432 protein-coding genes, 6 tRNA genes and 2 pseudogenes (2 of these 440 running past the window's edge) are annotated in these 450,082 nt (G+C 68.1%); 200 read left to right on the top strand and 240 right to left on the bottom strand.

The window, feature by feature from the left end:
* From CY658_RS07645 to ylqF, 4 genes are all read right to left on the bottom strand, one after another.
* Positions 1-394 carry the 5' portion of an ABC transporter ATP-binding protein gene (locus tag CY658_RS07645; protein WP_101489554.1) on the bottom strand. Its footprint begins 311 nt before the window's first position, so the window shows 394 of its 705 coding nt (coding positions 1-394); its start codon is at positions 392-394; its stop codon lies off the left edge, out of view.
* Between the two features lie 118 nt (positions 395-512).
* Complete coding sequence (ykgO, locus tag CY658_RS07640) at positions 513-662, bottom strand: type B 50S ribosomal protein L36 (protein ID WP_013542562.1); 150 nt, start codon at positions 660-662, stop codon at positions 513-515.
* Positions 663-766: 104 nt separating this feature from the next.
* The gene (locus CY658_RS07635) at positions 767-1,231 is read right to left on the bottom strand and encodes a Fur family transcriptional regulator (protein ID WP_101489553.1); all 465 of its coding nucleotides are present in this window, start codon (positions 1,229-1,231) and stop codon (positions 767-769) included.
* A 54-nt stretch (positions 1,232-1,285) separates the two neighbouring features.
* The gene (gene ylqF / locus CY658_RS07630; RefSeq protein ID WP_101489552.1) at positions 1,286-2,263 is read right to left on the bottom strand and encodes a ribosome biogenesis GTPase YlqF; all 978 of its coding nucleotides are present in this window, start codon (positions 2,261-2,263) and stop codon (positions 1,286-1,288) included.
* Positions 2,264-2,479: 216 nt separating this feature from the next.
* Between ylqF and CY658_RS07625 the strand changes: the two genes are divergently transcribed.
* The 3 genes from CY658_RS07625 to CY658_RS07615 all read left to right on the top strand — a co-directional run bounded on the left by CY658_RS07625 (position 2,480) and on the right by CY658_RS07615 (position 4,139).
* Positions 2,480-3,082, top strand: a complete 603-nt coding sequence (locus CY658_RS07625; RefSeq protein ID WP_101489551.1) for a cell envelope protein SmpA — start codon at positions 2,480-2,482, stop codon at positions 3,080-3,082.
* 162 nt (positions 3,083-3,244) lie between these two features.
* Entirely contained in the window at positions 3,245-3,673 is a 429-nt protein-coding gene (locus CY658_RS07620; RefSeq protein ID WP_099791301.1) for a CBS domain-containing protein, read from the top strand.
* 106 nt (positions 3,674-3,779) lie between these two features.
* On the top strand, positions 3,780-4,139 hold the full coding sequence (locus tag CY658_RS07615; RefSeq protein ID WP_101489550.1) for an HPF/RaiA family ribosome-associated protein: 360 nt from the start codon (positions 3,780-3,782) through the stop codon (positions 4,137-4,139).
* Between the two features lie 12 nt (positions 4,140-4,151).
* Here CY658_RS07615 and CY658_RS07610 read toward each other — a convergent pair whose 3' ends face one another.
* From CY658_RS07610 to CY658_RS07580, 7 genes are all read right to left on the bottom strand, one after another.
* Positions 4,152-4,613: a MerR family transcriptional regulator gene (locus CY658_RS07610; protein ID WP_101490275.1), complete on the bottom strand. Its 462-nt coding sequence runs from the start codon at positions 4,611-4,613 to the stop codon at positions 4,152-4,154.
* Entirely contained in the window at positions 4,603-5,019 is a 417-nt protein-coding gene (locus CY658_RS07605) for a nuclear transport factor 2 family protein (protein WP_101489549.1), read from the bottom strand. The genes CY658_RS07610 and CY658_RS07605 overlap by 11 nt, the downstream gene beginning before the upstream one ends.
* A gap of 105 nt (positions 5,020-5,124) precedes the next feature.
* On the bottom strand, positions 5,125-6,054 hold the full coding sequence (locus CY658_RS07600) for an SDR family NAD(P)-dependent oxidoreductase (protein WP_101489548.1): 930 nt from the start codon (positions 6,052-6,054) through the stop codon (positions 5,125-5,127).
* Between the two features lie 112 nt (positions 6,055-6,166).
* Complete coding sequence (locus CY658_RS07595; protein ID WP_101489547.1) at positions 6,167-6,547, bottom strand: response regulator transcription factor; 381 nt, start codon at positions 6,545-6,547, stop codon at positions 6,167-6,169.
* Positions 6,548-6,685: 138 nt separating this feature from the next.
* Entirely contained in the window at positions 6,686-8,242 is a 1,557-nt protein-coding gene (gshA, locus tag CY658_RS07590) for a glutamate--cysteine ligase (protein WP_101489546.1), read from the bottom strand.
* Positions 8,243-8,407: 165 nt separating this feature from the next.
* Positions 8,408-8,725 (bottom strand): putative quinol monooxygenase, encoded by a 318-nt coding sequence (locus CY658_RS07585; protein ID WP_101489545.1) that lies wholly within the window; start codon positions 8,723-8,725, stop codon positions 8,408-8,410.
* 60 nt (positions 8,726-8,785) lie between these two features.
* On the bottom strand, positions 8,786-9,448 hold the full coding sequence (locus CY658_RS07580) for an alpha/beta hydrolase (RefSeq protein WP_101490274.1): 663 nt from the start codon (positions 9,446-9,448) through the stop codon (positions 8,786-8,788).
* Positions 9,449-9,614: 166 nt separating this feature from the next.
* Between CY658_RS07580 and CY658_RS07575 the strand changes: the two genes are divergently transcribed.
* Positions 9,615-10,091 carry a Fur family transcriptional regulator gene (locus tag CY658_RS07575; protein WP_099797137.1) on the top strand — a complete coding sequence of 159 codons (477 nt, stop codon included), beginning with the start codon at positions 9,615-9,617 and terminating at the stop codon, positions 10,089-10,091.
* Between the two features lie 16 nt (positions 10,092-10,107).
* Positions 10,108-10,761: an FMN-binding negative transcriptional regulator gene (locus CY658_RS07570; protein ID WP_101489544.1), complete on the top strand. Its 654-nt coding sequence runs from the start codon at positions 10,108-10,110 to the stop codon at positions 10,759-10,761.
* Positions 10,762-10,774: 13 nt separating this feature from the next.
* On the opposite strand, the gene zigA is transcribed toward CY658_RS07570, so the two are convergent.
* On the bottom strand, positions 10,775-11,968 hold the full coding sequence (zigA, locus tag CY658_RS07565; protein WP_101489543.1) for a zinc metallochaperone GTPase ZigA: 1,194 nt from the start codon (positions 11,966-11,968) through the stop codon (positions 10,775-10,777).
* Between the two features lie 113 nt (positions 11,969-12,081).
* On the opposite strand from zigA, the gene CY658_RS07560 reads away from it, so the two are divergent.
* Positions 12,082-12,498 (top strand): hypothetical protein, encoded by a 417-nt coding sequence (locus CY658_RS07560; RefSeq protein ID WP_101489542.1) that lies wholly within the window; start codon positions 12,082-12,084, stop codon positions 12,496-12,498.
* A gap of 27 nt (positions 12,499-12,525) precedes the next feature.
* Complete coding sequence (locus CY658_RS07555; protein WP_101489541.1) at positions 12,526-13,104, top strand: GNAT family N-acetyltransferase; 579 nt, start codon at positions 12,526-12,528, stop codon at positions 13,102-13,104.
* Between the two features lie 6 nt (positions 13,105-13,110).
* On the opposite strand, the gene CY658_RS07550 is transcribed toward CY658_RS07555, so the two are convergent.
* Both CY658_RS07550 and CY658_RS07545 read right to left on the bottom strand, forming a co-directional pair.
* Entirely contained in the window at positions 13,111-14,022 is a 912-nt protein-coding gene (locus CY658_RS07550) for an SDR family oxidoreductase (protein ID WP_101489540.1), read from the bottom strand.
* Between the two features lie 64 nt (positions 14,023-14,086).
* A complete protein-coding gene (locus CY658_RS07545) occupies positions 14,087-14,959 on the bottom strand; it encodes a helix-turn-helix transcriptional regulator (protein ID WP_101489539.1) in 873 nt (290 codons plus the stop codon).
* Between the two features lie 91 nt (positions 14,960-15,050).
* Here CY658_RS07545 and CY658_RS07540 point away from each other — a divergent pair, with 91 nt between their 5' ends.
* On the top strand, positions 15,051-15,710 hold the full coding sequence (locus CY658_RS07540; protein WP_101489538.1) for a glutathione S-transferase: 660 nt from the start codon (positions 15,051-15,053) through the stop codon (positions 15,708-15,710).
* Here the strand turns inward: CY658_RS07540 and CY658_RS07535 are convergent, their stop codons facing one another.
* Positions 15,711-18,104, bottom strand: coding sequence for a PepSY domain-containing protein (locus tag CY658_RS07535; RefSeq protein ID WP_101489537.1), 2,394 nt, complete (start codon positions 18,102-18,104; stop codon positions 15,711-15,713).
* Between the two features lie 74 nt (positions 18,105-18,178).
* The gene (locus CY658_RS07530) at positions 18,179-20,290 is read right to left on the bottom strand and encodes a TonB-dependent siderophore receptor (protein ID WP_101489536.1); all 2,112 of its coding nucleotides are present in this window, start codon (positions 20,288-20,290) and stop codon (positions 18,179-18,181) included.
* Between the two features lie 181 nt (positions 20,291-20,471).
* Here CY658_RS07530 and CY658_RS07525 point away from each other — a divergent pair, with 181 nt between their 5' ends.
* Together CY658_RS07525 and CY658_RS07520 are read left to right on the top strand one after the other, a co-directional pair.
* Positions 20,472-20,831 carry a hypothetical protein gene (locus tag CY658_RS07525; RefSeq protein WP_143713622.1) on the top strand — a complete coding sequence of 120 codons (360 nt, stop codon included), beginning with the start codon at positions 20,472-20,474 and terminating at the stop codon, positions 20,829-20,831.
* A gap of 189 nt (positions 20,832-21,020) precedes the next feature.
* Positions 21,021-21,332, top strand: a complete 312-nt coding sequence (locus CY658_RS07520; RefSeq protein WP_101489534.1) for a hypothetical protein — start codon at positions 21,021-21,023, stop codon at positions 21,330-21,332.
* A gap of 67 nt (positions 21,333-21,399) precedes the next feature.
* Here the strand turns inward: CY658_RS07520 and CY658_RS07515 are convergent, their stop codons facing one another.
* On the bottom strand, positions 21,400-22,293 hold the full coding sequence (locus CY658_RS07515) for a LysR family transcriptional regulator (protein WP_101489533.1): 894 nt from the start codon (positions 22,291-22,293) through the stop codon (positions 21,400-21,402).
* A gap of 129 nt (positions 22,294-22,422) precedes the next feature.
* Here CY658_RS07515 and CY658_RS07510 point away from each other — a divergent pair, with 129 nt between their 5' ends.
* Both CY658_RS07510 and CY658_RS07505 read left to right on the top strand, forming a co-directional pair.
* Complete coding sequence (locus tag CY658_RS07510; RefSeq protein WP_101489532.1) at positions 22,423-23,754, top strand: MFS transporter; 1,332 nt, start codon at positions 22,423-22,425, stop codon at positions 23,752-23,754.
* A gap of 46 nt (positions 23,755-23,800) precedes the next feature.
* Positions 23,801-24,904 carry a M14 family metallopeptidase gene (locus CY658_RS07505; protein WP_101489531.1) on the top strand — a complete coding sequence of 368 codons (1,104 nt, stop codon included), beginning with the start codon at positions 23,801-23,803 and terminating at the stop codon, positions 24,902-24,904.
* A gap of 16 nt (positions 24,905-24,920) precedes the next feature.
* On the opposite strand, the gene CY658_RS07500 is transcribed toward CY658_RS07505, so the two are convergent.
* Together CY658_RS07500 and CY658_RS07495 are read right to left on the bottom strand one after the other, a co-directional pair.
* Entirely contained in the window at positions 24,921-25,718 is a 798-nt protein-coding gene (locus CY658_RS07500; protein WP_101489530.1) for an enoyl-CoA hydratase/isomerase family protein, read from the bottom strand.
* Between the two features lie 77 nt (positions 25,719-25,795).
* On the bottom strand, positions 25,796-26,230 hold the full coding sequence (locus CY658_RS07495; protein ID WP_257884779.1) for a hypothetical protein: 435 nt from the start codon (positions 26,228-26,230) through the stop codon (positions 25,796-25,798).
* Positions 26,231-26,366: 136 nt separating this feature from the next.
* Between CY658_RS07495 and CY658_RS07490 the strand changes: the two genes are divergently transcribed.
* Positions 26,367-26,582 (top strand): hypothetical protein, encoded by a 216-nt coding sequence (locus tag CY658_RS07490; RefSeq protein WP_101489529.1) that lies wholly within the window; start codon positions 26,367-26,369, stop codon positions 26,580-26,582.
* Positions 26,583-26,599: 17 nt separating this feature from the next.
* Here the strand turns inward: CY658_RS07490 and CY658_RS07485 are convergent, their stop codons facing one another.
* Positions 26,600-27,517, bottom strand: coding sequence for a DUF808 domain-containing protein (locus tag CY658_RS07485; RefSeq protein ID WP_101489528.1), 918 nt, complete (start codon positions 27,515-27,517; stop codon positions 26,600-26,602).
* 89 nt (positions 27,518-27,606) lie between these two features.
* On the bottom strand, positions 27,607-28,125 hold the full coding sequence (locus tag CY658_RS07480) for a GNAT family N-acetyltransferase (protein WP_099791345.1): 519 nt from the start codon (positions 28,123-28,125) through the stop codon (positions 27,607-27,609).
* Between the two features lie 87 nt (positions 28,126-28,212).
* Here CY658_RS07480 and CY658_RS32715 point away from each other — a divergent pair, with 87 nt between their 5' ends.
* Genes CY658_RS32715 through CY658_RS07470 form a run of 3 tightly spaced genes read left to right on the top strand, consistent with a single transcriptional unit; the run spans position 28,213 to position 28,933 of the window.
* Positions 28,213-28,359: a hypothetical protein gene (locus CY658_RS32715; RefSeq protein WP_180288555.1), complete on the top strand. Its 147-nt coding sequence runs from the start codon at positions 28,213-28,215 to the stop codon at positions 28,357-28,359.
* The gene (locus CY658_RS07475) at positions 28,356-28,652 is read left to right on the top strand and encodes a VF530 family DNA-binding protein (protein ID WP_101489527.1); all 297 of its coding nucleotides are present in this window, start codon (positions 28,356-28,358) and stop codon (positions 28,650-28,652) included. Before CY658_RS32715 ends, CY658_RS07475 begins: the two co-directional genes overlap by 4 nt.
* The gene (locus tag CY658_RS07470; RefSeq protein ID WP_101489526.1) at positions 28,649-28,933 is read left to right on the top strand and encodes a 2Fe-2S iron-sulfur cluster-binding protein; all 285 of its coding nucleotides are present in this window, start codon (positions 28,649-28,651) and stop codon (positions 28,931-28,933) included. The genes CY658_RS07475 and CY658_RS07470 overlap by 4 nt, the downstream gene beginning before the upstream one ends.
* A gap of 7 nt (positions 28,934-28,940) precedes the next feature.
* Here CY658_RS07470 and CY658_RS07465 read toward each other — a convergent pair whose 3' ends face one another.
* The gene (locus tag CY658_RS07465; protein ID WP_374221101.1) at positions 28,941-30,137 is read right to left on the bottom strand and encodes an MFS transporter; all 1,197 of its coding nucleotides are present in this window, start codon (positions 30,135-30,137) and stop codon (positions 28,941-28,943) included.
* Between the two features lie 125 nt (positions 30,138-30,262).
* Between CY658_RS07465 and CY658_RS07460 the strand changes: the two genes are divergently transcribed.
* Entirely contained in the window at positions 30,263-30,943 is a 681-nt protein-coding gene (locus CY658_RS07460) for an RluA family pseudouridine synthase (protein ID WP_101489524.1), read from the top strand.
* Here the strand turns inward: CY658_RS07460 and CY658_RS07455 are convergent.
* The 3 genes from CY658_RS07455 to CY658_RS07445 all read right to left on the bottom strand — a co-directional run bounded on the left by CY658_RS07455 (position 30,930) and on the right by CY658_RS07445 (position 32,531).
* Positions 30,930-31,370, bottom strand: a complete 441-nt coding sequence (locus tag CY658_RS07455) for a universal stress protein (RefSeq protein ID WP_101489523.1) — start codon at positions 31,368-31,370, stop codon at positions 30,930-30,932. The genes CY658_RS07460 and CY658_RS07455 overlap by 14 nt on opposite strands.
* A gap of 130 nt (positions 31,371-31,500) precedes the next feature.
* Positions 31,501-32,250 (bottom strand): 2OG-Fe dioxygenase family protein, encoded by a 750-nt coding sequence (locus tag CY658_RS07450; protein ID WP_101489522.1) that lies wholly within the window; start codon positions 32,248-32,250, stop codon positions 31,501-31,503.
* On the bottom strand, positions 32,247-32,531 hold the full coding sequence (locus CY658_RS07445; RefSeq protein ID WP_099791357.1) for a DUF427 domain-containing protein: 285 nt from the start codon (positions 32,529-32,531) through the stop codon (positions 32,247-32,249). Before CY658_RS07445 ends, CY658_RS07450 begins: the two co-directional genes overlap by 4 nt.
* Positions 32,532-32,811: 280 nt before the next feature.
* Here CY658_RS07445 and CY658_RS07440 point away from each other — a divergent pair, with 280 nt between their 5' ends.
* Positions 32,812-34,305 carry an NAD-dependent succinate-semialdehyde dehydrogenase gene (locus CY658_RS07440; RefSeq protein ID WP_101489521.1) on the top strand — a complete coding sequence of 498 codons (1,494 nt, stop codon included), beginning with the start codon at positions 32,812-32,814 and terminating at the stop codon, positions 34,303-34,305.
* Here the strand turns inward: CY658_RS07440 and egtD are convergent.
* Together egtD and egtB are read right to left on the bottom strand one after the other, a co-directional pair.
* Entirely contained in the window at positions 34,280-35,176 is an 897-nt protein-coding gene (gene egtD / locus CY658_RS07435) for an L-histidine N(alpha)-methyltransferase (RefSeq protein WP_257884830.1), read from the bottom strand. The two genes, CY658_RS07440 and egtD, sit on opposite strands and share 26 nt — an antisense overlap.
* Positions 35,177-35,305: 129 nt before the next feature.
* Positions 35,306-36,571: an ergothioneine biosynthesis protein EgtB gene (gene egtB / locus CY658_RS07430; protein WP_101489520.1), complete on the bottom strand. Its 1,266-nt coding sequence runs from the start codon at positions 36,569-36,571 to the stop codon at positions 35,306-35,308.
* Positions 36,572-36,720: 149 nt separating this feature from the next.
* On the opposite strand from egtB, the gene CY658_RS07425 reads away from it, so the two are divergent.
* Together CY658_RS07425 and CY658_RS07420 are read left to right on the top strand one after the other, a co-directional pair.
* Complete coding sequence (locus CY658_RS07425) at positions 36,721-38,067, top strand: NAD(P)/FAD-dependent oxidoreductase (RefSeq protein WP_101489519.1); 1,347 nt, start codon at positions 36,721-36,723, stop codon at positions 38,065-38,067.
* An 18-nt stretch (positions 38,068-38,085) separates the two neighbouring features.
* Positions 38,086-38,337 carry a hypothetical protein gene (locus tag CY658_RS07420; RefSeq protein ID WP_101489518.1) on the top strand — a complete coding sequence of 84 codons (252 nt, stop codon included), beginning with the start codon at positions 38,086-38,088 and terminating at the stop codon, positions 38,335-38,337.
* Positions 38,338-38,368: 31 nt separating this feature from the next.
* Here the strand turns inward: CY658_RS07420 and CY658_RS07415 are convergent, their stop codons facing one another.
* Both CY658_RS07415 and CY658_RS07410 read right to left on the bottom strand, forming a co-directional pair.
* Positions 38,369-38,935, bottom strand: a complete 567-nt coding sequence (locus tag CY658_RS07415; RefSeq protein ID WP_101489517.1) for a thermonuclease family protein — start codon at positions 38,933-38,935, stop codon at positions 38,369-38,371.
* Positions 38,936-39,032: 97 nt separating this feature from the next.
* Positions 39,033-40,064 (bottom strand): LacI family DNA-binding transcriptional regulator, encoded by a 1,032-nt coding sequence (locus CY658_RS07410; RefSeq protein ID WP_101489516.1) that lies wholly within the window; start codon positions 40,062-40,064, stop codon positions 39,033-39,035.
* A gap of 130 nt (positions 40,065-40,194) precedes the next feature.
* Here CY658_RS07410 and CY658_RS07405 point away from each other — a divergent pair, with 130 nt between their 5' ends.
* From CY658_RS07405 to CY658_RS07380, 6 genes are all read left to right on the top strand, one after another.
* Positions 40,195-41,061 (top strand): dioxygenase family protein, encoded by an 867-nt coding sequence (locus CY658_RS07405; RefSeq protein ID WP_101489515.1) that lies wholly within the window; start codon positions 40,195-40,197, stop codon positions 41,059-41,061.
* Between the two features lie 32 nt (positions 41,062-41,093).
* Positions 41,094-41,858, top strand: coding sequence for an SDR family NAD(P)-dependent oxidoreductase (locus tag CY658_RS07400; RefSeq protein ID WP_101489514.1), 765 nt, complete (start codon positions 41,094-41,096; stop codon positions 41,856-41,858).
* Positions 41,855-42,763, top strand: coding sequence for a 3-keto-5-aminohexanoate cleavage protein (locus CY658_RS07395; RefSeq protein ID WP_101489513.1), 909 nt, complete (start codon positions 41,855-41,857; stop codon positions 42,761-42,763). Before CY658_RS07400 ends, CY658_RS07395 begins: the two co-directional genes overlap by 4 nt.
* Positions 42,760-43,755, top strand: coding sequence for a quinone oxidoreductase family protein (locus CY658_RS07390; protein WP_101489512.1), 996 nt, complete (start codon positions 42,760-42,762; stop codon positions 43,753-43,755). The genes CY658_RS07395 and CY658_RS07390 overlap by 4 nt, the downstream gene beginning before the upstream one ends.
* Positions 43,756-43,776: 21 nt before the next feature.
* A complete protein-coding gene (locus tag CY658_RS07385) occupies positions 43,777-44,133 on the top strand; it encodes a cupin domain-containing protein (protein WP_101489511.1) in 357 nt (118 codons plus the stop codon).
* Between the two features lie 62 nt (positions 44,134-44,195).
* A complete protein-coding gene (locus CY658_RS07380) occupies positions 44,196-45,185 on the top strand; it encodes a tripartite tricarboxylate transporter substrate binding protein (protein ID WP_101489510.1) in 990 nt (329 codons plus the stop codon).
* 2 nt (positions 45,186-45,187) lie between these two features.
* Here CY658_RS07380 and CY658_RS07375 read toward each other — a convergent pair whose 3' ends face one another.
* The 7 genes from CY658_RS07375 to CY658_RS07345 all read right to left on the bottom strand — a co-directional run bounded on the left by CY658_RS07375 (position 45,188) and on the right by CY658_RS07345 (position 53,490).
* Positions 45,188-45,550 (bottom strand): DUF3325 domain-containing protein, encoded by a 363-nt coding sequence (locus CY658_RS07375; protein ID WP_101489509.1) that lies wholly within the window; start codon positions 45,548-45,550, stop codon positions 45,188-45,190.
* Positions 45,547-47,175 (bottom strand): PepSY-associated TM helix domain-containing protein, encoded by a 1,629-nt coding sequence (locus tag CY658_RS07370; RefSeq protein WP_101489508.1) that lies wholly within the window; start codon positions 47,173-47,175, stop codon positions 45,547-45,549. Before CY658_RS07370 ends, CY658_RS07375 begins: the two co-directional genes overlap by 4 nt.
* On the bottom strand, positions 47,172-47,474 hold the full coding sequence (locus tag CY658_RS07365) for a DUF3649 domain-containing protein (RefSeq protein WP_101489507.1): 303 nt from the start codon (positions 47,472-47,474) through the stop codon (positions 47,172-47,174). Before CY658_RS07365 ends, CY658_RS07370 begins: the two co-directional genes overlap by 4 nt.
* Positions 47,475-47,586: 112 nt before the next feature.
* Entirely contained in the window at positions 47,587-50,073 is a 2,487-nt protein-coding gene (fhuE, locus tag CY658_RS07360) for a ferric-rhodotorulic acid/ferric-coprogen receptor FhuE (protein ID WP_101489506.1), read from the bottom strand.
* A 70-nt stretch (positions 50,074-50,143) separates the two neighbouring features.
* The gene (locus CY658_RS07355) at positions 50,144-51,178 is read right to left on the bottom strand and encodes a FecR domain-containing protein (RefSeq protein ID WP_180838885.1); all 1,035 of its coding nucleotides are present in this window, start codon (positions 51,176-51,178) and stop codon (positions 50,144-50,146) included.
* A gap of 5 nt (positions 51,179-51,183) precedes the next feature.
* Complete coding sequence (locus tag CY658_RS07350; protein WP_101489504.1) at positions 51,184-51,687, bottom strand: sigma-70 family RNA polymerase sigma factor; 504 nt, start codon at positions 51,685-51,687, stop codon at positions 51,184-51,186.
* Positions 51,688-51,789: 102 nt separating this feature from the next.
* Complete coding sequence (locus CY658_RS07345) at positions 51,790-53,490, bottom strand: long-chain fatty acid--CoA ligase (RefSeq protein ID WP_101489503.1); 1,701 nt, start codon at positions 53,488-53,490, stop codon at positions 51,790-51,792.
* A 199-nt stretch (positions 53,491-53,689) separates the two neighbouring features.
* Between CY658_RS07345 and CY658_RS07340 the strand changes: the two genes are divergently transcribed.
* The 3 genes from CY658_RS07340 to CY658_RS07330 all read left to right on the top strand — a co-directional run bounded on the left by CY658_RS07340 (position 53,690) and on the right by CY658_RS07330 (position 55,836).
* Positions 53,690-54,247 carry a CHRD domain-containing protein gene (locus CY658_RS07340; RefSeq protein WP_180838884.1) on the top strand — a complete coding sequence of 186 codons (558 nt, stop codon included), beginning with the start codon at positions 53,690-53,692 and terminating at the stop codon, positions 54,245-54,247.
* Between the two features lie 129 nt (positions 54,248-54,376).
* Positions 54,377-54,817, top strand: a complete 441-nt coding sequence (locus CY658_RS07335) for an OsmC family protein (RefSeq protein WP_101489501.1) — start codon at positions 54,377-54,379, stop codon at positions 54,815-54,817.
* Between the two features lie 41 nt (positions 54,818-54,858).
* Positions 54,859-55,836 (top strand): Bug family tripartite tricarboxylate transporter substrate binding protein, encoded by a 978-nt coding sequence (locus tag CY658_RS07330; RefSeq protein ID WP_101489500.1) that lies wholly within the window; start codon positions 54,859-54,861, stop codon positions 55,834-55,836.
* A 22-nt stretch (positions 55,837-55,858) separates the two neighbouring features.
* On the opposite strand, the gene CY658_RS07325 is transcribed toward CY658_RS07330, so the two are convergent.
* Positions 55,859-56,584: a Crp/Fnr family transcriptional regulator gene (locus CY658_RS07325; protein ID WP_101489499.1), complete on the bottom strand. Its 726-nt coding sequence runs from the start codon at positions 56,582-56,584 to the stop codon at positions 55,859-55,861.
* A 142-nt stretch (positions 56,585-56,726) separates the two neighbouring features.
* Here CY658_RS07325 and CY658_RS07320 point away from each other — a divergent pair, with 142 nt between their 5' ends.
* The 9 genes from CY658_RS07320 to CY658_RS07275 all read left to right on the top strand — a co-directional run bounded on the left by CY658_RS07320 (position 56,727) and on the right by CY658_RS07275 (position 63,868).
* Positions 56,727-57,227, top strand: a complete 501-nt coding sequence (locus CY658_RS07320; protein WP_101489498.1) for an ester cyclase — start codon at positions 56,727-56,729, stop codon at positions 57,225-57,227.
* The gene (locus CY658_RS33105; RefSeq protein WP_308217195.1) at positions 57,224-57,403 is read left to right on the top strand and encodes a hypothetical protein; all 180 of its coding nucleotides are present in this window, start codon (positions 57,224-57,226) and stop codon (positions 57,401-57,403) included. The genes CY658_RS07320 and CY658_RS33105 overlap by 4 nt, the downstream gene beginning before the upstream one ends.
* Before the next feature lie 232 nt (positions 57,404-57,635).
* A complete protein-coding gene (locus CY658_RS07310; RefSeq protein WP_101489497.1) occupies positions 57,636-58,709 on the top strand; it encodes a hypothetical protein in 1,074 nt (357 codons plus the stop codon).
* A 47-nt stretch (positions 58,710-58,756) separates the two neighbouring features.
* Positions 58,757-60,091, top strand: coding sequence for an MFS transporter (locus CY658_RS07305; RefSeq protein WP_101489496.1), 1,335 nt, complete (start codon positions 58,757-58,759; stop codon positions 60,089-60,091).
* 87 nt (positions 60,092-60,178) lie between these two features.
* Entirely contained in the window at positions 60,179-60,946 is a 768-nt protein-coding gene (locus CY658_RS07295) for a GntR family transcriptional regulator (protein WP_101490271.1), read from the top strand.
* On the top strand, positions 60,943-61,749 hold the full coding sequence (locus CY658_RS07290; protein ID WP_101489495.1) for a transporter substrate-binding domain-containing protein: 807 nt from the start codon (positions 60,943-60,945) through the stop codon (positions 61,747-61,749). The genes CY658_RS07295 and CY658_RS07290 overlap by 4 nt, the downstream gene beginning before the upstream one ends.
* 15 nt (positions 61,750-61,764) lie before the next feature.
* The gene (locus tag CY658_RS07285) at positions 61,765-62,427 is read left to right on the top strand and encodes an amino acid ABC transporter permease (protein ID WP_101489494.1); all 663 of its coding nucleotides are present in this window, start codon (positions 61,765-61,767) and stop codon (positions 62,425-62,427) included.
* 18 nt (positions 62,428-62,445) lie between these two features.
* Positions 62,446-63,099 (top strand): amino acid ABC transporter permease, encoded by a 654-nt coding sequence (locus CY658_RS07280; protein ID WP_101489493.1) that lies wholly within the window; start codon positions 62,446-62,448, stop codon positions 63,097-63,099.
* On the top strand, positions 63,083-63,868 hold the full coding sequence (locus CY658_RS07275) for an amino acid ABC transporter ATP-binding protein (RefSeq protein ID WP_101489492.1): 786 nt from the start codon (positions 63,083-63,085) through the stop codon (positions 63,866-63,868). The genes CY658_RS07280 and CY658_RS07275 overlap by 17 nt, the downstream gene beginning before the upstream one ends.
* Positions 63,869-63,890: 22 nt before the next feature.
* Here CY658_RS07275 and CY658_RS07270 read toward each other — a convergent pair whose 3' ends face one another.
* On the bottom strand, positions 63,891-64,211 hold the full coding sequence (locus tag CY658_RS07270) for a LysR family transcriptional regulator (RefSeq protein WP_257884778.1): 321 nt from the start codon (positions 64,209-64,211) through the stop codon (positions 63,891-63,893).
* Positions 64,212-64,577: 366 nt separating this feature from the next.
* The gene (gene idi, locus CY658_RS07265; protein ID WP_101489491.1) at positions 64,578-65,123 is read right to left on the bottom strand and encodes an isopentenyl-diphosphate Delta-isomerase; all 546 of its coding nucleotides are present in this window, start codon (positions 65,121-65,123) and stop codon (positions 64,578-64,580) included.
* A gap of 231 nt (positions 65,124-65,354) precedes the next feature.
* On the opposite strand from idi, the gene CY658_RS07260 reads away from it, so the two are divergent.
* From CY658_RS07260 to pabB, 13 genes and pseudogenes are all read left to right on the top strand, one after another.
* On the top strand, positions 65,355-65,930 hold the full coding sequence (locus CY658_RS07260) for a GNAT family N-acetyltransferase (RefSeq protein WP_308217207.1): 576 nt from the start codon (positions 65,355-65,357) through the stop codon (positions 65,928-65,930).
* Positions 65,931-66,002: 72 nt separating this feature from the next.
* Complete coding sequence (locus CY658_RS07255) at positions 66,003-66,584, top strand: DUF1439 domain-containing protein (protein ID WP_101489489.1); 582 nt, start codon at positions 66,003-66,005, stop codon at positions 66,582-66,584.
* On the top strand, positions 66,581-67,585 hold the full coding sequence (locus CY658_RS07250; protein ID WP_101489488.1) for a glycerophosphodiester phosphodiesterase: 1,005 nt from the start codon (positions 66,581-66,583) through the stop codon (positions 67,583-67,585). Before CY658_RS07255 ends, CY658_RS07250 begins: the two co-directional genes overlap by 4 nt.
* Positions 67,582-67,857 carry a hypothetical protein gene (locus CY658_RS07245; RefSeq protein WP_101489487.1) on the top strand — a complete coding sequence of 92 codons (276 nt, stop codon included), beginning with the start codon at positions 67,582-67,584 and terminating at the stop codon, positions 67,855-67,857. Before CY658_RS07250 ends, CY658_RS07245 begins: the two co-directional genes overlap by 4 nt.
* Before the next feature lie 40 nt (positions 67,858-67,897).
* Positions 67,898-68,308 carry a hypothetical protein gene (locus tag CY658_RS07240; protein ID WP_101489486.1) on the top strand — a complete coding sequence of 137 codons (411 nt, stop codon included), beginning with the start codon at positions 67,898-67,900 and terminating at the stop codon, positions 68,306-68,308.
* A 77-nt stretch (positions 68,309-68,385) separates the two neighbouring features.
* Positions 68,386-69,888 carry a TolC family protein gene (locus CY658_RS07235; RefSeq protein ID WP_101489485.1) on the top strand — a complete coding sequence of 501 codons (1,503 nt, stop codon included), beginning with the start codon at positions 68,386-68,388 and terminating at the stop codon, positions 69,886-69,888.
* Position 69,889: 1 nt separating this feature from the next.
* The gene (locus tag CY658_RS07230) at positions 69,890-71,278 is read left to right on the top strand and encodes a multicopper oxidase family protein (protein WP_101489484.1); all 1,389 of its coding nucleotides are present in this window, start codon (positions 69,890-69,892) and stop codon (positions 71,276-71,278) included.
* 32 nt (positions 71,279-71,310) lie between these two features.
* Positions 71,311-71,832 carry a cupredoxin domain-containing protein gene (locus CY658_RS07225; protein ID WP_101489483.1) on the top strand — a complete coding sequence of 174 codons (522 nt, stop codon included), beginning with the start codon at positions 71,311-71,313 and terminating at the stop codon, positions 71,830-71,832.
* Between the two features lie 31 nt (positions 71,833-71,863).
* On the top strand, positions 71,864-72,313 hold the full coding sequence (locus CY658_RS07220) for a DUF411 domain-containing protein (protein WP_099791453.1): 450 nt from the start codon (positions 71,864-71,866) through the stop codon (positions 72,311-72,313).
* A 63-nt stretch (positions 72,314-72,376) separates the two neighbouring features.
* Entirely contained in the window at positions 72,377-72,670 is a 294-nt protein-coding gene (locus CY658_RS07215; protein ID WP_101490269.1) for a copper-binding protein, read from the top strand.
* 93 nt (positions 72,671-72,763) lie between these two features.
* Entirely contained in the window at positions 72,764-73,810 is a 1,047-nt protein-coding gene (locus tag CY658_RS07210) for a P1 family peptidase (RefSeq protein WP_101489482.1), read from the top strand.
* A gap of 27 nt (positions 73,811-73,837) precedes the next feature.
* A complete protein-coding gene (locus CY658_RS07205; protein ID WP_101489481.1) occupies positions 73,838-75,217 on the top strand; it encodes a TAXI family TRAP transporter solute-binding subunit in 1,380 nt (459 codons plus the stop codon).
* A gap of 22 nt (positions 75,218-75,239) precedes the next feature.
* Positions 75,240-76,996, top strand: a pseudogene (gene pabB, locus CY658_RS07200) (aminodeoxychorismate synthase component I).
* A 69-nt stretch (positions 76,997-77,065) separates the two neighbouring features.
* Here pabB and ettA read toward each other — a convergent pair.
* Positions 77,066-78,727, bottom strand: a complete 1,662-nt coding sequence (gene ettA, locus CY658_RS07195) for an energy-dependent translational throttle protein EttA (protein ID WP_101489480.1) — start codon at positions 78,725-78,727, stop codon at positions 77,066-77,068.
* A gap of 289 nt (positions 78,728-79,016) precedes the next feature.
* On the opposite strand from ettA, the gene CY658_RS07190 reads away from it, so the two are divergent.
* Both CY658_RS07190 and CY658_RS07185 read left to right on the top strand, forming a co-directional pair.
* A complete protein-coding gene (locus CY658_RS07190; protein WP_101489479.1) occupies positions 79,017-80,849 on the top strand; it encodes a DEAD/DEAH box helicase in 1,833 nt (610 codons plus the stop codon).
* A gap of 113 nt (positions 80,850-80,962) precedes the next feature.
* Positions 80,963-82,015 (top strand): endonuclease/exonuclease/phosphatase family protein, encoded by a 1,053-nt coding sequence (locus CY658_RS07185; protein ID WP_101490268.1) that lies wholly within the window; start codon positions 80,963-80,965, stop codon positions 82,013-82,015.
* A 12-nt stretch (positions 82,016-82,027) separates the two neighbouring features.
* Here CY658_RS07185 and CY658_RS07180 read toward each other — a convergent pair whose 3' ends face one another.
* The 5 genes from CY658_RS07180 to CY658_RS07160 form a co-directional block, all read right to left on the bottom strand.
* Positions 82,028-83,227: a mandelate racemase/muconate lactonizing enzyme family protein gene (locus tag CY658_RS07180; RefSeq protein ID WP_101490267.1), complete on the bottom strand. Its 1,200-nt coding sequence runs from the start codon at positions 83,225-83,227 to the stop codon at positions 82,028-82,030.
* A gap of 85 nt (positions 83,228-83,312) precedes the next feature.
* Positions 83,313-84,323, bottom strand: coding sequence for a TRAP transporter substrate-binding protein (locus CY658_RS07175; protein WP_101489478.1), 1,011 nt, complete (start codon positions 84,321-84,323; stop codon positions 83,313-83,315).
* A 74-nt stretch (positions 84,324-84,397) separates the two neighbouring features.
* Entirely contained in the window at positions 84,398-85,699 is a 1,302-nt protein-coding gene (locus tag CY658_RS07170; RefSeq protein ID WP_101489477.1) for a TRAP transporter large permease, read from the bottom strand.
* Positions 85,696-86,241 (bottom strand): TRAP transporter small permease, encoded by a 546-nt coding sequence (locus CY658_RS07165; protein WP_101490266.1) that lies wholly within the window; start codon positions 86,239-86,241, stop codon positions 85,696-85,698. Before CY658_RS07165 ends, CY658_RS07170 begins: the two co-directional genes overlap by 4 nt.
* 75 nt (positions 86,242-86,316) lie before the next feature.
* The gene (locus CY658_RS07160) at positions 86,317-87,066 is read right to left on the bottom strand and encodes a FadR/GntR family transcriptional regulator (protein WP_101489476.1); all 750 of its coding nucleotides are present in this window, start codon (positions 87,064-87,066) and stop codon (positions 86,317-86,319) included.
* Positions 87,067-87,278: 212 nt separating this feature from the next.
* Here CY658_RS07160 and CY658_RS07155 point away from each other — a divergent pair, with 212 nt between their 5' ends.
* From CY658_RS07155 to CY658_RS07135, 5 genes are all read left to right on the top strand, one after another.
* Positions 87,279-89,018 carry an IlvD/Edd family dehydratase gene (locus CY658_RS07155; protein WP_101489475.1) on the top strand — a complete coding sequence of 580 codons (1,740 nt, stop codon included), beginning with the start codon at positions 87,279-87,281 and terminating at the stop codon, positions 89,016-89,018.
* Between the two features lie 186 nt (positions 89,019-89,204).
* Entirely contained in the window at positions 89,205-90,116 is a 912-nt protein-coding gene (locus CY658_RS07150; protein ID WP_101489474.1) for a 2-dehydro-3-deoxygalactonokinase, read from the top strand.
* Positions 90,113-90,754, top strand: a complete 642-nt coding sequence (locus tag CY658_RS07145) for a 2-dehydro-3-deoxy-6-phosphogalactonate aldolase (protein ID WP_101489473.1) — start codon at positions 90,113-90,115, stop codon at positions 90,752-90,754. Before CY658_RS07150 ends, CY658_RS07145 begins: the two co-directional genes overlap by 4 nt.
* Before the next feature lie 55 nt (positions 90,755-90,809).
* Positions 90,810-91,547 (top strand): aldolase, encoded by a 738-nt coding sequence (locus CY658_RS07140; protein WP_101489472.1) that lies wholly within the window; start codon positions 90,810-90,812, stop codon positions 91,545-91,547.
* 114 nt (positions 91,548-91,661) lie between these two features.
* Positions 91,662-91,991, top strand: a complete 330-nt coding sequence (locus CY658_RS07135) for a hypothetical protein (protein ID WP_101489471.1) — start codon at positions 91,662-91,664, stop codon at positions 91,989-91,991.
* A 6-nt stretch (positions 91,992-91,997) separates the two neighbouring features.
* Here CY658_RS07135 and CY658_RS07130 read toward each other — a convergent pair whose 3' ends face one another.
* The 4 genes from CY658_RS07130 to CY658_RS07115 form a co-directional block, all read right to left on the bottom strand.
* On the bottom strand, positions 91,998-92,705 hold the full coding sequence (locus CY658_RS07130) for an SDR family oxidoreductase (RefSeq protein WP_101489470.1): 708 nt from the start codon (positions 92,703-92,705) through the stop codon (positions 91,998-92,000).
* 35 nt (positions 92,706-92,740) lie between these two features.
* Positions 92,741-94,162: an MATE family efflux transporter gene (locus CY658_RS07125; protein ID WP_101489469.1), complete on the bottom strand. Its 1,422-nt coding sequence runs from the start codon at positions 94,160-94,162 to the stop codon at positions 92,741-92,743.
* A gap of 15 nt (positions 94,163-94,177) precedes the next feature.
* A complete protein-coding gene (locus CY658_RS07120; RefSeq protein WP_101489468.1) occupies positions 94,178-95,494 on the bottom strand; it encodes an MFS transporter in 1,317 nt (438 codons plus the stop codon).
* 130 nt (positions 95,495-95,624) lie between these two features.
* Positions 95,625-96,080, bottom strand: a complete 456-nt coding sequence (locus tag CY658_RS07115) for a MarR family winged helix-turn-helix transcriptional regulator (protein WP_101489467.1) — start codon at positions 96,078-96,080, stop codon at positions 95,625-95,627.
* A 75-nt stretch (positions 96,081-96,155) separates the two neighbouring features.
* Between CY658_RS07115 and CY658_RS07110 the strand changes: the two genes are divergently transcribed.
* The 8 genes from CY658_RS07110 to CY658_RS07075 all read left to right on the top strand — a co-directional run bounded on the left by CY658_RS07110 (position 96,156) and on the right by CY658_RS07075 (position 103,439).
* Positions 96,156-96,722: a PaaI family thioesterase gene (locus CY658_RS07110; RefSeq protein ID WP_101489466.1), complete on the top strand. Its 567-nt coding sequence runs from the start codon at positions 96,156-96,158 to the stop codon at positions 96,720-96,722.
* Between the two features lie 141 nt (positions 96,723-96,863).
* Positions 96,864-97,925 carry a Fe(3+) ABC transporter substrate-binding protein gene (locus tag CY658_RS07105; RefSeq protein ID WP_101489465.1) on the top strand — a complete coding sequence of 354 codons (1,062 nt, stop codon included), beginning with the start codon at positions 96,864-96,866 and terminating at the stop codon, positions 97,923-97,925.
* Positions 97,926-97,960: 35 nt separating this feature from the next.
* Positions 97,961-99,646 (top strand): ABC transporter permease, encoded by a 1,686-nt coding sequence (locus CY658_RS07100; RefSeq protein ID WP_180838883.1) that lies wholly within the window; start codon positions 97,961-97,963, stop codon positions 99,644-99,646.
* A complete protein-coding gene (locus CY658_RS07095; protein WP_101489464.1) occupies positions 99,643-100,326 on the top strand; it encodes an ABC transporter ATP-binding protein in 684 nt (227 codons plus the stop codon). The genes CY658_RS07100 and CY658_RS07095 overlap by 4 nt, the downstream gene beginning before the upstream one ends.
* Positions 100,327-100,337: 11 nt before the next feature.
* The gene (locus CY658_RS07090; RefSeq protein ID WP_101489463.1) at positions 100,338-101,594 is read left to right on the top strand and encodes a hypothetical protein; all 1,257 of its coding nucleotides are present in this window, start codon (positions 100,338-100,340) and stop codon (positions 101,592-101,594) included.
* A 102-nt stretch (positions 101,595-101,696) separates the two neighbouring features.
* The gene (locus CY658_RS07085) at positions 101,697-102,377 is read left to right on the top strand and encodes a glutathione S-transferase family protein (protein WP_101489462.1); all 681 of its coding nucleotides are present in this window, start codon (positions 101,697-101,699) and stop codon (positions 102,375-102,377) included.
* A 56-nt stretch (positions 102,378-102,433) separates the two neighbouring features.
* Positions 102,434-102,847: a lactoylglutathione lyase gene (gene gloA / locus CY658_RS07080; protein ID WP_101489461.1), complete on the top strand. Its 414-nt coding sequence runs from the start codon at positions 102,434-102,436 to the stop codon at positions 102,845-102,847.
* Between the two features lie 28 nt (positions 102,848-102,875).
* Positions 102,876-103,439 (top strand): DUF1697 domain-containing protein, encoded by a 564-nt coding sequence (locus CY658_RS07075; protein WP_101489460.1) that lies wholly within the window; start codon positions 102,876-102,878, stop codon positions 103,437-103,439.
* A gap of 4 nt (positions 103,440-103,443) precedes the next feature.
* On the opposite strand, the gene CY658_RS07070 is transcribed toward CY658_RS07075, so the two are convergent.
* The 7 genes from CY658_RS07070 to CY658_RS07040 form a co-directional block, all read right to left on the bottom strand.
* A complete protein-coding gene (locus CY658_RS07070; RefSeq protein ID WP_101489459.1) occupies positions 103,444-104,172 on the bottom strand; it encodes a haloacid dehalogenase type II in 729 nt (242 codons plus the stop codon).
* 2 nt (positions 104,173-104,174) lie between these two features.
* Entirely contained in the window at positions 104,175-104,810 is a 636-nt protein-coding gene (gene eda / locus CY658_RS07065) for a bifunctional 4-hydroxy-2-oxoglutarate aldolase/2-dehydro-3-deoxy-phosphogluconate aldolase (protein ID WP_101489458.1), read from the bottom strand.
* 160 nt (positions 104,811-104,970) lie between these two features.
* Positions 104,971-106,797, bottom strand: a complete 1,827-nt coding sequence (gene edd / locus CY658_RS07060) for a phosphogluconate dehydratase (protein ID WP_101489457.1) — start codon at positions 106,795-106,797, stop codon at positions 104,971-104,973.
* Positions 106,798-106,910: 113 nt separating this feature from the next.
* The gene (locus CY658_RS07055) at positions 106,911-107,918 is read right to left on the bottom strand and encodes a TRAP transporter substrate-binding protein (protein WP_101489456.1); all 1,008 of its coding nucleotides are present in this window, start codon (positions 107,916-107,918) and stop codon (positions 106,911-106,913) included.
* 71 nt (positions 107,919-107,989) lie between these two features.
* On the bottom strand, positions 107,990-109,270 hold the full coding sequence (locus tag CY658_RS07050) for a TRAP transporter large permease (protein ID WP_101489455.1): 1,281 nt from the start codon (positions 109,268-109,270) through the stop codon (positions 107,990-107,992).
* 10 nt (positions 109,271-109,280) lie between these two features.
* Positions 109,281-109,805, bottom strand: coding sequence for a TRAP transporter small permease (locus CY658_RS07045; protein ID WP_101489454.1), 525 nt, complete (start codon positions 109,803-109,805; stop codon positions 109,281-109,283).
* Positions 109,802-110,329: a gluconokinase gene (locus CY658_RS07040; RefSeq protein WP_101489453.1), complete on the bottom strand. Its 528-nt coding sequence runs from the start codon at positions 110,327-110,329 to the stop codon at positions 109,802-109,804. Before CY658_RS07040 ends, CY658_RS07045 begins: the two co-directional genes overlap by 4 nt.
* Positions 110,330-110,557: 228 nt before the next feature.
* Between CY658_RS07040 and CY658_RS07035 the strand changes: the two genes are divergently transcribed.
* Positions 110,558-111,586, top strand: a complete 1,029-nt coding sequence (locus CY658_RS07035; protein WP_101489452.1) for a LacI family DNA-binding transcriptional regulator — start codon at positions 110,558-110,560, stop codon at positions 111,584-111,586.
* Between the two features lie 52 nt (positions 111,587-111,638).
* Here the strand turns inward: CY658_RS07035 and CY658_RS07030 are convergent, their stop codons facing one another.
* Positions 111,639-112,193, bottom strand: coding sequence for an OmpA family protein (locus tag CY658_RS07030; RefSeq protein WP_101489451.1), 555 nt, complete (start codon positions 112,191-112,193; stop codon positions 111,639-111,641).
* A 135-nt stretch (positions 112,194-112,328) separates the two neighbouring features.
* Between CY658_RS07030 and CY658_RS07025 the strand changes: the two genes are divergently transcribed.
* Entirely contained in the window at positions 112,329-113,021 is a 693-nt protein-coding gene (locus CY658_RS07025; protein WP_101489450.1) for a gamma-glutamylcyclotransferase, read from the top strand.
* On the top strand, positions 113,018-113,557 hold the full coding sequence (locus tag CY658_RS07020; protein WP_101489449.1) for a superoxide dismutase family protein: 540 nt from the start codon (positions 113,018-113,020) through the stop codon (positions 113,555-113,557). The genes CY658_RS07025 and CY658_RS07020 overlap by 4 nt, the downstream gene beginning before the upstream one ends.
* Before the next feature lie 17 nt (positions 113,558-113,574).
* Here CY658_RS07020 and CY658_RS07015 read toward each other — a convergent pair whose 3' ends face one another.
* The gene (locus CY658_RS07015) at positions 113,575-114,144 is read right to left on the bottom strand and encodes a nucleotidyltransferase family protein (protein ID WP_101489448.1); all 570 of its coding nucleotides are present in this window, start codon (positions 114,142-114,144) and stop codon (positions 113,575-113,577) included.
* 29 nt (positions 114,145-114,173) lie between these two features.
* Between CY658_RS07015 and pdxH the strand changes: the two genes are divergently transcribed.
* On the top strand, positions 114,174-114,827 hold the full coding sequence (gene pdxH / locus CY658_RS07010; RefSeq protein ID WP_101490264.1) for a pyridoxamine 5'-phosphate oxidase: 654 nt from the start codon (positions 114,174-114,176) through the stop codon (positions 114,825-114,827).
* Positions 114,828-114,834: 7 nt separating this feature from the next.
* Here the strand turns inward: pdxH and CY658_RS07005 are convergent, their stop codons facing one another.
* From CY658_RS07005 to msrA, 6 genes are all read right to left on the bottom strand, one after another.
* Complete coding sequence (locus tag CY658_RS07005; RefSeq protein WP_101489447.1) at positions 114,835-116,046, bottom strand: OmpA family protein; 1,212 nt, start codon at positions 116,044-116,046, stop codon at positions 114,835-114,837.
* On the bottom strand, positions 116,046-116,423 hold the full coding sequence (locus CY658_RS32710) for a hypothetical protein (protein ID WP_180838882.1): 378 nt from the start codon (positions 116,421-116,423) through the stop codon (positions 116,046-116,048). Before CY658_RS32710 ends, CY658_RS07005 begins: the two co-directional genes overlap by 1 nt.
* 133 nt (positions 116,424-116,556) lie before the next feature.
* A complete protein-coding gene (locus tag CY658_RS06995) occupies positions 116,557-117,504 on the bottom strand; it encodes an AEC family transporter (protein ID WP_101489446.1) in 948 nt (315 codons plus the stop codon).
* 163 nt (positions 117,505-117,667) lie between these two features.
* Positions 117,668-119,764, bottom strand: coding sequence for a TonB-dependent receptor (locus CY658_RS06990; RefSeq protein WP_101489445.1), 2,097 nt, complete (start codon positions 119,762-119,764; stop codon positions 117,668-117,670).
* A gap of 84 nt (positions 119,765-119,848) precedes the next feature.
* Positions 119,849-120,244, bottom strand: a complete 396-nt coding sequence (locus CY658_RS06985) for a hypothetical protein (RefSeq protein WP_257884777.1) — start codon at positions 120,242-120,244, stop codon at positions 119,849-119,851.
* Between the two features lie 25 nt (positions 120,245-120,269).
* Positions 120,270-120,821, bottom strand: a complete 552-nt coding sequence (msrA, locus tag CY658_RS06980) for a peptide-methionine (S)-S-oxide reductase MsrA (protein WP_101489443.1) — start codon at positions 120,819-120,821, stop codon at positions 120,270-120,272.
* 105 nt (positions 120,822-120,926) lie between these two features.
* On the opposite strand from msrA, the gene CY658_RS06975 reads away from it, so the two are divergent.
* From CY658_RS06975 to CY658_RS06960, 4 genes are all read left to right on the top strand, one after another.
* The gene (locus CY658_RS06975) at positions 120,927-121,607 is read left to right on the top strand and encodes a TetR/AcrR family transcriptional regulator (protein ID WP_101489442.1); all 681 of its coding nucleotides are present in this window, start codon (positions 120,927-120,929) and stop codon (positions 121,605-121,607) included.
* A gap of 94 nt (positions 121,608-121,701) precedes the next feature.
* Entirely contained in the window at positions 121,702-122,379 is a 678-nt protein-coding gene (locus CY658_RS06970; RefSeq protein WP_101489441.1) for a protein-L-isoaspartate O-methyltransferase family protein, read from the top strand.
* Positions 122,380-122,395: 16 nt separating this feature from the next.
* Positions 122,396-122,749, top strand: a complete 354-nt coding sequence (locus CY658_RS06965) for a rhodanese-like domain-containing protein (RefSeq protein ID WP_070062458.1) — start codon at positions 122,396-122,398, stop codon at positions 122,747-122,749.
* A 24-nt stretch (positions 122,750-122,773) separates the two neighbouring features.
* Positions 122,774-124,303 (top strand): TolC family outer membrane protein, encoded by a 1,530-nt coding sequence (locus CY658_RS06960; protein WP_101489440.1) that lies wholly within the window; start codon positions 122,774-122,776, stop codon positions 124,301-124,303.
* A 132-nt stretch (positions 124,304-124,435) separates the two neighbouring features.
* Here CY658_RS06960 and CY658_RS06955 read toward each other — a convergent pair whose 3' ends face one another.
* The gene (locus CY658_RS06955; RefSeq protein WP_101489439.1) at positions 124,436-125,830 is read right to left on the bottom strand and encodes a 3-deoxy-D-manno-octulosonic acid transferase; all 1,395 of its coding nucleotides are present in this window, start codon (positions 125,828-125,830) and stop codon (positions 124,436-124,438) included.
* A gap of 7 nt (positions 125,831-125,837) precedes the next feature.
* Positions 125,838-127,220 carry a phosphomannomutase/phosphoglucomutase gene (locus CY658_RS06950; protein WP_101489438.1) on the bottom strand — a complete coding sequence of 461 codons (1,383 nt, stop codon included), beginning with the start codon at positions 127,218-127,220 and terminating at the stop codon, positions 125,838-125,840.
* 110 nt (positions 127,221-127,330) lie between these two features.
* Here CY658_RS06950 and CY658_RS06945 point away from each other — a divergent pair, with 110 nt between their 5' ends.
* Genes CY658_RS06945 through CY658_RS06935 form a run of 3 tightly spaced genes read left to right on the top strand, consistent with a single transcriptional unit; the run spans position 127,331 to position 130,454 of the window.
* Positions 127,331-128,938, top strand: a complete 1,608-nt coding sequence (locus CY658_RS06945; protein WP_101489437.1) for a DNA-3-methyladenine glycosylase 2 family protein — start codon at positions 127,331-127,333, stop codon at positions 128,936-128,938.
* Positions 128,935-129,432 carry a methylated-DNA--[protein]-cysteine S-methyltransferase gene (locus tag CY658_RS06940; protein WP_101489436.1) on the top strand — a complete coding sequence of 166 codons (498 nt, stop codon included), beginning with the start codon at positions 128,935-128,937 and terminating at the stop codon, positions 129,430-129,432. Before CY658_RS06945 ends, CY658_RS06940 begins: the two co-directional genes overlap by 4 nt.
* 59 nt (positions 129,433-129,491) lie before the next feature.
* Positions 129,492-130,454, top strand: a complete 963-nt coding sequence (locus CY658_RS06935; RefSeq protein WP_101489435.1) for a DMT family transporter — start codon at positions 129,492-129,494, stop codon at positions 130,452-130,454.
* 7 nt (positions 130,455-130,461) lie between these two features.
* Here the strand turns inward: CY658_RS06935 and CY658_RS06930 are convergent, their stop codons facing one another.
* Entirely contained in the window at positions 130,462-131,115 is a 654-nt protein-coding gene (locus CY658_RS06930; RefSeq protein WP_101489434.1) for a DUF1345 domain-containing protein, read from the bottom strand.
* A gap of 176 nt (positions 131,116-131,291) precedes the next feature.
* Between CY658_RS06930 and CY658_RS06925 the strand changes: the two genes are divergently transcribed.
* Together CY658_RS06925 and CY658_RS06920 are read left to right on the top strand one after the other, a co-directional pair.
* Positions 131,292-132,125 (top strand): hypothetical protein, encoded by an 834-nt coding sequence (locus CY658_RS06925; protein ID WP_101489433.1) that lies wholly within the window; start codon positions 131,292-131,294, stop codon positions 132,123-132,125.
* Between the two features lie 113 nt (positions 132,126-132,238).
* Positions 132,239-133,846, top strand: coding sequence for a class I adenylate-forming enzyme family protein (locus CY658_RS06920; RefSeq protein WP_101489432.1), 1,608 nt, complete (start codon positions 132,239-132,241; stop codon positions 133,844-133,846).
* Between the two features lie 7 nt (positions 133,847-133,853).
* Here the strand turns inward: CY658_RS06920 and CY658_RS06915 are convergent, their stop codons facing one another.
* From CY658_RS06915 to CY658_RS06905, 3 genes are read right to left on the bottom strand one after another with little or no spacing between them, the layout of a single operon-like run.
* Positions 133,854-135,398 (bottom strand): acyl-CoA synthetase, encoded by a 1,545-nt coding sequence (locus tag CY658_RS06915; RefSeq protein WP_101489431.1) that lies wholly within the window; start codon positions 135,396-135,398, stop codon positions 133,854-133,856.
* A 5-nt stretch (positions 135,399-135,403) separates the two neighbouring features.
* Positions 135,404-136,540 carry a DUF5938 domain-containing protein gene (locus CY658_RS06910; protein ID WP_101489430.1) on the bottom strand — a complete coding sequence of 379 codons (1,137 nt, stop codon included), beginning with the start codon at positions 136,538-136,540 and terminating at the stop codon, positions 135,404-135,406.
* A gap of 23 nt (positions 136,541-136,563) precedes the next feature.
* A complete protein-coding gene (locus tag CY658_RS06905; protein ID WP_101489429.1) occupies positions 136,564-137,367 on the bottom strand; it encodes an SDR family NAD(P)-dependent oxidoreductase in 804 nt (267 codons plus the stop codon).
* A gap of 202 nt (positions 137,368-137,569) precedes the next feature.
* Between CY658_RS06905 and CY658_RS06900 the strand changes: the two genes are divergently transcribed.
* The 3 genes from CY658_RS06900 (at position 137,570) to CY658_RS06890 (ending at position 139,986) form a co-directional block, all read left to right on the top strand.
* Positions 137,570-138,247: a TetR/AcrR family transcriptional regulator gene (locus CY658_RS06900; protein ID WP_101489428.1), complete on the top strand. Its 678-nt coding sequence runs from the start codon at positions 137,570-137,572 to the stop codon at positions 138,245-138,247.
* Between the two features lie 7 nt (positions 138,248-138,254).
* Complete coding sequence (locus CY658_RS06895; protein ID WP_101489427.1) at positions 138,255-139,217, top strand: TIGR03571 family LLM class oxidoreductase; 963 nt, start codon at positions 138,255-138,257, stop codon at positions 139,215-139,217.
* A 64-nt stretch (positions 139,218-139,281) separates the two neighbouring features.
* Entirely contained in the window at positions 139,282-139,986 is a 705-nt protein-coding gene (locus CY658_RS06890; RefSeq protein WP_101489426.1) for a glutathione S-transferase N-terminal domain-containing protein, read from the top strand.
* Between the two features lie 27 nt (positions 139,987-140,013).
* Here CY658_RS06890 and CY658_RS06885 read toward each other — a convergent pair whose 3' ends face one another.
* Positions 140,014-141,267, bottom strand: coding sequence for a glutamate carboxypeptidase (locus CY658_RS06885; protein WP_101489425.1), 1,254 nt, complete (start codon positions 141,265-141,267; stop codon positions 140,014-140,016).
* Positions 141,268-141,533: 266 nt separating this feature from the next.
* Here CY658_RS06885 and CY658_RS06880 point away from each other — a divergent pair, with 266 nt between their 5' ends.
* The 3 genes from CY658_RS06880 to CY658_RS06870 all read left to right on the top strand — a co-directional run bounded on the left by CY658_RS06880 (position 141,534) and on the right by CY658_RS06870 (position 145,785).
* Positions 141,534-142,112 carry an RNA polymerase sigma factor gene (locus CY658_RS06880; RefSeq protein ID WP_099791583.1) on the top strand — a complete coding sequence of 193 codons (579 nt, stop codon included), beginning with the start codon at positions 141,534-141,536 and terminating at the stop codon, positions 142,110-142,112.
* The gene (locus CY658_RS06875; protein ID WP_101489424.1) at positions 142,109-143,134 is read left to right on the top strand and encodes a FecR family protein; all 1,026 of its coding nucleotides are present in this window, start codon (positions 142,109-142,111) and stop codon (positions 143,132-143,134) included. The genes CY658_RS06880 and CY658_RS06875 overlap by 4 nt, the downstream gene beginning before the upstream one ends.
* A gap of 203 nt (positions 143,135-143,337) precedes the next feature.
* Entirely contained in the window at positions 143,338-145,785 is a 2,448-nt protein-coding gene (locus CY658_RS06870) for a TonB-dependent siderophore receptor (RefSeq protein WP_180838881.1), read from the top strand.
* A gap of 93 nt (positions 145,786-145,878) precedes the next feature.
* Here the strand turns inward: CY658_RS06870 and CY658_RS06865 are convergent, their stop codons facing one another.
* The 4 genes from CY658_RS06865 to CY658_RS06850 all read right to left on the bottom strand — a co-directional run bounded on the left by CY658_RS06865 (position 145,879) and on the right by CY658_RS06850 (position 151,709).
* Positions 145,879-148,296, bottom strand: coding sequence for a penicillin acylase family protein (locus CY658_RS06865; RefSeq protein ID WP_101489422.1), 2,418 nt, complete (start codon positions 148,294-148,296; stop codon positions 145,879-145,881).
* Between the two features lie 97 nt (positions 148,297-148,393).
* The gene (locus CY658_RS06860) at positions 148,394-148,651 is read right to left on the bottom strand and encodes a hypothetical protein (protein WP_257884775.1); all 258 of its coding nucleotides are present in this window, start codon (positions 148,649-148,651) and stop codon (positions 148,394-148,396) included.
* A 3-nt stretch (positions 148,652-148,654) separates the two neighbouring features.
* Positions 148,655-149,956 (bottom strand): lysine N(6)-hydroxylase/L-ornithine N(5)-oxygenase family protein, encoded by a 1,302-nt coding sequence (locus CY658_RS06855; RefSeq protein ID WP_101489421.1) that lies wholly within the window; start codon positions 149,954-149,956, stop codon positions 148,655-148,657.
* Between the two features lie 46 nt (positions 149,957-150,002).
* Positions 150,003-151,709 carry a cyclic peptide export ABC transporter gene (locus CY658_RS06850; RefSeq protein ID WP_101489420.1) on the bottom strand — a complete coding sequence of 569 codons (1,707 nt, stop codon included), beginning with the start codon at positions 151,707-151,709 and terminating at the stop codon, positions 150,003-150,005.
* 216 nt (positions 151,710-151,925) lie between these two features.
* On the opposite strand from CY658_RS06850, the gene fhuF reads away from it, so the two are divergent.
* The 4 genes from fhuF (at position 151,926) to CY658_RS06830 (ending at position 157,019) form a co-directional block, all read left to right on the top strand.
* Positions 151,926-152,705, top strand: coding sequence for a siderophore-iron reductase FhuF (fhuF, locus tag CY658_RS06845; protein WP_101489419.1), 780 nt, complete (start codon positions 151,926-151,928; stop codon positions 152,703-152,705).
* 70 nt (positions 152,706-152,775) lie between these two features.
* Positions 152,776-153,603, top strand: a complete 828-nt coding sequence (locus tag CY658_RS06840; RefSeq protein WP_101489418.1) for a formyltransferase family protein — start codon at positions 152,776-152,778, stop codon at positions 153,601-153,603.
* Positions 153,604-153,653: 50 nt separating this feature from the next.
* A complete protein-coding gene (locus CY658_RS06835; protein WP_101489417.1) occupies positions 153,654-154,736 on the top strand; it encodes a GNAT family N-acetyltransferase in 1,083 nt (360 codons plus the stop codon).
* Between the two features lie 135 nt (positions 154,737-154,871).
* On the top strand, positions 154,872-157,019 hold the full coding sequence (locus CY658_RS06830) for a TonB-dependent siderophore receptor (protein WP_101489416.1): 2,148 nt from the start codon (positions 154,872-154,874) through the stop codon (positions 157,017-157,019).
* A gap of 104 nt (positions 157,020-157,123) precedes the next feature.
* Here CY658_RS06830 and CY658_RS06825 read toward each other — a convergent pair whose 3' ends face one another.
* The 10 genes from CY658_RS06825 to CY658_RS06780 form a co-directional block, all read right to left on the bottom strand.
* Entirely contained in the window at positions 157,124-157,966 is an 843-nt protein-coding gene (locus tag CY658_RS06825; protein WP_101489415.1) for a thioesterase domain-containing protein, read from the bottom strand.
* Positions 157,966-167,562 (bottom strand): non-ribosomal peptide synthetase, encoded by a 9,597-nt coding sequence (locus CY658_RS06820; RefSeq protein ID WP_180838880.1) that lies wholly within the window; start codon positions 167,560-167,562, stop codon positions 157,966-157,968. The genes CY658_RS06825 and CY658_RS06820 overlap by 1 nt, the downstream gene beginning before the upstream one ends.
* Before the next feature lie 13 nt (positions 167,563-167,575).
* Complete coding sequence (locus CY658_RS06815) at positions 167,576-170,662, bottom strand: non-ribosomal peptide synthetase (protein WP_101489413.1); 3,087 nt, start codon at positions 170,660-170,662, stop codon at positions 167,576-167,578.
* 2 nt (positions 170,663-170,664) lie between these two features.
* Positions 170,665-176,436, bottom strand: coding sequence for a non-ribosomal peptide synthetase (locus CY658_RS06810; RefSeq protein ID WP_101489412.1), 5,772 nt, complete (start codon positions 176,434-176,436; stop codon positions 170,665-170,667).
* Positions 176,433-180,992 carry a type I polyketide synthase gene (locus tag CY658_RS06805; protein ID WP_101489411.1) on the bottom strand — a complete coding sequence of 1,520 codons (4,560 nt, stop codon included), beginning with the start codon at positions 180,990-180,992 and terminating at the stop codon, positions 176,433-176,435. Before CY658_RS06805 ends, CY658_RS06810 begins: the two co-directional genes overlap by 4 nt.
* Positions 180,992-186,292 (bottom strand): non-ribosomal peptide synthetase, encoded by a 5,301-nt coding sequence (locus CY658_RS06800; RefSeq protein WP_101489410.1) that lies wholly within the window; start codon positions 186,290-186,292, stop codon positions 180,992-180,994. Before CY658_RS06800 ends, CY658_RS06805 begins: the two co-directional genes overlap by 1 nt.
* A complete protein-coding gene (locus CY658_RS06795; protein ID WP_101490261.1) occupies positions 186,289-187,032 on the bottom strand; it encodes a thioesterase II family protein in 744 nt (247 codons plus the stop codon). The genes CY658_RS06800 and CY658_RS06795 overlap by 4 nt, the downstream gene beginning before the upstream one ends.
* 5 nt (positions 187,033-187,037) lie before the next feature.
* Entirely contained in the window at positions 187,038-187,298 is a 261-nt protein-coding gene (locus CY658_RS06790) for an MbtH family protein (RefSeq protein ID WP_101489409.1), read from the bottom strand.
* A gap of 228 nt (positions 187,299-187,526) precedes the next feature.
* Positions 187,527-187,853, bottom strand: coding sequence for a DUF4880 domain-containing protein (locus CY658_RS06785; protein WP_257884774.1), 327 nt, complete (start codon positions 187,851-187,853; stop codon positions 187,527-187,529).
* 28 nt (positions 187,854-187,881) lie between these two features.
* A complete protein-coding gene (locus CY658_RS06780) occupies positions 187,882-188,415 on the bottom strand; it encodes a sigma-70 family RNA polymerase sigma factor (RefSeq protein ID WP_180838879.1) in 534 nt (177 codons plus the stop codon).
* A gap of 278 nt (positions 188,416-188,693) precedes the next feature.
* Between CY658_RS06780 and CY658_RS06775 the strand changes: the two genes are divergently transcribed.
* The 6 genes from CY658_RS06775 (at position 188,694) to CY658_RS06750 (ending at position 192,930) form a co-directional block, all read left to right on the top strand.
* Entirely contained in the window at positions 188,694-189,569 is an 876-nt protein-coding gene (locus CY658_RS06775) for a 4'-phosphopantetheinyl transferase family protein (RefSeq protein ID WP_101489407.1), read from the top strand.
* A 30-nt stretch (positions 189,570-189,599) separates the two neighbouring features.
* A complete protein-coding gene (locus CY658_RS06770) occupies positions 189,600-190,439 on the top strand; it encodes a plasmid replication/partition related protein (RefSeq protein ID WP_101489406.1) in 840 nt (279 codons plus the stop codon).
* A gap of 351 nt (positions 190,440-190,790) precedes the next feature.
* Complete coding sequence (locus CY658_RS06765; RefSeq protein WP_101489405.1) at positions 190,791-191,507, top strand: hypothetical protein; 717 nt, start codon at positions 190,791-190,793, stop codon at positions 191,505-191,507.
* Entirely contained in the window at positions 191,504-192,028 is a 525-nt protein-coding gene (locus CY658_RS06760; RefSeq protein ID WP_101489404.1) for a GTP-binding protein, read from the top strand. Before CY658_RS06765 ends, CY658_RS06760 begins: the two co-directional genes overlap by 4 nt.
* A gap of 103 nt (positions 192,029-192,131) precedes the next feature.
* Positions 192,132-192,461, top strand: coding sequence for a roadblock/LC7 domain-containing protein (locus CY658_RS06755; RefSeq protein ID WP_225616761.1), 330 nt, complete (start codon positions 192,132-192,134; stop codon positions 192,459-192,461).
* A 109-nt stretch (positions 192,462-192,570) separates the two neighbouring features.
* The gene (locus tag CY658_RS06750; protein WP_101489402.1) at positions 192,571-192,930 is read left to right on the top strand and encodes a hypothetical protein; all 360 of its coding nucleotides are present in this window, start codon (positions 192,571-192,573) and stop codon (positions 192,928-192,930) included.
* A gap of 34 nt (positions 192,931-192,964) precedes the next feature.
* Here the strand turns inward: CY658_RS06750 and CY658_RS06745 are convergent, their stop codons facing one another.
* From CY658_RS06745 to CY658_RS06730, 4 genes are read right to left on the bottom strand one after another with little or no spacing between them, the layout of a single operon-like run.
* The gene (locus CY658_RS06745; RefSeq protein ID WP_101489401.1) at positions 192,965-195,319 is read right to left on the bottom strand and encodes a penicillin acylase family protein; all 2,355 of its coding nucleotides are present in this window, start codon (positions 195,317-195,319) and stop codon (positions 192,965-192,967) included.
* Positions 195,316-195,708, bottom strand: coding sequence for a Rid family hydrolase (locus CY658_RS06740; protein WP_101489400.1), 393 nt, complete (start codon positions 195,706-195,708; stop codon positions 195,316-195,318). The genes CY658_RS06745 and CY658_RS06740 overlap by 4 nt, the downstream gene beginning before the upstream one ends.
* 38 nt (positions 195,709-195,746) lie before the next feature.
* Positions 195,747-196,448 carry an aspartate/glutamate racemase family protein gene (locus CY658_RS06735; RefSeq protein ID WP_101489399.1) on the bottom strand — a complete coding sequence of 234 codons (702 nt, stop codon included), beginning with the start codon at positions 196,446-196,448 and terminating at the stop codon, positions 195,747-195,749.
* A gap of 13 nt (positions 196,449-196,461) precedes the next feature.
* Positions 196,462-197,448 (bottom strand): Bug family tripartite tricarboxylate transporter substrate binding protein, encoded by a 987-nt coding sequence (locus tag CY658_RS06730; protein ID WP_101489398.1) that lies wholly within the window; start codon positions 197,446-197,448, stop codon positions 196,462-196,464.
* 59 nt (positions 197,449-197,507) lie between these two features.
* Between CY658_RS06730 and CY658_RS06725 the strand changes: the two genes are divergently transcribed.
* Entirely contained in the window at positions 197,508-198,584 is a 1,077-nt protein-coding gene (locus tag CY658_RS06725) for a helix-turn-helix transcriptional regulator (protein ID WP_101489397.1), read from the top strand.
* Positions 198,585-198,603: 19 nt separating this feature from the next.
* Here CY658_RS06725 and CY658_RS06720 read toward each other — a convergent pair whose 3' ends face one another.
* The 5 genes and pseudogenes from CY658_RS06720 to CY658_RS06705 all read right to left on the bottom strand — a co-directional run bounded on the left by CY658_RS06720 (position 198,604) and on the right by CY658_RS06705 (position 203,744).
* Positions 198,604-199,851: a dienelactone hydrolase family protein gene (locus CY658_RS06720; RefSeq protein WP_101489396.1), complete on the bottom strand. Its 1,248-nt coding sequence runs from the start codon at positions 199,849-199,851 to the stop codon at positions 198,604-198,606.
* Positions 199,852-199,902: 51 nt separating this feature from the next.
* Positions 199,903-200,427: a flavin reductase family protein gene (locus CY658_RS32975; protein ID WP_257884827.1), complete on the bottom strand. Its 525-nt coding sequence runs from the start codon at positions 200,425-200,427 to the stop codon at positions 199,903-199,905.
* Positions 200,401-201,636 (bottom strand): annotated as a pseudogene (locus CY658_RS33100) (styrene monooxygenase/indole monooxygenase family protein); the annotation flags it as partial. The gene CY658_RS32975 and the pseudogene CY658_RS33100, both read right to left, overlap by 27 nt.
* A 13-nt stretch (positions 201,637-201,649) precedes the next feature.
* Complete coding sequence (locus tag CY658_RS06710) at positions 201,650-202,897, bottom strand: styrene monooxygenase/indole monooxygenase family protein (RefSeq protein ID WP_101489394.1); 1,248 nt, start codon at positions 202,895-202,897, stop codon at positions 201,650-201,652.
* Positions 202,898-202,949: 52 nt separating this feature from the next.
* A complete protein-coding gene (locus CY658_RS06705; RefSeq protein ID WP_101489393.1) occupies positions 202,950-203,744 on the bottom strand; it encodes an SDR family oxidoreductase in 795 nt (264 codons plus the stop codon).
* Positions 203,745-203,928: 184 nt separating this feature from the next.
* On the opposite strand from CY658_RS06705, the gene CY658_RS06700 reads away from it, so the two are divergent.
* Complete coding sequence (locus tag CY658_RS06700; RefSeq protein WP_101489392.1) at positions 203,929-204,939, top strand: AraC family transcriptional regulator; 1,011 nt, start codon at positions 203,929-203,931, stop codon at positions 204,937-204,939.
* 21 nt (positions 204,940-204,960) lie between these two features.
* Here the strand turns inward: CY658_RS06700 and CY658_RS06695 are convergent, their stop codons facing one another.
* Entirely contained in the window at positions 204,961-205,770 is an 810-nt protein-coding gene (locus tag CY658_RS06695; protein ID WP_101489391.1) for a siderophore-interacting protein, read from the bottom strand.
* Between the two features lie 110 nt (positions 205,771-205,880).
* On the opposite strand from CY658_RS06695, the gene CY658_RS06690 reads away from it, so the two are divergent.
* The 4 genes from CY658_RS06690 to CY658_RS06675 all read left to right on the top strand — a co-directional run bounded on the left by CY658_RS06690 (position 205,881) and on the right by CY658_RS06675 (position 208,703).
* Positions 205,881-206,504 (top strand): TetR/AcrR family transcriptional regulator, encoded by a 624-nt coding sequence (locus CY658_RS06690; RefSeq protein ID WP_101489390.1) that lies wholly within the window; start codon positions 205,881-205,883, stop codon positions 206,502-206,504.
* Positions 206,505-206,913: 409 nt separating this feature from the next.
* A complete protein-coding gene (locus CY658_RS06685) occupies positions 206,914-207,864 on the top strand; it encodes a universal stress protein (protein WP_101489389.1) in 951 nt (316 codons plus the stop codon).
* Positions 207,854-208,369 (top strand): hypothetical protein, encoded by a 516-nt coding sequence (locus tag CY658_RS06680; RefSeq protein ID WP_101489388.1) that lies wholly within the window; start codon positions 207,854-207,856, stop codon positions 208,367-208,369. The genes CY658_RS06685 and CY658_RS06680 overlap by 11 nt, the downstream gene beginning before the upstream one ends.
* Positions 208,370-208,439: 70 nt before the next feature.
* A complete protein-coding gene (locus tag CY658_RS06675; protein ID WP_101489387.1) occupies positions 208,440-208,703 on the top strand; it encodes a hypothetical protein in 264 nt (87 codons plus the stop codon).
* A gap of 144 nt (positions 208,704-208,847) precedes the next feature.
* On the opposite strand, the gene CY658_RS06670 is transcribed toward CY658_RS06675, so the two are convergent.
* The 9 genes from CY658_RS06670 to folC all read right to left on the bottom strand — a co-directional run bounded on the left by CY658_RS06670 (position 208,848) and on the right by folC (position 216,173).
* Positions 208,848-208,924, bottom strand: a tRNA-Asp gene (locus CY658_RS06670).
* Positions 208,925-208,994: 70 nt separating this feature from the next.
* A tRNA-Glu gene (locus tag CY658_RS06665) sits at positions 208,995-209,070 on the bottom strand.
* A 51-nt stretch (positions 209,071-209,121) separates the two neighbouring features.
* Positions 209,122-209,197, bottom strand: a tRNA-Ala gene (locus CY658_RS06660).
* A gap of 36 nt (positions 209,198-209,233) precedes the next feature.
* Complete coding sequence (gene gltX / locus CY658_RS06655; protein ID WP_101489386.1) at positions 209,234-210,622, bottom strand: glutamate--tRNA ligase; 1,389 nt, start codon at positions 210,620-210,622, stop codon at positions 209,234-209,236.
* A gap of 11 nt (positions 210,623-210,633) precedes the next feature.
* Positions 210,634-211,857 (bottom strand): O-succinylhomoserine sulfhydrylase, encoded by a 1,224-nt coding sequence (locus CY658_RS06650; RefSeq protein ID WP_101489385.1) that lies wholly within the window; start codon positions 211,855-211,857, stop codon positions 210,634-210,636.
* 21 nt (positions 211,858-211,878) lie between these two features.
* Positions 211,879-213,384, bottom strand: a complete 1,506-nt coding sequence (purF, locus tag CY658_RS06645; RefSeq protein ID WP_099791644.1) for an amidophosphoribosyltransferase — start codon at positions 213,382-213,384, stop codon at positions 211,879-211,881.
* A gap of 12 nt (positions 213,385-213,396) precedes the next feature.
* Complete coding sequence (locus CY658_RS06640) at positions 213,397-213,882, bottom strand: CvpA family protein (protein WP_070062414.1); 486 nt, start codon at positions 213,880-213,882, stop codon at positions 213,397-213,399.
* Positions 213,883-213,917: 35 nt separating this feature from the next.
* Positions 213,918-214,793, bottom strand: coding sequence for an SPOR domain-containing protein (locus tag CY658_RS06635; protein WP_101489384.1), 876 nt, complete (start codon positions 214,791-214,793; stop codon positions 213,918-213,920).
* A 72-nt stretch (positions 214,794-214,865) separates the two neighbouring features.
* The gene (gene folC, locus CY658_RS06630; RefSeq protein ID WP_101489383.1) at positions 214,866-216,173 is read right to left on the bottom strand and encodes a bifunctional tetrahydrofolate synthase/dihydrofolate synthase; all 1,308 of its coding nucleotides are present in this window, start codon (positions 216,171-216,173) and stop codon (positions 214,866-214,868) included.
* A 36-nt stretch (positions 216,174-216,209) separates the two neighbouring features.
* On the opposite strand from folC, the gene CY658_RS06625 reads away from it, so the two are divergent.
* From CY658_RS06625 to argG, 4 genes are all read left to right on the top strand, one after another.
* Positions 216,210-216,563 (top strand): ArsC family reductase, encoded by a 354-nt coding sequence (locus CY658_RS06625; RefSeq protein ID WP_101490259.1) that lies wholly within the window; start codon positions 216,210-216,212, stop codon positions 216,561-216,563.
* 58 nt (positions 216,564-216,621) lie between these two features.
* Positions 216,622-217,251, top strand: coding sequence for a hypothetical protein (locus tag CY658_RS06620; RefSeq protein WP_101489382.1), 630 nt, complete (start codon positions 216,622-216,624; stop codon positions 217,249-217,251).
* A 126-nt stretch (positions 217,252-217,377) separates the two neighbouring features.
* Positions 217,378-217,704, top strand: coding sequence for a pyrimidine/purine nucleoside phosphorylase (gene ppnP / locus CY658_RS06615; protein WP_056571690.1), 327 nt, complete (start codon positions 217,378-217,380; stop codon positions 217,702-217,704).
* A 15-nt stretch (positions 217,705-217,719) separates the two neighbouring features.
* A complete protein-coding gene (gene argG / locus CY658_RS06610) occupies positions 217,720-219,060 on the top strand; it encodes an argininosuccinate synthase (RefSeq protein WP_101489381.1) in 1,341 nt (446 codons plus the stop codon).
* Positions 219,061-219,150: 90 nt separating this feature from the next.
* On the opposite strand, the gene CY658_RS06605 is transcribed toward argG, so the two are convergent.
* Together CY658_RS06605 and murB are read right to left on the bottom strand one after the other, a co-directional pair.
* Positions 219,151-219,990 carry a glycine-rich domain-containing protein gene (locus CY658_RS06605; protein WP_101489380.1) on the bottom strand — a complete coding sequence of 280 codons (840 nt, stop codon included), beginning with the start codon at positions 219,988-219,990 and terminating at the stop codon, positions 219,151-219,153.
* 31 nt (positions 219,991-220,021) lie between these two features.
* Positions 220,022-221,074: a UDP-N-acetylmuramate dehydrogenase gene (gene murB, locus CY658_RS06600; protein WP_099791659.1), complete on the bottom strand. Its 1,053-nt coding sequence runs from the start codon at positions 221,072-221,074 to the stop codon at positions 220,022-220,024.
* 43 nt (positions 221,075-221,117) lie between these two features.
* On the opposite strand from murB, the gene CY658_RS06595 reads away from it, so the two are divergent.
* Positions 221,118-221,603: a YajQ family cyclic di-GMP-binding protein gene (locus tag CY658_RS06595; protein WP_099791661.1), complete on the top strand. Its 486-nt coding sequence runs from the start codon at positions 221,118-221,120 to the stop codon at positions 221,601-221,603.
* A 7-nt stretch (positions 221,604-221,610) separates the two neighbouring features.
* Positions 221,611-222,252, top strand: a complete 642-nt coding sequence (locus CY658_RS06590; protein ID WP_101489379.1) for a retropepsin-like aspartic protease family protein — start codon at positions 221,611-221,613, stop codon at positions 222,250-222,252.
* 27 nt (positions 222,253-222,279) lie between these two features.
* Here CY658_RS06590 and CY658_RS06585 read toward each other — a convergent pair whose 3' ends face one another.
* The 4 genes from CY658_RS06585 to CY658_RS06570 all read right to left on the bottom strand — a co-directional run bounded on the left by CY658_RS06585 (position 222,280) and on the right by CY658_RS06570 (position 224,918).
* Entirely contained in the window at positions 222,280-222,633 is a 354-nt protein-coding gene (locus CY658_RS06585; protein ID WP_070062404.1) for a RidA family protein, read from the bottom strand.
* 8 nt (positions 222,634-222,641) lie between these two features.
* Positions 222,642-223,277 carry a glycerol-3-phosphate 1-O-acyltransferase PlsY gene (gene plsY / locus CY658_RS06580; protein ID WP_101489378.1) on the bottom strand — a complete coding sequence of 212 codons (636 nt, stop codon included), beginning with the start codon at positions 223,275-223,277 and terminating at the stop codon, positions 222,642-222,644.
* 70 nt (positions 223,278-223,347) lie between these two features.
* Entirely contained in the window at positions 223,348-223,839 is a 492-nt protein-coding gene (locus CY658_RS06575; RefSeq protein WP_101489377.1) for an aminoacyl-tRNA deacylase, read from the bottom strand.
* A gap of 17 nt (positions 223,840-223,856) precedes the next feature.
* Positions 223,857-224,918, bottom strand: coding sequence for an aldo/keto reductase (locus CY658_RS06570; RefSeq protein WP_101489376.1), 1,062 nt, complete (start codon positions 224,916-224,918; stop codon positions 223,857-223,859).
* A 118-nt stretch (positions 224,919-225,036) separates the two neighbouring features.
* Here CY658_RS06570 and CY658_RS06565 point away from each other — a divergent pair, with 118 nt between their 5' ends.
* Positions 225,037-225,963, top strand: coding sequence for an alpha/beta fold hydrolase (locus tag CY658_RS06565; protein WP_101489375.1), 927 nt, complete (start codon positions 225,037-225,039; stop codon positions 225,961-225,963).
* Here CY658_RS06565 and CY658_RS06560 read toward each other — a convergent pair.
* Positions 225,960-226,661, bottom strand: coding sequence for an aspartate/glutamate racemase family protein (locus CY658_RS06560; RefSeq protein ID WP_101489374.1), 702 nt, complete (start codon positions 226,659-226,661; stop codon positions 225,960-225,962). The two genes, CY658_RS06565 and CY658_RS06560, sit on opposite strands and share 4 nt — an antisense overlap.
* Positions 226,662-226,795: 134 nt before the next feature.
* On the opposite strand from CY658_RS06560, the gene CY658_RS06555 reads away from it, so the two are divergent.
* A complete protein-coding gene (locus CY658_RS06555; RefSeq protein WP_101489373.1) occupies positions 226,796-227,629 on the top strand; it encodes a MetQ/NlpA family ABC transporter substrate-binding protein in 834 nt (277 codons plus the stop codon).
* Positions 227,626-228,984 carry an LLM class flavin-dependent oxidoreductase gene (locus CY658_RS06550; protein WP_101489372.1) on the top strand — a complete coding sequence of 453 codons (1,359 nt, stop codon included), beginning with the start codon at positions 227,626-227,628 and terminating at the stop codon, positions 228,982-228,984. The genes CY658_RS06555 and CY658_RS06550 overlap by 4 nt, the downstream gene beginning before the upstream one ends.
* A gap of 171 nt (positions 228,985-229,155) precedes the next feature.
* On the opposite strand, the gene CY658_RS06545 is transcribed toward CY658_RS06550, so the two are convergent.
* Genes CY658_RS06545 through CY658_RS06530 form a run of 4 tightly spaced genes read right to left on the bottom strand, consistent with a single transcriptional unit; the run spans position 229,156 to position 231,929 of the window.
* Positions 229,156-229,506, bottom strand: a complete 351-nt coding sequence (locus CY658_RS06545; protein WP_101489371.1) for a hypothetical protein — start codon at positions 229,504-229,506, stop codon at positions 229,156-229,158.
* A 33-nt stretch (positions 229,507-229,539) separates the two neighbouring features.
* Positions 229,540-230,364 (bottom strand): MetQ/NlpA family ABC transporter substrate-binding protein, encoded by an 825-nt coding sequence (locus tag CY658_RS06540; protein WP_101489370.1) that lies wholly within the window; start codon positions 230,362-230,364, stop codon positions 229,540-229,542.
* 40 nt (positions 230,365-230,404) lie between these two features.
* Positions 230,405-231,067 carry a methionine ABC transporter permease gene (locus CY658_RS06535; RefSeq protein ID WP_099791685.1) on the bottom strand — a complete coding sequence of 221 codons (663 nt, stop codon included), beginning with the start codon at positions 231,065-231,067 and terminating at the stop codon, positions 230,405-230,407.
* Positions 231,060-231,929, bottom strand: a complete 870-nt coding sequence (locus CY658_RS06530; protein ID WP_101489369.1) for a methionine ABC transporter ATP-binding protein — start codon at positions 231,927-231,929, stop codon at positions 231,060-231,062. The genes CY658_RS06535 and CY658_RS06530 overlap by 8 nt, the downstream gene beginning before the upstream one ends.
* Positions 231,930-232,165: 236 nt before the next feature.
* Here CY658_RS06530 and CY658_RS06525 point away from each other — a divergent pair, with 236 nt between their 5' ends.
* The 10 genes from CY658_RS06525 to CY658_RS06475 all read left to right on the top strand — a co-directional run bounded on the left by CY658_RS06525 (position 232,166) and on the right by CY658_RS06475 (position 246,240).
* Positions 232,166-232,981: a MetQ/NlpA family ABC transporter substrate-binding protein gene (locus tag CY658_RS06525; RefSeq protein WP_101489368.1), complete on the top strand. Its 816-nt coding sequence runs from the start codon at positions 232,166-232,168 to the stop codon at positions 232,979-232,981.
* A 214-nt stretch (positions 232,982-233,195) separates the two neighbouring features.
* Positions 233,196-234,300, top strand: a protein-coding gene (gene prfB / locus CY658_RS06520; protein WP_099791691.1) for a peptide chain release factor 2 whose coding sequence is annotated in 2 segments (ribosomal slippage) — positions 233,196-233,276 and positions 233,278-234,300 — 1,104 coding nt in all. Because the reading frame shifts where the segments join, the coding sequence is not laid out codon by codon here.
* 3 nt (positions 234,301-234,303) lie between these two features.
* A complete protein-coding gene (locus CY658_RS06515; protein WP_101489367.1) occupies positions 234,304-234,993 on the top strand; it encodes an HAD family hydrolase in 690 nt (229 codons plus the stop codon).
* Positions 234,977-237,688: an aminopeptidase N gene (pepN, locus tag CY658_RS06510; RefSeq protein WP_101489366.1), complete on the top strand. Its 2,712-nt coding sequence runs from the start codon at positions 234,977-234,979 to the stop codon at positions 237,686-237,688. Before CY658_RS06515 ends, pepN begins: the two co-directional genes overlap by 17 nt.
* A gap of 132 nt (positions 237,689-237,820) precedes the next feature.
* Entirely contained in the window at positions 237,821-238,834 is a 1,014-nt protein-coding gene (locus CY658_RS06505; protein WP_056571748.1) for a class 1 fructose-bisphosphatase, read from the top strand.
* A gap of 25 nt (positions 238,835-238,859) precedes the next feature.
* Positions 238,860-238,935: transfer RNA gene (locus CY658_RS06500), tRNA-Thr, on the top strand.
* 165 nt (positions 238,936-239,100) lie between these two features.
* Entirely contained in the window at positions 239,101-240,843 is a 1,743-nt protein-coding gene (locus tag CY658_RS06495; RefSeq protein ID WP_101489365.1) for a type I restriction-modification system subunit M, read from the top strand.
* Positions 240,840-242,222, top strand: coding sequence for a restriction endonuclease subunit S (locus CY658_RS32415; RefSeq protein WP_143713620.1), 1,383 nt, complete (start codon positions 240,840-240,842; stop codon positions 242,220-242,222). The genes CY658_RS06495 and CY658_RS32415 overlap by 4 nt, the downstream gene beginning before the upstream one ends.
* Positions 242,219-243,091, top strand: a complete 873-nt coding sequence (locus CY658_RS06480) for a GIY-YIG nuclease family protein (RefSeq protein WP_101489362.1) — start codon at positions 242,219-242,221, stop codon at positions 243,089-243,091. The genes CY658_RS32415 and CY658_RS06480 overlap by 4 nt, the downstream gene beginning before the upstream one ends.
* Positions 243,088-246,240, top strand: a complete 3,153-nt coding sequence (locus CY658_RS06475) for a type I restriction endonuclease subunit R (RefSeq protein ID WP_101489361.1) — start codon at positions 243,088-243,090, stop codon at positions 246,238-246,240. The genes CY658_RS06480 and CY658_RS06475 overlap by 4 nt, the downstream gene beginning before the upstream one ends.
* Before the next feature lie 29 nt (positions 246,241-246,269).
* On the opposite strand, the gene CY658_RS06470 is transcribed toward CY658_RS06475, so the two are convergent.
* From CY658_RS06470 to CY658_RS06455, 4 genes are all read right to left on the bottom strand, one after another.
* Positions 246,270-246,515 (bottom strand): hypothetical protein, encoded by a 246-nt coding sequence (locus CY658_RS06470; RefSeq protein WP_180838878.1) that lies wholly within the window; start codon positions 246,513-246,515, stop codon positions 246,270-246,272.
* Positions 246,516-246,772: 257 nt separating this feature from the next.
* On the bottom strand, positions 246,773-247,138 hold the full coding sequence (locus tag CY658_RS06465; protein WP_101489360.1) for a helix-turn-helix domain-containing protein: 366 nt from the start codon (positions 247,136-247,138) through the stop codon (positions 246,773-246,775).
* Positions 247,113-247,433, bottom strand: coding sequence for a type II toxin-antitoxin system RelE/ParE family toxin (locus tag CY658_RS06460; protein WP_101490257.1), 321 nt, complete (start codon positions 247,431-247,433; stop codon positions 247,113-247,115). Before CY658_RS06460 ends, CY658_RS06465 begins: the two co-directional genes overlap by 26 nt.
* 144 nt (positions 247,434-247,577) lie before the next feature.
* On the bottom strand, positions 247,578-247,991 hold the full coding sequence (locus tag CY658_RS06455; RefSeq protein WP_101489359.1) for a hypothetical protein: 414 nt from the start codon (positions 247,989-247,991) through the stop codon (positions 247,578-247,580).
* A 109-nt stretch (positions 247,992-248,100) separates the two neighbouring features.
* Between CY658_RS06455 and CY658_RS32705 the strand changes: the two genes are divergently transcribed.
* Positions 248,101-248,277, top strand: coding sequence for a hypothetical protein (locus CY658_RS32705; RefSeq protein ID WP_180288561.1), 177 nt, complete (start codon positions 248,101-248,103; stop codon positions 248,275-248,277).
* A 144-nt stretch (positions 248,278-248,421) separates the two neighbouring features.
* On the opposite strand, the gene CY658_RS06450 is transcribed toward CY658_RS32705, so the two are convergent.
* The 4 genes from CY658_RS06450 to CY658_RS06435 all read right to left on the bottom strand — a co-directional run bounded on the left by CY658_RS06450 (position 248,422) and on the right by CY658_RS06435 (position 249,577).
* Complete coding sequence (locus tag CY658_RS06450) at positions 248,422-248,985, bottom strand: HNH endonuclease (RefSeq protein WP_101489358.1); 564 nt, start codon at positions 248,983-248,985, stop codon at positions 248,422-248,424.
* A gap of 43 nt (positions 248,986-249,028) precedes the next feature.
* Positions 249,029-249,102 (bottom strand) — tRNA-His (locus CY658_RS06445).
* Between the two features lie 43 nt (positions 249,103-249,145).
* On the bottom strand, positions 249,146-249,358 hold the full coding sequence (locus tag CY658_RS06440; RefSeq protein ID WP_101489357.1) for a short-chain dehydrogenase: 213 nt from the start codon (positions 249,356-249,358) through the stop codon (positions 249,146-249,148).
* Positions 249,359-249,500: 142 nt separating this feature from the next.
* A tRNA-Pro gene (locus CY658_RS06435) sits at positions 249,501-249,577 on the bottom strand.
* 284 nt (positions 249,578-249,861) lie between these two features.
* On the opposite strand from CY658_RS06435, the gene CY658_RS32410 reads away from it, so the two are divergent.
* Positions 249,862-250,191: a hypothetical protein gene (locus tag CY658_RS32410; protein ID WP_143713618.1), complete on the top strand. Its 330-nt coding sequence runs from the start codon at positions 249,862-249,864 to the stop codon at positions 250,189-250,191.
* A gap of 3 nt (positions 250,192-250,194) precedes the next feature.
* Positions 250,195-250,614, top strand: coding sequence for a hypothetical protein (locus CY658_RS06430; protein WP_101489356.1), 420 nt, complete (start codon positions 250,195-250,197; stop codon positions 250,612-250,614).
* A gap of 6 nt (positions 250,615-250,620) precedes the next feature.
* Here CY658_RS06430 and CY658_RS06425 read toward each other — a convergent pair whose 3' ends face one another.
* From CY658_RS06425 to CY658_RS06305, 24 genes are all read right to left on the bottom strand, one after another.
* Positions 250,621-251,076 carry an acyl-CoA thioesterase gene (locus CY658_RS06425; protein WP_101489355.1) on the bottom strand — a complete coding sequence of 152 codons (456 nt, stop codon included), beginning with the start codon at positions 251,074-251,076 and terminating at the stop codon, positions 250,621-250,623.
* On the bottom strand, positions 251,073-251,609 hold the full coding sequence (locus tag CY658_RS06420) for a MarR family winged helix-turn-helix transcriptional regulator (protein ID WP_099791713.1): 537 nt from the start codon (positions 251,607-251,609) through the stop codon (positions 251,073-251,075). Before CY658_RS06420 ends, CY658_RS06425 begins: the two co-directional genes overlap by 4 nt.
* Positions 251,606-252,382, bottom strand: a complete 777-nt coding sequence (locus CY658_RS06415) for an SDR family NAD(P)-dependent oxidoreductase (RefSeq protein WP_101489354.1) — start codon at positions 252,380-252,382, stop codon at positions 251,606-251,608. Before CY658_RS06415 ends, CY658_RS06420 begins: the two co-directional genes overlap by 4 nt.
* Before the next feature lie 53 nt (positions 252,383-252,435).
* Positions 252,436-253,185, bottom strand: a complete 750-nt coding sequence (locus tag CY658_RS06410; protein WP_257884773.1) for an SDR family NAD(P)-dependent oxidoreductase — start codon at positions 253,183-253,185, stop codon at positions 252,436-252,438.
* On the bottom strand, positions 253,182-254,780 hold the full coding sequence (locus CY658_RS06405; RefSeq protein ID WP_101489352.1) for an ATP-dependent acyl-CoA ligase: 1,599 nt from the start codon (positions 254,778-254,780) through the stop codon (positions 253,182-253,184). Before CY658_RS06405 ends, CY658_RS06410 begins: the two co-directional genes overlap by 4 nt.
* Entirely contained in the window at positions 254,770-255,501 is a 732-nt protein-coding gene (locus CY658_RS06400; protein WP_101489351.1) for an ABC transporter ATP-binding protein, read from the bottom strand. Before CY658_RS06400 ends, CY658_RS06405 begins: the two co-directional genes overlap by 11 nt.
* A complete protein-coding gene (locus CY658_RS06395) occupies positions 255,498-257,285 on the bottom strand; it encodes a branched-chain amino acid ABC transporter ATP-binding protein/permease (RefSeq protein WP_101489350.1) in 1,788 nt (595 codons plus the stop codon). The genes CY658_RS06400 and CY658_RS06395 overlap by 4 nt, the downstream gene beginning before the upstream one ends.
* Positions 257,282-258,337, bottom strand: coding sequence for a branched-chain amino acid ABC transporter permease (locus CY658_RS06390; protein WP_101489349.1), 1,056 nt, complete (start codon positions 258,335-258,337; stop codon positions 257,282-257,284). The genes CY658_RS06395 and CY658_RS06390 overlap by 4 nt, the downstream gene beginning before the upstream one ends.
* A gap of 55 nt (positions 258,338-258,392) precedes the next feature.
* The gene (locus CY658_RS06385) at positions 258,393-259,556 is read right to left on the bottom strand and encodes an ABC transporter substrate-binding protein (RefSeq protein WP_101489348.1); all 1,164 of its coding nucleotides are present in this window, start codon (positions 259,554-259,556) and stop codon (positions 258,393-258,395) included.
* A gap of 39 nt (positions 259,557-259,595) precedes the next feature.
* On the bottom strand, positions 259,596-260,060 hold the full coding sequence (locus CY658_RS06380) for an aromatic-ring-hydroxylating dioxygenase subunit beta (RefSeq protein ID WP_101490256.1): 465 nt from the start codon (positions 260,058-260,060) through the stop codon (positions 259,596-259,598).
* Entirely contained in the window at positions 260,057-261,376 is a 1,320-nt protein-coding gene (locus CY658_RS06375; protein WP_101489347.1) for an aromatic ring-hydroxylating dioxygenase subunit alpha, read from the bottom strand. Before CY658_RS06375 ends, CY658_RS06380 begins: the two co-directional genes overlap by 4 nt.
* A 26-nt stretch (positions 261,377-261,402) precedes the next feature.
* Positions 261,403-262,545, bottom strand: a complete 1,143-nt coding sequence (locus tag CY658_RS06370) for an ABC transporter substrate-binding protein (RefSeq protein ID WP_101489346.1) — start codon at positions 262,543-262,545, stop codon at positions 261,403-261,405.
* A 42-nt stretch (positions 262,546-262,587) separates the two neighbouring features.
* A complete protein-coding gene (locus CY658_RS06365) occupies positions 262,588-265,044 on the bottom strand; it encodes a penicillin acylase family protein (RefSeq protein ID WP_101490255.1) in 2,457 nt (818 codons plus the stop codon).
* Positions 265,045-265,081: 37 nt separating this feature from the next.
* Positions 265,082-266,251, bottom strand: a complete 1,170-nt coding sequence (locus CY658_RS06360) for an ABC transporter substrate-binding protein (RefSeq protein WP_101489345.1) — start codon at positions 266,249-266,251, stop codon at positions 265,082-265,084.
* Between the two features lie 58 nt (positions 266,252-266,309).
* Positions 266,310-267,044 carry an SDR family oxidoreductase gene (locus CY658_RS06355; protein ID WP_101489344.1) on the bottom strand — a complete coding sequence of 245 codons (735 nt, stop codon included), beginning with the start codon at positions 267,042-267,044 and terminating at the stop codon, positions 266,310-266,312.
* Complete coding sequence (locus CY658_RS06350; protein WP_101489343.1) at positions 267,041-267,853, bottom strand: cyclase family protein; 813 nt, start codon at positions 267,851-267,853, stop codon at positions 267,041-267,043. The genes CY658_RS06355 and CY658_RS06350 overlap by 4 nt, the downstream gene beginning before the upstream one ends.
* 17 nt (positions 267,854-267,870) lie before the next feature.
* Positions 267,871-269,154 (bottom strand): SDR family NAD(P)-dependent oxidoreductase, encoded by a 1,284-nt coding sequence (locus tag CY658_RS06345; protein ID WP_101489342.1) that lies wholly within the window; start codon positions 269,152-269,154, stop codon positions 267,871-267,873.
* Positions 269,151-270,323: a thiolase family protein gene (locus CY658_RS06340; RefSeq protein ID WP_101489341.1), complete on the bottom strand. Its 1,173-nt coding sequence runs from the start codon at positions 270,321-270,323 to the stop codon at positions 269,151-269,153. The genes CY658_RS06345 and CY658_RS06340 overlap by 4 nt, the downstream gene beginning before the upstream one ends.
* Positions 270,320-271,945, bottom strand: a complete 1,626-nt coding sequence (locus tag CY658_RS06335) for an AMP-binding protein (protein ID WP_101489340.1) — start codon at positions 271,943-271,945, stop codon at positions 270,320-270,322. Before CY658_RS06335 ends, CY658_RS06340 begins: the two co-directional genes overlap by 4 nt.
* Before the next feature lie 10 nt (positions 271,946-271,955).
* Positions 271,956-272,438 (bottom strand): aromatic-ring-hydroxylating dioxygenase subunit beta, encoded by a 483-nt coding sequence (locus CY658_RS06330; RefSeq protein ID WP_101489339.1) that lies wholly within the window; start codon positions 272,436-272,438, stop codon positions 271,956-271,958.
* Between the two features lie 114 nt (positions 272,439-272,552).
* Positions 272,553-273,869, bottom strand: a complete 1,317-nt coding sequence (locus CY658_RS06320; RefSeq protein WP_101489338.1) for an aromatic ring-hydroxylating dioxygenase subunit alpha — start codon at positions 273,867-273,869, stop codon at positions 272,553-272,555.
* A 31-nt stretch (positions 273,870-273,900) separates the two neighbouring features.
* The gene (locus CY658_RS06315) at positions 273,901-274,887 is read right to left on the bottom strand and encodes a PDR/VanB family oxidoreductase (protein WP_101489337.1); all 987 of its coding nucleotides are present in this window, start codon (positions 274,885-274,887) and stop codon (positions 273,901-273,903) included.
* A gap of 21 nt (positions 274,888-274,908) precedes the next feature.
* The gene (locus CY658_RS06310) at positions 274,909-276,414 is read right to left on the bottom strand and encodes an indolepyruvate oxidoreductase subunit beta family protein (RefSeq protein WP_101489336.1); all 1,506 of its coding nucleotides are present in this window, start codon (positions 276,412-276,414) and stop codon (positions 274,909-274,911) included.
* A gap of 4 nt (positions 276,415-276,418) precedes the next feature.
* The gene (locus CY658_RS06305; RefSeq protein WP_101489335.1) at positions 276,419-278,611 is read right to left on the bottom strand and encodes a thiamine pyrophosphate-dependent enzyme; all 2,193 of its coding nucleotides are present in this window, start codon (positions 278,609-278,611) and stop codon (positions 276,419-276,421) included.
* 144 nt (positions 278,612-278,755) lie between these two features.
* Between CY658_RS06305 and CY658_RS06300 the strand changes: the two genes are divergently transcribed.
* Positions 278,756-279,232 (top strand): MarR family winged helix-turn-helix transcriptional regulator, encoded by a 477-nt coding sequence (locus CY658_RS06300; protein WP_099791754.1) that lies wholly within the window; start codon positions 278,756-278,758, stop codon positions 279,230-279,232.
* On the opposite strand, the gene CY658_RS06295 is transcribed toward CY658_RS06300, so the two are convergent.
* The 6 genes from CY658_RS06295 to orn form a co-directional block, all read right to left on the bottom strand.
* Complete coding sequence (locus tag CY658_RS06295) at positions 279,229-280,107, bottom strand: quinone oxidoreductase family protein (RefSeq protein ID WP_101489334.1); 879 nt, start codon at positions 280,105-280,107, stop codon at positions 279,229-279,231. The genes CY658_RS06300 and CY658_RS06295 overlap by 4 nt on opposite strands.
* Entirely contained in the window at positions 280,104-280,907 is an 804-nt protein-coding gene (locus CY658_RS06290) for an alpha/beta fold hydrolase (protein ID WP_101489333.1), read from the bottom strand. Before CY658_RS06290 ends, CY658_RS06295 begins: the two co-directional genes overlap by 4 nt.
* On the bottom strand, positions 280,904-281,908 hold the full coding sequence (locus CY658_RS06285) for a 3-hydroxybutyryl-CoA dehydrogenase (RefSeq protein WP_101489332.1): 1,005 nt from the start codon (positions 281,906-281,908) through the stop codon (positions 280,904-280,906). Before CY658_RS06285 ends, CY658_RS06290 begins: the two co-directional genes overlap by 4 nt.
* Positions 281,898-282,971, bottom strand: coding sequence for an NAD/NADP-dependent octopine/nopaline dehydrogenase family protein (locus CY658_RS06280; RefSeq protein ID WP_101489331.1), 1,074 nt, complete (start codon positions 282,969-282,971; stop codon positions 281,898-281,900). Before CY658_RS06280 ends, CY658_RS06285 begins: the two co-directional genes overlap by 11 nt.
* A gap of 215 nt (positions 282,972-283,186) precedes the next feature.
* Positions 283,187-285,148 carry a DEAD/DEAH box helicase gene (locus CY658_RS06275; RefSeq protein ID WP_101489330.1) on the bottom strand — a complete coding sequence of 654 codons (1,962 nt, stop codon included), beginning with the start codon at positions 285,146-285,148 and terminating at the stop codon, positions 283,187-283,189.
* Positions 285,149-285,398: 250 nt separating this feature from the next.
* A complete protein-coding gene (orn, locus tag CY658_RS06270; RefSeq protein WP_070062329.1) occupies positions 285,399-285,995 on the bottom strand; it encodes an oligoribonuclease in 597 nt (198 codons plus the stop codon).
* A 62-nt stretch (positions 285,996-286,057) separates the two neighbouring features.
* On the opposite strand from orn, the gene CY658_RS06265 reads away from it, so the two are divergent.
* The 3 genes from CY658_RS06265 to rsgA are packed head-to-tail and all read left to right on the top strand — an operon-like array spanning position 286,058 to position 288,677.
* Entirely contained in the window at positions 286,058-287,323 is a 1,266-nt protein-coding gene (locus tag CY658_RS06265; protein ID WP_101490254.1) for a M48 family metallopeptidase, read from the top strand.
* A gap of 31 nt (positions 287,324-287,354) precedes the next feature.
* Entirely contained in the window at positions 287,355-287,705 is a 351-nt protein-coding gene (locus CY658_RS06260) for a 4a-hydroxytetrahydrobiopterin dehydratase (protein WP_099791768.1), read from the top strand.
* A 12-nt stretch (positions 287,706-287,717) separates the two neighbouring features.
* Positions 287,718-288,677, top strand: a complete 960-nt coding sequence (rsgA, locus tag CY658_RS06255) for a ribosome small subunit-dependent GTPase A (RefSeq protein ID WP_101489329.1) — start codon at positions 287,718-287,720, stop codon at positions 288,675-288,677.
* Between the two features lie 25 nt (positions 288,678-288,702).
* Here rsgA and CY658_RS06250 read toward each other — a convergent pair whose 3' ends face one another.
* The 8 genes from CY658_RS06250 to rpsP all read right to left on the bottom strand — a co-directional run bounded on the left by CY658_RS06250 (position 288,703) and on the right by rpsP (position 294,876).
* Positions 288,703-289,728 carry a hypothetical protein gene (locus CY658_RS06250; protein ID WP_101489328.1) on the bottom strand — a complete coding sequence of 342 codons (1,026 nt, stop codon included), beginning with the start codon at positions 289,726-289,728 and terminating at the stop codon, positions 288,703-288,705.
* 22 nt (positions 289,729-289,750) lie between these two features.
* The gene (gene hisC / locus CY658_RS06245; RefSeq protein ID WP_101489327.1) at positions 289,751-290,833 is read right to left on the bottom strand and encodes a histidinol-phosphate transaminase; all 1,083 of its coding nucleotides are present in this window, start codon (positions 290,831-290,833) and stop codon (positions 289,751-289,753) included.
* Positions 290,834-290,852: 19 nt separating this feature from the next.
* Positions 290,853-291,854 (bottom strand): CobD/CbiB family protein, encoded by a 1,002-nt coding sequence (locus tag CY658_RS06240; protein WP_101489326.1) that lies wholly within the window; start codon positions 291,852-291,854, stop codon positions 290,853-290,855.
* 58 nt (positions 291,855-291,912) lie between these two features.
* Positions 291,913-292,656, bottom strand: a complete 744-nt coding sequence (locus CY658_RS06235; RefSeq protein ID WP_180838877.1) for a CoA pyrophosphatase — start codon at positions 292,654-292,656, stop codon at positions 291,913-291,915.
* A 127-nt stretch (positions 292,657-292,783) separates the two neighbouring features.
* Positions 292,784-293,170, bottom strand: coding sequence for a 50S ribosomal protein L19 (gene rplS / locus CY658_RS06230; protein WP_101490253.1), 387 nt, complete (start codon positions 293,168-293,170; stop codon positions 292,784-292,786).
* A gap of 109 nt (positions 293,171-293,279) precedes the next feature.
* The gene (gene trmD, locus CY658_RS06225; protein ID WP_101489324.1) at positions 293,280-294,026 is read right to left on the bottom strand and encodes a tRNA (guanosine(37)-N1)-methyltransferase TrmD; all 747 of its coding nucleotides are present in this window, start codon (positions 294,024-294,026) and stop codon (positions 293,280-293,282) included.
* A gap of 16 nt (positions 294,027-294,042) precedes the next feature.
* Complete coding sequence (rimM, locus tag CY658_RS06220) at positions 294,043-294,597, bottom strand: ribosome maturation factor RimM (RefSeq protein ID WP_101489323.1); 555 nt, start codon at positions 294,595-294,597, stop codon at positions 294,043-294,045.
* A 15-nt stretch (positions 294,598-294,612) separates the two neighbouring features.
* Entirely contained in the window at positions 294,613-294,876 is a 264-nt protein-coding gene (gene rpsP, locus CY658_RS06215; RefSeq protein ID WP_056571881.1) for a 30S ribosomal protein S16, read from the bottom strand.
* A 179-nt stretch (positions 294,877-295,055) separates the two neighbouring features.
* Here rpsP and CY658_RS06210 point away from each other — a divergent pair, with 179 nt between their 5' ends.
* Both CY658_RS06210 and CY658_RS06205 read left to right on the top strand, forming a co-directional pair.
* Positions 295,056-295,580 carry a GNAT family N-acetyltransferase gene (locus CY658_RS06210; protein WP_101489322.1) on the top strand — a complete coding sequence of 175 codons (525 nt, stop codon included), beginning with the start codon at positions 295,056-295,058 and terminating at the stop codon, positions 295,578-295,580.
* A gap of 8 nt (positions 295,581-295,588) precedes the next feature.
* A complete protein-coding gene (locus tag CY658_RS06205) occupies positions 295,589-296,035 on the top strand; it encodes a TM2 domain-containing protein (protein ID WP_101490252.1) in 447 nt (148 codons plus the stop codon).
* A gap of 51 nt (positions 296,036-296,086) precedes the next feature.
* Here CY658_RS06205 and CY658_RS06200 read toward each other — a convergent pair whose 3' ends face one another.
* From CY658_RS06200 to hda, 6 genes are all read right to left on the bottom strand, one after another.
* On the bottom strand, positions 296,087-297,097 hold the full coding sequence (locus tag CY658_RS06200; protein WP_101489321.1) for an inorganic phosphate transporter: 1,011 nt from the start codon (positions 297,095-297,097) through the stop codon (positions 296,087-296,089).
* A gap of 14 nt (positions 297,098-297,111) precedes the next feature.
* Positions 297,112-297,756 (bottom strand): DUF47 domain-containing protein, encoded by a 645-nt coding sequence (locus CY658_RS06195; protein ID WP_099791791.1) that lies wholly within the window; start codon positions 297,754-297,756, stop codon positions 297,112-297,114.
* 125 nt (positions 297,757-297,881) lie between these two features.
* On the bottom strand, positions 297,882-298,493 hold the full coding sequence (locus CY658_RS06190) for a trimeric intracellular cation channel family protein (RefSeq protein ID WP_257884764.1): 612 nt from the start codon (positions 298,491-298,493) through the stop codon (positions 297,882-297,884).
* A 5-nt stretch (positions 298,494-298,498) separates the two neighbouring features.
* Positions 298,499-299,149 (bottom strand): 2-amino-4-hydroxy-6-hydroxymethyldihydropteridine diphosphokinase, encoded by a 651-nt coding sequence (gene folK, locus CY658_RS06185; RefSeq protein WP_101489320.1) that lies wholly within the window; start codon positions 299,147-299,149, stop codon positions 298,499-298,501.
* Complete coding sequence (gene pcnB / locus CY658_RS06180; RefSeq protein WP_101489319.1) at positions 299,146-300,786, bottom strand: polynucleotide adenylyltransferase PcnB; 1,641 nt, start codon at positions 300,784-300,786, stop codon at positions 299,146-299,148. Before pcnB ends, folK begins: the two co-directional genes overlap by 4 nt.
* Positions 300,787-300,832: 46 nt before the next feature.
* Positions 300,833-301,522 carry a DnaA regulatory inactivator Hda gene (gene hda / locus CY658_RS06175; protein WP_056571899.1) on the bottom strand — a complete coding sequence of 230 codons (690 nt, stop codon included), beginning with the start codon at positions 301,520-301,522 and terminating at the stop codon, positions 300,833-300,835.
* A gap of 151 nt (positions 301,523-301,673) precedes the next feature.
* Here hda and purM point away from each other — a divergent pair, with 151 nt between their 5' ends.
* The 5 genes from purM to CY658_RS06150 all read left to right on the top strand — a co-directional run bounded on the left by purM (position 301,674) and on the right by CY658_RS06150 (position 306,111).
* Positions 301,674-302,714, top strand: a complete 1,041-nt coding sequence (gene purM, locus CY658_RS06170; RefSeq protein ID WP_101489318.1) for a phosphoribosylformylglycinamidine cyclo-ligase — start codon at positions 301,674-301,676, stop codon at positions 302,712-302,714.
* A gap of 50 nt (positions 302,715-302,764) precedes the next feature.
* Positions 302,765-303,835 carry an AI-2E family transporter gene (locus tag CY658_RS06165; RefSeq protein ID WP_101489317.1) on the top strand — a complete coding sequence of 357 codons (1,071 nt, stop codon included), beginning with the start codon at positions 302,765-302,767 and terminating at the stop codon, positions 303,833-303,835.
* 112 nt (positions 303,836-303,947) lie between these two features.
* Positions 303,948-304,520 (top strand): cysteine hydrolase family protein, encoded by a 573-nt coding sequence (locus tag CY658_RS06160; protein WP_101490250.1) that lies wholly within the window; start codon positions 303,948-303,950, stop codon positions 304,518-304,520.
* A complete protein-coding gene (locus CY658_RS06155; protein ID WP_101489316.1) occupies positions 304,517-305,146 on the top strand; it encodes a DJ-1/PfpI family protein in 630 nt (209 codons plus the stop codon). The genes CY658_RS06160 and CY658_RS06155 overlap by 4 nt, the downstream gene beginning before the upstream one ends.
* Entirely contained in the window at positions 305,116-306,111 is a 996-nt protein-coding gene (locus CY658_RS06150) for a GlxA family transcriptional regulator (protein WP_101489315.1), read from the top strand. Before CY658_RS06155 ends, CY658_RS06150 begins: the two co-directional genes overlap by 31 nt.
* Here CY658_RS06150 and CY658_RS06145 read toward each other — a convergent pair.
* Complete coding sequence (locus CY658_RS06145; protein ID WP_101489314.1) at positions 306,108-307,400, bottom strand: RNA polymerase sigma factor; 1,293 nt, start codon at positions 307,398-307,400, stop codon at positions 306,108-306,110. The two genes, CY658_RS06150 and CY658_RS06145, sit on opposite strands and share 4 nt — an antisense overlap.
* Positions 307,401-307,438: 38 nt before the next feature.
* On the opposite strand from CY658_RS06145, the gene CY658_RS06140 reads away from it, so the two are divergent.
* The gene (locus CY658_RS06140) at positions 307,439-308,434 is read left to right on the top strand and encodes a formylglycine-generating enzyme family protein (protein WP_101489313.1); all 996 of its coding nucleotides are present in this window, start codon (positions 307,439-307,441) and stop codon (positions 308,432-308,434) included.
* A 7-nt stretch (positions 308,435-308,441) separates the two neighbouring features.
* Here CY658_RS06140 and CY658_RS06135 read toward each other — a convergent pair whose 3' ends face one another.
* The 5 genes from CY658_RS06135 to murJ form a co-directional block, all read right to left on the bottom strand.
* On the bottom strand, positions 308,442-308,861 hold the full coding sequence (locus tag CY658_RS06135; RefSeq protein WP_101489312.1) for a YciI family protein: 420 nt from the start codon (positions 308,859-308,861) through the stop codon (positions 308,442-308,444).
* 31 nt (positions 308,862-308,892) lie between these two features.
* Positions 308,893-309,315, bottom strand: coding sequence for a YciI family protein (locus tag CY658_RS06130; protein ID WP_101489311.1), 423 nt, complete (start codon positions 309,313-309,315; stop codon positions 308,893-308,895).
* A gap of 123 nt (positions 309,316-309,438) precedes the next feature.
* Positions 309,439-309,870, bottom strand: coding sequence for a bleomycin resistance protein (locus CY658_RS06125; RefSeq protein ID WP_101489310.1), 432 nt, complete (start codon positions 309,868-309,870; stop codon positions 309,439-309,441).
* A gap of 14 nt (positions 309,871-309,884) precedes the next feature.
* Positions 309,885-310,736: a SirB1 family protein gene (locus tag CY658_RS06120; RefSeq protein ID WP_101489309.1), complete on the bottom strand. Its 852-nt coding sequence runs from the start codon at positions 310,734-310,736 to the stop codon at positions 309,885-309,887.
* A 65-nt stretch (positions 310,737-310,801) separates the two neighbouring features.
* Positions 310,802-312,355, bottom strand: coding sequence for a murein biosynthesis integral membrane protein MurJ (gene murJ / locus CY658_RS06115; protein WP_101489308.1), 1,554 nt, complete (start codon positions 312,353-312,355; stop codon positions 310,802-310,804).
* A 118-nt stretch (positions 312,356-312,473) separates the two neighbouring features.
* On the opposite strand from murJ, the gene rpsT reads away from it, so the two are divergent.
* Positions 312,474-312,788, top strand: coding sequence for a 30S ribosomal protein S20 (gene rpsT, locus CY658_RS06110; protein ID WP_056571937.1), 315 nt, complete (start codon positions 312,474-312,476; stop codon positions 312,786-312,788).
* Positions 312,789-312,955: 167 nt separating this feature from the next.
* On the opposite strand, the gene CY658_RS06105 is transcribed toward rpsT, so the two are convergent.
* Positions 312,956-313,294 carry a DUF3579 domain-containing protein gene (locus CY658_RS06105; RefSeq protein WP_062477206.1) on the bottom strand — a complete coding sequence of 113 codons (339 nt, stop codon included), beginning with the start codon at positions 313,292-313,294 and terminating at the stop codon, positions 312,956-312,958.
* A gap of 160 nt (positions 313,295-313,454) precedes the next feature.
* Here CY658_RS06105 and CY658_RS06100 point away from each other — a divergent pair, with 160 nt between their 5' ends.
* Genes CY658_RS06100 through CY658_RS06085 form a run of 4 tightly spaced genes read left to right on the top strand, consistent with a single transcriptional unit; the run spans position 313,455 to position 316,507 of the window.
* Positions 313,455-314,666 carry an aspartate aminotransferase family protein gene (locus CY658_RS06100; RefSeq protein ID WP_101489307.1) on the top strand — a complete coding sequence of 404 codons (1,212 nt, stop codon included), beginning with the start codon at positions 313,455-313,457 and terminating at the stop codon, positions 314,664-314,666.
* Positions 314,663-315,598, top strand: coding sequence for an ornithine carbamoyltransferase (gene argF / locus CY658_RS06095; RefSeq protein ID WP_099795627.1), 936 nt, complete (start codon positions 314,663-314,665; stop codon positions 315,596-315,598). Before CY658_RS06100 ends, argF begins: the two co-directional genes overlap by 4 nt.
* A 34-nt stretch (positions 315,599-315,632) precedes the next feature.
* Complete coding sequence (locus tag CY658_RS06090) at positions 315,633-316,193, top strand: DUF2867 domain-containing protein (protein ID WP_101489306.1); 561 nt, start codon at positions 315,633-315,635, stop codon at positions 316,191-316,193.
* Positions 316,190-316,507 (top strand): YkgJ family cysteine cluster protein, encoded by a 318-nt coding sequence (locus CY658_RS06085; RefSeq protein ID WP_101489305.1) that lies wholly within the window; start codon positions 316,190-316,192, stop codon positions 316,505-316,507. Before CY658_RS06090 ends, CY658_RS06085 begins: the two co-directional genes overlap by 4 nt.
* A 4-nt stretch (positions 316,508-316,511) precedes the next feature.
* On the opposite strand, the gene CY658_RS06080 is transcribed toward CY658_RS06085, so the two are convergent.
* Positions 316,512-316,988, bottom strand: coding sequence for an Lrp/AsnC family transcriptional regulator (locus CY658_RS06080; protein ID WP_062477192.1), 477 nt, complete (start codon positions 316,986-316,988; stop codon positions 316,512-316,514).
* A gap of 176 nt (positions 316,989-317,164) precedes the next feature.
* On the opposite strand from CY658_RS06080, the gene kynB reads away from it, so the two are divergent.
* From kynB to CY658_RS06060, 4 genes are all read left to right on the top strand, one after another.
* On the top strand, positions 317,165-317,809 hold the full coding sequence (gene kynB / locus CY658_RS06075; protein WP_101489304.1) for an arylformamidase: 645 nt from the start codon (positions 317,165-317,167) through the stop codon (positions 317,807-317,809).
* Positions 317,810-317,822: 13 nt separating this feature from the next.
* A complete protein-coding gene (kynU, locus tag CY658_RS06070; RefSeq protein WP_101489303.1) occupies positions 317,823-319,103 on the top strand; it encodes a kynureninase in 1,281 nt (426 codons plus the stop codon).
* A complete protein-coding gene (gene kynA, locus CY658_RS06065) occupies positions 319,100-319,957 on the top strand; it encodes a tryptophan 2,3-dioxygenase (RefSeq protein WP_101489302.1) in 858 nt (285 codons plus the stop codon). Before kynU ends, kynA begins: the two co-directional genes overlap by 4 nt.
* A gap of 92 nt (positions 319,958-320,049) precedes the next feature.
* On the top strand, positions 320,050-321,303 hold the full coding sequence (locus tag CY658_RS06060; RefSeq protein ID WP_101489301.1) for an SMI1/KNR4 family protein: 1,254 nt from the start codon (positions 320,050-320,052) through the stop codon (positions 321,301-321,303).
* Between the two features lie 146 nt (positions 321,304-321,449).
* On the opposite strand, the gene CY658_RS06055 is transcribed toward CY658_RS06060, so the two are convergent.
* On the bottom strand, positions 321,450-322,352 hold the full coding sequence (locus tag CY658_RS06055; protein ID WP_070062397.1) for a LysR family transcriptional regulator: 903 nt from the start codon (positions 322,350-322,352) through the stop codon (positions 321,450-321,452).
* A gap of 110 nt (positions 322,353-322,462) precedes the next feature.
* Between CY658_RS06055 and gcl the strand changes: the two genes are divergently transcribed.
* Genes gcl through CY658_RS06040 form a run of 3 tightly spaced genes read left to right on the top strand, consistent with a single transcriptional unit; the run spans position 322,463 to position 326,000 of the window.
* Complete coding sequence (gene gcl / locus CY658_RS06050; RefSeq protein WP_099795651.1) at positions 322,463-324,256, top strand: glyoxylate carboligase; 1,794 nt, start codon at positions 322,463-322,465, stop codon at positions 324,254-324,256.
* 17 nt (positions 324,257-324,273) lie between these two features.
* Positions 324,274-325,059: a hydroxypyruvate isomerase gene (gene hyi, locus CY658_RS06045; RefSeq protein WP_101489300.1), complete on the top strand. Its 786-nt coding sequence runs from the start codon at positions 324,274-324,276 to the stop codon at positions 325,057-325,059.
* Positions 325,060-325,082: 23 nt separating this feature from the next.
* A complete protein-coding gene (locus CY658_RS06040; protein ID WP_101489299.1) occupies positions 325,083-326,000 on the top strand; it encodes a 2-hydroxy-3-oxopropionate reductase in 918 nt (305 codons plus the stop codon).
* Positions 326,001-326,002: 2 nt separating this feature from the next.
* Here CY658_RS06040 and CY658_RS06035 read toward each other — a convergent pair whose 3' ends face one another.
* Positions 326,003-327,340 (bottom strand): NAD(P)/FAD-dependent oxidoreductase, encoded by a 1,338-nt coding sequence (locus tag CY658_RS06035; protein WP_101489298.1) that lies wholly within the window; start codon positions 327,338-327,340, stop codon positions 326,003-326,005.
* Between the two features lie 238 nt (positions 327,341-327,578).
* Here CY658_RS06035 and CY658_RS06030 point away from each other — a divergent pair, with 238 nt between their 5' ends.
* The 11 genes from CY658_RS06030 (at position 327,579) to CY658_RS05980 (ending at position 339,745) form a co-directional block, all read left to right on the top strand.
* Positions 327,579-329,879 carry an NADP-dependent malic enzyme gene (locus tag CY658_RS06030; protein ID WP_101489297.1) on the top strand — a complete coding sequence of 767 codons (2,301 nt, stop codon included), beginning with the start codon at positions 327,579-327,581 and terminating at the stop codon, positions 329,877-329,879.
* A gap of 319 nt (positions 329,880-330,198) precedes the next feature.
* Complete coding sequence (locus CY658_RS06025) at positions 330,199-331,113, top strand: dihydrodipicolinate synthase family protein (protein ID WP_101489296.1); 915 nt, start codon at positions 330,199-330,201, stop codon at positions 331,111-331,113.
* A gap of 37 nt (positions 331,114-331,150) precedes the next feature.
* A complete protein-coding gene (locus CY658_RS06020) occupies positions 331,151-331,768 on the top strand; it encodes a TRAP transporter small permease (protein WP_101489295.1) in 618 nt (205 codons plus the stop codon).
* 1 nt (position 331,769) lies between these two features.
* Positions 331,770-333,035 carry a TRAP transporter large permease gene (locus tag CY658_RS06015; RefSeq protein ID WP_101489294.1) on the top strand — a complete coding sequence of 422 codons (1,266 nt, stop codon included), beginning with the start codon at positions 331,770-331,772 and terminating at the stop codon, positions 333,033-333,035.
* Between the two features lie 58 nt (positions 333,036-333,093).
* Positions 333,094-334,092: a TRAP transporter substrate-binding protein gene (locus CY658_RS06010; RefSeq protein WP_099795640.1), complete on the top strand. Its 999-nt coding sequence runs from the start codon at positions 333,094-333,096 to the stop codon at positions 334,090-334,092.
* Positions 334,093-334,246: 154 nt separating this feature from the next.
* Positions 334,247-335,281 carry an ABC transporter substrate-binding protein gene (locus CY658_RS06005; protein WP_101489293.1) on the top strand — a complete coding sequence of 345 codons (1,035 nt, stop codon included), beginning with the start codon at positions 334,247-334,249 and terminating at the stop codon, positions 335,279-335,281.
* Positions 335,281-336,135, top strand: a complete 855-nt coding sequence (locus CY658_RS06000) for an ABC transporter ATP-binding protein (protein ID WP_101489292.1) — start codon at positions 335,281-335,283, stop codon at positions 336,133-336,135. The genes CY658_RS06005 and CY658_RS06000 overlap by 1 nt, the downstream gene beginning before the upstream one ends.
* Before the next feature lie 10 nt (positions 336,136-336,145).
* Positions 336,146-336,916, top strand: a complete 771-nt coding sequence (locus CY658_RS05995) for an ABC transporter permease (RefSeq protein WP_101489291.1) — start codon at positions 336,146-336,148, stop codon at positions 336,914-336,916.
* 11 nt (positions 336,917-336,927) lie between these two features.
* Positions 336,928-337,404 carry a nucleoside deaminase gene (locus CY658_RS05990; protein WP_101489290.1) on the top strand — a complete coding sequence of 159 codons (477 nt, stop codon included), beginning with the start codon at positions 336,928-336,930 and terminating at the stop codon, positions 337,402-337,404.
* Complete coding sequence (locus CY658_RS05985; protein WP_257884741.1) at positions 337,404-338,222, top strand: aminoglycoside phosphotransferase family protein; 819 nt, start codon at positions 337,404-337,406, stop codon at positions 338,220-338,222. The genes CY658_RS05990 and CY658_RS05985 overlap by 1 nt, the downstream gene beginning before the upstream one ends.
* Before the next feature lie 11 nt (positions 338,223-338,233).
* Complete coding sequence (locus CY658_RS05980; protein WP_101489289.1) at positions 338,234-339,745, top strand: hypothetical protein; 1,512 nt, start codon at positions 338,234-338,236, stop codon at positions 339,743-339,745.
* Here CY658_RS05980 and CY658_RS05975 read toward each other — a convergent pair.
* From CY658_RS05975 to CY658_RS05965, 3 genes are read right to left on the bottom strand one after another with little or no spacing between them, the layout of a single operon-like run.
* On the bottom strand, positions 339,709-339,930 hold the full coding sequence (locus CY658_RS05975; protein WP_099791807.1) for an oxidoreductase-like domain-containing protein: 222 nt from the start codon (positions 339,928-339,930) through the stop codon (positions 339,709-339,711). The two genes, CY658_RS05980 and CY658_RS05975, sit on opposite strands and share 37 nt — an antisense overlap.
* Positions 339,931-339,946: 16 nt before the next feature.
* On the bottom strand, positions 339,947-341,299 hold the full coding sequence (locus CY658_RS05970; RefSeq protein ID WP_101490248.1) for a sensor histidine kinase: 1,353 nt from the start codon (positions 341,297-341,299) through the stop codon (positions 339,947-339,949).
* Positions 341,296-341,979 carry a response regulator transcription factor gene (locus CY658_RS05965; RefSeq protein WP_101489288.1) on the bottom strand — a complete coding sequence of 228 codons (684 nt, stop codon included), beginning with the start codon at positions 341,977-341,979 and terminating at the stop codon, positions 341,296-341,298. The genes CY658_RS05970 and CY658_RS05965 overlap by 4 nt, the downstream gene beginning before the upstream one ends.
* A gap of 124 nt (positions 341,980-342,103) precedes the next feature.
* Here CY658_RS05965 and CY658_RS05960 point away from each other — a divergent pair, with 124 nt between their 5' ends.
* A complete protein-coding gene (locus CY658_RS05960) occupies positions 342,104-342,793 on the top strand; it encodes a phosphatase PAP2 family protein (protein WP_257884739.1) in 690 nt (229 codons plus the stop codon).
* A 10-nt stretch (positions 342,794-342,803) separates the two neighbouring features.
* On the opposite strand, the gene lpxO is transcribed toward CY658_RS05960, so the two are convergent.
* The 3 genes from lpxO to CY658_RS05945 all read right to left on the bottom strand — a co-directional run bounded on the left by lpxO (position 342,804) and on the right by CY658_RS05945 (position 345,904).
* On the bottom strand, positions 342,804-343,700 hold the full coding sequence (lpxO, locus tag CY658_RS05955; protein ID WP_101489287.1) for a lipid A hydroxylase LpxO: 897 nt from the start codon (positions 343,698-343,700) through the stop codon (positions 342,804-342,806).
* Positions 343,701-343,793: 93 nt separating this feature from the next.
* Positions 343,794-345,224 carry a sensor histidine kinase gene (locus CY658_RS05950; protein WP_101489286.1) on the bottom strand — a complete coding sequence of 477 codons (1,431 nt, stop codon included), beginning with the start codon at positions 345,222-345,224 and terminating at the stop codon, positions 343,794-343,796.
* Positions 345,221-345,904: a response regulator gene (locus CY658_RS05945; RefSeq protein ID WP_101489285.1), complete on the bottom strand. Its 684-nt coding sequence runs from the start codon at positions 345,902-345,904 to the stop codon at positions 345,221-345,223. The genes CY658_RS05950 and CY658_RS05945 overlap by 4 nt, the downstream gene beginning before the upstream one ends.
* 114 nt (positions 345,905-346,018) lie before the next feature.
* On the opposite strand from CY658_RS05945, the gene CY658_RS05940 reads away from it, so the two are divergent.
* Entirely contained in the window at positions 346,019-347,218 is a 1,200-nt protein-coding gene (locus CY658_RS05940; protein WP_101489284.1) for an alpha/beta hydrolase, read from the top strand.
* Between the two features lie 11 nt (positions 347,219-347,229).
* On the opposite strand, the gene CY658_RS05935 is transcribed toward CY658_RS05940, so the two are convergent.
* Positions 347,230-348,108, bottom strand: coding sequence for an NAD(P)-dependent oxidoreductase (locus CY658_RS05935; RefSeq protein ID WP_101489283.1), 879 nt, complete (start codon positions 348,106-348,108; stop codon positions 347,230-347,232).
* A gap of 124 nt (positions 348,109-348,232) precedes the next feature.
* On the opposite strand from CY658_RS05935, the gene CY658_RS05930 reads away from it, so the two are divergent.
* Positions 348,233-348,586 carry a winged helix-turn-helix transcriptional regulator gene (locus tag CY658_RS05930; RefSeq protein WP_101489282.1) on the top strand — a complete coding sequence of 118 codons (354 nt, stop codon included), beginning with the start codon at positions 348,233-348,235 and terminating at the stop codon, positions 348,584-348,586.
* 15 nt (positions 348,587-348,601) lie between these two features.
* On the opposite strand, the gene CY658_RS05925 is transcribed toward CY658_RS05930, so the two are convergent.
* From CY658_RS05925 to CY658_RS05915, 3 genes are read right to left on the bottom strand one after another with little or no spacing between them, the layout of a single operon-like run.
* Positions 348,602-349,003, bottom strand: a complete 402-nt coding sequence (locus tag CY658_RS05925) for an OsmC family protein (protein WP_070062377.1) — start codon at positions 349,001-349,003, stop codon at positions 348,602-348,604.
* Between the two features lie 31 nt (positions 349,004-349,034).
* Positions 349,035-349,514, bottom strand: a complete 480-nt coding sequence (locus CY658_RS05920; RefSeq protein WP_101489281.1) for a GNAT family N-acetyltransferase — start codon at positions 349,512-349,514, stop codon at positions 349,035-349,037.
* Complete coding sequence (locus CY658_RS05915; RefSeq protein WP_056578796.1) at positions 349,511-349,978, bottom strand: winged helix-turn-helix transcriptional regulator; 468 nt, start codon at positions 349,976-349,978, stop codon at positions 349,511-349,513. Before CY658_RS05915 ends, CY658_RS05920 begins: the two co-directional genes overlap by 4 nt.
* A gap of 128 nt (positions 349,979-350,106) precedes the next feature.
* On the opposite strand from CY658_RS05915, the gene CY658_RS05910 reads away from it, so the two are divergent.
* The gene (locus tag CY658_RS05910) at positions 350,107-351,408 is read left to right on the top strand and encodes a D-amino acid dehydrogenase (RefSeq protein WP_101489280.1); all 1,302 of its coding nucleotides are present in this window, start codon (positions 350,107-350,109) and stop codon (positions 351,406-351,408) included.
* Between the two features lie 296 nt (positions 351,409-351,704).
* On the opposite strand, the gene CY658_RS05905 is transcribed toward CY658_RS05910, so the two are convergent.
* Entirely contained in the window at positions 351,705-352,778 is a 1,074-nt protein-coding gene (locus CY658_RS05905) for an aromatic ring-hydroxylating dioxygenase subunit alpha (RefSeq protein ID WP_101489279.1), read from the bottom strand.
* A 349-nt stretch (positions 352,779-353,127) separates the two neighbouring features.
* On the opposite strand from CY658_RS05905, the gene CY658_RS05900 reads away from it, so the two are divergent.
* The 3 genes from CY658_RS05900 to CY658_RS05890 are packed head-to-tail and all read left to right on the top strand — an operon-like array spanning position 353,128 to position 355,526.
* Positions 353,128-354,162, top strand: coding sequence for an ABC transporter substrate-binding protein (locus CY658_RS05900; protein WP_101489278.1), 1,035 nt, complete (start codon positions 353,128-353,130; stop codon positions 354,160-354,162).
* Positions 354,159-354,686 carry a nucleoside deaminase gene (locus tag CY658_RS05895; RefSeq protein WP_101489277.1) on the top strand — a complete coding sequence of 176 codons (528 nt, stop codon included), beginning with the start codon at positions 354,159-354,161 and terminating at the stop codon, positions 354,684-354,686. Before CY658_RS05900 ends, CY658_RS05895 begins: the two co-directional genes overlap by 4 nt.
* Before the next feature lie 9 nt (positions 354,687-354,695).
* Positions 354,696-355,526, top strand: coding sequence for an urease accessory protein UreD (locus CY658_RS05890; protein WP_101489276.1), 831 nt, complete (start codon positions 354,696-354,698; stop codon positions 355,524-355,526).
* A gap of 31 nt (positions 355,527-355,557) precedes the next feature.
* On the opposite strand, the gene CY658_RS05885 is transcribed toward CY658_RS05890, so the two are convergent.
* The gene (locus tag CY658_RS05885; protein ID WP_101489275.1) at positions 355,558-356,436 is read right to left on the bottom strand and encodes a LysR substrate-binding domain-containing protein; all 879 of its coding nucleotides are present in this window, start codon (positions 356,434-356,436) and stop codon (positions 355,558-355,560) included.
* A gap of 107 nt (positions 356,437-356,543) precedes the next feature.
* On the opposite strand from CY658_RS05885, the gene CY658_RS05880 reads away from it, so the two are divergent.
* The 4 genes from CY658_RS05880 (at position 356,544) to metC (ending at position 361,135) form a co-directional block, all read left to right on the top strand.
* Positions 356,544-357,134 (top strand): cysteine dioxygenase family protein, encoded by a 591-nt coding sequence (locus tag CY658_RS05880; RefSeq protein WP_101489274.1) that lies wholly within the window; start codon positions 356,544-356,546, stop codon positions 357,132-357,134.
* A gap of 96 nt (positions 357,135-357,230) precedes the next feature.
* Entirely contained in the window at positions 357,231-358,814 is a 1,584-nt protein-coding gene (locus tag CY658_RS05875; protein WP_101489273.1) for a rhodanese-like domain-containing protein, read from the top strand.
* Between the two features lie 58 nt (positions 358,815-358,872).
* Entirely contained in the window at positions 358,873-359,883 is a 1,011-nt protein-coding gene (locus tag CY658_RS05870; protein WP_101489272.1) for a Bug family tripartite tricarboxylate transporter substrate binding protein, read from the top strand.
* Positions 359,884-359,926: 43 nt separating this feature from the next.
* Positions 359,927-361,135: a cystathionine beta-lyase gene (metC, locus tag CY658_RS05865; protein WP_101490246.1), complete on the top strand. Its 1,209-nt coding sequence runs from the start codon at positions 359,927-359,929 to the stop codon at positions 361,133-361,135.
* A gap of 25 nt (positions 361,136-361,160) precedes the next feature.
* Here the strand turns inward: metC and CY658_RS05860 are convergent, their stop codons facing one another.
* From CY658_RS05860 to CY658_RS05845, 4 genes are all read right to left on the bottom strand, one after another.
* Positions 361,161-361,646 carry a hypothetical protein gene (locus CY658_RS05860; RefSeq protein ID WP_101489271.1) on the bottom strand — a complete coding sequence of 162 codons (486 nt, stop codon included), beginning with the start codon at positions 361,644-361,646 and terminating at the stop codon, positions 361,161-361,163.
* A gap of 60 nt (positions 361,647-361,706) precedes the next feature.
* On the bottom strand, positions 361,707-362,969 hold the full coding sequence (locus CY658_RS05855; protein ID WP_374221090.1) for a sterol desaturase family protein: 1,263 nt from the start codon (positions 362,967-362,969) through the stop codon (positions 361,707-361,709).
* An 80-nt stretch (positions 362,970-363,049) separates the two neighbouring features.
* Positions 363,050-363,469, bottom strand: coding sequence for a sel1 repeat family protein (locus tag CY658_RS05850; RefSeq protein ID WP_101489269.1), 420 nt, complete (start codon positions 363,467-363,469; stop codon positions 363,050-363,052).
* A gap of 115 nt (positions 363,470-363,584) precedes the next feature.
* Positions 363,585-364,637 (bottom strand): YeiH family protein, encoded by a 1,053-nt coding sequence (locus CY658_RS05845; protein ID WP_101489268.1) that lies wholly within the window; start codon positions 364,635-364,637, stop codon positions 363,585-363,587.
* Positions 364,638-364,707: 70 nt separating this feature from the next.
* Here CY658_RS05845 and CY658_RS05840 point away from each other — a divergent pair, with 70 nt between their 5' ends.
* On the top strand, positions 364,708-365,601 hold the full coding sequence (locus CY658_RS05840) for a LysR substrate-binding domain-containing protein (RefSeq protein WP_101489267.1): 894 nt from the start codon (positions 364,708-364,710) through the stop codon (positions 365,599-365,601).
* 55 nt (positions 365,602-365,656) lie between these two features.
* Here the strand turns inward: CY658_RS05840 and CY658_RS05835 are convergent, their stop codons facing one another.
* Positions 365,657-365,863, bottom strand: coding sequence for a YbdD/YjiX family protein (locus tag CY658_RS05835; RefSeq protein ID WP_099791847.1), 207 nt, complete (start codon positions 365,861-365,863; stop codon positions 365,657-365,659).
* A 5-nt stretch (positions 365,864-365,868) separates the two neighbouring features.
* Positions 365,869-367,941, bottom strand: a complete 2,073-nt coding sequence (locus CY658_RS05830) for a carbon starvation CstA family protein (RefSeq protein WP_101489266.1) — start codon at positions 367,939-367,941, stop codon at positions 365,869-365,871.
* Positions 367,942-368,161: 220 nt separating this feature from the next.
* Here CY658_RS05830 and CY658_RS05825 point away from each other — a divergent pair, with 220 nt between their 5' ends.
* The 9 genes from CY658_RS05825 (at position 368,162) to CY658_RS05785 (ending at position 378,250) form a co-directional block, all read left to right on the top strand.
* On the top strand, positions 368,162-368,566 hold the full coding sequence (locus CY658_RS05825; protein ID WP_101489265.1) for a type IV pilin protein: 405 nt from the start codon (positions 368,162-368,164) through the stop codon (positions 368,564-368,566).
* On the top strand, positions 368,563-369,120 hold the full coding sequence (locus CY658_RS05820; RefSeq protein WP_257884735.1) for a prepilin-type N-terminal cleavage/methylation domain-containing protein: 558 nt from the start codon (positions 368,563-368,565) through the stop codon (positions 369,118-369,120). Before CY658_RS05825 ends, CY658_RS05820 begins: the two co-directional genes overlap by 4 nt.
* The gene (locus CY658_RS05815) at positions 369,117-370,250 is read left to right on the top strand and encodes a PilW family protein (RefSeq protein WP_101489263.1); all 1,134 of its coding nucleotides are present in this window, start codon (positions 369,117-369,119) and stop codon (positions 370,248-370,250) included. Before CY658_RS05820 ends, CY658_RS05815 begins: the two co-directional genes overlap by 4 nt.
* A complete protein-coding gene (locus CY658_RS05810; protein WP_101489262.1) occupies positions 370,247-370,864 on the top strand; it encodes a pilus assembly PilX family protein in 618 nt (205 codons plus the stop codon). The genes CY658_RS05815 and CY658_RS05810 overlap by 4 nt, the downstream gene beginning before the upstream one ends.
* A gap of 26 nt (positions 370,865-370,890) precedes the next feature.
* Positions 370,891-373,956 carry a pilus assembly protein gene (locus tag CY658_RS05805; RefSeq protein WP_101489261.1) on the top strand — a complete coding sequence of 1,022 codons (3,066 nt, stop codon included), beginning with the start codon at positions 370,891-370,893 and terminating at the stop codon, positions 373,954-373,956.
* A 17-nt stretch (positions 373,957-373,973) separates the two neighbouring features.
* Positions 373,974-374,504, top strand: coding sequence for a GspH/FimT family pseudopilin (locus tag CY658_RS05800; RefSeq protein WP_101489260.1), 531 nt, complete (start codon positions 373,974-373,976; stop codon positions 374,502-374,504).
* Between the two features lie 130 nt (positions 374,505-374,634).
* Positions 374,635-375,477: a DUF6502 family protein gene (locus CY658_RS05795; RefSeq protein ID WP_101489259.1), complete on the top strand. Its 843-nt coding sequence runs from the start codon at positions 374,635-374,637 to the stop codon at positions 375,475-375,477.
* Positions 375,474-376,835 carry a DUF5666 domain-containing protein gene (locus CY658_RS05790; protein WP_101489258.1) on the top strand — a complete coding sequence of 454 codons (1,362 nt, stop codon included), beginning with the start codon at positions 375,474-375,476 and terminating at the stop codon, positions 376,833-376,835. Before CY658_RS05795 ends, CY658_RS05790 begins: the two co-directional genes overlap by 4 nt.
* 107 nt (positions 376,836-376,942) lie before the next feature.
* The gene (locus tag CY658_RS05785) at positions 376,943-378,250 is read left to right on the top strand and encodes an FAD-dependent oxidoreductase (RefSeq protein WP_101489257.1); all 1,308 of its coding nucleotides are present in this window, start codon (positions 376,943-376,945) and stop codon (positions 378,248-378,250) included.
* Positions 378,251-378,268: 18 nt separating this feature from the next.
* Here CY658_RS05785 and CY658_RS05780 read toward each other — a convergent pair whose 3' ends face one another.
* Together CY658_RS05780 and CY658_RS05775 are read right to left on the bottom strand one after the other, a co-directional pair.
* Entirely contained in the window at positions 378,269-378,826 is a 558-nt protein-coding gene (locus tag CY658_RS05780; RefSeq protein WP_101489256.1) for a C40 family peptidase, read from the bottom strand.
* Between the two features lie 102 nt (positions 378,827-378,928).
* Positions 378,929-379,573: a DUF938 domain-containing protein gene (locus CY658_RS05775; RefSeq protein ID WP_101489255.1), complete on the bottom strand. Its 645-nt coding sequence runs from the start codon at positions 379,571-379,573 to the stop codon at positions 378,929-378,931.
* Positions 379,574-379,871: 298 nt separating this feature from the next.
* Between CY658_RS05775 and CY658_RS05770 the strand changes: the two genes are divergently transcribed.
* Positions 379,872-380,750 carry a DUF2971 domain-containing protein gene (locus tag CY658_RS05770; protein WP_143713616.1) on the top strand — a complete coding sequence of 293 codons (879 nt, stop codon included), beginning with the start codon at positions 379,872-379,874 and terminating at the stop codon, positions 380,748-380,750.
* 10 nt (positions 380,751-380,760) lie between these two features.
* Here the strand turns inward: CY658_RS05770 and CY658_RS05765 are convergent, their stop codons facing one another.
* From CY658_RS05765 to CY658_RS05755, 3 genes are all read right to left on the bottom strand, one after another.
* On the bottom strand, positions 380,761-381,039 hold the full coding sequence (locus tag CY658_RS05765; RefSeq protein ID WP_257884733.1) for a hypothetical protein: 279 nt from the start codon (positions 381,037-381,039) through the stop codon (positions 380,761-380,763).
* A 371-nt stretch (positions 381,040-381,410) separates the two neighbouring features.
* On the bottom strand, positions 381,411-382,085 hold the full coding sequence (locus CY658_RS05760) for a response regulator transcription factor (protein ID WP_101489253.1): 675 nt from the start codon (positions 382,083-382,085) through the stop codon (positions 381,411-381,413).
* A 5-nt stretch (positions 382,086-382,090) separates the two neighbouring features.
* Positions 382,091-383,455: a cache domain-containing protein gene (locus CY658_RS05755; protein WP_101489252.1), complete on the bottom strand. Its 1,365-nt coding sequence runs from the start codon at positions 383,453-383,455 to the stop codon at positions 382,091-382,093.
* A 221-nt stretch (positions 383,456-383,676) separates the two neighbouring features.
* On the opposite strand from CY658_RS05755, the gene CY658_RS05750 reads away from it, so the two are divergent.
* A complete protein-coding gene (locus CY658_RS05750) occupies positions 383,677-384,096 on the top strand; it encodes a hypothetical protein (RefSeq protein WP_101490244.1) in 420 nt (139 codons plus the stop codon).
* A gap of 10 nt (positions 384,097-384,106) precedes the next feature.
* On the opposite strand, the gene CY658_RS05745 is transcribed toward CY658_RS05750, so the two are convergent.
* From CY658_RS05745 to CY658_RS05695, 11 genes are all read right to left on the bottom strand, one after another.
* Positions 384,107-385,045: a VTT domain-containing protein gene (locus CY658_RS05745; protein ID WP_101489251.1), complete on the bottom strand. Its 939-nt coding sequence runs from the start codon at positions 385,043-385,045 to the stop codon at positions 384,107-384,109.
* 153 nt (positions 385,046-385,198) lie between these two features.
* Positions 385,199-386,209 (bottom strand): aldo/keto reductase, encoded by a 1,011-nt coding sequence (locus CY658_RS05740; protein ID WP_101490243.1) that lies wholly within the window; start codon positions 386,207-386,209, stop codon positions 385,199-385,201.
* Between the two features lie 92 nt (positions 386,210-386,301).
* Entirely contained in the window at positions 386,302-387,852 is a 1,551-nt protein-coding gene (locus CY658_RS05735) for an alkaline phosphatase D family protein (RefSeq protein WP_101489250.1), read from the bottom strand.
* Positions 387,849-388,514 carry a hypothetical protein gene (locus tag CY658_RS05730; RefSeq protein WP_101489249.1) on the bottom strand — a complete coding sequence of 222 codons (666 nt, stop codon included), beginning with the start codon at positions 388,512-388,514 and terminating at the stop codon, positions 387,849-387,851. The genes CY658_RS05735 and CY658_RS05730 overlap by 4 nt, the downstream gene beginning before the upstream one ends.
* An 88-nt stretch (positions 388,515-388,602) precedes the next feature.
* Complete coding sequence (locus tag CY658_RS05725; RefSeq protein WP_101489248.1) at positions 388,603-389,859, bottom strand: MFS transporter; 1,257 nt, start codon at positions 389,857-389,859, stop codon at positions 388,603-388,605.
* 109 nt (positions 389,860-389,968) lie between these two features.
* Positions 389,969-390,661: an urea ABC transporter ATP-binding subunit UrtE gene (gene urtE / locus CY658_RS05720; protein WP_101489247.1), complete on the bottom strand. Its 693-nt coding sequence runs from the start codon at positions 390,659-390,661 to the stop codon at positions 389,969-389,971.
* A gap of 16 nt (positions 390,662-390,677) precedes the next feature.
* A complete protein-coding gene (urtD, locus tag CY658_RS05715; protein ID WP_101489246.1) occupies positions 390,678-391,556 on the bottom strand; it encodes an urea ABC transporter ATP-binding protein UrtD in 879 nt (292 codons plus the stop codon).
* Entirely contained in the window at positions 391,553-392,767 is a 1,215-nt protein-coding gene (gene urtC, locus CY658_RS05710; protein ID WP_101489245.1) for an urea ABC transporter permease subunit UrtC, read from the bottom strand. Before urtC ends, urtD begins: the two co-directional genes overlap by 4 nt.
* Positions 392,764-394,311, bottom strand: a complete 1,548-nt coding sequence (gene urtB, locus CY658_RS05705) for an urea ABC transporter permease subunit UrtB (protein ID WP_101489244.1) — start codon at positions 394,309-394,311, stop codon at positions 392,764-392,766. Before urtB ends, urtC begins: the two co-directional genes overlap by 4 nt.
* Positions 394,312-394,494: 183 nt before the next feature.
* Positions 394,495-395,763 (bottom strand): urea ABC transporter substrate-binding protein, encoded by a 1,269-nt coding sequence (urtA, locus tag CY658_RS05700; RefSeq protein WP_101489243.1) that lies wholly within the window; start codon positions 395,761-395,763, stop codon positions 394,495-394,497.
* Between the two features lie 115 nt (positions 395,764-395,878).
* Positions 395,879-396,202 carry a nucleotide pyrophosphohydrolase gene (locus CY658_RS05695; protein WP_101489242.1) on the bottom strand — a complete coding sequence of 108 codons (324 nt, stop codon included), beginning with the start codon at positions 396,200-396,202 and terminating at the stop codon, positions 395,879-395,881.
* 15 nt (positions 396,203-396,217) lie between these two features.
* Between CY658_RS05695 and CY658_RS05690 the strand changes: the two genes are divergently transcribed.
* Complete coding sequence (locus tag CY658_RS05690) at positions 396,218-396,880, top strand: nucleotidyltransferase domain-containing protein (RefSeq protein WP_257884727.1); 663 nt, start codon at positions 396,218-396,220, stop codon at positions 396,878-396,880.
* A gap of 451 nt (positions 396,881-397,331) precedes the next feature.
* Here the strand turns inward: CY658_RS05690 and CY658_RS05680 are convergent, their stop codons facing one another.
* Both CY658_RS05680 and ppk2 read right to left on the bottom strand, forming a co-directional pair.
* On the bottom strand, positions 397,332-398,369 hold the full coding sequence (locus CY658_RS05680) for an extracellular catalytic domain type 1 short-chain-length polyhydroxyalkanoate depolymerase (RefSeq protein WP_101489240.1): 1,038 nt from the start codon (positions 398,367-398,369) through the stop codon (positions 397,332-397,334).
* A gap of 59 nt (positions 398,370-398,428) precedes the next feature.
* Positions 398,429-399,352, bottom strand: coding sequence for a polyphosphate kinase 2 (ppk2, locus tag CY658_RS05675; RefSeq protein ID WP_180838920.1), 924 nt, complete (start codon positions 399,350-399,352; stop codon positions 398,429-398,431).
* A 197-nt stretch (positions 399,353-399,549) separates the two neighbouring features.
* On the opposite strand from ppk2, the gene CY658_RS05670 reads away from it, so the two are divergent.
* The 7 genes from CY658_RS05670 (at position 399,550) to CY658_RS05640 (ending at position 405,908) form a co-directional block, all read left to right on the top strand.
* Positions 399,550-400,584 (top strand): transporter, encoded by a 1,035-nt coding sequence (locus CY658_RS05670; RefSeq protein WP_101489239.1) that lies wholly within the window; start codon positions 399,550-399,552, stop codon positions 400,582-400,584.
* A 97-nt stretch (positions 400,585-400,681) separates the two neighbouring features.
* Positions 400,682-401,539: a 3',5'-nucleoside bisphosphate phosphatase gene (locus tag CY658_RS05665; protein WP_101489238.1), complete on the top strand. Its 858-nt coding sequence runs from the start codon at positions 400,682-400,684 to the stop codon at positions 401,537-401,539.
* Positions 401,536-402,513, top strand: a complete 978-nt coding sequence (locus CY658_RS05660; RefSeq protein WP_101489237.1) for a DMT family transporter — start codon at positions 401,536-401,538, stop codon at positions 402,511-402,513. Before CY658_RS05665 ends, CY658_RS05660 begins: the two co-directional genes overlap by 4 nt.
* Positions 402,514-402,529: 16 nt before the next feature.
* Entirely contained in the window at positions 402,530-403,165 is a 636-nt protein-coding gene (locus tag CY658_RS05655; RefSeq protein WP_101489236.1) for an L-threonylcarbamoyladenylate synthase, read from the top strand.
* Positions 403,166-403,208: 43 nt separating this feature from the next.
* The gene (locus tag CY658_RS05650) at positions 403,209-403,880 is read left to right on the top strand and encodes a site-2 protease family protein (protein WP_101489235.1); all 672 of its coding nucleotides are present in this window, start codon (positions 403,209-403,211) and stop codon (positions 403,878-403,880) included.
* A 17-nt stretch (positions 403,881-403,897) separates the two neighbouring features.
* The gene (locus CY658_RS05645; protein ID WP_101489234.1) at positions 403,898-405,229 is read left to right on the top strand and encodes a tryptophan--tRNA ligase; all 1,332 of its coding nucleotides are present in this window, start codon (positions 403,898-403,900) and stop codon (positions 405,227-405,229) included.
* A 76-nt stretch (positions 405,230-405,305) separates the two neighbouring features.
* Positions 405,306-405,908: a LuxR C-terminal-related transcriptional regulator gene (locus tag CY658_RS05640; protein WP_056578680.1), complete on the top strand. Its 603-nt coding sequence runs from the start codon at positions 405,306-405,308 to the stop codon at positions 405,906-405,908.
* A 76-nt stretch (positions 405,909-405,984) separates the two neighbouring features.
* On the opposite strand, the gene shkS is transcribed toward CY658_RS05640, so the two are convergent.
* Complete coding sequence (shkS, locus tag CY658_RS05635; RefSeq protein ID WP_101489233.1) at positions 405,985-407,400, bottom strand: surface-behavior sensor histidine kinase ShkS; 1,416 nt, start codon at positions 407,398-407,400, stop codon at positions 405,985-405,987.
* Between the two features lie 199 nt (positions 407,401-407,599).
* On the opposite strand from shkS, the gene CY658_RS05630 reads away from it, so the two are divergent.
* A complete protein-coding gene (locus tag CY658_RS05630) occupies positions 407,600-408,001 on the top strand; it encodes a phage holin family protein (RefSeq protein WP_101489232.1) in 402 nt (133 codons plus the stop codon).
* 64 nt (positions 408,002-408,065) lie between these two features.
* Here CY658_RS05630 and CY658_RS05625 read toward each other — a convergent pair whose 3' ends face one another.
* Complete coding sequence (locus CY658_RS05625) at positions 408,066-409,268, bottom strand: MFS transporter (RefSeq protein WP_101489231.1); 1,203 nt, start codon at positions 409,266-409,268, stop codon at positions 408,066-408,068.
* 144 nt (positions 409,269-409,412) lie between these two features.
* Between CY658_RS05625 and CY658_RS05620 the strand changes: the two genes are divergently transcribed.
* Positions 409,413-410,324: a LysR family transcriptional regulator gene (locus CY658_RS05620; RefSeq protein ID WP_101489230.1), complete on the top strand. Its 912-nt coding sequence runs from the start codon at positions 409,413-409,415 to the stop codon at positions 410,322-410,324.
* Positions 410,325-410,466: 142 nt separating this feature from the next.
* Here CY658_RS05620 and CY658_RS05615 read toward each other — a convergent pair whose 3' ends face one another.
* A complete protein-coding gene (locus tag CY658_RS05615; RefSeq protein WP_101489229.1) occupies positions 410,467-411,834 on the bottom strand; it encodes an amidohydrolase in 1,368 nt (455 codons plus the stop codon).
* 178 nt (positions 411,835-412,012) lie between these two features.
* Here CY658_RS05615 and CY658_RS32405 point away from each other — a divergent pair, with 178 nt between their 5' ends.
* From CY658_RS32405 to CY658_RS05590, 4 genes are all read left to right on the top strand, one after another.
* Positions 412,013-412,963 (top strand): LysR substrate-binding domain-containing protein, encoded by a 951-nt coding sequence (locus tag CY658_RS32405; protein ID WP_180838876.1) that lies wholly within the window; start codon positions 412,013-412,015, stop codon positions 412,961-412,963.
* A 208-nt stretch (positions 412,964-413,171) separates the two neighbouring features.
* Positions 413,172-414,392: an efflux RND transporter periplasmic adaptor subunit gene (locus CY658_RS05600; RefSeq protein ID WP_101490241.1), complete on the top strand. Its 1,221-nt coding sequence runs from the start codon at positions 413,172-413,174 to the stop codon at positions 414,390-414,392.
* A 9-nt stretch (positions 414,393-414,401) separates the two neighbouring features.
* Positions 414,402-417,563: an efflux RND transporter permease subunit gene (locus CY658_RS05595; protein WP_101489227.1), complete on the top strand. Its 3,162-nt coding sequence runs from the start codon at positions 414,402-414,404 to the stop codon at positions 417,561-417,563.
* Positions 417,563-419,023, top strand: coding sequence for an efflux transporter outer membrane subunit (locus CY658_RS05590; protein WP_101489226.1), 1,461 nt, complete (start codon positions 417,563-417,565; stop codon positions 419,021-419,023). The genes CY658_RS05595 and CY658_RS05590 overlap by 1 nt, the downstream gene beginning before the upstream one ends.
* Positions 419,024-419,035: 12 nt before the next feature.
* Here the strand turns inward: CY658_RS05590 and CY658_RS05585 are convergent, their stop codons facing one another.
* Positions 419,036-420,463 (bottom strand): short-chain fatty acyl-CoA regulator family protein, encoded by a 1,428-nt coding sequence (locus CY658_RS05585; protein ID WP_101489225.1) that lies wholly within the window; start codon positions 420,461-420,463, stop codon positions 419,036-419,038.
* Between the two features lie 120 nt (positions 420,464-420,583).
* On the opposite strand from CY658_RS05585, the gene CY658_RS05580 reads away from it, so the two are divergent.
* The 5 genes from CY658_RS05580 to CY658_RS05560 all read left to right on the top strand — a co-directional run bounded on the left by CY658_RS05580 (position 420,584) and on the right by CY658_RS05560 (position 426,890).
* Entirely contained in the window at positions 420,584-420,994 is a 411-nt protein-coding gene (locus tag CY658_RS05580; protein ID WP_101489224.1) for an acyl-CoA thioesterase, read from the top strand.
* Positions 420,991-422,148: a bifunctional 2-methylcitrate synthase/citrate synthase gene (gene prpC, locus CY658_RS05575; RefSeq protein ID WP_101489223.1), complete on the top strand. Its 1,158-nt coding sequence runs from the start codon at positions 420,991-420,993 to the stop codon at positions 422,146-422,148. Before CY658_RS05580 ends, prpC begins: the two co-directional genes overlap by 4 nt.
* Before the next feature lie 61 nt (positions 422,149-422,209).
* Positions 422,210-424,804, top strand: a complete 2,595-nt coding sequence (gene acnD / locus CY658_RS05570) for a Fe/S-dependent 2-methylisocitrate dehydratase AcnD (protein ID WP_101489222.1) — start codon at positions 422,210-422,212, stop codon at positions 424,802-424,804.
* Between the two features lie 2 nt (positions 424,805-424,806).
* Positions 424,807-425,997: a 2-methylaconitate cis-trans isomerase PrpF gene (prpF, locus tag CY658_RS05565; protein ID WP_101489221.1), complete on the top strand. Its 1,191-nt coding sequence runs from the start codon at positions 424,807-424,809 to the stop codon at positions 425,995-425,997.
* Positions 425,998-426,026: 29 nt separating this feature from the next.
* Positions 426,027-426,890 (top strand): isocitrate lyase/PEP mutase family protein, encoded by an 864-nt coding sequence (locus tag CY658_RS05560; RefSeq protein ID WP_095744092.1) that lies wholly within the window; start codon positions 426,027-426,029, stop codon positions 426,888-426,890.
* 6 nt (positions 426,891-426,896) lie between these two features.
* On the opposite strand, the gene CY658_RS05555 is transcribed toward CY658_RS05560, so the two are convergent.
* From CY658_RS05555 to CY658_RS05445, 23 genes are all read right to left on the bottom strand, one after another.
* Complete coding sequence (locus CY658_RS05555; RefSeq protein ID WP_101489220.1) at positions 426,897-427,631, bottom strand: RNA polymerase sigma factor FliA; 735 nt, start codon at positions 427,629-427,631, stop codon at positions 426,897-426,899.
* A 25-nt stretch (positions 427,632-427,656) separates the two neighbouring features.
* A complete protein-coding gene (locus CY658_RS05550) occupies positions 427,657-428,460 on the bottom strand; it encodes a MinD/ParA family ATP-binding protein (RefSeq protein ID WP_101489219.1) in 804 nt (267 codons plus the stop codon).
* Positions 428,461-428,465: 5 nt separating this feature from the next.
* Complete coding sequence (gene flhF, locus CY658_RS05545) at positions 428,466-430,799, bottom strand: flagellar biosynthesis protein FlhF (protein ID WP_101489218.1); 2,334 nt, start codon at positions 430,797-430,799, stop codon at positions 428,466-428,468.
* Positions 430,796-432,907: a flagellar biosynthesis protein FlhA gene (gene flhA / locus CY658_RS05540; protein WP_101489217.1), complete on the bottom strand. Its 2,112-nt coding sequence runs from the start codon at positions 432,905-432,907 to the stop codon at positions 430,796-430,798. Before flhA ends, flhF begins: the two co-directional genes overlap by 4 nt.
* Positions 432,908-432,968: 61 nt before the next feature.
* Positions 432,969-434,111, bottom strand: a complete 1,143-nt coding sequence (flhB, locus tag CY658_RS05535; protein ID WP_101489216.1) for a flagellar biosynthesis protein FlhB — start codon at positions 434,109-434,111, stop codon at positions 432,969-432,971.
* A gap of 134 nt (positions 434,112-434,245) precedes the next feature.
* A complete protein-coding gene (gene cheZ / locus CY658_RS05530; RefSeq protein WP_101489215.1) occupies positions 434,246-434,878 on the bottom strand; it encodes a protein phosphatase CheZ in 633 nt (210 codons plus the stop codon).
* A 321-nt stretch (positions 434,879-435,199) separates the two neighbouring features.
* Positions 435,200-435,595 carry a chemotaxis response regulator CheY gene (gene cheY, locus CY658_RS05525; protein ID WP_180288722.1) on the bottom strand — a complete coding sequence of 132 codons (396 nt, stop codon included), beginning with the start codon at positions 435,593-435,595 and terminating at the stop codon, positions 435,200-435,202.
* A gap of 39 nt (positions 435,596-435,634) precedes the next feature.
* The gene (locus CY658_RS05520; protein WP_101490240.1) at positions 435,635-436,726 is read right to left on the bottom strand and encodes a protein-glutamate methylesterase/protein-glutamine glutaminase; all 1,092 of its coding nucleotides are present in this window, start codon (positions 436,724-436,726) and stop codon (positions 435,635-435,637) included.
* A gap of 2 nt (positions 436,727-436,728) precedes the next feature.
* On the bottom strand, positions 436,729-437,322 hold the full coding sequence (gene cheD / locus CY658_RS05515; protein WP_101489214.1) for a chemoreceptor glutamine deamidase CheD: 594 nt from the start codon (positions 437,320-437,322) through the stop codon (positions 436,729-436,731).
* A complete protein-coding gene (locus tag CY658_RS05510; RefSeq protein ID WP_374221089.1) occupies positions 437,319-438,179 on the bottom strand; it encodes a CheR family methyltransferase in 861 nt (286 codons plus the stop codon). Before CY658_RS05510 ends, cheD begins: the two co-directional genes overlap by 4 nt.
* A gap of 58 nt (positions 438,180-438,237) precedes the next feature.
* A complete protein-coding gene (locus CY658_RS05505) occupies positions 438,238-439,455 on the bottom strand; it encodes an EAL and HDOD domain-containing protein (RefSeq protein WP_257884719.1) in 1,218 nt (405 codons plus the stop codon).
* 94 nt (positions 439,456-439,549) lie between these two features.
* Positions 439,550-441,568: a chemotaxis protein CheA gene (cheA, locus tag CY658_RS05500; protein ID WP_101489211.1), complete on the bottom strand. Its 2,019-nt coding sequence runs from the start codon at positions 441,566-441,568 to the stop codon at positions 439,550-439,552.
* Between the two features lie 52 nt (positions 441,569-441,620).
* Entirely contained in the window at positions 441,621-442,529 is a 909-nt protein-coding gene (gene motB / locus CY658_RS05495; RefSeq protein ID WP_101489210.1) for a flagellar motor protein MotB, read from the bottom strand.
* 13 nt (positions 442,530-442,542) lie between these two features.
* Complete coding sequence (gene motA, locus CY658_RS05490; RefSeq protein ID WP_099791973.1) at positions 442,543-443,403, bottom strand: flagellar motor stator protein MotA; 861 nt, start codon at positions 443,401-443,403, stop codon at positions 442,543-442,545.
* 62 nt (positions 443,404-443,465) lie between these two features.
* A complete protein-coding gene (gene flhC / locus CY658_RS05485; protein ID WP_101489209.1) occupies positions 443,466-444,056 on the bottom strand; it encodes a flagellar transcriptional regulator FlhC in 591 nt (196 codons plus the stop codon).
* The gene (gene flhD, locus CY658_RS05480; protein ID WP_374221088.1) at positions 444,053-444,463 is read right to left on the bottom strand and encodes a flagellar transcriptional regulator FlhD; all 411 of its coding nucleotides are present in this window, start codon (positions 444,461-444,463) and stop codon (positions 444,053-444,055) included. The genes flhC and flhD overlap by 4 nt, the downstream gene beginning before the upstream one ends.
* 317 nt (positions 444,464-444,780) lie before the next feature.
* A complete protein-coding gene (locus tag CY658_RS05475) occupies positions 444,781-445,065 on the bottom strand; it encodes an EscU/YscU/HrcU family type III secretion system export apparatus switch protein (protein WP_101489207.1) in 285 nt (94 codons plus the stop codon).
* Positions 445,062-446,273 (bottom strand): flagellar hook-length control protein FliK, encoded by a 1,212-nt coding sequence (gene fliK / locus CY658_RS05470; protein WP_101489206.1) that lies wholly within the window; start codon positions 446,271-446,273, stop codon positions 445,062-445,064. Before fliK ends, CY658_RS05475 begins: the two co-directional genes overlap by 4 nt.
* 31 nt (positions 446,274-446,304) lie before the next feature.
* Positions 446,305-446,670: a flagellar protein FliT gene (locus CY658_RS05465; RefSeq protein WP_225616770.1), complete on the bottom strand. Its 366-nt coding sequence runs from the start codon at positions 446,668-446,670 to the stop codon at positions 446,305-446,307.
* Positions 446,670-447,089: a flagellar export chaperone FliS gene (fliS, locus tag CY658_RS05460; RefSeq protein ID WP_101489205.1), complete on the bottom strand. Its 420-nt coding sequence runs from the start codon at positions 447,087-447,089 to the stop codon at positions 446,670-446,672. Before fliS ends, CY658_RS05465 begins: the two co-directional genes overlap by 1 nt.
* Before the next feature lie 14 nt (positions 447,090-447,103).
* Positions 447,104-448,552 carry a flagellar filament capping protein FliD gene (gene fliD / locus CY658_RS05455; RefSeq protein WP_101489204.1) on the bottom strand — a complete coding sequence of 483 codons (1,449 nt, stop codon included), beginning with the start codon at positions 448,550-448,552 and terminating at the stop codon, positions 447,104-447,106.
* 55 nt (positions 448,553-448,607) lie between these two features.
* Entirely contained in the window at positions 448,608-448,970 is a 363-nt protein-coding gene (locus tag CY658_RS05450; RefSeq protein WP_101489203.1) for a flagellar protein FlaG, read from the bottom strand.
* 169 nt (positions 448,971-449,139) lie between these two features.
* Positions 449,140-450,082, bottom strand: the 3' portion of a protein-coding gene (locus CY658_RS05445; protein ID WP_101489202.1) for a flagellin N-terminal helical domain-containing protein. It continues 710 nt past the right edge of the window; only the last 943 of its 1,653 coding nucleotides appear in the window; the start codon falls outside the window, past its right edge — the gene reads right to left on this strand; its stop codon occupies positions 449,140-449,142.

Below are 450,082 nucleotides of genomic sequence, written 5' to 3'. Positions count from 1 at the left end.
TGCTGACGCGCTTGTCGGCGGCGGCATGGTCGAGCCCCACCTCGGTCATCAGCGCAAGCAGGCGTTCGCGCGGCAGTTCGTGGCCCAGTGCCAGGCCGGCGAAGAAGCGCAGGTTTTCCAGGCCCGAGAGCGTGCCGTACAGCGTGACCTGCTCGGGGATGTACGCCACGTCCTGCTTGGTCGCCACCGGATGGCGCGTGACGTCGGTGCCGTTGATCTCCACCGTGCCGTCGGTCGGTGCGATGAAATTCAGGAACAGGTTGATGGTCGTCGTCTTGCCCGCGCCGTTGGCACCCAGCAGGCAGTAGATGTCGCCGCCGCGGATGTCGAGGTCGAGACGGTCGAGCGCGGTGTGCGCGCCGTAGCGTTTGGTGAGGCCGGAGGCTCGGAGCATGGCGGAGGGATTCCGATGGAAGAAGAGAAGGAAAGACGCGCGCAGGCACGCCCCGGCGTTCGCACGCCGATGCGGTCATCGAGGGGAAATGAAGGCTGGCGGCGACGCCGCCAGGCGGTCAGCGCTTGTTCTTGTTTTTCGCGCCGCCCTGGCGCGCCTTGAAGCGCGGGTTGGACTTGCAGATGACGTAGGTGCGGCCGCGCCGCGTCACCACCTGGCAATCGCGGTGGCGCTTCTTGGCTTCTTTGAGCGAGGACAGGACTTGCATGGGCGTGACCAGGGAGTTCGTTCGGACACGCGAATATACGTTATTGAGAATTCATTCTCAATAACTTTTTGAGCCTTCCCCGGCAACTCCAGGGCCCGCCGCCGTCAGTGCGGCGGATGCGCCTTGGGTGCTTTCGCGCCGATCTCGACACAGGCCGCGCACAAGCCATGCAGCGTGACCTCGTGGTGCGTCACCTGGAAGCCCTTGGGCGCCAGGTCGTGCATCGGCCCCGGGCAGGCGTGCAGCAGGAACACCTGCCCGCAGTGCGAGCAATGGAAGTAGTGATGGTGGTGGTGCCCGGCATCGCCGCCCTCGCCTGCGCCGTGCGAATGGTGGTCGTGCGGATCGGTCTTGCAGGCCACTTCGTAGCGCGCCGGTTCGCCCGGCAGCTCGACCTTGGCGATCTCGCCGTCGGCCAGCAGCAGCGCGACCTGGCGGTACACTGTCGACAGGCTGATCTCGGGCACGATGGCCCGTGCGTGTTCAAGAATTTCGGGGGCGGTCAGCACGCGACCGGCGTCGCTGAAGGCGGAGAAAACGGCGTTGCGCTGGCGCGTGAGACGTTGCATCTCTCGATGATAGGGGCGGCCCGCGCGGCATTCAGCGTGCCGCGCGCAAGACCTTCACTCGTCTGCCGTGCGACTGGCGTCCGCTTCGGTCGCCTCGGGCTTCTGCTTGCCCTTCTTGCCACGCGCAGCCTTCTTCGCCGCACGCTCGGCGTCGGCGCGCTGGCCGGCCGCCAGCCATTGCGCGAACTCTTCGGGCGTCTCGAGCGTGATGCGCCCCAGGTTGCCGGCGCGGAACTCGTGCATCACGATCTCGGCGGCTTTCTGCAGGTTGACCTTGCCCTTGCCCAGCAGCGCGCCGCGCTTGCGGCCGATGGTGTCGAGCACGTCCTCGTCTTTCATTTCAGCCAGGGTGGCGGCGTCGAGTTCGGTGAGCTTGAAGCGCGCGACGAGGCCTTCGGCGTAGTTCGACTTGAGGTAGTCGAGCAGCTCCAGCGCCACCTCTTCCTCATCGAACGCGTTGCGCCCCACCGCGCCGCTGGCCGCGAGGTTGTAGCCGCTCTTGGGCACGATGATGCGCGGCCACAGCATGCCGGGCGTGTCCCACAGGTAGAAGTCGTCGGCCAGGGTGATGCGCTGTTCGAGCTTGGTGATGCCGGCCTCGTCGCCGGTCTTGGCCTTGCGCCCGCCGGTCAGCGTGTTGATGAGGGTCGACTTGCCCACGTTGGGAATGCCGCAGATCAGCACGCGCATCGGCTTGGCCATGCCGCCGCGGTTGGGCGACAGCTCGTGGCAGGCCTTGACGATCTGCTGCGCGGGCGTGGTCAGGCTCGCATCGAGCCCGATGGCGCGCGTGGCGGGCAGTGCGTTGTAGTGCGCGAGCCAAAGCTTCGTGCGCTCGGGGTCGGCCAGGTCCTGCTTGTTGAGCACCTTGAGCGTGGGCCGCCCGGCCGTGAGTTCGGCCAGCATCGGGTTGGCGCTGGAGCCGGGCAGGCGCGCGTCGAGCAGCTCGATCACCACGTCGATGTCCTTCACCCGCTCGGTGATGGCCTTCTGGGTCGAATACATGTGACCGGGGAACCACTGGATCGCCATCGATGGATGCTCTTTCTTTCGCGCTGTCTGGAAGGGGACCGGCCTCGCAGGCCGGGTGCGCATTGTGAACCGGGAACGGTACCGATTTCTCGATGCTGCGCTTTTGATAGCACCAACTGGCGTATTCACTGGCTTGTTGGCCGCCAGATCACCCCTAGAATCCGCGCGCTGCGCCCGCAGCCGTTTCAAAAAGTCACAACGAGGGAGATCCTTTTCATGGTCCAGCGCCTTGCCGCCGCCGCCCTGCTCGCGGCCACCACCATCCTGTCCGCCACCGTGGCGCATGCCCAGCGCCCGTCGCCGCCGCCCGGCCCGCTGACCGACGGTTTCCTGTGCTGCAACATGCGCACGTACGGCGACTCGATCAGCGACATCAACTACGACGAACAGGGCACGCGCATCGTCGCCGTGGGCACGCCGGCGCGCATCACGGCCTACGACTTCCGCTTCTTCAACGTCGATCTCGCGGGCAAGCCGCAGCGCATCAAGAACGACTACAGCCGCAACATCACGCTGATCGACTTCGCCAAGCGCTACGTGGTCACCGAAGACCCGAAGCGAAAGATCGCGAGCTTCCCGCCCGCAGTGGGCGCGGCCATCGTCGCGGGCAAGGTGATGCCCGGCATGACGCGCGAACAGGTGCTCATGGCCATCGGCTATCCGGTGGCCGGCGAGAACCCGAGCCTGGACGCGCCGGTGTGGCGCTACTGGCGCGACAGCTGGTCGGAGTTCCAGGTGGCCTTCGACGAAAAGGGCCTCGTGAAGAACGTCGTGGGCGACGCCGTGGCGCTGAGCCGCGTGCTCGCCACGACGCCCTGAGCCACCATTGAGGACACCCGGGGTTCGTGTGCGCGGCGTGACGCGCGCAACACCCCGGAGGGTTTTGCATCGCGCAGGGCGATTCCGCCCCTATGATTTGTCCGAAGCACGGCGCCGCCACGTGCGTCGGCCGGATCGAAACCCCTGAATGGAGTGCCTGCGATGAAACCCGTCTCCGAACTGCTCAAGCGCCACGATTCCGCCGCCTGGCGCACCTCGCCCGACACCAGCGTGTTCGACGCGCTGGCCACGCTGGCGCATTTCGAAGTGGGCGCGCTCATGGTGATGGACGGCGAGAAGCTCGTGGGCTTTCTGTCCGAACGCGACTACACCCGCAAGGTGGCGCTGCAGGGCAAGAACTCCAAGGAGGTGAAGGTCTCCGAGATCATGACGCCCGACGTGATGACCGTCACCCCGCAGACCCAGACCCACGCCTGCATGGCGCTCATGAGCCAGCGCAAGTTCCGCCACCTGCCCGTGGTCGACGGCGACAAGGTGGTCGGCATGATCTCCATTCAAGACCTGATGGACGACATCATTTCCGAGCACGAGCAGACCATCACGCAGCTGACCTCGTACATCCAAAGTTGACGCGACGGCCTGATGCCCGGTCTGATAAGGGCATCGCACCTACGCACAGGGGTACTCTTAAGGTGCACAGTGAAGGCTCGTTCACCATCCAGCAGGGACATCCGCAATGCAGATTCAGGTCAACACGAGCAATGGCATCACCAACAAAGACACGCTGGAGCGCTGGGCAGACACCGAAATCAAGCAGCACCTGAGCCGTTTCGTCGCAGACGTGACGCGCGTCGAGGTGCACCTGAGCGACGAGAACCACGACAAGGCCGGCGGCGGCGACAAGTGCTGCGTGATGGAAGCGCGCCTGGCGCACCACCAGCCGCTCGCGGTGACACAGCACGCCACCAGCCTCGACGAGGCCTTCCGCGGCGCGGCCGACAAGCTCAAGCGCCTGCTCGACAACACGCTGGGCCGCCTCAACCACCGCGCCCGCGATTCGATCCGCAAGGACGGCGAAGGCTTCGTCGCCGAGTAGTCGCGTCGAAGCTCAGCGGCCCGGCTTTCGCTTCGGCGGCGGCAGGCCCTGCGGCGTCTCCACCGGAATGAGCGGCGGACGCCGCCCGTCGGCCATCCAGGCGTCGTAGAAATCGATCTTGCGATCGACCAGCGACAGCGCCTGCTGCCAGTCGGCAATCGTCTGGTGCACGCGCGCGCGGTGCGCCTCCAGCAGGTCGCGGCGCTCGCGCAGCGTGGTTTTCCCCTGCATCGCGAGCGCCGTGTAGTCGCGCATCTCGGCGATCGACATGCCGGTGCGGCGCAGCCGGTCCATCAGGTCAAGCCAGCCCACATGCAGCTCGCCATATACGCGCCGCCCGCCCGCATCGCGCACGACGCCGGGCACCAAGCCCTGCGATTCGTACCAGCGGATGGCATGCACCGTGCGGCCGGTGCGCGCGGCCAGCTCGCCGATGTGGAACGGCGCAGCGGCGGCGCTGGGTTCAGCCGGCATGGGCGGTTGGCGCATCGAGCGCCCGCTCGACCAGCGCGGTGTCGAAGTACTCGGTCAATGCCTTCACCTGGCCTCCTTCGAGTCGGTAGACGTAGCAATAGCGGTTGTTGTAGCGCTTGCCGGCCTTCGTCGGCACGTCGCCGCTGAACAGAACCACCACGCGGTCGCCTTCCGCAATGATGCATTCGGTCTTGCTCATGTAAGGCCCGGCGAACTGCGCGAACAGCGGCTTGATGAGCTCTTCGCGGATTGCCTGCTTGCCCTGGTAGGTGCGCGACCAGGGCGTGCTGCCTTCCAGCGTCCAGCTGGCGTCGTCGGCCAGGCTGTCGATGAAGGCCTGGCCGTTGCCCTTGTCCAGCTCCGCGTGGATGCGCTGGACGAGGGCCTTGTTGTCGATCGTGTGCATGGCGTGATTTCCTTGGAGGAATGAAGACACCGGACATCCGGTGAATTCATTGGAAATGCTCGAGTGCGCTCGAGGTCAAGCGCCATGCACCGACCGACTGGCGGCTCAGCCCCGGCCGGCGTTCGCCATGCCCTTGGCGACTTCGTTCGCGCCCTGCGCGGCGCCGCTCTGCGGCACGGCCTCGCCTTCGCGCTCGGTCACTTCCGACAGGCGCGCGGCCAGCTGCTCGGGCGTGTCGGCGGCAATGCCCAGCCAGGCGCCCTGCGTGAGCGTGATGTGCGCAGCCTCGAAGGTGCCGGCACCGGCACAGAGGATGGTGCGGTTGGGCGCGTCCTGCGCGGCCAGCACCAGCATCGCGGGCACCACGGCCTCGGGGCGGAAGGCCTCGAGCATTTCCTTGGGGAACAGGTCTTCCGTCATGCGCGTGGCGGCGGTGGGCGCCAGGCAGTTCACGCGGATGTCGTTCTTGGCGCCTTCGATGCTCAGCGTCTGCATGAGGCCCACCAGCGCCAGCTTGGCGGCGCCGTAGTTGCTCTGGCCGAAATTGCCGTACAGGCCCGACGACGACGTGGTCATCACGATGCGGCCGTACTTCTGCTCGTTCATGAGCGCCCAGACGGCCTTGGTGCAGTTCACGGCGCCCATCAGGTGCACGTCGACCACGAGCTTGAAGTCGTCCAGCTCCATCTTGGAAAAGCTCTTGTCGCGCAGGATGCCGGCGTTGTTGATCAGGATGTCGACGCGGCCCCAGGCGTCGACCGCCTGCTTGACCATGGCCTGCACGGCCTCGAAATCGGTCACCGAAGCGCCGTTGGCCATCGCCTCGCCGCCGGCCGCCTTGATCTCGTCGACCACCGCCTGCGCAGCGCTGACCGAGCCGCCGGAACCGTCGCGCGCGCCGCCCAGATCGTTGACCACCACCTTGGCGCCGCGCGCCGCCAGCGCCAGCGCATGCTGGCGGCCCAGGCCGCCGCCCGCGCCGGTCACGATGGCCACGCGGCCCTTGAAGTCGATGGAGGTGCTGTTGCTGCTCATGAGGTCTCTGCTCGCTGTCTGTAGGGGGTGAAAAAGGGTTGCCGACGGGCGGCAACCCGGCGTTTTACCTCAGTTCCCCGCCCCGTTTGCCGCCGGACAGCCCCAGCGGGAGTCACCCATGCGACGGCTGGACCGTGGCGCAGTACGCGACCAACTGGTCGAGTTCGGCCGACTTGTCGAAGAAGGCATCGGCGCCCAGTTGCTGCGAGCGCTGGCGCATGTCGGCGGTGGCGTAGTTGCTGAGCACCACCACCTTCTGGTGCGGCGACCGGTGGCGGCAGGCATGGATCACGGCCAGGCCGTTGCCGCGCTGCAGGAACAGGTCGACGATGGCCAGGTCCCAGTCGCGCTGGTGATGGCTCAGCCAGTCGAGCGCTTCGTCGGCGGTGCTGGCCGAGGCCACCACGTGCGCATCCGCCACGTCCTCGAGAAAGCCGACGAGGTTCTCGCGGATCACGGGGCTGTCCTCGACCAGATAGGCATGGAGCGTCATGGTGAGTGTCCCGAATCCGAAGCTTGGCTGTGCATGACGCCATCTTCCGGGCTGCCCGCACGGGCGCGGTGAGCCGGACAGGCCAATGGCTGTAGGCCATCGGCCAGCGGCGCTGTCGGCGTGCGCCGCCCCGCTGCCTCAGGCCGCGACTGGCAAGCGGCCGGGGGCCATGCCCAGGCGCGCCGGCGAGACGTACTGCTCGCGGTAGATCTCGAAGGGCATGGTGTCGGCCGCCTCGATGCGCTTCTGCGCCTGGATCGACTCGGCCGTCATCTGCTCGAAGCCGGCCTGCTGCGCGGCCGTGAACGGCAGCGCGAGCAGCGCGGCGCGGGTCTGCTCCGACTGGGCGCGCACGAAGCCGATGAACGAGTTGCCGTGCTGCTGCTCGACGGCCGCGAGCACGCGGGCCGACGGCAGGCTGTCGGGGTTCTCGAGGCCGGCCCTGGCGGCGCGCACCGCGTCGACGTGCTGCGTGCCGCCTTGCGCCGCGTCGAGCGCGGCGGCAATGGGCATGCATTGTTCGACCAGCTCCAGGCCCCAGTCGGTGAGCCCGACCTCGCGCCCGTCGCGGCGCAGCTTCAGGCCCGGCTCACGGCCGCGCGCGGCCGTGAGGTGCTGGTTCTGCGCCAATTCGGCAATCTCTTGCGGGGTGTCGTCGGGGCTGTCGTTCAGCAGGCAGTGCAGCAGGAACACGTCGATGAAGCGCATGGTCTGCGCGTTGATGCCGACGGTCTCGAAGGGGTCGAGGTCCATCAGGCGCACTTCGACATATTCGACGCCGCGCTCGCGCAGCGCATGCAGCGGGCGCTCGCCGGGGTGAATCACGCGCTTGGGGCGGATGGTGCCGTAGAACTCGTTCTCGATCTGCAGCAGGCTGGTGCCCAGCTGGTTGTAGTCGCCGCCGAGGTTGCGGATGCCGATGGCCTCGTAGGCCGGCCAGGGGCGCGTGAGTGCGTCCTGCAGCGAGGCGCCGTAGCCCTCCAGGCTGTTGTAGCTCACGGCCAGCGACGCCTGGGCCTCGCTCTGGTAGCCCAGGGGGCCCATGCGCAACGAGGTGCCGTGCGGCATGTACATGCTGCCGTCGCCCAGCGGCTGCAGCTCGTGCGGGCGGCCCGCGACAAAGCTCGAACACAGGGCCGGCGAGGCGCCGAACAAGTACAGCAGCAGAAAGGCCTGGCGGCGGAAATTGCGTATCAGCGCGAAGTACTCTTCGCTCGACACATCCGGCAACGACCAGTTGTAGTGAATGCCCGAAATGGTCTGCATGCGGCGGCCATAGCGGTGGCTCAGGCCCATGCGGTACACGCTCTTGGCGCGGCCCACGTTCGACGAGCCATAGCGGCCGATCGGAATCGTCTCGTCGGTCGGCAGGCCGCAGGGCATGCTCGACACCCACAGGCGCTCGTCGCCGAGCTGGTCGAGCACGCGGTAGGTGAACTGGTGCACCCGCGTGAGCTCTTCAATGGCCGACTCCACGCCCGCGTGCACGCCCGTGATGAGTTCGAGCTGCGACTCGCTGAAGTCGGTCGTGATGTGCGGATGCGTGAGCGCCGAGCCCAGCGCCAGCGGATGCGGCGTGAGGGCCAGCTTGCCGTCGGGCAACGCGCGCAGGCTTTCCTTCTCGATGCCGCGACGCATGCCCTTCAATCGCGCGGCCGGGAGCGCCCCCAGCCTCTCCTGCAATCTGTTGCTCATGTTCTTATGACCCATCAATCTTCTGTGGGGCTGGAAGGTAGCACGGGCGGACTGGCACTGCTGAAGCAGGGAATCCCGCATCCGGCTATGCTGTTTTTTGCTACTCTTTTCATAGCTTCCCTCTCAAATACCACGCGCATTCCAGTGCGGAACGGGGGTCAAACCTCAGGCCTTGGCGCGGCCCGCCGACAGGTCGATCTCTTCCGACTGGTAGACATGGATCGACGGCACGCCATCGGCCATGGCCGCGAGCGCCTTGGCGAAAGCACGCGACGCATCGACGCGAAAGTGCGCCTGCAACGCCGCCATGTCGCTCCAGCGCTCCACGAAGGTGAGCTGCAGCGGGTCTTGCACGTCGGTCGTGACTTCATGCGAAATGCAGCCGGGCTCGGCGCGCGAGCGCAGCACGTGCTCCACGCTGATGGCCAGCATCGCCTGCAGGGTGTCGGCCTTGGCCAGCGCGTGTCCGATGACGAGGATCATGGCGGTCTCCTTCTGTGTCTCTGTCTGTCTCGTGGGTTGCCGCAGCGGCCCGCTTGTGCGTCAGCGCAGCACGCGCAGCAAAAAGGCGTTCAGGTCGGCCACTTCTTCCATGCAGACCGAATGCGCCATCGCGTACTCGTGCCATTCGACGGTGTAGCCCAGGGCGGTGAGCGCGTCGCGCGATTGCGTGGCGCGTGCCAGCGGCACCATCGGGTCTTGCCGGCCGTGGCCGAGGAACACCGGCGTGTCGTGGTTGGCGGCATGGCGCTCGGCAGCGGTGCTGGCCGCCAGCGGCAGCCAGCCCGACAGGCCGACGATGCCGCCCAGGCGCTCGGTATGGCGCAGGCCGGTCAGCAGCGCCATGGCGCAGCCCTGCGAAAAGCCGGCCACCACGATGCGGCTGGCGGCGATGCCGCGGGCCTTTTCATTCGCGATCACGGCCTCGATGGTGGCTTGCGAGCGGCGCAGGCCGGCGGCGTCTTCCTGCACATTGAAATCGGCCCCGGCAATGTCGAACCACGCCGGCATCTGGTAGCCGTTGTTCAGCGTGACCGGAATCACCGGCGCATTGGGGAACACGAAGCGCACCGGGCCCACGGCCGACAGGTCGAGTTCGCCGGCGATCGGCACGAAGTCGTTGCCGTCGGCACCCAGGCCGTGCATCAGGACCACCGTGGCGGTGGGGTTCGGGGCGGTTTCGATTTCGATGGGGGGACGGGACATGGTCAACGAAGGTATTCAGGAATGCGAATGCCCAGACCTTAGCGCATTCGGGCGACCCGGGCCGCGGCGAAACGGCCGGTTGGCTGACTTGCACCTCGCAACATCCGGGCCCCGGCTGTCCTTGCCGTCGCAAGGGGGCGCCGGATGCAACACAATGGCGTTTCGCATGAAGACCCCCACCCCGCCCCTGAAAACCTCGCCGCCCCGCCCCGCCTTCGACAGCGAGGCGCTGCTGCGCGGCAGCGGGCTGCGCGTGACGCGCGCCGCCCAGACCGTGCTCGAGCTGCTCGAACACGGCTCGCAGCCGCTGACCCACGAGGAAGTGGCCGGCGCCTACACCGCCGCCACGGGCGAGCCGCCCGACCGCGTCACGCTCTACCGCGTGCTCGACCGGCTGGTCGAGGCCGGCCTGTGCGACCGCCGCGTGGCCGCCGACCGCGTCAACCGCTTCGCACGGCACGTCGACACCGCCTCGGGCAACACCTTCGAATGCGACCAGTGCCACAAGGTGCTGGCGCTGCCCTCCGACCCCGAACTGCCCAAGGTGATGGGCCGACTCGGCAAGGCGCTGCGCAAGCAGGGCATCGACACGCGACACACCGCGCTCACGCTGCACGGCATGTGCGGCGACTGCGCCCGCTAGCGTCATCGCGCTGCGCGTGTACGTCTCCCGGCACCACCGCCAGCCCGACCTCGGCGCGAGCCACGCGCTGATCGACGCGCACCCGCTGGGCGCCTGGGTCGTGAGCGGCGCCGACGGGCTGGTCGCCAACCACCTGCCCTTTCTGCTCGACCGGTCGCGCGGTGCGTTCGGCACGCTGCTCGGCCACGTGTCGCGCGCGAACCCGGTGTGGCGCCAGCTCGATGCATCGGCCCCGTCGGTCGTGATGTTCCAGGGGCCGCAGGCCTACATCACGCCCGGCTGGTACCCGGGCAAGGCCGAACACGGCCAGGTGGTGCCGACCTGGAACTACGCCGTCGCGCATGCGCACGGCATCGCGCGCGCCATCGACGACGAGGCCTGGCTGCTCGACCTGCTCGCGCGGCTGACCGCAGCGAACGAGGTCGGCCAGCCCGTGCCCTGGCAGACCACCGACGCGCCCGAGGCCTTCATCCGCAAGATGGCGCGGGCCGTGGTGGGCATCGAGATCCCCATCGACCGCCTCGAAGGCAAGCTCAAGGCCAGCCAGGACGAGGCCCTGCAGGACCGTCAAGGCACGGTGCAGGGGCTGACCGCCTTCGGCAGCGAGAACGCATCGGCCATGGCGCGGCTGGTGCAGCAGGCGATGCAGTCCGGCAGCGCCGACGACTGAATCGCCCGCGCCCCTACGCGTTCCACGACGGAAACGGATCGGGCAGGTTCTGCCACCACGAAGGGCCGAAGCGCATCTCGTTGGGCGTGAGCAGGCAGGCATCGAGCCGCGCGCGCAGCGCCGCTTCGTCCATGCCGATGCCGATCAGCACCAGCTCCTGGCGCGCATCGCCGGTGGCGTCGTCCCAGTTCTTGCGGATGAGTTCGAGCCCGTCGGGGTCGGTCGGCCAGTGTTCGCGCGGCACGGCCGCCCACCACAAGCCCGCCACGCCATAGCGGCAGGCACCGCCGGCCTGCGACCACGAACCCGCACGGGTCGGGCGGCTCGCGAGCCAGAAGAAGCCCTTGGAGCGCACCACGCCCTCCCACTCGCTCTGCACCAGGTCCCAGAAGCGCTTCGGATGGAACGGCAGGCGCGACCGGTACACGAAGCTGCGGATGCCGTAGGCCTCGCTCTCGGGCACATGCTCGCCGCGCAGCTCGGCCAGCCAGCCGGGCGCCTGCTCGGCCTGCTCGAAATCGAACAGGCCCGTGTCGAGCACGCGGTCGAGCGCGACGCGGCCGAACTCCGATTCCTCGATGCGCGCACGCGGGTTGAGGCTGCGCAAGATCGCCATCAGCCGCTCGCGTTCTTCGGCCGTCACGAGGTCGGTCTTGTTGACCACGAGCACGTCGCAGAACTCGATCTGCTCGATCAGCAGGTCGACCACCGTGCGCGTGTCTTCGTCGCCGAGCGACTGGCCGCGCTGGCCCAGGCTGTCGGACGAGCCGTAGTCGCGCAGGAAGTTGAAGGCATCGACCACCGTGACCATGGTGTCCAGCCGCGCCACGTCGGCCAGGCTCTGGCCGTCCTCGCCCGCGAAGGTGAAGGTCTCGGCCACGGGCAGCGGCTCGGAGATGCCGGTCGACTCGATCACGAGCTGGTCGAAGCGCCCCTCCTTCGCGAGCCGCTTCACCTCGATCAGCAGGTCTTCGCGCAGCGTGCAGCAGATGCAGCCGTTGCTCATCTCGATCAGCTTCTCGTCGGTGCGCGACAGCGCGGCACCGCCTTCGCGCACCAGCGCAGCGTCGATGTTGACCTCGCTCATGTCGTTGACGATCACCGCCACGCGGCGGCCCTCGCGGTTGTGCAGGATGTGGTTGAGCAGCGTGGTCTTGCCGGCGCCCAGGAAGCCGGACAGCACGGTGACGGGAAGGCGATCGGCCATGAGGGACTCGTTCTTCAAATGCAATGGAGTTGCATTATATGGATTGTCGCAACTTGGTTGCGTTTATATCGCCACACACATCCCGACCGCACACTCGCCTTACCATCCGACGCATGACCGACTTTTCCGCCTTCGTCGCCCCGCCGCCCTCCGACGCGCCGCACGCCGCCGTCGTCGAGGCCGCGTCGGCCTGCCTCGACCGCTTCACGGCCGCCTTCAACGCCTCGGACACGCGCGGCATGGACGCCGAGCTGCACTTTCCGCACACGATGCTCTCGGGCGCACGGCGGCTCGACTGGCCCGTGCCCGGCCAGCACCCGGCCGATTTCTTCGACACGCTCAAGGCCGGTGGCTGGGCCTCCACGCAGTACGAGAAAAAGGAGCCGGTGCTCGTGAGCCATGACAAGGTGCACTTCGTCGTGCACTACACGCGGCGCGATGCGGCCGGCACGGTGCTCAGCACGCACGCCAACCTCTGGATCGTCGTGCAGGCCGAAGGGCGCTGGGGCATCGCCCTGCGCTCGTACTGATCTCAAAGAAAACAAGGACCGTCTCCCATGTCCCTTTCTGCACTGCAACTCGTCTGGCCCTCGCCCGAGCACCTTCCCGGCTACATCGCTGCACTGGAACGCGGCTGGTCGCCCAACAACCTGCGGGCCGAAGCCGGCCGCGAAGAGCTGGCGCTGATCCGCACCGACCCCGACGGCTTTCTCGCCGGCCTCGTCGACCGCGAGGCCAAGGGCCCGCCCATCGCGCTGCCCACCGGCGGCACCGTGCCCCGGTTGCCGGGCTACCGACGCTGGCTGTGGGACGGCGAGTTCTGCGGCAGCATCCAGCTGCGCTGGCAGCCGGGCACCAACGCCCTGCCTTCGTACTGCCTCGGCCACATCGGCTACGGCGTGGTGCCGTGGAAAAGCGGCCGGGGCTATGCCACCGCCGCGCTGCGCGCGCTGCTGCCCGATGCGCGCGCCATCGGCCTGGACCACGTCGAGATCACGACCAGCCCCGACAACCTCGCCTCGCAGCGCGTGATCCGCGCCAACGGCGGCGTGCTGATCGAGGAGTTCATCACCGAGCCCGGGCTCGGCGGCGCGCCCGAGCTGCGCTTTCGCATCGACGTGCGCGAACTGTCGTAGCTCGGCCTACATCTCGAACGGCTCGACCTGCCGCCCGTCGATGTCGGTGAAGCCGTAAGCACGCGCGAGGTCGCCCACGCGCAGCACCTGGCCGGTCTTGTCGAGCACCTGCGCATCGCCCGCCAGCGCGGCCACGGCGCGGCCCAGGTAGCGTGGCGATTCGGTGCGTGCCAGCGCGGGGCGTTCCTGCCAGTGCGCCTCGTCGGTCTTGTGGCCCGCGAGCACGAACTCCGTGCGCATCCAGCCCGGCGACACGGCCACCGAGGCCACGCCGTGCGGCTGCAGCTCCTGCGCGATGCCGAAGGCCAGCCGCGTCATCGCCGCCTTGGCGAGGTCGTAGAACAGGTTGCCGCGCAGGTAGTGGCCGCGGTCCCAGAAGGTGGTGGTGACGATCAGGCCCTGCTTGCGCGCCACCATGCCCGGCGCGGCGCAGCGGCTGGCCACGAGGTGGTTGCGCACGCCGCGGTCGAACATCGAATCCCAGTTGGACAGCGGGTGTTCCCAGAACGGCGCCTCGAAGACACCCGTGAAGGTTTCGTGGCCGCCCCAGGCGTTGTTCACGAGCAGGTCGAGCCGGCCCTGCTCGCGTTCGACGCGCGCGAACAGCGCGGCCACCTCGTCTTCCTGCGTGTGGTCGCAGACCACGGCGATGCCGCGCCCGCCGAGCCGCGCGACCTCGTCGGCGGTGTCGTCGATGGTGCCGGGCAAGGCGGCCAGCTCGGACAGTGCGAGCAGCTGCCCGTAGCTGTCGGCCGGCCGCGCGCGGGTGCTGCGCCCCGTCACGTACACGGTGGCGCCGGCCGCGCCCAGTTCCTGCGCGATGCCGCGGCCCGCGCCGCGGCTGGCGCCGGTCACCACCGCCACGCGGCCCGCCAGCGGGCGATGCGCGGCGTCAGGGGTGGAGTGGTTTGTCGTCATGTGTCATTGCTCCTTCGTTCGGTGAGGGTCCTTGGGCAGGACAAGCCGCCACGATAGGCCGGCCTCAGCGCGCCGTCTTGGAAGAAACCGAAACCCTGCGCCCGAGGAACTCGGTGGGCGTCACGCCGCACAGGGCGCGGAACTCGTTGACGAGGTGCGACTGGTCGTAGAACCCGTGGTCCAGCGCCATGTCGGCCCAGGCCGGCGCGCTGTGCAAGCGCAGCGCGCGCAGGCACGCATGCAGCCGCGCGAGCCGGCCCCAAGCGCGCGGCGACAGCCCGACGTGCGCATGAAAGAGCTGCTGCAGCCGGCGCTCGCCCACGCCGACCGCCTGCGCCACCTCGCGCAATGCCTGGCGTCCGTCGGCAGCGGCGATGAGCCGCGCGGCATGCATGGCGACGGCCGGTGGCGTGCCGTCGCCGGTTTTCTTCAGGCGCTTCATCAGGGCTTGCTGCAGCAGGTCGGCGCGTGCGACATCGCAGCGCGCTTCGGCCATGCGCGCGAGCAGCGTCGTGCCCTCGCCGCCCCAGAGTTCGTCGAGGTGCACCGCGCGGCCCGCGATCTCGCCGGCCGGCACACCGAGCAACGCGGCTGCCGCGCCGGGGCGCAGCGCCACCGACAGGCCTTCGACCGTGTCGCGCATCCGCACCACGGCCGGCGCGGCGAAGGCGCCGATGGCCTCGACCGCCTGCCCCGGCGCGTCGTCGGCCGAGGGCGCGTCACCGAAATTGAAGACCAGCCGGATCGCGCCGTCGGGCAGCACGCGCTCGCGCATCTCGAGGCCGGGCGCGAAGGTCTCGCGGTACATCAGCAGGTGCGAGACATGCGACTGCAGGGCCGGCGCGATCGGCAGCACATGCAGCGTGTCGTCGGGCACACCCGATTCCGGCCCGTGCAGCGGGTCGTCGTGGAGCCGGAGGAAAAGACGTTCGCCCATGGCGGTCGATTGTGAGGAAAAACCCGCCGCCGCGCGAGCCGGCCCGATGGTTCGACAATCGGCCGGCTCCCCCTGTTCATCTTTCGTTCGCATGCCCGACTCCGCCCTCCCCCTGCTCTATTCGTTCCGCCGCTGTCCCTATGCGATGCGGGCCCGGCTCGCGCTGGTGGCGAGCGGGCAGCACTGCGAGTTGCGCGAGATCGAGCTGAAGCGCAAGCCCGCCGAGATGCTCGCGGCCTCGCCCAAGGGCACGGTCCCCGTGCTGGTGCTCGACGGTGGCGCGACGGTGCTGGAACAGAGCCTGGGCGTGATGCTGTGGGCGCTGCGCCGCCACGATCCGCTGCGCTGGCTGACCCCGGAGCGCGGCACGCTCGATGACCTGCTCGCGCTGGTGGCGACATGCGACAACGACTTCAAGCCGCTGCTCGACCGCTACAAGTACCCGGCGCGTTACCCCGCATCGGAAGGCTCGGCACGCGACGACGGCGCGCGCTTCCTGCAAGGGCTCGAATACAGGTTAGTGATGTCGGCGCAGCTGGCCGGCGCGCACGCCACGCTGGCCGATGCGGCACTCATGCCCTTCGTTCGGCAGTTCGCAATGGTCGACAAAGTCTGGTTCGACGCGCAGCCCTGGCCGCGTCTGCAAGGCTGGCTGTCGAACTGGATCGCGTCGGAGCTGTTCGCGCGCGCCATGCACAAGTACGCACCCTGGCAGGCGGGCGAACCGGGCGTGGACTTTCCGCCCGCCTGATCAGTACACGTCGCGTCGGTAGCGGCCTTCGGCGATGAGCGCGTCCATGCCGCTCTCGCCCAGCACCTCGGTGAGCGCCGCATCCACGCCCGGCGCCATGCCTTCGAGGCTGCCGCACACGAAGACGATCGCGCCCTCTTCGTCCACCCACTGCTTCAGCGCTTCGGCGGCCTCGCGCAGGCGGTCCTGCACGTACACGCGCTGCGCCTGGTCGCGCGAGTAGACGAAGTCGGCACGCGCCACGAGGCCGCCGGCCTGCCATGCCGCGACCTCGTCCGCGCCGAAGCCGTCGTGCGCGGCGTGCCGTTCGCCGAACACCAGCCAGTTGCGGCCGTGCCCGCGGCGTGCGCGCTCGCGCAGCAGCGCGCGCAGACCCGCGAAGCCCGAGCCGTTGCCGATGAAGACGCAGGGCCGCGCATCGTCGGGCAGCGCGAAGCCCGGGTTGGCGACGAGGCGCAGCGCGAGTTCCGCGCCCATCGGTGCGCCGACCGTGAGCCAGCCCGAGGCCACGCCCAGGCCGTTGTCGTGTCGTGCCTGCCGCACCAGCAGCTGGACGGCGCCGTCAGAAGGAATCGACGCGACCGAGTAGCTGCGCGGCGCGGGCGCCGGGGCGCCGTCGTCGTGCATCTGGCGCGGCACGATCTCGACCAGCGCACCGGGCGTCCAGTTCATCGCTTCGCTGCCTTCGGCGCGCCGCAGCTCGATCTCGAACAGCGGATCGCCCTGGCTGCCCGCATTGAGCAGGCGCCGGCCGTCGAGCCGCCAGGCCTCGAAAGCCGGCGCGGTCGACGCAGGCCACGGCGCATCACGCACTCCGAAGGTCTCGCGCAGCGCGTCGTGCCACCGTGCGAGCGCCACCGGGTCTTCGCCGTCCACCTCAATCATCGGGAACAGCGGTTGCGCGCCCTGGTTGTGCAGATCGTGGTCGAGCTTGCGGCCGAAACCGCAAAAGGTCGCGTAATTGCTGTCGCCGAGTGCGAGCAGGCCGTATCGCAGGTGGCGCAGACCCGGGCCGCTCTGCCGCGCGAACGCGCGGGCAAAGGCGCGCGCGCTGTCGGGCGGATCGCCCTCGCCGAAGCTGCTCGCCACCCACAGCACCTGCCGGTAATGCAGCAGCGCATCGGCACTCAGTGCGGACACGGGCCGCACCACCGCCGCAACACCGGCGGCTTGCAGCGCACCGGCCGTCTGCAGCGCGAGGCGCTCGGCATGGCCGGTCTGGCTCGCGAAGGCGACCAGCACCTGCCCCGCATCACCCGAAGTCGTGGGCACGGCGACCGCATCGAGCCGCGCACGCTCGGCACGCACGGCCTTCGCGGTGCGGCGGCGGCCGAGGTACATCATCCAGCCGCTGATCGCGAAGAGCGCAAGCCCCAGACTCGTGAGCATCATCACAATGCGCCCCGGCAAGCCCCAGTAGGTGCCCATGTGCAGCGGATAGATGCTGTTCACGAAGCGGCCCGCGAGCGGCTTGTCGGCGTAGCGTTCGTGGCGCAGCGTCTCGCCGGTCGCCGCGTGCAGGTACAGGCGGTTGCGCGCGCGCTCGTGCTCGGGGTTCGTGCGCAGGTAGTTGGCCTCGAGCTGCGCCCCGTTGCGCGCCGGCAGCCGCAGCGTGACCTGGGTCCAGTCACCGCCCGTGGTGTCGACGAAGGCTTGCCAGACGCGCGCCAGGTCGAGCGTCACCGGGGCATCGGCCGGTGCGCGTTCGACACGCATCACGCGGGCTTCACCGGCCGCGCCGTCGACCACCTTGCGCAGCGCGTCGAAAGCCCAGTACATGCCGGTGGTGGTCGACACCACGTACGCCAGCAGCGCGATGGTGCCGACCACGGCGTGCAGGTTCCACAGGAAGGCCCGACCGCGCAGCGCGAAGTCGATGCGCAGCCACTGGCGCCACGCGAAGGGGCGGCGCGGCCAGCGCAGGTACAGGCCCGACAGCGCGAGCAGCAGCAACAGGCCGGCCAGCGAGCCGGTGATGGGCTTGCCGTCGTCGCGCGGCAGCAGCAGCCAGCGGTGCAGCTCTTCCACGAACTCGAAGAAGTGCTCGCCCACGGGCTCGGGCAGCAGCGCGCCGGTGGCGGGATCGGCGAAGCGCGTCTCGCCGCGCCGTTCGCCGGGCGGCGGCGCAAAGCCGACGCGCGCAGGGCGCCCGGGCTCGGCGAACACGGTCAGCGTCGCGATGCGGCGCCCGGGCGAATCCGCCTGCAGCCGCGCGAGCAGCGCGGGTGGCGACAGCGGCGCGGCCGAGGCCGCCGGAATCGGGTTCAGCAGGTCGGTGATCTCGGCGCGGAACGACAACGTCGCGCCGCTCAGGCCGATGACGACCAGCACGCTGCCCGCCGTGATGCCGATGAACCAATGGATCTGGAACCAGACGCGACGCAGCAAAGCCATGAAAAACAGACAGCAGAAAGAAAGGGAAGCGAAAAACAGGAAGCCCCGCCGCAGCAGGGGCCTCACCCAAGGATTCAAAGATCGATCTTGACCAGGGCCTTGATCGTACGCGGCGTACCCACCGCCAGCCGCGTGCCGGCCGCCGACCAGTAGCGCTTGTCGCCCACGTTGTCGACGTTCAGCTGGAAGGTCGTGCGCTTGCCCATGAGCTGCGCCACATAGCGCGCGCCGAGGCCGAAGACCGTCGCGCCGCCGATGAAGCCCTGGTTCAGGTCGTCGATGGGGCGGCGCCCGGTGAAGTACGCGCCGCCGTTGACCGACAGCCCCGGCACCGCCGCGATGTCGTACGAGAGAAAGGCGCTCGCCGTGGTGCGCGCCGTGTTCTCGGGCCGCTTGCCGTCGTACTGCGCGTTGATGCGCCGGAACTCGGCGTCGAGCCACTGGCCCGAGAGCTGCCACGCCAGCGCGGGCGTGAGCCGGCCTTGCGCCGACACCTCGAAGCCGCGGTAGCGCTGGCGCCCGCTGGCCACGAAGGTGTTGGCGCTGTCGGTGTAGGCGCCGGGCCGTTCGATGTCGAACAGCGCGCCCGACAGCAGCGTGCCGCTGCCGGTCAGCCAGCGCAGGCCGACTTCCTTCTGCCGGCTCACGCCCGGCGGCATGCGCGTGTTCTGGTTGGCGGTGCCGGCCGGCGCCACCTCGCCCTCTTCCACGCCCTGCGAATACGACACGTAGGCCATGAGGTCGGGCGTGAATTTGTAGCTCAGCGCGGCCAGCGGCGTGGTCTTGCGCACGCTGTAGTCGAGGGCCGGCAGCGTGGCGCTCGCGCCCTGCCAGCTCTGGTAGCGCGTGTGGCGCAGGCCGGCCACCAGCTGCCACTGCGGCGAGAAGGTGATGCGGTCGAGCGCATACAGGCCCAGCTCCTCGCTGTCTTGCGCGCCCGAAGTGGGCCGCGACGGCATCGCGCTCAATGCCAGCGCGCCGATGGGCACGGGGTTGTAGAGGTTCTGCAGCGTGGTCGCGCCGCCGTAGTTGCGCTGGAAAACGGGCGCCTGCGTCTTGTCGCTGCGCGCCGCGCCGAGCGTCAGCTCGTGCTGTAGCGCGCCGGTGGCGAAGGTGCCGAACAGCTCGGTGCGCAGCAGGTCGGAGCGTTGCTCCAGGTGCTGCACGTTGCCCGTGAGGCGACCCAGGCCGGTGCGCACGTTGTAGTTGCTGAACTGCGCCAGGCGCCGGTCGCGCTCGGCCTCGGAATGGCCGGCCTCCACGCTGAGCGCCCAGTGGTCGCTCAAGGCATAGTCGGCGCGCAGTTGCGTGTTGGTGACCTCGGCCTCGAACACGGCCCAGGGCGGCGCGATCAGCTTGTGCGGATCGGGCAGCGCCGGCAGCGCGATGACGCCGTTGACGGCCGCGAGGCGCGCGATGCCGGCCTGCTCGGTGATGCGCTTGCGGTAGTGCTCAATGTCGGCCTTGAGCGTGAGCCGCCGGTTCACGCGCCAGTCGAGTGCGGCCGAGACGAATTTGCGGTCGCCGTCCACGCCGTCGATCGTCGAGCCCAACTGGCCGCCGGCCGCGTTGAGGCGCACGCCGAACTGGTCGTTCTCGCCGAACTGGCGGCCGATGTCGACCTGCCCCTGCAGCCCGCCCTGGTTGTCAACACTCATGCCGAGCGAGGTGACGGGCGTGCGCCCCGCGCGCTTGGTGACGAAGTTGATGACCCCGGCCGGCGTGGTGAAACCGTAGTACAGCGCCGACGCACCCTTGAGCACTTCGACGCGCTCCTTGTTCTCCATCGGAATCTCGGACACGTTGGGGATCGCGAGCGCACCGTTGAGGCGGTAGTTGGTGCGGTTCTCCACTGCGATGCCGCGGATCACGAGCTGGTCGAAGGTGTCGCCGCCGTTCTGCTGGCGCGTCACGCCGGCCGTGTTGCGCAGCACGTCGTACACGCCCGTGGCGCCCTGCAGCTCGATGACCTCGCGCGTCACGGTGTTGACCGTGGCCGGCACGTCCATGACCGACGCCCCCCGGAACGTGCCCGCCTCGACTGTCTCGGCCAGGAAGCCGTTGGCGCGCGAGGCCTCGACGTTGACGGTGCTCAACTCACTCGCTTCGCCTGCGGACGCAGGCACCGATTGCGCGTGCGCTGCCTGCACGGCGGCGAGCGCGAGGCTCACACAAACTCTCTTCATTCAACAAATCCCTTGGGTGTTCTGGCGGCGCGCTTTCCGGCGGCCTGGTGACGCTTCTGGTGTACGGAAGCGGGAGGGATTATGGATGAGAGGGATTCTCATTTGACAACAGTTGCCGGCCCCTGCCGATAGGATCGGATGCAGAGCGTTCCATTTCGAAGCGCCATCACGGAGGAAATTCATGGCTGCCAGTGACACATCGACCGGCGCAGGACGCCCTGCGATGAAGACGGCCGGACGCCTTGCGCTCGGCGTGCTCGCCTGGGTCACCGTGGTCCCGCTGGTGGGACTTCTGTGCATGTGGCTGGGCAGGTCGTTCTTCGACTCTCCCGAAGCCTCGCGCGTCACCATCTATGTGATCGAGGCCATCAACATCGGCGCGGCCGCGTGGCTCTATTGGTATGCCGTGCCGAGCGTGCCGCACTGGGGCCGGCGCGTGGCGTACTTCATCGCCTTCGTGGTGCTGATGGTGCTCGCCAGCGCCCTCGCGGTCTTCGCCGTCAAACTGCTTTTCGTGGTGCTGGTGATGTTCTTGCGTTGAGCTGAGGCGATGGAGGCTCGGCCCGGTGGCACTTCCGGTGCGCGGAAGCCTCATTTGAGAACAGTGTTTTGGCGCTCGCGCCCCTAGCATCGCCTCCAGAGCGTTCCATTTCGAAACGCCAGGGAGGAAATTCATGAACACCAATGAGAAAGCGGCGCCAGCATTCACGCCGTACGGCGAGGCCATCCGATGAAAACCGCGGTGCGCCTTGCGCTCGGCTCGTTCGCCTGGTCCGTCTTGATTCCGCTCGGGGGATTGCTGCACGTGTGGCTGATCCGGTCGGGCCTCCGGTCCCCCGAGGCCGTGGCTACCGCTGCCAATGTGATCGAGGGGGTGCTGATACTCCTGGCCGCGCTGCTCTACTGGCGCTGCGTGCCGAGCGCGCCGGGCTGGGGCCAACGTGCTACCTACTTCGTCGGCTTTCTGTTGCTATTGGCGAGCGTCAGCGCCATCGTGTGCCTCGGCATCTATGTCTCTATCTTGATGCTCATGTTCCTGTGATGAGCTGAGGCCCCGGGGAGCTGTCTCCTTGCGCGAACACGAGCAGCCCCCGCCTCCACTACCCCCTTCACCGCCCTAACGACGCCCGCTGAATGCACTCGATGAAGTGCTGCGCCGCCGGCGTCGATGGCTGCCCGCGCCGGCGCACCACGCACACGTTCAGTATCGGCATCGTCTCGCGCACATCGACGCGCCGGATGCCGTGGCGCTTGAAGCTGAGTCCGGCGAGCGGCTCGACGAACAGGCCGATCAGATCCATGTGCCCCACCAACGCGAGCGCCACGGTCACCGAGTGGCCCTGCAGCACGCGCGTGGGCGGCGACAAGCCGAGCGGGGTGAACAGCGGCGCCACGGCATTGGTTCCGCCATGGTCGTCGCCCGGCAGGACCCATTCGGCGGCATAGAGGTCGTGCAGCGAGCGCGCGTTGCGCAGCGGATGGCGCTCGCGCAGGCCGACCACCAGTTGCACCGGGAACAGCTCCAGCGCCTCGAACTGCGGATCGAGCGTGCCGGGCACGACGTGCGCCACCGCGAAATCGAGGTAGCCGTCGCGCAGCCGCGCGAGCATCCACGGCAGCACGGCCTCGCTGAACTGCACGTCGACCGCAGGCAGTCGCGTGTGGAAGTCCTTGAAGGCGGCGGGCAGCACGGTGAGCGCGAACGAAGCGCTCACGGCCAGCGAGACCGAGCCGGTGGCGCCGTCGCGGATCTGCGCGATCTCGTCGCGGGCGCGCTCCATGTCCGCCAGCAGCAGCCTTGCGCGCGGCGCGAAGGCCAGGCCGAACTGCGTGAGGCGCACGCCCTTGACGCTGCGCTCCACCAGCGGCGCACCGACCTCGCGCTCCAGCTCGCGCACGATCTTGGTCACGGCCGGCTGCGAGATGCCGAGCACGCGCGCGGCGGCGCGGATGCTCATCTGCTCGACCACGGCCACGAAGGCATGCAACTGATTGGGCTTCATCTTTGGAGTGACAACCAAAAGTTATCGTTGACGCCCAATTATTGTCTTTTCATGACAGCTGTGAGTCTCTAGCATCCGCCGCGACTCGGGCCCACGCGGCCTGCGCCCTTGAGAACACACAGGAGACACATGAACACCCGCGCTTCCCAGCCCTCGCCCACCTCCCCGTCGTCGCCCGCACGCCGGCGCCAGACCATCGTGGCCACGACCATCGGCAACGGGCTGGAGTTCTTCGACTTCACCGTCTACGGCTTTCTGGCGCTGGTGATCGGCAAGCTGTTCTTCCCGACCTTCAGCTCCTACGGCCAGCTGCTGCTGACGGTGGCGAGCTTCGGTGTCGGCTTCATCATGCGGCCGCTGGGCGGCATCATCATCGGCGCGTATGCCGACCGCGCGGGCCGCAAGAAGGCCATGACGCTCACGATCTTTCTGATGGCGCTGGGCTGCGCGCTGATCGCCTTCACGCCGACCTACGCCAGCATCGGCGTCGCGGCGCCGGTCGTGATCGTGCTGGCGCGGCTGATCCAGGGCTTCTCGGCCGGCGGCGAAGTCGGCGCATCGACCACGCTGCTGGTGGAGCACGCCACACCCGCCAACCGCGGCTACATGGCGAGCTGGCAGTTCGCGAGCCAGGGCCTGGGCGTGATGCTCGGCGCCGTGGTGGTGGGCGCGCTCACCTTCTCGCTCACGCCCGAGGCCATGCAGAGCTGGGGCTGGCGCGTGCCGTTCATCCTCGGCATGCTGATCGCGCCGGTGGGCATGTACATCCGCCGCCACCTCGAGGAGTCGCTGCACATCTCGCCTGAAGACGCCAAGGCGCCGCGCGAGAGCAGCCTGAAGATCGTCTGCACGCAGCACGGCAGGACGGTCCTGGCCGCCATCCTCGCGCTGGTGGGCGGCACCACGGCAGCGTATGTGGTCACCTTCTACATGCCGACCTACGCGGTGCGCGAACTCGGCCTCACGCCCTCGGTGGCGCTGTTCGGCGCGGCGCTCACGGGCCTGCTGTCGTTCGCGCTCGCGCCGTTCGTGGGCAAGCTCTCGGACATCGTGGGCCGCAAGCCGCTCATCCTCTGGAGCCGCATCGTGATGGCGATCCTGATCTACCCGGGCTTTCTGTGGCTCAACGCCTCGCCCACGCCCGGGGTGCTGTTCGTGGTGCTCGGCGTGCTGAGCATCGGCCTGGTGGTGCAGACGGTGCCGGGCATCACGATGCTGCCGGAGATGTTTCCCAAGCGCGTGCGCGCGAGCGGCATGTCGCTGGTTTACAGCGTCGGCGTGGCGCTCTTCGGCGGCTTCGCGCCCTTCATCAGCACCTGGCTGGTCAACGCCACCGGCAGCAAGCTCGCGCCGGCCTGGTACCTCGTGGCGATGACGCTGGTGTCGCTGCTCGGCCTGCTCTGGCTGCGCGACCACACGGGCCGCGACATCGACGCAGCCAACGCCCACGCGCCCGCCTGATACCGTCTTCCTCCTTCCCGCCTTCATGCACAGGAATCTTCCCGCCATGTCCCAGCCTGCCACTGCCGCCACCCGCCATTTCTCGGGCACGTATGTCGAAGCCCGCGCCAAGTTCCTCGAGGCCGCCGCGGCGCGCGGCGCCAGCATCGAGTCGTTCGTGCACCCCACGCACCGCGGTGCACTCGGCGAAGAACTCGCCACCGACGTCGCGCTGATCGGTGCGGCCGACGCGAAGAAGGTGCTGCTTGTCACCTCGGGCACGCACGGCCCCGAGGGCTTCTGCGGCTCGGGCGCGCAGGTCGCCACGCTGAACGACGCCGACCTGCTCGCGCGCCTCGAACGCGCGGGCGTCGCGCTGCTGCTGGTGCATGCGGTGAACCCGCACGGTTTTTCGCACCTGCACCGCACCAACGAAGACAACATCGACCTGAACCGCAACCACATCGACTTCAGCGCGCCGTTGCCGGTGAACGCCGAGTACGCCGACGTGGAGCCGCTGGTGCTGCCCGCCAGCTGGCCGCCGACGCCCGCCGACGACGCGGCCGTGGCGGGCTACATCGCCACGCACGGCATGACCGCCTTTCGCGCAGCCGTCACGCGCGGGCAGTACACCTCGCCCGACGGCCTGTTCTACGGCGGCACCGCGCCGTCGTGGAGCAACCGCACCATCCGCGCGATCTTGCGCGGCTATGCAGCCTCGGCCACGCACCTGGGCTGGATCGACGTGCACACCGGCCTGGGCCCCTACGGCCACGGCGAAAAGATCTACCCGGGCCGCAACACGCCCGAAGACTTGGCACTGGCCCACGCCTGGTGGGGTGCCGATGTGTTCGCGCCCTTCGCGGGCGACTCGGCCTCGGCCGACGTGTCGGGCCCGGTGATCTCGACCGCGTATGACGAATGCCCGAACGCGCGCGTCGCGCCCATGGGCCTGGAGTTCGGCACGCTGCCCGACCTGGAAGTGCTCGAGCGCCTGCGCGCCGACACCTGGCTGCGCCGCCACCCCGAGGCGCCCGAATCGCAGAAGCGCGAGATCCGCCGCCGCCTGCGCGACGCGTTCTACTGCGACAACGACGAGTGGAAAGGGATGGTGCTCGGGCAGACGCGTGTCGTGCTGCTGCAGACCCTGCAGGGCCTCAAGAACGCCTGACCCGGCGAGCTTCGGCTCAGCCGAAGTTCGGCGCGCGCTTCTCGCGCAACGAGGCCACGCCTTCGCGCACGTCGGCGCCCGCGAAGCCCATGAACTCGAGCGCCAGCGAGGCGTCGAAGGTCGGTCCGGCCTGGCGCAGCCAGTTGTTCAGCGCGTACTTGGTGAAGCGGATCGCGCTCTGGCTGCCGGCCGCGAGGCGGTCGGCGATCTCGTAGGCGCGCGGCAACAGGTCGGCCTCGTCCACCGCCAGCGACACCAGGCCGATGCGCTCGGCCTCCTCGCCGCTCACCGGCTCGCACAGCAGCAGGTGGTACTTGGCCTTGGCCATGCCGCACAACAGCGGCCACACGATGGCCGCATGGTCGCCCGCCGCCACGCCCAGGCGCGTGTGGCCGTCGACGATCTTCGCGGTCTTCGTGGCGATGGAAATGTCGGCCAGCAGGCCCGCCACCAGCCCCGCGCCCACGGCCGGGCCGTGCATGGCGCTCACGATGGGCTTGTCGCAGTTGATGAGGTTGTAGACAAGGTCGCGCGCTTCCTTCCACACGCGCTGGCGCACGGTGTCGTCGGTGGTCATGTCCTGCACCATGCCCAGGTCGCCGCCGCCCGAGAAGCCCATGCCCTCGCCGCGCAGCACGGCGCAGCGCACCGTGTCGTCGGCCGCCACGTCGCGCCAGATTTCGGCCAGCTCGCGGTGGCCGTCATGGCCGGCCGTGGGCAGCTTGCCGTTGGTGGCGCGCATCTGGATGTCGAGCACCGCGCCGTTCGCGCCGCGGCGCGTGAGGGCGAGGGTCTGGTAGCGGGTGTAGTCCATGCGTGTGTCTCCGCCCCGCACGCACGGCCATGGCGCGGGGACTCGTTCGATGAAGGAGAAGAAGAAAGGCCGGAGGCCTATTTTTGCGCGGCCAGCTCGCGGCAGCGCTTCAGGTTCGCGTCGAAACGCGGCGCCAGGCCCGGCTCGCAGACATCGTCGGCGGGGTTCAGCTTGCACATGCCGACCACCGCGTAGTCCATGACGGCCGCCGTGCACATCGGGTAGGCGGCCAGCTCGGGGTTGGCCTTGGCCTTGAAACCCCAGCGCTCGGAGAACTGCACCATGCGCGTCATCGCGCCGAGGAAGAAGCTGCGGTCCTTCGCGGCGACGGCCGCTTCCATGCGCGGCAGCTCCTCGTTGAGGTAGCCGACCGAGTCCATCGGAAAGCCGGCGGGGTCGGGCTGCGGCTGCGCGAAGGCCGTGGCGGCCATCAAGGCCAGCGAGGCACCCACGCAGGCGCGTCGGAACGGGTGGAAGAAGGCGGAACCGGTGGGCAGGTGGCGGTATGGCATGGCTTGCGATTCTGCAACGTTTGGAAGCATTTTTGCGTGCCGACCGATGCGCGCACGCGACGTTTTCAGGCGACTGCCGGCCTCCCCGTGCGGCGCGGGACAATGGCCGCTTCCGTTTTCCCTTGCAAAGACCCCCATGGCCCGACGCCCCCAACGACAGCTGCGCACCATCGAGCGCGGCATCCTCTGCCTTTTGATCGGCGTCGCCGTGCTGCTGGGGCCGCGCTTCCTGCAGGGCACGCGCTGGTTCGACATGGTGGCTGGCGCGTACATCGTCGGCTGGTTCGCGCTCGCACTGGGAGTGGCACTGGTCGGCGTCGGCCTGTTCCAGCGCGGCAAGCCGGACCGCTGAGGTCCGGCTTCAAGCGCTCAGTGCGCGGCGGCTTTCTTGCCGCGCAGCTTGCCGACGAGCTCCACCACGGCCAGCACGATGGCACCGGCCACGAGGCCGACGACGGCGTTGACGCCCATCGAGCCCAGCGTGCCGAACACGCCACCCGTGGCCTTGGCCCAGTCTTCGACCGCATGGCCGAACGCTGGCACGCCGTGCACCAGGATGCCGCCGCCCACGAGGAACATGGCGGCCGTGCCGGCCACCGACAGGCCCTTCATGAGCCACGGCGCCGCCGCCAGGATGCCGCGGCCCAGGCCGCGCGCCGCCGCGCTGCTGCGCTGGCTCAGGTACAGGCCCGCGTCGTCCAGCTTCACGATGCCGGCCACGAGGCCGTACACGCCCACCGTCATGATCAGCGCAATGCCGACCAGCACGCTGAGCTGCGTCGTGAACGGCTGGCCCTGCACGGTGCCCAGCGTGATGGCGATGATTTCGGCGGAGAGGATGAAGTCGGTGCGCACCGCGCCCTTGATCTTGTCCTTTTCGACCGCGACCACGTCGACCGTGGTGTCGGCCACGGCCTTCTGGTGGCGCGCGGTGTCGGCCTCGTGCTCCTTCTTGTGCAGGAACTTGTGGGCCAGCTTCTCGGCACCCTCGAAGCACAGGAACGCGCCGCCCACCATGAGCAGCGGCGTCACCAGCCAGGGCAACCAGGTACCGATGGCCAATGCGGCCGGCACCAGGATCGCCTTGTTGACGAGGGAGCCCTTGCACACGGCCCACACCACCGGCAACTCGCGCTCGGTGCGCACGCCGGTGACCTGCTGCGCGTTCAGCGCCAGGTCGTCGCCGAGCACCCCGGCGGTCTTCTTGGCAGCAAGCTTGGTGAGGACGGAGACGTCATCGAGCACGGTGGCGATGTCGTCGAGCAGCAGGAGCAGGCTGGTGGCCATGGGCGAAAGTCAGGCTGTGGAAGAAGCGGCGAGCTTATCCGCAGCCGATCGCCGCGCCGGTGAAGACCGTACGCGGCATCCGGGGTGGATCAGTCCACCACGCGCTTGAGGCGGATCTCTTCGACGCGGACGGTGCCCAGCGCGGTGGTCTTGGCCGTCTTCATCTCGCGCTTGAAGCCGGCGAGTTCGTGGAAGCGCATGGCGCGGTCGTTGCGCAGCGGCACCCAGATGGTGACCGTGGTGCAGCCTTCTTCGGCCAGGCCTTCGCGGGCGGCGTCCCAGAGGGCCACGCCGGCGCCCTTGCCCCAGTGCTCGGGCTTGACGTAGATGGCCCAGATCTCGCCCGTGGTGGGCGGCGTCTTGGGGTCGCGCGAGCGGTCGAAGCCGACGAAACCGACGATCTCGCTGCCGTGCGTCACCACATGGACCTGGGGTTCGCTGAATTCGATGGCCTCGCGCCATTTGGCCTCGCGCGAGGCGGGGGCCAGCACGCGCAGGTCGTCTTCGGACAGGATGCCTTCGTAGGCAGCCTTGGCAGACAGGGCATGGACTTCAGCGACGGCCTTGGCGTCGCGCATCGTGGCGGGGCGAACTTCGTAATCGGACATGAAAGCGGAAAAACGTGTGGAACCGGCTATTGTCGCCGCACCGCTAAACTGCCGGCTGCATCCGCACGTATCAACTGGAGAAAGCATATGGCCAAGGGTCAGCAACGCACCAACAAGGAAGCCAAGAAACCGAGAAAGGACACTTCGCCGCCGAAGGCCCCCACCGGCGGCATCGAGCCCGTGCGCACCGTCACCACGGCGGTGATTCCGCGCGGCAAGCTCAAGAACAAGTGACCGACGTCCCCGCGCCCGCCCCCAAGCCGGCGCAGCCGCGCAACCCGTTGCACGGCCTCACGCTGGAGGCCATCGTGACTGCGCTGGCCGATTACTACGGCTGGGAGCAGCTGGGGCACCTGGTGCCGATCCGCTGCTTCATCAGCGAGCCCAGCGTGGGTTCCAGCCTCAAGTTTTTGCGCAAGACGCCGTGGGCGCGCGACAAGGTCGAGAGCCTGTATCTCTTCATGCTGCGCGAGCAGCGCCGCGAACAGCAGCAGCAACAGCCACCCCAAGAACCTCCCGCGCAATGAAGGTCCGCCTCGAACCGTCGGGCCTCGAATTCGAGGCCGAGGCGGGCGTCACGCTGCTGCACGCGGCGGAGGCGGCCGGCATCGAGCTGCCGAGCTCGTGCCGCAACGGCACCTGCCGCACCTGCATCTGCCAGCGCCTGTCGGGCGAGAGCCGCCACCTCATCGAATGGCCAGGCCTGAGCTTCGACGAAAAGATCGACGGCTGGATTCTTCCGTGCGTGGCCGAGGCGCTGAGCGACCTCACGCTCGACACGCCGCAGGCGCGCGCCCTCTTCGACTGACGAACGGCTAAGGCCGCGCCGAAGCCGGTGCAGCCACCACCATCCGGTCGCGCTGCGCCAGCGATGGGAACAGGCGGAACCAGGTCAGCGCCACCAGCATCGTTCCCACGCCGCCGAGCACCACCGAGCCGACCGGCCCCAGCAGCGCCGCCGTGGCGCCCGATTCGAACTCGCCGAGCTGGTTGCTCGCGCCGATGAAGATCGAATTGACCGCGCTCACCCGCCCGCGCATGGCGTCGGGCGTTTCCAGCTGCACCAGCGTCTGACGGATCACGACGTTGACCATGTCGGCACCGCCCGACACCGCGAGCGCAACGAGCGAGACGAGAAAACTCTTCGACAGCCCGAACACCACCATGCACAGCCCGAACGCCCCCACGGCCAGCAGCAGCGTGCGCCCCACGTTGCGCTCGACGGGCCGGCGCGTGAGCGCGATCGACATCACCAGCGCGCCCACCGCCGGCGCGCTGCGCAGCAGGCCCAGGCCCCAGGGGCCGGTGTGCAGGATGTCCTTGGCATAGATCGGCAGCAGCGCCACGGCGCCGCCCAGCAGCACCGCGAACAGGTCGAGCGAGACCGCGCCCAGCACCGGCTTGCGCAGCCAGATGAAATTGACGCCCGCGAACACCGTGGCCAAGGTGACCGGCTCGCGCGCGGCCGGTGCGTGGTCGTAGCGCAGCCGCAGCACCAGCACGCAGGCGATCACGAAGCACAGCACGCTGGCGCCGTAGACCACCGCCATGCCCGCCACGAACAGCAGCCCGCCGAGCGCGGGGCCGCCGATGATCGCGCCCTGCATGCCGGCCGAGCTGAACGCCATCGCACGCGACAGCAGCAGCGGCGGCACCAGCAACGGCGTGAGCGCCTGCTGCGCCGGCATCTGGAAGGCGCGCACCGCGCCGAGCACCAGCGACAGCCCGAGCAGCAGCCCGCGCGTGTCGTTCTTGTGCAGCACCGCGAACAGCAGCGCCAGTGCCACCGTGCCCTGCACCGCGAAGCACACCGCCACGATGCGGGCGCGGTGGTGCCGGTCCACCACGTGACCGGCCAGCAGCGCCAGCAGCAGCGCGGGCACGAACTGGTACAGGCCGACCAGGCCCAGGTCCCACGCGCTGCCGGTGAGCTCGTACATGTGCCAGCCGATGGCCACGAGCATCATCTGCGAGGCGGCGGTGCCGAACAGGCGCGCCACCCACAGCTGCATGAAGGGGCGCTCGCGCCTCAGGTCGGAGAAAGAAGGAGACGAGGAAGGAGCGGCGCCGGGCATATCGGTCGAGGATAGCCGAGGCTTCTTCGGCCTTTCTGAGCCTCTCTACACTCGTTGTCCCCATGACCGCTTCGCCGCCCGACCTGCTCCCCGTTCACGAAGACGCCCACCTGCTGGTGCTCGACAAGCCCGCCGGCCTGCTGTGCGTGCCCGGCCGAGGCGACGACAAGCAGGACTGCCTGAGCGCGCGCGCCCAGCGCCAATGGCCCGATGCGCTCATCGTGCACCGGCTCGACATGGGCACCAGCGGCCTCGTGGTGATGGCGCGCGGCCTGGAGATGCAGCGCGCCCTGAGCGCGGCCTTTGCCGACCGCGAGGTGCACAAGCGCTACGAAGCCGTGGTGGACGGCGTGATGCCGCAGCAGGGCGACTGGTCGCTCATCGACGCCCCATTGATGGCCGACTGGCCCCGCCGGCCGCTGCAGAAGATCGATCCTGCGGGCAAGCCCAGCCTCACGCGCTGGCGCGCACTGGCCAGCGTGTCGCCGCCCGGCGCCCCTGCGGCCACGCACGTGCTGCTGGAGCCGCTCACGGGCCGTTCACACCAGCTGCGGGTTCACCTGCTGTCGATCGGGCACCCGATCCTGGGCGATGCGCTGTACGGCAATGCCGCGCTGCAGGCACGCGCGCCGCGCCTGCTGCTGCATGCCAGGGAATTGGGGTTTGTGCATCCCGCGACGCGGGAGCCTTTGCACTTCGAATGTGCGGCGGGGTTCGCTGCGCAGTGGCTCAGTGGCCCTTGACGACGAGCACCGGCATGGTCGCGTCCTGCAGCACGCGCTGCGTCACGCTGCCCAGCAGCAGTTTCTCGATGCCGCTGCGGCCGTGCGAGCCCATCACGATCAGGTCGGCCGCGATGGCGATGGCGGTGTCCACGATGCCTTCGTGCACCACGTGGCCGTCGATCACGCGCTGGTCGCTGTGCAGGCCTTCGGCCGCCAGGGCGGCCACGCCGCGTGCGAGCGCCGCATTGGCGCTGGCGGTGGCCGCCGCGAGGTATTCGTTCTGGCCGAGCGCATAGTCCGCGCCCACACCGATGAAGGGGTAGTTGTCGATCACGTGGATCAGCGTGATGCGACTGCCGAAAGCCAGGGCAAGACCGCTGGCCTTGCTGACCGCGAGCATGGAAGTTTCGGAGCCGTCGATGGGGACCAGGATGTGATTGAACATGGCGGGACCTCGCTTAGCGTTCGCAGACAGACAGACTGACGGACCCGGTTCGCACCGGGTCGGGCCCCGAATTTAACCGCTCTGCAGAACCCGCCCTGTAGGACTCCGACCAGCGAAGCCCGCAGGCGTCTCAATCCCCCTGGAAACCCTCGGACCGGCAGGTGACGACGAGCGTGTCGCGCCACCCATCACCGCCCTCTTCCAGCGGCTGGATCGGCGTCGATTCGTGAATCACGCGCGCATCGTCGAGCAGCAGCAGCGTCCACGGCTCGGTCATGGTGAAGCGCTCGCCGCGCCGGCCGTTGGCCTCGAACACGCGCGTCTCGCCGCCCTTGATGCCCTGGCGCCCGATGAGCGCCACCGCCACCAGGTCGACACCGTCGCGGTGCGCGCCTTCGGGCGTCGGACGGCCGATGCCGCCGGCGGTGTCGATGCGGAACTGGTGCGCTTCCACGAACCAGCGCTGCGGTGCGCCGCGCATGTCGCTGCTGACCTGGCCGAGCTGCTGCATCAGCCGCTGCCACACGGGCTGCGCCACCGTGGCGTCGAGCATCGGCGCAAACCAGCGCTGCATGCCGCCGTGCAGCGCGTTGTATTCGACCGGCTGCCAGTGCGCGCGGTGCGGCACCGGTGCCAGCGCGGCATCGGCATCGACCGTGAAACAGGCATGGCGCCGCGTGCGGTAGCGACCGCCGTCTTTCAGGTACTCGTCGGGCGGCAGGTCGTTCCAGTCGGCGTGCAGCGCTTCGAGCTGTGCCAACGGCACGCCGAGCCAGTCGCACACGCCCTGCGGGCTCAGCACCGCATAACCGTGTTCGCGCAGCGCACCGGCCAGTTCGGCCGGCGGCGTGAACGGGGGAGCGAAGGCGGCGGTGCTCACTGGGCGCTGACCTTCACGTCCTTCCAGAACGCGACGCGGTCACGAATTTCCTCGGCTTCGGGCTTCGGGTCGGGGTAATACCAGGCGGCGTCGGCGTGGAGTTCGCCGTTGACCAGCAGCGAGTAGTAGTTCGCCGAGCCCTTCCACGGGCAGGTGGTCTTGTGGTTGCTGAAGGTGACCGCATCGCGATTGAGCGAACTCATCGGGAAGTAGTGGTTGCCTTCGACGAGCACGGTGTCGTCGCTTTCGGCGATGGTGACGCCGTTCCAGGTTGCTTTCATGGGATCGATCTCCGGGGGAGGTGCAAGGTGCCGATGCCGCGTTGCGCGCTCGGGACAGTGACTATTGTGACGCTGGCGCGAGGTGCTTTCCTTGCGCCGGGTCATCTTGGCCCGATGCGGGCAGGGTTTCCGTGGATGCACCGGGTGTGCAAACCCGAGCACACGACGCGGATTTTCCGTGGCCGGCTTGCGGCGTGCACGTCGATGTGGTCCGCTTCCTCTTCCCCCTGACTCACTTCCCTCAAGGCCCCGGCGCATTGCCAGCCTGAGACACCACGCCATGCCATTGAAGCTCCAAGACCCGAGCCTGCTGCGCCAGCAGGCCTGCATCGCCGGCGCCTGGGTGAATGCCGACAACGGCACCACCGTCGCCGTCACCAACCCCGCCACCGGCGAGCAGATCGGCACCGTGCCGATGTGCGGCACCGAAGAAACCGTTCGCGCCATCGCCGCCGCCGAAAAGGCGCAGAAGGCCTGGGCCAAGGTGCCCGCCAAGGAACGCTCGGCCATCCTGCGCAAGCTCAACGACCTGATGCTGGCGAACGTGGACGACCTCGCGCTGATCATGACCACCGAGCAGGGCAAGCCCCTGGCCGAGAGCCGCGGCGAGATTGCCTACGCCGCCTCGTTCATCGAGTGGTTCGCCGAAGAAGCGCGCCGCGTGTACGGCGACACCATTCCCGCGCCGCAGGCCGACCGCCGCATCCTGGCGCTCAAGCAGCCCGTGGGCGTCACCGCCGCCATCACGCCCTGGAACTTCCCCACCGCCATGCTCACGCGCAAGGCCGGCCCCGCGCTCGCGGCCGGTTGCGCGATGGTGGTGAAGCCGGCCACGCAGACGCCGTTCTCGGCACTGGCTTTTGCGGTGCTCGCCGAACGCGCGGGCGTGCCGAAGGGCTTGCTGTCGGTACTCACCGGCTCGGCCAGCCAGATCGGCGGCGAGATGACGCGCAGCCCCATCGTGCGCAAGCTCACCTTCACCGGCTCGACCGAGGTGGGCCGCACGCTCATGAAGCAGTCGGCCGACACCATCAAGAAGCTGTCGCTCGAACTCGGCGGCAACGCGCCCTTCATCGTGTTCGACGATGCCGATGTCGATGCCGCCGTCGAAGGCGCGATGGTTTCCAAGTACCGCAACACCGGCCAGACCTGCGTGTGCGCGAACCGCTTGTACGTGCAACGCGGCGTGCTCGAGGCCTTCACGCAGAAGCTCGTGGCCAAGGTCAACGCGCTGAAGGTCGGCAACGGCATCGAGGCCGGCGTGAACCAGGGGCCATTGATCGACGCCAAGGCGGTCGAGAAGATCGAGGAGCACGTGGCCGACGCCGTCGCCAAGGGCGGCACCGTGCTCGCAGGCGGCAAGCGCCATGCACTGGGCGGCCTGTTCTACGAGCCGACCGTGATCGGCGGCGCCACGCCCGACATGCTGTTCGCACGCGAAGAAACCTTCGGCCCGCTGGCGCCGATCTTCGCGTTCGACACCGAGGCCGAAGCCATCGCCGCGGCCAACGACACCGAGTTCGGCCTGGCCGCGTACTTCTACAGCCGCGACATCGGCCGCATCATGCGCGTGGCCGAAGCGCTCGAATCGGGCATCGTGGGTGTGAACACCGGGCTGGTGTCGACCGCCGAAGCGCCGTTCGGCGGCGTCAAGCAATCGGGGCTGGGGCGCGAGGGCTCGAAGTACGGGCTCGACGACTTCCTCGAGGTGAAGTACGTGTGCCTTGCGGGGCTGGATACGTCGCCAGTCAGCTCACCAGCCAGTGCACGCTGAACAGCCGCTCGGGGTCGGTCCACACCGCCCCGACGCGGAAGCCCGCACGCACCGCGAGTCCCTGCAGGCCCTCGACGGTGAACTTGTGCGAGTACTCGGTGTGGATCGTCTCGCCCTCTTCAAACGAGAACTGCTCGCCGCGCATCTGCACGCTCTGCGCGCGCCGGCTCACGAGGTGCATCTCGATGCGGCGCATCGGTGCGTTGTAGAAGGCCGCGTGCGAGAACCCGTCGAGGTCGAAGTCGGCCGACAGCTCCGCGTTCGCACGCCGCAGCAGGTTGAGGTTGAACGCCGCCGTCACGCCCTGCGCATCGTTGTAGGCCGCGTGCAGCCGGTCGGGGTCTTTCACCAGGTCGACGCCGATGAGCAGGCCACCGCCGCGCAGCATGCGCGCCGCGAGCTGCAAAAACGCCAGCGCCTCGTCGGGCTCGAAGTTGCCGATGGTCGAGCCCGGGAAGAAGCCCACGCGCCGGCCCGCCCCGGCCATGGGCGCGGGCAGCACGAGCGGCATCGTGTAGTCGGCCGCGATCGGTTGCACGGCCAGTGCCGGGTAGTCAGCCTTCAGGCGCGCCGCCGCGGCTTCGAGGTGTTCGCCCGAAATGTCGATCGGCAGATAGCGCTTCGGTGACTCGAGCGCGTCGAGCAGCAGCCGCACCTTGGTGAGCGAGCCCGCGCCGAACTCGACGATCTCGGCGTTCGGCCCGACCTGCGCGGCGATCTCGCCGGCGCAGGCGCCGAGGATGCCCAGCTCGGTGCGCGTGGGGTAGTACTCGGGCAGCTCGCAGATGCGGTCGAACAGCTGCGAGCCGGCCACGTCATAGAAGAACTTGGGCGAGATGTGGCGCGGCGTGCGCGCCAGGCCCGCCTGCATGGCGCGGCCGAACTCGGACCACGGGGCGGTGTCGGGCGAGGTCGCTTCTTCCTGGCGTGGCAGGTGGCTGGCGAGGGCGAATGAAGAAGTGGTCGGATTGCGCATGGTGCTCGGCTCCATCGAAGTCGGTCAAAGGTCTTTCGCGAGCCGCAGCCCCGAGAACTGCCAGCGTGCCGCCGGCGGGAAGAAATTGCGGTAGCTCGGCCGCGTGTGGCCGGCCGGCGTGGCCACGCTGCCACCGCGCAGCACCAGCTGCCCCACCATGAACTTGCCGTTGTATTCGGCCGCGATGCCGGGCAGCGGACGAAAGCCCGGGTACGGGTCGTACGACGAACGCGTCCATTGCCAGACGTGGCCGCTCATCTGCGCGATGCCGGGCGCGTCGAAGGCGGCCTCCCATTCGAACTCGGTCGGCAGCCGCGCGCCGGCCCATTCGGCGTACGCGGCGGCTTCATAAAAGCTCAGCTGTGCCACCGGTGCGTCAGCCTCCATCGGCCGCACGCCGTGCAGGCCGAACACCTGCCAGCCACAGGGCGCGGCATGGCCGCCGCCTGCGCCGAGGGTGGCGATGCGCGGGTCGTCGGCTTCGAGCCAGTACGCCGGATGGCGCCAGCCCTGGGCCTGCACCGCGGCCCAGCCGTCGGACAGCCACAGCTCGGGCCGCCGGTAGCCGCCGTCGGCGATGAACTGTGCGTAGTCGCCGCAGTTCACCAGCCGGTCGGCGATGGCGTAGGGGCGCAGCAAGGCGGCGTGGCGCGGTGTCTCGTTGTCGAAGCAGAAGCAGTCGCCCGCATGACCGACCTCGACCGTGCCGCCCGGCTGCGCCAGCCAGCGCACCTCGGCCGGCACAGCGGCCAGCCGCAGCGCGGGGCCGCTCGCGGGCTTGTAGGCCGGCAGCAGCGGGTTGCACGACAGGGCATGCAGGATGTCGGTGAGCAGCAACTCCTGGTGCTGCTGCTCGTGGTTCAGGCCGAGCGCAACGATGGGCTCGATGGCCGCCCAGTCGAGCGGCCCGGGCGCCGCGAGCAGCGCGAGCACCGCTTCGTCGACGTGGCGGCGGTAGGCCTGCACCTCGTCGAGCGACGGCCGCGTGAGCAGCCCGCGCTGCGGCCGCGGATGACGCGGCCCCAGCGCCTCGTAGTAGGAGTTGAAGAGGTAATGAAAGCGCGCATCGAACGGCCGATAGTCCGCCGCATGCGGCTGCAGCAGCACGGTCTCGAAGAACCACGTCGTGTGCGCCAGGTGCCACTTGGTCGGGCTGGCGTCGGGCATCGACTGGATGCACTGGTCCTCGGCGGACAGGGGCGCGGCAAGCGCCAGGCTGGCGGCACGCACCGTGCGGAATCGCTCGCGCAAGGCGTTCGCCACGGGGGCGATCGGCCGGGAAAACGTCATGGTGTCTCCAGTCAGATCAGCCAGAAGTTTTAGCCCATACCGGCGACAAAGGCACGTAGGACAAGACGCCGCCGCCGCGCCGCCGCAGGAGCCCGTTCTGCGCGCAAGCGGCCCCGGAACGCCTCGGGCCGCTGCGTATGATTCGGACGATGCAAACCCCCTCTCCTTCGGCCAGGCCCCACGTTGTCATCATCGGCTGCGGTTTCGGCGGACTCGAGGCAGCGCGCAAGCTGCAGCGGGCCGACGTCGATGTGACGGTGATCGACAAGACCAACCACCACCTGTTCCAGCCCCTGCTCTATCAGGTGGCGACCGCCGGGCTCGCGGCGCCGTCGATCGCGGCGCCGGTGCGCGCCCTGTTCCGCAAGCAGGCCAACGTGACCACGCTGCTGGCCGAGGTGACGGGCATCGACCCGGCCGCGCACAGCATCCAGCTGGCCGACGGCAGCCACGTGGCCTACGACCACCTGATCGTCGCGGCCGGCGCCACGCACAGCTATTTCGGGCACGACGAGTGGGCGCCCGCCGCGCCGGGTCTGAAGACGCTGGCCGACGCCTTCGAGATCCGCCGCCGCGTGCTGATGTCCTTCGAGACGGCCGAGACCACCACCGACCCCGAGCGCCGCCGCGCGCTGCTCACCTTCGTGGTGATCGGCGCTGGCCCGACCGGCGTCGAGATGGCCGGCACGCTGGCCGAGATCGCCAAGCACACGCTTGCGGGCGAGTTCCGCCGCATCGACCCCGGCAGCGCGCAGGTGCTGCTGGTCGAGGGCGGCCCTCGCGTGCTGCAGGCCATGCCCGAAAGCCTGAGCCAGAAGGCGCTCGAGCAACTGGAACGACTCGGCGTCGAAGTGCGGCTGAACGCGCGCGTCACCGCCATCGACAACGCCGGCCTCGAAGTGCAGACCGGCGGCGGCCCCGACGGTGCGCCGCTGCAGAGCTACCGCATTCCCAGCAGCTGCGTGGTGTGGGCGGCCGGTGTCGCGGCCTCGCCGCTGGGCCGGCTGCTCGGCAACGCCACAGGCGTCGAGTGCGACCGCGCGGGCCGCATTAAGGTCGAGCCCGACCTGAGCCTGGCGGGCCACCCCGAGATCAGCGTGGTGGGCGACCTGGCCGCCACCATGAGCCACGCGCCCGGCAAGCCGCCCAAGCCGGTGCCCGGCGTGTCGCCCGGCGCCAAGCAGGCGGGCCGCGCAGCGGCGGCGAACATCCTGCGCCGCCTGGCGGGCCAGCCCACGGTGCCGTTCCGCTACGCCGACTACGGCAACCTGGCCACCATCGGCCGCAACTCGGCGGTGGTCGACCTGGGCACGCCCTTCGGTCCGCTGCGCTTCAGCGGCCGGTTCGCGTGGCTGTTCTGGCTGTTCGCACACGCGTACTTCCTCATCGGCTTTCGCAACCGCGTCGTCGTGATGTGGGACTGGGCCAGCGCCTACTGGAGCTTCCAGCGCAACGCGCGCGTGGTGGCCGACGTGCAGGGCCGCAGCGAGTCGTAAGCACCCCCACGCCGCGCGATGACGTTGCTCTGGTGGGTGGTCTTTCATGCGCTCGATGCGCTGTTCTGGCTCTGGATCCTGCGCTGGGGCGGCGCGGCCTGGCTCGAGGGCACGTTTCTCTCGGGCTTTCTCGTGAGCATCTTCGCGCCGCGCTGGGGCGCCGAGGGCCTGCGCATGTTCGCGCTGCTGATGCTGATCGTGTGTGCCATCAGCTTCGTCTGGGGCCTGTTCATGCCTGAGGTGCGCTGCTGGTATTCGGGCCACTGCTGACCCGCTGATTCCGCAAGGCGCCGTCAGGCGCTCATGACAGGGGTTCGAAGCGCACGTCGCCCCACGGCTGCGAACCACCGCCACCATGGCGCGGCTGCTCCCGCCGTTCGCGCCGCCAGTCCCACGGCGGTGTCGGCGCGGTGTCGGCCCACAGGCCCAGGTGTTGCGCGCGCGCCGTGGCCTCGAGCCGAAACAGGTCGCCGCCGCGCTTCTTCACGATGCCGTGGTAGTCGTAAACCCAGGCCCATCCCTCGGCCACCATGCGGCGCCCGGCGTCTTCGCCGTTGCAGCGCACGTCGGCCACGGTGCGGCCGTAGCGGTCGGTGTCGCGCTCGGTGATGACGGCCTTCTCGGCGTAGCACAGGCGGCTCAGCGCCTGCCGGCTGCGCTGGCCGTAGGGCTGCGCTTTCTCCGGTGCGTCGATGGCGGCGATGCGCACCTTGACCTGTTCATAAGCGCCGCTGCGGCCGCAGCGCGCGGTGAGCGTGTCGCCGTCGCTCACGCCGACGACGAGGCAGGTGCGCGGCGACGCGGCGTGGGTCAGCAGCGGGAGGGAAAGACCGAGGGAAAGAAGCAGGAAGACGGGGCGAAAGCGCATGCGGAATGGGAACGGAACACGGGGCCGGGAATGGCCGAAGATTCTCGGCGCGAAGTGCGCGCGCCGCCCTTCGGATGCATTTGTTTTCGTCTTCGTTTCAGCGCGCGGCGGGTGCGCCCGTCGACTTGCGCACCACCAGCTCCGGCCGCAGCACCACGGTGGAGGCTGACAGCGCCTGCCCGTCGATCTCGGCGAACAGCATCTCGGCCGCACGCCAGCCGAGTTCGCGGTGCGGCAGGCGGATGGTGGTGAGCGGCGGATCGACCATGTCGACCAGCGGCATGTCGTTGTGGCCGGTGACGGAGATGTCTTTCGGCACGCGCAGGCCGGCTTCGCGCAGCGCGTCGTAGGCGCCCAGTGCCACGAGGTCGTTGCAACAGACCACGGCCTGCGGCGCGGCACCGGCCGCAAGCATCTGCTTCATCGCGACCGCGCCCGCTTCGCGGCTGTAGCTCGTGCACTCGACGATGCGGGCCGGCTTCATGCGGTGGTCGCGCAGGGCCTGCTCCACGCCCAGCAAGCGGCCCACGCCGGTCGGGATGTTCTGCGGCCCCGCAAGGTGCGCGATGCGCTTGTGGCCCAGGCCCACGAGGTGATCGACCGCGAGCTTCATCGCCAGCCGGTCGTCGCTCACCACGGCGGGCAGGCGGCCGGTTTCGTCGGCGCGGTTGACCAGCACGGACTTCATGCCGGCCTTGGCGACGAAGTCGACCAGCGGATCGTCGCGCGTGGCGGTGGCCAGGATCACGCCGTCCACGCGCTGCGCCAGCATGCGTTCGAGCACCGGCCGCGCGAGCGCCGGGTCGACCACGTTGGTGACGAACACGAAGTAGCCGCGCGCGGCGGCGCTGGCCTCGATGCCTTGCAGGATCGGCGGGAACACCGCGTTCGTGATGTCGGGCACCAGCACGCCGATGGTGTGGGTGCGGCCCGTGCGCAGCGCCGAGGCCGCGCGGTTGGGCCGGTAGCCCAGGCGCTGCGCAGCCTCCTCGACCACGCGCAGCACCTCGTCGCTGATCAGCGAGCGCTTCTCGGGGCTGAGCGCGCGCGACACGGTCGACACGTGCACGCCGGCGGCGCGGGCGACGTCGCGGATGGTGACGGGGCTGGAAGGCGGTTGGGCGCTCATTGGTGCAAACGATTGTTGGACATCCGGCAGGCCATAGCGGGCGAATTCCCATTCTGGCACCTCGGATACCCACCATTTTACTTTTCTGGGATTTGACTTACTATCGTGCAAACGATTGCAAAGACCCACCATGAACATCGCCACCTCCCCCGATTCGGTGCTCGGCTTCGCGCTGGACGCCATGAACCGCACACCCGACCCACGGCTGCGCACCGTGATGGACGCGCTCACGCGCCACCTGCATGCCTTCGTCCAGGAGGTGAAGCTCACCGAGGAAGAGTTCGAGCAGGCGCTCGAATTCATCGTCGCCATCGGCCACGCCACCGGCGAGACCAAGAACGAGGTGGTGCTGGCGGCCGACATCCTCGGCGTGTCGACCGTGGTCGCGCTGCAGAACAACCAGGACCCGCACGGCGAATCGCCGGCCGCCCTGCTCGGTCCCTTCTGGCGCGCCAACTCGCCGGCCTGCGCAACGGGCGACAGCATCGCGCGCTCGGGCACGCCCGGCACGCCGCTCGAAGTGACCGGCACGGTGCGCGACGTGCGCGGGCAGCCGATGGCCGGCGTCACGGTCGACGTGTGGCAGGCCTCGCCGGTCGGGCTCTACGAGAACCAGGACCCGGAACAGGACGACATGAACCTGCGCGGGCGCTTCACCACCGACGCGCAAGGCCGCTTTCATTTCCGCAGCGTGCGCCCCGCCGGCTACCCGGTACCCACCGACGGGCCCTGCGGCGTGCTGCTGCGCGCGCAGCAGCGCCACCCGAACCGGCCCGCGCACCTGCACTTCATGCTGAGCAAGCCGGGCCACAAGGTGCTGATCACGCAGGTGTTCGCCGACGACGACGAGAACCTGGAAAGCGACCCGACCTTCGGCGTGACGCGGCAACTGATCGGCTGCTTCGCGCTCGCACCCGATGGCCAGCGCGCCACGCTGCAGTACGACTTTCAGCTCGAGCCCGGCGAGATGAAGTTCCCCCGCCCGCCGATTCCCTGATCTCCCCCCATCCCACAACGCCTCTTCATCTCATGAGCTTCGATCCTCAATCCCAACTCCACGGCAAGATCGCCGTCATCACCGGCGGCCTCGGCGCCATCGGCTACGCCACGGCCACGCGGCTGGCCGCGCTGGGCGCCACCTGCGTGCTGCTGCACCGCAGCGGCGACGACGGTGCCGCGCGCGCCGCCGCCCTGCCCTCGGACAGCGGCCAGCACCACGGCGCGATCCGCGCCGACATCGTCGACACACCGAGCCTGCAAGCCGCCGCGGCCGAAGTGAAGGCCGCGCACGGGCGCTGCGACATCCTGGTCAACAGCGCGGGCCACACGCAGCCCATTGCGGCCGGCGACCTCGATGCGCTGACCGACGAACTCATCGACGACCTGCTGCGCGCCAACTTCCGCGGCGTGTTCGCCACCATCCGCGCCTTCGCGCCGATGCTCAAGGCAACCGGCGATGGGCTGGTGGTCAACATCTCGTCCATCGCCGGCTTCACGGGCGTGGGCAGCAACCTCGCGTATGTCGCGGCCAAGGCCGGGCTCGATGTGGTGGGCGACGCGCTGGCCAAGGCGATGGCGCCCGCGGTGCGCGTGGTGTCGGTGTCGCCGGGCGCGGTCGAGTCGGGCTTCGTGCCGGGCCGCGGCGCGGAGTTCGCGAACAAGATGGCGAGCACCACGCCGCTGGGGCGCATCGGCAAACCCGACGACGTGGCCGCCACCGTGGAAGCGCTCGCCACCACGCTGCGCTTCGTCACCGGCACGCGCATCGTGGTCGACGGAGGGCGTCACCTGTGAACAACCCAAAGACGCTCATCACCTGCGCGGTCACGGGCAACCTCGTGAAGCCTGAGCAGACGCCGCACCTGCCGATCACGCCGGTGCAGATCGCCGACGAATGCCTGGCCGCCGCCGAAGCCGGCGCGGCGCAGGTGCACATCCATGTGCGCCACCCGGAAACGGGCAAGCCCTCGATGGAGGTCGATCTGTACCGCGAGGTGGTCGACCGCATCCGCCGCGAGAACCGCGAGCTGATCGTGAACCTCACGACCGGGCCGGGCGGGCGCTTCATTCCGAGCGAGGACGATCCGAAGATCGCCGCGCCCGGCACCACGTTGCTGCCGCCCGAGAAGCGCGTGGAGCACATCGCGCTCATCCGGCCCGACGTGTGCTCGCTCGACCTCAACACCATGAACTCCGGCCCCGACGTGGTGATCAACACGCCGAAGAACGTGCGCCGCATGGCCAAGGTGATGCGCGAGGCCGGCGTGAAGCCCGAGCTGGAGATCTTCGACTCGGGCGACATCCACCTGGCGCTGGGCCTCATCGCCGACGGCACGCTCGACGGCCCCGCCATGTGGACCTTCGTGCTCGGCGTGAAGTACGGCTTTGCGCCCACGCCCGAGACGCTGCTCTACGCACGCAATCTGCTGCCGCGCGGCGCCTTCTGGAGCGCCTTCGGCATCGGCCGCACGGAGTTCCCGATCGTCGCGCAGTCGTGGCTGCTGGGCGGCCACGTGCGCGTGGGCATGGAAGACAACATCTACCTCGAGAAAGGCGTGCTGGCCGAGAGCAACGCGCAGCTCGTGGCGAAGACGCGCGACATCCTGCGCAGCCTGGGCGGCGACGTCGCCAACCCGCGCGAGGCCCGCGCGATGCTGGGACTGGCCGACACCCGCACCGTTCAAGGAGCCGCACGATGAGCGCCATCCTTCATGAACCGCGCGCACTGCGCGTGAACAGCAAGGCCGCCAACCTCGAGGCGCTGCACCTGGACGCCGCGCCGCAGCCCGAGCCCGCCGCGCCGCCCGGCCATGCCGTGGTGCGCGTGGCCGCCGCCGCCGTGAACCCGAGCGACGTGAAGGCCGCGCTGGGCCTCATGCCGCAGGCCGTCTGGCCGCGCACGCCGGGCCGCGACTTCGCGGGCACCGTCGTGAGCGGGCCGGCGGATTGGATCGGCCGCGAGGTCTACGGCTCGGGCGGCGACGTCGGCATCACGCGCGACGGCTCGCATGCACGCTACCTCGTGCTGCCCGAAGCGGCCCTGCGCGCCAAGCCGAAGGGCATCTCGATGGACGAGGCCGGCGCCGTGGGCGTGCCCTTCGTCACGGCCTACGAGGGCTTTCGGCGCAGCGGCATGCCGCAGGCGGGCCAGACGGTGCTGGTGCTGGGCGCCAACGGCAAGGTCGGGCAGGCGGCGGTACAGCTCGCCGCGCAGGCCGGCGCGCGCGTGATCGCAGTGCAGCGCGGCCCGGGGCCGTTCGCAGGGTTCGCGAGCGCGCCGGTCGACGTGGTCGACGCGCGCCACCACGCCGACGTGGGCGCGCAGGTGCGTGAGCTCACCGACGGCCGCGGCGCGCACATCGTCTACAACACCGTGGGCAGCGCCTACTTCGAGGCCGCCAACAAGGCGATGGCCAAGGGGGCCACGCAGATCTTCATCGCCACGCACGACCGCGCGGTGCCCTTCGACATCTTCGCGTTCTACCGCGGCATGCACACCTACGTGGGCATCGACTCGCTGGCGATGGACTGCGTCGCCTCCACCGCGCAGCTCGACGCGATGCGCGAGGGCTTCGAGCGCGGCACGCTGAAACCCTTTCCCGTGGCACGCCACTTCGCACTCGACGAAGCGATCGACGCCTACCGGCTGGTGCTGTCGGGCAGCACCGACCGCGTCGTGCTGCGCCCCTGAACCGAGAGAAGGAACATCGCCATGCACGTCACCCGTTTCAGCGAGGCGCCGCACTACGAGGCGCCCAACCACTTCGACATGCGCTGCCTGCGCCTGCAAGGCAAGGAAGCCGGCCCCTCGACGCAGATGTGGATGGGCATGAGCCAGATCCTGCCCGGCGGCCACACCGGGCTCGATGGTTCGCCGATGGAAAAGCTGTACCTCGTGCTCGAGGGCGAGTTGCACATCGTCGGCGAACTCGACGGCGCACACCAGGAGGACGTGCTCCAGCCTTACGACAGCTGCCGCTTCGCGCCCGGCGAGAAGCGGCAACTCGAGAACCGCAGCAACCGCCCGGTGCTGGTGGCGCTGGTGATGCCGACCGCACCGCCCGGCTGACGCGCGCTCTCCTTTCTTAGTCATTCATCGCTCACACCAACAAATCAACGGAGACAAGACGCATGAAGCAGACATTCCCCTGGAGCCGCCGACAGGCGCTCACGATCGCCGCGGCACTCGCGGCCTGCACGCTCGGCGGCGCGCACGCACAAGGCGCGTGGCCGGGCACGCAACCGATCAAGCTGGTCGTGCCCTTCACGGCGGGCAGCGGCACCGACATCGTCGCGCGCCTCGTCGCCGAAAAGCTGGGGCCCGCGCTGGGCACCAGCGTGATCGTCGACAACCGCCCCGGCGCGGGCGGCACGCTGGGCGCGGCCATCACCGCCAAGGCGCCGGCCGATGGCTACACGCTGCTGGTGCATTCGGCCGGCCACCTCGTGAACCCGTGGATCTACAAGGGCCTGTCGTACGACACGCAGAAAGACTTCACGGGCGTGACGCCGATGGCCAGCCTGCCCAACGTGCTGGTGACCGCGCCCTCGCACTTCACCGATGTGAAAGACCTCGTGGCCAAGGCAAAGGCCAAGCCCGGCGGTCTGAACTACGGCTCCGCGGGCAACGGCTCGGCCACGCACATGAATGCCGAGGTGTTCCGCCTCGCGGCCGGTGTCGATGCGCAGCATGTGCCCTTTCGCGGCACGCCCGAAGCCATGACCGAGGTGATGGCTGGACGCGTCGACTGGTTCTTCGCGCCGATGGTGTCGGCGCTGCCGCTGATCAAGAGCGGCAAGCTGAAGGCGCTGGCCGTGGGCACCGCCGGCCGCTCGTCCGCCCTGCCCGACGCACCCACCACCGTGGAAGCCGGCGTGCCGGGCTCGGCCTACCTGTTCTGGGTCGGCCTGTTCGCGCCCGCCAGGACGCCGCAGCCCGTGGTGGAACGGCTGCAGGCCGAGGTCGCGAAGATCATGGTGTCGCCCGAGCTGAAGGACCGACTGGAGAAGCTCGGCGCCGAGCCCTTCACCATGCCCACGGCGCAGTTCAACAAGTTCATCGCCGACGAGACCGCGAAGGCACAGCAGGTGGTCAAGGCCGCAGCCATCAAGGTGGACTGACCTCAGCGCAGCAGCGCCGCCAGCACCGGCGCAAGCCCCGCACCACCGGCCACCGCAGCTGCCGAAGCGCCCCACGCCACGGCACGCGCGCGGTACGGCAACAACAGCGCCACCGGCAGTGCCCCCGCTGACAGGAAGCCCAGCCACGCGACCGTCCCGACCGTGGCGCCCCACGCCATCACGCAAGGCACGACGGCCGCGGCCAGCAGCAGCACGCCCACCACGCGCAACGCCGTGCGCCGGCGCGCGGGCACTTCACGTCCACGCGTCAGCTGCTCATGGTGCCGGTCCATGGCAAAGCTCAGGCACGCCATGCCTGCATACGCCAGCGCGAAGCCCAGCAACGAAGCCCACACCGTCGTCATCGCGCCACCTTCCGCCGCAGATGACGCAACGCGCCCAGCGCCGCGAGGCCGAAGGCCACGACGCCCAGTTCGACGCCGAGGCTTTCCCAATCACTGCGCAACAGCTGCGCCAGCAGGTGATCGCCCGTGGTCACGAAATTGAGCACCGGCAACAGCAGGCACAGCGCGGCCAGCGCACCGAGCTGCTCGCGCCACGCACGCGCCGGTTGGCGCACGAAGGCATGCACCAGCGCCAGCGCCCACAGCGCGAAGAAGACCTGCAACTCGCGGTCGGCGCGGTGCCCGATACCGACCGGCACCAGCCGGTTGGCCCACAGATAACCCACGCAGGCGATGGCGAGCCCGGCGATGGCCGCGACGTTCAGCGCTTCGACCAGCCGGTAGACCCGCGCCGTCGCGCCGCCGAATTCGCCGAGGTGCTTCTGCCGACGCTTGACGATGAACAGCACCGCGCCCGAACCCATCATCGCGGTGCCCGCGAGCCCGCACAAAAAGTAGAGCCACTTCATCGGCCAGCCGCCGAAGGTGACCATGTGCAGCCCGCTCATGGCCGACTGCGCGAGCATGGCCGCGCCGCCGTCGGCGGCGCCCGGCAGGCGCACGCGCTGCACCTCGCCGGTGGCAGCCGAGAACTGCACCATGCCGGTGGTGGCGCTGAGCCTGCGCGCGGATTCGTCGTCGCCGTTCCATCCGTACACGCCGATGCGCGCAGCCGCGTCGCCCGGGTGGTCGATGACGACCGCGCGCACGGGTTGGCCCATGCGTTCCTGGCCGCGCGCGGCAAAGGGTTCGAGCACGGGCACGGGCATCGCGCGGCCGGTGGCGGCGGGCTTGTCGCTGTCGCCCAGCTCGGACACGAAGCGCACCTGCGCCGCCGGGCCCGTGCCGTAGTGCAGCACCTTGCTGGCGGGCATGAATGTGGTGCCCGAGATCACGAGGCCGGTGTAGGCGATCATGAACTGGAAGGGCAGCGTCAGCACCGCCACGGCGTTGTGCGCGTCGAGCCAGCTGCGCTGGCCCTTTTTGGGCCGGAAGGTGAAGAAGTCCTTGAAGATGCGCTTGTGCGTGATGACGCCCGACACCAGCGCCACCAGCATCGCCATCGCGGCGATGCCGACGATCCACAGGCCGACGGTGCCGGCGTGCAGCTCGTAGTGAAAGTCGACGAAGTGGTGGCCGCCGAGCGTGGCGCGCGCCGTGTGGCCGCCTTCTTCCGTCAGCAGCTTGCCGGTGGCGGGGTCGAGTGCAACGCCCGCGTACTGCCGGTTGGCGTCGAACCAGAACACGCGCAGCTCGCCGCCGCCCTGTGCGTCCGAAGGCCACAGCTCCCACATCGGGGCGCCCGGGTGGTGCTCGGCCATGTAGGCCATGCCCCAGGCCAGGCGCTGCGCGCGGTCGCCCGTGGGTTCGCCCTTCTCTTTCTTGGCTGCGGCGGCGGCTTCCTCGGCGTGATGCTCCGGGGTCATCCAGTGGGTGATGGGCTCGTCGAACACGGCCAGCGTGCCGGTGAGGAACACAGCGAACAGCAGCCACGAGAACCACAGGCCGCACCAGGTGTGCAGCCAGGCCTGGGCCTGGCGGAAGCCGCCGCCTTGCGACGGCGCCTTGGTTGTCTTCGTGCTCATGCCCCGCCTCCCGCGCCGCGCAAGGCCAGGCCGAGCCCGGCCAGCACCACGGCCGGCAACAGCAAGCCGGCCCAGGCGCGCGGCAGCGACACGGGCGCAAACGCCCAGATCACGGCAACGGTGTAGACCGCGAAGCTGAACTGCATGCCCCCGAGCGCAGCCTCGGCGGGGCCGGCCGGCAGCACGGCGGCCAGGAAGACGGCGGCGGCCGAGGCCAGCGCGTAGCCGCCGAACACGGCGGCCGCGACGCGGGACAGCAGCCGCAGGGCGGGAGAAAAGGTGGAAGAGCGGGTGTTCATCGGGGACCGGGGGGACAGGAAAGCGGGACACGGAAATGCGCCCCTCCCCTACATGACAAACGAGAACGAAAAAAGGGTCATGCCCCCGCCCTTTCGTCTTGCTTTTTTCCGGTCAGAACGCGTAACTGAGCGTCGCCACCGCGTTGCGCGGCGTGCCGAAGTAGGCCTGCCCGTCGATGTTGCTGTAGTACTTCTTGTCGAAGAGGTTCTCGATGTTCAGCTGCAGCGCCAGTTTGGGCGTGAAGGCGTAGCGCGCCATCAGGCTCACGACCGCGCGCGAACCCTGCTGGTAGCGCAGGTCGATGTCGCCCAGGCTGTACGCGTAGTACGTGCGGTTCTGCCAGTTGATGCCGCCGCCCAGCGTGAGCTGGTGCCATTCGCCGGGCAGCCGGTAGGTGGTGAACAGCGTGGCCTGCGTGGTCGGCATGGCGGTGTTGATGCGGTCGCCGTTGCCTTCGCGGCCCAGCGTGCGCGCGATGCCCGCGCTCAGCTGCCAGCCCGGGGCCAGCTCGCCCGACACCTGCAGCTCGATGCCCTTGCTGGTCACGCCGCGTGCGCCGTAGTAGGCGCCTTCGCTCGAGTTGGGCACGAGCTTGGTGCCGTCGCGCTGCGCCACGTTCTCCTGCTCGGCGCGGAACACGGCGATGGAGGTGTTGAGCTTGCCGTTCAGGTGCTCGCCCTTGAGGCCGATCTCGTAGCTCTTGCCGGTCACCGGATCGAGGTAGGCGCCGCCGGCGTCGCGGTAGTTCTGCGGCTGGAAGATGTCGGTGTAGCTCGCGTACACCGAGTAGTTCTGGCTCAGGTCGTACACCAGGCCCGCGTAGGGCGTGAACACCTCGTGCTTGCGCGTGGTCGGGGTGTCGGCGGTCAGGCGCGTGGAGCGCCAGCTGTTCTGCCGGCCGCCCACGATGAGCTTGAGTGAATCGGCCAGCGACAAGCGCGCGGCGCCGTAATAGCCGGTCTGGCGCGTCTTGGTGATGCCCGAGACCTTCAGCGGGTCCCAGGCCGGCTCGGGGTACGACGACGCATTCCAGTTGTAGAAGCTGCCGGTGTTGGGCAACGCACTGGTGCGCGGATGGCTGGCCTCCACGTAGCGCGACTGGCTGTTGGTGACGCCCACCACGAGCTCGTGCGTGCGGCCCAGCAACTTGAACGGGCCAGTGGCCTGCAGGTCGAGGCTGTTCTGGCGGAACTCGTGCTCGAAGTAGCCGGGCAGCGAGCCCAGGCCGCGGCCGGTGAAGCGGTCGAGGCCGCCGAAGAGGTACAGCAGCTTGGCGTTCTGCTTGCTCTCGCGGTGCGAACCGTTGGCCTTGAGCTTCCAGCCGTTGTCGAACTGGTGCGTGAGGTTCGCGAAGGCCGTGGTGGTGGTCGTGTCCCAGTGGGTCCACGGCGTGCCGATGGTCTTGGAGCGGTCCCAGCGCGTGGCCGTGCCATCGCTGAAGGTCAGCGGCAGGCCGCCCCAGGTCGACGACGTGGGGCGCGTGGCCTGCGACTCGATGCCCACGCTCAGCGTGGTGTTCGGCGAGAGGTCGGCATCGACCACGCCATACAGCACGTGCTTGCGGCCGTGGTACATGTCGATGAAGGAATCGCGGTCTTCCGTCATGCCGATGATGCGGGCGCGCACGCGGCCGTCTTTCGTCACCGGGGTCTGCAGGTCGACCGTGCCGCGGCGCAGGTTCCACGAGCCCAGCGCGAGCGACGCGCTGCCGGCGAACACCTTGCTGTCGGCGTGCTTGCGCACCAGGTTGACCGAGGCCGACGGGTTGCCCGCGCCGGTGAGCAGCCCGGTCGAGCCGCGCACGACCTCGATGCGGTCGTACAGCACCGGGTCGTTGGTGGAGGCGCCGAAGAAGTCGGTCGTGACCGTGGTCGGCACGCCGTCGTACTGGTAGTTGTCGATGTAGAAGCCGCGCGCGTACAGGTCGGTGCGGTCGCTGTCGGAGCTCACGGCAAACACGCCGGGCACGTTCTGCATGGCCTGGCCGAGCGACAGCAGGTTCTGGTCGTCGATCTGCTGGCGCGTGATCACGGTGACCGACTGTGGTGTCTCGCGCGGCGACAGCGCCAGCCCCGTGGCCGCCGCCGTGGCGCGCGTGGTGTAGCTGCCGGTGCCTTCGCTGGTGCCGCTGCGGTCGGCGTCGGCCGTGACGGTGACGGGCGAGAGCGTGTCGATGCCGCCCTGCCCCGCGTTCCCTGCAACGGGTGCGCCGGCCTCGCGACGGTTCAGCGTGTAGCTGCCGTCGGTGCGTGCGACCACCTGCAGGCCGCTGCCCGCGAGCAGGCGCTCGATGGCTTCGCGCGCGGTGTAGCGGCCCGAAATTGCGGGGCTGCTGCGCCCCTGCGTCAGCGCGGGGTCGAACGACAGCGCGATGCCGTTGCCGGCCGCGAAGGTGGCCAGCGTGCGACCGAGCGGGCCGGCGGGAATGTCGTACGCGCGGGACGCCGCAGCGTCGAGCGACGGCGACGCCTGCGCGAAGGCCGGCCCTCCCGCGCCGGCCAGGCCGCCGAGGGCGAGCGCCATCAGGGCGTGGCGAAGGACGGTGTTCAGGCGGCGCTCTGCGAACGGGCGCAAGGCGGACGGGCGGGATGCGGGCATGGAGACGGGCCTTTCGGTTGGGCAACGGTGAGTTCTTCACCCTCCTTGCCAGCCGAAACGAAAAAAAGTCTCACCCCCGGATCGAAATTTTTTTCGAAGCGCCCGTCGCGCCTACTTCAGCCGCGCGCGGCACGAGCGTGACCCAGTAGCCGCGCAGGCGCGTGGCCGCGTCCACCGGATAGGTCGACACCAGCATGCGCAGCACGCCGTCGGTGTCGGCCAGTGGAAAGGCGCCCGAGATGCGCAGGTCGGCTACGGCCGCATCGCACTGCAGCAGGCCGGGGCGGTAGCGCGACAGCTCGGCGGCGAAGTCGGCCAGCCGCATGCCGTCGGCGAGCAGCATGCCCTGCGTCCAGGCCAGCACCGAGGCGTCTGCCGCGCTGACGTTGTCGATGCCGTCGGCCGTGAACCGGGCCTGCTGCCCCGCCGGCAGCACGCGCGCGGCAGCGCGGTCGGGCGTAATGCGCACCGCGCCTTCGAGCACGGCGATGTGGGTGGCGCCGCCCGCTTCCTTGCGCACGCTGAAGCGCGTGCCCAAGGCTTCCAGCGTGCCGCCGGCGCTGGCCACGCGGAACGGACGGTGCGCGGCGGCGGGGTCGGGCGCGGTGGCGATGAAGATCTCGCCCGCGTGCAGCACGATGAGGCGCTGCGTGCCGTCGAAGTGCACATCGACCGCGCTGGCGGTGTTGAGTGTGAGGCGGCTGCCGTCGGCCAGCCGCAGGTCGCGGCGCTCGCCGGTGCCGGTGCGGTGCCCGGCCATCCAGCCGTGCTCGCCGGCCGCCTCAACCGCCTGCCAGCCGAGCCAGCCGGCGGGCACGGCCGCGAGCAGCGCGGCCAGCCGGCCGAGGGTGGCGCGGCGGTTGTTGCCATTCCCGCGTGCGGGCCGCGCGAGCGATGACATGGCCAGCGCCGGCGGCAGGCCGCCGAGCTTGTTCATCAGCAGCTCGGCGCGCGCCCAGGCGCGGGCGTGGTCGGGATGGCTCTGGCGCCAGCGCTCGCAGGCGCGACGGTCTTCGTCGGTGACGGCGCTGTCGTGCAGCCGCATCAGCCATTCGGCGGCTTCGTCGAGCACACGAGGCGCGAGTGCCGACGTTTCGAAATTCATCGCGCTCATTCCATCACCGCCAGGCAGCCGCGGAAGCCCTGCTGCATGTAGCGCTTGACCGTGACGAGCGACACGCCCAGCTCGCGCGCGATGTCCTCGTACTTCATGCCGTCGAGCTGCGACAGCAGGAAGGCCCGGCGTGCGAGCGGCTTGAGGGCGTCGAGCATGGCGTCGATCTCGTGCAGCGTCTGCAGGATCACCAGCCGCTGCTCGGGCGACGGCGCCTCGGGCTCGGGCATCACGGCCAGCGCCTCGAGGTAGGCACGCTCCAGTGCCTGGCGCTGGTACCAGTTCACGAGGATGTTCTTGGCCACGCTCGTGAGGTAGGCGCGCGGCTGCGCAATGACCTCGGGGTTGCGCGCCGTCAGCAACCGCGCGAAGGTGTCCTGCGCCAGGTCGGCCGCGTCACACGAGTTGCCGAGCTTCTTGCGCAGCCACGACTGGAGCCAGCCATGGTGGTCGCTGTAGAGGGTGTGGACTTGCTGGAAGGCGGCTTCGGCAGCGGACATGGCGGGCGGCACGGCGGCGGAAGCTCCGCCTACAAATAAGAATTATTCTCATTTTAAGCAAAAAGGCCGCACCCTGGGCCTGCCCGCCTCATCTGCCCGTGGTCAAGCCGCCGCCGGCTGCTCGGCTTCCTGCAGCAACCGCCACATCACCTTCCCACTCCCGCTCTTCGGCAGCGCATCCACAAACGCCACCTTGCGCGGAATCTTGTAGACCGCCATGTTCTCGCGGCACCAGTCGATGATCTGCTGCTCGGTCGTGTCCTTGTGCGTGGCGCGCAGCACCACCACGGCCTTGACCGATTCACCGCGGTAGTCGTCCTTGGTCGAGATCACGCACGCTTCCTGGATCGCGGGGTGGCGGAACATCAGCAACTCGACCTCGGCCGGCCACACCTTGAAGCCGCTCGCGTTGATCATGCGTTTCAAGCGGTCGGTGATGAAGAAGTAGCCCTCCTCGTCCATGCGGCCCATGTCGCCCGAGCGGAAGAAACGCTTGCCCTCGAACTCGACAAAGGCGGCCCTCGTGGCGTCGGGGCGCTTCCAGTAGCCCTGGAACACCTCGGGGCCGTGGATGATGATTTCGCCCGATTCGCCGATGGGCATTTCTTGCAGCGTGTCGGGGTCGACCACGCGCGCGTCGGTGCTCATGAACGGAATGCCCAGGCACTGCTGCTTGGGGTGGTCCGAGGGGTTGGTGTGGGAGGGCGCGGCGGTCTCGGTGAGGCCGTAGCCTTCCTGGTACTTCAGGCCGTACTGCTCGAACAGGCGCTGCGCCACGGCCTGCGGCATGGCGGCGCCGCCGCCGCCGATGTGGGTCATGCTCGTGAGGTCGTAGCTCGCGAAGTTGGGGCTGGCCATGAGGTCGATGACCATGGTCGGGATGTTGGTCCAGCTCGTGACCTTCCAGCGCGAGATGAGCCGGCCCGCCACGTCACGGTCCCAGCGCGGCATGATGACCAGCGTGGCCGCCGCGAGGATCGACGTGTGCATCATGCTCACCACGCCGGTGATGTGGAACATCGGCACCACGGCCAGCACCACCGCCTCCGACGTCGCCTGGCCCCAGAGCTGGCCGGCCATCGCGTTGTGCATGAGGCTCGAATGGTGGTGCACGCAGCCCTTGGGCAGGCCGGTGGTGCCGCTGGTGTAGGGCAGCAGCGCCATGTCGTTGGCGCCCACCACATGCGCGGGCGCCGGGTGGCCGGCCGCGAGCGCGTCGGTCCACGCCGTCACCTGGCCGCCGGCCAGCGCGGGCAGCGGGTGGCGCGTGCCGAGCCAGTCGGCCCAGGCCGGCGCGGGAGCGTCGTCGCCGGTCACGTTGGCATCGAAGGCGTCGGTGAACTGGGTCACGATGACGTGCGACAGACGCTGCTCGGCCGGCAACGCATCGCTGGCCTTGGCCAGCTCGGCCGCGAGGTCGCCGGTGGTGATCGCCACCTTGGCATCGGGGTCGGTGATGTAGTGCTTGAGTTCTTCGGCCCGGTTCATCGGGTTGACCGGCACCACGACAGCATTGGCGCGCAGGATCGCGAAATGCGCGATCACCAGCTGCGGGCAGTTCTGCATGTTCAGCACCACGCGGTCGCCGCGCTGAACGCCCAGCGCATGCAGCGTGCCGGCCAGCCGCTCGACCTGGTCGGCCACGTCGCGGTAGCTCAGCACGCGGCCGAAGAAGACCAGCGCGGCCTTGTCGGGGTAGCGCGCCGCCGAGGTCGCGAGGTTGTGCCACAGCGAGGTGGCGGGCACGGTGATCGAATGCGGGAGGCGCTTGGGCCAGAACTTGTAATGCGGGCGTGGTTGCATGGTCTGTGAGCAGGCGGGGAAAAGGAAGGGAAGAAAGCGGTGCAAAAAAGGCGCAGCGCGCCAGCCTAAGACGCACCGGCCGCCGCTCCCATCGGGGAAGCCCTCGGGGCGTCACCTTGGCGACGCCCATTTGTCGTACGTCAGTCAGGCGAACGCATCGGCTATCGTGCGGGCTCCGCTTCACCTGCGCCTGCCTGCCATGCCTGATTCCGCCCGACAAACCCTCCGCCGACGCATCGTCCTCTTCGGTGCCACGCTGGCCGCGACAGGCTGCGCGCTGGTCTCCCGGTTCGGACCGCAGGAGTCGGCGACATCCTCGCAGCCCAAGGAGCCACCGACGTGGTTCATGGCCGACTGCTGGCTCGGCACCGAGGAAGTGGTTCCGCCCCTTGCCAGAAAAAGCAGCAAGGGCGGCGGCTCGATGTTCGGAACACTGACGCTCGCCACCGGCAGGTTCCAGTGGCGCGTGAACTACGCGCGCCTGAGCGGGCCGGCGACGCTCGCGGGCTTTTATGGCCCGGCCGCCAAGGGCAGCAACGGCCCGCTGGTGATTCAGCTGCCGCCGCACAGCCAGGCCGAGCGCCGCGACCCGGACGGGGACGGCTACGAGCTGACCGGCACGAGCACGTTGACGCCGGCACAAATGGCCGACCTCATGGCCGGCCTCTGGTACGTCAGCGTGTCGACCCAGGCCTGGCCGGCGGGCGAAGTCCGGGGGCAGATGAAGCACAGCACGGCCGGCGTGCACGGCGTCTGACATCGGCCCCGCGCGCGATCATCGCCACGCGCGATGCGCCCTGCGACTACAGACAGGCGCGGCTTTCGGAGCGATACCTGCGGTTCTCCCTCCGAGCAACCCTCCACCACCCCGACTGAAGGAATAGCCATGGCAGCAGAAAAGCACGCAAGCGTTCACTGGGAAGGCGCCGGCAAGACCGGCAAGGGCCAGGTCAGCACCGAGACCGGCGCCTTGAAAGACTATCCCTACGGCTTCGCCAGCCGCTTCGAAGACGACCGGCGCGGCACCAACCCCGAGGAAATCGTCGGCGCGGCCCATGCGGCCTGCTTCACGATGGCCTTTGCCTTCGCACTCGAAAAAGAAGGCCTGACCGCCACCAAGATCGACACCCGCGCCGCCGTGCGGCTGGCCAAGGACGGCGACGGCTTCAAGATCGACCGCATCGCGCTGGAACTCGACGCCAGCGTGCCGAACCTCGACGAGGCGAAGTTCCAGCAGATCGCCGCCGCCGCGAAGGCCGGCTGCCCGCTGTCGAAAGCGCTGGCGAGCGTGCCCGAGATCACGCTGAAGGCGACGCTGGCCGGCTGACCGCGCTGCTTATGATCGTCTCCACAACAAGGAGACGGATCATGAACAAGCCCACCCGGACCGCACTGGCGGTCCTTTCTTTCGCCCTCGGCGCGCTCGGCACAACGGCCGCCATGGCCGCCTACCCCGACAAGCCGATCAAGGTCGTCATCGGCTTCCCGGCCGGCGGCCCGCTCGACCAGCATGCGCGCCTGCTCACCGACAAGCTGCAGGCCGTGCTCGGCCAGCCGCTGATCGTCGACTACAAGCCCGGCGCGGGCGGTTCGGTGGGTGCCGACTTCGTCGCCAAGAGCCCGGCCGACGGCTACACGCTGATGCTGGCCAACACCGGCGTGGCGGTGATCAACGGCGCGCTCTACAGCAAGCTGCCCTACAACACGCAGCGCGACTTCGTGCCGATCGCGCGCACCGCCATGCAGCCGCTGGCGCTGCTGGTCACGCCCAAGCTGCCGGTGCAGAACCTGAAGCAGTTCATCGACTACGCCAAGGCACGGCCCGGCCAGATCAACTACGGCTCGGCCGGCAACGGCGGCATCAGCCACCTCGTGCCCGAGATGTTCAAGACCGCGACCGGTACCTTCATGGTGCACATCCCCTACCGCGGCAGCGCCCCGGCCTTCACCGACCTGATGGGCGGGCAGGTGCAGTTCATGGCCGAGTCGATTCCGCAGGCCGCCAACTATCACAAGCAGGGCAAGGTGCGCGCGCTGGCCGTGACCAGCCGCGAACGCAACCCCGCGCTGCCCGATGTGCCGACCGTCATCGAGTCGGGCGTGAAGGGCTTCGAGGTGGTGGGCTTCTACGGCTTCCTCGCGCCGAAGGACACGCCGAAAGACGTGGTCGCCAAACTCAGCGATGCGTTCAAGCAGGTGCTGACCAGCCCCGAGGTGCGCGAGCGCATGGTGAGCCAGGGTGCGGACCCGGCCTACCTGGGCAGCGAAGACTTCGCGCGCTTCCTGGCAACGGAAACGCCGCGCTGGGACAAGGCGGTGAAGGCGTCGGGCGCGCGGATGGATTGAGCCCCGCCAGCGTCCCTCACGTTCAAGGTGGCGTGGCCGCGTGCCGCTCCAGCTGTGCGCGATCGAGCAGCTCGATGCTGCGATAGCGCACGCGCAGCGTGCCGTCTTCTTCCCACAGCTTGAGCTGGCGGTTCACGCTCTGGCGCGACACGCCGAGCATGAACGACAGGTCTTCTTGCGACACGCCCAGCAGCGTGCCGCCACCGCCCTCCTCCGCCGGCGCGACCGCGCGCGCATCGAGGGTCAGCAACCGGTGCGCGAGCCGCACGGGCAGCGGCATCAGGATCACGTCGTCGATCCAGGCCAGCGCCTGGCGCAGCCGCAGGCACACGAGCCGCGTGAAGGCCATGTGCACGTCGGGGTGGTCGGCGATCAGCCGATGGAAGTCGGCCGCCGCGACCACGGCCATCTCGGTGGAGTCGACCGCGCAGGTGTCGTAGACGCGCTCGCGCCCCACGAGCAGCGACACCTCGCCGAACCAGTGCCCCGGCTCCAGCATCGCGATCACCGCCTCGCGCCCGCCCGGCGCGACCACGCTCACGCGCAATGAGCCGCTGACCACGCCGAACAACGCATCGGGCGACGAGCCCTTGTGGAACAGCGATTCGCCGCGCACCAGCGTGCGCCGATGCGCGACCGCGAGCAGCCGCTGCTGCACGTCTTCGGCCAGCCGCATGTCGCTGTTGTGCACAGGCGAGTGCTGCGCATCCGGCTCGGCGGGGCTGGCGAAAAGGGAGGACCGTGGCATCGCGGGTTTGTCCGGGGCGTCGATTGCCAACACCGGACAGTCTGGGTTCGAGGGGCTGTCGATAGTACGCAGGCCACCCGGGTCGACGCATTCGCGGCAACCCGATGTCCCCTGTCATCCCTGTCACATGGAGCACACCCCGATGAACAAACTGACCGACCTGCAAGCCCGCCGCGAGCGCCTCGTGCTCGACCATTTCGCCGACGAGACCCGGCAGGATTTCGACGCGGTGCTCGGCACCTTTCCGCATCCGCACTACGAGCTGATTCCCAGCGGCGAGGTGCACGACGGCATCGCCGACGTGCGCCAGTACTACACCGACACGCGCCGCGCCTTCCCCGACCAGCGGCACGAGATCATCCAGCTGCGCCATGCCGACGATTCGGTGATCGTCGAGTTCTGGCTGCTCGGCACGCACCGCGGCCCACTCAAGGGCCTGCCGCCGACGGGCAACAGCTTTCGCTGCCGCATGAACGCCTTCTTCATCTTCGAGGGCGACCGGCTGGTCTGCGAGCGCGTGTACTTCGACACGCTGACGATGCTGCGCCAGCTGCTGGTGGGTGTGCCCGCGGAGATGGTGGGCGGCCTGGTCGCCGGCCTGCTCGGCCAGCCGGCCCCGCAAGCCGAGGCCGCCACGGCATGACCGACACGCTCGCCCGGCCGCTCGAAGGGCGCCACGCGATCGTGACCGGCGGTGCGCGCGGCATCGGCCTGGCCATCGCGCGGCGCTGCCTGGCGAGCGTTGCGTTCAGGGCGAGTGCCCAGGCCACCGGGTACTTCCCCCCGCGAATGTCCCCCGGGCTTCGCCCTCCTCCTTGATTTCGCTGCGGGAAGCACCCAGTGCCCTGCGCACGGGACGCAGCGCTGGTGTTCAGCCGATCAACGACTGCACTGTCCACCGCTCACGTCGATGGGGTGCCTTGCGCAGCGAAATTAAGGAGGAGCCGAAGGCGGGGGACATTCGCGGAGCAAGGCTCCCCGTCGGCGGGAGCGTCGCCCTGAACGACACCGCACGTCGAAAAACCAACACGGCCGAATACAGGAGACGACCATGACCCGAGACCCCGACCCCACCGGCTTCGCGCAGATCACCGAACTCGACGGCACGCGCAACGCCGTCCTGCCGCAAGAACGCCTGCGCGCCATCCGCCACGGCGCCGAAGCCCTGCGCGAGCGCTTGCTCGACGCACCGCCCGTTCACTTCGCGCGCAGCTTCAACCTGCTGCGCATTCCGTACCCCGCGTGGTTCGCCTTCACCGGCGTGTACTCGCAGCAGCTGCTCAAGCCGCACATGGTGCATCTGCTGGCGCGCACCGTGCTCGTCCAGTACGACGACTTCGAAGGCCGACTGCGCACGCTGCTCTTCACGCCCGCCGACTTCGAGGCCGGCAACGAAACGCCCTACTTCAAGCGCCTGAGCGACCAGACGCCGAAGTTCCTGCACAAGGCCATCGCGCCGGTCTACCAGACCGTGCTGCAGGCGCTCGCCAGCTGCGGCGTGGCGCCCGAGCAGATCGACTACATCACCTACGACCACCTGCACACGCAGGACGTGCGCCGCTGGCTCGGCAGTGCGGGCGCGCCGGGCCTGCTGCCGAACGCGAAGCTGCTGGTGCATCGCCAGGAACTCGCGAATGTGCAGGGCCTCTTGCCCGTGCAGGCGGAGTGGTACTGCCCGCACGGCCTGGACGAGGTGCCCACCGAACGCATCGTCCCCTTCGACGGCAGCCTGCAGCTCGGCCGGGGCGTCGCGCTGGTCCACACGCCGGGGCACACCGAAGGCAACCATTCGCTGGTCTACCGCAGCGCCGACGGCCTGCGCGTGAGCAGCGAAAACGGCGTGGCGGCCGACAGCTGGGCGCCGCTGCAGTCGCGCCACAACGGCATCCGCCGCTATGCGCAGGCCACGGGCGCGGAAGTGATCCTCAACGGCAACACGCAAGAGAGCAGCAACGACCAGTACCTGTCGATGGTGCTCGAGAAGACGCTGGCGGGCACCTCGGCGCTGCACGGGTTCAGCAACGTCGTGCCGTCGGCCGAGTGCTCGCCCCACTGGCTGTTTCCGGGTGCGCCGACCAGCCACCTGTGGGGCGAAACCAGCTTCGGCACGCTCGTGCGGGCCTGAACTGCCGGCACACGCACCACAGCCAAAAAAGAGAAGGAGACACACCGATGAACACCGCCACCCTCGATGCCGCCGACGCGCGCACACCGGCCTCGGCCGATGCGCGCGAAGACGCCGCGCTCTTCCGCAAGATCACCTGGCGGCTGATGCCGCTGCTGTGCGCCTGCTACGTGCTGAACTACCTGGACCGCACCAACGTCGGCTACGCGCAGCTGCAGATGAAGGACCAGCTGGGCTTCAGCGACGCGGTGTTCGGCCTGGGCGCCGGCATCTTCTTCATCGGCTATGCAGTGTTCGAGATCCCGAGCAACCTGATGCTCGCAAAGATCGGCGTGCGCGCCACGCTGCTGCGCATCATGGGCCTGTGGGGCCTGGCCTCGGCGGCGATGCTGTTCGCCACCACGCCCACGCAGTTCTACGTGCTGCGCTTTCTCATCGGCGTGTTCGAGGCCGGCTTTGCACCGGGCGTGCTGTTCTATCTGACGCTGTGGTTTCCTTCGCGCCGCCGCGCGCAGGCGACCGCGCTGTTCTTCATGGCCTTCGGCGCGGCGCCCATCGTCGCAGGGCCGATCGCCGGGCTCACGATGACTTACCTCGACGGCGTGCTGGCGCTGCGCGGCTGGCAGTGGCTGTTCCTGCTCGAAGGCCTGCCGAGCGTGCTGCTGGGCGTCATGGCCTTTCGCTTTCTGTCGAACAGCCCGGCGCAAGCGCCGTGGCTTTCGGCGGCCGAGAAGCAACGCGTGGCGCGCCTGCTGGCCGAGGACCAGGCCGCGCACGGCGCCACCGGGCGCCACACCTTCGGCGCGGCGATGCGCGACGGGCGCGTGTGGCTGATCGGCTTCATGTCCTTCCTGATCATCCTGGGCATCTATGCGCTGTCGTTCTGGCAACCGACGATCCTGAAGTCGATGGGGCCCAGCGTGCTGCAGATCGGCTTCTATTCGGTGATTCCCGCCATCGCAGGCATTGCGGCCAACATCCTCGTGGGGCGCCACTCCGACCGGCACCAGGAACGCCGCTGGCACTTCGCGCTGGGCGCGCTCGCGGGCGCGGCCGGGCTGGCGCTGACCACGTTCTTCATGCAGAGCCCCGTGGCCGCCGTGCTGTGCCTGGCGCTGGCATCGATGGGCATCTCGAGCGCCTTCACCGTGCTGTGGGCGATTCCCGGCAGCTTCATGTCCAAGAGCGCCGCGGCGGCAGGCATTGCGCTCATCAGCACCATCGGCGGCAGCGCGGGGCTGGTGGCGCCGATGATGGTGGGCGCGCTCAAGACGCTCACGGGCGGTTTCACGGCCAGCCTTTATGTGCTGAGTGGTGCGCTGGTGCTGTCGGCGCTGCTCATGCTGGTGGCCCTGCCCCGGAGCGCGCTCGGCAAGCGGTAGCAGCGCGCACCGCAGACGCACCGCGATCCATTTCGGTGCACAGAGCTTGCATACCAGTTGGCACAGAAGCTGCTGGTATGCAGGCCTATGGCCATCTCCGCATCCGAAATCAGTGCACGCATCGTCGAAGCGGTGATGGCGCAGAAGCTCGCGCCCGGCGCGCGCCTGGGCGAGCAGCCGCTCGCGATGCTGTTCGACTGCAGCCGCACCATCGTGCGCGAGGCACTCACGCGGCTGGCGGCGCGCGGTATCGTCACGGTGAGCGCGCGGCGCGGCTGGTTCGTCATCGAGCCCTCGCAGGACGAGGCGCGCGAAGCCTTCGAGGCGCGGCGCGTAATCGAGTTGGGGCTCATCCGCAGTACGGGCCGGATCGACAAGGCCGCCCTGCGCCAATTGAAGGCGCACCTTCAGCGTGAAAAAGCCGCACTGAAAGAGAGCGACGTCGGCCACCGCAGCTTCCTGCTGGGCGACTTCCATGTGTGCCTGGCCGAGTGCCTGGGCAACACGCTGCTGGCCGACACGCTGCGCGACTTCACCGCGCGCACCACGCTGATCGCCATGCTCTACCAGAGCACGCACGACGCGGTGCAGTCGTGCGAAGACCACGTGCAGATCGTCGCGGCGCTGGAGCGCGGCGACCACGCCGCCGCCGAGGCGCTGATGGCCGAACACATCGGCACGGTGCAGTCGGCGCTGCGCGTACAGGCGCCCACCGACCCGCTCGCGCAGCTGCGCGACGCGCTGGCACCGCTCAACAACGGCACCCCCAACACCCCGACGCCGAAGCGCCGCCGCAAGGCCGCGCCTGCCGACGACGCCACCGATTCATCGACCTACCTAGGAGCCCTGCTATGACCACGTTCACCACTTCCGCATCCCGTCGCCTTGCCCTCGCACTGGCTTCCGTCGCCCTGCTCGCCGCCACCGGTGCCGCCCACGCGCAGAACGCGCTCGACAACGTGCTCAAGGCCAAGACCATCAAGATCGCGGTGCCCACCGACTACCCGCCGTATGGCTCGGTCGATCGCAACATGCAGCCGCAGGGCCTCGACGTGGAGATGGCGCAGCTCATCGCCGCCAAGCTCGGCGTGAAGGTCGAACTGGTGCCGGTGACCAGCGCGAACCGCATTCCCTACCTGCAGACACGCAAGGCCGACCTCGTGATCTCCACGCTCGGCAAGAACGTCGAGCGTGAGAAGGTGATCGACTTCAGTGCGGCCTACGCGCCCTTCTTTCAGGCCGTGTATGCGGGCAAGAGCATGAAGCTCACCAGCTTTGCCGACATGGCCGGCAAGACCGTCGCCGTGACGCGCGGCGCCATGGAAGACCAGGAACTGAACAAGGTGGTGCCGTCGAACGTCGACTACCGCCGCTTCGAGGACAACAACGCGACGATCGCGGCCTTCGTGGCCGGCCAGACGCAGACCATCGCCACCAGCGCGGCGGTGGCCGGCGACATGCTCGCCAAGAATCCGAAGGTGAGCGCCGAGTTCAAGCTGCTGCTGAAGGACAGCCCCTGCTTCATCGGCATCGCGAAGGGCGAAACCGCATTGAAGACGCGCGTCAACGAGATCATTGCCGCCGCCAAGAAGGACGGCACGCTCGACGCGATGTCCAAGAAGTGGCTCGGCAAGGTGGCCGGCGACCTGCCGGTCTGACCGGAAGACGCGGCCATGGGCATTGAATTCGACTTCGGCGCCGTGCTCGCCGAGTGGCCGCTGCTGCTGCGCGGCGTGGCGTGGACCCTCGGCCTCACGGCCGTGGGCACCGTGCTCGGGCTGGCCGTGGGCACGCTGTGCGCGTGGGCCCGGTCGGGCGGGCCGACGTGGCTGCGCGCGCTCGCCGGCACGTACGTGGAGCTGATCCGCAACACGCCCTTCATCGTGCAGCTGTTCTTCATCTTCTTCGGCCTGCCGGCCGCGGGTGTGAAGCTCTCGCCCGAGGTGGCGTCGATCATCGCGATGGTGATGAACCTCGGCGCGTACTCCACCGAGATCATCCGCGCCGGCATCGAGGCCACCCCCAAGGGGCAGATCGAGGCCGCCGTGAGCTTGGCGCTCAGCAGGGCGCAGGTCTTTTTGCGCGTGGTGCTGCCGCCGGCGCTCAAGAAGGTGTGGCCCGCGATGGTGAGCCAGATCGTCATCGTGATGCTGGGCTCGGCGGTGTGCGGACAGATCTCGACCGAGGAGCTGAGCTACGCAGCCAACCTGATCCAGAGCCGCAACTTCCGCGCGTTTGAATCCTTCATCGTCGCCACGCTGCTGTACCTCGCGCTGGCCGTGGCACTGCGCCGGTTGCTCAACTGGGCCGGGCCGCGTTTCTTCTTCGGCCGCTGACCGCGAGGCGCTTTCACCATGGTCGATTTTTCTCTGTGGGACATCCTGCGCAACCTGCTGATGGCGCTGCGCTGGACCGTCGTGCTCTCGCTCATCGCCTTCGTCGGCGGCGGCATCGTGGGCGCACTGCTGCTGTTCGCGCGGCTGCGCGGCGGCAAGGCGGCGGCGCGGGCCGTGGGCCTGTATGTGCAGCTGTTCCAGGGCACGCCGCTGCTGATGCAGCTGTTTCTCGCCTACTTCGGCATCGCGCTGTTCGGCATCGACGTGTCGGCGTGGACGGCCGCGAGCGTGGCGCTCACGCTGTACACGAGCGCCTTTCTCACCGAGATCTGGCGCGGCTGCGTGGCCTCGATTCCGAAGGGCCAGTGGGAGGCCTCGGGCAGCCTGGCGCTGAGCTTCGGCGAACAGATGCGCCACGTGATCCTGCCGCAGGCCGTGACGATCGCCATTGCACCGACCGTCGGCTTTCTGGTGCAGGTGATCAAGGGCACGGCGCTGGCGTCGGTGATCGGCTTTGTCGAACTCACCAAGGCCGGCAGCATGATTTCGAACGCCACCTTCCAGCCCTTCGTGGTGTTCAGCTGTGTGGCCCTGCTTTACTTCGTGCTGTGCTTCCCCGTGAGCCTGTACGCCAAGACCCTCGAGAGGAAGACCCATGGCCGCCGTGCTTGAACAAAAAACCCAACCCGAAGCCGCATCGTTCGCCGCGCCCATCGTGCGCATCACGGCGCTGCGCAAGTCCTACGGCACGAACGAGGTGCTCAAGGGCATCGATCTCGACGTGAAGCGCGGCGAGGTGATCGCCATCATCGGCAAGAGCGGCTCGGGCAAGAGCACGCTGCTACGTTGCATCAACGGGCTCGAGGTGTTCCAGGAAGGCGCGCTCACGGTCGACGGCAAGCCGCTGCTGCACGAGAGCGCGATGGCCATGCGCACGCTGCGCCAGCGCGTGGGCATGATCTTCCAGGGCTTCAACCTGTTCCCGCACCTCACGGTCGGCAAGAACGTGATGCTCGCGCCCACGCTCGTGAAAAAGCGTTCGTCGATGGAAGCCGCTTCGCAGGCGCGCAAGCTGCTCGAACGCGTGGGCCTGGCCGAGAAGTTCGATGCGATGCCCGATCAGCTCTCAGGTGGCCAGCAGCAGCGCGTGGCCATTGCGCGCGCGCTGGCGATGGAGCCGGCCGTGCTGCTGTGCGACGAGATCACCTCCGCACTCGACCCCGAGCTGGTGGGCGAGGTGCTGCGCGTGGTGGAGTCGCTGGCCGACGAAGGCATGACGCTGTTGATGGTCACGCACGAGATGAGCTTTGCACGCAAGGTCAGCGACCGCGTGATCTTCATGCACCAGGGGCGCGTGCACGAGATGGGGCCGCCGGCGGATCTGTTCGGGAATCCGCAGACGGCGGAGTTGAAGCAGTTTCTTTCTTCGCTGCACGACTGACGGGGCCCTTGCGGGCTTGCCGCTACAGGTGCTGTGATTCGTCGATGCTGCAGTGCAGCGCTGCGGCCAGTGGCGGCAGGCGTTGCGAGCCGCGCTTCTCGACCTCTTCGCCCGCCTCCAGCAGCTGCTGCACGTGCTGGAACAGTTCGACCCCGGTCGGCGTCAACTGCACGCCTTGCTGGCTGCGCGCGAACAGGGCGTGCCCGAGGATGCCCTCAAGCTCCCGCACACGCGCCGTGATGGCCGGCTGGCTGACGAAGAGGTGGCGGGCCGCCGCGTTGACGGAACCCAGCGTCGCGGCCCAGTGAAAGGCTTCCAGTTGTCGGAAGGTGATGCGCAGCACCGCAACTGCCTCTCAGCCGGGGGGCACGTTGGATGTGACGGTGCGCATCGGGGCCTGTTCGCGCTTGTGCTTCATGTCTGCCTTCTTTCAAAGCAATTCAATCGCATCGAATGGCAAAGGGCCATGCAACGGGGAACTCCAATTGCGTGAATTCCCAATAATTTCAAAAACCCGTCCAATTCAAGATTGAGATTTTTTCACATTCAATTCTCGAATCGACTTTCGTTCACAAATACGAGGAGGCATTGCGCCTGAATTTCAAATTTAGTGCATTCGCAATTGTAGTTAAAGTCAGAATTTTTAATATCCAACTTTTTCATTACATGCAATTCGTCGAATGAACCACGGCGATCCGTGGCGCCTGGGTCACGGCGCCGCCATGGCTTGCGCCCTCCAGGACCGCAAGCCCTCCGGTCCGAAGCGCTCGGTAATCCGGTGCAGCCAGATGGTGAAGTGCGCCGGCGCTCGTGCCAGTTCGCTGTGCAGGTCGGGCAAGGCCAGCCAGCGCCACTCGCACACCTCGCCCGGGTCGGGCCGCGGCAGGTCGCGCGCGATGCCGACGAACACATGGTCGTACTCGTGCTCGATCAGTTCTGCCGACACCGCCTCGCGGTAAAGAAAGGCCGCCACCGGCTGCAGCGCGCAACGCAGGCCCAGCTCTTCCTGCAGGCGCCGCACAGCGGCAGCACCCGTTTCTTCGTCGGGACGCGGGTGCCCGCAACAGCTGTTGCTCCACAGGCCGGGCGAGTGGTACTTGCCCAGCGCGCGCTGCTGCAACAGCACCTGGCCTTGCGTGTCGAAAAGGAAGATTGAGAACGCCCGGTGCAGCACGCCCTCGCGGTGGGCATTCATCTTTTCGACGGCGTGCAGCGGGCGGTCTTCGGCGTCCACCGCGATCAGAAACTCATCCATGAAGGGCTCCAGAAGTGAGGGCTGGGGGACGCGCGGCCACCCTGTTTCGGTGTCTGGATGGCCTCGGGAAACGCTCGCCCGTTCTGTACCACGGACACGCTTTCGAACGGCAATAAGAAATTAAAATTAGTCATAAATAGCTACTCCCAAAAGGAGAAATGAAACCCGAATACACACAAATAATTACACAGATAACAAAGTATCCATTTGAAATTAATAAATTGCATCCAGATGCCACCGCAAAGATTCCGGACACATTTCAAAGCGGACGGTCAGGTTCGGCTCACGTGGCGTGCCGGTATGCTCCGCGCCGATGCACATCGAACCCGCCCTTTCCACCGAAGCGCCCGCTGTCGCGGCCGTGCTGACCGAAGCCGCGCAATGGCTCGCCGAGGGCGGACGCCCGCTCTGGAGCGCCGCCGACACCGGCCTCGAGCGCATCCAGCGCGACACCGACGCCGGCCCGGCCGCTACGTCGTCGCAAAAGACAACGGCGACTGGGCCGGCGTGATGCGGCTCGACCTGGAGGACCCGTCGTTCTGGCCCGAGATCGCGCCCGGCAGTTCGCTGTTCGTCCACAAGCTGGCCGTGCGCCGCGCGTGGGCGGGCCGGGGCGTGTCGCGTGCGCTGCTCGGCCATGCGCGCGATCACGCCCGCGCGCTCGGGCGGCCCTGGCTGCGGCTGGACTGCGTGGCCGACCGGACGGCGCTGCGCACGCTGTACGAGGGCTTCGGCTTCACGCTGCACAGCTGCATCGACCTGCGCGGCGGGTTGTTTGCGCGCTACGAATTGCGCGTCGACGGCTGACCGTCCGACACGCCGGCGGGCCTCCTTGGCGCTGGCGGGAACACAAGCGCCTGTGGCAAGCTCGCAAGCTCCATGACCGACCGAATCCCGCCCTCTCATTTCCGCCGTCAGGTGCTGCGCGCGCTGCTGGGCGCCGCCGCCCTGCCCGCGCCGTTCGCGGCGCTGGCCGGCTTCAACTTCTTCACCAACGAGTACACCGCCACGCGCGAGGAGCTGCAGACGCAGATCGCCAAGCGCTTTCCGGTGGCCGAGCGCTATGCCGAGATCTTCATGGTCGGGCTGCGTGACCCGCAGCTGGGCCTGGACGGGCGCACCAACCGCGCGGCCATCACGGCCACGCTGACCATCGCCAGCCCGCTGCTGGCGGCCTCGCCGGTGCAGGGCCTGGTGTCGGTGAGCAGTGCGCTGCGCTACGACGTGGCGGCACGCGCGCTGCGGCTCGACCAGCCGAAGGCCGAGCGGCTCGAGCTGCAGGGCGTGGAAGGCCGCGACGCCGAGCGCCTGCAGAAGGTCGGCGCGGTGGTCGCGCAGGAACTGCTGCAGGGCCAGATCTTGCGCAGCTTCACGGCCGACGAACTCACGGTCGGTCGCAAGACCTACGAGGTGGGCGACATCACGGTGCAAGACAACGGCATCAAAGTGCAACTCAAATGAAACATCGCGCCGCCCTTCTCCTCATCGCCGCTGCGCTCGTCGGCGCCGGCTGTGCCGCCATCGCTCCCAAGGCGAAGCAGCACTTCGACCTGCAGGCCCACCGCGGCGGACGCGGCCTGGCGCCCGAGAACACGCTGGCCGCGTTCTCGAACGCGATGGACCTGGGCGTGACCACGCTCGAACTCGACATCGGGCTCACGGCCGACGGCGTGGTGGTGGTGTCGCACGACACGGCGCTCAACGCCGACCACACGCGCGACGCGCAAGGTGCCTGGCTCACGGCAAAGACCGGCCCGTCGGTGCGCTCGCTCACGCTGGCTCAGCTGCAGACCTACGACGTGGGCCGCCTGAACCCCTCGAGCAACTACGGCAAGCAGTTCGCGCTGCAGCAGCCGCGCGACGGCGAGCGCATTCCCACGCTGGCCGCGCTGTTCGCGCAGGTGCAGGCGCGCGGCGCCGATGCCGCACGGGTGCACTTCAACATCGAGACCAAGATCGACCCGACCAAGCCCGACGAGACGGCCGCGCCCGAGCCCATGGTGCGCGCGCTGCTGGCCGAGATCGACAAGGCGAAGATGGGCGACCGTGTGACCATTCAGAGCTTCGACTGGCGCACGCTCGCGCTGGTCGGCCAGCTCGCGCCGCAGCTGTCGCGCGCCTACCTCACCACGCCCCGCACGCTGAAAGACAGCCGCTGGACCGCCGGCCTTGATGCCGCAAGCTTCGCCTCGGTGCCGCAGCTCGTGAAGGCCGCGGCCGGCGCATCGGCCGGGCCGGTGATCTGGTCGCCGGCGCATGCCGACCTGGGCGCGCCCGCGATCCGTGAAGCGCAGAAGCTCGGCATGAAGGTCGTGCCCTGGACCGTGAATCAGCGTGCCGACATGGTCCGGCTCATGGACGCGGGCGCCGATGGACTGATCACCGACTACCCCGATGTGCTGCGCGACCTCATGCGCGAACGGGGCCTGGCGCTGCCGGCGCCGGCAAAGGCGGCGTCATGAGCGCCGTGGTTCAACTGGATGCCATCACCTCGGGCATCGCCGCCTTGCAAGGCGGCAGCGGCTCGGTCACCACGCTCTCCACGGCCGCACGCGCCAGCACCGAACTGCTCGGCGCCCTGCCGCCGCGCTACGGCGAGGTGCTGCTGAACCTGATGGACCGCCTCGAATCGAGCGCGCTGTTCAGCGAGGAAAGCTGCTCGTTCAGCCAGAAAGACCTGCTCGACAACCTGCAGGTGTGGGTCGACAAGGCCCGCGGCCAGCTGGTGTCTTGAGACGCTGAGGCCCCGCCCCGGTTTATCATCGCGCCCAACCATGCGCACCCTGCTGCTCGCCCTCATGATCGCCCTGCTGCCCATCCGCGGCTGGCTTGGCGATGCCATGGCGGTCGAGATGGTGCGGCATTCGCTGCCTGCCGCCGAGGCGGTGGTGTCCGCAGCATCAGGCATCGCCGAGTCGCATTGCCATGAAGCCACCATGGAGGCCGACACCGGCCACGACATGGCGGCGAAGCACGACAACAGCGGCGATGCGCAGCAGCCCCATGGCACCGACCACGCGGACTGCGGCACCTGTGTCGCCTGCCAGGTCTGCCACACGGTGGCGCTCGGCGGCATGCCGCTGGTCGACACCCCGCATGCGGCGCCCCAGGCGCTGCCGGCCGCACACGCGGCCCGCTTTGCGAGCGCCGAGCCCGTCCTGGGCCTCAAGCCGCCCATTTCCTGATCTTCCTGCCCGTAGTCCGTCCGCAGTGAGCCTTTGCCGGCTCGCAGCGTTCGCTGTATTGCCCATGGAGATCGCTCGTGAATTCCCTTGCTCGCCGGCCGTATGCCGGCATCCCGCGCTATCGAACAGATAGCCCGCCCCTCGGGCGAAAAAGTCACCTCTCATTCATCAGAACCGCCGCCGCGCTGGCCGCTGCGCTGGTGCTCGCCGGCTGCGCCAGCCTGTCGCCCGACGGCGGCGCTGGCGACGTGCAGGCGTTGGTCGACGGCAACCCGCTCATGGCGGGCGCCGCGGCGCAGCGCAAGCCGGACGACGCCTCGCAGAAAAGCGTCGACGCGCTGCTGGCCAAGCCGCTCGATGCCGAAGCCGCCGTGCGCATCGCGCTCGTCAACAGCCCTCGCGTGCAGGACGCCTTTGCCACGCTGCAACTGAGCGACGCCGACCGCGTGCAGGCCGCGAGCCTGCCGAACCCGGTGCTGTCTTTCAGCCGCCTGGCGCAGGGCAGCGAGCGCGAGTTCGAGCGCATGCTGACTTTCAACGTGGTGGGCCTGCTCACGCTGCCGTGGCAAGCCCGCTGGGCCGGCCAGCGGCACGAAGCCGCCAAGCTGCAGGCCGCGCAAAGCGTGCTGCTGCTGGCCGCCGACACGCGTCGCGCCTGGGTGCGCGCGGTGGCCGCACAGCAGAGCGTGAGCTACCTGCGCGATGCGAAGGAAGCCACCGAAGCCGGTGCCGAACTGGCGCACCGCATGGCCAAGGTCGGCAACTGGAGCGCGCTGCAGCGCACGCGCGAACAGCTGCTGCTGGCCGACGCGTCCGCGCAGCTCGCACGCGCCGAACAGGCGGCCGTCGCCAGCCGCGAACAGCTCACGCGCCTGCTGGGCCTGAGCGGCACACGCACCGCCTACACCCTGCCCGATCGCCTGCCGCCGCTGCCGAAGGCTGCGCCCGAACTGGGTGACGTGCAGGCGCTGGCGCTGCGCGACCGGCTCGACGTGCGCTCGGCCTATGCGCAGAACACGGCCGTGGCCGGCTCGCTCGGCCTGACGCACGCCACCCGCGTGATCAACGCGATGGAGCTGGGCGTGGTGCGCAACACCACCTTCGAGAACGATGCCGATCGCTCGAAATCGACCACGCGCGGCTTCGAGCTCGAGCTGCCGATTCCGATCTTCGACTGGGGCCAGGCCCGCAGCGGACGCGCCGAGGCGCAGTACCTGCAGTCGGCGGCGCGCGTGCGCGACGTGGGCGTGCTCGCCGCGAGCGAGGCGCGCGAAGCCTGGCAGGGCTGGAACACCGCCTACGCCCTCGCCCGCCGCTACCGCGACGAGGTGCTGCCGCTGCGCAAGCAGGTCAACGAAGAGATGGTGCTGCGCTACAACGGCATGCTCGCCAGCGTGTGGGAGCTGCTCGGCGAAACGCGCGCCAGCATGCTCGCCGTGAACGCCGGCATGGAGGCCCAGCGCGACTTCTGGCTGGCGGACACCGATCTGCAGCTGGTGCTCACGGGCAGCTCGCCCGGTGGAATGACGGCCGCTCAGACCGCGTCGGCCGGTGACGCCCCCGCCACGGGAGGCCATTGAAATGAACCGTCGCAACTTCTTCGCAGGCGCAGCCACGGCCGTCGCCGCCACCACCGTCAGCCGCGTGAGCATGGCCGCGCTGCCCGAGCCGGTGACGCAAGCCTCGACCGCCACCGCGCCACCGCTGGTGCCGCCGAACGGCCGCCCCTACAACCCCGTCGTCACGCTCAACGGCTGGACGCTGCCCTGGCGCATGAATGCCGGCGTCAAGGAGTTCCACCTCGTCGCCGAACCCGTGGTGCGCGAGATGGCACCGGGCTTCAAGGTCAACATGTGGGGCTACAACGGCCAGTCGCCGGGCCCGACCATCGAGGTGGTCGAGGGCGACAAGGTGCGCATCTTCGTGACCAACAAGCTGCCCGAGCACACGACCGTGCACTGGCACGGACAGCGCCTGCCCAACGGCATGGACGGCGTGGGCGGCATCACGCAGCCGCACATTCCGCCAGGCAAGACCTTCGTCTACGAGTTCATGGCGCGGCGGCCCGGCACCTTCATGTACCACCCGCACGCCGACGAGATGGTGCAGATGGCGATGGGAATGATGGGCTTCTGGGTCACGCACCCGAAAGAAAACCATCCACTCATCGAGCCGGTGCAGCGCGACTTCTGCTTCCTGCTCGGCAGCTTCGACGTCGAGCCCGGCAGCGCCACGCCCAAGGTCAACACCATGACCGACTTCAACATCTGGAGCTTCAACAGCCGCGTGTTTCCGGCCATCGACACGCTCAACGTGCGCAAGGGCGACCGCGTGCGCATCCGCGTGGGCAACCTCACGATGACCAACCACCCGATCCACATCCACGGCCACGAGTTCGAGGTCACGGGCACCGATGGCGGCCCCGTGCCGCGCACCGCGCGCTGGCCCGAGGTGTCGGTCGACGTGGCGGTGGGCCAGATGCGGCAGATGGAGTTCATTGCCGACGAGGAAGGCGACTGGTCGCTGCACTGCCACAAGGCGCACCACACGATGGGCCCGATGGGCCACGACGTGCCGACCATGATCGGCGTGGACCACAAGGGCGTGGCCGAGAAGATCAAGAAGCTCGTGCCCGACTACATGGTGATGGGCGACAAGGGCATGGCCGACATGGGCGAGATGGAAATGCCCATTCCCGAGAACACGATGCCCATGATGACCGGCACGGGCCCCTTCGGTTCGGCCGAGATGGGCGGCATGTTCACGCTGCTCAAGGTGCGGCGCGACCAGAAGCCAGGCGACTACCGCGACCCGGGCTGGTTCAAGCACCCGGCCGGCACGGTCGCGCGCGAGGTGTCGGCCACCGGCGCGCCGGCAGCGCCGCGCAAGACAGGCACGGCACCGGCCAACCCCGACAGCGGCAGCGCCACCGTGCGCAAGCCCTCGGGCCACGGCGCCCACAACCACTGATCGCCTTCACCTTATTTTTTGAGATTCAAGTCATGAACACCCGTTTCTCTCCCCTCGTCGCCGGCCTCGCACTCGCTGCCGTCGCCACTTTCGCCACGGCCCACGAAAGCCACGCGCCCAAGGCCGGCAAGGCCGCTGCCGCCACGCTCGCGCCCGAGCAGAAAGCCTGGGGCATCGCCGGCAAGGCCAGCGCCGTGAAACGCACCATCGACATCGCGATGGCCGACGACATGACGTTCACGCCTTCGGTCCTCGAAGTGCGTGAAGGCGACACCATCCGCCTGCGGCTGAAGAACCGCGGCAAGGACCTGCACGAGCTCGTGCTCGGCACCGCCGCCGTCATCGAGGACCACGCCGCCATGATGAAGAAGCACCCCGGCATGGAGCACGACGAGCCCTGGATGGCGCATGTGCAGCCCGGCAAGACCGGCGAACTGATCTGGACCTTCAACCGCGCCGGCGACTTCGACTTCGCCTGCCTCGTGAAGGACCACTACGAACTCGGCATGGCCGGCCGCGTGCGCGTGCGGGCCGCTGCCGCGCCTTCCAAATGAATCCGATGAATCGCATGAAAGGAACCTGACCATGCAACGACGCACCCTCTTGAAACTCGCCGCCGCCACCGCGTCCCTGCCGCTCGCCGCGCAGGCCGCCGCACCGATGGTCGAGATCTGGAAAGACCCGAACTGCGGCTGCTGCCAGGACTGGGTCAAGCACCTCAACAAGAACGGCTTTGCCACGCGCGTGCACGACGAGGGCAACGGCCCGGCGCGCGAGCGGCTCGGCATTCCGGCCAAGCTGGGGTCTTGCCACACCGGCCGCGTCGGTGGCTACGCCATCGAGGGCCACGTGCCCGCGCGCGAGATGCATCGCCTGCTGAAGGAAAAGCCCAAGGCCGTCGGCCTCGCCGTGCCCGGCATGCCCATCGGCTCGCCCGGCATGGACGGCCCCGCCTACGGCGACCAGCGCGACGCCTACGACGTGCTGCTGGTGCTGGCCGACGGCAGCACGCGCGTCTTCCAGAGCTACCGCTGAGCTTTGGCCCCCTCTTTGCAACCCCGCGCAACCCCTTGCCACCCGAAAGGAACACCGACCATGATGAAGAAGACCATCACCGCCCTCTCCACCCTCGTGCTCACCGCCGCGGCGTTCGCACAGGCCACGCTGCCCCAAGTCGACGGCGAAGTCCGCAAGGTCGACACCGACGCCAAGAAGATCACCCTGCGCCACGGCGACATCCCGAACCTCGAGATGACCGGCATGACCATGGTGTTCCGCGTGAGCGACCCCGCGCTGCTCGCCAAGGTGAAGGCCGGCGACAAGGTGCGCTTCACGGTCGACAAGGTCGACGGCGCGATCACCGTGATGTCGCTCGAGCCTGTGGCGAACTGAGCGCGGCATCGCGGGCGTTCGCTCGCCCGCGATGAAACGTCTTGCAACCCTCGGCGCCCAAGGCGCCGGGGCGCGGTCCCATAATCGGCCGCCATGTCCGCAGCGTCTTCTTCCCCCTCCTCGTCCCTCTCTGACGCCGGTGCCATCACCGACGTCGCCGGCATCGAAGTCGGCCATTTTTCTGACACCCGCCGCCCCACCGGCTGCACCGTGATCCTCGCGCGCGAAGGCGCCGTGGCCGGTGTCGATGTGCGCGGCGCCGCGCCCGGCACGCGCGAGACCGACCTGCTCTCGCCCGGCAACCTCGTGCAGGAAGTGCACGCCGTGATGCTCGCGGGCGGCAGCGCCTGGGGCCTGGCCGCCGCCGAAGGCGCGATGCGCTGGCTCGAAGAGCGCGGCGTCGGCATGGACGTGCGCTTCGGCACCCTGCCCATCGTGCCGGCCGCCGTGCTGTTCGACCTGCCGATGGGCGACGCGCGCATCCGCCCCGATGCCGCCTCGGGCTACGCCGCCTGCGAAGCCGCCTCGACCGATGCGCCCGCCGAAGGCAATGTGGGCGCGGGCACCGGCGCGCTGGTCGGCAAGCTGTTCGGCGTGCACCGCGCGATGAAGGGCGGCATCGGCACCGCCTCGGTCACCGTCGGCGGCGTGACCGTGGGCGCACTCATCGCGGTCAATTCGCTGGGCGACGTGATCGACCCCGACACCGCGCTGCCCGTGGCCGGCGCGCGCACCGAAGACGGCAGCGCCCTGCTCAACACGCGCCGCGCGCTGCTGCGCGGCGAGCTGCCCAAGCCGCTGCTGGCGGGCACCAACACCACCATCGGCGTGATCGCCACCGACGCCGTGCTGACCAAGGTGCAGGCCAACCGGCTCGCCATGGTGGCGCACGACGGCCTGGCGCGCGCCATCAACCCGGTGCACACCATGAGCGACGGCGACACGCTGTTCGCGCTGGCCACCGGCCGCGTGCCGCTCGAAGGCGATGCACCCGGCATGACCGTGCTGAGCACGATGGCCGCCGAAGCCACCGCCATCGCCACCGTGCGCGCGGTGCGCGCGGCGCGCGCGGTGACCGTGGGCGAGCTTCACATTCCCTGCGCCGCTGACCTGGCCGATCTGGCCGCGCCGCGCGGCTGACGCGCGCACTGCACGACGAGGCACCCCATGGCGTTTCCCCGCACCCTGAAGCTGATCCTGCTGTCGATCCGCGACCTGATCGCCTCGGCCGGCCCGATCGTGTTCATCGTCATCGGCCTGCTGATTGCGGCCTACTGGTGGCTGCAGCCGCAGCCGCCCAAGCACGTGACGCTGGCCACCGGCCCCACGGGCAGCGCCTATGCGCAGTTCGGCAAGCGCTACGCCGATGCCTTGAAGCACAGCGGCATCACCGTCGAGCTCAAGGCCACCTCGGGCTCGACCGAGAACCTGCAGCTGCTGCGCAGCGGCGGTGCCGACGTGGCCTTCGTGCGCGGCGGCAGCGCCGACCCGGTGGCCGACGAAGAGGCCGGCCTGCGCTCGCTGGGCGCGCTGTTCTACGAACCGATCTGGCTCTTCTACCGCGCCGACGTCGCGCAGAAGCTCGACCGCAAGACCGGCACGCTGACCTCGCTCACGCAGCTGCGCGGCCTGCGCGTGAACGTCGATTTGCCCGGCAGCGGGCTGCCCGAGATCATGGAGCGGCTGCTCAAGGCCAACCGCCTCGGGCCCGACGACCTGCTGCTGTCGAACCTCGAGCAGGCCGCCGCCGCCGAGGCGCTGCAAGCCGGGCTGCTCGATGCCATCGTGCTGTTCTCGGCGCCGCAGTCGCCGCAGGTGCAGCGCCTGCTGCGCGCCAACGACATCCAGCTCATGGACTTCGGCCAGGCCGAGGCCTACACGCGGCGCTTTCCGTTCCTCTCGGCCGTGACGCTGCCGCGCGGCGTGGTCGACCTGTCGAAGGACCTGCCGCTGCACGACGTGTCGCTGCTCGCCGCCACCACCTCGCTGCTGTCGCGCGACGAAACCCATCCGGCCCTGCGCCAGCTGTTCGCGCAGGCCGCGCAGACCGTGCACAGCGACGCCGGCTGGTTCAACCGCGCGCGCGACTTCCCCAACACCCGCACCAGCGAACTGCCCGTGAGCCCCGAGGGCGACCGCGCCATCAACGGCACGCCGCCGTTCTGGCAGCGCTACCTGCCGTTCTGGGCCAGCAACCTGGTCGAGCGCATGTGGCTGGTGCTGGGCGGCATGCTGGTGCTGATGCTGCCGCTGAGCCGCGTGATCCCGCCGCTGTACCAGTTCCGCGTGCGCCGCCGCGTGTTCCGCTGGTACGCGCGGCTGCGCGACATCGAGGCCAAGGTGGACGCCGGCCAGAGCCAGGCAGAGCGCGACAAGCTGCTGGAAGAACTCGATGCGCTCGACCGCGTGGTCAACAAGGTGGCGGTGCCGCTGTCGTATGCCGACGAGCTTTATGCGCTGCGCAACAACATCTACGCGGTGCGCAAGCGTGCGCTCGCGGGCTCGGCCAGCGCAGCGACTGCCGCGCCGGTCCGCGCGGCCACCTGACAAGGAACCGGGCGCGCGCTTGCTGTCCACGCTGATCGATTTCGCCGACCCGCGCACCGACGGGGCGACCCGGCTGCGCGCCGCCTTCGGCACGCCGGTGCGCGTGCTCGTCGCCCATGCGCCGCACGAGGTGCGCCCCGTGCTGGAAGCTGTCGAGGCGCTGGCCCGCGAAGGCCGCTGGTGCGTCGGCCACCTGCGCTACGAGGCCGCCGCGGCCTTCGACCCGGCGTTCGACGTGCATTCGCCCGACGGGCCGCTGGCCTGGTTCGGTGTGCATGACGTGGCATTGCCATGGCCGGATGCGCCGGTGCCTGCCGTGGCGCCCGTCGCGTGGACGGCGGACCTCTCGCGCGAGGCCTTCGACCGCAACATGCAGGCGATCCACCGCGCCATCGCCGACGGCGTGCTGTACCAGCTCAACTACACGGCGCCGCTGCGCGCGGCCTTCGACGGCGACGCGCAGGCCTGGTTCCACGCGCTGCGGCAGGCACAGCCCAACGGCTACGGCGCCTTCATCGACACCGGCGACGAGCAGGTGTTGTCGGTGTCGCCCGAGCTGTTCTTCGACCGCGACGGCGACCGCATCCTCGTGCGCCCCATGAAGGGCACCGCGCCGCGCGGCGCCACGCCCGCCGAAGACGCCGCCCACGCACTGCGGCTGCGCACCGTGCCCAAGGAGCGCGCCGAGAACGTGATGATCGTGGACCTGATCCGCAACGACCTCTCGCGCATGGCCCAGCCCTTCTCCGTGCGCGTGCCGCGCCTCTTCCACACGGAAGCGCTGCCCACCGTGTGGCAGATGACCTCCGACGTGGAAGCCCGGCTGCGCGAGGGCACGACGCTGGCCGACATCTTCGCGGCGCTGTTCCCCTGCGGCTCCATCACCGGCGCGCCGAAGGTGAGCGCCATGCGCATGATCCGCGCACTGGAGCCCGACGCGCGCGGCGTGTACTGCGGCGCCGTGGGCGTGGTGCGGCCCGGCGGGCACGCGACCTTCAACGTGCCGATCCGCACCGTCACGCTGCGTGGCAACGCCGCGCGCTGCGGCATCGGCAGCGGCATCACGGCCGATGCGCAGGCGGATGCGGAGTGGGACGAGTGGCGGCACAAGCGTGCCTTTCTCGGCGCGGCGGTATCTTCGCAACCATGACCTCCTTCGAGCTGCTCGAAACCCTGGCGCTGGCCGATGGCGCACTGCGCGATGCGGCCGCGCACCTGGCGCGCATGCGCAACGCGGCTGCGCACTTCGGCTATCCGTGGCACGAAGCAAATGTGACGGCCTGCCTGGACCAACTGCGCGCCGCGCATGCCGCAGGCACATGGCGCGTGCGCCTGCTGCTCGACGCACAAGGCCAGCCGCGCGCCGAAGCCTTCGCCATGGACGCCCCGCCGCCGCGCGTGCGCCTGCAGCTGGCCCCGCGCGCCTTCGACGAGGCCGACAGCGAGTTCTCGCGCTTCAAGACGACGCGCCGCGCGCACTATGAAGCCTTCGCACCGACCGAGCCGGGCGTGTTCGACACGCTGCTGTGGAACCGCCGCGGCGAGATCACCGAATGCACGCGCGGCAACATCGCGCTGCAACTCGAGGGCCGCTGGGTCACGCCGCCGCTGCGCTGCGGGCTGCTCGACGGCATCGGGCGTGCCCACCGGTTGCGCGAAGGACAACTGACCGAGGCGGTCGTGCGCGTGGACGACCTGCCGCGTGTCGAAACGCTGGCCTTCGTCAACAGCCTGCGCGGCTGGCTCGACGCGGACCTCGTCGAGGACAACGCCCCTTAACGACAAAGCGCGCGGCCCCTTGCGGAACCGCGCGCTCTGATGGTCGAAGCGGCCGAAGCCGCCTGCGTCTTACTTGAGTGCCTTGTAGCGCATGCGCTTGGGCTTGGCGCCTTCTTCGCCGAGGCGCTTCTTCTTGTCGGCTTCGTACTCCTGGTAGTTGCCGTCGAAGAAGGTCCACTGGCTGTCGCCTTCGGCCGCGAGGATGTGCGTGGCGATGCGGTCGAGGAACCAGCGATCGTGGCTGATGACCATCACGGTGCCGGCGAACTCGAGCAGTGCGTCTTCCAGCGCGCGCAGGGTTTCCACGTCCAGGTCGTTCGACGGTTCGTCCAGCATCAGCACGTTGCCGCCCGCGATCAGCGTCTTGGCCAGGTGCAGCCGGCCGCGTTCACCGCCCGACAGCGTGCCGACCTTCTTCTGCTGGTCGGCGCCGTTGAAGTTGAAGCGGCCCGCGTACGCACGGCTGGCCATCTGGAACTTGCCGACGTTGATGATGTCCAGGCCGTTCGAGATGTCTTCCCACACGGTCTTCTGGTTGGCGAGCTCGTCACGGTGCTGGTCGACGAAGGCTGCACGCACGGTCGAACCGATGACGACTTCGCCGCTGTCCGGCAGCTCCTTGCCCGCGAGCAGCTTGAACAGCGTCGACTTGCCGGCGCCGTTCGGGCCGATGATGCCGACGATGGCGCCCGGCGGCACGGTGAAGCTCAGGTTGTCGATCAGCATGCGGTCGCCGAAGGACTTGCTGACGCCGTGGAACTCGAACACCTGCTGGCCCAGCCGCTCCGCCACAGGAATGAAGATTTCCTGCGTTTCGTTGCGCTTCTGGTATTCCATGTCGCTCAGCTCTTCGAAGCGGGCCAGGCGCGACTTGCTCTTGGCCTGGCGTGCCTTCGGGTTCTGGCGCGACCACTCCAATTCCTTCTTCAGGGCCTTGGCGTGGGCTTCTTCGCTCTTCTGCTCCTGCGCCAGGCGTTCGCCCTTCTGCTCGAGCCAGGTGCTGTAGTTGCCCTTCCATGGAATGCCGCGACCGCGGTCCATTTCCAGGATCCACTCGGCGGCGTTGTCCAGGAAGTAGCGATCGTGGGTGATGGCCACCACGGTGCCCGTGAAGCGCTGCAGGAACACTTCGAGCCACTCGACCGATTCGGCGTCCAAGTGGTTGGTCGGTTCGTCGAGCAGCAGCATATCGGGCTTGGACAGCAGCAGGCGGCACAGTGCCACGCGACGCTTTTCACCGCCCGACAGCAGGCCGATCTTGGCGTCCCACGGCGGCAGGCGCAGTGCGTCGGCGGCGATTTCCAGCTGGTGCTCGGAATCGGTGCCGGCGGTGGCGATGACGGCTTCGAGCTGGGCCTGTTCGGCCGCCAGCGCGTCGAAGTCGGCGTCTTCGGCACCGTAGGCGATGTACACCTCTTCGAGGCGTGCCTTGGCCGCGAACACCGCGCCCATCGATTCTTCAACCGATTCGCGCACCGTGTGCTCGTTGTTGAGCTTGGGTTCCTGCTCCAGATAGCCGATCGTCATCCCCGGCATGGGCAGGGCCTCGCCCTCGAATTCCTTGTCCACACCCGCCATGATCTTGAGCAGCGTGGACTTGCCCGAGCCATTCAGGCCGAGCACGCCAATCTTGGCGCCGGGAAAGAAAGAGAGCGAAATGTCCTTCAAGAGCTGCCGCTTGGGCGGCACGGTCTTGCTGACGCGGTTCATCGAATAGACGTATTGAGCCATCTGTGAATGATTACCTCGGGTAGCTTGGGGATTTGCGTAAAAGCACGGTCGTCCGGACAGTGATCCGGGCGCGGCGAACCCATGATTATCGACTCATGCGACAATAGTCCTCGTTGCCGGGTCCAGTTGCCCACAAACCGGCTCTCTGCCGGGGACGAAGAAACCCCTCATCACAACGGGTTTTCCGGCTCCCACCCCTGACCTTCATCTGCCTTGACTGGCTCGGCGTCGCCAAGACGCCAAGCGGGCCGATGCCACTGCGCCGTGTATGGCGCTTGTTGTTTCCACAATGAATTTTGACGAACTGAAGCTGGCCCCGGCCATCTTGAAGGCTGTGCTCGAACACGGCTACGACACCCCCACCCCCATCCAGGCACAAGCCATTCCCGTGGTCCTCGACGGCCACGACCTGCTGGGCGGCGCCCAGACCGGCACCGGCAAGACCGCGGCCTTCACCCTGCCGATGCTGCACAAGCTCACCATGAGCCGCAGCGCCACCAACAAGTTCGGCGGCATCGGCATCCGTGCCCTCGTGCTGACCCCGACGCGTGAACTCGCGGCCCAGGTCGAAGAGTCGGTGCGTACGTACGGCAAGTACCTGCAGCTCGACTCCACCGTGATCTTCGGCGGCGTGGGCATGAACCCGCAGATCAGCAAGCTCAAGAAGGGTGTCGACATCCTCGTGGCCACCCCCGGCCGCCTGCTCGACCTGCAACAGCAAGGCATGCTCGACCTGAGCCAGGTCCAGATCCTCATCCTGGACGAAGCCGACCGCATGCTGGACATGGGCTTCATTCACGACGTGAAGAAGATCCTGGCCCTGGTGCCCAAGGAAAAGCAGAGCCTGCTGTTCTCGGCCACCTTCAGCGACGAGATCCGCGACCTCGCCGGCTCGCTGCTCAAGAACCCGCAGAGCATTCAGGTCACGCCGCGCAACACCACGGTGCAGCGCATCACGCAGGTGATCCACCCCGTGGGCCGTGGCAAGAAGAAGGCGCTGCTCGCGCACATCATCAACGAGCACAAGTGGAGCCAGGTGCTCGTGTTCACGCGCACCAAGTTCGGTGCCAACAGCGTGGCCGAATTCCTCACCAAGAACGGCATCGAGGCGATGGCGCTGCACGGCAACAAGAGCCAGAGCGCCCGCACGCAGGCGCTGGCCGGCTTCAAGAGCGGCGACATCCGCGCGCTGGTGGCCACCGACATCGCGGCCCGCGGCATCGACATCGACGAGCTGCCGCACGTCGTGAACTACGAAATCCCGAACGTCAGCGAAGACTACGTGCACCGCATCGGCCGCACCGGCCGTGCCGGTTCGAGCGGCGAGGCCGTGAGCTTCGTGTGCCTGGACGAAGAAGGCTTCATGCAGGAAATCGAACGCTTCACCAAGCAGACGATTCCGGTGCAGAAGGTCGAGGGCTTCGGTCCTGAAGAAGGCGAACGCGCCGAGCCGATCGCCATGGGTCGCCAGACGATCTGGGGCGGCGCCGGCCGTCCGCCGAGCCGCGAAGTCATGCAGGCAGCCGCCAAGGCCGCCCGCACCGAAATGATGTCGCGCATCCGCGAGAACAAGGCCGGCCAGGGTGGCGGCAACGGCGGTGGTGGTGGCGGCGGCAATGGCGGCGGTCAACGCCGCGGTGGCGGCCAGGGCGGCGGCGGTCAAGGCCGCAATGCCAACGGTGGCGGCCAAGGCCAGGGCCAGGGTCCGCGCGGCCCGGGCGCAGCCCGTCCCGCACAGGGCCGCGGCCCGCAGCAAGGCCAGCCGCGCGCACCGCAGCAGCCGCATCACCACACGCCGCATGAAGAGCGCCAACCGCGCCATCACGGCAACAGCCACAGCCCGACGCAAGCCAACCAGGTCGCGCACCTGCGCGCTGAAGCCGTCGCAGGCGGCGGTGCAGCCGGCCAGCCGGATCCGTTGCGTACGAGCGTCGACCACATGGGTGGTCGCGGTCGCGGCGGTCGCCCGGGTGGCGGCGGCGGTGGTGGCGGCTACGGCGGCAACCGTTCGGGTAGCGGTGGCCGCTCGGGTGGTGGCGGTGGCTACGGCGGCGGTGGCGGCGGTGGCGGTGGCGGCAATCGCTCCGGCGGTGGCGGCGGCGGTCGTTCGTTCGGTCGCTGAAACGCACGCACGCGTTGATTCCACAAAGGGCACTTCGGTGCCCTTTTTCGTTTCTGCCGGCTGGCGGGCGCGGCAGGTTCGTTGACACCTTCTCAGGACACAATGTGTTGGCCATGCCCTCCTACATCCCGCCCAACTACGCCACGCTCTTCGTCGCGACCTGCAACCTGCTCAACCTCGCGAACCCGAACCGCGTGTACTACGAGAACCAGGACGCCTACAACGAGCGCGAATACGAACGCAAGATCGACTGGATCGGTGAGCGGATCCACGCGCTCAACGCCGACGTGCTCGCGGTGCAGGAGGTGTGGGACGAAGCGGCGCTGAAAGCCGCCATCGGGCGCAGCGGACTGCGCTACGACTTCGTCTCGGTGCCGGGCGCCGAGAACACGCCGCCGCCCGCGAGCCCACCGGACACGCCCGGTCGGCCAGGCGCACAAGGCACGCCGCGCGTCGGCATCGTCACGCGGCTGCAGGTGGAAAGCACGCAGTCCTTCATCGACTTCCCCTCGGGCTTCGGTGTCGACGTGCCGGGCATCGGCCCGCACACGCGCTTCGAGCGCCCGCCCCTGCTGGTCACCGTGCGCATGAAGCACGGCCAGCAGGTGCACGTGCTGACGGTGCACCTGAAGTCCAAGCGCCCCAAGTTCCTGCAGGACGCGCAAGGCAACGCCCTGGAAGACCGCGACGACCGCAAGATCGGCGCCATGGCCTCGCTGCGCTCCTTGCTGATGCGCGGCGCCGAGGCCGCGGCCCTGCGCTGCATCGTCATCGACCTGCTGCAGGGCACCAACGTGCCGCTGGTGGTGATGGGCGACTTCAACGACAACCCGCACAGCGTGACCACGCAGCTGGTGGCCGCGACCTCCGAGGTGGCCTACGACAAGGCCGCGCGCGACGTGGCGCTGTTCAACGCCTACGAGATGCAGGGCGAGTCGGCGCTCAAGAAGGACGTGGCCTATTCGCACATCCACCAGGGCTTTCCGGATGTGCTCGACCAGATCCTCGTGAGCGAGGAGTTCGTCGCCAGCAGCCGCCACAGCCTGGGCGACGTGCGCCGCGTCGACTACTTCAACGACCACCTGCACGAAGGCCGCGACCGCTCGCGCTCGGACCACGGCTTCGTGCGCGCGCTGCTGCGGCTGCGCACCGACGACAACCGCTGACGAACGACGGCGCTACGCCGCTTTCGACACCCGCACGATCGCGTCGGCGCGCTTGTGCAGGTCGGGCAGCAGCTCCAGGCCGAGGCCGGGCTTGTCGTTGAGGCTGATCATCCCGTTCTCGACCTTCGGCAGCTCGGTGACGAGTTCCTTGTACCAACCGGTGAAGAAGGCGCGCACGCTCTCCTGGATGAGCGCATTGGGCGCATGCAGGCTCAGGTGCGTGGACGCGGCCCAGACCACCGGCCCGGTGCAGTCGTGCGGCGCCACGGGCAATTGCCAGGCGTCGGCCATGGCCGCGATCTTGCGTGCCTCGGTGAGGCCGCCGCACCAGCTCAGGTCGAGCATCGCGACTCCGGCCACACCGGTCTGCAGGTAGTCCTTGAAGCCCCACTTGTAGCTCAGCGTTTCGCTGGCGCAGACGAGCGCCTGGCAGTCCTTCGCGTACTGCTTGAGCAGGTCGAGGCTGTCCATGCGGATCGCGTCTTCGTGCCAGAAGGTGTCGAACTCCTGCAGTGCGCGCGCGATCTTCTGCGCCATCGGCAGGCGCCACAGGCTGTGGAACTCGACCATGATGTCCATCTTGCCGCCCACCGCTTGGCGGATCTTGCGGAAGGGCTCGAGCGCGGTGTCGAGATCGGCATGGCTGATGTACTGCCCGTGGCTTTTTTCCGCCGCCGGGTCGAAGGGCCAGATCTTCATGGCCGTGATGCCTTCGGACAGCAGCGACTCCGCCAGCTCGTCGGCATGGTGCAGGAAGCCCTGCAGGTCTTCGTACGGACCGTTGTTGTTGGCCAGGCCCCAGTTCGAACTGGTCTGGTTGGTGGCGCTGCGGATGTACTGGTAGCCCGCGCAGGTGTTGTAGATGCGGATCGCATCGCGGCTCTTGCCGCCTAGCGCGGTGTGCACCGGCATGTTGGCGGCCTTGCCGAACAGGTCCCACAGGGCGATATCGACGGCCGAGTTGCCGCGCGTTTCCACGCCCGACCCGCGCCACCCCAGGTAGCCCGTGATGTCGCGGTTGCGCGCCTCGATCTGCAGCGGGTCGGTGCCGAGCAGCTTGAACGCCGCCCACTCGTGCAGGTAGGCCTCGACCGCTTCGGCGCCCATGAAGGTTTCGCCGAGGCCGACCAGGCCCTCGTCGGTGTGCAGGCGCACCCACAGGATGTTGGGGAACTCGCCGAGGCGGATGGTTTCGACTTGCGTGATTTTCATGAAAGGGTTCCGCAAAAAGAAAAAGCCGCAGCGGCGAATGCCGCGCGGCTCTTGCACACATTCAGCGCATGGCTGAAAGCCTCCGTCAGCCCCCGCGCGCCTTCTTCAGCGCGTCGGTCACCACGCCCACGGCTTCCGTGCCGATGTTGGGCACGTTCTTGTCGTACACCGGCTTGACCTTCTCCAGCATGCGTTTCTGCTCGGCCGCCGAGACTTCGTTCACCGTCATGGTCTTGCGCAGGTTGGCGAGCGACTTCTCGTTGAGCGCGCGGTTGGCCTCGCGCTGGACCTTCTGGCCTTCCTTCGCGGCCTCGCGCAGCACCGCCTGCTCCTGCGGGTTGAGCTGGTCCCAGAGCTTCTTGCTGTACAGCACGAGGAACGGCGTATAGGCGTGGCGCGTCACGCTCAGGTACTTCTGGACCTCGCTGAACTTGGAGGTCTCGATGGTCACGAAGGGGTTCTCCTGGCCGTCGATAGTGCGGGTCTCGAGGGCGGTGAACACCTCGCCGAAGGCCATGGGCACGGCGTTGGCGCCCAGGGTCTTGAACGAGTCCAGGAAGATGTTGTTCTGCATCACGCGCAGCTTCACGCCTTCGAAGTCTTCGGCCTTCGTGACCGGCTTCTTGCTGTTGGTGAGGTTGCGGAAGCCGTTCTCCCAGTAGGCCAGGTTCACGAGGCCGGCGGCTTCGAGCTTCTTGTTGAAGTACTCGCCCGCGGGGCCGTCGAGCACCGCGTCGGCTTCCTTCTCGTTGGCGAACAGGAACGGCAGGTCGAAGGCGCCGAGTTCCTTCACGATGCCCACCAGCGGCGAGCTCGAGGTGCACACCATTTCCTGCGTGCCGGCGCGCAGCGCCTGCGTGGCCGGCAGGTCGCCGCCCGCGGCGCCGCCCCAGAAGGCCGTGATCTTCATCTTGCCGCCGGTCTTTGCCGCCAGCACTTCCTGCATCTTCTTCACGCCCACGCCCACGGGGTGGTCTTCGTTCACGCCGTTGGTGAACTTGATCGTGCGTTCGGCAAATTGCGCGAGGGCGCCGGTCGACGCCAGCAGGCCACCGGCCACGAGGGCGGCGGTCATCAGGGTTCTGCGAAACAACATGCTTGTCTCCTTCGATTCGAGGGGTTGGTTGATTGAACGAACTGACTGACAGGAAAAAGAACAGGAAAGAAAAACTAGCGCCCCATCCACCACTGGAGCGGCACGGTCACGAGCTGCGGGAAGAACACCAGCGTGAACAACACGACCAGGTGGGCGATGAAGAAAGGCATCACGCCCTTGAAGGCATCGTCCATCGAGATGCGCGCCACGCCGCTCACCACGTTGAGCACCGTGCCCACGGGCGGCGTGATCAGGCCGATGGCGTTGTTCATGATGAACAGCACGCCGAAGTACACCGGGTCGATGCCGGCCTTGAGCACCACGGGCATCAGCACCGGCGTGAGGATGAGCACGGTGGGCGTGAAGTCGAGCGCGGTGCCCACGATGACGATCAGCACCATCATCACGAACATCAGCAGCGTCTTGTTGTCCAGGAAGGGCTCCAGCAGCGCCACCACCTCGGTCGGGATGTTGGCCACCGTGATGAGCCAGGCGCTCACCATTGCGGCGGCCACGAGGAACATCACCACCGCGGTGGTCTTGCCGGCCGCGAGCGTGAGGCGGTACAGGTCTTTGACCTTGAGCTCGCCGTAGATGAAGAGGCCCACCACGAGCGAATAGACGGCCGCGACCACGGCGGCTTCGGTCGGCGTGAAGACGCCGAACTTCATGCCGCCGATGATGATGACCGGCAGCGCCAGCGCCAGGCTGCCCTGCGCCGTGACCTTCAACCGCTCGCCCCAGGGCACGCGCGGCGAGGACTTCACTTTGTCCTTCCGGGCCACGATCCACCAGGCCACGCCCACCGCGAGCCCCATCATGATGCCGGGCACGATGCCCGCGAGAAACAGCTTGGTGATCGACACGTTGCCCGCCACGCCGAACACGATGAGCCCGATCGACGGCGGAATCACCGGCGCGATGATGCCGCCCGCGGCAATGAGGCCGGCCGAACGGTTCAGCTGGTAACCGGCGGCCTTCATCATGGGGATGAGGAGCGCGGCCAGCGCGGCCGTGTCGGCCACGGCCGAACCCGAGAGCGAGGCCATGATGATCGCCGCCAGCACCGCCACATAGCCCATGCCGCCGCGGTAGTGACCGACCCAGGCCATCGCCAGGTTCACGATACGCCGACTGAGCCCGCCGGCATTCATGAACTCGCCGGCCAGCAGGAAGAACGGCACCGCGAGCAGCGGGAAGTTGTCGGCGCCGTCGACGAAGCGCTGCGCAATGATCTGGCTGTCGAAGGCCGGCAGTCCGCCGGTGTAGGCCAGCCAGCCCATCAGCGAGACGCCGCACACCAGCAGCGAGTACGAGATCGGAATGCCCAGTGCCATGGCGCCGAGCAGCGAGACGATGAAGATCGTGACAGTCATTGCGCCACCTTCCCGTGTGCGGCGGCGTCAAGCACCTGTTCTTCGGATTCCATGACCTGGATCAGCTCCTGGTCGGGCACCCTGCCCCGGAACAATCGCCAGAGCTTGTCGATGTTGAAGAGGGCCATCACCACCGACACGATGTAGCCGATGCCGTAGATCCAGATCATCGAGATGCCGACCACGGGCGAGATGTTGGTCACCTGCAGCTCGTGCATCTCGTAGGTGCCCATGAAGAAGAGCACGTTGCAGAACAGCATGAGCGACTGGCTCAGGAAGAAGCAGACCTTCTTGCCCATGAGCGGCAGGTGCTTGATGAGCGTGTCGACGCCCAGGTGCGCGCCGTCGCGCATGGCCACCATGGCGCCGATGTAGGTGAGCCAGATGAAGCAGTAGCGCGACATCTCGTCCGACACCGAAATGCCCGAATTGAAACCGTAGCGCAGCACCACGTTGCCGAACACCATGACGACCATCGCCACCATGCACACGACGACGAGGAACTCCAGCAGGCGAAAAAATCCGTCGATTGCCCTTTGCATCAGCATCTGCGTCTCCTGACTTTCCAGTGTTGTTATGGGAGGGAGGAAGGACCGCTCTGCGCTCTCTCTTGCTTGCTAGAGCGGAAAGGCCTTGAGCTGCGTCGCCGGCCGGCTGATGCGCGGCAGCTTCTTGCGCGAGGCCAGCACGGTCTCGATGTCCAGGCGCGCGCCGTCGATGAGCACCCGCACGGCCTTCTCGGCAGCGGCCGGGTCGCGTGCGATCACGGCGTCGAGCACCGCGCGGTGCAGCGGCAGCGAACTCGCAGGACCGTTCTTGCGCGAGGTCGATATCTCGAAGCTGGTGCGCAGCAACGCGCCCAGCGCGCGGCTCATCTGCACCAGCATGCGGTTGTGGCTGGAACGGATGAGGCCCTGGTGAAAACGCAGGTCGGGCGTGATGTAGTCGCCGCCGAACTCGATGGCGCGCTTCATGCCCGCGTAGGCGTCTTCCATGTCGGCGATGTCTTCGGCCGTGGCGCGCTGGGCGGCCAGCGCCACCGCGGCGGGCTCGACCACGCGGCGCAGGTCTTGCAGGTCGCGCAGGAACTCGGCCGACAGGCCCGCCTGTGTTTGCCACACGATGACGTCGGCATCGAACCAGTTCCACTGGTCGGGCGGCTGCACGCGCGTACCCACCTTCGGCCCGCTGGTCACGAGCCCCTTGGCGATCAGCGACTTGATCGATTCGCGCACCACGGTCCGGCTCACGCCGAGCTCTTCGCACAAGAGCGGCTCCGGCGGAATCGACGCGCCGGGCGCATAGCGGCCCGCGACGATGTCGCTGCCGATGCGGTCGACCGTGTTGCCGTGGACGTTCTTGATCATGCGGGCCTGTGTGTGTGGTTCTGGTGGTGTCCGGTGCTTGTTTTCCTGCACGTGTCGAGGCCGGATTCAGGCGGCTGCGCCTGTGCCGGCCACTCGAAAACCCTGAATGCGCGACAGCTCGTCACGCTTATCATATGATGATTGAAAGGGTCGTCCGGCAGGAAAAACCCTGAGGATTTCGGCTCCAGATCCACGACAAAGAGACACATCCCATGAGCAACGCCCCGAAGAAAAAGCCCGCCAGCGAACTGCGCAGCCAGCAATGGTTCGGACGCCATGACCGCGACGGTTTCATCTACCGCAGCTGGATGAAAGGCAAGGGCGTGCCGCACGACCAGTTCGACGGTCGCCCGGTCATCGGCATCTGCAACACCTTCAGCGAACTCACGCCCTGCAACTCGCACTTCCGCACGCTCGCCGAGCAGGTGAAGATCGGCGTGTATGAGGCCGGCGGCTTCCCGCTCGAGTTCCCGGTGATGTCGCTCGGCGAGACGCTGCTGCGCCCCACCGCCATGCTGTACCGCAACCTCGCGAGCATGGACGTGGAAGAGAGCATTCGCGGCAACCCGCTCGACGGCGTGGTGCTGCTCATGGGCTGCGACAAGACCACGCCCGCACTGATGATGGGCGCGGCCAGCGTCGACCTGCCGACCATCGGCGTGTCGGGCGGCCCGATGCTCTCGGGCAAGTGGCGCGGACAGGAGCTGGGCTCGGGCACCGGCGTGTGGCAGATGAGCGAACAGGTGCGCGCCGGCACGCTCAAGCTGCAAGATTTTTTCGAGGCCGAGAGCTGCATGCACCGCAGCCACGGCCACTGCATGACGATGGGCACAGCCAGCACCATGGCCAGCATGGTCGAGTCGCTGGGCATTGGCCTGCCGGGCAATGCGGCCTACCCCGCCGTCGACGGCCGGCGCAACGTGCTCGCGCGGCAGGCGGGCCGGCGCATCGTCGACATGGTGCATGAAGACATGAACATGTCGAAGATCCTCACGCGCCAGGCGATCGAGAACGCGATCAAGGTCAACGCAGCCATCGGCGGATCGACCAACTTCGTGATCCACCTGCTGGCCATTGCGGGCCGCATCGGCGTCAACCTCACGCTCGACGACTTCGACCGCCTCGCCGCCGACCTGCCCTGCCTCTTGAACCTGCAGCCCTCGGGCCAGTTCCTGATGGAAGACTTCTGCTACGCGGGCGGCCTGCCCGTGGTCATCAAGGAAATCGCCGACCACCTGCACAAGGACATCCTCACCGTCACCGGCCAGAGCGTGTGGGAGAACGTGAAGGACGCCGAGAACTACAACCCGCAGGTCATCCGCACCCAGGCCGAGCCCTTCAAGGACAAGGCCGGCATCTGCGTGCTGCGCGGCAACCTCGCACCCAACGGCGCCATCATCAAGCCCAGCGCGGCCACGCCCGAGCTGCTGGTGCACAAGGGCCGCGCCGTGGTGTTCGAGAGCGCCGACGATCTGCACAAGCGCATCGACGACGAGAACCTGGACATCGACGAGCACTGCATCATGGTGCTCAAGAACTGCGGCCCCAAGGGCTACCCCGGCATGGCCGAAGCGGGCAACATGCCGCTGCCGCCGAAGGTGCTACGCAAGGGCATCACGGACATGGTCCGCATCAGCGACGCGCGCATGAGCGGCACGGCCTACGGCACCGTCGTTCTGCATACGGCACCCGAAGCGGCGGCCGGTGGCCCGCTGGCGCTGGTGCAGGACGGCGACATCGTCGAGCTCGATGTGCCGAACCGCAAGCTGCACCTGCATGTGAGTGACGAAGAACTGGCGAAGCGCCGCGCGAAGTGGGTGGCGCCCAAGGCACCGCTCGACTCGGGGTACTGGAAGCTCTATGTCGACACGGTGCTGCAGGCCGACCAGGGGGCCGACCTGGACTTTCTGCGCGGGCGTCGCGGGGCTTTTGTGCCGCGAGACAATCACTGATCTGGACGTTCGGGGTGCGATCGCGGGTTGATTGATCGCCCCGCACCACGACCGCGCCTCCCGTGCCCAGGACACTGGGTGCTTCCCGCAGCGAAATCAAGGAGGAGCGAAGCGGGGGACATTCGCGGAGGGAAGCACCCGGTGGCCTGGGCACGCGCCCCGAACCAACGCTCAAAGACGACAGACATGACAAGACTCATCGCCATCGACTGGGGCACAAGCTCGCTACGCGGTGCATTGCTCGACCCGAGTGGACACGTCATCGAAGAACGCAGCGATGCCCGCGGCATCCTCACCGTGCCCGAAGGCGGCTTCCCTGCCGTGTTCGATTCGCTGTTCGGCGACTGGATGCGCCTGGAAAACACGCGCTGCCTCATCTCCGGCATGGCCGGCAGCAAGCAGGGCTGGGTCGAAGCGCCCTACTGCCCCTGCCCCGCAGGCCGCGTGGAAGTGGGCCGCAAGATCATCGACATCAACGCCATCCCCGGCGCACGCATCGCGATCGTGCCGGGCCTGAGCGACGAGCACGCCGGCGTGCCCGACGTGATGCGCGGCGAAGAGGTGCAGATCCTCGGCGCCATGACGATCACCGGCCTGGACGACGGTGTCTTCGTGCTGCCCGGCACCCACAACAAATGGGCCACGGTCAAGAAGGGCCGCGTCGCCGGCTTTCGCACCTACATGACGGGCGAGTTCTACGCGCTGCTGAGCCAGCACTCGATCCTCGCGCGCACGCTCGATGCGGCCGCGCCCCTCGACGAAGCCGCGTTCCTCGAAGGCGTGACGCGCTCCGAGAACGGCCACGGCCTGCTGCACAACGCCTTCGGCGCGCGCACGCTGGCGCTGTTCGAGCGCATGCCGAAAGAGGAGCTGTCGAGCTACCTGTCGGGCCTGCTCATCGGCGAGGAACTGCGTACGCAATCGGTGCAGGCCGTCGGCGAGGTCGTGCTGATCGGCTCCTCCACCCTCACCCAGCGCTACACCCTGGCCCTGCGCGCCACCGGCGTTGCCACGCGCACGCTCGGCGCCGAAGCTACATGGGCCGGACTGCACACGCTGTCCGGCTTTCTCGACACCGACAGGACACCCGCCGCATGACCACACCCCTCGATAAATTCAACGCCGCGATGCAGGCCCTGCCGCTCGTGGCCATCCTGCGTGGCCTCTCGCCCGCCGAAGCCGCCGACGTGGGCGACGCCATCGTCGAGCCCGGCTTCCGACTGCTCGAAGTGCCGCTCAATTCGCCGCAGCCGCTGGAGAGCATCGCGCTCATGCGCCAGCGCTTTCCAAACGCGCTGGTCGGCGCGGGCACCGTGCTCGACACGAAGCAGGTGCGCGAGGTGCAGGCGGCCGGCGGCGAGTTGATCGTGTCGCCCAACTTCAACGCGGAAGTGATCCGCGAGGCTGCACAGCTGGGCATGGTCTGCCTGCCCGGCGTGATGACGCCGACCGAGGCCTTCGGCGCACTCGCGGCCGGTGCCACGGGCCTCAAGCTGTTCCCGGCCGAGCTGGCCTCGCCCGCCGTGGTGAAGGCACTGCTTGCCGTGCTGCCGGCCGGCACGCCCGTGATGCCCGTGGGTGGCATTTCGCCGGACAACATGGGCACGTGGCGCGCAGCCGGCGCGGCCGGCTTCGGCATCGGCTCGTCGCTCTACAAGCCCGGCAAGACCGCCGCCGCCGTGCGCGAAGACGCGCAGCGCTTCGTGGCGGCTTGGGCCGGCCTCATCCGCGCGTGACCCGCGCCTGATCCGACACGACTCATCGACCACAAGAAAGAAGGAGACCCCCGCGATGTCCGCCGATTCCGAATACGCCAGCCCCGCCGTGCGCCAGTTGCGCGAAGACCTCGCGCTCGCCTTGCGCGCGGCCGCCCATCACGGGCTCTCCGAAGGTGTGTGCAACCATTTCAGCGTGTTGCTGCCGGGCGCGCAGGACCGCTACCTCATCAACCCGCGCGGGCTGCACTGGAGCGAGATCGGCCCCGACGACATCGTGCTGATCGACGTGCACGGCGAAGTGCTTGCGGGCCGTCACCGCGTGGAGCCCACCGCGCTCTTCATCCACGGCGCGGTGCACCGGCTCACGGGCCACGCCGTGGTGCTGCATTGCCACATGCCCTACGCGACGGCGTTGACGCTCACGGTCGACCGCGCACTCGACCCGACCGCCAGCCAGAACGCCATGCGCTACATGAACCGCATCGCCATCGACGCCGAGTACAACGGCCTGGCGCTCGACAACGCCGAAGGCGAACGCATCGCGCGCGCCATGGCGGGCAAGGACGTGGCCTTTCTCGCGAACCACGGCGTGATCGTGGCGGGCGGCACCATCGCGCACGCGTACGACGACCTGTACTACCTGGAGCGCGCCTGCCTGCACCAGGTGATCGCGCAATCGACCGGGCGCCCGCTGGTGCCCGTGAACGCGAAGCTGGCCGCGCACGTGGCGGCGCAGATCCAGGGCGAGCGGGAACAGTCCGACCTGTTCTTCGAAGCCCTGCGGCGCATGCTGCCGGCCCCGCAACGCTGAAAAAAGCGGGAGCGCAGCGGCTTACAGCTCTTCATGCGATTTCGCTTCCGGCTTACAAGAACTTCACACAATGGCGCGACGATGAGGCATCGCAACCACTCCTCAGGAGTCGCCATGAAAAAGCTGACATTCGCCTTCGGTGCCGCCGCCCTGCTCTCGCTGGCCGCCCTCACCGCACCCGCCCATGCCCAGGCCGGCGGCCCGTTCATCCAGGCCCAGGTGTATGTGACGCCGGCCCCGCCGCCGCACCATCCCCGCTACTACGCACCGCCGCCGCCCCCGCGCCACTACCACCCGGGTCACTACGACGGTCCGCGTCGCCACGGCTATTACGACCACGGCCGTCGCGGCTGGGACGACCGTCGCCATGGCCGCCGGGACTACGACGGTGACGGCGTGCCCAACCGTTACGACCGCCGCCCGAACAACCCCTACCGCTACTGACGCACGTCAGACCGGCGGGCTCGCATAAGCGGGCCGGTCGGTCGACAGGCTCTGCTTGAGCTGGCGCGTGACCTCGTCGGCCAGCACCTCGGGCAGGCCCGCTTCCACGCCCGCCAGCGCCTGGCGCGCCGCGTCGTCGGGGGAGGTCTTGGGGCCGGGCATGCGCGCCGCCATGTCGGTGTCCATGAGCGCCACATGCAGGCTCGTGACCTGCGTTCCCTGTCCCGCCAGCTCGTTGCGCAAGCCGTTGCTCAGCGACCAGGCCGCCGACTTGGTGGCACTGTAGGTCGCCACGCCGGGGAACGTGGTCCAGGCCAGCGCCGACAGCACGTTGAGGACCGCACCGCCGCCGTTCGACGCGAGCACCGGCGCAAAGGCCTGCGTGAGCGCCCAGGGGCCGAAGAAGTTGGTCTCGAACTCGGCGCGCGCCGCGGCCACCGCGTCGGGCGAGCAGAGGAAGCTCGATCCGCGCGAGATGCCCGCGTTGTTGACCAGCAGCGTCACGTCGCCGCAGGCACGCACCGCGGCTTCGATCTGCGCGGGCTGCGTCACGTCGAGCGCCACGGGCACGACGCCGGCGAGCGTGATGCTCTTCGGGTCGCGCGCGGCCCCATAGACCTTGCGCGCGCCGGCCGCGAGTGCCGCCTTGGCGAATGCCAGGCCGAGCCCCCGGTTGGCACCGGTGATGAAGACGACGGAATCCTTGATCTGCATGACGAGCCTTTCGTTGAAAAGAAATCGATGGGCGCTCAGGCCTGTGCCACGCGGCGCAGCAAACCCTGCGTCGTGCGCGGCCAGCCGACGCGGCCGAACCACGCGCCGCCCGCGATGGCCGAGGCGATGACGATGCCGTACACCACCAGCGCCACGCCCTGCGCCGCGAACACACCGGTGAGCCCACCGCCCCAGCGCAGCGCCAGCCAGCCGCCGGTGCCCGCCACGGCGAGCCGCGCGATGTTGCCGATCACCGGCCACAGCAGCCGGCCCGCACCCTGCGAGGCGAAGTACAGCACCAGCCCGACGCCGAAGAAACCATAGAGCGGCCCCACCACGCGCAGGTAGTGTGCGCCGGTCTCGAGCATCACGGGGTCATTGCCGAACAGCATCAGCCACGGACGCGGGAACAACGCGGCAGCCAAGCCGATGAGTTCGGCCATGCCGAAGGCCAGCGCCGCGCCGGCCCAGGTGGCACGCAGCGCACGCTCGCGCAGCCCCGCGCCCATGCAGGTGCCGACCATCGCGACCAGCGGCGCGCCCAGGCCGAACACCAGCGGCACCAGCAGATACTCGAGCCGCGACGCCGTGCCGTAGCCGGCCAGTGCGCCCGCGCCGAAGTGGCCGGTGAGCGCGGTGGCGATGCCGATCGACAGGTTGGTCGCCACGGTCGACACCGTGCCGATCAGGCCGATGCGCAGGATGTCGCGGAACAGCGGCCAGCGCATCTGGAACGCGGCCAGCGTGGGCCGCAGCAGGCTGCGCGGCGAGCGCAGGTAGGCGATGAGCGCGAGCGAGCCCAGCAGGTAGTACAGCAGCAGCGCCAGCGCCCCGCCCGCAATGCCCATGCCGCCCCACGGCCCGATGCCGAAGATCAGCAGCGGCGACGCCGGAATGAGGAACACCACGCCCACCACCGTCACGTTGGCCGGCACCGCCATGTTGCCGGTGCCGCGGATGATGGCGGACAGCGAGTTGAAGAGCCACACCAGCACCGCACCCGCGAACACCCAGTTCGAGTACGTGAGCGCAGCTTCCAGCGCAGCGCCCGAGCCGCCCATCACGCCGTAGAGCCAGCGCCCGCCCAGCAGCAGCGCGAGCGTGAAGCACAGGCCGAAGCCGAGCGCGATGACCACCGCGTGCCACACCAGCGCATCGGCATCGCCCCTGCGGCGCGCGCCCAGCGCACGCGCGATCGACGAGGCGATGCCGCCGCCCATCGCGCCGCTGGAGGTCATCTGCATCAGCATGACGATGGGGAACACCAGCGCCATGCCGGCGAGTGCATCGGTGCCGAGCTTGCCGACGAAGTAGGTCTCGATGAGCCCGACGGAGGCCTGCGCCAGCATCACGAGCACATTGGGCGCGGCGAGCCGCAGCAGCGTGGGAATGATGGGCGCCTCGAGCAGGCGGCGCGTGCGCGGGTCAAGGTCGGCGTTGTTTTGCGGGGTGGTCATGCGGGTCTCCGGCGTTCAGGCGCGCGCGGCGGCGTTGGTGGTGGCCGCGGCCGGGGCGGCAGCGGTCTTGGCGGGGCGGCGGATCGCCATCACGATCACCGCCGCGAGCAGGCAGGCCGCGCCGGCCGTGTACAGCGCGGGTGTGTAGGTCAGCAGCAGCGTGCGCGCAAAGCCGGCGCCGTAGGCCGCAGTGGCCGCGCCCAGCTGGTGGGCCGCAAAGATCCAGCCGAACACCAGCCCGACCTTCGCAGGACCGAACGCGGCGCCCGCGAGCTTGACGGTAGGCGGCACGGTGGCGATCCAGTCGAGGCCGTAGAACATCGCGAACAGGCCCAGGCCGTAGATCGTGAATTCGGAGTGCGGCAGCCAGAACAGTGACAGCCCGCGCAGGCCGTAGTACCAGAAGAGCAGCTTGCGGTTGTCGTAGCGGTCGGAGAGCCAGCCCGACAGGATGGTGCCGACGAAATCGAAGGCGCCCATCATCGCGAGCACCGAGGCGGCGGGCACGGCGCTCATGCCGTAGTCGCCGCACAGCGAGATGAAGTGCGTCTGCACCAGGCCGTTGGTGCTCAGGCCGCAGATGAAGAAGGTACCGGCCAGGATCAGGAAGGTGCGGTTGGTCGCCACCTCGCGCAGCACGCGGAACGGCGTGGCGAAGTTCATCGTGAAGGCGGGTGCGGGCGCCGGCTGCGTGCCGGGCGCTTCACCGTAGGGCAGCAGGCCGATGTCCGACGGCCGGTTGCGCACCAGGCACAGCGCGAGCAGCGCAATCACCACGCTGCCGACCACGATCGGCACGATGGCCGAGCGCCAGCCCCAGTGCTCGATCATCCAGGCCGCCAGCGGCAAAAAGGCCAGTTGGCCGGTGGCCGCGCTCGCCGTGAGCATGCCCACGACCAGGCCGCGCCGCGCCACGAACCAGCGGTTGGCCACCACGGCGCCGAGCACCAGCGCCGTCATGCCGGTGCCCAGGCCGAGCATCAAACTCCACAGCACGAAGAGCTGCCACAGCTGCGAAGCCGTGGTGACCAGCGCCATGCCCAGGCCAACCAGCGTGAGGCCGGCGCACATCACCGCGCGCAGGCCGTAGCGCTCCATCAGCACCGCGGCGAACGGGCCCATGAGGCCGAACAGCGCAAAGCGCAGCGCGAGCGCGGACGAGATCTGCTCGGTGCTCCAGCCGAACTCGTCGCCGAGCGGTTTCATCATCGCGCCGGGCAAGCCGAGCGCGGCCGACATGGTGAGCATGGTCAGGAAGGTGACGGCCGCGACGATCCAGCCGTAGTGGATGCCGCGGCGTTGCAGCCATGCGGAGACGTGGGTGGCGAACATGGAACCTCTGCTGTTGGAATTGAATGGAGGAGGAAAAACGGCAACGCAAGCAACGCACTCGCGCGCTCAGCCTCTGCGCGCGGTGAGAAAAATGTCGTGAATCTCGGTATCGCTCGGGGTGGGAAGACGCTCAGTCTTCGATGGCGGGCTCGTCGTCGGCCCCCAGCAGGTCCATCGCATCGTCGATCAGCTGGTGCAGCGCGAGCACACGCTCCACGCCCAGCAACGCATTGATCTGCAGCTGCGCCGCCTTCCAGTGCTGCTGCGCTTCGCGGCGCTTGGCCTCGCCCGTTTCGGTGAGCTGCACCAGCAGGCTGCGCGCATCGGCGCCGGCGCCCTGCGCAATGAAGCCCGCGGCGATGAGTGGCTGCAGGTTGCGGCTCAGGGTCGAAGCGGTCATCTTGAGTTCGCCCGCCAGGTCAACCGGGCGCGAGGGACCGAGCCGCGCCAGGTGCGACAGCAGCGAGTACTGCGTGGTCTTCAGACCGCTGTGCGATACCTCGGCGTCGTAGTGCTGCGACAGGCGGCGCGAAAGCTGTCGCACCTTGAAGCTGGTGCAGCCGCGGGGTTGGGTCGGTGTGTTCATGGGGTATTATTGTATGTGCAACTATTGCATATGCAATCAACCCCTCTCACCAAAGCCCCCAGCAGGAACACAGGCATGACGCAGCAAGCTTCCACCGACACCCCCATCAACCTGCTCGACGCATGGATCGCCGAAGAACGGCAGATCGTCGAGCGTCTCGACAACGGCCCCGGCCCCGGCCTCGCACGCCCCGAGCAGGTCGCGGGCAAGACCGGCCTGGAGGTCATGCACGCGATGCTCAACGGCGAAATTCCGTACGCCGCCATCGCCAAGACGCTGGACTTCACGATCGTCTCGGTCAGCCGGGGCATCGCCATCTTCCAGGGCACGCCGCTGCCGCAGCACCTGAACCCGCTGGGCACCATCCACGGCGGCTGGGTCGCCACGATGCTCGACTCGGCCTTGGGCTGCTCGGTCCACACCATGATGCCGCCCGGTCGCGGCTACACCACCGCCGAACTCAGCGTGAACTACGTCAAGGGCCTCACGCCGAAGGTGCAGCGCGTGCGCGCCGAGGGCAAGGTGATCCACTGCGGCAAGCAGCTCGCCACCGCCGAGGCCCGGCTGGTCGGGGCGGACGGCACGCTGTATGCGCATGCGACGACAACGTGCCTGGTGTTCGAGGTGCCGGCGGGGCGGTGAGGCGTTTCTAGTAGGCCCTCAGGCTGTAAGCCAAAGGAAAACCCGCTCCTCCCCGTCAGTGATAATTGTTCGCATCAGCGACACGCTCCGTCGTCGCCGATGCCTTTCCTAGAACACCTCACCGCACCTGGAGGATCCTTCATGACCGACCGTTCCGGCTCCCAAGGCCGCGTGGCGCACGCCCTCCTCGGCGTTTCCGCCGCCTGGCTCGCCCTTGCCGCCCTGCCCGCCCACGCCGCCACTGACGAGCTCACGCTCTACACGACGCGCGAGGCGGCGCTGATCCAGCCGCTCATCTCGGCGTTCAGCGCGCAGAGCAAGATCAAGGTCAACACGGTGTTCGTGAAGGACGGCCTGCTGGAACGCGTCAAGGCCGAAGGCGCGCGCTCGCCGGCCGACGTGCTGATGACGGTGGACATCGGCAACCTGATGGACCTGGTCGACGGCGGCGTGACGCAGCCGGTGAAATCGGCCGCGCTCGAATCGGCCATTCCGGCCAACCTGCGCGGCGCCGACGGCCAGTGGTTTGCGCTCTCGCTGCGTGCCCGCGTGCTGTACGCCGACAAGAACCAGCCGCTGACCAGCTTCCGCTACGAAGACCTGGCCAACCCGAAGTACAAGGGCAAGGTCTGCATCCGCGCCGGCCAGCACCCCTACAACACGGCCCTGGTGGCCGCGATGATCGCGCACGACGGCGAGGCCAAGACCGAGCAGTGGCTGCGCGGCGTCAAGGGCAACCTGGCGCGCAAGGCCACCGGCGGCGACCGCGACGTGGCGCGCGACATCCTCGGTGGCATCTGCGACATCGGCGTGGCCAACTCGTACTACGTCGGCCAGATGAAGAGCGCCAAGGAAGGCACCGACGCGCGCAAGTGGGGCGACGCCATCAAGGTGATCCGTCCCACCTTCGCCAACGCCAAGAGCGGCGGCACGCACGTGAACATCAGCGGCGCGGCCGTGGCCAAGAACGCACCGCAGCGCGCCAACGCGGTCAAGCTGCTCGAGTTCCTGGTGTCGGAACCGGCCCAGGCGCTCTACGCCGACACCAACTACGAATACCCGGTGCGCAAGGGCGTGGCCCTCGACCCGATCATCGGCGAGACCATCGGCGCGCTGAAGGTCGACCCGCTGCCGCTGACCGAGATTGCCAAGCACCGCAAGCAGGCCAGCGCCCTGGTGGACAAGGTCGGCTTCGACCAGTGACCTTGCATGGCCGGGCACACCGTGCCGGCGACTGAATGCTGATGTCGCGGCGCCAGCCGCCGGGCCTGCGCGCCGCGGGCCCGGCGTGGCGCTGCGCGTCGTTCCTGATCGCGCTCGGCGTGCTCGCGCCGGTGCTCACGCTGGCCTGGCTCGCATTCGGCTCGGGCGTCAGCCACTGGGGGCCGCTGTTTGCGCACGTGCTGCCGCAGGCAGCGCTCAACACGGCGCTGCTGCTCGCGGGCGTCGGCACCCTCGTCCTCGTGATCGGCACCGGCTGCGCCTGGCTGGTCACGGCACATGACTTTCCCGGCCGCGGCGTGCTCAACTGGGCACTGCTGCTACCGCTGGCGATGCCGACCTACATCGTCGCTTTTGCCTACCTCGACCTGCTGCATCCCATCGGCCCCGTGCAGGGCGCGATCCGCTGGATGCTGGGCTTCGACAGCCCGCGCCAGTTCCGCCTGCCCGACCTGCGCTCGATGCCGGGCGCGGTCTTCGTGCTGGGCTTCGTGCTCTACCCGTACGTCTACATGACGGCGCGCGCGATGTTCATGACCCAGCCGGCGCACCTGATGGAAGCGGCGCGCACGCTGGGCGAGAACCGGCGCGGCGCCTTCTTTCGCGTGGCGCTGCCACTCGCGCGGCCGGCACTGGCCGTCGGCCTGAGCCTGGCACTGCTCGAGACGCTCAACGACATCGGCGCCTCCGAATTCCTCGGCGTGAACACGCTCACGGTGGCGGTCTACACCACCTGGATCACGCGCTCCGACCTGGCCGGCGCCGCGCAGATTGCCTGCGCGATGCTGTTCGTGGTGGTGGCACTGGTCTGGCTCGAACGCAACGGACGGCAGCACCAGCGCTTCGGTTCGGCGCAGCGCATGCGCGCGGTGCAACCCCGGCGCCTGCACGGTGGCGCGGCGTGGGCGGCGACCGCGACGGCGGCGCTGCCGGTGCTGATCGGTTTCGTGGCACCCGCGCTGTACCTGGTCTGGGAAAGCGGCAAGCGGCTGCACCAGGGCGGCGGCATTTCGCAGGGCCTCGTGGCCAGCCTCGGCAACACGCTGGCGCTCGCAGCCGGCGTGACCGTGGTCGCCGTGGCAGCCGGGCTGGTCGTGGCCTGGGCCTCACGCAGCCAGGGCACCAGCTCCAACCGCGCACGCTGGCAGGCACGCGCAGCCACGCTGGGCTATGCGGTGCCGGGCACGGTGCTCGCCATCGGCCTGCTGACGCCGGCCCTGGCCTTCGACGCGGCGCTGGCCGGCGCGATGGGCTGGCAAGGCCTGCCGCTGATGGGCGCGGGCATCGTGCTGGTCGTGGCCTGCGCGATCCGTTTTCTTGCGATGCCCGTGGGCGGCATCGAGGCCGGGCTGGCGCGCATTCCACCCGCCATCGAACAGGCCTCGCGCCTGCTCGGCGAAACCACCGGCGGCACGCTGCGCCGCGTGCACCTTCCCCTGCTGCAGCCCGCCATCGCGGCGGGCGCGCTGCTGGTCTTCGTCGACGCCATGAAGGAACTGCCGGCCACGCTGCTGCTGCGTCCGGCCAACTTCGACACCCTCGCCACCTGGCTCTACGCCGAGGCCGCGCGCGGCACCTACGAAGAAGGCGCGATCGCCGCGCTGGCCATCGTGGTGGCCGGCCTGCTGCCGGTGGTGCTGCTGGCGCGCAACCAGCTCGGTGCGACACCGGTGGTGACACCTCCCGACACGGACCCTGAATGAGTTCCCCCCTGCATCTCGACTCGCTCCAGCTCGCGTACGACACGCCGCGCGGCCCGCACACAGTGGTCGACGGCTTCTCGCTGGACCTGCCCGCGGGCGAGATCGCCTGCCTCTTCGGCCCCTCGGGCTGTGGCAAGACCACGGTGCTGCGCGCCATCGCCGGCTTCGAGCCCGTGCGCGCCGGCACGATCCGCCTCGGCGACACGCTGCTGTCGTCGCCCCAGAAGCACCTGCCGCCCGAGCAGCGACGCGTGGGCATGATGTTCCAGGAGTACGCGCTGTTCCCGCACCTGTCGGCCGCAAAGAACGTGGCCTTCGGCCTGCGCCGCCTGGGCCGCGCGGCGCAGCAGACACGCGTGGCCGAGATGCTCGCGCTGGTCGGCCTGGCCGAAGCCGGCGAGCGCTACCCGCACGAGCTGTCGGGCGGACAGCAGCAACGCATCGCGCTCGCCCGCGCGCTGGCACCCTCGCCCGCCGTGCTGCTGCTGGACGAACCGTTTTCCAACCTCGACGGCGGCACGCGCGAACGCCTGACCGCCGAGGTGCGTGGCATCCTGAAGAAGGCCGGCCAGACCGCGATCCTCGTCACGCACAACGAGGCCGAAGCGCATGCGATGGCCGACCGCATCGGCGTGATGCACAACGGGTGGATCACGCACTGGCTGGACACGGCCCCGTAACGAGCCTCCCGATGCGCAACGCGACCCGACTCTTCCTCGCATGGGCGACGTTGCTCGGGTCGGCGATGCCGGCCCTGGCAGAAGTCCGCACGATCTACCAAGGCACCCTCGGCACCAGCGAGGTCGTGCTCGAAGTGAATGCCACTGGCGGCGGGCGGTACTTCTATCGCCGCCACGGTGTCGACATTCCGCTCTCCGGATCGATGACGAAACTCGTGGAAGCACTCCCCCTCCAGGGTGATGCGATGTACCGCGCGGCACGGGACGGCAACCCGCCGCTGTTCGAAGATGCGCAGACCCGGCAACCGGGTCCGACGTGGCGCGGCCAGGTGATCAACGGCGCCTTTGCCGGAAGCTGGAGCGATGGCCCTGGCAAGAAGAACGTCGCGTTCGAGCTTCGGCAAGTTCGTCAGTACGACCCGGACAAGAGTCCCGGCGCCACCGAGCCGGCGACGCGCCCCATCCCGCCCGGCAACACCACCGGCGCGGCTTCGGACGAACCGGTTTCCATCGAGACGGCACCCTACGACCACCTGAAGCTGCAGACCCCGCTCAAGCAAGGCGCGGAGCACGTCAGCGGAACGGTGGCATGGCGCATGGTCATCGATCCGCGCACGCGCTTCTCCTATCCGCGGCTCACGCGGCACCCGGATGCGCGCGTGCTCGAGAAGGTCAACGCCATCCTCGCGCGCAGGCACGGGCGGCTCAGCCTCGCCGCGCTCGAATGCAAGGCCACCCTCTACACCGAGACGCACCCGGCGGCCGGCTCGCTGGGGGACTACGACACGGAATCGGTGCGCGTCACCTTTCTCAGCCCGACGCTGATAAGCGTCGTCGAATCGGGGAGCACCGGCTGCGGCGGCGCCCATCCCCACAACCACTACGCGCCCTACACGCTCGACCTGGTCCGTGGCGAGTACCTCGACTTCAATCGCCTGTTCCGGGCCTTCACCCAAACACCGGACGGGTTCGCGCCGAGCACAACGCTCATGGCGCTGATCGGGAAGAAGCTGAAGGCAGAGGGGCGTGGGCCCGAATCCGCAGCCGCCGCAGACCCGCAGCAGTCCACGGGTTGCGACGAGGTGTGGCCCGAGTACCTGGCGTTGCATTTCGAGCGCACCCGCGGGCGCGATGCGTTGGCCGTCGCGGTCAGCGGCGTGCCGCACGCGCTCGGCGCCTGTCTCGGCACCACGGTGGCGTTGCCGTTCACCGAACTCAAGCCCCTTCTCAAGCCTGCTGCCGGCGCGTACCTCTTTCCCAAGCCGTAGCAGCCGGGCGCCGCCCGAATGGGCTTTTCCAGAAAAGGTTGTTCAGGACCGCAAGAATCGCGGCGATCCAGACCACCCATTTCTTCGAGAACGGAAAGCCACATGACCCAGGCCCTCACCCTCGTCAGCCACCTGCTGTGCCCGTACGTGCAACGCGCCGCGATCGCGCTGCACGAGAAAAACGTGCCCTTCGAGCGCGTCGTCATCGATCTCGCGAACAAGCCCCAATGGTTTCTCGACATCTCGCCGCTCGGCAAGGTGCCGCTGCTGAAGGTGCAGCGACCCGATGGCACCGAGACCGTGCTGTTCGAGAGCAACGTGATCTGCGAATACCTCGAGGAGACGCAACCCGGCGCCCGCCTGCACCCCGAAGACCCGCTCGCACGTGCGCAGCATCGCGCATGGATGGAATTCGGCTCGGCCGTCCTCGCCGACCTGTGGGGCTACGAGACCACGCAGGACGCCGCCGTGTTCGCGCAGAAGCGCGAGGCACTGGCCGCCAAGTTCGCGCGCATCGAAGCCGCACTGGGGAATGGCCCGCACTTCGCGGGCGAGGCGTTCAGCCTCGTCGATGCGGTGTTCGCGCCGGTGTTCCGCTACTTCGAGGTGTTCGACGCCATCAGCGATTCGCACCTGTTCGACGCGCTGCCGAAGGTGAATGCCTGGCGCCATGCGCTGGCCGCGCGCCCCAGCGTGCGTGCGGCGGTGGTGCCCGAGTACCCGCAGCACCTGATGGATTTTCTGAAGAAGCACCAGGCGCACCTGCTGACGCTGGCGGCTTGATCGCCAGGAGCAGAGGGCGACAATAGCCCTTCCCCCATAACGACACGACCCACGAGATGCGACTTCTCCACACCATGCTGCGCGTTGGCAATCTCCAGCGCTCCATCGACTTCTACACGCAAGTGCTCGGAATGACGCTGCTGCGCACGTCGGAGAACCCCGAGTACAAGTACAGCTTGGCTTTCGTCGGCTACGGCAATGGCAACCCCGACCAGGCCGAGATCGAGCTGACCTACAACTGGGGCACCGAGAGCTACGAACTCGGCACCGCCTACGGCCACATCGCGCTCGGCGTGCCCGACGCTTATGCAGCCTGCGACAAGATCAAGGCCTCGGGCGGCAACGTGACGCGCGAGGCCGGTCCAGTCAAGGGCGGCACGACGGTGATCGCCTTCGTGACGGACCCCGACGGCTACAAGATTGAATTGATCCAGCGCAACGAGAACGCGTCGGGCGGCGGCCTGCGCTGAGCCTTTCCGGGCAGCAAGCAACAACGCCATGGCAAGCCCGAAGAAGAAGCAGGCGCCGCTGACGCGCTACGTCGCCCTGCTGCGCGGCGTGAACGTCAACGGCATCACGATCAAGAGCGCCGACCTGAAGGCGTTGTTCGTCGACGAACTCGGCTTCGGCGCGGTGCGCACGGTGCTCGCCAGCGGCAACGTGCTGTTCGACACCGACGCGCCCGATGCCGCCGCGCTGCGCACGCGCATCGAGAAAGCGCTGCGCCAGTGCTTCGGCTACGAGGCGTGGATCGTGCTGCGCACGCAGCAGCAGGTGGCCGACATGGCCGCGAGCTACCCTTTCGAACGCATCGACGACACGCACCATCCGTACATCGTGTTCGGCTCCGACGCCGCGATGCTCGACGAGATCATCGAGAAAGCTGGCACCGTCGATGCCACGGTCGAGCAGCTGGTGCGCGGCGATGGCGTGCTGTACTGGCAGTGCCCGCGCGGCGAAAGCCTGGACACGCCGGTGGCGAAGCTGCTCGCGAAGACCCGCTACAAGTCGAGCACCACCACGCGCAACCTGCGCACGGTGGAAAAGCTCATCACCGACTGATCGATCAGCAGCCCAGCCGATCAGCCAGCGCGAGGATGTCTCGCACATGCAGGCTGTTGTCCGGCTGCGGCGACACATCCTTCGGCTGCTTGCGGCCGAACTCGTGGGGCCGCTCGATGTACGCCGTCTTCAGGCCGCACACGCGCGCCGCCGCCAGGTCGTCGTGGTGCGCCGCGGCCAGCATCACCTGCCCGGGCGTCGCATCGAACACACCCGCCACGCCAAGGTAGGTGCGCGGGTCGGGCTTGTAGGCCTTGAACACCTCGGCCGACAGCACGCAGTCCCAGGGCAGGCCGGCGCGCTTGGCCATCTCGGTGAGCAGGCCGATGTTGCCGTTGGAGAGCGTGCAGATGGTGAATTTCTTCTTGAGCCGCGTGAGCCCCTCGACCGCATCGGGCCAGGCCGGCAGGCGGTGCCACGCACGGCTGAGGTCGCGCTTGGCGGCAGTGTCGAGCTGGTCGGCCAGGCTGAAGTCGTGCAGCACTTGTTCGAGCATGCTCAGGTGCAGTTCGTCGAGCAGCGTGAAGCCGCCCTCGCCGGCCGCGATGCGTTCCATCACGGCCTTCATGGCGGGCTGGTAGCCGGCGCGCCAGGCGAGCGCAAAGGCCGCGCCGTCCACGCCGGGCAGCACGCGCTCGACCTCGGCCGCGATGCCGCTGTGCCAGTCGACCACCGTGCCGAACACGTCGAACGCGATGACCTTGAGGTCGCTCGCGTCGAAATCGGGCTGCATGCTCAGCGCGGCAGCTGGCTCGCGGCGCGTGCCAGTTGCTCGATGCGGGCCCAGTCGCCGTCGCGGATGGCGTCGGTCGGCACGATCCACGAACCACCCACGCAGGCCACGTTCGACAGCGCGAGGAACTCGGCCGCGTTGCCCGCATGGATGCCGCCCGTGGGGCAGAAGGTGACGTCGCCGAACGGGCCCTGCCAGGCCTTGAGCATCGGCAGGCCGCCGGCCTGCAGCGCGGGGAAGAACTTGAGCTGGGTGTAGCCGTCTTCCTGCGCCGTCATGATCTCGCTGCCGGTGGCCACGCCGGGCAGCAGCGGCAGGCCGAGGTCGTGGCAGGCCTTGCCGACCGAGCGCGTGTAGCCCGGGCTCACGCCGAACTTCGCGCCGGCCAGCGCCGAGGCCTGTGCATCGGCCGCGCTGCGGATGGTGCCGGCGCCGGCGACGGCTTCGGGCACTTCCTTGGCGATGGCCTCGATGCATTGCAGCGCCTGCGGCGTGCGCAGCGTGACTTCGAGCATGCGGATGCCGCCGGCCACCAGCGCGCGCGCCAGCGGCACGGCGTGCTTCACGTCGGTCAGCACGATGACCGGAATGACCGGCGCGTCGCGCATCACGTCGAGGGAAGTGAGTCTGTCTGTCATGTCATAGCTCCATCAATTACCAGCAGTCCGCAATCTCCAGTGTCGCGGATTTCAATTCCAGAAACACCGCGGAACCGGCTTTGCCGGGCCGCTGGTGTTGCCCCCGGTAGGGGGTTGGCGAAGCGACACGAAGTGCGCGCAGCCTGGGGGCGAGCCTATTTCACAGCCAGGTGCAGGCGCCCTCTTCGGCGGCCAGTGCATTGCGGCGCATGCCGGCGAACAGTTCGCGGCCGAGGCCGCGTCCGTCGGCGGTGCGCTGCGCTTCGGGTTGCACGGCGATCTCGCGTGCGGCCCATTCATCGTCGGGCAGCAACACGGCAAGCGTACCCGCTACCGCGTCGAGGCGGATCAGGTCGCCGTCGCGCACCTTGGCGAGCGGGCCGCCGGCCGCGGCTTCGGGCGACACGTGGATGGCGGCGGGAATCTTGCCCGAGGCGCCGCTCATGCGGCCATCGGTGACCAGCGCCACGCGGAAGCCCTTGCCCTGCAGCACCGACAGCGGCGGCGTGAGCTTGTGCAGCTCGGGCATGCCGTTGGCTTGCGGGCCCTGCCAGCGCACCACGCAGACCACGTCGCGCTCCAACTCGCCGGCCGTGAACGCCTTGTGCAGCGCGGCCTGTGAGTCGAACACGCGCGCCGGCGCTTCGATGACATGGCGGTCGTCGGGCACCGAGGACACCTTGATCACGCTGCGCCCCAGGTTGCCGCCGAGCAGCTTGAGGCCGCCGGTGGCGCTGAAGGGACTCGATACCGGTCGCGTGACGGCTTCTTTCTGCAGTGGCGCGGCCGGCGTCCACTGCAGCGTGTTCTCGCCGACCAGCGACGGGATGTTCGCGAATTCGCGGATGCCGCCGGCACGCACCGTGAGCACGTCGGCGTGCATGAGGCCGGCCTCGACCAGCTCGCCGATCACGAAGCCCGGGCCGCCGCAGGCCTGGAACTCGTTCACGTCGGCGCTGCCGTTGGGGTACACGCGTGTGAGCAGCGGCACCACGTCGGACAGCTGGGAGAAGTCGTCCCAGTCGATGAGGATGCCCGCGGCGCGCGCCACGGCCACCCAGTGGATCAGGTGGTTGGTGGAGCCGCCCGTGGCCAGCAGCGCGACCATGGCGTTGACGATGCAGCGCTCGTCGACCATCTCGCCGATGGACGGGCAGTTGAACGCGGTGTCGCTCGCCTTGCCGAGCACCGATCGCACGGCTTCGCGCGTGAGCGTTTCGCGCATGGCGTCGCCGGGCTGGATGAAGGCCGTGCCAGGCACATGCAGGCCCATGGCTTCGAGCAGCATCTGGTTGCTGTTGGCCGTGCCGTAGAAGGTGCAGGTGCCGACCGTGTGGTACGCCGCCATCTCGGCATCGAGCAGGCCCTGGCGGCCCACGAGGCCCTGCGCCGCCTGCTCGCGCACCTTCGACTTCGCGGTGTTCGACAGTCCCGAGGGCATCGGCCCGGCGGGCACGAAGACCGTGGGCAGGTGGCCGAAGTGCAGCGCGCCGATGAGCAGGCCCGGCACGATCTTGTCGCACACGCCGAGCATGAGCGCGCTGTCGAACATGTCGTGCGTGAGCGCTACGGCGGTGCTCATGGCGATGAGGTCGCGGCTGAACAGGCTCAGCTCCATGCCGGGCGTGCCCTGCGTGACGCCATCGCACATGGCGGGCACGCCGCCGGCCACCTGCGCGGTCGCGCCGTGGCGGCGGGCCTCGTGCTTGATGATGTCCGGGTAGCCCTGGTACGGCGCGTGGGCCGAGAGCATGTCGTTGTAGGCGGTGACGATGCCGATGTTGGGCGCGCGCTCGGCCACCACCTTGAACTTGTCGTTGGCCGGAATGCCGGCCACGGCGTGCGCCACGTTGGCACAGCCCATGCGGTCGGCGCCGCGGTCACGGTGCCTGTAGGCGTCGATCTGCTCGAGGTACGCGGTGCGGGTCGGGGCACTGCGTTCGCGGATGCGTCGGGTGACGGCTTGGACGGTGTCGTGGAGTGGCATGCTTGCTGGGGCTGTGAATGCGCCGGCTGGCTGGGGCCTTCATGGTAAACCCCACACCCGGCACGAAAGTGACGAAGGCGGTGCGAAACCGCCTTCGCCCGAGGGGAAAGGGCTTACTTGCCGCGCACTTGCGCCACGGCGCCGTTGACCGCGTCCCAGGTCTCCTGGCCCACGGACTTGGCGATGCCGCTGTTGACGCTGGTGAGCTTCTCACGCATGCGGTTGGCCTCGGTGGCGGGCAGTTCGTTCACCTGCATGCCCTTGGTGCGCAGTTCGGCCAGGGCCTTGGTGGCTTCCTCGCGGGTGTCCTTGCGCTCGAACTCGCGGCTCTTCACGGCGGCGTCCTGCAGCACCTTCTTTTCGGCCGGGCTCAGCGTGTCCCACCACTTCTTGCTGACCGTGACGATCCAGGGGCTGTAGACGTGGTTGGTCACCGTCAGGTACTTCTGCACTTCGTAGAACTTGCTCGACACCACAGTGTTGAACGGGTTCTCCTGGCCGTCCACGGCACGCGTTTCGAGGGCGGTGAACAGCTCCGAGAACGGCAGCGGCACGGCGTTGGCGCCCAGTGCCTTGAAGCTGTCGAGGAACACGTTGTTCTGCATCACGCGCAGCTTGATGTCGCCCATGTCTTCGAGCTTGTTGACGGGGCGCTTGCTGTTGGTGAGGTTGCGAAAACCGTTCTCCCAATAGACCAGGCCGACCATGCCCTTGGGCTCCAGCTTCGCCTTGACCTTCTCGCCCACGGGACCGTCGAGCACGGCGTCGGCTTCCTTCACGTTGCTGAAGAGAAAGGGCGTGTCCCACACGGCCATTTCAGGGACGATGCCCACGAGCGTGGCGGTGGAGCCGACCATCATTTCCTGCGCACCGCCGATCAGCGCCTGCTGCATCTGCGTGTCGGAGCCGAGTGCCGCGTTGCCGATGCCGCGGATCTTCATCTTGCCGCCCGACGCCTTCTCGACCTCCTGCGCGAACAGGCGCACGGCGCGGCCCTGGTTGGAGTTGTCGACCAGGCCGTAGCCGAAGCGCACGATGCGCGGCTTGAAGTCCTGCGCCTGGACGGCGCCGGCGGTGGCGAGTGCGGCCACAAGGCCGGCGAGAGCGAAACGGATGCGCATGGAAGTCTCCTGAGTATCGAAAGGGGAACGAGAGGAAGAAAAAGGAAAAAGAAAAGGAAAGGATTGGCGGGTCAGTGCATCCAGGCCAGCGGTGCCGTGATGAGCGAAGGGAACAGCACGAACAGCACGGCCAGCAGCACGTACATGAGCAGGAACGGCGTGGTGCCCTTGATGACGGTTTCCATGCGCAGCCTGCCGACGCCGGCCACCACGTTCTGCACGGTGCCCACGGGCGGCGTGATCAGGCCGATGCAGCCCACGTAGATGAACATGAAGCCGAAGTACACCGGGTCGATGCCGGCCTTCATGGCCAGCGGCGCGCACACGGGGCCGAAGATCAGGATGGTGGGCGTCAGGTCCATCGCCGTGCCGACCACCAGCAGGAACACCATCATCAGCGCCATGAAGACGATCGGGTCGCCCATCACGCCGGCGAAGCTGTCGGCCAGCAGGTTGGGCAGGTCGGCCAGCGTGATCATGTAGGCGGTCACGGTCGCGGCGCCGCACAGGAACATCACCACGGCGGTGGTCTTGCCCGCGGCGAGGAAGACCTCGTACAGGCCGGCCCAGGTCATCTCGCGGTACACGAACATCGAGACGATCAGCGCATACACCGCGGCCACCACGGCGGCTTCGGTGGGCGTGAAGATGCCGCCCTTGAGGCCGCCCAGGATGATGACCGGCATCATCATGGCCCAGAAGCTGTGCAGCAGCGCCTTCATGCGCGCGCCCCATGCCACGCGCGCCATGGCGGGCAGCTTGTGCTTGCGGGCGATCCACCACCAGGCACCGATCAGGAACGCGCCCATCATCAGGCCGGGGAACACGCCGGCCAGGAACAGCTTGCTGATCGACGTGTTGGTCGTCACGCCGTAGATCACGAAGGGCATCGACGGCGGAATGATCGGCGCGATGATGCCGCCCGACGCGAGCAGGCCCGCGCTGTAGCTCGGCGGGTACTTCTGCTCGCGCATCATCGGCAGCAGGATGGTGGCGAGCGCGGCGGTGTCGGCAATGGCCGAGCCGCTCATCGACGCCAGCAGCACGGCGGCACCGATGGCCACGAAACCCAGGCCGCCGGGAATGTGCCCGACGAATGCGCGGGCCAGGTCGATGATGCGGCGCGACAGGCCACCCGCGTTCATCAGCTCGCCGGCCAGGATGAAGAAGGGCACGGCCAGCAGCGGGAAGTTGTCGAAGCCGGCCTGCAGGTTCTGCGCCAGCAGCTGCGCATCGAAGAAATCCAGGTGCCACATGAGCGCGACACCGGTCAGCACCAGCGCGTGGGCGATCGGCATGCCGATCACCATGCCGCCGATGAGCACGATCAGGAAGAGAGCGGTGACGATCATGGTGCCGTCCTCACTCGATGTCGCCCACGCCGCCCGCGCTCGCCGGCGGCTCGCCGCGCACGAGGTCGAACACCAGCGCCACCAGCAGGCCGACGGCCAGCACCAGCGTGGCGGCGGCACCGAGCGCCAGCGGATAGCCCAGCACCGTGCTGAAGCTTTCCATGCCGGCAACCACCTGCGCCCACGCGCCCTTCAGCAGCAGCACCATGCACCCGGCCACCAGCAGCTGGCTCAGCCAGAACAGGCCCTTGCGCGGGCCGCCCTTCAGGCGCGAGGTCAGCATGTCGAAGCCCAGGTGCTTGCCCTCGAAGGCCGCGACGATGGTGCCCACGGCCACCAGCCAGACGAACAGCAGGCGCGAGATTTCCTCGTACGACACGATGCTGGTGGCGAACACGTAGCGCAGCACGACGTTCACGAAGACCGCGACGACCATACCGGCCAGCGCCACGACCATGAAGAGTTCGGCCAGGCGCTGAAGCGCCGGCTTACGCCGCACCGGCGGTGTCGAGGGAGATTGGGGAGAGTGGCTCATGCGATGTCTCCGGGCGGCGTGTCGCGCCCTGTGGTTGAAGCGGAAGCAGGTGCGGCGGCCCAGGCGACGACGGCGGCCACCAGGTCCGCCATGGGTTGCGTGGCGTCGAGCACCAGCACGCCCGGCTCGCCCACGGGCGATTCGAGCGTGGCGAACTGGTTCGCGACCAGCGCGGGCGAGAAGAAATGGCCCGCGCGCGACTGCACGCGCGCCAGCGCCTCCTCGTAGTCCAGCGACAGGAACACGAAGCCCAGGCGCGGCACCGCCTGGCGCAGCCGGTCGCGGTAGCGCTTGCGCAGCGCGGAACAGGTCAGCACCCGGCCGGCGCCCTGGGGCGGGGACGCCAGCAGGTCGGCCAGCCGGTCCAGCCAGCCGGCGCGGTCGTCGTCGGTGAGCGGCGTGCCCGCGCGCATCTTGGCGACGCTTTCGGGCGCGTGGTACGCATCGCCCTCGTGCAGCGTCCAGCCCAACGCCTCGGCACAGGCCGCCCCGACGCTCGACTTGCCGCATCCGGACACGCCCATGACCACGAGGGCCTGCGGTTGAAATTTTGAGATAGCGCTGTCCATTGGGAATCAAAAAAAGGCCCGGGCGGAGGCTCGGGCCAGGGCAATCGGGGTTCTCTTCAATTGTCGCTCAGAGGGAAAACGGCTGGCCTGCACCTTATTTGCAGTCGCAAACTACTTGTTAACCCTTTGATGGATAGCGCTATCCTATAGAACAATGAGCTTCACCTTTCTCCGGATTTACCCTTGACCGACGCGCCCCGCCGCACCCGCCGCTCCAGTGGCCGCATCACCCTCGACGACGTGGCGCGCGCCGCGTCCGTCAGCCCGATCACCGTCTCGCGCGCGCTGCGCGGCGAGCGCGGCGTCGACCCGGTGCTGACCCTGCGCGTGCGCGAAGCGGCCGAGCGCCTGGGCTACGTGCCCGACCCGGCCGCCCGCGCCCTGGCGTCGCAGCGCAGCAGCCAGGTGCTGGTGCTGGTGCCGATGCTGTCCAACACCTTGTTCGTCGACCTGCTCGAAGCCGTGCACCGCACGCTCTTTCCCGTGGGCTACCAGCCCTTCATCGGCGTGACGCACTACGACAGCGCCGAAGAAGAACTGCTGCTGCGCACCTACCTGCCCCACCGCCCCGCGGGCCTGCTGGTGACCGGCTTCGACCGCAGCGAAACGGCACGCCAGCTCATCGCGCACAGCGGCGTGCCCTGCGTGCACCTGATGGAAACCAGCACCGCCCCGGGTGTGGCCTGCGTGGGCTTTTCGCAGGTGGACGCGGGGGCCGCCGTCACGCGCCATCTGCTGGAACGCGGGCACCGCCGCATCGCCTTCTGCGGCGCGCAGCTCGATCCGCGCGTGCTGCAGCGCGCCGAGGGCTATCGCCGCTGCCTGCGCGAAGCAGGTCTGTACGACGCGCGGCTGGAAATGCTCAGCCCCGAGCGCTCGTCGATTGCGCTGGGCGCACGCCTGTTCGAGGAGATGCTGCAGCGCATGCCGGACATCGATGCCATCTTCTTCTGCAACGACGACATCGCGCAGGGCGGGCTGCTGGCGGCCAACCGCCTGCAGGTGCCGGTGCCCGGGCGCATCGCCATCGCCGGCTTCAACGACCTGGCCGGCAGCGACCAGATGGTGCCGCCGCTGACCACCATGCGCACACCGCGCAGCGAGGTCGGCCAGGCCGGCGCCGAGATGCTGCTGGGCCTCATGCGTGGCACGCTGGCGCAGCCCGGCTGCATCGAGCTGGACTACGAACTGGTCGTGCGCGGCAGCACCTGAGGCGCATGAAAAAGCCCGGGCAGGCCGGGCTTTGCTTGGATGCGCAGGGCGCTCAGTCCACCAGCTTCACTTCGACGCGGCGCGCCTCGGCGTTGTTGCCCGAACCGGCGGTGACGGCAGGCTTCTGCAGGTCGATCTTCTCGGCCGGCACGCCCAGGCCTGCGAGCACCTCGCGCACCATCTGGGCGCGCTTCTTGGCGAGTTCCTCGTTAACGGCGGCGTCGCCGGTGGTGTCGTGGAAGCCCGAGACCACCGCCTTGCGGCCCCCCTCGACGCCCTTGATGACCAGGGCCAGCGCCTCGGCGGCGCCCGGTGCGAGATCGGCGCTGCCGGTCGCGAAGTAGAAGTTCACCACGTCGCCGGCGATGCGGATGCTGGCGCCGTCGGGGATCACGACCGTCACGGTCTCGGTGACCTCGGTCACCTGCACCGCGCCACCGGGCGCCGATGCGGCTGCCGAAGCCGCGACCGCAGGCTTGGCCTGCACAGCGGCAGCGCCCAGGCCCTTGTGCCAGAACGCAATGCCGATCACGAACATGATCACCAGCGCGATCAATGCCACCAGGAAGCCGAGGGCGAAATTCTGCTGGCTGTCGTCGTTGTTCATGGAAGCGCGATCTCCGTAGGAAAGGGGTCGGTAAATAATGGTGCGGTGAACCATGATCACGAAATTGTAGGCGCCCCCTCCGACACCCCCGTGTCAGCCGGCGCGCCGGACCCCGGTCCGCCGGGGCTCGACCCGATGCCCCGTCCGCTGCGCGACCCGCAGCCGATGCTGGAACGCGCGATCGCCGACTGGGGCGGCCGCGACGATCTCTGGCTGTTCGGCTACGGCTCGCTGATCTGGCGGCCCGAGTTCGGTTTTGCGGAACGGCGCGCAGCCTCGGTGCACGGCTGGCACCGCGCGCTCAAGATGTGGAGCCGGGTCAACCGCGGCAGCGTGCAGACGCCGGGCCTGGTGTTCGGCCTGCTCTCGGGCGGCAGCTGCCGGGGCGTGGTGTTCCGCGTGCCGAAAGCCGAAGGCCTGGAGACGCTGAAGCGCCTCTGGCTGCGCGAGATGCCCACCGGCGTTTACGACCCCAAGTGGCTGCAATGCGGCACGGCCGAAGGGCCGGTGCGCGCGCTGGCCTTCACGCTTTCGCGGCGCAGCCCCAACTTCACGGGCGAGCTCAGCGACGAACGCTACCGCCACATCTTCGCGAATGCCGTGGGCCGCTACGGCAGCTCGCTCGACTACGCGCGCCAAACTTTCCTTGAGCTGCAGCGCCATGCGATCCACGACGTGGCGCTGGCGCGGCTGGTGGCGCTGGCCGCCGAGCCGCCATTTCAGACACCGGCCGATTGCGGGGCCGCCCCGGCTCCGGTATACGTTGCGGGGTCTTCGGACACCGCGTCCTCCCAACCCTCCACCCCGTTCAACAAGGAAAACCAATGATCCATCGACGTCTCCTCGCCACTGGCACCGCCCTCCTCGCCACTGCCATGCTCGCCGCCTGCGGCAGCATGGGCGGCAAGCCGAGCACCACGGTCGAGCTGACGCCCACCGCAGCCGTCACGCCCAACCCCGCGCGCGGCTCGGTGACGCTCACCGCGCTCGACCACGGCGTGCGCGTGTCCGGCGAAGTGCGCGGCCTGGCGCCGGGCAGCGAGCACGGTTTCCACATCCATGAAAAGGGCGACTGCGGCAACAACGGCAATGCCTCAGGCGGCCACTTCAACCCGGCCGGCGGCACGCACGGCAAGTTCTCCGCGCCCGGCAGCCATGCCGGCGAGCTGCCCAGCCTCGTGGCCGATGCCAGTGGCGTGGCGCGCTTCAGCGTCGAGAACCACGCGATCTCGCTAAAGGACGGTGCCGCCAACAACGTGCGTGGCCGTGCCCTGGTGGTGCACCGCGACCGCGACGACTTCACGACGCAGCCCGCCGGCAACGCCGGCCCGCGCGTGCTCTGCGCGGTCGTTGCTCAAAACTAAGAAAAAAGCGTGAGTACTCAGGCGCCCGCACGCGCCTGCCAGAGCGCCTCGGCCCGCGCCAGCGCCTCGGGCGTGTCGATGTCGGTCACCACACCGGCATCGTCCACCGCCAGGTCGACGACCGAATCGATCGCACGCATCGCCCGCAGCACGGACGATGCGCCCATGTTCCCTTCCAGCGCCGCGAGTTGCGCCCAGCAGCCCGCCGCAAATCCCACCGGGTGCCCGCGCTCGCCCCGGTACTGCGGCTGCACGGCATTCACCCGCCCACCGAGTGCGGCGGCCACCGCCCGCAGCGTGGCGGGTTGCACCAGCGGCAGGTCGCCCGGCAGGATCAGCCAGCCCGCCGCGTGGGGCGTGGCGCGCACGGCCGCGGCAATCGAGTCGCCCATGCCGGGGTGACCGGCATCTTCCAGCCGCCACGGCAGGCCGCTGGCGCGCACCGCGTCGAGCGTGCGTTCGAGCACCGGCTTGCCCGCGAGCAGCGCCTTCAGCTTCGAGCCCGTGCCGCCGGCCGCAATGAAGCGCTCGCCGCGGCCCGAAGCCAGCACGATCACGGTCGGGGAGTTCGCCTCTGTCGTCGTCATGGGCCGAGTATGTGCGCAACAATCCCGGCATGACTTCTCCTCTTTCCAAAGACGCGCTGGCCGCGCTGCGCAAGAGCTACGAGCGCGCCGAGCTCGACGAGACCCGCAGCGCCGCCGACCCGCTCCAGCAGTTCGAGCGCTGGCTCACCGAGGCCATCGGCGCGCAGATTCCCGAGCCCAATGCGATGACGCTGTGCACCGTGGGCAGCGACCTGCGGCCGTCCAGCCGCATCGTGCTCATCAAGGGCTACGACGCGCGCGGCATCGTCTGGTACACCAACTACGACAGCCGCAAAGGGCGCGAGCTGTCGGGCAATCCGTATGCGTCGCTGCAGTTCCACTGGGTCGAGCTGGAGCGCGTGGTGCGCATCGAAGGCCGCGTCGAAAGGGTCAGCGCCGAGGAGAGCGACGCCTACTACGCCAGCCGTCCGCTCGATTCACGCATCGGCGCCTGGGCCAGTCCGCAGAGCGAAGTGATCAGCGGACGCGACGTGCTGGTGAAGAACGCCGCCGTGTACGCCGCCAGGCACCTGCTGTCGCCGCCGCGTCCGCCGCACTGGGGCGGCTTCCGGCTGGTGCCCGACCGCTGGGAGTTCTGGCAGGGCCGCAAGAGCCGGCTGCACGACCGGCTGCGCTACCGGCTCGAAGGCGCCGACTGGGTGCGCGAACGCCTCGCGCCCTGAGTTCGCGTCAGGCCTCGCAACCTGCCACCTTGAATTCGACGCGCCGGTCCAGCGCGTCGCTCGCATCGTCGGCGCCCGTGCCGACGATGTTCTCGCGAAAGCCCATGCCGGCTTCGCGCAGCTTCTTCGACAGCGGCGGCGCCTCGCCCACCAGCCGCGCCTTGACGCTGGTCGCGCGCTGCAGCGACAACCGCTCGTTGACCGCCTCCGAGCCCGTGCGGCTCGTGTGGCCCGTGACCACCACGCACGAATCGATCTGCGCCGCCTGGCGCGCGATCTGGCGCAGCCACATCGGGTAGGCCGCGCTGATCTTCGGGTCGGCCAGGAAGTCGGTCGAGCCCGGCTTGAACAGGAACTTGACGCTCAGGTTGTTGCTCTCGAGCCCCAGCCGCGCCAGCGTGCCGAAGGTGCGCTCGGCATCGGCCGTGCGGCCCAGCTGCGACTGCGTGAGGTACAGCCCGCTGTAGATGCGCAGCTGCTGCCCGTCAGCGCGTTTCGACGCGGCCTCGTAGCGGCTCAGGGCCTCGCTCATGCGGCCGGCCTCGTAGGCGGCGGTGGCTTCCTGCAGCACGGTCGCGGTCGGCAAGCGCTCCAGGTACAGCGCGTCGGCGGCCTGCCCGACCGGCGTCTCGGCGGTGCGGATGTAGCCCTCCACGCCGCGGTCCTTGCCGTTGACCGGGCTGTCGCGGAAGAAGGCGGTGGGCCGCGTGTCGAGCGACGCATCGCTGATGCGCGCGACCGACTGCGCGATCACCATGCCGCTCTTGATCTCGGTCATCGCAAGGTTCAGCCGGTACGGCGCGCCCGAGGCGTCCTTGTCGCGCACCAGCGTGCCGTTGAGCACGTACTGTGCATTGCCGATCTCGTTGGCGTTGAACGGCGTCACGGTGAACTGCTTGAACTGCGCCTGCATGCGCTGCACGATGCGCTGCTCGGCCACGCGCGTCACCTCGGTCTGCTGGCCGCTGGCGCCTTCGAGAAGCGGGTCGATCACGATGCGGCGCTGCGTCAGCGTCGACTCCACCTTGGCCAGGAAGGCCGGCAGCTTCTGGGTCTGCACCATGAGGTCGTCGACCGCCTGGGTGACGGCCTGGTCGAAGGGCATGGCGCTGCTGGGCGCGGGGCGGTGCGCGCAGGCGGTGGCCAGCAGCGCGGCGGTACACAGCGCCAGCACGCGCCACAAGGTTCGGGGGACGGTGGTGTTCGTCTTCGTGGTCATCAGCACTGGCTCCTCAAAATGGTCATGTCCTGGTCCGACAGCGGCTCGCCCACGGCGGCGCGCATGTTGATCTCGCTGCAGCGTTTGGAAGGCGCGGGGCGTCGCTCGGCGGGTTCGCGATGCACCTCGGGCGTGGGGGCTGCGGTGGCGGTGATCTGCGGTCGCGGCTTCGGCGCGGGCCGCACGACGGCGGGCTTGGGCTCTGCTTCCTTGGCCTGCGGTGCCTCAGCCGCTTTGGGAACCGCCAGGCACGGCGTGCGGCACGGCTTGGCCTCGCCCGCCGCATGGGCGCGCGCGCCGTGCAGCGCGATCACCGTCGCGACCACCGCCGTCACTGCAAGGGCAAGGGGCGAAACGCGCGCCGGGTAGATCGTCATCAGCCGGCAAATGTAGGGGCGCGAACGCCGCTCGCCAGCCCACCAAACGGCCAGCCCTGCCAAACGGCATAGGGCTACCGCTGTCGCTCAGTCGGGCAAAAGTTCGCGAAAAGCGTGGGGGAAATGCGGGGCGTCAGGGCAACCACTGCACCCAGACCATGACCAGCGTGAGCGTGCCCAGCGCCAGCACGGTCGACACGGCCACGCTGGCCGTGACCAGGTCTTCGGCGCTGCGATAGCGCTGCGAGAACAGGAACACGTTGGCGCCGATGGGCAGCGCCGCGGCCACCACCATCACGGTGAGCGGAATGCCGCGCACGCCCAGCAGCCAGCCGATGAGCGCCACCAGCAACGGGTGCACGAGGTTCTTCATCAGCGCCTGCACCAGCGCGCCGCGCCAGTGGCGCCCGATGGGCGTGAGCGCGAGCGTGATGCCCACCATCACCAGCGCGACCGGGCCGAAGGCCTGGCCGAGCAGCTGGATCGGCTTGTCGATCACCTCGGGCATCACGAGCCCCGTCTGCGCGAACAGCAGCCCCGCAATGATCGGCAGCGGCACCGGATGGATGATGGCGTTGCGCAACGCGCGCAGCACGGTGCGCGCCATGGAGCGGCGCTCTGCCCCGCTCACCGCATGCTCGCGCGCCACGGCCAACTCGAGCACCACGGTGGCGCTGGTCATGAGCACAAGCGAATGCAGCGAGATCAGCGTGAGCAGCACCACCATGCCAGCCTCGCCATAGGCCAGGCCGATCAGCGCGATGCCGATCATCACGGTGTTGCTGTAGGTGTTCGCCAGCGCGAGCACCGCGCCCGTGCGGTTGAAGCCGCGCCACGCCAGCGTGCCTGCGAACAGCAGGCCCGAGGCGATGAAGTACGCCGCCACGGGCTTCAGGCTCAATTCCTGCACGTGCACCGTGCTCATGGCACGGAACAGCAGCGCGGGCGCGAGCAGCAAAAAGATGAGATTCGACAGGTCCTTCACCGCATTGCCACCGATCCATCGGCGCCGTCCGGCGAGGTAGCCGGCAGCGATGAGAAGGACGACGGGAAAGAGCGAGGAGATGACGAAGGAATTCACCCGGCGAGGATAGCCGAGCGATTTCTGCGATTGCCTTGCTCCTTCCCCTCCCGGGGGAAGGCTGGGATGGGGGCACGCGGCGCTTGCAGAAGCCGCAGCCTCATCACAGGCCGCTTGCCCCCACCCCTGCCCTCCCCCAGTGGGGGAGGGAGAAACACCGCGATCAGAACGTGACGCGCAGCCCCACCTTCAGCGACCGCCCCGGCAGCGGCGCCTTCGGGAACACCGTCGTCGTCAAGATCGAGGTCGGCGTGTAGGCCAGCTTGTTCCCGATGTTGTCCATGCGCGCGTACCAGGTGAGGTTGGCGCGCTGCACCTTCATGCGGTAGCTGATGGACGCGTTCCACAGCGTGTACGCATCCGTCTCGCGCGCGCCCACGTCGGGCACCCGGCGCTGCGCCGCGTTGTAGTCGAAGCCGACACGCCCGGTCCACGGCCCGTTGCCGTAGGCCAGCGTGGCGCCCAGGCGCAGCGGCGCGATGCGCGGCAGCGGCTCGCCGGTGTCGAGGTTCTTGGCGCGCACGATGTCACCGCGCCACTCGAGGTCGAGCGTGCCCGCGTCGGCCATGCGCGCGAAGCCGTCGGTGCCCAGCAGCCGCAGGTTGCCGTTGGCCTCGATGCCCGTGAAGCGCGCGCGCGTGCCGCCGTAGCGGTACTCGGCCAGCGTGTCGACCGCCTCGGGGTCGGTGACGACCTGCCCTTCTTCGTCGAGCGTGCGGCCCGATGCGGTCAGGCCGATGTAGTTGCGAAAGCGCGTGACGTACGCATTCACGCGGGCCGTGTTCGGGCCCGACTTCCACTGCGCGCCCAGGTCGAAGCCGGTGGACTTTTCCTTGCCCAGGTTCGGATCACCGATCTCCCAGGCCGCGGTCGCCACGTGCGGGCCGTTGGCGAGCAGTTCGTAGTCCTTCGGTGCGCGCTCGGTGTAGGCCAAGTTCGAGGTCAGCTGCCACTGCGGCGTGAGGTTGACCAGCGCGCCGAACGCCGCGCTGTGCGGGTTGAAGGTGCGCTCGCCGATGGCGAAGCGCGTCACCGACAGGTCGTCGGGGTAGCCCAGCGAGCGCACCGCGACCTTCTCGGTGCGCGCACCGAAGCTCAGGCGGCCCCACGAGGTGCCGAGCTCCTCGTGCAGGAACAGCGCGTTGGAGCGCGTGCGGCTGTGCGGCGCAAAGGCCTCCGCGCCGTCGGCGGCGAAGCGGTTGGTCTCGCGGCTGAAGCCGACCAGGCCTTCGAGGTTGCCGATCTTTTCGTGCCGCGCCTCGATGCGCAGGTCGTTGCTCAGGTTCGAGAAGGTGGTGCCGACTTCGGCACCCTCGAACTCGGTGTGGCGGTAGTCGGTGCGGCTCACCTTCGCGTGGATGCTGCGGATGAAGCCGCCCGGGCGCCATTCGCCTTCCAGCGCGTAGCGGTCGGACTTCATGCCGATGGTCACCTCGTCCTCGGCCACGGTGCCGTAGTTGCTGCGGTAGGTGCTGGTCGAGGCACCGATCCAGCCCTGGCTGAAGAACAGCGTGCCGCCGACCGCGCCGCCGTTCGCCTGGTTCTGCGAGTTGCAGATGCGGCGCGCGAGCGACGGGCGCCCGGGCTTGCTGCATTCGAGGTCGATCGGCACCGACACGTCTTTCGAATCGCGGTTGAAGGCGTCGACGTGCAGGGCGAAGCGGTCGTTGCCGCCTTCGAGCAGCACGCCGCCGCTCTTTTCCTTGTTGCCGCTGGCGTAGCCCAGATCGGCACGGCCGCCGAAGCCGTTGATGGGCTCGGTCGGGATGCGGTTGTCGATCACGTTGACCACGCCGCCCACGGCGCTGCCGCCGTACTGCAGCGCCGACGGGCCGCGCAGCACCTCGATGCGCTCGGTCACCAGCGCATCGACGGGCACCGCGTGGTCGTAGCTCAACGCCGAGGCGTCGGGCGCACCGCCGCCGTTCTGCAGGATGCGGATGCGGTCACCGTCCTGGCCGCGAATGCTGGGGCGGCTCGCATTGGGGCCGAAGTAGCTGCTGCTCACGCCGGGCATGTTGTTCAGCGTTTCGCCGAGCGTCGATTCGGAACGCAGCAGCAGCCGGTCGCCCGACAGCGAGGTGGTCGGCGCAATCAGGTCGCTCGCGCCCAGCGGGTTGCCGGTGACGGTGACCTCGCGCAGGCTGGAGGGGTCAGCAGCAGGAGCGACAGGGGCGGCGGCGGTCTGGGCCAGGCTCGCCACCGAGGCGAGCGAAAGAACGGCAGCGCCGATGGCGTTGCGGCGGAAGTGGGGGGTCATGAAGAAAGAACACTCGTTGAATCGGGGAACGACCGGCCACCCTCACCCGCCGAAGGCAGGTGCAGCAACCGGAACACGGGGGATTCAGCGAGTGGAAGGCGGGCCGCGCGCGTCGAAGAGCGCGACCCAGCGGGCGATGGCTTCGCCCTGCAGATAAGCAAACGTGGCCGCCGGCAGCAGCATCGGCAGCACCACCAGCGGCACGCCGGGCACGCCCGTGCCGTGCGCGAGCTGGTCGTACAGGCGGCAGTCGGCGTCGTTGTGCACGCCGAACAGGCTGGCCAGCGTGTGGCCGGTGTCGTGCCGGTGCTCGGCCTGTGCCGTCGCCGCTGCTGCAGCAGCGGGCAGGCCCGGCACGTGCAGCGAACGGTGCATCAGCCCCATCGTGCCCGCGAACCAGAGCGCGAACGCCAACGCGACGACGAGCGCGCGCGTGGTGCGCGTCATGCGGGTCGGGGTCTGGCGGAGGGTGGCGGACACAGGGGCGTGAAGAAAAAGCGAAGGATCAGGCCTTGACGCGCGAGGCGAAGGTCTTCTGGAACTTCTCGACCTTGGGACCGACCACGAACGCGCAGTAGCCCTGGTTCGGGTGGTTCAGGAAATAGTCCTGGTGGTAGGCCTCGGCCGTCGAGTAGTTGGCCAGCGGCGCCACTTCGGTCACCACGGGCGCGCTGTAGGTCTTGCTGGCCTCGATCTCGCGGATCACCGAGTCGGCCACTTCTTTCTGCGCGTCGCTCGACGTGTAGATGCCGCTGCGGTACTGGGTGCCGACGTCGTTGCCCTGGCGGTTGAGCGTGGTGGGATCGTGCACCACGAAGAAGATCTCGAGCAGCTCGCGCAGGCTGATCTGCGCCGGGTCGAACTCGAGCTTCACGACCTCGGCATGGCCGGTGCGGCCGGTGCAGATCTGCTCGTAGGTCGGATTTACCGTTTGGCCGTTGCAGTAACCCGATTCGACGTCGAGCACGCCCTGCACCCGGTCGAACACCGCCTCGGTGCACCAGAAGCAGCCTCCGCCGAGCACGATGGTTTCGGTGGGCGACGGTGAAGAAGACATGGCGCGGCTCCGGGTGGGGTTGGAAAAAGCGGGGGACCGGTATTGTCGCGGCTTGACGGGCCGGATGCCGGTCACTACATTACTAACCCGTCAGTCATTAACATCATGGCCTCCCCCCGCTCCCTCGTCGACAAGTTCTGCCCGCTGCCTTCTTCCAAGCGCGCGCGGCGCAAAGAGGCGCGCCCGGGCGAACTGCTGGCGGCGGCGCTCGACCTGTTCGTCGAAAAGGGCTTTGCCGCCACGCGCTCGGAAGAAGTGGCGGTCCGGGCCGGCGTGTCCAAGGGCACGCTCTTTCTCTACTTTCCGAGCAAGGAAGAGCTGTTCAAGGCCGTGGTGGTCGAAAACCTCGGCGGCCGTTTCACAGAGTGGAACGCCGAATTCGAGGCCTTCGAGGGTACGACGGCCGAGATGCTGCGCTACTGCATGAACGTCTGGTGGGAGCGCGTCGGCCTGACCAAGGCCTCGGGCCTGACCAAGCTGATGATGAGCGAGGGCGGCAATTTTCCCGAGCTGGCGGAGTTCTACCGCGAGCAGGTGGTGCGCCCGGGTCACGAACTGCTGCGCCGCATCCTGCAGCGCGGCATCGACCGCGGCGAGTTCGTGCAGATGGACATCGACCACGCCATCTATTCGGTGGTCGCGCCCATGGTGTTCCTCATGCTCTGGAAGCATTCGGCCATGGTCTGCGTCGACGGCGTGAGCGCGCTCGACCCCGAAAAATTCATCGCCACCCAGTGTGAAACCGTGCTTCACGGGCTCTGCGTGCGCCCCGGGAGCCCCGCATGACGGCCATCGGATGGCCGACTGGCGCGGTGGCGTCATCGGTGCGACCTAAAATTGAAGGTTTGTCCCGTCCAGAGCCTTCAAGGAAAGCCACGCCATGAACCCCACGCCCACCCTCGAGCGCTTGCGCTTCAACATGATCGAACAGCAGATCCGTCCCTGGGACGTGCTGGAGTCGGACATCCTCGAGCTGCTGGCCGAGATTCACCGCGAAGACTACGTGCCCGACGCGCACCGCACGCTGTCCTTCTTCGACATGGAACTGCCGCTGCTCGACGGCTCGGTGCCCGGCGAATTCATGCTGTCGCCCAAGGTCGAAGCCCGCACCCTGCAGGACCTGCACATCCAGAAGCACGAATCGGTGCTCGAGATCGGCACCGGCTCCGGCTTCATGGCCGCCCTGCTCGGCGCCCGCGCCGCCCAGGTGCTGTCGCTCGAGATCAACCCCGTGCTGGCCGCCCGCGCCGCCGACACGCTGCGCCAGAACGGCGTGACGAACGTTGAAGTGCGCCACGCCGACGGCGCCGTGCCGCTGGCCAGCGGCCCGAGCTTCGACGTGATCGTGCTCAGCGGCTCGGTCGCGCGCATTCCGCAGAACCTGCTCGGTTCGCTCAAGGTCGGCGGCCGCCTCTCGGCCATCGTCGGCGAAGAGCCCATGATGCGCGCCCATTTCGTGACCCGCACCAGCGAAAGCAAGTGGGACACGATCCAGCCCTGGGACACCGTGGCGCCGCGCCTGCTGAACTTCCCCGAGCCCTCGCGCTTCGCGTTCTGATCGAGCGGCCCAGCCAATGATCGATCAAGTCCGCCCCGCCGACCTGGCCGCCTGGTTCGCCCAGGACGCCGACGCTGCCCCCGTGCTGCTCGACGTGCGCGAGCCCTGGGAGCTGCAGACGGCGAGCGTCGCGCCGCAGGGCTTCACGCTGGTCGCGATCCCGATGAACGAGATCCCCGGCCGGCTGGCCGAACTCGCCGCCGGCGACGGACAGCCCGCGCCCCGCATCGCCTGCCTGTGCCACCACGGCGCCCGCAGCCAGCGCGTGGCCGCTTTTCTGCACCAGAACGGCTTTGACTCGCTCGCCAACGTGGCGGGGGGCATCGACGCCTGGTCCGCGCAGCACGATCCGAGCGTGCCGCGCTACTGATTCTTTCGCTCCCAAGGACGTTCAATGCCTCCCAGGCCCCGGCTTCTGCCACTTTCCGCAGCCCTCGCAAGCGTCATTGCAGGCCTGCTCGCCCTGCCGGCCCAGGGCCAGACACTGAACGAACTCTACGATTCCGCGCGCGGCTTCGACGCCACCTACCAGGGCGCGCGAGCCCAGTACGAGGCCAACCTGGCGCGTGCGGCGCAGGCCAAGGCCGGCATCCTGCCGGCCGTCGGGCTCACGGCCGGCGTGAACCGCAGCAACCTGGACATCGACACCCTCACGGGCACAAGCCGCGGCGCCAGCGCCTCGCGCGACTTCAACACGCAGAACGTCGGCATCAACGCCACGCAGCCGCTGTACCGCCCTGCCAACTGGGCCACCTACGAGCAGGGCAAGCGCCAGACGGAGATTGCGCTGGCGGTGCTCACCACCGCCGAGCAGGACCTGATCGTGCGTGTGAGCCAGGCGTACTTCGACGTGCTCGCGAGCCAGGACAGCCTGGCGTTGGTGCGCGCGCAAAAAGTCGCCGTGGCCGAGCAGCTGGCCTCGGCCAAGCGCAACTTCGAGGTCGGCACCTCCACCATCACCGACTCGCGCGAAGCCCAGGCCCGCTACGACCTGGTGATCGCGCAAGAGATCGCCGCCGAGAACGACCTGCAGGTCAAGAAGATCGTGCTCGACCAGCTCGTCGGCCGCCCCGGCAGCGTGCCCGTGCCGCTGGCTGTGCCCGTCGTGCTGCCGACGGCGCAACCTGCCGACATCAACGCCTGGGTCGCGCAGGCCGACGAGGTGCATCCGGCGATCCAGCAGGCACGCCTGGGTCTGGACGTGGCTGGGCTCGAGGTGCAGAAGGCGCAGGCCGGCCACAAGCCCACGCTCGACGCCAACCTGGGCTACAACGTCACGCGCAACCCGACCGGCACGAGCACCAGCACCGTGGGCACGCGCGTCAACGCCGCCACGGTCGGCGTCACCTTCAACCTGCCGCTGTTCGCGGGCTTTGCCACCGAGAACCGCATCAAGGAAACGCTGGCGCTCGAAGACCAGTCGCGCAGCGTGCTCGACGGCACGCGCCGCAGCGTGGCGCAGGCCACGCGTGCGGCCTACCTCGGGCTGGTGTCGGGTGCGGGCCAGGTGAAGGCGCTCGAAGCCGCCGAAGCCTCCAGCCAGAGCGCGCTCGACGCGAACAAGCTGGGCTACCAGGTGGGCGTGCGCATCAACATCGACGTGCTCAACTCGCAAAGCCAGCTGTTCCAGACCAAACGCGACCTCGCGCAGGCGCGCTACAACGTGCTGCTGGGCAACCTGAAGCTGCGCCAGGCCAACGGCACGCTGACGACCGACGACATGAACGCGATCAACGCGACGCTGGCGCGCAATGGCAGCACGCCTGCAGTGCCTGCCGCGACGACGGGGGCGCCCGTGGTGCCCGTGACGCCGCCGGCCATTCCAGTGGTGCCGCCAGTGCCGGTGCAGCCATTCAACCCGCCCGCGCCGACGATGCCGTCGGCTCCGCCGCCGCCGGTGATCCTGAATCCGCCGCTGCGCTGAACGGTTTTTCTCCCTCCCCCGCTAGGGGAGGGTCGGGGTGGGGGCACAACGGCCTCGAACCCGTTGCAGCGCTCGTTGGGCGCTGGCCCCCATCCCAGCCTTCCCCCGGAAGGGGAAAGAGCGAATGCAGGGTCAGTCCAGCGTGGGCTCGGCCCGCGCCGCTTCGGGCGGCGGCGCGTTGTCGTCACCGGCCACCGGCGTCGTCACCGGCTCGGCCGCCTGCGCAATCGCCAGCACCGCTGTGGCCGTGCGTTCGGCCGCCCCGCGGTTCGACGACGAAAACGCCAGCGCGGCCTGCGCCATCACGGCACGACGCTCCGGGTTCTCGACCAGCTTGAGCGCGGCCGTGACGGCCTGCTCCATGCCCTCGACGCGCAGCGACGCGCCCGCCGCGAGCGACAACTGCGCCGCCTCGGCAAAGTTGAAAGTCGATGGCCCCATCACCACCGGGCAGCCGCAGGCCGCCGGCTCGATGAGGTTCTGCCCGCCCAGCGGCTCGAAGCTGCCGCCGAGCAAGGCCACGTCGGCCAGGCCGTAGTACAGCGCCATCTCGCCCAGCGAATCGCCGAGCCAGATCTCGGCCTCGGCCGGCTGGCCGGCCGCGCTGCGGCGTGCCACGGCAAAGCCTTCGGCTTCGATGAGCGCTGCCACTTCGTCGAAACGCTGTGGATGGCGCGGCACGATCATCCATTGCACGTCGTGCACGCGCTTGGCAATCGAGCGGATCGCGCCCTGCTCGGGCGGCACCGGCGAGGTGGCACCGAAGCGCTTGAGCACCTCGAGCAGCAGGCGTTCTTCGCCGTCGCGCGAGCTGGCCAGCACGACCATCGGCCGCGGCAGGTGCTCGCGCAGCGAGACGGCCGTGGCCAGTTGCCGCGCGTCGGGCGTGGCGTCGAACTTGAGGTTGCCGTAGATGCCGGCCACCTTGGCGCCGAGCGACACCAGCCGGTGCGCGTCGGCCTCGGTCTGCGCCCAGACGGCGGTGAGCGCCGAGTAGGCCGGCCGCGCCAGCCCGCTGAGCCGTTCGGCCGCGGCGCGCGATTTCTCGTTGAGCCGCGCATTGGCCAGCACCAGCGGAATGCGGCGCTCGGCGCAGGCGGCGGCCATCTCGGGCCAGACCTCGGTTTCCATCAGCACGCCGATGCGTGGCTGGAAGCGGTCGAGAAAGCGGGCGACGGCGCCCGGCGTGTCCCAGGGCTGCCAGACCTGCGTGTCGCCGGGCTCGAGCAGCTTGGCGCCCTCTTCGCGGCCCGTGGCCGTGCCGTGCGTGAGCAGGATCGGAATGCCCGGGTACTGGCGCCGCAGTTCGGCGATCAGGATGGCGGCGGCGCGCGTCTCGCCCAGCGAGACGGCGTGCACCCAGCACTGGGCAAAGCCGGTGGTGGCGTCGTCGTAGTGGCCGAAGCGCTCCTCGACAGCCACGGCATAGCCGGGCTCGGCGATGGCACGGCGCCGCAGCTTGCGGCGGACCAGCGGTTGGACGGCGGTGGTGAAAACGCCGTAAAGGCGAAGCAGCAGGGAACGCACAGGTTCTTCAGTGGGCAGCAGCGGCCAGCGTGGCGTCGGGCTTGACCGTTCGCAGCACCGCAAGCATCTGGGTCTCGATGCGTTGGAGCGCCGCCTCGGTCTGGCCTTCGAAGCGCAGCACCAGCACGGGGGTGGTATTGGAAGCGCGGATCAGCCCGAATCCATCGGGCCAGTCCACGCGCAGGCCGTCGATGGTCGAGACCTGGGCGGGTGCGTCGAAGCGCGCGTTCTTCACGAGCTGGGCGACCAGCACGTGCGGCTCGCCTTCGGCGCAGGCAACGTTCAGTTCAGGTGTCGAGAAGCTGGTGGGCAGCGCGTTGAGCACGGCGTTCGCGTCCGGGTGCTTGCTAAGGATCTCGAGCAGGCGGCAGCCCGCGTAGGTGCCGTCGTCGAAGCCGTACCAGCGCTCCTTGAAGAAGATGTGGCCGCTCATCTCGCCGCCCAGCGGCGAATCGATTTCCTTCATCTTCGCCTTGATGAGCGAATGGCCGGTCTTGTAGATCATCGGCGTGCCGCCCGCGGCCACGATGGCCGGCGCCAGGCGCTGCGAGCACTTCACGTCGTAGACGATGGTGCCGCCCGGCACGCGCGAGAGCACGTCCTGCGCAAAGAGCTGCATCTGACGGTCGGGAAAGATGTTCTGGCCGTCCTTGGTGACGATGCCCAGGCGGTCGCCGTCACCATCGAAGGCCAGGCCCAGTTCGGCGTCGCCGCGGGCCAGTTCGGCCATCAGGTCCTTGAGGTTCGCGGGCTGGCTCGGATCGGGGTGGTGATTGGGGAAGTTGCCGTCGACTTCGCTGAACAGCTCGACCACTTCACAGCCGATGGCGCGGAAGATGGCCGGTGCGGTCGCCCCCGCGATGCCGTTGCCCGAATCGACCACGATCTTCATGGGGCGCGCGAGCTTGATGTCGCCGACGATGCGCTGCGTGTAGGCCTCGGTCACGTCGACCTTGCGCACGCTGCCGCCGGGCGCGAGCGTGGCGCTGCCGTCTTCCATGGTCTTGCGCAGGCCCTGGATCTCGTCGCCGTAGATTGCGCGGCCGGCCAGCACCATCTTGAAGCCGTTGTAGTCCTTCGGGTTGTGGCTGCCCGTGACCTGGATGCCGCTCGTGCACAGCGTGTGGGCTGCGAAGTACAGCATCGGGGTCGTGACCGCGCCCACGTCGATCACCTCGACGCCGGTGGCGACCAAGCCGTCGATCAGTGCGTCCACCAGCGCCGGGCCCGACAGGCGGCCGTCGCGGCCCACGGCCACCGAGGTCTCACCGGCCGCGCGTGCTGCGCTGCCGAAGGCACGGCCCAGCGCCTCGGCCACTTCGACATCGAGACTGAGGGGCACGACGCCGCGGATGTCATAGGCCTTGAAGATCGATGCGCTGAGCTGCATGAAGGGCGGGGTCACTGTTGGTTCGGAGTCGGGCATTGTAGGCAACGCGTTGTAGACATCGATGTCCGAAAACGGCCAGTTGAAACGAGTCGAAACCGTATCATTTCCCCATGTCTACCGCCCACGCCCCCTCCGAAGTGCTCGAGAGCGACGCCTGCTACCTGGCAATGAAGACGCACGATGCGCGCTTCGACGGCTCGTTCTTCACGGCCGTGACCTCCACCGGCATCTACTGCCGGCCGGTCTGCCGCGTCAAGCTGCCGCGGCGCGAGAACTGCCGCTTCTTCCGCCACGCGGCCCAGGCCGAGGCAGCAGGCTTTCGGCCCTGCCTGCGCTGCCGGCCCGAGCTGGCACCGCGCGCGGCCAGCTGGTCGACCGAAGATGCCTCGCGCATCCTCGCGCTGCAGGCCGCGCGGCTCATCGACGAGCCCGACGCCTGGTCCGAAGAAGGCCCCGGCGCGGCGCAGATCGCGGCCCGCCTGGGCGTGAGCGACCGCCACCTGCGGCGCATCTTCGAGGCGCAGTTCGGCGTGTCGCCGCTGCAGTACCTGCAGACGCGCCGCCTGCTGGCCGCCAAGCAGCTGATCGCCGACACGCGCCTGCCGATGACGCAGGTGGCACTGGCCAGTGGCTTCGCGAGCGTGCGGCGCTTCAACGCGGCCTTCGTGGAGCACTACGGGCTCAACCCGAGCGCACTGCGCCGCGCGGGCGGCACCGAGGGCGGCGAAGGCAAGGCCATCGAAGTGCGGCTGGGCTTTCGCCCGCCCTACGACGCGAACGCCATGCTCGGCTTCTTCGCGCGGCGGGCACTGCGCGGCGTCGAGACCGTGCACACCGCCGACGGGAAGGAACCCGCCAAGGGCAGCACACCCACCTATGTGCGGCTGACGCGCACGCTGCGCGTGCAGCAACAAGGCGGGCAGACGCATGCCGGCTGGCTGCAGCTGCGCTTCGACCTCGAACGCGAACAGGTGCTGCTGGCCGTGAGCGATTCGCTGGCCGCGGTGCTGCCGATCGTCATCAGCCGCGCACGCGCGCTGTTCGACCTCGACGCGGAGCCGATGGCCATCAACGCCGCGCTGCATGCGGCCTTTCCGCATGGCGACGGGCTGCGCGTGCCGGGCACGGTCGACGGCTTCGAGCTTGCGGTGCGGGCGGTGCTGGGCCAGCAGATCACCGTGGCCGCGGCGCGCACGCTGGGCTCGCGGCTGGTCGAGGCCTTCGGCGACGCGATCGACACGCCCATCGACGGCCTGACCCGCCTGTTCCCCACGCCCGCCGCGCTGGCAGCAGCCAGTGGCGATGCGCTCGGGCAGCTGGGCATCGTGCGCCAGCGGCAGGCTGCGCTGCAGGCCATTGCGCGCGAAGTGGCCTCGGGCCGGCTGGCGCTGCATGCGGGCGCCGACGTGCCCTCGACCCTCGCGGCGCTGCAGGAACTGCCCGGCATCGGCGCCTGGACCGCGCAGTACATCGCGATGCGCGCGCTGCGCTGGCCCGACGCCTTTCCCGCCGGCGACGTGGCGCTGCAGAAGGCGCTGGGCGTGACCACCGCGCGTGCCGCGGGCGAGGCCTCGCAGGCCTGGCGGCCCTGGCGCAGCTATGCGGTGCTGCGCGCGTGGCACACGCCGCCCGCACCACCCGAACCGGCATCGGCTGCCGCAACGCCGATCGCTTCTTCCGACCTCGCAACGGCAGGCCTCGTGCCTGAAGGACCATGAAATTCAAACGCACAGTCATTTACACCTCGCACATCGACACGCCGCTGGGCGGCGTCACGATGGCCGCCACCGACCAGGGCCTGGCGGGCGTCTGGTTCGACCAGCAGCGCCACTGGCCCGACACCGCGGGCTGGCAAACGAAAGACGACCACCCCGCGCTGGTCGAAGCCGCCGCGCAACTGCACGACTACTTCGCGGGCCGCCGCAGCCACTTCGACATGCAGCTCGACCTGTCGCACGGCACGGTCTTCCAGCAGGGCGTGTGGCAGGCACTGCTCGCCATTCCGGCCGGCGAGACCACGACCTACGGCGCGTTGAGCCAGCGCGTGGGCAACCCGGCAGCGGTGCGCGCGGTCGGCGCGGCGGTCGGGCGCAACCCGATCAGCGTGATCGTGCCCTGCCACCGCGTGCTGGGTGCAGACGGCTCGCTGACCGGTTACGCTGGCGGGCTCGATCGCAAGACGGCCTTGCTCGAGCTCGAGACCGGCAAGTAAGACAGAAGAAAACACCGTCGATGGCGCTGTCTTCCTTGCGCCACTCCACAAAGAGACGCATGACCACAACGAACAACAACACCACCGTCGCTTCCTCGCCTTCGCCCGCTCCCGCCGCGCTTGCGCCCAGGGCGTGGCTCATCGACCTCGTGCTGCTGGGCGCGCTGTGGGGCGCCTCCTTCCTGTTCATGCGCATCGGCGCGGCGGAGTTCGGTGCGCTGCCGACCGCCGCCGTGCGCGTGGCCATCGCAGCGGCGTTCCTGCTGCCGATCGCGCTGCTGCGCGGCCAAGGGCCATCGATCGCCAAGCACTGGAAGGCCAGCCTCACGGTCGGCATCTTCAACTCGGGCATGCCCTTCGCGCTGTTCTGCTTTGCGCTGCTGACCATCAACACCGGCCTGGCGGCGGTGCTCAACGCGACCACGCCGATGTTCGGCGCGCTGGTGGCCTGGGCCTGGTTTCGCGAACGCCCCAACGGCTCACGCCTTGTCGGCCTCGTGATCGGCTTCGCGGGCGTCGCGATGCTCGCCAGCCGCAGCGCCGGCCTGCATGCCGGCGCCAGCAACCACGCCGCGCTGTGGGCCGTGCTGGCCTGCCTTGCGGCGTGCCTGTGCTACGGCATCTCGGCCAGCGCCACGCGCCGCCACCTGGCCGGCGTGCCCGCGCTGACCACGGCCACTGGCAGCCAGATCGGCGCCACGCTGTTCCTCGTGCTGCCCGCCATCTGGCTCTGGCCCGCGCAGATGCCCAGCCTGCGCGCGTGGGCGGCGCTGCTGGCGCTGGGCATCGCCTGCACGGGCGTGGCCTACATCCTGTTCTTCCGGCTCATCGAACGCGCCGGTCCGGCGCGCGCGCTCACCGTGACCTTCCTCGTGCCGGTGTTCGCGCTGTTCTACGGCGCCGTGTTCCTCGGCGAGCAGATCACGCAGTGGATGCTGATCTGCGCCTTCGTGATCGTGTGCGGCGTGGCGCTGTCGACCGGCATCGTCAAGCTGCCGTCGCTGCGCAAGGCCGCGGGCTGAGCCGGGCTCAGACCACGCCGGCCACCACGTTCACCGACAGGGCCAGCACCAGCATGTTGAAGGCGAAGGCGAGCACGCTGTGGACCAGCGTGATGCGCCGCATCTCGTGCGACGTGGCCTGCACGTCCGACACCTGCGAGGTCATGCCGATCACGTAGGCGTAGTACATGAAGTCGAAGTAGTCGGGCGCTTCCCTGCCCGGAAAGTCGAGCCCTCCGTCGGAGGCGTGGTCCTTGCGGTCGATGTAGTAGCGGTGCGCGTAGTGAAAGGCGTAGATCGTGTGCATCATGAGCCACGACCCCGCCAGCGCCACCAGCCCGAGCGCCACGTGCGCGCCGCGCGCCCAGCCGCTGAGCTGTCTCACCTGTTGCAGCAGCATCGCGATGGCGACCACGCTCACGCCCACCGCCACCAGCATCGACACCAGGATCACGACGTTGGGCTGGTCCAGCTGCTGCGCGCGCTCGCGCGTGCGCTGGGCATCGAAGGTCTCGGCCAGCCACCAGCTGAGCACCTGGTACACCGCCACGCCCGCGCACCAGCCGGCCAGTGCGCGCGCCGTGAAGCCCATCGGCCACGGCAGCAGCGCCACCGCGACGGCCGCCGCGGCTCCGTAGAGCAAACGTTGGGGGCCGGTGGTGGTGGAGAGGTGTGCGCGCATGGGCGGACTGTAGCGCCGTGCTGCGCATCAGCGATTTCCTACAGGCACATCCGCCATCGGCGCATGCACAGCCCGGCGCCGTCTCACTAACGTAGTGCGGTTCCAGGGAGCTCAGCCCGCAGGCGTCGCGACACACGCGCAGGCCCGAGGCGTCTTTCATCCGAAGGATTTCTTTCATGCTGTTGCTTCGTTCGCGCTCGCGCGGCGTCCCTGGCGCGCTGGCTGCTGCCGGCGTTCTCATCACCTCCATCGCCGCGCCCGTCGCCGCGACGGCCGAACCCTCTCCGGCACTGGACCGTTTCAGCTTCTCGGTCGGCGCCTTCAATGCCGACCCCAAGTTCAGCGCCTCGGTCGAAACGCCCTACGGCGTGCTGCGCTCGAACGAACTCAAGCCCGGCCGCGTGACCATGCCGCGCATCACGGCCGACGTGCTGATCGGCGACAGCCAGGGCATCTCCTTCGACTACTACCGCTACAAGCGCGACTACGACGGGCAGGTGGGGGCCAACACCACGATCGGCGGCTTCGGCGCGCTGAGCGCCATCGGCAACGCGAACCTCTCGGCGCAGCTCGACTTCGCCAAGCTCTCCTACAAGTGGTGGCTCGGGTCGGGCAACACCGTCTTCGGGCTGGGCGCCGGCGCGGCCTACTACCGCGCGACCTTCGGTGCCAGCGCGCTGGTCGGCGTGAACGGACAGGTGCGCTCGGTCAGCGAACGCTCGAGCGACAACGCCATCGCGCCCCTGCTCGAGATCGGCGTGCGCCACGCGATCACGCCCGACCTGCGGCTGTTCGCCGATGCCTCGGGCGTGTGGAAAAGCAGCGGCCGCTTCCACGGCAACATCTACAACGCATCGGCCGGTGTGGAGTGGTTTCCCGTGAAGAACGTGGGCCTGGTGCTGTCGTACGGCGTGACCAACATCGACCTGACGCGCGACGGCAGCTTTGCCGATTCGCGCCTCAAGGTGCGGCTGCAAGGGCCTTCGGCTTTCGTGAAGGCGCGCTTCTGACGTTGCCCGGGCAAGCGGTAGGCGCCGCATAGCCACTCTTCGCAAGACCGGCAGGCCGTGCCGGTCTTAGTCTGCGCTCCGATCGACACCACAACGACCGGAGACACGACGCCATGCCCGCCGCCCGCCCAGAGACCGCACCCCCCTCCTTCCAGCGCATCGCCCGCATTGCGCTGGGCGACGTGATCCACCGCAGCGCGCGGCGCTTCGGCGCGCGCACCGCGCTCATCGAGGGCGAGCACCGCATGAGCTACACCGAGCTCGATGCTGCATCGAACCGCTTCGCGCACCACCTGCTGGGCCTGGGCCTGGCCAGCGGCGAGCGCGTGGGCATGCTGTGCAACAACTCGATCGAGATGGTGGTCGCGCTGCTCGGCATCCAGAAGGCCGGGCTGGTGTGGGTGCCGATCAACACGGCGCTCGCGGTCGATGCCATCGGCTACATCCTCGAACACGCCGAGGTGCGGCACCTCGTGATCGACACCGCGCTGCACGCCAAACCCGAACTGCGCCAGCTGCTCGACACCGCGGCCGTCTCGCCGCTGCTGTGCGTGCTCGACGGCGACACGCTACCACCCGGCGTGCGCACCGTGGCGCAAGCCATCGCGCAAGGCCCGGCCACGCTGCCCGATGTGGCCATCGACACCAACCAACTCGCACTCATCATGTACACCAGCGGCACCACCGGCCGGCAGAAGGGCGTGATGCATTCGCACGCCTCGGTGCATTCGGTGCTGATGAGCAACATGCTCGAATGGGGCGGCAGCCCCACGCACCACGATGTGTGGAGCAACGTGCTGCCGCTCTTTCATTGCGGGCAGCACACGGTGCTGATGTCGGCGCTGGCGGTGGGCGGCACGAACGTCATCCTGCGCGGCTTCGACCCGGGCGCGATGCTCGCCGCCATCGAGCGCCACAAGATCACCGTGACGGTCGGGCTGCCGATGATGTACGGCGCGCTGCTGGCGCACCCGCAGCGCGCATCGCGCGACCTGTCGAGCCTGCGGCTGTGCGTGTATGCGATGGCGCCGATGTCGCGCACGCTGCTGCTGCGCCTTCTCGACACCTTCTGCCCCAACTTCGCACTGGCTTCGGGGCAGACCGAGATGTACCCCGGCGCCACCATCTTCGAGACGCACCAGCAGCGCGAGCGCTTCGGCTCGTACTGGGGCGTGGGCACGATGGTGAACGAGGTCGCGGTGATGGGCGACGAGGGCGAGCTGCTCGCACCGAATCAGGTCGGCGAAATCGTCTTTCGTGGACCGAACGTGATGCTCGGTTACTACAAGGACCCGCAGGCCACGGCCAATGCACAGCGCTTCGGCTGGCACCACTCGGGCGACCTGGGCACGCTCGACGACGACGGGCAGCTGATCTTTCTCGACCGGCTCAAGGACATGGTCAAGTCGGGCGGCGAGAACGTGCCCTCGCTCAAGGTCGAGGAGGTTCTGCTGCGCCACCCGGCCGTGCTCAACGCCGCGGTGGTCGGCCTGCCGCACGAGCGCTGGGGCGAAGCCATCACGGCCTTCGTCACGCGCCGGCCCGATGCGCCGGCGGAGTTCTCGGAAGCCGCGCTCACGGCGCATTGCAAGGAACACCTCGGCGGCTTCGAGGTGCCGAAAGACATCGTCTTCCTGCCCGCGCTGCCGATGACCTCGACGGGCAAGATCCAGAAGTTCGAGCTGCGCCAGGCGCACCAGGGGCACTACCAGCGCGACTGAATCAGCATCAGGACGACTGCAGTTTCTCCAGCAGCGACGCCCGCACTTCTTTCTTGAGCACCTTGCCGACCTTGGAGCGCGGCAGGTCGGCCCACACCTCGACCTGTTTGGGCGCCTTCACGCTGCCGATGCGCGACTTGACGAAGGTCTTGATCGCCTCGGCATCCACGCTGCGGCCCGCATGCAGCTGCAGCACGGCCACCACGCGCTCGCCCCACTTCTCGTCGGGCAGGCCGACGACCGCGCTGTCCTGCACGTCGGGGTGCTGCATCAGCACCTGCTCGACCTCGGCGGAGTAGACGTTGAAGCCGCCCGAGATGATCATGTCTTTGGCGCGGTCGACGATGAACAAAAAGCCATCGGCATCGAGGTAGCCGATGTCGCCCGTGTGGTGCCAGCCGTGGCGTGAGGCCTCCTGCGTGGCCTTCGGGTCCTTGTAGTAACCGCGCATCACGAGCGAGCCGCGCACCACGATCTCGCCGCTCTCGCCTGTGGGCAGCAAGGCGCCCTCGCCGTTCATGATGCCGACCTGCACCAGCGGACCGGGCCGCCCCGCCGAGGCCAGGCGCTGGCGCGCCACCGAACCGTCGGCATTGAAGTGGTCGCGCGGCGGCATCATCGAGACCATCATCGGCGCCTCGGTCTGGCCGAAGAGCTGCGCCATGACGGGGCCGATCTTGTCGAGTGCTTCTTCGAGCCGCGCGGCCGACATGGGCGCGGCGCCGTACCAGAAGCACTGCAGCGAATCGCGCTTCGTCTGCGCCAACTCGGGGTGCTGCAGCAGCATGTAGATCAGCGTCGGCGGCAGGAAGGTGTGGGTGACACGCCGGCGCTCGATGAGCGCGAGGAACTCGCTCAGGTCGGGCTTGGGCATGATGACCACCCGCCCGCCCAACGCCATCACCGGCAGGCACAGCACGCCGGCCGCATGCGTGAGTGGCGCGAGCGCCAGGTACACGGGCCGGCCCTCGAACGGGTAACCCATGAGGGTCAGCGCCGACATGGCCTCGAGGTTGCCGCCCGAGAGCATCACGCCCTTGGGCTGGCCGGTGGTGCCGCCGGTGCCGGCGATCATGGCCACGTCGTCGGGCGGTGCGATGTCGATCGGCGCATCGTCCAGGCCGTCGATCCATTCGTCCATCGAAGGCGCGAAGGCCTGCTTCTGGTCGAGGCACACCAGCGCCTTCAGTTGCGGCAGCTGCGCGCGCATCTGCTCGACCATGGGCGCGTAGTTGCTGTGGAACACGAGGCACGTGCAATCGAAGGCATCGAGCACGAAGGCGTTCTCGCTGGCTTCGTTGCGCGGGTTGATTGGGCACCACACGCAGCCCGCGCGCGAAATGCCGAACACCGTGGCGAAGGCCATGGCGTCGTTGCTCGAGAGCACCGCCACCTTGCTCCCCGGCGCGATGCCGGCGCGCTGCAGGCCGCGCGCCACGCGCCAGCTGACGCGTTGCACCTGTGCATAGCTCAGGTCGGCGTCGCCCATGGTGAGGCACGGCGAATCGGCGCCCTGCTGGGCGCCTTTGTCGAGGTAGTCGACGAGGCGCATGGGGGTCAGCCCATCCGCGTGAGCACGGGTTCCTGCACCAGCCCGAAGCTGCGCAGCGCCCCCAGCAACTCGCGGTGCCCGAAGGCCTGGCAGCCCGACGCAAAGCCGGCGCGCCGCGGCGCCTGCTGCAGCAGCGAGGCCGCGGCATAGGCCTGCAGCAGGCCGGTCTGCTTGTAGTTGCAGTTGCCGAAGATCACGCAGTGCGCGCGGCCCAGCGGACCGGAGGCATGCACCGAATCGACCGACTTGTTGATGCGCGGGTTCTCGCGTGGCGGCATGGTGTTCATCACGCCCGCCGCCGTCTGCGCCAGCGCGGCATAGCGGTCTTCGTCGTTCATGCCTTCGGTGGCCTTGAGCGCGGCGGCCACGATCTGCGGCACGCCCAGCATCAGCGGCTTGTTGAAGACGCCGCCGAGCACCTTCACGTTGGCCACGCGCGGATCGCGCTTGAACCACACCGGATGCGAGGTGCCGCCCCAGGGCAATGCCAATGCGGCTTCGTGCTGGCCCGGAATCGACAGGTGGTACAGGCCCGCGTCGGGTTGCCACTCGACGTACTGGTTCTGCTCCAGGAAGAAGGCCTTCGATGTGGCGGCGTTCACCAGGATGGTCTGCGTCGATGCGATGGTCGGGCTGCCGCCCCAGAACACGGCGATGTCGAGCGTGTCCAGGCCCGGTGTTTCCAGGCACAGCTGCGCGGCGATTTCGCCGGTGGTGTACATCTGCGCCAGGCCGGGCGAGAGCAGCAGGCCTGCGGCGGCGAACTTGGCGCCGTAGTTTTGGTCGAGCGTGATGAGCCAGTCTTGCTCGCCGGTGGTGTCGGTGTAGTGGCAACCGGCGGCCAGGCAGGCATCGACCACCTCGGGGCCGAACTTGGCGAACGGCCCCACCGTGTTGAGCACCACCGAGGCGCCGGTGAAGAGTTCGGTGAGCGCCTCGACCGTGTGCGCGACCTCGACCACTTCGTAGTCCGCGGTCTCGATGCCGGGCACGTTCGACTTCATCGCCGCTTCGAGCTTCTGTGCGCTGCGGCCGGCGGCAATGAAGGGGATGTGGTACTCGCGCAGGTACTCGCAGACCAGGCGCCCGGTGTAGCCGGAGGCGCCGTAGACGATGACGGGTTTCTTCTTGCTGCTGCTCATGTTCTTTGCTCCTTGTTGATCGCTCACATGCCCATGCCGCCGTCCACCGCGAGGCCCGCACCGGTGATGAACCGGGCGGCGTCGGAGCAGAGGAAGACCACCACGTCGGCCATGTCGCCGACCTCGCCGAGGCGGCCCAGCGGCGTCTGGCCGATGACGTCGCCCACGGCGGCCTCGACGCTGGGCGCGAGCCCGGCGGCCACGATGTCGTTGGCGAGCTTCATGCCCATGTCGGTGGGCACGAGCCCGGGGTAGATGCAGTTGACTCGCACGCCGTAGCCCAGCTTGCCGGACTCCATGGCCGCCACGCGCGTGGCGCGGTCGACCGCCGACTTGGTCGCCGAGTAACCGGCAATGGCGGGGAACGCGATGGTGGCCGCGACCGACGCGATGTTGACCACCGCCCCGCCGCCGCCTGCGCTGCCGCCGGGGCGCATGGCGCGAAAGGCGTGCTTCATGCCCAGCAGCGTGCCGGCCACGTTCACGTCGAGCATGCGGCGCAGGTCGTCGCCGTCAACGTCGATCACCAGCGAGGTGATCTCGATGCCCGCGTTGTTGACCAGGATGTCGAAGCCGCCCAGCGCCTTCACCGTGGCTTCGGTGGCAGCAGCCCAATCGCCGTCCTTCGTGACGTCGAGCGGAACGAAGCCCACCTTCGCCCCTTCGGCCGAGAGCCGCTGCGCGGTCTCCTTCCCCAGATCGGCGAGCACGTCGCCGATCATCACCGACGCACCCGCTTGCGCCAGTGCTTGTGCAATGCCCGCGCCGATGCCGCGCGCACCACCCGTCACCAGGGCCTTGCGCCCCGTCAAGTCGAACTTGGCCATCACTTGTCTCCTGTGAATATGTTTATGAGATGGAGCGGCCATGCTAGAAATCGACTTGACGAGTGTCAAGAATTTTTTTGACGACTGCCCAAATTTCGTAAAATGCCTCTGGAATGCACGTACGAGGGATTTCCCGCGCCGCGTGCTATGGTTTGCAATCACCAGGAAACACAGCGGCCGGCACTCTGCGGCCTGGCTAGAAATGACCACTCATTCACGGGTAAAAAAGCACGCCACGCGGGTGCAAAAGGCGCCGGCCGACAAGTTCGCGGAGCGCCGCGCCGAGCTCGGCGAGGCCGCCCTCACCACGCTGGCCACGCTCGGCTACGCGCGCACCAGCCTGCGCGAGATCGCGCAGAACTCCGAGTTCTCGCACGGCGTGCTGCACTACTACTTCAGCGACAAGGTCGACCTCATCGTCTGCAGCGTCAAGCAGTACAAGGCGCGCTGCGTCACGCGCTACGACCACGCGGTCGACACCGCCACCACCTACGACGAGCTCATGGAAGGCTTCCTGCAGAGCCTGGGCGACACGCTGCAGGGCGAAGGCCACGTGCACCGGCTCTGGTACGACCTGCGTTCGCAGGCGCTGTTCGAAGCGGCGTTCCACGACGACGTGGTGGAAATCGACAAGAGCCTCGAAGACATGATCTGGCGCATCATGAGCCGCTTCGCCGAACTCTCGGGACAAGACCCGGGCCTCCCGCCCTCGGCCTGCTACGCGCTCTTCGACGGGCTGTTCCTGCAGGCGCTGCTCAAGCACCTCTCGGGCGACACGAAGGCCATTGCCGACATGCAGGCCGATGTGCGGCAGTCGATCGAGCGGTTGTTTGCCGCGCCTGCCAAGGCCACACCCGCCCCCCGCAAGCGCCGCGCCTGACGCCGCCATGGCGCCGTTCAATACTGCCTACCGGCAGACGCTGCTCGCCGGGCGGCTCACCCTGGGCCTGATGACGCCGCTGGCGCGCCCGCACGGGACGATGGCCGACCCCGCGATCGAACTGCAGCTAGCCCGCCTGGCCGACACGCTCGGCTTTGCCGCGCTGTGGACGCGCGACGTGCCGGTGATGCTGCCGCAGGGCGAAGAGACTGCGGTGCTCGACGAGCCCTTCATCTGGCTCACCGCGCTGGCCGCCGCCACGCAGCACATCGCGCTCGGCACCGCCGCCGCCGTGCTGCCGCTGCGCCATCCGCTGCACGTGGCCAAGGCGGCGCTCTCGCTCAACCGCCTCTCGAACGACCGCTTCATCCTCGGCCTGGGCTCGGGCGATCGCGAGGCCGAGTTCGCCATCTTCCAGCAGGACATCGCGCTGCGCGGCGACGTCTTCCGCGAACGCTGGAACCTCGTGCGCTCGGCGCTCTCGCCCGATGCGGGCGACCGCGCCGCACTGCACGAAGCCACCGGCGGCCACGACCTCATGGCGCCACCCGCCGCGCGCATCGGCATGCTGGTGGTGGGCTCGGCGCGCCAGTCGCTTCAGTGGACCGCCGCCCACGCCGACGGCTGGGCGACCTACCACCGCGACGAGGCGCGCCAGCAGGGCCGCATCGGTCTGTGGCAGACCGCGCTGCGCGAACGCGCAGGCGGCGAAGCCAAGCCCTTCGTTCAATCGTTGCAGCTCGACCTGCTGGACGATGCCGACGCGCCCGCCGAACCCATCGAACTCGGGCTGCGCACGGGACGCCATGCGCTCGTCAACTACCTCGACCGCATGGAAGACGCCGGCGTCGCCCATGTGCTGCTGAACCTCGCGCGCAGCAGCCCGCGGCCCGCGCTGGACATCGTCAACGAGCTCGGCCGCGAGGTGCTGCCGCGCCTGCAAGGCCATGCGCGCACATCGCCGCCCTGAGCCGGGCAGAATCCGGCGCTCGCTGTTGTTGCCCCTCTCCCAAGGACTCCCAAGGACCCGCCCCATGACCGATCTCTCGCACTTCCCCATCACGAAGAAATGGCCCGCGCAGCACCCTGAGCGCCTGCAGCTGTACTCGCTGCCCACGCCCAACGGCGTGAAGGTGTCGATCCTGCTGGAGGAAACCGGCCTGCCCTACGAGCCGCACCTCGTGAGCTTCGAGACCAACGACCAGATGTCGCCGGAGTTTTTGTCGCTCAACCCGAACAACAAGATCCCCGCCATCCTCGACCCCAACGGCCCGGGCGGCCAGCCGCTGGCGCTGTTCGAATCGGGCGCCATCCTGCTGTACATCGCCGAAAAGACCGGCCAGTTCATTCCCCAGGACGCAGCGGCCCGCTACGAAACCATCCAGTGGGTGATGTTCCAGATGGGCGGCATCGGCCCCATGTTCGGCCAGCTCGGCTTCTTCAACAAGTTCGCGGGCAAGGCCTACGAAGACAAGCGCCCGCGCGACCGCTATGTGGCCGAATCGAAGCGCCTGCTCGGCGTGCTCGACAAGCACCTCGCCGACCGCGCATGGATCATGGGCGACAGCTACACCATCGCCGACATCGCCACCTTCCCGTGGGTGCGCAACCTGATCGGCTTCTACGAGGCCGGCGACCTCGTGGGCTTCAGCGATTTCAAGAACGTCGCGCGCGTGCTCGAAGCCTTCGTGGCGCGGCCCGCGGTGGTGAAGGGCCTGGGGATTCCGGCACGGGGCTGAGGCTCGGCCCCACGCCGGGCAGCGCGATCAGTTCGCGCTCAAATCCATGAGCATCCGCGACAGCAAATAGAGCCGCGGCACCACGCTCTCGACCTCGGCGTATTCCTCCGGCGTGTGGATGCCGCCGCCCACGATGCCGAAGCCGTCGAGCACCGGCACGCCGACACCGGCCACGAGGCTGGCGTCGGCGGCGCCGCCGCTGCTCTCGATGGTGAGCTTCTTGCCGATCTCGCCGTAGATGCCCTCGGCCATGCGCACGAGCTTGTCCGATGCGGGCGAGCGTGGCATCGGCGGCAGGCCGCGCACGAGGCGCACGCGCACCTCGGTCTCGGGGATGAGTTTGTTCTGCGCGATGCGCGTCAGGTCTTTCTCGACGCGGTCGAGCTCCTCGGGCGTGGCGGCGCGCACGTCGCCCTTGGCGCTGGCCGAGGCGGGAATCACGTTGGTCGGGCCATTGGCCGTGAGCACCGTGAAGTTGACCGTGGTCTTCTTCGCCGCATCGGCCACCTTCGACAGTTGCAGCACCTGGTGCGCGACTTCCATCGCCGCGTTGCGGCCCGCTTCGGGCGCGACGCCCGCGTGCGACGCGAGCCCCTTCACCTCGATGAGCGCCGTGGCCGAGCCCTTGCGCTCGACGACGAGGCCGTCGGCCGGACGCCCCGGCTCGAGGTTCAGCGCCACGTCGTGCTGCTTGGCCACGCGCTCGATGAGCGCGCTGGTGCCGACCGAGCCCGTCTCTTCGTTGGTGTCGATCAGGAAGGTGATCTGGCCGTAATCCTTGAAGCCGATCTTCTGAAGAATCTTCAGCGCCTGCAGGCCGGCCACGACACCGCCCTTGTTGTCCATCACGCCGGGGCCATAGGCGCGGCCGTCCTTGATGTAGAAGGGCTTGCCCGCGGCCGTGCCGTCCTTGAACACGGTGTCGATGTGGGCCAGGATCAATATCTTCTTCTTGCCCTGCCCCGTCAGCGTCGCGACCAGGTTGGTGCCCGGATGCGGCTCGGCGGGAAAGCTCTCGATGCGCGCGTCGAGCTTGCGCAGTTCGTCCGCCACCATCTCACGCACCTTCGCCAGCCCTTCGGTGTTGGTCGAGCCGGAGTCGATGTTGACCATGCGCTCCAGCAGCTGCAGCGTTTCGTCCTTCTGCTGCGTGGCGGCGTCGAGCACGCCCTGGTGCGGCTTCTGGGCCATGGCGTTGCCAACGACGAGCAAGGCACCGGCGAGCACGGCGCCTTGGCAAGCGGCGCGCGTCCATGAACGCGGGGTGGAGCGGATGTGCATGAGGAAGCCTGTTCTTTCTGTTGTGGAGAGGGTTCGTTCGAAGCGGGCGGCAGGCTATCACCCGCTGCGTGACTGGGTCAACGCGAGCCGGCCACACAGGCACCACCTGTTGCTGGCGCCCACGTTTGGCCGCGGAAACCCAACGCTTCGGTGTTACATTAAATAAGAATGGTTCTTATTAACCCCATCCCCGGGGTCACCGATGCCGGCGCGCTCCGGCCATCGGCCCAGGGGTCTTTTGTCGATGCTTGCGAGAAGGCGACCGGATGCGCGACCTCGTCCAGGAACTTGTGTCTCACTGCGCGGACTTGCGCCGGCAGCTCACGCGCGACCTGCGCGACCCGCACCATGCGGCCGACATTGCGCAGTCGAGCTTCGAGCGCGTGTACACGCACACGCTCGGCCTGCGTGACGGCGCCGCCATCGAGTCGCCGCGCGCCCTGCTGTTCCGCGTGGCGCGCAACCTGTGCATCGACGAAGCCCGCCATCGCAAGGTGGCGCAGGAGTGGGCCGTCTCGCATGCCGTCGTGGGCACGCACCTCACGGCCCCCTCGTCCGAATACGTCGTGGCCCAGCACCGCGTGCTGCGCCGCGTGGTGGAAACCATGGAACAGCTGCCGCCGCGCCGGCGCGAGGTGTTCCTGCTGTTTCGCGCCTACGGCCACTCGCGCGCCGAAATTGCGCAGCGCCTCAACATCACCGAGATGGCGGTCGCCAAGCACCTGCTGCGCGCCACCATCGACTGCTCGCGCGTGTTCGCCGAGCTGCGCCAGGAACTGATCGAGCCGCAGGCGGTGAACAGCCACGCGGGTTTCGACACGGCACTGGCTGAAGATTTCTCATGACCGTGGCGGCCCCTGCGGTCGTTCCGCGTGAACGGCTGATCGAACGCGCGCTCGCGCTCATCGTCGAGGACGAGATCGCGCCGCCGAGCCCGGCTGCCAACAGCGCCCGGCTCGCGCTCGACCAGTGGCGCACCCGCTCGCCCGAGCACGCCGCCGCCGTGCGCGAGGCGCGCGAGCGCTGGAACGCCCTGGGCGGCATGGCCGACGACCTGCGCGCGCACTTCGACGAGCCCACGCCCGCCTCCGTACCGCGCAACCCCTCGCGCCGCAAGATGCTGCTGTCCGTCGCCGGGCTGCTCGGCGCCGGCGTGGTCGCCGGGCGCGGTGTGCAGTGGTACTGGCAGCAGCCCGTGTTCCAGGCCACGTATCGCACGCCCAACGCGCGGATGCTGAAAGTCACGCTGGCCGACGCGGCCGAGGGCATCGGCAGCCGCCTCGACCTCGCTCCGCAAAGCGCCGTCGACGTCACGCTCTACCGCCGCCGCCGCATGGTCGACATGGCACGCGGCGAGGTCCGTTTCGACGTGGCGCCCGACGCCGACCGGCCCTTCGTGGTGCGCACGCGCGAGGCCCTCATCGAAGTCGTCGGCACCGCCTTCACCGTGCGCGACCGCGGCGGCCCGATCACCGTGGGCGTCGAGCACGGCCATGTGCGCGTGCAGGTGCTGCGCCACGCCGGCACCGAACGCAGCGACGAGGTGGTCGACCTGCGCGCCGGCGACATGCTCGAAGTGCGCGACGGCCACGCCGACCCGGTGCGCCAGGCCGACACCGCCGCCCTCTCGGCGTGGCGCGACGGCTGGCTGGTGTTCGACAACACGCCGCTGGGCGATGCGCTGGCCGCGGTCAACAGCTACCGCAACGCGCCCATCGTGGGCGCCGACGCCCGCATCGACGCGATGCGGCTCTCGGGGCGTTTTCGCACCAACGACTCGGCCGGCCTGCTCGACGCGCTGCCCGCCATCCTGCCGCTGGTGGCGGTCACCCGTCCCGACGGCAGCGTGATCCTGCAGGCACGCTGACCCCGGTGCGCCCCCAGGCGCGCCCGTTCCTTTTCAGTTTTTTTCGACCCGCATCGACGCGGCGGCCGACGGCGTGTCACGGGCCTGTCTCTCTTTTTCGAGTTCAAACGTCTTACATCCAGAAGCACCCCGCATCCGATCGACGGATGCAGCGCGCCCCGGTTTTCATGTCGCACCGATTTATTTGTCTGGAGCCTTCACCCATGCGTTTCTCGCCTCGCCACCGACTCCTGAGCGCCGCGCTTGCCGCCGCCTTCGGAACCGCCTTTGCCAGCTGGAGCGGCCTTGCCGCCGCCCAGGGCGCCGACCAGGCCGCCGCCCAAGCGCGCGACATCAACGTGCCCGCCCAGCCGCTGGGCGCCGCACTCAACGAGCTGTCGCGCCAGACCGGCGTGCAGGTGCTCGCCGCCGGTGACGTGGTCTCGGGCCTGGCCGCACCGGCCGTGTCGGGCCGCCTGAGCTTCCAGCAGGCGCTCGACCGCCTGCTGGCCGGCAGCGGCCTCGTGGCGGTGCGCAACGGCCCCACGCGCGTCACCATCCAGCGCCAGAGTGCGGCCAGCGCCTCCACGCTGCCCGCCGTGACCGTGGCCGCGCAGGCCTCCACCGACGGCACCACCGAAGGCTCCGGCTCGTACACCACGCGCGCCGCCGCCGGTGCCACGCGCATGGACCTGTCGCTGCGCGAAACGCCGCAGCCGATCAGCGTCATCGGCCGCCAGCAGATCGACGACCAGAACCTCGTCACCCTGGACGACGTGCTGCGCCAGACGCCCGGCATCGTGGCCGACCGCAACGACGAGCGCGTGACCTTCTCGTCGCGCGGCTTCGCGCTGAGCACCATGGTCGACGGCGTGCCCACGCTGGGCTTCAACAGCGTGGCCGGCGAGTCGAGCATGATCAGCACCGCCTTCTACGACCGCGTCGAAGTGATCCGCGGCGCGGCCGGCCTGCTCAACGGCGTGGGCTCGCCCGGCGGTGCCATCAACCTCGTGCGCAAGCGCCCGACCTCGGAGTTCGCCGGCCACATCTCGGGCGGCATCGGCTCCTGGAGCCGCTACAACGCCGAGATCGACGTGGGCGGACCGCTCAACGAGGCCGGCACCGTGCACGGCCGCTTCATGGCCTCGCGCACCGACGGCAAGAACTTCATCGAGAACAAGAAGCGCACCGAAGACGCGCTGTACGGCATTCTCGAAGTCGACCTCGCCGCGGGCTCCCGCCTGTCGGTGGGCTTCGAGCACCAGAAGACCGCCATCGATGGCGCCAACTACGGCCAGAGCCCGCTGTTCTTCAGCAACGGCCAGCGCACCCACCTGCCGCGCTCGTTCAACTCGAGCGCCCCGTGGAGCTACTGGGACATGTACAGCGACAAGCTGTTCGCCAACCTCGACCAGCAGCTGGGCGGCGGCTGGCAGCTGAAAGTGGATGCGAGCTACCTCAAGAGCAAGCGCGAGCGCGCCTCGGGCGACCTGAGCATCTACCGCGCCATCAACGAGCGCACCGGCGCTTCCACCATCGACATCCGCGAGAACCCCGCCGAAGGCGCCAACAAGGCCCTCGACGTGCACCTGAAGGGCCCGTTCGAGGCCTTCGGCCAGACGCACGAAGCCGTGGTGGGCATGAGCTACAACACCTACGACGCCACGGTCTACACGCGCGGCGCCGTGCCGCGCATGATCGACCGCCGGCCACTGAACTTCTACCAGCTGCAGAGCTTCCCCGAGCCGACCTCGTTCTCGTACCCGCTGTACACGGCGCCGTCGAGCACCACCGAAAAGGCCATCTACGCCTCGACCCGCCTGCGGCTGGCCGACCCGCTGTCGGTCATCATCGGCGCACGCGGCACCTGGTACAAATCCGATGCGTCCACGCTCGACTGGACCACCTGGCGCCGCACCGGTGTGAGCTCGATGCGCGAGAACGGCGTGGTCACACCCTACCTGGGCGTGGTGTTCGACGTGAGCAAGGAACTCTCGCTGTACGGCAGCTACACCGACATCTTCCAGCCCAACACGGTGCGCGACCGCAACAACTCGCTCATCGCGCCGCAGCGCGGCAAGAACATCGAGCTGGGCCTGAAGGGCGAACACTTCGGCGGCAAGCTCAACACCAGCGCCGCGATCTTCAAGACGCGCGAGACCAACCTCGCCGTGATCGACACCGGCGCCGGCTCGCTGCTGCCCGACGGCGGCATTCCGTACCGCGCGGTGCAAGGCGCCAAGAGCAAGGGCTTCGAGCTCACCGCCGCCGGCGAAGTGCTGCCGGGCCTGCAGATGCTCGCGGGCTACACCTACCACGCCAAGCGCGACACCGACGGCGTGCTGCTGAACCCGCAATACCCGCGCCGCCTGTTCCGCGTGAGCACCAGCTATCGCCTGCCCGGCGAATGGAGCAAGCTCACCGTCGGCGGCAGCGTGAGCTACCAGAGCGGCATCTATTACGACGAGTTCAACGAACTCGGCCGTGCCTCGCACGGCGGCCTGACGCTGTTCGGCCTGATGGCGCGCTACGACATCAACAACCGCCTGAGCGCGTCGCTGCACATCGAGAACCTCGGCGACAAGCGCTACTACAACGGCCTGGGCGCCTACAACGGCTACACGCAGGGCAACCCGCGCAACGCCTGGCTGAAGCTCAGCTACAAGCTCTGAGACCCAACGGATTGAATTAGGGCGGCACCGGCAGAAGGGTGCCCTTGACGCACGACCCGGCTTCCGGGTCGTGCGTTTTTTTCGACCTTGGCTTCAGGGCTTGAGTGCCTTGCGCTCCAGCAGAGGATCGCGCGCGATGTCCTCCTCGCGGAACGGAAAGCGCAGCCAGTCCTTCCTCGCGTAGCGGGCCACCGGCGCGATGCCCTTGCCGTTGCGAACCGCGGTCTCGCGCTCGCCGTGCGCGAGCAGCGTGTGCGCCTGCACGCCCCGGCGGTCGAAGGACACGACTTGAAGGTAGGTGTTGCCGTGGGACTTGTCGCCCATGGTGTAGTCGCCCTCGTTGGCACAGGCGATGGCGAAATAGCCCTCGCCGTCGCAGCCGCCGGACAGCGGCACCTCGCGCCCTTCACTGCGCACGAAGCGACGCTCGCCCAGCGGCGTGTCGAGCGCCCATCCCTCGCGCGCCATGTCCTCGACCGCCGCGGCCAGTGCGCGCGCCACGCGCGGGTCCGCCGCGTGGATGCCCGAGGGCGTGGTGAGCGGCGTGCTTGCCGAGAACGGCTGCGTGTAGAGCTCCTTCGCGGGAATCTTCAGCACGCGGCTCCAGAAGGCATCCCACAGCAACGCGCCGCGATCGGTGGCATCGGCCTGATTCGACCAGTTGCGCAGCACCTGGCAGGCCGGCCGCACATCGACGCGCGTGCGGATCTTGGAGACCGCCTCTTCGGCTGGCAGCTCCACCTGTCCCGGCACGCAAGCAGCATCGAGCAGCGCGGGCTTGAAGCGATCAGCGGTGTACGAACGCGCTTCGAGCGTCTGGTGCATCACGCGCTGCGCGAGGCCCCGGCTGGAGGTCTCACCTGCAGCGGCAAGCTCACCCGCGATGCGATGCCCTTCCCGCCCACGCATCGTGAGCGCTCGTCCCTCGGCACCGAGCACCGAAGAAAAACCGGTCAGCGGCTGCGCCGGGTTCGTGAGCCAGAAGCTGTCGTTCATGTTCGCGACGTAGTCCTCGCGCAACAGGCTGGGCATGCGGTCGGCGGCCATCGTGCCGGTCTGTACCGCGCCCTTCGTGCTCTGCCACTCGCAGGCGGAGCGGCTGCCGTCGAGCATGGGCGTGGCCGGGTCGAGCGCGGCAAAAGCTTTCGACAGCGGTGTGGCGCAGGCGGCGCGCAGGTCGTCGGGCACGCCCGGCACCGCGCCGATGTCGGCATACCAGGCACGGCCGTCGCCGCGCCCGATGGCCGCGGTGTTGACCCACGGCATCGCCAGCTCCTCGCGCTGGATGCGGATGAATTCGTCGAGCGAGCGCGCCTGGTCCCAGCGGAAGAAGTTGCGGAAGATGCGCGGGTTGTCGGCATTGATGTCGCGGATCGCAACAGCCTTGCGTGCGCTCCAGCCCAGCGCAGCATGGCGCGCGCCGAGATCGACCACCGGGCCGAAGCGCGTGCGGTAGAGCGTGCGATGCACGAGGTCCACCGTGCCGTCGGCGCGGCGCACCGCCACCGCGAGCGGCTGGGCGCGCATGGGCTCGGAGCGGCCATCGACGAGGTAGCGCGTGGGGTCGGCCGGGTCCAGCGTCAGGTCGAACATGCCGAAGCGCCGCGCGGCCGACACCGTGTGGCTCCAGGCCACGTCGTTGTTGAAGCCGATCATGACGACCGGAATGCCGAGAAAGGACACGCCCGCCACGTCCATCTTGCCGGGCAGCGTGAGGTGCGCCTGGTAGAAGCGGTCGGGCCCGCCCCAGTACCAGTGCGGATTGCCGAACAGCACGCTGCCGCCGCGCTCGCCGGTGGCCGCCTGGCCGAAGGCCAGCACGTTGCTGCCGATGCCGTGCGCATCGCCCACGGGCATCTCCAGCCGCGTGGACAGCGAGAACTTGTCCGCCGGCGCGGGCGGCAGGGCCGCAGCAGGTTTCGCGTTCGCAATCTCGGCGACGAAATGCGTGTAGCCGCCTGCCAACCCCGCGGCGAGCATGCGACGGTAGATGTCCTCGGGGCCGATGGTGCGCACCCACGGCGCCTCCGCGCAGGCGTGCACCGCACCGCCGCGGCGCTGCGGGCCGGCCTGCAGTGCGCGCACATGGCGGTTGTAGCCCTCGGCGAAACCGGCGATGAGTTCGTCGAGTTCGGCCGGCTGCTCGCGCTTCAGCGCCTCGACCGCATCGGCGCCCGCGAAAGCCTGGAAGAAGAAGTCCAGGTCGAGGTTGGCGGGCGTGCCGAAGGTGGAGCGCGTCTGCGGTTTGGCCTCGGCGCCGAAGTACAGCGAGCGCTGCCCACTGAAGGTGACGAAGGCATCGGCCAGCGTGCACAGCGCGTCCTCGGCCTGTGCCTGGCCATAGCCGATGCCCAAGCCTCGCCAGGTGGTGGCGCGAATGTGGGGAATGCCGTCGGTGGTGCGGCGGATCTCGATGGCGGCGACGGTGGTGGCGGCGTGCGAGGGCGCATCGCGCCGGGCCCAGGCGGGCGCGGCGCCCAGCACGGCGCCAGCCAGGGCGATGGCGGCCATGCGGCGGCCCCACCGGGGAATGCGGGAGGTGGTCGGGATGTTCACGGGTGTCGGTGTTTCTCGGGTCTGGAACTGTGGCAACGCGGGCGGCTGCGGCCTATTGCAGATCGGGGCCGCAGCGCTGCGCCTCGTCGAGCACGGGCTTCACCAGCACGGCGCCCGCCAGCGCCCACAGCGTGAGCGCCTCGTCGAGCGCGCGCACGTGCCGGGGGTCTTCGCCGAGCCAGTGCACGAGCTGGTCGGCGTGATCGCGCGAGGGCGCGTCGTGCAGCCGGCAGAACAGTGCCCACGCGGTGTCGACGGCCGTCTGCGCGGCCACCGGCGTGCTGCGGGCCATCGCGGTGCGCCCGGGCATCGGCTAGATCTGGACGGCCTGCGACGCGTCGCGCGCTGCGCTGCGCGCCCGCGACTGCGCCGCCAGCAATGCGTTGCCGATCTCGCCGGTGCGCACCGAGGTCACCGACAGCAGCGTGTCGCTCAGGCCGTGGCTGTCTTCGCAGGCGCCCTGCAGGTAGATGCCCGGATGGAAGTCGGGCGTGGCCTTCAGGCGATAGTAGCGGTCGACGTCGTAGGGGCCGATGTACGGCGCGAGCGGCGCCAGCAGGTCCTTGTGCTGGTCGCGCGCATAGCCGGTGGCGAGCACCACGGCGTCGTAGCGCACGGTGCTCTCGCGCTGCACGTCGCGGTCGAGCAGCGTGAGGTGGATGCCGTCGTGCGCGGCGCGCACCGAGCGCACGTCGTGCTGGCGCAGCATGCGCAGACGGGTGCCGCGCGCCACCTTCTGGTCGTAGAAGACCTTGTAGATCTGCTGGATCAGGTCGAGGTCGGCCACCGCATAGTTGGTCTGCGCGAACTCGTCGAGCAGCGCGGCGCGCACCTCGGTGCCCTGGCTGTACATGTAGTCGGTGAAGTCGGCGTTGAAGACTTCATTGACGAAGGGGCTGTCGTCCGAAGGCCGGATCGATCGTGCACGCATGATGAAGTCGACCTGCGGCGCACCGGGGCGCCCCTGCAGGTCCATGAAGATCTCCGCCGCGCTCTGGCCCGCACCGACGATGGCCACGTGGCGCGCCTGCGGGTGCTGCGCGATGTCCTTCAGGTAGCTGCTCGAATGGAACACGCGTGGATCGTCGCGCAACCCGCGAAAGCCTTCGGGAATGTGGGGCACGCCGCCAATGCTCACCACCAGGTTGCGTGCGAGCCGCTCCTGCACCCGGCCGTCGGCGCAGCGCGAGCGCACGCGCAGCAACGACACCTCGCCGCCCTGCTTCTCGGGCTGCACCTCGAACACCTCCTCTCCGTAGCGGCAGGCCTCTTCGAACTGGCCCGCGGCCCAGCCCAGGTAGTCGTTGAACTCGTGGCGGCTCGGAAAGAAGCTCTTGAGGTTGATGAAGTCCGTCAGACGGCCCTGCTCGTGCAGGTAGTTGACGAAGGTGAAGCGGCTGGTCGGGTTGCGCAGCGTCGCCAGGTCCTTCAGGAACGAGATCTGCATGTGGGCCTGGTCCAGCAGCATGTGCGGATGCCAGGCGAAGCGGGGCTGGCGCTCGATGAACAGCGCGTCCAACGGCTTGCTGCCGTGGCGCTTCTCGTCGAGTGCAATGGCCAGCGCGACGTTCGACGGGCCGAATCCGACGCCGATCAGGTCATGGATGTGCTGCATGGGATGTCTACTCCTGTGGGCTCTGTGTGTTGGATACGGGCTGCAGCTACGCCGCGAGGCCCTGCGGCGCGCGGGCACGGTCTTCCGCGATGCGCCCGGCCTTCATCGTGATGACGCGGTCGGCCAGGTGGAAGTAACGGTCGTCGTGCGAGATCACCACCAGCAGGTGGCCCTTGGCACGCAGCTCGGGCAGCAGCTCGGTGTAGAAAAGATGGCGGAAGGTCGGGTCCTGGTCGGCCGCCCATTCGTCGAACACCAGCACCGGCCGGCCCTCGAGGTAGGCGTGCACCAGCGCCAGGCGCTTGCGCTGGCCGGTCGAGAGGTCGACGGTGCTGAAGGAGCCGTCCTTGATGCTCACCTTGTGGGCGATCTCCAGGCGCTGCAGGTACGGCAGAGCCGCCTGGGGCAGCCCGTGCGTGCCCTCTTCGCCCTTGCCCTCGCCCTCGCCGGCCAGGTCCTCGAACAGGTAGAAGTCGGAGAACACGGTGGTGAAGAGCTGGCGGTAGTCGTCGCGCGCTTCGGGCGTGACGGCCGCGCCGTCGCGCAGCACCTCGCCCTGCTGCGGCGCGTACAGACCCAGCAGCAGCTTGATGAGCGTGGTCTTGCCGGAGCCGTTGTCGCCCACCACGAACACCATCTCGCCGCGGCGCAGCTGCAGGTCGATGGGGCCGAGCACGAAGGGTTCGCCGCCGTCGGGTGCGTCGAAGGCGTAGCGCACGCCGCGCATCCCGATGCGCTCGGCCAGCGTCTGCGGACCATCGCCCGCGCGCTCCAGGTGCAGGTGCGGCTCCGGGCTCGCAAAGCGCGCCGACAGGTCGGCGATGCGCATGAAGGCGACCTTGGCGCGGCCCACGTTGGGCAGCGCACGCGCGATCTGGTCGATCGGCCCCTTCAGGAACAGCAGCACCAGCACGAAGCCGCTGAGCACCACGGGCTCGGTGGTGCGAAACGCGGCCCAGCCCAGGATCAGCGCGATCAAAAGGAAGAACATGGCCGAGCCGAACGAGGTGGCCAGCACGAAGACGTTGATGGCGCGGCTGTTGACGCTGCGGATGCTGTCGACGATGCGCTCGATCTGGCCGCCGAACATGCGCGTGCGACGGTCGCGGTGCATGCGCAGCTCCTTGGCACCTTCGCTGATCGCCTGGTAGGCCTTGTGCAGCTCGTCCTCGTGCTCGCGCGCCTTCCAGAAACCGACCTCGGCGCGGGTCTGCGCCACGGTCTGGAAGGTGGCGCCGAGCACCAGCGCCACGAACAGCAGGCCGAAGAGCGGCAGCGAGAGCCACGCCAGGTAGGCCAGGCAGCCCAGCGCCACGGCCACGGCGATGAGCGCGGTGGACAGCACGAAGGCCGCGTCGCTGATCATGTCCACGTCCTGCGAGAGCACGGGCATGAGGCGGTGCGTGCGGTAGCGTTCCAGCGCGTCGATGGGCGCCGAGAGAATCTTCTGCGCCAGGCTCTTGCGCACCTGCGCCACCAGCTGCTGGCCGACGAAGTTGGTCGAGATGTCCGACGCCATGCGGCCGAACAGCGCCACCAGGCACAGCGCGATGAAGGTCAGCAGCAGCCCGCCTGCCATGCTGCCCTGCTGGTTGAGCACCTGGTTGATGGTGCGCAGCAAGGCGACGGTGGCCACGCCCGCGAAGACGCCCGTGACCACGGACAGCGCGATCCATGGATAGAAGGGCTTCAGCAGGCGCGCAACCTCCGCGCGATTGCCGCCGGGACCGCCAGTCACACTGGGAGATGTCATGCAAGGATTCTTTCCGCCCCTCGGGGCGATTGCGTTCATGCGGCGCGAGGCCGTCCCTTGCATAGACGAGCGGGCACGGCCGATGTTCATGCGCGGCGCCGGGCCGGGTACTTTGGCGCCCGCGCCGTGAACATGCGGGGCGCTCGCACGTCTGGAAGGGATGCACCCCGAGCGACGCGTCGCGGCCCTGCCCCGGCCGTTCTTTGAGGCCGGCCCATGATCCCGCTGCTGGCGCCGATCTTCCGGGGCGAACTCGCGCCCCTGGGCGAAGGGCTCCAGTGCGCGCCCACGCCGCCGCCCGACGCGGTGCGCGTGGCCGACCTGCTGCAGCCCGGCCCGCGCCTCGCCCAGGTGCTGCATGCGCACGCCCGCTTCAGGCGCCACGCCGGCGCGGACCTTCGCGCGGTGGCTTCTGCATGGACCCTGCGGTACGTCGAGGTGCTGCTGCCGCCCGTGGTGGCAGCGGCCAGCATGCTGCACCACGTGTTTCCGCTCGCTGCGGCGCAGGTGTGGGTGCGGCTGGACGACCACGGCGACGTGATCGACTTCCACCTCGTCGAGACCGGCGGCGCGCGGCGCGGCGCCACGACCGCCGAGCGCTATGCGCCGCTGCTGTGGCAGCACCTCGCACCGCTGTTCGGCGCGCTCACCGGGCTCACGCGGATCGCGCCCAAGATCCTGTGGGGCAACGTGTCGCGCCGCCTCGAACCGATCCTCGACCAGGGCCTGCAGCTGACCGGCGGCTCGGCCGCCATCGCGCAGGACCGGGCCTGGCTGCTGCACGAGGCCGACTGGCCGGGCACGGGCGCCAATCCGCTGCACGGCACCCGGCGCGAGGTGACACGCCACTACGAAGGCCGCGACATTCCGCTGAGGTTGCACCGCCAGTGTTGCCTCTACCACCTGCTGCCCGGCGAGGGCTACTGCGGGGCGTGCCCGCTGGCGCCGCAGCACCGCAAGGACGAGACCGAAGCCGAAGAAGAAAGCGAAGGCTGAGGCGCGGATGAACAGATCGCCCGGTACTTCGTCTTCCCAGGAGAGATCTCCAACCATCCACCCCACACCTATGCCCAAGGCAAAGCTCGTCTACATCCTCTCGCTGAGAAATGCGGCCGCCGACAAGGCGGGCCAGTTCATCGACTACAAGGGCGAACCCCGCTACATGAAGTCTCCGCTCGAGTACCTCGCGCAGGCACTCGACGGCACGCCGCTGGGCGACGCCTACGCGCTCGAAGGCATCGTCTTCGACGACGACGCGGAGTCGCCGCGCGACCAGGCGGCGCTGGCGGACTACGGCTTTGGCTGGAGCCCCGAGCGGAAGTGGATCTTTCCGCCCGACCTGCGCGCGCAGGGCCGGCTGCTCAGGGAGATGCTGCACCCGGTGCCGTCCTCTTACCGCCGCCTGCCGCTGAACGCGCCCGAGCGCGCGGCGGGCAAGAGCGCCTTCGAGCGCGCGCTGCTCGACAAGCTGCTCACGCTGCGCGCCGATGCGGTCGTGCTCGACGGCCTGTTGGTCATCCTGGACGAGCTGGTGCGGCCCGGCAGCCGCTTCCACCGGAAGATCGTCAACATCCACCCCGGCATCACGCGGCTCGAATCGCCCTTCCAGCGCCGCGGCGCCTGGGCCACGCTCGACGCGCTGCACGGCGCACAGGGTCAGAAGGTGATCGACTGGCAGACCATGGCCAAGGTGCCCACGCCGCCGGTGCTGAAGACCGGCGCCTCGCTGCACTACGTCGACAACGGCATCGATTCGGGCGAAGTCATCTACGACGTGCTCGGCACCGACATCGCACCGGACGACTCGATCCTCGAACTGCGCTGGAACAACTTCAACCGCAGCCTCTTTCCGGCGCTTCACCAGGGCCTGGCCCTGCTCGCCCCTCACCTCTGAGAAGGTGTGAACGAACCCGCCATGTCCGCTCATCCCCAGGAGAAAGACATATGACTACTGCCACCCTCACCCGGCCCACGGCCGCCGCCGACCCGCGCGCGGGCGCACCGCTGATCTCCTACGCCGACGGCGTGGCGCACGAGGTCGCGTTCGACGGACGCGCCTTCATGGTCCGCAACCGGACGACCGGATCGCTGTCGCAATGGAAGCTCGACGATGCCGGTGCCGACAAGGTGCTCGCACAGGTCGAAGGCGACGCCGCCCATGCCACGCCACATGTGCTCGCGGCGCTCGAGGCTTTCTTTGCGCACCATCCTGAACGCAAGGCCGTGACGCTTGCAAACGCGGAACGCTGCGGCGAACTCGCACATGCCGGCGTGCTGCTGCCGGCCGAGGACGGCCGGATGCAGGCCTTCAGCGAGATGCTGTGGCAGCAGCCGGGGCTCTGGCTGCCTGACGTTCACGCACCGATCGCGCAGCAGTTCGCGCTGACAAACGGCAAGTACCACCCGCGCCGTCCGCCCAAGCCGCGCGGCACGCTCTACCAGCGCTTCATTCCGTGGCTCGGCAAGACCTTCTCGTTTCGCAGCATCGACTTCGAGCGCGACCTGTCGATGTTCAACCGCTGGATGAACGACCCCGACGTGGCGAAGATCTGGGAAGAGGAAGGCGACCTCGACAAGCACCGCGCCTACCTCACGGGCATCGACCGCGATCCGCACATGTACTCGATGATCGCGAGCTTCGACGGCGAGCCCTTCGCCTACTTCGAGATGTACTGGGCCAAGGAAAGCCGCATTGCGCCGTTCTACGACGTGCAGGACTACGACCGCGGCTGGCACGTGCTGGTGGGCGATCCCGCGTACCGCGGCAAGGCCTATGCGACGGCGTGGCTCACCTCGATCTCGCACTACATCTTCCTGTGCGATCCGCGCACGCAGCGCGCAGTGGGCGAGCCGCGCATCGACCACGTGCAGCAGATCCGCAACCTCGACAAGTCGGGCTACGCGAAGCTGAAGGAATTCAACCTGCCGCACAAGCGTGCGCAACTCGTCGTGATGCTGCGGGAGCACTACTTCTGCGATGCGCTGTGGTTGCCGCGTGCGCCGCAAGCTGCGGCGCACGCGGCATGAGCGACGCGCAGGCGTGCGGATGAAAAAGATGGGATTTCTGTTGTCGGAACACCACTGGCGCTGAAACATCCATATCAAAATAAGAACCATTCTCATTAAAATCCGCCGTCCCAACCCTCTTTGGAAGTCCTTTTCATGCGCCCTCTTCCCCTGCCCCGGCAGCGCCTGCTGAACGCTTCGCTCGTGGCCGCCTTCGGAACCGCCACTGCGTTCTGGAGCCTTTCCGCCTTGGCACAGGGGCAACAGCAGCCGCCCTCGGCCTCTACCGCTGCGCCGAGCGCGGCAGGCAGCACCTTGCCCGTGGTGACGGTGCGTGACGAGCCCGAAGTGGCGAACGGCCCGGTGCAGGGCTACGTGGCGCGCCGCAGCGCCACGGGCACGAAGACCGACACCCCGCTGATCGAGACGCCGCAGTCCATCTCGGTGATCGGCCGCGAAGAGCTCGACGCACGCGGCGTGCAGAACATCATGGAAGCCGTGCGCTACACCCCGGGCGTGGCCGTCGGCAACTGGGGCTATGACGCCCGCGGCATCGACTGGCTGCTGCTGCGCGGCTTCGACGCCACCAACGCGATGTACCGCGACGGCCTGCGCCTGGCGCCCTACTCGCTGACCGAGCCCTACGGCGTGGAACGCGTCGAAGTGCTGCGCGGCCCGGCCTCGGTGGCCTACGGCCAGTCCGATGCGGGCGGCGTCATCAACCGCGTGAGCAAGATGCCCAGCGCCACGGCCGTGCGCGAAGTCGAAGTGCAGCTCGGCAGCTTCGGCCGCAAGCAGCTGGGCGTCGACCTCGGCGGCGCGATCAGCGACACGCTCACCTACCGGCTCGTGGGCGTGGCCCACGACAGCAACACCCAGGAAAGCTACCCCAACGGCGACGCCGTGAAGGTCAAGCGCGACTACCTGGCCCCCTCGCTGCGCTGGCAGCCCTCGGCCGCCACCTCGTTCACGGTGCTGGCCGAGTTCCTGCAAAGCAAGGCCGGCGACGACACCGGCTACGTGGTCGGCCCCAAGGGCGTGCCCACCTGGGTCAAGGAAGGCGAGCCGCGCTTCAGCTGGATCAAGCAGAAGCAGAACGCGCTCGGCTACATGTTCGAGCACCACTTCAACGACAGCTGGACGGTGCGTCAGAACGTGCGCTTCAACGACTTCGACACCGACAAGACCCACATGCGCACGGCGCTGCAGGCCGACGGCCGCACGCTCCTGCGCACCGCGCGCGCCGACCCCGAGCGCGTCCACCAGCTGACGGCCGACACCAACGTGCAGGGCCGCGTGCGCACCGGCGCCGCCGAGCACACGCTGCTGTTCGGCATCGACTGGATGCGCAACAACTACTCGACGAGCACCCGCACCGGCCCGGCGCCGAGCCTGGACCTGCTGTTCCCGGTGTACGGCCTGCCCGTCGCCGAGCCGACGCGACTTGGCCTGGACACCTCGCAGACCACCGAGCAGCTCGGCGTCTACCTGCAGGACCAGATCAAGATCGCCGACCGCTGGGTCGTCACGCTCAGCGGCCGCCAGGACCACGTCAAGACGAACTCCTTCGATCGCCTGGCCGGCAAAGCCAGCTCGCAAACCGATGACAAGTTCAGCGGCCGAGCGGGCCTGACCTACCTGTTCCCCAACGGCTGGGCGCCCTACGTCAGCTACGGCGAATCGTTCCTGCCGACCAGCGGCGTGGACCTCAACAGCGATCCCTTCCGCCCGAGCCGCGGCAAACAGTGGGAAGCCGGTGTCAAGTTCCAGCCCGAAGGCGCGCGCTCCTTGTTCACGGCCGCCGTGTTCGACCTGCGCAAGTCGAATGTGGTCACCTACGACCAGCAGACCTTCGAAGCCCGCCAGATCGGCCGCATCCGCTCGCGCGGCCTCGAGCTCGAAGGCAAGACCGAGATCGCACGCAACCTGAACCTCACGGCGTCCTACACCTGGCTGGACATGAAGGTGATCCAGAGCGCGGACACCAACGAGCTCGGCAACATGCCGATCCAGGTGCCCAAGCAGACCGCGTCGCTGTGGCTCGACTACACGATGGACAACGGCTGGGGCGTGGGCGGCGGCATGCGCTACATCGGCCGCCGCTACAACAACGTGACCAACACCGATGCCGAAGGCGGCGTCACGCTGCTGGACGCCACCGTGCACTACCGCCAGGGCCCGTGGCGCTTCTCGGTGAGCGCCACCAACCTGGCCAACCGCAAGTACACCGCATCGCGTGCCTACGGCGGCTACTACCCGGGCAACGACCGCGCAGTGGTCGCGAGCGCCAAGTACCAGTTCTGAGATCGGGGGGCCGGCGCAGGCCGGCCTCCGGCCCTGGAACGACACAGGCCAGGTGGCGCCATCGGGCGCCACGTGGCCTGTTCTTTTTCTGGCTTGCGGACCGGCTAGATGCGAACGCCCGCGTCCCTTGCTTCCGTCTCCACCGCTTCGAGTTCGCGTTGCACGGCCGCATGCAACGCACGATCGGCCAGCACCCCCATGTGGTCGCTGCCCGCGATCACTTTGACGCCTTCGGTCCGCGCACCGGGGCTTGCCGCCATCTCCTGCGACATCCACCAGTGCACCGGCGCGGACGCCTCATCGCTCGCCCCATGTGCGATGCCCAGCCGCAGGCAGTTGACGCGGCTCCAGAGCGTGTGCTCCTGCGAGCTCGCCGCCGGTCCGTCGACCGGCAGCGCCGCTCCAAACCCGCGCACCACCTCGCGAAGGAACATGTCGTGCTGCGGGCGCGCCATGCCATCGAGCGTCGCCTGCCAGAGCCCGCGCATGGCCGAGCGCGCCAGCCACTGCTGCAGCGCGGCGTCCAGCGGTGCGCGCTCCGCAGCGTCGAGCGCCGGTGCGCCCGCGAGCGCGGCGCGCATCTGCGGATAGGCCGCGATGTCGACCACGCCAACCCACGCGATGTCGAACAAGCGGTCTCGCAGCAGCCGTGCAACCTCGAGCGCCACGAGCGCACCTACCGACCATCCGAACAGCGCGATGGGCCGCTCCTTCGCCGCTTCGCGCGATGCGATGGCCTGCGCGTAGCGGTCGGCCATCGCCTCCACCGAATCGCCGGCCCACGCCGCTTCGCAGCCGGGCTCGCTGACGACGGCGAGCGCGGGCAGCGCGTCCTGCAGTGCCGCGTACTCGTCGCGCTTCCAGGCGCGTGCGGGAAAGGCGTAGAGCGCGACGGGCACACAGGCCGCCGTTGCGGCTTCATCGAAAACAGGTGACTGCTGCGTCATCAAAGACTTTCCTCCAGGGCGGCCAGGGGCGCGGTGCGGCCCGGGTCGGGATCGGTCCGGCCCGCTGGCAGGCACAGGGCCACGGCCAGGTCGTCAAGCACGGGGTGTTCGAACACATCGCGCAGCCGCATCTTTGCGACGGGCAGGCCTTCGCGGTCGACGCGCGCGTTCCATTGCACGACCAGGCGCGCAGCCAGCAGCGAATCGCCACCCCGCTCGAAGAAGTGCGCGCGCGGCGGCGCGGCAGATGCCGACAACACGCCGTTCCATACCTCGGCCAGCGCCGAGAACGCGCTCGCCGGCAAGGCCCTGCGCGATGCACTCGCCACGGCGTCACGCACCGGCGCGCGCGTCAAGACAGCACGCACAGCCGCTGGCGCTTCCAGCAACGAGGCCACCGTGCGGCCCACGCCTTGCAACAGCGCCTTCACCAGGCCGTCCATCTGCGCCGCCAGCCCGGCCATGCCTTCGGGGTCGAACACGGCGCGTGCATGCTCGAAGCTCAGCCACATCTCCTCGCCCTTGGTTTCGACGATCAGCACCAGCGGCACGCCGAGCGTGCCGCGGCCCGACGAGGCCTGGATGCCGAGGCTCGGCCCCACGCCGCCCGAGATCGCCTCGTCCACCGGGTAGTTCTCGAAGATCACCAGCGTGTCGTACAGCGACTGCCCCGGCATGCCGAGCCAGCCCTGCACGACCGGCAGCGGCGCATGCTCGCGCTGGCGCAGCGCGAGGTTGGCCGAGACGATCTGCCGCAGCCATGCGCCCACGCCCATTGCCCCGTCCGGGCGCAGCATGAGCGGCAGGCTGTTCACGCACAGGCCCACCACGTCGTCGATGCCGCGCATCTCGAACGAGCGCCCTGACATCGTCACGCCGAAGCACACGCCCGCGCGGCCGGTGCGCTGCATCAGCAGCAGCGCCCAGGCGGCCTGCACCAGCGTGTTGAGCGTGACCTGCTCGGCCTGCGCCATGGTGCGCAGCGCGCGCGTGGTGGCGGCATCGAGCACCACGCGGTGGCTGTCGCAGCCGCCCGGCGCCCAGCGCTGCAGCGGCACGCCGCACAGCAGCGTCGGCATGCGGTCGATGTCGGCGTAGCGGTCCTGCCAGTAAGTCTGTTCCTCGTCCTTCGCGTCGCGCCCGCCGCGCACCGCCGCGACGAAATCGGCATACGGTTGCAGCGGCGACGCCACCTTCTGGCCCGCGTACAGCGCAAACAGCTCGCCCATCACACGCGACACGCTCCAGCCGTCGAAGAGGATGTGGTGCCAGGTCCAGGCCAGACGCCAGGCGTTGTCGCTCACGCGCACGGCCACCCAGCGCGCGAGCGGCGGGCGGGCCATGTCGAAGCCGCGCAGGCGCTCTTCCTCGCACAGCGCGTTCCAGGCCTGCTCCAGCGCCGCTTCGTCGCGGTACCGGCCGCGCCAGTCGAGCAGCTGCACCGGCGCGTCGAGATGCCGCAGCACCACCTGCATCGGCTCGCCCTGTGGCAGCCAGTGGAAGCCGGTGCGCAGCGCGGCATGGCGCGCCACCGTCGCTTGCCAGGCCGACTTCAACCGGTCCGGGTCGAGGCCCACCATCTGCACCAGCGTCTGCACGACGTTGATCTCGGTGCCCGGCGCAATGCTGCTTTCGAACAGCATGCCCTGCTGGCCCGGTGCGAGCGGATGGATGTTCTCGATCTGCGTCGCGGCTTCGGGCAGCGCCGCGACCAGCGCGTCGAGCGCCCCGGCCTGCAGCGCCGCGAGCGGAAAGTCGCTGGGCGTCACGCCCTGCGCATCGGCAAGGCCGCTCGTGCAATGCGCGATCAGGGCAAGCAGCTCCTGCCTGAAGCGGTCGACCCACCCCTGCACGCTGGCCGCATCGTGGCGCGCGCGGCTGTACATCACGCGCAGCGCGAGTTCGCCCGCATAGACCTGGCCGTTGACCAGGAACTCGTGGCCCATCGGCGCGCCTTCGTTCACGGTCACGCCCATGCCTTCGGCCGCAGGCATCCACAGCGCGTCCGCATCGAAATCGCCATCGAACTGGCCCAGGTAGTTGAAGACCACCTGCGCATGCGCCGTCATGCCCGCGTCCCCGCGCTGGTGCAGCAGGCCGAAACCCAGCCCCTTGCCCGGAATGCTGCGCAGGCTTTCCTTCACCCGCATGAGCGCCGCGCCGGGCTCGCCCAGCGGTGCGAGCGCCACCGGGAACGCGCTGGTGAACCAGCCCACGGTGCGGGTCAGGTCGATGCCGTCGAACAGGTCCTCGCGGCCGTGGCCCTCGAGGTCGACCAGGATGCTTTCGTGTCCGCTCCATGCGCACAGCGCGCGGCCCAGCGCCGTCAGCAGGATGTCGTTGACCTGCGTGCGGTAGGCCGCAGGCGCGTCCTTGAGCAGCGCCTCGGTCGCGGCCTTGTCCAGTCGCAGCTCCACGCTGGCCTGCTCGGCCGTGGTGGCTGCGCCCTGCGGGCGGTCGCACGGCAGCTGCGTGGGCACGGCGGACAGCGCCTGCCAGTGCGCACGTTCGCGCGCGTCCTGCGCCAGTTGCCCGGCATGGGTCTGCAAGGCCTGCGACCAGTCCTTGTAGCTGCTGGTCTTCTCCGGCAGCACCACGGCCTCGCCGCGCAGCGCCTGCGCACACGCGGTGCCGAGGTCTTCGAGCAGGATGCGCCACGACACGCCGTCCACCGCCAGGTGATGGACCGCGAGCAGCATCCGCTGGCTGCCGTCTTCGACCTCGATTGCCAGCGCGCGCAGCAGTGGGCCGTGCACGATGTCCAGGCTGCGCTGCGCTTCGTCGCACAGCGCATCGATCTGCTGGGCATCGCGGGCCTGTCGCACCCATAGCAGCTCATGGGCCGGGTGGCGCGCGCTCGCGCCGTAGTGCTGCGTCCAGTCGCCCCCGGCATCGCGACCGAAGCGCAGCCTGAAGGCGTCGTGGTGCGCGACCACCGCCTCCCATGCGGTGCGCAGCGCCGCCAGTTCCACCGGCGTGCGCGGCTGCAGCAGCACCGCCTGGTTCCAGTGGCTCGGCACGGGCAGCTTCGCGCCCAGGAAGTCGGCCTGGATGGGCAACAGCGGCACCTCGCCCTCGCGCAGGCTCGCGGGACGCTGCGTTCCGGTCTGCACCGCTTGCGCCACCGTGGCCAGCAACGCCACCGTCTGGCGCTCGAAGAGCTGCCGCGGCGTGATGCGCCAGCCGGCCTTGCGCATGCGCGCCACGATCTGCAGGCTCAGGATCGAATCGCCGCCGAGTTCGAAGAAGTTGTCCTGGCGGCCCACGCGCGCCATGCCCAGCACCTCGACCCAGCTTTGCGCGAGCGCGGCCTCGACCTCGCCCTGCGGCGCCTCGTAGGGCGCATCGGCACCCGCTGCCTCGGGTGCGGGCAGCGCCTTGCGGTCGATCTTGCCGTTGGCATTGAGCGGCAGCTTCTCCAGCACGACGAGGATGCCGGGCACCATGTAGTCGGGCAGCGCCTCGCCCAGCGCCTGCTTGAGACGCGACACGTCGAGTGTCGGGTCCGCGCCGACGTAGCCCACGAGCCGCGCGCCGCCTTGTCCTTCGGCGGCCACCACCACGGCCTGGCGCACGCCGGGCTGCTGCAGCAGCTGCGCCTCGATCTCGCCGAGTTCGATGCGAAAGCCCCGCACCTTCACCTGGTGATCGATGCGGCCGAGGTACTCGAGCTGGCCGTCCTCGCTCCATTGCACGAGGTCACCTGTGCGGTAGAGACGCTGGCCCGGTGCGCCGAAGGGGTCGGCCACGAAGCGCTCGGCCGTCAGGCCGGCACGGTGCAGGTAGCCGCGCGCAAGACCGGCGCCGCCGAGGTACAGCTCGCCGGGCACGCCGCGCGGCACCAGGTTCATCTCGGCATCGAGCACGTGCGCGCTGCGTTCGCCGACCGGGCGGCCGATGGGTGCATAGCCCGGCGCGCAACGCTCGTGCGCGCCCACCTTCCAGAGCATGGGCGTCACCACCGCCTCGGTGGGGCCATAGCCGTTGATCAGGATCTTCGGCCGCAGGTCGCGGCACACCGCTTCGAAGCCGTCGCGCGGCATGGCCTCGCCGCCGAAGGAATAGAGGTGGATCGGCGGGCACTGCCCGCTGTCGCGCGCCTCCTTGGCCAGCTCGCGCAGGTACACCGGTGGAAAACCGGCGTTGGTCACGCCGTGGCGTTGCATCGCGGCCAGCGTCTGCTCGGGCGTCCAGAGCGAATCGTCGCGCACCACCAGGCTGGCACCGCAACCCAGCGCGGTGTGCAGCCGCTCGTGCGCGCCGTCGAAGGCGAACGAGAGAAAGTGCAGCTCGCGCGACTGCGGCCCCATCTCGTAGAGCACGGCCGTGTCGCGGCAGTGCATGTCGAAAGGCCCGTGCATCACGCTCACGCCCTTGGGCTTGCCGGTGGAGCCGGAGGTGTAGATGACATAGGCGAGGCTGTGGTCGTGCAATGGCACGCCGGGGTTGTCGCTGCGCTCGCCCGACAGGTCTTCGCGGTCGACGAGGAGCACGCTGTTCGGGCCCTCGGGTCGCGGCATCCGCCCCGCCAGGGCCTCGCTCGTGAGCAACAGGCCGATGCCGCTGTCCTGCACCATGTAGGCCAGTCGGTCGACCGGGTACTCGGGGTCCATCGGCACGTAGGCACCGCCGGCCTTCAGGACCGCGAGGATGCCCACCACCATCTCGAACGAGCGCCCGAGTGCGATGCCCACGCGCGTCTCGGGCTTCACGCCCAGCGCGATCAGCCGGTGCGCGAGGCGATTGGCGCGCGCGTTGAGCGCGCCGTAGGCCAGTGCCTCATCGCCGAAGATCACAGCCACCGCATCGGGCTGCGCCTGCGCCTGCGCCTCGAAGCGCCGGTGCACGGCGCGCACCTCGTGCGTACCGGCAGGCAAAGGCGCATCGATTGCCTCGAACCCATTCACGCCCCACTGTTGCAGCAGCGCCTTCTCGGCGTCCGGCATCACTTCCAGCGCGCCAATGCGCGTGTCGGGGTTCGCAGCCAGTGCCGTCACCAGCACGCGGACCGATTCGGCCATGAAGCCACAGAGGCGTCGCGCGCCCACCGCGGCAGTGATCTGCGCGCCGATCTCGAAGCCCTCGCCCAGGTCGTCCACCGACATCGCCACCGGGTAGTTGCTGCGCTCGCGGCTGCCGACGATCTCCATCCCCGGCCAGGCCTCGGAGGTCTCCTGCTGGCTCTGCGCCGCGTGGCGGCAGTTCAGCAGCGAGGTGAAGAGCGGCGCACCGCCCGACAGCCCGCTGCAGCGCTGCGCGAGCGACAGGCTCGCGTGCTCGTGATGCAGCAGGCCGCTGAGCGCCGCGTGCGTCTGGCGCAGGCACTCGCCGACGGTCTGCGCGCCCAGCCGGATGCGCAGCGGCAGCGTGTTGATGAAAAGACCCAGTGCGCGCTCGCCGCCCTGCATCCGCCCGAACAGCACGGTGCCGAACACCACGTCGTCCTTGCCCGCGGTGCGCGCGACCACCAAGCCCCAGGCCAGGTGAAACAGCGTCGCAGCGCTCACGCCGTGGCGCTGCGCCTGCTGCCGCAGCTGCGCCGAGAGCGCCGCATCGAGCGGCAACCGCAGCGCCTCGGCATCGAGGCCGTCGCCGCGCACGTCCAGCAGGTTGAAGGGCGCCGTCGTTTCCTGCACGTCGCCCAGCAACTTTCCGAAGAAGGCCTCGTGCTCGGCGCGACTCGCACCCAGGCGCGCCTGCGCCACGAAGTGCCGGAACGGCGCGGGCGCGGGCAGCTCGCTCGCGCGGCCCTGCTGAATCAGCGCGATCTCTTCCACCACCAGCTTCAGCGTCGTGTTGTCGTCCACCATGTGGTGGTTGAAGAGCTGCAGCAACCAGCACCCGCGCACGGCGTCGTGCGCCGCGATGGCGTGGATCATCGGCGCCTGCCGCACATCGATGCGATAGTGCCCGGGGCCCGCGTAGCGGTTCATGCGCTCGGTCGCGCCGAGCGCGGCGGTGTCGCCCTCGGCCGGTGCGACATCGTCGAGCCAGCGAAGACGCACCGGCGCATCGCGCAGCACCACCTGCACCGGCTCGGCCAGCTCTTCCCACAGCACCGCGGTGCGCAGGATGTCGTGCCGCGCGATCACCTGGTTGAAGCTCTCCACGAAGCGTTCGAGCCGCTCGCGGCTGTCGAAGCTCAGCGCGCTCGAGGTGACGTAAGCGTCGCCCTCGGTCTGCAGCAGGTGGTGAAAGAGCATGCCCTCCTGCAGCGACACCAGCGGATAGATGTCCTGGATGTTGGCTGCACCGCCGGGTACGGCGGCCTCGATGCGCCGGATCTGCGCTGCATCGAGCGCCATCAGCGTCACCATCGCGGGCTCGATCGCCTCGCAGCCTTCCGGAATGCCGTTGGGCGGCACCACCACCTCGCGCCGCGCCTGCTGCTGCTCCTGCTCGACCGCCTGCGCGAAGCGCGCGAGCTGCGGCCACTGGAACAGCGTGCGCACCTGCACCGCCCAGCCGCGCGCACGGATGCGCTCGAGCAGGCCGAGCGCCATCAGCGAATGACCGCCGAGCTCGAAGAAGTTGTCGTTGCGCCCCACGCGCGCCACGCCGAGCACTTCGGCCCAGATGGCGGCGAGCACCTGCTCTGTCTCGCCCTGCGGCGCCTCGTAGGCTGCGCTCGCGGCGAATGCGGGCTCGGGCAGCGCCTTGCGATCGACCTTGCCGTTGGCGTTGAGCGGCATCGCCTCCAGCGCCACGACGACGCTGGGCACCATGTAGTCGGGCAACTGCCGGCCCAGTTGCTCGCGCAGCCGCGCGGGTTCCAGGGCCTGGCCGGCCTTGGCCGACACATAGGCAGCCAGCCAGGTGCCGCCCGCGCTGTCCTTGGCGACCACTACCGCCTCGCGCACCTCAGGCTGTGCGAGCAGTTGCGCTTCGATCTCGCCCAGCTCGATGCGAAAGCCCCGCACCTTCACCTGGTGATCGATGCGGCCCAGGTACTCCAGCTGCCCCTTCTCGTTCCAGCGCGCCAGGTCGCCGGTGCGGTAGAGCCGCCCGCCACCCTGCGTGTCGAAGGGATCGGCAATGAAGCGCTCGGCGCTCAGGCCGGGCCGCCCGAGGTAGCCGCGCGCCAGGCCTTCGCCCGCCACGTAGAGCTCGCCCGGCACGCCGATGGGCGCCGCGTTGAGTTCGCCGTCCAGCACGCGCAGGCCCAGGTCGGGAATCGGCACCCCGATCGGGCTGCGTCCGCCCTCCAGGTCCTGCCGCGTGATCGGCCGGTAGGTCACGTGCACCGTCGTCTCGGTGATGCCGTACATGTTGATGAGCCGCGGCTGCGCGTCGCCGAAGCGCTCCATCCACGAGCGCAGCGTCTCGGGCTCCAGCGCCTCGCCGCCGAAGATCACGCAGCGCAGCGCCAGGCCTGCCTCGGCGAGTCCCGGCAAGCGCGTGAGCTGCCCGAAGGCCGAGGGCGTCTGGTTGAGCACCGTCACGCGCTCGCGCCCGAGCAGCGCAAGGAAGTCTTCCGGCGAGCGGCTGACCCAGTACGGCACCACCACCAGCTTGCCGCCGGTGCACAGCGCACCGAAGATTTCCCACACCGAGAAGTCGAAGGCGTAGGAGTGGAAGAGCGTCCAGACGTCGTGCGGCCCGAAGCTGAACCAGGCATCCGTCGCAGCCAGGAGTCGCGTCACGTTGCGGTGGCACAGCTGCGCGCCCTTGGGCCGGCCGGTGGAGCCCGAGGTGTAGATCACATAGGCCAGGTTCTCCAGGCCCACTTCGATGTCAGGATTGCTTGCAGGCTCGCCCGACAGGTCGAGCGTGTCGAGTTCGAGCATCGTCACGCTGCCGGGTGCCGGAACCTTATCGCGCACCGCCTGCTGCGTGAGCACCAGCGCTGTGCCGCTGTCCTCGATCATGTAGGCCAGCCGGTCGCGCGGATAGTCGGGGTCCAGCGGCAGGTAAGCCGCACCGGCTTTCAAGATCGCGAGCAGGCCGACCACCGTGTCGGCCGAGCGCTCCACCGCGATGCCGACCAGCGTCTCCGGCTTCACGCCGCGCGCCAGCAGATGGTGCGCGAGACGGTTGGCGCGTGCATTCAGTTCGCCGTAGCTCAGCACCTGCTCGCCGAAGGCCAGCGCGGCCGCGTCGGGCCGCTCGGCCGCCTGGCGCTCGAAGAGGCGGTGAATGGGCACTACCGCCTGATGCGCGCGCGCCTCGCCTTCCCATTGCGCGAGCCGCTGGCGATCGGCCGCATCAGTCAGCGCGAAGCTGCCGGCCGGACGCTCGGCGTCGGCCGCCATGTGCCGCAGCACCTCGAGGTAGGCGCCCACCATCCGCTCGATGGAGGCCTGGTCGTAGAGTGCCGTGTTGTATTCGAGCCGGCCACGCACCTGCGCGCCGGTGAGGGTGAGGTCCAGAGACAGCTCGAACTTCGCGCTGCGATCCGGCGCCGGCAACTGCTCGACCTGCAGGCCCTCGAAGCGGGGGCCGGTCGTGCCGTCTTCCATCTGCAGGCCGAACATGACCTGGAACAGCGGTGTGCGGCCCGGCTCGCGCCGGTCGGTGCGGCTCGCGAGCAGCACGTCGAAAGGCAGGTCCGCATGGTCGAGCGCGGCCAGCACGTCGCCGCGCATCTGCCGGCAGATGTCGCGCAGCGACATCCGCGGCGTGAGCCGTGCGCGGAAGACCTGGGTCGTGACGAAGAAGCCGAGCAGCCCGTGCAGCTCCTCGCGGTGCCGGCCCGCCGAAGGCACGCCCACTGCGAAATCGTACTGGCCGCTGTAGCGCGCCAGCAGCACCTGCCACGCGGCGAACAGCACCACGAAGGGCGTGCTGCGCTCGGCGCGGCAGAGCTTCAGCAGCGCCTCGCACAGCGGCGCCTCGAGCGCGAAGTGCGTGGCTGCGCCATCGAAACCCAGCTGCTCGGGGCGGGCGTGGTCGGTCGGAAGCTCGAGCGCGGGCACGTCGGGGCCCAGGTGCGCGTTCCAGTGGTCCAGGTCGCGCTGCATCGCGCCCGACGCCGCACGCTCGCGCTGCCAGCGCGCGTAGTCCGCGTACTGCAGCGGCAGCGCGGGCAGGTGCACCGCGCCGGGCGCGCGCAGCGCGGCGGCATAGGCATCGGCCAGGTCCTTGGCAAGAATCGGGTTCGACCACGCATCGGAGACGATGTGGTGCAGGCAGAGAGCCAGCACATGCTCGTCATCGCCGAGTTGCACCAGTCGCGCCACCAGCGCCGGCGCCACGCCCAGGTCGAAGACGTGCGAGACGGTGCGGCGCACGACGTCATCGAGCTTTTCCTCGCGCAATGCGAGCGCCTCGCCGCGCAGATCGATGCGCTCGATGCCGAAGGCGGCCTCCGTCTGCACCGTCTGCAGCGCCGCACCCTCGCGACTGAAGAAGCGCGTGCGCAGCACCGCATGGCGTTCGACCAGCGCCTGGAACGCGCGCTCCAGCACGTCGGCGTCCAGCGGACCCTTCAGGCGGAACACCCGCGGCAGGTTGTAGGCCGTGAGCTGCGGCTCCAGGTTCTGCAGGAACCAGAGCTGCTGCTGCGCGAAGGACATCGCCACCGCCTCCCCGGGCACCGTGCATGCGGCAATGGCTTCGGGGTCCGCGTCCTTCGGCATCTTCGTCGTCTCGTTCATCAAGCGTTTCCGTTCAAGAGGGTGTGGCCTCGGCCTCGAGGCGCCAGGCATCGGCGAGCTGCTCGGTCTGCGCAGGGTCGGCGCTTGCGGCGCGCACCGCACGCGCCAGCGTCGTGACGCTGGGGTGGTCGAACACCAGCCCCGGTGCGATCTCCACGCGCAGCAGCCGGCGGATGCGCGCGGCCAGCTTGATCACCAGCAACGAATGCGCGCCGAGTTCGAAGAAGTCGTCGTCGACGCCAATGGATGCGCGACCGAGCAGCCCGGCCATGGCGGCCGCCAGCAGGTGCTCAAGCGCATCGCGCGGCGCCTGCGGGCCTTCCTGCGATGCGGCGGGCGCGGTCGACGAGGGCATGGCAGTCGCCAGCGCGAGGCGGTCGACCTTGCCGTTCGCCAGGCGCGGGAAAGCCTCGACCTCGACGCAGCGCGAAGGCACCATGTGCGCCGGCAGCAGCGCGGCCAGGCGTTCGCGCAGCCCGCCCACCTTGTCCGCATCGCCGACCACGCAGGCCACGAGTTCCACCCCGCCGGCCGGCACCGCCACGGGCAACACCACGGCCTGGCGCACGCCCTCCTGCGCGAGCAGCACCGCCTCGATCTCGCCCGGCTCGACGCGAAAGCCCCGCACCTTGAGCTGGTGGTCCACACGCCCCGCGATACGCACCGCACCGTCGGGCAACACACAGGCCAGGTCGCCGGTGCGGTAGAGCCGCTCGCCCGGCGTGAAGGGATCGTCGATGAAAGCGTCAGCCCCCACGCCGCCGAGGTAGCCGCGGCACAGCTGCGCACCGCCGATGTACAGCTCGCCCGGCGCACCCGTGGGCGCCAACCGCAACGCAGGGTCAAGCACGCGCACGCGGTTGTTGGCCAGCACCTGCGACAGCGGCAGTTGATCGGGGAAGGCGGTGCCGGCTACCAGCCGGTGCACCATCACGCCGACCGTGGTCTCGGTCGGGCCGTAGTGGTTGTAGACCGTGCAAGCTGGCGCCACGCGCGCGATGCGTGCCAGCAGCGAGCGCGATGCGGACTCGCCGCCGAGCACCAGCAACCGCGGCAGCACCGGCGCCTCGGCCTCGAGCAGCGCCTCGAGGTGCGAGGGCACGATCTTGAGCGCGTCGATGCGACGCTCGCCCATGAAGCGGGTGAAGGCGACGGCGTCCTTCGTCGCCTCGGCGCCGGCGACCACCAGGCACGCGCCGTTGAAGAAGGCACCGAACAGCGCCGTGTTGCCCAGGTCGGCCGCCACGGTGCTGGTGAGCGCCCAACGGCGGTAGCCGTCGAGCTGCATCGCCGAAGAGACGGCCGCCACGTAGTTGAGCAGTTGCGCCTGCTCGATCACCACGCCCTTGGGCTTGCCGGTGGATCCGGAGGTGTAAAGCACATAGGCCAGATCCTGCGGACCGCCCGGCACGTCGGGCGCCGAGGCGTCGAACGCCGACAGGTCGATGCCACCGGCCACGGCCACGCGCCATGCCGATGCCTCGGCGCCCTGCACAGGCTCGGCCTGAAGAAGCAACGCGGGCTTCGCATCGGCCAGCACCGCAGCGCGGCGTGCCGCGGGCCATTCGGCCTCGAGCGGCAGGTAGCCCGCGCCCGCGCGCCAGGCCGCGAGCATCGCGACCAGCAGGTCGAGCGACCGTGGCAGCGCGAGCGCGACCAGCGCACCGCGCTGCACACCCTGCGTCTGCATCCAGCGCGCCATGCGGTTGATGCGGACGTGGAGTGCGGCGTAGCTCAGGCCCTGGTCGCCGTCCTCGATGGCGGGCGCGTCCGGCGTCGCTTGCGCCCAGTGCGCGATGCGTTCGGCGATGCCTTGCGTTCCCACGTCCAGCGGCGCGCCTTCGAGCGCGAGCAGGGCCTTGCGCTCTTCGTCGTCGACGAGCATCAGGTCCTGCACCGGCGTCGCGGGGCTGTCGGCCACGGCCCACAGCAGGGCAAAGAGTTGCTGCAGCAGGCATTCCAGCGCAGGCGTGGCATAGCGGCCTTCGTCGGCATGCAGCGCGAACACCGCCTGCTGCGTCGACCATTCGACCTCGAGCGCGAGTTCGAAACACGGCAGCGGTCCGGGGCGCTGCGCCACCTGCCACGACGCAGGCAGATCGTCCGCCGCGCGCAACGCGAAGCCGACGGCAAGATGCGCCGCATCGGCCGTCGCATCAAGCACGCCGTATTCCTGCGCCTCGACGTGCGTGCGGGCCTGCGCCGCGAAGCGAACCAGCCAACCGGAAAACGCCTCCTCGGCACCGATCTCCACGCGCAGCGGCAGCACCTTCTCGTAGACGCCGACGGCGCCCTGCATCACCTCGTAGTCGCGGCGGCAGTCGTGCTGCCAGCCCCCGGCGAAGCGCGCGAAACCCGTGAGCCGCGCGAGCAACACCCACCATGCGGCTTGCAGCAACTCGGGCACCTGCACGCCCTGCGATTCAGCCAGTGTGTCCAGGCGCGACAGCAGCGTGGCATCGAGCGTGCGCTCGACGATGCGGCGCGCAGAAGCGGTTGCATCGCCCTGCCGCGATGCAAGGCGCGGCGCGGCAAGCGCTTCGCCGCCGGCCAGGTAACCCGCCCAGTAGGCGCGGCCCTTCACCGCGTCTTCTTCGTCGTCGTGCGCGAGCGCATCGCGCCACGCTGCGAACTGGGTGTACTGGAACGGCTCGGCATCGGCCGCACCCGCGTGGCCATAGGCCTCGGCCATGCGCGCGACCAGCGTCGCAAGGCTGGCCGCATCGGCGGCCAACGGATGGGCGGACAGCGTCAACCGGTGGTGCAATGCATCGACACGGTCCAGGCCGAGGCGCACCACGCCGCCTTCTTGCGGCTGCATCGGCGCCTCGGCCTGCGCATGGCTCGCGGGTAGCGTGGCCCGCGGCTGCTGCCGCCATGCGAACGGTTCGGCCGCCTCGCGCACGGCCAGCCGCAACGCCTCGTGCGCCTGCAGCACCTCGGTCGCCACGCTGCGCAGGCGCGCTTCGTCCAGCGCGCCCTCAATCGCCACCGACAGCGCGAGCGGCTGCAGCGCGGCGCCGCGGTGCATGGCGAGCACGGCGCGCTGCTCGGGGCTCAGCGGCAGCGCCGCCTCGAAATTCTCGAACCGGTCTTCCATGGTCAGGCGCTCCCCACCGCTTCGGCGGCCCGCAGCGTCGAGCGCTCGAACATCGCGCCCATGGCCACGACGATCTTGCGTGGGCCCTCATACGGGTCGCGCGCGTGCGCCGCGAGCATGTTGTCGAGCATGACCACGTCACCCTTGCGCCAGTCGAAACGCACCGCGCAGGCCTCGTAGGTGCGGCCCACGATGGCCATGGTTTCGTCGTCGATCGGCGTGCCGTCGCCGTAGCAGACATGGCGCGGCATGCGCTCGGCGCCGACCAGCGCGAGCAGGTCTTCGCGCACGTCGGCTTCCAGGCAGGCGGGGTGGTGCAGCTGCACCTGGTTGAAGAACACGCGCTCGCCGGTCAGCGGGTGCTTCATCACCGCGGGGCAGTGGGTGCGCGTCTGCAGCGTGTCTTCGTCGAGCCAGCGCCATTCGATGCCGCCGACGGCCAGCCGGGCCTCGACCTCGGCGCGCTGGTCGGTCTTGAAAAAGTCGCGCCAGCTCACGTCCAGGTGCGGCGTGAAGGTGCGCACATAGGTCAGCGCCTTGCGCTCGAAGGCCTCGACGATCTCCGCCGGCAGGCGCCGCAGCATCTCGCGGCAATCGACGATGGGCGTCGCACCGCCCACGCGCGAGGGCAGCTCGCAGTAGAACCACTGCTTGCGCGGCCAGCGGTCCATGTGCGAGCTCTCGTTGTGGAACAGGATCATCTGCCGCTCGGGGTACGGCGTGGAACGGTAGGTGCGGCGTCCGCCTTCCTTCTTGGGAAGGTCGCCGTAGCTGCCGTAGAGCTCGGGCTCGACGTTCTCGGCGAAGGCCTCGAAGTCCTGCGGCGTCTCCAGGCCGAAGTTGCGGAACAGCAGGCCACCATGGCGTGCCAGCGCGTCGTCGACGAAGCCTCGGTGCTCGCGCACCCAGGCGATCGCGTCGAAGCCGGCGCTCGCGGGCTCGATGACGAGCGGGAACGGGCGCGCCTCGGACAGGAACGAGGTCTTGACCTGCGGACGGGAGGCATCGGCAACGCCCACGGTGGCAGCAACCGCCGCCGGCCGGGCCGCGAATTTCTTGAGCTTGTCCAGCTTGCCGAGCTGGGGCGACGGCATCGGATTCATGGCGGATTCCTTGCGAACAGGTGTTGAAAAGAGGAGCTCGATGCGTGCTTCGGGCGAGATGACCAGTTGCCGCAGCAGCGCGCACCACTCGGTGGCCCAGCGCCGGATCGATTCGCTGCGGTACAGGCCGGTGTCGTAGACCCATTCGGCGTTCCACTCGCGTGGTCCCTCGTGGACGAAGACGGCGATGTCGAACTTCGAATGCCGCACCCGCTGCGGCACGACATCGATGCGCAGCCCCGGAATCTCGAAGTGGCCGGCGGGTGTGTTCTGCATCACGAACAGCATGCGCACCGGTGAGCCCTGCGCGCGGCCGAGGCCGGCGAGGTCGAGGATGCGGTCGAAGGGCACGCCGCCGTGCGCGAGCGCCGATTGCGTGCTCGCATGCACCTGCGCCAGCCAGTCCGTGAAGCGTTCCGCCTTGTTGCGGCGCGAGCGCAGCGGCACCACGTTGACGAAGAAGCCCATCAGCTTCTCGAGCTCGGGGTGGTCGCGGCCCGCGACGTCCGTGCCGACGACCACGTCGTCGGTGGCCGCCTCGCGGTGCACCAGCGCAAGAAAGGCCGCAAGCATCACGGTGAAGCGCGAGGTCTTGTTCGCCTGGGCGAGCGGCGCAAGCGCCTCCACCAGCGCGCCTTCGATCGGCACGCGCACGCTGTCGCCCGCATGCCCGGCAACGCCCGGCAATGGCGCGTCCACCGGCAAACGCGAGCCCTTCGGCGCGTGGTTGAGGTAGCGCTGCCAGAAGGCGGTGTCCTGCGCACGGGTGGCTTCGAGCATGCGCGCGTGCCAGACCGCGTAGTCGGCGTACTGCACGCGCAGCGGCGGCAGGGTCGAGGCGCGGTCGGCACGCAACGCCTCGTAGGCGGCCACGAACTCGCGCGCGAAGATGGCGCCCGACCAGCCATCGAATGCGATGTGATGCACGCACAGCAGCAGCGCGTGCCGCCCCGGGGCCAGGTGCAGCAACGAGGCACGCAGCGGTGCGGCCGCCGCCAGGTCGAAGGGTTGCGCGGCCATCGCCTCCAGTGCCGCGTCGATGCGGGCGGCTTCGGCCTCGGGCGCCACCGGCGAGAGGTCGATCCATGGCAGATCGAAAGCCGTCACCGGCGCGATGGTCGCGACCGGTTCACCGTCGTCGTTCTCGGGATACGCCATGCGCAGCACCTCGTGGCGCGACGCCAGCGTTTCGAGCGCGCGGCGCAGCACGGCGGGATCGAGCGGCCCCTCGAAGCGCAGCGCGGTCGCCATGTTGTAGGCAGTGCGCGCGGCCTTGCCCGACAGCCGGTCGACCAGCCACAGGCGGTGCTGCGTCGGCGAGAGGCTTATCTGCGCACTGCGCGCCACAGGCATCAGCGTCGGCTGCGCCGCCCCCCTGCCGGCAGGTGCGAGACGCGTGGCCATGTCGCGCAGCACCGGATGGTCGAACACCTCGCGCAGCGGCAGGTGCAGCCCCGCGCCCGCACGCAGGCGCGAGACCAGCTGCGCGGCCATGAGCGAGTGACCGCCGAGCTCGAAGAAGTTCGCCTCGCGGCCCACTTCCGTCACACCCAGCAATTCGGTCCAGACGCGCGCCAGTGCCTCTTCGAGCGCGCCGGTCGGCGCCGTGTGCGTGCCGGGATCGGTGGCCTGGATCGGCGGCAGCGCCTTGCGGTCGATCTTGCCGTTCGCGTTGAGCGGCAGGCCGGGCAGTGTCATCAGCAACGACGGCACCATGTACTCAGGCAGCGTGCGGCCCAGCCACTCGCGCAGCGCCTGCGCGTCGGGTTCGCGACTGTCCTGCCCCGCACGCAGCGAGACATACGCCGCGAGCCGAACCCCGCCGGCCGCCTGCTGCGTCACCACCACCGCCTCGCGCACCTGCGGATGCGCGAGCAGCTGCGCCTCGATCTCGCCGAGCTCGATGCGAAAACCGCGAATCTTCACCTGATGATCGAGCCGGCCGAGGTAGTCGAGTTGGCCCTGGCTGTTCCAGCGCACGAGGTCGCCGGTGCGGTACAGGCGTCCGCCGCCGGTGGCATCGAACGGGTCGGCCACGAATCGCTCCGAGGTCAGCCCCGGGCGTTTCGCATAGCCGCGCGCCAGGCCGATGCCGCCCAGGTACAGCTCGCCCGCCACGCCCTGCGGCACGAGGTTGAGCGAGGCATCAAGCACATGGGTCCGGATGCCGGAGATGGGTTGCCCGATCGCGACCTGGCTGCGGCCGTCGGCGCGGCAGGTCCAGTGGGTCACGTCGATGGCCGCTTCGGTGGGGCCGTAGAGGTTGTAGAGCCGCGCCTGCGGCAGGCGCGCGAGGACCTCGTTCTGCGCCTCGGCCGGCAAGGCCTCGCCGCTGCACACGATGCGGCGCAAGCTGGTGCAGCTTTCCACGTCGGGCTGCGTGAGAAGGGCCTGCAGCATCGAAGGCACGAAGTGCAGCGTGCTCACGCCATGACGACGGATCAGCTCGACGAGGCGTGCCGGGTCGCGGTGATCGCCCGGTGCAGCCACGGCCAGCCGCGCACCGACCATCAGCGGCCAGAAGAATTCCCACACGGAGACATCGAAGCTGAACGGTGTCTTTTGCAGTACCGTGTCGCCGGCGCCGAGACCGTAGGCCTGCTGCATCCAGGCGAGCCGGTTGTGCAGCGCGCGGTGCCGGTTGGCCGCGCCCTTGGGCTTGCCGGTGGAGCCCGAGGTGTAGATCACATAGGCGAGGTTCTCGGCATCGAGCGCCACGGCGGGATCGCTGTCGGGGGCACCGTCTGCGTCGGCGGCGTCGATGGTCAATACCGTGATGCCGGCGTCGGCGGGCCATCGGTCGCGCAGGCGCTCCTGCGTGAGCACGAGCGCGAGCCCGCTGTCTTGCACGATGTAGGCGATGCGGGCGGGCGGATGCTCCGGGTCGATGGGCACGTAGGCGCCACCGGCCTTCAGGACCGCGAGCAGCGCGATCACCAGTTCGTTGCTGCGCTCCAGCGCCACGCCCACCAGGCTTTCGGGCCGCACGCCGCGGGCGATGAGCCGGTGCGCAAGGCGATTGGCGCGGCGCTCGAGTTCGGCATAGCTCAACGTCTCGTCGCCAAAGACCAGCGCCTGGGCATCCGGGTGCGCGACAGCCCGGCGTGCGATGACGTGGTGCACCGGCTCGGCCTCGCCGTGGCCCGCCGTGTTGACACCCCACGCCGCGAGCTGCGCGTGTTCCGCATCGTCGAGCAGCGCGAGTGCGCCCAGCGCCTGGCGCGGGTCGGCGGCCAGCACGCGGTGGTAGTGGCCCGCAAGCCGCGCGATGGTGGCGGGCTCGAAGAGCTCGGCCGCATAGCGGAAGGCGGCGCGGATGCTGCCGTCCTCCCGCTCGATGGTTTCCAGCGTGAGCTCGAAGGGCGCGGCGCGCTCCTCCAGGTCGATGCGGCGCACGACCAGCCCCGGCCAGCCGCGCAGCGGGCGGTCGCCTTCGCCGAGGTGGTTGAACATGACCTGGAACAGCGGCGCACCCGCATGGCCGCCGTCGGCGCGCAGCGCCTGCACCAGCCGTTCGTAGGGCAGCTCCTGGTTCGACTGCGCCTCGAAGGCGGTGTCGCGCACCTGCGCGAGCAGCTCGGCCAGCGGCATGCGCGCGTTCAGGCGGGCGTCCATCACCACGGTGTTGATGAAGGCGCCCACCACGCCCGCCGTCTCGGGGCGGTTGCGACCCGCGACGGGCACGCCGACGCGGATCTCTTCCTGCCCGGTGTAGCGGAACAGCACCGCATGGAAGGCCGCGAGCAGCACCATGAACAGCGTGCCACCCTGCGCGCGCGCCTGCTGCTTGAGTTCGCGCACGAGCGGCGCGGGCACGTCGAGCACATGCTGCACCGCCCTGTAACCGGTCTGGCCCGAGCGTGGACGGTCGGTGGCGAGGTCGAGCACCGGCTGCCTGCCGCCGAGGCGCTGGCGCCAATGGGCCAGTTGCCGCGCGCCCTCTTCTCCTTCGAGCCACCGGTGCTGCCAGCGCGCGAAGTCGATGTAGCGGATCTCGGGCCCGGGTCCCGCATGAGCGTCCACGCCGTCGACCTGCTGCGCATAGAACTGCGCCAGCTCGTCGAGGATGAGCTCGACGGTCCACGCGTCGCAGACGATGTGGTGCAGCATCAGCAGCAACTGGTGCTCGCCCTCTTCCATCTTCAGCAGCGCGCCGCGCAGCAGCGGACCGGTCGTCAGGTCGAAGGGTGTGCGGCAGACCTGCAGCACCGCTTCGCGATGGCGCACCGCACGGGTCGCGGCATCGAGCGCGCTCAGGTCGGCGAAAGGAATGTCGACGCGCGCGGAAGGGTCGATGCGCTGCTCGGGCAAGCCTTCAGGGCCTGCGCCGAACACGGTGCGCAAGCTGTCGTGGCGCTGCACCAGCCGGTGCAGCGCGGCCTGCAACGCGGCCACGTCCAGCGGTCCCGAGAAGCCGAGGCCGCCGCCCACGTGGTAGGCCGTGTTGCCCGCATCGAGCTGCCACAGGAACCACTGGCCCTGCTGCATGAAGGAAACGGGCGCGGCGCTGCCGTCGTCGCTGCGCTTCGCGATGCCTTCGCGCGAGGGGCGTGGCACTGCGATGTCGGTGGCGTCGCTGTGGTCTTCGCGCCGCAGGCGGCGCTGCAGCAGGGCCAGTTGGGCCGGCGTCAGCTTCGCGCGGCGCGCGGTAATGTCGTTGCTCTCGCTCATGATGAAAAACTCGCCGTGGTGCGGTCGGCCGCCTCGATGTCCTCGATCAGCCGCAGCTCGACCAGCGCGGCCATCTCGGCGACGGTGGGCGCCTTGAAGAAGGCCGCAGGCGCCAGGTCCACGCCATAGGCCTTGCGCACCTTCGACAGCAGGCGGATGGCGAGCAGCGAATCGCCGCCCAGTTCGAACAGGTTGTCGTTCGCGCCCACGGGTGCGATGCCCAGCGCCTCGGTCCAGAGCTCGGCGAGCCCTTCCTCGAGATCGCCCTCGGGCGCGACAAAAGGCGTTGGCAGCACCGGGCGCGGATGACCGGCGCGCGCGGGCGCAGAGACCTCGGGCGCATCGTCCATCGCATCCAGCAGGCCGCGCAGCGGGCGCAGGCGCGGCGCGAGCGGCGATGCGGACACCACGGTCTGCGGCAGGTCGGGGCCGTTGACGATGCGTTCGAAGGCCAGCACGCCGGTGCGCTCGTCCAGGCCCATGCCTTCGGGCATGTCCTTGCCGGCCGCGGCGCCCACATCGCGCCACGCGTCCCAGTTGACCGAGAACACCGGCAGCGCCGACGAACGGCGGTGCGCGTTCGCGAAGGCATCGAGGTAATCGTTGGCCGCGGCGTAGTCGCTGAGACCAAGACCGCCCAGCAGCGTCGCGATCGAAGAGCACAACAGCACGAAATCCAGCGGCTCCGCGGCCACCGCATCGAGCAGCGCGCGCGTGCCCGCGACCTTGGGCGCGAACGCGGCCTCGACCTGCGCGGGCGTGCGTTGCGAGACCATGCCGTGGTCGGGCGCGATGACGGCATGGACGACGCCGTTGACCGCGCCGAAGCGGGCATGCACCGCGGCCAATGCGTTGCGCAACTGAGTGGGATCGGTCACATCGGCGGCAACGGTCAGCACTTCGGCACCGGCAGCTTCGAGTTCGATGAGCTGCTGCAACCGGCGGCGCAGCGCTGGCGGCTGGTCGGCCGCTTCGGCGATGCGTGCCCATTCGGCGCGTTCGGGCACGGGCGTGCGGCCCAGCAGCACCAGCCTGGCCTGCCATGTCTTGCTGAGGTGGCGCGCGAGCGCAAGGCCCACGCCGCCGAGCCCGCCGGTGATCAGGTACACGCCGCCCTTGCGCAGCCGCTGCACGCCGGGCACGTCGGCCGCAAGCGGCTCGTAGCTTCTGGTCCAGCGGTGCGGGCCGCGGTAGGCGACGACGGTTTCGTCGTGCGAGGCCGCCGCCTCTTCGGCCACGCGGCGCGCGAGTTCGCTCTCGGCCGCGCTTTCGGGCGCCGGCAGCACCACGTCGACGATGCGGCAGGCCATCGACGGCGACTCCTGGCCCAGCACCTTGGCAAGGCCACGCAGCGTGGCCTTCTCGGGTGACAGGACCTCGGTGCCGGCGACATCTTCGATGCCATCGCTCACCACGGTCAGCGCCAGCGACGTGCGCTGCGATCCATCGAGACCGTCGAGCGCCTGGGCCAGCGCGAGCAGGCTGAAGTAGCCGCGCTCGAAGACCTCGGCCTGCGCGGCGGCGGGACGGCCCGCGTCCAGGCTCCACAGATGGAAGACCTGCGTCACTGGGCCGACTTCGGCTTCGGCCTCGCGCAGGAGCCGTGCGTGGTCGGCGCGCTCGGCGGGCCGCAGCGTGTACTGCTGCGGGGCGGTGCACGCAAAACCCTTGCCGCGCAGCGCAACGACCACTGGCGCGCCTTGCGCACGCAGCGTGCGCGCGAGACGGTCGGTGAAGCTGTTCGCATCGCCGAGGATCAGCGTGCTGCCGGTGCGGACCGTCGGTTGAACGGCACGCGGCAATGGCGTCGTGCGCGTCCACGAGGGCACGTAGAAAAGGCCCGCGGGCCCGCTTTGCGCAGGCTGCTGCGCGGTCGCCGAGGGATCGACCCAGAAGCGCTGGCGCCGGAAGGCATAGGTCGGCAGCGGCACGCGGCGCCGGCGCTCGCCGTCGCGGCACGCGGCCCAGTCGATGTCCACGCCCGCGGTCCACAGGCCCGCCACCGCATTCGCCAGTTGCGGCGCATTGCGCGCGAGTTGCTGCGGGTGGGCCTGGCTGGCCCAGACACCGGCGGCGGAGGCGCTGCCGGCGTGCAGCCGCGCGAGGCCGGCGAGCGTCTCGCCCGGACCGACCTCGAGCACCGCGCGGCCGAGTGTCGCGAAGACCTCGCGCAGGCCGTCGGCAAAGCGCACCGCACCGCGCAGATGCCGGCCCCAGTACGCCGGGTCGGTGGCGTCCTGCGCCGTGATCGGCTGGCCCGACGCGTTGGAGAGGAAGGGAATGACGGGTGCGTTGCGCGGCACCGCGGCCACCACGCGCTCCAACTCCGCGACGACCGGATCGACGAGGCGCGAATGGAAGGCGATGGACACATGCAGGCGGCGCGGCACCTGCTGCTTCGCGCGTAACGCTTCCTCGACGCGCTCGATCGCATCCACCGGGCCGGAGAGCACGCACAGCGCCTCGCCGTTCACAGCAGCGAGGTCGCAACCCATGGCGAGGAACGGCGCCAACTCCTCTTCGGGCAGCGACACGGCAGTCATTGCACCCGGTGTCAGCGTCTGCAGCAGGCGGCCGCGCGCGGCCACGATGCGCAGCGCGTCTTCCAGCGAAAACACACCGGCCAGACAGGCCGCGACGTACTCGCCGAGGCTGTGGCCGAGCATCAGCGCGGGCTTGACGCCGCAATGCATCCACCAGCGTGCCATGGCATAGCCGACGACGAAGAGCGCGGGCTGTGCGAACTCGACGCGCAGCAGGCGCTCGTTGGCCGTCGGCACCTCGCCCACCGGCGGGAACAGCAGCGGTTGCAGGTCGACGCCGCTGTCCTTGCGCAGCAGCGCGAGGCAACGGTCCATCTCCTCGCGGAACACGGCGCTGTCGCGGTAGAGGTCCGCGCCCATGAGGGCATGCTGGGTGCCGCTGCCAGGGAAGAGGAACACCACCTCGGGTGCTGCAGTCACCGGCCGTGGCGCGAGGGCCGGAGCGGCCGCGAGCATCCCGGCCGCGAGGGCGGGCTGGTTCGCGACCACCGCGCTGCGCCATGCGAAAGCCTTGCGCCCGTCCTGCAGCGTGTGGGCGATGTCTTCCAGCGACTGCCCGTCACCGTGTTCGCGCAGGTGTGCAGCCAGGCGGTCGCAGCCCTCCTGGAGCGCGCCTTCGTCCTTGGCCGACAGCGGCAGCACCTGCCACGTCGACGCGTTCGACTGCACGGCCTGCACGCGCGGCGCCTCTTCGAGCACCACGTGCACGTTCGTGCCGCCGATGCCGAACGAGCTCACGCCCGCACGGCGTGGCGTCGGACCTTCGGGCCAGGGCTGGCATTGCGCGTTCACGTAGAACGGGCTGCCCGCGAAGTCGATCTGCGGATTGGGTTTCGTGAAATGCAGGCTCGGCGGCAGCGTGCGGTGGCGCAGCGCCATCGCCGCCTTGATGAGCCCTGCGACGCCGGCCGCCGCGTCGAGGTGGCCGATGTTGGTCTTGACCGACCCGACCGCGCAGAAGCCACGCCGCTCGGTGTCGGCGCGGAAGGCCTGGGTGAGCGCCGCGATCTCGATCGGGTCGCCCAGCGTGGTGCCGGTGCCGTGCGCCTCGACGTAGCCGATGGTGTCGGCCGACACGCCCGCGATCAGTTGCGCGGCACGGATGACCTCGGCCTGCCCGTCGATGCTGGGGGCGGTGAAGCCGACCTTGGCCGCGCCGTCGTTGTTGGCGGCCGTGCCCTTGATGACCGCATGGATGGTGTCACCGTCGCGCAGCGCCTCGTCCAGGCGCTTGAGCACCACCACGCCGGCGCCGCTGCCGATCACCGTGCCGGCGGCCTGCGCGTCGAAGGCGCGGCAATGGCCGTCGGGCGAAAGGATCGCGCCGGCCTGGTGTCGGTAGCCGCCTTCCTGCAGCAGGTTGAGCCACACGCCGCCGGCGAGCGCCATGTCGCAGTCGTGGCTCAGCAGCGCCTGGCAGGCAGTGTGCACTGCCGTGAGTGACGTGGAGCAGGCGGTCTGCACGCTCACGGCGGGGCCACGCAGGTCGAGCTTGTAGGCCACGCGCGTGCACAGCGAGCCGCTGCCGTTGCCGTTCATCAGGCCCAGCAGGTCGGCGATGCCGGTGTGCGCGCCGAGGCCGAAGGACGGCAGCAGGTGGCGGATCAGGTAGATGTTGGCGCCCTCGCCCGCGTAGACACCGATCTTGTCGATGTTGCCGCCCGCGCGCGCCGGGTCGCAGCCCGCATGCTCGAGCGACGCCCAGGCGCACTCGAGAAAGATGCGCTGCTGCGGATCGAGCGTCTCGGCCTCGCGCGGCGTGTAGCCGAAGAAGCCGGCATCGAAGCGGTCGAAGCCCTCGAACCGCACGCCGGCCTTCACGTAGTCGGGGTCGTCCAGCAGACTCTGCGGCACGCCCCGTGCGCGCAACTCGTCGTCGCTGAAGCGCGAGACCGACTCCACGCCGTCGCGGATGTTGCGCCAGAAGGCATCGACATCGTCGGCGCCCGGAAAGCGCCCGGCCATGCCGACGATGGCGATCTCGAGGCCGGTCGGTTCGTTGAAGGTGGACATCAGCTGACTCTCTCTGCCGCCTTGCGACGTTGAAGCATGGCAGCGCGCTGGCGCAGCGCGCGGTCGTCGGCAACCGCGGCGGAAACGGCCGCGGCTTGCGCGCCGCCCTGCTCGATCCAGCGCGCGAGCGATTCGACGGTGGGGTACTTGAAGAGGTTGACCAGCGGGAACGTGGCCTGCAGCCGGTCTTCCAGCAGGCGGTGCGCGCGGATGAGCAGCAGCGAATGCCCGCCGAGGTCGAAGAAGTTGTCATGCCGTCCGACCTGCTCGACCTGCAACACCTCCGACCAGATGGCCGCGAGCGTGCGCGCCACATGACCCTCTGGCGCCTCGTAGGTGCGCGCGCGGCCCAGCCCCTCGGGCTCGGGCAGCGCCTTGCGGTCGACCTTGCCGTTGGCGTTCAGCGGCAAGGCATCGAGCACCACCACGGCGCGCGGCACCATGTAGTCGGGCAGCACCTGGCCCAACTGCTGCCGCAGCGCGGCGGTGTCGACCGCCTGCTGCGTGTGCGCGGCGATGTAGGCCACGAGCGAGGCGCCGGCGGCGCCTTCGCGCGCCACCACCACGGCCTCGCGCACCGCGGGCTGCGCAAGGATCTGCGCCTCGATCTCGCCGAGCTCGATGCGGAAGCCCCGGATCTTCACCTGGTGGTCGATGCGGCCCAGGTACTCGATCTGGCCCTCGGTGTTCCAGCGTACGAGGTCGCCGGTGCGGTAGAGCCGGTCGCCCGCACCGAAGGGGTTGGCCACGAAGCGCTCGGCGCTCAGGCCGGGCTTGTTGAGGTAGCCGCGCGCCAGGCTCACCCCGCCGAGGTACAGCTCGCCGGCCACGCCGCGCGGCACCTGGTTGAGCTCGGCGTCCAGGATGTGGCACTGGGTGTCGCTGATCGGCTGGCCGATCGGCACCAGGCTCTGCCCATCGTCACGGCAGGTCCAGCGCGTGACGTGGATGGTGGTTTCCGTCGGGCCGTAGAGGTTCTGCAGCGTGGCGCCGTGAAGGCGCTGCAGCGTCTCTTTCTGTGTCTCGGCGGGCATGGCCTCGCCGCCGCAGATGATGTGCTTGAGCCGCGTGCTCGACTCGATGTCCTTGTGCGCCAGGAAGGCCTGCAGCATCGAGGGCACGAAGTTGAGCGTGGTGATCTGGTGGCGCCGGATCAGCTCGACCAGACGCGCCGGGTCGCGGTGGTCGCCGGGGTTGGCCACCACCAGCCGCGCGCCCGCGGTCAAGGGCCAGAACATCTCCCACACCGACACGTCGAAGCCGAACGGCGCCTTGTGCAGCACGGTGTTCTCCCGGCCGAGGCAGTAGGTGTCCTGCATCCAGGCCATGCAGCTGTGCAGCGCCGCGTGACGCACGGCCGCGCCCTTGGGCTTGCCGGTGGAGCCGGAGGTGTAGATGACATAGGCGAGGTTCTCGCCGTGCAGCGCAACGCCGGGGTCGGTGTCGGGCTCGTTCGAGAGATCGATGCTGTCGACCTCCAGCCGCGCGAGGCCCGCGCGCTCGGCGATGTGCTCGCGGGTGGCGCGGTGCGTCAGCAGCAGTGCGATGCCGCTGTCTTCCACCATGTAGGCCAGGCGCTGCAGCGGGTAGTCGGGGTCCAGCGGCAGGTAGGCGCCGCCGGCCTTGAGGATGGCGAGCAGCCCCACCACCATCTCGACCGAGCGCTCCATCACGATGCCCACGCGCATGTCGGGCTTCACGCCCAGCGCGACCAGGCGGTGCGCGAGGCGGTTGGCGCGGCGGTCGAGCTCGGCGAAGCTCAGTGCTTGTTCGTCGAACAGTAGCGCGACGGCATCGGGCTGCTGCTTCGCATGTTGCGCGATGGCGTGGTGCACGGGTTGCGGCTGCGGCTCGCGGCGTGCGTTGACGCTCCACCCCGCGAGTTGCGCATTTTCCGCGGCGTCGAGCAAGGCGATATCGCCCACCGCGCGGCTGGTGTCGGCGCAGAGCGCGCCAAGCACCGCCACGTAGTGCTGCGCCATGCGCGCGATGGTGTCGCGCTCGAACAGGTCGTCGGCATAGATCACGTCGAGCATCAGCCGGCCATCGGGCCGCTCGCGGGCCTCCAGCACCCAGTCGAACTGGGTCTGCAGGTCGGGCAGCGCGTGGTCCTGCACCTGGATACCCTCCAGGCGCTGCAGCGGGCGATGGTCCTCGAAGAGGTGGTTGAACATCACCTGGAACAGCGGACTGTGGCTCATGCTGCGCTCGGGCTGCAGGCGCTGCACCAGTTGCTCGAAGGGCAGGTCCTGGTGCGCCTGTGCGCCCAGCACGGCCTCGCGGGCTTGCGCGAGCGCGCGCGACAGCGGCGTACGGCCGTCGATCGGGTTGCGCAGCACCAGCGTGTTGACGAACAGGCCGATGACGTTCTCGAACTCCACCCGGTTGCGGTTGGCGATCGCGGCGCCGACGCGGATTTCTTCCTGCCCGGTGTAGCGGTGCAGCAGCACCTGCAGGCCGGCGAGCAGCACCATGAACAGCGTGGCGCCGTCGGCCTGCGCCACGCCGCGCAGTTGGCCCAGCAGGGGCGCGGGCAGCTCGAAGGCGTGGCGTGCGGCGCGGTAGCTGGCTTGCGGCTTGCGCGGGCGGTCGGTGCGCAGCTCGAGCACTGGGTGCTCGTCGCCGAGTTCCTTCTGCCACCAGGCGAGCTGCCGCTCGGCCTCGCCGGCGGCCAGCCATTCGCGCTGCCACACCGCGTAGTCGGCGTACTGCACGCGCGGCACGGGCAGCGCCGCGGCACTGCCCTGCAGGCGCGCCGCGTAGCCGGCGGCCAGCTCGTCGATCAGCACCTGCATTGAAGCGCCGTCGGACACGATGTGATGCATCACCACGGCGAGCACCTGCGTGTCGTCCGCCAGGCGCAGCAGCGCGGCGCGCAACAGGCCGCCCTGCGTGAGATCGAAGGGCGCGCTCTTGATGCGACGGGCCTCGTGCTCGAGGCGGTCGTCGCGTTCACCGGCGGGCACGTCGCGCAGGTCGACCACCTCGAGCGGCAGCATGCCGGTCGAGGTGATCCACTGCGCGGCAACGCCATCGCTGCCTTCGCGGAACACGGTGCGCAGCGACTCGTGGCGCGCGACCAGGTCGTCCAGCGCCGCGCGCAGCGCGTCGACCTGCAAGGCGCCAGTGAGGCGCAGCGCGCCGCTCATGTGGTACGCCGCGCTCGACGGGTCGAGCTGCCAGAGGAACCACTGGCGCTCCTGCGCGTGGGACAGCGGCAGCGCATGCAGCCGGCGCTCGGCCGGCAGCACCGCGATGGGCGCGGGCCGCGCACGCGCGCCTTCGGCCCGTCGCTGGCGCACAGCGGCGGCGCACTCGGAGAGCCGCGGGTGCTCGAACATCAGGCGCACCGGAAAGTCGATGGCCCAGTGGTCCGACATGCGGGCCGCGACCTGCGTGGCGGTGAGCGAACTGCCACCGCGGGTGAAGAAATGGGCGTCGCGCGCGAAAGGCTTCGCATCGGCGGGCCGGAGCACTTCGCGCCAGATCGCATCGACGACGCGCTCGGTCTCGTCGAGCACGGGCGTTTCGATCTGTTCCTCGACAGGGCCGCCTTTGACGAACACACCGCGCTCGTAGATGGCATACGCATCCGCGCTGCGATCGAGCCAGCCCGCGCGGCACGCGCTGCGCTGCAGCTTGCCGCTGGTGGTCTTGGGCATGCCGCCAGGGTTGAGCAGCAGCACGGCCGACAGCGCTTCGCCGAACACCTCGCTGACCGCGGCGCTCAGCGCCTCGACCAACACCTGCGGCGGCACCAGCTTCTGCATGCTGCGCGACACCTCGGCCGCCGCGCCGATGCCTTCACCGTCGGGCCCGTTGGCGGCGAACACCGCCACGCGCCCCTTGCGCACCGCATCGACCTCGGCCTCGATGACGCGCTCGATGTCCTGCGGATAGATGTTGTGGCCGCGCACGATGATCAGGTCCTTGATGCGGCCGGTCACGTAGAGCTCGCCGTCGCAGACGAAGCCCAGGTCGCCGGTGCGCAGCCAGCGGCGGCCCGCGCGCTCGACGAAGGTCTCGGCGGATTCGCGCGGCTTGCCCCAGTAGCCAGCGCCGACGCTCGCGCCGCTCACCCAGATTTCGCCGATGCGACCGGGCTCGGCCACCACCGACAGCGTGGCGGGATCGACGATCTCGACCACATGCTCGACCGCCACGGCGCCGCAGCCGACGAGCAGCGTGCCGTCTTCGCTCGGCGCGCCCACGCCGCTGGCCAGGCCGTCGACGCCGAAGCCGCGCGCGACCATGCCGGCGCCGCGCTTGCCGCCGGTCACGAACAAGGTCGCTTCGGCGAGGCCGTAGCAGGCATACACCGCCCCCGGATCGAAGCCTGCAGCGGCAAAGCGCTCGATGAAGTCGAACTCGGTGTCGGCGCGCACCGGCTCGGCGCCGGTGTAGGCCACGCGCCAGCTCGAGAGGTCGAGCTGCGCGATCTGCGCGTCCTTCACGCGCTCCAGGCAGAGGCGGAACGAGAAGTCCGGCCCGCCGCTGAGCGTGGCGCGGTGGCGCGAGATCAGCTCCAACCAGCGCACCGGGCGTTCGAGGAAATAGCGCGGCGAGGTCAGCACCAGCGGGATGCCGCTGTACAGCGGCTGCATCAGGCCGCCGATGAGGCCCATGTCGTGATACAGCGGCGCCCACGAGACGAACTTGTCGTCGGGCCCGATGCCCATGCCGACCTGGATGGCATGCTCGTTGGCCATCAGGTTGCCGTGCGTCACGATGACGCCCTTGGGCGTCGAGGTCGAGCCCGAGGTGTACTGCAGAAAGGCAACGTCGTCGTCGGCCGGCTCGAAGGGCTGCCAGGTGTCGGCGAGTGCGACATCGATCGCGTCGACGGCAACGATCTGCACATCGCCGAACTGGTTGCCGGCCGCCGACATCGCGGCGCTCAAGGCCGAAGACGTGAGCACGCAGCGCGCCTGCGAATCAGCCGCCACGCCGGTGAGCCGCGCCAGGTGCTGCGGCCGCGTCGATTCGGGTGGAAACACGGGCACCGCGATCACGCCGCAGTAGAAACAAGCCAGCATGCTCACTGCATAGTGGTCGCCGTTGTCGAGCATGACGAGCGCGCGGTCGCCCTTGGCGAACTGCTGCTGCAGGCGTGCCGCGAGCGCGCGAACGCGCTGTTCGAAGACGGCATAGGTGAAGGGCAGCTCGGCGTAGACGCCATCGACCTCGTCGACCACGGTGAGCCAGGCGTCGTTCGCGCGCTGCTCGGCCAGCGCGCGCAGGTGCGCCACGAAATTGCGCGGTTGCCGGCCGACGGAGTCCGTCGCGAGCAGTTCATTCATGGATCGACCCTTTGGTGCGAATGAGGATGCGTCTGTGTCGGAAGATGCCGTGTGAGCGCCGCGAGAAATTCGGTCTCGTGCTGTCGCAGGAAGAAATGGCCGCCGTCGAACCAGTCGAGCGTGAAGGCGCCTGCGGTTTCCTTGGCCCAGGCGGCCATGGCCGGCACCTCGATGTCGTCCTGCCGCCCCGCGAAGGCATGCAGGGACAGCGGCAGCGGCGGCGCATCGAACGTGGCATGCGCGTCGTGGCTGCGGCAGACGCGGCGGTCGGCCCGCAGCGTGTCGAGCGTGATGCGCATGAGCTCGTCGCTAGTGAACACCTCTTCGGGCGTGCCGCCCTGCTTGCGCAACTCGGCGATCAGCGAGGCGTCGTCTTCACCGCCGTCGAAGCGCTCAGGGTCGCGTCGTGTGGGGGCTGCGCAGCCGGACACCAGCAGCGCGCGCGGCATCGGTCGCCGCGAGGCCTGGAGCCTGCGGGCCACGCCTTGGGCCAGCAATGCGCCCATGCTGTGGCCGAAGATCGCGAAGTCGCCGCGCATGGCGTCGGCCTGCTCGGCGCAGATCCGCGCGACCATGGCATCGAAGTCTTCCACGAAGGCCTCGCCCATCCGCGCGCCGCGTCCCGGCAGTTCGACCGGCACGATGCGCACCCACGGCGGAAGGAAACGACGCCAGCGCAGGTACATGGCGGCGCTGGCGCCCGCGCATGGCAGGCACAGGAGCGAAAGAGGCGCCTGCATGCCCATCAACCGGCCGCGCGTTCCGTGGCCTGTGCGCTCTCTTTGTCCTGTTGCTGCTGCATCCATTCGCGCAGCGAGCGCGGCCGCATGTCGGTCCAGTGGCTCTCGACATAGGCCAGCACGGTTTTCTTGTCGCCCTGGACGCCCTCGACGGCGGTCCATCCGCCGGGAACGGCTTTCCAGTGGGGCCAGATGGAGTACTGGTCTTCGTGATTGACCAGAACGATGAAGGCTTCGTCTTCACGGTCAAAACAGCTCGTCGACATCGGTGCATCCTTGTGTAATTGAACAGAAGGAGCGCCCGATGGCCGGTCGCGGACCGGATCGAATTGCAGCGCCCCTGCCAACAGGACGCTTCGGGAGCGAATCTGTTCATTTCACGAGGGCGCACGTGCGGGAGAGATGGCTGCATCCGCCAAGATGGGCTGGCGGGGCCATTGCGAGAACGCGCGGCGCGGCGCGCGTGGGCAGGAAGATTCGGCTGACGGGCCTGCTTACTTGCTGGTGTCGGGCGATGCGTCGCCGTCACCGAAATCATTGGCCGGCGGCACGAAGCCCGCGAGCAGCCAGAGTTGCGCGGCCTTGTCGTAGGCACGGCGATGCGCGGGCTCTGCCAGGAGCCAGGTCGTCATTTCGACGCGCGCCGCGTCATCGAAATTCTCGCGGTCGTGTTCGCGCTGTACCCAGTCCCATGCGGTGTTCCAGATGGGATCGTCTTTTTCCTGTGTCATTTCTTGAAAGCCGTTCGCGTTGTCCGTGCAGACCGGCTCCTGAACGCCTCCGGCCATTGCGCAGCGCGCATTCTCGCGGGAAACGGGCATGCCCCTTCCCACCGGCGGGCGACGACCTCTAGCGCGAGCCGCTTTCAAGCAGCAGATGGCCGCAAGATTTGATGGCCGTTGCGGCCTCGGCGATCAGGCCGTTCACCAGCCCCAGCGCGCAACCCAGGCGCGCCGCAATCTCTCGCTGCGTCAGGCCTTCCAGCCGATAGAGCTCGAACACCAGGCGCGTTTTCGGCGCGAGTCCGGCAAGCACCTGGTCGATGGCGGTGATGACCTGGCGTTCGCACATCATGCGGTCCGGCGTGCCGACGTCCGGCACCTCCAGAAGCTCGACGTCGACATCGAAGGTGCGATAGCTGGCCTCGACGCGGTGGCGGCGGCAGTAGTCCAGCGCCATGTTGCGCACCACCTGGCAGCAATAGCCGATGGGACGTTCGGCATGCCGCACGCAAGGGCCGTCGACGATCTTCAGGTAGGCGTCCTGCACCACGTCGTCGGCCAGATCCGCGGTGTTGACGATCTTGCGGGCGACGCGCCAAAGCTGCATGCGATGGGCGATGAAGACTTCTCCGAGCGAAGGCTCGGACGAATTCACTGGCATGTTCAACACCTCTTCCTCCTGTGAGCGAGCCGAGACGGTCCGCAGCCGATTACTACTTTTTATGCATAGATACAAATAAGAATCATTCCTATTTATATGCAAGCTTCAAGTCACCGTGATGACCTTCTGGGCCACCGTTTCGAACCAAGTGATGTGGGTCCCCGCGAGAATTCGGCGCAGCGAATCGCAGGGTCCGGAAGCTCTGCACAAACGCGGAGCCCAGCATTGCCCATACGGGGGATGGCGATGATAGACCACTTCGCGACGCATCATTTTTCATGGAAAAAGATGCGAACCCGGCCCTCGATCACCCCGCAGGGCCTCTAAGCTGTGGCCCCTTCATGCCAAGCGCCGCTTCATTCATTTCACTGCCCGCGGGCGAGATTCACCTCTGGTTTTGCTTTCACGGCGATGCCGGCAGCCCCGAGTTGACGGCGGCCTGCCGTGCATTGCTGAGTGCAGAAGAACTGTCGAAACAGGAGCGCTTTCACTTCGCGCGCGACCGGCATCGCTACCTGCTGACACGAACGCTGGTGCGCTCCATGCTGTCGCGCTACGCCCCGGCGGCGCCACAAGCCTGGCAGTTCACGAGCAACGCTTTCGGGCGCCCTCGCATCAACGCACCCGATATCCCTGAAGCAGTCGGCCTGAACTTCAACCTGAGCCACACCGACGGGCTCATCGTGCTGGCGGTTGCGCGCCACATCGAGCTGGGCGTTGACACCGAGAACATCGAGCGCAAAGCGGCGCTCGACGTGGCCAGCCACTACTTCTCGCCGGCCGAAGCACGGGCATTGGACGCACTGCCACCAGCGCTCCAGGCGGAACGCTTCTTCGAGCTGTGGACGCTGAAGGAAAGCTACATCAAGGCGCGCAGCCTCGGCCTGCAGATACCGCTCGACAGCTTCGGCTTTGCGCTGGACGCTCCCGGCACGATCGGCTTCGCGCTCGCGGATTCACGCACGGGCGACGCTGCTCCGCAGCGCTGGAATTTCTGGCAGCTGCGACCCGCACCAACACATCTCGTGGCCCTGTGCGCCGCGCCGGGCCCTTCGGTTTCTGCCACCACACGCATCGTCTGCCGAGAGATCGCGCCGCTCGAATGGGACAGGCCGCTTGCGGTCCCCACGACCCGCACGAGTGCGGCCATCTAGAATTCCGGCCCTTTCCCCGCTCGCGTACCCATGAACATCGTCGTCAACGAAGAACTCAAAGCCTATATCGATCCCTTGACGCCGGAGGAGTACGAAGCCCTCGAACGCAGCATCCTCAACGAAGGCTGCCGCGACGCGCTGGTGCTGTGGGGCGACGTGCTGGTGGACGGCCACAACCGCTACGGCATCTGCCAGAAGCACGGCCTGCCCTTCCAGACGGTGCAGAACACGCGCTTCAAGACGCTGCAGGACGTGCACCTGTGGATGATCGACCAGCACCTGGGCCGCCGCAGCATCTCGGATTACCTGCGCGGCGTGCTCGCCCTGCGCAAGAAGGACATCGTGGACGAGCGCCGCGCCCGCAGCACCGCCACCACCCCGACCACGTCGGACGACCCGCCCTTCGATGTCGACGACGCGCCCGCTTCGACTGCGTCTCCCGCGTCCGACGAGGCTCTGCCGCCGCCCGTGCCGATGAACAGCCGCGAGGCCATCGCCCGCGCCGCGCGCCTGAGCAGCAGCCAGGTCACGATGATCGAGAAGATCCAGAAGCAGGCCGCGCCCGAGCTGGTGGCGGCCGTGAAATCAGGCGTGATCTCGATCAACACGGCCGCAGCCGTCGCCTCCCTGCCCGCCGAAGAGCAGGTGACGGCCGCCAACGCCGGCAAGGACGAGCTCAAGCAGGCCGCCAAGCGCGTGCGCGAAGCCAAGCGCAAGCCGCGCGAGGCCGCGCCCGAAACCGAAGACGGCGCCGAACCGGCGTCGCTCGACGCTGTCCAGCAACTGGAACAGCGCGTGGCCGAACTCACGGCCGAGAACGCGGACCTGCGCCGGCAAGTGGCCGACCTGCAGGCGCAACTGGCGAACTGACGCCCCGGCGGGCGCCGTTCTGCGCGCCCGCCTTTTTCACCGCCCCCTCTGACGCCTCGCGCGCCGCCCAGCGGCCCGCGAGGCTTTGTCGCGTCCGCGACCCACCGAAAACAGTTGTCCGTAATCTTGTGTTTTTATTTGCAACAACTGTTATATTTTCACATAACAATTCAAACAGAAAACTTTAGTTCTCTGACTCGACATTGAGATCGGCGCCCCCGCCCAACTTCCTCCAGTGAGTTCTCAAGTTGCAAATAGAACGGCGATGCCGCCACGAATCGGCGCTTTCGATACGGTTGAGCACACATCGTTCGGACGATCGGGCGTCGAACTGCAGCGTCCGGAGGAACCATGACGGGCGCTAACACTGTTCCCAAAGGTCAACGCGCCTTGCTGAGCTTCAGCGTCGAAGGGCTGCAGCACCGCGAAGAAGTGCTGCTCAAGTCGCTGATCCGGCTGCTCGACCACCGGACTCACCAGAACTGGTCGTGGAAGGCCGAACAGGCCGACCTGCGGGTCGTCGGCGCGCAGATCGCGATCGCGGCTGCCTCGCCCCAGCCGGCGGTGCCCACGCTGACCGTCGCCCACGCCGACCCGCAGCGCGGCCCTTTCCTGGCCTTGCCGCTGCACACCGATGCGCTGGAAGTGGTGCTCAACCGCCTCGGCGCGATGGTGGTCCACGCCCGCGGCCTGGGGCTGGCCGTGACCGAGGTGCCGATGGGCGAGCACGAAGAATTCCGCATGCTGCGCTGGCCGCCGGCCGCGGTGCTCGAAGCGCCGATCCGCCTGCGGCTGGCCACGCTGATGACCAACCGGCCGGCGTCGGTGCTGTCGCTCCAGCAGCGCTCGCCCGCCACGCGCCAGGAGTGCGCGGACTTCCTGGCCGACCTGCAGCGCGCGGGCCTGCTCGAACGCGCCGCCAGCCCCGGCGTTCTTGTGGCCGCATCGGCCCCCGACAGCGTCTTTCCCGACAGCCGCTTCCCGGCACCGACGCGCGACGCCGTGCAGCCCGGCCTGCTGGCACGCATCAGGAACCGACTCGGCTTGCAGCCGCCAGGCCCTCAATGACCGTAGAACACAAGATCCTCTTCACCGGCACCATGGGCGCCGGCAAAACCACGGCCATCGCCGGCGTGAGCGAGATCCCGCCCGTGAGCACCGACGTGCGCAACAGCGACACCTCGGTCGCCAAGGCCACCACCACGGTCGGGCTGGACTACGGCGAACTCACGCTCAACAACGGCGAGAAGCTGCGCCTGTACGGCACGCCCGGCCAGATGCGCTTCGACTTCATGTGGCGCATCCTGGGGCGCGGCGCACTCGGCGTGGTGATCCTCGTGGACAACAGCCGCCCCGACCCGCTGGCCGACCTCGACATCTACCTGGACGGCTTTGCCGAGCTGATCGCGCAGACCGCCTGCGTGGTCGCCGTGGGCCGCATGGAAAACCACCCCAGCCCCGGCCTCGACGCCTACGCCCGGCGCATGGAGGCCAAGGGCGTCGTGTGCCCGGTGCTTCCGGCCAACGTCACCGATCCGCAGCAGGTCGTGCAGCTGCTGGAGCTGCTCCTGCTCCAGCTCGAGGTCTGACGCCACGGCGCGTTCTCCTTCTTCTCCTTTTCCTTCCATTCAGGCAGCAATGAACATCACTCCAAGAATCAGGCTTGCAGCGGAATCGGCCATCGACACCCTGATGCGGGAAATCAAGGGCGTGAAGGCCGTGGTGATCTCCACCGAAGACGGCCTCGAGCTGGCCGCGCGCGTCGAGAACACCGCGCAGGTCGCGCGCCTGTCGGCCATTGCCAGCTCGCTCGCCGCCCTGGGCGCCGTGGCCGGCGAAGAAAGCCAGCTGGGCCATTGCGACAACGTGGCCATCGAAGCCACCCACGGCCACATCCTGATGCTGCAGGCGCGCCACCCCGAGATGACGCTGATCGTGAGCGTGGTCACCAGCCGCGACGCCATCATCGGCCAGGTCCTCTACTTCGCGAAACAGGCAACGCAGCTGCTGCAGCACGCCTGACGCGGGCGCCGCACGCCGGCGCACCACACCCATTCGACACCGGTGGCCGCCCATCCCCTTCGCCCGGGTGGCCGCCGACTTTCAGGGGCGAGGACTAGGAAAGATTTCGATGGCAAATATCAAGCAATCCATGGACGAACTGATGACCTGCGACGGCGCCCTGTGCGCGGCGCTGGTCGATTCGAGCAGCGGCATGATCCTCGGCCAGATCGGCGCGGGCGTCGACCTCGAAGTGGCCGCTGCGGGCAACACCGAAGTGGTCCGCGCCAAGCTGCGCACGATGCGCGACCTGGGCCTGAACGACGTGATCGAAGACATGCTGATCACGCTCGGCAAGCAGTACCACATCATCCGCCCGATGCTGAAGAAGGAAGGCCTGTTCGTCTACCTGGTGCTGGACAAGGCCAAATCGAACCTGGCGATGGCGCGCCGCAAGACGCTCGACGTTGAACAGAACATGACGGTGTGAGCGGCGTTGCCAGGCCCGGCGCCTGGCAACATTTCTACTCCCGCAATGTGCGCCGCTCCAGCTTCGGGTCGGCCGCAATCTCTTCCTCGGTGAACGGCGGCGTCACCAGCTGCTTGCGCGAAAAAAGTTCGAGCTGATCGTCGCGGTGCGGCGACGCCGGATCGCTCGACTGCCCGCCCGCCATCATCACGCGCGCCACGGGCTTGCCCTGCGCCCACGTGACCACATGCACGTACGAGGTGCCGGCCATGATGTCGCCGTAGCCCTCTTTCGTGAGTGGCGCACCCTCGAGCGCGTTGAGCACGCCCTGCCCGCCCGGGCCGCCATGCAGCGGCACGCGGCCGCGCGGCGTGGGCCGCGCCAGCATGTCACCCCATCGCTCGTCGCCACGCAACCCCAGCGCCGCGAGCGCATCGGCCGCGTCGCGCACGGCCGCGACGATGCCCGCCGTCACGCCCGGCGCCGAAGACACCGGCCGCACGCGGAAGGGGTGTGCCGGGTCGTAGGGTTGCGCATACAGGCCCGGCACGTTGTCGAGCCGGGGGCCCAACTCGACGAACAGCAAGGTGCCGCGGCTGTCGACGTTGTGGCGCCGGTCCCACGCGGCCAGGATGCCGCAGGCGCGCTGCACCGTGGCATCGCCCTTGGCGCTGGTGCAGGCGGCCAGCACGGCATCGAGCGTGGTCTCGGCCAGGTAGTTGCGGTTGCCGAACACCATGTCGGTGGCCTCGGGCACGTCGATGCGGCCGTCGGCCAGGCTGTCTTCGATCTGCCGTTGCGACATCAGCGTGCGCGCACCGGGTGCAGCTTTCGGACTGCCGAGCAGCAATGAGTACCCATCGAGCTGGCGGCCCACCAGCGAGAGGCTGTAGCTGTCGTTGGCGTTCTGCACGATGCCGCGCGTGGCGAGCGCTGGAATGCGGTTGGCCGGTGCCAGGCGCGGCCGGCCGTCGGCATCGCGCACGGCGCAGGCGCTGCGGCGGCCATCGAGTGCGCCCGGCACGGTGGCGTCGTCGGGTGGCGGCACGACGGCGCAGTCGCGCAACGCGGCATCGCCGATGTCGAGCAGCGGCCCCGACTCGATGTACATCGCCTGCCCCTGGCTGTCGCCCGCGATCAGGTGGGCGGTGATACCGCGGTTGCGCGCCACCGCCTGCTCGAAGCCGCCGATGTCGCGCGCCTTCGCCACCGCGAGGATCTGATCGAGCGCGCGTGCATTCGCCACGTTGGGATCCGTCACGGCATGCCAGCCGGCCGGGCGACCCGCTGCCGCAGGCAACCGGTAGAGCGGCCCGAGGTGCGAGTACGGCAGGTGGTGGCTTTGCGTGCGCACGCTGCCGTCGGGCTGCTTCACGCGCAGCGCGACGGTCTTCATCGCCAGCTCGCGTGGTGCGCCATCGACCGTGTACGAAGGCGTCGCGCCGGGCTTGACGTCCAGCGCCACCAGCAGCGGATAGGTCACGGTCGAGGGCGCCTCGATGCTCCACGCCAGGTGCCGCGTGAAGCCCGACAGCGGCAGCGGCAGGCCCAGGAAGTCGGCGCCCATCACATCGATTTCACCGGGGATGGTGAGGTGCATCTGGTGCATCAGCAGCCAGTGGTCCTGCCACAGCGTGTGCGGATTGGCGACCATGATCGAGGTGTTCGTGCCCGTGGCCTCGGCGCCGTAGGCCCAGGCGTTGCTCGCCATGCGCTGCGTCGGTGGGCGGTCGCCCTTGGCCTTTGCCACGGGCGGCGCGCCCAGCTGGTCCCAGGTCGATGCCGAGGCGTACGCGGCAACGCTCAGCGCTTTCCACAGCGAGCCCACCTGCATCGTGGCACGCACCACGTCGCTGGCGGTCATCTGCGGCAGCGCGAGGTTCTTGCAGGCGGCGGGGCGCGCCTCGGGCGCCGTGTCGCGCACCCAGCGGTTGAAGCCGGCGGCATAGCCTTCGGCGAGCTGGCGCGCGTCGGTGGACAGGCCTTTCCAGGCCGTGTCGACCTCGTTGTCCGACAGCTGCACGCGGTAGAACAGGTCGCTGTCCAGGTTGGGAATCTGCAGAAAGGCCACGGTCGCCAGGCCGTCGGGGCCGAAGCGTTCCGAGCGCTCGCCGCGCAGCGTGAGCACGCGGTCGGCCAGCAGGCACAGGTGGTCGCGCGCGACGGCATAGCCATGGCCATAGCCCAGGCCCGCGTAGTTGCGGGCCTTGATGTGCGGCAGGCCGTACTGCGTCCAGCGCACCTCGGCGCTGTACTTGTCGTTCGAAGCAGGTGGCGCAGGCGGCGGCGTCGTGACGACGGGTCCACCGAAGAATCCTCCACCACCGCCGTTGTCGCCGCCACAACCGGCCACGACACAGGCAAGCGCGCAAAAACCGATGCGCACCAACCCGCCAGCACGCGGTGTCATGACCTGGCCCCACCCACCGGCTGGCTCTTGCGCGCAATCACCTGCATCTCCACCCACGCCTTCGGCACGGCGATGCCGGCCAGCATGGCGGTGCCGGTCGGCTTGCAGGGCAGCACCTCCGACAGCGTCTGCACCACCGCGCCCAGGTGCTCGGCGCCGGCCACGATCAGCGTGTAGTTGATGACCTGCTCGAGCCGCCCGCCGCAGGCCGCGAGGTACTTCTCGATGTTGCGCACCATCAGCCGGGTCTGGTCTTCTGCGCTGACGGCGAGCGTCTGCGTGTCGTAGTCCATGCCGATGGTGCCGGAGACGAAGATCCATTCGTCGTCGAACATCGCGCGGCTGTAGGGCGCATTGACAAAGGGCAAGGGGAAGTCGGCGGTCTGCATGCGAAGGTCTCTCTTTCGTTCTCTGTGTGGAAATGGATTCAGGCCCGGGTCATCTCGCGCACGATGGCGCGGGCATGGATGTCGGTGGAATCGAACAGCGGCGCGGCGCACGCGATCCAGGGCTTCACGGCGCTCAGCTCGGTGCAGCCGAGCACGATGCCCTGCGCGCCGCGCGCCACGAGCGCGTTGCACAGCGTCGAGATGACAGCGGCGTCGGCGGGGCTGGCCTCGCCGCGCGCCAGCGGCCCGAAGATGGCCGCGTCGAGCGTGCGCCGCTGCGCCGCGTCGGGCAGCACCAGCTCGAAGCCGGCGCCCTCCCCCAGCATCTGGCCGAAGAACGGCGCATCGAGTGCGAAGCTCGTGGCCAGCAGGCCGAGGCGACGCATCGACGGGAAGCGCGACGCGATCTCGTCGCCAGTTTCCCGCGCCACGTGCACCAGCGGCACGCCTGCCGCGGCCTGCACGGCGTCGGCCGCGAAGTGCCCGGTGTTCGCAAGAATGGCGATGAGTTCCGCACCGGCCGCACGGGCCTGGCGCGCGGCGGTTTCCATCTGGGCGCGCGCATCGTCGCGGCGCCCTTCGGTCATGGCCGCGATGACGCCGGCGAAGTCCAGGCTCACGATCACGCAGCGGGCCGAATGCAAGCCGCCGAGTTCGCGCTGGATGTGCTCGTTCAACAAGCGGTAGTAGCTGAGCGTGGAAGGCCACGCGACGCCTCCGATCAGGCCCGCGGTTTTCATGGCGCGTTCCTTCTCAGTCGAGCTTGAAGCCGAGCTTGCGGATCACCGGGCTGTAGCGCACCAGGTCGCTGTCGATGCGGCCCTTGAGTGCTGCTGCGCTGGTCTGCGCGGCCGGCTCGAAGCCGAACACCAGCAGCTTCTCGACCACGTCGGGCTGGCGGATCGCCCAGTCGACGCCGTCGCTCACACGCTTGGCGATCTCGGGCGGCAGGCCGGCCGGACCGACCACGCCGAACCACACGGAAAAATCGACGCCCTTGTAGCCCAACTCGTCGAGCGTGGGCACGTCGGGCAGGCCCGAGAAGCGCTTGGCCGATGTGACGGCCAGGATCTTCGCGCGCCCCGCCTTCACGAACTGCACATAGGGCGCCATGCCGTCGAAGGCGGCGTCGATGTCGCCCGCGATGGTGGCCTGCGCCACTTCGGCGCTGCCCTTGTAGGGCACGCGCGTGGTCTCGATGCCGGCGCTGCGGTTGAACTCTTCGAGTGCCATCTGCGACAGGATCGCTGCCGCGCCGATGTTGATCTTGCCGGGGTCGGCCTTGGCGCGCTTCACCAGCTCATGCACATCGCCCACGCTGCCTGGTTGGGTGCGCGCGATGACGGCCGTGGGCGAGGTGATGGCCAGCGCCACCGGCGTGAAGTCCTTGCGCGGGTCGTAGGGCAGTCGGTTGTACAGCGAGGGGTTGAGCACGAAGGTCTGGTCGATGGACCACAGCAGCGTGTAGCCGTCGGGCGCGGCCTTCATGATCTCTTGCGCACCGATCAGCGTGTTGCCGCCCGGCTTGTTGTCGACCACCACCTGCTGGCCCAGTTGCACCTGCAGCTTGGCCGCGATGAGCCGCGCGGCCACGTCGGCACCGCCGCCCGCCACGAAGGGCACGACGAGGCGAATCGGCCGCGAAGGCCAGGCACTCTGCGCACCGGCAAGCGCCGGCACCCACCCCGCGGCGAGGGCCGCCAGGAGCCCCAGAAACCGGCAGACACGTCGAGCATTCATCCATAAACTCCGTTCAAACCAAAGTGTTGCAACGCTAACGCCGCCTGTCAGGGTTTTCTATGCCGATCCCATCGCAGACTGTGCCGATCCAGCCCTCGCCGTTCACGGCCGCCGCGCTGCGCGAGGACGATTTCAACGCCGCGCTGATCCGCCTGCCCGCCGACCGGCCGCTCGCGCTGCCGGCCCTGCACGACGGCGCGAGCCGCGAGGTGCGCTGGCCCGACGACGGCGGCCGCATCCTGCGGCTGCGCACCATGCCGTGGGAAGGCGCGAGCGCGCTGTACTTCGATTTCAGGTTGAACGACGACCTGCACGTGCAGCTCGCGCCCGGCAACGAGCTGCTGCTGACCTTCTTTCTCGCGGGCCACGTCACGGGCGAGATCGGCAGCGCGCAGGGCCGGCCGCTCGACTTTCGCGTCGACCGCGCACTGCTGCGCACGCCGAACCGCGATGGCGGCTACCTGATCCACATTCCCGGCGCGTGCCGCAACAACTTCGTGCAGTTCCGTCTGCGGCGCGACCTGCTGCCGCGCTGGCTGCATGCGCTGGGCGTGCGGCTGCCCGCGCGGCAGATGAGCGAGCTGGTCGAGCGCGACGACGGCCGGGTGCTGTGCAACGCGGCGCTCACGCCGCGCGTGCGCGACTGCCTGGCGCGCATCGGCGACGAGCCCTCCGATCGGCCGGCTTTCGTGCCGCTGTTCCATGCGCGTGCGACCGAGCTGCTGACCTGCGTGCTGCTCGACCTGGAACAACTGCTGCGCCCCGCACGTTCAGAAGACACCCACGGTGGTGCGGCGGCGCAGACAGTGCGCAGGCTGCGCGCGCTGCTCGGCGAAGCGCCGGCGCAGGCCTGGACGGTCGATGCGCTCGCGCAGCGGCTCGACCTGCGCGCCACACGGCTGCAGGCGCATGTGAAGGAAGCCGAGGGCACGACGGTCTACGGCCTGCTCGTGGCCGAGCGGTTGGCGCTGGCCGCACGGCTGCTGCGCGACACGCAGCTCAGCGTGCAGGCCATCGCGGCCGAAGCGGGGTGGGAGTGCCACGGCCGCTTCACCGCGGCGTTCCGCAAGCAGCACGGCGTGGCGCCGCGCGACTACCGCTTGCAGCAGGCGCCGCCGGCCAACAGCGGCGCCTGAAGAATCACCGCAAAGCGACTCAGCCGCGGGGGCGCGTCAGCAGCGTGTTCGACGGCAGCGTCTCGTCGAGCAGCTTGCGTGCCGTTTCCACGCCTGCCACTGGCAGCAGCGTCGCGTCAAGCAGGCCCACCTGCACCAGCACGCTCGCCTGGTCCCAGTAGATGTGCTCGTGGTAGAGCTTGTCGCCGCGGAACTTGATGACCGCGAGCAGCGGAATCTCCACGCGCTTTCCGGTCGGTGCCACGCCGGGCAGCATCCACGGGATCTCGGTGGTGTGGGTGAAGCAGAACAGCATCTCGTCGACCACCTGGGTCGCGCCCACGGTGCGCGAGATCGGCACCAGCGAGGTGTCGGGCGGGTTGCTGTTGACGAAGTGGTTCGTATAGAACGCGTGCAGGTTCTTGTAGCCCACGCCGCCGGTCATGGTCGGGATGTGGTTGACGTAGGGCTCGGCCACCATCGTGCCCATGGTGTCGTCGACGTTGCGGGTGCCGAACTCGTACTCGCAGTGCTTGTCCCACAGCGCGGCCAGGTCGTAGTTCGGGCCGATGGCCGACTTCAGCGCGGCCACGCTGCGCTCGTGCGCCATGAGCGCCGAGGCGCGGTGGAAGTGATCGCCGCCGACGCGCGCGAAGGCGTGGTCGACGCCGGGGTACACGTGCACCTCAACGTTCGGCCGGCCGCGCAGGGTCTGCACGATGCGGTCGCGCGCCTCGGGCGGGCAGAAGCCGTCGAGCTCGGCCACGTGCAGCGCCAGCTTGCAGCGGATGCGGTCGGCCTCGTCGAGCGCGGCGTCGATGCCCACGCCGTAGTAGCCCACCGCCACGTCGGCATCGGTGCGGCAGGCCGCGAGGTAGGCGAGCTTGCCGCCCAGGCAGAAGCCGAGCACGCCGACCTTGCCGCCGGGCACCTCGGGGCGCTGGCGCAGCGCGGTGATCGCGGCTTGCATGTCCTGCATGCCGAGCGCTTCGTCGAAGCCCTGGTACAGCGCGAAGGCGCGCTGCCAGTCGTCGGGCGAATAGCCCAGTTGCACGCCGGGCTCCTGGCGCCAGAACAGGTCGGGCACGAGCACCACATAGCCTTCCTCAGCGTAGTAGTCGGCCACGTCGCGCATGGTCTTGTTGACGCCGAAGATCTCCTGCGCGAGCACCAGGCCCGGGCCGGTGCCGCCGCGCGGCAGGGCGAGGTAGGCGCCGAAGCTGCCGCTGCCGTCGGCGGCCTCGATGCGGATGTCTTGCGACGACGATGGGGATGCCTTGTTCTGCATGGGTGTGTGACTCCGTTCAATGCTGAAAGGTGGACGTGGGGAACCAGGGGCTCACTGTACGCATTCCGGATGGCGCGTCGTGACCTGGTAGTAGCCCGAGTGAAAAACCAGCGGCTCGCCGTCGAAGCGTTCGTAGCCTTCGACCTCCCCGATGAAGATCAGATGGTCGCCGCCGTCGTACTGCCGCACGTTGCGGCACACGAAGCGCGCGAGCACGCCGTTGAGCAGCGGCACGCCGGCCGTGCCTTCGCAGCAATCGACGCCGCCGAACTTGTCGGCCTGCGGTGTCGAGAACTGGCGCGACAAATGATGCTGCGGCGCGGCCAGCACGTTGATCGCGAAGTGGCTCGCGCCGGTGAAGTCGGCCACGCTGGGCGCCTGCCGCGCGAGGCTCCACAGCACCAGCGGCGGATCGAGCGACACCGATGAGAATGAGTTGGCCGTCATGCCGACGCGGCGCCCGTCGAGCGCGCGCGTGGTGATGACCGTGACGCCGGTGCTGAACTGGCCGAGCGCCTTGCGAAAGTCGCGCCGGTCGAAGCGATCGACCACCGCCTCGCGCGCCTTCGTTTCCAGAAAGCGGTCGGCCTCGGCCGCGTCGAACCACCAGGGCGCGAAGTTGCGCGGATCGTCGAAGCCATTGACCACCGCGCTCGCCACCGCCGGCATGTGGGTGGCGCTCTGCAGCAGCTTCTGCAGGTGCGGCGCGGGCGGTGCGAGCAGGCTGTGCGTCCAGTCGGTGGCCCAGCGCGCGTAGCCTTCCCAGTAGCGGTCGAAGGTCTGCTGCATCCACGCGGCGTCGAAAGGCGCGTCACCGTGCTCGAGGATGCGCTTGAGGTAGATGTCGGCCGCCTTGGCCGCATTGTTCGAGCCCTGCCCCGTGATCGGGTCGTTGAGCACCACCGCATCGGCAAGCCCGAGCACCTGGCGGCCCGAAGGCAGCGTGGCGACCGGGTGCCGCACCACGGGCGTGACGCGGCCACGCAGCACGCCGTGGTCGTCGGTGAGATCGATGTGGGTGCAGCGCTCGGCCTCCCAAGGCAGGAAGGTGGCGAGGATCTGCTTGCTGCGCGCCAGGTGCTCCTGCGGTGTCTTCACGTCGTCCCAGCAGTCCATCGGGCCACCGGGCACGCCCTCGAACACCATGATCTCGCACGGGCCCGTGGTGGTGAGTGCGGGGAACACGAAGTACTCGCCGACACCCGGAATGAGGTTGAAGCTCACGGCCGAGAAGGACTCGCGCGGGCGCATGCCCTTCACGTAGGTGAGCGCCAGCGCGCGCTGCGGCTGGTCGAACGGCGAACGCGCCGCGTCGCGCGGGAACAGCGCCGAGATCTCGCCCTTGCCGCTCGCGACAACCACGAGGTCGTGCGTGCGCGTACCCTCTTCCAGCGTGTCGAGGTCGGCGTCCTGGTGCACGAGGCGGCCGCCGCGCGCTTCGAACAGCTGCATCCATGCGGCGATCTTCAGGCGCTGGTCGACCGACTGCGCGGGGCCGTCGAGCTTCGCCTCCCACGCGATGGTGCGGCTGCCTTCGGGGCTGCGCACCGACATGCCGATGCCCTCGACGACCGGGCAGGAGTCGGCCCAGCTGTCGAGCCCGAGCTCGCGCTCGGTCTGCAGCGCGGTCTCGAACATGCACTGGCTCGACATCACCGGGCCTTCGAAGATCTCCTGCGCGGTGCGGTTCGCATACACCGTCACCGCGTACCCCTTGGCCAACAGGCCCAGGGCGAGCTGCATGCCGGACTGGCCGGCGCCGACGATGGCCACGCGTCGTGTCATGCGCTGGCCCCGCCTACGCCGCTGCCGCTACAGCAGCGCAGGTGTCGAGGTAACGGTCGGCCTCTTGCGGGTCGGCGAACCACGGGAAGAAGGTGCGCGGGTCGTCGAAGCCGTTGGCGATGGCGCTGGCCAGCGGCGGCACGGCGCCGGCACTGCCGAGCAGCTTGAGCACGTGGGGCGGCGGCGGTGCGAGCAGCATGTTGGTCCAGCGCGTGACCCACTGCGCGTAGCCGAACCAGTAGCGGTCGAAGGTCTGCTGCATCCACGGCGCATCGGCCGCGCCGTCGCCGCGCGCCAGGATGCTCTTGAGGTAGGTGTCGGCGCACTTGGCCGCGTTGTTCGAGCCCTGCCCCGTGATCGGGTCGTTGAGCACGACCACGTCGGCCAGGCCGAGCACCTTGCGGCCCGAAGGCAGCGTGGCGATGGGCTTGCGCACGGTGGGCGCGAAGCGGCCGGCGAGGATGCCGTTGTCGTCGGTGAGTTCGATGTCATGGCAGCGCTCGGCCTCCCAAGGCGTGAAGGTGTCGAGGATCCACTTGCTGCGTGCGAGGTGCTCCTGCGGCGTCTTCACATCGGCCCAGCAGTCCATCGGGCCGCCAGGCACGCCTTCGAACACCATGATCTCGCACGGGCCGCTGGTGGTGAGCGCGGGAAACACGAAGTACTCGCCCACGCCCGGAATCAGGTTGAAGCACACGGCCGAGAACGGCGTGCGCGGGCGCATGCCCTTCACGTAGGTGAGCGCCAGTGCGCGCTGCGGGTGGTCGTAGGTCGACTTGGCGGGGTCGCGCTCGAAGAGCTTCGAGATCTCGCCCTTGCCGCTGGCCACCAGCGTGAGGTCGTGGCTGCGGGTGCAGGCTTCGAGGTCGTCAATGCCGGCGTCCTTGAAGACCAGCTCGCCGCCCTTCTGCTGGAACTGCGCCATCCACGCCGGCACCTTCACGCGCTGGTCGACCGACTGCGCGCTGGAGTTCAGCCGCGCCGCCCATTCGATGGCCTTGGCGCCCTTCTGCTCGGGGTGCGGCACGGCAAAACCGATGCCGTCGACCGTGGGGCAGTCGTTGGCCCACTGGTCGAGCCCCAGGTCGCGCTCGACCTGCAGCGCGGTGTGGAACATGCACTGGCTCGACATGACCTTGCCGTGGCGGATGTCGTCCGCCGAACGGTTGCTGTACATGGTGACCTCGTAGCCTGCGTCCAGCAGACCGAGTCCCAATTGCAGGCCCGACTGGCCCGCGCCGACGATGGCGATTCGCTTCATGGCTTGCTCCTTCTGTGTTGTCTCGTGGGGGTGTGGTTGCGTGCGGATGGGCTCAGGGTTCCATCAGGCGCGGAATAGCCGGCACAGCCTGCTCCGGGCCCATGGCGGAGTAGCCGCCGTCCACCGCGTAATCGGCGCCGGTGACGAAGCTCGCGTGCTCGGAGCACAGGAACAGCACCACCTGCGCCACTTCGTCGGGGTCGCCGACGCGTCCCAGCAGGTGATAGGGAGCGGCCACGCGGTCGGTGCGCGCGCGGTCGCCGCCGGTCAGCTGGTCCATCACGGCCGACCAGGTCCAGCCCGGCGAGACGCTGTTCACGCGGATGCGGTCGGGCGCGAGGTCCATCGCCATGTTGCGCGTGAGCTGCGCCATCGCGGCCTTGCTCACGGGGTAGAGCCAGCGCCCGGTCTGGGCCACGCGCGACGAGATGCTGGTGAAGTTGACCACCGCCCCGCCGCCGGCCGCCACCATGTGCGGGTGCACCGCCTGCAGCATCGCGACGGCGCTGGCCACGTTCACGTTGAACGAGGTGAGCCAGTCGGCGCGGGGCGACTTGAAGCCGTCGTCCACGTACGAACACGCCAGGTTGACGAGAAAGTCCACGCCGCCGTGGCGGGCAGCGGCCTCGTCGACGCAGGCTTTCACCTGTGCGTCGTCGGTGATGTCGGTGCGCACGAAACGCACGCCGGCGCCGAGTGCATCGGCCAGCGGCTGGCCCTTGTCGACGTCGATGTCGGCGATGACCACCTTCACGCCCGCCGCGTGGAAGGCGCGCACCACGCCGGCGCCTATCAATGTCGAACCACCCGTGACGATGGCGCTTTTGCCTTCGAGACCCTTGAACATGACGCTTGCTCTCCTCGGTTGAATCGCCGGTTCGGCGAATGGGCCAAAGGTAGAGCGGAAGACCTCGCCGGCCGATCCCGAAAACGCAGGCGCTGTCCCTGCCGCGCAGGTTTTTTCGGGGGTTCCAAGGGACGGCCCGAATTGTGGGCTGGAAGGCTTTTTGCTACGGTCACTGCGCTTCCCTATGGAAACCGCCACCGCCCCACGGCTGCCGCTGCAGCGTTACCGCCTGTTCGAGAGCCACGACATGGACGAGGCACGCGAGAGCGTGGCCCGCGTGTTCTGTCCGCACGGCCTCACGATGCTGCGCCCGCGCACCGAACTGGACGCCTGCCACCACAGCGCGCGGCTGCACCGCGACGTGAGCCTCAATTACGTGCAGTACGGCCCCGGCGTGCAGATCGACCCGGGCTACCTGCAAGACTTCTTCCTGTTGCAGATTCCGTTGCGCGGCGGCGCCGACATTCGCTGCGGCGGCCAGCAGGTCGAAGCCACGCCGCGCATCGCCTCGCTGCCCTCGCCCACCGAGCTGCTGTCGATGCGCTGGGCCGACGACAGCCCGCACCTGATCGTGCGCATCGCGCGCGCGGCGCTGCTGTCGCGGCTCGAGGCGCTGCTGCAGGCGCCCGTACGCCAGCACCTGGTGTTCGACCTCGGCGTGCCGCTGGACAACCCCGCGCTCGCGCCGCTGGTGCACTTCATCGACTACCTGCGGCTCACGCTCGACGCCGGCAATGCGCTGCAGGGCGGCGGGCGCCTGGCCGAGCATGCCGAGGAGTACCTGATGTCGAGCCTGCTGATGTCGGCAGGCCACAACCACTCACGCGCCCTGGCTGGTGACGCGCAGCGCCACCTGCTGCCGCGCGCGGTGCGCAAGGCGCAGGAGTTCATGGCCGCGCACGCCGAGCAGCCGCTGTCGCTGGCCGACGTGTGCCGCGAGGCCGGCTGCAGCGCGCGCGCCCTGCAGCTCGCGTTTCGCCAGCATGCGGGCCAGGGGCCGATGGAGTTCCTGCGCGAGCTGCGGCTGGACCGCGTGCGCACCGAGCTGCAGGCCGCATCCACGCAGACGGGCGTGCGCGACGTGGCACAGAAGTACGGCTTTCTGCACCTGGGCCATTTCGCGGCGCAGTACCGTGCGCGCTTCGGCGAGCGACCGTCGGACACGCGCACGCGCCACGCACCGGCCGAGCACTGACCCGGCCAGCGCGCGTCGGGCTCAGGCCCGGTCGCGGTGATCGGCTTCGCCGTGCTTCCAGTAGCCCTTGGCGGTCAGGCGCGTGCGCGCCAGACCCTGGTCGTTCAGGAAGTGGGCGCGCAACGTGCGCACCACGCCCGACTCGCCCGCCAGCCAGATGTACCCCGGCCCCGCCGGCTGCGGGCGGTGCATCAGCTGCTGCTGCAGCGCCAGCCCCGGCTCGGCCGGATCGCCGGTGAGCCAGCAGGTGCGCAGCACGGCCTGGCTACGGATCTCCTGCACATCGGCCGCCGTGGGCACTTCGACGTAGGTCTTGAGGCGAATCTCCGGCCCGAGGCTCGCGGCAATCGACTGGATCGCGGGCAGCGCGGTCGCGTCGCCGGCCAGCATCACCCAGCGCGCATCGTCCGGGAGCGCAAAGCCGCCGTCGCGCGGCCCGGCAAAGCCGATGCATTCGCCGGGTTGCGCCCGCGCCGCCCAGGCCGAGGCCGGACCTTCATGGCCGCTGTCGCCGTGCAGCACGAAGTCCAGGTCGAGCGTGGCCGCGACGCGGTCGATGCGGCGAAGGGTGTAGGCCCGCCCTTCGCCGCCGGGCACGAACACCTTCACCCACGCGGCGGGCTGGCCGGCTGCCGCGTGGCGCAAGAAGGCCGCGACGTCCGGGCCGCCGAGGGTGATGCGGCGCATGTGCGGCGTCACGAGGTTGCATTGGAGGACATGGGCTTGCAGCCGCGTGCCCCGTTCGGGCGGAACCGCAGCGATCGGCTGCAGGAGCGGAAAAGCAGAAGGCAACGCACGCGGCGCGTGGGCCTCGGAGGCATTGGCGTTCATGGTCTGTATGTCGATTCGAATGGGGGAAACTCTTGAATGCGAGCATTTGCTCGGTTCTTCTTAGAATACGAGCCTTCACTCGCATTGAAAACTCGCATTCGAGACGCCCGATGAAATCCTTGCCCCAGCCAAGAAAGGCGCCGCGTCAGGCGCGCTCCCAGCAGATGGTCGAGGTCATTCTGGAAGCCACGGCTCGCGTTCTGGGAGAGCGCGGCTATGCCGGCACCAACACCAACGTGGTCGCCGAACGCGCCGGCGTGAGCGTGGGCTCGCTCTACCAGTACTTTCCGAACAAGGACTCGCTGATCACGGCGCTGCACGAGCGGCACGCCGCGCAGATGTACGCGGCCATCGAGGAAGTGCTGGCCACGTCGCGCGCGCGCAGCCTGCGCGGGCGCGTGCAGGCCGTGGTGCGTGCGCTGCTCGCGGCGCATGCGGTGTATCCCGAGCTGCATCGTGTGCTCGAAAAGGAGTTCCCCTTCTTCGATGCGCCGCGCGAAGAGAGCGCGGCCGACCACGACATCTTCCGGCGCGTGCGCCAGCTGCTGGACGAGCACCGCGCCGAGCTGACGCCGCGCAACCTCGACCTCGCCACCTGGGTGGTGCTGCAGATCATGGAGACGCTGGTGCATGCGGCCGTCATCGAGCCGCCCGCGCAATTCGAGCCCGCTGCGCTCGAGGCTTCGATCGTCGATGCGCTCATGGGCTATCTCTGCGGCCCGACAGGGCGCTAGGGTGAATCTCATCCGTGAACCTCCAGGAAGACCGGGGACACGGAAACACGTCTCCCCTTGCACATGACAAATGAGAAGGGGAAAAGGGAAGCAGAGCGATGCGCGAGGTGCGCGGCGCCTTTTCAATCTGGCAAAGGTCGTGCGGGTACTGACCGGATTCCGCCGCACCTGGCCTAGACTCCCCCGTATGAACGCCCACCCCTCCTTCCACACCTTGACGTCCCGCCCCGGCGGCTACACGCCGGTGTTTGCGAGGATGACAGCGGCGGCTCAGCAGACGCCAGCACATTCCTGAGCCCGGCGGTCCGCCTCTTTCCCTTCTCTTTCAGCGCAAACCATCGACCGCCGGGCACCTGCCCCGCGCGGCTGCGCCCCCGTCATCCGGGGTCGCGTTCGACTGGAGTGCGTCATGCATCACCATCAGGTTCAGCGGGAGCACGTGCTTCCCGGCGGCGGCGTCGCGTCCAACACGCCTTCTTTTCAATCCATTCTTGCCGTCACCGATCTGTCGGCACGCGGTAACCGTGCGGTCGAGCGGGCCGCCCTGCTCGCCGCCGAACACGGCGCGCTGCTGAAGCTCATGTACGCGCCCGCGGACTTCGCACCGTTCGCGCATGCCGAAGCGGCAACCGCGCTCGCAGGGCTGACCCGGTCGATGGCTTCGCGCTTCGATGTGCTGGTCAAGCAGGTCGCAGGGCCGAGCGGTGGCCTCGCGCAGATCGTCGACGAAGCCCGCTACGTCGACCTCGTCGTGCTGAGCCACGAGCGTGATCGTTCGCCCGGCGCCTTCTTCAGCGGCCAGCCCGTGGAGCGCCTGCTGCGGCAGGTGCGCTGCCCGGTGCTCGTGACGCGGCTCGACACGCGCCTGCGCTACGGACGCATCTTGGTGGCCGTCGACTTCACGCCCGCATCGCGCGAACTCGTGAGCCTGGCCCACGGCCTGGACCCGAATGCCGCGCTGGAGCTGTTCCATGCGCTCAACACGATGCACGAAAGCAAGCTGCGCTATGCCGAGGTGTCGGACCACGCCATCAAGACCTACCGCCACGACAGCATGCGACAGGCGCGCGAGCGACTCTTCTCGCTGACCGACTCGTCGAGCGCACGGCGCAACCGCGTGCTCTCGGCCATCGGCCGCGGCGACCCGGCGCGACAAGCCACGGTGCAGCAGCAGCATGCGCGCGCCGAGCTGCTCGTGGTCGGCAAGCGCCGCGCCCATCCACTGACCGACTTCCTGTTCGGCAGCGTCGCGCAGCGCGTGCTGTGCTGGGCCACGGGCGACGTGCTGGTGGCGCCCGGTGATCGACGCGCCGACACCCAGCCGGCCGTCATTTCGAGGAAGCTGCAAAATGTTCGCTGAAGACCCGCTCATCAAGTACCCGCTGCGCCAGTCGCTGCTGCCCGGCGCAGAAGGCCTGGCCGTCTTCGCCCAGCGCGGGCCGGTCGACTGGCTCTCGCGGCCCGACCAGTACGTCTTCATCTGCGAAGGACGCGGCGGCCGGATCTACGCGGCGAACGAGGCCTCTCTCGAAGAGGCCCAGCAGCTCATCAGGGACGCGCACGGCGACCAGGTCGTCTCGCGCGATCCCGAGATCCACACCTTCGTCGATCCCGAACTCGACGCGGTGGTCGAGCCGATCATGTTTCTGCGATTGAAGAGCCCGCGGGCCTATGCGACGGTGCTGCGTGACGAACTCGACCGGCGCCGTGCCGACGTTCGCGAAGAGGACCTGCAGCGCCATGATGTCGTGATCCGCGCCGAGGTTCGGCTGGCCGATCTCATGGGCTATGCGAAGGCTGCGCTCGAGATGTCGAACGGGTCGGCGGTGATCTGGAACTGGTTGCTTCGGTACGGGATGGCGTGACGGCTTTGCGGCCCGTCTCTTCCCACAAACGCGGTAGCCGGTTGGCGGGTGAGGCCGCTAGATTCGCGGCATGGCCGACAACCCGTTGTTCCTCTTCCTCACGATGACCGAGAAGTTCTCGGACCACCTGCGCGCGACCGGCGCATATCCGCAGAAGTTCGTGCTGAGCCCGTCGCTGCACGACAGGTACCTGCGAGACGTGAAGCTCGTGAGCCAAAGCGTCGGAAAACCCATCGACCCAGGCTTGCACATGGGCATTCGCATCGAGATCGATGCGGCGTCGGCGGGCGTGATGGTGGCGCCTGACGGCACGGAGGTTTTGCTGCTGGGGTAGACCTGCGCGCTTCTGAAACTCGGCGGTCCAGAGAAGGCGATTGCGGCGGCATCGCCATGTTCCGAAGTCTCGGATTCGGATGCCAGAAGTCTGACTCCAGAAAGACGAAAGGGTTAGCAGACGAATCTGCTAACCCTTGCAATCTGGCGGAGTGGACGGGACTCGAACCCGCGACCCCCGGCGTGACAGGCCGGTATTCTAACCAACTGAACTACCACTCCTGGTAGATCAACGTTCGCTCCTTGCGGAACCGAGTGTTGACAACTCGTGCCTGCTTCACCGAAGTGAAACTGGCGACCCTACGGGGATTCGAACCCCGGTAGCCACCGTGAAAGGGTGGTGTCCTAGGCCTCTAGACGATAGGGTCAAAACCTTGGACGTGCTGCGATCAGCATCTCTAACCTTCTCGACACTTTAATGGTGGAGGTAAACGGGATCGAACCGATGACCTCTTGCATGCCATGCAAGCGCTCTCCCAGCTGAGCTATACCCCCGTGTGGGTGTCGAGCCTCGAATTATAGCCCGATTTTTCAGGCCTTTTTCAATCGCTCGATAACTTTTTCGCGGGAAAAAATTTCGAGCACTGAATCGAGGGACGGTGTCTGCGATGTTCCCATCACAAGCACTCGTACTGGCATCGCTAACACGGGCATTTTCAGCGCGTGTGTCGCGAGGACTTCCTTGATCATAACTGCGATTTCGGCCCTCTCCCAGGCGACCGTCATCAATTTTTCAACGAGCGTTGCGATCGCAGGCTTCACTGCATCGGTGATGTGCTGCGCGCGGTCTGCATCGGTCACTTCGATGTCTGCATAAAACGCCGCAGCCCAACCAGCGAGCGCCACAGTCGTATCACAGCGGTCTTTGAAGAGCGCGCAGATTGCGGGCAAACGCGCGTCGGCAACGATGCCTCGCTTTTGCAACTGCGCTGCAACAAGCGGTGCGAGCTCGTCGCCGCTCTTGGCCTTGATGTACTGCGCATTCACCCATGCGAGCTTGGCTGCATCCCACTGCGCGGGGCTCTTCGAAAGGTGTGTGCCGTCGAACCAGCTCACCATCTGCTCGCGCGTGAAGAGCTCGTCGTCGCCGTGGCTCCAGCCGAGGCGCGCGAGGTAATTCAGCATCGCTTCGGGCAGGTAGCCGTTCTCTTCATAGGCGGTGACGCTCACGGCGCCGCGGCGCTTCGACAGCTTCTGTCCGTCATCGCCAAGAATCACGGGCACGTGGCCGAACTGCGGCAGCGGTGCGCCGAGCGCGCGGAAGATGTTGATCTGCCACGGCGTGTTGTTGATGTGCTCGTCGCCGCGGAACACATGCGTGATGTTCATGTCCCAGTCGTCGACCACCACCGCGAAGTTGTAGGTGGGCACACCATCGGGCCGCAGGATGATCAGGTCGTCGATCTCGCGGTTGTTGATGGTGATCTCGCCCTTGACGAGGTCGTTCCACGTCACGTCGCCTTCGGGCGGATTGCAGAATCGAACCACGGGCGGCACACCTTCCGGCACGGGCGGCAGCACCTTGCCGGGCTCGGGGCGCCAGCGACGGTCGTACAGCGTCTTCTCGTTGCGCGCGCGTTGCGCTTCGCGCATCTCGTCGAGCTCGGCCGGCGTGCAGTAGCAGTGGTAGGCCGTGCCGGCCGCGAGCATCTGCGCGATGACTTCGCGGTAGCGCTCGAGGCGCTGCATCTGGTAGATCGGGCCCTCGTCGTAGTCGAGGCCGAGCCAGTGCATCGACGCGAGGATCTGGTCGGTCGAATCCTGCGTGGAACGGGCCACGTCGGTGTCCTCGATGCGCAGCACGAACTCGCCGCCATGGTGGCGCGCGTAGGCCCACGAATAGAGTGCGGTGCGCGCCGTGCCCAGGTGAAGAAATCCAGTGGGAGACGGTGCGATGCGGGTGCGAACTTTGCCGGTCATGAAATGAAGAATCAGGAAGTCAGGGTGCTCAGGCCGCGCGAAATGTCGGCCGTGATGTCGTCGATGTATTCAAGGCCGACCGCGAGGCGGATCAGCCCCTGGCTGATGCCGGCGGCCTGGCGCTGCACTTCGGTCAGGCGGCCGTGCGAGGTCGTGCCGGGGTGCGTGATGATGGTCTTGGTGTCGCCCAGGTTGGTGGCGATGCTCACGACGCGCGTGCTGTTGATCACGTGGAAGGCGTTGGCGCGCGCGGCTTCGGGTGTGTCGCCGACCACATCGAACGACACCACCGCCCCGCCCTGCCCCGACTGCTGGCGCATCGCGAGCTCGTGCTGTCCATGCGAGGCAAGACCGGGGTAGTACACGCGCGCAATGCCGGGCTGCTGCTCGAGCCACTGCGCCAAGGCCATCGCATTCGCGCACTGCGCCTTCATGCGAATGCCGAGCGTCTCCATGCCCTTGAGCACGACCCACGCATTGAACGGCGACAGCGCCATGCCGGCGGTGCGCACCACGGGACCGAACACATCGACGATGAGCTTCGACGGACCGCAGATCGCGCCCGCCATCACGCGGCCCTGGCCGTCGAGGTACTTGGTGCCCGAATGAATGATGAGGTCGGCGCCCAGCTCGGCCGGGCGCTGCAGGATCGGCGTGCAGAAGCAGTTGTCGACCGCGAGCAGCGCACCAGCGCCATGGGCCAGGTCGGCCAGCGCGCGGATGTCGCAGACATCGGTCAGCGGGTTGGTCGGCGTCTCGGCGAACAGCAGCTTGGTGTTGGGCTTGATCGCCGCGCGCCATTCGGCCACGTCGGTCTGCGAGACGAAGGTGGTCTCGACGCCGAACTTGGCGAACTCCTTGCCGAACAGGTTCAGCGTGGAGCCGAACACCGAGCGCGAGCAGATCACGTGGTCACCGGCCTTGAGCAGGCCCATGCACATCATGAGGATCGCGCCCATGCCGGTCGAGGCGCCGATGGCGGCCTCGGTGCCTTCGAGCGCGGCCAGGCGCTGCTCGAAGCTGGCAACCGTCGGGTTCGACGTGCGCGAGTAGGTGAAGCCGGCCTCGGTGCCGGCAAAGCGGCGGGCCGAGGTTTCGGCGTCGGGCTGCACGAAGCCGCTCGTGAGGAACAGGGCCTCCGAGTGCTCGCCGTGCTGGCTGGGTGCCAGGCCGGTGCGCAGCGCGAGGGTGTCGCGGTGCAGGCCGGGCGGCAGGGTGCGTTCGTTGTCGCTCACGTCGGCCCTCTCTTCTTTCTCTTACTCGCTGGGGTTCGGCAGGGCGAGGCGCGAAGCGTCTTCTTCGTTCTCCTCGATGCGCGGGCGGTTGCCGTTCATGCGCGAGATGGCTTCGGTGTCGATGTCACCCGTCACGTACACGCCGTCGAAGCACGAGGCATCGAAACCGGCGAGCTTCGGGTTGAGCGAGCCGATGGCGCGCTTCATGGCATCGACGTCCTGGTAGATCAGCGCATCGCAGCCGATGAGTTCGCGGATTTCCTCGACGGTGCGGTCGTGCGCCACGAGTTCATCCTTGGTCGGCATGTCGATGCCGTAGACGTTGGGGTAGCGCACCGGCGGTGCGGCGCTGGCCAGGTAGACCTTGCGGGCACCGGCGTCGCGCGCCATCTGCACGATCTCGCGGCTGGTGGTGCCGCGCACGATCGAGTCGTCGACCAGCAGCACGTTGCGGCCCTTGAACTCGCTGGCGATCACGTTGAGCTTCTGGCGCACCGACTTCTTGCGAACGCCCTGCCCCGGCATGATGAACGTACGGCCGACGTAGCGGTTCTTCACGAAGCCTTCGCGGTACGGAATGCCCAGCAGGTGCGCGAGCTGCGTGGCGCTCGGGCGGCTCGATTCGGGGATCGGAATGATCACGTCGATCTGGTTCGGCGGCACGGTCGAGACCACGCGCTTGGCCAGCGTTTCGCCGAGGTTCAGGCGCGCCTGATAGACCGAGATGCCGTCGAGCACCGAGTCGGGACGTGCGAGGTACACGAACTCGAAGATGCACGGGTTGAGCGACGCGCCCTCGGCGCACTGCATCGAGTGCACGTTGCCTTCGAGGTCGATGAACACGGCTTCGCCCGGCTCGATGTTGCGTTCGAACACATGGCCCGAGCCTTCGAGCGCGACCGATTCGCTGGCCACCATGACGGTGCCGTCCTTCGCATTGCGGCCCATGCACAGCGGGCGGATGCCGTAGGGGTCGCGAAACGCCAGCAGGCCGTGGCCGGCGATCAGCGAAACCACGGCGTACGAGCCGCGCAGGCGCTTGTAGACGTTCTTGACGGCAGCAAACACCTCGGCCGGGTGCAGCGGCACGCCGCGCGAGGAACGCTCGATTTCATGCGCCAGCACGTTGAGCAGCACTTCGGAGTCGCTCTCGGTGTTGGTGTGGCGGTGGTCGGTGGAGAACAGCTCGGCGCGCAGGGCGTGCGCGTTGGTCAGGTTGCCGTTGTGCACGAGCACGATGCCGAAGGGCGCGTTCACGTAGAAGGGCTGCGCCTCTTCTTCGCTGTAGGCGTTGCCGGCGGTCGGGTAGCGCACCTGGCCCAGGCCCACGTTGCCCGGCAGCGCGCGCATGTTGCGGGTGCGGAACACGTCGCGCACCATGCCCTTGGCCTTGTGCATGAAGAACTTGCGTTCCAGCAAGGTCACGATGCCGGCCGCGTCCTGGCCACGGTGCTGCAGCAGCAGCAGCGCGTCATAGAGCAGCTGATTGACGGGTGCGTTGCTGACAACGCCGACGATTCCACACATGAACGATTCCTCTCAGGGCAGGTAGCTTGCCAACTTTTCAGGCAGCGAGGGCTTGAGGCCCTGCAATGCCGCATCGAGAACAATGGCGCTGCGCGATTCGTGCCACCAGGCACTGTCGCTCAACGCCAGCAAATGAACAACGACCGCCAGCACGAGCAGGGCCACTGCCCCCCGTGCCGCGCCGAACGCTGCTCCCAAAATCCGGTCCACAGGCCGCAGGCCGACCGCGGCGATCAGCTTGCGCGTGAGGGCTGCCGCGAGCCCCACGCCGAACGCCACCGCCACGAACACCAGCACGAAGGCCAGCGGATAACGCCAGGTGGCCTGCGGGTCGCCGAACGGCAGCCAGGCCGCCACGTCGGAGGCCACCCACTGGGCCACGATGAAGGCGGCCACCCAGCCGATCAGCGAAATCACCTCGAACACGAGGCCGCGCACCAGCCCGAACAGCATCGACAGCACGATGAGCGCGATGGCGATCCAGTCGAGCAGGGCCACGGCAATGAACTACAGGCAGCGGGCGATGACGGTGCTTACAACGTGAGGATGGCCGCGGCCAAAGACAAGCCCTTGACCCGGTCCGCGGCCTTCTCGGCCTCGGCGCGCGAGGCGAACGGCCCGACACGCACACGCGTGCGCTCGCCGTCGGTCGTCTTGGCCACGTGCACATAGGTCTTGAGGCCGGCGCGCTCGAGCTTCTGGCGCACTTCGCGCGCCTTGTCGGCATCGGCAAAAGCGCCGACCTGCACGACGAAGCGGCCGTTGTCGTCGGCGGCCGGCTTGGGCGCGGCGGCGGGCGGCTTGCCGTCGAGCAGCGCGCGGGCACGCGCGCCGTCGTCGGCATTTGCGGCGGGCTTGGCGGGTTCCGGCTTCGGCTTGGCCTCGGGCTTGGACTCAGGCTTCTTCGGCTCTGGCTTGGGTTCCGGTTTGGGCTCGGGCTTCGGCTCGGGTTTCGGTTCCGGCTTGGGTTCGGGCTTCTTCGGCTCCACGGCGGGCTTGGGGGCTGCCGGAGTGGCAGGCACCGTCGCGCCGGGCTCGATCACGGTGCCGTCGGCGGTCTCGGTGATCATGCCGCCGGCCGACGAGGCCGCGGCCACGCGGGAGCTGCCATCGGACGAGGAAGAAGGCGCGCTGCTCGTTGCGGGTGCCGGCGTGGCAGGCACGGGCAGCGGCTTGGCCTTGTTGCGGTCAGGAATTTCGATCGGGATGTCGACGGGCACGGGGCGCGGCTGGGTGTCGAACAACAGCGGGAAGCCGATCACGCCGACCAGCACCAGCACCGCCGCGCCAAGCAGCCGATGGCGCGCACGCCGGCGCATGGTTTCGACACTTTCCGCCGGCACCGCCGCGGGGGCGCTGCGTCCTTCGTTGCCTTGTGGGCCGCGCGCGCGGAACTTGAAAAACGCCATGAAGTTCGATCCCTGGAGGAGTGCAGCGAGGTGGTGCCCGATGGTGCCGGATGGGTGTGGACAGCCCGACGATCAGCCGCCTGGCAGCAGGTGTTTGGCTTGCAGCCGGGGGGTGCCGTTTTCGAGGACGCCACCCACGGTGAAGAACGATCCGAAGACCACGATTCTATCAGTGGCACCTGCCTGCTCGATGGCCGCGCGCAGGGCGTCCATCGGGCTCGCGTGCACGCTGCCCGAGGCATCGGCGCGCGTGTTCTGCGCCTGCCACGCGGCCAGCAGATCGGCCGCCTTGGCGGCGCGCGGCGTGGGCAGGTCGGTGAAGTACCAGCGGTCGATCAGCGGCCCGATGCGCGCGAGGATGGGCGCGAGGTCCTTGTCGGCCATGACACCGAACACGCCGTGCGTGGTGGGCGAAAAACCCATCGCGTCGAGGTTCTCGGCCAGCGCCGCGACGGCGTGGGCGTTGTGCGCCACGTCGAGCACCAGCGTGGGCTCGCCCGGCACGATCTGGAAGCGGCCCGGCAGCTCGACCATCGCGAGCCCGTTGCGCACCGCCTGCGCCGTGATCGGCAGTTGGGGCCGCAGCGCCTCGAGCGCCGCGAGCACGCCCGCGGCATTGAGCAACTGGTTGGCGCCGCGCAGCGCCGGATAGGCCAGCCCGCTGTAGCGCCGTCCGCGGCCCGACCAGCCCCACTGCTGCTTGTCGCCCGAGACATTGAAGTCGTGCCCGAAGCGCCACAGATCGGCGCCGATGGCGTTCGCATGGTCGATCACGCTTTGCGGCGGCACCGGGTCGCTCACGATGGCCGGCTTGCCGGCGCGCAGGATGCCGGCCTTCTCGAAGCCGATGCTTTCGCGGTCGGGGCCGAGGTATTCCATGTGGTCCAGGTCGATGCTGGTGATGACCGCGCAGTCGGCGTCGATGATGTTCACCGCGTCGAGCCGGCCGCCCAGGCCGACCTCGAGGATCGCGACGTCGGGCTTCTCCTGGGTCATGCAATGCAGGATGCCGAGCGTGGTGAACTCGAAGTAGGTCAGGGCCATGTCGCCACGGGCCTTCTCCACCACCTCGAAGCTTGCTATCAGTTTAGAAGCATCGACCGCTTCGCCCTTGAGCCGCAGCCGCTCTTCGAAGCGCACGAGGTGCGGCGACGTGAACACGGCCGTGCGGTAGCCGGCGTGCGTGAGGATCGACTCGAGCATGGCGCAGGTCGAGCCCTTGCCATTGGTGCCCGCCACCGTGATGACGGGGCAGTCGAAACGCAGGCCCAGACGCTGCGCCATTTCTTTGGCGCGATCGAGCCCGAGCTCGATCTTGTCGGGATGAAGGTGCTCGGCGCGCGCGAGCCAGTCGTTCAGGGTTTCCATGGAGGCCGGAATTGTCGCCGACCCGCCACTCGCGGCATCATGGCGGCCATGACAACCCTATACGGCATCCCGAACTGCGACACCGTCAAGCGCGCCCGCGCCTGGCTCGACGACCATGGCGTGGCCTACGCCTTCCACGATTTCAAGAAACAGGGCGTGCCCGAAGCCGAACTCGACCGCTGGCTCAAGGCGCCCGGCTGGGAGGCGCTGGTCAATCGCAAGGGCACCACCTGGCGCAAGCTCGACGAGGCCACCCGCGACGCCGTGGTCGATGCCGCCTCGGCCCGCCCCGTGCTGCTGGCCAACCCCAGCCTGATCAAGCGGCCGGTGGTCGACTGGGGCCCGAAGACCGGCGTAACGACCGGTTTCGATGCGCCAAGCTGGGCTGTGAACGCCGTGTAAACCCCGGAACCCCGTCCCGCCGGCGGGCCTCCAACCCCGATCTGCAGGAGAGAACACCATGAACAGACACGTTTTTCGCATCCTCACGGGGCTGTCGGCGGCCGGCCTGCTGGCCACAGGCGCCAGCGTCGCGCAGGCCCAGCAAGTGGTCCAGGCCCCTGTGATCTCCGCCACGCCGATCCGCGAAACGACCGGCAGTGACGTCAGCTACAACGTCACCTACGAGTACCAGGGCCGGCAGTACACGACGCGCACCACCAGCCGGCCGGGCGCCACCCTTCCGATCCAGGCCAGCGCCTACGGGGTGACCACCGCGCCGGTCCAGCCCCAATCGCAGTTGCAGCCCTATCCGGTCGAGGCCAACAACGGCCAGCAGTACCAGGAGCAGTACCAGCAATACCCACAGGGGCAGTATCAACAGGGTGCCAATTCCCCGTGGGACAGCGTCGTGCCCGAACCCGGCGTGGTGGTGTCCAACGCGCCGGCGCCGGTCTACACGCAGCCGGCCCCGGTGTACGCCCCGCCCGTCTACGTGCAGCCCGCCTACACCTACCCGTATGCACAGCCCTACGTCTACCCACCGGTCGGCATCTCGCTGAACCTGGGCTATTCGCGCGGCTGGGGCGGTGGCGGCTACTACCGTGGCCATCGCGGATGGGGCGGCCATCGCCACGGCTGGCGCTACTGAGTTCCCCCACGGCGGGCCGGCTCTCCCGAGCCCCTAAAATCGAGGGCTTCTCCAACCCCGGGGGTGCTGCTGCCGCGGCGCGTCCCTCGATCCGCCGAACGCGCAGGCGCCGGCGCCATCCATCCAATGACGACGACTACCGACACCATCAACAGCGCCGCAGTGGCCACCAAGGCCAATGTGTATTTCGACGGCAAGTGCGTGAGCCACAACCTCACGCTGGCGGACGGCACCAAGAAATCGGTCGGCGTGATCCTGCCGTCCACCCTCACCTTCAACACCGGCGCGCCTGAAATCATGGAAGGCGCCGGCGGCAACTGCGAATACCAGCTCGCAGGCACCAGCGAATGGATCGCCTCGGGCCCCGGCCAGAAGTTCAGCATTCCCGGCAACTCCAGCTTCCAGATCCGCGTGACTGGCGAGCCCTACAGCTACATCTGCCACTTCGGTTGAAACGGAACCCCTGACATGTCGACCATTCTCCAAAACGTTCCCGCCGGCCAGAAGGTCGGCATCGCCTTCTCGGGCGGCCTGGACACCAGCGCGGCACTGCACTGGATGAAGCTGAAGGGCGCAATCCCCTACGCCTACACCGCCAACCTCGGCCAGCCCGACGAGCCCGACTACGACGAGATCCCGCGCAAGGCGATGCTCTACGGCGCCGAGAACGCCCGCCTCATCGACTGCCGCGTGCAGCTGGCCAACGAAGGCATCGCCGCCCTGCAGGCCGGCGCCTTCCACGTGACCACCGCCGGCGTCACCTACTTCAACACCACGCCGCTGGGCCGTGCCGTGACGGGCACCATGCTGGTGTCGGCCATGAAGGAAGACGACGTCCACATCTGGGGCGACGGCAGCACCTACAAGGGCAACGACATCGAGCGCTTCTACCGCTACGGCCTGCTCACCAACCCCGCGCTGAAGATCTACAAGCCCTGGCTCGACCAGGTCTTCATCGACGAGCTGGGTGGCCGCGCCGAGATGTCGGCGTTCATGCAGAAGGCCGGCTTCGCCTACAAGATGTCGTCCGAGAAGGCCTACTCGACCGACTCGAACATGCTCGGCGCCACGCACGAAGCGAAAGACCTCGAGCACCTGAACAGCGGCATGCAGATCGTGCAGCCCATCATGGGCGTGGCCTTCTGGAAGGACGAAGTCGAAGTCAAGCGCGAAACCGTCTCGGTGCGCTTCGAAGAAGGCGTGCCCGTTGCGCTGAACGGCGTGCGCTACGCCAACCTGGTCGACCTGATCCTCGAAGCCAACCGCATCGGCGGCCGCCACGGCCTGGGCATGAGCGACCAGATCGAAAACCGCATCATCGAGGCCAAGAGCCGCGGCATCTACGAGGCTCCCGGCCTCGCGCTGCTGTTCATCGCCTACGAGCGCCTGGTCACCGGCATCCACAACGAAGACACGATCGAGCAGTACCGCGACAACGGCCGCCGCCTGGGCCGCCTGCTGTACCAGGGCCGCTGGTTCGACCCGCAGGCCATCATGCTGCGCGAGACGGCGCAACGCTGGGTCGCGCGCGCCATCACCGGTGAAGTGACGGTGGAGCTGCGCCGCGGCAACGACTACTCGATCCTGAACACCGAATCGGCCAACCTCACGTACAAGCCCGAGCGCCTGAGCATGGAAAAGGTCGAAGGCGCGTTCACGCCGCTGGACCGCATCGGCCAGCTCACGATGCGCAACCTCGACATCGTCGACACGCGCGAGAAGCTGGCGATCTACACCCGCGTGGGCCTGCTGTCGTCGGGCGAAGGCGCCTCGCTGCCGAAGCTGGCGAACGACGGCGACGCGAGCTGATCGATCGATCCGCCGGCCCTTGCCACGCGCAAGGGCAGCAATAAAAAACGGGCCCTCGCGGCCCGTTTTTCTTTGGAAGGTGCGCTGGCGTCAGTCGCCGCCCCCTCCTCCGCAACCGCCGCCGCATCCACCGCCGCCATCGGACGCACCACCACCGTCGCTGGAGCCGCCATCGCCGCTCCCGCTCGCCTCGCTGCCGCCGAAGCCTCCGGCATCGCCCGAGCTGCCGCTGTCGGACGACGAATCGCCGAAGCTCGAGCCACAGTGCGCGTCGGAACCGGTCGCCCGCTCGATCGTCCGGCAATCAGGGATGTAGTGAAAGCCGCCCGCAATCGCGAACTTGATGTCCAGCGCAAACAGCAGCGGCAGCCGCGCCGGCTTGCGCGGGTCGATGCTTTCTTCCTTGCAGGCCCAGTACCAGGTGCGGCGCAGGCCGTCGTTGCGCCGCGCGTCCTGGCCCAGCACCTCGGCCGGGCTGTGGTGCAGCAGGCGCCCGAAGGCCGCCTGGCACCAGGTCTGGTAGGCCTGCGTGTGCAGGATGAACTCGTGCCAGGCCGTGTCGACCACCCGCGAAGGCATGGCGACGAACTTGCGGTCGCTGCGCAGGTGCGCCATGAAGAACTGCCGCAGGCCACGCAGCACCAGCTCGGCGTCGCGCGGGCTCAGTTGCGGGTGTGCCGCGCGCAGCTTGCCGATCAGGAACGGCGGCAGCCGGGCCTCGCGGATGAACTGGCGGCGCATGCTCTTCTCGACCCAGGCGAGCGTCGCGACGAAAGCAAAGCCGGCAAACAGCACAAAGGCCACCGATCCGGCCCCGTTGTGCCACCCGAAAAGCAGCCAGGCGATACCGCCCACGACGGTGAGCCGCTGGGCCCACAGGGCGACCGCAATACGGCGCCGGAAGTTCAGGTGAAGAAAGTCGAGCTCCATGCGCGCGGCGGTGTGCGGGGTGTCGCCGGGGTCAGACCACCACCGGCTCCGGCTCCAGCCGGATGCCGAAGCGCTCGTACACGCTGGTCTGGATCGCCTTGGCCAGCGTCATCACCTCGCCGCCCGTCACCGGGTTGGCCGAGCCGCCCCGGTTGACCAGCACCAGCGCCTGCCTTTCGTAGACGCCCGCGTTGCCGACCGACTTGCCCTTCCAGCCGCAGGCGTCGATGAGCCAGCCGGCCGCGAGCTTGATGCTGCCGTCGTCCATCGGGTAATGCACGATCTTGGGGTCGCGCGCGATGATGTCGGCGCACTGCTCGGGCGTGACCGTCGGATTCTTGAAGAAACTGCCGGCGTTGCCCAGCACGCGCCAGTCGGGCAGCTTGGCGCGGCGGATGGCGCAGATCCACTCGAAGATATCGACCGCGCTGGGCGTGAAGTTGGCGGTTTCTTCCATCTTGCGTTCGAGGTCGAGGTAGCCGACCACCGGCTTCCACGGCTTCGGCAGCCGGAAGCGCACCCGCGTGATGACCGCGCGGCCCGCCAGGCCGAAGTCGTTCGGGCCGCTGCGCACATGCTTGAAGACCGAATCGCGGTAGCCGAACGCGCATTGCGCCGCATCGAGCGTGAAGGCGCGGCCGGTTTCGAGGTCGAAGGCGTCGAGCGAGTCGAAGCGGTCCTGCAGCTCGACGCCGTACGCGCCGATGTTCTGCACCGGCGCGCCGCCCACGGTGCCGGGTATCAGCGCCAGGTTTTCCAGCCCCGGGTAGCCGCTGCGCACCATCCATTCGACGGTGTCGTGCCAGGTTTCGCCGGCGCCGGCCTCCACGATCCAGGCACGCGGCGTCTCTTCGACCAGCCGTCGGCCCTTGATTTCGACCTTCAGCACCAGCGGCTTGACGTCGCCCGTGAGCACGATGTTGCTGCCGCCGCCGAGCACGAAACGGGGTTCGTTGCGCCAGGCGGGGTCGGCGTGCAGCGCGACCAGGTCGGCCTCGCTGGCGATGCGCGCCAGGTGCTGCGCGCGCGCGACGATGCCGAAGCTGTTATAGGGCTGCAGCGGGACATTGGACTCCACGATCATGGGAGAATTGTCGCATTCAGTCCCCGTGCGTCCAGGAGTGCCCATGCCGTCTTTCGATACCGTCTGCGAGCCCAATCTGCCCGAAGTGAAGAATGCGGTGGAAAACACCGCCAAGGAAATCGGCACACGCTTCGATTTCAAGGGCACCGCCGCTGCCGTCGAGCTCAAGGACAAAGAGATCACGATGATCGGCGACGCCGAGTTCCAACTCGTGCAGGTCGAAGACATCCTTCGCAGCAAGCTCACCAAGCGCAGCGTCGACGTGCGCTTTCTCGACAAGGGCGACGTCCAGAAGATGGGCGGCGACAAGGTCAAGCAGGTCATCAAGATCAAGAACGGCATCGAGACCGAGCAGGCCAAGAAGATCACCCGCATCATCAAGGACAGCAAGCTCAAGGTGCAGGCCGCGATCCAGGGCGACGCCGTGCGCATCACCGGCGCCAAGCGCGACGACCTGCAGGCCGCCATGGCCCTCATCAAGAAGGACGTGCCCGACATGCCGGTGTCCTTCAACAACTTCCGCGACTGACCCGCGCATGAAGGCGCTCCTCGCCGCGGTGCTGTGCTCGGCCGCGGCCATGGGAGCGCACGCCGCCGACTCGGTCACGCTGACCGGCTCCATCGGCAGCCGCGCCATCCTCATCGTGAACGGCGCGCCACCCAAGACGGTGGCGGTCGGCGAAACCTTCCAGGGCGTCAAGCTGGTGTCGCTGCAGGCCGACCAGGCGGTGGTCGAATCGGCGGGCAAGCGTTTCTCGCTGCGCATGGATTCGCCCGTGAGCATCGGCCGCGGCGGCGTTGCCAGCACTGGCAACCGCATCGTGCTGCCGGCCGACAGCCGGGGCCACTACATGACGCAGGGCCAGATCAACGGCCGCGCCGTCACCTTCATGCTCGACACCGGCGCGACCACCATCGCGCTGTCGGCAGTCGACGCCCAGCGCATCGGGCTCGACTACAGCAAGGGGCAGCTGGTGCAGATGCGCACCGCCAACGGCAACGCCGCGGGCTACAGGCTGCGCTTGCAAAGCGTGCGCGTGGGCGACGTCGAGGTCTACGACATCGACGCCATCGTCTCGCAACAGCCCATGCCGTACGTGCTGCTGGGCAACAGCTTTCTCAATCGCTTCTCGATGCGGCGCGACGCCGACGAGATGATTCTCGAGAAGCGGTACTGAGACCGCTCCCGATCTAGCCCCAGGCCTTCAGGCCTGTGCGGCCGTGACGACGATCTCGATCTTGTAAGCCGCGTTGGCCATCTTGGCCTCCACGGTCGCGCGCGGCGGCGTGTTGCCGGCCGGAATCCACGCGTCCCACACCTCGTTCATGGCGCCGATATCGCCGATGTCGGCCAGGAAGATCTGCGTCATGAGGATGCGCGACTTGTCGCTGCCGGCCTCGGCCAGCAGGCGGTCGACCATGCCGAGCACCTGGGCCGTCTGGCCGCGGATGTCCTGCGTGGTGTCGTCGGGCACCTGGCCCGCGAGGTAGATGGTGCCGTTGTGCACGGCCGTCTCCGAGAGACGCGGGCCGACGTGGAAGCGGGTAATGGATGCCATGGTGAGGTTCAAGCCTTTTTCTTCGAGCCGAGTTTCGACTCCGTGCCGGCCGCGAGCCGGCGGATGTTTTCGCGGTGCCGCCAGATCAGCAGCAAACTCATGACGATGATGGCAATCAGCACCGTGCGGTCGAGCGGCCACGCGATGTTGCCGCCGATCAGATAGTAGGCCGGCGCAAAGAACGCCGCCACCAGCGACGACAGCGACGAGTAACGAAAGAAGACCGCGATGATCAGCCAGGTCGCGCCCGTGGCGAGCCCCAGCCAGGGCGCGATGCCCACCAGCACACCGGCCGCCGTCGCCACGCCCTTGCCGCCCTGGAAGCCGAAGAACACCGGGTACAGGTGACCCAGGAAGGCCGCCAGGCCTGCCAGCGCCGCCACGCCCTCGCCCAGCCCCCACTGCGCGCCGAACTGGCGGATCAGGAACACCGGCAGCCAGCCCTTCGCCGCATCGAGCAGCAAGGTGGCCAGCGCGGCGCCCTTCTTGCCCGAGCGCAGCACGTTGGTGGCGCCGGGGTTGCCGCTGCCGTAGCTGCGCGGGTCGGCCATGCCGAGCGACTTGCTCACGATGACCGCAAACGACAGCGAACCGATCAGGTACGACGCCACGATGGCAATGATGGAAGGCAGATCGAAACTCAAGGCGGGTCTCCGGGAAACTTGTTGTTGTGCGCCGCCGGCGGCGTGCCCGGCGGGAAAATGCAAACGCCGGCTATTCTGCCAGCGCGCATTGCACGGGCTGGGCGCCCAGTAGCGTCACGCACACCTGCGGATCGATGCCGACGAGGTAGCCGCGCCGCCCGCCGTTGATCGCGATCTTCGGCAGTGCGAGGATGGTCTCTTCGATGTAGACCGGCATCTCGCGCCGCGTGCCGAAGGGCGAGGTGCCGCCTACCAGGTAGCCGCTGTGGCGCTGCGCCACCTCGGGCTTGCAGGGCTCGACCGACTTGGCGTCGATCTGCCGCGCGAGGTTCTTGGTCGACACCGTGCGGTTGCCGTGCATCAGCACGATCAGCGGCTTGGCGTCCTGGTCCTGCATCACCAGCGTCTTGACCACGGTGAACGGGTCGAAGCCCAGCGCCTGCGCGCTGTGCTGCGCGCCGCCGTGCGCCAGGTACTCGTACGGGTGCTCGGTGAAAGCGACCTGGTTCGCCCGCAGCCATTGGGTCGCGGGCGTTTCGGAAACGTGGGCCTTCTTGCTCACTCGCTCGATTGCCCCGGTCAGGCGGCGGGGTCGCGGATGTCCAGGCGGATCTTGTCGATCTCGGCCAGCACTTCGGCCGACAGCGTGGTGCCGTAGGCGTCCAGGTCTTCGTCGAGCTGGGCCACCGAGGTCACGCCGATGATCGTGCTCGCCACCTGCCACTTGGTGTAGCAGAAGGCCAGCGCGAGCTGCGTCGGGCTCAGGCCGTGGTCGCGTGCGAGCTGGTTGTAGCGCTTGGCTGCGCGCAACGCATCGGGCTTGCCCCAACGCTGCTTGCGCACCGATTCGTAGCTCGAGATGCGCGCGCCCTTCGGCGCGTCGGGGCCCTCGATGCCGCTCTGGTCGTACTTGCCCGTCAGCAGGCCGAAGGCCAGCGGCGAGTACGCCAGCAGCGACACGCCGAGCCGGTGCATCGTTTCGTCGAGCGCGTTCTCGTGCGCGCGGCTCACGAGGTTGTAGACGTTCTGCACCGACACCACGCGCGGCAGCCCGTGCTGCTCGGCCAGCCGCACGAACTCGTGCACGCCGTAGGGCGTCTCGTTCGACAGGCCGATGGTGCGCACCTTGCCCGCCTTCACCAGCTTGCCCAGCGCTTCGAGCTGGTCGTGGATCGGCGTCTGCGAGGTTTCCTTCTCGGGGTTGTAGTGGATGTTGCCGAACACCGGCACGTGGCGCTCGGGCCAGTGGATCTGGTACAGGTCGATCACGTCGGTCTGCAGGCGGCGCAGGCTGCCGTGGCACGAGGCCTCGATGTCGGCCGGCGTCATGCCCGTGCCTTCGCGCACCCAGGGCATGCCGCGCGAGGGGCCGGCCACCTTGGTGGCCAGCGTGATTTTCTGGCGCGTGCCGGGGTTGGCCGCAAACCAGTTGCCGATGATGGTTTCGGTCGCGCCGCAGGTTTCCTTGCTTGCCGGCACCGCGTACATCTCTGCGGTGTCGATGAAGTCGACGCCGCGTTCGAGCGAACGGGCCAGGACGGCATGGGCCGTGGGCTCATCGACCTGCTCGCCGAAAGTCATGGTGCCGAGGCAGATCGGGGTGACGTGAAGGTCGCTCTGACCGAGTGGAATCTTTTTCATGCGCGGAATGCTAGCGCGCCCGCGCGGCACGCGCTGACCCGCCGCCGAGAAACCGAGCGTCGCCCTGTCCTGTGGCGGACTGCGCGCGGCGCGGGCTCTCCGTATCATCGACCGCCATATGTACCAAGCCCTCCGCCCCTCGCGCAGCGAATTCGTGCCCGTGCGCAACCTGAACTACCACGTCCGCCTCTGGGGCCAGCCGTCGGCCGAACGCCCGCCGCTGGTGCTGGTGCATGGATGGATGGACGTCGCGGCCTCCTGGCAGTTCGTGGTCGACGCGCTGAAGGACGACCGTTTCATCATCGCCCCCGACTGGCGCGGCTTCGGCCTTACCGACGGCGGCGGCGTCGACAACTACTGGTTGCCCGACTACCTGGCCGACCTCGAATGGCTGCTCGACCACTACGCCGGCGAAGGCGACGATGCGCGCCCCGTCGACCTCGTCGGCCACAGCATGGGCGGCAATGTCGCGATGCACTACGCGGGCGTGCGCCCCGCGCGCATCCGCCGCCTCGTCAACCTCGAAGGCTTCGGCATGCCCGCACGCCTGCCCGACGAAGCACCCGCGCGCTACGGCCAGTGGATCGACGAGCTCAAGGGCCTGCACCGCGGCGAGAAGGCGCTCGCGGGCTATTCGGCGTTGGACGGCGTGGCGCGTCGCCTCATGAAGACCAACCCGCGCCTCACGCAAGACAAGGCCGACTGGCTGGCCAGCCACTGGTCGGCGCAGCAGCCACAAGCCGACGGCAGCACGCGCTGGCAGATCCTCGGCGAAGCGGCGCACAAGATCATCAACGCCAACATCTTCCGCGTCGACGAGACGCTGGCGCTGTATGCGCGCATCACCGCGCCGACGCTGATGGTCGAAGCCTCGGACGACAGCCTGCAGGGCTGGTGGAAGGCCCGCTACACGCTCGCCGAGTTCCACGAGCGGCTCAAGTCCGTGCCCTCGGTGCGCATCGAGCAGCTGGCGGACGCGGGCCACATGCTGCACCACGACCAGCCGCAACGCGTGGCGCAGCTGATTGAAGACTTTCTGGCCTAGTTTGACTTCTGCGTGGCGCGGCGCAGTGCCGCGCGCGCCAGCAGCCGCGTCGAATCGAGCGTCGGCAGCGGCGAATTCGCATCGCTCATGATCAGCGGAATCTCGGTGCAGCCGAGCACCACCGCGTCGCAGCCCTCGGCGTCCTTCAGGCGCTGCATCACGCGCTGGAAGGTCGCCACGGCCTCGGGCCTGAAGATGCCGCAGACCAGCTCGTCCATGATGATCCGGCCGATCTCGGCGCGCTCATCGATGGTCGGGCGCACGTACTCAAGGCCGCGCGCCGAGAGCTTCTCCGGATACACCTCGCTGTCGGTCAGCCAGCGCGTGCCCGTGATGCCGATGCGGCGAAAGCCCCGCCGCACGGCCTCGTCGGCCACCACTGCGGCGATGTGCAGCCAGGGCCGCGGCGAACGCGGCGCCACGTGGTCGAAGGCCTGGTGGATGGTGTTGTCGGGACAGATCAGAAAGTCCGCGCCCGCCGCGGCGAGCTTGTGCGCAGAGGCGAGCATCAGCACGCCTACGCCCGCCAGGTCGCCCGCGTCCAGGCAGTACGTGTACGCCGCGAGCGAGGGCGTGTGCATCGACACCTCGGGGTGCGCATGCGGGCCGAGCAGCGCCGCGCCCTCGATGCAGATGGTCTTGTAGCAAAGGGCCGCGCCTTCGGCGGAGCAGCCGACGATTCCGATGTGCAGGGTCATGCGCCGCATCCTACAAAAGCCGGCGCGGGTTATCCGGCGTGCGGATATGCAAGCGCGCAAATCTTCGTTCGCGCGGCGCGGCGTGCGTCCTAGAGTGCCCGACTCCTCTCTTGCCGTCTCCCGGAGTTGTCGCCATGCCTTCCCTTTCGCGCGCGCCCTCGTGGCTGCGCCGCCTTGCCCCGCTGTCCGGCGGGCTCGCACTGAGCCTGCTGCTGCATGTGCATGCCCACGCGGACGATCTGCGCGTCGGCTTCATGCCGGGCCCCTACCGCGACGCCTTCACCCACGGCATCGAGCCCCAGCTGAAGAAGCTGGGCTACAGCATCAAGTACGTCGAGTTCAGCCAGGGCGTGCAGCCCAACGACGCGGTGGAACGCGGGCAGATCGACGCCAACATCTTCCAGCACTCGCTGTACCTCAACGCCACCAACAAGCAGCAGGGCTTCGACCTCGTGCCCGTGGTCCATGTGCCGACGCCGCCCATGGGCCTGTATTCGCGCCGCCACAAGACGCTCGACACCGTGCCCGACGGCGCCACCGTCACGTTGCCCGCCGACCCGGTGAATGCGGCGCGCGCACTCAACATCCTCGCGGCCATCGGCTGGGTCACGCTCAAGCCGGGCGTGAGTCCGCTGAGCGTGTCGGAGCGCGACATCGCGAGCAACCCCAAACGCCTGAAGATCGTTCCGCTGGATGCCGCGCAGGCGCCGCGCTCGCTGGCCGACGCCGACCTCGCGGCCGTGCAGGGCAACTTCGCCGTGGCCTCGGGGCTCAAGCTCACCGAGGCGCTGAAGCTCGAAGACATGACGCTGCCCTACGTCAACGTGGTGGCGGTGAAGCGCAGCAACGAGAACGCGAAGTTCGCAAAGGACATCGCCACCGCCTACCAGTCGTCCGAGTTCCAGAAGTTCTTCAAGGCCAACCCTGTGTGGGCGGGCTACCGGCTGCCGGACTATTTCAGCCAATGAGCAACAGCAACAACCCCACCGCACCCCGCAGGCAGCTGCACCTCAACGTCAACATCCTGCATTCGGGCTTCGTGCCTTCGGCCTGGCGCCTGCCGGAGAGCGACCCGTGGGCGTTCGCCGACGTCCAGCACTACATCCGCACAGCGCAGATCGCCGAGGCCGCCAAGCTCGACGCCGTGTTCCTGGCGGACAACGCAGCCATCGTCGACCAGATCCATTTCCGCCCGATCACCGCGCTGGAGCCCACCATCCTGCTGGCCTGCGTGGCCGCCGCGACCACGCACATCGGCCTCATCGCCACCGCCTCCACCAGCTACAACGAGCCCTACAACCTCGCGCGCCGCTTCGCCACGCTCGACCACGTGAGCGCCGGCCGCGCCGGCTGGAACATGGTGACCACGGCCGACCTGCCCTCCGCGCGCAACTTCGGCCTGGACACCACGCCCGATCACGCGAAGCGCTACGCCCGCGCCTCGGAGTTCGCCGACCTCGTCAAGGCGCTGTGGGACAGCTGGGAAGACGACGCCTTCCTCGGCGACAAGGCCGCCGGCCGCTTCATCGACCCGGCCAAGGTGCACGCGCTCGCGCACCGCGGCGAACACTTCGCGGTGCAGGGCCCGCTCAACCTGCCGCGCCCGCCGCAGGGCCACCCCGTGCTGGTGCAGGCCGGCGCCTCGGCCGACGGGCGCGAGCTCGCATCGCGCCACGCCGAAGCCGTGTTCTCCGCCTCGCAGTCCTTTGAAGAATCGCAGGCCTACGCACGCGCCCTCAAGACCCGCGCCGCCGAACTGGGCCGCGGCCCCGATGCGGTGAAGGTGCTTGCCGGCCTCACCACCATCGTCGGCGCCACCGAAGCGCAAGCGCGCCGCCGCCGCGATGCGCTGGTCGACCTGATCCCCTGGGACTACAGCCTCACGCGCCTGGCTGGCACGCTGGGCATCACGCCCGACCGCCTCAAGCTCGACGAGCGCCTGCCCGACGATCTGCCGCTGCCCGGCAATGGGAACGGCAACCACACTTTTTTCAACGCCGTGGTCGCGGCCGGGCGCACGCATGGCTACACGGTGCGCCAGCTGATCCGCGAACTCGCGGGTGGCGGCGGGCACCGCGTGATCGTGGGCACGCCCGAGCAGATTGCCGATGACATCGAGCGCTGGTTCAAGGGCGGTGCGGCAGACGGGTTCAACCTGATGCCGGATGCGTTGCCGCATGGGCTGCAGGATTTTGTGGAGGGCGTGGTGCCGATCCTGCAGAAGCGCGGGATCTTTCGCACGGAGTACGAAGGGCGCACGTTGCGCGATCACCTGGGGCTGGCGCGGCCCGGCGGGCGAGCGGCACAGCGGCTGGCCGCCTGATGTGTTCCTCCCTCCCCTCCCGGGGGAGGGTCGGGGTGGGGGCAAGCGGCCTTCGCACATGCACAGCTTTTGCAGGCGCCGCGAGCCCCCATCCCAGCCTTCCCCCGGAAGGGGAAGGAGCAACACGGTGCACGCCGCGCCGCGTCGAACTTGCAGGCGACTGATCCCGCTCTACGTTTCGTCGGCGTCGTTGCCCGTCAGGGACAGCACTTCTTCGACGAAGGCCTCGAACAATGGCAACGCGGCAGGCAATCCGTCCAGCGACTCCGCCTCGCCAGCATCGAAGAAATGCGGCGTGTCGGAGGGAATGGAAACCCATTCCCCACCCTCAAACAACAACCCCAGATACCCCTCCGCCGTCGGCAGATAGAACAACCCCGCACTGTCGAGCGCGCGCTGCCCTTCGGCATCGCCGCGCCCCCAGCTCACGCCCTGCGCGGCCAGATGCTCGGTGATCCATCCGTCGCACACATGCGTGTCGCGCCAGTTTGCTTGGGCATCGAATACGGCCAGCACGGGCATGGAAGCGTCCTTCGCTGAAGCGTGATAGATCGATTACTGCAGGAAGCTGGGCTTGGCGTAGCCCTGGAACTTGCTGTCGACCACCGTCTTGAATTCCTTCGAGCGATAGGCGTCGGCGATGTCCTTGGCCCACGATGCGTTCTTGTCGGCGCTCTTCACGGCAACCACATTCAGGTAGTAGTCGGGCGTCTTCTCCAGCACCACGGCCTCGGTGAGCTTCAGGCCCGACGAGATCGCGAAGTTGCCGTTGACGATGGCGTACTCGGTGTCACCCAGCGAACGCGGCAGCTGTGCGGCCTCGAGCGGAATGAACTTCAGCTTCTTCGGGTTCTCGGCCACGTCCTTCTCCGACGCGCGCAGCGGGTCGATGCCAGCCTTGATCGTGACCAGCTTGTTCTGCTCCAGCAGCACCAGCGCGCGCGCCAGGTTGCTCGGGTCGTTCGGCAGCGTCACGCGGTCACCCTCCTTCACGTCGGCCAGCGTCTTGCGCTTGGTCGAGTACACACCCATCGGCGCGATCGGGCCCTGCACCAGCTCGGCGAGGTCGAGCTTCTGGTCGGCCGAGAACTTCTGCAGGTAGACCCGATGCTGGAAGAAGTTGGCGTCGAGCGAGCCCTGGGCCAGCGCGAGGTTGGGCTGCACGTAGTCGTTGAACTCGACCAGCTTCACCTTGTAGCCCTTCTTCTCGAGGATCGGAATGATGCCGGCCTTGAGCTGGTCGGCGTTGGAGCCGGCGGTGCCGCCGATCACGAGGTTCTTCTTGGCGTCTTGCGCCTGCGCCGACAGCGAGAGGCCGCCGAGCGACAGCGCGACGAGGGAAACGGCGAGAACGGAACGGCGCAGCAGTGCGGTTTTCATGGAGTGAGCAGAGAAAGAGAAAGGAAAGAAGAAAGAGACATCAACGCTTGTCGAGCCGGCGCGCCGTGGTGTTGCCCACGAACTGCAGGATCTGCACCAGCACCACGAGCAGCGCCACGGTGAGCACCATCACGTCGGTCTGGAAGCGGTAGTAGCCGTAGCGGATTGCCAGGTCGCCGATGCCGCCGCCGCCCACCACACCGGCAATCGCCGAGTACGACAGGAAGCTCACGGCCAGCACGGTGAGCGCGAGCACCAGCCCTGAGCGCGCCTCGACCACCAGCACGCGCCAGACGATCTGCAGTTCCGACGCGCCCATGGCGTGGGCCGCCTCGATCACGCCGCGCGGCACCTCGCGCAAGCACTGGTCGACCAGCCGCGCAAAGTACGGAATGGCCGCGAACGACAGCGGCACCGCAGCCGCCAGCGGTCCGATGGACGTGCCGGCAATCACCCGCGTGAACGGCACCAGCGCCACCAGCAGGATGATGAACGGGAAGGAACGCACCGTGTTCACGATCCAGTTGAGGATCAGGAACGCCGGCTTGTTTTCGAGCGACTGCCCCGGCCCGAGCAGGAACAGCAGGATGCCCAGCGGCCCGCCGATGAGCACCGCCGCCGACAGGCCGATGGCCAGCATCAGGAAGGTCTGGCCCGTGGCCGTCCACAGCTCGGGAAGGATGGGGGTGATGTTCTCAAACATAGGCCAGCTCCTGCGCGTTGCGCTGTGCGGTCGCCACGCGCGGCACCACGGGTTCGCGCGCTTCGCGTTCGCGGCGGCGCACCAGTTCGTCGATCTCGCGGCCCAGCGCGGTCTTGCGCTCCTCGCTCGGTGCATCGACGGCGAACTGCTCGATGAGGCGGCCCTTTTCGAGAATGGCCACGTTGCGGCACAGCACCTCGACCACCGAGAGCTCGTGCGTGACGATCACGATGGTCACGCCGATTTTCTGGTTGATGTCGCGCAGCGTTTCGAGCAGCGCGCGGGTGGTTTCGGTGTCGAGCGCCGAGGTGGGCTCGTCGCACAGCAGCACCTGCGGACGCGACGCCAGCGCGCGCGCAATGGCCACGCGTTGCTTCTGGCCGCCCGACAGCTGGGCCGGGTAGGTGTCGATCTTTTCGGCCAGGCCGACGAGGTCGAGGCACTCGCGCACCCGCTCGTTGATCTCGGCCTTGGAGTGGCGGCCGTGGATCTTCAGCGGGAAGGCCACGTTGTCGAACACCGTGGCGTTCTGCAGCAGGTTGAACTGCTGGAAGATCATGCCGATGTTCTGGCGCGTGTCGCGCAGCTCGCGGCGCGAGAGCGTCGTGAGGTCGCGCCCACCGACGAACACCTGGCCCGCATCGGGCCGCTCCAGCAGGTTGATGAGGCGCAGCAGCGTCGACTTGCCGGCGCCGCTCTTGCCGATCAGGCCGAACACGTCGCCCTGCTGGATCTCGAGTGACAGCGATTGCACGGCATCGAACACCTCGCCGCTGGGCAAGGCAAACGACTTCTGCACCGATTGAAGACGGATGACCGGCGCCGCGTTGCCGCGGGCCGCATCAGGCGAAGGGAAGGTCATGAAAGAAGGCGCGGGCCACAAGGGCGCGATCGCGCAGGTTCGCAAAAAGGTGCCGAGTATGTAAAGAAAGAGACCGAAAGGGAACGAACAAATCGGCTCTTGCTTATATGAAAAATCAGATAAGAAAGACCACATAAGCCGAGTGGATGCCATATCGATATGAGGATTGGTTCGTTCCCGATCCGCGGCGGCAATGCCACATTCGGCGCCTTCATTTCTTTCGATTTCGCGCCACCATGCATTCCACTTTCCGCCGCCGCAGCCTCGTGCTCGCCACCCTGGTCACCGCACTTTTCGCGGGCAACGCCGCCTTCGCACAGGACAACAAGAACACCGTCAAGGTCGGCATTTCCGTCGGCAGCGCCGAGCAGGTGTTCGAGGTGGTCAAGAAGGTCGCCGCCAAGGACGGCCTGACCGTCCAGGTCGTGGTGTTCAACGACTACCAGCTGCCCAACGCGGCGCTGGCCGCCGGCGACCTCGACGCCAACGCCTTCCAGCACCAGCCCTTCCTGGACAACCAGATCAAGGCGCGCGGCTTCGACCTCGTGCCCGTGGGCCTGACCATCACCGCACCGCTGGGCTTCTACTCGCGCAAGCTCAAGTCGATCGACCAGCTGGCCGACGGCGCCTCGGTCGGCATCCAGAACGACCCGTCGAACGGCAACCGCGCCCTGCTGCTGCTGCAGCAGGCCAAGCTCATCACCCTCAAGCCCGAGGCCGTGAAGAACAACAACGCCACGCCGCTGGACGTGGTGACCAACCCCAAGAAGCTCAAGCTGGTGTCGCTGGACGCCGCCCAGCTGCCGCGCTCGCTCGACGACCTAGCCATTTCGGCCATCAACAACGACTACGCCGAGAAGGCCGGCCTGTCGTTCGGCAAGGACGCCGTCATCAAGGAATCGGCCCAGAGCCCCTACGCCAACCTGATCGCCGTGCGCCGCGCCGACAAGGACAAGCCCTGGGCCAAGCGCCTCGTGGCGGCCTACCAGTCGCCGGAAGTGCGCAGCTTCATCGAGACGCAGTTCAAGGGGGCGTTGATTCCGGCGTTCTGATCCCGGAGCTTTCTCCCTCCCCTCCCGGGGGAGGGTTGGGGKGGGGGCACGACGGCGCCAAATTACGGGCAGCGCCGAATGCGGGTGCAGCCCCCATCCCGGCCTTCCCCCAGAGGGGGAAGGAGCAATACAGGGATGCTCCTGGGAAGGTTGGCGGACCGTGAGAAAATGACGGGTTCCCCCGAACACCAACCTCACACAGTCAGGACACCCCATGGACGCAGAACAGATCAACCAAATCGACGCAATGCTCGCAGACCTGAGCGTCCGTACGGTCGATTTACGGAGGTATCTTTGACTACGATGCCAAAGCTGAACGACTGAGGACAGTCAACGCATCGCTCGAAGACCCGAACGTCTGGAACGACCCGAAGAAGGCCCAGGAACTGGGCAAAGAGAAGAAGTCGCTCGACGACGTGGTCGTCACGCTCGACCGGCTCACCAACGGGCTGTCGGACAACACCGAGCTCTTCGAAATGTCGAAGGCCGACGGCGACATGGACGGCCTGCAGGCCATTGCCGATGACGCCGCCACGCTCGAAGCCGACATCAAGCAGCTCGAATTCCGCCGGATGTTCAACAACCCGGCCGACCCGCTGAACGCCTTTGTCGACATCCAGGCCGGCGCCGGCGGCACCGAGGCCTGCGACTGGGCCAGCATGCTGCTGCGCCAGTACCTGAAGTACGCCGAGCGCAAGGGCTTCAAGACGCAGATCGAAGACGAAACGCCCGGTGACACCGCCGGCATCAAGGGGGCGACCATCAAGGTCGAGGGCGACTACGCCTTTGGCCTGCTGCGCACCGAGACCGGCGTGCACCGCCTGGTGCGCAAGTCGCCGTTCGACTCGTCGGGCGGCCGCCACACCAGCTTCGCCTCGATCTTCGTGTACCCCGAAATCGATGATTCGATCGAGATCGACATCAACCCTTCGGACGTGCGCACCGACACCTTCCGCGCCTCGGGCGCCGGCGGCCAGCACATCAACAAGACCGACTCGGCCGTGCGCCTGACGCACATTCCGACCGGCATCGTGGTGCAGTGCCAGGACGGCCGCAGCCAGCACAGCAACCGCGACGTGGCGTGGAAGCGCCTGCGTTCGCGCCTGTACGACCACGAGATGCGCAAGCGCCAGGAAGAGCAGCAAAAGCTCGAGGACAGCAAGACCGACGTGGGCTGGGGCCACCAGATCCGCAGCTACGTGCTGGACAACAGCCGCATCAAGGACCTGCGCACCAACGTCGAAGTCTCGGCCACGCAGAAGGTGCTCGACGGCGACCTCGACGTGTTCATTGAAGCGTCGCTCAAGCAAGGCGTCTGATCGATGAGCCTGAACACCGGCAGGGTCGAAGCCCTGATCTTCGACATGGACGGCACCATGATCGACTCCATGCCCTGGCATGCGCGGTCGTGGGTGACGTTTGCGGAGCGCCACGGCGTGAAGCTCGACGTGAGCGAGATCCTCGCGCGCACCACGGGCCGCACCGGCACCGAGAGCATGCGCGAGCTGTTCGAGCGCGAGCTCTCCGATGCCGAGTGCCAGGCGATGGTGCACGAGAAGGAAGAGATCTACCGCGAGCTCTTCCACGACAACTTCACCGAGGTGGCGGGCTTCACCGCCTTCGCAAAGGCAGCGGTTGCACGCGGCCTGAAGGTGGCGGTGGGCACGGCCGGCGACAAGCACAACATCGCGTTCGCCATGTCGCGCCTGAAGATGGACCCGCTGCCGCTGGCCATCGTCGGCGGCGACGAAGGCTTTTCGGGCAAGCCCACGCCCGCGATCTTTCTGGAAGCCGCGCGCCGCATCGGCGTGGCGCCCGAGCGCTGCATCGTCTTTGAAGACGCGCCCTTCGGCATCGAAGCGGCCCGCCGCGGCGGCATGCGCGCCGTGGCCGTGTGCAGCACCCATACGGCCGCCGAGCTGGCCGGCCCCCACGTGATCGCCGCCGTTCGCGACTACAACGAACTGGCCCATTCGAATTTTCTGGAGACCCTCGATGCTGCTTCAGCGTGACGCCCAAGGGCAACCCATTGCCATCCGACGCGAAGACTATGCCGCGCCGGCGTTCTGGATCGACACCGTCGACCTGACCTTCGACCTCGACCCTGCCAAGACCCGCGTGCTCAACCGCATGCAGCTGCGCCGCAACCCCGAGGTGCCGGCCCAGCCGCTGCGCCTGGACGGCGACGAGCTCAACCTGGCGCGCGTGCTCGTGAACGGCCAGGGCGCCTCGTTCCGCATGGAAGGCGACCAGCTCGTCCTGGACGGCCTGCCGTCCGCGGAAGAAGGGGCCTTCGAGCTCGAAATCTTCACCACCTGCTGCCCCATCAAGAACACCAAGCTGATGGGCCTGTTCGTGAGCGAAGACACCTTCTTCACGCAGTGCGAGGCCGAGGGCTTCCGCCGCATCACGTACTTCCTCGACCGTCCCGACGTGATGGCGATGTACACCGTGACGCTGCGCGCCAGCAAGGCCGCGTACCCGGTGCTGCTGTCGAACGGCAACCTCGTCGACCAGGGCGAGCTGCCCGAGGGCCGCCACTTCGCCAAGTGGGTCGACCCCTTCAAGAAACCCAGCTACCTGTTCGCCCTGGTGGCGGGCAAGCTCGTGGCGCGCGAACAGCGCATCAAGGCGCGCAACGGCAAGGAGCATCTGCTGCAGGTGTACGTGCGCGCCGGCGACCTCGACAAGACCGAGCACGCCATGAACTCGCTCGTCAACTCCGTGCTGTGGGACGAAGCCCGCTTCGGCCTGCCGCTGGACCTCGATCGCTTCATGATCGTGGCCACCAGCGACTTCAACATGGGCGCCATGGAGAACAAGGGCCTGAACATCTTCAACACGAAGTACGTTCTGGCCAACCAGGCCACCGCCACCGACGCCGACTACAGCAACATCGAAAGCGTGGTCGGCCACGAGTACTTTCATAACTGGAGCGGCGACCGCGTGACCTGCCGCGACTGGTTCCAGCTGTCGCTGAAAGAAGGCCTCACCGTCTTCCGCGACCAGGAGTTCAGCCAGGATTTGTGCGCCGATGCCTCGGCCCGCGCCGTGAAGCGCATCGAAGACGTGCGCGTACTGCGCACCGCCCAATTCCCCGAAGACGCCGGCCCCATGGCCCACCCGGTGCGGCCCGACAGCTACATCGAGATCAGCAACTTCTACACCGTCACCATCTACGAAAAGGGTGCCGAGGTCGTTCGCATGATGCAGACGCTGGTCGGCCGCCAGGGCTTCGAAAAGGGCATCACCCTGTACTTCGAGCGCCACGACGGCCAGGCCGTGACCTGCGACGATTTCGCCCAGGCCATTGCCGACGCCAACCCCGACTCCGAACTGGCGCGCCTCCTGCCCCAGTTCAAGCGCTGGTACAGCCAGGCAGGCACGCCCCGCCTGGCCGCGCACGGCGTGTACGACGCGCAGAACCGCAGCTACACCCTGAGCGTGGTGCAAAGCTGCCCGCCCACGCCGGGCCAGCAGACCAAGGAACCCTTCGTCATTCCGCTGAATATCGGCCTGCTCGACGCCGCCACCGGTCGCGAACTGCCCATGCAGCTCGACGGCGAAAGCGACGTCGCACGCGGCACCCGCACCATCGTGCTGTCGCGCGCCGGCGAGCAGATCACCTTCGTGGGCCTGGACGCCGAGCCCGTGCCGTCCATCTTGCGCGGCTTCAGCGCGCCGGTGATCCTCGACTTTGCGTACACCGACGCCCAGCTGCTCACCCTGCTGGCCAACGACCCCGACCCGTTCAACCGCTGGGAAGCCGGCCAGCGCCTGGGCCTGCGCGCCGCGCTGCAAGCCATTGCCGCGAACGCCACCGACACCACGCCGGTGCTGAACGACGCCTACCTCGACGCCATGCGCAGCGTGCTGCGCCACCCGCAGCTCGACGCCGCCTTCAAGGAGCTGGTGCTCACGCTGCCGTCGGAAACCTACATCGCCGAGCAGCTCGACGTGGTCGATCCGCAGCGCGTGCACCTCGTGCGCGAAGCCATGCGCGCCCAGCTCGCCACCGCCCTCCTTGCCGACTGGGAGCAGGTGTACGAAGCCAACCACGACACCGGCGCCTACACGCCCGACCCGACCTCGTCGGGCCGCCGCGCACTGGCCGGCATGGCGCTCAACTTCCTGTGCCTGGCGGCGCGCACCTCGGGCGACACCGTGTGGCCTGGCAAGACCCTGCAGCGCTTCAAGGACGCGGGCAACATGACCGACCGCTTCAACGCGCTCAACGCGCTCGTGTCGTCGGGCCACACCCTGGCGGCGCAGGCGCTCGCGCGCTTCCACGCCATGTTCAAGGACGAGGCGCTGGTCATCGACAAGTGGTTCTCGCTGCAGGCCGGCGCCAGCGACCGCGGCGGCGACATCCTGCCGCTGGTGAAGCAGCTCATGAAGCACCCCGACTTCTCGCTGAAGAACCCCAACCGCGCGCGCAGCGTGATCTTCAGCTACTGCAGCGGCAACCCCGGCGCCTTCCACCGCGCCGATGCGGCCGGCTACGTGTTCTGGAGCGAACGCGTGATCGAGCTCGACGCCATCAACCCCCAGGTGGCCGCCCGCCTCGCGCGCGCGCTCGACCGCTGGAGCAAGCTGGCCGAGCCGTACCGCAGCGCCGCACGCGAAGCCATTGCCCGCGTGGCTGCCAAGCCCGACCTGAGCAAGGACACCCACGAAGTCGTCACCCGCGCCCTTGCCGGTAATTGAGCTCTCCCCCAGGCTTCGCGCACTTCGTGTCGCTTCTCCAACCCCCTCACCGGGGGCAACACCAGCGGCCCGGCAAAGCCGGTTCCGCGGTGTTCCACGAACAGACCCTCTCATTTGGATAGGACAGATCCCATGGCACAGCAAAAAATCTCCTTCACCCGCTACCTCGTCGAGCAGCAACGCGCCGACGGCCTCATTCCCGGCCAGCTGCGCCTGTTGCTCGAAGTGGTCGCCCGCGCCTGCAAGAGCATCAGCCAGGCCGTCAACAAGGGCGCGCTGGGTGGCGTGCTCGGCACCGCCGAGAGCGAGAACGTGCAGGGCGAAATCCAGAAGAAACTGGACATCATCGCCAACGAAGTGCTCATTGAAGCCAACGAATGGGGCGGCCACCTCGCGGCCATGGCCAGCGAAGAGATGGAAACCATCCACGTGGTGCCCAACCGCTACCCGCAGGGCGAATACCTCTTGATGTTCGACCCGCTCGACGGCAGCAGCAACATCGACGTCAACGTGAGCATCGGCACCATCTTCAGCGTGCTGAAGAAGCCCGACGACACCCCCGGCGTGCAGGAAGCCGACTTTCTGCAGCCCGGCACCCAGCAAGTGGCCGCCGGCTACTGCATCTACGGCCCACAGACCACCCTGGTGCTCACCGTGGGCAACGGCGTGGCCATGTTCACGCTCGACCGCGAGCAAGGCAGCTTCGTGCTCACGCAGGAAGACATCCAGATTCCGGCCGATACGAAAGAATTTGCCATCAACATGAGCAACATGCGCCACTGGGACGAGCCCGTGAAGCGCTACATCGACGAATGCCTGGCCGGCAAGGAAGGCCCGCGCGGCAAAGACTTCAACATGCGCTGGATTGCCAGCATGGTGGCCGACGTGCACCGCATCCTGATGCGCGGCGGCGTCTTCATGTACCCGTGGGACAAGCGCGAGCCCGAAAAGGCCGGCAAGCTGCGCCTGATGTACGAGGCCAACCCCATGAGCTGGCTCGTCGAACAGGCCGGCGGCGCCGCCACCAACGGCAAGCAGCGCATCCTCGACCTGAAGCCCACCAAACTGCACGAGCGCGTGAGCGTGATGTTGGGTTCGCGTCACGAAGTGGAGCGTTTGACGCAGTACCACGCCGAGAAGCCTTGATTTCTTGGCTATAATCTGAGGCTTCGCCGGTGTAGCTCAGTCGGTAGAGCAGCTCATTCGTAATGAGAAGGTCGGGTGTTCGATTCATCTCTCCGGCACCAATTAAAAGCCCCGTTGCTATCAACTCGATAGCAACGGGGCTTTTTCATTTGCGATGTTGCGACGTGCAGGCCTTAGCCTGCAGTGATCTTGAAGCTCCCACGTCATACCGTGCGCCTAACTCGTAGACTTCTGCGGGCCATGACAGCTATCCGCTTCTTACAAGAATGAATCAACACGCCCACTCCGCTTTCATCTGGTCCGTGGCCGAACTCCTTCGCGGCGACTACAAGCAATCCGACTACGGCAAAGTTATCTTGCCTTTTACCGTGCTTCGACGCCTCGATTGCGTGCTGGAACCCACGAAGGCAGCCGTGCTGGCCGAGTTCGAAAAGAAGCAGCGAGCAGGTGTGAATCCCGAGCCTTTCCTGTTGCGGAAGTCGGGGCATACCTTCTACAACACCTCGCCGATGGATATGCGGGTCCTGCTTGGTGACGCGGATCACATTGCCCAGAACATCACCAGCTATGTGCAGGACTTCTCGCCTGCCGTCCGCGATGTATTCGAGCACTTCGAGTTTCAGGCCCAAATCGATCGCTTGTCCAAGACCAAACTGCTGTACCAGGTGGCCGAGAAATTCGCGAACATCGAGTTGCATCCCAATCACGTGAGCAACGCCCAAATGGGCCATGTTTTCGAAGAGTTGATCCGCAAGTTCGCGGAACTCAGCAACGAAACGGCTGGGGAGCATTTCACACCGCGCGAAGTCATCCGCCTGATGGTGAACTTGATCTTCATCGAGGACGACGAAATCCTGAGCCGGCCCGGGGTCGTACGCACCATCTACGACCCAACCGCTGGCACCGGCGGCATGTTGAGCGTGGCGGGCGAGTACTTGTCCGAGCACAACCCGCAAGCGCGACTGACAGTGTCAGGCCAGGAACTCAACCCCGAGTCCTATGCAATCTGCAAGGCCGACATGCTAATCAAGGGGCAGGACGTGACCAATATTGCTTTCGGCAACACCCTTAGCGACGACGGACACGCGCACAGTCACTTCGACTACATGCTGTCCAATCCGCCCTTCGGGGTTGAATGGAAGAAAGTCGAGAAGGAAGTTCGCAAAGAGCACGAGCAACAAGGCTTCAATGGTCGCTTCGGACCTGGCCTGCCGCGCGTCTCAGACGGCTCCATGCTGTTCCTATTGCATTTGCTCTCTAAGATGCGTCCGGCTAGCGAAGGTGGTAGTCGCTTTGGCATCGTGCTCAACGGGGCACCTCTTTTTACCGGCGGGGCTGGCAGTGGAGAGAGTGAAATTCGGCGCTACATATTGGAGAACGATCTGTGCGAGGCGATCGTCGGACTGCCTACCGATATGTTCTACAACACAGGCATCAGCACATATGTGTGGATCGTCAGCAACCGCAAACCTACCGCGCGCAAAGGCAAGGTGCAACTAATCGATGCGTCTGACTCGTGGCAAAAGATGCGTAAGAGCCTCGGATCTAAGCGCAAGGAATTGAGCGATGATCACATAGACCAGATCACTCGTCTGTTCGGTGATTTCATAGAAGCCGAGCGGGATGGGAAGCCGATTAGCCGCATCTTCAGAAACGAGGACTTCGGGTATCGCACTATTACCGTAGAGCGACCGTTGCGCGATGTCGACGGGAAGCTGACGCTCGGCGAACGTGGAAAACTGAAAGGCAAGCAGCAACCCGACTCGACATTGCGTGACGCGGAAAACGTGCCGCTCAGCGAAGACGTAGAAGCATATTTCAAACGCGAAGTACTACCCCACGCGCCGGATGCATGGATTGACCACGAAAAGACCAAAGTGGGATACGAGATTCCTTTCAACAGGCACTTTTATGTGTTCCAACCGCCACGCCCGTTGGAAAAGATCGATGTCGAACTGAAGCTAACTACCGATCGCATTCTTCACATGATTAAGAGGCTTACGACGTGAGTGTCACGAAGTACTCTGACTACAAGGAAAGCGGCGCGGTGTGGCTAGGCGACATACCCGCGCATTGGTCTGCGGTCCCTCTGAAACAGGTAATAGCTCGCATTGAGTCTGGCACGAGCGTCAACGCGATCGACATGCCTGCTGTCGACAACCAGATCGGTGTACTTAAGACCAGTTGCGTCTATCACGGCGAATTCGATCCCAAGGAAAACAAGGCCGTACTGCCAGAAGAATACAAGCGCGCAAGCTGCTCAGTCACGGCAAACACGTTGATCGTCAGCCGAATGAACACTCCTGGTCTCGTAGGCATAGCAGGAATTGTGCGACAGAGCTATAGAAATCTGTACCTTCCAGATCGACTTTGGCAGGTGCATTTTCACCATGCCAATCCCGCCTACGTCCATTACTGGAGCCGAACCGCGTCGTATCGAGCACAAGTGGAAGTAGCTTGCGCGGGCACAAGTTCGAGCATGCAGAACTTGGGGCAAGACGCATTCCGGAGTTTTAAGTTCCCCCGTCCCTCGATACCAGAACAGAACGCCATAGTCCACTTTTTAGATCACGAAACCGCCAAGATCGACGCGCTGGTCACCGAGCAGCAGAAACTCATCGTGCTGCTAAAGGAAAAACGCCATGCCATCATCTCCCACGCCGTCACCAAGGGGCTCAATCCAACAGTGCCGATGAAGAACTCGGGGGTCGACTGGCTGGGAAAGGTACCTGCACACTGGACGATCTGCGCCATCCGAAGAGTGCTTCTAAGGGTGGAACAGGGCTGGAGTCCAGAATGCTTTTCACGACCCGCAGAGAAAGAAGAGTGGGGTGTACTAAAAGCCGGTTGCGTCAATCGAGGGGTGTTTGACCAAAACGAAAACAAGGCTCTGCCTCCCGAGCTGACGGCTATACCCGACTACGAAGTCCGCGTGGGTGACGTTCTAATGTCTCGCGCAAGTGGCTCCCCTGAGCTGGTTGGCTCGACGGCCTATGTAACTTCTACCCGCGAGAGGTTGATGCTGTCCGACAAGATATTTCGTCTGAAGCTCGCACCGCACATGCACCCTCGCTTCTTCGTCGCGGCCCTAAATTCGCGAGCCCTACGCGAACAGATCGAGCAGGCACTAAGCGGTGGGAACGGCTTGGCGAACAACTTGCCGCAATCGAGTCTGTTGAGGTTTGTTCTCTGCGTTCCACCCGAGGAAGAACAACGGGATATTTGTGCGCACTTGGACCGTGAGACCAGCCGTATTGATGCCCTGATTTCGGAAGTCGTGAGAGCCACAGAGCTTCTACTCGAACGACGGGCCTCCCTAATTTCCGCCGCCGTCACCGGCAAGATCGACGTGCGCAATGCCATTGCCTTGCCCGAAGAAGTTGCATGACCAACGACACTCCAAAAACTATCCAGATCTTTCTGCCACATGGCGATCCGCGTGGCATTCGTGTTGCCGAGATCACCACGCGCATCGTGCAAGTCATAGAGGTGCCACGCATCTTGTTGCCCGCATTCCTAAAGATGCCGGAAAGCGATCAGGTCGCCCTGTACTTCTTGTTTGGCGAGGCAGAGGATGGCGCCGACCCCAAGGTGTACATAGGACAGACGGGCGATCTACGTGTGCGGCTCGCGAAGCACAACAAGGAGAAAGAGTTTTGGGAGCGCGCGCTGATACTGATTTCAAGAACCAACAGCCTGACACAGACGCATGCTCTATTCCTAGAGTGGTGCTGCCTGCAAGCCGCTCGAAAAGCGGGGCGATATCGCGATGAGAACGGCAATGGCGGCAGCAAGCCGCACACGCCTGCGCCGCTCGAAGCGGACTGCCTGGAGATCTATTCCACCGGCCACTCGCTGCTCGCGACGCTTGGTTATCCGATCTTCGATCCCGTCGCCAAGCCTCCATCGGCAGTCGCGTCCGATGAACTTTTCTACTGCAAGGCAAGTGGTGTCAATGGACGTGGCATGTACACCGAGGAAGGCTTTGTTGTCCTGAAGGGATCAATCGGGCGCAAAGACAACGTGCCGTCAATCATCGGCACCGCCGGGGAGAGATTGCGTGATCGGTTGCTGGAATCGGGCGCAATGCGTGCCCAAGGGGAGACGGTAGTCTTCGAGCGCGATCACCTGTTCAGGTCACCCAGCATGGCAGGCCTTTCTCTACTGGGCCGCACATGCAACGGTTGGATTGACTGGAAGACGAAAGATGGCAGAACGCTGGACGCAGTCAAGCGCCAAACTACGGAGCCCGCATGAGCCTGCACAAAGAGATCGCGTTCGAGAACGACATTTGCAGCCATCTGGGTGCGCATGGTTGGCTCTACGAAGAGAACGCGCAGCTTTACGACACGCCTCGTGCCCTCTTCCCCTCTGACCTGGTCGCCTGGCTACAGGCAACCCAGCCCAAAGCATGGGAAGCTCTTGGCAAGAACCACGGTCCAGCGGCTGAAACTGTTCTGCTAGACCGCTTGCGCAAGCAACTCGACGAGCGAGGCACGCTTGAAGTCCTGCGCTTCGGAATCGAAATGCTCGGTGCACGCGAGCCCCTGAAGCTGGCGCAGTTCAAGCCTGCGCTGGCGATGAACCCTGATCTGCAAGCCCGCTACGCCGCCAACCGCCTTCGCGTCGTTCGGCAAGTGCGCACCAATCACAACGATGTCATCGACCTTGTGCTGTTCTTGAACGGCATCCCCGTTGCTACCGCGGAGGTCAAGACCAACTTCACCCAGAACGTCAACGAAGCCGTTGACCAATACCGCTTCGATCGCCAACCCAAGCCCAAGGGCAAGCCGTCGGCCGAGCCGCTACTCGAGTTCCCGCGCGGCGCACTGGTCCACTTTGCCGTCAGCAACAGCACGGTCATGATGACCACGAAGTTGCAGGGCCCGACCACCAGCTTCCTGCCCTTCAACCTGGGCGACGACGGCGCGGCCGGCAACCCGTTCAACCCCAAAGGCCACCGCACGGCCTATCTGTGGGAGCAAGTTTGGCAGCCCGACAGTTGGCTTGAGATCATCGGCCGCTATCTCGTTACCAAGCGCGACAGCAAGAAAAAGGTCACCAGCGTCATCTTCCCGCGATACCACCAGCTCGACGCCACGCGCAAGCTGCTCGCAGCTGTTCTCGCGGATGGTGCCGGACAGAAGTACCTCATCCAGCACTCGGCGGGTTCTGGCAAGACCAACTCGATTGCCTGGACCGCTCACTTCCTTGCCGACCTCCACGACGACAAGCACAAGAAGCTCTTCGACAGTGTGTTGGTCGTGAGCGATCGCACCGTCCTCGACGCCCAATTGCAAGAAGCCATCTTTGACTTCGAGCGTACGGCGGGGGTCGTCGCCACCATCAAGGGCGAGAGTCAGAGCAAGAGCGGCGAACTCGCCGCGGCGTTGTCGGGCGGGAAGAAGATCGTGGTCTGCACGATTCAGACCTTTCCGTTTGCGCTCAAGGCGGTGCAGGACCTAGCGGCCACACAAGGCAAGCGCTTTGCCGTGATCGCCGATGAGGCGCATAGCTCGCAAACCGGCGATGCGGCGTCCAAACTCAAACAGGTGCTCAGCGCGGAAGAACTCAAAGAGCTGGCCGATGGTGGCGAGTTTGGTACCGAAGATCTGTTGGCTGCTCAGATGGCCGACCGCGCGAATGTGGCGGGCATCACTTACGTCGCCTTTACGGCGACACCCAAAGCCAAGACGCTGGAACTGTTTGGCCGCAGGCCCAATCCGGAACAAGCCACTGGGCCGAACAACCTGCCAGCGCCATTCCATGTCTACTCGATGCGCCAAGCAATCGAAGAAGGCTTCATCCTCGATGTGCTGAAGAACTACACGCCCTACAAGCTGGCTTTCAAGCTGGCCAACGAAGGCAAGGAGTGGGACGAGAAGGAGGTCGAGCGCAACGAGGCCATGAAGCACCTGATGCGCTGGGTGCGCTTGCACCCCTACAACATCAGCCAAAAGGTCGCGATTGTGGTGGAGCACTTCCGCGAGAACGTGGCGCCACTGTTGAACGGCCATGCCAAAGCGATGGTGGTCGTCGGTAGCCGCGTCGAAGCTGTGCGCTGGCAACTCGCGGTCAACAAATACATCAAGGACAGCGGCTACCACTTGAGCACGCTGGTCGCGTTCTCGGGTGAGGTCGATGACTCGCAGTCGATTCCAGAGCCAGTCACGGAGAACAGCGTCCAGCTGAATCCGAACCTCAAAGGCCGCGATATGCGCGAGGCCTTCGCCACAGACGAGTACCAAATCCTGTTGGTCGCCAACAAGTTTCAGACCGGCTTTGATCAACCGCTGCTGTGCGGTATGTATGTCGACAAGCGCCTGGGCGGTATCCAGGCGGTGCAGACGTTGTCTCGCCTGAATCGCGCCTACAACGGACCTTTCGGCGTGAAGGACACAACCTATGTGCTCGACTTCGTCAACGACCCCGACGAGGTGCTGGCGGCCTTCAAGACCTACTACGCGACAGCCGAACTGGCCGGTGTGACCGACCCGAATCTGGTGTTTGATCTGCGCGCCAAGCTGGACGCATCAGGCCACTACGACGATTTCGAAGTGGAGCGTGTCGCGTTGGCAGAGACGAATCCCAAGGCCACCCAAGCCATGTTGGTCTCGGCTATCGAACCCGTGGCAGATCGGCTGCTCAAGCAATTCAAGGCGGCGCGCAAGGTCTTGCTCGACAGCGAGGTATCCGCAGCCAGCAAGGACACCAAGGCGACACAGGATGCCAAGGACACGCTGGACGCTTTGACGCTGTTCAGGCGCGATCTAGGCGCTTTCATGCGCGTCTATGCTTTCTTGAGTCAAGTCTTCGACTACGGCAGCACGGGCCTTGAGAAGCGGGCCATCTTCTTCAAGCGCTTGCTGCCCCTGCTTGATTTCGGTCGCGAACGCGAAGGGATCGACATGTCGAAAGTGGTGCTGACACACCACAAGCTCAAGGACGATGGAAAGCGCCATCTGGCTTTGCACGAACCTGGGGCCGTATACAAGCTACAGCCGCTGACCGAGACGGGTGCGGGCGAGGTGCAAGACAAGGTCAAGGAGTTGCTCTCAGAGATCGTCGCCAAGGTGAACGACCTGTTCGAAGGCGAACTGACAGACGACGACAAACTGGTCTATGTGAACAACGTTCTCAAGGGCAAGCTGTTGGAGTCGGACGTGCTTGTGCAACAGGCAATGAACAACTCGAAAGGCCAGTTCGCCAACTCCCCGGACCTTGCCGCCGAATTGCTGAGTGCAATCATGGACGCCTTCGCAGCGAACACGACCATGAGCACGCAGGCGTTGGACTCGGACCGAGTACGCAATGGGCTCAAGGACATTCTTCTCGGACCAGCTCAGCTGTATGAGGCACTGAGGGCACGCGGGCAGTACGCCTCAAGCGGCCCTGCCCCCCTCTAGCCAGATGAATCGCTTCGGGCCTCTCGGCGTCAATGTTCCTTCATCCGCTGGAACAACTGCTTCGCCTCGTCGGCGAGGTCCGTCGCGATCCACATGATGTTGTCCCGATGCCGGGGGCCAATCGCCTCAAACCACTCGCCCTCGTCCCCATAGCAGCAGCTCAGCAAAGACTGCAGTTGGGTCAGCTTGTTCTCAAGGATGTCTGACGCGTCCGGCTGGTGGTTCGCGTCGTGGGATTCGGGCGTGGTTTGCCCGGCGATAATTCGATCAGCCATTGGTGTGCTGCCTTTCCAAAGATTTGCACGTCACTTGGTCAGACGGTCAGGGTGTTAGCGCACCCTGGCCGTCGCCTTTTGCGCCTCACATCGACATCGCTGCGGTGTGCATCGATGTCCCGCCGTGAGGCGCGGCGGTCGTTCAAATGTAGGGAGAGAAGCGCGTCAGCGGAAGCCTCACACGGTGAACAAATGAGGACTCGCGTCGACTTTGTGGGGCGCGACTGTGATCGCTACGGCCTCGACGGTGTCGGCATTCAGGCCTTGATCTGTTTGGCTTTCGTTCGACTCGGCGCACGTCGCGGCGCCTTGTAGTTCGGGTCCACCGCTCGGAGGGCTTCGGGCATCTTCTCGGCGATGGCGATCAGCGTTTTCGCAGCGCCTGTCGGTTCTCGGCGCCCCTGCTCCCACTGCTGCAAGGTGCGAACCGATACGCCGAGCAGTTCGGCAAAGCCGGCTTGCGAAAGACCTGCGTTCTCGCGTGCGGCAACAACAGGCGTGTAGACCTTGCGCGTTTTTCCTGCGCCCATCTCGCGCGCAGACTGCACGAGCAGCGCCTCGAAGTCTTGGCTTGCTTCGAAGGCAGCCAGCTCGGCATCACTCATTGGCTTCTTCTGCGGCATTGCGCAACTCCTTCAAGGTTTCGCCAGAGATCGAATCGAGGTTCGCCTTGGCATAGATCAACAGCAGGACGACTTCACCGCGCTTCGTGCGATTGAAGTACACCACTCGCACGCCACCGCTCTTGCCCGAGCCGACACGGCTCCAGCGCACCTTGCGCACCCCGCCCGACTTCTGGACGAGATCGCCCGCATTGGGGTTCTCTGAGATGTAGGCAGCGAACTCGCCTCGCTCTTCCTCCGCCCAATAGTTCGGCCACAGCTTCTGGAAGGTTGGGGTTTCGACAATGGTGAGCATGGCAAAAATGTACGCCACTGGCGCATATTCTACGCGCTTGAAATCGTGACCATCGTCACGAATGCCGCATAAGAAATTCGACGTGCAAGCAGGACCCGCTCTACAGGTCGATCAAGAAGCGCTTCTGCGAAGAGCTCACCTGCTTCAACCCGCCCCCGCCGCCCACGCCTCCACCCGCCGCACCAACGCATCCCGCCGCGCCGCCACCTCCGCCAGCAGGTACTGCCGCGCCTGCTCTTGCGCCACATCACTCGACAGAAACCACTGCTCGCGCTCGGCGCTGCCTCGCGGCGGCGGGGTGCCCCACCCTGCTTCGCCTATGGCGCCTCTGAACGCTTCGGTCATGGGCAGGCGGCCGTCGGTCTTGCCGATGCTCGACAGCGCATCGGGCGGGCCGTCGAGCGCGATGCGCACGTGCACGACGCTCTCGCCTTCGGTGCGGATCGATGCGCCCAGGCCGCCCTCGCGGTGCACGCGCCACAGCTCTGCCGCGGAGGCGTTGCGGACCCAGCTCTCCAGCGCGCGGACCAGGCTCTCGAGAATGATCTGTTGGTTCATGGGGAATATTTCACTCGGTTCTGGCGGGTGTCGGCAAGCAGCCACGGTGCGAATAGGCCAAAAGGCCGTTGTAACTTCTTGCCTTGGCGCCTGCGCTATATTTCTTGGCATGGAAAAGGCATCCGACATAGGCAAACCCACGGTTCCGATCGATCTGATCGGGCCGGAGCATTGGGTCCGTTCACGGCGCGGCCCTCGCCGTACGACGAAGGTGCTCTTCATCTTGATCGGCGGGCTCGCAGCAGCCACCGCAGTGGCCTACAGCTTCTTCGGCGCGGGGCGCTGAACACAAGCAAACAGACGAACAAGCCGCTCCCGTCTTCATTCTTCACCCACACACGCATCGCTCGCGCACCGCGAGCCGCACAAGGCAAAGCCCGCTGTCCGTTGACTCAACGGGCAGCGGGCTTTTCTCTTTGTACGCGTGGCGCTACTGCAGCCGCGAGCCGCGCGGCAGGCGCTTGGCCAGCCACTCGTGCACGTCCGCGCGGATGTTGCGGCCTTCGAGCAGGAAGTTCTCGAAGCGGCTCGGCACGTACGGCAGGTAGACCAGCGGCATGCCGGCTTCTTCGGGCGTGCGCGCGGCCTTGCGGTTGTTGCAGACGGCGCAGGCGCTCACGAGGTTGGTCCAGCTCCACGGGCCGCCGCGCGACTCGGGCATGACGTGCTCGCACTGCAGGTCGCGATCGGGAAACACCTGTGCGCAGTACGCGCAGGTGTGCCTGTCGCGGCGCAGCAGCTTGGCCTTGGTCACGCCGGGCACGACGTCGAAGAGGTTGATCTTCGACGCACCGCGCAGCGCGATGATGGGCGCGACTTCGATGCGCGACTGCACACCGCGCGCCACGTTGAAGCCGCCGCGCAGCGTGGCCAGCGGCAGCGCGCCGTCTTCCCAGGCCACGCTGCCGGTGGCGTAGTGCAACACCGCCTGCTCCAGCGAGATCCAGGCTTGCGGCGTGCCCTGAATATCGAGTTGCAGGACGTGAGAGTGCATGATGAATCGCCTCCCTTCGCGGCGATGGTTGGTTGTGAACGGTTGGGGTGCACGAACGGAATCGAACCGTTGTCAGCGGGACCACAACCCGCGGCTCTGCCATTGAGCTACACGCACCATTGAAAAGAAGAAGAAAACTGAAACGAAAGACGCCGGCCTGCTACCACTCGCCCGACGCGCGCACGCGCTGGTCGAGGTCGAGGCTGTCGAGTGGCGCCTCGGTGCCGTCCGGCAATGCCGACGCGCGGTACGCGATGGCGCGCGGCCCGAGCCCGACGCCGAAGCGCTGGGCCAGCGACCACACCATGTGCCTGCGCGGCAGCGGTGACGGGTGCACGGCGATCATCCGGATCGGTGTGTTGCGCTTGCGCATGAGGGCCTCCTGGGTGGGTGAGAGAAAAATAAAAGCAACGACTTGAAAAAATGTCCGGTGACGGGTTCCGGCGCCGCCCCATCTTTGCGGCCGGTTTCCGCGGGCGGGCCACGCGTTGGCATGGCCCGGTCCCGCTCGGGTGTGGTCCGTGTGGCAGGAGTTGAACCTGCGACCCTCTGGTCCCAAACCAGATGCGCTACCAGGCTGCGCCACACACGGAAGAAAAACAAAAGAAGCCTGCCCGCGCTTCCATTTCGGTTGTGTCCTCACGCGACGGGCCGCGCGCTGGGCACGGCCCCGTCAAACGTCGCTGCACAGGAGTGATCAACTCATGCACATCCCGCCAGACCGTCGACGCGGCAATTTCTGGCGGTGGGGTGAAGGCACACCCGAAATGGAAAGCGGCAAAACAAAAAGGCCCGGAACCTTGCGGTGTCCGGGCCTCTTTGCGAGAGAGCTTGAGAGATGCGCGCCTACGCGCGACCTCCACCCGGGGGCACCTGATGAGCCTCGAACTGACCACCCACGCGCAGACGGGCTGCGGCTTGGGTGGCGTACGCGGTGTTCAGATGCGAAGACAACGACAGGGGCGACGGCATGTCGAAACCATGGCAGAACCCGACGCGCACGAGCGGTCGGCCCGAGGCGGGTCGAATGCTGGTGAGGGTCAGTGCGGTGTTCACGATGGTTCCTGGTCAAAAATTGCCGCTGTCGGCTGTAAGGGGTTGGAAAAAAGGGACGGCTGGTGCCGTGAATTGGAGGCAACTGTAAAGAGTGTTTACGGCGACGTCAACAACCGGGACAATCTTTTCTTGTCTTGTTGTTGTTTTTGAACAGTGCCCCATACCACCGTCGCGCGCCGCCGCAATGCGCTTGTGCTGCATCGCCGCTTTCTCGAGGACGCCGTCGCGGCGGGCCTACCCGCCAAGGGGCTCGACCAGGCGTTCGCACGCAAGATCGAAATCTCTCCGAGCATGTGGAGCCAGATCAAGAGTGCGCGGCCCATCGGCGACAAGCTCGCACGGCAGATCGAACGGCACTGCGAGGTGGCCGCCGGTTGGCTCGACGAAGACAACACACCGCCTTCAGAAGCACCGCCCGATGCGGCAGAAGAGCGCTTCGTGGCCGCCGCGCGTGAGGCGTGGCAACAGGCCAATGCGAAGGGAAAGCGGGAACTCAGCGGCTGGCTGAAGAAGCACGCGCAGGAGAAGAAGAAGGCGCTCGAGCCTGCCGACGGCCCTGTGCCGGCGCCCTGATCTCTCTCAGGCTTTGCCGGAAGCCAACGCCGGCGCATCGCGCAGGATGGCCGCACGCATGTCGTCCGGCACGGCGATGGCGCGGTGGGTGTCGAGCGAGGTCGTCACCAGCACCTGCCGCACCTGCATGCGCACCTCGCCCGAGGTGGGCTCGAAGCAGCGCAACGACAGCGTGATCGAGCGCGAGCCCAGTTGCGCGACCGAAAGGCCGAGCATCACGCGATCGCCCATGCGGCTCACGGCGCGAAAGTCGGCGTCGAGCTTCACGGTCGGCAGGCCGACGCGGCGCTCGCCGATCAGTGCGTGGTAGCCCACGCCGAGCCCGTCGCTCACCCAGTCTTCGACCAGGCCGTTGAGCATCACGAAGTACTGCGGATAGAAGACGATGCCCGCTGGGTCGCAGTCAGAAAAGCGGATCAGGCGCGGGCGCTGGAACTCCACACCACCACCCTCGCCGCTCATGCGCGCGCTTCCTCGCCCGCGCCGTCGCCGCGCATCACGTGCACGCGCAGCAGCCCGAGCTGGCTGTGCATCTGCTTGACGGTCTTCATGTCCAGGCCCGAGAACATCTCGAGAATCCACTGCTCGTGCTCGGTGGCCATGGCCTCGAAGGCGGTGCGGCCGGTGGGCGTGAGGCTCACGATCCAGGCGCGGCGGTCGTCGGGGCTGGGGGCGCGCGCCACCACGCCTTCGCGTTCGAGCTCGTCGGTCAGGCCGGTGACGTTGCCGCCGGTCACCATCAGGTAGCGCGAGAGCACGCGCATCTTCAAGCCGTCTTTGTAGCGGTAGAGCTGCGCCATGTAGTCGAAGCGCGCCAGCGAGATGCCGAAGCGCTCGCGCAGCCGGCGCCGTATTTCGGCCTCGATCTGCGTGGTGCTCGCGAGCATGCGCAGCCACAGCTTGAGCATGGCGTGGTCTTCATGGCCGGCGCGGCCTTCGTGGCCGAGTTCTTCGGCGTCGCTCAGCACGGCATGCGAGGCATCGTTGCGGTTCATGTGACTTCTCCTCCGGAAACGGAGATCGACTGGCCGGTGACCGACGCGGCGCCGTCGCCGCAGAGCCAGCGCACGGCATCGGCCACTTCGGCGGGCTGCACGATACGCTTTTGCGGGTTCACGCTGGAGAACTCGGCCAGCGCATCGGCTTCGCTGCGGCCGGTCTTGCCGACCACGTTGGCGACGCTGTTGCGCAGGATGTCGGTGTCGGTGTAGCCCGGGCACACGGCGTTCACGGTGATGCCCTTGCGCGCCACTTCGAGCGCCAGCGCGCGCGTGAGGCCGATCACGCCGTGCTTGGCGGCGGTGTAGGCCGACACGTAGGCGTAGCCCTTCTGCCCCGCCGTGCTGGCGATGTTGACGATGCGGCCCCAGCCGGCGTCGAGCATGTCAGGCAGCGCAGCCTGCGCGCACAGGAAGCTGCCGGTGAGGTTGACCGACAGCATGCGCTGCCACAGCTCGACCGAGGTCTTCAGGAACGGCGCGCTCTCGGCGGCGCCCGCGTTGTTGACCAGCACGGTCACCGCCCCGCGCTCGGCCCGCGCCTGCGCAAAGGCCGACTGCACGGCCTGCGGGTCGGCCACGTCGGCCGCCACCACGCCGTGGCCGCTGCCCGCGAGGGTTTCGGCCACGCGCTGCAGGGCCTGCGCGTCGCGGCCCAGCAGGGTCAGCTTGGCGCCCTGGGCGGCAAGGGTGCGGGCGATCTCTGCGCCGATGCCGCGAGCGGCGCCGGTGACGAGGGCATGACGGCCAGTGAGCGAATTTGTGTGCATACCTGAATGGTTTAGTTCTGAATCATTTTAGCCGCTTGCGCCCCGGCGTGGTGCTACCGCATGAAACGGCCGCCGTTGAGGTCGAGCGTCGCGCCGGTCATGAAGGCCGCGGCCGGCGAGGCCAGGTAGACGACGGCGGCGGCCACCTCGTCGGCCAGCCCGAAGCGGCCGAGCGGGATGCCGGCTTTCAGCATCTGCTGCCGCTCGGGTGGCAGCGCAGCGAGCGCGGGGCTGTCGATGGCGGCGGGCGCCAGCGCATTCACGGTCACGCCGTGCGGCGCCAGCTCCTGCGCAAAGGCACGCGTCAGCGCCAGCAGGCCGGCCTTGCTGGCGGCGTAGTGCACACCGGTGGCGCTGCTGACCTGCTGCCCCGCCAGCGAGGCCAGGTTGACGATGCGGCCCGTGCCGCGCTCGCGCATGTGCCTTCCCGCGATGCGGCAGCCGAAGAAGCTGCCGCGCAGGTTGATGGCGAGCACGTCGTCCCACTCGGCGGGCGTGATGTCCCACAGCGAAGTGGTCGGCGTGCGCGCCGCGTTGTTGACCAGGATGTCGACCGCGCCGAAGTGCGCCACGGCCTGCGCGAAGCGGTCGTTGAAGGCCTGCTCGTCGCGCACGTCGAGCGGCAGCGCGAGGCCGTTCACCTCGGCGGCAACGGCCTGGGCGTTGGCTTGGTCGATGTCGGCCAGCGCGACGCGCGCACCGGCCTGCGCCAGCCCGCGCGCGATGGCCGCGCCCAGCCCCTGCCCCGCGCCGGTCACGAAGGCCACGCGCCCTGCCAGCGGAAGCATTGCTGCGTGCGTCATCCCGCCTTCGCGGGCCGACCGTCCCAGGTCTGCGGCCCCACGCCGCGCTCGCGCAACTTGAACTTCTGCACCTTGCCGTTCTCGGTGCGCGGCAGGTCGGGCAGCAGGTCGATGTAGCGCGGCACCGCGAAGTACGGCAGCCGGCCTTCGCAGAAGCGCGCCAGCTCGGTCGGGTCGATGACCACGCCGTCGCGTGCCACCAGCGCGGCCATCACCTCGTCTTCGGCCAGCTCGGAGCGCACGGGGTACACCGCGCACGAGGCCACGCCGGGGTGGCTCAGCAGCACCTGCTCGACTTCGAAGGACGAGATGTTCTCGCCGCGTCGGCGGATCGCGTCCTTGATGCGGTCGACAAAGCGGAACGCGCCGTCGGCATCGCGCACCACGCGGTCGCCCGTGTGGAACCACAGGTTGCGCCAGGCCTCGACGGTCTTCTCGGGCATGTGGAAGTAGCCGCTGGCAAAGGCATAGGGCTCATCGGCACGCAGCAGCAGTTCGCCGGCCTCGCCGGGCGGCAGCGACACGTCGTCTTCGTCGGCCACGCAGGCCTGGAAGCCGGGGCGCAACCAGCCCATGACACCACCGCGCGGCGAATCGGGCGCCGTGGCGATCGCGAAATTGGTTTCGGTCGAGCCATAGCCTTCGAGCAGCGACACGCCCGTGCGCGCCTTGAAAGCCTGCCCCGCCGCCGCGGGCACGCCGGGCCCGAGGCCGGTGCGCACGCGATGGTGGCGCTCGCCCTCGCCTTCGGGCTGCGCCAGCAGGATGGGCACCATGGCGCCGAGCAGGTAGACCACGGTCGCACCGTTGGCGCGCATCGCGGGCCAGAAGCCCGAGGCGGAGAAGCGCGATTCGAACACCACCTCGGCCCCGGTGAGCGCGGCCTGCGCGAAGGTGTTGAGCGCGTTGATGTGGAACAGCGGCAGCGTGGTGCACAGCACGTCGTCGCGGCCGACACCGAGCACTTCTGCGCTGTTCACGCCCCACCAGAAGTACTGCGCCTGCGGGCAGATGACGCCCTTGGCCGGGCCCGTGGTGCCCGAGGTGTAGAGGATGGCGAGCGGGTCGCCCGGCTGCACCGTGGCGGGCGGCAGCGCCTGCGCGCCCGGCGGATAGGCCGACACGCGCACGCCGGCGGGCGGCGTCCACGGCGCTTCGCCCTTGTCGATGGCGCCGACCACCCACACCTCGCGCAGCGCCGTGCGAGACAGGTCGGCCGTCGCCAGCCGCTCCAGAAAGCCCGCCTCGATCACCAGCAGCTTCGCCTCGCTGTTCGCAAGGAAGTATTCGATCTGCGGCCCCATCGATGCGGTGTTGACCGGCACGACCGACGCGCCGAGCCAGCCCGCGCCGAGAAAAGTGTCGAGGAACTCGATGCGGTTGCCGCACATGACGGCGATGCGGTCGCCGCGCGCCACGCCGTGCTGCGCGAGCGCACCGGCGCGCGTGGCCGCCGCGTCGGCCGCGTCGGCATGCGTCCATTGCCGGCCCGCGATGCGCAGCAGCGGGCGGCTGCCGAACAGCGCCGCCTGCCGCTGCAGCATGGCAGGCAGCGTGCGCTGCGACGGCGGCACCGCGCGCGGGTCACTCGTCATCGTGCGTGCCTCCGCCGAGGTAGGTGGCCTGCACGCGCGGGTCGCTGGCCAGTTCGGCCGACGCGCCCGAGAGCGCGATCTCGCCGGTCTCCAGCACATAGCCTTCGTCCGAGCTTTCGAGCGCGGCGCGCGCGTTCTGCTCCACCAGCAGAATCGACACGCCGTCGTCGCGCAGCTTGCGCACGATGGTGAGGATGTCGCGCACGATGAGCGGCGCCAGGCCCAGGCTGGGCTCGTCGAGCATCAGCAGGCGCGGTGCCGACATGAGCGCACGGCCCACGGCCAGCATCTGCCGCTCGCCGCCCGAGAGCGTGTCGGCGCGTTGCGCGCGACGCTCGGCCAGTCGCGGGAAGCGGTCGTACACCGACTGCAGCTGCCGCTTCATCGCGTCGCCGCGCAGCCGCTTGGCGTAGGCGCCGAGCTGCAGGTTGTCGAGCACGGTGAGTTCGCCGAACAGCTCGCGGCGCTCGGGCACGAGGCACAGGCCGCGCTCCACGCGCGACTCCACATCGAGCCCCTGCAGGTCTTCGCCCTCGAAGCGCAGCGTGCCCTTGCACGGCAGCAGGCCCATGGCCGCGGCCAGCAGCGTGGTCTTGCCCGCGCCGTTGGGACCGATCACCGAGATGATCTGGCCCGGCTGCACGTCGAGCGACACGCCGCGCACGGCTTCGACCTGCCCATAGGACACGTGCAGGTCGCCAATCTCCAGCATCGCGGTCATACGACGCTCCCGAGGTACGCCGCCTGCACACGCTCGTCGGCGCGCACCGCCGACGGCACGCCCTCCACGAGCTTGGAGCCGAAGTTCATCACCACCAAACGGTCCACCAGTTTCATCACGAAGTCCATGTCGTGTTCGACGATCAGGATGGTCACGCCCTCCTCGCGCAGCTTGCGCAGCAGGTCGCCCAAGGCCATCTTTTCCTTGCGGCGCAGGCCGGCCGCGGGCTCGTCGAGCACCAGCAGCACGGGGTCCGCGGCCAGCGCACGCGCAATCTCCAGGATGCGCTGCGTGCCCAGCGGCAGGCTGCCCGCGAGCTCGTTCGCGCGGTCGCCCAGGCCGATGCGGTCGAGCTGGCGTTGCGCCTCCTGCAGGATCTGGCTTTCTTCCGTGCGATCGAGCCGCAGGCCCGCCTTCAGGATGCCCGAGCGCGTGCGCGAATGCGCGCCCAGCGCCACGTTGTCGAGCAGGCTCATGTGCGGGCGCAGCTTCACGTGCTGGAAGGTGCGCGCCAGCCCGAGCCGCGCCACCGCGCGCTGCGGCATGCCGGCGATGTCGTGCTCGAGAAAGCGCACCTGGCCCGCGCTCATCGGCAGCGTGCAGGTCAGCAGGTTGAACATGGTCGACTTGCCCGCGCCGTTGGGCCCGATGAGGCCGACGATCTCGCCCGCCTTGACGTCGAAGCTCACGTCGTTCACCGCCACCAGCCCGCCGAAGCGCTTGACCACGCCGTTGACCGACAGCACCGGCGTGCCGCGCGCCGGCAGCTGCCGGTGCGGCAGCGGTTCGACCGGCGCCCCTGCGTAGCGCGAGGCGCCCTGCGTCGCACCGCGCCGGCGCGTCCAGCGGCGCAGCAGGCCCATCACGCCGCCGCGCGCAAAGTGCAGCAGCAGGATGAACAGCGCCGCGAAGGCCACGGCCTCCAGCTGGCCCGCGCGCTGCGTGAGCATCGGCAGCACGTCCTGCAGGCCGTTCTTCAGCACCAGCACCAGCGCCGCGCCCACCAGCGCCCCCGAGAGCTGCCCGAGCCCGCCGGCCACCGCCATCAGCAGGTACTCGATGCTCATGCGCACGTCGAAGGGCGACGGGCTCACGAAGCGGTTCATGTGCGCATAAAGCCAGCCCGCCAGCCCCGCGAACAGTGCCGCCGTGACGAACAGCGACAGCCGCACGCGGTACGCATCCGCCCCCACGCTCGCCAGCAGCGTGGCGCCGCCGCGCAGCCCGCGAATCGCGCGGCCGGGGCGCGACTGCAGCAGGTTGTGGCTGAACAGGCAGGCCAGCCCGACCACGACCCAGATCAGGTAGTACATCGCGCGCGGATCGGCCAGCGACCAGCCGCCGATCTGCAGCGCCGGGATGTTCGACAGGCCCGTGTGCCGGCCGAGCGCATCGACGTTGCCGAACAGCATCGCGATCGACAGCCCCCAGGCGATGGTGCTCAGCGGCAGAAAGTGCCCGCCCAGGCGCAAGGTCAGCATGCCGATGGCCAGCGCCGACAGGCCCGTGAGCAGCAGCGCGAACAAGAGACCGAGCCACGGCGACAGGCCCTGCGCGGTGGTGAGCCACGCCGTGGCATAGGCTGCGATGCCCACGAAGGCTGCCTGCCCGAACGAGGTGGCGCCGCCCACGCCGGTGAGCAGCACGAGGCCCAGCGCCACCAGCGCGCCGATGCCGATGTCGTTCAGCAGCGAGACCGTGAAGCTGCCCGCCACGGCCGGCACCAAGGCCAGCACGACGACGACGCCCGCGATCCACGCCATGCGTTTCGTGTTGCCGTTCATTGGTCCACCTCGTCTTCTTCCTCTTCCGAATGGGCCGCCATGAAGGAGCGCAGCATGAGCACCGGGATCAGCAGGCTGAACACGATCACGTCTTTCAGCGCGCCGCTCCAGAACGACGCGAAGCTCTCGACCACGCCGACCGCCAGCGCGCCGATGGCCGTCATCGGGTAGCTCACGAGCCCGCCGATGATCGCGGCCACGAAGGCCTTCAGGCCGATGATGAAACCCGAGTCGTAGTACATGGTGGTCACCGGCGCAATCAGCACACCGATGAGCCCCGCCAGCAGCGAGGCGCAGCCGTAGGCCAGCAGCGCCGTGCGCACCGGCCGGATGCCGACCAGCCGCGCGCCCACGCGGTTCACGGCCGTGGCGCGCAGCGCCTTGCCGGCCACCGTGCGCTCGAACACCAGGAAGAACAACCCGCTCAGCACGACCGCCGCCCCCACCATCAGCACCACCTGGCCGCTGACCGTGAAGCCGTCGCCCAGCGTGAACACCGCGCTCGTGAGCGGCGTGGTGCGCGAGCCTTCAGGCCCGAAGAACAGCAGGCCCAGGCCCGAGAGCAGAAAGTGCAGCGCGAGCGACACGATCAGCAGCACCAGCACCGAGGCATCGGCGATCGGCTGGAACACCACGCGCGCCAGCAGCGGCGCGATGGGCACCACCAGCAGCACGGCCACCGCGATGTGCACGGCCACCGGCACGCCGGGCCGCGCCGCCAGCCAGGCGAGCACGCACGGAATGGCGGGCAGCACGCCCCACATCAGCACCGCCTTCGGTATGCGCGCGGTCTCGCCGCGCCGCAGCAGGCTGCCGACTTCGGTGGCCAGCGCCAGCGCGGCCAGCACCGCGACCATGCCGATGGTCGGCGGCACGCGGCCGGTTTCGAAGGCCGCCAGCGACAGGGCGGCAAAGGCCGCGATGTCGCCGAACGGCACGAACACCACCCGCGTGACCGAGAAGATCAGCACCAGCCCGAGGCCGGCGAGCAGATAGACGGCACCGTTGGCCAGGCCGTCGGTGACGAGGATCAGCGCCACGTCCCAGTTCATAGAAAAACCTCTGTCGGAGTCATCGTTGTCGTTGTCGTGAAGGAAAACAGGAGATTCAAGGGGCGAGCTTCCATTGGCCGTTGTCGAGCTTGACGATCACGCGGGCGCGCTCGTCCACGCCGTACAGGCTGCCGGGCTTGAAGGTGTAGACGCCGTGCGTGCCGACCACTTCCTTGGTGCTGAAGATCGCGTCGCGCAGCGCCACGCGGAACTCGGGCGTGCCCGGCTCGGCCTTCTTCATGGCGCGCGAGGCGGCATCGACGAACACCAGCCAGCCGTCGAACGAATAGGCCGAGAAGGCGTCGCTCGTGGGTGCGTTGTTGACCTTCTGGAACACGGCGCGGAAGTCGGTCGCGATCTTCTTGGTCGGATAGTCGGCCGGCAGCTGCTCGGCGACGATCACCGGGCCCGTGGGCATCAGCGCGTTCTGGCCGGCCGCGCCGACCACGCGCACGAAGTCGGGGTTGATGAGGCCGTGCTGGCCGTACACGCCGCCCTTGAAGCCGCGCTCCTGCAGCGCCAGGAACGGCAGCGCGCCCGGCGTGCCAGCGCCGCCGGTCATCACCGCGTCGGGGCGCAGCGCCACGATCTTCAGCACCTGGCCCGTCACCGACGAATCGCCGCGCGCATAGCGCTCGTTGCTCACCACCTTGATGCCGGCGGCGGGCGCGGCCTTGTTGAGGGCCTCGTACACCAGGTCGCCCCAGGCGTCGGAGAAACCGATGTAGCCCACCGTCTTGACGTTGTTGCGCTTCATGCGCTCGACCACCGCATCGATCATGAGCTGCGTGGGCTGCGCCACCGTCATGACCCACGGGTTCTCGTTGGGGTCGAGCAGGATGGGTGTGAGGCCGATCATCGGCGTCTTGGCCTCCTTGCCCACCTGCGCCATCGCGATGGCCGACGGCACGCCCGAGGTGCCCATGAGCACGTCGACCTTTTCGTCCTCGATGAGCTTGCGCGCGTTGCGCCCGGCCGTGGTCGGGTCGGAGCCGTCGTCCAGCACCACGAGCTGGATCTTGCGGCCGTTGACCTCACCCTTGTAGGCCAGCGCGGCCTGCATGCCCTTGGCATACGGCACGCCCAGCGAGGAGTTGGGCCCCGACAGCGACACGCTGAGACCGACCTTGAGGTCGGCCGCCAGTGCGCTCGCCACACCACAGGCGGTCAGCGCTGCGGCGAGGGCACCGCGCGTCAAGGTCTGCATCAGGTTCTTCATGTCGTAGCTCCAGTGAGGAAGGATGGAAGGAACAGAAACTCAGATGAACAACTGGATCGCGGGCAACGCGCGCGTGGCGTTGAGCAGGTCGATGCGCTTCTCGCGGATGGACCAGCCCGTGGGGGTGCGAATGAGGTGGTGGCGGGCGATGCCGCTCAGCAGGATCTGGTCGTCGCCGCGCGCCTCGACGTAGAGGAACGGCGTGCGCAGGCGAACTTCGTCTGCGGCTTCTTCCTCGATGCGTGAAGGCTGCAGCACATGCTGGCTGTGGCTGGCCGGGTGCTGCGAATGCGCGCGCGGGTTCTTCAGACGCTCCACGCGCAGCTGCAGCAACAGCCGGTCTTCGTACGCCAGCGAGTTGTGCGAGAACGGATCGGCCTGTGCCGCGCCGAGCAGCGGCACCCAGTAGTGGCCGTCGTCGGCGAACAGGGCCAGCCAGTCGTCGAAGCGGCGCTCGTCGAGCAGGGCTGCTTCGTGGGCGATGAAGTCGCGCGGGTCGTTCATGCCGCAGCCTCCGCCGTCATCGCCTTCGCCCACGCGCGGAACTGGTTGCGCATCAGCAGCTCGTTGGTGCCGTTGGTGGTCACCGTGGCCTGCTGCGTCTCGGCCGGGTCGTGGTTGCGGTGCAGGCTGATCCATTCGTTGCCACCCGCGCGCAGGCCCTGCTGGATGCTCTCGAACAGGTGCACGTCATCGTGCGCCACCACCGACATCGGCGAGAACACGAGCCGGTTGTAGCTCATGGCGCGCTCGAACAGCAGCGCGGGCGCACCGGCCGCGCGGAAGCTCCAGGCCTCGATGAGCGTGCGGTTGGCCGCCAGCGGGCGGATCACGCGGATGGCCTGCGGCGAGCCCTTGACCGACAGGCTCGGGTACAGCACCGAGTTCTGCGGCGAGCGCTGCAGGATGTCGGTGGCGCGTTCCACGCCGTGCGCGGCCTGCATCGCCGCCTCGTACTCGGGCAGCTGCGCGTAGTTGGAGTGGATGCTGAAGTTCACGCCCAGCACGCTGTGGCCGTTGGCGAACACGCGCCCGCCCATCTTGTCGAAGAACTCGTAGCCCGAACCGAACGGCAGGATCTGCTCCATCGCCATCGGCTTGGGGTCGGAGGGCGCGTGCCCTTCCCACAGCGCCTCGGCCGCCTTGGTGGCCGACTCGTGCGTCGACATCGGGTGCACCGTGTCGTTGATGTTCTCCAGGTACATCTTCCAGTTGCAATGGACGATGTTGCGCAGCACGCCGCCGCCCACGGTGAGCTTGCCCTCGGGCGAGCGGTCGACCATGTTGTCGAGCGCGCCGAGCACGTCGCCGAAGTAGTCCTCGAACGACGGGCCCGTGTCCGCGAGGCGCACGAACACGAAGTCGCGGTACACCTTCACGTGCCTCACCACCGACAGCCCCTGCCCCGACTCGCAGGCCTTGAGCTGCGTGCCCTCGTAGCCGTTCTTCAGCGGCAGCCCGAGCGGCGCGCCGTCGAGCTTGTAGGTCCAGGCGTGGTACGGGCAGCGGAAGAAACGGCCGGTGTTGCCGCTCTCGTCGGTCACCAGTTGCGTGCCCTTGTGGGCGCAGCGGTTGTACATGACGTGCACCGCGCCGTCGGGCTGGCGCACCATGAGCAGCGGGCGCCCCGCGATCTCCTGCGTGACGAAATCGCCCGCCTCCGGCACCTGGCTCGCATGGCCCAGGAAGACCCAGGTGTGGGCGAACAGGCGCTCCTGCTCCAGCGCGAACAGCTCGTCGCTGAGGTACAGGTCGCGGTGCACCCGGTCGTCGCGGACCAGCGCCGCGACGAGATCGGGGCGGTTGCGGTAGGTGGTCATGGCGGTGGGCTCCGACTACGCCGGGATCAGGGAACGAGCTTCCACTGGCCCTTGTTCATCTGCACGATCACGACCCCCCGCTTGTCCGAGCCGTAGCGGTCGTCGGGCTTGAAGGTGTAGATGCCGTGCGTACCCACCAGCTCCCTCGTGCCCACGATGGCATCGCGCAGCGCCGTGCGGTACTGCGGCGTGCCGGGCTCGCCCTTGGTGCGCGAGGCCGCGTCGGCCAGCAGCAGGTAGGCGTCGTAGGTGTACGACGAGAACGCATCGGTGGGCACCGCGCCGTTCACCTTCTGGTAGGCGTTGCGAAAGCCCATCGCGACCTTCTTGATGGGGTTGCTGTCGGGCAGCTGGTCGGCCACCAGCACCGGGCCGCTGGGCACCTGCAGGCCGTCTATGGCCGCGCCGCCCACGCGCACGAAGTCGGCGTTGATGAGGCCGTGCGTGCCGTAGATCTTGCCCTTGTAGCCACGCTCGGCCAGTGCCAGGTAAGGCAGCGCGCCCGGCGTGCCGGAGTTGCCTGCGAACACCGCATCGGGACGCGCCGCGACGATCTTCAGGATCTGCCCGGCCACCGACGAATCGCTGCGCGCATAGCGCTCGTTCGCCACCACCTTGATGCCGGCGGTGGCGGCGCTCTTCATGAGCGAGTCGTAGGCCAGGTCGCCCAGCGCGTCCGAGAAGCCGATGAAGGCGACCGTCTTCACGCCCGACTTCTGCATGCGCTCGACCACGCCCGCCACCATGAGCGGGAACGGCTGCGACACGGTGACGGTCCATGCGCCTTCCGCGCCCGGGATGGTCACGGGCGTGGGCGAAATGAGCGGCGTGTTGAGTTCGCGCGCCACCGAGGCGATGGCCATCGCGCCCGGCACGCCCGAGGTGCCGATGAGCACGTCGACCTTGTCTTCCGTCACAAGCTTGCGCGCGTTGCGCCCCGCCGTGGTCGGGTCGGACGCATCGTCGAGCACGATGAGCTGCACCTTGCGCCCGCCGATTTCGGGCCGCTCGGCGATGGCCGCGCGGATGCCCTTCTCGTACGGCACGCCCAGCGCCGCGACCGGCCCCGAGAGCGAGCTGATGAAGCCGATCTTGAGGTCTGCTGCCTCGGCACCGAAGGTGGTGAAGGCGGCCAGCAGCGCGAGGCCAAGGCGGGAGATTTTCTTCATGGGAACTTCCTCTGCGGGGGTGGGTGTGGGGACGAGGGACGGTCAGTAGCGCAAGGTGCGGCGCGATTCGAGGTCGGCATCGACCTGCGCGGGCGTGAGCCGCTCCGGCTTGCATTCGAAGCGCTCGAACAGCGCGAGCTGGTCGCCGTGGTGGCGGTCGCGCACGCCGTCGGGGCTCACGAAGCCGCTCTGCCCCGGCGCCGCGACTGAGCACATGTCGAGCGCGCCCGGGCGCAGCACGACGCGGTAGTTGAGCGTGCCGCGGTTCATGTAGGGGCTGACCTCGGGCTCGTCGCCCGCGCCGGCCCACGGCACACCGATGGCGTTGATGCGCGAGAAGCGGTGGCGCACCACGGGCGTGGTCCACGCGGCCATGTCGGGCCCGAGGCGCGTGCGCAGTTCGCCCACCGCGTCGGTCAGCGCCGCGCGCACCATCGTGCGCGGGTCTTGCCCGTTGAAGAAGTCGTGGCGCTGCGGCACGCCCGACGCCGGGCCGCTCAGCGCGTTCCACAGCAGCTTGGCCACCGCTGCGGGCTGCGCGCTGCCCGGCGAACCGCGCGGCGTGACCGTGGGGTAGCCGAGGTTGGCGTAGGTCGCGAACACGGCCGGCGGCAGGTCGTCGGCCAGCAGGCGCCGCGACAACGCACCCAGCCACGCGCGCAGCACGGTGGTGGCGCGGTTGTCGTAGACCTCGCCGCCCGGGGCGACGCGGTTCTTCAGGTCCCAGTTCGCGAGCAGGTCGGCCGCGCGGCGCGCGGGATCGCCCGCCGGCAGGCCCTTCGCCGCATCGACGATCAGGGGCACGAAGTAGCGCGCGTTCAGGTCGGCCAATGCGGCGCCCTGGCTCACGCGCCAGATCTCGTCGGCGCCCAGCTTGGCCGTGCCCTGCAGCTGCGCGTGGATTTCGGCGACACGGTCGACGTGCGAAAAGTTCGCGCCGTCCGCGCGCAGGCCTTCGGCGATCTGGTTGTTCCAGCTCGCGAGGTAGCCCTGCGCGGGGTTGTAGGCGCGCGGGTTGGCGCTGAACGGCAGGCTGCCCTGCCACTCCATGCTGCCGTCGCCGCGCGCGGGAAAGCGGATGTCCTGCGTGGCCGGGCGGCGCGGCATGCGGCCCAGGCCGACGGCGCCGATGTTGCCCGCCACGTCGGCATAGAACCAGGTGATGGACGCGGCCACACGCTCGCCCTGCGCGAGAAAGCCCGACCAGTCACGCGCCCGTGCGGCATGCGCCCAGCCCAGCATGGTCTCGACCTCGCGGCCCTGCCAGGTGCTGCGCGCGGTGTAGGCGCGGCCGTTGTCCACGTCCCAGCTCTGCACGAAGCCGTGCACCGTGGCGTAGATGTCCACGCTCTGCGGCGCGGCGCCCTTCACGCGGATGACGTCGGTGCGCCGGGTCATCGGGCGGTAGGCGCCGTCGTACCTGTATTCGTAGCGGTTGGCCGGGTTCAGCGTTTCCTGGTAGATGTCGTTGGTGTCGAGCGAGCCCACTGTCGAGCCCCAGGCGATGGTGCCGTTGGTGCCGAACAGCACCGGCAGCAGGCCGATGGGTGTCAGGCCCGTGAGGTCGTAGCCCGCGCCGTGCAGGCCGATGCCGTGCACGAACGACGGGTTGTTGAAACCCTGCTGCGGGCCGTTGTACAGAACGGCCACGCCTTCCTTGGTGCGCGAGGGGCCGAGCACCCAGGCGTTGCTGGCGGTCGGCATGCCTTCCGTGGCGGCCAGGCCCATGCGGGCGACCTGCGTGGCGCGGAAGTCGGCCGCGGCCTGCGTGGAGACCGGTGCGAGCGCGGCGTCGCCGGGCTCGGCGCTTGCCAGCTTGTGGGGGTTGCCGCGCGGCACGATGGTCGGCGCGGTCGGGTCTTCGAGCCAGCGCAGCTGCTCGTAGAGCTGCAGGCCGGCGACGTCGCCGCGCGCGGCCTTGAGCTGGTTGAGCAGCGAGAGGTTCGCTACCTCGGCGGTGCCCGCGAAGAAGCGGTTGAGGATCAGGCCGATCCAGACCATGGCCACGTCGTCGGCGGTCCACGGTGCCGGCTCGAAACCGTTGTCGATGAACTCGCGCGGCATCAGCTTTGCGCGATCGGCCAGCACGTCGCGGATGCGCGCGTTGACGCCCGCGGCGTAGCCTTCGAACAGGGCGCGGTCGTCGGCGCTCAACGCATCGATCTGGCGGCGGATCGACACCGGATCGATGTTGGAGCGCGTCGCCTTGTCGGTCGCCACGAACTCGGCCCCCAGCACCTCGGCCACGCTGCCGTTGCCCGAGCGCCGCGCCATCTCCAGCTGGTAGAGCCGGTCTTCGGCGACGGCATAGCCGAAGCCGTGGAACAGGCCGCGCGTGTCGCTGGCGTAGACGTGCGGCACGCCGTAGCGGTCGCGCTTGATGGTGACTTCACCGCTGCTACCAGGTGCGGTCGCGGCGCAGCCGGCCAGCAGCGCGGCGACGAACAGGACGGTGCCGGTCGCGCGCCGGCGACGCGAAGAGCGAAGAAGCGGATGCATGGGGTGGATGCCGTTCATCGGGTCAACGGGCGGGCGTTCAGGGGACCAGCTTCCACTGGCCCTTCTCGAGCTTCACGACGACGCGCGAACGCTCGTCCGAGCCGTAGCGGTCGGTCGGCTTGAAGTTGTAGACGCTGTGCGTGCCCACCAGCTCCTTGGTGCTCACGATGGCGTCGCGCAGCGCCAGACGGAACTGCGGCGTGCCGGGCTCGGCCTTGGTGGCGAGCGCGCGCTGGGCGGCGTCGAGGTACAGCAGCCAGGCGTCGAAGGTGTAGGCCGAGAAGGCGTCGGTCGGCGGTGCGCCGTTGGCCTTCTGGTACGCCGCGCGGAAGTCCATCGACACCTTGCGGATCGGGTTGTCGTTGGGCAGCTGCTCGGCCACGATCACCGGACCGGTGGGGGCCAGCAGGCCTTCGACCGACGCACCGCCCACGCGCACGAAATCGGGGTTGATGAGCGCGTGCATGCCGTAGATCTGGCCCTTGTAGCCGCGCTCCGCGAGTGCCAGGTAGGGCAGTGCGCCGGGCGTGCCCGAGGTGCCGGTGATCACCGCGTCGGGACGCAGCGCCACGATCTTCAGCACCTGGCCCGTCACCGACGAATCGCCGCGCGCATAGCGCTCGTTCGACACGATCTTGATGCCCGCCGGCTCGGCGCTCTTTTGCAGCGCGCCGTACACCAGGTCGCCCCAGGCGTCGGAAAAACCGATGTAGCCGACCGTCTTCACGCCCGACTTCTTCATGCGCTCGACCACCGCGCTCACCATGAGCGGCGCGGGCTGCGGCAGCGTGACCATCCACGCGCCCTCGTCGCCCGGCAGGTTGGCGTTGGCGATGGAGATCAGCGGCGTCTTGGTTTCGCGTGCCACGCCGGCAATGGCCAGTGCACCGGGCGAGCCGGCCGTGCCGATGATGACGTCGACCTTGTCCTCGTCGATCATCTTGCGTGCGTTGCGCGCGGCGGTGGTCGGGTCGGACGCATCGTCGAGCTGCACCAGCTGGATCTTGCGGCCACCGAGTTCGGCCTTGTAGGCGAGCGCGGCCTTCATGCCCTTTTCGTAGGGAATGCCGAGCGACGACACCGGCCCCGACAGCGACGTGATGAAACCGACCTTGAGATCGGCGGCCCAGGCGCCCGCCACGGCACTCAGGGCACCGAGGCCCACGGCAATGTTTGCGAGGGCACGGAATCGGTTCAGGACTTTCATGGCGATGCTCCAGAGGTGATGTTTTTTGAACGAGACGAAACGAACGCTGAAATGAAACTCAGAGGGCCAGGCTGCCGACGCTGGTGCCGCCGCAGACGTAGAGGACCTGGCCAGTGACGAAGCTGTTCTCGGGCGCGGCGAAGAAACGCACGGCGCGTGCCACGTCGGCCGATTCGCCCAGGCGCTTGACGGGCACCGAAGCCGCGAGCGCGCGCTCCTTCTCGCTGCCGGCCTCGACCACGTCGTAGAACATGTCGGTGCGGATCGGGCCCGGCGCCACCACGTTCACCGTGATGCCGTCGGCCGCGAGCTCCAGCGCCCAGGTGCGCGCCATGCCCAGCATGCCGGCCTTGGTGGCCGAATAGCTGGTGCGCGTGGCCAGGCCCAGTGCGGCGCGGGACGACAGCAGCACCACGCGGCCGAAGCGTTGCGCACGCATCGCGGGCAATGCGCCTTGCACGAGCTGGATGGCACAGCCCAGGTGCAGGTCGACCAGCGCATCGAGGTCGTCGAGCTTCACTTCGGGCAGCAACGCGGCGCGGATGACGCCGGCGTTGTGGACGATGGTGGTCGGTGCGAAGCGCTCGACCAGTTCGCGCACGGCCTCGCCGGTGGCGGCGCGGTCGGCCAGGTCGACCTCGAGGCTGTGCATCTTCGGATGGTCGATCTCGGCCTTGCGGCGTGCGAGCGAGACCACTTCGTAGCCTTGCGCGAGCAGGTCTTCGCAGATCGCCTTGCCGATGCCGGCGCTGCCGCCAGTGACGGCCGCGACCTTGGGGGCGCTCGCACTCATGCCGTGGCTCCCACCAGGGCCAGCACGCGCAGCGGGCTGCCGCTGCCCTTCTCGATCTTCAGCGGCGGACAGATCAGCACCGCGCCCGCGGGCGGCAGCAGGTCGAGGTTGCTCAGGCACTGCAGGCCGTAGCGGCCCGCGCCATGCATGTAGTAGTGGCAGGGGTACGGCGGACGCAGGTGGTAGCCCTGCCCCGCATCGGTGCCGATGGCTTCGGAGCCGAAGCCCAGCACGTCGCGCTGCTCGACCAGGAAGCGCACGGCCTCGGTGCTCGGGCCCGGCGTGTGCTGGCCGGTCTCGTCGAAGTTCTGGTACGCCTCGGGGTCGCTGCGCTTGGACCAGTCGGTGCGCATGAGCACCCACGCGCCCTTGGGGATGCGGCCGTGCGCGGCTTCGTAGCGCTCGATGTCGGCCACGCTCAGCAGGTAGTCGTCGTTGCCCTGCACGTCGGCCGAGCAGTCGATCACGCAGGCCGGCGCCACGAAGTGCTGCACGGGGATGGTGTCGACCGAGTTGTTCGGCAGGTCGCGGCCCGAGATCCAGTGGATCGGCGCATCGAAGTGCGTGCCGGTGTGCTCGCCGCAGGAAAAGTTGTTCCAGTACCAGCCCGGTCCGCGCTCGTCGTACTTCGACACTTCCTCGATGCGGAAGGGCCAGCACTGGCCCATCTCGGGCGGCAGCGCGATCTGCGGAAACTCGGGCGTGAGCGTCTGCGTGAGGTCGATCACGCGGATGCGGCCGCTGGCCATGGCGGTCACGAGGCCGCCGAGGATTTCGGCGGCGGACATCAGTTCGGTTGTCGTGGTCATTCGTGTGGCTCCTGTTCTCAGCCGCCAGCGGCCAGTTCGCGTTCGAGCACCTTCGGGTTGTCGCGCCAGCGCTCCAGCCACTCCTGCGCCACGTCGCCCGGGTACACGTCTTCCACGCCGTCGCGCAGTGCCTTCACGATGGCGTTGGCCAGTGCGGTGGGTGCCAGCTTGGGCGGTGGCGTGTGCTGGTTCCATTCGTCGTCGATGGGACCGGGGAACACGTTGATCACGCGGATGCCGGCGGGCCGCATCTCGGCGCGCAGGCACTGCGCGAGCGAATGCGCCGCGGCCTTCGAGGCGCTGAAGGTGCCGTGCGGTGGGAAGTTGCTCAGCGCGTAGATCGACAGCAGGTTGACCCACGCGGTCGCGCCTGTCTCGCCATCGGCCGAGCGGCCCTTGAGCGCGGGGCCGAACTCCTGCGCCAGGCGCAGCAGGCCGAAGTAGTTGATGTCCATCTCGGCCTTGGCCACGTCGGTGCCGCGCCGTGCGCCGATGCCGAAGGTGCGGTGCACCTCGGCGTTGTTGATCACGATGTCGACCTTGCCGCCGATGGCGCCGGCCAGCTCGGTCACCTGGCGGCCGTTGGTGAGGTCGAGCGGCACGAGCGTGACCTGCGGCAGCGCGGAGATGTCGTCCAGGCCGTCGCCCATCTTCTTCCAGGGCTCGGCATGGCCGACCCAGACGATGTCGGCGCCGGCCTTCACCAGCGCACGCACGATGGCCTGGCCCGTTTCGGTCTTGCCGTCGGTCACCAGCACCTTGCGGAACTTCGGGTCGCTGGTCATTTCGCGCAGCATCTTGTCGTCGGCCATGTGGGGACTCCCTTCATTCGGAAAAGCAATGAGAACGGCCTGCCCCGCGCGGTCGAGCCGGGCGCCGACACGGACGCGCGGTAGCGCGTCCCCTCCGGGTTGCCCGCGTTGCGGCGCTTCGCCGACCTCGCCATGCAGATGGACCATGAGCGTCGGGCCGGCATCCAGGTGCACCAGGCCCAGCCGCCAGGGCAGCCGCTCGCGAAAGAACAGGTCGTTGCTGTGGTGCAGCGTGGTGCTGCCGAGCAGCGCACCCTCGCCGCTCTGCTGGCGCCAGCGCAGCGCCGACGACAGGCACTTGTGGCAGACCTCGCGCGGCGGGTACTGCACCGTGCCGCAGTCTTCGCAGGTCTGCAGCTCGAAGCGGCCTTCGGCAGCGGCGGCCGTGAGGCCGAGCGCGACGCGGCCGCGCGCGCCGGGCGGCAGGTTCATCTGCCGGGTGCGCAGCACCGGGTTCTTGCGCGGGGGGCGCATCATCGGCATCGTCATGCGGATCTCCCGAGGATGACGGCGCCTGTGCACAGGCAGCGGTCGTAGGTCACCATGCCGAAGCCGGCGACAAGGCCCAGCTGGGCGTTGGGCACGGCGCGCGGTCCGGCTTGATCAGTCAACTGACGGATCGCCTCGACCATGCCGAGGAAGCCACCCGCCGCACCGGCCTGCCCGGCCGACAGCTGGCCGCCGCTGGTGTTGTTCGGAAAGCTGCCGTCGAAGGTCATGGTGTTCGCCTGCACGAAGGCCGAGCCTTCGCCCTTCTCGCAGAACCCCAGGTCTTCGAACTGCATCATCACGATGACGGGGTAGTCGTCGTAGGTCTGCACGAAGTCGAGCGCGGCGGGCTGCACGCCGGCCTGCGCGTAGAGATCGTCGCGGTCCATGCGCCAGCCGCCCTGCACCATCACCGGGTCTTCGGCGTAGGCGTTGTGGCGTTCGATGGCGCCGCGGATCACAACGTGCGCCAGGCCCAGGTCGCGCGCACGCTCCTCGCTCATCACGAGGAACGCGTCGGCACCGGCGCAGGGCATCACGCAGTCGAACAAATGGATCGGGTCGGAGATGGGCCGCGCGGCCATGTACTCGTCGAGCGTGAGGCCCTTCTTGAACATGGCGTTGGGGTTGCCGAGCGCGTTGGTGCGCTGGTCCACGCAGATGCGGCCGAAGTCTTCGCGCGTCGCGCCGTAGGTGCGCATGTAGTTGGCGGTGATGAACGCGAAGATCGAGTTCGGTCCGCCCGAGCCGTAGGGGTAGCTCGCATCGCGCGCGAAGTTGCTGAAGCTGCCCAGCGTCTGGCGGAAGGAGTCGACGTGGTTGGTGTCGGCGCCCACGCAGGCGACGATGTCGGCATCGCCCGCCTGCACGGCGCGCGCTGCGCGGCGCAGGCACATCACGCCCGAGGCACCGCCGGTGGGCATATGGTCGAGCCAGCGCGGCGACAGGCCCAGGTGCTGCGTGACGCCCACGGCCGTGTCGGGCGAGAGCGAGAAGCTGCTCAGGCACAGGCCGTCGATCTGTTCCTTGGCCACGCCGCTGGCCTGCACCAGCGCGTCGATGGCCTGGCCGACGAACCAGTGCGCGGTGCGCGTGGAGTAGCGCACGTAGGGCACGGTGACGGGCACCGCGACCGCGACGCCTTCGTAAGAGAGCCGTCGTTTCGTCATGCCTGCCTCTTTTTCATGGAGCGCGTGTCGATGCAATGGCCTTGGCCCGGCAGCGACTGCGCCATCTCGCGCAGCTGGCCGCGCTGGATCTTCTGCGAGGGCGTGAGCGGCAGCGCCTCGACGAAGGCCACGTAGCCCGGTGCCTTGTAGTACGCGAGCTGCGCGAGCGCGTGCTGGACGATGCTGGCTGCAATCTCTGCCCGCTGCGACGCCTCGGTGTTTTCGCGCAGCACGATGCAGGCGAGCACTTCGTCGCCGCGCACCGCATCGGGCGTGGCGGCCACGGCCGAGGTCTTCACGGCGGGGTGCTGGTTGAGCACGCTCTCGACCTCGACGGCCGAGATGTTCTCGCCGCTGCGGCGGATCACGTTCTTCTTGCGGTCGACGAAAAAGAAGTTGCCCTCGGCGTCGCGGCGAACGAGGTCGCCGGTGTGGAACCAGCCGTCGGCCCAGGCCTCGCGCGTGGCCTCCTCATCCTTCAGGTAGCCGGAGAAGAAGTAGCGGCGCGGGTCGGCGCCGGCCGAGCGCACCAGCAGTTCGCCGGGCATGTCGGTGCCCACGTCGCTGTCGTCCTCGCCCATGAGGCGGATCTCGACAAAGTCTTCCTGGCGCCCGAAGCAGCTCGTGCCGACGAGGCGCGGCTCGCGGTTGGCCATGATGCAGGCGGCGGCGCCGGTCTCGGTCATGGCCCAGGCCTCGACCAGCGGGAAGCCGAAGCGCTCTTCGAAGGGCGCGTGGTTCTTGCGGTCGACACCGGCGCCGAAGCCCCAGCGGATCGCGTGGTCGCGGTCGGCCGCCGACGCGGGGGCCGACAGCAACATCGCGGGCATCACGCCCAGGTAGTGGACGATGGTCGCGCCGCTTTCCTTCGCGCTGGCCAGCCAGCTCTTCGGATGGAAGCGATCGAGCTGCACGAGGCAACCGCCCGCAATGAGCACGACCATGGTCGAGAACGCCATCGCGTTCATGTGGTTGAGCGGCAGCGGCGTGATCACGCGTTCGGTATCGGGGCGGATGCTGCACACGCCGTCGAGCGCGGCATACCACTCGCCCGCGCGCAGGAAGTACGCGTTGCTCAGGATGCAGCCCTTGGGCCGGCCCGTGGTGCCCGAGGTGTAGAGCAGGCCGCATTCGGTGTCCGTGCCGACGGGCTCGCCGGCGCGCGGCGCGGCCGTCTTCGCGGGCGGCACGGCATCGTCGGGCCCCATGGTCTCGAAGGCCACGCCGGCCTGCGCGGCGGCAGCCTGCAGGTCCGCGGCCCGCTCGGGCAGCGTGACGGCCAGGCCGATCTCGCTGTGGCCGATGAGGTAGACCAGCTCGGCCGAGCGCATCTCGGCGTTGATCGGCACCACGCTCGCGCCCAGCGCGTTCAGCGCGAGCCAGTGGAAGATGAAGGCGGGCCGGTTCTCCAGCAGCAGGCCGACGCGGTGGCCGTGGCCGTAGCCGGCCTGCGCGTAGGCGGTGCGCAGCCGTTCGATTTCTGCGGCGGCTTCGCCCCAGCGGATGGCGCCGGCGGCGATGCCGTAGGCGGCGGCGGTCACCGATTCGGTGAAGAGGAATTCGGCCTGCGGCGTGCGCGCGGCAGTCGCGGCGAACACCTGGTGGACGGTGGCGTGGGTCATCGCGTCCTTGCTAGATGAAGAGCTGCACGGCCGGCAGGGCCGCGTCGCAGTTGAGCAGGTCGACACGCTTGAGCGTCATGCGCAGCGCGCCGTCCTGCACCGTGAGGTGATGGAAGAAGGTGCCGACGTAGAACTGGAGCTCGTCGCCCTGCGATTCGGTGTAGTGGAATTCGGTGCGCACCACGAAGCGCTGGGCCGTGGTGTCGAAGGTCTCGACCACGGGCACCTGCAGCAGGTGGTGGCAGCGGCTCTGCGGCTGCTGCGAGAACGCGCGCGGGCTCTTGAGGCGCTCGATGCGCAGCTCGCGCAGCAGCTTGTCTTCGTACAGGTGCGAGGTGTGGTTGAGGCCGTCTTCCTGCTCGGGCACGAGCGGAATCCAATAGAACGCGTCGTCGGTGAAGAGCGCGTTCCATTCCTCGTAGCGGCGGGTGTCGAGCAGGCGCGCTTCGTTGACGACGAAGTCGACGAGTTCTTGGTGAGTCACTGCATTCATTTCAGCGACTCCCCTTCCAGAAACACCGTGGAACCGGCTTCGCCGGGCCACTGGTGTTGCCCCCTGCAAGGGGGTTGGCGAAGCGACACGAAGTGCGCGAAGACTGGGGGTGTGTCATTGCATGGTCTCCGTCATGCGTTCGACCCAGCTGCGGTACTGGTTGCGCATGGGCAGCTCGTTGGTGCCGCCCGTGGTGATCTCGCCGCCCTTCAACTCCGATTCGTCGTAGTCGCGGTGCAGGCTCACCCACTCGTTGCCGCTGGCGTGCAGGCCGGCCTGCATGCCGCGGTAGGCCTGCAGGTCGTCGTGGCCCACCACCGAGAACGGCGAGTTGATGAGGCGGTTGTACATGGTGGTGCGCTGCAGCAGCTCGGGCGGCGCGCCCTTGAGGCGGAAGGTCCAGCTTTCGATGAGCGTCTGGTTGGCCGAGATCGGCTTCACCACGCGAATGGCCTGGATCGCGCCCTTGATCGTGAGGTTCGGGTAGTACACGGTGTTGTGCCGCGCCATGCCCAGGATCTGCGCGGTCTTCTCTTCGCCGTAGCGCGCCTTCATGGCGTCGTCGTACTCGGGGATCGCCTTGTACTTGCTGTGGATGCTGAAGTGCACGCCCGTGAAGCTGTGGCCGTGGTCATACGTGCGGATGCCCATGTCCTCGAAGAACTTGTAGTCGGACATGAAGGGCACGAACTGCTCCACGGCCATGGGCTTGGGTTCGTCTTCGGGCTTGTCGGCCCACATGCGCTTGGCGGTGCCGGCCGACGACTCGTGCGCCACCATGGGGTGCATGGTGTCGTTGAGGTTCTCGACGAACATCTTCCAGTTGCACTGGTGCATGAAGCGCAGGCAGCCGCCGGCAATTTCCAGCTCGCCCTTGGGCGAGCGGTCGGCCATGTTGTCGATGGAGCTCAGCGAATCGCCGAAGTAGTCCTCGAAGTCGGGGCCCGCGTCGTTGATCTTCACGAAGATGAAGCCGCGGTGGCTGCGCACGTGCTTCACGGGGGTGAGGCCCTTGCCCGACTCGCACTCATGCAGCTGCGTGTGCTCGTAGCCGGTCTTCAGCGGAATGGCCAGCGGCGCGCCGTCGGTCTTGAAGGTCCAGGCGTGGTACGGGCAGCGAAAGAACTTGCCGGTGTTGCCGCAGGGCCCGTTGACGAGGCGCGAGCCCTTGTGGGCGCAGCGGTTCATCATGACGCGCACGCTGCCGTCGCTGTGGCGCACGACGATCAGCGGGCGGCCCGCGATCTCGTTGGTGATCCAGTCGCCTGACTTCGGCAGCTGGCTTTCGTGGCCGACGTAGTTCCAGGTGTTGGCAAAGAAGTGCTCCTGCTCCACCTCGAAGAGGTCCTGGCTGATGTACAGGTCGCGGTGCACGCGGTCGTTCTGCACGAGCGCGCGAACGGCATCGGGGTTGTCTCGGTACGAAGGCATGGTTCTCCTGGCTCCTTCCTGGCTTTTCTTTTCAGAGGTCGAGCACCAGGCGCGCACCCTTGGCGCGCGAGATGCAGATCTGCATGACGGTGCCTTCCGCCTTTTCGCGGGCGGTGAGCACGTAGTCGCGGTGGTCGATCTCGCCCTCGATCACGGGCACGGCGCACACGCCGCATTCGCCGCGCTTGCAATCGAACATCGGGTCGCAGCCGTGTTCGATGAGGCAGTCGAGGATGCTCTGGCCGACCGGCACGGTGAAGCGCTGGCCCGACTGGGCGAGCTCCACCTCGAAGGGCTGGTCGCCCTCCTCCACGACGGGTTCGGTGAAGAGCTCGAAGTGCACGCGGTCGTGTTCCCAGCCGCGGGCCTGGGTGCGGGCGAGCACGGCGTCGAGCATGACCTTGGGGCCGCAGACGTAGAGGCGGTCGCCGGCGGGCACGCCGTCGAGCAGCGCGTCGATGTCCAACGGTGCGCCGGCTTCGGCGTCGGCATGCACGCGCAGGTCGTCGCCCAGCAGCGCCTGCAGCTCGGGCAGGAAGGCCATGAGGTCGCGGCTGCGGCCGGCGTAGTGCATGCGCACGGCGGCGCCTTCGGCACGGCGGCGCGCGGCCATCGAGGCGAGCGGCGTGACGCCGATGCCGCCGGCCACCAGCACCGAGCCGCCCGGGCCGGTATGCAGCGGAAAGTCGTTCTTCGGCGGCTCGATGGTGAGCACGCTGCCCTCGGCCAGCCCTTCGTGCATGAAGCGCGAGCCGCCGCGGCCGTCGGCCTCCTTGCGCACGGCGATCACGTAGTCGGTCGGGGCGTTGGTGGCGTTGCGCTCGGTCGCGAAGTTGATGAGCGAGTAGTGGCGCCAGTCGGCGGTGCCTTCAGCCAGCGTCACCTGCACGCGGATGTGCGCGCCGGCGGCGAAGCCGGGCAGCGCGCGACCGTCTTCGGCGCGCAGGCGCAGCAGGCGGATCAGCGGATTGAGGGCGCGCGCTTCGACGACGCGAAGCTGGAGCGTGGGGGCGGTCATGGGGCGGTTCCCTTCGTCTCTTCAGGCCAGGGCGTGCTGCGCCAGCGCGGCTTGCAGCTTGTGGCCGTGTTCGTCGGCGAGCGCGGCGTCGCGCAGTTCGCGCAGCGTGGCGGGCGCCAGCGCGGCCCCTGCACGTTCGAACGCGCGCATCACGGTGTCGTAGTTGCGCAGGCCGCGCTCGTGCGTGTCGCTGTAGCCCTTGACCAGGCGCTGGCACTGGGCGAGTTCCACGGCGAGTGCGGGGTTGCGCTGCGCGGTGGCGGCGATGCGTTGCAGCCACTCTTCGATGCGGCGGTTTTCGTCGGCGTAGCGCATCGTGGAGCGGCGCCAGCGCTTCATCGCGGCCACGGTGCGCAGCATCAGGTAGCCGCGCAGCGAGCTCGTGCGGATCACGCGGCCGTGCTGCGTGAAGCGCTCGACGATCTTCTTCGGCAGCGTGGAGTGCATGAGCCAGCGGCCGATGCCGCCGGGCAGCGTCTCGCAGATTTCCTGCAGGCGCGGGTGCATGTACTCGTGGATGGCGAGCACCTGGCCCGGCTGCACGCCGGCTTCGCCGCGCACGCGCTCGAAGCGGGTCGCGCGGGTCTTCAGGGCGGCGACGCGGGCCGTGTCTTCGTAGGACATCCACAGCGCGAGGTGGCGCGCGGTTTCGCGCAGCAGGCGGTGGGCGTCGTCGGGCAGCCTGGCAACAGCGGCCATGCGGTCGAGGTAGAGGCCGGCGTAGGCCAGGTCCTGGTAGTCGATGAGGCGGCGCACGCCTTCGAGCAGGAAGTCTTGCGCGGGGAGCGGAAAGTCGCGCTGCGCGCGCTCGACCAGTGCGCGCACGGCCGGGTGGCGCGGCTGCGGTGCGGGCGTGGCGGCCGGTGCCACCTTGGCGGGTTCGCCGTCGTCGCCGTCCTGTGCGCGGTCGAACGCCGCGCCGAAGGCCTTGAGGCTGGGCTTCACGCCCACGCCGCCGCGCTCGATGGTGGCTTCGAACTGCGCGCGGCCGAAGGGCAGCACGCCCGAGCCCGCGAGCGTGCCGAAGAGCACGGCGCTGATCACGCTGCCCGAGGCTTCAGCAGCCTGTGCCATGTCGAAGCGGATGAAGCGCTTGGCGGCACGCGCGGTGTGAGCGAGCAGCTGGTCGCTGTCGACACGGCCGTCGCCCATGGCGCTCTTTTCAGCGATGGAGAAGACGCGGTGCGTCGAAGCGATGAGCGTGGTGCGGTCGCGCGTGACCAGCCCGCGCTGCACCGCGCGGCCGGCTTCCATGAGCTCGGAAGCGAGCACCACGTCGACGTCGCCCGGCAGCGGCATCAGCGCGAGCACGGGGCGTCCGCCGTCGGCGTGGGCCTGCGCATCGGGGTACAGCTCGACGTAGTAGATGGTCGCGCCGGTGCGCTGGGCCACGCCCGGCACCGAGGTGGTCTGGGCGACGTAGCCGTTGGCCTCGCCCATGTCGACGATCCAGTCGGCAAGCACGCCGCCGCCCTCCCCGCCCATGGCGAGGATGGCGATCTTTATCGGTTGAACCTTGTTCGTCATGGCGTCAGAAGGCATAGGCATCACGGCGGCGCGCGTCGCCGCGCTGCATCCAGCCGATGACGGTGCTGCGCACGCGCTGGCGGAACCGGTCCCAGGCCGTCGGGTTGCTCACCACCTGTGCCTTGTAGAACGAGGGGCACAGCACGGCGGCGTGCGAGACGTCGCCGCAGTTGCCGCAGCCCACGCAGCTGTCGAGCACGGTGGCGACGGGGTCGATGCGCAGCGGATCGGGGTTGGGCTTGATCGACAGCGAGGGGCAGCCCGACAGGCGGATGCACGAGTGGTCGCCGGTGCAGGTGTCGGCATCGACGCCGAACTTGTCGCGCACCATGCGCTTGCCATCGGCGATGGCCTTGCGCACGAGTGGCTTCTCGCGGCGCTGTTTGTTGAGCATGCACTCCGATTGCGCGATGAGGACCTTGGGGCCCTTCTTCGTGGTGGTCAGTGCGTCTTTGAGCGCGTCGCGCATGCCGGCGACGTCGTAGGTGCGGCGAATGGTCTTCACCCATTCGACACCCACGCCGCGCACGGCGCGCTCGATCTCGTGGCCGGTGCTGCGCGTCTTGTTGACGGCGGTCGACGAGAGGATGTCCTGCCCGCCCGTGGCCGAGGTGTAGTTGTTGTCGACAATGATGGTGAGGTTGTCGCTCTTGTTGAAGACCGCGTTGGCCACGCCGCTCGTCAGGCCGTTGTGCCAGAAACCGCCGTCGCCCATCATCGAGATCGCGCGCTTTCCGGCGGGTGCGTTGAGTGCCGAAGCGCCCGCGCCGCCAAGGCCGTAGCCCATGGTGGTGTTGCCGATGTTGAAAGGCGGCAGGATCGAGAACAGGTGGCAGCCGATGTCGGCGCTCACGTGGTGCGCACCGAGTTCGCGCTCGACCAGCTTCATGGCACTGAAGATCGGGCGCTCGGGGCAGCCGGTGCAAAAACCCGGCGGGCGCGAATGCACCACGTCGCCGAGCGCGCTCGACAGCTGCGCGGGCTCGGGCGCATCGTCGACGCCGATGGCGGCCACTTCCTTCAGCGGAATCACCTTGCGCACCGGTGCGGGCACGGGCAGCGGCGCGAGGCGTTCGTAGCGCTCGCAGAAGGTGCGTGTGCCCTTGAGCAGTTCGAGCGTCGTGTACTCGCCGGCCACGGGCAGCATGTCCTTGCCGTGCAGCGCGGTGGTGGAGCCGGCCTGGCGCAGGATGGTCGCGAGGTTCTGCTCGACGAAGTTGGGCTGGCCTTCTTCCACGATGAGCACGGCGCGCTTGCCTTCGCAGAAGCGGATGACTTCGCTCTCGATGACCGGGTAGGCCACGTTCATCACGTACAGCGGCACGCGGGTCTCGCCGTACACGTCGGCCAGACCCAGGCGTTCGAGTGCGCGCAGCAGCGTGTTGTAGCTGCCGCCCTGCACGATGATGCCGATGTCGTCGGCGTCTTCGGAGAAGAACTCGTTGAGCTGGCGCTCTTCGATGAAGCGCACGGCGGCGGGCCAGCGGTCTTTCACCTTCTCTTGTTCGTGCACGAAGCTCGCGGGCGGCAGCACGATGCGGCTGACGTCGCGCTGCGGGTTCTCCAGCGCGTCCTTCAGCGTGAACTTGGCGCGCTTGTTGTCGCCCGCGATGAAGTGGCCGTGCACGTGGCAGGCGCGGATGCGCAACTGGAGCATCACGGGCGTATTGCTGGCTTCGGAGAGATCGAAGCCCTGCTTCACCGCATCGACGATGCTCGGCAGGTTGGGCCGCGGATCGAGCAGCCAGATCTGCGACTTCATGGCGAACGCATGGCTGCGCTCCTGCATGATCGACGAGCCTTCGCCGTAGTCCTCGCCCACGATGATCAGCGCGCCACCGGTGACGCCGCCCGAGGCCAGGTTGGCCAATGCATCGGACGCCACGTTGGTGCCCACGGTCGCCTTGAAGGTGACCGCGCCGCGCAGCGGGTAGTTGACGGAGGCGGCCAGCGTGGCGGCGGCCGTGGCTTCGCTGGCGCTGTTCTCGAAGCGGATGCCATGGTCGGCCAGGATGTCTTGTGCGTCGGCCAGCACATCCATCAGATGCGAGATGGGAGCACCTTGGTAGCCCGCCACATACGACACGCCCGACTCCAGCAGGGCCTTGGTGACGGCCAGAATGCCTTCGCCGCGGAACACTTCTCCACCAGTAAGTCTCAGCTTCTTGACTTCTTCGACGAACGAACGCTCAGCCATGGATGTCCTTCTTCTTTCTCGTGGGAGGATGCGGCCCCGGGGTCACATCACGGTTCCTATAATGTTTAGAAATGAATGTATCCACAATCATGAATTACCCTAGCCATGCAATCCGCATGCCTGCGGCAAACAGGAGGCACCGTCATGTCTGAACCGCTCAAGGAAACGCATCGCTTCGTCGACGACTACCTGCCCGCGCTGCTGGCGCAGGCCAGCCAGCTGATCTCTTCGGAGTTCCACGAGGTGGCGCGCCAGCAGGGTTTTTCGGTGTCGGAGTGGCGCGTGATGGCGTCGCTGGCGGGCAGCGACGCGGTCAGCATCGGCCAGCTCGCGCAGGTGACGGTGACCAAGCAGCCGACGGTGACGCGGCTGCTCGACCGCATGGAAGCGCGCGGCCAGGTCGAACGCCTGCCCCATGAAAGTGATCGCCGCATCACGCTGGTGCGCATCACGCCCGCCGGGCTGAAGGCGGTCGAGCACCTAATGGAACTGGCGCGCGAACACGAGCGCCGCGTGCTCGAACCCTTCGGCCTGCGACGCGCCGAAGAACTCAAGCAGACGCTGCGGCAGATGATCGACCTGCATGTGCATGTGCCGGTCGAGGTGCCGGACGAAGACTAGGGCACGAGTACCGCGCGGCCGCGATGGCCACGTTGCGCAATCCAGTCGAGTGCCAGCGCGGCATCGGCGAGCGCGAAGGGCTGCACGTCGAGATGCAGACGGCCATCGGCCAAGCGCGCAAGCAACTCTGGAGCGGCTGCGCGGCCTGCGGCTTCGCGCCTGAACATGTTGAGCGGCAGCAGCGCCACGTCGCGCTGCAGGAAGTGCGCGATGTCCAGCTGCAGCGTCGGGCCGGCGGTGTAGCCGATCAGCACGGCGCGTCCGCCGGGGCGCACGGCAGGCAAGGCGGTGGCGAGCACGTCGCCGCCGACGGTGTCGATGAGCAGGTCGGCGCTGCTGACGTCAGGTGCTCCGGCCTTCGGATCGACAGGCGTTGCAATGCAGCCCGCGGCGCGTGCCAACTGCATCACCAACGAACCCACCGCGCCGCTTGCGCCCGTCACCAGAACTTGCTCTCCAGACTTCAATCGGGCGACGTCATGCAAGGCGACCCACGCCGATGTGGTGGGCGAGAAGAATGCTGCGCCGAGTGCCATCGGCACCGCATCGGGCAACACACCGAGTGCGTCGTCGGGTGCATTGATCAGCTCGCACCAGGTGCCGTCGAACAGCGTACCCAAGCCACTGCCACGCAACCACACGCGTTGTCCCTCTGCATAGCGCTCGCTCGCGACGACAACGCCCGCAGCCTCCACGCCCGGCGTGTAGGGCAGCGGCGGATGCCGCAGGAAACGGCCTTGCCACACGGTGCGGTCGATGTGACCCACGGTGGCGGCCTGCATGCGCACGAGGGTGCGGCCAGGTCGCGCCACGGGGTCGGCCACGTCTTCGAGCACCGGCACCGCATCGAAGCCATGAATGCGAACCGCCTTCATGGCCGCGTCGCCAGAAAGTCGAGCACCGTGCGCGCAAAGGCCTCGGGCATCTGGTCGGGCAAGGGCACCATGCCGCCGTCGATGTCGACGATGCGCGCCTGCGGCAGCTGATGCTGCAACTCCGCCGCATGCGGTGCGGCGAAGGGGTCGAGCGTGGCGCGCACGATGAGCGTCGGCTGCGTCACGCGGCCGATGCGCTCTTCCATGCGGTACGAGGCCACAGCGCGGTGCCCTTCTTCGACACGGTGGCCGACCTTCATCGCATCGCGCACGAAAGCCTCGAGCAGGTCGGGGCGCCCCGGCGGATAGAAGGCTTGTCGCTTCTGCCACAGCGCGGCGAGGTGGCTGCCATCGTCGCTGGGCGCCACTTCGTCGATGGGCGGACGCTGCGCGCGGGCGCGGCGAAACACCTCGTCGGTGTACGGCGTGGACGAGAGCACGAGGCTGCGCACGAGCTCGGGAAACGCCGCGGCCAGTTCGATCGCGACCACGCCGCCTGTGTGATGCCCCACCACGTCAGCCTGCATGATGCCGAGCGCATCGAGCAGCTCGCACGCGACGCGTGCCCACTGCGCAATGCTCGCGGGCACGCCGCCGTCGGCCGAATCGCCGAAGCCCGCGGTGTCCATCGCGATGGCGCGGTAGCCCGCGCCGGCGATCAGCGGCAGCACCTCGCGGTACTCCGCCCAGCTGCGTGGCGACTGGTGCAACAGCAGCACGGCCGGCGCCTGCGAATCGCCGCACACGGCGTGGTGCACCTGCCCCACCGACAGGTCGGCGAAGGCGCGGCGGACCGTCATGACAGCGTCTCGTCCGCAGGTGCGCGCCACAGGCCCGCGTGCTTGAGTTCGCCGAGCGTGCGCGAGAGCACGTCGCGCCGGTAGGCGGCGGTGTCGCGGCCCGCGTAGTCGTAGAAGCCGCTGCCAGTCTTGAGGCCCAGCCGGCCTTCCTCGACCATGCGTCCGACGATGGCCGGCGCGGTGTACCGGCCCGCATCGAGCGAGGCCGACATCTCGCGGCTCGCGTGGTGCAGGATGTCGCAGCCGCCGAAGTCGATGAACTCGACCACGCCAAGCGCCGCGAAGCGCAGGCCCAGGCCGTAGCGCGTGGCCTTGTCGATCTCTTCCGCTGTGGCAGCGCCTTCTTCGATCATGCGGGCCGCCTCGTTCATCACGAGCGCCTGCAGGCGCGGCACGATGTAGCCTGGCGACGCGCCGCAGACCACGGGCAGCTTGCCGATGGCCTCCATCAGTGCCTTCGTGCGTGCGAGCACGCCGGCGTCGGTGCCGGGGTGGCAGCTCAGTTCGACCACGGGAATCACGTAGGCGGGGTTGAGCCAGTGCATGTTCAGGAAGCGCTCGGGCCGGCGCACCAGCGCGGCCAGCTGCGTCACGAGGATGCTGCTGGTGGTCGAGGTGAGGATCGCGTCGTCGCTGCAATGGCGATTCAAGTGCTCGAAGGCTTCGCGCTTGGCGTCCATGGTTTCGGGCACGCCTTCGAACACCAGCTCGGCGGCGGCCAATGCGCGCGGTGCTTCTGCTGCGTTCACACAATCCACGCGTGCGGCGATGCGCTCGACCTGCGACGCATCGATCACGCCGAGCTGCGCAAGACCGGAAAGGCTCGCCGCGATTTCCGCTTGCGCCTCGTCGCGCAGCTGCTGCCGGGCCTCGGGCGTGCGCGGGCGCAGGTCGATCAGCGAGATGCGATGGCCCGCATAGGCGAATGCGATGGCGATGCCGCGGCCCATGCGGCCGGCGCCCACGGCGGCGAAGCGCGGCAGCGCGGGCTCATTCGCCATCGTGCAGCCTCTGCTTGAGTTGGGTCGCGCTCAGGCTGGCCAGGCCCAGGCTTTCGAAGGTGCGCGGGCCCTGGCGCAGATCGCGCCCGAGGAAGCCGCCCACGATGGCCAGCAGGCCGTGGGCGATAGGCGCATCGACGCCCGCATGCCGCGCGGCCGAGGCCAGGAAGGCCAGGCCGAGTTCGGTGTCTTCGGTGATGTAGCGGTGCGTGTGCAGGTCGATGTTCTCGCGCCAGTCGCCCGACTTGACGAGCTGCTTGTGCGCGTCGCCGTACATCCATTGGTCGTTGTTGTAGTGGTCGGCCAGCGGATAGTGCGGCGCGCCCTGCCCGAAGGCCTCGCGCACGGCCATGCGCTCGCGGTCGAGCCGGTCGGTCACGTCGCGCACGGCGCGTTGGGTGCCTTCGTTGTGGATGTCCCAGCGCTCGAAGTGCTGCAGCGGCGCGGCGTTCATCACCATCAGCGGCGGGTGGATGACGGGGCCGGCGTTCATCAGCGCGCCCGAGAGCGCATCGCCGCAGCCGTGCACGGCCGGGTAGGCGCGGCGGATCACCTCGATCGCCTGCGCCTCCTTGCGCGCCGGGTAGACGCCGGTGGGCAGGCGGATCGCGCGGATGGTGACGTTGACTTCGCGCTCACCGTGCTTGCGCGCAAGGTACGGCAAGGTGCCGGTCTCGGCCCAGGCCACGTCGGCGCGGTTGCCGGCCGCCTTCACCGCCTGCGCCATCACGTAGCTGCCGAAGGTGCCCGGCGGCAGGAACACGACCTGGCCGTCGACGAGATGCGGCGCCATGGCCAGCGCGATGTCGTGCTGGGCGATGGCGGGCGTGGGAATGACGATGAGTTCGGCGCCCTTCAGCGCCGCGCCGATGTCGGCGGTGGCGAGCGCGATGGGCACCTCGCGCACACCGGCAGCGTCTTTCAGCGTGATCGCGCCGGCTTGCACGACGGGTTCGAGCGCGGCGGCGTCGCGGCGCCACAGGCGCACTTCATGGCCGGTTTCAGACAGGTCCGCAGCGGCCGCATAGGCGCCGTGGCCACCCCCAAGGATCGCAATTTTCATGATCGAAAGTCGAGAACAGGTGTCGATGAACCGGCAGCCGCGAACGGACCCGGGAGAAGCAATGCGCCATTACATTACTTTTCATCGATTCAGGTGTCAACCAACTTCATGCAGATCGGGCTGCTCGGAAACCCGACAACGAAAAAGCCCGCGTTCGTGAGAAGCGCGGGCTTTTTGGGGGAAGCGGCCTTTTTCAAGGCTGCTTGCAGGGGCGATCAGCGGCTGGGCTTGAACGCGCGCTTTTGCGCGTCGCGGGGCACGAACACTTTGCCCGGGCCACCGTGACCGGCGCCATTGCCGCGCGGTGCGAAACCTTCGCGGGGCGCGAAGCCCTCACGGGGTGCAAAGCCTTCACGGGGCGCGAAGCCACCGTCGCCGCGACCGCCGCCATGGCCGTGGCCACCGCGCGGAGCGCTGTCACCCCAGCCCGGCTTGCGACCGTAGCCGCCACCACCGCCGCCATTGCCGCCTTCGTCACGACCGCCGCCGAAGCCGGCGTTGTTGCCGCCGCCCTGGAAGCCGCGCGGAGCTTGGTGACCGTGGCTCGGAGCCGGGCCGCGTGCGTTGCGGTCATTGAAGCCGCTGGCGCCGGCATAGCCGCCGCCGTTGTTGCCGCGGTAGCCACCGCCGCCGCCGCCGCCTGCACCGCCGTTGCCGAACTTGCGGTCACGCGATTGGTTGTCGCCGCGGCCACCGCGGTACTCGCCCATCGGGGGACGCGATTGCGGCATGCGCTGTTGCGGCTCGAGGCCGGCAACCACTTCAGCCTTGAACTGCTGGCGGCTGTACTGCTCGATGTCCATGATCTTGCGGCGATCGCGGAACTCGGCGAACGTGATGGCCAGGCCATCGCGACCGGCACGGCCGGTGCGGCCGATGCGGTGGGTGTAGTCCTCGGCCTTCATCGGCAGGCCGAAGTTGAAGACGTGGGTGATGGTCGGCACGTCGATGCCGCGGGCGGCAACGTCGGTGGCCACCAGGATCTGCACCTGGCCTTGACGCAGTGCCATCAGGCGGCGGTTGCGCAGGCCCTGGCTCAGGGCGCCGTGCAGTGCGACGGCGCTGAAGCCTTCTTGCTGCAGGTCGTTGGCGAGGCCGTCGCACTCGACTTGCGTGCTGGCGAACACGATCGCCTGGTTGATGCTGGTGTCGCGCAGCCAGTGGTCGAGCAGCTTGCGCTTGTGCTGGCTGTTGTCAGCCCAGTACAGCGACTGCTTGATGTTGGCGTGCTTCTCTTGCGGGCTGTCGATGGTGATGCGCTGCGGCTCGCGCATGACGCGCTGGGCCAGCTGCTGGATGCGCGGCGCGAAGGTGGCGCTGAACATCATCGTTTGCTGGCGCTCGATGGTGAGCTGGTTGACTTCGGCCAGGTCGTCGGAGAAGCCGAGATCGAGCATGCGGTCGGCTTCGTCGACGACCAGGAACTTGACCTGGTCGAGCTTGAGCTGCTGCGAGCGCTGCAGGTCGAGCAGACGGCCCGGCGTGGCAACCACGAGGTCGGCGTTCTGCAGCTTGGCGATCTGCAGCTGGTAAGGCATGCCGCCCACCACGTTGGCAACGCGCAGGCCGCGGCAATGGCGCACCAGTTCGATGGCGTCGTGTGCAACTTGCTGTGCGAGTTCGCGCGTCGGGCACAGGATCAGGGCGCCGGGGGTGGCGGCCTTGAAATGACGGGTGTTGGTCGGGTCCTTGCGCTTGGGCTTCTTGAGCGGTGCCTCGCCGCGGGCAGCAGCTTCGGCGGCCAGGCGCTGGAACTCGGCCTTGGCTTCGGCTTCGGCTTCGGCCTGGCGCTTGAGCAGCGTGTGCAGCACGGGCAGCAGGAAGGCTGCGGTCTTGCCCGAACCGGTCTGGCTGGAAACCATCAGGTCGACAAAACGGGCCTTGCCGTCCTGGCCGGCTTCACCGCCCATGGCGAGCGGGATCACCTTGTCTTGCACGGTCGTGGGCTGGGTAAAACCCAGGTCCGCCACGGCGGCGATCAGTTCGGGTGCGAGGCCCAGGCGGATGAAGCCGTTGGGCAGGCTGGGTTCTTCGGCCGCAGCGATCTCGGGAGCGGCTGCGTCGAGCGCGTCGAGGATCGGAGCCTCGGACACGGTTTCCGCGACAGCGGTGAATTCGTTATGGGTAGCGGATTGCACAGGCGCGAGTTCGCCCTGCGCTTCAAAAGCGTCGGTCATGTAGATATCAATCTCAAACGCGAGCGCTGCCGTAGGCGGCGCTCCGTTGGTGGTTAAAAACATCAACCATCCAACGACATTCAACTTCCGGCTTTCGTCGGAGGCTGCGGCCCTTTTTGATCAGCGAATGCGATCGGGCGCGGTGTGCAAGATAGGGAGATGCAAGAGACGCTGATCTGTGTCCAAAGACGCGTTCAAATCAGCGAAGCCTGCGATTATGGCACGGCTTCGGGTTTTCACCTAATCGTTATCAATCCACCAATCGCAGGAAGGTTTCCCGATAGTGCGCCAGCTCCTCGATGGACTCGTGCACGTCGGCCAGCGCAGTGTGCGCCTGCTGCTTCTTGAAGGCGGTGTAGGCCGCAGGCTTCCAGCGCTTGGCCAGCTCCTTGAGGGTGCTGACGTCGAGGTTGCGGTAGTGGAAGTACGCCTCGAGCTTGGGCATGAACTTGACCAGGAAGCGCCGGTCCTGTCCGATGGTGTTGCCGCACATCGGCGAGCCGCTGCGGGGGATGTACTTGGCGATGAATTCGAGCAGCTGCTGCTCGGCCGCGGCTTCGTCGAGCGTGGAGGCTTTCACCTTGTCGATCAGGCCGCTGCGGCCGTGGGTGCCCTTGTTCCAGGCGTCCATGGCGTCAAGCACGGCGTCGCTCTGGTGGATGACGAGCACGGGGCCGTCGATGCGGGGCGTGAGGTCGGGGCCGGTGACGACCACGGCGATCTCGAGCAGGCGCTCTTTTTCGGGGTCGAGGCCGCTCATTTCGCAGTCGAGCCAGACCAGGTTCTGGTCGCTTTTCTTCAGGGTGGGGGCGGCTGCGGGGGGCGTCGGGTCAAGGGATTCGGGCATCGCAGGATTGTCGTCGAAGGCCTGCGACGCGGTTTAGCGAGGACTAAACTCGCCGCTTCATGATGTCCTATTCACTCATCTTCACTCTCGCTTTTGCGACGGCACTCGTTGCGGGCCTGCTCGTGAAGTTCTGGCTGGCCACCCGCCAGGTGCGCCACGTGGCACGCCACCGCGGCGCCGTGCCGGCCGCCTTCGCGCAGACCATCACGCTCGCCGCGCACCAGAAGGCCGCCGACTACACCATCGCCAAGGCGCGCTTCGGGCTCATCGAGATGGCGTGGGGCGCTGCCCTGCTGCTCGGCTGGACGCTGCTCGGCGGGCTCGACATGCTGAACAAGCTGCTGCTGGTGTGGCTGGGCGGTGGCATGGTGCAGCAACTGGTGCTGCTGGCGGCCTTTGCACTCATCGGTGGACTGCTGGAGTTGCCGTTCACGCTGTGGCAGACCTTCCGGCTCGAAGAACGCTTCGGCTTCAACAAGATGACCTGGAAGCTCTGGCTCACCGACACCCTCAAGTCGACGCTGCTCGGCGCGCTGATCGGGCTGCCGATCGCGGCGCTCATCCTGTGGCTCATGGGCGCTGCCGGCACGCTGTGGTGGCTCTGGGCCTGGAGCGCATGGATGGGCTTCAACCTGCTGCTGATGCTGATCTACCCGACCTTCATCGCGCCGCTGTTCAACAAGTTCAAGCCACTGGACGACCCCACGCTCAAGGCGCGCGTCACGGCGCTCATGAAGCGCTGCGGCTTTGCCGCCAAGGGCCTGTTCGTGATGGACGGCAGCACGCGCAGCGCGCACGCCAATGCCTACTTCACCGGCTTTGGCGCCAGCAAGCGCGTGGTGTTCTACGACACGCTGCTGCGCCAGCTCAACGCCGGCGAAGTCGAGGCCGTGCTCGCGCACGAACTCGGCCACTTCAAGCACCGCCACATCGTGAAGCGGCTGGTCGCGATGTTCGCGCTGAGCCTGGCCGGCTTCGCGTTGCTGGGCTGGGTCTCGACCCAGGTCTGGTTCTACGCGGGCCTGGGCGTGCAGCCCAACCTGTCGCCGGCCGCGCCGAACAACGCGCTGGCGCTGCTGCTGTTCATGCTGGCCGTGCCGGTGTTCAGCTTCTTCGTCGCCCCGCTGCCGGCGCGCCTGTCGCGCAAGCACGAGTTCGAGGCCGACGCCTACGCCGTGGCGCAGACCAGCGGTGCCGACCTGTCGGCCGCCCTGCTCAAGCTCTACCAGGACAACGCATCGACGCTCACGCCCGACCCGGTGTTCGTCAAGTTCTACTACTCCCATCCGCCCGCCTCCGAGCGCCTTGCGCGCATGACCGCGGCGTGATCCTCGATCCACTTTTTCTGCAAAGCCCCTCATGAGCAGCATGTTCAAACCCAAGGACTGGAAAAACCTCCCGCCCCGCAAAGCCCTGAGCGCCACCGAGATCGTCTCGGGCCTGGCCCAGCTTGACGGCTGGAAGCTCACCGGCGACGGCGCCGATGTGGCCATCGAAAAAACCTTCACCTTCGCGAACTACTTCGAGACCATCGCCTTCGTGAACGCGCTGGCCATGGTGGCCCACACGCAGGACCACCACCCCGACCTGTCGGTGCACTACAACCGCTGCGTGGTGCGCTTCAACACGCACGACGTGAACGGCCTTTCGGTCACCGATTTCGACTGCGCTCGGCAGGCCGACGCGCTGGTTGCGAGCCCCGCCGCATGAGGGCACACGCCTGTGGCTAAGCCGGGCCGCGCCGCCTTCACCCCCGCTGCGCACAACACGGGGAAGGCGCACCACGACGGCCTCGTCGTCGCCAGCCACGGGCGTCACTGCCTCGTCGAAACGCCCACGGGCGAGCGGCTGATCTGCCACCCGCGCGGCAAGAAGAGCCAGGCCGTGGTCGGCGACCGCGTGCGCTGGCAGGCCACCGAAGACGAAGGCACCATCGAAGAGGTGCTGCCGCGCCGCAACCTCTTCTACCGTCAGGACGAGATCCGCACCAAGTCGTTCGCGGCCAACCTCGACCATGTGCTGATCCTGATCGCGGCCGAACCGGAGTTCTCCGAACACCAGCTGGCACGCGCGCTGATCGCGGCCGAGGCCCAACGCATCACGCCCATCATTGCACTCAACAAGAGCGACCTCGTCGAACCCTTTGCGCGCGCCTGGAACAAGCTGGCGCCCTACCGCCGCATGCACCACGGCGTGCTGCCGCTGTCGCTCAAGGCCTCGGGCGAGACCGACTACGCGTCGTTGATGAAGCTGCTGGCGGGCAAGTCGACCCTGGTGCTCGGCCCCTCGGGCTCGGGCAAGAGCACGCTCACCAACCTGCTGGTGCCCGGTGCGAGCGTGCTGACGCAAGAGATTTCGCAGGCGCTCAACTCGGGCAAGCACACGACCACCAGCACCACCTGGTACTGGATCGACGAGGCCCGCACCACCGGCCTCATCGACTCGCCGGGCTTCCAGGAATTCGGCCTGAACCACATCGAGCCGATGCAGCTCGCCGGCCTGATGCCAGACATCGCCGAGCACACGGGCGACTGCAAGTTCTACAACTGCACCCACCTGCACGAACCCGGCTGCGGCGTGATCTCGAACGTCGAGACGGCGACGCAACCCGGACCGATCAGCGCCTCGCGCTACAGGATCTACGGCGAGCTGTTCGCCGAGCTGAGCCAGACGCGCTACTGACGACGCACCGAGGGGCCGGCCGTGCTCAGGCCAGCCAGGTGCGGTACGACTTCCAGGTCGGGTCGAAGGCAAGGGCCAGCGTCACCGGCAATTCCAACGCGTCCTGAACCGATTGCGCATGCGCAATGGCCACCTGTGGATCGGCCACATGGAAGTGAACGGTGCGAACGCCCTCCTCCAGCACGATGTGCGTGCAGCAGCCTTCGCCGTGCGTCTGCAGCAGCGCGGTCAGCCGGTCTTCGTAGACACGGGCCTCGTCCAGTTCTTCGCCCGATTCGACGGGGACGGCGGCCGAGAGCCGATGCCCGAGGTCGGCGCGCCCGAGCAGCGCATTCGCGGCATCGTTTCGCATCACGACCGCTTCGACCTCGCTGCCATCGTCGGCGGTGCGCGTGGCAGTCAGGCCGGACCAGCCATGCTCGCCCGCGGGGAACACGCCGGTGTGGCCCAGATCGTCGCGCCAGCATGCGTCGAACAGCGCCACGAAGTCGTCGAGCGGCACGCCCTCGAAATCCGCTTGCGCATCGGCCTCGACGTGATCGACCGGTCCGACCTTCACGGCGAAGTCGTACTCGCCCAGGATGTGGTCGAGCATGATCAGGCTCATGTGGCGCGCGTGGTCCTGCATGTCCATCGGAATGGGCTTGGCAAAGCCGAGCTCCAGCGCCACCCGCCCCCTGTAGGGCTCGTGCTTCACGAGCACGTCAGAGCTGGCCAGTTCGAAGTCGTTCATGCGCATGCTGAACCCTTCGCGCATGCGCTGCCGGAAGGCCTCCACCGCGACCTGCGGCAACGGGGGCGCGCTGCGCACCAACGCCATGAGGTCCTCGAAATCGGCTTCCGCGCCATGCGCCGTCAGCACGAGCGTGAAAGCCGGCGGGTCGCCCAGCACTTCGGCCGCCAGGTTCGGAAAGAAGGGCTGCAGCAGCGCGTTCAGTTCGCCCACGAGCGCAGGGCCGGACAAGGACTGCAGGCTCTCGAGCTTGTCGCTCAAGGCTTGCCAGAACGATGCGCAGGCAATGGCGCGCGGATCGGCATGAAGGGTCGACATCGACAAGCTTTCTCTCAGGGTTTCAGGCCAGGATTTCTTGCAGGCACTGCACGAGCGTGCTGCACTGGTCCCGCGTGCCGATGCTGATGCGCAGGTACTGCGCGATGCGCGGCTGCTTGAAATGCCGCACCAGCACGGCACGCTCGCGCAGCAAGGCGGCCAGCTCGGCCGCATCGCGCTGCGGGTGCCGCGCGAACACGAAGTTGGCCTGCGACGGCAGCACCTCGAAGCCCAGGTCTTCGAGTTGGAGGCTCAGGCCTTCGCGCGTGTCGACGACCTGGTCGCGTGTCTTGCGGAACCATGCTTCGTCGTCGAGCGATGCCACGGCGCCGGCGGAGGCCAGCCGGTCGATCGGGTACGAATTGAAGCTGTCCTTGACCCGCACCAGCGCGTCGATCAGGTGCGCCTGCCCGCAGGCGAAACCGACCCGCAGGCCGGCCAGCGAGCGCGACTTGGACAGGGTCTGCACCACGAGCAGGTTCGGGTGGCGGCCGATGAGCGACAGCGCGCTCTCGCCGCCGAAATCGACATACGCCTCGTCGACCAGCACCACGCGATCGGGGCACGCCACAAGAAGCTGCTCGATGCGCGCCAGCGGTTGGCCGATGCCGGTCGGCGCGTTCGGGTTGGCGATGACGATGCCGCCGCAGCCCTGGCGGGCGCGCGCCGCGAACGCATCGATGTCGATGCGCAGGCCTTCATCGACCGGCAGCTGCTCGCAGGCGATGCCATAGAGCTGGGCATAGACCTTGTAGAAGCTGTAGCTCACATCGGGCATCAGCAACGGCTCGGCCTGCTGGAAGAAGGCGAAGAACGCGTGCGCGAGCACTTCGTCCGAGCCATTGCCCGCGAACACTTCATTGACCTGCAGGCCGTGGCGGCGCGCCACGGCTTCGCGCAGCGCGAGCGATGCGGGGTCGGGGTAGCGCTCGAGGCCGTCGGCGGCCGCGCGCTGGATTGCCGCAATCGCGCTCGGCGACGGCGGGTACGGGTTCTCGTTGGTGTTGAGCTTGACGAGGTGGGCGATGCGCGGCTGCTCGCCGGGCACGTAGGGCTCGAGCGCGTCGATGCGCGGACTCCAGAAGGCCGGCACGGGCGTGGTCATGGCGTGTGTCCTCGCGCGCTCAGCCGAGCAAGCGCGCAAGCGTGAGCAAGGCCAGCAGCACCATCCACATCACGACCGATCGCCAGACCAGGCCGACCACGCTGCGCAGGTGACCGGGCTCGGGCTCGCGGCCCGGCGTGCTGCCGCTGTCGAGGCGCCGCCCGACGCCCGGCGACTCGCCAGCCTGCGCGCGCGACAGCGGATCGACCACCGGGATCGGACTCAGCGAGCCACCGCCCAGCCGCACGTTCACCGCGCCGGACGTGGCCGCGAGGATCACGCCGTCGTTCTCGTTGGGAAAGCGCCGCGCATCGTTGCGCCAGCAGTCGATCGCTTCTTCGAAGCTGCCGACCACGGCAAAGCCGAGTGCGGTGATGCGTGCGGGCAGCCAATCGACGGCATGCCAGGCGCGCTCGGCCGCATCCTGCACCGCCACGCTCGAAGGCTGCACCGGCGCGCCGTTCTTGTGGGCCCAGTAGCGCGCGACGAACTCGCTCATGCGATAGAACACCGCGCCCGCCGGCCCCAGGCCGAGAGCGGCGAGCACCGAGAACCAGGCCAGCACACCGAAGACATGGCGGTGCGCCGCAATGACCGAATGCTCGATCACGTGGCGCACGATTTCGCTGCGCGGCAGTTCGGCGGCATCGACGCCCTGCCAGTGCGCCAGCAGCGAGCGCGCGAGCGGCTCGTCGCCCTCGTCGAGCGCGTCACGGATGTCGGTGAAATGGTGGCTGAACTGGCGAAAGCCGAGCGTCATGTAAAGCACCGCGACGCTCCACAGCACGGCGAACGGCAGGCCCAGCGTGAGCACCAGCAGCCAGTGCACGCCCAGCGACAGCAGCGTGGGCACGAACACCGCGAGCCCCCAGGCGATCCATCCGTGGTGCGGCTTGCCCGCATCGAAGTTGCGGCTGGTCCAGCGCGTCCACGCCAGAACGCCGCCGTACACGGGGTTGTGCGGGCCCAACGGTCGCACCTGCTCGATCAGCAACGCGCACAGGATGGCAAAGAAGCTCATCCTTCGATGATAGCGAGAGCACCTGAAGGTTTTGGCCCCAGGTTGCGCCCGACCAGGTTCAGGCGGCGAGGAAGCGGTAGAGGTTGCGCAGCATGCCCGCCGTGGCGCCCCAGACGAAGCGCTCGTGGGGGCCGTCGACGTACGGCATCGAGTACCACGTGCGACGGACACCATCGGTGGCGCTGATGGCATGGCGGCGGTGATTGGCCGGGTCCATGAGCCAGGCGAGCGGCACCTCGAAGGCTTCGGCCACTTCGAAGGGATTGATGTCGAGCACGAAGTCGGGCTGCACCAGCGCGACCACGGGCGTCACGACGAACGACGTGACGGTCGTGTAAGTCGGCAGGGTGCCGAGCACCTCGATGAACTGAGCCGACAGACCCACCTCTTCCCAAGCTTCGCGCAGTGCGGCGGCCTGGATGTTGGCGTCTTCGGGGTCGACGCGCCCGCCGGGAAATGCGACCTGGCCCGAATGGGTCGACAGGTGCGTGGTGCGCTCGGTGAGCAGCACGGTCGCGCCTTGCGGGCGCTGAACGATCGGCACCAGCACGGCGGCCTGGGCCGGCACCCGGTCGCTCATGCGGGGCTCGCGGCGCAGCTCGGGCGTCCAAACGGGCGGCGAGGCAAAGCGTGTGCGCAGGGCCGTGGCCGTCAGCTGCGCCGGCGCCACAGCCGGCAGACCATCGCTTCCGTCCACGAAGGGCACCTGGCGCGGGTCGATCTGCAGCAACGCGGGCGGCACCACGGCATTGACGGGTTCGACGACAGCGGAGGGCGTGGGGGCGGAAGTGGAGGAGGTCAAGAGAGGATGCGGCCTGTGTCGGGATGAAAGGAGTAGAGCGTAAAAATGAAAAGCTGTCTTGAAGCGCAGCGCCAACGCAAAAAGCCGCCAGAGCGGCGGCTTTTTGAGCAGAAAGGACGACGGCTGATTAAGCGGCCGACGCAGCAGCCTTCTGCGACTTGCCCGGCAGCTTTTCCTTGATGCGTGCCGAACGACCGCTGCGCTCGCGCAGGTAGTACAGCTTGGCACGGCGCACGTCGCCGCGGCGCTTGACTTCGATGCCGGCGATCAGCGGGCTGTAGGTCTGGAACGTACGCTCCACGCCTTCGCCGCTGGAGATCTTGCGCACGGTGAAGCCGCTGTTGAGGCCACGGTTGCGCTTGGCGATCACGACGCCTTCGTAGGCCTGCACGCGCTTGCGGGTGCCTTCAACGACGCTGACGCTGACGATGACCGTGTCACCGGGCATGAAAGCGGGGATCTTCTTGCCGAGGCGGGAAATTTCTTCCTGCTCGAGGGTCTGGATGAGGTTCATGATTTCCTGATAGTCGATCGTTTCGGGCTGCACTAAAGGCGCCGTGGTTTTGGCGGAAGAACCGCCAGGAAACCGGGCGCGGCCGGACAGAGGATCGGGGAACCGCGGATTATAGCTTTTTTTTCAACGAGGCCTCATCGGCCTTGTTCAGCTTGCCTGCCGCCCGGGCGGCATCGATCAGTTCGGGGCGCCGCGCGGCCGTGATGGCCAAGCGCTGGTCGCGCCGCCAGCGCTCGATCTGCGCATGGTGGCCCGAGAGCAGCGGCGCCGGAACACCCTGCCCGTTCCACTGCTCGGGTCGCGTGTAGTGCGGGCAGTCGAGCAGGCCGTCGAGCGCCGGGTTGAAGCTGTCCTGCACGTGGCTGGCCTCGTCACCCAACACGCCGGGCTGCAGCCGGGCAACAGCATCGAGCAGCGCCATGGCCGCGATCTCGCCGCCCGACAGCACGAAGTCGCCCAGGCTGATCTGGTGCGTGACGCGCGCGTCGATGAAGCGCTGATCGATGCCCTCGTAGCGGCCACAGACCAGCACCGCACCCTCGCTCGCCGACCAGCGTTCGACGGCCTCATGGCGCAGCGCCTCGCCGATGGGCGAGAACAGCACCACCGGCGCCGGTGCGCCGCGCGCGGCCAGCGCGGCATCGAGGCAGACCGCCAGGGGCTCCGCCATCATCACCATGCCGGGTCCGCCGCCGAAGGGCCGGTCGTCGACGCGCTTGTAGTTGCCCTGCGCGAAATCGCGCGGGTTCCACAGCACGACCTCGACCTGTTTCGACTCGTAGGCGCGACGCGTCACGCCGCTGGCCACGAAGGGCGCGAACAGTTCGGGAAAAAGCGTGAGGACGTCGAAGCGCATGCGCGCGCGGCCCGGGTCAGAACTCGGGTTGCCAGTCGACCGAGATGAGGCGGCCGGCCAGGTCGACCTTGTCGACGAAGACCGAGACGAACGGCACCATGCGCTCGATGGTCTTGCCGTCTTCTTCGGCCGTCAGCACCAGCGTGGTCTGCGGACCGGTGGCGAGCAACTCGCGCACCGCACCGAGCACGACGCCTTCGCGGTTGACGACCGACAGGCCGATCAGGTCGACCCAGTAGTACTCATCGTCGCCGGCGGTCGGGAAGCTCGAGCGCGGCACAAAGATGCGCGCGCCGCGAAGCGCCTCGGCCGCATTGCGGTCGGGCACATCCTCGGACGAAGCGACGATGCAGTCGGAATGTTCTTTGGCTTCGCGAACCGCGAGCCGGAAAGCGGCAGGTGTGGAGGCTCCGGGAGCCTGCAGGAACCAGCGCTTGGAAGAAAAAAGCGCCTCAGGTTGGGCGCTGTGGGGCAGGACCTTGAACCAGCCCTTGATGCCCCAGGCATCGGCGATGCGTCCGACCTCGATCGCATCCGCCGGCAGTTCGGCGGCTTCGAGTGTGGGCAGCATCGCCGTGCGGGCGGCTTAGGCTGCCGCCTTGGGTGCCGCAGCAGCGGCTTGCTTGATCAGGCGCAGCACCGTGGGCGACGCCTGGGCACCGACACCCGTCCAGTACGCGAGGCGGTCCTGGGCGATGCGGATGCTTTCTTCGTTTTCCTTGGCGGTCGGGTTGTAGAAACCCAGGCGCTCGATGAAGCGACCATCGCGGCGAACGCGCTTGTCCGACACGACGATGTTGAAGAACGGACGGCCTTTGGAGCCGCCGCGGGAAAGTCGAATGACGACCATGATTTATCCTTGGGTGGTCAGCGAGCCAGTTCAAATAGAAAGAGGCCCGCTCACGATGTTCTTCCAGCGTCGAGACACGCGACATGGCCACCCGGCCAGCGCACGCTGAAAAGCCCACGATTATAGCCCGCCCCGGGTTTTTCTCCGAATTCCGGCCCCGCGCCGCCTGCTCCACCCGCATGACCCTCACCATCCGCCCCAGCCGCGACGAAGACATCGCAGCCATCACGGCCATCTACGCGCACCACGTGCTGCACGGCACCGGCACCTTCGAAACCGAGCCGCCATCCGAGGCCGACATGACCGCCCGACGCGCTGATGTGCTGGGCAAGAACCTGCCCTACCTCGTGGCCGAAGACGACGGTGAAGTGTTGGGTTTTGCCTACTGCAACTGGTTCAAGCCGCGGCCGGCCTACCGGTTTTCGGCCGAAGACTCGATTTACATGTCCGACGCCGCACGCGGCAAGGGCCTGGGCTCGCAACTGCTGGCAACGCTCTCGCAGGCGGCCGAAGCGGTCGGCGTGCGCAAACTGATCGCGGTGATCGGCGATTCGGCCAACATCGGTTCGGTCGGTGTGCACCGCAGGCAGGGCTTCACGCACGTGGGCGTGCTGAAAGACTGCGGCTGGAAATTCGACGCCTGGCGCGACGTGGTCCTGATGGAAAAAGTGCTCGGCGAAGGCAGCCGCACAAAACCCGAATGATGAAGAAAATGAAAAGCAAAACCGTGGCCGCCTGGCTCTCCTTCCTCGGCGGCCCGCTGGGCCTGCACCGCTTCTACCTGCGCGGCCTGGGTGACTGGCTTGGCTGGCTGCTGCCCATTCCCACCGCGCTGGGCATCTACGGCATCGAGCGCTTGCGCATGTACGGCGTGGACGATGGTGTGAGCTGGGCGCTGATTCCGCTGCTCGGCTTCACGATCGCGGGCTGCGCGTTGATGGCGATCATCTACGGCCTGATGACGCCCGAGAAGTGGAATGCCCGCTTCAACGCCGGCGCTGCGCCCGACGCCGCACCGGGCCAGACCAACTGGCTCACGATCGGTGCTGTGGTGGCGTCTCTGTTTTTCGGCAGCTCGATCCTGATGGCGAGCATCGTCTACAGCTTCCAGCACTACTTCGAGCACCAGATCGAAGAGGGCCGCAAGATTTCACAGTAGCCGAATTCAGCGTGGCGACCTCTGCGAAGGAGGCGCCGACGCTTCAGATGTTCAGAAGATCTGCCAGCTGAACCAGTAGGCGATCGCGGCAACGAAAGCCGAGGCGGGAATGGTCAGGACCCAGGCCCAGACGATGTTTCCCGCCACGCCCCAGCGCACCGCGCTGGCGCGCTGCGTGGCGCCGACGCCGACGATGGCGCCCGTGATGGTGTGCGTGGTCGACACCGGAATGCCCAGCGCGGTGGCCAGGAACAGGGTCAGCGCCCCGCCGGTCTCGGCACAAAAGCCGCCCACGGGCTTGAGCTTGGTGATCTTCTGGCCCATGGTCTTCACGATGCGCCAGCCGCCGAACATGGTGCCCAGCGCGATCGCCGTGTAGCAGCTCACGATGACCCAGGTCGGCGGCGCCGCGTCGCTGGTCGAGGCATAGCCGGTGGCGATCAGCAGCATCCAGATGATGCCGATGGTCTTCTGCGCGTCGTTGCCGCCGTGGCCCAGGCTGTAGGCGCCGGCAGACACCAACTGCAATCGCCGGAACCATCGGTCCACCCGCGACGGCGTGGCGCGCCGGAAACCCCAGGCCACCACGATCATCATCAGCGAGCCCAGCAGGAAGCCCAGCAGCGGCGACACGAAGATGAAGGCCACGGTCTTCCAGATGCCGGAAGCCACGAGGCCAGTGGTGCCGGTCTTGGCGATCACGGCACCCACGATGCCGCCGATTAGCGCGTGCGACGAGCTGCTCGGAATGCCGTAGTACCAGGTAACGAGGTTCCAGCTGATCGCGCCGATGAGCGCCCCGAACACCACGTGCACGTCGACCACGCCGGGCTGGGCGATGCCCTTGCCCACCGTGGCCGCCACGCTCAGGTGGAAGACGAAGATCGCGATCAGGTTGAAGAAAGCCGCGAACACCACGGCCTGCCCCGGCTTCAGCACGCCGGTGGACACCACCGTCGCGATCGAATTGGCGGCATCGTGGAAGCCGTTCATGAAGTCGAACAGGATCGCGAGCGCGACCAGCACCACCACCACCCAGAGGGCGACCTGCACCGTTGTCATCGGTTGCTACCCGTTCAGGAATTCTCGAGGACGATGCCCTCGATCACGTTGGCCACGTCCTCGCACTTGTCGGTGATCGTCTCGAGCAGCTCGTAGATCGCCTTGAGCTTGATGACCTCGCGCACGTCCGGCTCTTCGCGGAACAGCTTGCTCATGGCGCTGCGCATCACGCGGTCGGCGTCGGATTCGAGGCGGTCGATTTCCTCGCAGGTCTTGAGCGTGGCCTCGGCCACGGCCGGGTCGGCGATCTTGCCGAGGTACTTGACGGCGTCCTTGAGGCGGTCGCAGCACTTCACGCTCAGGGCCGTGAGGCGCACGATCTCGTCGGTCATGTGGCGCACGTCGTACAGCGCCATGGTTTCTGCCGAGTCCTGGATCAGGTCGGCCACGTCGTCCATCGTGTTGATGAGCTTGTGGATCTGCTCGCGGTCGATGGGCGTGATGAAGGTCTTGTGGATCAGGCGGTTGACGTCGTGCGTCACGCGGTCGGCGGCGCGCTCGGCGTTGTCGACATCGCGGTTGTACTGTTCACGCAAATGCACGTCCGCATAGTTGGCGACGAGTTGCTCGAAAGCACGCGCCGCCTCCACGATGCGCTCGGCATGCTGGTTGAACATTTCAAAAAAATTGCCCTCTCGGGGCAGCAGCTTGCCGAACATGGAAAAACTCCTGGGACGCGCCAATCACAATTTCATGACGCCTTCGTGAAAACCTGCCGAGTTTAACGGGCACGACCGGAACGACCGGTCGGGCCGACCTTCCAGCCCCGGCCCCGCAGGCCCACTCAGGCCGGCAACCGCAGCACCGGCAGGTGCCAGCCGCCGTAGATGCCGCCCAGCCGCAGCGCCACGATCAGCCCCACGCCCGCAAGGAACGCCCAGCGGCGCGGTGTGCCCGCAACCTGCAGCAGCAGGTAGGCCGCAATGCCCGCGATGGCGGCCGAGCCGTAGATGCCGCTGCTCAGCAGCAACGGGATGCGGGCGGTCAGCACGTCGCGCAGCAGACCGCCGGCCGCGCCGGTCATGGTGCCGACGAGCATGACGATGGGCGCCGGCAGCCGCCGCTCCTCGGCCACCTGCGCGCCGGTGATGGCGAACAGGCCGAGCCCCAGTGCGTCGGCCACGGCCAGCGCATGCTCGGGCAGCGGCATCAGGTGGAGCCATGCAATGGTGAAAACCGCCGACGCCAGGATCACGTACGCATAGCGGGTGTCGTGGATCCAGAACACCGGGTGGCGGCCGAGCAGCAGGTCGCGCAGCGTGCCGCCGCCAATCGCGGTGACCGAGGCGATCACCAGCACCCCCAGCCAGTCGAGGCCCGCATGGCCGGCTGCCAATGCCCCACTGACCGCGAAGACCGCCACACCGGCGAGATCGAGGACGTAGAGCAGCGGCACGACCGTCAGACGATGCGCTTGACCACCTGGCCCGTGACACGCGCCAGCGCGGCACGCGGCACCTTGTCGGGTGCGATTTCGGCGAGCGGCTTCAGCACGAAGGCGCGCTCGCGCATGCGGGGGTGCGGCAGAGTCAGCGCCGGCGTGTCGATCACCGAATTGCCGTGCATCAGCAGATCGAGGTCGAGCGTGCGCGGCGCATTGGGAAAGGGCCGCTCACGACCGGCCAGCGTCTCGAGGCGCTGCAATGCCACCAGGAACTGCTCGGCATCGAGGCCGGTGCGCACGGCGACCACGGCGTTGATGAAATCGGGGCCTTCGGCATCCACCGGCTCGCTGCGATACAGCGACGACCGGGCCGTGACCTGGGTGCGCTGCAGCGCGCCGATCGCGGCCATGGCGGCCTTCACGGCCGCTTCGGCATCGCCCAGGTTGGCGCCGATGGCAACGAAGGCCTGCACGGTCGGGTAGTCCTCGCGCGGACCGCGCGGACGACTCGTCGGTGCGCGGCGCGCGGGCGGGCCGCTCTTGCTGCCGGTCGATGGCGGCTTGCCCCCGGCACGCGGCGCAGCCTTCGGCGCGGGCTTGCTCCCCTTGGCTGCCTTGGCGGCCACAGGGCTTTTCTTGCCGTCCTTCGGCCGGTCGGGCGCGCTCATTCGCCTGCAGCGCTCCCGCCGCCCTCGCTGCCACCACCACCGCTACCGCCGCCCACCGGGCGCGGCTTGCGCCGGCGCTTGCGCTTGCGCGGGGCCGCCGCTTCGCCATCCGGCGGCACCGCGTCAGCTTCGATGTCGGGACCGTCGCCATCGTCCGACTCGGCTTCGGCCTGTTGTTTCTGGCGCGCCGGTTGCTCGCTGCGCGGCTTGGGTGCCGCCACCGGGTCGCGCAGGCGCACGCGCTGGCGCACCTTCTGTTCTTCGCGCACCTGTTCGAGCAAGTCCTGGCGGCGCAGGTCGTCGGCGGTGCTGAACTCTTGCCACCACTCGGCGATGGCTTCGCCGACCTCGCCCACGTCGGCACGCAGGCGCATGAAGTCGAAGGCAGCGCGGAAACGCGCCTGCTCGACCAGGCTGTAGGGCGTGGAGCCGGTGCGCTTGTCGAAGCGCGGCTGCATCATCCAGATCTCGCGCATGTCGGCGGCCAGCTTGCCGCGGCCCGACACGTCGCCGATGCGCGAATTGAACACGTCGTCGATGGCGTCCTGCAGCGCCGGGAACGGCGGCTGCGGACGCTGGCCATGGCGGCCTTCCTGGCGCTGGGCCCAGCCGTCGCGCACATCGGCCCACAGCACGCAGGCCAGCAGGAAGCTGGGGGCCACGGGCTTGCCTTCGCCGACACGGCGGTCGGTGTCCTGCAGGGCGGCCTTCACGAAGGGCTGGTCGGCGCGCTCGACCACCACATCGAGCAGCGGGTAGATGCCGGTGGCGAGCCCCAGCTTGCGCAGTTGCTCGATCGTGGCGATGGCGTGGCCGGTCTGCAGCAGCTTGAGCATCTCGTCGAACATGCGGCTTTGCGGCACGTCGGCCAGCAGCTTGCTCGACTCGATCAGCGGGGCGGCGGTCTTGGCTTCCATCTTGAAACCGAGCGCGGCGAGCTTGGCCGAGAAGCGAATGGCGCGAATGATGCGCACCGGATCTTCGCGGTAGCGCGTGACCGGGTCGCCGATCATGCGCAGCGTGAGCTTCTGGGCGTCCTTGATGCCGTTGTGATAGTCGACCACGACCTGGTTGGCGGGGTCGTAGTACATGGCGTTGACGGTGAAGTCACGGCGCGCCGCGTCTTCTTCCTGCGGGCCCCAGACGTTGTCGCGCAGCACGCGGCCGCTGGCGTCCACGGCGTGCTTCATGCTCGCGAGTTCGCCCTTGCTGGTGCGCTCGTTGCCGGCCACCTGCTCGGCGGCGGCGTTGTCCATGTAGGCGCGGAAGGTCGAGACCTCGATCACCTCGTGCTCGCGGCCCCGCCCGTACACCACGTGCACGATGCGAAAGCGCCGGCCGATGATGAAGGCGCGGCGGAACAGCGACTTGACCTGCTCGGGCGTGGCGTTGGTGGCCACGTCGAAGTCTTTCGGCCGCAGGCCCAGCAGCAGGTCGCGCACCGCGCCACCCACCACGTAGGCCTCGTAGCCGGCTTGTTGCAGCGTGGTGACCACGTTCTTCGCGCGTTCGTCGACCAGGGCGGGATCGATCTTGTGAACCTCTGCCGGCACCTCCTGGCGCTTGCCGAAGCGGCTCTTGCCCTGCGTGCCGCCGGCGGACTTGCCGAGCAGCTTGTCGATGAATTTCTTGATCATTGGTTGTTTTTCGAGGAGAAGCAGGCGCTTCTTCTTATTTATTCGCTTATTCGTTTTCGAGCATGGAGCGGATCAGCGGAATGGTGATCGCGCGTTGGGTCTGCAGGGCGTAGCCGTCGAGCTGCGACAGCAGCTCCATCAGGCTGCCCAGGTCGCGGCTGAAGCGGTGCAGCATGAAGTCGAGCACGTCGTCGGACAGCATCACGCCACGCGCGTCGGCCGCCTGGCGCAGCACTGCGCGGCGTTCGCTTTCGCTCAGCACCTGCAGGTGGAACACATGGCCCCAGCCTAGGCGGGTGCGCAGGTCTTCGCGCAGCGGCAGGTCGGCCGGCGGCAAGGCGCCAGCGGCAACCACGCCGCGTTGCAGGGTCTGGGCGTTGACAAACCAGTTGAAGGCCGCGTGCTGCTGCACCGCGGTGTAAAGGTGGACGTCGTCGAGCAGGACGGCGCCCCAGCGCTCGTCGAACTCGGGCGGCTCCAGCAGGCCGGCGTGCAGCCAGCCCACGCTGGCGCCCTGCTCGGCCAGTGCAACGCGCACGGATTCGAGCAGGTGGGTCTTGCCACTGCCGCTGTCGCCCCAGAGGTAGGTCGGCACCGGCGAGTGCAGCGCAGGGCTGCCGTCGGCGCCGCCCACCCACACTTGCAGGTGTCGCAGCGCCGCCTCGTTGGGGCCGGCAAAAAAGGCGTCGAAGCTGGGGCCCGTCGCAATGCCGATATCGAGCGCGAGCTGTTTCATCCCGGGAAGGTTCATGGAGGGGGCCCGGAGGGCCCTTAAAATCGTGAGGAATTCTATCGGCCCGGCCGCCTCGGTCGCCGACGCCTCCCCTGCCCGCCCTTCCTCGCCGCTTCGCGACCCTTTCGCTCCTTCTTCTCGACACCGCCCGCCCATGACCTCCTCCACGCCCACCCCGCTCAGCTACAAGGACGCCGGTGTCGATATCGACGCAGGCGACGCCCTGATCGACCGCATCAAGCCCCTGGCGAAGAAAACCATGCGCGAAGGCGTGCTGGCCGGCATCGGCGGCTTCGGCGCCCTGTTCGAAGTGCCCAAGCGCTACAACGAGCCGGTGCTGGTGAGCGGCACCGACGGCGTGGGCACCAAGCTCAAGCTGGCTTTCGAATGGAACATGCACGACACGGTCGGCATCGACCTCGTGGCCATGAGCGTCAACGACGTGCTGGTGCAGGGCGCCGAGCCTCTGTTCTTCCTCGATTACTTCGCCTGCGGCAAGCTCGACGTGGACACGGCCGCGGCCGTCATCGGCGGCATCGCCCGCGGCTGCGAACTCTCGGGTTGCGCCCTCATCGGCGGCGAAACCGCCGAAATGCCCGGTATGTACCCGGCCGGCGAGTACGACCTGGCCGGCTTTGCGGTCGGCGCGGTCGAAAAATCGAAGATCCTCACCGGCCAGAACGTCAAGCCCGGCGACGTGGTGCTGGGCCTGGCCTCGGCCGGCGTGCATTCCAACGGTTTCAGCCTCGTGCGCAAGGTCATCGAGCGCGCCGGCGCCGACCTGCCCGCCACCCTCGACGGCAAGCCCTTCCGCAACGCCGTGATGGAGCCCACCCACCTGTACGTGAAGCCCGTGCTCGAGGCGCTCGGCAAGCACCCGGTCAAGGCGCTGGCCCACATCACCGGCGGCGGCCTGCTTGAGAACATCCCGCGCGTGCTGCCCGAAGGTACCGCCGCTCACCTGAAGAAGGGCAGCTGGCCGCAGACCGAGCTCTTCGCCTGGCTGCAGAAGGTGGCCGGCATCGATGACATCGAGATGAACCGCACCTTCAACAACGGCATCGGCATGGTCGTGGTGATCGACGCGGCCGAAGCCGCCGCCTGCGCCGCCACGCTGCGCGCCGCCGGCGAGTCGGTGCACGAGATCGGCGTGATCGCCGAGCGCGGCGACGGCGCGGCCGTGGTCGTCGCCTGACCGCGCGCCCGTTCTTTTTTCTTTTCCTCACCGCACGCCCCGCACCCCGGATGGCCACGCCGCTGCCCGACGTCACCCTCGCCGCCCCGCCCCAGGCCGCAACCTCCCGCCACGTGGTACTGGCCAGCTACCTGCTGATGCTCGCGGGGCTGATGCTCGTGATGTGGCAGCACCTGCTGCCGGGGCTGCTGTGCGTGTGCATCGGCTTCCTCGTCGCGCGCTGGTTCGCCCGGCTGCTGGGCGGCTGGCTGTCGCGCCTGAAGCCCCTGCGTTCCGGTGCCGACAGTCTGGCCCGGGTGGTGGCGGTCACGCTGGTGCTGCTGGGCCCGATCGGCCTGGTCACGCTGGGGTTCTCGCAGGCGCGCGAGTACGTGCTCGATGCGCCCGACCAGTACCGCGAACTGCTCGACTACACGGCCCGCACAGTGCTCGAGCTGCGCTCCAAGCTGCCGGCCGACATCGCCGTCTACCTGCCCGAGGGCGCGGCCGAGGTGCAGCGCATCGTCGCCAACTACCTGCGCACGCAGGCCGGCTCGCTCGCCATGGCCGGGCGCGCCTGGCTGGGCGGGCTGCTGTTCGCCTACGTGGGCCTGATCATCGGCGCGCTGGCCGCCGTGGCGCCGGCGCCGGCCCAGCGCCGGCCGCTGGCGCAGCAGATGTTCCAGCGCATCACGACCTTCGGCGAGGCCTTCGGCCAGATCGTCGCGGCACAGTTCTGGATCGCCGCCTTCAACACGCTGCTGACCGCGATCTTCCTGCTGTTCCTGATGCCGCTGTGGGGCCTCGAGCTGCCCTACACGCCTGCGCTGATCACCCTGACCTTCGTGGCCGGGCTGGTGCCGATCGTGGGCAACCTGGTCTGCAACTCGGTGATCACGCTGGTGGCGCTGTCGGTGTCGCCGGTCACTGCCGCCGCCTGCCTGGCCTTCCTGATCCTGATCCACAAGGCCGAGTACGTGATCAACGCCAAGGTGGTCGGCGCGCGCACGCAAATGCGTGTGTGGGAGCTGCTGTCGGTGATGTTCGTGGCCGAAGCGGTGTTCGGCCCGGCCGGGCTGGTGGCCGCGCCGCTGTACTACGCGTACCTGAAAAAAGAACTGCACGCGGGCGGCCTCGTCTAGAGGCTGTTCGATGTCCTGATCTGATCGGTTCCGGTCCGCTTCGGCGCGGACGAGCCGCTGGCGGCGCCCAAGAATAGGCGGCATCATCCACTTTGCCTTGCCCGCCACCGCCATGACCACCTGTCTGATTGTGATCGACGCCCAGGAATCGTTCCGCCACCGCCCGTACTGGAACGCCGCCCCGCTCGCGCCTTATCTCGACGCCCAGAACGCGTTGATCACCGGCGCCGTGGCGGCCGGACTGTCGGTCGTGCGCGTCTTCCATGTCGATGCGCCACAGGCCGCGTCCAACCCCTTCGCGGTCGAATCGGGCCATGTGCGCCCGATCGACGGCCTCGCGCCCTTCGAAGCGGCCGCCACCTTCACCAAGTACCGCCACAGCGCGCTGGTCAACAGCGGGCTCGATGTGTGGCTCACGCAGCACGGCATCCGCCGCCTGATCGTGAGCGGCATCCGCACCGAACAATGCTGCGAAACCACCACGCGCCACGCCTCGGACCTGGGCTGGGAGGTCGACTACGTGACCGATGCCACCCTCACCTTCGACATGGTGCAGCCCGACGGCCGCCCGCTGTCCGCCGCCGACATCAAGGCACGCACCGCGACCGTGCTGGACGGGCGCTTCGCCACCGTCTGCAGCGTGGCGCAGGCGCTTGGGCGCGCCACGGAAGGCGCCACCGCATGACCCCGCTGCGCGTGCGCATCCTGGCCTACGACGGCGTCGAGGCGCTGGACTTCGCCGGCCCCTTCGAGGTCTTCACCACCGCCGCGCGCGTCCACCAGCGCCTGCAACCGGGTGCGCCCGCACCGTTCGAGGTCGCCTCGGTCGCCCACACCCGCGCCGGCGAGCCCGTGCAGGCGCGCGCCGGCCTGCGGCTGCTCGCCGACCACACGCTGGCCGACGCTGCCGCAACCGCCGACGTGCTGATCGTCCCCGGCGGCGTGGTCGATGCGCCGATGGCAAGCCCCGACACCTTGCGCTGGATCGCCCGGTGCGCGGCCGGCGCGCAGCTCGTCGCCTCGGTCTGCACCGGCGTCTTCCTGCTTGCGCAAAGCGGCGTCGTGACGCGCGAAGCGGTCACCACGCACTGGGAGGACCTCGCCGACCTGCGCATGCAGTTTCCACAGCTCGACGTGCGCGAAGGCGTGCGCTGGGTCGACACCGGCCGCATCGTCAGCTCGGCGGGCATCAGCGCAGGCATCGACATGAGCCTGCACCTGGTCGAGCGCCTGGCCGAACGCGAACTGGCCGAGCGCACCGCGCGCCAGATGGACTACCCATGGACCCGCAACGAGACCCCATCCGCGTAGTTTTCGTACTGCTCCCCGACAGCCTCGTGCTCGACTGGGCCGGGCCGGCCGAGGCGCTGCGCATCGCCAACCAGCGGCTGCGCGCGGCGGGCCAGCCCGAGCGTTTTGTCATCGAATTCGCGGGGCCCCGGCCGAACATGAGGGGCTCGGTCGGCGTCGCGCTGTCAGGGCTGGCGCCGCTGCCGACGCAGTGGAGCGGCCCCGGCTGGGTGGTGCTGGTCGGCCTGCCGGGCGACACCATCGCGACCGACACCCCCGAGGCGCAGGACCTGCTGCACTGGCTGCGCGGCCAGCGCTTCACGCGCGGCGGCGTCGAGCTGGTCACGGTCTGCGCGGGCGCCCTGCTCGCGGCGCATGCGGGCGCGCTCGCGGGCCGGCGCGTCACCACGCACCACCATCACCTGGACGAACTGCGCGCCGTGGAGCCGCGCTGCGAGGTGGTGAGCAACCGCGTCTTCGTGCTCGACCCGCCGGTCTACAGCAGCGCGGGCGTCACGACGGGCATCGACCTGATGCTGCACCGCATCGCCGACACCTGCGGCGAGGCGCTGGCGGCCCAGGTGGCGCAGACGATGGTGGTGGCGCTGCGGCGCGGCCCGCACGACCCGGAGTTGTCGCCCTTTCTCGCCTACCGCAACCACCTGCACGCGGCGCTGCACCGGGTGCAGGACGCGGTCAGCGAACAACCCCAGGCCGACTGGAGCGTGCCGCGCATGGCCGAGGTCGCCCACACCTCGGCGCGGCATTTGACGCGGCTGTTCGTCGAGCATGCGGGCGTGGCGCCATTGGCCTACCTGCGCCGGCTGCGGCTGGCCGCCGCGCAACTGGCGCTGGCCTCGGGCGCCAGCGTGACGCGGGCGGCGGAGCTGTCGGGCTTCGGCTCGGACACGCAGTTGCGCCGGGCGTGGCACCAGTTCGGATTGCCGGGGTCGCCCTCCGCGGGCACATCAGCATCTGCCGGCTAGGGCTTGTCGCCGCAAGCCTCGGCGCGCGCCCGCAGCAGCGCCTGCTCGCGCGTGTTGCGCGTGAGCGAGGCGGCACGCTGGAACTCGCGGCGCGCCTCGCCGTGGCGGCCCAGCTTGAAGAGCAGGTCGCCGCGCACGGTCGGCAGCAGGTGGTAGCCCTTCAGCGCGGGCTCGTCCATCAGCGCATCGACCACCTCCAGCCCGGCCGCCGGCCCGAAAGCCATCGACAGCGCGACCGCGCGGTTCAACTCGACGACGGGCGACGGTGACAGCGCGGCCAGCGCGTCGTACAGCGCCGCGATGCGCGCCCAGTCGGTGTCGCCCGCGGTGCGCGCGCGGGCGTGGCAGGCGGCGATGGCGGCCTGTAGCGCGTAGGGGCCGAGCGCGCCGCCCAGCGATTCGGCGCGCGCCAGCGCGGCCAGGCCGCGGCGGATCAACAGTTGGTCCCAGCGCGCGCGGTTCTGGTCGAGCAGCAGCACCGGCTCGCCCGAGGCGCCGACGCGCGCGGTGGTGCGCGAGGCCTGGATTTCCATCAGCGCGACCAGCCCGTGCACCTCGGCTTCGCTTGGCACCAGCTCGGCCACGATGCGGCCCAGGCGCAGCGCCTCGTCGCACAGCGTGGGGCGCATCCAGTCGTCACCGGCGGTGGCCGAGTAGCCCTCGTTGAAGATCAGGTAGAGCACCTCGAGCACCGAGGCCAGCCGGGCTTCGAGCTCGTGACGGCGCGGCACCTCGAAGGGAACGCGCGCCTCGGCCAGCGTGCGCTTGGCGCGCACGATGCGCTGCGCGACGGTGGCCTCGGGCACGAGGAAGGCGCGTGCGATCTCGTCGGTCGTGAGGCCGCCCATCAGCCGCAAGGTGAGCGCCACGCGCGCCTCGGTCGAGAGCACCGGGTGGCAGGCGGTGAACACCAGGCGCAGCAGGTCGTCGCCGATGTCGTCGTCGAGCGCAGCATCCACTGCCTGCGCAAAGTCGGCTTGGGCCATGGTGTGCAGCGCGTCGAGTTCGCGGCCGATCTCGGGCGCCTTGCGCTCGGCCAGCTGCATGTGGCGCAGGCGGTCGAGAGCGCGGTGCTTGGCCACCTGCGTGAGCCAGGCGGCGGGGTTGTCGGGCAGGCCCTCGACGGGCCATTGCTCGAGTGCGGCCACCAGCGCGTCCTGCGCCAACTCTTCGGCCAGCCCCACATCGCGCACCTTGCGCGCGAGCGTGGCGATGATCTTCGCGGACTCGATGCGCCAGACCGCCTCGATGGCGCGGTGGATGGCGGCAGGGCCCCGGTCGTCGCTCATGCGACCCCTCCGATCGGCGCGCCGGATAGCATGCGGCCATGACACCACGCCTCGTCTTGTTGAGCCTGGGTTTCGCGTTCGGCCTCGCCTCCAGCGGCGTCTGGGCGGATCGCCCCGCAGTGGAACGCAACAGCCTCGGCATGGCCTTCGTGCGATTGCCGGCCGGCGAATTCCTCATGGGCAGCGACGAGGCGCCCGAGGCGCTGGCACGCGACTACCCCGAGTTGCCGAAGGAGCGCTTCACCCAACTGGCCGACGAAGGGCCGGTGCACAAGGTGCGCATCACGCGGGCGTTCTGGATGGGGCAGCACGAGGTGACGGTGGGCCAGTTCCGGCGCTTCCTCGAGGCCTCGGGCCATGTGCCCGAATCGGTGGCCGACGGCACCGGCGGCTACGGCTGGCGCGCTGACTACGACCCCGCCACCACGCGGCGTGGCGACGCTTTTGAAGGTCGCGACCCGCGCTACTCGTGGCGCAACCCCGGCTTTGCACAGGACGACAGCCACCCCGTCGTCAACGTGAGCTGGAACGACGCGCTGGCGCTGGCCGCATGGCTGAGCAAGACGGAAGGCCGGCGCTACCGCCTGCCGACCGAGGCCGAGTGGGAGTACGCCTGCCGCGCCGGCACGCGCACGCGCTACAGCACGGGGAACGATCCGGCCACGCTGCTGCGCGGGGCCAATGTGTTCGACACGCGCAGTGCCGCCCATTGGCCGCGCTGGCGCGCGATGGCGCTCGCGGGCGACGACGGCTTTGCCTTCACCGCCCCGGTCGGCAGCTTCGCGCCGAACGCCTGGGGCCTCTACGACATGCACGGCAATGCGTGGGAATGGGTGGCCGACTGGCATGGCGACGAATACTACGCGCGCGCACCGGTCGACGACCCCCAGGGCCCCGCCACAGGCACCGTGCGGGTGCGCCGTGGCGGCTCCTGGCACACCTGGGCTTTCTATGCCCGCTCGTCCTACCGCAACTGGAATGCGCCGGACACCCGCTACACGCTGGTGGGCATCCGGCTGGTGCGGGAAGACTAGGACCCGTTCACTTCTTCAGGGTCTGCTGCATCGACGTGAATTCGCTCGCCACGTCCTGCACCTCGGGCGAGAAGTCCTCCATCTCCTGCACCTGCCGGATCTCGATGACCTCGTTCTCGCTGCCCGGGCAGCGGCTCGCCCATTCGATGGCTTCGGCGCGCGAGGCGACATCGATCAGCCAGTAGCCGCCCAGCACTTCCTTGACCTCGGCAAAGGGGCCGTCGACGACCTTCGGCTTGCCGCCCGGAAAGCTCACGCGCGCACCCATCGAGAGCGGGTGCAGGCCCTCGCAGCCGATCAGCACGCCGGCCTTCTGCAGGGACTCGTTGAAAGCCATCATCGACCCCACGCGTTCGACGTCGTCGGGCACGGTGCCGGGCGCCGCGCTTTCGTAGCCGTGGGGAATCATCAGCATCATGAATCGCATGGTCGTTTCTCCTTCGAAGGATGGACGGGGTTCAGCGGCCAGCCTTGGCGGCCGACTCGGCGCGCAGGCGGTCTTCCTGGGCCAGCAGCTCGGGCGTCATGGCCTCGCCGAAATCGGTGGCCTCGAACACCTGGCGGATCTCGATCTCGCCTTCCTGGAACGGGCTGCGCTTGATCCACTCGATGGCCTCTTCCTTCGACTTGACCTGCAGCAGCCAGAAGCCCGCAAGCAGCTCCTTCGTCTCGGTAAAGGGGCCGTCGATGACGGTGCGCTTCTTGCCTTCGCAGCGCACGCGGGCACCCTTGGCCGACGGGTGCAGCCCCTCGCCCGCCAGCAGCACGCCGGCCTTGACCAGTTCTTCGTTGAACCGGCCCATCTCGGTCAGTAGCTCGGTGCTCGGCATCACGCCGGCTTCGGAATCGGGACTCGCCTTGACCAGAACCATGAATCGCATGTCGTTTCTCCTGTGGGTTGATGAGGATCGGGAGGCGCCGGAATCTGCGCCCTCCTGTTCACACGTCGCACGAGCGAACAACGGATCGACACGGCCGCATCGATCGGCTTGTAATTTTGTGTGTCAGAGATAGCCGCAGAACCGCAGCACGTGGCCGTCGGGTTCGCGGATCGCGAATTCGCGCAGGCCCCAGGGCTGGGACGTGGGGGGTTCGATCACGGTCACGCCGCGCTTCACATAGGCGGCGTGCAGCCCGTCGATGTCCTTGCCGACGTGGATCACGATTTCGCCGCGCCAGGGCCGGGCTTCGCGGCTGCCGCACTGCCACAGGCGCAGGTACACCGGGTCGCCGTAGCTGCGGTCGCCCTTCTTCACGCGGGCATAGCTGGGCGGTTCGCCGGCGATGAAGTCGATCTCGAACCCCAGCACCTCGGAAAACCAGCGCGCGGCGCGCGAGACGTCGGACACCGGCAACACGGGCTGCACGCCGTGGAATTCGTGCAGTGTGCCCAGGTCGGGAGGCGCCGCGCTCACGCCGGTGCGGGTGTCGGTCATGGGTTTGTGGCGGGTCAGTTGGCCAGGCGCCGCAGCAGCGCCACGCGCTCGGCGATCGCGTCGATGTCGAGCGCGTCTTCGGCGTTGGCGAGGTAGGTCTCGAGGTCGAACACGGCCAGCGCCGCATGGCCCTGCTCGGCATGCGCCACGCCGCGGTCGCGGTGCTCGCCCCAGGCGCTGGGCAAGAGCGCAATGAGGCGGTTCTGCACCGCGATGTAGCGCGGCCAGTCTTCCTGCGCGTGGTGCACTTCCTTCAGGTTGCGCAGCATGCGCGCAATGATCTCGCGCGGGCTCGCCGGCTGCAGGTACAGGCCCAGCGGCACGTCGAACTCGCCGACCAGCCCGTTGCCGCGCTTGTAGGGCTCGAGCCGCTCGCCCAGCTCTTCGCGCGAGAGCGACTTGCCGGTGAACGGATCGATCACGACCTGCCCCTTGGGCAGCGTGACCTTGACCATGAAATGCCCCGGAAAGCTGATGCCGCGCGTCTGCAGGCCCAGGCCCTGCGCCAGCTCCATCCACAGCACGGCCAGCGAGATCGGAATGCCGCGGCGGGTGCGCAGCACGGCGTTCAGGTAGCTGTTGTCGGGGTCGTAGTAGTCGTTGACGTTGCCGCCGAAGTTCAGGTCGCTGAAGAAGAACTGGTTCAGCGCGCGCAGCCGGGCCAGCGGCGCGGCGTCGACTGGCAGGCGGCGCTTGAGGCGCGCGAGCAGCTGGTCGACGTCGCCCAGCACCTGCTGCACGTCGAGTTCGGGGTATTCGTCCTGCGCGATGCTGGCGGCCGCTTCGAGCAGCGGAAAGTGGTCATCGCTGCCGACCAGCGACTCGAAATATTCCAGTGCCGTGGGAACCTGGTAGCTGAACGTCATATGGCTTTGTAGAGGAGCCCGCGGGGAGCGTCAAGGCAGTGGTTTTCCGGCTCGCCAACGGCACCTTAACGGCGCATGAAACTGCGCAGGCGCACGCCCGTGGCCCTGAGCACGGCGAAATAGAGCAGCGCGGCGCCGGCGATGAGCGCGGCCAGAAGACCGATGCGGTGCAAGCGCTGCGCGCGCAGGCCGACCCAGTCGAAATAGTGAGTGCCCCAAGCCAGCAAGGCCGCCAGCACCACGGTGCCCAGCAGCACCTGCAGCGCGAACTTGCCCCAGCCGGGCTCGGGGGTGTAGCTGCCGCGGCGGACCAGGCCGATCAGCAGCCAGAGCGCGTTGACCAATGCCCCGATGCCGATCGTCAGCGTCAGCGCCGCGTGCTGCAGCAGCGGCACCAGGAAGAAGTTGAGCACCTGGGTGAGCACCAGCACGCACACGGCAATCAGCATGGGCGTGCGCGTGTCGTGCTTGGCGTAGTAGCCGGGCGCGAGCACCTTCACCGCCACAAGGCCGACCAGCCCCACGCCGTAGCCCATGAGTGCCACGGTGGTGCGGCCGACGTCTTCGCCGGTGTAGGCGCCGTTGTGGAACAGCACGGCCACCAGCGGCTTGGCAAACAGCAGCAGCGCCACGGCGCACGGCGCCGCCAGCAGCACCACGAGCCGCAGGCCCCAGTCGAGCAGCGACGAGTAGCGTGCGTCGTCTTTTGTGGCGCGGGCGCCCGCGAGCTGCGGCATCAGCACCACGCCGAGCGCCACGCCCAGCATGGCAGTGGGGAATTCCATCAGCCGGTCGGCATTGGTGACCCAGGTCACGCTGCCGGTGGCCAGGTGCGAGGCGATCTGCGTGTTGATGAGCAGCGAAATCTGCGCCACGCTCACGCCCAGCAGCGCCGGCAGCATGAGCTTCATGACCTTGCGGGTGGTCGGATCGGTCCACGCGGTGCGCAGTGCCTTGAAGCTGGCGCCGATGCGCGGCATGAGCCCCAGCGCGCGCAGCGCCGGAATCTGCAGGGCCAGCTGCAGCACGCCGCCGACCATCACGCCCACGCACTGGGCATAGATCGGCTCGACGCCGTAGCGGCGGAACAGCGGCGCGCCGATCGAGATCGACAGGATCAGCGCAATGTTGAGCAGCACCGGCGACGCCGCCGGCACCGCGAACTTGCGCCAGGTGTTGAGAATGCCGCCCGCCAGCGCCACCAGCGACATGAAGCCGATGTAGGGGAACATCCAGCGCGTCATGACCACGGCGGCGTCGAAGCCCTGCAGCCCGCTGGCCATGGCCCAGACCAGCAGCGGCGCACCGGCCACGCCCGCGATGCACAGCACCACCAGGGCCCAGGTCAGCAGCGTGGCGACGTGGTCGACCAGCTCGCGGGCGCCCTCTTGCCCCGCTTCGGCCTTGCGTGCAGCCAGCACCGGCACGAAGGCCTGGCTGAAGGCGCCTTCGCCGAACACGCGGCGAAACAGGTTGGGGATGCGAAAGGCGACGTTGAAGGCGTCGGTGAGCGCGCTGACGCCGAAGACCGAGGCAAACAGCACGTCGCGCACGAGGCCCGTAATCCGCGAAGCGAGGGTCAGCAGGGAGACGGTGGAGGCGGATTTGAACAGGGACACCGGGGCGAGTGTAGGGCTCCGAAAGGTGACAAAAGCAGGCAATTCGGCAAAAACCGGAACCCGGCCTATAATGGAGGGCTTTGCTGCATCATCCTCAGACACCTAAGGAACACTAAATATGGCATCCGCCAAGCCCAAGAAGAAGAACCCCCGCCTCGCGTCGGGCCGCAAGCGCGTCCGCCAGGACGTCAAGCTCAACGCTGCGAACACCTCGCTGCGTTCCAAATACCGTACCGCTGTCAAGAACGTCGAAAAGGCTGTTCTGGCTGGCGACAAGACCAAGGCAAGCGAACTGTTCGCGAAGGCCCAGAGCATCGTCGACACCGTCGCCGACAAGGGCATCTTCCACAAGAACAAGGCAGCCCGCGACAAGAGCCGCCTGTCGGCCAAGGTCAAGGCCCTCGCCCTCGCGCCTGAAAAGGCCGCCGCCTGACACCTGTCAGGCAAGCCCGGACCGGAATTCTCCAGTCCGCCGTTTGATCGGGGTGCGCTGCAGCAAGCAAAAGTGAAAAACCGCCTTCGGGCGGTTTTTTCATGGGCGCTCGAAAAGCATCCAGGCGCGACGAGCAACCCGTGCAGCCCAAAAAAAAGACCTGGAAGTCAGGTCTTTTTGGGAGGGGGCGGCGTGTCCGCCGGGTCGGGCACCAGGCAGGCCTCGGCCACCTGGAGGTTGTTGTCTTTCGCGAAGTTCACGCAGAAGTCCCAGGCCATGGGTTCGGCGTCGCGCAGGGCACGGTTCACCACCACGCATTTCACGCCGTTGATGGTCGTGGGAATGCACCAGGGCGAGTAGCTCAGGTGGCTGCCCGGGTAGGCGCCGCCGGGGCGGAAGGAGCACATGACGCCGGCGAGGCGTTCGGCCCAGTCGCTGGGGCGAAAAGTGCGGCCATCGTGGGTGATGCCCTGGATGAAGATTTCTTTGGCGTTGGGGGAAATCATCGTGAAGTGAGGCGACCGAAACAGGTGCTGCGGTGCAGCAAGCAATTCTATCCGGGGCTCTTTTTGCATCCTGAATGGGGGGCATTGCTGTGATGCGGAATCCTCAACGAAGCCGTCAAATCGCACGCCTAGAATTCGTGTTCCCTATCTGGAGTACCGAATGAGCGCCACCGCCCAGCAACCCACCTCGCCCCACGTCATGAACACCTACGGTCGCCTGCCGATCGCGCTGTCGCACGGCCAGGGCTGCCGAGTCTGGGACACCACGGGCAAGGCCTACCTCGACGGCCTGGGCGGCATTGCCGTCAACACGCTGGGCCACAACCACCCCGAGCTGGTGCCCGCATTGCAAGACCAGCTGACCAAGCTGATCCACAGCTCCAACTACTACCACGTGACCGGTCAGGAACAGCTGGCCACCAAGCTCACCGAGCTGTCGGGCCTGACCAACGCCTTCTTCTGCTGCACCGGCCTGGAAGCCAACGAAGCCGCGCTGAAGCTGGCGCGCAAGTTCGGCCACGACAAGGGCATCGAGCGCCCCGAGATCGTCGTCTACGAAGCCGCCTTCCACGGCCGCAGCATCGCCACGCTGTCGGCCACCGGCAACCCCAAGGTGCAGGCCGGTTTCGGCCCGCTGGTCGAAGGCTTCATCCGCGTGCCGCTGAACGACATCGAGGCGCTGAAGAAGGCCACAGAAGGCAACCCGAACGTGGTCGCCGTGTTCTTCGAAACCATCCAGGGCGAAGGCGGCATCAACCCGATGCGCGTCGACTACCTCAAGCAGGTGCGCGCGCTGTGCGACGAGCGCGACTGGCTCATGATGATCGACGAAGTGCAGTGCGGCATGGGCCGCACCGGCAAGTGGTTTGCGCACCAGTGGGCGGGCATCTTGCCCGACGTGATGCCGCTGGCCAAGGGCCTGGGTTCGGGCGTGCCGATCGGCGCCGTCGTGGCCGGCCCCAAGGCCGCCAACATCTTCGGCCCGGGCAACCACGGCACCACCTTCGGCGGCAACCCGCTGGCGATGCGCGCCGGTGTGGAAACCATCCGCATCATGGAAGAGCACAAGCTGCTCGAAAACGCCGCCACCGTGGGCGCGCACCTGAAGGCCGCGCTGGAGCGCGAAATCGGCGGCCTGCCGGGCGTGAAAGAAATCCGCGGCCAGGGCCTGATGCTCGGCATCGAGCTCGCCCGTCCCTGCGGCGTGATCCTGAACCGCGCCTGCGACGCCGGCCTGCTGCTGAGCGTGACGGCCGACAAGGTGATCCGCCTCGTGCCGCCGCTCATCCTGAGCATTGCCGAAGCCGACGAGATCGTTGCGATCCTCGCGCCGATCGTCAAGACCTTCCTCTCGGAGCCCGTTGCGCAATGACGACCGCCGCCGCACCGAACGCCCTGCGCCACTACCTGCAGTTCTCGGACCTCACGGCCGACGAGTACGTCTACCTCTTCGATCGCATGGCGATCATCAAGAAGAAGTTCAAGACGTATGAAAAGCACCAGCCGCTGACCGACCGCACGCTGGCCATGATCTTCGAGAAGGCCAGCACGCGCACCCGCGTGAGCTTCGAGGCCGGCATGTACCAGCTCGGCGGCAGCGTGGTGCACCTGACCACGGGCGACAGCCAGCTCGGCCGCGCCGAGCCCATCGAGGACAGCGCCAAGGTCATCAGCCGCATGGTCGACCTGGTGATGATCCGCACCTACGAGCAAACCAAGATCGACACCTTTGCCGCGCACTCGCGCGTGCCCGTCATCAACGGCTTGACCAACGAGTTCCACCCCTGCCAGATCCTGGCGGACATCTTCACGTACATCGAGCACCGCGGTTCGATCCAGGGCAAGACGGTGGCGTGGGTTGGCGACGGCAACAACATGGCCAACACCTGGCTGCAGGCCGCTGAAATTTTGGGCTTCACCGTGCACGTGAGCACGCCCAGCGGCTACGAAGTCGACCAGTCGATCGCCGGCATCCGCTCGGGCGACAGCTACAAGGTCTTCAAGGACCCGATGGAAGCCTGCCGCGGCGCCGACCTCGTCACCACCGACGTCTGGACCAGCATGGGCTACGAGGCCGAGAACGAAGCGCGCCGCAAGGCCTTCGCCGACTGGTGCGTCGACGAGGACATGATGCGCATCGCCCAGCCCGACGCCCTCTTCATGCACTGCCTGCCCGCGCACCGCGGCGAGGAAGTGCAGGCCGAAGTCATCGACGGTCCGCAGTCGGTCGTGTGGGACGAGGCCGAGAACCGCCTGCACGCACAGAAGGCGCTGATGGAGTTCCTGCTGCTCGGCAGGCTCTGACAGACATCGCCCCCCTGAACCCACGAGGCGCCGCATGGAGCTGATGAACCGCTACCTGCCGCGCTACCAGTTCGCGGAGACGCACAGCCTCCACGTGCCGGCGTCGCCCGCGCGCGCGCTCGACATGGCCGCCCGGCCCGAGATCACCGACGACCCCGTGGCGCGCCGCCTGATCGCGCTGCGCGAACTGCCGAACCGGCTGGCCAGCCGGCTCGGCCTCGCCGCCGCCACGCTGCGCCAGCGCGAGGCCTTCGGCTTCTCCGACCTCACACCGCTGGGGCGCGACGGCGAACGCGAACTGGCCTTCGGGCTGGCCGGTCGCTTCTGGCGCTTCGACTACGGCCTGGTCCCGCTGGCCGACGGCCCGGCCTTCGCCGCGCTCGATGCCACGGGCCTTGCCAAGCTGGTGCTTCACTTCACGGCCGAGCCCGAAGGCTCGGGCACGCGCCTCACCACCCGCACCCGGGTCTGGTGCGGCGACGCCGCCGCGCAGCGCCGCTTCACTGCCTACTGGCTGCTGATCCGTCCCGCCAGCGGGCTGATCCGCCGCCGCATGCTGCAGCGCGTGCGTGATGCCGCGCTGCTCGCCTCATGAATCCCTGCCAGACCTGCGGCGCCTGCTGCGCCGCCTACCGCGTCGACTTCAGCGTGCACGAGCTCGACGACAACGGGGGCCGCGTGCCCTCGGGCCTGGCGGTCGACGTGAACGACGCCCTGTGCCGCATGCGCGGCACCGACCACACGCCACCGCGCTGCGCCGCGCTCACCGGCAAGATCGGCCAGTCGGTGGCCTGCGGCATCTACGAATGGCGACCGAACCCTTGCCACGAGCTGCAGGCCGGCAGCGATGCCTGTCAGCGCGCGCGCCTGCGGCATGGCCTCGCGATGCTGTCCGACGAGCTGCACTGACGATTCAAGCAACGGGCACCGGCAACCCGCCCAGCTGTCCCTTGAACTCCTGCAGCGAGAAATGCGTCTGCACGTGGCGCACGCCCGGCAGGCGGTGCAGCTTGCGCTGCAGCAGGTCGGAATAAGCGTCGAGGTCCTTCGCGACCACCACGAGGATGAAATCCGCCGGCCCCGAGATGCCGTGGAACATCACCACCTCGGGAATCGCGCACACCGCGTCCTCGAAGGCACGCGACGAAATTTCGGTCTGGTGGTCGATGCCGACCATCACGAAGGCCAGCACGCCGAAGCCCAGCGCGCGCCGGTTCAGGCCCGCGTGGTAGCCGCCGATCACGCCGTCGTCTTCCAGCTTCTTCACCCGCCGCCAGCACGGCGATTGCGACAGGTGCGCCATCTGCGCCAGCTCGCCCGAGGTCAGGCGGGCGTTGTCCTGCAGCGCGCGCAGCAGCTGGAGGTCGGTTCGGTCGAGGTCGGCTTGCATGATTTGTTCTCCAATTCCCGTTGATTGAATAGATTATTCAATCTTTCGATGATTGATGGATAACTTCTCGACTCCAGGCAGTCACTGCGCATAGCATTCGGCACCCGCCGGCCCCTTGTGGAGCGCCTCCAACCGGCCCACACTGCCCTTTTTCTTCCTTCGCCTTGCCGCCCGCCATGACCGCCCCGCTCCGACTCTGGGACATCTCCGCCCCCGTGCACGCCGGCAGCCCGGTGTTCCCGGGCGACACGCCGTATTCGCAGCAGTGGTGCGCCACCATCGGCCCGGGCTGCCCGGTCAACGTGAGCGCGATCACGCTGTCGCCGCACGTGGGCACCCATGCCGACGCGCCCCTGCACTACGCCCCCGAAGGCCAGACCATCGGCCAGGTCGACCTCACGCCCTTTCTTGGCCCGTGCCGCGTGATCCACGCGATCGGCCGCGGCCCGCTGGTCACCTGGGAGCACATCGCGCATGCCGTGACCGACACGCTGCCGCCGCGCGTGCTCGTGCGCACCTACCCCGCCATGCCGATCGACCGCTGGGACCCGCAGCTCGCAGCCTACGAACCCGCCACCGTCGAGCGCCTGGCGGCCATGGGCGTCAAGCTCATCGGCATCGACACCGCCAGCATCGACCCGGCCGACAGCAAGACGCTCGACAGCCACCAGCGCATCCGCCACCTCGACCTGCGCGTGCTCGAGAACCTCGTGCTCGACACCGTGCCCGAGGGCGACTACGAACTCATCGCGCTGCCGCTGAAGCTGACGAGCGCCGATGCCTCCCCCGTGCGCGCCGTGCTGCGCGAACTTCCCCGCTGAAACCACCCTTTCCATGACGACGACCCTCGCCGACTGCCGCGCCCTCGACGCGCAAGACCCGCTGCGCGCCCTGCGCGACCAATTCACCCTGCCCGATGGCGTGCTCTACCTCGACGGCAACTCGCTCGGCGTGCTGCCCACGGCTGCGCCCGCGCGCATCGCCGAAGTGGTCGCCAAGGAATGGGGCGAAGGCCTGATCCGCTCCTGGAATACCGCGAGCTGGTTCGACCTGCCGCAGCGCCTGGGCGACAAGGTGGCCCGGCTCATCGGTGCCGCGCCCGGCGAGGTGGTGTGCACCGACAGCACGTCCGTCAATCTCTACAAGGTGTTGTTCGCCGCGCTCTCGCAGCAGAAGGCGAGCGGTCGCAAGCTGGTGGTCAGCGAGCGCAGCAATTTCCCGACCGACCTGTACATCGCCGAATCGCTGTGCCGTGAACGCGGCTTCACGCTGAAGCTGATCGACGCGAGCGAATTGCCCACGGCGCTGACCGACGAGGTCGCCGTGCTGATGCTCACGCACGTCAACTACCGCACCGGCGCCATGCACGACATGAAGGCCGTCACCGCCGCCGCGCACGCAGTGGGCGCGCTCACCGTGTGGGACCTGGCGCACAGCGCGGGCGCCGTGCCCGTGGCGCTCAACGACAGCGACGCCGACTACGCCATCGGCTGCGGCTACAAGTACCTCAACGGCGGCCCCGGCGCCCCGGCCTTCGCCTGGGTGAACACGAAGCACGCAGGCCAGTTCGAGCAGCCGCTGTCGGGCTGGTGGGGCCATGCGGCACCCTTCGAGTTCACGCCGCACTACCGCCCCGCCCCGGGCGTCGGCCGCTACCTGTGCGGCACGCAGCCTGTCATCGCATTGGCCGGCCTCGAGTGCGGTCTCGACACCGTGCTCGCCGCCGAAGCCTTCAACGGCACCGGCGGTGCGATGGCCGCGCTGCGCACCAAGTCGCTCGCGCTCACCGACCTGTTCATCCGCCTGGTCGAAGAACGCTGTGCCGGCCAGGGCCTGTCGCTCGTCACGCCGCGCGACCACGCGCTGCGCGGCTCGCAGGTGTGCCTGAGCCGTGAGGAAGGCGCCTACGCCATCGTGCAGGCGCTGATCGCGCGCGGCGTGATCGGCGACTACCGCGCCGGCGATTCGCAGATGCCCGACATCCTGCGCTTCGGCTTCACGCCGCTGTATGTCGGCTTCGAGGATGTGTGGCACTCGGTCGAACACCTCGTGCAGGTGCTCGAGACCGGCGAGTGGCAACGCGCCGAATTCAACCGCAAGAACGCAGTGACATGAGCACCGACAACGACAACAAGACCCCCGAGTCCATCGTCCACGAAGAGAAGGCGCAGCTGGACTTCAGCAAGTCCATGAGCTACGGCGACTACCTGCACCTCGACGAGATCCTGAACGCGCAGCACCCGCTGTCGCCCGCGCACGACGAGATGCTGTTCATCGTGCAGCACCAGACCAGCGAACTCTGGATGAAGCTCATGCTGCACGAACTGCACGCCGCCGTGCAGTGCATCGCGCAAGAGCGCCTGCCCGACGCCTTCAAGATGCTCGCGCGCGTGAGCCGCATCATGGAACAGCTGGTGAGCGCATGGACCGTGCTCTCCACCATGACGCCGCCCGAGTACACGGCGATGCGCCCCTACCTCGCCAACTCCAGCGGCTTTCAGAGTGCGCAATACCGCTGCATCGAGTTCCTGCTCGGCAACAAGAACGCCGCCATGCTCAAGCCGCACGCCCACCGGGCCGACCTGCTCGCGCAGGTCGATGCCGCCTACCGCGCGCCCTCGCTGTACGACGAATCGCTGCGCCTGCTCGCACGCCACGGCCTGCCCGTGCCCGCCGACCGGCTCGAGCGCGACTGGACGCAACCGTATGAATCGAGCGACGGCGTCGAAGCGGCCTGGCTCGTCGTCTACCGCAACCCGCACGATCACTGGGACCTGTACCAGCTCGGCGAAAAACTCACCGACCTCGAAGACGCCTTCCGCCTCTGGCGCTTCCGCCACGTGACCACGGTCGAGCGCGTGATCGGCTTCAAGCGCGGCACCGGCGGCACGGGCGGCGTGAGCTACCTGCGCAAGATGCTCGACGTGGTGCTGTTCCCCGAGATCTGGAAGTTGCGCACCGATCTGTAGTGCGAGATGCGCGGGGCTCGGGGTAGCCCCGGGCGAACGAGGGTTGCTCCATCGGCGCAAAGCGCTACATTTTGGAGAACACGGAGGCTGCCATGAACAACAACACCTCGTTCTCTGCCGACGAGCTCTCCACCCTGCGCGAACATGGCGTCGTGCTCTTCGCCGATCGCGTGATCTTCGACGCGCAGCCGCCGATGCCGCAGCAGCAGATCGATGCCGTGCAGGCGTTGTGCGCCGGCCCGCTGCCCGAAGCGCTGGTCGCGCTGTGGCAGCACACCGCGGGCGGGCGTCTCGACTACGACCTGGCGCTGCCGATGAACGGCAACGTCGAAAGCGTCAGCTGGTCGGAGCTGTTCTGGGACGGCAGCGACGGCTACCGCGATCTTCAGGGCTGGATCGAACACGAACAGGAACTCGCCGAAGAAGCGGCCGAAGACAGCGGCACGCCCTGGAGCGGCAAGCTCACGCACCTTCCTTTCGGTGGCTTCGAGTACTGCGACCGCGTCTACGCGGTGGTCGAGCCCGGCGCCACGCACGGCCAGATCATTGCGTGGAAGCAAGGCCTGCCGCCGGCCTGGACCCACGCGCTGCACGAAGACGGCCTGAGCCCCGTCGCCGCCGACCTGGACGGCGCCTTCGCAGCGCTGCATCTCGACGAAGACCCGCTGGCGCCCACGAGCGACTACTTCTCGGGGCAGGCGCTGCTCGCCTACCTCGACGACCGCCACGAAGGGTACGGGCTGGACCTCGACCTGATGGACAAGCTGGTCACCTTCTATTGCCGCGCCATCGTCGACTGGCGCACCCCGCTCGCCGACGGCACGCTGCGCCATCACCCGGCGCTCGCACGCGCGGCGCTGCGTCACGCGATCGCCGCCGACGACGCCGCGCTGGTCGCCGACCTTGCCGCCGCAGGCCTGAACTTCGAAGGGCCGCATGAAGGCAGTGCACTCGCCACCGACGTGGCCGTGGGACACAGCGCCTTCGCCGCTGCAGCGGCGCTGGTGCGCGCGGGCGCACCGGTGGCGCCTGATGTGCTGCGCAACATCGACGGCCAGATTTCCCCCGAACTCACGCGCGCCCTGCTGGACAACGGCGCCGAACCGACCGTCGCCGCCATCGTGAAATGCGCGGCCTGCGGTGCACCCGCCAGCGCACACCTGATCGCCGACGCCTGCACGCAAATCGGCATCGACGTGCCGCCGGCTTTCGTGGCGGATCGCGACGCAATGTTGATCGAACTGGAAACCACGCTCGCGCAGATGCGCGATGGGACGCAGGGGCATTACCTGGGGCAGGAAGGTCTGGCTGAGCGCATCGAGCATCTGCAGACGTTTCGGCTCTGACGTTTTGTTCCGGGCGACGCTCCCGGCGACGGGGAGCCTTGCTCGGCGAATGTCCTCCGGGCTTCGCCCTCCGGAGGCCGCAGGCCGGGGAGCATTTGCGGAGGAAAGTACCCGATGGCCTGGGCACGCGCCCTGAACGACCCGCGTCAGGCGTCCCACCACCCCTCGTCAAACCGCCCCTGCAGAAACGCCACGAACCCCGACACCTTCCCAGGCACCAGCTTCGGCGAAGGAAACACCGCGTGAATCTCCTGCTCCGGCAACGCATGGTCCCCCAGCACGGCGTTCACCTTGCCAGCCGCCAGCGACTCGCTCGCCACATAGCGCGGCATCAACGCAATGCCCAGCCCATCACGCGCCGCAGCCAGCACCGCCGACAGGTTGTTGGAACGGAAGCGCCCCGAAACAGGCACCGTCACCGGGTCGCCCTTCGGCGTATGCATGCGCCAGAACTCGTCGCCCACCACGCTGCTGTAGATCAGCGCCACGTGCGCGCTCAGGTCCTGCGCGCGCTTGGGCGTGCCGTGCTTCTTCAGGTAGGCCGGCGACGCCACCATGACCCACGGATTGGCGCCGAGGTAGCGCGCGCCCAGTGACGAATCGGCCAGCTTGCCCATGCGGATCGCCACGTCGATGCCCTGCGCGATGAGGTCCACGTAGCGGTCCTCAAAACTCAGGTCGAGCTGCACCTGCGGATGCCGGCGCATGTACTCCAGCGCCAGCGGCACCACCACGCGCCGCCCGAAGGCCACCGACGTGCCCACGCGCAGCAGGCCCTGCGCCTGGTTCTGCCGCAGCTGCACGATGCTGTCGGCCTCCTCCGCGTCGCGCACGATGGTCTTGCACTTCTCGTAGTACAGCGCGCCCGGCTCCGTGAGGCTCACGCCGCGCGTGTTGCGGTTGAGCAGCCGCACCTTGAGACGCGCCTCCGTGGCCGCGACCTGCTTGGTCACGGTGGGCTGCGTGGTGTTGAACTCGCGCGCCGCCTTCGAGAAGCTGCCGGTCTCGACGACCCGCACAAACATTTCCATAGCCAGTAGACGGTCCATGGCCGGATGGTAGCCAGTTATTCCGCCATGGAATAGGTTTTATGGTCCCCAGCCGTCTTCTTGGAATGCGCCCCGCTTCCTACAGTGGGGCCACCTCAAGGAGACTTTCAATGGCAAAGATGACAGCGGTCCAGGCCGCAGTTCTGGTGATGGAAAAAGAAGGCGTGACGCAGGCCTTCGGCGTGCCGGGCGCAGCAATCAACCCGCTGTACTCGGCGATGCGCCAGCGCGGCAGCATCGCGCACATTCTGGCGCGCCACGTCGAGGGTGCCTCGCACATGGCCGAGGGCTACACCCGTGCCATCGCCGGCAACATCGGCGTGTGCATCGGCACCTCGGGCCCGGCGGGCACCGACATGATCACGGGCCTGTACTCGGCCTGGGCCGATTCGATTCCCATTCTTTGCATCACCGGCCAGGCACCGCGCGCCCGCCTCTACAAGGAAGACTTCCAGGCGGTCGACATCGAGTCGATCTCCAAGCCCGTCACCAAGTGGTCGGTCACCGTGCGTGAACCCGGCCAGGTGCCGCAGGTGTTCCAGCAGGCCTTCCACCTCATGCGCTCGGGCCGCCCGGGCCCCGTGCTCATCGACCTGCCCTTCGACGTGCAGATGGCGCAGATCGAGTTCGACATCGACGCCTACGAGCCCCTCAAGCCCTACAAGCCAGCAGCCACGCGCGCCCAGATCGAGAAGGCCATCGGCATGATGCAGGCGGCCGAGCGCCCGCTGATCGTGGCCGGCGGCGGCATCATCAACGCCGACGCGTCCGACCTGCTCGTGCGCTTTGCCGAAGCCACCGGCGTGCCGGTGATCCCCACGCTCATGGGCTGGGGCACCATTCCCGACGACCACCCGCTCATGGCCGGCATGTGCGGCCTGCAGACCAGCCACCGCTACGGCAACGCCACGGTGCTCGCTTCGGACTTCGTGCTCGGCATCGGCAACCGCTGGGCCAACCGCCACACCGGCTCGGTCGACGTCTACACCAAGGGCCGCACCTTCGTGCACGTGGACATCGAACCCACGCAGATCGGCCGCGTGTTCACGCCCGACTTCGGCATCGTCTCCGATGCCAAGGCCGCGCTCGAGCTCTTCGTCGAAGTGGCCGAGGAAATGAAGGCCGCGGGCAAGCTCACCGACCGGGGCGCCTGGGCCGGCGAATGCCGCGAGCGCAAGAAGACCTTGCTGCGCAAGACCAACTTCGACACCGTGCCGATGAAGCCGCAGCGCGTGTACCAGTGCATGAACAACCACCTGGACCGCGACACCTGCTACGTGAGCACGATCGGCCTGTCGCAGATCGCGGCCGCGCAGTTCCTGCACGTGTACAACCCGCGCCACTGGATCAACTGCGGCCAGGCCGGCCCGCTGGGCTGGACCATTCCCGCCGCACTGGGCGTGCGCGCCGCCGACCCGACGCGCAAGATCGTCGCGCTCTCGGGCGACTATGACTTCCAGTTCATGATCGAAGAGCTGGCCGTGGGCGCGCAGTTCAAGCTGCCCTACCTGCACATCGTGGTCAACAACTCCTACCTCGGCCTGATCCGCCAGTCGCAGCGCGGCTTCGAGATGGACTACTGCGTGCAGCTGGCCTTCGACAACATCAACGCACCGGCCGACGCCGGCATCGAAGGCAGCTACGGCGTCGATCACCTCAAGGTGGTCGAGGGCCTGGGCTGCAAGGCGATCCGCGTGCACAAGCAGGAAGAGATGGCACCCGCCATCGCCCGCGCCGAAGCGCTCATGGCCGAGTTCCAGGTGCCGGTCGTCATCGAGGTGATGCTCGAGCGCGTGACCAACATCGCGATGGGCACCGAGATCGACGCCATCAACGAATTCGAACCGCTGGCCGAAAGCATGGCCGACGCACCGACCGCCCTCGCGGTGGCGATGCTGGACTGACCGAGGAGACGAAAGACATGCCCAAGTTCGCAGCCAATCTCACGATGCTTTTCACCGAGCTGCCGTTCATGCAGCGCTTCGAGGCGGCCGCCAAGGCCGGCTTCGAGGCGGTGGAGTACCTCTTCCCCTACCCCTTCGACAAGAAGGAACTCACGGCCGCGTTGCGCACGAACAGCCTGCAGCAGGTGCTGCACAACCTGCCGGCCGGCGACTGGGACAAGGGCGAGCGCGGCATCGCCTGCCACCCGGACCGCACCGGCGAGTTCCGCGAAGGCATCGCGCTGGCCATCGACTACGCCACGGCGCTGGGCTGCCCGCAGCTCAACTGCCTGGTCGGCAAGGTGCCGGCGGGCGTGAGCACCGACGCCGCGCACAAGACCGTGGTCGAGAACCTGCGCCTCGCCGCGCGCGAACTCGAAGCCGCGGGCCTGCGCCTGCTGATCGAGCCGATCAACACCTTCGACATCCCCGGCTTCTTTCTCACGCGCACCGACCAGGCGCTGGCGCTGATCGACGAGGTGGGTTCGGACAACCTGCGCGTGCAGTACGACATCTATCACGCACAGCGCATGGAAGGCGAACTGGGCAACACGCTCACCCAGCAGCTGGCGCGCATCGGCCACATCCAGCTGGCCGACAACCCGGGCCGCGGCGAGCCGGGCACGGGCGAGATCAACTACCCGTGGCTGTTCCAGCACATCGATGCGCTGGGCTACGACGGCTGGATCGGCTGCGAATACAAGCCCCGCGCCACCACGGTGGAAGGCCTCGGTTGGCGCGAAGCCCTCACGAAGAAGCAATGAACGTTCACGAAGGAAACAGAGACATGACCACTGCAGCAAGCGCACAAAAAATCGGATTCATCGGCCTGGGCATCATGGGCGCCCCCATGGCGGGCCACCTGCTCGACGCAGGCCACACGCTGTTCGTGAACACGCACGGCAACACGCCGGAGCCCTTCGTCTCGAAGGCCACCATCTGCGGCTCGGCCGCCGAAGTGGCGCGCAAGGCCGACATCATCTTCATCATGGTGCCCGACACCCCTGATGTGGAGAAGGTGCTGTTCGGCGCACCGGGCGCGGAAGGCGTGGCCGACGGCCTGAAGGGTTCGCAGGGCAAGATCGTGGTGGACTGCAGCTCCATCGACCCGATCGCCACCAAGGAATTCGCGCGCCGCATCGTCGCGCTGGGCGCCGGCTACATCGACGCGCCGGTTTCGGGCGGCGAAGTGGGTGCCAAGGCCGCGAGCCTGACGATCATGTGCGGCGGCGACGAAGGCACCTTCGGCCGCGTGAAGCCGCTGCTCGACAAGATGGGCAAGAACGTCACGCTGGTGGGCGGCGCGGGCGACGGCCAGGTCTGCAAGGTGGCCAACCAGATCATCGTGGCGCTGAACATCGCCGCCGTGAGCGAAGCGCTGGTGTTCGCCTCGAAGGCCGGCGCCGACCCCGCCAAGGTGCGCCAGGCGCTGATGGGCGGCTTTGCCAGCTCGCGCATTCTCGAAGTGCACGGCGAACGCATGATCAAGCGCACCTTCGCGCCGGGCTTCCGCATTTCGCTGCACCAGAAGGATTTGAACCTCGCGATGCAGAGCGCCCGTTCGCTGGGTGTGGCGCTGCCGCAGACCGCGAACGCAGCGCAGCTGATGAACGCCTGCGCGGCGATGGGCTACGGCCAGCTGGACCACTCGGCGCTGGTGAAGGCTTTGGAAGCCCTCGCCCAGCACACCGTGTCGCCTGACTGAACCTAGCTCTTTGCAGCGTCCAGAGACTCTTTCAGGTTGCGTCGGCGCCATGCCCAGGTCTTCACGGCCTGCGGCAGGATGCCGATGCACGACGCGTAGTACGTCACCTTGAAGCCCCAGAAACGCGGCCCGATGGGCGTGTTGCGGAACAGGTCGCCGGCCAGGATGGACAGCAGCGCCTCCTGCATGCGCCAGATGTTGCGCGGCGCCATGAACAGGCGGCGGATGGCGGGCGAGGTGATGCGGTAGATGAACCACGAGAACATCTTCGGGCCGTGCTTCATCACCTTCTCGTAATGGCGGAAGGCCTTCTCGGCCTCCTTCGCCTCGCCCTTGAGCCAGTGGTCTGCGCAGGCCGCGGCCTCGAAGCCGCTGTTCATCGCCAGGTACACGCCCGACGAGAACATCGGGTCGACGAAGGCATAGGCGTCGCCCACCATCATGAAACGATCGCCACGGCAGAACTTGGAGTCGTAGGCGTAGTTGCCGGTGGAGGTGGCACCTTCCATCAGCGTGGCGTTCTTCAGTCGCGCGGCCAGCTTGGGCGCAAGCGCGATGGTTTCCATGAGGAAGTCTTCGAGCGAGCCCTTGCGGCGCTTGAAGTAGGCCGGCGAGGCCACCGCGCCGACGCTCACGGTACCGTCCTTCAGCGGGATGTACCAGAACCAGCCATGGTCGAACCAGAACAGCGAGATGTTGCCCTCGAAGCGGCCCGGCCGGCGCTCGGCGTTGGCGAAGTGGCCGTACAGCGCCGCGCTCGCATGCTTGCGGTTGCGCTGCTTGGCATCGAACTGGTTCGACAGCAGCGTGTCGCGCCCGCTGGCGTCGATCACGAAGCGCGGGCGCCACGCGGTCTCGGTGCCGTCGTCGGCCTTGACCTTCACGAGCGGGCGGTTGTCGGGCGTTCCCTTGCCGGCGTCCATGTCGACGCCGGTGACGCGCCGGCCCTCGAAGGTGCGCGCACCGCGCTTGCCGGCATGGCGGAACAGCAGCTCGTCGAACTCCGAACGGCGCACGTGCACCGCATAGGGAAAGCTCTTGTCCATCGCCTGGCCGAAGTCGAAGTGGCTGGTGTGGTCGTGCCAGGGCGAGACGAATTCGGCGCCGTGCTTGCGCAGGCCGATGGCCTCGACCTCGGTGCGCACGCCGAGCCGGTCGAACAGCGGCATGTTCATCGGCAGCAAGGATTCGCCGATGTGAAAGCGCGGATGCTGCGCCTTCTCGAGCAGCACCACGTCGTGGCCCTTGTCTGCGAGCAAGGCAGCCACCGTGGAGCCCGAAGGGCCTCCGCCGATGACCACGACGTCCGGTTCGGTGCCGGTGAAAGGTCCGGGTGTCATTCGATGTCCCTCCGTGTTGTTCTGTCGCTGTGTCGCTTTGTCGCGATCGACGATGGTTCGCCGCACCGCCCGTGCGGCACGGATTTTTGCCCCCCAAAAACAGGGGTGTTGAAGTTTAGCCAGTCGGCAGACCCTCTCGATCAGGCGGAAGATAGAGGGTCTCGTCGTTCCCCCCGAGAGAAGAGGCACCGCTTTTGCGGTAGCCTCATTGCCCGCCAGAACCAAGGAGACTTTTCAAATGGCTGCATCCCTGTCCCCCGCTGAAGAAGCACTTCGAGAAGCAGCGCGCGAATACCACCGCTCGCCCGTCAAGGGCAAGATCTCGATCACCCCCACCAAGCCCCTGCTGAACCAGCGCGACCTGTCGCTGGCGTATTCGCCGGGCGTGGCCTACCCCTGCCTCGACATTGCGGCCGACCCGTCGCTCGCGGCCGAATACACCGCCCGCGGCAACCTCGTGGGCGTCATCACCAACGGCACCGCCGTGCTGGGTCTGGGCAACATCGGCCCGCTGGCCTCCAAGCCCGTGATGGAAGGCAAAGGCTGCCTGTTCAAGAAATTCGCCGGCATCGACGTGTTCGACATCGAGCTGGCCGAGAACGACCCCGACAAGCTGGTCGACATCATTGCGGCGCTGGAGCCCACGCTGGGCGGCATCAACCTCGAGGACATCAAGGCGCCCGAGTGCTTCTACATCGAGAAGAAGCTGCGCGAGCGCATGAACATCCCGGTGTTCCACGACGACCAGCACGGCACGGCCATCATCTCGGCCGCAGCATTGCTCAATGGCCTGGAGCTGGTCGGCAAGAAGATCGAAGACGTCAAGATCGCCGTCTCGGGCGCGGGCGCTGCCGCCATCGCCTGCCTGGACGTGATGGTCGGCCTGGGCGCCAAGCCCGCCAACATCTACGCCTGCGACTCCAAGGGCCTGATCTACATGGGCCGCGCGGGCGGTTTCGACGAATCGAAGTCGCGCTACGCCCAGAAGGACACCGGTGCCCGCACCCTGGCCGACGTGGTGAAGGATGCCGACGTGTTCCTGGGCTGCTCGGCCCCCGGCGTCATGAGCGCCGAGATGGTCAAGAGCATGGGCACGCAGCCGATCATCCTGGCGCTGGCCAACCCCGAGCCTGAAATCCGCCCCGAGCTGGCCAAGGCCGTGCGGCCCGATTGCATCATTGCCACGGGCCGTTCGGACTACCCGAACCAGGTCAACAACGTGCTGTGCTTCCCGTACATCTTCCGCGGCGCGCTCGATTGCGGCGCGAGCAAGATCACGGAAGAAATGAAGCTGGCCTGCGTGCGCGAGATTGCCGACCTCACCAAGGCCGACATCAGCGAAGAAGTGGCCACCGCCTACGCCGGCCAGGAGCTGGCCTTCGGCCCCGACTACATCATTCCGAAGCCCTTCGATTCGCGCCTGATTTTGCGCATCGCGCCGGCCGTGGCCAAGGCGGCCGCCGCCTCGGGCGTGGCCGCACGCCCCATCGAGGACATGGAGGCCTACCGCCAGCACCTGACGCGCTTCGTCTACCAGACGGGCATGTTCATGCGCCCGGTGTTCAGCGCCGCAAAAATCTCCACCACCAAGCGCGTGGCCTACGCCGAGGGCGAAGACGAGCGCGTGCTGCGCGCCGCGCAGTGGGCGGTCGACGAAGGCCTGGCCCAGCCGATCCTGGTGGGCCGCCCGGCCGTGATCGAGGCGCGCATCCAGAAAGCCGGCCTGCACATCCGCCCCGGCACCGACTTCGAGATCGTGAACCCCGAGGACGATCCGCGCTTTCGCACCTACTGGGAGAGCTTCCACAAGCTCATGGGCCGCCGCGGCGTCACGCCCGAGGCCGCCAAGACGATGGTGCGCCGCTCCAACACCACCATCGCCGCGCTGATGCTGCACCTGGGCGACGCCGACGCGATGATCTGCGGCCTGGTCGGACGCTTCGACGTGCACCTGGAACACATCCGCAACCTGATCGGCCTGAAGCGCGGCGCGCCCGGCTTTGCCACGCTGAATGCGCTCACGCTCGAGAAGCGCACGGTGTTCATCACCGACACCAACGTGAACGAAGACCCGAGCGCCGAGCTGCTGGCCAGCATCGCCGTGATGGCCGCCGAAGAGGTGCGCCGCTTCGGCCTGCCGCCGAAGGTGGCCTTCCTGTCGCACTCGAACTACGGCACCTCCAGCCGCGGCTCGGCGCGCAAGATGCGCCTGGCGCGCGACCTGTTCTCGCAGATGGCACCCGACATCGAGTGCGACGGCGAGATGCACGGCGACGCCGCGCTGTCCGACGAGATCCGCCGCACCGCGCTGCCCGAGACCACGCTCTCCGGCGAAGCCAACCTGCTGGTGTGCCCGAACCTCGACTCGGCGCACATCCTCTACAACGTGCTGAAGATGACCGGCGCAAACGGCATCACGGTGGGCCCGATCCTGCTGGGCGCCGCGAGCTCGGCCCACGTGCTGACGCCCTCGGCGACGGTGCGCCGCATCATCAACATGACGGCGCTGGCCGTGGCGAAGGTGAAGGCGCAGGACTGATGGCGCTGACGTAGTCACCGCGCCCCACCGGCTCCGTCGCGAGCCGCACGCCCCGCCGCGTTCACCGCTGCGGGGCTTTTTTTCGTCCGCCGCATCCTGAGGCGCCCCGGTGCGCGAGGTGCGCCAAAGCGGTGCTTCCAGACGCCCGATCGCCCTTTTCAGAAGCGTCCAACCACCATTTCGACTGGCACGCAATCTGCTAATACCCTGAGCGGATATTTCACATATCTTACTAATATATTAATAAACCAAGCCTTCAGACCCTGGTTCCACCCGCTGTCCACAGCGCCCTTTCTCTTCTTTTTCGAGGTACACGTTCATGAGCAATCCCCGCTGGCAAGGCATCTTCCCCGCCATCACCACCAAGTTCCACGCCGACGAAAGCATCGATGCCGAGGGCACCGCCCGCCACATCGACTTCCAGATCCGCAACGGCATCCACGGCCTCGTCACCTGCGGCTCGCTCGGCGAAGCCAGCACGCTGACGCTCGAAGAGAAACTGCAGGTCGCCAAGATCGCCCTCGAAGCCGCCGACGGCCGCATCCCCGTGCTGGCCAACGTGTCGGAGACCAGCACCCGCGAAGCCCTGCGCTACGTCGACGGCGCCAACAAGCTGGGCGTGGCCGGCTACATGGTCATGCCTTCGGTGATCTACGTGGCCGACGCGCGCGAAGCGATGCTCAACGTGCGCACCATCGCCAACGCGGCTCAGAAACCCATCATGGTCTACAACAACCCGGTGGCCTACCGCGTGGACCTGAAGCCCGAGCACATGGTCGAGCTGGCCGATTGCGAGTGGATCGCGGCCATCAAGGAGAGCACCGACAACATCCGCCGCATCACCGACCTGCGCAACACGTTGGGCGACCGCTACCAGCTGTTCCTGGGCGTGGACGACCTGGCCTACGAAGGCCTCGCCCTGGGCTGCGACGGCCTGCTGGCCGGTGTCGGTTGCGCCTTCCCGCGCGAGACGGTCGCGCTGTACGACCTGATGAAGGCCGGCAAGTTTGCAGAGGCGCTGAAGCTCTACCAGTGGATGACGCCGATGCTGCATCTGGACGTGTCGACCAAGCTGGTGCAAAACCTCAAGCTCATCGACCTGCTGGTCGGCGTGGGCACCGAGCACATGCGCCGCCCGCGCCTGCCGCTCATCGGCGAGGAGCGTGCCTTCATCGAGAAGGTTGTTGGCAAGGCGCTGGCCACGCGTCCGACCCAATACCAGTCGGTCGCCTGAGCCGCCACATACGACGCACCCCAAGGCCCAGAACACCATGCAAGAAAACGCCTTGAAAGAGAGCGGCGGCCTGTCCCGCCGCGTGCTCGACGCGTCGGACTTTGTCCTGCGCTGCGAGCGCCACCTGCTCAGCAGCTTGATGGGCCTGCTCATCGTGCTGGTGCTGCTGAACGTGGTCACGCGCTACGGCGGCTTTCCGCTCTACTGGGTGGACGAGGCCTCGGTGTACTGCGTGGTCTGGCTCACCTTCATCGGTGCGTCGGCGATGACACGGCTGCGGCTGGACTTTGCGGTGACCCTGCTCACCGACAAGCTCGGCACCCGGGCCGCGCGCGTCGCCAAGGCCAGTGCTTCGAGCGGCGTGCTGCTGCTCGGGCTGGCCCTGCTCGCGATGTGCTGGCTGTGGATGGACCCGGCCGGCATCGTGCGCCACGGCTTCGACGCGAAGGAGTTCGCGGCCGAGAGCTTCAACTTTCTCTACACCGAGCGCACGCAGACGCTCGACTGGCCGACGTGGCTGGTGCAGCTCATCCTGCCGATCTTCTCGCTCACCCTCAGCGTGCATGCGCTGGCCAACCTCCTCGAAGACCTCGGCCTGCAGCCCAAGCGCACGCATGACGAGTTCCATGTCGCCAACGCGGACGCCGTGAACTGAAATGCTGACCTCTGCCTTTTTCCTGCTGATCATGCTGGTCGGCGTGCCGATCGGTGCCTGCCTGTGCCTGTCGGGCATCGTCTACATCCTCAACTCGGGCGACACGGTGCTGTTCCAGTCGTTCCCGGTGCAGATGTTCGGCGGCGTCGACAGCTACAGCCTCATTGCGATTCCGCTGTTCATCCTCATCGGCGAGATCATGAACGGCGGCGGCATCACGAAGCGGCTGGTCGACCTCGCGCTGGCCTTCATCGGCTCGGTGAAGGGGGGCCTCGCCTACGTGAACATCCTGGCGAACATGCTGGTGTCGTCGATCATCGGCTCGGCCACCGCGCAGGTGGCGATCATGAGCCAGATCATGGTGCCCGAGATGGAGAAGCAGGGCTACGACAAGACCTTCGCGGCCGGCATCACGGTGTACGGCGGCATGCTCGGCCCGATCATTCCGCCCTCGGTGATGTTCGTGGTGTACAGCGTGCTCGCGCAGGTGGCGGTGGGCGACATGCTCATCGCGGGGATCATTCCCGGCGTGATTCTCACGGTGCTGTTCTTCATCGTCATCGCCTGCATGGGCCTGATCTACAACTACCCGCGCACCGAGAAGCGCACCGTCAGACAGCGGCTGCACACGATCCTCACCGCCTGCCCGACGCTGCTCATTCCGATCGTGATCGTCGGCTCCATTCTTGGCGGCCTGGCCAACCCCACCGAATCGGCGGCGGTGGGCGCGGTGGCCGCCGTGCTGGTGGGGCGCTACGTGACCAAGGAATTCCGCTTCGCGATGATTCCGCAGATCCTGCTGAAGTCGGCGATCTACTCGGCGGTGGTGCTGTTCCTGGTGGCGGCCGCCGCGGTGTTCTCGTGGCTGCTGATCTACGGCAAGGTGCCGCAGGCCACGGCCGCATGGATACAGACCGTGGCGAAAGACCCGATCGCGTTCCTGCTGCTGGTGAACGTGATCCTGCTGGTGATCGGCACCGTGATCGACGGCATTCCCGGGCTGATCATGACCGTGCCGATCCTGTTGCCCATTGCGACGGAAATCTACGGCATCGACCCGCGCCACTTCGGCGTGGTGGTGGTCATCAACCTCGTGCTCGGGCTGATGACGCCGCCGGTGGGGCTGAGCTTCTTCGTGGCCTCGGCGGTGACGGGTGCCAAGCCCGGAAAGATGTTCATCGTCACGCTGCCCTTCTTCCTGATCTGCTGCGTGGCGCTGGTGCTGCTGTCGCTGTTCCCGAGTCTTTCTCTCGCGCTCATCAAATAAGCGCGGATCCGCTCTCTTTCCCGTTCCTTCACTTCACCTCACCCCACCGGAGCTTCGCATGCCCCTCTCCCGCCGCCAGTTCGTCCAGGCCGCCGCCGGCACCGCTGCCGCATCGACCGCCCTCTTCGGCACCGTGTCGCGTGCCGCCGCCGCCAAGGAATTCCGCCTGGGCCTCATCACGCCCGCAGGGCACTCGTGGAACCGCGCCGCGGTGAGCTTCGGCGAGGCGCTGAAGAAGGCCACCGACGGCCGCCTGAGCGCCACGGTGTTCCACTCGGGCCAGCTCGGCAACGAGTCGGCCATGATGCAGCAGCTGCAGTCGGGTGCGCTCGACATGGGCTGGATCCAGGCGGCCGAACTCGGCTCGCGCGTGGCGAGCGTGGCGGCCATCAACGCGCCCTACCTCGTGCGCTCGACCACCAACGTCGCCTCGCTCGTGCGCACGCCCGCGGCGCTCAAGCTGCTCGACGTGCTGCCGCGCGAGACCGGCACCATCGGCCTGGGCTGGGGCATCACCGGCATGCGCGTGGTGTTCGCGACCAAGGACATCGCCTCGCCCACCGACCTGAAGGGCATGAAGCTGCGCATCAACCCCACGCCGGTGTATCGCGACTTCTACCAACTGCTGGGCGCCGCGCCCACGCCCATTCCCACGCCGGGCGTGTTCGACGCCATGTCCAACGGCCAGGTCGACGGGCTCGAAGCCGACATCGAGTTCTCGTGGAACCAGCGCTTCGACCGCGTCTCGAAAACGCTGCTGCCGATGAACGCGCTGTTCATGCCCTTCGCGCCGCTGGTGTCGGGCCGCATCTGGCAGACGCTCGACGCCAAGGACAAGGCGCTCATCACCGACCTCGTGAAGCAGCAGCTCGACGCGCAGATCAAGGACATCGTGACCACCGAGCTGGGCCTCATCGACAAGTTCAAGGCCAGCGGCATCGCGTTCAAGAGCGCCAGCAACTACAACCCCGCGCCGGTCATCGCCGAGTTCGACAAGGTCTGGCTGCCCAAGGCGCCGCAGATCGCCGAGCTGCGCAAGATCGGCGCGACGCTCTGACGGGGTTTCAGGCCCCGAATTCCCAGGCGCGGTGCATGCCGCACACGCCTTGGGCGGGCCGCGCACCTCGGTGATTCACCGGAAGGGTTCGCACCAATCGCGTGCGGGCACCGTTTTTGCTTGAATGCCGAAGCATTCACATTTCGGAACCTTCATGAACAAGCGTCACCTGCTCCAGTCCTTCCTCGCCGCCTCGGCCCTCAGCTTCGGCCTGTCTTCGGCCTTTGCCCAGAGCCCGACGTCGATCAAGTTCCAGCTCGACTGGCGTTTCGAAGGACCGGCCGCGCTGTTCCTGCACCCCGCCGCCAAGGGCTACTTCAAGGCCGCCGGCCTGGACGTGACCATCGACGCCGGCAACGGCTCGGGCGGCACCGTGACGCGCGTGGCCTCGGGCGCCTACGACATGGGCTTTGCCGACCTCGCGGCGCTGATGGAATTCCACGCCAACAACCCCGACAGCCCGAACAAGCCGGTCGCCGTGATGATGGTCTACAACAACACGCCGGCCTCGGTCATGGCGCTCAAGAAGAGCGGCATCACCAAGCCGGCCGACCTCGCCGGCAAGAAGCTCGGCGCGCCGGTGTTCGACGCGGGCCGCCGCGCGTTCCCGATCTTCGCCAAGGCCAACAACATCGGCGCCGTGAACTGGACCGCCATGGACCCCACGCTGCGCGAGACCATGCTGGTGCGCGGCGACATCGACGCCATCACGGGCTTCACCTTCACCTCGCTGCTCAACCTGGAAGCGCGCGGCGCCAAGGCGGCCGACGTGGTGATCCTGCCCTACCCCGACTACGGCGTGAAGCTGTACGGCAACGTCATCATCGCCTCGCCCAAGCTGCTCAAGGACAACCCGGCCGCGGTGAAGAAGTTCCTCTCGGCCTTTGCCAAGGGCGCGAAGGAAGTCATCGCCAACCCGGCAGTGGCCATCGAGTCGGTGAAGGCGCGCGACGGCATCATCGACAGCAAGCTCGAGACGCGCCGCCTGCAGTTGGCCATCGACACCGTCATCAACAGCGCCGACGCGCGCACCGAAGGCTTCGGCGCCGTCAACGCGGGCCGCATGTCGCTCATGGCCTCGCAGGTGTCCGACGCCTTCAACACCAAGACGCGCGTGAGCCCCGACGCCGTGTGGACCGCGGCCATGCTCCCGCCCGCGGCCGAGCTCAGCGGAATCCTGCGCAAGTGATGGCGGCCGGCGCAACGACACCCGACGCAGCCGCCCCCTTCGTCGATTTTCAGGACGTCTGGCTCGCCTACAACGAAGAGTTGCTGCGCGCCAACCACTTCGCGGTCGAGGCCATCGACCTGAAGGTGACGCGCGGCGAGTTCATCGCCATCGTCGGCCCCTCGGGCTGCGGCAAGTCGACCTTCATGAAGCTCACCACGGGGCTGAAGATGCCCTCGATGGGCAAGATCCGCATCGACGGCCAGCCCGTGACCGGGCCGCTGAAGATCTCGGGCATGGCCTTCCAGGCGCCCTCGCTGCTGCCGTGGCGCACCACGGTCGACAACGTACTGCTGCCGCTGGAAATCGTCGAGCCTTACCGCTCGAACTTCAAGGCGAAACGCAAGGAGTACGTCGAGCGTGCCCGCCGCCTGCTGCAGAAGGTGGGCCTGGGCGGCTACGAGGACAAGTTTCCGTGGCAGCTTTCGGGCGGCATGCAGCAGCGCGCGAGCATCTGCCGCGCGCTCATCCACGAGCCCAAGATGCTGCTGCTGGACGAGCCCTTCGGCGCGCTCGACGCGTTCACGCGCGAAGAGTTGTGGTGCATCCTGCGCGACCTGTGGACCGAGCAGCAGTTCAACGTGATCCTGGTCACGCACGACCTGCGCGAATCGGTGTTCCTGGCCGACACGGTGTACGTGATGAGCAAGAGCCCCGGGCGCTTCGTGGTGAAGCGCGAGATCGACCTCCCGCGTCCGCGCGAGCTGGCGCTGACCTACACCAAGGAGTTCACCGACATCGTGCTCGAGTTGCGCAGCCACATCGGCGCCATCCGCGGCAACGCCGCCAACTCCGCCGCGGCGGCAACGCACTGAAGAGGCGGCAATGAACAACAGCAAACAACTCGAACGCTGGTCGCCCTGGCTGCTGCTCGTGGCGGTGCTCCTGCTGTGGCAGGTGATCTGCGCGGGCTTCGGCGTGTCGGACTTCATCTTCCCGAGCCCGCTGCGCATCTGGGAGCAGTTCTGGGAGTTCAAGGCCATCATCGCGGGCCACGCGTGGCGCACCTACTGGGTCACGATGGCGGGCTTCGGCCTGGCGATCGTGGTGGGCGTGCTCATGGGCTTCGTGATCGGCAGCTCGCGCCTGGCCTATGCGGCGATCTACCCGCTCATGACGGCCTTCAACGCGCTGCCCAAGGCGGCCTTCGTGCCGATTTTGGTCGTGTGGTTCGGCATCGGCATCGGGCCGGCGATTCTCACGGCGTTTCTGATCAGCTTCTTCCCGATCATGGTGAACATCGCGACCGGCCTGGCCACGCTCGAGCCTGAGCTGGAAGACGTGCTGCGCGTGCTGGGCGCCAAGCGCTGGGACGTGCTCGTCAAGATCGGCCTGCCGCGCTCCATGCCCTACTTCTTCGGCTCGCTGAAGGTGGCGATCACGCTGGCTTTCGTCGGCACCACGGTGTCGGAGATGACCGCCGCCAACGAGGGCATCGGCTACCTGCTGATCTCGGCCGGCTCGGCCATGCAGATGGGCCTGGCCTTTGCCGGCCTGATGGTGGTGGGCGCGATGGCGATGGTCATGTACGAACTCTTCAGCCTCATCGAGAAGCACACCACCGGCTGGGCGCATCGCGGGTCGCAGAACCAATAAATAATGGGGGCATGACTCCCGAACAGATCACCCGCGCGCTGCGTCGCGCCGACGCCGTGGCGCAACGCGCCATGGCCATGGGCCGCCACCCCTTCGGCGCCGTGCTTGTCGCACCCGACGGCGAGACCATCCTCGCCGAGCAGGGCAACATCGACACGGTGCATCACGCGGAGGCCACGCTCGCGCGCCACGCGGCGCAGAACTGGCCGGCCGAGTACCTGTGGCAATGCACGCTGGTGACCACCTTCGAGCCCTGCGCCATGTGCGCGGGCACGAGCTACTGGGCCAACATCGGGCGCATCGTGTACGGCGCGGAAGAGTCCGCGCTGCTCGCGCTCACCGGCGACCACCCCGAGAACCCGACGCTGAGCCTGCCCTGCCGCGAGGTCTTCGCGCGCGGACAGAAACCCGTCGAGGTCATCGGCCCCGTGCCCGAGGTGGCCGAGGAGATGATCGCCACGCACCGGGGGTTCTGGGAGTCGCGCTAGTGGACCCGCACGGCGTGTTCGCGCCCTACTTGGAACGCTGGAACCTCACGCCCGACGGCGAGGCATTCAGGTCGCTGAGCGGCACGCTGCTGCCCGTGCGCCAGCACGGCGCGCCGGCCATGCTCAAGGTCTCGCACGAAGCCGAGGAACAGGCGGGCAGCCTGCTGATGGCCTGGTGGAACGGCGACGGCGCCGCGCCTGTGCTGGCCCATGACGGCGAGGCCTTGCTGATGGTGCGCGCGCAAGGCACGGCCTCGCTGGCACAGATGGTTCAAGACGGCCGCGACGACGAGGCCACGCGCATCCTGTGCGCCGCCGCTGCGCGCCTGCATGCGCCGCGCCACACACCGCCGCCCCCGACGCTGGTGCCGCTCGCGCGCTGGTTCGAGGCGCTGTGGGCTGGCGCGGCCACGCACGGCGGCGTCTTCGAACACAGCGCACGCACTGCACTCGAACTGCTGGCCGCGCCGCGCGACGGGGTCGTGCTGCATGGCGACATCCACCACGGCAACGTGCTCGACTTCGGCCCGGCCGGCTGGCTCGCCATCGACCCCAAGGGCCTGCACGGCGAACGCGGCTTCGACCACGCGAACATTCTGTGCAACCCGGATGGCGAGAGCGCGCTGGTGCCGGACCGCTTTGCGCGCCGCATCGAGGTCATCTCGGAGGCCACGGGCATCGAGCAGTGGCGATTGCTGCAATGGGTGCTGGCGTGGGCCGGGCTGTCGTCAGTGTGGATGCTGGAAGATGGCGAGGCGCCTGGGAGCACGTTGGAGGTGGCGAAGCTTGCGGCTGCGGCGCTTGGGATCGCCGACTAACGCGCCAACGCATGTCTTGCCCTCACTCTTATCTTGACGTCCTCGCGCGGGTTCTGGCGCTGCCGCTGTCTGAAGGCCTTGCGTCTTCTGACGAGAGCTTTCATGCGGCGTCTGCCGGTGCGGACACGCTGATCGTCGACATCGAGAAACGTCGCTACCACCGCGTGCCCGATGCGCGGCCTCTGCGCTTCGAAGACTCGGCGCACGACGGCGTCGCGCAGACTTCGCTGCAGCTTGAACACAGCGATGGCACCCGCATGATCGCACTGGCCGCGCAAGACGACAGCTTCTGGACGCCGCTGCCCGATCCGCGCGTGATCGGCCTGCCGCGCATCGTGCAGCGGCACGACACGGTGTGGACGTCTCCGGCGCCGCCGCCTTCGAATGCCCCTTCGCGAACCAGCATCTCCGACTGGCTGGGATCGCTGGTCGCGCTGGCGGTGCTGGCCTTCTTTGCCGCCTTCGGTTTCAACGCGCTGCGCTGGTCGCTGGAGGGAGGCTGGAATCTGCTGTGGTTGCTGGTGGGGCTGCCGGTGTTTCCGATCTTCACTGTGCTGACGCTGGCGGTCGCCTACGGCTTTTTCCGAACAGCGGCGCCGCCGCGCCAAGCCCTGAACGCGATCGATGTCGGTCGCGACGAGCGCTTTCGCATCGGCGAACCCCTGACATTTCGCGTGGATGCCACGGTGCCGGCGTCGGTAGGCGATCAACCCGCGGAGCCGCCGCCCCAGATCTTTGCTCGCCTGGTCATCCAGATGGTGAACGACAAGGAGGATGGCAGTTGGTGGGTGGGGAATCTGGGTTGGGACGCGGACCCCGCCGACTGCGTTCCATCGACGCTCACCGGCACAGGCGAACCCCATGTGCACTATGCAGGCACCGTGACGGTATCGCGCAACACGCCGCGCGCGGCACAGGAGCGCTGGTTCCTGACGTTGTCCGCCAGCCAGGAACCGGGTACCGAGCCGTTCCACGTCACCAGCCTCGCCACGCCGCCCTCGATCACGCCCTATCGGATCGTGCAGCAGCCGGATCGCCTGACGCAGCTCGATGCCCTGCTGGACAGTGAGGTGTGGGCTCTGGTTCGAACGGCGTACAACGGGGAAGACGGCACGACGTCCTTCGACGACTTCACGCCGGAGGAGTATCGGGCGGTGTTCACGGTCGACATTGAAGCGCTCGTGGACCACGCGATGGCCACCCGTTGGTACGAAGGCCAGATCAAGACCGCGCGAGTCGGCGGCGACAGCACCCTCTATCTGCTGAAAGAAGGTCCCGCCTACAAGGTGATGTTCACCGAACGCTGGTGGACCGAGTCGCTGTACGAGTCGACCGATCTGCGCAGCGCCGTGGCGCGCTACCTTGTGGCAAACCAATTCTGTGTCCGACGCCTGCCGGGCGCGCAAGCGCTGGAGATTCCAGCGCCCTACAGCGACATGAGGCCTGATTCAGCCCCACCGGCTTCCGCAACCGACGAGGCGCCCCCTCAATCCAACAGCAGCGACGCCTCATCCCGCCAATAAGCCACCGCCGCCAGCCACCCTTCCCACACGCACCCATTGCAACCGCGTCCGCAGCAGGTGGTCGGCTCCGGCGGCGGCGCACGCATCGCGAGCCCTTCGGCATCAAGCATCGCCTGCACGCGCGCAATCAGCGCCTGCGCGCCGACAAGGTTCGTGGGTTCGGGCAGCCGGTCGATGGCATTCATGGCAGACGATTCTTCTTCACGCGTCGAGGTTCATCAGCTCGAGGCGCATCTTCGCGCCGCCCGATTCGCTCGACCCGATGCTCAGCTGGCCGCGGTGCAGTCGCGCCACCTCGGCCACGAGGTGCAGGCCCAGCCCCGCGCCGCGCCCGCGCGGCACGAGCCGGTGGAACGGCGCCACCACGCGCTCGCGGTCGGCCTCGGGAATGCCGGGGCCCGAGTCGCGCACCTCGATGCACGAGGGCTCGCACAGCCGCACCTGGATGTCGCAGCCCGGCCCGCCGTGCTCGATGGCGTTCTGGATCAGGTTGGAGAGCGCGCGTTCGAGCGAGGGCGCATCACCGCGCACCGTGAGCGGCTGCGGCGCATCGACCGACAGCGTGCAGCGGCTGCGGATCGCGAGCGGCGCAATGTCGGCCGCCACGCGCTCGCAGAGCGACTTCAGCTCCACCTGATGGTCCAGCGACAGGCCGTGGTCGAGCCGCTGCAGATCGAGCAGCTGCTCGGCCAGCGTGGCGAGCCGCGCCGAGGCCTGCATCAGCTTCATCTTCAGCGGATCGTTCGGCAGGCCTTCGAGATGGATCTGCAGCGTGGTGATCGGCGTGCGCAGCTCGTGCGCGGCATCGGCCAGAAAGCGCTCCTGTCGGTCGTAGCCTTCGTTGAGCCGATCGAAGGCGCGGTTGACCGCATTGACCAGCGGGCGGATCTCGCTCGCCACATTGGCCAGCGGCAGGCGCGTGGTGCGCTCGTGCACGTCGATGCCTTCGGCGTGCTCCGCCGTGGCCACCACGCCTTTCAGGCCGCGCTTGACCACGAAGGGCGTCGCGAGGATCACGCCGAGGCAGGTCACGAGTGCCATGGGCGCCACCAGGAACAGGAAGGCGATGCCGGTGCCCTTGAGCGTGTTCTCCAGCGTGAGCGGGCCGCCGGTCTGCGCCATGACGGCTACCGGGCCTGCGCGCGATTCGACGCGTTCGAAGCGGGCCTTGGGGCGCGTGCCGTCGGTCTCGGGGTCGATGGCCATGCGGTCGGTGCCGTCGAGCGCGTCGAGCAGCCGCAGGTAGGTGGGCGGCACCACGCCGTGGCGCAATTCCGCGCCGTGGCTGTCGCGTGCGATGAACCAGAACTGCGGGTCGGCCTTCTGCAGCCGCCGCAGCGCGCTCGTGGGCTCGGCCACCAGGTGGCCGGCGGCGTCGCGCGTCAGGGCGCGCTGAATCGATGCCACCGTTTCCTGGCCGTTCTCGTCGACCACGCGGCCCAGCGCCCAGGCCAGGCCGAGAAAGCCGCCCATCACCAGCAGGCCGACCACCACCTGCAGCAGGATCAAGCTCCAGATCAGCCGCCAGCGCAGCGAAAGCAGACTGAAGCTCATGCCGACGACGATGGCACGCACATGAGGTAGCCCACGCCGCGGATCGCATGGATCTCGACCTGCGCGCCGGCCTTGTCGAGCTTGGAGCGCAGGCGCGAGACGTGCGTGTCGAGCGCGTTCGACTGGATGTCGTCCTTGTGGCCGTACACGCGGTCTTGCAACGCCTCGCGCAGCACGGTGCGGCCACGGTGTTCGAGCAGCGTCTCGAGCACGAGCAGTTCACGCCGCGGCAGCGTGAGGCAGGCCTCGCCCACGTGGGCCTGGCGCGTGTGGTGGTCGAAGCGCAGCTGCCCGAGCGTCATGATGAAGTTGGCGCGCACCGCGGGGCGGCGAGCCAGTGCGCGCACGCGCGCCAGCAGCTCGTCCATCGAGAAGGGCTTGGCCAGGTAGTCGTCGGCGCCGCCGTCCAGGCTCAGCACGCGCTCGGCCACATCGGTCATGGCGGTGAGCACGAGCACGGCGCAAGCGATGTGGTTCTGCGCCAGGAAAGCGACGAGCGAAAGCCCATCGCCGTCAGGCAGACCGCGGTCGAGCACGACCACGTCGTAGGGCGCACCGAGCGCGGCCTCTTCGGCCGCGCGCAGCGAGCTCGCCACATCGACCACCGCCTGGTTCTGGCGCAGCGCCGACGCGAGCGCCTGGGCCAGGTCGGCTTCGTCTTCGACAAGCAGGATTCTCATTTGGGGGGATGGACAAGGAACCGGACAGGCGGATGATTCTAGAGAGCCCTCACACCGGGTAACGCAATGTTCACGCAATGCATGCGCCTACGCTGTGGCGCTTCCCTCTCCTGAAAGCGCATCGGTGACGCCCCTCCGCCCGAACCCCGCCGCCCTCCCCGTCACGCCCTGGCACCTGGCGCTGGGGCAGCGGTTCGCCACGCTGTGGGTCGTGAAGATGATCGGCAGCACGCTCGGCATCTCGGGCTTCTTCGTCCTGTACTTCTGGGTGATGCACCACCCGCCCTCGGTGCCGACGGTGATGCCGCTCACAGCCATCGACCACTGGGTGGGCGTGAGCGACGACGCGATGCTGCTGTACAGCTCGCTGTGGTTCTACATTTCGCTCGCACCTGCCTTCGCAAAAAACAAGGCCGAGCTGTGGGCCTGCGCACGCGGGGCCGCGCTCATGGCGGCCATCGGGCTGGCGGTGTTCTGGTGTTTTCCGACGGTGGTGCCGAGCTTCGCGATCGACTGGTCGCAGTACCCAGCGCTGCAGTTCCTCAAGAGCGCCGATGCAGGCGGCAATGCCTTCCCGTCGCTGCATGTGGCGTTCGCGGTGTTCGCGGCCGTGTGGCTCGGCCGCCAGCTGCGCAGCGTGCAGGCGCCCGCGTGGACGCAGTGGGTGAACCTGCTGTGGGCTGCGGGGATCGTCTATTCGACGCTGGCCACGCGCCAGCACGTGCTGCTCGACGTGCTCGGCGGTGTGCTGCTGGCGGGGTTGGTGTGCTGGCGTCGCGCGCCGCGTACGCGGCTGGTGCTGGCCGAGGCGTGAGCGCCCTCGGTTACCAGAAAATCCAGAGCGCCAAGCCGCCGAAGATCGTCCACTTCACGAGGTAGTAAGCGCGCTTGTCCCAGGCCTTCAGGCGCTTGCCGACCACGCGGATCTGGTAGATGTACTTGAAGGCGCGGTTCAGGCCGCCCGTCTTGTCGCCCGCATCGTTGGGCGAGGCGGCGGCGGCCAGCAGGTTCTTCGCGAACCAGCGGTTCACGGCGCTGGCCCAGCGGTACTTCAGCGGACGCTCGATGTCGCAGAACAGGATCACACGGTCGTGGTCGGTGGTGTTCTCGGCGTAGTGGATGTAGGTCTCGTCGAACACCACGGCCTCGCCGTCCCGCCAGTGGTAGCGCTGGCCGTCCACGTCGATGTAGCAGCCTTCGACGCCCGGCGTCCACAGGCCCAGGTGGTAGCGCAGCGAACCGGCAAACGGGTCGCGGTGGCGAACGAGGCGGCTGCCCGGGGGCAGCTCGGCGAACATCGCGGCCTTGATGGTGCCGATGCCTTTGAGCAGTTCGGTGGTGCGCGGGCACAGCACGGCGGCCGAGGGGTGGGCCTCGTCGTACCACTTCAGGTAGAAACGCTTCCAGCCGCTCTTGAAGAAGGAGTTGAAGCCCACGTCGTTGAACTGGCTCGAGGCCTTGATGCTGCCGCCGTTGCGCATGGCGAGCGCTTCTTCGCGGATGACTTCCCAGTTTTCCTCGAGGATGCGCATCTCGGGGAACTCGGCAGGCGACAGGTACGGGGTACCGGGCACCTTCGAGAAAAGGTACATGAAGACGTTCAGCGGCGCCAGGAAGGTCGAGTGATCAGAGAGCTGTCTGAAGAACTTGTGCCGGACCTGGCCACGGAAGTGAACGTAGAGTGCGCTGAGCACGAAGATGGCAAGAATGACCCACTTCATTGGTGAAAGTGTCCTGTAGACGAGCGCCGGGGGAACCGGGTAGTGTAAATCGTTGACCCGAAAAGGGGCGCCCAAAGGCCTTTCCCCCCGGGCTCAGGCGCAGACGAGCATGGGCTGCGGCACGTCGGCCTGCGCCAGTGGCAGCCGCACTCTGGCCCGCAACCCCCCGCCCAAGGCCTCGTCGAGCACGACGTTGCCGCCGTGCCGGTCGACCACCGACTTGACGATGGCCAGGCCCAGCCCGCTGCCGCTTTGCGTCTGGTCGGGGTTGCGGAAGAAACGGTCGAACACGCGTTCGCGCAGCGCGGGCGGAATGCCCGGCCCGGTGTCGGCCACGGTCAGCAGCGCCTGGGCGCCCTCGCGCACCACGTGCACCGTCACGGTGGCGCCGCAGGGGCTGTATTTGATCGCGTTGTCGATCAGGTTGTCGATCATCGAGACCAGGCTCTCGCGCTCGCCGAGCACCGGCACGGCGTCGTCGCACACCAGTTCGAGCTCCACGCCTCGCGATCGCGCCAGGCCCTCGATCATGGCCAGCCGGTCCTGCACCAGCCCGTCGAGCGACAGCATCACGGGCAGCGCGTTGGTGGCCACCGCGTCGCTGCGCATGAGCTGCAGCAACTGCCCCACCAGCCGGGCCGCGCGGTCGTTGCTGCGCAGCAGGTTGGCCATGAGCTCGCGCTGGCCTTCGTCGGTGCTCTGCCCTTTCATCGCCTCGACGTTCACGCGCATGGCCGCCAGCGGCGTGCGCAGCTCGTGCGCCGCATCGGCGATGAGGCTGCGCTCGCGCGTGGTGCTGTCGCGCACCCGCAGCAGCAGGCTGTTGATGCTCTGCACCAGCGGCTTGAGCTCCTTGTGCGGCGGCATGTACGACAGCGGCGTCAGGTCGTCGGGGCCGCGCTCGGCGGTTTCGCGGCTCACCTGGCGCCACGGGCGCAGCGCCAGCCGCACCGACAGCCACGCCGGAAAAATGAGAAACGGCAGGCTGATCACCAGCGGCAGCAGGTAATAGCCGCGCGACAGGATGGTCACGGCAAACCGCCACACGCTGGGCTCGGCCAGCACCACGCGGGTGTCGGCAATGGGCGAGGCCATCGTGCGCGCACGCCATTCGCGCCCGCCCGCGACCAGCGTCTCGTTGCGGTTGGGCACCGAGTTCAGCAGCACGGGCACATTGGCGCGCGAGTTGTAGATCAGCTTGCCGTGCTGCCACACCTGCATGACTGCCAGGGCCTCGTTCGTCTCGTCGCCGTCGCCGAACGCCTCGACCAGCGCGGCATCGAAAGCTTCGAGCGCTTCCCGCTGCTGTGCGGGATGGGCTTCCAGGCTCTGCGCAATGAACATCACGGCGTCGAAGGTCTTGAGGAACCTCAGCAACCCGGGGTCCTTGTACGAGTCGTACAGCAGCAGGCCCACAGCCGACGTCCACAGCAGCGCGACCACAGTCATCTGCGCCACCAGCAGGCGGCGCATCAGGGACGGCTGGTTCCAGTTCTTCCAGCGCCGCGCCAGCTGGCGCATCATTTCGACGGGCTCCGCACCAGCGACTGCGTGTCGATCACGTAGCCGATGCCGCGCACCGTGCGGATGTAGCCCTGTCCGATCTTCTTGCGCAGGTTGGAGATGTGCACCTCGAGCGAGTTGCTGCCGTTGGCCTGGCCGCCGGGCAGCACCTGCTCTTCCATCACGCGGCGCGTGACCACGCGGCCGGTGCGCTTGAGCAGCAATGCGAGCAGGTCGAACTCGCAGCGCGACAGCTCGACCGGGTCGCCGTCGACGATCACGCCACGCGTGGGCTCGTGCAGCGCCAGGCCGCGCATGCGGATGGTCTCGTCGTTGAAGCCGTAGCTGCGGCGCGCCAAGGCCCGCACGCGCGACAGCAGCTCGGCCAGCGCAAAGGGCTTCACGAGGTAGTCGTCGGCGCCGTCGTCCAGGCTGCGCAGGCGGTCGTTGAGCGCGTCGCGCGCACTCAGCACGAGCACCGGCAAGATCTGGCGGGTGCGGCGCAGTCGCAGCAGCAGGTCGAGCCCGTCGCCGTCGGGCAGGCCGAGGTCGAGCAGCACCATGTCGAAGGCGCCGTTGTCGAGGGTGCGCAGGGCGTCGTCGAGCCGGCGGACCCACACCACGTCCATGCCCTGGTTGGCGAGCGCAATGCGCACGCCGTTGCCAAGGTCAAGATCGTCTTCAACAAGCAAAAGATTCATGGGGGGATTCCAAGCGAACAAGCCCGGTTCCGGGAAGTGGCCGAAGTATCTGCCACACCCCGTCGCCCCGCTTCAGGAAGCCTTCATGAAGGCTGCAGGGCTTCTTCAGGTGGCATGCCCACACTGCAAGGCTCCTACTTTCTTCTTCATGCCTGGAGCATCGACGTGCCTCGCCCCTCACCTTCCACGGCTCGCCCCCACTGGGCGAACCCGCTTCACTTCCAGCGCCGCGACCTGCTGCGCGCCGTGCTCTTCGGCAGCGCGGCCGGGCTGGCAGCCTGCGGGGGTGGAGGCAACAACGTCGGCACGCTCCCCGCCCCCATCGATCACGACCGGCCCGTGACATCCACCGACCGCCGCGTGAAGGTGTCGACCGCGCCCGAGGTCTCGCTGCAGGTGCGCGACTGGCAGCGCCCCGGCGGCACCGATGCGTCGGCCCCCGTGATCGTGCTGCTCGCCGGCCTCGGCGGCAACGCACGCTGCTTCGACAGCCTGGCGCCCGCGCTCGTCGCGGCCGGCGCTGCCTCGCGCGTGGTCGCGGTCAGCCGACGCGGCTATGGCCTGTCGGACAAGCCGCTGCCGGTGAAGAGCGCCACGCAGCACTACGAAGTCGACACGCTGGTCGACGACCTGGCCGCGCTGTGCGATGCGCTCGGCCTCACACGCGTGGTGCTCGGCGGCCATTCGATCGCCGGCAATGAGCTGACGCGCTTCGCGAGCCGCTTCCCCGACCATGTGCGCGGCCTCGTGTACCTCGATACCACCTTCGACTACACGAAGGACGCAGACACCGGCGGCGAAGACCCGCCGATGAACCGCCGGCTCGACGAGCCCGCACCCACGCCCGACGACGGCCGCTCGATGAAGGCGGCCGTTGCGTACCTGCGGCGCAAGTCGAAGAGCTGGTGGCCCGCACTCGAAGCCAACCTGCACGACGCGCTCGACGAGCTGGCCGACGGCAGCGTGCGCCCGAACACACCCGACGCCGTGGAAACCGCGATGGACACCGCGGCCCACCGCTTCTCGCCCGACTACCGGGTGGTGCGCGCGCCGGCGTTGGTGGTGACCGCGCTGCCGCTCGACCAGCGCGACCTGTTCCCCTGGCTCGAACGTCCGCTCGATGCACAGACCGGCAAGGACGCCGCCGACTTCCTGCGCATCTTCCGCCGCGTGCGCCGCGCCGATGCCGACCGCCTCGTCGCCGCGCTGGACACGCCGCACCGGCTCACGCTCGACCACTGCAACCACACCGACTTCTTCATGGAACGCGAGGCCGAGGTGGTGCGCGCGATCCAGTCGATGCGGTGGGCCTGATCTTTCCTTCTTTACTTCCGCAGCAGCTTGATCAGTGCCGCCAGTTCCTCGCCGCCGAGCCCCGCCGCATCGGCGCGCCGGAACAGGCCTGCGGCGAAGGTCGGGAACTCGGTGTTGATGCCCGCCTCTTGCGCGGTCTGGAGGATGCGCTGCGTGGCCTCGACCGAAATGCGCATCGGGCTCTGCGTGATCGCGAAGTCGCCCGACTGGATGACCGCGCCCTCGTGCTGAAGAAAGCCCGCGAAGGTCGGCATGATGCCGGCCACGATGCGGCCGTATTCGGCCACGTCGAAGCCTTCGTGCTCGGCAATGCGCGCACCGTGCAGAAAACCGAGCATCGTGCCGTAGATGCTGGAGAGCGTGGCGAGGTCCATGGCCGCGGTCGCGCTGGCCTTCTCGCCGAGGTAAACGATGCCGCCGGCCAGCACCTTCAAGAAGGGCTCGGCCTCGGCGAACACGGCCTGCGCGCCGGACACCAGCAGCGGCGTGTCGGCCCGGCCCATCTGGTCCGGCGCCGCCTGGATCGCGCCTTCGAGGTACGCGGCGCCATGGCGGTGCGCCCAGGCCTCGGCCTCGCGCGCGTCCTTCGGGCTGCCGGTGGTGAGCTGCGCGAGCAAGCGGCCGTCCATGGCGGCGGCCACGCCGTCCATCGCGAAGATCGCGTCGGCGGCGCGGTAGTCGTACACGCACATCACGGCCATGCGGCTCGCGCGCAATGCCTCGGCCGCGCTGCGCGCCAGCACGGCGCCGCGGGCGACCAGCGCGTCGGCCTTGTCGGCCGAGCGGTTCCACAGCGTGACCTTGTAGCCCTGGTCGAGAAAGAGCCGCGCGATGACGACGCCCATCGCGCCCAGGCCCAGAACCGATACTTCCTTCTTGGTGTTGCTCATGGCAATCCGATGCAGTGGTTGATGACGGCTGCATCGTAAAAATTACACTCCCCTATGGTCAAGTACCTACGATAAAGTAAGGTACTTACCAAATGGGAAGTATTGGAACCACAAGGAGCACCGGATGGCAGCAAAGAAGCCCTACAACTGCGGCATCGGCCCCGCGTTCGAGGTCATCGGCGGCAAGTGGAAAGCCGTCATCCTGTGGGAGCTGCATGCGCAGCCTTACCGCTTCGGCGAGCTGAAGCGGCTGCTGCCCGAGATCAGCGAGAAGATGCTGATCCAGCAGCTGCGCGAGATGGAAACCGATGGCCTCGTGCACCGTGAGGTGTTCCACGAAGTGCCGCCGCGCGTCGAGTATTCCGAGACAAAACTCGGCGCCACGCTCAATGCGGCGCTCGGGCCGCTGGCCGATTGGGGCGACCGCTACGCCAAGCGCGTGGAGGCGGCGCGCAAGCTGGCCGAGGCGGCGAAGTAAAAAGAGGCCGCGGCCTCAGTCAGCCCAGCCGGTCTCGATTTCGGTCTTCACTTCCGTCATGAGCTTGTGCACCGGGCACTTGCCGGCCACGCGCAGCAGCTCGTCGCGCTGCGCCTCGGTCAGGTCGCCGGTCAGGCGCAGGCCCGACTTCAGGCGATAGATGCCCTTGCGCTCTTCGCTGTCATCGCGATCGACCACGACCTCGATGTCTTCCACCGGAATGCCCTTGCGGCGCGCATAGAGCAGCACCGTGAGCGCCTTGCAGGCCGCGAGCGACGCGTCGTACAGGTCGTGCGGTTCGGCACCGCCGTCGCTGCCGCCGCCCGCGGGCGAGGCATCGACCGGGATCTCGTGGTTACGGATCTTGAGGATGTGGCGCGTGCCGGTGGTGCCGTCGCGGCGGATCGAGAGGGTCATGCCGATGTCCTTGAAGGGGTGAAGAGAAAGCTCAGGCCAAGTCTTTCACATACAGGAGGGTCGTGAATCCGCTGTGCCATTCGAGGTCGGGGTAACGGCCGGCCTCGCGGTAGCCGAGCGCGCGGTGCAGGCCCTGGCTCTGCGTGTTGAAGGTGTCGGTTTCGAGCCGCGCCAGCGCCACGCCGTCGGCGCGCATGCCGGCTTCGGCAAAGGCCATGAGCGCACGGGCGATGCCCTTGCGCTGGTGCGCGGCGGGCACGTGCAGCGCCTGCACGAAGTCGTGCTCCCAGTGCACCATGCCGACCACCTCGCCCTCGAGTTCCGCCACGAAGAAGGCCGGACCGCTCTCGTCGATGTAGCCCACGGGCTCGCCGCTTTCGGCATAGGCCTTCGCGGCCTCGGGCGTGAGCTGCGGCAGCCAGGTGCTCGCGAAGGTGTCGTCGAGGATGGCCTTCACCGCGTCGAAGTCGGCCAGGCACCAGGGCCGGATGTCGATGGCCGCCCCGCTCACCGGTCCACCGCCAGCATCAGCGTTTCCTTGATCTCTTCCATCACCACGTAGCTGTGCGACTCGGCCGCCACCGGCAGCTTCTTCAGGATGTCGCCCAGCAGGTGCCGGTACTCGCTCATGCCGCTCAGGCGCGCCTTCACGAGGTAGTCGAAACTGCCCGACACCAGGTGGCATTCGAGCACCTCGGGCATGTGCAGCAGCTCCTGCTTCACCTTGTCGAACACGTCGCCCGACTTGGCCGAGAGCTTGATCTCCACGAACACCAGCAGCGTCTTGCCCAGCGCCTCGGGCGACACGTGCGCGTGGTAGCCGGTGATGACGCCGTCGCGTTCCATGCGCTTCACGCGCTCGGCGCAGGGCGAAGCCGACAGGCCGATGCGCTCGGCCAATTCGGTCATGGCAATGCGGCCCTGGCGCTGCAGCAGGTCGAGGATCTTGCGGTCGATTCGGTCGAGTTCGGGCATTTCACTCCGCGCGGGGCATTGGACGATTTTTGGCAGCGATTTTCACTGCCAAACGTCTAAAAACAATGAAATCCACTTCATTGTGCACTTTAGATTCACATCATTCCACTCAGATACGCGAATACACCATGAAAGTCATCGTTCTCGGCGGCGGCGTGATCGGCACCACCACGGCGTATTACCTCGCGCGCTCCGGCGCCGAGGTCACCTTGCTCGATCGTCAGGCCGGCGCGGCCGAGGAAACGAGCTTCGGCAACGCCGGCCAGGTGTCGCCCGGCTACTCGACGCCGTGGGCCGCACCCGGCATTCCGCTGAAGGCGATCAAGTGGATGTTCCAGAAGCACGCGCCGCTGTCGATCCGCCCCGACGGCTCGCTGTTCCAGCTGCGCTGGATGGCCGCCATGCTGCGCAACTGCTCGCCCGAGCGCTATGCGGTCAACAAGGAACGCATGATGCGCGTGGCCGAATACAGCCGCGGTTGCCTGCAGCAGCTGCGCGCCGACACCGGCCTGCAGTACGAGCACCGCACCGGCGGCACACTGCAACTCTTTCGCACGCAGGCGCAGCTCGACGCGGTGCAGCGCGACATCGCCGTGCTCGAGGAATGCGGCGTGCCTTATGAACTGCTCGACCGCGACGCCCTGGCGCGCGTCGAACCCGGCCTGGCCGGCGCGCGCGACCGCCTTGCGGGCGGCCTGCGCCTGCCCAACGACGAAACCGGCGACTGCCACCTGTTCACGCGCGGCCTCGCCGAGATCGCACGCGGCCTGGGCGTCGACTTCCGCTTCGGCCAGACCATCGACGGCCTCGAAACCGACGGCGGCCGCATCACCGGCGTGCTCACCCGCGCCGGCAAGATCCTCACGGCCGACCGCTACGTGATGGCCTTCGGCAGCTACTCGCGCGCCGCCATCGCCTCGCTGGGCCTCGACATTCCGGTGTACCCGGTCAAGGGCTATTCGCTCACCGTGCCGCTGCTCGACGAATCGCTCGCACCGCAATCGACGGTGCTCGACGAAACCTACAAGGTCGCCGTCACGCGCTTCGACAACCGCATCCGCGTGGGCGGCATGGCCGAGCTCGGCGGCTTCGATCTGCGCCTGAACCCGGCGCGCCGCGCCACGCTCGAGAAAGTGGTGAGCGACCTGTTCCCGGGCGGCGACCTGCCGAACGCCAGCTTCTGGACCGGCCTGCGCCCCATGACGCCCGACAGCACGCCCATCGTCGGCGCCACGCGCTACCCCAACCTGTTCCTGAACACCGGCCACGGCACGTTGGGCTGGACCATGGCTTGCGGCTCGGGCAAGCTGATTTCGGACCTGGTGACGGGTCAGCGGCCGGAGATTCGCACGGATGGGTTGGCGATGGATCGCTATGCGCAGGGGCCGTCGCGTGCGGCGCGGCCGAATCCGACGACTGCGACTGCCTGACGCTGTCGATTGCGTTCGGGGCGCGTGCACAGGCCACCGGGTACTTCCCTCCGCGAATGTCCCCCGGGGCTGCGCCCCTCCTCCTTGATTTCGCTGCGGGAAGCACCCAGTGTCCTGCGCACGCCGGGCGCTGTCGTCGTGCTGCGCGATCAATCACCGCACTGCCCAACGCTCACGTCGATGGGGTGCCTTGCGCAGCGAAATCAAGGGGGAGGCCGCAGGCCGGAGGACATTCGCGGAGCAAGGCTCCCCGTCGGCGGGAGCGTCGCCCTGAACAACAACAACGCTGAAACCGCTCAGGCAGCCTTCGCGATTGGGATCGTCATCCCGCGATAAACCTCCGCCTCCCCATGCCTCGCCAGCAGCTGCATCAGGTGCTTGCGAATCAGCATCCCCGGCCGGTCGGACTCCATCGAATACTCCACGCCGCGCCGCCGCGTGTCGACCAGCGCATCGGGGTCGGTCGATTCGAGGATGTCCTTGTCCTCGCGCGTGATCTCCTCGTCGAAGTCGATCAGCATCTGCGCCGCGCAATCGGCCTCGGTGTCGTTGCGGAACAGCCATTGGCACAGCTGCATGCGCCCGTCGTCGATGGGCGTGAAGCAGTTGATGATGATGTGGCGGATGCCGCTCGGGTACTCGATGTCGAGCCGGCGTGAGAACGGCAGGAAGTAGGCGTTGCGCATGTGGCGCGTGGTGATCGCATCGGTCACGCCGCTGATCGAGTGGAACTTCACCGGGTTGGTCGCTTCGATCACCGTCTCGGCGTAGAAGCCCGATTCGTTTTCCACCAGCTCGTACTTGCTCGGCTTCGGGCTCGCGGCCACGCCGAAGGTGGCGCGGTGCACAAAACTGAAGTGCGAGTTGTCGAACGAATTTTCGAGCGCGCGCATCGGGCTGGTCTGCCATTCTTCGTAGAACTGGAAGATCGTGCGGTAGCCCGGGTCTTCGAACTCGGGAATGGCCGGGATGTCGGCAATGGGCTCCTCCAGCGCCACCCATGCATAGCCGTAGCGCGCGGTGCAGCGGTAGGCGGTGGTCTTGTACTCGGGCGAGATCTTGCGATCGGGCTCGTACTGCGGGATGCGCACCACCTGGCCGCTGCGGTCGTAGGTCCAGCCGTGGTAACCGCACTGGATCGCGCCCTGCCCGCAGGCCTTGCCTTCGCCGTCCACGCACCAGCCCTTCGAGAGTTTGGCGGTGCGGTGGCAGCAGCGGTCGCGCAGCGCGGCCGGCTGGCCGTCGGCGTCGAGGAACAGAACGATGTCTTCGCCCAGCAGCCGGAACGGCTTGGGGCCATGGGCCAGTTCGGTGAGCGGCATGACGGCATGCCAGAACTTGCGGAAGACGGGTTGTTGGGTGACGAGCATGGGCGAACTCCTTCGATGTTGCGTGTGGGGACGAACGTGAAAGAGCAATTTCCTGCTTCGTCGGCATGCTTGATAAAAAACATGCGCGAGGCTGAACGCTTCTACTCTGCGCCGATCGACTTGCAATTAGCGCGCCCGGATTGTGGCGCGCCCCGGCCGCACTTCCAAGCCCCACCCTGCGATGCCCGAGCGCCGCGCCCTGGCATGCCTCATGCAAGACAGCCTGCAAGAGTAGAAGCGTTCAGCAGCGCACGCACCATCCCCGTGCGCCCGCCCGGAAATTGCTCTTGAGGCGCCTCCCGCCCTGGTGGGAGGCATCCGTCAAGACCACCGACTCCGAGGCCCCACCATGCAACGCCGATCCTTTCTTGCCGCAGCTGCCACCGCCGCCACCCTCGCCGCCCCTGCCGTGTTCGCGCAGGGCGGCAAGCTCACCCCGCTCAAGTTCACGCTCGACTTCCGCATCAACGGCCAGACCGCACCCTTCTTCCTGGCACACACCAAGGGCTACTACCGCGACGAGGGGCTGGACGTGACGATCGACACCGGCGCCGGCTCGGTCGCGTCGATCACGCGCATCGCGAGCGGCGTGTACCAGCTGGGCCTGGGCGACATCAGCTCGCTGGTCGAGTTCAATGCACAGAACCCGGGCACGCCGGTGGTGCAGGCCGTGTACCAGTACTACAACCGTGCACCGTTCGTGATCATCGGCCGCAAGGATCGCGGCGTGACCGGCGACTTCAAGAGTCTCACGGGCAAGAAGGTGGCAGCCGCCGCCGTCGAGTCCACGCGCCGCGCCTGGCCGATGGTGGCGCGCAAGCAGGGCATGCGCGGCGACGCATTCCAGTGGCAGACCACCGACTTCAGCGCGCGCGACAACGTGATGGTGCGCGGCGACGTCGATGCCGCCACCTACTTCCACGACTCGGCCGTCTCGCTCTTCGCCCGCATGAAGGCTGACGAGCTCTCGGTGCTCAAGTATTCGGACGCGGGCGTCAACCTGTACGGCAACGCGATCCTTGCGAGCAGCAACCTCATTGCGCAGAATCCGAAGGTGGTGGCGGCCTTTCTGCGCGCGACCAACCGCGCCATCGCCGAGACCTTTGCCAACCCCGCACCGAGCATCGCGGCCATGCGCCAGCGCGAACCGATCCTCGACGAGAAGGTCGAACTCGAACGCTGGAGCCTCACGGCGCAGTATGTGGGCGCAGCGGACACGCGCAGCCATGGGCTGGGCGACATCCGCAAGCTCACGCTCGAACAGCAGGTCGACGAGGTGGCTGACACCTACGGCCTCAAGACGCGGCCCTCGGCCGACGCCCTCTTCAACAGCTCGATGCTGCCTGCGCGCAGCGAGCGCCTTCTTCCCGCATCCAAGGCATGAACGTTCCTGAAAATTCCACCTCCGCCTTCCCCGACGAAAACACGCTCGACGAGCGCGACGGCCGCTACCTGCGCAAGGCCATCGTGTGGTCGCACGCCGCGCGCCGGCGCGGCAACCGGCCCTTCGGCTCGGTCATCGTCTCGGCCGCCGGCGAAGTGCTGGCCGAGGCGGCGAACAGCAACGCCGAAACCGGCGACTGCACCGCGCACGCCGAAGTGAATGCGCTGCGCGCGCTGGCCGGCCGCGGCCTCACGCGCGAAGAACTGGCCGGCGCCACGCTCTACGCCTCGGGCGAGCCCTGCGTGATGTGCGCGGGCGCAATCTTCTGGTCGAACATCGGCCGCGTGGTGTTCGGCATCGACGCGCAGCGGCTGCGCGTGTTCCGCGGCGAACGGCAGGACCAGCGCGACGCGGAGCTGTCGTGCCGCGACGTGTTCCGCGCGTCACCGCATCCGATCGAATGCATCGGGCCCGCGCTGATCGACGAGGCCGCCGCCGCGCATGACGGCGCGTGGAAGACCTAGACTCGCCGCATGCCCTGGCACGCCCGTCTCCACCTCGCCTACCAAAAAGAAGCCGACCGCAGCGTCGCCCGTTTTCGCCACGACGGCCCGCTGCGCATTCTGCAGAGCCTCTACCCCGAAGGCGATGCGGTGTGCCACAACGTGCTGGTGCACCCGCCGGGCGGCCTCGTCGGTGGCGACACGCTCGACATCGACATCGAAGCCGCCGACGGCAGCCACGGCCTGATCACCACGCCCGGCGCCTCGCGCTTCTACCGCTCCGAAGGCGAGACCGCGCTGCAACGCACGCGCATCCGGCTCGCAACGGGTGCGCGGCTCGAATGGCTGCCGCTCGAAGCCATCTGCTACAGCGGCTGCCAGGCCGAGAACCGGCTCGCCATCGAGGCTGCACCGGGCGCCGAGATGATCGGCTGGGACGTGTGCGCGCTCGGCCTGCCGAACGCCAACCAGCCCTTCGAGCGCGGCACCTACCTGCAGCACATCGAAGCACCCGGCGTGTGGCTGGAGCGCGGACGCATCGACGCGAGCGACCACCGCCTGCTGCAAAGCCCGCTGGGGCTGGGCGGCCACCGCTGCCTCGCTTCGCTCTTCGTCGTGACGGGTTCGCCGATGACCAAGGCACGGCGCGAAGCTCTGCTCTCGCAGGCACGCACGCTGCTCGAAGCGCACGAACTGCACGAGAGCGCGGGCGCGACCAGTCCGCATGCGGAAGTGGTGGTGCTGCGCGTGCTGGCGCCGGTGGTCGAGCCCGCGATGCAGCTGCTGCGGCAGGTCTGGCAGGCGTGGCGCAGCGAGCTGTGGCAACTGCCGGCGGCCACGCCGCGCATCTGGGCGACCTGAGAAGCGGGCAAGCAGGCGCCGGTCCCGCCTCTCAGGTCGGGGCGTCGGCCCCCGGCAGCCGCAGCTGCTTCTTCAATGTCTCGAACACCTGCCGCGTGACCGGGTTCACCACGTGGCTGCGCACATACAGGTAGTACGCCAGATCAGGCAGGCGCGGCATGCCGTCTCCCGCACCCAGCACCCGCAAGCCGGCATCGAGCTGCTCGACGCCGCGCGCCGTCACACCCAGTCCCGCGCGCAATGCCGCCTTGATACCGATCAGGCTTGACGAGGTGTACCGCGGCGTCCAGGCCACGCCCGCCGCATCGAGCGCCTCGTGGCCGATGCGCCGAAAGATGCTCGGCCCGTCCGCCATGATCAGCGGCACCGGCTTTGTCGGGTCGTGCACATAGCCCGCGGCGCACAGCCACACGGTGGGCGAGTTGCGCAGCACCACCCCTTCGAACTGCGACTGCGGGTCTGCGCGGTTCGAGATGATCATGTCGACCTCGCCGCTCTTGAGCGAGGTCATCAGGTAGGGGCTGCGGCCGATGTGGATGTCCAGCTGCAGCAGCGGCGAGGTGCGCGCCACCTCGGTCAGCAGCAGCGGCAGCATGGTCTCGGCCACGTCGTGCGGCGCGCCGATGCGCAGGTTGCCTTCGAGCGGGCCCTGCCGCAGGCTGCGCAGCGCCTCGTCGTTCAGCGCCAGCATGTGGTGCGCATAGGTGAGCAGGCGTTCTCCCTGCTCGGTCAGCCGCTTCTGGCGGCCCTGCTTGGCAAAGAGGGGCTGGCCGATCTGCTCTTCGAGCCGCTGCATCTGCTGCGTGATCGCCGACTGCGTGCGGTCCAGGTGAACGGCTGCGGCGGCAAAGCTGTGGTGGCTGACGACGGCTGCAAACGAGCGCAGCAGTTCAAGATCGAGCGTGGGCATTCATTAATTTTATTGATGTGTTTCTTGCGCCGCTTGGATTGTTGCGTCACCCGCCCGTCACTACAGTGAGTGCATACCAAACAGGCAACCCCACTGGAGAACACTGCATGAGCACCCCATCCGAGCAACGCCGCCAGGCCGTCGAGGCCTCCATCGCCGACATGAAGCAAACCATCGGTGGCGCTGAAGCCACCCACGAAAAACTCGCGGCGGTGCTGGATTCGCTGGAACGGCTGGCCGCGCACACCGCGTACTGGGGCGCCGCCGACTTCCCGCCGCCCGAGGCAGGCGAGCACCAGGCCCGCTATCTGATCGCCGAAGACCCGGACCAGAGCTATGCGCTCTACCTGAACGTGATGCGACCGGGCAAGAAGATCGTGCCGCACAACCACACGACCTGGGCCTGCATCGCGGCCGTGGAAGGCACCGAGCACAACCGCGTGTACGAGCGCACCGACGACGGCTCGGTGCCGGGCGTGGGCAAGCTCGCCGAAACGGCGCTGGTCGTCGTGGCGCCGGGCAAGGGCATTGCGCTGATGCCTGAAGACATCCATTCGGTCGAGATCCAGGGCGAGCAGGTCATTCGCCACCTGCACATGTACGGCCGTGCGCTCGAGACGCTGAACCAGCGCACCGCCTACGACCTGGCCACCGGCACGTACCAGACCATGGGCATCGGCGTGCAGACGCGCCGGTAGCCCCACCCTCTTCGTTCTTTCCTTTCTTCATGCGGGTCGCGCTGCGCGGCCTCGCAGGACCTTGTTCGTCCGACGACTCGCTTTCGACTTGCCTTCATGACTTCTTTCATCGACCCGAAAACCCTCAAGACCTGGCTGCACGACGGCGGCGAGATCGCGCTGCTCGACGTGCGCGAGCACGGCCAGTACGGCGAGGCGCACCTGTTCTACGGCATCCCCTTGCCCTTCAGCCGGCTCGAGATCGATGCACCCCGCCTCATGCCGCGACCCGGCGTGCGGGTGGTGGCATACGACGATGGCGAATCCGATGTGGCCGAGCGGTCCGCCGCACAGCTCGCCGCGCTGGGCTACACCGACGTGCACGTGCTGCAAGGCGGCACGCGGGCCTGGAAGGCCGCAGGCTACGTGCTCTTCGCAGGCGTCAACCTGCCCTCGAAGACCTTCGGCGAACTGGCCGAAGAGACGTACCACACGCCCCGCGTCAGCGCCGACCAGTTGGCCGACATGCTGGCGCGCCAAGACAAGGTCGTGGTGCTCGACGGCCGCCCCGTCAGCGAGTTCCACAAGATGAACATTCCGGGCGCCACCTGCTGCCCCAACGGCGAGCTGGCCTACCGCGTGCGGCAACTGGTGCCCGACACCACCACGCCCATCGTCATCAACTGCGCGGGACGCACGCGCAGCATCATCGGCGCGCAGACGCTCATCAACCTGGGCCTGCCCAACCCCGTCTACGCGCTGGAGAACGGCACACAGGGCTGGTACCTGAACGACCACAAGCTCGAACACGGCGGCACGCAACGCTATGCGGACGACAGCGGCAACACCGACCTGCGGCCCGCCGCCAAGGCGCTGGCCGAGCGCTTCGACGTGCCCACGGTCACGGCGCAGACCGTGCAGCAATGGGCCGCCGATGCGGGCCGCAGCCTGTTCCTGTGCGACGTGCGCACGCCCGAAGAATTTGCGGCCGGCAGCCTGCCCGCCGCCCAGCACACGCCGGGCGGACAACTCATGCAGGCCGGCGACCAGTACTTCGCGGTGCGCGGCGCGCGGCTCGTGCTGTTCGACAGCGACGGCGTGCGTGCCCCCACCATCGCGAGCTGGCTGCGGCAGATGGGGCATGACGCGAGCGTGCTCCAAGGCGGGCTCGCGAGCGGTTTGTCTCTGGTGCCCGCGGCCCTGTCCACCGCACCGGCGTTGCAGACCATCGATGCGTCGACGCTGTCCGCGCGGCTGGCACAAGGCGAGGTCGCGTTGATCGACTTGCGCGGCAGCATGCAGTTTCGCGCCGGCCACATTCCGCAGGCCTGCTGGTCGATTCGCCCGCGCCTCGCCGGCGACGTGAAAGACGAAACCCGACAGCTCGTGCTGGTCGCCGACGACGCCGCGCTCGCGGCCTGGGCGGTTGCCTCCGAACTCGCGAACCACCACGGCCCTGCACCGCTTCTGCTCGAAGGCGGCATGGCCGCCTGGCGCGCCGCCGGCCTGCCGGTCGCAGCCACGCCCGATCTGCCCGCCGATGCGGCCTGCATCGACTACCTGTTCTTCGTGCATGACCGGCACGACGGCAACAAGGAAGCCGCGCGCCGCTACCTCGCCTGGGAAACGGGCCTGGTCGCGCAGCTCGATGCGCAGGAGCGGGCCGCCTTCCGGCTGCCGCCCATTGCATCGCACGCCTGACCCCAGCCCCGATCTCTTTCCGTTCGTCGTTGTCCGTTCCTAATTCAGGAGTCCTGTCATGTCGTCTGCCTTCCGCGCCCCGCACCTTGCTCGTCTTGCCGTTGCCGCCACCTGGCTCGCGGCGCTCGCCTTGCAGCCCGCCTCGGCCGAGCCGCTGCCCGCGCGCAACGGCTTCCCGTCGCAAACGGTGAAGTTCATCTCGCCCTTCCCACCGGGCGGCGGCAACGATGCGACGGCGCGCCTGGTCACCACGCGGCTGCCGGAAATCATGGGCCAGGCCGCGGTGGTCGACAACCGCGGCGGCGCGGGCGGCAACATCGGCGCCAAGGCGGTGGCCGATGCCAGGCCCGACGGCTACACCGTGCTCACCTCGCAGGTGTCGATCATGGCCGTCAACCCCACGCTCTATGCGTCGGCCGGCTTCGACCCGGTCAAGAACTTCATTCCCATCACGCAGATCAACGCCGCGCCGCTCGCGCTGGTGGTCGATGCCAACTCGGCGCTCAAGAGCTTTGCCGACCTCGCCACGAAGGCCAAGGCCACGCCGGGCAAGGTGACCTATGCGACGCCGGGCAACGGCACGCTCTCGCACCTTGTCGGCGTCGTGCTCGCGAAAGACAACGGCATCGACATGACGCATGTGCCGTACAAGGGCGCCGGCCCCGCGCTCACCGACCTGCTCGGCGGGCAGGTCGACGTGCTCGTGACCTCCACCGCCTCGGTCGCGGGCCTGGTGCAGAACGGCAAGCTGCGCGTGCTGGCCGTGACCAGCCCGCGCCGCATCGGCGTGTTCGCGAAAGCACCGACGCTCGAGGAACTGGGCTACGCCGGCGCACGTTTTGAAGACTGGTACGGCTTCTTCGCACCCGCCGGCACGCCGCCCGAGCGCGTGGCGTACCTGAACGAAGCCATCGTGCGCACCCTGCGCCTGCCCGAAGTGACCAAGCTCGTGAACGACGGCGGCAGCGAAGTGGTGGCCAACTCGTCGGAAGCCTTTGGCGCGCAACTGCGCCAGGACATTGACCGCTGGTCGCGAATCGTCAAACTGTCGGGCGCCAAGGCAGATTGATGCACCGCCCCACCACGGCCCGGCCTCCCGCTCGATGAACACCATGTCCGACACGCACGACAAAGACGCTTCCGGCCTCAGCCTCGACACCCGGCTCACGCGCACCGGCAAGGCGCCCTCTTGTGCCGGCGGCGTGCCCGTCAACACGCCGCTGGTGCGCGCCAGCACCGTGCTGTTCGACAGCGTCGGCGCCATGCGCGACGCGCGCGCCCGCCGCGACGACGAGCGCATCTTCAGCTACGGCGCGCGCGGCACACCCACCACCTTCGCGCTCGAAGACGCAGTCAGCGAACTCGAAGGCGCCTACCGCACGCGGCTTTTTCCAACGGGCCTCGCCGCCATCGGCATGGTGCTGCTGTCGTACCTGAAGCCCGGCGACCACGTGCTCATGTCCGACAGCGTGTACGAGCCGACGCGCAACCTCGTGCATTCGTTTCTCGAACCGTACGGCATCCGCAGCACCTTCTTCGCAGCGGACGGCACCGGCATCGAGGACCTGTTCGAGCCCACCACCAAGCTGGTGTACGCCGAATGCCCCGGTTCGCTCGTCTACGAGATGTGCGACCTGCCCAGGCTGGCCGCGCTGGCACACGCACGCGGCGCGCTGCTGGCGGCCGACAACACCTGGGGGTCCGGCGTGCAGTACCACCCGCTCGCGCTGGGCGCCGACATCTCGACGATGGCCGCCACCAAGTACCTCTCAGGCCATTCGGACGTGATGATGGGCACCGTCGCGACCACGCGCGAAGCCTGGCAGCCGCTGAACGAACGCTGCGACGCCTTCGGCATGACCGTGAGCCCCGACGACGCCTGGCTGGTACTGCGCGGCATGCGCACGCTGTCTGCGCGGCTGCAGATGCACGAACGGCATGCGCTGGCAGTGGCGCACTGGCTCGAATCGCGCCCCGAAGTGGCCACGGTGTTCTGCCCCGCGCTGCCGAAGCATCCGGGCCACGACCTCTGGCAGCGCGACTGCCGTGGCACCAACGGACTGCTGTCGATCGAGCTGCAACCCGGCATCGAGAACGCGGCGGTCGAGCGTTTCGTCGACGCGCTCACCCTGTTCGGTCGCGGCTCGTCTTGGGGCGGCTATGAAAGCTTGGTCGCCTGGACCAACATGCGCGCGGCGCGCAGCGTGACGGACTGGAGCGAGCGCGGTGAGGTGGTGCGGCTGCACATCGGGCTGGAGGCACCTTCGGACCTGGTGGCCGACCTAGAGCGCGGATTCATGGCGATGAACCTCGCTGCCTGAAATAGAGAGAGCGAGAGAGCAGCCGCTACTTTCGTTTTTTCAGACGGTAGGTGCCGTTGAACGGGTACGGGTACGAACTGCTCTGCTCCATCGTCTGCACATTGACCGTCAGCGTGTTGCCCGAAAAAACGAGTTCGCCCGTGAGGCGCGGCCTGCGGGCCTTTTCGTGTTTCTCTCGCAACCAGAGATCGACAGGCGATGTGGGAGGCAGCTTCTTCTCGGCCGCCTTGTCGAATTCGCTCACCTCGTACACCGAGGCTTCGGACGCGTCGACGCGCCCCTCGATCGACGGCACCCGGATGCGGGATTCGAGTTCGTAGCTGCTGTTGAAGATCATCGACACAGGGTCATGCACCATCAAGCCCCGGGTGGCGTAGAGCGTGACCTCGTACCCGTCCGCAGTTTTGGTGACGGTCGCGTCGGGCTTGTTGCCTGTTCGCGCGCACCCTGCGAGCGCCAGTCCGAACGCGAGCAGGAGCAAAGGCGCTGTGACGCGTATGAACATGCGCATGAGTCGGCTCGTTTCTTCAATGGTCGCCGGTGCCCCGGGGTGGCCCTTCGTTGACGGGTCTCAGCGGTTTTCCCGATGCTCGACGCCGTTCTCATCGGTCCATCGCCCCGACCACGTCAACGGATAGAGCTGCTGCCGCCAGAACCCCTTGGGCACGTAGTCGCCGACCACGCCATAGTTGTCGGGCCAGACCTTTTTCTTGTCGGCCTTCACGGCCGTGCCGAACAGGTAATCCCAGAACGCGAAGTGCGCGGCATAGCAACGGTCCAGCCCTTCCGCGTCGCGGCTGTGGTGCCAGTGATGGAAGTTCGGCGTCACGATCAGGTAGCGCAGCGGGCCCAGCCGCACCGACGCATTGGTGTGATTGAACACCGCCTGCACGCCCGCGATCACGATGTAGACGTTGATCACGCTCTGCGAAAAACCAAGCAGAAAGGCCGGCGCCAGGATCACCACGGTCGACAACACGGTCTCGACGCCGTGCGTGCGGCTGCCTGAAATCCAGTCCATGCTTTCGGCGCTGTGGTGGATGGAATGCAGCCGCCAGCCGATGGCGGTCTCGTGATAGAAGCGGTGCAGCCAGTAGCGCGCGAAGTCGGTGATGAGCATCAGCAGCAGCAATGCATAGCCGAACGGCAGGTTGCGAAACCAGCCGCGCAGCGTGTCTTGCCCCACCGGGTTCACACCCGCGAACATGCCCGTCGCGCCGTAGAGGATAGCGTAGACCAGGAACAGCGTGAGCCCCACCAGCAGGTGGCCCGTCACGAAGTACATGAAGTCGGTCTGCCACTCCTTGCGAAAGATCGGCATGCCGGGGCGCAGCGGCTTGAGCTTCTCGATGGTGGTGAACAGCAGCGTGGTCGCGAGCAGGTCGAAGATGAACCAGTCGACACCCAGGTACGGCATGTTCGAAGGCACGTTGCCCGCAGGCAGCCACCCGTGCCCGGTGGCGCTCACGCCCAACTGCGAGCCGACCACCGCAACCGCCAGCCAGAACAAGGCCCATGCCGACAACCGGCGCACGCGGTTGAAGACGATGTTGGTCAGGGCCAGGGCGCCGCACAGCACCATCGCGACCAACAGCACCGTGCGCATCGCGTCAAAGCTCAGCACCTCGCGCACTTTCGGTGTACTCAGGAAGGCCGGGAACTGGAACATCAGCACGGCCAGCATGCTGAAGTTGGCCAGCACGAGGGCGATCATTCCGCTGACCATGCCCTTGCCGCGATGCAGCGGCCCATGCGACATTGCAAGGTCCACGCCCTTGCGGACTTCATGGGCAACGTCGTTCTTGAGTTGGTCCGCGGGAGAAGGTGTGGGCATAGAGAGGCGCTCTCGTGGTGGTCACCGAGTATGTACGCGTGCTGCCCACCATACCCGCCATCAACCGCTATCAACCGCGATCAACTGCAAGCGATCTTTCCAGACGGCGCGCTGCGCAACCTGTTGAGAAACGCCAGTTGCACCCTGGCCGTTTCGCTCCCCTTCTCGGCGGCGCGCAGCATCCATGTGCGCGCTTCGCAGCGGTCGGCCTTCACGGCCGAGCCGTACAGCGTCGGCCCCGTCAGCAGCACCATGCCCAGCATCTCTTGCGCTTCAGGGTGGCCTTCGGTGGCGGCCTGGCGCAGTTGCACGAGCATCGTGCGATAGTCGCGTCCGGCCTGCGCTTCGAGGGCGAGTTGATAGCGCTGCTCGGTCTGCAGGTCGGTGTTCACATCGAAAGGCTTCGCCGCGGCGATGGCGGCGACGAGGCACAGCGCGCCTGACAGGCAGATGCGCCAGCGCAGCGACCAGCTGGTGATCTGGTTGAGTTCGGATGACATCGGTTTTTTCTCCACGGGTTGCATGGCACCGATGGTCCCGCGAAGGCGCGCGCAGGAGAAACTGGAATTCACGCAGGACGCCTCAGGCGGCGCCTGAGCCCCACGCGAACCTCACTCAGAACATCGCCAGCACAGCCACATTCACCGCATAGCCGCCGACCGTCAAAAACACGAACAGCAGCGCTCCCAGCTTGAGCGGTTGCGCCCCGGCCTTGCGCAGGCTCGCGGCGCTGGTGCGCAGGCCCATTGCGGCCATGGCGGTGGCGAGCAGCAGCGTGTCGAGCTGCACCAGCGCGGCGACCAGGGCGCGCGGCAGCACGTCGAGCGAATGCACAGCACTCACGGCGATGAACAGCACCGCGAACCATGGCACGCGCACCTGGCGCCAGCAGGCGCGCAGGCTCGTCGCGCCCGGTGTCGATGCCGCCACGCGGAACGACAGGCCCATGAGGAACGGCGCCAGCATCATCACGCGCAGCATCTTCTCGACCACGGCCGCGTTCGCCGCACCCGGGCTGACCGCCTCGCCGACCGCGACCACCTGCGCCACCTCGTGGATGGTCGATCCCGCGAAGAGACCGAAGGCATGTTCCGTGAGGCCGAGGTACGGGTAGACCAGCGGGTACAGCACCATCGACAGCGTGCCGAACACGACCACCGTGGCGACGGCGATCGACACCTTGTGCTCTTCGCCGCGCACCACGGGCTGCGTGGCCATCACGGCGGCGGCGCCGCAGATGGCACTGCCCGCGCCGATCAGCGCGGCCGTCTCGCGGTCGAGCCCCAGCCAGCGCGTGCCGATGCGCACGGCGAGGCCGAAGGTCAGCGCCACCATCGCCATCGCGATCAGCACGCCGGGCCAGCCGACGGCGCCAATGTCACTCAGCGAGATGCGAAAACCGTAGAGCACGATGCCCGCGCGCAGCAGCACGCTGCGCGCAAAGTCCACGCCGGCACCCGTGCGGTCCGACACCGCGGGGAACACCGTGTTGCCCGCCACCATGCCCAGTGCGATGGCCAAGGTCAGCGCGCTCAGGCCCAGGTGCACCATCGGCGGCCATTCGGCCAGCAGCGCGGCGGCAGCCGCCAGCGCTGCGGCGAAAAGCACGCCGGGGCCGCAGCGGCGAACGAAGGAGAAACCGGGCAAGGAGGCGGCAAGGGACGACATGGGCCCAAGCTTAGGAATCGACACACCATGAGTCAAAGACATAAACTTCACCGATGCATGAAGTTAAGTTATGACCCTCAACTTGCACCTGGTGCGCCTGTTCGTTGCCGTGGCCGAGGCGGGCAGCTTCTCGCGCGCGGCTGAGGGCCTGTGGATCAGCCAGCCGGCGGTGTCCAAGGGCATCCGCGAGCTGGAGCACCAGCTCGACCTGACGCTCATCGAGCGCGGCGCGGGCAAGGGTTTCCGGCTCACGGAGGCCGGCGCGTCGCTGCTCACGCATGCGCGCGGCATCTTCGCGATGGAGCGCGCGGCGCTCGACGACGTGCGTGCGCGTGTCGGCGTGCAGCGCGGCAGCCTCACGCTGGGCGCCAGCACCACGGTGGCGAGCTACTGGCTGCCGCCGCAGATCGCGGCCTTCTGCGCGGCCTTTCCGGCGGTGGTGCCGCGCGTCACGGTCGGCAACACGCAGTGGGTGTGCGAGCAGTTGCTCGAATGCCGCATCGACCTCGCGCTGGTCGAGGGCCGCGTGGATGCGGACAGCGAAGCACGCATCGACGTGCGCGAATGGACCACCGACCCGCTCGCCATCGTGGCGCCGCCCGACGCCGCGCTGCCCCGCCGCGGCGTGACGGCTGCGCTGCTGGGCCGGCAGAACTGGATCTTGCGCGAGCCCGGCTCGGGCACGCGCCAGGCCACCGAGGCACTGTGCGCGGCGCACGGCATCGACGCGCCACCGTGGATGGAAATGGCGAGCAACGAAGCCATTGCGCGCACCGTGGCCAGCGGCGTCGGCATCTCGATGCTGCCGCGCGTGGTGGTGGCCGACATGCTCGCGCTGGGCACGCTGCGCGAGCTGAAGCTGCCGGGCGTGGTGCTGTCGCGACCGCTGTACCGGCTGAGCCTGAAGAACCGGCCGCTCTCGCCGGCGGCGCTGCGGATGGCGCAGATCCTCGACGGCTCGTGAAATGAAAAAAGGGCGCATCGCATGCGCCCTTTTTCTCTCTGTCGGCCGCTGCCTGTCAGCAGCAGCGCCCCTTGCCCCCGCCGTAGCGCGCCTCGAGCCGTTCGCGGAAGAACTCCTCGTAGCTCATCGGCGCCCGGTCGGGGTGGGTGGCCGCCATGTGCGTCAGGTAGACGTCGTAGTCGGGCAGCCCGACCATGAGCCGCAGCGACTGCTTGATCGACCGGGCGATGTAGCGCCCGGCTTCGGGCATGGCGAGGCCCATGGCGTTCAGTGGGCGGCGGACGAGGCCGCGCCCATCGACTCGAACGGCGTTTCCTGCGTGGTCGGCCGGTTGGCCGCACGGGCCGCGAAGCAGGCTTTGATGCTGTAGACCAGCACGCTCAGCACCACGAAGATGAAGAGCGCGCACAGCGCGGCGTCGAGTCGGTCGTTGAAGACGATGCGCGACATGGCTTCGGGCGTCTTGGCCGGTGCAATCAGCACGCCGTTGGCCAGGCCGTCGGCGTACTTGGCGGCGTGCGACAGGAAGCCGATCTTCGGATCGCTCGAGAAGATCTTCTGCCAGCCCGCCGTCAGCGTGCAGGCCAGCAGCCACACGGCCGGCGCCGCCGCCACCCAGGCGTAGCGCTCGCGCTTCATGCGGAACAGCACGACCACGCCCAGCATCAGCGCCACCGCGGCCAGCATCTGGTTGGAGATGCCGAACAGCGGCCACAGCGTGTTGATGCCGCCCAGCGGATCGACCACGCCCTGGTACAGGAAGTAGCCCCAGGCCGACACGCACAGCGCGGTGGCGATCAGGTTGGCCGGCAGCGAGTCGGTGCGCTTGAGCGCGGGCACGAAGCTGCCCAGCAGGTCCTGCAGCATGAAGCGGCCGGCGCGCGTGCCAGCGTCCACCGCCGTGAGGATGAACAGCGCCTCGAACAGGATCGCGAAGTGGTACCAGAAGGCCATCATGGCCTGACCGCCGATCACCTGGTGAAGGATGTGGGCCATGCCCACGGCCAGCGTCGGCGCGCCGCCGGTGCGCCCGAGGATGGTGGTCTCGCCCACGTCCTTTGCCGTCTGCAGCAGCATCTCGGGCGTGACCACGAAGCCCCAGCCGGAGATCGTTGCCGCAGCCTGCTGCACCGTGGTGCCGACCAACGCGCCCGGGCTGTTCATCGCGAAGTAGATGCCCGGCTCGATGCACGAGGCTGCCACCAGCGCCATCACCGCAACGAACGACTCGGCCAGCATGCCGCCGTAGCCGATGAAGCGCGCGTGGCGCTCGTTGTCGAGCATCTTGGGCGTGGTGCCCGAAGAGATCAGCGCGTGAAAGCCCGAGACGGCGCCGCAGGCGATGGTGATGAACAGGAACGGGAACATGCTGCCCGACCACACCGGGCCGTTGCCCTGCGCAAACTGCGTGAGGGCGGGCATCTGCAGCGTCGGCATCACGACCACGATGCCGATGGCCAGCGCGATGATCGTGCCGATCTTCAGGAAGGTCGACAGGTAGTCGCGCGGCGCCAGCAGCAGCCACACCGGCAGGCTGGCGGCGACGAAGCCGTAGCCCACGAGCATCCAGGTGAGCGCCTTGCCGTCGAAGGTGAAGGCCGGACCCCACACCGGATGCTGGCTGACCCACTGGCCGCCGAAGATGGCCGCCATCAGCAGCACGAAGCCGATCACCGACACCTCGCCGATGCGGCCCGGGCGGATGTAGCGCAGGTACACGCCCATGAACAGCGCCACCGGAATCGTCGCGGCCACCGTGAAGCTGCCCCACGGCGATTCGGCCAGCGCTTTCACGACGATGAGGGCCAGCACCGCCAGGATGATGATCATGATCATGAAGGTGCCGAACAGCGCGATCATGCCGGGCACCACGCCCATCTCCTGCTTGACCAGGTCGCCCAGCGAGCGGCCGTCGCGGCGCGTGGAGATGAACAGGATGATGAAGTCCTGCACCGCCCCCGCGAACACCACGCCCGCCAGCACCCACAGCAAACCGGGCAGGTAGCCCATCTGCGCGGCGAGCACCGGGCCCACCAGCGGACCGGCGCCCGCAATGGCGGCGAAGTGGTGGCCGAACAGCACGTTCTTGTCGGTCGGCACGTAGTCCAGGCCGTCGTTGTGGCGGTGCGCGGGCGTCTTGCGGTTGGCGTCGAGCCCCAGCACCTTGTCGGCGATGAACAGGCTGTAGTAGCGGTAGGCGATCAGGTAGGTGCAGAGGGCGGCGGTCACGACCCAGAGGGCGTTGATGCTTTCCCCCCGGCTCAGGGCGACGGTGCCCAGCGCAAAAGCGCCGAGCACGGCCACGGCCAGCCACACCAGATGGCGGCGAATGTTAGGCATGCGTATGTCTCCTCGATATGAACCGGGCGAGTGTTCCCCGCCCGCCGCGGCGCCGCATCCGTCGAACTGCGTGGGCCGGGCGGGTGGAATTGCCTAATGGATAACCCCTAACTACCTTCTGACAGGCAGTCATTGGCAGTACTGCGGAGCGGTTGTGCTTACGTTAAATGTGATAAATTCACATTCACTAACAATGTGAAACAACTCTGACGAGTCCACGATGACCCAGCATTCGCAGGCGCGCACAAGCGGCGGCTTCACATTGATCGAGGTCATGATCACGGTGGCCATCGTGGCCATCCTGGCGTCGATCGCCCTGCCCAGTTACCGGCAGTACGTGATCCGCGCCAAGCGCTCGGCGGCCCAGGCGCAGATGATGGACATCGCCAACCGGCAGCAACAGTTCCTCATTGCCAACCGCAGCTACGCCGACACGACGGCCCTGACCGCCAGCGGCTACAGCCTGCCCGCAGAGGTCGCCGGCAACTACAGCTACGCCGTCACGCTTCAGGAATCCGGCCCGCCCACCTTCACGATCACCTTCACCGCGATCGGCAACCAGCAAAGCGACGGCAACCTCGGACTCACCAGCGAAGGCGTGAAGACGCCGGGCAACAAATGGTGAGCCCTGCCCTCCGGCGCCAGCGCGGCGCCACGCTGATCGAAGTGCTGGTCACCCTGCTTGTCCTGGCCTTCGGCCTGTTCGGCCTCGTGGGGCTGCAGGCCCGGCTGCAGGCTTCCGAGATGGAGTCGTACCAGCGCTCGCAGGCGCTGATGCTGCTCAACGACATGGCCAGCCGCATCGCCATCAACCGCCGCATGGCGGCCAGCTACGCCACCAGCGCGCCGCTGGGTGGGATCGATGCCTGCCCCACCGGCACCGGCACGCGCCAGCAGATCGACGCCAGGGAATGGTGCAACGCGCTGCAGGGCGCCGCCGAGTTCTCGGGCAACGACAAGCTCGGCACCGTGATCGGCGGGCGCGGCTGCGTGGCAGACATGGGCAACAACGAGTACCTCGTCACCGTCGCCTGGCAGGGCCTCGGGCCGATCTCGGCGCCGCCGGCCGGCGTGCCCTGCGGCAAGGACGCCTACGACGGCGGCACCGGTTCGAAGTGCATCAACGACCTGTGCCGCCGCACCGTGACCACGCTCGTGCGCATCGGATCGCTCTCATGAACCCGCGCCTCACCACTGCGCGCCGCGCCCAGCGCGGGCTGACGCTGATCGAGCTGATGGTGGCCATCACCATCATGCTCATCGTGATGGCCGCGCTGCTCACGCTGTTCCTCAACGTGAGCGGCTCCCAGCGCGAGATGGAACGCGTCAACCGCCAGATCGAAACCGGGCGCCTGAGCATCTTCGTGCTCGAGAACGAGATCTCCCACGCGGGCTTCTGGGAAAACTACATGCCCGAGTTCGACGACCTCACCGTCAACGTCGCGCCCACGCACGTGCCCACGGGTGCCGTGCCCGACCCGTGCCTGGCCTACTCGGCCGCGAACTGGACCGAGGACTACAAGCGCCAGCTGCTCGACCTGCCCGTGCAGGTCTACAACAGCGTGCCCGTCACCTGCACCGACCTTTTGCCGCGCCACAAGACCGGCACCGACATCGTCGTCGTGCGCCACGCCGAAACCTGCCTGCCGGGCACCACCAACTGTGAAGCCGACGTGGCCGGCGCGATGTACTTCCAGTCGTCGCTGTGCGGCACGCAAAAGCCCTCGTCGTTCGACCTCTCGACCGGCGCCTTCGACCAGATGTTCCTCAAGGACTGCACCACCCCTTCGCCCAAGCGCAAGCTGGTGACCGACATCTACTACGTGCGCGACTACGCCGAGGCCGTGGGCGACGGCATTCCCACGCTGGCCCGCTCGCGCTTCGACCTGGTGGACGGCACGCTCGCACAGCAACCGCCCACGCCGCTGATCGAAGGCGTCGAGGGCTTTCGCGTCGAACTCGGCCTGGACACACTGAGCAAGACCGGCGCCGCCGTCAACTACGTCCAGGCCATCGCGTGGGCCGACGCCGCCGACAAATCCACGCCCGCCAACCGCGGCGACGGCAGCCCCGACGGCGCGTTCGTTCACTGCGGCGCAACCTGCACCGCCGACCAGCTGGTGAACGTGGTGGCCGTGAAGCTGCACGTGCTCGCGCGCGCCGCCGCCATCTCGCCGGGCCACACCGACACGCGCAGGTACCAGATGGGCGCTGTAGCGCTCGGGCCGTTCAACGACCACTACAAGCGGCACGCGTTCGCGACCACCGTGCGCCTGACCAACGTCACCGGCCGGAGAGAAACGCCATGAAGCCACGCGTGCACTCTGGCCGCACAACCGCCGCCCAGCGCGGCGCCGCGCTGATCATCGGGATGATCATGCTGCTGCTGATCACGCTCGTGGTCACCGCCGGCTTCAACCTCAGCAGCGCCAACCTCAAAGCCGTGGGCAACCTGCAGACCCGCAACGAAGCCGTGGCCGCCGCCAACCGCGCGATCGAGGAAGTCGCCGCCAGCCTGCTGGTGCCCGGCAGCGACGGCACCCCGTCGCTCGCGCCGCCGCAGGGCACTGTGAGCATGGTCGACATCAACAACGACGGCGTGGACGACTACAAGGTCACCATCGCTCCGCCCGTGTGCGTGCGCGCCACCAAGGCCGTCGACACCGGCGGCGGCGGCAGCACGGGCCCGGGCGGCATCACCGGCGGCGCATCCAGCAGCGGCTCGGGGCTCGCGGCCCTGCCCGACCAGTACAACGCCGTGTGGGACATCAGCACCACCGTGACCGACGTCACCGCTGGCGCCACCGGCGCCACGACCTCCGTGCGCCAGGGCGTGCGGGCGCTGCTCAACAAGGCGCAGTTCGATGCGCTGTGCGCACCGCCGCCGGTCGCGCCAGCCGAGCCCACGCCAGCCTCCTCTTGAACCACGACGATGAACGGGCCCCCGCCATGACAAGGAAACTACTCACCACGCTGTGGGCCGCCGTGCTGCTCGCGCTGCCGATGCAGGCTGCGCAGGCGGAGGACATCGATCTCTTCGTGGGCTACAACCCCGTCGCCGCCCAGTCGCCCAACGTGCTGTTCGTGCTGGACAACACGGCCAACTGGAACCAGCCCTTCACGGCCGAGATCGCCGCGCTCTCCAACGCATTCGCCAGCCTGAAGGACGCCCGGTTCAAGGTCGGCCTGATGATGTTCACGGAGACCGGCCAGGGCAACTCGAATACCGACGGTGGTTACGTGCGCGCCGCGGTGCGCACGCTCGATGCGCCCACCAAGGACACGTACAGCGCCATGCTCAGCGGCCTCGACAAGGTCGGCGACAAGTCCAACGGCGGCAAGGCCGGCAAGACCATGGCCGAGGTCTACCGCTACCTGTCCAGCGGCGCACCGATCGCCGGCAACGGCAAGGTCAAGACCGACTACGCCGGCAACGTGAGCGGCACCCCGGCATCGAAGGCCATCTATGCCCTGCCGCGCAACGCGCTCGCCAGCTTCAACGCCAACGCCTATGTCGGCCCGAGCACCGAGAACTGCACCGGCACCTTCGTCATCTACATCAGCAACGGCGCGGCGCAGGACAACAACAACGACAACCAGCTGTCGAACGAGGCGCTGCGCGCCGCCGGCGGCAGCACCGCCCAGATCACCCTGGGCACCAGCGGCTCGCAGGACAACACGGCCGATGAATGGGCGCGCTTCCTGCAGACCAACATGGGCGTGAAGGTCTACACCATCGAGGCCGCCAAGGCCGACCAGGGCCAGGGGCCGGGCTGGACCGCGCTGATGCAGAGCGTCGCCAAGGAGAGCAAGGGCGAGTACTACGACATCACCGGCAAGCCCGAACTCGGCGCCGCGCTTGGCGAAGCGCTGGACGACATCTTCAGCAAGATCCAGTCGGTCAACAGCGTGTTCTCCTCGGTGAGCCTGCCCGTGAGCGTGAACACGCAAGGCACCTACCTGAACCAGGTGTTCGTCGGCATGTTCCGCCCCGACCAGGACGCGTTTCCGCGCTGGAACGGCAACCTCAAGCAGTACAAGCTCGGCCTGGACAGCAGCAACCAGCTGATCCTGCAGGACGCGGTCGGCGCCAACGCCATCAACAACCAGACCGGCTTCGTGGCGCCGTGCGCGCGCAGTTTCTGGACGCCCGCGCCCAGCACGACCGACACCTACTGGAGCTTCCGCAAGTCCGGCGACTGCATTGGCAAAGAGGCCGCCGACAGCCCCGACGGCAACGTGGTCGAGAAAGGCGCGCAAGGCTACATGCTTCGCCATGTCTTGCCTGGCAGCCGCAACATGAAGACCTGTGCGCCCGGTGGCTGCACGGCGCTCACGGCGTTCAACGCCGGCAACACCGACATCACCCGCGCCGCGCTGGGCACGGCCGACGACACCGAGCGTGCGAAGCTCATCAACTGGGTGCGCGGCCTGGACAACCTGGGCGACGAAAGGCCCAACGCCCAGGGCAACCCGGTGCCCTCGAGCGCCATGCGGCCTTCGGTGCACGGCGACGTGGTGCACTCACGCCCGGTGGCCATCAACTACGGCACCGACGCCGCGCCTCAGGTGGTGGTGTTCTACGGTGGCAACGACGGCGTGCTGCGCGCCATCAACGGCAACCGCAGCGCCGACATCGGCGGGGCCGTCGCAGGCTCCGAGCTGTGGTCGTTCATGCCGCCCGAGTTCTACGGCAGCCTCAAGCGGCTGTACGACAACACCACGCGCGTCAACTTCCCCGAGCTGCCGGTGAGCATGGGCGCGGTGGCGCCCAAGCCCTACGGCATGGACGGCCCCGTGGCCGCCTACCGCCAGGGCAGCAACACCTGGCTCTACGCCAGCATGCGCCGCGGCGGCCGGCTGATCTACGCCTTCGACGTTTCCTCGCCCGCGACGCCCACGCTGAAGTGGCGTAAGGGCTGCCCGAACCAGGGCGACGACACCGGCTGCGACACCGACTTCGACGGCATCGGCCAGACCTGGTCGGCCCCGAAGGTGCTGAAGGCCAACGGCTACGGCAGCGCCAACAGCCCGCTGCTGATCTTCGGCGGCGGCTACGACAAGTGCGAAGACGTCGACACCAACAGCGCCGCCCAGGCCTGCGGCAGCGGCGTGAAGGGCAACCGGATCTACGTGCTCGACGCCGACACCGGCACGCAGCTCAAGATGTTCACCACGGCGCGCCCCGTGGTCGGCGAAGTGACCGTGGTCACCGACGCGCTCGGCGTCGCCAAGATCGCCTACGCCGCCGACCTGGGTGGCAACGTGTACCGCATCGCCATCGGCAGCGCGGCACCGTCCGCCTGGCGCATGACCAAGATCGCCTCGCTCGGCTGCAACGCCGTGGACACCTGCACGCCCAACCGCAAGTTCATGTTCGCGCCCGACGTGCTGGAGGACAACGGCGCTTACGTCGTGCTGCTCGGTTCGGGCGACCGCGAGAAGCCGCTGCGCTACTACAACGTCGCGCTCGGCGTGGCCAACCGCTTCTACATGCTGGTGGACAAGCCCACCGACAGCACCTGGCTGACCAGCGAGGCCGACCGCTGCGGCACCGGCAACGAGGTGCTGTGCCATGCCTCGCTGCAGGCCATCACCACAGCCGAGGACCCGACGGCCGCGGACCTTGCCACCAAGAAGGGCTGGTACCTTGCGCTGGCCACCGGCGAACAGGTCGTGACCGGCTCGGTCACCGCCTACGGCATCACCACCTTCAACACCCACACGCCCAGCGTCCCCAACACGCAGTCGTGCCGCGCCGACCTCGGCACCGCGCGCGTCTACAACGTGTCGTACGTCAACGCGGCCGCCCAGGGCGGACGCTTCCAGAACGTGGTGGGCGGCGGCCTCGCGCCCTCGCCTGCCGTGTTCCGCGTTCAGCTCGACGGCAACGGCGGCATGCGCGACGTGGTCATCGGCGCCAACCCCGACTCCTTCCTCAGCCCCAAGGGCACCGCGCCCAAGGCCGCGTTCAAGCAGCCCAAGGGCCGGGTCTACTGGTTCATCCAGAAGTAAACGCCGAGCCCTTTCGCATGCGCAACGTTCGTCCCGCCCAAGCCCGTGCCCGCGTCCGGCCGCGCGGTTTCACGCTCATCGAGCTGATGGTCACGCTGGCCGTGCTGGTGGTGCTGATCGCCATTGCCGTACCCTCGTTCGACGGCATCCGGCTGTCCACGCGGCTGAGCAGCTACGCCACCGCGCTGGTCGCGGGCACCCAACTGGCGCGCAGCGAGGCCATCAAGCGCAACGCCCCCATCACCCTGTGTGCCTCGGCCAACGGCACCAGCTGCAGCACCAACGGCCAGTGGGAAGCCGGCTGGATCGTGCGCAGCGACACACAGGTGCTGCGCGTCGAGCCCGCGGCCGCCAGCGGCTACCGGCTGCGCGAGGCCGGCGGCGCCAGCGCCGTCGTGTTCCAGGCCACCGGCCTGGGCGCCGGCCAGAGCCGCCTGACCATCTGCCGCGCCACCCCGAGCGCCGACCAGTCGCGCGCCGTGGCCATCAGCGCCACGGGGCGCACCACTGTCACCCGGTCGAGCGGCGGCACCTGCGCCGCAACCTGACCCCGGCGGCGACCGGCCGGCGCGGCCCCGCGCGCGAACAACGACAATAGCGCCCCGTGGCAAGGGCCGGGCGCCGGTCCCGCCTCTCTTGCCTTGACGACCTTTCACCAGGAACAACGCCTCCGCATTCATGGAACACCGGCTGGACTGGGCCCTTGCCGCCTGCGCTCGCATCCTCAGGCCCGTGGTCCGGCTGGCGCTGGCCATGGGCGTCAAGCACCCGCACCTGGAAGCCCTGCTGCGCGACCTGCTCATCGAGGAAGCCCAGCGCACCTGGCGCGGCCAGGGTGTGCCCAAACCCAACCTCAGCCAGATTTCGGTCACCACCGGACTGAACCGCAAGGTCGTTACCGCCAAGGTCCGCGCCACCGTCGACCCGCTGCCCCACACCGAGCTGTCAGCGGCGGCCAAGACTTTTACGTTGTGGTTACAGATGACCACCGACGACGACACCCTGCGCCGCCTGCCCGTCGTCACCGAGGGTGACGGGCCGTCGTTCGAGCGCGTGGCCCGCCTGGCCAGCCGGGGCAACGTGCACCACCGCACCATCCTCGACGAACTGGTGCGCCTGCAGATGGTGGCCGAAAGCGACGGCACCGCCGAACTCACGGCCGACGGCTTCGTGCCGGTGGAAGACCTGCAGTCGATGCTCGCCTTCCTGGGCGACAACGGCCGCGACCACCTGCTGGCCGCCGTCTCCAACACCCTGAACGACAAGCCCCGCATGCTCGAGCGCGCCGTGTACGCGCGCGGGCTCACGCTGGCCGACTGCACGGCCATCGAACGCCTCGTGCGCGAACGCTGGGCCGGCCTGCACCACGAGCTGGCCCGCGAGATGACCGAGGCTGTCGACCGCACGGCGCCCGAGGCCACCGCGAAGGCGCGCATCCGCGTCGGCATCTACACGTATTACGAAGACGATGAAGGCGCGCCCGCCCCCGGGGCGCCCAAGCACAACGAGCCTCCCCGATGAACACGATCTCCCCCTCCTTGCGACTGGCGCGCGGCCTGCTGATGGCTGGCGTCATGGCCCTGCTTCTCTCCTGCGGGGGAGGCGGCGGCGGTGGCGGTAGCGGCACGACGGGCTTCGGCACCCTCGGCACCTCGGCCACCGGCAGCGGCGGTGGGGGCGGCGACGGCGGCTCGGGTGACGCTGGCTCCGGCAGCGGCACGGGCACTGGCAGCAACGGCGGCGGCGGCGACAGCACCGCCAGCAACACCAACGGCGACGGCTCGGGCGTGGGCTCCGGCGGCACCGGCGTGAGCGCCGACGCCGCCGGCATCGGCGCGGCCGACGGCATGGGCAGCGTGATCCTCAACGGCCTGCGCTACAACACCGACAACGCCACCTTCAGCCTCGAAGACACCACCGAGCTGCAGATCGGCATGAGCGCGCGCATCGCCGGCAAGGTCAACGCCGACTTCACCAGCGGCATCGCCGCCACCGTCGTCTCGGCCGCCGAGCTGCGCGGCGCCGTGTCGGCCATCGACCTGAAGGACGGCAGCTTCACCGTCATGGGCGCCCGCGTGACCACCGACAACGCCACCGTCTGGGCTGACGCCGACGGCACCACCGACCTCGTCGACGGCGCCGTGGTGCAGGTGTGGGGCCTGCCCGCCGCACCGGGCACGCTGCGCGCCACGCGCGTGCAGATGACGCCCGCCACCACCGCCCCGCTGGTGACCGGCACCGTGCAGAACCTCGACCGCGGCACCCAGCAGTTCACGCTCGGCCTGCTGACCGTCGACTTCGGCGCTGCCGCCTTCGGCCCCGGCATCGACGCCGCGAGCCTGGCCAACGGCACCCTCGTCCGCGTGCGCGGCACCGCAGTGCCGGCCGCCGGCCGCTTCACCGCCACCCAGGTGCAGGGCTGGTACGCCATTCCCTCGGCCGACGGCATCGCGCTGCAACTGGCGGGCGTGGTCACCGACTTCGCCGCGCTGGGCGACTTCCGCGTGCTCGGCAACAAAATCGACGCGCGCAATGCGCAGATCACCGGCGGGCCGGTCGGCTCCATCGGCAACGGCGTGAAGGTCGAGGTCGACGGTTTCCTCTCGGGCCAGGTGCTCGTGGTCAAGAAACTGCGCATCCGCCACGTGCCCGGCACCGGCGGGCCGGTGTCGTTCACCGTGATCGGCCCCATCGCCAACTACGTGTCGGCCGCCGACTTCATCGTGCGCGGCCAGCGCGTGAATGCCAGCGGCTCCGGTACCATCTTCGAAAACGGCACCGCTGCCGACCTGGGCAACAGCAAGCGCGTGACCGTCGTCGGCGACCGCGTGGTCGACGGCGTGCTCATTGCACAAAGCGTGAGCTTCACGCTGCCCTGAGGTCCGGGCCCCGGCGGTCCGGCCGCGCAGTGCGTACACCCAGGGGTGCACGCACCGCGCACCCCACAGGCCACGCCACCCATGGCGCGACCGGATCGATCGGAGCCATGGACACACACACCACCGCTGCCCCCGTTCCCTCGTCGCCCCGCTGCTGCATCGCCGGCGGCGGCCCGGCCGGCATGGTGCTGGGCCTGCTGCTCGCGCGCGCGGGCGTGCCCGTCGTCGTGCTCGAGAAACACCTCGACTTTCTGCGCGACTTCCGGGGCGACACCGTGCACCCGTCCACGCTCGAAGTGCTGCACGAACTCGGCCTGCTCGACGCCTTCTTGCAGCGCCCGCACAACCGCATCGAAGAGCTGCGCGGCACCTACGAGGGCCGCAGCGTGACCATTGCCGACTTCCGGCGGCTGCCCACGCACGCCCGCTTTCTGGTGCTCATGCCGCAGTGGGAGTTTCTGGACTTCATGTGCGACGAGGCGCGACGCTACCCCGGCTTCGAGCTGTGGACCGACGCCGAGGCCACCGGCCTGCTGCAGGACAACGGCCGCGTCAACGGCGTGAAAGTGCGCGTCGGCGCCCGCAGCCCCGACAGCGGCGGCCCAAGAGACATCGAGCTGCACGCCTCCCTCATCGTCGCCGCCGACGGTCGCCACTCCACCCTGCGCGACGCGGCGGCGCTGCCGCACATCAGCTACGGCGCGCCCATCGACGTGCTGTGGATGCGCATTCCCAAGCTGCCCGGCGACCCCGAGGCCACCGGCGGCCACATCGCGGCGGGCCGCTTGCTGGTGACGCTCAACCGCGGCGACTACTGGCAGTGCGCCTTCGTCATCCGCAAGGGCGGCCGGGTCGAGCTGCAATCGCGCGGCATTGCCGCCTTCCATGCCGAGATTGCGCGCATCGCGCCCTTCTTTGCCACGCGCCTGCCCGAGGCCCTGCCCGACTGGGAGGCCGTGAAGCTGCTCGAAGTGAGTGTCGACCGGCTCGAATCGTGGTCGTGCCCCGGCCTGCTGTGCATCGGCGACGCCGCGCACGCCATGTCGCCCGTGGGCGGCGTCGGCATCAACCTCGCCGTGCAGGACGCCGTGGCCGCCGCCAACCTGCTGGCCGCATCGCTCGCCGGCAGCGCCACCGACAAGGAGATCGACACCCTGCTGCCCCAGCTGCAGCGCCGCCGCGAATGGCCCGTGCGCGTCACGCAGGCCGCGCAGCGGCTCGTGCAAGACCGCGTGCTGATGCCGGTGCTCAGCCGCAAGGCGGCCACGGCTGCTGCCGCATCGTCATCGATTGCGCCCCGCCCCATGCCCTTGCCGCTGCGCCTGCTGGGGCGCTGGCCGTGGCTGCGCACCCTGCCCGCGCGCGCCGTGGGCATCGGCGTGCGGCCCGAGCACGTGCAGTCGCCGCGGAAGTAGCGCGTCAGGGTCGTCGGATCAACCGGGCCGGCGCGCCTGCGTCGGCTGGCGCGACCAGTACACGCCGTCGAGCCGGTCGAGCCGCACCTCCCCGCCCGTCGACGGCGCATGCACAAAGCGCCCATCGCCCACATAGATGCCCGCATGCGTGGGCGACGCCGAGCCGAACAGCACCAGGTCGCCCGAGCGAAGCTCGGACATCGGCACCGGCCGGCCGAAGCCCGCCATGCGCGACACCGTGCGCGGCGGCACCTGCCCCACGCTCTGGCGGTACACGTAGCCGATGAGCCCGCTGCAATCGAAACCGCCCTCGGGCGAGTTGCCGCCATAGCGGTACGGCGTGCCGACCAGCCCCAACGCGTGGATCGTGATGCTGTTCGACTGCTCCGACGTCAGCGGTGGGATGTTGCTGCTGGGCACCGAACCGCCCGGCGTGCGCGTCGGCGGCGGGCTCGCGCAGCCGATGGCCAGGAGGCAGGCGGTGACGGCGGGGATCAGTCGGAACAGCAGCCGCTGCGAGAGCAACAGCGATGCGGGGGAAGAACGTGAGGGCGTCGGCAGAGATGTGTCGAGCATGGGCGCAGGCCGGTCTTGTGGACGTGGCCCGACTCTAGCGCGAGTGCGCCGGATCGCAATGCAGAGCCCCTTGGCGGGCGATGACGCCCTCGCGCTTCATCTTCATCCGCTGAAGCCGAAGACCAGCAGCAGGTTGTTCGAGGGCATCGCGTGCCGCTCGCGCAACGCGAGGCCGACGCGACGCGCTTCTGCCACCACGTCGTCGAGACGGCGAATGCCCCAGGCGGGATTGCGCGCGCGCAGGTCTTCGTCGAACGCCAGATTGCTCGGTGCCGTGGGGCCGTGCTGTGCTTCGTCTTCGAAGTAAGGCCCGTAGGTGATCAGCACGCCGGAGCCGGAACGCAGATGCCGCGCGGCACCGGCCATCAACGCGGCGCAGGTGGGCCAGGGTGCGATGTGCAGCATGTTGGCGCAGTAGATGGCGTCGAACTTTTCTTCTTTGCCTTGAGCGAACGCGGGACCTTGCGACGGCCACTGCGGCGCCATCACGTCGAGCAGCTGCGGCGCGCGCAGATTGGGCAACGCGGCTTGCTCGACGCGACTGGCGATCGCGGGGAGCGAGCGGGCGTCTGCGTCGGTGGGCTGCCAGGTCCATGAAGGCATGGCGGCGGCGAACCAGGCGGCGTGTTGGCCTGTGCCGGAGGCGATTTCCAAGGCGGTGCCGCGCTCATCGAGGATGCGGGTCAGGGCATCGAGGATGGGTTGTTTGTTGCGGTCTGCGGCGGGGCTGAAGGGAAGGTCGCGCATTAGGAATAAGTTGGATCAACTTGAGTTGAGGAGTTTCAAAGCAAAATCATCTGGGACACCTTCCGCCTCTCCGACGACATTGCCGCAAAAAATCGATCGCGCGATCGTTTGCATGGAGAAAGAGAAGTAGTCTTTCCACACACCGTCGACGCCGACAAATCATCAGCAATAGTGAGGCCCTGTGCGTAAAGACCCAAGCAATGCTCGCAGTGTTCGAGAGAACCTTTCGAGCTTCCTTCTCCCTCTAGAAGGGCCAGGAAATCCCTTGACATGCTACTCCCGACATTTGGTCGAAGCGATGTCTTCACCCGAACTGATGGAGGAGTGGGTGAGACGCTCCTTGCGAGAGCGCCGTCACGGTCTTTCTAGCGGTAGGTCGCTCATATCAGAAGACTCCCCGCGCTTTCTATACAAGTATCGACCACTGAATGCGAGCGATGACGAATCTGTCCGCAAGTTGAAGTCGCTCTTGATCGATGACAGGGTTTGGATGGCATCTCCTTCTTCACTGAATGATCCGCAGGACCTTGACTTCACCCTCGAAGAGAATAGAAATGCGAAGGAACGGCGCAGCTGGACCAAGAATAGTTCGGCTCTGCTTTCTCCCATGCCTCCAGCAAAGCGAATGCAATTTCTTCGACAAATTGAACGAGCGCGTATGACGTCGGAGCAAATCGCTTCGTTCAAGGCGCATCAGCGTAGGGAGCTGGGCGTATTTTGCGCGTCGCAGAACCCACGCCAGATGCAAATGTGGACTCACTATGCAGATGAGTCTCGAGGAATTTGCATCCAGTACTCGACATATGAAGAGGAAATGTTCTTGCTTGCAAGGTCCGTTATATACGCAAACACGTTTCCAACGATCACGGTTCCAACACCAATAGGCCGTGAACAAGACCACTATCTTGTCAAGGCGCTTACGTGGAAATACGAGGCCGAATGGCGGGTCGTAGCACCGATACAGAGCTGCTTCATTCAGCTCGGCCGCAGGGCTATTTCCGGTGTGATTCTTGGCGCAAGAGCGAGCGAGGCGACGCGCACATGTATCGCCCAACTACTGGCAGAACGCGTGCAGACTGGCAAGCCGCCTTTTTCGATCTACCAGAGCACCAACAACATTGGTCGCTTTGGTATATCTATTCGTCGGCTTGATCCAAACACGGTCATGTTGAGGTGATCTACCAGGTTCACTGACGAAGCAGCGCCGATGTGGGCCGGGAAAGGCTCTCCCCCCCACTCTCCTGAAACAACGCCGCCGCGTCCCTCGCCAAATCCGAAGCGATCCACAGCAGGTTGTCCCGATGCCCTGCCCCCGCCTCTTCGAACCACCCATCGCCGGCGCCGTAGCAGCACCACAGCAGTGAGTTCAGTTGTTCCAGCTTGCATTCCAGCAGGTCTGCTGCGCTGGGTTTGGTCGCGTGGGGAGAGGCCGACTCGGTAGCGCGGGCCATAATTCGTTTAGCCATTTGTTGTGCTCCTTCTCAAAGATTGCACGTCACTTGGTTAGACGGTCATGGTGTTCGCGCACCGTGGCCGTCGCCTTTTGTGCCTCACGTTCGCATCGATCGATCTGCATCGATGGCCCGCCGTGAGGCGAAGCGGTTCATTCGTTCAATCAGTCAGTCCGTGGTGCGATGTGCTGCCCTCGTCGCCCACATAGCGGGTCGTTTCATCACAGGGGCATTCACTGTAGAGAAGTCCTGCCCGGCGCAGAGAGATATTTCGCCGAGGAATGCGCGGTTCGCGCAAGTAATCGCGCTGCGGTAGCGGCGATTCACAAAGCCCTGACAGTCAGGCCCTGAAAGCAGGGCCTAGCCCCGCATCAACCCACAACGCATCAGCCCTGCCCGCCGAACTCCCGTGCGTGCTCCACCGCGTACTTGATGAGCTCGGCCTGCCCTTCGATGCCCAGGCGCCGCTTGATGCTCTGGCGGTGCGCCTCCACGGTGCGCACGCTCAGGCCGAGGTCGCGCGCGATCTGCTTGCTCGATTCGCCGCGGCCGAGCGCGCTCAAGATCTCGCCCTCGCGCGGCGTGAGCAACGGGCGCGGTGTCTGGTTGCGAAAGAGTTTCTTCGACACGGCCGGGCTCAGGAAGGTGCCGCCCGCCGACACGGCCTCGATGGCGGCCACGATCTCTGCGGCCGGCGCGTCTTTCAGCACGTAGCCGCGCGCGCCGACCTGCAGGGCCTTCTGCACGTACTCGGGGTTGTCGTACATGCTGAGCATCACGATGTGCGGCGCGGGCTGGTGCTGTGGTTGTTGCAGCAGCAGCGCCGCCAGCTCGATGCCGTTCATGTCCTTCATGCCCACATCCATGAGCACGAGGTGCGGCCGCGCGGGGCCGATGAGCGCCAGCGCCTCGGCCGCGCTGCCGGCCTCGCCCACGATCTCCAGGCCGGGCATGGAGCCCAGGCGCGCGCGCAGGCCGTCGCGCACCAGCGGGTGGTCGTCGACCAAAAAAAGGCGCACGACCACAGGGGCAGCAGCAGCGGTGGCGGGGACTTCATTCATGGCCGCTATTCTGGCTTTGCGCGCCGCACGGGCACTTCGGCCACGATGGACGTGTGGCCGCGGCCCGAGCGCATGCGCAGTTGGCCTTCAATCGACTCCATGCGCTCGCGCATGTTGCGCAGGCCAATGCCGCGCTTCGGGTCGAGTTGCATGGCCTCGACGTTGAAGCCGATGCCGTCGTCGCTGATCTCCAGGCGCACGGCCTCTTCGTCGAAGCCCAATGCAATGTGCACCTGCTGCGCACGGGCGTGTTTGCGCACATTGGTCAACGCTTCTTGCGTGACGCGAAAGAGCGCGGTCTTGGCTTCTTGCGACAGCTCGAAGGGTTCGCCCTCGACCATGATCGATGCGTCGACGCCGCCTTCTTCACCGAACTCGGCGCCCAGGCGCTCCAGCGCGGCGGGCAGGCCCAGGGTGTCGAGCAGCGCGGGGCGCAGCCGGTGCGAGATGCGGCGCACCTCGATGAGCGAATCGTTGAGCCGCTGCAGCGCTTTGCCGAGCGCGGGCGGCGGCGACTGGTGCGCGCGGTCGAGCGACTCGACGGCCGACTCGATCAGCAGCTTGGCCGACACCAGCGTCTGGCTGGTGCCGTCGTGCAGCTCACGCGCGAGGTGGCCGCGCTCTTCTTCCTGCGACTGCACCACGCGGCGCGCGAGCAGGCGCAGCTTGGCTTCGGCGGTGCGGTGCTCGCTGAGGTTGAGCAGCAGCCCGGCCGCGCTGACCACGCCCAGGCACAGCGCGGCGATGCCGGCAATCCACAGCAGCGTGGCGGTGACGTTGGCGTTCATCTGCCGGTCGAGGGTGTCCATGGTCGACTGGATGTCGTCCAGGTACAGGCCGGTGCCGACCATCCAGTTCCAGCGCGGCAGCGCGGTGACGTAGCCGAGCTTGGGCGCCATCTGCGCGCTCGAGGGCTTGCGCCATTCGTACTCGACGTAGGCGCCGCCCTTGTCGCGCGCGCCCCTGATCAGCTCCTGGATGGTGAAGCGGCCATGCGAATCGCGCAGGTTCCACAGGTTCTGGCCGACCAGGTCGGGCTGGCGCGAGTGCATGAGCGAGTTGCCGTCCATGTCGTAGACGAAGAAGTAGCCGTCGTCGCCGTAGTTGAGCGTGGCCAGGCGGCGCAGGGCTTCATTGCGCGTGGCCTCGTCGTCCAGGCCCGATTCGTACAGCGGCAGCAGGTTGCTCACGGCCAGGTCGACATAGCTGCGCAGCTCGCTGCGGCGCTGCGCCATGTAGCTGCGCTCGATGAGGGCACGTTCGCGCTGGGCGAGGTCGTGCTCCTGGTGGCGCACGGCCAGGGCCACCAGCACCAGCGCGATGAGCAAAGGCGCGACGGCCAGCGCGACGATCTTGGTGCGGAGGTTCATCGGGGAGGGAGACTACCACCGGGGCGGTGCAGGGCTTTCCCTCGCAGGAGCGTGGAGGAATCCCATTCGGGTAACGATCGATACGAATGTGTCTTGCTGGGGCGGCTTACAACGCCAGGCCTGCACTACACAAGGGAGAACCAGATGGACGCACCAGACTACGACCGAAAGATGGGCCATGCACTGCTCGCAGTGCGCAAGGCGAAGGAGGCGGTATGCAGATGAGCCGAACGTTCGCGCTGATCGCGCTGGTCATGGCGGGTCCGTGCACCGCCCTTGCGGACGCACCATTCACAGGGAAGTTCAGCGGAACAGGCCGCGCGTGTTCAGGCGGCTTGTATGTGCGCACCAAGACCATCGAGTGGAACTCGAGCTTCAGCATCTGCAAGCCCACGCGCTACGAGGTTCTTGACAACGAGTTGGACAAGAAAGAAGGCGAGCGGATCGCCTTTCGCCTCAAGTCTCCCAGCCGCCAATGCCTGTACCCCGTGATCGAGGTGCAACGGCTCAGCACCTACAGCTGGGGCGTGCAGGGCTATCAGTCGATGGAGTCGTACCGCAACCGTGCCCTGCCCGGCTGGGCCAACTCGCCGCTAGAGGAGCGGCTGATCCTGTCGTGTCCCATGACACGCCTGGATTGAGTGTCCGTCTTCAGTGCAGGCTCGTCGGCCGCCCCGACGCCACCCACGCATCAAGCCCGCCCGTGAGCGGCAACGCCCGCCGAGCCCCACGCGCCAACAGCACGCGCGCGGCTTGCGCGGCCGAGACTTCGTTGGGGCAATTGCAGTACAGCACCACGTCGCGGTCGGGGTCGATCGTCAGGTCGAGGTTGCGCTGCTGCAGCGCCTTGAGGGTGTACGACAGCGCGCCCGGAATGCGGCGTGGGTCGACCTGCACGCCGGCTTCGCCGCGCACGTCGATCACCAGCGGCGGCACGTCGCCGCTCATCAGGTCGAACAGTTCGTCGACGCTGATGCGCGGCATGCCGGTGAGCCGCGCGAAGGCGCGGCGGCGCCAGTAGCGCACGGCGAGCATCACGAGCAGCACCACGCCCAGCGCAGCGGTGGCGATGCCGCCGGCCTGCGCCAGCACGGCGAGCACCTGCTGGATCTGGTCGCGAAAAATCCAGCCGAGGCCGAGGAAGAGGCCCGTCCAAACCAACGCGGCCAGGATGTCGAAGCCGACAAAGCGCCGCACCGACATGCCCAGCGCGCCGGCCATGGGCGGCGCCACCACGGAGACGCCCGGCACGAACTTGGCGGCCACGAGCGACATGCCGCCCCAGTCGGAAATGAGCGATTCACCGCGTCGCACGCACGAGTCCTGCGACAGCGAGATGCGGCACAGCAGCCGCATGAAGCGGTAGCCGAAGCGGCGCCCGGCATAAAACCACGCGCCGTCGCCCAGCAGGTTGGCGACCACGGCGGCCAGCACCACGCCAACCACCGACACGTCGCCCGCCGCGAGCAGCGCGCCGGTCACGACCAGCACGGCGGCGGCCGGCACGGGCAGGCCCAGGCGCGCGGCAAAGCTGGCGGCAAACACCACCAGGATCGCGTTCTGCACCAGCAGCGACATCAGCTGCGCCATGCGGGCCGCCGTTCGGTCGATGCCGGGTGGTACCGCAGGGCGGCGCGCCGGAAGGTGGTGTGGGAAGTCGTCATGCCGGCCGCGATTCTCCTGCATGGCCCAAGCACGTACTGCGCGCAGGCCATCCGAGGGCGCCGGCACGCGCCCGTTCGCTCAGCGGGGCGCGTCGCCCTTGCGGTACTCGGCCGTGAGCGCGTCGAGCTTCTGCTTGAGCGCGGGGTCGAGCACGTAACTGGCGGCGGCGACGGTGGCGTCGAGCTGCTCGGGGCGGCTGGCGCCCAGCAGCGGCGCGGTGATGAGCGGGTTGGCCATGACCCACGCCACGGCCAACGTGGCCAGCGGCACGCCGGCTTCGTCGGCCAGCGCGTGCAGCTGGGTGACGGTGTCGAAGCTGCGATCGTTCCAGTAGCGGTCCTGGTACATGTTGCCGGCGGTGCCAAGGGTGAAGCGGGTGTTCTCCTCGGGCTTGGCGCCGGGCTTGTACTTGCCGGTGAGCAGGCCGCCGGCCAGCGGGTTGTAGGGAATCACGCCCAGGCCCTCTTCCGCCGCGAGCGGCAGCAGCTCGCGCTCGATCTCGCGGAACAGCAGGCTGTAGCGCGGCTGCACCGACACGAAGCGCGTGAACCGGTGCAGCTCGGACTTGCCCAGCGCGCGGGCCAGCCGGTAGGCCAGGAAGTTCGACACACCGATGTAGCGCGCGCGGCCCGACTTGACGATGACGTCGAGCGCCTCGAGGCTCTCTTCGAGCGGCGTCTCGCGGTCGTCCATGTGCAGCTGGTACAGGTCGACGTGGTCGGTCTTCAGCCGCTTGAGCGAGAGGTCGATGGCGTCGAGCAAATGCTTGCGCGAGGCGCCCTGGTCCCAGGGGTTGGGGCCGACCTTGTTGACGGCCTTGGTGGCGACCACGAAGCGGCGGCGGCCCGCGGTGCCCTGCTTCTCGAGCCAGTTGCCGATGATCTCTTCGGTGCGGCCGGTGGTCTCGACGGTGCCGCCCAGCGGGTACACGTCGGCGGTGTCGAGGAAGTTGATGCCGGCGTCGACGGCCTTGTCGAGGATCTGGTGCGACACGGCCTCGTCGGTCTGCAGGCCGAAGGTCATGGTGCCCAGGGCCAGGCGGGACACGGTGAGGCCGGTGCGGCCCAGGCGGGTGGTGGGGATGCTCATGCGCGCGCGCTCCAAGGGGTAGGAGAAGAGGGAGGAGGAAGGGGCGGCGGCCATCATAGGCACGGCCGCGCATTCCTGCAGGCGCTGGAGATTCAGGTGGATTCGAGGTGCACGCCGGGCGCGCCGCGCTCGACGGAGAAGCGGGCCATGGTCGCCACAGCGGAGTCGGCGTTCTTCTCGTCCTCCACCGCGCGGAACTCGATGGCGCAGCCGCGCGCGTCGAGCGTCATGAGGCCGTAGCCGCGCTTGTCGGCGCGGCCGTAGCGCAGGTGCTCGTTCTTCGCGCGCATGTGGGCCACGCTGGCGGCACTGGGCCCTTCGGAGGTGATGGCGCCGCCGACGAACTCGGTCGCGACGACGGGGCCCAGCGGCTCGCGGCGCAGGTCGGCGGCCCAAAAGGCGTGCACGTCGCCACCGAGCACCAGCGCATCGCCGCCGCGCGACTGGTTGGCGGCCAGCGCGTCGAGCAGGCGCGTGCGCGAGGCGGCATAGCCGTCCCAGCCGTCCATCCAGTAGCCGTGACCGGGGCCGCGCTGGCGGTCGGCTTCGGCGAGCAGGGTTGGTTGGGCGATGACGGTCCAGCGCGCCGGCGGTGTTGCAAGCTCGTTCGCGAGCCAGGCCTCTTGCTGCATGCCGAGCAGGCTGCGCTCGGGTGCCAGGCGATCGGCGCAGTCGGCCAGCGGCTTGGTGCTGCGGCCCGTGAGGCAGGCATGGTGCGACCGGTACTGGCGGCCGTCGAGCAGCATCACGTCGAGCATGCGGCCGAAGCGATGGCGGCCGTAAATGGTGGCGCCGGCGCCGCGCGGACGCATGTGGGCGGGCACGGGCATGTGCTCGTACCAGGCTTGGTAAGCAGCAGCGCGGATCGCAAGGAACTGCGCCGGGTCGGGCGTGCGCGGCGAAACGTCGTCGGTGTAGTCGTTGGCGACCTCGTGATCGTCCCAGGTCACAAGCCACGGAAACGCGGCGTGCGCGGCCTGCAGGTGCGGGTCGGTCTTGTAGAGCGCGTAGCGGTTGCGAAAGCCGGCCAGGTCGGTGGGAATGCCGCCTTCATGCCGGCGCACGTTGTGCGAGCCGCGCGAGCTTTCGTAGATGTAGTCACCGAGGTGCACGATGAAGTCGAGCGGCTGCGTGGCCATGTCGCGGTAGGCTGCGTAGTAGCCCTCCTCGTACTGCTGGCACGAGGCGAAGGCGAAGCGCAGCGGCTGCACGGCGGCGTCGGTGTCGGCCGGCGCGGTGCGCGCGCGGCCGACGGGGCTGCGCACACCGCCTGCGGTGAAGCGGTACCAGTAGGGGCGACCCGGTCGCAGCCCCTGCACTTCGACGTGCACCGAATGCGCGAGTTCGGCCTCGGCACGGGCCGTGCCGCGCGCGACGGTGCGGCGAAAGTGCTCGTCCTCGGCCACCTCCCACTGCACCGCCACGGACGCATCGCCCATGCCACCGCCCTGCAGCGGCTCGGGCGCGAGCCGCGTCCACAGCACCATGCCGTCAGGCCGCGGTGCGCCCGAGGCGACGCCCAACGTGAACGGGTCGCGCGCCGCCGCGGGCTGGGCGCGCAGGTGCAGAAAGGGATGGCCGAGCGCGGCGGCGGCGAGGCCGGTGTGGAGCAGGCGTCGGCGGGTGAAAAACGGAGTGGTCATCGGGCGTCTTTCTTGGCGCGTCGCTCGGCGATCTCGAGGTCGATCGATGCCTGCAGGCGCGCTTGCCGGTCGAGCTCCCTCTGCCGGGTGTCGACGCTGCTCGGGTACTCGCGGTCGATCAACGCCTGCAGGCGCGCCAGCCGCGTGAGATCCATCTCGCGGGTCTCGGTGCTTGTGTGCTCGAAGTCGATCGACGCCTGCGGGCGCACTGGCCGCTCGGGATCTTTCGGATGGGTGTCGACGCCCCTCGTGCGCAGGTCTTCGCTCGACTGCGAAGAAGCACCGCCGGAGCGTCCCACCCAGATCACCAATGCGCCTACGAGAAAGAACACCGCGAACATGAATTCCATGGCGACGGGGTTCAGGTCGTCCTTGAGGATCGGCTTGAGCGTGCCGTCCAACCGATCTTTCGGAGGCAGCAGGACCGCGACCTTCTTGCCCACGGGGCGTGCATCGAACTTGCCGCCGCTGCGTGCGTACAAGACAGCCCGTCGGCCGTCGGGCCGGACGTAGTCGACCCGGACCTCTGTGTTGCCGGCGCCGGTGACGACACCCTCGACCTTGTCGTAAGAAAAAAGAATGACCGCAGCATCAAGCGCCGACAGCAGCGCGACACACAGCATGGCGACGCCCATCGCCGCGAGGCACAGCGCCACAAACACTCGAAGGATCTGCATGGACTCCAGCCATCAGGAACGTCCCTGATTCTGGCGCCCTTCTCTTACAGCACCGCTGCGGAAGAACGGCCTCTCAGCCCGCCGAGCCTTCGCAAGCCACAGCCACCGGCCGTCGCGCATCCGCACGCGCGCTCGCCAGCGCCCAGGCGAAGATGCCCACGCCCGCCAGCGCCAGCAGCGCGCCGACCCAGCCGGTCGACGTCCAGCCCAGGCCGGCCGCAATGGCCACGCCGCCAAGCCAGGCGCCGAGGGCATTGGCCATGTTGAAGGCCGAGTGGTTGAGCGCAGCGGCGAGGGTTTGCGCGTCGCCGGCCACGTCCATCAGGCGGATCTGCAGGGCCGGGCCGATGGCGACGGTGGTGCCGATCAGGAACACGGTGAAGGCCGCCGTCACGACGTGGTGCGCCGCGAAGGTGAAGGTGGCGAGCACCAGCGCCGCATACACGAGCACGCCGCCGATGGTGCGCATGAGCGACTTGTCGGCCAGCCGCGAGCCCACGAGGTTGCCGGTGACCATGCCCAGGCCGAACAGCGCGAGCACGAAGGGCACGCCGCCCAGCGGCAGGCCGGCCACTTCGATCAGCGTGGGCTTGATGTAGCTGAACACCGCGAACATGCCGCCGAAGCCGATGGCACCGATGCCCAGCGTGAACCACACCTGCTTGCGCTTGAGCGCGCCGAGTTCGCGCCACGGGCTGGCACCGGCGGCGGGTGCGATGTCGGGCACGTCGCGGCGCAGCAGCACCACGGCGACGAGCGCGATGACGCCGACGAACACGAAGGCCGCGCGCCAGCCGAACAGCTGGCCGAGCCACGCCGCGATGGGCACGCCGACCAGCGTGGCGCCGGTGAGCCCCAGCATCACGAGGCCCACGGCACGCGCGCGGCGCCCCGGCGGTGCGAGCGTGGCGGCCACGAGCGCGGCGACGCCGAAGTAGGTGCCGTGCGGCAGGCCGGTGGCAAAGCGCAGCAGGTTGAGCGACAGGTAGCCGGGCGCCATCGCGCTGGCGAAGTTGCCGGCCGCGAACACGGCCATCAGCGCGATCAGCAGCGCGCGTCGGCCCCAGCCGGCGGCCAGCACCGCGAGCACGGGCGCACCGATGACCACGCCCAGCGCGTAGGCACTGATGACGTGGCCGGCCTGCGGGATGGTGACGGCGATGTCTTTCGCGACCTCGGGCAGCAGGCCTATGATGACGAACTCGCCGGTGCCGATGGCAAAGCCACCGACGCCCAATGCGAGCACCGCGCGCAGGAACTGCTGGGACGTGACGGACGGCGAAATGGCAGTGGTTTCCGCGCCTTCGCGGGCGGACGGTGAGGCGTTCAAGGCCGGGCTCCTGGGGGGTGCCCGGCGGACGCGGGCGAGGCCCGATTCTAGGGTAAACCCCTAAATTGTGAAGATGCGTTCGTGCGGCGCGTCGGTACCGTCTTGCAATTCAGATCGCGACCAGCTGCCGCACACCCTGCGCTTCCATGTCCTTGCCCAGGCCGCGCGCGATGACTTCGCCGCGCTCCATCACGAGGTAGTCGTCGGCCAGCTCCTGCGCAAAGTCGTAGTACTGCTCGCACAGCACGATGGCCATGTCGCCGCGGTCGGCGAGCATGCGGATGACGCGGCCGATGTCCTTGATGATGCTGGGCTGGATGCCCTCGGTGGGCTCGTCGAGGATCAGCAGCTTGGGCTTGGGCGCCAGCGCGCGGGCAATCGCCAGCTGTTGTTGCTGCCCGCCCGACAGATCGCCGCCGCGCCGGTGGATCATCTGCTTGAGCACCGGGAACAGCTCGAACAGCTCCGCAGGAATCGGCGTGCCACCGCTCTTGTAGGCCAGCCCCATGCGCAGGTTCTCCTCGACCGTGAGCCGCGCGAAGATCTCGCGGCCCTGCGGCACGAAGCCGATGCCGGCGCGGGCGCGCTCGTACGGCGTGGCCTTGTGGATCGGCTTGCCTTCGAGTTCGATGCTGCCGCTCTTGATGGGCACGAGGCCCATGAGCGACTTCAGCAGCGTCGTCTTGCCGACGCCGTTGCGGCCGAGCAGCACGGTGACCTTGCCCAGATGCGCCTCGAAACTGACGTCCCGCAGGATGTGGGAGCCGCCGTAGTACTGGTGGATGTTCTTGACTGTCAGCATGGCTTCGGTTCCTCCGTCAGCGGCCCAGGTAAACCTCGATGACGCGCTCGTCGGCCTGCACCTCGTCGAGCGTGCCCTGCGCCAGCACCGAGCCGTCGCACAGCACGGTCACGATCTCGGAGATCGTGCGGATGAAGCTCATGTCGTGCTCCACCACCATCAGCGAATGCTTGCCCTTGAGCGTGAGGAACAGCTCGGCGGTGCGCGCGGTTTCCTCGTCGGTCATCCCGGCCACGGGCTCGTCAAGCAGCAGCAGCTTCGGGTCTTGCATCAGCAGCATGCCGATTTCGAGCCACTGCTTCTGGCCGTGGCTCAGGTTACCGGCCAGGCGCGACACACTGTCCGCGAGGTGGATGGTTTCCAGCACTTCGGCGAGGCGGTCGCTCTGCGCCGAGTCGAGCCTGAACAGCATCGACGCGCGCACGCCCTTGTCGGTCTTCAGCGCGAGCTCGAGGTTCTCGAACACGGTGAGGTGCTCGAACACCGTCGGCTTCTGGAACTTGCGGCCGATGCCCAGCTGCGCAATGTCGGCCTCGCGGTGGCGCAGCAGGTCGATGGTGCTGCCGAAGAACACGGTGCCCGAATCGGGCCGCGTCTTGCCGGTGATGATGTCCATCATCGTGGTCTTGCCCGCGCCGTTGGGGCCGATGATGCAGCGCAGTTCGCCCGGCGCGATGTCGAGCGAGAGCTTGTTGATGGCCTTGAAGCCGTCGAAGCTCACGCTCACGTCTTCGAGGTACAGGATGCGGCCGTGGGTGATGTCGACCTCGCCCGGCGTGGCGATGCGGCCGAAGCCGGCCTCGCGGCCGCCCGATTCGGTCTGGCCCGTGCCCGCATGCAGGTGGGCTGCGCGTGCGGCGCGCTCGGCGCCGGCTTCCATCAGGTCGGGTGTCATGCGCGGGCTCCCTTTGCGTCCACGGGCAGCGAGACCAGCGCCTCGGGTTCGACGCCCTTCTCTGCAGCGATGGCGCGTCGTGCTTCTTGCACGGGTTCGGCCGGCGCGGCCTTCTCGCGGGACAACCACTTCTTCACCAGACCCACGATGCCGTTCGGCAGGAACAGCGTGACAGCAATGAACAAGGCGCCCAGGAAGTACAGCCAGTACTCGGGGTAGGCGACGGTGAGCCAGCTCTTGGCCCCGTTGACGATAAAGGCGCCGATGATCGGCCCGATCAGCGTGGCGCGTCCGCCCACCGCGGCCCACACCGCGATCTCGATGGAGTTGGCCGCGCTCATTTCGCCCGGGTTGATGATGCCGACCTGCGGCACGTACAGCGCGCCGGCCACGCCGCACATGATGGCGGAGATGACCCAGATCGTGAGCTTGTACGGCAGCGGGTTGTAGCCCGAGAACATCACCCGCGTCTCGGCATCGCGAATGGCCTGCAGCACGCGGCCGAACTTGCTGCCGATGAGCCACTTGGCGAAGAGGAAGAAGCCGAGCAGCGTGAGACCCGTGAGGGCAAACAGCGTCATGCGCATCTCTTGCGTGGCGATCGGAATGTTGAGGATGCGCTTGAAGTCGGTGAAGCCGTTGTTGCCGCCAAAGCCCGTCTCGTTGCGGAAGAACAGAAGCATCGCCGCGAAGGTCATGGCCTGCGTGATGATCGAGAAGTACACGCCCTTGATGCGCGAGCGGAACGCGAAGAAGCCGAACACGAAGGCGATGAGGCCCGGCACCGCGACGATGAGCAGCAGCGTCATGCCGAAGCTGCCGCTGAAGGTCCAGTGCCAGGGCAGTCCCTTCCAGTCGAGGAACACCATGAAGTCGGGCAGATCGCTCTTGTAGTTGCCGTCGCGGCCGATCTGCCGCATGAGGTACATGCCCATCATGTAGCCGCCGAGCGCGAAGAACAGGCCGTGGCCCAGCGAGAGGATGCCGGTGTAGCCCCAGATCAGGTCCATGGCCAGCGCGCAGATGGCGTAGCACATGATCTTGCCGACCAGCGCCACGGCGTAGTCGCTCATGTGCAGCGGGCTGTCTACCGGCACCACGATGTTGAGCACCGGCGCGATCGCGCACACCACGATCAGCGCGACGAAAAAGGCCGTCCAGCCCTTGCCGCTCAGCAGCGGCCCCTTGGTTGGGAGTACGACCTTGCTCATGCTTCTGCGCTCCGGCCCTTCATGGCGAAGATGCCCTGAGGTCTCTTTTGAATGAAGATGATGATGAAGACAAGCACCGCGATCTTCGCGAGCACCGCGCCCGCCCAGCCTTCGATGAACTTGTTGAGAATGCCCAGCCCCAGCGCCGCATACACGGTGCCCGCAAGCTGGCCGACGCCGCCCATCACGACCACCATGAAGCTGTCGACGATGTAGCTCTGGCCCAGGTCGGGGCCGACGTTGCCGATCTGACTCAGCGCGCAGCCCGCCAGGCCGGCGATACCGGAGCCGAGCGCGAACGCATAGGTGTCGATGCGCGCGGTGTTCACGCCCATGCACGAGGCGATCGGCCGGTTCTGCGTGACGCCGCGCACGAAAAGACCAAGACGCGTCTTGCCGATGAGCCAACCCATCGCGAGCAACACCAGCGCCGCAAAGATGATGATGCAGATGCGGTTCCACGGCAGCGTGACGTTGCTCAACATCGTGAAGCCGCCGCTCATCCAGCCGGGGTTTTCGACGCCGACGTTCTGCGCGCCGAACAGCGTGCGCACGAGCTGTTGCAGCATCAGGCTGATGCCCCAGGTGGCGAGCAGCGTCTCGAGCGGGCGGCCGTAGAGGAAGCGGATCACGCCACGCTCCAGCACCGCGCCCACAAGCGCCGATGCGAGGAAGGACACGGGAATCGCGGCGACCAGGTACCAGCCGAACGCCGCCTCAGGCATGTACTTCTGGAAGATGCCCTGCATCACGTAGGTGGCGTAGGCGCCGATCATCATCAGCTCGCCGTGCGCCATGTTGATGACGCCCATCAGGCCGTAGGTGATGGCGAGGCCGAGCGCCGCGAGCAGCAGCACCGAGCCCAGGCTGATGCCACTGAACACGGCGTTGATGCGGTCGCCCCAGACCAGCGCGCCGTCGATGTTCGCGATGGAGGCGGTGATGGCCGCCTTCACATCGGCTTCGGTCTCGTCGGCCAGGCGCTGGTTGAGCAGCAGCTTGGTGTCGGGGTTCTGGTTGTTGCCCAGCTCCTTGGCCGCGGCGAGGCGCTTGGCCTTGTCGGCGCTCGTGAGCATGCTGGCGGCGCGCACGAGTTCGAGCTGCGCCTTGATCTTGGGGTTGGTCTCGGCGGCCAGCGCCTTCTCGACCATCGGCACGCGCGATTCGTCGGGCTCCTTGAAGAGCGCCTGCGCGGCTTCGGCGCGCACCGCGTCGTCGGTGCTCGTGAGCTTGAGCGCGGCCTGCGCGGCATCGAGCGCGCCGCGCATGAGGTTGTTGTTGACGACGTCTTCGGCGGTGTCGGGCACCTTCAGCTCGGTGCCGGTGACGGGGTCGTACCCCTTGTCGTCCTTCATCACGAAGACCTTGTCTTCGGTGTACTTCACGGCGTCGTCGGCCATGGCCTGGATGAAGGCGGAGGTCTTGTCGTCGGCAGTGAGGACGGCCTTGTTGAGCGCGGCGATGCGGGCTTCGGACTCGCCGGAGGCGATGGCCCGGGCTTCGTCGGCGGTCAGCGCGTGGGCGGCCGACGCTGCGAGGAGCATGGCGGCGAAGGCGCAGTGAAGGGTTCGTCGAAGCATCATGAAACTGGAAGTTGGGGTTGGCCCCTTCCCCTTCCGGGGGAAGGTTGGGATGGGGGCACGCGGCGCTCATTCAGGCGCTGCGACCAGATCGACCGCCGTCAGCCCCCACCCCTGCCCTCCCCCGAAGGGGAGGGAGGAACACGCTTACATCGACTTGCCAGCCGGGTAGTCAGGCTTCTTGTCGTTGCCTTCGATGTACGGGCTCCAAGGCTTCGCCTTCACCGGACCCGGCGTCTTCCACACCACGCCGAACTGCCCGTCGGCCTTGATCTCGCCGATGAACACGCTCTTGTGCAGATGGTGGTTCTTCTCATCCATCTTCGAGACGATGCCCGACGGCGCCGTGAAGGTCTGGCCGGCCATCGCTGCGATCACCTTGTCGGTGTCGGTGCTCTTGGCCTTCTCGACCGCCTGCTTCCACATGTGGATGCCGATCCAGGTGGCTTCCATCGGGTCGTTGGTGAGCGGCTTGTCCTTGTGGCCGGCGATGTTCTTGGCCTTGGCGTAGTCGCCCCACTGCTTGATGAACGCCGTGTTGGTCGGGTTCTTGATCGACATGAAGTAGTTCCATGCGGCCAGGTGGCCCACGAGCGGCTTGGTGTCCACGCCGCGCAGTTCTTCTTCGCCCACCGAGAAGGCGACGACCGGCACGTCCTTGGCCTTCAGGCCTGCGTTGCCCAGTTCCTTGTAGAAGGGCACGTTGGAGTCGCCGTTGATGGTGGAGACCACCGCCGTCTTGCCGCCGGCCGAGAACTTCTTGATGTCGGCAACGATGGTCTGGTAGTCGCTGTGGCCGAACGGCGTGTACTTCTCGTCGATGTCGGTGTCCTTCACGCCCTTGCTCTTGAGGTAGGCGCGCAGGATCTTGTTGGTGGTGCGGGGGTACACGTAGTCGGTGCCCAGCAGCACCCAGCGCTTGGCGCCGCCGCCTTCCTTGCTCATCAGGTAATCGACGGCCGGAATGGCTTGCTGGTTGGGCGCGGCGCCCGTGTAGAACACGTTCTTCGAGAGTTCTTCACCCTCGTACTGCACGGGGTAGAACAACAGGCCGTTCATTTCCTCGACCACCGGCAGCACCGACTTGCGCGACACCGAGGTCCAGCAGCCGAAGATCACCGAGACCTTGTCCTGGCCGAGCAGCTGCTTGGTCTTTTCTGCGAACAGCGGCCAGTTGGAGGCGGGGTCGACGATCACGGGCTCGAGCTGCTTGCCCAGCACGCCGCCCTTCTTGTTGATGTCGTCGATGGCCATCAGCACCGTGTCTTTCAACACGGTTTCCGAGATGGCCATCGTGCCCGACAGCGAGTGCAGCACGCCGACCTTGATGGTGTCGGCGGCGAATGCGGGCGCAGCACCAATGCTGGCCAGCGCTACGGCGGCGGTGAGCGCCTGAAGGGTGAAACGACGTTGCATGTGGACTCCTGCTCCGGGTTGATTGAACCGTTCGACAGCACAGGGCTGGCGATGGAGGGAGTCTGCGGAACGCACCACCAAGGGGAAATACGCCGGGTGGCGTACACGGAGGTACTCAGGCGGGTGGCGGCACCGGGTACTTCACGGCGTTGGCGAGCATCTTGTGCTTCGCCGCCTCGACCGGGTCGATGCCGAGCTTGTCGGCCAGCTGCAGCAGGTAGAGCAGGACATCCGCGATTTCGGTGCCGATCTCGGCGCGCTTGTCTTCAGGCAGCGCCCGGCTCTGTGCTTCGGTGAGCCACTGGAAATGCTCGAGCAGTTCGGCGGCCTCGACCGACAGGGCGGCGGCGAGGTTCTTGGGAGAATGAAATTGCTCCCAGTCGCGAGCCTGCGCGAAGTCGCGCAAGGCCTGGGTCAGCGATTGCAGGTCATCGGCCATGACATTCCTGTACGGTTGGAAAAACCCATTTTGGGCATTAAGATACCCAAAATGGGTAAATTGAAATCACCAGCACCGGTTGTCGAGAAGTCCGCCAGCCTCGCGAACGCCCTGTTCACGACCACGCAGCAGCGTGTGCTGGGTTGCCTCTTCGGCCAGCCGGACCGGAGCTTCTTTTCCAGTGAATTGATCAAGCTTACCGGCGCGGGCTCGGGTGCGGTGCAGCGCGAACTCCAGCAACTGACCGACAGCGGGCTGCTCACGACCTCGCGTGTCGGCAACCAGAAGCACTACCGCGCCAACGCGGACGCGCCGATCTTCGAAGAGCTGTGCAGCATCGTGCGCAAGACCTTCGGGCTCGCGGGCCCGCTGCGCGATGCCTTGCAGCCTGTGGTCGACAAGATCGACGCGGCCTTCGTCTTCGGCTCGGTGGCCAAGAAGAGCGACACCGCGGCAAGCGACATCGACCTGCTGCTGATCAGTGACGAGCTTGCGTATTCGGATCTCTTTCTCGCGCTCGACGCGGTCTCGGCACGCCTCGGCCGTACAGTGAACCCGACCCTGTTCACGAGGAAAGAACTGATGCGAAAGCTCAAGGACGGCGAATCTTTCGTCACGCGCGTCATGGCACAGCCCAAGCTCTGGGTGATCGGCGACGCGCATGCTCTCCCCGCTTGACAACCTGTGCGGTCCGTCGAAGCCGCTGACGGCCGAAGCACCCGATGCGCGCGAGTTCGCGGGCCTGCTTCGCTCCGGACTGGCGCGCCTGGCCGATGCGCAGGTCACCCAGCTCTCGCTGGAAAGCCGCTTCGATCTGGCCTACAACGCGGCGCATGCCTTGTGCCTCGCGGCGCTGCGATGGCATGGCTACCGATCGGCCAACCGCTTCATCGTCTTCCAGGTGCTGCCACACACCCTGGCGCTGGGGCCGGAAGTCTGGCGCGTGTTGGCCAAGGGGCACGAGATTCGCAACCTCGGTGAATACGAAGGCGACATGAACATCGATGAGCGCATCGTGCGCGACCTGATCGCCGCCGCTCAGCGCGTGGCCTCGGCGCTGTCCGGGTTGCCACTGCCTAGCGCTGTCGCGCACCTCGACGCTCAGTCTGTCCGCCAAGGCGCCAGCTGCTCAGCGCGGCCGCTTGAACTGCGCGGCCGCAAACGCCCACGCCATGCGCGTCGCATCGGGCCCGATCGGATCGCTGAACAGCAGCCCCCGCGCGCCGCCGCTCCACGAGTGGTCGAGCCCCGCGATCTCGCACAGCGTGACCAGGGTGCGGCCCTGGCGCTTGAAGTCGGTCACGCGCATGGCACGGCGCTGGCCGCGCTGCAGGTCTCGCGGTATGCCGGCGTGCGCGCCGACGGCGGTGGCCCACACGGCCGCGCTGCTCACGGCGTTGCTGGGCGCGACCACGGCGTCGGCGTCGCCGTGCAGCACCAGCAGGGGCGGCAGCGTCGAGAAGACGGCCGCGGCGCCCATGGCCTTGCCGACCGCGGTGACGGGCATCGGCGGCACGTGCTGACCGCGCATGGCGCCGAGCGCGGTGGCCGATGACTTGGCGGCGCCGGGCGCGACGCCCGAGTGCATGACCACGGCGCGAAAGCGGTTCGCATAGCGCGTGGCCAGCAGCGCCGCCATGCTCGCACCCGCCGACAGGCCGACCACGGCCACGCGGTCGCGGTCCACGGGGTACAGCATGCAGGCCTGGTCGACCGCGGCCATCAACGTCGCGGCCTCGGCGTCGGCCTTGCCGGAGCGGCGCTCGTACCAGTTCCAGCAGCCCTGCGGATGGGCGATGCGGTCTTGCTCGGGGTAGAGCACGAGAAAGCGTTCGCGCACCGCGAGCGCGTTCATGCGCGTGCTGGCCGCGAAGTCGCGCCCGGTCTGGCCGCAGCCGTGCAACATGACCATGAGCGGGAGTTTCTCGCCAGGCTGCAGCGCCAGGTCGGCCGGACGGAACAAGTGATAGCCGCGCGCGCCGCCCGCGCCCATCGCCATGCCGCTGAGCCAGTCGCCCTTGCCGGGCGGCGGCTTGAGCCGCTTGGCGGTGGCGCGTTGCACCTGGCCGGCCACGCGCTTGCCGTTGCTCAGCGTGAGCTTGGTGAGTGCCTTCAGGTTGCGCTCGTAGGCGCGGGCGAAGAAGGAAGCGGTGGAGCGACGGGCCATGGCGCAGTGTGCAGGCAAAAGCGCCGGGCGGCCAACTGACTAAAGCTGCCGCTGATCCCTCAGTAGATCTCCGGCACGATCATGTTGGCGGGCACCGGCTGGCGCAGGTAGTCGTCATGCCGCTCGCGCGCAGGCAACTCGACCGGCGCATGCGCCACTTCCTGGTAAGGCAGCTGTCCTAGCAGGTGGCTGATGCAGTTCAGGCGCGCCTTCTTCTTGTCGACCGCCTGCACCACCCACCACGGTGCCTCCGGGATGTGGGTGCGCTCCAGCATGATCTCTTTGGCCTTGGTGTACTCCTCCCAGCGGCGGCGGCTTTCGAGGTCCATGGGGCTGAGCTTCCATTGCTTGAGCGGGTCGTGGATGCGGCCCAGGAAGCGCATGTGCTGCTCGTCGTCGGTGATGGAGAACCAGTACTTGATGACCTTGATGCCCGAGCGCACGAGCATCTTTTCGAACTCGGGCACGGTGCGGAAGAATTCTTCGTACTCGTCGTCGCTGCAGAAACCCATCACGCGCTCGACGCCGGCGCGGTTGTACCAGCTGCGATCGAACAGCACCATCTCGCCGGCGGCCGGCAGGTGCGCCACATAGCGCTGGAAGTACCACTGCGTGCGTTCGCGGTCGTTGGGTGCGGGCAGCGCGGCCACGCGGGCCACGCGCGGGTTCAGACGCTGGGTGATGCGCTTGATGACACCGCCCTTGCCCGCCGCGTCGCGGCCTTCGAAAAGAATGACCACCTTCTGCTTGCTGTGCTGCACCCAATCTTGCAGCTTGACCAGCTCGCCCTGCAGGCGGAACAGCTCCTTGAAATAGGCCTGGCGCGCCGCCTTGTCGGTCGAGGTGTTGGAAGTGGCGGGGTCGAGCCCGTCGAAATTGCGGTCTTCGATTTCCAGCTCGAGCTCTTCGTCGTAGCTGTCGATCAGGTCGCGGGCGATGCGTTGCATCAGGTCTTCGTGGTCGGGAACGGCGCTCGTCAGCATGATGAGAAGGGGCAAGAGTGGCGGGTAGACAAAAAGCATGCTGCACCCGCTGCATGACGGCGGCGTGACGGTTTTGCGGCTGTTTTCTGTAAGCCGACACGCCGTTGTCACATGGCACGAACACCATCCGGGGCACGCTGGCAGCCCATCGACCGGGCGGGCGCCTGTTGTTCCCACGTCTTTTCTGGCCACGCACCTTGTCGGTATTTCATGACCTCGCCGCGCAGTCCTATGGCGGCGACGAAGCCGGGCTGATCTGTGGCTACCTCTTCGATGCCACTGCGCCGGAGCCCGCGCGCGCCATCGATTCGGCGCAGGCCGCCGCGTGGCTGGCCGACGCAAGCCGTCGCGACGACAGCGGCGCCTACGTGTGGCTGCACTTCAACCTCAGTCATGCGCATGCGGAGCGCTGGCTGACGCGGCACGCGGCCCTGTCGGACACCTTCTACGAGACGCTGCACGAAGGCCTGCCCTCCACGCGCATCGAGCGCGCGGACGACTCGCTGATCGCGGTCATCAACGACGTGCACTTCGAGTTCAGCTTCGAGCCCTCGGACATTTCCACGCTGTGGATCAGCGTGGGCCCGCGCCTGGTGGTCACGGCGCGCACCAAGCCGCTGCGCTCGGTCGACGCGCTGCGCACGGCCGTGAAGGCGGGCGAGGCGCCGCGCTCGAGCACCGAGCTGCTCGAGCACCTGCTGCGCGCACAGGCCGACGTGCTGGTGAAGATCGTGCGCGGCGTGACCTCGCGCATCGACCGCATCGAAGACGAGCTGCTGGCCGGCCGCCTGGACCACAAGCGCGCGCGGCTGGGCGTGCTGCGCCGGCTGCTGGTGCGGCTGCAGCGGTTGCTGGCGCCCGAGCCGGCCGCCCTGTTCCGCCTGCTGCAGGGCCCGCCGGCCTGGATGGCCGAGGCCGACGCACAGGAGCTGCGCGGCTCGACCGAGGAGTTCTCGGTGGTGCTGCGCGACATGCAGGCGCTGCAGGAGCGCATCAAGCTGCTGCAGGAAGAAATCGCCGCCAACGTCAACGAGGACAACAACCGCAGCCTGTTCGTGCTGACGGTGGTCACGGTGCTGGCGCTGCCGATCAACATCCTGGCCGGTCTGTTCGGCATGAACGTGGGCGGCATTCCGCTGGCGGAGCACAAGCACGGGTTCTGGATCGTGGTGGCGATCGTGCTGACCTTCACCGCGGTGGCCGGATGGGCGGCGTTCCGCAAGAAGCGCTGAGCCGCATGCACCGGCGCATTAATGCTATTTATTTAGTAGCAGCTTCCATAGCATCCATGCGCCCGCGTCAATATTCCAGACCCCCTAGAATGGCGGGGTGTCCTCCATTCTCAATGCCGATCTTCACTGCCACTCCGTGGTCTCCGACGGCACATTGACGCCCGAAGCGCTGGCGGCACGCGCCGCCGCCAACGGGGTCGAGCTCTGGGCCCTCACCGACCACGACGAGGTCGGCGGTCAGCACCGCGCCGCCGCAGCCGCGCGCGAGAACGGCATGCGCTACCTCACGGGCACCGAGATCTCGGTGACCTTCGCGAACCAAACCGTGCACATCGTCGGCCTGGGCTTCGACCCCGACGACGCGGCCATGTCGCAGGGCCTGTACGACACGCGCGGCGGCCGCGGCAAGCGCGCACAGGAAATGTCCGAGGGGCTGGCCAAGGTCGGCATCCTCGGCGCCTACGAAGGCGCGCTCAAGTTCGTCGGCAACCCCGAGCTGATTTCGCGTACGCACTTCGCGCGCTTCCTGGTCGAGCAGGGCCACTGCCGCGACACCCCCGAGGTGTTTCGCAAGTTCCTCACCGAAGGCAAGCCGGGCTACGTGCCGCACCGCTGGGCCTCGCTGAAAGATGCCGTGCACTGGATCACCGCCGCCAAGGGCATGGCCGTGATCGCGCACCCGGGCCGCTACAAGTTCACGGCCAACGAGGAGTACGCGCTGTTCCTCGAATTCAAGGCGCACGGCGGCCAGGCGATCGAGGTCGTCACGGGCAGCCACACGCCGGCCGAGTTCGTCGAGTACGCCGACAAGGCGCTCGAGTTCGATTTCGCCGCCTCGCGCGGCAGCGATTTCCACAGCCCCGACGAGAGCCATTGCGATCTCGGCAAGCTGCCACCGTTGCCCGGCGCCCTCACGCCGGTGTGGGAACTGCTCGGCCACCGCATCCAGCAGTGAGCCAGAGCCCCGGGCCCGGCACCGACAACGCGGCCAGCGCCGCGCTGGCCCAGGCACGCGCCGCAGCACAAACCAGCCGCCGCACCGAATCCGAACGCATCCTCGCGGGCATCGGGCTGGTCATTCTTGCGGTGGCCTGCTTCGCCACGCTCGACACCGCCACCAAGTACTCGACGCTCGCCGTGCCCGTGCTCATGGGCGTGTGGTTCCGCTACGCCTTCCAGGCCGTGGCCACCACGCTGGTGCTGCTGCCGCTGCGCGGCACGGCCCTGCTGCGCACGCAGCACCCGCGCTACCAGGCGCTGCGCGGGGCGCTGCTGCTGGGCTCGAGCCTCTTTGCCTTTTTCAGCCTGCGCTACATGCCGCTGGCCGAGTTCACATCGATCGTGCTGATCGCACCGCTGGTGATCACGTTGCTGGCGGCCACCACGCTCAAGGAGCAGGTGTCGCCGCTGCGCTGGACGCTGGTGGCGGGCGGCTTCATCGGCACGCTGGTCATCCTGCGGCCGGGCGGCGGCAGCTTCAGCTGGGCCGTGCTGCTGCCGCTGGGGCTGGTGCTGACCAACGCCTGGTTCCAGGTGCTCACCAGCAAGCTCGCGCAGACCGAGAACCCGCTGACCATGCACTTCTACACGGGCTGGGTCGGCACGCTGCTCGCCTCGGTGGCCGTGCCTTTCGCCTGGACCGCCCTGCCCTCGTGGGAATGGTGGGCGCTGCTGTGTCTCATGGGTTTCATGGGCACGGTGGGACACTTCATGCTGATCCTGGCCTACCAGCGCGCGCCGGCCTCCACCCTCACCCCGTACCTGTACGCGCAGATCGCCTTTGCGATGCTGGGCGGCTGGCTCATCTTTTCCCACGTGCCCGACCGCTTCTCGCTGATCGGCATGGCGATGATCGCCGTGTGCGGCGCCGCCGGCGCGTGGCTCACCGTGCGCGAGCGGCGTGTGCCGATCGAGCCGGCGGAATCCTGATCAGGAGCAATTCACCATGGCCCAGTACTTCGAAGTCCACCCCGAGAACCCCCAGCAGCGCCTGCTGAAGCAGGCCGTGGCGCTGCTCGCGCGCGGCGAGATCGTGGCCGTGCCCACCGACTCCAGCTACGCGCTGGCTTGCCACCTGGACGACAAGGACGCGGTCGACCAGCTGCGCCGCATCCGCCAGGTCGACGACAAGCACCACCTCACGCTGCTGTGCCGTGACCTGAGCGAGCTGGCCAACTACGCGCGCGTCGACAACAAGCAGTACCGCCTGCTGAAGGCCGCCACGCCCGGGCCCTACACCTTCCTGCTCGAAGCCACCAAGGAAGTGCCGCGCCGCGTGAGCCACCCGCAGCGCAAGACCATCGGCCTGCGCGTGCCCGACCACAAGGTGCTGCTGGAGCTGCTGTCGCTGCACGGCGCGCCGCTCTTGGCCACCACCCTCATCGCGCCCGGCGAGACCGAGGCGCTGAACGACGCGCAGGAAATCCGCGAGCGCTTCGAGAAGCAGATCGGCGCCGTCATCGACGCCGGCGCCTGCCCGTCGCAGCCGACCACCGTGGTCGACCTCACGCCCATGGGCACGGGCGACGACCCGGTCGTGGTGCGCCAGGGCCGCGGTGCACTCGCGGTGCTTGGCCTCTGACAAACGGCTCGGCCGCCCCATTCCTCTCTGACACAATCGCGCAGTGGATATTTCCAATCTGATACAGACGGTCCTGATTTACGCACTGCCGGTGATCTTCGCGATCACCGTGCACGAAGCGGCGCACGGCTACGTGGCACGCCACTTCGGGGACAACACCGCGGCCATGATGGGCCGCGTGACGCTCAACCCCCTGAAGCACATCGACCCCATCGGGACCATCCTGATGCCGCTGATGCTGTACTTCGCGACCTCGGGCGCCTTCCTGTTCGGCTATGCCAAGCCGGTGCCGGTCAACTTCAACCGCCTGCGCCATCCCAAGCGCGACATGGTGTGGGTTGCGCTCGCGGGCCCCGCGTCCAATTTCATCCAGGCCATTTTGTGGGCCGTGCTGCTGATCGTGATCGTCGCGGCCGGCGTCAATGAAACCTTTTTCATCAAGATGTGCCAGGGCGGCGTGCTGGTCAACCTCGTGATGTGGGCCTTCAACCTGTTCCCGCTGCCCCCGCTCGACGGCGGCCGCGTGCTGGCCGGCCTGCTGCCCAGCGGCCCGGCGCAAAACTTCCTGGCGCGCATCGAGCCCTACGGTTTCTTCATCGTGATGGCGCTGGTGCTTGCCGGCATCGTCAGCACCTACTGGCTGCGCCCGCTGATGGATGCCGGCTACTTCGTGGTCAACCTGCTCATCACGCCGCTCAAGGCAATGCTGCTCTAAGTTTCTCCTTCCGTCACATGGCTTCGTCTTCTCCCGCTCCCCTGCGCGTCCTGACCGGCATCACGCCGTCGGGCACGCCGCACCTCGGCAACTACGTCGGCTCGATCCGCCATTCGGTGCGCCAGAGCGTCGCGGCCGGCGTCGAGAGCTACTTCTTCCTGGCCGACTACCACGCACTCATCAAGGTGCAGGAGCCCGCGCTCATCCAGCGCTCCACGCTCGAAATTGCCGCCAGCTGGCTGGCCTGCGGCCTCGACCCCGAACGCGTCACGTTCTATCGCCAGTCGGACATCGCCGAGATCACCGAACTCACCTGGTTCCTGACCTGCGTCACCGGCAAGGGCGTGCTCAACCGCGCCCATGCCTACAAGGCCCAGCTCGACAAGAACATCGCCAAGGGCGAAGAGCCCGACGCCGACGTCACGGCCGGCCTGTTCATGTACCCCGTGCTGATGGGCGCCGACATCCTGATGTTCAACGCCCACAAGGTGCCCGTGGGCCGCGACCAGGTGCAGCACATCGAGATGGCGCGCGACATGGCGCAGCGCTTCAACCACCAGTACGGCGAGCACTTCACGCTGCCCGACGCCGAGATCGACGATGCGGTCGCCACCTTGCCCGGCCTGGACGGCCGCAAGATGAGCAAGAGCTACAACAACACGATCCCGCTGTTCGCGCCGCGCGCGCAGCTGCAAAAGCAGATCGCCAGCATCTTGACCGACTCGCGCGCGCCCGGCGAGCCCAAGGACACCGAGGGCTCGGCCCTGTTCCAGATTTATCAGGCCTTCGCCAGCGCCGAGGAAACCGAAGCCCTGCGCAAGGCGTACGCCGACGGCATCGCCTGGGGCGATGCCAAGCAGGTGCTGTTCGAGCGCATCGACCGCGAAGTGGCGCCGCTGCGTGCGCGCTACGAGGCGCTCATGAACGACCCGGCCGAGATCGAGCGCATCCTGTTGCTGGGCGCCGAGAAGGCGCGCAAGCTGTCGCGCCCCTTCATGACCTCGCTGCGCCATGCGGTCGGCCTGCGCAACCTCGCGGCGGGCCGCGACGGCGGCGGCGCCAAGGCCGCCAAGGTGGCAAAGCCCAGCTTCAAGCAATACCGCGAGAAGGCCGACGGCCTTTTCTATTTCAAGCTGCTCGATGCGCGCGGCGAAACCCTTTTGCAAAGCCGTGGATTCGCGTCACCGCAGGAAGCGGGCCGTACCATCGCCGACTTGCAGGCGCAACGCGGCGCGGCGCTCACGGCATTGGCCGCGCAGCTCGAACCGGTCGACGCGCAACAGGCTCGCGCCGCCACCGAGGCGCTGGAGGCACTGGCGGAGGCAACGTCCACCACTCAGGGACATTGATCCGGCAACAACCCGCGGGCCATCCGCCGGCGGGTGTGACAAGAGAGAAGACGGTGCGATCACAAAGGAAGAAAACATGAGCATTTATGTCATCGACGACCACCCCCTGATGCGCGACGCGATCGTGATGGTCCTGCGTCGCCTGCGCCCCGCCGAGAACATCGTCGAGCTCGAGCGGCTCGACAAGCTCGCCAGTTCGGTCCAGCAGCGTGGCGCGCCCACCCTTTTCTGCCTGGACCTGAAGCTGCCGGACACCAATGGCGTCTCGGGCGTGATCGCGGTCAAGCAGGTCTATCCGAACGTGCCGATCGCCGTGTATTCGGCGGCCCCGGCTGCCGACATGGAAGACGCCTGCATCGAGGCCGGCGCTGATACCTACATCGAGAAGTCGGCCAGCTCCAACGAGCTGGCAGCCGCCCTGCGCGGCCTGCTGATGGCTGGGTCGGAAGACGACACCGAAGAGATGCCGGCCGCCAACAGCGGCAAGCTCTCCAAGCGCCAGACGCAGCTGATCGCCATGCTCGACAAGGGCATGAGCAACCGCGACATCGCGACCGACCTGGAGATCAGCGAACACACGGTGAAGGTGCACCTGTGGCGCCTGTTCCGCCGTCTGGGCGTGAAGAGCCGTACGCAGGCCCTGCACTATGCACGGACGAATGGGCTCCTGTCGGGCTGAGCCCGCGAAGCTGCTGGTTTGATCAGGAACCGCGCCTCGTGCGCGGTTTTTTTATGGGCGGAACAACAACCGCCGCTCAACCGCCCGACGCACTCACCCGCGCCTGCGCCACCGCCTCGTCGGCATCGTGCAGCGCCACGCGGAACACGCTGCCGCTGCCCAGGCGCGAGCGCACGCTGACCGGGTGGCCCAGCACGTGCGACAGGCGCGCGACGATGGCCAGGCCGAGGCCGAAGCCGTCGGAGGTGCCGGCGTGGTCGGCGACCTTGTAGAACTCCAGGAACACGTCGCGCAGGTGCTCGGGCGCGATGCCGATGCCGGTGTCCCACACCTCCACGCGCATGCCTTCGGGGGTCTGGCGCGCAGCCAGCAGCACGCCGCCTTCGGTCGTGTACTTGATGGCGTTGGCGAGCAGGTTGCCGATCATGCGGCGCACGCGGATCGGGTCGGTGAGGAACGAGCCTTCGGTCACGTGCACCCGGAAGTCCAGCCCCCGGCTCTCGGCCACGGGGCGGTACTGCAACTCGAGGTCGTGCAGCAGCTCGGCCACGTCGACGCGCTCGATGTGCAGCCGCACCTGGCCCGCGTCGATGCGCGCCAGGTCGAACATGGAGTCGAACAGCGCGTTCACCGCGTGGGTGGCGCGCACGATCTTCGGGGCGAGTTCGAGCACCAACTCGGGCTCGTTGCGCAGCCAGTCGGCGTACAGCGACAGCGCCAGCACGGGCTGGCGCATGTCGTGCGCGGCGCTGGCCAGGAAGCGGTTCTTCATGGCCACGGCCGACACCGCCGCCTGCCGCTGCTGCGTGAGCGACTTGATCAGGATGTGGTTGTGGAACAGCAGCTCCAGGCTGTTGCGCGCCGTCTCATGGATGTTGCGGCCGGCGCGCAGCAGCAGGAACCAGTGCAGCGCCGGCAGCAGCGGCATGAGGTAGCCGTACTGGAACTGCGGGCTCTGCAAGGTCACGGCCACGAGACGCACCAGCACCGCGCCCAGCATGGTGATGAACAGCGTGTTGACATAGCGCTTGAGCAGCGGCGGGTGCAGCGCCAGCCCGTTGAGCGGGAAGGTGCCCACGCCGGCCACGATGAGCCAGCTCATGAACTGGTTGACCTGCGGCGTGCGCTCGAAGAACAGCAGCACCGAGCAGCCCCACACCACCGCGCTGGTGCTCCACACGAAGCCGTAGCGGTCGGTGAACTGCTGCTGCGCGACGGCACTGCGTCCGGCATAGCGCACGGCGTACACGCGCGCGCCCCAGGCCCGGCAGGTGGTGGCGATGATGCCCGCGGCCAGCCAGGTCAGCAGCTCCCAGCGGGGCACGTGGCCCCAGCTCAGGCCGACCATGGCGGGCATGAGCGCCGCCGACACGATGTAGGAACCGCGCGCCGAACGCATCAGGCTGCGGATGAGTTCCCCGCGCACCCACGACTCGGCCTCGTCGGCCGACGCCGGAGCGGGTGTCACGCTTGCGATCGACGCATTCGCCATGGATGCATGACCGTGGTTGATGCGGCCAAACCAGAGAAAGATGGAGACAGACGCCTGCGCAGGCGCCAGAAGTTCGCGATCTTAACGGCCTGTCGGCCATGGTTTCGGGAAGTAACCGCAGAAAATCCGCCGGCCGTGCGCGACGGTCCGCCGCGATGCCCCGTTTACCATGCGGGGCTGCCGACACACACCGCACGCCATGCTGAACAACATCACCCCTTTTCTCGTCCACTGGGCCATCACCGGCATCTCGCTGTGGGTCGCCAGTCACCTCTTCAAGGGACTCAAGTTCGACAGCACCGCGGCGCTGATCGTGTCGGCGCTGCTGCTCGGCCTGGCCAACGCCGTCGTCAAGCCGCTGCTGATCTTCCTCACGCTGCCGCTGACGCTGCTGACCTTCGGCCTGTTCCTGCTGGTCATCAACGCGCTGATGGTCATGCTGGTCGCCGCGCTGGTGAAGGGCTTCAAGGTGTCGGGCTTCTGGACCGCGCTGTTCGCGAGCATCTTCATCTCGCTGCTGAGCATCCTCATCGGCTCGTTCGTGACCGGCGGCGATCCGGCCGAGCAGATCCAGATGCCGCAGGGCGGCAACTGGCTCTGAGCGAGCCCCCGCCTTTCTCGCGGGCCCCGCCCGTTGCGCGCGAAATGCGCCGCGCCCTTCGGAATCAGTGGGACGACCGGTGCGGCTTCGCGGGAAACCCGTGCGCACGCGATGCCCAGGCAATCAGAAGGCCGGGAAGCAGCAGCACCAGCAATGCCCATGGAAAAGCGCCGACGCCCGATGTCTCCAGCAGCACGCCACCGACGATGCCGCCGCCCGCAATGGCGATGTTCCACACCGTGACGAGGATGGATTGCGCCACGTCCGCGCCGGGGCCGGCTGCTTCGGCCGACGCGGTCTGCAGCAAGGCCCCGGAGCCGCCGAAGGTCAGCCCCCACACGGCCACCGCGACATAGACCACCACCGGCTGCGTGCCGGCGACGCCCAGGGCCAGCGACGCCAGCGCAAAGCCCGCGAGGGCGAGCAGCACCAGCGAGCGCAGCATGCGGTCGATGAGCAGCCCGCTGATCCAGATGCCCGCCAGCGACGCCACGCCGAAGACCAGCAGCACCGCATCGACCCGATCGGACAGGCCGGCCGGCGCCAGGAACGGCATCACGTAGGTGTAGAGAATGCTGTGCGCCAGCACCCACAGCGCAAGCACGGCCAGCACCGGTCGCACGCCGGGCGTGACGAAGATCCGGCGCACCGGCGCGCGCTTTTCGGCCGCCTGCCCCGGATAGTCGGGCACCTGCAGGAAGACCCAGGCCATCACCGCCAGCGTGAGCAGCGACATGCCACCGAACGCGGTGCGCCAGCCCAGCGTGGCGCCCATCAACGTCCCCAGCGGCACGCCCAGCGACAACGCCAGCGGTGCCCCCAGCCCGGCCACTGCCAGTGCGCGCCCCTTGAGGTGCTCGGGCACCATGCGCCGCGCATAGCCCGCCAGCATTCCCCAGATCAGGCCGCCCGCCATGCCGGCCATGAAACGCGCAACCAGCGCGACGGCATAGCTCGACGTCAGCGCCGTGAGCGTGTTGAAGGCCAGCACGGCGACCAGCGCCGCGATCAGCAACGGCCGGCGCCGCCAGCCCAGCGTCGCCGCCGTCAGCGGGATGGCCGCAACCAGCGAGCCGATGGCATAGAGGGTCACGAACTGGCCCGCGAGCGCTTCCGACACGCCCAGGTCCTGGCTGATGCGCAAGAGCATGCCAGCCGGCATCGTCTCCGTCAGCAGTGCCAGGAAGCCGGTCATCGACAGGGCCAGCAAGGCGGCCACGGGCAGTCGTTCAGTGCGCTTGCCCACGGTGGCGGTTGTGGTGGTCATTCAGTTGTTTTCCATCGTCTGTGCCCGCGTTGGCCGGGTGGCCCGCGTTGGCGTTCACCGCAGTGTGGGCGGGAATGCATCAATGAAAAATAGGCTAAAGTTTCAAATACATATGACTCTGCAGTCATCAATCAAAGTCGCTCCATGGAAAACCTGGGTTCGCTGAACGTCTTCGTTCGCGCCGGCGAAACGCGCAGCTTCACGGCCGCGGGACAGCAGTTGGGCATCTCGGCCTCGGCCGTCAGCAAGGCCATCGTGCGGCTCGAAGAGCGGCTGGGCGTGCGGCTGTTCCATCGCTCCACGCGCACCGTCCACCTGACGCCGGAAGGCGCGCTGTTCCTGGAGCGCTGCCGGCGCATCCTCTGCGAGGTGGAATCGGCCGAAGCGGAACTGCTGCAGACACAGAGCGCACCCCGCGGCAAGCTGCGCATCAGCCTGCCGTCGGTGGGCACGCTGTTCATGCCCAAGCTGGCGGCGTTCAAGCGGCTCTACCCCGACATCGAACTGGACATCGACTACGCCGACCGGCTGGTGGACGTCATCGAGGAAGGCTTCGACGCCGTGATCCGCACCGGCGAGCCCAGCGATTCGCGGTTGATGGCGCGCCGCATCGGCTCATGCCGCAAGGTGATCGTCGGTGCGCCAGCCTACTTTCGCCGGGTCGGCGTGCCGCGCGAACCGCAGGACCTGGCAAGCCACGCCTGCCTGCTCTATCGCTTTCCCAGCACCGGCAAGCTGGACGTGTGGCCGCTGGGCCTTGCGGCCGGCTCGCCCCCTGTCGACCTGCCGGCCAGCATGGTGACCAACACGCTCGATCCGCAGGTCTGCTTTGCCGAGCAGGGGCTGGGCATTGCCTGCGTGCCGGAGATCGCCGTGCGCCGGCAACTGGAACGGGGCCGCCTGGTCACGGTGCTGGACGACCACAACCGCGAACACATGATCTTCCACGTGCTGTGGCCGTCGAGCCGGCAGCTGTCGCCCAGGATCCGTGTGTTCGTGGACTTCATCGCGCAGCACCTGTTTCCGCTTTCGGATGCGCTGGAGCAGCCGCTGTGAACCGCAGCGGAGCGAGCCCCGTCACATCGACGCGGGAGGCAACGCCTGAAGATGCACACGCGAACCTCGACGCGGACGACCCCGAACGGGTCTATTTCAAGTTCGTTCGCTGACCGATCAAGACACCCGGCATTCGCTCAGGTCAGCGCTGCGCGCCCGCCATGTAGTCCACCGTCAGCTGCGACAGCGTGCGCACGCCGATCAGCAGGCTGGCTTCATCGACGAAGAAGCGCGGCGAATGGTTGGGCTCGGCCTTGTTCGCGTCGCGACCGGGCGGCGTGGCGCCGATCATCACGAACAGGCCCGGCGCGTTCTGCGCGAAGAACGAGAAGTCTTCGCCGCCCGTGCCCTTCGGAATCACCACCGGCTTGGCGCCGGGCACACGCTGCAGGCTGGGCACCATCTTGGCGGTCAGGGCGGCGTCGTTCACGGTGGGCGCGTAGCCGTCGGCCTCGAAGCGGACCTCGGCCGTGCCGCCGCCGCTTTGCGCGATGTGCGAGGCGGTCTCGCCCATGCGCTTCATGATGAACTGGCGCATCTCGTCGTCGTAGGTGCGCAGCGTGCCGCTCATCTCGACCGCGTCGGGAATGATGTTGTAGCGCGTGCCCGCATTGAAGGTGCCCACGCTGAGCACCGACGGCTCCTTGGTCACGTTGACCTGGCGGCTCGCGATGGTCTGGAAGCCCAGCACGATCTGCGAGCCGAGCACGATCGGGTCGACCCCGCTCCAGGGTTGCGAGCCGTGCGTCTGGCGGCCCTTCACGCTGACCTTGAAGGTGTCTGAGCTCGCGGTGATGGGGCCGGGCTTGTAGCCGATCTGCCCGGTGTTCAGGGCCGAGACCAGGTGCAGGCCGAACACGGCGTCGGGCGTGGGCGCGTCGAACGCGCCTTCGGCCAGCATGCGGCGCGCACCGCCGATCTCGGCGTTGGGCAGCTTCTCTTCGGCCGGCTGGAAGATCAGCTTCACGGTGCCCGGCAGTTGCGCCTTCATCGAGGCCAGCACCTCGGCCACGCCCATGAGGATCGCCACGTGGCCGTCGTGCCCGCAGGCGTGCATGACATCGACGGTCGCGAAGCCCCACTGCGCGCGGGCCTTGGAAGCGAAGGGCACGTCGACCTGTTCCTTCACGGGCAGCGCGTCCATGTCGGCGCGCAGCGCCACCACCGGACCGGGCCTGGCACCGCGCAAGGTGGCGACCACGCCGGTCACGGCCACGCCTTCGCGCACCTCGTAGCCCAGCGCCTTCAGGTGGGCCGCGACCAGCGCGGCGGTGCGCTTTTCCTGGTTGCCCAGTTCGGGGTGCTGGTGGATGTCTCGGCGCCAGTCGATCACCTTCTGCTCGATGGCCTTGGAACGCTCGGCGATCAGCGGGTACAGCGGCACGGCGGCGGCCGGTGCGGGCGATGCAGCCGCAGCAGCGGGCGCCTCCTGCGCCGAGGCGCACAGGGACGAGACGGCAAGAACGATGGGCAGGCACAGGCGCGCGGCCGGACGGAATCGGTGGGACATGGTGAGGTGTTGTCTGAAGAAGAAGGGAAGGACCCGCCGGGCGGGAGCCCTTCGTCCGCACGGCCCCGTCGGGCCGGCAGCCGATGCGCCCTTGTCTGCCGCCCGACCCCGTGAGCGTAGGAACCCCACCGATTGGCGTCCAATCGCTTTTGCATCGACTGATAATGATTGCCTATCGATGGCCTCCGACACCCCCACACCCTCTTCCGTGCTGCACGAGCGGCTGCTCGCGCGCCTGCGCCTGCGCCACCTGAAGCTGATCGACGCACTGGCCGCGCACTCGCACCTGCGCCGCGCGGCCGACGCGATCCACATCAGCCAGCCGGCGGCCACGCAGATGCTGCAGGAGGTCGAGAGCCTGATCGACACGCCACTGTTCGAGCGCCACGCGCGCGGCATGCGCATCACCGAGGCCGGGCGCCTGCTGGCGCTGCATGCGCGCATGGTGATCGATGCGATGCAGGTCGCCAGCGACGGCCTCGCGGCACTGGCCGCGCAAGAGACCCGTGCGCTGCGCATCGGCGCCATCGAGGCGGCCATCGCCAGCGTGCTTCAGCCCGCGCTGAATGTGCTGCATGCCAAGCACCCCAAGCTGCGCCTGTTCATCGAGGAAGGCAACATCGAACGGCTCACGATCGGCTTGCGCGCAGGCGCCTTCGACGCCGTGCTGTTGCGCCAGCCGGCACGCGTGCCCGACGCCCACCGCTTCGTGCCGCTGCGCAGCGACTCGGTGGTGGTCATCGCCGGCGTCAATCACCCCGCCGCGCAGCGCAAGCGCCTGCGGCTGCGCGACCTCGCCGACTCACGCTGGGTGCTGCCGCCCGCGCACTTCGCGGTGCGCCAGGTGATGGAGGCCGCCTGGGCCGCCGAGCAGATCGTGCCGCGCCCGCACGCCATCCAGGTGCTCACGCCGCAGCTGGTGCGCGCCCTGCTCTCGCAGCCCGACGTGGTGGTGCCGGTGCCGCGCACCGTGCTCGACCAGCTCGACCGCTCGGCCGTGGTCGAGCTGCCGCTGCGCATGAACGCGCCCATCGCGCCGCTGGGCATCCTGTACCGCACCGACAACGCCGTCGGGCCGCTGGTGCTGCTGGTCGACTTCCTGGTCGCGCAGGCGAAAAAGAAGCCGTAGCCGGGGCGTTTCAGGCGCGTTTTTCGCCAGGGAATCGCCCTGCTTCACACCCGCTTAACTGTCGGGCACCACACTCGACCCCACCCGCCAGCCCTTCCCGGGCATGGCACGGTTTCCGCTCTGTAAAGTTCGCCGCCCCCGCGCCGCGGCATTGAACTCGACGGCGCGTGCCCGCTCCATCTTTGGCTTTCGTCACTTCTGCCTGTCCATGCCCGTCCACTTTGCCTCCCGCTCCGCCCCGCTCCTCACGGCCCTGTGCATTGCCGCCGCCCTCGTGGGGTGCTCGCGCACCAACGTGGAGTCTCCGGGCACGGCCAAGGCGGCCCCCGAGAAAGAAGTCGGCATCGTCACGCTGAAGTCCGAGGTGCTGGCCCTGAGCACCGAGTTGCCCGGGCGCACCGCCGCCCCGGTCATCGCCGAGATCCGCCCGCAGGTCGGCGGCATCCTCAAGGAGCGGCTGTTTACCGAAGGCTCGCAGGTGAAGGCCGGCCAGGTGCTCTACCAGCTCGACCCGGCCTCGCTGCAGGCGGCACATGCCAGCGCGCAGGCCAGCGTGCGCAAGGCCGAGTCGGCCCTGGCCACGGCCCGCACCGTTGCCAAGCGCAATGCCGAGCTGGTGAAGATCGACGCCATCAGCCGCCAGGTGTTCGACGAGACCCAGGCCGCCGAACAACAGGCCGAGGCCGACCTCGGCGTGGCGCGCGCCGCCGAACAGACCGCGCGCATCCAGCTGGGCTACACGCGCATCACCTCACCGATCACAGGCTGGGCCGAGCTCTCCACCGTCACGCCGGGCGCGCTGGTCACGGCCAACCAGGCGGCCGCCATGACCACCGTGCAGCAGCTCGACCCGATCCACGTGCACGTCACGCAGTCGAGCAGCGAACTCTTGCGCCTGAAGCGCGAACTGGCCAGCGGCCGGCTGCAGCGCGCCAGCGAGGCCGAGGCGCGCATCCAGCTGCTGCTGGAAGACGGCAGCCCCTACCCGCATGCCGGGCGCCTCACCTTCAGCGGCGTGACGGTCGATGCCGGCACCGGCAGCGTCACGCTGCGCGCCGTGGTGCCCAACCCCGACAAGCTGCTGATGCCCGGCATGTACGTGCGCGCCGTGCTGCAGGAAGGCGTGAACGACGCCGCGCTGCTCGTGCCGCAGCAGGCCGTCACGCGCGCGCCCGACGGCAGTGCCTCCACGCTGCTGATCGACGCCGACAACAAGGTGCAGAAGCGGCCCATCCGCATCGGCCGCGCCATCGGCACGCGCTGGCAGGTCATCGACGGCCTGGCCGCGGGCGACCGCGTGCTCATGGAAGGCTCGCAGCGCGTGAAGGTGGGCGACAAGGTGCGCACGGTCGACCTGGGCGCCCGCCCCGCCGGCGCTGCCGTCGCGAGCGCCAAGCCCGACGCTGCTTCCGCCACCCTCGCACGCTGAGGCCGACCCATGGCCCAGTTCTTCATCGACCGCCCCATCTTCGCGTGGGTGCTTTCCATCGTCGTCATGCTCGCCGGCCTGATGGCCATCCGCACGCTGCCGCTCGAGCAGTACCCCGACATCGCGCCGCCGCGCGTGTCCATCGGCGCCACCTACACCGGCGCCTCGGCCAAGACGGTCGAAGACTCCGTCACCCAGGTCATCGAACAGCAGATGAAGGGGCTGGACAACCTGCTGTACATGCAGTCGACCAGCAATTCGTCGGGCCAGGCGCGGCTGTCGCTCACCTTCGACGCGGGCACCAACATCGACGTGGCCCAGATGCAGGTGCAGAACAAGCTGCAGCAGGCCATGTCGCGCCTGCCGCAGCAGGTGCAAAGCCGCGGCGTCACCGTCACCAAGGGTGGCAACGACTTCCTCATGATCGTCTCGATGTTCTCCGGCGACGGCAGTGCCTCGGCGGTTGACGTGGGCGACTACATCAGCAGCAACCTGGTCGACGTCATCAGCCGCATCGACGGCGTGGGCGAAGTGCAGACCCTGGGCACCGGCTACGCCATGCGCCTGTGGCTCGACCCCGACAAGCTGCGCAAGTACGCGCTCATGCCCTCCGACGTGGGCAGCGCCATCACCGCGCAGAACGCGCAGGTCTCGGCCGGCCAGCTCGGTGCGCTGCCAGCCACTGCACAACAGCAGCTCAACGCCACCATCACCGCGCGCAGCAAGCTGAAGACGGTCGAAGAGTTCGAGAACGTGGTGCTGCGTGCCACGCCCGACGGCGCCGTGGTGCGCCTGAGAGACGTGGCCCGTGTCGAGCTGGGCGCCGAGAACCTCACGGTGCGCTCGGTGCTCGGCGGGCGTCCGGGCGCCGGCATGGGCATCGTGCTGGCCGACGGCGCCAACGCGGTGCAGGTGGCCGAGGCCGTGAAGGCCAAGGTCGACGAGCTGCAGCCGCTCTTTCCCAACCAGCTGCAGACCTTCGTGAGCTACGACACCACGCCCTTCGTGAGCGCGTCGATCGACGAGGTGGTGAAGGCGCTGGCCGAAGCCATGCTGCTGGTCGTGCTGGTGATGTACGTCTTTCTGCAGAACTTCCGCGCCACGCTGATCCCGGCCATTGCCGTGCCCGTGGTGCTGCTGGGCACCTTCGGCGTGCTCTCGATGGCCGGCTACTCCATCAACACGCTCACCATGTTCGGCATGGTGCTGGCCATCGGCCTGCTGGTCGACGACGCCATCGTGGTGGTGGAAAACGTCGAGCGCGTGATGCACGAGGAAGGGCTCTCGCCCAAGGAGGCCACGCGCAAGTCGATGGCCGAGATCACGCCCGCACTGGTCGGCATTGCGCTGGTGCTGTCGGCGGTGTTCATCCCGATGGCCTTCTTCGGTGGCTCGACTGGCGTGATCTACCGCCAGTTCTCGATCACCATCGTCTCGGCCATGGCGCTGTCGGTGTTCGTGGCGCTCACGCTCACACCGGCGCTGTGCGCCACGCTGCTCAAGCCGGTGGCCAAGGGCGGCCATGCCGCGCCGCGCAAGGGCGTGCTGGGTGCGGTCGACCGCTTCTTTGCGGGCTTCAACCGCAACTTCGACAAGGGCGCCGACCGCTACCAGGGCGTGGTCGGCGGCATCATGCGGCGCGGCAAGCGCAGCCTCGTGGTGTACCTGCTGATCGCGGCCGTGATGGCACTGCTGTTCATGCGGCTGCCCACCTCCTTCCTGCCCGATGAAGACCAGGCCTTCCTGCAGGTGCAGGTGACGCTGCCGCCGGGCGCGTCCGATGCGCGCCTGCAGCCGGTGGTCACGCAGATGCAGGACTACTTCACGAAGCAGCCCGAGGTGGTGAGCGTGAACGTGATCACCGGGCAGAACGGCGACCAGAGCTCGGCACGCGCCTTCGTGAAGCTCAAAGACTGGGCCGAGCGCGAAGGCGCCGGCCAGTCGGCCGCCGAACTCGCGCGGCGCGCCAACAAGGAGCTGTCGACCATCCGCGACGCACGCATCTTCGTGCTGCTGCCACCGGCGGTGCGCGGGCTCGGCGCCAACGCGGGCTTCAACTTCCACCTGAAGGACATCAACGGGCTGGGTCACGACGCATTGGTGAAGGCGCGCGACCAACTCATCGACCTGCTCTCCAAGCGCCCCGAGGTGGCGAACGTGCGCAGCAACAACCTGGACGACACGCCGCAGTTCGCGGTGGACATCGACGACGCGCGCGCCGGCGCATCGAGCCTGGCCACGGCCGACATCGACAGCACGCTCTCCAGCGCCATGGGCGGCACCTACATCAACGACTTCCTGGACAACGGCCGCGTCAAGCGCGTGTACATGCAGGGCGACACCGCCTTCCGCATGCTGCCCACCGACATCGACCGATGGAGCGTGCGCAACAGCCTGGGCCAGATGGTGCCGTTCCCGGCGTTCTCGAGCTCGCGCTGGACCTACGGCTCTCCGCAGCTGCAGCGCTACAACGGCAGCCCGAGCTACGAGTTCGTCGGCGATGCCGCGCCGGGCGTGAGCTCCGGTGTCGCCATGGCCGCCGTCGATGAAGTGATGAAGCAGATGCCCGCCGGCATCGGCTACGAATGGACCGGCGCCTCGTTCCAGGAGCGCCTGTCGGGCGCGCAGGCGCCGCTGCTCTATGCCATTTCGATCCTGTTCGTCTTCCTGTGCCTCGCCGCCCTGTACGAGAGCTGGTCGGTGCCGTTCTCGGTGATCCTCGTGGTGCCGCTGGGCATCGTGGGCGCGCTGCTGTTCACCAGCCTGCGCGGGCTGAGCAACGATGTGTACTTCCAGGTCGGCCTGCTGACCACCGTGGGGTTGTCGTCGAAGAACGCGATCCTGATCGTCGAGTTCGCCAAGCAACTGCAGGAGCAGGGCAAGGGCGTGATCGAGGCAACGTTGGAAGCCGTGCGGCTTCGCTTGCGCCCCATCCTCATGACCTCGCTGGCCTTCGGCTTCGGCGTGCTGCCGCTGGCCATCGGCACCGGCGCGGGCGCGGGTGGCCGCCAGTCGATCGGCACGGCCGTGCTGGGCGGCATGGTGGTCGGCACGGCGCTGGGCATCTTCTTCGTGCCGCTGTTCTTCGCGCTGATTCGCGGCTGGCTGGAAGGCCGACGCAAGCCGGCCGAAGCGCCGGATGCGTTGCCCGCAGAGCAAGGAGCCCAGTGATGCTGCGCACCACCCTGCCCCGCCTTCCCCTGCGCGCACTGGCCTGCGCCGCCATGGCCTCCGTCGTGCTCGCGGGCTGCGTCAACCTCGCACCCGCGTATGAAACGCCCGCCTCACCGGTGCCCTCGGCCCTGCCCTCGGCCGGCGTCACCACCGCCACGCCGCTGGACATCGGCTGGCGCGACTTCTTCGTCGACAAGCAGCTGCAAGGCGTGATCGAACTCGCGCTCGCCAACAACCGCGACCTGCGCGTGGCGGCGCTCAACATCGAACGCGCGCGTGCCCAGTACGGCATCGCGCGGGCCGACCTGTTCCCCACCGTCAACGCCGGTGCGGCCGGCACACGCTCGCGCACGCCGGGCAGCCTGTCGACCAGCGGCGAGTCGCGCATCGCCTCGCAGTACAGCGCCAACCTCGGCATGACGGCCTACGAGCTCGACCTGTTCGGGCGCGTGCGCAACCTCGGCGACTCGGCGCTGCAGAGTTACTTCCAGACCGAGGAAACACAGCGCAGCACGCAGATCAGCCTGGTCGCGTCGGTCGCCACCGCGTGGCTGCAGCTGGCCGCCGACGAGCAGCGCCTGCAGCTCGCACGCAGCACGCTCGAGAGCCAGCGCAAGTCCTTCGAGCTGGTGCAGCGCAGCCATGCGCTCGGCGCGCAGTCGGGCCTGGCGCTGGCGCAGTCGCAGAGCACCGTCGATGCCGCACGCGCCGACGCCGCCGCCTTCGACAGCCAGGTCGAGCAGGACCGCAACGCGCTCGCGCTGCTGGTCGGCGCCACGCCGCCGCCCGAGCTGCTGCCGACCGCCGCGACGATTGCCGACGTCGCGCAACTGCTCGTGCCGCCGGCCGGCCTGTCGTCGAACGTGCTGCAGCAGCGGCCCGACGTGCGCGCCGCCGAGCACGCGCTGCGTGCGAGCAACGCCGACATCGGCGCGGCGCGCGCAGCGTTCTTCCCGCGCATCGCGCTCACGGCTTCGGCCGGCACCGCGAGCAGCACGCTCTCGGGCCTGTTCACCAGCGGCAGCAAGGCCTGGAGCTTCGCGCCGTCGATCAGCGTGCCGATCTTCGACGGCGGCGCCAACCGCGCCAACCTGCAGGTCGCGCAAGCGCAGCAGAAGATCCAGATCGCCACCTACGAGAAGGCCGTGCAGACCGCCTTCCGCGAAGTGGCCGACGCGCTGGCCGAGCGCCGCACGCTGGCCGAGCGCCTCGACGCACAGCGCTCGCTGCGCAGCGCCACCGCGCGCAGCTTCGAGCTCTCGCAGGCACTCTTCAAGAGCGGCGCCGCCAACTACCTCGACGTGCTGGACGCACAGCGCAGCGACTATGCGGCGCAGCAGACGCTGATCGGTTTGCAGCTCACGGAGCAGACGAACCGGTTGGCGATCTACAAGGCGCTGGGGGGTGGGTGGAGCGAGGTGTCCGGGGCCGCACCACAGCCCTCGCAAGGCGACTGACGCGCCACCGCCCTACGCGCCGGCCACGGCGTAGGGCGTGAACCTGCTCTCGTTCTCGTTCACATCCAGCGCCCGCCCGATGAACGGAAACGCCCGCTGCGGGCAGGCCACGCGCTCGCAAACCTTGCAGCCCATGCCGATGGGTGTGGGCACGTCGGGGTCCTTCAGGTCGAGGCCTTTGGCGTAGACCAGGCGCGGGGCGTGGCGGATGTCGCAGCCCAGGCCGATCGAGAAGGTCTTGCTCGGTGAGCCGAAGCCGCGCTGGCCGTGCGACACGGTGCGCGCAATCCACAGGTAGGCGCGGCCGTCGGGCATGCGCGCCAGTTGGGGCAGCACGCGCCCGGGCTGCGCAAAGGCCTCGTACACGTTCCACAGCGGGCAGGTGCCGCCGGTCTTCGAGAAGTGGAAGTGCGTGGCCGACTGCCGCTTGGAGATGTTGCCGGCCCGGTCCACGCGGATGAAGAAGAAGGGCACGCCCGACGCGCCCGGGCGCTGCATGCTGCTCAGGCGGTGGCAGACCGTTTCGAAGCCGACGCCGAACTGGCGCGCGAGCAGGTCGATGTCGTAGCGCAGCGCCTCGGCCGCCTGAAGGAACGGGCCATACGGCAACAGCACCGCCGCCGCGAAGTAGTTGGCCAGCCCGATGCGCGCGAGCGCGTGGGCCGGCGCGTCACCGAAATCGGCCTGCGCCACCAGCGATTCGATAAGTGCGGCCTGCTCGAGCAGCGCGAGCTGCGTGGCCAGCTGGAAGGCCTGCTGACCCGGCTCCAGGCCCGCCGACAAACGCAGCACGCGGCTGGCCGGGTCATAGCGGCGCTGGCTGTCGAGCGCGCCCGCGGCTTCGTCGTCCGGCACCACGCGAACGCCGTGTACCTTCAGAAGCCGCTGCTGGAGCCATTCGGCGAGCGGTCCGCCGTGCGCGCGGGCTTCCGCCGCGAGCGCTTCGGCGGCCGTGTCGAGCGGGTCGAAGTGGTTCTGGTGCGCAAAGAAGAAGTCGCGCACCACCTCGAAGGGCATCGGCCGGCTGCGCGAGATGTCGCCGCGCCCGTCGCCCAGCTCGGCGGCCATGAGCTCCAGCCGCTCCTGCGCCTCCTGGTGGCGGCGGTGCAAGGCCAACAGCGCGCGCGCCACGGCGGGCATCTGCGACGCCACCTCGCGCAGCTCGGGCAGCGCCACCGCCTCGCCGCCGGGGTTGTCCGCCAGCGCCTCGCGCATGCTGGCCACGAGCCGCGCCTCTTCGTCGTCGGAGAACTGCTGCACATCGACGCCGAGCGTCTTGCTGATGCGCAGCAGCACCGCCACGGTCAGCGGGCGCTGGTTCTGCTCGATCTGGTTCAGGTAGCTCGGCGACAGGCCGAGCATCTGCGCCAGCGCCACCTGCGTGAGGCCGCGTTCGGCGCGCAGCGTGCGCAGGCGCACGCCCATGAAGGTCTTGCTCATCGGGTCACCTCGTGGGTCTTTGTGATCTTCGCAATATTTGCAAAATCAGCCGTTTTCATTCGCAATGATTCGCCAATTCAGTCCTTCATTATGGGCGCTCGATTGCGTAAATTGCGAAGCATGACCCACCGATCTGCCGCCATCGAGCTGACCGACATCGTGTTCCCCGCGCACGCCAACCACTACGGCACGCTGTTCGGCGGCAACGCCCTGCTGCTGATGTCGAAGGCCGCGTTCCTCGCCGCGCGCGCCTTCGCCAAGTCCGACGTGGTCATGGCCAGCCTGGGCGACGCGCAGTTCTTGGCGCCCGTGCCGGTCGGCCACGTGCTGCGCCTGCGGGCCTGGGTGACGCGCGCCGGGCGCAGCTCGCTCACGGTCTGCGTCACCGGCGCGGCCGAGCCGCCCGACGGCGAACCCCGCCCATCGCTGAAGGGCCTGTTCGAGATGGTGGCCGTCGATGGCCGCGGCCGTCCGGCACGCCTGCGCCACGCCTACCTGCACCCCGTGCCCACAGACAAGGAACCCGCATGAACGACACCGCCACCCCCACCGGCTTCAAGCCCAAGAAATCCGTCGCCCTGTCGGGCGTGACCGCGGGCAACACGGCGCTGTGCACCGTGGGCCGCACCGGCAACGACCTGCACTACCGCGGCTACGACATCCTGGACATCGCCGAGGTCTGCGAGTTCGAGGAAATCGCGCACCTGCTGGTGCACGGCAAGCTGCCCACGTCCGCCGAGCTGCGCGCCTACAAGGCCAAGCTGAAGGCCATGCGCGGCCTGCCCGCAAGCCTGAAGGAGGCGCTGGAGCAGCTGCCCGCCAGCGCGCACCCGATGGACGTGATGCGCACGGGCGTCTCGTCGCTGGGCTGCCTGCTGCCCGAGAAGGAAGACCACAACCTGCCCAGCGCGCGCGACATCGCCGACCGCCTCATGGCCTCGCTCGGCTCGATGCTGCTGTACTGGTACCACTGGTCGACGCAGGGCCGGCGCATCGAGGTCGAGACCGACGACGACTCGATCGGCGCGCACTTCCTGCACCTGCTGCACGGCCGCAAGCCCAGTGCGCAGTGGGAGCGCGCGATGCACACCTCGCTCAACCTCTACGCCGAGCACGAGTTCAACGCCTCGACCTTCACGGCGCGCGTGGTCGCGGGCACGGGCTCCGATGTGTACTCGGCCATCACCGGCGCCATCGGCGCGCTGCGCGGCCCCAAGCACGGCGGCGCCAACGAGGTGGCCTTCGAGATCCAGAAGCGCTACGACGCACCCGACGAGGCCGAGGCCGACATCCGCCGCCGCGTCGAGGCCAAGGAAGTCGTGATCGGCTTCGGCCACCCGGTCTACACCGTGAGCGACCCGCGCAACGTGGTCATCAAGGGCGTGGCGCGCACGCTGTCGCAGGAGGCCGGCTCGACCAAGATGTTCGACATCGCCGAGCGGCTTGAAGCGGTGATGTGGGACGTGAAGCAGATGTTCCCCAACCTCGACTGGTTCAGCGCGGTGAGCTATCACATGATGGGCGTGCCCACGGCCATGTTCACGCCGCTGTTCGTCATTGCGCGCACATCAGGCTGGGCAGCGCACATCATCGAGCAGCGCATCGACAACAAGATCATCCGGCCGAGCGCCAACTACACGGGTCCCGAAGACCTGAAGTTCGCGCCGATCCAGGATCGGAAGTAAAAACACCAAAAGAAGAAAAGCACCCGTGCCCGCGTGCAGGTGCCGAGTGACAAGCGCCCCCATGAACACCGACTACCGCAAGAACCTTCCCGGCACCGCGCTGGACTACTTCGACGCACGCGAAGCCGTCGAAGCGATCCGCGCTGGCGCCTGGGCCACGATGCCCTACACCGCGCGCGTGCATGCCGAGAACCTCGTGCGCCGCTGCGACCCGGCGATCCTCGTGCAGAGCCTCACGCAGCTCGCCCTGCGCCGGCGCGAGCATGACTTTCCGTGGTTCCCCGCGCGCGTGGTCTGCCACGACATCCTCGGCCAGACCGCGCTGGTCGACCTGGCCGGCCTGCGCGATGCCATCGCCGAACAGGGCGGCGACCCCTCGCAGGTGAACCCGGTGGTGCCGGTGCAGCTCATCGTCGACCACTCGCTGGCGGTGGAGTGCGGCGGCTTCGACCCCGATGCCTTCGCGAAGAACCGCGCCATCGAGGACCGGCGCAACGAAGACCGCTTTCACTTCATCGAATGGACGAAGCGGGCCTTCCGCAACATGGAGGTGATCCCGCCGGGGAACGGGATCATGCATCAGATCAACCTGGAGCGGATGTCGCCCGTCGTGCATGCACAAGACGGCGTGGCCTACCCCGACACGCTGGTCGGCACCGACAGCCACACGCCGCACGTCGATGCACTGGGCGTGGTCGCCATCGGCGTGGGCGGCCTCGAGGCCGAGAACGTGATGCTCGGCCGCGCCTCGTGGATGCGGCTGCCCGACATCGTCGGCGTGCGGCTCGCGGGCCGGCCGCAACCGGGCATCACGGCCACCGACGTCGTGCTCGCGCTCACCGAGTTCCTGCGCGCGGCGAAGGTCGTGGGCGCGTACCTCGAGTTCCACGGCGAAGGTGCGGCCAGCCTCACGCTGGGCGACCGCGCGACCATCTCCAACATGGCGCCCGAATACGGCGCCACCGCCGCGATGTTCGCCATCGACACGCAGACGCTCGACTACCTGCGCCTCACGGGCCGCGCCGACCAGCAGGTTCGCCTCGTCGAGATCTACGCGAAACAGGCGGGCCTGTGGGCCGACACGCTGAGCGAAGTTGAATACGAGCGCGTGCTGCACTTCGACCTCTCGACGGTCGTGCGCAACATGGCCGGCCCGTCGAACCCGCATGCGCGCGTGGCCACCGCCGACCTCGCGGCGCGCGGCATCGCCGCCCCGTGGGACGACGTGCCCGGCCAGATGCCCGACGGCGCGGTGGTCATCGCGGCCATCACCAGCTGCACCAACACCAGCAACCCGCGCAACGTGATCGCCGCGGGCCTGCTCGCGCGCAACGCCAACCGCGTGGGCCTCGCGCGCAAGCCGTGGGTCAAGACCTCGCTGGCGCCGGGCTCGAAAGCGGTGACGCTGTATCTGGAAGATGCCGGCCTGATGCGCGAGCTCGAACAGCTCGGCTTCGGCGTGGTGGCCTATGCCTGCACCTCGTGCAACGGCATGTCGGGCGCGCTCGACCCGGCCATCCAGCAGGAGATAGTGGAGCGCGACCTGTACGCCACCGCCGTGCTCTCGGGCAACCGCAACTTCGACGGGCGCATCCACCCGTATGCGAAGCAGGCCTTCCTGGCCTCGCCGCCGCTGGTGGTGGCCTACGCGATTGCGGGCACCGTGCGCTTCGACATCGAGAAGGACGTGCTCACCGTGGTCGATGGCAAGGAGATCCGCCTCAAAGACCTCTGGCCGACCGACGAAGAAATCGACGCCATCGTCAAGGCCAGCGTGAAGCCCGCGCACTTCCGTCAGGTGTACGAACCGATGTTCGCGATCCAGCCCGACACGGGCGAGAAGGTGGCGCCGCTGTACGACTGGCGCCCCGCCTCCACCTACATCCGCCGCCCTCCGTACTGGGAAGGCGCGCTCGCCGGCGAACGCACGCTCACGGGCATGCGGCCGCTGGCGATCCTGCCGGACAACATCACGACCGATCACCTGTCGCCGTCGAACGCGATCCTGCTCGACAGTGCCGCCGGCCAGTACCTGCACCGCATGGGCCTGCCCGAGGAAGACTTCAACTCCTACGCCACCCACCGCGGCGACCACCTCACGGCGCAGCGCGCCACCTTCGCCAACCCCACGCTGAAGAACGAGATGGTGCGCAAGGCCGACGGCACGGTGCGCGCCGGTTCGCTGGCGCGCGTGGAGCCCGAGGGCGAGGTGATGCGCATGTGGGAGGCCATCGAGACCTACATGGGGCGCAAGCAGCCGCTGATCATCGTGGCCGGTGCCGACTACGGCCAGGGCTCGTCGCGCGACTGGGCCGCCAAGGGCGTGCGGCTGGCCGGCGTCGAAGCCATTGCGGCCGAAGGCTTCGAGCGCATCCACCGCACCAACCTGATCGGCATGGGCGTGCTGCCGCTCGAATTCAAGCCCGGCACGAACCGCCTCACGCTGGGCCTGGATGGCACCGAGACTTACGATGTGACCGGCGAGCGCACCCCGCGCGCCGACCTCATGCTGGTCGTGCACCGCCAGAGCGGCGAACGGCTCGAGGTGCCCATGACCTGCCGCCTCGACACCGCCGAAGAGGTCTCCATCTACGAAGCCGGCGGGGTGCTGCAGCGCTTTGCGCAAGACTTCCTCGCCGCCACGAAAGCCGACTGACGATGCCGCACATTCCGCAGATCAAGATCCCCGCCACCTACATGCGCGGCGGCACCAGCAAGGGCGTGTTCTTCCGCCTGCAGGACCTGCCCGAGGCCGCGCAGGTGCCGGGCAAGGCGCGCGACGCGCTGCTGCTGCGCGTGATCGGCAGCCCCGACCCCTACGGCAAGCAGATCGACGGCATGGGCGCCGCGACCTCGAGCACCAGCAAGACCGTCATCCTCTCGAAGAGCAGCCGGCCCGACCACGACGTGGACTACCTGTTCGGCCAGGTGTCGATCGACCGGCCCTTTGTCGACTGGAGCGGCAACTGCGGCAACCTGTCGTCGGCTGTCGGGCCGTTCGCGATCAGCAACGGCCTCATCGATGCGGCACGCGTGCCGCGCGAGGGCGTGGCCGTCGTGCGCATCTGGCAGGCCAACATCGGCAAGACCATCGTCGCGCACGTGCCGATCAGCGGCGGTGCGGTGCAGGAGACCGGCGACTTCGAACTCGACGGTGTGACCTTTCCTGCGGCCGAGGTGCAGCTCGAGTTCATGGACCCCGCCGCCGAAGAAGACGGCGCGGGCGGCGCGATGTTCCCGACCGGCAACCTCGTCGACGATCTGCACGTGCCCGGCATCGGCACGCTGCAGGCCACGATGATCAACGCCGGCATCCCCACCGTCTTCGTGAACGCCGACGCCCTGGGCTACACCGGCACCGAACTGCAGGACGCGATCAATGGCGACGCCGCCGCGCTCGCCCGCTTCGAGGCCATCCGCGCGCACGGTGCGCTGCGCATGGGCCTCATCCGCACGCTCGACGAAGCGGCCAGCCGCCAGCACACGCCCAAGGTCGCCTTCGTGGCCAAGCCGGCGGGCTACACCGCCTCGAGCGGCAAGGCCGTCACGGCCGGCGACATCGACCTGCTCGTGCGCGCGCTGTCGATGGGCAAGCTGCACCACGCCATGATGGGCACGGCGGCCGTGGCCATCGGCACGGCCGCCGCCATTCCCGGCACGCTGGTGAACCTCGCGGCCGGCGGTGGTGCGCGCGAGGCCGTGCGCTTCGGTCATCCCTCGGGCACCTTGCGCGTGGGCGCGCAGGCCAGCCAGGTCGATGGCGAATGGCAGGTGACCAAGGCCGTCATGAGCCGCAGTGCGCGCGTGCTGATGGAAGGCTGGGTCCGTGTGCCCGGCGACACCCTTTGAGCTTTCAGATTCATTCACAGGAAATTTCGATGTCGACTCGCAAGACCCTCCGTTCCCTGGCCGAGGCCCGCCGCGGCGTGCTGGTGCCGGGCGCTTTCAACGCGCTGTCGGCGCGTGTCATCGAAGACCTGGGCTTCGAGGCCATTTACGTCACCGGCGCGGGCGTCACCAACATGTGGTTCGGCCTGCCCGACCAGGGCTTCATGGGCCTGCACGAGATCGCCGACCACACGGCGCGCATCCGCGACGCGGTGAACCTGCCGCTGATCGTCGATGCCGACACCGGCTTCGGCAACGCGCTGAACGTGCGCCACACGGTGCGCGTGCTGGAGCGCGCGGGCGCCGACTGCATCCAGTTCGAGGACCAGGTCGCGCCCAAGCGCTGCGGCCATTTCTCGGGCAAGGAGGTGATCTCCACCGAGGAAGCCGTCAACAAGATCAAGGCCGCCGTCGATGCCCGCACCGACCCCGACCTGCTCATCATGGCCCGCACCGACGCGGCCGCGACGCTGGGTTTCGAGGCTGCGATCGAGCGCGCACAGAAGTTCAGCGAGGCCGGCGCGGACATCCTGTTCGTCGAAGCCGTCACCACGGCCGACGAGATCCGTGCGCTGCCGCAGCGCCTGCACAAGCCGCAACTCATGAACATGGTGATCGGCGGCAAGACACCGATCTTCGGCGCCGAGGAACTCGGCGGCCTCGGCTACGGCATCGTGCTGTACGCCAACGCCGCGCTGCAGGGCGCGCTGGCCGGCATGCAGAAGGCGCTCACGGTGCTGCGCGACACACGGCGCATGGACGAAGACCCGTCGCTGGTCGCTCCCTTCGCCGAGCGGCAGCGGCTGGTGCGCAAGCCCGAGCTCGATGCGCTTGACGCGCGCTACGCCAGCTAAGTCTTTCTACAGCGCGTCTTTCAGCTTCGCACGCAGCCGGCTCACCGCCTGGCCGTGCAGCTGGCAGACGCGCGACTGGCTCACCTCGAGCACCGCGCCGATCTCGCGCAGGTTCAGCTCTTCCTCGTAGTAGAGCTTGAGCAGCAACTGGTCGCGCTCGGGCAACTCGCCAATGGCGTCCACCAGCTGGTGGCGAAAGCCGCTCTCCAACAGGCGCGCCAGCGGGTCGTCGAACTGGCCGCGGCCCTTGCGCGCATCTTGCGCGTGCAGGTCGAGAAAGGGGTTGTCGGGGTCGCCCTTGGCGAAGTCTTCCACGTACAGCAGCTGGCAGCCCTGGATGTCCTGCAGCATCGACTGGTAGGTGTCCAGATCGACCTTCAGCTCCTTCGCGATCTCGCCTTCGGTGGGCGCGCGGCCCAGCCGGTGGCCCAGTGCCTGGATCGCTTTCTCGATGCCGCGTGCCGACTGGCGCAGCCCGCGCGAGCCCCAGTCGCTGGCGCGCAGCTCGTCGAGCATGGCGCCGCGGATGCGCTGGCTGACGAAGGTCTCGAACTGGGCGCCGCGGTGGTCCTGGTAGCGGCTCGACGCATCGAGCAGGCCGAGCATGCCGGCCTGGATCAGGTCGTCCAGCTCCACGCTGGCCGGCAGCCGCGCCATCATCTGCAGCGCGATGCGGCGCACCAGCGGCTGGTGCTGTTCCAGCAGATGCGATTTCTCGATGGTGCCCTGTGCGGTGTACACGGCCGTCCGTCCTCGTCGTCGTGTCTCAGGCGGCGAGCGCCTGCGGGAACACCGCCGGCCGCGCGGGCGTGCGCCACGGCCAGCGGCCCATGTCGTCGGCGATGGCGCGGAAATCGACCGCCGCCGCGCTGGCCGGAAAGGCCTCGACCACGGTCTGGCGCAACCGCGCCGCATCAGCCAGCCAAGGGTCGGTGCGCACCCAGCCCACGGGCAACAGCGACAGCGCGAGGTAGCGGCTGGCGGCCTGCGCGAGGTTGTGCATGACCTGCTGCGCGGTCGCCACATCGGCCACGCCGTTGAGCAGAAAGCGCAGCTGCTTCAGCGCATGCGCGTGGTGCAGGCGCTTGATGCCCGCGTAGGCCGAGGTGATGGCCTCCGGGTGCGGCTGCAGCACGAGCAGCAGTTCGTCGGCGGCTTCCGCCAGCGGCGACAGGCGGCCTTCGTCGTCGAAGGCCGCATCGATGAGGACGATGCCGCGCGGCCACAGCGTGCGCGGGTCGACGATCGCGCCAGGTGACGCGGGCAGCACCTGCACACCGCACAACGCGCTGGCGGCGGCTTGGTCGATGCGCAACCGCCGCCCGGTCACATCGGCCAGCGTTCCGCGTGGACCGAGTGCCCACACATCGCACACCGAACGCACGGTCGGGTGGTGTTCATCAAGCAGCAGCACGTCCTTGCCCTGCTGCGCCAGCGCTGCGCCCAGACTCATCGCGGCCGTGGTCGCGCCCGCGCCGGGGCCCATGCCCGCCACGGCGACAACGCGCACCGGCGCCTGCCCGAGCAACCGCCGCAGTCCGTCGGCCTGGTCCGTGACCCGTGCGTTCATGGCGTTCAGCCCTGGCGTTCCAGCGCGCGCGGCGCTTGAGCGGGCCCGGCCGATTCGGTGCCCAGTGCATCGAGCAGCAGGAACAGCTTGCCCACGCCCGCATACAGCGCGCCGCCGGTCATGGCGCGGCCGGCGCGCGGGGCGCGGCCCGTGAGCTGGCCCAGCAGCAGGCGCGTGCGGTCGGCCCATTCGCCCTCGGCCTGCAGCAGGCGCCACACGGTGGTCGTGACCTGGCCGGCGACGAGCAGGCGCTTCATCATGTGCGGATCGCCGGGTTCGCCCATGCCGCCCACGAGCTGCACGCCGTCGCGCAGCAGGCGGAAGCACGGTTCGGCGTCAGCGGCCCAGCCCTGCCATTGCGCGAGCTGCGGCGCACCGACCTCGGCAGCGAGGTTGGTGAGCACGCAGGTTTGCGACAACAGCTTGCGGCTGCGCGCATCGACCACGCGCACGGCAACGCAACGCAGCGCGGGCATGGCGTCGCGGTCGACGGCTGTTCGCGGCAGCACCTCGACTTGCGCTTCGCATTGCAGCGCGGCCTTGCCGCGATAGCGCACGGGCCGCTCCGTCGTTTCATCGAATGCGAAAGCCAGGCGCGCGAGCGTGGTCGCGGCGCCGGTGCGCACGTCGGTCACGGCCGTGGCGCCCGGCGCGCGCGCCAACCACTGCGTGCCTTCGGCCTGCCACGCCAGCATCTGTTCGACCGCCGGCGGCTTGCCCAGCACATGCACGAGTCGCTTGCCGAAATCCTGTTGCTGCAGCCACTGGGCCTGACGCGATCCCGGCTGTGCCGACTGGCGCGCCGCAGCCGTCGAAAGCCACTGGTTCGGCGCGGCCAGCGGCAGGCCGCCTCGGTCCGACAGCAGCAGGCTGCCGTGGCACACGTAGGCGTCGCCACTGTCGGTCGCGCGCAGGCCCACCTGCCCGGCCAGTGCGAGCACATGCGTGTCGCAACCCACCGCCACCTCGCCGCGCGCGAACGCCGACAGGTCGTTCAGCACGGCCTTGGCATCGACGGCCTCGTCACCCGCCTGGCGCCACAGCGTGCGCGCACCGTCGAAGCCGATGTGCGCACCGGCCAGCGCGCCAGCCGTCGTCGCCAGTTCCTGCGCGTCATGCGCCATCGCACGGATCAGGCTCTGGTAGCGCAAGCGCAGGCGATCGGTCTCGCCCTGTGCCTGCGCCGAGGGCGCAGCCTCATCGGGCAGATCAGCTTCAGCCGGCACGAACAACGGGCTGTGCTGGCGCGGCTGGAACACGCTGTCCACCAGCTGCACGCGGTCGGCGCGCAGCAGGTTCTCGGGCACCTTCTGGCCGCCCGAGATGTAGTGCACCGGCAGGCGGTGGCGGATCACGGTGTCGATCAGCGCACCCGGATGCGTGGCCTCGTCGACCTTGGTGAAGATGCAACCCGCCAGCGCATGGCCCTGGCGGTAGGCGTGCACCACCTCGTTGAGCGTGTCGCCGTGGCTCGTGGCGTTGAGCAGCAGCAGCCGCTTCACCGGCCGCTGGCTGCTGCCGAGCATGGCGATCTGTTCGGGCACGGCGCGGTCGCGCTGGCTCATGCCGACGGTGTCGATGAGCACCATGTGGCGGTCGCGCAGGTCGTGCAGCACCAACTGCAGGTCGGCCGCGTCCTTCACGGCATGCACCGGCACGTTGAGGATCTGGCCGTAGATGCGCAGCTGCTCGTAGGCGCCGATGCGGTAGCTGTCGGTGGTGACCAGCGCGAGCTTGTCGGCGCCGAAGCGCATCACGCAGCGTGCAGCCAGCTTGGCGGTGGTGGTGGTCTTGCCGACGCCGGTCGGGCCCATCAAGGCATAGACGCCGCCCTGCGCGAACAGCGCGTCTTCGTCTTCATGCACCGGCACCGCGCGCACGAGTTCGGAACGCACGAATGCCATGCCGTCGGCGTAGCTCTGGCCCGTGGGCAGCTTCTCGAGCATGGCCTTCGACAGGCGCGCGCTGAAGCCCGCGCCGAGCAGCGTGCGCAGCAGTCGCCCACGCACCGGGTCGCGGCGCTGGCTGTCGCTCCAGACGACGCTGGCGAGCTGTTCCTCGATCATTCCGCGCATCGAATGGAGTTCGCTGAGCACGGTGGGGTCAGCGGATGCGGGGGCCGCAGGCGCAACGGCGGGCACAGCGGCCTGCACCGTCTCCTGCACGTCGCCCTCGGCCATGGCGACGATCTCGACGCCCTGCGCGGTGGCACGGTGCGTGAGCACGATGGCCTCGGCGCCGAGCGATTCGCGCACCAGGCGCAGGGCCTCGCGGCCGGTGGCCGCGACGAATTTGCGTGCGGTGGTGCGCACATCGCGCGCGTCAGTCTGTGGATTCAAACGGCTCGTCCTCCAATGGCGGCGGTGATCTTGATGGTCCGGGCGTCAGGAATCTCGGCGTGCGAGAGCACCTTCAGCTGCGGCAGGCTGCGCCGCAGGAAGCGCGACAGCAGCACGCGCAGCGCGTGCTGCACGACCAGCACCGGCGCCAGCCCCATCTGCTCCTGGCGCACGATGGCGGCCTGCGCCTGCTTGAGCAGGTTGTCGGCAATGCCCGGCTCGATGCCGCTGCTGTTGTTCAGGGCCTGCTGCAGCACGCTGTCGAGCGAGCCGTCCAGGCCGATCACCTGCATCTCCTCGTCGCCCGGGAACAGCTGCTGCGTGATGGCGCGGCCCAGCGCCAGGCGCGTGAGCGTGGTGAGCTCGGTCGGGTCTTTCACCGTGGGCGCGTGCTCGGCCATCACGTCGAGGATGGTGCGCATGTCGCGGATCGGCACTTCTTCGTCGAGCAGGTTCTGCAGCACCTTGTGCAGCGTGCTCAGCGACAGCACCTTGGGCACCAGGTCTTCGGTGAGCTTGGGCGCGGTCTTGGCGATCTGGTCGAGCAGCTGCTGCACTTCCTGGCGGCCCAGCAGCTCGGCCGCGTGGGTGTGGATCAGGTGATTCAGGTGCGTGGCCATCACGGTGCAGGCATCGACCACGGTGTAGCCGTACACCTGCGCCTGCTGGCGCAGGCTGCCGTCGATCCAGGTGGCCTCCAGGCCGAAGGCCGGGTCGCGCGTGGGCGTGCCCGTCAGCGAGCCCGTCACCTGACCGGGGTTGATCGCCATCCACTGGTTCGGGAAGGCTTCGCCGCGGCCGATCTCCACGTCCTTCAGGCTGATGACGTAGGCGTTGGGCTTGATCTCCAGGTTGTCGCGGATGTGGACCACCGGCACGAGAAAGCCCAGCTCCTGCGCGATCTTCTTGCGGATGCTCTTGATGCGGCCCAGCAGCTCGCCCTGCTGCGACTGGTCCACCAGCGGAATCAGCCGGTAGCCGACCTGCATGCCCAGCGGATCGACCATCGCCACGTCGTCCCAGGTGGCTTCGGCCTGCTCGGCCGCGGCCGGCACGCCCGCCGCACCTTGCGCCGCTGCAGCGGCTGCGGCCTGCTTCGCCGCCTCCTGCGGCTTGCGCTGCACCAGCCGCCGACCGAGCCACACCAGCCCACCCGCGATCAGCAGGAAGGCCAGGTTCGGCATGCCCGGGATCATGCCCAGCAGGCCGACGATGCCGGCCGTGAGGAACAGCACCTGCGGGTTGGAAAAGAGCTGGCCCGTGAGCTGGCTGCCCACGTCTTCGTCGGTGGTCACGCGCGACACGATCACGCCGGCCGCGGTCGAGATCACCAGCGCCGGAATCTGCGCCACCAGGCCGTCGCCGATGGCCAGCAGCGTGTAGGTCTTGCCGGCCGTGGAAAAGTCGAGCCCGTGCTGCACCATGCCGACCACCAGGCCGCCGATGATGTTGATGACCATGATGAGCAGGCCCGCGATCGCGTCGCCGCGCACGAACTTGCTGGCACCATCCATCGAGCCGTAGAAGTCGGCCTCTTGCGCGACTTCGGCGCGGCGCTTGCGGGCGACCTCTTCACCGATCAGGCCGGCGTTGAGGTCGGCGTCGATCGCCATCTGCTTGCCCGGCATCGCGTCGAGCATGAAACGCGCGCCCACCTCGGCGATGCGGCCCGCGCCCTTGGTGATCACCATGAAGTTGATGAGCACGAGGATGATGAACACCATCACGCCCACCGCGAAGTTGCCGCCCACGAGGAAGTGGCCGAAAGCCTCGATCACCTTGCCGGCCGCATCGGGCCCGGTGTGGCCGTGCATCAGCACCACGCGCGTGGAGGCCACGTTGAGCGACAGGCGCAGCAATGTCGAAAACAACAGCACGGCCGGGAAGGCCGCGAAGTCCAGCGCCTTCATGGTGTACATGCTCACCAGCAGCACCATCACCGACAGCGCGATGTTGAAGGTGAACAGCAGGTCGAGCAGGAAGGGCGGCAGCGGCAGCACCATCATGCTCAGGATGAGGATGATGAGGATCGGGCCCGCAAGCCCCTTCACGTGCGAGCCGGAGAACATCCGCGCCGGCAGGCGCATCAGGTCGTTCAACGCGGTCAATGAATTACCTCCGTGCTTCGCACTGCGGTGCGAGCTTGCTTGGGGCGGCCCGGCGCGGCGCTCATGCGGCCGCCGGCGAGTACTGCAGATCGGCCGGCACCGGCAGGTCGGTCGGCGTGCGCGGCGCCTCACCGCCTTCGCTGTTCCAGCGCTTGAGCTGGTACACCCACGCCAGCACCTCGGCCACGGCCGTGTACAGGCCCGCCGGAATCTCCTCGCCCAGCTTCGTGTGCCGATACAGCGCGCGCGTGAGCGGCGGCGCTTCGAGGATCGCGACCTTGTGTTCCTTCGCCAGTTCGCGGATGCGCGCGGCCACCAGCTCGGTGCCCTTGGCGACCACGCGCGGTGCGCGCATGTCGCTGTCCAGGTACTGCAGCGCCACGGCGAAGTGCATCGGGTTGGTGAGCACGATGTCGGCCTTGGGCACCTCGGCCATCATGCGGCGGCGCGCCATCTGCTGTTGTTGCCGGCGGATCTGCGCCTTGATGTGCGGATCGCCTTCGCTTTCCTTGTGCTCCTGGCGCACGTCTTCGCGCGACATGCGCAGCTTGCGGTAGTAGTTCCAGAGCTGAAACGGCACGTCGACGAGCGCGACGAGAAAGAGCGTGGCGGCGATCAGCGCGCAGTGCTTGGCCACCAGCACCAGCGCATGCGGCAGCGCCTCCTGCGCGGGCTGCGACATGAGCGCCATCACGGACTCGATGTCGTCCACGATGACCCACCACGCCACACCGCCGATCAGCGCCGACTTGGCGAGCGCCTTCACGAGCTCGGCCAGTGCCTGCGCCGAGAACATGCGGCCGATGCCGGCCAGCGGATTGAGTTTTCCGAAGTTCGGTGCCACGGCCTTGCCGGAGAACATCCAGCCGCCGAGCATCAGCGGCGCGGCCACGGCGGCCACCACCATCATGGCGAACAGCGGTCCGATGGCAACGAGTGCCTGCAGCACCATGAGACCGCTCTGCGAGAGCATGTGCGCGGGGTCGAAGGCGCTGGCACGGTCGAACTGCAGGCCGTGGCGCAGCGCGCCGCTCATGCTCGCGCCGAGCGACTCCGCCGCGAACCACAGGCCGGCGCTCGCGGTGGCGAGCATGACGAAGGTGGTGAGCTCGCGCGAACGGGCCACGTTGCCTTCCTCGCGCGCCTTCTCCAGGCGCCGCTCGGAGGCGGGTTCCGTTTTCTCGAGATCGCTTTCCTCAGCCATTCATGCTCCGAACCAGCACTGGCGAAGTACGCCTTGCCCAGACCCAAATTATTGAATCCGGTGGTTCGGAACAATCGCCCGATCAGGGCCGGTATCGCCCTGCAATTCGGCCAATCAAGCGGCTCCGGAAAGGCTCAGAAGCCGAGGCTCTCCAGCAGGTCGTCGACCTGCGACTGGTCGGTCACGGCGTCGGGGTTGCCGGCCTTCACCTGCGGTCCGTTCTGCAGGCTCTGCGCGGCCTCGTGGCGCTTCTCGGGCGGCGAGTTGTCGATGAGCACCTGCAGCAGCTGCGTCTCGACGTCGTTGACGACTTCCATCATCTTCTTGATGACCTGGCCCGTGAGGTCCTGGAAGTCCTGCGCCATCAGGATCTCCATGAGCTGCGTGTTGATGGCGCTGGCGCGCTGCGGCACCTCGCTCAGGTAGCCGCGCGTGTCGAGCACCAACTCGCGCGCATGGTCGAGTTCGATCGGGTTCTCGAACCACTGGTCCCAGCGCTGCGTCAGGGCCTTGGCGTCGGTGGCCAGTGCTTCCTGCAACGGCTGCGCGACGTCGATGGCGTTGAGCGCGCGATGGGCCGCGCGCTCGGTGGTGGCCGCCACGTAGTTGAGGCGGTCGCGCGCATCGGGGATGGCCTGCGCGGCCTTGGCCACCTGCTTGTCCAGGCCCAGCTCGCGCAGGCCTTCGCGCAGCTGGCGCGTGAGGTGGCCGATGCGACCGAGCAGTTCTTCGGTGGTGTTGGCGGGTTCCGGGGCGTTGTCGTTCATGTCAGTTGTCCATTGCGTTGTGCGCTGCTGTTGTTCTTTCAGGGTGCGTGCACAGGCCACCGGGTACTTCCCTCCGCGAATGTCCCCCGGGCTTCGCCCTCCTCCTTGATTTCGCTGCGGGAAGCACCCAGTGCCCTGAGCACGGGGCACGCCGCTGGTGCTCGCCGATCAACGACCAATGCGCATGACGCTCACGTCGATGGGGTGCCTTGCGCAGCGAAATCAAGGAGGAGGGGCGAAGCCCCGGGGGACATTCGCGGAGCAAGGCTCCCCGTCGGCGGGAGCGCCGCCCTGAAGGAAGCCCGTACACACCTCGAAATTTCAGGCCGCCTCTTTGGCCAGCTTCTCGAAGATCTTCGTGATCTTCTCTTCCAGCGTCGCCGCGGTGAAAGGCTTCACCACGTAGCCGTTGGCGCCGGCCTGCGCCGCCGCGACGATGTTTTCCTTCTTCGCCTCGGCCGTGACCATCAGCACCGGCAGCTTCTTCAGCTCGGGGTCCGCGCGGATGGTCTGCAGCATGGTCAGGCCGTCCATGTTCGGCATGTTCCAGTCGGACACCACGAAGCCGAAGTTGCCGCCGCGCAGCTTCTCCAGGCCGGCCACGCCGTCCTCGGCCTCGTCGACGTTGAGGAACTCCAGCTCCTTCAGCAGGTTGCGCACGATGCGCCGCATGGTCGGGAAGTCATCCACAACCAGAATCTTGATGCTCTTATCGATCACGATGTTTCCAACTCCACAGGTCGTTATTCAAACTCGTCAAACCCGGTTCGCACGTTCACCGAACGTGCGAAGGTGCGCCATCACACGGCGGCTGATCTCGTTCAGGGGTGACACCTCGTCCACCGCGCCCAGCGCCACCGCCTCGCGCGGCATGCCGAAAACCACGCAGCTGGCCTCGTCCTGCGCCAGCGTGTGCGCGCCTGCGCTCCGCATGCGCAGCAGGCCCTCGGCACCGTCCTTGCCCATGCCGGTGAGGATGATTCCGATGGCGTTCTTGCCCGCGTGCTTCGCGGCCGAATCGAACAGCACGTCAATCGACGGCCGGTGGCGGTTCACGGGCGGCTCCTGGTCCAGGTGCGCCACGTAGTTGGCCCCGCTGCGTGCGAGCGACAGGTGAAAGCCGCCCGGCGCGATGTAGGCATGGCCCGGCAGCACGCGCTCGCCCTGCTCCGCCTCCTTCACGCGGATGCGGCACAGGCCGTCCAGCCGCTGCGCGAAGGAGCGCGTGAAGCCGGCCGGCATGTGCTGCGCGATGAGCACCGCGGGCGCGTCGGGCGGCAACGGCTGCAGCACCTCGCGGATGGCCTCGGTGCCGCCGGTGGAGGCGCCGATGATGAGCAGCTTCTCGGTGCTCAGCAGCGGGCTGCGCAGCAGCGCCTCGGGCGCGGCCTCGTGGGCGGGGCGCGCTGCGGTGGCCGCGGGCCGGGCGGGCAGCAGCCGCGCGCTGGCCGCCGTGCGGATCTTGCCGGCGATGAGTTCGGTGTAGTTCAGCAAACCGTCGCGCACGCCCAGGCGCGGCTTGGTCACGAAGTCGATGGCGCCCAGCTCCAACGCACGCAGCGCGATCTCCGAGCCACGCTCGGTGAGCGACGACACCATGACCACCGGCATCGGCCGCAGGCGCATGAGCTTCTCGAGAAACTCCAGGCCGTCCATGCGCGGCATTTCCACGTCGAGCGTGAGCACGTCGGGGTTCGTGACCTTGATGAGGTCGCGCGCCACCAGCGGGTCGGCCGCGGTACCGACCACGGTCATGTCGGGCTGGCTGTTGATGATCTCGCTCATCACGCTGCGGATCAGCGCCGAATCGTCGACGCAGAGCACCTTGATCTTCTTCTTGCTTGGCAGGCTCACCGGCTTCCTTTGGTTCTGTCGATCTCGTGCGGCAGGCCGGGCACCGACAGCCGGCGCAGCAGCTCGCCTTCGTCGCGGCGCACCCGCAGCACCTCGGTCTGCGCGCGCAGGCGGCGCACCACGGCCTTGCCGCTCTCGGGCAGAAAGCACACGCGGCGCGCGTGCGGTCCGCGCAGGTCTTGTGCTGCCACCTCGATGCGTTCCGCCTCCAGATAGCGCAGCACGAAGTCGGCGTTGCGGTCGCCGATGTTCAGCGTGGTCATGCCGGCCAGCACGGCGCCGCCGCCGAACACCTTGGCCTGCAGCCGCTCGCGCCGCGCACCCGCACGCACCAGCTCGCGCACCAGCACGTCCATGGCGTAGGCGCCGTAGCGCATCGAGCCGGCACCGGGCTCGCCGTCGTCGGGAAGCATGAAGTGGTTCATGCCGGCCACGCCCGCCTGCGCGTCGTGCAGGCAGGCGGCCACGCAGGAGCCGAGCACGGTGCTCAGCACGGTGTGGTCGGTGGTCACGTAGTACTCGGAGGGCAGCAGCTTCACGGCCATGCGTCCGACATCGCGGTCGAAGTAATGGTGGCTCGCCAGGCTCATGCAAGGCCCGGCGTGCGCGAAAGCTCGTACACCGTCTGCCCCAGCGGACGAAAGGCCGGGTTGACGAGCGACGCGTTCTCGGAATGGCCGGCGAACAAAAGGCCGCCCGGCTTGAGCAGCGGCGCAAAACGGTCGAGCACCTTCTTCTGCGTCGGCTTGTCGAAATAGATCATCACGTTGCGGCAGAAGATCGCGTCCACCGGCTCCTTCACCGCCCAGGTGCTGTCCAGCAAGTTGACGCGCGAGAACTTCACCAGCGCGGCGACCTCGGGGCGCACGCGCACCTTGCCGGCGTTGGTGCCGGTGCCCTTGTTGAAGAAGCGCCGCAGCCGTTCGGGCGACAGGCGCCGCACCTGTTCGGTGGTGAAGACGCCGGTCGCGGCCTTGGCCAGCACGGCCGTGTCGATGTCGCTGGCGATGACGCGGGCCGAGCCGGCGCGGTCGCCCAGCGCTTCCATCAGCGTGATGGCGATCGAGTACGGCTCCTCGCCCGTCGAGGCGGCGGCGCACCAGACGGTGATCGGGGCGGTCATCTTGCGCACGTGCGCGCCGAGCGTGGGAAAGTGATGCGCCTCGCGAAAGAACGAGGTCAGGTTGGTGGTAAGCGCGTTGATGAACAGCTGCCACTCGTCGCCGTCGTGGCGCGCCTCGAGCTGGTCCAGGTACGACGCGAACGCGGGCACCTGCAGCTCGCGCAGGCGCCGCGACAGCCGGCTGTACACCATCTGCCGCTTCTGCTCGCCCAGGGCGATGCCGGCGCGGCGATGGATGAGGGTCCGGATTCTGGAGAAATCGTGGTCGGTAAAAAGGAACTCGGTCGTCACAGCCAGCCTGGAAGCGTGACTTTCAATGGTCACAGCAACCGCCGTTTCCAATCGGTCGATCAGACGCGCAAAAGCCCTGCATTTCCGGAGGTCAGGCAGGCGGCGCGGTCACGGCCGGGCCGGCGTCGAGCGCCCACACCAGCGCCGACAGCTGCGCGGCGTTGACCTGCGCGGCACTCAAAAAGAGCGCCTCCGACAGCCGCGCCGCACGGCCGTCGTCGGTCTCGCAGCTTTCGGCCAGCGCCACGAAGGGGCCGTAGACGCCGCTGCGCGAAAGAATCGCCTGCTGCACGGCCTCGGTGAGCTGCACCTTGCGCAGCACGCCTTCCATCGGCACGCCGAGCAGCTGGTCGAGCAGCGAGAACATGCCCGCGACGAACAGGTTGTCGGCCTCGCTGGGCGGCAGCATGCCCTGCCCCATCAGCTCGACAAAACGCCCGCGCAGGATCGCCTTCTTCATCATGAAGGGCGAGCTGACCTTGTTGCTGGTGGCCAGCAGCAGCGACAGCCAGCGGTACAGCGGCGAGTAGCCGAGCATGGCGACCGCATGGCGCAGCGAGTGGATCTCGACCGCCAGGCCGACCGAGGGCGAGTTGATGTAGCGCAGCAGCCGGTAGGTGAGCGCGACGTCGTGCTTGAGCGCACCCTCGATGGCGCGCACGTCTTCGTTGCGCAGGATCATCTGCATCAGATGCACGATGAGCTGCGACTCGGGCTGCAGTGCGTCGGCGCTGTCGCGCGCTGGCGGTAGGCGCACGGCGCCGTCGACGAACACCTGCACGCCGCGTGCGGCGCAGGCCTCGAACTCGGACCAGTTCGCCACGCGCGCGGCGATGGGCGCCGGGCCTGCGGGCGACATGGCCGCCAGGTCGGCGGGCGCCACCTCGCGGTGCGTGACGATGGCGCGCAACTCGTCGTCGTCAGGCAATGCAGCAGCGCCGCACAGCATGAAGCCGAAGCCCTGCTCACGCAGGAACAGCAGGATGGAGCGCATGTCGGCGTCCATCAGCTCGTCGGCCTTCATGCACAGCACGACGTTGCGCGGCGGCAGCGACTGCAGCTCGCTCTGGAACAGCGCATCGACCGTGACGTCGACGAACACCATCTGCCCGCCCAGCAGCCAGCCGTGGCCGCCGGGGTTCAGGTGCAGGCCCAGCGTGTCCATGAGCGCCTTGACGCCGGCTGCCGCGCCGGCATCGGTGCCCTGCCCGGCCGCGCGCCAGGCCATGCGGTAGCCGACCACGCGGCGCTTGCCGTCGAGCAGCATGGCGTAGGCCACGTGGCCGTCCGCGCCGACTGCGGGTGCCATGGGGGGCATTGCCTCGGCGGGCAAGCCGTTGCCATCGACGCCGGGGCGCCGGAAGAAATCGAACCTCATGCGGCCGTCCGTCGAGTGAATCGGTTCAGGACGCGAATGCGTCGGTGCTGCGGCGTGCGGCACCGGCCAGCGCCGCTGCGCTCGCGGCCTGCGCGCGCTGGATGCGCGGCATCGCGCCCACGTCGACGATGAACGCCACGCTGCCGTCGCCCACGATGGTGGCGGCCGAGATACCCGGCACCTTGCGGTAGTTGGTCTCCAGGTTCTTCACCACCACCTGGTGCTGGCCGAGCAGTTCGTCGACCAGCAGCGCGAAGCGGCTGTCGTCGGCCTGCACGATCACGAGGATGCCTTGCGTGGGCTGCGTCTGCGCGCCGGCCACGTCGAACACGCGGTGCAGCTCGATGAGCGGCAGGTACTCGCCGCGCACGCGGATCACGTGGCCGTCGGCGGTGATGGAATGCAGGTGCTCCGGCAGCGGCTGCAGCGACTCGATCACGTAGCTCAGCGGCAGGATGTACGCCTCGCTGCCCACGCGCACCGACATGCCGTTGAGGATGGCGAGCGTGAGCGGCAGCACGATGCGCGTCGACGTGCCCTGGCCGCCGCGCGAATGAATCTCGACGTGGCCGCCCATCTCCTGGATGTTGCGCTTGACCACGTCCATGCCCACGCCGCGCCCCGAGATGTCGGTGACCTGCTCGGCCGTGGAGAAGCCGGGCGCGAAGATCAGCTGCCACACCTCTTCGTCGGGCATGGCGTCGTTCACCGGCAGGCCTTGCTGGCGTGCCTTGGCGAGAATGCGCTCGCGGTTCAGGCCCGCGCCGTCGTCGCTCACCTCGATCACGATGTTGCCGCCGTGGTGCTGCGCCGACAGCAGCAGCTGGCCGGTGGCGTCCTTGCCCTTGGCCAGGCGCACCTCGGGGGCCTCGATGCCGTGGTCCAGGCTGTTGCGCACGAGGTGCGTGAGCGGATCGACGATGCGTTCGATGAGCCCCTTGTCGAGTTCGGTCTCCTTGCCGTAGGTGTCCAGGCGAACCTGCTTGCCGAGCTTGGCGCTCACGTCGCGGATCACACGTGGGAAGCGGCTGAACACGTAGTCCATCGGCATCATGCGGATCGACATCACCGATTCCTGCAGGTCGCGCGCGTTGCGCTCCAGGTGGCCCAGGCCGCTCAGAAAGCGCTCGTAGGCCACGGGGTCGAGCACGGTCGCGGCCTGCGTGAGCATCGACTGCGTGATGACGAGTTCGCCCACGAGGTTGATGAGCTGGTCGACCTTCTCGACGTCGACACGGATGGAGCTGGATTCCTTGGCACCGGCCGGTGCGGGTGCGGCGGCGGCCGGTGCAGGGGCCGGTGCGGCGGGTGGTTGCACGACGGGTTCTGCAACTTCGACCACGGGTGCGGCAACGTCGGCCACTTCGCGCGTGATGTCGATCTGCGATTCGTCGATGACGAAGCAGCACACGGCCACGATGTCGTCAGGGTCGCAGGTGGTCGCGAGCCGCACGGTCAGCTGGTCGTTGCTGCGCGTGCGCGTCAGCACGGTGCCGAGGTTGGTCAACTCACCGGCGAGCAGGTCGCACTCGCTGTCGGACAGGCGCGCGAAGCGGATGACGAGCACGCCGTCGCTGCCGCCTTCGTCGCTCGGCGCAGCGGCTTGAACGACGGGCGCCGGTGCGGGCGCGGGAATCGGCGCGGGCGCTGCGGCGTGGTTGTTCTCCATTGCCAGCTGCTGCAGCACGCCGCAGATGTGGGCGACCCTCTCGGCGTCCGGCTCCTTGCCGGCCTGGTAGGCGGTGAGTTGTTCTTGCAAGGCGTCCTTCGTTTCCAGAAAGGCATCGATCATCGGAGCGCTCAGGTGCAGCTGCCCGTGGCGGGCCCTGTCCAGCAGCGTTTCGAGCACGTGCGTGGTGTTGGTCAAGGCGGTGAAACCGAAGGTGGCCGCGCCGCCCTTGATCGAGTGCGCCGCGCGGAAGATGGCATTGAGCTGCTCGCCGTCGGGCGCCTCGACGTCGAGGTCGAGCAGCAGCTGCTCCATCTCCGCCAGCAGCTCGATGGCTTCGACGAAGAAGGCCTGGGTGAATTGACTGAGGTCCATCTGTGGTGCTCCGGGGCCCACGCTCACGCGCGCGGCCGCTTCCTTGTTCTTGTTATCCCGCCGTGTGTCCCGCCGCCGTGCGGGCCTGCGCAGCCGGCGGCTGCAGGCCGATGCGCGTGGCGCCGGCGTCGTTGCTGTTCTCGCGCTCGATGCGCTCCTGCGTGCGGTGGTTCAGCAGGATGATGCTGATGCGGCGGTTGATGGGGTTGCGCGGGTCGGCGCGGTCCAGGTGCATGCTGTCGGCCAGGCCGATCACGCGCAGCACCTTGTCCTCGGTCATGCCGCCCGTGACCAGCTCGCGGCGCGAGGCGTTGGCGCGGTCGGCCGAGAGCTCCCAGTTGCCGTACGCGCGGTCGTTGGTGTAGACGATGGCGTCGGTGTGGCCCGACAGCGTGAGCTTGTTGGGCAGGCCGTTGAGCACCGGCGCCAGCTCGCGAAGAATGGCGCGCATGTGCGGCACCACGCGGGCGCTGGCCAGCTCGAACATCGGGCGGTTCTCGCTGTCCACGATCTGCAGGCGCAGGCCTTCGGTCGTGATGTCGATGAGGATCTGCGAGCGGAACTGCTGGAACACCGGGCTCTTCTCGATGAGTTCGTCGAGCTTCTTCTTCATCTCGGCCAGGCGGCTCGCGTCGGCCGCGTCTTCGCTGTCGGCCTCGGTGTGCCGCACTTCGCCTTCGGCGTGCATCACGTCGGCGCCGCCGCCGGGGATCATGCTGGTGCTCATGCTGCTCTTGTCGCCGCCGGCCAGCGCCACGCGCAGCGGCATGCGAAAGTGCTCGGCAATGCCTTCGCGCTGCTTCGGGCTCGAAATCGACAGCAGCCACATGACGAGGAAGAAGGCCATCATGGCCGTCATGAAGTCGGCATAGGCAATCTTCCAGCCGCCGCCCGCATGGCCGCCGCCATGCCCGCCGCCGTGGGCGCGCTTGATGATGATGCGGGGCTTCGCGTCGCTCATGGCGGTTTGAAGATCAGCGCGCCTTGACTTCGCGGACGTGGTCGTCCAGCTCGGTGAAGGACGGACGCTCGGTCGAGAACAGCACCTTGCGGCCGAACTCCACGGCCAGCTGCGGCGCGTAGCCGTTCAGGCTGGCCAGCAGCGTGACCTTGGCGCATTGATAGACCTTCATGGCCTCTTCGACCTTCTGCTCGATCAGCGAGGCCAGCGGCGACACGAAGCCGTAGGCCAGAAGCACGCCCAGGAAGGTGCCGACCATGGCGTGCGCAATGAGCGCGCCCATTTCAGACGGCGGCAGATGGGCCGAGCCCAGCGCATGCACCACGCCCATCACGGCCGCGACGATGCCCAGCGCGGGCAGCGCGTCGCCCACGCGCGAGAGGCTGTGGCCGGGCACGGCGGCCTCGTGGCGGATCGTCTCGATCTCGTGGTCCATGAGGGCCTCGATCTCGTGCGCGTCGGTGTTGCCGCTGATGACCAGGCGCAGGTAGTCGCACAGGAACACGGTGATGCCCTCGTGCGCCAGGATGGTCGGGTAGCGGCTGAAGATTTCGCTCTGCGCCGGCGCTTCCACGTCGGACTCGAGCTTCATCATGCCCTCCTTGCGGGCCTTGGCGAGCAGCTCGTACAAGAGCGCCAGCAGGTCCATGTAGAGCTGGCGGTTGTGCTTGGACGAACGCAGCAGCAGCGGCAACTCCCGGATGGTCGCCTTGATGGTCTTGCCGTTGTTGCCCGCAATGAATGCGCCGAGCGCGGAGCCGCCGATCATGAGCAGCTCCACGGGCTGGAACAGCACGCCGAAGTGGCCGCCCATGAGGCCGTAGCCGCCGAAGACGGCGCCGATCACCACCAGATATCCCAACAGAACCAGCACGCGCTTCCCCTATGCCCTGAGGCGTCCAAAACAAAAAACCCGCGCCGGGCGCCGGGGCACTTTCACGAGACGGCGCCGCCGATGTCGAGCACCGGGCCACCGGCGATGAGGCCGGTGCGGCGCACGGGCGCGAGCTTGGGCTTGCGCGCCTTGCCCGCGCGCGATGGCGGGCGGCACAGCACGCACACATAGCCGTGCTTGTGGTCGTGCGCATGCGCCACGAAGTGGCCGCCGCAGCGGCTGCACGGGCTGAGCTGCAGCATGTCGCTGTCGAAGAAACGCACCATGGTCTCGGCGCGCGTGAAGTCGAGCACGACCTCGCTGCCTTGCGATTCGACCTGCTCGGTGTACAGGCGGTAGGCCTTGATGAGCGCGGGCAGTTCGTCCTCGCCGGCCTCGTCGCGCATGAAGCGGTAGATGTTGTAGAACATCGACGAGTGGATGTTGGCCAGCCAGGTCATGTACCAGTCGGTAGAAAACGGCAGCAGGCCCTTGGGCGGCGAGACGCCCTTGAGCTCCTTGTACAGGCGGATCAGCCGCTCGCGGCTCAGCGCGACCACGGCCTCCAGGAACTGCAGGCGCGCACCCAGGCCGATGAGCTCGACCGCGAGCTGCACCTGCCGGACCTCGCCCAGGATGCTCTTGGCAGTCATGCGCTGGCCGAACCCGCTTTGCGCATCTGCGGCTGGGTGTGGGCGTGGGCTTGGGCCTGGGCCTGGGCCTGGCGCGCGCTCATCAGGATCGACATGTGGGCCTGCTGCAGCGCCGACTCCTTGCCCTCGCCGACCACGGCAAACATGGGCCGGTCGTCCAGGCGAAAGCTGCACAGCAGGAAGTTGGACGCGGCCAGTTTCACGATCTGGCTGAGCGACATGTTCATGAGCAGATCGGCCAGCTCGCGCCCCACGCCGAGGCGGAACATGGCCTCGGCCCGGTCCCGTTTCACCAGCTTCTGCGCGAGCAGCATGTAGGCCAGATTGATCTCGCCGATTTCCTTCGAAATCACACCGCCTGCGTTGACATTGCAATTTTCCACGTCTACTTCCATTTCCGATTCCATGTCGACTCCGCCGTCCAATCCAACATGTATACATTATATACACACTTATTTACACTTAGAAGACAAAGTAGCCCAAAAAGTTAAATGGACGGTCGACGGGAAAGCCCGACCTTCCCTCTAGGGAATCGGTTTCATGCACGGTGCGTGCGAGTGCTCAGGCAGCGCAAGCAATTGTTACTGGCGTGTGTATTCCGGCATTGGCAATCATCTCGCCAATTGAATTTAAAAAGACTATCGAGCGCCGTCCGGCGTTAATCGGCGGGCGGGTTATTTAAATCCCTCAATAGATCAATGACTTTCCATAGAAGAGCAGGCCATCAAGGCGCCGCAGCCTCGGCGCCGCCTTCCAGCCGGTGAATCCAGGCCATCACTTCCGCGACCGCCTGGTACAGCTGCGGCGGAATCTGGCGGTCGAGGTCGACCTGCATCAGCAGCTTCACGAGGTCAGCCGACGCATGCACATAGAGCCCGTGCGCGCGCGCCTCGCGCATGATCGATTCGGCCACCACGCCATAGCCCTTGGCGACCACGACGGGCGCCTTGCGCGTGTCTGCATGTGAGAGCACGACGGCGCTGTGGCGATTGCGAAGGTCGTCGGTCATGCAGCGTCCTTCGCCGTGACCTGCAACTGCTGCAGCTGAAGGCCCACGGCTTCGAAGCGTTGCGCGAGTCGGCCGGCGTCGCCGCGCAAGCGGGCCACGGTGCTGTCTTCGCGCGCATGCAGGTGCGCCTGCACGGTCGGGCCGCTGAGGCTCAGGCGCAGATCGACTTCGCCCAAGCGCGGCAGCACGAGCGACACGGTGGTCGACCAGCGGCGCGCGTTTTCTTCGTCGGATGGCTCGCCTTCGCGTGCGCCGGGCTTGGCTTGCTCTTCCTCGATGGCCCACGCCATCGGCACCTCGGGCCAGGCCTGGCCGTTCCATCGGAAGGCGGCGCTGGCCAGCAGGTCGAGCTGTTGATGCACGACGGTGACGGCTTGCGGGTGGATCACTTCGGCGCCGCGTGGGGCGGGTGTGTTGGCGACATCGAACGCGGCGCGTGCTTGTTCTGCGATGCGGGGCACGGGCATTTCCGGCTCAGCATCGGACACACCGTAAGCCGCTTGCACGCGCGCCGCATCCAGTGCGGGAGCGGCGACGGTCTCGCTTCGCGCGACGACACGCGCAGGTTGCGCGATTTCAGATTCCGGCGCGCCGGCCCGCGCCGCTGCATTCAGCGCGGGCGGGGTCGCACCATCAGCCACCGCCAACGCCGTCGCAGCGGCCACCACGCCCTGCCCTGCTGTTACCAATGTCGCCACCATCATCGGACTCGCCCAACGCGCCTGCGGCTCCCGCGCCATCTGCGCCAACGTGCGGGTTCCCGCAGCGAACTCGGCGAGGTGCGATTCGTAGAAAAGTCCGCTGTCCGACACCGTCTGTGCCAGCGTTCCCGCGAGTGCTGCGGTGTTCGCGCCTTGCCGCGCCACGGGCAGCAACAACGGCGCCTCACCACGCACCGGCCCGGGCTCGGCCTGCAGGTCGGCCAGCACCGCGCCGATCACGCGCGCGGCCACCGACAGGCGGGTGTCGATCGAAGCCGGCGCACCGCCAGCCGAAGGCGCAGCCACATCACCACCGGACGCACCCGACGGCACCAGCCGGTCCAGCGCCGCTCGCGAAGGCAGGCGCACATCGTTCGCCGTCTTCGGCACGGCCATCGCCGCACCGGGCGCACCCACCGTGGTCTCCGGCTTGAGGCCGAGCAGGTCCAGCCGCGGCGTGAGGCGCGCGGCCATCAGTGCATCGATCAGTCCGGTGAGTCCCAGCATGGCCACGGTGGTGTTGTCCTGTCGGTTCGCGTCAGTGCGCGAGGCCGTAGGCCTTGCCCAGGTTCTTCTGGTGGTTCAGCGAATCCATGCGGCGGATCAGGTCGTCGAGCTGCGGCTTGATGAGCCCCGACAGCTCGGCCTGCTCGGTGCAGATGCGCTCGAGCAGGCGCAGCACGAGGTCGCGCTGTGCGGGCTCCAGCGACGCCAGCGGCTGGATCGCCTTCAGGCGCTCGACCGACGCCGAACACCGCGCCTCCAGCTCGGGCAGTTGCCCCCAATCCTTTGCACGGGCCAGCGCCAGCATCGTCGAGATGCACGCGGCCAGCTGCTCGTAGCAATGAACGATCTCGCTGCGCACGGCCATCTGTTCCTGCCCCCAGGTCACGCTCTGCATCATCAGTTGGAAGGCCTGTCGTCGATCTCCCGCCAAGCGGAAGCCAGGTGGTCGAGCAGGCGGTCGGCCTCGTCCAGCGCCTGCACGTCGTTGCGCAGGTTGGCCAGCAGCAGGCGTTGCACGACGTAGTCGTACAGCGACGACAGGTTGCCGACGATTTGGGTGCCGGCCTCGCCGGCCGCTTCGGCGTCGAGGCTGGCCTTCAGGCCGTTGTCGACGATGTTGATCGCCTTCGAAATCGCCTGCCCTTTGGCGCCGATGTCGCCGGCTGCCATGTGCAGGCGCGCCGCGCCGATGGCGGTCTTCGCGCCGTCGAACAGCATGTGAATGAGCTGCAGCGGCGACGCGCTCATGGCGCGCGTCTCGATGCCGACGCGCGCGTAGACGCCGGCGCCGGTGCGGGAGTGGTGAGAGCTGTACATGGGGTGTCCTGTCCTCAGCCCTTGCTGGCGTTCATCGCGTCGAACTGCTGCGCGAGGTATTTCAGCGTGTTGTTCATGCTGCTCATCGCCACGTCCAGCTGCACGAACTGCTTGCGGTAGCGCTCCACGGTCGCGTCGGCGCGCTCCTTCATCGCGGTGTACTGGGTGTCGAGCTGCTTGAGCGAGGTCGTCACGCCGTCGGTGGCGGCCTTGAGCGCGCCCTTGCTGCCCGTGAGGTCGTCGATCACCGCGGTCAGCTGCTTGCCGTAGCCGGTGGTGCTGCCGGTGCCGCTGGCAAAGAGCTTCGACACGCCTTCCAGGTTGGTGTCGATCGCCTTGTCGAGCTTGTCGTTGTCGATGGCCAGCGTGCCGTCCTTCTGGAACGAGATGCCGATCGACGTGAGCACCTTCAGGTCGTTCGCACCGCCGGGCTGCGGGCTCGTGAGCGCTTGGCGGATGCGCGTCTGCAGGTTGCGCAAGGTCGAGTCACCCACCAGCGGCGCGGCCGTCTCGGCTTCGGCGTCGAAGGCCGTGAGTGACTTCGCGGTGCTCTGCAGCGCGTTGTAGGCCTTCACGAAATCGGTGATGGCCGTCTTCACCGCCGTCGTGCTGGCCTTCATCACGAGGTTGAGCTTGCCCGTCTGCACCAGCGTGAGCGTGGTGCCCTGGATGGCGTCGGTCACCGAGTTGGTCGTGCTGGTGACAGCGATGCCGTTGACGGTGAGCTTCGCGTTCTGCGCCGCCGCGGTCTGCTGCAGGTTCTGCGTGCCGGCGGGGTCGTTGTTCAGCAGGTTCTGCAGCGCGGCGTCGCCGTCCACCGAGATGCGCATGGCCGAGGTTTCGCCGGTCTGCGTGGAGGTGAGCACCAGCCGGTTGGGCGTGCCGCTGCCGTCGTTCACGATGGTGGCCGAGACGCCCGCGTTGGCCGCGTTGATCGCATCGCGGATGCCGCCCAGCGTGTTGTTGCTGGCGTCGATGGTGATCGGCTTGGCCGCGCGTGTCGTGTCCTTGTCGAAGGTGGCACCGGTGTACTGCCCGGTCACCGGGTCGAGTGTGCCGCCGGACACCTTGCCGAAGTCGATGGTGATCTTGCCGCTGCCGATCGACGTGGTGGTGTTGGCCTGGCCCTTCGCGATGACCGACTGCGCCTGCGCGAGCTGCGAGATGTCGATGGCATAGGTGCCTGCCGAACGCGGGTCGGTGCCGCTGGCGGCCAGGATGCCGCTCACGCTCGGCGTGCCGGTGATGGCCTGGAACAGCGCCGGGTCGCCCAGCTTCTTGGCGGCAGACTGGATACCGGTGAGCGCGCTTTGCAATGTGCCGTAGGCCGAGAGCTTGCTGTTGTAGCTGGTCTGCTTGGCCTTCAGGGCCACGAGCGGCTGGTTTTCTGCCGTCTGCAGCTGGGTCAGCAAAGCGCCCAGGTCAAGGTTGGCGCCAACGCCGATGCTGCTGATCGATGCCATGTCGAGGGTGTCCTGAAAAGCGGATGAAATGAAGAGGTCTGGAAGAAACGCGCCGTCAGGCCTGCTGGCTCACGAGCAGTCCGGCCTGCTGGTCCATGACCTTGGCGATGCGAACGACCTCTTCGGTCGGAATCTGGCGAATGACTTCGCCGTTGCTGCGGTCGACCACCTTGACGATGAGCTTGTCGGTGTCGCGGTCGACCTCGAACTGCAGGCTGATCGAACGGCTTTCGAGCGACGCGTTGACGGACTTCACCGCCATCTCGATCTGCACCGGCGTCGCCTCTTCGACCTCGGCCTTGCGCAGTGCGGCGGCCTCGGCGGCAGCAGTAGCAGCAGCGCCGGTGCGGCCGGCGAGCAGTTGCTGCAGCCAGGGGCTTTCTGTCGCGGCAGAGGCGGCGGGTACGGGCTGGGACATGGTCTGCGTTCCGTTTCTTCTTCTGGTGTTCGTTGTCCTGTGCGGCCTCGCCAACAACGTGGCCGCACAGGACAACGCAGGCAGCTTCGGGTGTCCCCGAAGGCCTGCGAGCAAAAAACAAAGACACCGGGCGCCACCCTCGTGAGGCGCGCCCGGCGGTCTTCGCGAATTAACGCAGCAGCGAGAGCACGCCTTGCGTCGTCTGGTTCGCCTGCGCCAGCACCGAGGTACCGGCCTGTTGCAGGATCTGCGCGCGCGTCATGTTCGACACTTCCACGGCGTAGTCCGCGTCTTCGATGCGCGAACGCGACGACGACAGGTTGGAGATCGTGGTGCCGAGGTTGGCGATCACCGAGTCGAAACGGTTCTGCACCGCACCCAGCGACGAGCGCAGCTGGTCGACCTTCGACAGGGCAGCGTCCAGGGCCTTGAGTGGGTCGGTCGTTGCCGTGGTGTTGCTGACCGTCTTGGTGGTCAGGGCGCCGGTCTTCGTGGCGTCTGCGTAGACGGTGTTGGCCTTGCTGTCGGTCACGGCGCCGTTTTCGTGCATCGTGATCGTTTCCGACGTGGCGGCGCCAATGGCACCGCTGATGTCGACGAACTGCGCAGCGGCAGCGGCACCCGTCACCGCGCCGTTGACGGCCACGCTGAAGGGAGCGGTGGCGCCACCGGCGCCGTCGATGTCGATCGCAGCGACAGCCGCGAACGAGTTGACGCGGGCATTGACCGTCGCAGCGGCCACGGGCTCGCTCTTGACGTCCATCGTGCCTGCGACAGCCGTGGCCGTGAACACGGCGCCGGTGTTGTTGATCTTGATCGTGTCGCCAGCGGTGTCCATCGCCGTGGTCAGCGACGCAACGGTTGCGAGCACGGCGGTGCCGCCGTTGTCCGTGGCCGTCAGGTTGCCGTCGGTGGCGTCGACGTACAGGGTCGAGCCATCGGCGGCGGTGATGCCACCCGAGCTGTCGATCTTGACGTCCGTCGCCTTGCCGCCGAGGGTCACGGTCGCGGACAGGCTCTGACCAGCCGGTGCCTTCAGCGAATCCGTCAGCGCGGCGCCGGTGCGGCCCGTTTCAGCCAGCGTGTAGCTCTTCGAAGAAGCGCTGTAGGTG

Source organism: Variovorax sp. RO1, assembly GCF_002849325.1.
Lineage (GTDB): Bacteria > Pseudomonadota > Gammaproteobacteria > Burkholderiales > Burkholderiaceae_C > Variovorax.
The sequence above is the reverse complement of the archived record's forward strand: the minus strand, read 5'-3'. Positions and strand labels throughout refer to the sequence as shown.

Coding starts and splice junctions, on each gene's coding strand:
- cheA (WP_101489211.1), bottom strand. CDS start 441,568: ATGGACCTCAGTCAATTCACCCAGGCCTTCTTCGTCGAAGCCATCGAG.
- CY658_RS06880 (WP_099791583.1), top strand. CDS start 141,534: ATGCGCGACCTCGTCCAGGAACTTGTGTCTCACTGCGCGGACTTGCGC.
- CY658_RS06450 (WP_101489358.1), bottom strand. CDS start 248,985: ATGCACTCTCACGTCCTGCAACTCGATATTCAGGGCACGCCGCAAGCC.
- CY658_RS06785 (WP_257884774.1), bottom strand. CDS start 187,853: ATGCCCGTTTCCCGCGAGAATGCGCGCTGCGCAATGGCCGGAGGCGTT.
- CY658_RS32710 (WP_180838882.1), bottom strand. CDS start 116,423: ATGACGATCTACCCGGCGCGCGTTTCGCCCCTTGCCCTTGCAGTGACG.
- CY658_RS06885 (WP_101489425.1), bottom strand. CDS start 141,267: ATGCACATCCGCTCCACCCCGCGTTCATGGACGCGCGCCGCTTGCCAA.
- CY658_RS05585 (WP_101489225.1), bottom strand. CDS start 420,463: ATGAGCAAGACCTTCATGGGCGTGCGCCTGCGCACGCTGCGCGCCGAA.
- urtD (WP_101489246.1), bottom strand. CDS start 391,556: ATGACACCCGACCTGATGGAAGCCGGCGCCGAGCGCGCCGCACGCGCA.
- CY658_RS05930 (WP_101489282.1), top strand. CDS start 348,233: ATGGCAGCAAAGAAGCCCTACAACTGCGGCATCGGCCCCGCGTTCGAG.
- flhB (WP_101489216.1), bottom strand. CDS start 434,111: ATGGCTGAGGAAAGCGATCTCGAGAAAACGGAACCCGCCTCCGAGCGG.
- CY658_RS07280 (WP_101489493.1), top strand. CDS start 62,446: ATGGTCGATTTTTCTCTGTGGGACATCCTGCGCAACCTGCTGATGGCG.
- CY658_RS07380 (WP_101489510.1), top strand. CDS start 44,196: ATGAAGCAGACATTCCCCTGGAGCCGCCGACAGGCGCTCACGATCGCC.
- CY658_RS07525 (WP_143713622.1), top strand. CDS start 20,472: ATGGCTGCCAGTGACACATCGACCGGCGCAGGACGCCCTGCGATGAAG.
- CY658_RS07105 (WP_101489465.1), top strand. CDS start 96,864: ATGACCGACCGTTCCGGCTCCCAAGGCCGCGTGGCGCACGCCCTCCTC.
- CY658_RS07595 (WP_101489547.1), bottom strand. CDS start 6,547: ATGACGCTCCATGCCTATCTGGTCGAGGACAGCCCCGTGATCCGCGAG.
- argF (WP_099795627.1), top strand. CDS start 314,663: ATGACGACCGCCGCCGCACCGAACGCCCTGCGCCACTACCTGCAGTTC.
- CY658_RS06920 (WP_101489432.1), top strand. CDS start 132,239: ATGCCCGCCGCCCGCCCAGAGACCGCACCCCCCTCCTTCCAGCGCATC.
- CY658_RS07340 (WP_180838884.1), top strand. CDS start 53,690: ATGCCTGATTCCGCCCGACAAACCCTCCGCCGACGCATCGTCCTCTTC.
- CY658_RS07420 (WP_101489518.1), top strand. CDS start 38,086: ATGACGTTGCTCTGGTGGGTGGTCTTTCATGCGCTCGATGCGCTGTTC.
- CY658_RS06940 (WP_101489436.1), top strand. CDS start 128,935: ATGAAATTCAAACGCACAGTCATTTACACCTCGCACATCGACACGCCG.
- CY658_RS05965 (WP_101489288.1), bottom strand. CDS start 341,979: ATGAGAATCCTGCTTGTCGAAGACGAAGCCGACCTGGCCCAGGCGCTC.
- CY658_RS06140 (WP_101489313.1), top strand. CDS start 307,439: ATGACACCACGCCTCGTCTTGTTGAGCCTGGGTTTCGCGTTCGGCCTC.
- motB (WP_101489210.1), bottom strand. CDS start 442,529: ATGAGCGACGCGAAGCCCCGCATCATCATCAAGCGCGCCCACGGCGGC.
- fliK (WP_101489206.1), bottom strand. CDS start 446,273: ATGCTGGGACTCACCGGACTGATCGATGCACTGATGGCCGCGCGCCTC.
- ylqF (WP_101489552.1), bottom strand. CDS start 2,263: ATGGCGATCCAGTGGTTCCCCGGTCACATGTATTCGACCCAGAAGGCC.
- purF (WP_099791644.1), bottom strand. CDS start 213,384: ATGTGTGGAATCGTCGGCGTTGTCAGCAACGCACCCGTCAATCAGCTG.
- CY658_RS06310 (WP_101489336.1), bottom strand. CDS start 276,414: ATGACGAACAAGGTTCAACCGATAAAGATCGCCATCCTCGCCATGGGC.
- CY658_RS06525 (WP_101489368.1), top strand. CDS start 232,166: ATGCATTCCACTTTCCGCCGCCGCAGCCTCGTGCTCGCCACCCTGGTC.
- CY658_RS06085 (WP_101489305.1), top strand. CDS start 316,190: ATGAATCCCTGCCAGACCTGCGGCGCCTGCTGCGCCGCCTACCGCGTC.
- CY658_RS05735 (WP_101489250.1), bottom strand. CDS start 387,852: ATGACCACTCCGTTTTTCACCCGCCGACGCCTGCTCCACACCGGCCTC.
- egtD (WP_257884830.1), bottom strand. CDS start 35,176: ATGCAGGCGGGCCTGGCGCGCACGCCGCGCCACATCTCGCCCAAGTTC.
- CY658_RS06330 (WP_101489339.1), bottom strand. CDS start 272,438: ATGAATGCAGTGACTCACCAAGAACTCGTCGACTTCGTCGTCAACGAA.
- CY658_RS06595 (WP_099791661.1), top strand. CDS start 221,118: ATGCCGTCTTTCGATACCGTCTGCGAGCCCAATCTGCCCGAAGTGAAG.
- CY658_RS06700 (WP_101489392.1), top strand. CDS start 203,929: ATGGAAACCGCCACCGCCCCACGGCTGCCGCTGCAGCGTTACCGCCTG.
- CY658_RS06725 (WP_101489397.1), top strand. CDS start 197,508: ATGCCGATCCCATCGCAGACTGTGCCGATCCAGCCCTCGCCGTTCACG.
- CY658_RS05765 (WP_257884733.1), bottom strand. CDS start 381,039: ATGGCTAAACGAATTATGGCCCGCGCTACCGAGTCGGCCTCTCCCCAC.
- CY658_RS32715 (WP_180288555.1), top strand. CDS start 28,213: ATGGCCAAGGGTCAGCAACGCACCAACAAGGAAGCCAAGAAACCGAGA.
- CY658_RS07580 (WP_101490274.1), bottom strand. CDS start 9,448: ATGTCCCGTCCCCCCATCGAAATCGAAACCGCCCCGAACCCCACCGCC.
- CY658_RS07610 (WP_101490275.1), bottom strand. CDS start 4,613: ATGCCGGCTGAACCCAGCGCCGCCGCTGCGCCGTTCCACATCGGCGAG.
- kynB (WP_101489304.1), top strand. CDS start 317,165: ATGACCGCCCCGCTCCGACTCTGGGACATCTCCGCCCCCGTGCACGCC.
- CY658_RS06260 (WP_099791768.1), top strand. CDS start 287,355: ATGAGCAGCATGTTCAAACCCAAGGACTGGAAAAACCTCCCGCCCCGC.
- idi (WP_101489491.1), bottom strand. CDS start 65,123: ATGGATGAGTTTCTGATCGCGGTGGACGCCGAAGACCGCCCGCTGCAC.
- CY658_RS07500 (WP_101489530.1), bottom strand. CDS start 25,718: ATGGACTACACCCGCTACCAGACCCTCGCCCTCACGCGCCGCGGCGCG.
- CY658_RS06805 (WP_101489411.1), bottom strand. CDS start 180,992: ATGTCCACCTTCAACGAACCGACCGGCCTCGAGATCGCCATCGTCGGC.
- CY658_RS07530 (WP_101489536.1), bottom strand. CDS start 20,290: ATGAAGAGAGTTTGTGTGAGCCTCGCGCTCGCCGCCGTGCAGGCAGCG.
- CY658_RS06100 (WP_101489307.1), top strand. CDS start 313,455: ATGAGCGCCACCGCCCAGCAACCCACCTCGCCCCACGTCATGAACACC.
- CY658_RS05800 (WP_101489260.1), top strand. CDS start 373,974: ATGCGCAACGTTCGTCCCGCCCAAGCCCGTGCCCGCGTCCGGCCGCGC.
- CY658_RS07470 (WP_101489526.1), top strand. CDS start 28,649: ATGAAGGTCCGCCTCGAACCGTCGGGCCTCGAATTCGAGGCCGAGGCG.
- CY658_RS07020 (WP_101489449.1), top strand. CDS start 113,018: ATGATCCATCGACGTCTCCTCGCCACTGGCACCGCCCTCCTCGCCACT.
- CY658_RS06105 (WP_062477206.1), bottom strand. CDS start 313,294: ATGATTTCCCCCAACGCCAAAGAAATCTTCATCCAGGGCATCACCCAC.
- CY658_RS07405 (WP_101489515.1), top strand. CDS start 40,195: ATGAACATCGCCACCTCCCCCGATTCGGTGCTCGGCTTCGCGCTGGAC.
- CY658_RS06790 (WP_101489409.1), bottom strand. CDS start 187,298: ATGTCGACGAGCTGTTTTGACCGTGAAGACGAAGCCTTCATCGTTCTG.
- CY658_RS06340 (WP_101489341.1), bottom strand. CDS start 270,323: ATGACGAAACGACGGCTCTCTTACGAAGGCGTCGCGGTCGCGGTGCCC.
- CY658_RS06835 (WP_101489417.1), top strand. CDS start 153,654: ATGACTACTGCCACCCTCACCCGGCCCACGGCCGCCGCCGACCCGCGC.
- murB (WP_099791659.1), bottom strand. CDS start 221,074: ATGATCGTGGAGTCCAATGTCCCGCTGCAGCCCTATAACAGCTTCGGC.
- CY658_RS05935 (WP_101489283.1), bottom strand. CDS start 348,108: ATGAGCAACACCAAGAAGGAAGTATCGGTTCTGGGCCTGGGCGCGATG.
- CY658_RS06150 (WP_101489315.1), top strand. CDS start 305,116: ATGGACCCGCAACGAGACCCCATCCGCGTAGTTTTCGTACTGCTCCCC.
- CY658_RS06120 (WP_101489309.1), bottom strand. CDS start 310,736: ATGACGTTCAGCTACCAGGTTCCCACGGCACTGGAATATTTCGAGTCG.
- ykgO (WP_013542562.1), bottom strand. CDS start 662: ATGCAAGTCCTGTCCTCGCTCAAAGAAGCCAAGAAGCGCCACCGCGAT.
- CY658_RS06345 (WP_101489342.1), bottom strand. CDS start 269,154: ATGACGATGCCGATGATGCGCCCCCCGCGCAAGAACCCGGTGCTGCGC.
- CY658_RS07240 (WP_101489486.1), top strand. CDS start 67,898: ATGCGCACCCTGCTGCTCGCCCTCATGATCGCCCTGCTGCCCATCCGC.
- CY658_RS05740 (WP_101490243.1), bottom strand. CDS start 386,209: ATGAGCATCCCCACCACCCGCCTGGGCCGCACCGGCCTCACCGTGTCC.
- CY658_RS07075 (WP_101489460.1), top strand. CDS start 102,876: ATGGCAAGCCCGAAGAAGAAGCAGGCGCCGCTGACGCGCTACGTCGCC.
- CY658_RS06775 (WP_101489407.1), top strand. CDS start 188,694: ATGGAAAAAGATGCGAACCCGGCCCTCGATCACCCCGCAGGGCCTCTA.
- CY658_RS07510 (WP_101489532.1), top strand. CDS start 22,423: ATGAACACCCGCGCTTCCCAGCCCTCGCCCACCTCCCCGTCGTCGCCC.
- urtE (WP_101489247.1), bottom strand. CDS start 390,661: ATGCTGACAGTCAAGAACATCCACCAGTACTACGGCGGCTCCCACATC.
- CY658_RS06440 (WP_101489357.1), bottom strand. CDS start 249,358: ATGCGCAAGCGCAACACACCGATCCGGATGATCGCCGTGCACCCGTCA.
- CY658_RS06605 (WP_101489380.1), bottom strand. CDS start 219,990: ATGGAGCTCGACTTTCTTCACCTGAACTTCCGGCGCCGTATTGCGGTC.
- CY658_RS06135 (WP_101489312.1), bottom strand. CDS start 308,861: ATGCGATTCATGATGCTGATGATTCCCCACGGCTACGAAAGCGCGGCG.
- CY658_RS06480 (WP_101489362.1), top strand. CDS start 242,219: ATGACCAACGACACTCCAAAAACTATCCAGATCTTTCTGCCACATGGC.
- CY658_RS06020 (WP_101489295.1), top strand. CDS start 331,151: ATGCAAGAAAACGCCTTGAAAGAGAGCGGCGGCCTGTCCCGCCGCGTG.
- CY658_RS06970 (WP_101489441.1), top strand. CDS start 121,702: ATGAACCCCACGCCCACCCTCGAGCGCTTGCGCTTCAACATGATCGAA.
- CY658_RS06470 (WP_180838878.1), bottom strand. CDS start 246,515: ATGGCTGATCGAATTATCGCCGGGCAAACCACGCCCGAATCCCACGAC.
- CY658_RS06395 (WP_101489350.1), bottom strand. CDS start 257,285: ATGAACGGCAACACGAAACGCATGGCGTGGATCGCGGGCGTCGTCGTC.
- CY658_RS07190 (WP_101489479.1), top strand. CDS start 79,017: ATGAATTTTGACGAACTGAAGCTGGCCCCGGCCATCTTGAAGGCTGTG.
- CY658_RS07015 (WP_101489448.1), bottom strand. CDS start 114,144: ATGACGACGACAGAGGCGAACTCCCCGACCGTGATCGTGCTGGCTTCG.
- CY658_RS07480 (WP_099791345.1), bottom strand. CDS start 28,125: ATGTCCGATTACGAAGTTCGCCCCGCCACGATGCGCGACGCCAAGGCC.
- CY658_RS06465 (WP_101489360.1), bottom strand. CDS start 247,138: ATGCCGCAGAAGAAGCCAATGAGTGATGCCGAGCTGGCTGCCTTCGAA.
- CY658_RS06925 (WP_101489433.1), top strand. CDS start 131,292: ATGCTGTTGCTTCGTTCGCGCTCGCGCGGCGTCCCTGGCGCGCTGGCT.
- CY658_RS06585 (WP_070062404.1), bottom strand. CDS start 222,633: ATGGCATCCATTACCCGCTTCCACGTCGGCCCGCGTCTCTCGGAGACG.
- CY658_RS06090 (WP_101489306.1), top strand. CDS start 315,633: ATGGAGCTGATGAACCGCTACCTGCCGCGCTACCAGTTCGCGGAGACG.
- CY658_RS07310 (WP_101489497.1), top strand. CDS start 57,636: ATGACCCGAGACCCCGACCCCACCGGCTTCGCGCAGATCACCGAACTC.
- CY658_RS06335 (WP_101489340.1), bottom strand. CDS start 271,945: ATGACCCACGCCACCGTCCACCAGGTGTTCGCCGCGACTGCCGCGCGC.
- CY658_RS06380 (WP_101490256.1), bottom strand. CDS start 260,060: ATGAACGACCCGCGCGACTTCATCGCCCACGAAGCAGCCCTGCTCGAC.
- urtB (WP_101489244.1), bottom strand. CDS start 394,311: ATGCTCCTCGCAGCGTCGGCCGCCCACGCGCTGACCGCCGACGAAGCC.
- CY658_RS06550 (WP_101489372.1), top strand. CDS start 227,626: ATGAGCAACAGCAACAACCCCACCGCACCCCGCAGGCAGCTGCACCTC.
- CY658_RS07295 (WP_101490271.1), top strand. CDS start 60,179: ATGGCCATCTCCGCATCCGAAATCAGTGCACGCATCGTCGAAGCGGTG.
- CY658_RS07155 (WP_101489475.1), top strand. CDS start 87,279: ATGAGCAACGCCCCGAAGAAAAAGCCCGCCAGCGAACTGCGCAGCCAG.
- CY658_RS07050 (WP_101489455.1), bottom strand. CDS start 109,270: ATGATCGTCACCGCTCTCTTCCTGATCGTGCTCATCGGCGGCATGGTG.
- CY658_RS05815 (WP_101489263.1), top strand. CDS start 369,117: ATGAACCCGCGCCTCACCACTGCGCGCCGCGCCCAGCGCGGGCTGACG.
- CY658_RS05770 (WP_143713616.1), top strand. CDS start 379,872: ATGTCTTCACCCGAACTGATGGAGGAGTGGGTGAGACGCTCCTTGCGA.
- CY658_RS07515 (WP_101489533.1), bottom strand. CDS start 22,293: ATGAAGCCCAATCAGTTGCATGCCTTCGTGGCCGTGGTCGAGCAGATG.
- CY658_RS06195 (WP_099791791.1), bottom strand. CDS start 297,756: ATGTTCGGCAAGCTGCTGCCCCGAGAGGGCAATTTTTTTGAAATGTTC.
- CY658_RS06815 (WP_101489413.1), bottom strand. CDS start 170,662: ATGGAAGACCGGTTCGAGAATTTCGAGGCGGCGCTGCCGCTGAGCCCC.
- CY658_RS07255 (WP_101489489.1), top strand. CDS start 66,003: ATGACCGACCGAATCCCGCCCTCTCATTTCCGCCGTCAGGTGCTGCGC.
- CY658_RS05805 (WP_101489261.1), top strand. CDS start 370,891: ATGACAAGGAAACTACTCACCACGCTGTGGGCCGCCGTGCTGCTCGCG.
- CY658_RS06315 (WP_101489337.1), bottom strand. CDS start 274,887: ATGACCGCCCCCACGCTCCAGCTTCGCGTCGTCGAAGCGCGCGCCCTC.
- CY658_RS06425 (WP_101489355.1), bottom strand. CDS start 251,076: ATGAGCGGCGAGGGTGGTGGTGTGGAGTTCCAGCGCCCGCGCCTGATC.
- CY658_RS06015 (WP_101489294.1), top strand. CDS start 331,770: ATGCTGACCTCTGCCTTTTTCCTGCTGATCATGCTGGTCGGCGTGCCG.
- CY658_RS06685 (WP_101489389.1), top strand. CDS start 206,914: ATGCATCACCATCAGGTTCAGCGGGAGCACGTGCTTCCCGGCGGCGGC.
- CY658_RS07320 (WP_101489498.1), top strand. CDS start 56,727: ATGAACAAACTGACCGACCTGCAAGCCCGCCGCGAGCGCCTCGTGCTC.
- kynU (WP_101489303.1), top strand. CDS start 317,823: ATGACGACGACCCTCGCCGACTGCCGCGCCCTCGACGCGCAAGACCCG.
- CY658_RS06930 (WP_101489434.1), bottom strand. CDS start 131,115: ATGCGCGCACACCTCTCCACCACCACCGGCCCCCAACGTTTGCTCTAC.
- CY658_RS07390 (WP_101489512.1), top strand. CDS start 42,760: ATGAGCGCCATCCTTCATGAACCGCGCGCACTGCGCGTGAACAGCAAG.
- CY658_RS05915 (WP_056578796.1), bottom strand. CDS start 349,978: ATGCCCGAACTCGACCGAATCGACCGCAAGATCCTCGACCTGCTGCAG.
- fhuE (WP_101489506.1), bottom strand. CDS start 50,073: ATGCCCGCATCCCGCCCGTCCGCCTTGCGCCCGTTCGCAGAGCGCCGC.
- CY658_RS06820 (WP_180838880.1), bottom strand. CDS start 167,562: ATGAACGAGACGACGAAGATGCCGAAGGACGCGGACCCCGAAGCCATT.
- CY658_RS07520 (WP_101489534.1), top strand. CDS start 21,021: ATGAAAACCGCGGTGCGCCTTGCGCTCGGCTCGTTCGCCTGGTCCGTC.
- CY658_RS06400 (WP_101489351.1), bottom strand. CDS start 255,501: ATGACCGCGATGCTGGAGATTGGCGACCTGCACGTGTCCTATGGGCAG.
- CY658_RS07110 (WP_101489466.1), top strand. CDS start 96,156: ATGACGCAGCAAGCTTCCACCGACACCCCCATCAACCTGCTCGACGCA.
- CY658_RS06040 (WP_101489299.1), top strand. CDS start 325,083: ATGACCACTGCAGCAAGCGCACAAAAAATCGGATTCATCGGCCTGGGC.
- CY658_RS06945 (WP_101489437.1), top strand. CDS start 127,331: ATGTCTACCGCCCACGCCCCCTCCGAAGTGCTCGAGAGCGACGCCTGC.
- CY658_RS05875 (WP_101489273.1), top strand. CDS start 357,231: ATGACTTCTTTCATCGACCCGAAAACCCTCAAGACCTGGCTGCACGAC.
- CY658_RS06530 (WP_101489369.1), bottom strand. CDS start 231,929: ATGACCTTCCCTTCGCCTGATGCGGCCCGCGGCAACGCGGCGCCGGTC.
- CY658_RS07095 (WP_101489464.1), top strand. CDS start 99,643: ATGAGTTCCCCCCTGCATCTCGACTCGCTCCAGCTCGCGTACGACACG.
- CY658_RS07045 (WP_101489454.1), bottom strand. CDS start 109,805: ATGAGCCACTCTCCCCAATCTCCCTCGACACCGCCGGTGCGGCGTAAG.
- CY658_RS05845 (WP_101489268.1), bottom strand. CDS start 364,637: ATGTCGTCCCTTGCCGCCTCCTTGCCCGGTTTCTCCTTCGTTCGCCGC.
- CY658_RS07555 (WP_101489541.1), top strand. CDS start 12,526: ATGTCCCTTTCTGCACTGCAACTCGTCTGGCCCTCGCCCGAGCACCTT.
- CY658_RS05830 (WP_101489266.1), bottom strand. CDS start 367,941: ATGCCTAACATTCGCCGCCATCTGGTGTGGCTGGCCGTGGCCGTGCTC.
- CY658_RS07330 (WP_101489500.1), top strand. CDS start 54,859: ATGAACAAGCCCACCCGGACCGCACTGGCGGTCCTTTCTTTCGCCCTC.
- CY658_RS06560 (WP_101489374.1), bottom strand. CDS start 226,661: ATGACCCTGCACATCGGAATCGTCGGCTGCTCCGCCGAAGGCGCGGCC.
- CY658_RS06780 (WP_180838879.1), bottom strand. CDS start 188,415: ATGCCAGTGAATTCGTCCGAGCCTTCGCTCGGAGAAGTCTTCATCGCC.
- CY658_RS05625 (WP_101489231.1), bottom strand. CDS start 409,268: ATGACCACCACAACCGCCACCGTGGGCAAGCGCACTGAACGACTGCCC.
- CY658_RS07285 (WP_101489494.1), top strand. CDS start 61,765: ATGGGCATTGAATTCGACTTCGGCGCCGTGCTCGCCGAGTGGCCGCTG.
- CY658_RS06765 (WP_101489405.1), top strand. CDS start 190,791: ATGACGGGCGCTAACACTGTTCCCAAAGGTCAACGCGCCTTGCTGAGC.
- CY658_RS07365 (WP_101489507.1), bottom strand. CDS start 47,474: ATGAACACCCGCTCTTCCACCTTTTCTCCCGCCCTGCGGCTGCTGTCC.
- CY658_RS06720 (WP_101489396.1), bottom strand. CDS start 199,851: ATGCAGAACAAGGCATCCCCATCGTCGTCGCAAGACATCCGCATCGAG.
- CY658_RS07585 (WP_101489545.1), bottom strand. CDS start 8,725: ATGATCCTCGTCATCGGACACGCGCTGGCCAAGGCCGACACCCTGCAG.
- CY658_RS06690 (WP_101489390.1), top strand. CDS start 205,881: ATGAAATCCTTGCCCCAGCCAAGAAAGGCGCCGCGTCAGGCGCGCTCC.
- CY658_RS05995 (WP_101489291.1), top strand. CDS start 336,146: ATGAACAACAGCAAACAACTCGAACGCTGGTCGCCCTGGCTGCTGCTC.
- CY658_RS05895 (WP_101489277.1), top strand. CDS start 354,159: ATGAACGTTCCTGAAAATTCCACCTCCGCCTTCCCCGACGAAAACACG.
- CY658_RS06555 (WP_101489373.1), top strand. CDS start 226,796: ATGCCTTCCCTTTCGCGCGCGCCCTCGTGGCTGCGCCGCCTTGCCCCG.
- CY658_RS07425 (WP_101489519.1), top strand. CDS start 36,721: ATGCAAACCCCCTCTCCTTCGGCCAGGCCCCACGTTGTCATCATCGGC.
- CY658_RS06865 (WP_101489422.1), bottom strand. CDS start 148,296: ATGGCCGCCATCGCCCTGGCTGGCGCCGTGCTGGGCGCCGCGCCCGCC.
- CY658_RS07030 (WP_101489451.1), bottom strand. CDS start 112,193: ATGAACAACGACGACAGCCAGCAGAATTTCGCCCTCGGCTTCCTGGTG.
- CY658_RS05560 (WP_095744092.1), top strand. CDS start 426,027: ATGTCGACTCGCAAGACCCTCCGTTCCCTGGCCGAGGCCCGCCGCGGC.
- CY658_RS05695 (WP_101489242.1), bottom strand. CDS start 396,202: ATGGCCGATGACCTGCAATCGCTGACCCAGGCCTTGCGCGACTTCGCG.
- edd (WP_101489457.1), bottom strand. CDS start 106,797: ATGCCACTCCACGACACCGTCCAAGCCGTCACCCGACGCATCCGCGAA.
- CY658_RS07225 (WP_101489483.1), top strand. CDS start 71,311: ATGAACACCCGTTTCTCTCCCCTCGTCGCCGGCCTCGCACTCGCTGCC.
- CY658_RS06540 (WP_101489370.1), bottom strand. CDS start 230,364: ATGAAAACCGCACTGCTGCGCCGTTCCGTTCTCGCCGTTTCCCTCGTC.
- CY658_RS07465 (WP_374221101.1), bottom strand. CDS start 30,137: ATGCAGCTGTGGGTGGCGCGCCTGTTCGGCACCGCCGCCTCGCAGATG.
- CY658_RS06895 (WP_101489427.1), top strand. CDS start 138,255: ATGGCGCCGTTCAATACTGCCTACCGGCAGACGCTGCTCGCCGGGCGG.
- CY658_RS05810 (WP_101489262.1), top strand. CDS start 370,247: ATGAAGCCACGCGTGCACTCTGGCCGCACAACCGCCGCCCAGCGCGGC.
- CY658_RS05850 (WP_101489269.1), bottom strand. CDS start 363,469: ATGTCATCCGAACTCAACCAGATCACCAGCTGGTCGCTGCGCTGGCGC.
- CY658_RS05840 (WP_101489267.1), top strand. CDS start 364,708: ATGACCCTCAACTTGCACCTGGTGCGCCTGTTCGTTGCCGTGGCCGAG.
- CY658_RS05970 (WP_101490248.1), bottom strand. CDS start 341,299: ATGAGCTTCAGTCTGCTTTCGCTGCGCTGGCGGCTGATCTGGAGCTTG.
- msrA (WP_101489443.1), bottom strand. CDS start 120,821: ATGTCTTCTTCACCGTCGCCCACCGAAACCATCGTGCTCGGCGGAGGC.
- CY658_RS05775 (WP_101489255.1), bottom strand. CDS start 379,573: ATGCGCGACCTTCCCTTCAGCCCCGCCGCAGACCGCAACAAACAACCC.
- CY658_RS06830 (WP_101489416.1), top strand. CDS start 154,872: ATGCGCCCTCTTCCCCTGCCCCGGCAGCGCCTGCTGAACGCTTCGCTC.
- CY658_RS05885 (WP_101489275.1), bottom strand. CDS start 356,436: ATGCCCACGCTCGATCTTGAACTGCTGCGCTCGTTTGCAGCCGTCGTC.
- CY658_RS06080 (WP_062477192.1), bottom strand. CDS start 316,988: ATGCAAGCCGACCTCGACCGAACCGACCTCCAGCTGCTGCGCGCGCTG.
- CY658_RS06635 (WP_101489384.1), bottom strand. CDS start 214,793: ATGGCGTTTTTCAAGTTCCGCGCGCGCGGCCCACAAGGCAACGAAGGA.
- CY658_RS05905 (WP_101489279.1), bottom strand. CDS start 352,778: ATGCTCGTCACCCAACAACCCGTCTTCCGCAAGTTCTGGCATGCCGTC.
- CY658_RS06320 (WP_101489338.1), bottom strand. CDS start 273,869: ATGCCTTCGTACCGAGACAACCCCGATGCCGTTCGCGCGCTCGTGCAG.
- CY658_RS05900 (WP_101489278.1), top strand. CDS start 353,128: ATGCAACGCCGATCCTTTCTTGCCGCAGCTGCCACCGCCGCCACCCTC.
- acnD (WP_101489222.1), top strand. CDS start 422,210: ATGAACACCGACTACCGCAAGAACCTTCCCGGCACCGCGCTGGACTAC.
- CY658_RS05475 (WP_101489207.1), bottom strand. CDS start 445,065: ATGACCGACGACCTTCGCAATCGCCACAGCGCCGTCGTGCTCTCACAT.
- CY658_RS06275 (WP_101489330.1), bottom strand. CDS start 285,148: ATGACCGACGCTTTTGAAGCGCAGGGCGAACTCGCGCCTGTGCAATCC.
- CY658_RS05950 (WP_101489286.1), bottom strand. CDS start 345,224: ATGATGCGCCAGCTGGCGCGGCGCTGGAAGAACTGGAACCAGCCGTCC.
- CY658_RS06870 (WP_180838881.1), top strand. CDS start 143,338: ATGCGTTTCTCGCCTCGCCACCGACTCCTGAGCGCCGCGCTTGCCGCC.
- CY658_RS07370 (WP_101489508.1), bottom strand. CDS start 47,175: ATGAGCACGAAGACAACCAAGGCGCCGTCGCAAGGCGGCGGCTTCCGC.
- CY658_RS07215 (WP_101490269.1), top strand. CDS start 72,377: ATGAAGAAGACCATCACCGCCCTCTCCACCCTCGTGCTCACCGCCGCG.
- CY658_RS07575 (WP_099797137.1), top strand. CDS start 9,615: ATGAAGACCCCCACCCCGCCCCTGAAAACCTCGCCGCCCCGCCCCGCC.
- CY658_RS06460 (WP_101490257.1), bottom strand. CDS start 247,433: ATGCTCACCATTGTCGAAACCCCAACCTTCCAGAAGCTGTGGCCGAAC.
- CY658_RS06410 (WP_257884773.1), bottom strand. CDS start 253,185: ATGACGCACGCAGCAATGCTTCCGCTGGCAGGGCGCGTGGCCTTCGTG.
- fhuF (WP_101489419.1), top strand. CDS start 151,926: ATGATCCCGCTGCTGGCGCCGATCTTCCGGGGCGAACTCGCGCCCCTG.
- CY658_RS06620 (WP_101489382.1), top strand. CDS start 216,622: ATGAACAGACACGTTTTTCGCATCCTCACGGGGCTGTCGGCGGCCGGC.
- CY658_RS06860 (WP_257884775.1), bottom strand. CDS start 148,651: ATGCCCGGGCGCACCGCGATGGCCCGCAGCACGCCGGTGGCCGCGCAG.
- CY658_RS07445 (WP_099791357.1), bottom strand. CDS start 32,531: ATGAAAGCAACCTGGAACGGCGTCACCATCGCCGAAAGCGACGACACC.
- ppnP (WP_056571690.1), top strand. CDS start 217,378: ATGACGACGACTACCGACACCATCAACAGCGCCGCAGTGGCCACCAAG.
- rpsT (WP_056571937.1), top strand. CDS start 312,474: ATGGCATCCGCCAAGCCCAAGAAGAAGAACCCCCGCCTCGCGTCGGGC.
- CY658_RS07005 (WP_101489447.1), bottom strand. CDS start 116,046: ATGACCACGAAGACGAACACCACCGTCCCCCGAACCTTGTGGCGCGTG.
- CY658_RS07545 (WP_101489539.1), bottom strand. CDS start 14,959: ATGGGCGAACGTCTTTTCCTCCGGCTCCACGACGACCCGCTGCACGGG.
- gloA (WP_101489461.1), top strand. CDS start 102,434: ATGCGACTTCTCCACACCATGCTGCGCGTTGGCAATCTCCAGCGCTCC.
- CY658_RS05680 (WP_101489240.1), bottom strand. CDS start 398,369: ATGGCCCGTCGCTCCACCGCTTCCTTCTTCGCCCGCGCCTACGAGCGC.
- CY658_RS05785 (WP_101489257.1), top strand. CDS start 376,943: ATGGACACACACACCACCGCTGCCCCCGTTCCCTCGTCGCCCCGCTGC.
- CY658_RS06025 (WP_101489296.1), top strand. CDS start 330,199: ATGAGCAATCCCCGCTGGCAAGGCATCTTCCCCGCCATCACCACCAAG.
- CY658_RS07350 (WP_101489504.1), bottom strand. CDS start 51,687: ATGTCCGCTGCCGAAGCCGCCTTCCAGCAAGTCCACACCCTCTACAGC.
- CY658_RS06385 (WP_101489348.1), bottom strand. CDS start 259,556: ATGAAGAACCTGATGCAGACCTTGACGCGCGGTGCCCTCGCCGCAGCG.
- rpsP (WP_056571881.1), bottom strand. CDS start 294,876: ATGGTCGTCATTCGACTTTCCCGCGGCGGCTCCAAAGGCCGTCCGTTC.
- purM (WP_101489318.1), top strand. CDS start 301,674: ATGACCTCCTCCACGCCCACCCCGCTCAGCTACAAGGACGCCGGTGTC.
- CY658_RS06960 (WP_101489440.1), top strand. CDS start 122,774: ATGCCTCCCAGGCCCCGGCTTCTGCCACTTTCCGCAGCCCTCGCAAGC.
- CY658_RS06750 (WP_101489402.1), top strand. CDS start 192,571: ATGGCAAATATCAAGCAATCCATGGACGAACTGATGACCTGCGACGGC.
- CY658_RS06915 (WP_101489431.1), bottom strand. CDS start 135,398: ATGCGCCTCGTCGACTACCTCGACAAAGGCGCCCAGCAGGGCGCCGAT.
- CY658_RS06360 (WP_101489345.1), bottom strand. CDS start 266,251: ATGAAAGTCCTGAACCGATTCCGTGCCCTCGCAAACATTGCCGTGGGC.
- cheD (WP_101489214.1), bottom strand. CDS start 437,322: ATGAGCCTGGCGAGCCACCATTACTTCGACCGCGATGTCGGACGCATG.
- CY658_RS06625 (WP_101490259.1), top strand. CDS start 216,210: ATGACAACCCTATACGGCATCCCGAACTGCGACACCGTCAAGCGCGCC.
- CY658_RS07220 (WP_099791453.1), top strand. CDS start 71,864: ATGCAACGACGCACCCTCTTGAAACTCGCCGCCGCCACCGCGTCCCTG.
- gshA (WP_101489546.1), bottom strand. CDS start 8,242: ATGAGCAACAGATTGCAGGAGAGGCTGGGGGCGCTCCCGGCCGCGCGA.
- CY658_RS07165 (WP_101490266.1), bottom strand. CDS start 86,241: ATGCAAAGGGCAATCGACGGATTTTTTCGCCTGCTGGAGTTCCTCGTC.
- CY658_RS07485 (WP_101489528.1), bottom strand. CDS start 27,517: ATGGCCACCAGCCTGCTCCTGCTGCTCGACGACATCGCCACCGTGCTC.
- argG (WP_101489381.1), top strand. CDS start 217,720: ATGTCGACCATTCTCCAAAACGTTCCCGCCGGCCAGAAGGTCGGCATC.
- CY658_RS06695 (WP_101489391.1), bottom strand. CDS start 205,770: ATGAACGCCAATGCCTCCGAGGCCCACGCGCCGCGTGCGTTGCCTTCT.
- CY658_RS06800 (WP_101489410.1), bottom strand. CDS start 186,292: ATGAATGAACTGCTCGCGACGGACTCCGTCGGCCGGCAACCGCGCAAT.
- CY658_RS06515 (WP_101489367.1), top strand. CDS start 234,304: ATGAGCCTGAACACCGGCAGGGTCGAAGCCCTGATCTTCGACATGGAC.
- CY658_RS06285 (WP_101489332.1), bottom strand. CDS start 281,908: ATGGCGAATGAGCCCGCGCTGCCGCGCTTCGCCGCCGTGGGCGCCGGC.
- CY658_RS06210 (WP_101489322.1), top strand. CDS start 295,056: ATGACCCTCACCATCCGCCCCAGCCGCGACGAAGACATCGCAGCCATC.
- CY658_RS07025 (WP_101489450.1), top strand. CDS start 112,329: ATGCCCCGTCCGCTGCGCGACCCGCAGCCGATGCTGGAACGCGCGATC.
- CY658_RS07090 (WP_101489463.1), top strand. CDS start 100,338: ATGCGCAACGCGACCCGACTCTTCCTCGCATGGGCGACGTTGCTCGGG.
- CY658_RS05745 (WP_101489251.1), bottom strand. CDS start 385,045: ATGGCGCAGCTGATGTCGCTGCTGGTGCAGAACGCGATCCTGGTGGTG.
- CY658_RS06145 (WP_101489314.1), bottom strand. CDS start 307,400: ATGAGCGACGACCGGGGCCCTGCCGCCATCCACCGCGCCATCGAGGCG.
- CY658_RS07490 (WP_101489529.1), top strand. CDS start 26,367: ATGGCCCGACGCCCCCAACGACAGCTGCGCACCATCGAGCGCGGCATC.
- CY658_RS05640 (WP_056578680.1), top strand. CDS start 405,306: ATGAGCATTTATGTCATCGACGACCACCCCCTGATGCGCGACGCGATC.
- flhD (WP_374221088.1), bottom strand. CDS start 444,463: ATGGAATCGGAAATGGAAGTAGACGTGGAAAATTGCAATGTCAACGCA.
- CY658_RS06280 (WP_101489331.1), bottom strand. CDS start 282,971: ATGAAAATTGCGATCCTTGGGGGTGGCCACGGCGCCTATGCGGCCGCT.
- CY658_RS05595 (WP_101489227.1), top strand. CDS start 414,402: ATGGCCCAGTTCTTCATCGACCGCCCCATCTTCGCGTGGGTGCTTTCC.
- CY658_RS06755 (WP_225616761.1), top strand. CDS start 192,132: ATGCGGGAAATCAAGGGCGTGAAGGCCGTGGTGATCTCCACCGAAGAC.
- CY658_RS07625 (WP_101489551.1), top strand. CDS start 2,480: ATGGTCCAGCGCCTTGCCGCCGCCGCCCTGCTCGCGGCCACCACCATC.
- CY658_RS07605 (WP_101489549.1), bottom strand. CDS start 5,019: ATGCACACGATCGACAACAAGGCCCTCGTCCAGCGCATCCACGCGGAG.
- CY658_RS06160 (WP_101490250.1), top strand. CDS start 303,948: ATGACCACCTGTCTGATTGTGATCGACGCCCAGGAATCGTTCCGCCAC.
- pcnB (WP_101489319.1), bottom strand. CDS start 300,786: ATGATCAAGAAATTCATCGACAAGCTGCTCGGCAAGTCCGCCGGCGGC.
- CY658_RS07210 (WP_101489482.1), top strand. CDS start 72,764: ATGTCCGCAGCGTCTTCTTCCCCCTCCTCGTCCCTCTCTGACGCCGGT.
- CY658_RS07620 (WP_099791301.1), top strand. CDS start 3,245: ATGAAACCCGTCTCCGAACTGCTCAAGCGCCACGATTCCGCCGCCTGG.
- kynA (WP_101489302.1), top strand. CDS start 319,100: ATGAGCACCGACAACGACAACAAGACCCCCGAGTCCATCGTCCACGAA.
- CY658_RS06475 (WP_101489361.1), top strand. CDS start 243,088: ATGAGCCTGCACAAAGAGATCGCGTTCGAGAACGACATTTGCAGCCAT.
- CY658_RS07560 (WP_101489542.1), top strand. CDS start 12,082: ATGACCGACTTTTCCGCCTTCGTCGCCCCGCCGCCCTCCGACGCGCCG.
- CY658_RS06545 (WP_101489371.1), bottom strand. CDS start 229,506: ATGCCCGTGCTGGCCGTATTCGATGCCCAAGCAAACTGGCGCGACACG.
- CY658_RS07305 (WP_101489496.1), top strand. CDS start 58,757: ATGAACACCGCCACCCTCGATGCCGCCGACGCGCGCACACCGGCCTCG.
- CY658_RS05910 (WP_101489280.1), top strand. CDS start 350,107: ATGAAAGTCATCGTTCTCGGCGGCGGCGTGATCGGCACCACCACGGCG.
- CY658_RS07230 (WP_101489484.1), top strand. CDS start 69,890: ATGAACCGTCGCAACTTCTTCGCAGGCGCAGCCACGGCCGTCGCCGCC.
- CY658_RS05990 (WP_101489290.1), top strand. CDS start 336,928: ATGACTCCCGAACAGATCACCCGCGCGCTGCGTCGCGCCGACGCCGTG.
- CY658_RS06370 (WP_101489346.1), bottom strand. CDS start 262,545: ATGAAGAAAATCTCCCGCCTTGGCCTCGCGCTGCTGGCCGCCTTCACC.
- CY658_RS06735 (WP_101489399.1), bottom strand. CDS start 196,448: ATGAAAACCGCGGGCCTGATCGGAGGCGTCGCGTGGCCTTCCACGCTC.
- CY658_RS05755 (WP_101489252.1), bottom strand. CDS start 383,455: ATGAACCTCCGCACCAAGATCGTCGCGCTGGCCGTCGCGCCTTTGCTC.
- CY658_RS07115 (WP_101489467.1), bottom strand. CDS start 96,080: ATGAACACACCGACCCAACCCCGCGGCTGCACCAGCTTCAAGGTGCGA.
- CY658_RS05975 (WP_099791807.1), bottom strand. CDS start 339,930: ATGAATGCCATCGACCGGCTGCCCGAACCCACGAACCTTGTCGGCGCG.
- CY658_RS07345 (WP_101489503.1), bottom strand. CDS start 53,490: ATGCAACCACGCCCGCATTACAAGTTCTGGCCCAAGCGCCTCCCGCAT.
- CY658_RS06810 (WP_101489412.1), bottom strand. CDS start 176,436: ATGAGCGAGAGCAACGACATTACCGCGCGCCGCGCGAAGCTGACGCCG.
- CY658_RS06710 (WP_101489394.1), bottom strand. CDS start 202,897: ATGAAGCGAATCGCCATCGTCGGCGCGGGCCAGTCGGGCCTGCAATTG.
- CY658_RS06000 (WP_101489292.1), top strand. CDS start 335,281: ATGGCGGCCGGCGCAACGACACCCGACGCAGCCGCCCCCTTCGTCGAT.
- hda (WP_056571899.1), bottom strand. CDS start 301,522: ATGAAACAGCTCGCGCTCGATATCGGCATTGCGACGGGCCCCAGCTTC.
- CY658_RS06250 (WP_101489328.1), bottom strand. CDS start 289,728: ATGTCGACCCTTCATGCCGATCCGCGCGCCATTGCCTGCGCATCGTTC.
- CY658_RS06060 (WP_101489301.1), top strand. CDS start 320,050: ATGAACAACAACACCTCGTTCTCTGCCGACGAGCTCTCCACCCTGCGC.
- ppk2 (WP_180838920.1), bottom strand. CDS start 399,352: ATGCTGACGAGCGCCGTTCCCGACCACGAAGACCTGATGCAACGCATC.
- CY658_RS05790 (WP_101489258.1), top strand. CDS start 375,474: ATGAACACGATCTCCCCCTCCTTGCGACTGGCGCGCGGCCTGCTGATG.
- CY658_RS07245 (WP_101489487.1), top strand. CDS start 67,582: ATGAGCGCCGTGGTTCAACTGGATGCCATCACCTCGGGCATCGCCGCC.
- CY658_RS06350 (WP_101489343.1), bottom strand. CDS start 267,853: ATGACCACGACAACCGAACTGATGTCCGCCGCCGAAATCCTCGGCGGC.
- CY658_RS05835 (WP_099791847.1), bottom strand. CDS start 365,863: ATGGGCCTCGCCATGCCCGAAGCCGGGCGCTACATCGCCCGGTCGATC.
- orn (WP_070062329.1), bottom strand. CDS start 285,995: ATGCCCGAATCCCTTGACCCGACGCCCCCCGCAGCCGCCCCCACCCTG.
- lpxO (WP_101489287.1), bottom strand. CDS start 343,700: ATGAAGTGGGTCATTCTTGCCATCTTCGTGCTCAGCGCACTCTACGTT.
- CY658_RS07400 (WP_101489514.1), top strand. CDS start 41,094: ATGAGCTTCGATCCTCAATCCCAACTCCACGGCAAGATCGCCGTCATC.
- CY658_RS06265 (WP_101490254.1), top strand. CDS start 286,058: ATGTCCTATTCACTCATCTTCACTCTCGCTTTTGCGACGGCACTCGTT.
- folK (WP_101489320.1), bottom strand. CDS start 299,149: ATGAGCGCGCCCGACCGGCCGAAGGACGGCAAGAAAAGCCCTGTGGCC.
- CY658_RS06935 (WP_101489435.1), top strand. CDS start 129,492: ATGACCACAACGAACAACAACACCACCGTCGCTTCCTCGCCTTCGCCC.
- CY658_RS05855 (WP_374221090.1), bottom strand. CDS start 362,969: ATGCCCACACCTTCTCCCGCGGACCAACTCAAGAACGACGTTGCCCAT.
- CY658_RS06570 (WP_101489376.1), bottom strand. CDS start 224,918: ATGAAAAAGATTCCACTCGGTCAGAGCGACCTTCACGTCACCCCGATC.
- CY658_RS07180 (WP_101490267.1), bottom strand. CDS start 83,227: ATGAAAATCACGCAAGTCGAAACCATCCGCCTCGGCGAGTTCCCCAAC.
- CY658_RS07260 (WP_308217207.1), top strand. CDS start 65,355: ATGCCACCGCAAAGATTCCGGACACATTTCAAAGCGGACGGTCAGGTT.
- zigA (WP_101489543.1), bottom strand. CDS start 11,968: ATGGCCGATCGCCTTCCCGTCACCGTGCTGTCCGGCTTCCTGGGCGCC.
- CY658_RS05760 (WP_101489253.1), bottom strand. CDS start 382,085: ATGAATGAAGTCCCCGCCACCGCTGCTGCTGCCCCTGTGGTCGTGCGC.
- CY658_RS05870 (WP_101489272.1), top strand. CDS start 358,873: ATGTCGTCTGCCTTCCGCGCCCCGCACCTTGCTCGTCTTGCCGTTGCC.
- CY658_RS06295 (WP_101489334.1), bottom strand. CDS start 280,107: ATGAAGGCGGTTCGCATTCATGGCTTCGATGCGGTGCCGGTGCTCGAA.
- CY658_RS06125 (WP_101489310.1), bottom strand. CDS start 309,870: ATGACCGACACCCGCACCGGCGTGAGCGCGGCGCCTCCCGACCTGGGC.
- CY658_RS05795 (WP_101489259.1), top strand. CDS start 374,635: ATGGAACACCGGCTGGACTGGGCCCTTGCCGCCTGCGCTCGCATCCTC.
- ettA (WP_101489480.1), bottom strand. CDS start 78,727: ATGGCTCAATACGTCTATTCGATGAACCGCGTCAGCAAGACCGTGCCG.
- CY658_RS05645 (WP_101489234.1), top strand. CDS start 403,898: ATGGCTTCGTCTTCTCCCGCTCCCCTGCGCGTCCTGACCGGCATCACG.
- CY658_RS07385 (WP_101489511.1), top strand. CDS start 43,777: ATGCACGTCACCCGTTTCAGCGAGGCGCCGCACTACGAGGCGCCCAAC.
- CY658_RS07495 (WP_257884779.1), bottom strand. CDS start 26,230: ATGCCATACCGCCACCTGCCCACCGGTTCCGCCTTCTTCCACCCGTTC.
- CY658_RS05980 (WP_101489289.1), top strand. CDS start 338,234: ATGTCTTGCCCTCACTCTTATCTTGACGTCCTCGCGCGGGTTCTGGCG.
- CY658_RS06365 (WP_101490255.1), bottom strand. CDS start 265,044: ATGCATCCGCTTCTTCGCTCTTCGCGTCGCCGGCGCGCGACCGGCACC.
- CY658_RS07100 (WP_180838883.1), top strand. CDS start 97,961: ATGCTGATGTCGCGGCGCCAGCCGCCGGGCCTGCGCGCCGCGGGCCCG.
- CY658_RS32410 (WP_143713618.1), top strand. CDS start 249,862: ATGAGCCTCGAACTGACCACCCACGCGCAGACGGGCTGCGGCTTGGGT.
- CY658_RS06035 (WP_101489298.1), bottom strand. CDS start 327,340: ATGACACCCGGACCTTTCACCGGCACCGAACCGGACGTCGTGGTCATC.
- CY658_RS06130 (WP_101489311.1), bottom strand. CDS start 309,315: ATGCGATTCATGGTTCTGGTCAAGGCGAGTCCCGATTCCGAAGCCGGC.
- urtC (WP_101489245.1), bottom strand. CDS start 392,767: ATGAGCAAGGTCGTACTCCCAACCAAGGGGCCGCTGCTGAGCGGCAAG.
- CY658_RS06795 (WP_101490261.1), bottom strand. CDS start 187,032: ATGCAGGCGCCTCTTTCGCTCCTGTGCCTGCCATGCGCGGGCGCCAGC.
- CY658_RS06415 (WP_101489354.1), bottom strand. CDS start 252,382: ATGCACACAAATTCGCTCACTGGCCGTCATGCCCTCGTCACCGGCGCC.
- CY658_RS05450 (WP_101489203.1), bottom strand. CDS start 448,970: ATGTCCCAGCCCGTACCCGCCGCCTCTGCCGCGACAGAAAGCCCCTGG.
- CY658_RS06505 (WP_056571748.1), top strand. CDS start 237,821: ATGGCACAGCAAAAAATCTCCTTCACCCGCTACCTCGTCGAGCAGCAA.
- CY658_RS06005 (WP_101489293.1), top strand. CDS start 334,247: ATGAACAAGCGTCACCTGCTCCAGTCCTTCCTCGCCGCCTCGGCCCTC.
- CY658_RS07175 (WP_101489478.1), bottom strand. CDS start 84,323: ATGTTGTTTCGCAGAACCCTGATGACCGCCGCCCTCGTGGCCGGTGGC.
- CY658_RS05860 (WP_101489271.1), bottom strand. CDS start 361,646: ATGCGCATGTTCATACGCGTCACAGCGCCTTTGCTCCTGCTCGCGTTC.
- CY658_RS05465 (WP_225616770.1), bottom strand. CDS start 446,670: ATGATGCAGAGCGTGACCTGGGGGCAGGAACAGATGGCCGTGCGCAGC.
- CY658_RS07290 (WP_101489495.1), top strand. CDS start 60,943: ATGACCACGTTCACCACTTCCGCATCCCGTCGCCTTGCCCTCGCACTG.
- fliS (WP_101489205.1), bottom strand. CDS start 447,089: ATGTACAGCTCTCACCACTCCCGCACCGGCGCCGGCGTCTACGCGCGC.
- shkS (WP_101489233.1), bottom strand. CDS start 407,400: ATGGCGAATGCGTCGATCGCAAGCGTGACACCCGCTCCGGCGTCGGCC.
- CY658_RS07170 (WP_101489477.1), bottom strand. CDS start 85,699: ATGACTGTCACGATCTTCATCGTCTCGCTGCTCGGCGCCATGGCACTG.
- CY658_RS05940 (WP_101489284.1), top strand. CDS start 346,019: ATGCCCACACTGCAAGGCTCCTACTTTCTTCTTCATGCCTGGAGCATC.
- CY658_RS06840 (WP_101489418.1), top strand. CDS start 152,776: ATGCCCAAGGCAAAGCTCGTCTACATCCTCTCGCTGAGAAATGCGGCC.
- cheZ (WP_101489215.1), bottom strand. CDS start 434,878: ATGAACGACAACGCCCCGGAACCCGCCAACACCACCGAAGAACTGCTC.
- hyi (WP_101489300.1), top strand. CDS start 324,274: ATGCCCAAGTTCGCAGCCAATCTCACGATGCTTTTCACCGAGCTGCCG.
- CY658_RS07335 (WP_101489501.1), top strand. CDS start 54,377: ATGGCAGCAGAAAAGCACGCAAGCGTTCACTGGGAAGGCGCCGGCAAG.
- CY658_RS07550 (WP_101489540.1), bottom strand. CDS start 14,022: ATGACGACAAACCACTCCACCCCTGACGCCGCGCATCGCCCGCTGGCG.
- rplS (WP_101490253.1), bottom strand. CDS start 293,170: ATGAACCTCATCCAGACCCTCGAGCAGGAAGAAATTTCCCGCCTCGGC.
- CY658_RS07375 (WP_101489509.1), bottom strand. CDS start 45,550: ATGACGACGGTGTGGGCTTCGTTGCTGGGCTTCGCGCTGGCGTATGCA.
- CY658_RS07440 (WP_101489521.1), top strand. CDS start 32,812: ATGCCATTGAAGCTCCAAGACCCGAGCCTGCTGCGCCAGCAGGCCTGC.
- CY658_RS07535 (WP_101489537.1), bottom strand. CDS start 18,104: ATGGCTTTGCTGCGTCGCGTCTGGTTCCAGATCCATTGGTTCATCGGC.
- gltX (WP_101489386.1), bottom strand. CDS start 210,622: ATGACCGGCAAAGTTCGCACCCGCATCGCACCGTCTCCCACTGGATTT.
- CY658_RS07125 (WP_101489469.1), bottom strand. CDS start 94,162: ATGACCACCCCGCAAAACAACGCCGACCTTGACCCGCGCACGCGCCGC.
- CY658_RS06975 (WP_101489442.1), top strand. CDS start 120,927: ATGGCCTCCCCCCGCTCCCTCGTCGACAAGTTCTGCCCGCTGCCTTCT.
- CY658_RS06055 (WP_070062397.1), bottom strand. CDS start 322,352: ATGGACCGTCTACTGGCTATGGAAATGTTTGTGCGGGTCGTCGAGACC.
- CY658_RS06030 (WP_101489297.1), top strand. CDS start 327,579: ATGGCTGCATCCCTGTCCCCCGCTGAAGAAGCACTTCGAGAAGCAGCG.
- CY658_RS06300 (WP_099791754.1), top strand. CDS start 278,756: ATGTCTGAACCGCTCAAGGAAACGCATCGCTTCGTCGACGACTACCTG.
- fliD (WP_101489204.1), bottom strand. CDS start 448,552: ATGGCATCGATCAGCAGCATCGGCGTTGGCGCCAACCTTGACCTGGGC.
- CY658_RS06760 (WP_101489404.1), top strand. CDS start 191,504: ATGACCGTAGAACACAAGATCCTCTTCACCGGCACCATGGGCGCCGGC.
- CY658_RS07185 (WP_101490268.1), top strand. CDS start 80,963: ATGCCCTCCTACATCCCGCCCAACTACGCCACGCTCTTCGTCGCGACC.
- CY658_RS06950 (WP_101489438.1), bottom strand. CDS start 127,220: ATGCAGCTCAGCGCATCGATCTTCAAGGCCTATGACATCCGCGGCGTC.
- CY658_RS06850 (WP_101489420.1), bottom strand. CDS start 151,709: ATGACATCTCCCAGTGTGACTGGCGGTCCCGGCGGCAATCGCGCGGAG.
- CY658_RS06680 (WP_101489388.1), top strand. CDS start 207,854: ATGTTCGCTGAAGACCCGCTCATCAAGTACCCGCTGCGCCAGTCGCTG.
- CY658_RS07085 (WP_101489462.1), top strand. CDS start 101,697: ATGACCCAGGCCCTCACCCTCGTCAGCCACCTGCTGTGCCCGTACGTG.
- metC (WP_101490246.1), top strand. CDS start 359,927: ATGTCCGACACGCACGACAAAGACGCTTCCGGCCTCAGCCTCGACACC.
- CY658_RS05890 (WP_101489276.1), top strand. CDS start 354,696: ATGCCCTGGCACGCCCGTCTCCACCTCGCCTACCAAAAAGAAGCCGAC.
- CY658_RS05880 (WP_101489274.1), top strand. CDS start 356,544: ATGAGCACCCCATCCGAGCAACGCCGCCAGGCCGTCGAGGCCTCCATC.
- CY658_RS05630 (WP_101489232.1), top strand. CDS start 407,600: ATGCTGAACAACATCACCCCTTTTCTCGTCCACTGGGCCATCACCGGC.
- CY658_RS05945 (WP_101489285.1), bottom strand. CDS start 345,904: ATGAATCTTTTGCTTGTTGAAGACGATCTTGACCTTGGCAACGGCGTG.
- CY658_RS06240 (WP_101489326.1), bottom strand. CDS start 291,854: ATGAGCTTCTTTGCCATCCTGTGCGCGTTGCTGATCGAGCAGGTGCGA.
- CY658_RS06165 (WP_101489317.1), top strand. CDS start 302,765: ATGGCCACGCCGCTGCCCGACGTCACCCTCGCCGCCCCGCCCCAGGCC.
- CY658_RS06390 (WP_101489349.1), bottom strand. CDS start 258,337: ATGAACTGGGACGTGGCGCTGATCCTCGTCACCGACGGCCTGGCCAAC.
- CY658_RS05590 (WP_101489226.1), top strand. CDS start 417,563: ATGCTGCGCACCACCCTGCCCCGCCTTCCCCTGCGCGCACTGGCCTGC.
- egtB (WP_101489520.1), bottom strand. CDS start 36,571: ATGACGTTTTCCCGGCCGATCGCCCCCGTGGCGAACGCCTTGCGCGAG.
- prpF (WP_101489221.1), top strand. CDS start 424,807: ATGCCGCACATTCCGCAGATCAAGATCCCCGCCACCTACATGCGCGGC.
- CY658_RS06375 (WP_101489347.1), bottom strand. CDS start 261,376: ATGACCACCTACCGCAACCGCCCCGATCTCGTCGCGGCGCTGGTCCGC.
- CY658_RS06890 (WP_101489426.1), top strand. CDS start 139,282: ATGACCGATCTCTCGCACTTCCCCATCACGAAGAAATGGCCCGCGCAG.
- CY658_RS07455 (WP_101489523.1), bottom strand. CDS start 31,370: ATGTTCAATCACATCCTGGTCCCCATCGACGGCTCCGAAACTTCCATG.
- CY658_RS06910 (WP_101489430.1), bottom strand. CDS start 136,540: ATGAGCAGCAGCAAGAAGAAACCCGTCATCGTCTACGGCGCCTCCGGC.
- CY658_RS05655 (WP_101489236.1), top strand. CDS start 402,530: ATGGCCCAGTACTTCGAAGTCCACCCCGAGAACCCCCAGCAGCGCCTG.
- CY658_RS07070 (WP_101489459.1), bottom strand. CDS start 104,172: ATGCAGCCCGATTTCGACGCGAGCGACCTCAAGGTCATCGCGTTCGAC.
- CY658_RS07355 (WP_180838885.1), bottom strand. CDS start 51,178: ATGAATTTCGAAACGTCGGCACTCGCGCCTCGTGTGCTCGACGAAGCC.
- CY658_RS07040 (WP_101489453.1), bottom strand. CDS start 110,329: ATGGGCGTGTCCGGATGCGGCAAGTCGAGCGTCGGGGCGGCCTGTGCC.
- gcl (WP_099795651.1), top strand. CDS start 322,463: ATGGCAAAGATGACAGCGGTCCAGGCCGCAGTTCTGGTGATGGAAAAA.
- CY658_RS06740 (WP_101489400.1), bottom strand. CDS start 195,708: ATGCAGACCGCCGACTTCCCCTTGCCCTTTGTCAATGCGCCCTACAGC.
- CY658_RS33105 (WP_308217195.1), top strand. CDS start 57,224: ATGACCGACACGCTCGCCCGGCCGCTCGAAGGGCGCCACGCGATCGTG.
- CY658_RS06705 (WP_101489393.1), bottom strand. CDS start 203,744: ATGTTCAAGGGTCTCGAAGGCAAAAGCGCCATCGTCACGGGTGGTTCG.
- CY658_RS05580 (WP_101489224.1), top strand. CDS start 420,584: ATGACCCACCGATCTGCCGCCATCGAGCTGACCGACATCGTGTTCCCC.
- CY658_RS07145 (WP_101489473.1), top strand. CDS start 90,113: ATGACCACACCCCTCGATAAATTCAACGCCGCGATGCAGGCCCTGCCG.
- CY658_RS06675 (WP_101489387.1), top strand. CDS start 208,440: ATGGCCGACAACCCGTTGTTCCTCTTCCTCACGATGACCGAGAAGTTC.
- pepN (WP_101489366.1), top strand. CDS start 234,977: ATGCTGCTTCAGCGTGACGCCCAAGGGCAACCCATTGCCATCCGACGC.
- CY658_RS06290 (WP_101489333.1), bottom strand. CDS start 280,907: ATGACGGTCCGCCGCGCCTTCGCCGACCTGTCGGTGGGGCAGGTGCAC.
- CY658_RS05600 (WP_101490241.1), top strand. CDS start 413,172: ATGCCCGTCCACTTTGCCTCCCGCTCCGCCCCGCTCCTCACGGCCCTG.
- CY658_RS07505 (WP_101489531.1), top strand. CDS start 23,801: ATGTCCCAGCCTGCCACTGCCGCCACCCGCCATTTCTCGGGCACGTAT.
- CY658_RS07130 (WP_101489470.1), bottom strand. CDS start 92,705: ATGCAGATCAAGGATTCCGTCGTCTTCATCACCGGTGCCAACCGGGGG.
- hisC (WP_101489327.1), bottom strand. CDS start 290,833: ATGACCACGCCCGTGCCGGCCTTCTGGAGTCCGCGCATCGACGCGCTC.
- CY658_RS06205 (WP_101490252.1), top strand. CDS start 295,589: ATGAAAAGCAAAACCGTGGCCGCCTGGCTCTCCTTCCTCGGCGGCCCG.
- CY658_RS05780 (WP_101489256.1), bottom strand. CDS start 378,826: ATGCTCGACACATCTCTGCCGACGCCCTCACGTTCTTCCCCCGCATCG.
- CY658_RS06420 (WP_099791713.1), bottom strand. CDS start 251,609: ATGAACCGCAACGATGCCTCGCATGCCGTGCTGAGCGACGCCGAAGAA.
- CY658_RS07635 (WP_101489553.1), bottom strand. CDS start 1,231: ATGCAACGTCTCACGCGCCAGCGCAACGCCGTTTTCTCCGCCTTCAGC.
- CY658_RS07460 (WP_101489524.1), top strand. CDS start 30,263: ATGACCGCTTCGCCGCCCGACCTGCTCCCCGTTCACGAAGACGCCCAC.
- trmD (WP_101489324.1), bottom strand. CDS start 294,026: ATGCGCTTCGACGTCCTCACGCTTTTTCCCGAACTGTTCGCGCCCTTC.
- CY658_RS07600 (WP_101489548.1), bottom strand. CDS start 6,054: ATGAGCAGCAACAGCACCTCCATCGACTTCAAGGGCCGCGTGGCCATC.
- CY658_RS06875 (WP_101489424.1), top strand. CDS start 142,109: ATGACCGTGGCGGCCCCTGCGGTCGTTCCGCGTGAACGGCTGATCGAA.
- CY658_RS07150 (WP_101489474.1), top strand. CDS start 89,205: ATGACAAGACTCATCGCCATCGACTGGGGCACAAGCTCGCTACGCGGT.
- CY658_RS06355 (WP_101489344.1), bottom strand. CDS start 267,044: ATGAGTGCGAGCGCCCCCAAGGTCGCGGCCGTCACTGGCGGCAGCGCC.
- CY658_RS07540 (WP_101489538.1), top strand. CDS start 15,051: ATGCCCGACTCCGCCCTCCCCCTGCTCTATTCGTTCCGCCGCTGTCCC.
- CY658_RS07615 (WP_101489550.1), top strand. CDS start 3,780: ATGCAGATTCAGGTCAACACGAGCAATGGCATCACCAACAAAGACACG.
- CY658_RS07055 (WP_101489456.1), bottom strand. CDS start 107,918: ATGCGCATCCGTTTCGCTCTCGCCGGCCTTGTGGCCGCACTCGCCACC.
- CY658_RS07275 (WP_101489492.1), top strand. CDS start 63,083: ATGGCCGCCGTGCTTGAACAAAAAACCCAACCCGAAGCCGCATCGTTC.
- CY658_RS06825 (WP_101489415.1), bottom strand. CDS start 157,966: ATGACGCAGCAGTCACCTGTTTTCGATGAAGCCGCAACGGCGGCCTGT.
- pdxH (WP_101490264.1), top strand. CDS start 114,174: ATGACTTCTCCTCTTTCCAAAGACGCGCTGGCCGCGCTGCGCAAGAGC.
- CY658_RS06455 (WP_101489359.1), bottom strand. CDS start 247,991: ATGAACCAACAGATCATTCTCGAGAGCCTGGTCCGCGCGCTGGAGAGC.
- CY658_RS06010 (WP_099795640.1), top strand. CDS start 333,094: ATGCCCCTCTCCCGCCGCCAGTTCGTCCAGGCCGCCGCCGGCACCGCT.
- CY658_RS06495 (WP_101489365.1), top strand. CDS start 239,101: ATGAATCAACACGCCCACTCCGCTTTCATCTGGTCCGTGGCCGAACTC.
- CY658_RS07415 (WP_101489517.1), bottom strand. CDS start 38,935: ATGCGCTTTCGCCCCGTCTTCCTGCTTCTTTCCCTCGGTCTTTCCCTC.
- CY658_RS05925 (WP_070062377.1), bottom strand. CDS start 349,003: ATGACCCTCTCGATCCGCCGCGACGGCACCACCGGCACGCGCCACATC.
- CY658_RS06965 (WP_070062458.1), top strand. CDS start 122,396: ATGATCGATCAAGTCCGCCCCGCCGACCTGGCCGCCTGGTTCGCCCAG.
- CY658_RS06855 (WP_101489421.1), bottom strand. CDS start 149,956: ATGCAGCACATCCATGACCTGATCGGCGTCGGATTCGGCCCGTCGAAC.
- rimM (WP_101489323.1), bottom strand. CDS start 294,597: ATGCTGCCCACACTCGAAGCCGCCGAACTGCCGGCGGATGCGATCGAG.
- eda (WP_101489458.1), bottom strand. CDS start 104,810: ATGACAGACAGACTCACTTCCCTCGACGTGATGCGCGACGCGCCGGTC.
- CY658_RS05825 (WP_101489265.1), top strand. CDS start 368,162: ATGACCCAGCATTCGCAGGCGCGCACAAGCGGCGGCTTCACATTGATC.
- CY658_RS06730 (WP_101489398.1), bottom strand. CDS start 197,448: ATGAATGCTCGACGTGTCTGCCGGTTTCTGGGGCTCCTGGCGGCCCTC.
- CY658_RS05620 (WP_101489230.1), top strand. CDS start 409,413: ATGGAAAACCTGGGTTCGCTGAACGTCTTCGTTCGCGCCGGCGAAACG.
- CY658_RS05505 (WP_257884719.1), bottom strand. CDS start 439,455: ATGGCACCCGCAGTCGGCGCGGACGGCCACGTGGCCTACGCCATGCTG.
- CY658_RS06745 (WP_101489401.1), bottom strand. CDS start 195,319: ATGACACCGCGTGCTGGCGGGTTGGTGCGCATCGGTTTTTGCGCGCTT.
- CY658_RS06565 (WP_101489375.1), top strand. CDS start 225,037: ATGTACCAAGCCCTCCGCCCCTCGCGCAGCGAATTCGTGCCCGTGCGC.
- CY658_RS07250 (WP_101489488.1), top strand. CDS start 66,581: ATGAAACATCGCGCCGCCCTTCTCCTCATCGCCGCTGCGCTCGTCGGC.
- CY658_RS05750 (WP_101490244.1), top strand. CDS start 383,677: ATGAGCCGAACGTTCGCGCTGATCGCGCTGGTCATGGCGGGTCCGTGC.
- CY658_RS06770 (WP_101489406.1), top strand. CDS start 189,600: ATGAACATCGTCGTCAACGAAGAACTCAAAGCCTATATCGATCCCTTG.
- CY658_RS07160 (WP_101489476.1), bottom strand. CDS start 87,066: ATGATCAAGAACGTCCACGGCAACACGGTCGACCGCATCGGCAGCGAC.
- urtA (WP_101489243.1), bottom strand. CDS start 395,763: ATGCAACGTCGTTTCACCCTTCAGGCGCTCACCGCCGCCGTAGCGCTG.
- CY658_RS07120 (WP_101489468.1), bottom strand. CDS start 95,494: ATGTTCGCCACCCACGTCTCCGCATGGCTGCAACGCCGCGGCATCCAC.
- CY658_RS32705 (WP_180288561.1), top strand. CDS start 248,101: ATGGAAAAGGCATCCGACATAGGCAAACCCACGGTTCCGATCGATCTG.
- CY658_RS06900 (WP_101489428.1), top strand. CDS start 137,570: ATGACCACTCATTCACGGGTAAAAAAGCACGCCACGCGGGTGCAAAAG.
- CY658_RS05550 (WP_101489219.1), bottom strand. CDS start 428,460: ATGAACGCACGGGTCACGGACCAGGCCGACGGACTGCGGCGGTTGCTC.
- CY658_RS06405 (WP_101489352.1), bottom strand. CDS start 254,780: ATGACGAGTGACCCGCGCGCGGTGCCGCCGTCGCAGCGCACGCTGCCT.
- CY658_RS06305 (WP_101489335.1), bottom strand. CDS start 278,611: ATGGCTGAGCGTTCGTTCGTCGAAGAAGTCAAGAAGCTGAGACTTACT.
- CY658_RS07205 (WP_101489481.1), top strand. CDS start 73,838: ATGGCGTTTCCCCGCACCCTGAAGCTGATCCTGCTGTCGATCCGCGAC.
- CY658_RS07410 (WP_101489516.1), bottom strand. CDS start 40,064: ATGAGCGCCCAACCGCCTTCCAGCCCCGTCACCATCCGCGACGTCGCC.
- prpC (WP_101489223.1), top strand. CDS start 420,991: ATGAACGACACCGCCACCCCCACCGGCTTCAAGCCCAAGAAATCCGTC.
- CY658_RS06535 (WP_099791685.1), bottom strand. CDS start 231,067: ATGTTTGAGAACATCACCCCCATCCTTCCCGAGCTGTGGACGGCCACG.
- CY658_RS32405 (WP_180838876.1), top strand. CDS start 412,013: ATGGCCTCCGACACCCCCACACCCTCTTCCGTGCTGCACGAGCGGCTG.
- CY658_RS06155 (WP_101489316.1), top strand. CDS start 304,517: ATGACCCCGCTGCGCGTGCGCATCCTGGCCTACGACGGCGTCGAGGCG.
- CY658_RS07325 (WP_101489499.1), bottom strand. CDS start 56,584: ATGCCACGGTCCTCCCTTTTCGCCAGCCCCGCCGAGCCGGATGCGCAG.
- CY658_RS07135 (WP_101489471.1), top strand. CDS start 91,662: ATGAAAAAGCTGACATTCGCCTTCGGTGCCGCCGCCCTGCTCTCGCTG.
- flhC (WP_101489209.1), bottom strand. CDS start 444,056: ATGACTGCCAAGAGCATCCTGGGCGAGGTCCGGCAGGTGCAGCTCGCG.
- CY658_RS06990 (WP_101489445.1), bottom strand. CDS start 119,764: ATGACCCCCCACTTCCGCCGCAACGCCATCGGCGCTGCCGTTCTTTCG.
- CY658_RS05615 (WP_101489229.1), bottom strand. CDS start 411,834: ATGTCCCACCGATTCCGTCCGGCCGCGCGCCTGTGCCTGCCCATCGTT.
- CY658_RS06200 (WP_101489321.1), bottom strand. CDS start 297,097: ATGACAACGGTGCAGGTCGCCCTCTGGGTGGTGGTGGTGCTGGTCGCG.
- CY658_RS06590 (WP_101489379.1), top strand. CDS start 221,611: ATGAAGGCGCTCCTCGCCGCGGTGCTGTGCTCGGCCGCGGCCATGGGA.
- CY658_RS06905 (WP_101489429.1), bottom strand. CDS start 137,367: ATGGCCAAGTTCGACTTGACGGGGCGCAAGGCCCTGGTGACGGGTGGT.
- CY658_RS07140 (WP_101489472.1), top strand. CDS start 90,810: ATGTCCGCCGATTCCGAATACGCCAGCCCCGCCGTGCGCCAGTTGCGC.